324 protein-coding genes, 1 tRNA gene and 2 pseudogenes (1 of these 327 only partly in view) are annotated in these 373,061 nt (G+C 64.9%); 183 read left to right on the top strand and 144 right to left on the bottom strand.

Annotated elements, in window-relative coordinates; genetic code table 11:
* The first annotated feature begins 314 nt into the window (after positions 1-314).
* The 7 genes from rpmH to HF684_RS18600 all read left to right on the top strand — a co-directional run bounded on the left by rpmH (position 315) and on the right by HF684_RS18600 (position 4,468).
* The gene (gene rpmH / locus HF684_RS18630) at positions 315-452 is read left to right on the top strand and encodes a 50S ribosomal protein L34 (protein WP_039211706.1); all 138 of its coding nucleotides are present in this window, start codon (positions 315-317) and stop codon (positions 450-452) included.
* Positions 453-454: 2 nt separating this feature from the next.
* Positions 455-820, top strand: a complete 366-nt coding sequence (gene rnpA, locus HF684_RS18625; RefSeq protein WP_169253693.1) for a ribonuclease P protein component — start codon at positions 455-457, stop codon at positions 818-820.
* Positions 804-1,160: a membrane protein insertion efficiency factor YidD gene (gene yidD, locus HF684_RS18620; RefSeq protein WP_248279044.1), complete on the top strand. Its 357-nt coding sequence runs from the start codon at positions 804-806 to the stop codon at positions 1,158-1,160. The genes rnpA and yidD overlap by 17 nt, the downstream gene beginning before the upstream one ends.
* A 133-nt stretch (positions 1,161-1,293) precedes the next feature.
* On the top strand, positions 1,294-2,247 hold the full coding sequence (gene yidC / locus HF684_RS18615; protein WP_169253692.1) for a membrane protein insertase YidC: 954 nt from the start codon (positions 1,294-1,296) through the stop codon (positions 2,245-2,247).
* Between the two features lie 8 nt (positions 2,248-2,255).
* Positions 2,256-2,813: a R3H domain-containing nucleic acid-binding protein gene (locus HF684_RS18610; RefSeq protein ID WP_169253691.1), complete on the top strand. Its 558-nt coding sequence runs from the start codon at positions 2,256-2,258 to the stop codon at positions 2,811-2,813.
* A complete protein-coding gene (gene rsmG / locus HF684_RS18605) occupies positions 2,806-3,504 on the top strand; it encodes a 16S rRNA (guanine(527)-N(7))-methyltransferase RsmG (protein ID WP_169253690.1) in 699 nt (232 codons plus the stop codon). The genes HF684_RS18610 and rsmG overlap by 8 nt, the downstream gene beginning before the upstream one ends.
* A 67-nt stretch (positions 3,505-3,571) precedes the next feature.
* The gene (locus HF684_RS18600) at positions 3,572-4,468 is read left to right on the top strand and encodes a ParA family protein (protein WP_025779575.1); all 897 of its coding nucleotides are present in this window, start codon (positions 3,572-3,574) and stop codon (positions 4,466-4,468) included.
* Here HF684_RS18600 and HF684_RS18905 read toward each other — a convergent pair.
* Positions 4,385-5,251 carry a hypothetical protein gene (locus tag HF684_RS18905; protein WP_248279043.1) on the bottom strand — a complete coding sequence of 289 codons (867 nt, stop codon included), beginning with the start codon at positions 5,249-5,251 and terminating at the stop codon, positions 4,385-4,387. The two genes, HF684_RS18600 and HF684_RS18905, sit on opposite strands and share 84 nt — an antisense overlap.
* An 82-nt stretch (positions 5,252-5,333) precedes the next feature.
* Between HF684_RS18905 and HF684_RS18900 the strand changes: the two genes are divergently transcribed.
* Positions 5,334-6,458: a ParB/RepB/Spo0J family partition protein gene (locus tag HF684_RS18900; protein ID WP_248279042.1), complete on the top strand. Its 1,125-nt coding sequence runs from the start codon at positions 5,334-5,336 to the stop codon at positions 6,456-6,458.
* A 2,948-nt stretch (positions 6,459-9,406) separates the two neighbouring features.
* Here the strand turns inward: HF684_RS18900 and HF684_RS18590 are convergent.
* The 7 genes from HF684_RS18590 to HF684_RS18560 form a co-directional block, all read right to left on the bottom strand.
* Complete coding sequence (locus HF684_RS18590) at positions 9,407-10,495, bottom strand: peptidoglycan-binding protein (protein WP_348981409.1); 1,089 nt, start codon at positions 10,493-10,495, stop codon at positions 9,407-9,409.
* Positions 10,496-10,647: 152 nt separating this feature from the next.
* Positions 10,648-10,965: a thioredoxin gene (gene trxA, locus HF684_RS18585; protein WP_025779581.1), complete on the bottom strand. Its 318-nt coding sequence runs from the start codon at positions 10,963-10,965 to the stop codon at positions 10,648-10,650.
* Between the two features lie 123 nt (positions 10,966-11,088).
* Entirely contained in the window at positions 11,089-12,075 is a 987-nt protein-coding gene (gene trxB, locus HF684_RS18580) for a thioredoxin-disulfide reductase (protein ID WP_169253689.1), read from the bottom strand.
* Between the two features lie 113 nt (positions 12,076-12,188).
* Positions 12,189-14,714: a virulence factor MviN gene (locus tag HF684_RS18575; protein ID WP_169253688.1), complete on the bottom strand. Its 2,526-nt coding sequence runs from the start codon at positions 14,712-14,714 to the stop codon at positions 12,189-12,191.
* A gap of 22 nt (positions 14,715-14,736) precedes the next feature.
* Positions 14,737-16,356 carry a murein biosynthesis integral membrane protein MurJ gene (murJ, locus tag HF684_RS18570; RefSeq protein WP_169253687.1) on the bottom strand — a complete coding sequence of 540 codons (1,620 nt, stop codon included), beginning with the start codon at positions 16,354-16,356 and terminating at the stop codon, positions 14,737-14,739.
* Positions 16,357-16,359: 3 nt separating this feature from the next.
* The gene (locus tag HF684_RS18565) at positions 16,360-18,717 is read right to left on the bottom strand and encodes a DUF6049 family protein (RefSeq protein WP_248279041.1); all 2,358 of its coding nucleotides are present in this window, start codon (positions 18,715-18,717) and stop codon (positions 16,360-16,362) included.
* On the bottom strand, positions 18,662-19,150 hold the full coding sequence (locus tag HF684_RS18560) for an NUDIX hydrolase (RefSeq protein WP_135808011.1): 489 nt from the start codon (positions 19,148-19,150) through the stop codon (positions 18,662-18,664). The genes HF684_RS18565 and HF684_RS18560 overlap by 56 nt, the downstream gene beginning before the upstream one ends.
* A gap of 140 nt (positions 19,151-19,290) precedes the next feature.
* Here HF684_RS18560 and HF684_RS18555 point away from each other — a divergent pair, with 140 nt between their 5' ends.
* The 8 genes from HF684_RS18555 (at position 19,291) to rplI (ending at position 28,485) form a co-directional block, all read left to right on the top strand.
* Complete coding sequence (locus tag HF684_RS18555) at positions 19,291-20,766, top strand: CCA tRNA nucleotidyltransferase (RefSeq protein ID WP_169253686.1); 1,476 nt, start codon at positions 19,291-19,293, stop codon at positions 20,764-20,766.
* A gap of 108 nt (positions 20,767-20,874) precedes the next feature.
* Positions 20,875-22,581: an AMP-binding protein gene (locus tag HF684_RS18550; RefSeq protein ID WP_169253685.1), complete on the top strand. Its 1,707-nt coding sequence runs from the start codon at positions 20,875-20,877 to the stop codon at positions 22,579-22,581.
* A 259-nt stretch (positions 22,582-22,840) separates the two neighbouring features.
* Positions 22,841-25,207 (top strand): transglycosylase domain-containing protein, encoded by a 2,367-nt coding sequence (locus tag HF684_RS18545; RefSeq protein ID WP_248279040.1) that lies wholly within the window; start codon positions 22,841-22,843, stop codon positions 25,205-25,207.
* Positions 25,208-25,219: 12 nt separating this feature from the next.
* Entirely contained in the window at positions 25,220-26,662 is a 1,443-nt protein-coding gene (locus HF684_RS18540; protein WP_211168031.1) for a hypothetical protein, read from the top strand.
* A gap of 109 nt (positions 26,663-26,771) precedes the next feature.
* On the top strand, positions 26,772-27,062 hold the full coding sequence (gene rpsF / locus HF684_RS18535) for a 30S ribosomal protein S6 (RefSeq protein WP_025779601.1): 291 nt from the start codon (positions 26,772-26,774) through the stop codon (positions 27,060-27,062).
* Positions 27,063-27,096: 34 nt separating this feature from the next.
* Entirely contained in the window at positions 27,097-27,723 is a 627-nt protein-coding gene (locus HF684_RS18530) for a single-stranded DNA-binding protein (RefSeq protein WP_025779603.1), read from the top strand.
* A gap of 47 nt (positions 27,724-27,770) precedes the next feature.
* Entirely contained in the window at positions 27,771-28,010 is a 240-nt protein-coding gene (gene rpsR, locus HF684_RS18525) for a 30S ribosomal protein S18 (protein ID WP_025779604.1), read from the top strand.
* Between the two features lie 16 nt (positions 28,011-28,026).
* Positions 28,027-28,485, top strand: coding sequence for a 50S ribosomal protein L9 (rplI, locus tag HF684_RS18520; RefSeq protein ID WP_025779605.1), 459 nt, complete (start codon positions 28,027-28,029; stop codon positions 28,483-28,485).
* Positions 28,486-29,035: 550 nt separating this feature from the next.
* Here rplI and HF684_RS18515 read toward each other — a convergent pair.
* The 3 genes from HF684_RS18515 to efeU all read right to left on the bottom strand — a co-directional run bounded on the left by HF684_RS18515 (position 29,036) and on the right by efeU (position 32,707).
* Positions 29,036-30,370 (bottom strand): Dyp-type peroxidase, encoded by a 1,335-nt coding sequence (locus tag HF684_RS18515; protein ID WP_169253684.1) that lies wholly within the window; start codon positions 30,368-30,370, stop codon positions 29,036-29,038.
* Between the two features lie 14 nt (positions 30,371-30,384).
* On the bottom strand, positions 30,385-31,692 hold the full coding sequence (gene efeO / locus HF684_RS18510; RefSeq protein ID WP_169253683.1) for an iron uptake system protein EfeO: 1,308 nt from the start codon (positions 31,690-31,692) through the stop codon (positions 30,385-30,387).
* Positions 31,693-31,759: 67 nt separating this feature from the next.
* Positions 31,760-32,707, bottom strand: coding sequence for an iron uptake transporter permease EfeU (efeU, locus tag HF684_RS18505; protein ID WP_169253682.1), 948 nt, complete (start codon positions 32,705-32,707; stop codon positions 31,760-31,762).
* 223 nt (positions 32,708-32,930) lie between these two features.
* Between efeU and HF684_RS18500 the strand changes: the two genes are divergently transcribed.
* A complete protein-coding gene (locus tag HF684_RS18500) occupies positions 32,931-33,566 on the top strand; it encodes a DUF1345 domain-containing protein (protein WP_169253681.1) in 636 nt (211 codons plus the stop codon).
* Between the two features lie 58 nt (positions 33,567-33,624).
* On the opposite strand, the gene argE is transcribed toward HF684_RS18500, so the two are convergent.
* The 3 genes from argE to HF684_RS18485 all read right to left on the bottom strand — a co-directional run bounded on the left by argE (position 33,625) and on the right by HF684_RS18485 (position 36,422).
* Positions 33,625-34,800 (bottom strand): acetylornithine deacetylase, encoded by a 1,176-nt coding sequence (gene argE / locus HF684_RS18495; RefSeq protein WP_248279039.1) that lies wholly within the window; start codon positions 34,798-34,800, stop codon positions 33,625-33,627.
* A 262-nt stretch (positions 34,801-35,062) separates the two neighbouring features.
* Positions 35,063-35,905, bottom strand: coding sequence for a methyltransferase domain-containing protein (locus HF684_RS18490; protein ID WP_169253680.1), 843 nt, complete (start codon positions 35,903-35,905; stop codon positions 35,063-35,065).
* 76 nt (positions 35,906-35,981) lie between these two features.
* Positions 35,982-36,422, bottom strand: coding sequence for a hypothetical protein (locus HF684_RS18485; protein WP_169253679.1), 441 nt, complete (start codon positions 36,420-36,422; stop codon positions 35,982-35,984).
* A 279-nt stretch (positions 36,423-36,701) separates the two neighbouring features.
* Here HF684_RS18485 and HF684_RS18480 point away from each other — a divergent pair, with 279 nt between their 5' ends.
* Positions 36,702-38,018: a DUF445 domain-containing protein gene (locus tag HF684_RS18480; protein WP_169253678.1), complete on the top strand. Its 1,317-nt coding sequence runs from the start codon at positions 36,702-36,704 to the stop codon at positions 38,016-38,018.
* Positions 38,019-38,032: 14 nt separating this feature from the next.
* On the opposite strand, the gene HF684_RS18475 is transcribed toward HF684_RS18480, so the two are convergent.
* Together HF684_RS18475 and HF684_RS18970 are read right to left on the bottom strand one after the other, a co-directional pair.
* Complete coding sequence (locus HF684_RS18475) at positions 38,033-39,130, bottom strand: FUSC family protein (protein WP_169253677.1); 1,098 nt, start codon at positions 39,128-39,130, stop codon at positions 38,033-38,035.
* 28 nt (positions 39,131-39,158) lie between these two features.
* Entirely contained in the window at positions 39,159-39,281 is a 123-nt protein-coding gene (locus HF684_RS18970) for a hypothetical protein (RefSeq protein WP_282433912.1), read from the bottom strand.
* A 199-nt stretch (positions 39,282-39,480) separates the two neighbouring features.
* Between HF684_RS18970 and HF684_RS18470 the strand changes: the two genes are divergently transcribed.
* The 7 genes from HF684_RS18470 (at position 39,481) to HF684_RS18440 (ending at position 47,052) form a co-directional block, all read left to right on the top strand.
* The gene (locus tag HF684_RS18470; RefSeq protein WP_169254036.1) at positions 39,481-40,212 is read left to right on the top strand and encodes an ABC transporter ATP-binding protein; all 732 of its coding nucleotides are present in this window, start codon (positions 39,481-39,483) and stop codon (positions 40,210-40,212) included.
* Positions 40,212-41,630: an FtsX-like permease family protein gene (locus tag HF684_RS18465; protein ID WP_248279038.1), complete on the top strand. Its 1,419-nt coding sequence runs from the start codon at positions 40,212-40,214 to the stop codon at positions 41,628-41,630. The genes HF684_RS18470 and HF684_RS18465 overlap by 1 nt, the downstream gene beginning before the upstream one ends.
* Before the next feature lie 11 nt (positions 41,631-41,641).
* The gene (locus HF684_RS18460) at positions 41,642-43,021 is read left to right on the top strand and encodes an FtsX-like permease family protein (RefSeq protein ID WP_169253676.1); all 1,380 of its coding nucleotides are present in this window, start codon (positions 41,642-41,644) and stop codon (positions 43,019-43,021) included.
* Positions 43,022-43,175: 154 nt separating this feature from the next.
* Positions 43,176-44,513: a replicative DNA helicase gene (gene dnaB, locus HF684_RS18455; RefSeq protein WP_169253675.1), complete on the top strand. Its 1,338-nt coding sequence runs from the start codon at positions 43,176-43,178 to the stop codon at positions 44,511-44,513.
* A gap of 14 nt (positions 44,514-44,527) precedes the next feature.
* A complete protein-coding gene (locus HF684_RS18450; protein ID WP_169253674.1) occupies positions 44,528-45,229 on the top strand; it encodes a hypothetical protein in 702 nt (233 codons plus the stop codon).
* A gap of 63 nt (positions 45,230-45,292) precedes the next feature.
* Complete coding sequence (locus HF684_RS18445) at positions 45,293-46,198, top strand: LysR family transcriptional regulator (RefSeq protein ID WP_169253673.1); 906 nt, start codon at positions 45,293-45,295, stop codon at positions 46,196-46,198.
* Positions 46,199-46,221: 23 nt separating this feature from the next.
* Positions 46,222-47,052 (top strand): uroporphyrinogen-III synthase, encoded by an 831-nt coding sequence (locus tag HF684_RS18440; protein ID WP_169253672.1) that lies wholly within the window; start codon positions 46,222-46,224, stop codon positions 47,050-47,052.
* A gap of 2 nt (positions 47,053-47,054) precedes the next feature.
* Here the strand turns inward: HF684_RS18440 and HF684_RS18435 are convergent, their stop codons facing one another.
* Positions 47,055-48,266: a winged helix DNA-binding domain-containing protein gene (locus HF684_RS18435; protein WP_169253671.1), complete on the bottom strand. Its 1,212-nt coding sequence runs from the start codon at positions 48,264-48,266 to the stop codon at positions 47,055-47,057.
* Between the two features lie 92 nt (positions 48,267-48,358).
* Here HF684_RS18435 and HF684_RS18430 point away from each other — a divergent pair, with 92 nt between their 5' ends.
* The 5 genes from HF684_RS18430 (at position 48,359) to HF684_RS18410 (ending at position 51,927) form a co-directional block, all read left to right on the top strand.
* Positions 48,359-48,859: an SRPBCC family protein gene (locus HF684_RS18430; RefSeq protein ID WP_169253670.1), complete on the top strand. Its 501-nt coding sequence runs from the start codon at positions 48,359-48,361 to the stop codon at positions 48,857-48,859.
* Between the two features lie 117 nt (positions 48,860-48,976).
* Positions 48,977-49,384: a hotdog domain-containing protein gene (locus HF684_RS18425; RefSeq protein WP_169254035.1), complete on the top strand. Its 408-nt coding sequence runs from the start codon at positions 48,977-48,979 to the stop codon at positions 49,382-49,384.
* Positions 49,385-49,460: 76 nt separating this feature from the next.
* On the top strand, positions 49,461-50,396 hold the full coding sequence (locus HF684_RS18420) for a helix-turn-helix transcriptional regulator (RefSeq protein WP_169253669.1): 936 nt from the start codon (positions 49,461-49,463) through the stop codon (positions 50,394-50,396).
* Positions 50,397-50,442: 46 nt separating this feature from the next.
* Positions 50,443-51,465: a zinc-dependent alcohol dehydrogenase family protein gene (locus HF684_RS18415; protein ID WP_169253668.1), complete on the top strand. Its 1,023-nt coding sequence runs from the start codon at positions 50,443-50,445 to the stop codon at positions 51,463-51,465.
* Between the two features lie 36 nt (positions 51,466-51,501).
* Positions 51,502-51,927 carry an acetyltransferase (isoleucine patch superfamily) gene (locus HF684_RS18410; protein ID WP_169253667.1) on the top strand — a complete coding sequence of 142 codons (426 nt, stop codon included), beginning with the start codon at positions 51,502-51,504 and terminating at the stop codon, positions 51,925-51,927.
* 67 nt (positions 51,928-51,994) lie between these two features.
* Here HF684_RS18410 and HF684_RS18405 read toward each other — a convergent pair whose 3' ends face one another.
* Positions 51,995-53,218, bottom strand: a complete 1,224-nt coding sequence (locus HF684_RS18405) for an amidohydrolase (protein WP_169253666.1) — start codon at positions 53,216-53,218, stop codon at positions 51,995-51,997.
* Positions 53,219-53,329: 111 nt separating this feature from the next.
* Positions 53,330-53,956 carry an HAD family phosphatase gene (locus HF684_RS18400; protein ID WP_169253665.1) on the bottom strand — a complete coding sequence of 209 codons (627 nt, stop codon included), beginning with the start codon at positions 53,954-53,956 and terminating at the stop codon, positions 53,330-53,332.
* A gap of 173 nt (positions 53,957-54,129) precedes the next feature.
* Between HF684_RS18400 and HF684_RS18395 the strand changes: the two genes are divergently transcribed.
* On the top strand, positions 54,130-54,699 hold the full coding sequence (locus tag HF684_RS18395; protein ID WP_211168030.1) for a GNAT family protein: 570 nt from the start codon (positions 54,130-54,132) through the stop codon (positions 54,697-54,699).
* A gap of 71 nt (positions 54,700-54,770) precedes the next feature.
* Here the strand turns inward: HF684_RS18395 and HF684_RS18390 are convergent, their stop codons facing one another.
* The 3 genes from HF684_RS18390 to HF684_RS18380 all read right to left on the bottom strand — a co-directional run bounded on the left by HF684_RS18390 (position 54,771) and on the right by HF684_RS18380 (position 55,937).
* On the bottom strand, positions 54,771-55,268 hold the full coding sequence (locus HF684_RS18390; RefSeq protein WP_169253663.1) for a GNAT family N-acetyltransferase: 498 nt from the start codon (positions 55,266-55,268) through the stop codon (positions 54,771-54,773).
* Positions 55,269-55,317: 49 nt separating this feature from the next.
* A complete protein-coding gene (locus tag HF684_RS18385) occupies positions 55,318-55,506 on the bottom strand; it encodes a hypothetical protein (RefSeq protein WP_169253662.1) in 189 nt (62 codons plus the stop codon).
* A 227-nt stretch (positions 55,507-55,733) separates the two neighbouring features.
* Positions 55,734-55,937, bottom strand: a complete 204-nt coding sequence (locus HF684_RS18380; protein WP_025776564.1) for a cold-shock protein — start codon at positions 55,935-55,937, stop codon at positions 55,734-55,736.
* A 548-nt stretch (positions 55,938-56,485) separates the two neighbouring features.
* Here HF684_RS18380 and HF684_RS18375 point away from each other — a divergent pair.
* The 7 genes and pseudogenes from HF684_RS18375 (at position 56,486) to HF684_RS18340 (ending at position 65,540) form a co-directional block, all read left to right on the top strand.
* Positions 56,486-57,574, top strand: coding sequence for an LCP family protein (locus HF684_RS18375; RefSeq protein ID WP_169253661.1), 1,089 nt, complete (start codon positions 56,486-56,488; stop codon positions 57,572-57,574).
* A gap of 118 nt (positions 57,575-57,692) precedes the next feature.
* Positions 57,693-58,130 carry a thioredoxin family protein gene (locus HF684_RS18370; protein WP_169253660.1) on the top strand — a complete coding sequence of 146 codons (438 nt, stop codon included), beginning with the start codon at positions 57,693-57,695 and terminating at the stop codon, positions 58,128-58,130.
* Positions 58,127-58,849 (top strand): class I SAM-dependent methyltransferase, encoded by a 723-nt coding sequence (locus HF684_RS18365; protein WP_169253659.1) that lies wholly within the window; start codon positions 58,127-58,129, stop codon positions 58,847-58,849. The genes HF684_RS18370 and HF684_RS18365 overlap by 4 nt, the downstream gene beginning before the upstream one ends.
* Before the next feature lie 171 nt (positions 58,850-59,020).
* Positions 59,021-62,191: pseudogene (fdnG, locus tag HF684_RS18355) on the top strand (formate dehydrogenase-N subunit alpha); the annotation flags it as partial.
* 452 nt (positions 62,192-62,643) lie between these two features.
* Complete coding sequence (locus HF684_RS18350; protein ID WP_169253657.1) at positions 62,644-63,780, top strand: 4Fe-4S dicluster domain-containing protein; 1,137 nt, start codon at positions 62,644-62,646, stop codon at positions 63,778-63,780.
* Positions 63,777-64,982 carry an NrfD/PsrC family molybdoenzyme membrane anchor subunit gene (nrfD, locus tag HF684_RS18345; RefSeq protein ID WP_169253656.1) on the top strand — a complete coding sequence of 402 codons (1,206 nt, stop codon included), beginning with the start codon at positions 63,777-63,779 and terminating at the stop codon, positions 64,980-64,982. Before HF684_RS18350 ends, nrfD begins: the two co-directional genes overlap by 4 nt.
* A gap of 303 nt (positions 64,983-65,285) precedes the next feature.
* Positions 65,286-65,540: a hypothetical protein gene (locus HF684_RS18340; protein WP_169253655.1), complete on the top strand. Its 255-nt coding sequence runs from the start codon at positions 65,286-65,288 to the stop codon at positions 65,538-65,540.
* Between the two features lie 128 nt (positions 65,541-65,668).
* On the opposite strand, the gene HF684_RS18335 is transcribed toward HF684_RS18340, so the two are convergent.
* From HF684_RS18335 to HF684_RS18325, 3 genes are all read right to left on the bottom strand, one after another.
* The gene (locus tag HF684_RS18335; protein ID WP_169253654.1) at positions 65,669-66,385 is read right to left on the bottom strand and encodes a helix-turn-helix domain-containing protein; all 717 of its coding nucleotides are present in this window, start codon (positions 66,383-66,385) and stop codon (positions 65,669-65,671) included.
* 169 nt (positions 66,386-66,554) lie between these two features.
* A complete protein-coding gene (locus HF684_RS18330; protein WP_169253653.1) occupies positions 66,555-67,334 on the bottom strand; it encodes an MBL fold metallo-hydrolase in 780 nt (259 codons plus the stop codon).
* 74 nt (positions 67,335-67,408) lie between these two features.
* On the bottom strand, positions 67,409-67,834 hold the full coding sequence (locus HF684_RS18325) for a PAS domain S-box protein (RefSeq protein WP_169253652.1): 426 nt from the start codon (positions 67,832-67,834) through the stop codon (positions 67,409-67,411).
* Between the two features lie 283 nt (positions 67,835-68,117).
* On the opposite strand from HF684_RS18325, the gene HF684_RS18320 reads away from it, so the two are divergent.
* A complete protein-coding gene (locus HF684_RS18320) occupies positions 68,118-69,848 on the top strand; it encodes a helix-turn-helix domain-containing protein (protein WP_169253651.1) in 1,731 nt (576 codons plus the stop codon).
* A gap of 70 nt (positions 69,849-69,918) precedes the next feature.
* Here the strand turns inward: HF684_RS18320 and HF684_RS18315 are convergent, their stop codons facing one another.
* From HF684_RS18315 to HF684_RS18265, 11 genes are all read right to left on the bottom strand, one after another.
* On the bottom strand, positions 69,919-71,559 hold the full coding sequence (locus HF684_RS18315; protein ID WP_169253650.1) for a sulfite reductase flavoprotein subunit alpha: 1,641 nt from the start codon (positions 71,557-71,559) through the stop codon (positions 69,919-69,921).
* Between the two features lie 47 nt (positions 71,560-71,606).
* Positions 71,607-72,977 carry an aldehyde dehydrogenase family protein gene (locus HF684_RS18310; protein ID WP_169253649.1) on the bottom strand — a complete coding sequence of 457 codons (1,371 nt, stop codon included), beginning with the start codon at positions 72,975-72,977 and terminating at the stop codon, positions 71,607-71,609.
* Between the two features lie 40 nt (positions 72,978-73,017).
* A complete protein-coding gene (locus HF684_RS18305; protein ID WP_169253648.1) occupies positions 73,018-74,199 on the bottom strand; it encodes an NAD(P)/FAD-dependent oxidoreductase in 1,182 nt (393 codons plus the stop codon).
* Positions 74,196-74,420 carry a ferredoxin gene (locus HF684_RS18300; RefSeq protein ID WP_169253647.1) on the bottom strand — a complete coding sequence of 75 codons (225 nt, stop codon included), beginning with the start codon at positions 74,418-74,420 and terminating at the stop codon, positions 74,196-74,198. The genes HF684_RS18305 and HF684_RS18300 overlap by 4 nt, the downstream gene beginning before the upstream one ends.
* Position 74,421: 1 nt before the next feature.
* Positions 74,422-75,693, bottom strand: a complete 1,272-nt coding sequence (locus tag HF684_RS18295; RefSeq protein ID WP_248279037.1) for a cytochrome P450 — start codon at positions 75,691-75,693, stop codon at positions 74,422-74,424.
* Entirely contained in the window at positions 75,596-76,336 is a 741-nt protein-coding gene (locus tag HF684_RS18290; RefSeq protein WP_248279036.1) for a gamma-glutamyl-gamma-aminobutyrate hydrolase family protein, read from the bottom strand. The genes HF684_RS18295 and HF684_RS18290 overlap by 98 nt, the downstream gene beginning before the upstream one ends.
* Positions 76,321-77,085, bottom strand: coding sequence for an SDR family oxidoreductase (locus HF684_RS18285; RefSeq protein WP_169253646.1), 765 nt, complete (start codon positions 77,083-77,085; stop codon positions 76,321-76,323). The genes HF684_RS18290 and HF684_RS18285 overlap by 16 nt, the downstream gene beginning before the upstream one ends.
* Before the next feature lie 65 nt (positions 77,086-77,150).
* Entirely contained in the window at positions 77,151-78,596 is a 1,446-nt protein-coding gene (locus HF684_RS18280) for a glutamine synthetase family protein (RefSeq protein ID WP_169253645.1), read from the bottom strand.
* A gap of 132 nt (positions 78,597-78,728) precedes the next feature.
* Positions 78,729-80,159, bottom strand: coding sequence for an APC family permease (locus HF684_RS18275; RefSeq protein WP_248279035.1), 1,431 nt, complete (start codon positions 80,157-80,159; stop codon positions 78,729-78,731).
* A gap of 331 nt (positions 80,160-80,490) precedes the next feature.
* Positions 80,491-81,174: a type 1 glutamine amidotransferase gene (locus HF684_RS18270; RefSeq protein ID WP_169253643.1), complete on the bottom strand. Its 684-nt coding sequence runs from the start codon at positions 81,172-81,174 to the stop codon at positions 80,491-80,493.
* Between the two features lie 44 nt (positions 81,175-81,218).
* Positions 81,219-81,989 (bottom strand): type 1 glutamine amidotransferase, encoded by a 771-nt coding sequence (locus HF684_RS18265; protein ID WP_169253642.1) that lies wholly within the window; start codon positions 81,987-81,989, stop codon positions 81,219-81,221.
* A 315-nt stretch (positions 81,990-82,304) separates the two neighbouring features.
* On the opposite strand from HF684_RS18265, the gene HF684_RS18260 reads away from it, so the two are divergent.
* The 3 genes from HF684_RS18260 (at position 82,305) to HF684_RS18250 (ending at position 85,831) form a co-directional block, all read left to right on the top strand.
* Complete coding sequence (locus HF684_RS18260; RefSeq protein ID WP_169253641.1) at positions 82,305-82,823, top strand: HtaA domain-containing protein; 519 nt, start codon at positions 82,305-82,307, stop codon at positions 82,821-82,823.
* A gap of 79 nt (positions 82,824-82,902) precedes the next feature.
* Complete coding sequence (locus HF684_RS18255; RefSeq protein ID WP_169253640.1) at positions 82,903-84,402, top strand: aldehyde dehydrogenase; 1,500 nt, start codon at positions 82,903-82,905, stop codon at positions 84,400-84,402.
* A gap of 49 nt (positions 84,403-84,451) precedes the next feature.
* Positions 84,452-85,831 carry an aminotransferase class III-fold pyridoxal phosphate-dependent enzyme gene (locus HF684_RS18250; RefSeq protein WP_169253639.1) on the top strand — a complete coding sequence of 460 codons (1,380 nt, stop codon included), beginning with the start codon at positions 84,452-84,454 and terminating at the stop codon, positions 85,829-85,831.
* A gap of 103 nt (positions 85,832-85,934) precedes the next feature.
* Here the strand turns inward: HF684_RS18250 and HF684_RS18890 are convergent, their stop codons facing one another.
* A complete protein-coding gene (locus HF684_RS18890; RefSeq protein WP_248279234.1) occupies positions 85,935-86,525 on the bottom strand; it encodes a zinc-binding dehydrogenase in 591 nt (196 codons plus the stop codon).
* A gap of 57 nt (positions 86,526-86,582) precedes the next feature.
* Positions 86,583-87,020, bottom strand: a pseudogene (locus HF684_RS18885) (alcohol dehydrogenase catalytic domain-containing protein); the annotation flags it as partial.
* Between the two features lie 201 nt (positions 87,021-87,221).
* On the opposite strand from HF684_RS18885, the gene ald reads away from it, so the two are divergent.
* The gene (ald, locus tag HF684_RS18240; protein ID WP_169253638.1) at positions 87,222-88,340 is read left to right on the top strand and encodes an alanine dehydrogenase; all 1,119 of its coding nucleotides are present in this window, start codon (positions 87,222-87,224) and stop codon (positions 88,338-88,340) included.
* Between the two features lie 200 nt (positions 88,341-88,540).
* Entirely contained in the window at positions 88,541-89,956 is a 1,416-nt protein-coding gene (locus HF684_RS18235; RefSeq protein WP_169253637.1) for an MFS transporter, read from the top strand.
* A gap of 376 nt (positions 89,957-90,332) precedes the next feature.
* Here the strand turns inward: HF684_RS18235 and selD are convergent, their stop codons facing one another.
* Positions 90,333-91,319 carry a selenide, water dikinase SelD gene (selD, locus tag HF684_RS18230; RefSeq protein ID WP_211168029.1) on the bottom strand — a complete coding sequence of 329 codons (987 nt, stop codon included), beginning with the start codon at positions 91,317-91,319 and terminating at the stop codon, positions 90,333-90,335.
* Positions 91,320-91,444: 125 nt separating this feature from the next.
* Here selD and HF684_RS18225 point away from each other — a divergent pair.
* The 4 genes from HF684_RS18225 to HF684_RS18210 all read left to right on the top strand — a co-directional run bounded on the left by HF684_RS18225 (position 91,445) and on the right by HF684_RS18210 (position 96,481).
* Positions 91,445-91,539: transfer RNA gene (locus HF684_RS18225), tRNA-Sec, on the top strand.
* Between the two features lie 63 nt (positions 91,540-91,602).
* Complete coding sequence (gene selA / locus HF684_RS18220; RefSeq protein WP_169253636.1) at positions 91,603-92,943, top strand: L-seryl-tRNA(Sec) selenium transferase; 1,341 nt, start codon at positions 91,603-91,605, stop codon at positions 92,941-92,943.
* Positions 92,936-94,867, top strand: coding sequence for a selenocysteine-specific translation elongation factor (gene selB, locus HF684_RS18215; RefSeq protein ID WP_169253635.1), 1,932 nt, complete (start codon positions 92,936-92,938; stop codon positions 94,865-94,867). Before selA ends, selB begins: the two co-directional genes overlap by 8 nt.
* Before the next feature lie 237 nt (positions 94,868-95,104).
* Positions 95,105-96,481 (top strand): NAD-dependent succinate-semialdehyde dehydrogenase, encoded by a 1,377-nt coding sequence (locus HF684_RS18210; protein ID WP_169253634.1) that lies wholly within the window; start codon positions 95,105-95,107, stop codon positions 96,479-96,481.
* Between the two features lie 40 nt (positions 96,482-96,521).
* On the opposite strand, the gene HF684_RS18205 is transcribed toward HF684_RS18210, so the two are convergent.
* Entirely contained in the window at positions 96,522-97,382 is an 861-nt protein-coding gene (locus HF684_RS18205) for an aminoglycoside adenylyltransferase domain-containing protein (RefSeq protein ID WP_169253633.1), read from the bottom strand.
* 427 nt (positions 97,383-97,809) lie between these two features.
* Between HF684_RS18205 and HF684_RS18200 the strand changes: the two genes are divergently transcribed.
* The 3 genes from HF684_RS18200 to HF684_RS18190 all read left to right on the top strand — a co-directional run bounded on the left by HF684_RS18200 (position 97,810) and on the right by HF684_RS18190 (position 99,161).
* Positions 97,810-98,403 carry a hypothetical protein gene (locus HF684_RS18200; RefSeq protein ID WP_169253632.1) on the top strand — a complete coding sequence of 198 codons (594 nt, stop codon included), beginning with the start codon at positions 97,810-97,812 and terminating at the stop codon, positions 98,401-98,403.
* A 105-nt stretch (positions 98,404-98,508) separates the two neighbouring features.
* On the top strand, positions 98,509-98,754 hold the full coding sequence (locus HF684_RS18195) for a type II toxin-antitoxin system prevent-host-death family antitoxin (protein WP_248279034.1): 246 nt from the start codon (positions 98,509-98,511) through the stop codon (positions 98,752-98,754).
* On the top strand, positions 98,751-99,161 hold the full coding sequence (locus HF684_RS18190; protein WP_169253630.1) for a type II toxin-antitoxin system VapC family toxin: 411 nt from the start codon (positions 98,751-98,753) through the stop codon (positions 99,159-99,161). The genes HF684_RS18195 and HF684_RS18190 overlap by 4 nt, the downstream gene beginning before the upstream one ends.
* Before the next feature lie 12 nt (positions 99,162-99,173).
* Here the strand turns inward: HF684_RS18190 and HF684_RS18185 are convergent, their stop codons facing one another.
* The 3 genes from HF684_RS18185 to HF684_RS18175 all read right to left on the bottom strand — a co-directional run bounded on the left by HF684_RS18185 (position 99,174) and on the right by HF684_RS18175 (position 103,742).
* The gene (locus tag HF684_RS18185) at positions 99,174-100,442 is read right to left on the bottom strand and encodes a M20 family metallo-hydrolase (RefSeq protein WP_169253629.1); all 1,269 of its coding nucleotides are present in this window, start codon (positions 100,440-100,442) and stop codon (positions 99,174-99,176) included.
* A gap of 123 nt (positions 100,443-100,565) precedes the next feature.
* Positions 100,566-102,326, bottom strand: a complete 1,761-nt coding sequence (locus HF684_RS18180; protein WP_169253628.1) for a thiamine pyrophosphate-dependent enzyme — start codon at positions 102,324-102,326, stop codon at positions 100,566-100,568.
* 84 nt (positions 102,327-102,410) lie between these two features.
* Complete coding sequence (locus tag HF684_RS18175; protein ID WP_169253627.1) at positions 102,411-103,742, bottom strand: MFS transporter; 1,332 nt, start codon at positions 103,740-103,742, stop codon at positions 102,411-102,413.
* Between the two features lie 189 nt (positions 103,743-103,931).
* On the opposite strand from HF684_RS18175, the gene HF684_RS18170 reads away from it, so the two are divergent.
* The gene (locus HF684_RS18170) at positions 103,932-105,146 is read left to right on the top strand and encodes a helix-turn-helix domain-containing protein (RefSeq protein WP_169253626.1); all 1,215 of its coding nucleotides are present in this window, start codon (positions 103,932-103,934) and stop codon (positions 105,144-105,146) included.
* A gap of 143 nt (positions 105,147-105,289) precedes the next feature.
* Here the strand turns inward: HF684_RS18170 and HF684_RS18165 are convergent, their stop codons facing one another.
* Positions 105,290-106,384 (bottom strand): DUF2332 domain-containing protein, encoded by a 1,095-nt coding sequence (locus HF684_RS18165; protein WP_169253625.1) that lies wholly within the window; start codon positions 106,382-106,384, stop codon positions 105,290-105,292.
* Positions 106,385-106,636: 252 nt separating this feature from the next.
* On the opposite strand from HF684_RS18165, the gene HF684_RS18160 reads away from it, so the two are divergent.
* Positions 106,637-107,308: a hypothetical protein gene (locus HF684_RS18160; RefSeq protein WP_248279033.1), complete on the top strand. Its 672-nt coding sequence runs from the start codon at positions 106,637-106,639 to the stop codon at positions 107,306-107,308.
* 43 nt (positions 107,309-107,351) lie between these two features.
* Positions 107,352-108,788, top strand: coding sequence for an FAD-linked oxidase C-terminal domain-containing protein (locus tag HF684_RS18155; RefSeq protein WP_248279032.1), 1,437 nt, complete (start codon positions 107,352-107,354; stop codon positions 108,786-108,788).
* Between the two features lie 77 nt (positions 108,789-108,865).
* Here HF684_RS18155 and HF684_RS18150 read toward each other — a convergent pair whose 3' ends face one another.
* Positions 108,866-109,750 (bottom strand): LysR family transcriptional regulator, encoded by an 885-nt coding sequence (locus HF684_RS18150; protein WP_169253624.1) that lies wholly within the window; start codon positions 109,748-109,750, stop codon positions 108,866-108,868.
* Between the two features lie 82 nt (positions 109,751-109,832).
* On the opposite strand from HF684_RS18150, the gene HF684_RS18145 reads away from it, so the two are divergent.
* Positions 109,833-110,795 carry a DMT family transporter gene (locus tag HF684_RS18145; protein ID WP_248279031.1) on the top strand — a complete coding sequence of 321 codons (963 nt, stop codon included), beginning with the start codon at positions 109,833-109,835 and terminating at the stop codon, positions 110,793-110,795.
* A 27-nt stretch (positions 110,796-110,822) separates the two neighbouring features.
* Here the strand turns inward: HF684_RS18145 and HF684_RS18140 are convergent, their stop codons facing one another.
* Positions 110,823-111,836 carry a siderophore-interacting protein gene (locus HF684_RS18140; protein ID WP_169253623.1) on the bottom strand — a complete coding sequence of 338 codons (1,014 nt, stop codon included), beginning with the start codon at positions 111,834-111,836 and terminating at the stop codon, positions 110,823-110,825.
* A 220-nt stretch (positions 111,837-112,056) separates the two neighbouring features.
* On the opposite strand from HF684_RS18140, the gene HF684_RS18135 reads away from it, so the two are divergent.
* Both HF684_RS18135 and HF684_RS18130 read left to right on the top strand, forming a co-directional pair.
* Complete coding sequence (locus tag HF684_RS18135) at positions 112,057-113,037, top strand: ABC transporter substrate-binding protein (protein ID WP_169253622.1); 981 nt, start codon at positions 112,057-112,059, stop codon at positions 113,035-113,037.
* 31 nt (positions 113,038-113,068) lie between these two features.
* Positions 113,069-114,424: a D-serine ammonia-lyase gene (locus HF684_RS18130; RefSeq protein WP_169253621.1), complete on the top strand. Its 1,356-nt coding sequence runs from the start codon at positions 113,069-113,071 to the stop codon at positions 114,422-114,424.
* Between the two features lie 34 nt (positions 114,425-114,458).
* Here HF684_RS18130 and HF684_RS18125 read toward each other — a convergent pair whose 3' ends face one another.
* A complete protein-coding gene (locus HF684_RS18125; protein ID WP_248279030.1) occupies positions 114,459-117,563 on the bottom strand; it encodes a hypothetical protein in 3,105 nt (1,034 codons plus the stop codon).
* 173 nt (positions 117,564-117,736) lie between these two features.
* On the opposite strand from HF684_RS18125, the gene HF684_RS18880 reads away from it, so the two are divergent.
* Entirely contained in the window at positions 117,737-118,741 is a 1,005-nt protein-coding gene (locus tag HF684_RS18880; RefSeq protein WP_248279029.1) for a hypothetical protein, read from the top strand.
* 20 nt (positions 118,742-118,761) lie between these two features.
* On the opposite strand, the gene HF684_RS18115 is transcribed toward HF684_RS18880, so the two are convergent.
* A complete protein-coding gene (locus HF684_RS18115; protein ID WP_169253620.1) occupies positions 118,762-120,171 on the bottom strand; it encodes an APC family permease in 1,410 nt (469 codons plus the stop codon).
* A 134-nt stretch (positions 120,172-120,305) separates the two neighbouring features.
* On the opposite strand from HF684_RS18115, the gene HF684_RS18110 reads away from it, so the two are divergent.
* Positions 120,306-120,698, top strand: a complete 393-nt coding sequence (locus HF684_RS18110) for a hypothetical protein (RefSeq protein WP_169253619.1) — start codon at positions 120,306-120,308, stop codon at positions 120,696-120,698.
* Here the strand turns inward: HF684_RS18110 and HF684_RS18105 are convergent.
* Positions 120,634-121,560 carry a LysR family transcriptional regulator gene (locus HF684_RS18105; RefSeq protein ID WP_169253618.1) on the bottom strand — a complete coding sequence of 309 codons (927 nt, stop codon included), beginning with the start codon at positions 121,558-121,560 and terminating at the stop codon, positions 120,634-120,636. The genes HF684_RS18110 and HF684_RS18105 overlap by 65 nt on opposite strands.
* A 140-nt stretch (positions 121,561-121,700) precedes the next feature.
* On the opposite strand from HF684_RS18105, the gene HF684_RS18100 reads away from it, so the two are divergent.
* Both HF684_RS18100 and HF684_RS18095 read left to right on the top strand, forming a co-directional pair.
* The gene (locus HF684_RS18100; protein WP_348981405.1) at positions 121,701-123,116 is read left to right on the top strand and encodes an aromatic ring-hydroxylating dioxygenase subunit alpha; all 1,416 of its coding nucleotides are present in this window, start codon (positions 121,701-121,703) and stop codon (positions 123,114-123,116) included.
* Positions 123,113-124,387, top strand: a complete 1,275-nt coding sequence (locus HF684_RS18095) for a hybrid-cluster NAD(P)-dependent oxidoreductase (RefSeq protein ID WP_169253617.1) — start codon at positions 123,113-123,115, stop codon at positions 124,385-124,387. The genes HF684_RS18100 and HF684_RS18095 overlap by 4 nt, the downstream gene beginning before the upstream one ends.
* Before the next feature lie 9 nt (positions 124,388-124,396).
* Here the strand turns inward: HF684_RS18095 and HF684_RS18090 are convergent, their stop codons facing one another.
* A complete protein-coding gene (locus tag HF684_RS18090) occupies positions 124,397-124,609 on the bottom strand; it encodes a hypothetical protein (protein WP_169253616.1) in 213 nt (70 codons plus the stop codon).
* Between the two features lie 463 nt (positions 124,610-125,072).
* Between HF684_RS18090 and HF684_RS18085 the strand changes: the two genes are divergently transcribed.
* Positions 125,073-125,840, top strand: coding sequence for a hypothetical protein (locus HF684_RS18085; protein WP_169253615.1), 768 nt, complete (start codon positions 125,073-125,075; stop codon positions 125,838-125,840).
* A 487-nt stretch (positions 125,841-126,327) separates the two neighbouring features.
* Here the strand turns inward: HF684_RS18085 and HF684_RS18080 are convergent, their stop codons facing one another.
* Both HF684_RS18080 and HF684_RS18075 read right to left on the bottom strand, forming a co-directional pair.
* Entirely contained in the window at positions 126,328-127,401 is a 1,074-nt protein-coding gene (locus HF684_RS18080) for a proline racemase family protein (RefSeq protein WP_248279028.1), read from the bottom strand.
* Positions 127,398-129,545 carry an FAD-dependent oxidoreductase gene (locus HF684_RS18075; protein WP_348981404.1) on the bottom strand — a complete coding sequence of 716 codons (2,148 nt, stop codon included), beginning with the start codon at positions 129,543-129,545 and terminating at the stop codon, positions 127,398-127,400. The genes HF684_RS18080 and HF684_RS18075 overlap by 4 nt, the downstream gene beginning before the upstream one ends.
* Positions 129,546-129,762: 217 nt before the next feature.
* Here HF684_RS18075 and HF684_RS18070 point away from each other — a divergent pair, with 217 nt between their 5' ends.
* Positions 129,763-130,467 carry a GntR family transcriptional regulator gene (locus HF684_RS18070; RefSeq protein ID WP_248279027.1) on the top strand — a complete coding sequence of 235 codons (705 nt, stop codon included), beginning with the start codon at positions 129,763-129,765 and terminating at the stop codon, positions 130,465-130,467.
* A gap of 153 nt (positions 130,468-130,620) precedes the next feature.
* Here the strand turns inward: HF684_RS18070 and HF684_RS18065 are convergent, their stop codons facing one another.
* Together HF684_RS18065 and HF684_RS18060 are read right to left on the bottom strand one after the other, a co-directional pair.
* A complete protein-coding gene (locus HF684_RS18065) occupies positions 130,621-132,159 on the bottom strand; it encodes an MFS transporter (protein WP_169253613.1) in 1,539 nt (512 codons plus the stop codon).
* 312 nt (positions 132,160-132,471) lie between these two features.
* Positions 132,472-134,016 carry an aminotransferase class V-fold PLP-dependent enzyme gene (locus HF684_RS18060; RefSeq protein ID WP_169253612.1) on the bottom strand — a complete coding sequence of 515 codons (1,545 nt, stop codon included), beginning with the start codon at positions 134,014-134,016 and terminating at the stop codon, positions 132,472-132,474.
* Positions 134,017-134,107: 91 nt separating this feature from the next.
* Between HF684_RS18060 and HF684_RS18055 the strand changes: the two genes are divergently transcribed.
* Both HF684_RS18055 and HF684_RS18050 read left to right on the top strand, forming a co-directional pair.
* On the top strand, positions 134,108-135,121 hold the full coding sequence (locus tag HF684_RS18055; RefSeq protein ID WP_169253611.1) for a LysR substrate-binding domain-containing protein: 1,014 nt from the start codon (positions 134,108-134,110) through the stop codon (positions 135,119-135,121).
* A 67-nt stretch (positions 135,122-135,188) separates the two neighbouring features.
* Entirely contained in the window at positions 135,189-136,136 is a 948-nt protein-coding gene (locus HF684_RS18050) for an iron-siderophore ABC transporter substrate-binding protein (protein WP_211168028.1), read from the top strand.
* Positions 136,137-136,164: 28 nt separating this feature from the next.
* Here the strand turns inward: HF684_RS18050 and HF684_RS18045 are convergent, their stop codons facing one another.
* The 3 genes from HF684_RS18045 to HF684_RS18035 form a co-directional block, all read right to left on the bottom strand.
* Entirely contained in the window at positions 136,165-137,547 is a 1,383-nt protein-coding gene (locus HF684_RS18045; RefSeq protein ID WP_169253610.1) for a tripartite tricarboxylate transporter permease, read from the bottom strand.
* Positions 137,544-137,984 carry a hypothetical protein gene (locus HF684_RS18040; protein ID WP_169253609.1) on the bottom strand — a complete coding sequence of 147 codons (441 nt, stop codon included), beginning with the start codon at positions 137,982-137,984 and terminating at the stop codon, positions 137,544-137,546. Before HF684_RS18040 ends, HF684_RS18045 begins: the two co-directional genes overlap by 4 nt.
* Before the next feature lie 171 nt (positions 137,985-138,155).
* Positions 138,156-139,436, bottom strand: a complete 1,281-nt coding sequence (locus tag HF684_RS18035) for a pyridoxal phosphate-dependent aminotransferase (RefSeq protein WP_025776610.1) — start codon at positions 139,434-139,436, stop codon at positions 138,156-138,158.
* A gap of 246 nt (positions 139,437-139,682) precedes the next feature.
* Between HF684_RS18035 and HF684_RS18030 the strand changes: the two genes are divergently transcribed.
* Together HF684_RS18030 and HF684_RS18025 are read left to right on the top strand one after the other, a co-directional pair.
* The gene (locus HF684_RS18030) at positions 139,683-140,522 is read left to right on the top strand and encodes an ABC transporter ATP-binding protein (RefSeq protein ID WP_169253607.1); all 840 of its coding nucleotides are present in this window, start codon (positions 139,683-139,685) and stop codon (positions 140,520-140,522) included.
* Positions 140,519-141,253 carry an ABC transporter permease gene (locus HF684_RS18025; protein ID WP_169253606.1) on the top strand — a complete coding sequence of 245 codons (735 nt, stop codon included), beginning with the start codon at positions 140,519-140,521 and terminating at the stop codon, positions 141,251-141,253. The genes HF684_RS18030 and HF684_RS18025 overlap by 4 nt, the downstream gene beginning before the upstream one ends.
* A 39-nt stretch (positions 141,254-141,292) precedes the next feature.
* On the opposite strand, the gene HF684_RS18020 is transcribed toward HF684_RS18025, so the two are convergent.
* Positions 141,293-142,762 (bottom strand): amino acid permease, encoded by a 1,470-nt coding sequence (locus tag HF684_RS18020; protein WP_169253605.1) that lies wholly within the window; start codon positions 142,760-142,762, stop codon positions 141,293-141,295.
* Positions 142,763-142,941: 179 nt separating this feature from the next.
* Entirely contained in the window at positions 142,942-143,517 is a 576-nt protein-coding gene (locus HF684_RS18015) for a GNAT family protein (protein ID WP_169253604.1), read from the bottom strand.
* Between the two features lie 120 nt (positions 143,518-143,637).
* On the opposite strand from HF684_RS18015, the gene HF684_RS18010 reads away from it, so the two are divergent.
* The 4 genes from HF684_RS18010 to HF684_RS17995 all read left to right on the top strand — a co-directional run bounded on the left by HF684_RS18010 (position 143,638) and on the right by HF684_RS17995 (position 147,465).
* Positions 143,638-144,606: an ABC transporter ATP-binding protein gene (locus HF684_RS18010; RefSeq protein WP_169253603.1), complete on the top strand. Its 969-nt coding sequence runs from the start codon at positions 143,638-143,640 to the stop codon at positions 144,604-144,606.
* Between the two features lies 1 nt (position 144,607).
* The gene (locus HF684_RS18005) at positions 144,608-145,483 is read left to right on the top strand and encodes an ABC transporter permease (RefSeq protein WP_248279026.1); all 876 of its coding nucleotides are present in this window, start codon (positions 144,608-144,610) and stop codon (positions 145,481-145,483) included.
* Between the two features lie 88 nt (positions 145,484-145,571).
* Entirely contained in the window at positions 145,572-146,882 is a 1,311-nt protein-coding gene (locus tag HF684_RS18000) for a histidine kinase (RefSeq protein ID WP_169253602.1), read from the top strand.
* Positions 146,860-147,465 carry a response regulator transcription factor gene (locus HF684_RS17995; protein ID WP_169253601.1) on the top strand — a complete coding sequence of 202 codons (606 nt, stop codon included), beginning with the start codon at positions 146,860-146,862 and terminating at the stop codon, positions 147,463-147,465. The genes HF684_RS18000 and HF684_RS17995 overlap by 23 nt, the downstream gene beginning before the upstream one ends.
* Before the next feature lie 12 nt (positions 147,466-147,477).
* On the opposite strand, the gene HF684_RS17990 is transcribed toward HF684_RS17995, so the two are convergent.
* A complete protein-coding gene (locus HF684_RS17990) occupies positions 147,478-148,620 on the bottom strand; it encodes an ABC transporter permease (RefSeq protein WP_169253600.1) in 1,143 nt (380 codons plus the stop codon).
* The gene (locus HF684_RS17985) at positions 148,617-149,504 is read right to left on the bottom strand and encodes an ATP-binding cassette domain-containing protein (protein WP_169253599.1); all 888 of its coding nucleotides are present in this window, start codon (positions 149,502-149,504) and stop codon (positions 148,617-148,619) included. The genes HF684_RS17990 and HF684_RS17985 overlap by 4 nt, the downstream gene beginning before the upstream one ends.
* Before the next feature lie 178 nt (positions 149,505-149,682).
* Between HF684_RS17985 and HF684_RS17980 the strand changes: the two genes are divergently transcribed.
* Entirely contained in the window at positions 149,683-150,189 is a 507-nt protein-coding gene (locus HF684_RS17980) for a DinB family protein (protein ID WP_169253598.1), read from the top strand.
* Between the two features lie 114 nt (positions 150,190-150,303).
* Here HF684_RS17980 and HF684_RS17975 read toward each other — a convergent pair whose 3' ends face one another.
* The 6 genes from HF684_RS17975 to HF684_RS17950 form a co-directional block, all read right to left on the bottom strand.
* Positions 150,304-150,960, bottom strand: a complete 657-nt coding sequence (locus HF684_RS17975) for a response regulator transcription factor (RefSeq protein WP_169253597.1) — start codon at positions 150,958-150,960, stop codon at positions 150,304-150,306.
* On the bottom strand, positions 150,957-152,282 hold the full coding sequence (locus HF684_RS17970; protein ID WP_169253596.1) for a sensor histidine kinase: 1,326 nt from the start codon (positions 152,280-152,282) through the stop codon (positions 150,957-150,959). Before HF684_RS17970 ends, HF684_RS17975 begins: the two co-directional genes overlap by 4 nt.
* 132 nt (positions 152,283-152,414) lie before the next feature.
* The gene (locus tag HF684_RS17965; RefSeq protein ID WP_169253595.1) at positions 152,415-153,266 is read right to left on the bottom strand and encodes an anti-sigma factor; all 852 of its coding nucleotides are present in this window, start codon (positions 153,264-153,266) and stop codon (positions 152,415-152,417) included.
* Entirely contained in the window at positions 153,263-153,838 is a 576-nt protein-coding gene (locus HF684_RS17960; RefSeq protein ID WP_169253594.1) for a sigma-70 family RNA polymerase sigma factor, read from the bottom strand. Before HF684_RS17960 ends, HF684_RS17965 begins: the two co-directional genes overlap by 4 nt.
* 228 nt (positions 153,839-154,066) lie before the next feature.
* Positions 154,067-154,759: a fasciclin domain-containing protein gene (locus HF684_RS17955; RefSeq protein WP_248279025.1), complete on the bottom strand. Its 693-nt coding sequence runs from the start codon at positions 154,757-154,759 to the stop codon at positions 154,067-154,069.
* Positions 154,760-154,913: 154 nt separating this feature from the next.
* Complete coding sequence (locus HF684_RS17950) at positions 154,914-156,491, bottom strand: molybdopterin-dependent oxidoreductase (RefSeq protein ID WP_169253593.1); 1,578 nt, start codon at positions 156,489-156,491, stop codon at positions 154,914-154,916.
* Positions 156,492-156,600: 109 nt separating this feature from the next.
* On the opposite strand from HF684_RS17950, the gene HF684_RS17945 reads away from it, so the two are divergent.
* Positions 156,601-157,104, top strand: coding sequence for an OsmC family protein (locus HF684_RS17945; protein ID WP_169253592.1), 504 nt, complete (start codon positions 156,601-156,603; stop codon positions 157,102-157,104).
* Here the strand turns inward: HF684_RS17945 and HF684_RS17940 are convergent.
* A complete protein-coding gene (locus tag HF684_RS17940) occupies positions 157,097-157,966 on the bottom strand; it encodes an alpha/beta fold hydrolase (RefSeq protein ID WP_169253591.1) in 870 nt (289 codons plus the stop codon). The genes HF684_RS17945 and HF684_RS17940 overlap by 8 nt on opposite strands.
* Before the next feature lie 141 nt (positions 157,967-158,107).
* Here HF684_RS17940 and HF684_RS17935 point away from each other — a divergent pair, with 141 nt between their 5' ends.
* The 3 genes from HF684_RS17935 (at position 158,108) to HF684_RS17925 (ending at position 160,750) form a co-directional block, all read left to right on the top strand.
* Positions 158,108-158,794 (top strand): TRIC cation channel family protein, encoded by a 687-nt coding sequence (locus HF684_RS17935; RefSeq protein ID WP_169254019.1) that lies wholly within the window; start codon positions 158,108-158,110, stop codon positions 158,792-158,794.
* 104 nt (positions 158,795-158,898) lie between these two features.
* Positions 158,899-159,822, top strand: a complete 924-nt coding sequence (locus HF684_RS17930; protein ID WP_169253590.1) for a hypothetical protein — start codon at positions 158,899-158,901, stop codon at positions 159,820-159,822.
* 67 nt (positions 159,823-159,889) lie between these two features.
* Positions 159,890-160,750 carry a PPK2 family polyphosphate kinase gene (locus HF684_RS17925; protein WP_169253589.1) on the top strand — a complete coding sequence of 287 codons (861 nt, stop codon included), beginning with the start codon at positions 159,890-159,892 and terminating at the stop codon, positions 160,748-160,750.
* A 64-nt stretch (positions 160,751-160,814) separates the two neighbouring features.
* Here the strand turns inward: HF684_RS17925 and HF684_RS17920 are convergent, their stop codons facing one another.
* Together HF684_RS17920 and HF684_RS17915 are read right to left on the bottom strand one after the other, a co-directional pair.
* Complete coding sequence (locus HF684_RS17920; protein ID WP_169253588.1) at positions 160,815-161,237, bottom strand: OsmC family protein; 423 nt, start codon at positions 161,235-161,237, stop codon at positions 160,815-160,817.
* 58 nt (positions 161,238-161,295) lie between these two features.
* Positions 161,296-161,865, bottom strand: coding sequence for an isochorismatase family protein (locus tag HF684_RS17915; protein ID WP_169253587.1), 570 nt, complete (start codon positions 161,863-161,865; stop codon positions 161,296-161,298).
* A gap of 94 nt (positions 161,866-161,959) precedes the next feature.
* Here HF684_RS17915 and HF684_RS17910 point away from each other — a divergent pair, with 94 nt between their 5' ends.
* Entirely contained in the window at positions 161,960-163,309 is a 1,350-nt protein-coding gene (locus tag HF684_RS17910; RefSeq protein WP_248279024.1) for an MFS transporter, read from the top strand.
* Positions 163,310-163,349: 40 nt separating this feature from the next.
* Here the strand turns inward: HF684_RS17910 and HF684_RS18875 are convergent, their stop codons facing one another.
* Positions 163,350-163,523 carry a hypothetical protein gene (locus HF684_RS18875; RefSeq protein ID WP_248279244.1) on the bottom strand — a complete coding sequence of 58 codons (174 nt, stop codon included), beginning with the start codon at positions 163,521-163,523 and terminating at the stop codon, positions 163,350-163,352.
* Here HF684_RS18875 and HF684_RS17905 point away from each other — a divergent pair.
* Positions 163,458-164,129: an MOSC domain-containing protein gene (locus HF684_RS17905; protein WP_248279231.1), complete on the top strand. Its 672-nt coding sequence runs from the start codon at positions 163,458-163,460 to the stop codon at positions 164,127-164,129. The genes HF684_RS18875 and HF684_RS17905 overlap by 66 nt on opposite strands.
* Positions 164,130-164,204: 75 nt before the next feature.
* Here the strand turns inward: HF684_RS17905 and kynU are convergent, their stop codons facing one another.
* A complete protein-coding gene (gene kynU / locus HF684_RS17900) occupies positions 164,205-165,506 on the bottom strand; it encodes a kynureninase (RefSeq protein ID WP_169253585.1) in 1,302 nt (433 codons plus the stop codon).
* Positions 165,507-165,709: 203 nt separating this feature from the next.
* On the opposite strand from kynU, the gene HF684_RS17895 reads away from it, so the two are divergent.
* Entirely contained in the window at positions 165,710-166,138 is a 429-nt protein-coding gene (locus HF684_RS17895; protein WP_169253584.1) for a VOC family protein, read from the top strand.
* Between the two features lie 132 nt (positions 166,139-166,270).
* Here HF684_RS17895 and recQ read toward each other — a convergent pair whose 3' ends face one another.
* On the bottom strand, positions 166,271-168,106 hold the full coding sequence (gene recQ, locus HF684_RS17890; RefSeq protein ID WP_169253583.1) for a DNA helicase RecQ: 1,836 nt from the start codon (positions 168,104-168,106) through the stop codon (positions 166,271-166,273).
* Positions 168,107-168,193: 87 nt separating this feature from the next.
* On the bottom strand, positions 168,194-169,402 hold the full coding sequence (locus HF684_RS17885) for an MFS transporter (RefSeq protein WP_169253582.1): 1,209 nt from the start codon (positions 169,400-169,402) through the stop codon (positions 168,194-168,196).
* 277 nt (positions 169,403-169,679) lie between these two features.
* Here HF684_RS17885 and HF684_RS17880 point away from each other — a divergent pair, with 277 nt between their 5' ends.
* Positions 169,680-170,201, top strand: a complete 522-nt coding sequence (locus HF684_RS17880) for a Rieske (2Fe-2S) protein (RefSeq protein WP_169253581.1) — start codon at positions 169,680-169,682, stop codon at positions 170,199-170,201.
* 2 nt (positions 170,202-170,203) lie between these two features.
* Here the strand turns inward: HF684_RS17880 and HF684_RS17875 are convergent, their stop codons facing one another.
* The 3 genes from HF684_RS17875 to HF684_RS17865 all read right to left on the bottom strand — a co-directional run bounded on the left by HF684_RS17875 (position 170,204) and on the right by HF684_RS17865 (position 172,388).
* On the bottom strand, positions 170,204-170,578 hold the full coding sequence (locus tag HF684_RS17875; protein WP_169253580.1) for a hypothetical protein: 375 nt from the start codon (positions 170,576-170,578) through the stop codon (positions 170,204-170,206).
* Positions 170,575-171,759, bottom strand: coding sequence for a serine hydrolase domain-containing protein (locus tag HF684_RS17870; protein ID WP_169253579.1), 1,185 nt, complete (start codon positions 171,757-171,759; stop codon positions 170,575-170,577). Before HF684_RS17870 ends, HF684_RS17875 begins: the two co-directional genes overlap by 4 nt.
* An 86-nt stretch (positions 171,760-171,845) precedes the next feature.
* Positions 171,846-172,388 carry a winged helix-turn-helix domain-containing protein gene (locus HF684_RS17865; protein ID WP_169253578.1) on the bottom strand — a complete coding sequence of 181 codons (543 nt, stop codon included), beginning with the start codon at positions 172,386-172,388 and terminating at the stop codon, positions 171,846-171,848.
* A 124-nt stretch (positions 172,389-172,512) separates the two neighbouring features.
* Between HF684_RS17865 and HF684_RS17860 the strand changes: the two genes are divergently transcribed.
* From HF684_RS17860 to HF684_RS17850, 3 genes are all read left to right on the top strand, one after another.
* Positions 172,513-173,373, top strand: coding sequence for a hypothetical protein (locus HF684_RS17860; RefSeq protein ID WP_211168027.1), 861 nt, complete (start codon positions 172,513-172,515; stop codon positions 173,371-173,373).
* A 35-nt stretch (positions 173,374-173,408) separates the two neighbouring features.
* Positions 173,409-176,054, top strand: a complete 2,646-nt coding sequence (gene otsB / locus HF684_RS17855; protein WP_169253577.1) for a trehalose-phosphatase — start codon at positions 173,409-173,411, stop codon at positions 176,052-176,054.
* A gap of 201 nt (positions 176,055-176,255) precedes the next feature.
* Positions 176,256-177,260, top strand: coding sequence for a hypothetical protein (locus tag HF684_RS17850; RefSeq protein WP_169253576.1), 1,005 nt, complete (start codon positions 176,256-176,258; stop codon positions 177,258-177,260).
* Positions 177,261-177,412: 152 nt separating this feature from the next.
* Here HF684_RS17850 and HF684_RS17845 read toward each other — a convergent pair whose 3' ends face one another.
* Positions 177,413-177,865, bottom strand: a complete 453-nt coding sequence (locus HF684_RS17845; protein WP_169253575.1) for a MaoC family dehydratase — start codon at positions 177,863-177,865, stop codon at positions 177,413-177,415.
* Positions 177,866-178,055: 190 nt separating this feature from the next.
* Between HF684_RS17845 and HF684_RS17840 the strand changes: the two genes are divergently transcribed.
* Positions 178,056-178,673, top strand: coding sequence for a DUF1990 domain-containing protein (locus HF684_RS17840; protein WP_169253574.1), 618 nt, complete (start codon positions 178,056-178,058; stop codon positions 178,671-178,673).
* Positions 178,674-178,677: 4 nt separating this feature from the next.
* On the opposite strand, the gene HF684_RS17835 is transcribed toward HF684_RS17840, so the two are convergent.
* The 4 genes from HF684_RS17835 to HF684_RS17820 all read right to left on the bottom strand — a co-directional run bounded on the left by HF684_RS17835 (position 178,678) and on the right by HF684_RS17820 (position 182,758).
* Positions 178,678-179,736 (bottom strand): M15 family metallopeptidase, encoded by a 1,059-nt coding sequence (locus tag HF684_RS17835; protein ID WP_169253573.1) that lies wholly within the window; start codon positions 179,734-179,736, stop codon positions 178,678-178,680.
* 226 nt (positions 179,737-179,962) lie between these two features.
* Positions 179,963-181,249 carry a HAMP domain-containing sensor histidine kinase gene (locus HF684_RS17830; protein WP_169253572.1) on the bottom strand — a complete coding sequence of 429 codons (1,287 nt, stop codon included), beginning with the start codon at positions 181,247-181,249 and terminating at the stop codon, positions 179,963-179,965.
* A gap of 4 nt (positions 181,250-181,253) precedes the next feature.
* Complete coding sequence (locus HF684_RS17825) at positions 181,254-182,213, bottom strand: response regulator transcription factor (protein ID WP_127365116.1); 960 nt, start codon at positions 182,211-182,213, stop codon at positions 181,254-181,256.
* Positions 182,213-182,758, bottom strand: coding sequence for a hypothetical protein (locus HF684_RS17820; RefSeq protein WP_169253571.1), 546 nt, complete (start codon positions 182,756-182,758; stop codon positions 182,213-182,215). Before HF684_RS17820 ends, HF684_RS17825 begins: the two co-directional genes overlap by 1 nt.
* Before the next feature lie 408 nt (positions 182,759-183,166).
* Between HF684_RS17820 and HF684_RS17815 the strand changes: the two genes are divergently transcribed.
* A complete protein-coding gene (locus HF684_RS17815; RefSeq protein WP_127365115.1) occupies positions 183,167-183,448 on the top strand; it encodes a hypothetical protein in 282 nt (93 codons plus the stop codon).
* Between the two features lie 312 nt (positions 183,449-183,760).
* Here the strand turns inward: HF684_RS17815 and HF684_RS17810 are convergent, their stop codons facing one another.
* The 3 genes from HF684_RS17810 to HF684_RS17800 all read right to left on the bottom strand — a co-directional run bounded on the left by HF684_RS17810 (position 183,761) and on the right by HF684_RS17800 (position 186,618).
* Complete coding sequence (locus tag HF684_RS17810; RefSeq protein WP_169253570.1) at positions 183,761-186,025, bottom strand: heavy metal translocating P-type ATPase; 2,265 nt, start codon at positions 186,023-186,025, stop codon at positions 183,761-183,763.
* Positions 186,025-186,237, bottom strand: a complete 213-nt coding sequence (locus HF684_RS17805; protein ID WP_169253569.1) for a cation transporter — start codon at positions 186,235-186,237, stop codon at positions 186,025-186,027. The genes HF684_RS17810 and HF684_RS17805 overlap by 1 nt, the downstream gene beginning before the upstream one ends.
* Before the next feature lie 87 nt (positions 186,238-186,324).
* Entirely contained in the window at positions 186,325-186,618 is a 294-nt protein-coding gene (locus tag HF684_RS17800) for a metal-sensitive transcriptional regulator (RefSeq protein WP_062862662.1), read from the bottom strand.
* Between the two features lie 113 nt (positions 186,619-186,731).
* On the opposite strand from HF684_RS17800, the gene HF684_RS17795 reads away from it, so the two are divergent.
* The 4 genes from HF684_RS17795 to HF684_RS17780 all read left to right on the top strand — a co-directional run bounded on the left by HF684_RS17795 (position 186,732) and on the right by HF684_RS17780 (position 193,438).
* The gene (locus tag HF684_RS17795) at positions 186,732-188,636 is read left to right on the top strand and encodes a 2Fe-2S iron-sulfur cluster-binding protein (protein ID WP_169253568.1); all 1,905 of its coding nucleotides are present in this window, start codon (positions 186,732-186,734) and stop codon (positions 188,634-188,636) included.
* A 120-nt stretch (positions 188,637-188,756) separates the two neighbouring features.
* Positions 188,757-190,634, top strand: a complete 1,878-nt coding sequence (locus tag HF684_RS17790; RefSeq protein WP_169253567.1) for an ATP-binding protein — start codon at positions 188,757-188,759, stop codon at positions 190,632-190,634.
* A gap of 55 nt (positions 190,635-190,689) precedes the next feature.
* On the top strand, positions 190,690-191,424 hold the full coding sequence (locus HF684_RS17785) for a response regulator (protein WP_169253566.1): 735 nt from the start codon (positions 190,690-190,692) through the stop codon (positions 191,422-191,424).
* A 58-nt stretch (positions 191,425-191,482) separates the two neighbouring features.
* A complete protein-coding gene (locus HF684_RS17780) occupies positions 191,483-193,438 on the top strand; it encodes a penicillin-binding transpeptidase domain-containing protein (protein ID WP_169253565.1) in 1,956 nt (651 codons plus the stop codon).
* A gap of 33 nt (positions 193,439-193,471) precedes the next feature.
* Here the strand turns inward: HF684_RS17780 and HF684_RS17775 are convergent, their stop codons facing one another.
* Positions 193,472-195,073 (bottom strand): succinic semialdehyde dehydrogenase, encoded by a 1,602-nt coding sequence (locus tag HF684_RS17775; RefSeq protein ID WP_169253564.1) that lies wholly within the window; start codon positions 195,071-195,073, stop codon positions 193,472-193,474.
* A gap of 49 nt (positions 195,074-195,122) precedes the next feature.
* On the opposite strand from HF684_RS17775, the gene HF684_RS17770 reads away from it, so the two are divergent.
* Both HF684_RS17770 and HF684_RS17765 read left to right on the top strand, forming a co-directional pair.
* Complete coding sequence (locus tag HF684_RS17770) at positions 195,123-196,415, top strand: amino acid deaminase/aldolase (RefSeq protein WP_169253563.1); 1,293 nt, start codon at positions 195,123-195,125, stop codon at positions 196,413-196,415.
* Positions 196,412-197,782: a D-arabinono-1,4-lactone oxidase gene (locus HF684_RS17765; RefSeq protein ID WP_248279023.1), complete on the top strand. Its 1,371-nt coding sequence runs from the start codon at positions 196,412-196,414 to the stop codon at positions 197,780-197,782. Before HF684_RS17770 ends, HF684_RS17765 begins: the two co-directional genes overlap by 4 nt.
* A gap of 111 nt (positions 197,783-197,893) precedes the next feature.
* On the opposite strand, the gene HF684_RS17760 is transcribed toward HF684_RS17765, so the two are convergent.
* Positions 197,894-198,778, bottom strand: a complete 885-nt coding sequence (locus tag HF684_RS17760; protein ID WP_169253562.1) for an alpha/beta fold hydrolase — start codon at positions 198,776-198,778, stop codon at positions 197,894-197,896.
* Between the two features lie 146 nt (positions 198,779-198,924).
* Here HF684_RS17760 and HF684_RS17755 point away from each other — a divergent pair, with 146 nt between their 5' ends.
* Positions 198,925-200,304, top strand: a complete 1,380-nt coding sequence (locus HF684_RS17755; protein WP_211168026.1) for an MFS transporter — start codon at positions 198,925-198,927, stop codon at positions 200,302-200,304.
* 166 nt (positions 200,305-200,470) lie between these two features.
* Entirely contained in the window at positions 200,471-201,283 is an 813-nt protein-coding gene (locus HF684_RS17750) for a transcriptional regulator (RefSeq protein WP_169253561.1), read from the top strand.
* 68 nt (positions 201,284-201,351) lie between these two features.
* Here HF684_RS17750 and purB read toward each other — a convergent pair whose 3' ends face one another.
* On the bottom strand, positions 201,352-202,785 hold the full coding sequence (purB, locus tag HF684_RS17745) for an adenylosuccinate lyase (protein WP_169253560.1): 1,434 nt from the start codon (positions 202,783-202,785) through the stop codon (positions 201,352-201,354).
* A gap of 251 nt (positions 202,786-203,036) precedes the next feature.
* Here purB and HF684_RS17740 point away from each other — a divergent pair, with 251 nt between their 5' ends.
* The 6 genes from HF684_RS17740 to HF684_RS17715 all read left to right on the top strand — a co-directional run bounded on the left by HF684_RS17740 (position 203,037) and on the right by HF684_RS17715 (position 209,626).
* Positions 203,037-203,282, top strand: a complete 246-nt coding sequence (locus tag HF684_RS17740; RefSeq protein WP_101554417.1) for a hypothetical protein — start codon at positions 203,037-203,039, stop codon at positions 203,280-203,282.
* A complete protein-coding gene (locus tag HF684_RS17735; RefSeq protein ID WP_169253559.1) occupies positions 203,279-204,019 on the top strand; it encodes a hypothetical protein in 741 nt (246 codons plus the stop codon). The genes HF684_RS17740 and HF684_RS17735 overlap by 4 nt, the downstream gene beginning before the upstream one ends.
* Complete coding sequence (locus HF684_RS17730) at positions 204,016-205,533, top strand: hypothetical protein (RefSeq protein WP_169253558.1); 1,518 nt, start codon at positions 204,016-204,018, stop codon at positions 205,531-205,533. Before HF684_RS17735 ends, HF684_RS17730 begins: the two co-directional genes overlap by 4 nt.
* Positions 205,534-206,000: 467 nt before the next feature.
* Positions 206,001-207,155 carry a pyruvate dehydrogenase (acetyl-transferring) E1 component subunit alpha gene (gene pdhA, locus HF684_RS17725; RefSeq protein ID WP_169253557.1) on the top strand — a complete coding sequence of 385 codons (1,155 nt, stop codon included), beginning with the start codon at positions 206,001-206,003 and terminating at the stop codon, positions 207,153-207,155.
* Complete coding sequence (locus HF684_RS17720; protein WP_169253556.1) at positions 207,155-208,132, top strand: alpha-ketoacid dehydrogenase subunit beta; 978 nt, start codon at positions 207,155-207,157, stop codon at positions 208,130-208,132. Before pdhA ends, HF684_RS17720 begins: the two co-directional genes overlap by 1 nt.
* Before the next feature lie 18 nt (positions 208,133-208,150).
* Entirely contained in the window at positions 208,151-209,626 is a 1,476-nt protein-coding gene (locus HF684_RS17715; protein WP_169253555.1) for a dihydrolipoamide acetyltransferase family protein, read from the top strand.
* Positions 209,627-209,874: 248 nt separating this feature from the next.
* Here HF684_RS17715 and HF684_RS17710 read toward each other — a convergent pair whose 3' ends face one another.
* Positions 209,875-210,843 carry a protein kinase gene (locus tag HF684_RS17710; RefSeq protein ID WP_169253554.1) on the bottom strand — a complete coding sequence of 323 codons (969 nt, stop codon included), beginning with the start codon at positions 210,841-210,843 and terminating at the stop codon, positions 209,875-209,877.
* A gap of 565 nt (positions 210,844-211,408) precedes the next feature.
* On the opposite strand from HF684_RS17710, the gene rpmB reads away from it, so the two are divergent.
* The 7 genes from rpmB to HF684_RS17675 all read left to right on the top strand — a co-directional run bounded on the left by rpmB (position 211,409) and on the right by HF684_RS17675 (position 217,467).
* Complete coding sequence (rpmB, locus tag HF684_RS17705; protein WP_025779147.1) at positions 211,409-211,645, top strand: 50S ribosomal protein L28; 237 nt, start codon at positions 211,409-211,411, stop codon at positions 211,643-211,645.
* Positions 211,642-211,812: a 50S ribosomal protein L33 gene (gene rpmG / locus HF684_RS17700; RefSeq protein ID WP_197678224.1), complete on the top strand. Its 171-nt coding sequence runs from the start codon at positions 211,642-211,644 to the stop codon at positions 211,810-211,812. The genes rpmB and rpmG overlap by 4 nt, the downstream gene beginning before the upstream one ends.
* Positions 211,813-211,818: 6 nt before the next feature.
* On the top strand, positions 211,819-212,124 hold the full coding sequence (gene rpsN, locus HF684_RS17695) for a 30S ribosomal protein S14 (protein WP_169253553.1): 306 nt from the start codon (positions 211,819-211,821) through the stop codon (positions 212,122-212,124).
* 69 nt (positions 212,125-212,193) lie between these two features.
* Positions 212,194-212,481 (top strand): HU family DNA-binding protein, encoded by a 288-nt coding sequence (locus HF684_RS17690; RefSeq protein ID WP_025779153.1) that lies wholly within the window; start codon positions 212,194-212,196, stop codon positions 212,479-212,481.
* Positions 212,482-212,698: 217 nt separating this feature from the next.
* Positions 212,699-214,756 carry a cytochrome c oxidase assembly protein gene (locus HF684_RS17685; RefSeq protein WP_169253552.1) on the top strand — a complete coding sequence of 686 codons (2,058 nt, stop codon included), beginning with the start codon at positions 212,699-212,701 and terminating at the stop codon, positions 214,754-214,756.
* 455 nt (positions 214,757-215,211) lie between these two features.
* A complete protein-coding gene (locus tag HF684_RS17680; protein WP_282433911.1) occupies positions 215,212-216,570 on the top strand; it encodes an MFS transporter in 1,359 nt (452 codons plus the stop codon).
* 150 nt (positions 216,571-216,720) lie between these two features.
* Positions 216,721-217,467, top strand: coding sequence for a 3-hydroxybutyrate dehydrogenase (locus tag HF684_RS17675; RefSeq protein WP_169253551.1), 747 nt, complete (start codon positions 216,721-216,723; stop codon positions 217,465-217,467).
* A gap of 89 nt (positions 217,468-217,556) precedes the next feature.
* Here HF684_RS17675 and HF684_RS17670 read toward each other — a convergent pair whose 3' ends face one another.
* Positions 217,557-218,432: a LysR family transcriptional regulator gene (locus tag HF684_RS17670; RefSeq protein WP_169253550.1), complete on the bottom strand. Its 876-nt coding sequence runs from the start codon at positions 218,430-218,432 to the stop codon at positions 217,557-217,559.
* 140 nt (positions 218,433-218,572) lie between these two features.
* Here HF684_RS17670 and mmsB point away from each other — a divergent pair, with 140 nt between their 5' ends.
* From mmsB to HF684_RS17655, 3 genes are all read left to right on the top strand, one after another.
* Complete coding sequence (mmsB, locus tag HF684_RS17665; RefSeq protein WP_169253549.1) at positions 218,573-219,478, top strand: 3-hydroxyisobutyrate dehydrogenase; 906 nt, start codon at positions 218,573-218,575, stop codon at positions 219,476-219,478.
* Between the two features lie 227 nt (positions 219,479-219,705).
* Positions 219,706-220,446: a YggS family pyridoxal phosphate-dependent enzyme gene (locus HF684_RS17660; RefSeq protein WP_169253548.1), complete on the top strand. Its 741-nt coding sequence runs from the start codon at positions 219,706-219,708 to the stop codon at positions 220,444-220,446.
* A 151-nt stretch (positions 220,447-220,597) separates the two neighbouring features.
* Positions 220,598-222,532 carry an NHL domain-containing thioredoxin family protein gene (locus HF684_RS17655; RefSeq protein ID WP_169253547.1) on the top strand — a complete coding sequence of 645 codons (1,935 nt, stop codon included), beginning with the start codon at positions 220,598-220,600 and terminating at the stop codon, positions 222,530-222,532.
* Between the two features lie 33 nt (positions 222,533-222,565).
* Here HF684_RS17655 and HF684_RS17650 read toward each other — a convergent pair whose 3' ends face one another.
* The 3 genes from HF684_RS17650 to HF684_RS17640 form a co-directional block, all read right to left on the bottom strand.
* On the bottom strand, positions 222,566-223,525 hold the full coding sequence (locus HF684_RS17650) for a hypothetical protein (RefSeq protein ID WP_169253546.1): 960 nt from the start codon (positions 223,523-223,525) through the stop codon (positions 222,566-222,568).
* 64 nt (positions 223,526-223,589) lie between these two features.
* The gene (locus tag HF684_RS17645; protein WP_169253545.1) at positions 223,590-224,663 is read right to left on the bottom strand and encodes an ABC transporter; all 1,074 of its coding nucleotides are present in this window, start codon (positions 224,661-224,663) and stop codon (positions 223,590-223,592) included.
* 6 nt (positions 224,664-224,669) lie between these two features.
* Entirely contained in the window at positions 224,670-226,247 is a 1,578-nt protein-coding gene (locus HF684_RS17640; protein WP_169253544.1) for an LPXTG cell wall anchor domain-containing protein, read from the bottom strand.
* 289 nt (positions 226,248-226,536) lie between these two features.
* Here HF684_RS17640 and dcd point away from each other — a divergent pair, with 289 nt between their 5' ends.
* From dcd to HF684_RS17575, 13 genes are all read left to right on the top strand, one after another.
* On the top strand, positions 226,537-227,115 hold the full coding sequence (dcd, locus tag HF684_RS17635) for a dCTP deaminase (protein WP_127365097.1): 579 nt from the start codon (positions 226,537-226,539) through the stop codon (positions 227,113-227,115).
* On the top strand, positions 227,112-228,383 hold the full coding sequence (locus tag HF684_RS17630; protein WP_248279022.1) for a hypothetical protein: 1,272 nt from the start codon (positions 227,112-227,114) through the stop codon (positions 228,381-228,383). Before dcd ends, HF684_RS17630 begins: the two co-directional genes overlap by 4 nt.
* 130 nt (positions 228,384-228,513) lie before the next feature.
* Positions 228,514-231,567, top strand: coding sequence for a Na+/H+ antiporter subunit A (locus HF684_RS17625; RefSeq protein WP_248279021.1), 3,054 nt, complete (start codon positions 228,514-228,516; stop codon positions 231,565-231,567).
* On the top strand, positions 231,564-232,199 hold the full coding sequence (locus HF684_RS17620) for a Na(+)/H(+) antiporter subunit C (protein WP_169253543.1): 636 nt from the start codon (positions 231,564-231,566) through the stop codon (positions 232,197-232,199). Before HF684_RS17625 ends, HF684_RS17620 begins: the two co-directional genes overlap by 4 nt.
* Positions 232,196-233,776: a Na+/H+ antiporter subunit D gene (locus HF684_RS17615; protein ID WP_211168025.1), complete on the top strand. Its 1,581-nt coding sequence runs from the start codon at positions 232,196-232,198 to the stop codon at positions 233,774-233,776. Before HF684_RS17620 ends, HF684_RS17615 begins: the two co-directional genes overlap by 4 nt.
* Positions 233,776-234,489, top strand: coding sequence for a Na+/H+ antiporter subunit E (locus HF684_RS17610; RefSeq protein WP_248279020.1), 714 nt, complete (start codon positions 233,776-233,778; stop codon positions 234,487-234,489). Before HF684_RS17615 ends, HF684_RS17610 begins: the two co-directional genes overlap by 1 nt.
* Complete coding sequence (locus HF684_RS17605) at positions 234,489-235,031, top strand: monovalent cation/H+ antiporter complex subunit F (RefSeq protein ID WP_169253542.1); 543 nt, start codon at positions 234,489-234,491, stop codon at positions 235,029-235,031. The genes HF684_RS17610 and HF684_RS17605 overlap by 1 nt, the downstream gene beginning before the upstream one ends.
* Positions 235,021-235,416, top strand: a complete 396-nt coding sequence (gene mnhG / locus HF684_RS17600) for a monovalent cation/H(+) antiporter subunit G (protein ID WP_025780490.1) — start codon at positions 235,021-235,023, stop codon at positions 235,414-235,416. Before HF684_RS17605 ends, mnhG begins: the two co-directional genes overlap by 11 nt.
* Positions 235,406-236,158 carry a response regulator transcription factor gene (locus HF684_RS17595; protein ID WP_039211949.1) on the top strand — a complete coding sequence of 251 codons (753 nt, stop codon included), beginning with the start codon at positions 235,406-235,408 and terminating at the stop codon, positions 236,156-236,158. The genes mnhG and HF684_RS17595 overlap by 11 nt, the downstream gene beginning before the upstream one ends.
* Positions 236,155-237,669: a HAMP domain-containing sensor histidine kinase gene (locus tag HF684_RS17590; protein ID WP_169253541.1), complete on the top strand. Its 1,515-nt coding sequence runs from the start codon at positions 236,155-236,157 to the stop codon at positions 237,667-237,669. The genes HF684_RS17595 and HF684_RS17590 overlap by 4 nt, the downstream gene beginning before the upstream one ends.
* 86 nt (positions 237,670-237,755) lie before the next feature.
* Entirely contained in the window at positions 237,756-238,469 is a 714-nt protein-coding gene (locus HF684_RS17585; RefSeq protein WP_169253540.1) for a hypothetical protein, read from the top strand.
* Positions 238,470-238,604: 135 nt separating this feature from the next.
* Complete coding sequence (locus tag HF684_RS17580) at positions 238,605-240,620, top strand: alpha/beta fold hydrolase (protein WP_169253539.1); 2,016 nt, start codon at positions 238,605-238,607, stop codon at positions 240,618-240,620.
* A 97-nt stretch (positions 240,621-240,717) separates the two neighbouring features.
* A complete protein-coding gene (locus HF684_RS17575; protein WP_169253538.1) occupies positions 240,718-241,950 on the top strand; it encodes an amidohydrolase family protein in 1,233 nt (410 codons plus the stop codon).
* A gap of 102 nt (positions 241,951-242,052) precedes the next feature.
* Here HF684_RS17575 and HF684_RS17570 read toward each other — a convergent pair whose 3' ends face one another.
* A complete protein-coding gene (locus tag HF684_RS17570) occupies positions 242,053-243,738 on the bottom strand; it encodes an HNH endonuclease signature motif containing protein (protein WP_169253537.1) in 1,686 nt (561 codons plus the stop codon).
* A 262-nt stretch (positions 243,739-244,000) separates the two neighbouring features.
* On the opposite strand from HF684_RS17570, the gene HF684_RS17565 reads away from it, so the two are divergent.
* The 4 genes from HF684_RS17565 to HF684_RS17550 all read left to right on the top strand — a co-directional run bounded on the left by HF684_RS17565 (position 244,001) and on the right by HF684_RS17550 (position 247,488).
* Positions 244,001-244,594 (top strand): hypothetical protein, encoded by a 594-nt coding sequence (locus tag HF684_RS17565; RefSeq protein WP_169253536.1) that lies wholly within the window; start codon positions 244,001-244,003, stop codon positions 244,592-244,594.
* A gap of 67 nt (positions 244,595-244,661) precedes the next feature.
* A complete protein-coding gene (locus HF684_RS17560) occupies positions 244,662-245,357 on the top strand; it encodes a hypothetical protein (protein WP_169253535.1) in 696 nt (231 codons plus the stop codon).
* Positions 245,358-245,537: 180 nt separating this feature from the next.
* Entirely contained in the window at positions 245,538-246,188 is a 651-nt protein-coding gene (locus HF684_RS17555) for a copper chaperone PCu(A)C (protein ID WP_169253534.1), read from the top strand.
* Positions 246,178-247,488, top strand: a complete 1,311-nt coding sequence (locus HF684_RS17550) for a Dyp-type peroxidase (RefSeq protein WP_248279019.1) — start codon at positions 246,178-246,180, stop codon at positions 247,486-247,488. Before HF684_RS17555 ends, HF684_RS17550 begins: the two co-directional genes overlap by 11 nt.
* Before the next feature lie 115 nt (positions 247,489-247,603).
* Here HF684_RS17550 and HF684_RS17545 read toward each other — a convergent pair whose 3' ends face one another.
* The 6 genes from HF684_RS17545 to HF684_RS17520 form a co-directional block, all read right to left on the bottom strand.
* Complete coding sequence (locus HF684_RS17545; RefSeq protein ID WP_169253532.1) at positions 247,604-248,506, bottom strand: glycine betaine ABC transporter substrate-binding protein; 903 nt, start codon at positions 248,504-248,506, stop codon at positions 247,604-247,606.
* Between the two features lie 298 nt (positions 248,507-248,804).
* A complete protein-coding gene (locus HF684_RS17540) occupies positions 248,805-249,329 on the bottom strand; it encodes a methylated-DNA--[protein]-cysteine S-methyltransferase (RefSeq protein ID WP_169253531.1) in 525 nt (174 codons plus the stop codon).
* Between the two features lie 203 nt (positions 249,330-249,532).
* Positions 249,533-250,438, bottom strand: coding sequence for a glycine betaine ABC transporter substrate-binding protein (locus HF684_RS17535; protein ID WP_169253530.1), 906 nt, complete (start codon positions 250,436-250,438; stop codon positions 249,533-249,535).
* Positions 250,439-250,491: 53 nt separating this feature from the next.
* A complete protein-coding gene (locus tag HF684_RS17530) occupies positions 250,492-251,391 on the bottom strand; it encodes an ABC transporter permease subunit (RefSeq protein WP_169253529.1) in 900 nt (299 codons plus the stop codon).
* Entirely contained in the window at positions 251,391-252,701 is a 1,311-nt protein-coding gene (locus HF684_RS17525; RefSeq protein WP_169253528.1) for a glycine betaine/L-proline ABC transporter ATP-binding protein, read from the bottom strand. The genes HF684_RS17530 and HF684_RS17525 overlap by 1 nt, the downstream gene beginning before the upstream one ends.
* 336 nt (positions 252,702-253,037) lie before the next feature.
* Entirely contained in the window at positions 253,038-253,838 is an 801-nt protein-coding gene (locus tag HF684_RS17520) for an alpha/beta fold hydrolase (protein WP_169254013.1), read from the bottom strand.
* Between the two features lie 57 nt (positions 253,839-253,895).
* On the opposite strand from HF684_RS17520, the gene HF684_RS17515 reads away from it, so the two are divergent.
* On the top strand, positions 253,896-254,855 hold the full coding sequence (locus HF684_RS17515; protein WP_169253527.1) for a type I 3-dehydroquinate dehydratase: 960 nt from the start codon (positions 253,896-253,898) through the stop codon (positions 254,853-254,855).
* Positions 254,856-255,053: 198 nt separating this feature from the next.
* On the opposite strand, the gene HF684_RS17510 is transcribed toward HF684_RS17515, so the two are convergent.
* On the bottom strand, positions 255,054-255,353 hold the full coding sequence (locus tag HF684_RS17510) for a DUF4235 domain-containing protein (RefSeq protein ID WP_169253526.1): 300 nt from the start codon (positions 255,351-255,353) through the stop codon (positions 255,054-255,056).
* Between the two features lie 248 nt (positions 255,354-255,601).
* On the opposite strand from HF684_RS17510, the gene HF684_RS17505 reads away from it, so the two are divergent.
* Complete coding sequence (locus HF684_RS17505; RefSeq protein WP_025777086.1) at positions 255,602-255,802, top strand: hypothetical protein; 201 nt, start codon at positions 255,602-255,604, stop codon at positions 255,800-255,802.
* Between the two features lie 82 nt (positions 255,803-255,884).
* On the opposite strand, the gene HF684_RS17500 is transcribed toward HF684_RS17505, so the two are convergent.
* Both HF684_RS17500 and HF684_RS17495 read right to left on the bottom strand, forming a co-directional pair.
* On the bottom strand, positions 255,885-256,772 hold the full coding sequence (locus tag HF684_RS17500) for an aminotransferase class IV (protein WP_169253525.1): 888 nt from the start codon (positions 256,770-256,772) through the stop codon (positions 255,885-255,887).
* Positions 256,769-257,872, bottom strand: a complete 1,104-nt coding sequence (locus HF684_RS17495) for a VIT1/CCC1 transporter family protein (RefSeq protein ID WP_169253524.1) — start codon at positions 257,870-257,872, stop codon at positions 256,769-256,771. Before HF684_RS17495 ends, HF684_RS17500 begins: the two co-directional genes overlap by 4 nt.
* A gap of 542 nt (positions 257,873-258,414) precedes the next feature.
* On the opposite strand from HF684_RS17495, the gene HF684_RS17490 reads away from it, so the two are divergent.
* The 8 genes from HF684_RS17490 (at position 258,415) to HF684_RS17455 (ending at position 268,824) form a co-directional block, all read left to right on the top strand.
* The gene (locus HF684_RS17490) at positions 258,415-260,535 is read left to right on the top strand and encodes a M28 family peptidase (protein WP_169253523.1); all 2,121 of its coding nucleotides are present in this window, start codon (positions 258,415-258,417) and stop codon (positions 260,533-260,535) included.
* 250 nt (positions 260,536-260,785) lie between these two features.
* Positions 260,786-261,403, top strand: a complete 618-nt coding sequence (locus HF684_RS17485; RefSeq protein ID WP_169253522.1) for a TetR/AcrR family transcriptional regulator — start codon at positions 260,786-260,788, stop codon at positions 261,401-261,403.
* Positions 261,400-262,503: a mandelate racemase/muconate lactonizing enzyme family protein gene (locus HF684_RS17480; protein ID WP_169253521.1), complete on the top strand. Its 1,104-nt coding sequence runs from the start codon at positions 261,400-261,402 to the stop codon at positions 262,501-262,503. Before HF684_RS17485 ends, HF684_RS17480 begins: the two co-directional genes overlap by 4 nt.
* 120 nt (positions 262,504-262,623) lie before the next feature.
* Complete coding sequence (locus tag HF684_RS17475) at positions 262,624-263,358, top strand: SDR family oxidoreductase (protein ID WP_169253520.1); 735 nt, start codon at positions 262,624-262,626, stop codon at positions 263,356-263,358.
* A 193-nt stretch (positions 263,359-263,551) separates the two neighbouring features.
* Positions 263,552-264,946, top strand: coding sequence for an IS1380 family transposase (locus tag HF684_RS17470; RefSeq protein WP_169253519.1), 1,395 nt, complete (start codon positions 263,552-263,554; stop codon positions 264,944-264,946).
* Positions 264,947-265,155: 209 nt separating this feature from the next.
* Positions 265,156-265,617: a DUF3817 domain-containing protein gene (locus tag HF684_RS17465; protein WP_169253518.1), complete on the top strand. Its 462-nt coding sequence runs from the start codon at positions 265,156-265,158 to the stop codon at positions 265,615-265,617.
* A gap of 221 nt (positions 265,618-265,838) precedes the next feature.
* The gene (locus tag HF684_RS17460; protein WP_169253517.1) at positions 265,839-267,644 is read left to right on the top strand and encodes an SPFH domain-containing protein; all 1,806 of its coding nucleotides are present in this window, start codon (positions 265,839-265,841) and stop codon (positions 267,642-267,644) included.
* A gap of 271 nt (positions 267,645-267,915) precedes the next feature.
* The gene (locus HF684_RS17455) at positions 267,916-268,824 is read left to right on the top strand and encodes a cation diffusion facilitator family transporter (protein WP_169253516.1); all 909 of its coding nucleotides are present in this window, start codon (positions 267,916-267,918) and stop codon (positions 268,822-268,824) included.
* Positions 268,825-268,886: 62 nt separating this feature from the next.
* Here HF684_RS17455 and menC read toward each other — a convergent pair whose 3' ends face one another.
* A complete protein-coding gene (gene menC / locus HF684_RS17450; RefSeq protein WP_169253515.1) occupies positions 268,887-270,011 on the bottom strand; it encodes an o-succinylbenzoate synthase in 1,125 nt (374 codons plus the stop codon).
* A gap of 209 nt (positions 270,012-270,220) precedes the next feature.
* Here menC and HF684_RS17445 point away from each other — a divergent pair, with 209 nt between their 5' ends.
* Positions 270,221-271,243 carry an FkbM family methyltransferase gene (locus HF684_RS17445; RefSeq protein ID WP_169253514.1) on the top strand — a complete coding sequence of 341 codons (1,023 nt, stop codon included), beginning with the start codon at positions 270,221-270,223 and terminating at the stop codon, positions 271,241-271,243.
* 219 nt (positions 271,244-271,462) lie between these two features.
* Here the strand turns inward: HF684_RS17445 and HF684_RS17440 are convergent, their stop codons facing one another.
* A complete protein-coding gene (locus HF684_RS17440; RefSeq protein ID WP_169253513.1) occupies positions 271,463-272,635 on the bottom strand; it encodes a M20 family metallopeptidase in 1,173 nt (390 codons plus the stop codon).
* A 149-nt stretch (positions 272,636-272,784) separates the two neighbouring features.
* On the opposite strand from HF684_RS17440, the gene HF684_RS17435 reads away from it, so the two are divergent.
* Entirely contained in the window at positions 272,785-274,266 is a 1,482-nt protein-coding gene (locus tag HF684_RS17435) for a glutamate-cysteine ligase family protein (protein ID WP_169253512.1), read from the top strand.
* A 36-nt stretch (positions 274,267-274,302) separates the two neighbouring features.
* Here HF684_RS17435 and HF684_RS17430 read toward each other — a convergent pair whose 3' ends face one another.
* Positions 274,303-274,608: a cupin gene (locus tag HF684_RS17430; RefSeq protein WP_025777100.1), complete on the bottom strand. Its 306-nt coding sequence runs from the start codon at positions 274,606-274,608 to the stop codon at positions 274,303-274,305.
* Between the two features lie 173 nt (positions 274,609-274,781).
* Here HF684_RS17430 and HF684_RS17425 point away from each other — a divergent pair, with 173 nt between their 5' ends.
* The 3 genes from HF684_RS17425 to HF684_RS17415 are packed head-to-tail and all read left to right on the top strand — an operon-like array spanning position 274,782 to position 277,597.
* Entirely contained in the window at positions 274,782-275,354 is a 573-nt protein-coding gene (locus HF684_RS17425) for a peroxidase-related enzyme (protein ID WP_211168023.1), read from the top strand.
* A gap of 4 nt (positions 275,355-275,358) precedes the next feature.
* Positions 275,359-276,621: an aminotransferase class I/II-fold pyridoxal phosphate-dependent enzyme gene (locus HF684_RS17420; RefSeq protein ID WP_169253510.1), complete on the top strand. Its 1,263-nt coding sequence runs from the start codon at positions 275,359-275,361 to the stop codon at positions 276,619-276,621.
* Positions 276,622-276,661: 40 nt separating this feature from the next.
* Positions 276,662-277,597, top strand: coding sequence for a DMT family transporter (locus HF684_RS17415; protein WP_169253509.1), 936 nt, complete (start codon positions 276,662-276,664; stop codon positions 277,595-277,597).
* 109 nt (positions 277,598-277,706) lie between these two features.
* Here HF684_RS17415 and HF684_RS17410 read toward each other — a convergent pair whose 3' ends face one another.
* Both HF684_RS17410 and HF684_RS17405 read right to left on the bottom strand, forming a co-directional pair.
* Positions 277,707-278,066, bottom strand: a complete 360-nt coding sequence (locus HF684_RS17410) for a metalloregulator ArsR/SmtB family transcription factor (protein ID WP_025777104.1) — start codon at positions 278,064-278,066, stop codon at positions 277,707-277,709.
* Positions 278,067-278,163: 97 nt separating this feature from the next.
* Positions 278,164-278,751 (bottom strand): peptidoglycan-binding protein, encoded by a 588-nt coding sequence (locus HF684_RS17405; RefSeq protein ID WP_348981399.1) that lies wholly within the window; start codon positions 278,749-278,751, stop codon positions 278,164-278,166.
* A 151-nt stretch (positions 278,752-278,902) separates the two neighbouring features.
* On the opposite strand from HF684_RS17405, the gene HF684_RS17400 reads away from it, so the two are divergent.
* The 5 genes from HF684_RS17400 to HF684_RS17380 all read left to right on the top strand — a co-directional run bounded on the left by HF684_RS17400 (position 278,903) and on the right by HF684_RS17380 (position 283,577).
* Positions 278,903-279,169, top strand: a complete 267-nt coding sequence (locus HF684_RS17400; protein WP_169253508.1) for a hypothetical protein — start codon at positions 278,903-278,905, stop codon at positions 279,167-279,169.
* Positions 279,170-279,263: 94 nt separating this feature from the next.
* Positions 279,264-280,031 (top strand): HEAT repeat domain-containing protein, encoded by a 768-nt coding sequence (locus tag HF684_RS17395; RefSeq protein ID WP_248279018.1) that lies wholly within the window; start codon positions 279,264-279,266, stop codon positions 280,029-280,031.
* Positions 280,032-280,239: 208 nt separating this feature from the next.
* Positions 280,240-281,334, top strand: coding sequence for a MerR family transcriptional regulator (locus tag HF684_RS17390; RefSeq protein ID WP_248279017.1), 1,095 nt, complete (start codon positions 280,240-280,242; stop codon positions 281,332-281,334).
* A 141-nt stretch (positions 281,335-281,475) separates the two neighbouring features.
* Positions 281,476-282,945 carry an LssY C-terminal domain-containing protein gene (locus HF684_RS17385; protein WP_169253507.1) on the top strand — a complete coding sequence of 490 codons (1,470 nt, stop codon included), beginning with the start codon at positions 281,476-281,478 and terminating at the stop codon, positions 282,943-282,945.
* Between the two features lie 146 nt (positions 282,946-283,091).
* Positions 283,092-283,577 carry an SRPBCC family protein gene (locus HF684_RS17380; RefSeq protein WP_169253506.1) on the top strand — a complete coding sequence of 162 codons (486 nt, stop codon included), beginning with the start codon at positions 283,092-283,094 and terminating at the stop codon, positions 283,575-283,577.
* 107 nt (positions 283,578-283,684) lie between these two features.
* Here HF684_RS17380 and HF684_RS18870 read toward each other — a convergent pair whose 3' ends face one another.
* Positions 283,685-284,272 carry a MarR family winged helix-turn-helix transcriptional regulator gene (locus HF684_RS18870; RefSeq protein WP_248279016.1) on the bottom strand — a complete coding sequence of 196 codons (588 nt, stop codon included), beginning with the start codon at positions 284,270-284,272 and terminating at the stop codon, positions 283,685-283,687.
* Positions 284,273-284,357: 85 nt separating this feature from the next.
* Between HF684_RS18870 and HF684_RS17370 the strand changes: the two genes are divergently transcribed.
* The gene (locus tag HF684_RS17370; RefSeq protein ID WP_169250776.1) at positions 284,358-285,320 is read left to right on the top strand and encodes a hypothetical protein; all 963 of its coding nucleotides are present in this window, start codon (positions 284,358-284,360) and stop codon (positions 285,318-285,320) included.
* A gap of 35 nt (positions 285,321-285,355) precedes the next feature.
* Here HF684_RS17370 and HF684_RS17365 read toward each other — a convergent pair whose 3' ends face one another.
* Positions 285,356-287,287, bottom strand: coding sequence for an acetate--CoA ligase (locus tag HF684_RS17365; protein WP_169253505.1), 1,932 nt, complete (start codon positions 287,285-287,287; stop codon positions 285,356-285,358).
* Between the two features lie 123 nt (positions 287,288-287,410).
* Between HF684_RS17365 and HF684_RS17360 the strand changes: the two genes are divergently transcribed.
* Positions 287,411-288,850, top strand: a complete 1,440-nt coding sequence (locus HF684_RS17360) for a hypothetical protein (protein WP_169253504.1) — start codon at positions 287,411-287,413, stop codon at positions 288,848-288,850.
* Positions 288,851-288,904: 54 nt separating this feature from the next.
* On the opposite strand, the gene HF684_RS17355 is transcribed toward HF684_RS17360, so the two are convergent.
* The 4 genes from HF684_RS17355 to HF684_RS17340 form a co-directional block, all read right to left on the bottom strand.
* Positions 288,905-289,870 (bottom strand): NAD-dependent epimerase/dehydratase family protein, encoded by a 966-nt coding sequence (locus tag HF684_RS17355; protein WP_169253503.1) that lies wholly within the window; start codon positions 289,868-289,870, stop codon positions 288,905-288,907.
* Positions 289,871-289,877: 7 nt separating this feature from the next.
* On the bottom strand, positions 289,878-292,664 hold the full coding sequence (locus tag HF684_RS17350; RefSeq protein WP_169253502.1) for an alpha/beta fold hydrolase: 2,787 nt from the start codon (positions 292,662-292,664) through the stop codon (positions 289,878-289,880).
* A gap of 8 nt (positions 292,665-292,672) precedes the next feature.
* Positions 292,673-293,701: a 3-oxoacyl-ACP synthase III gene (locus HF684_RS17345; RefSeq protein ID WP_169253501.1), complete on the bottom strand. Its 1,029-nt coding sequence runs from the start codon at positions 293,699-293,701 to the stop codon at positions 292,673-292,675.
* Between the two features lie 123 nt (positions 293,702-293,824).
* Positions 293,825-294,853 carry a hypothetical protein gene (locus HF684_RS17340; RefSeq protein WP_169253500.1) on the bottom strand — a complete coding sequence of 343 codons (1,029 nt, stop codon included), beginning with the start codon at positions 294,851-294,853 and terminating at the stop codon, positions 293,825-293,827.
* A 254-nt stretch (positions 294,854-295,107) separates the two neighbouring features.
* On the opposite strand from HF684_RS17340, the gene HF684_RS17335 reads away from it, so the two are divergent.
* A complete protein-coding gene (locus tag HF684_RS17335; protein WP_169253499.1) occupies positions 295,108-295,911 on the top strand; it encodes a 3-oxoacyl-ACP reductase in 804 nt (267 codons plus the stop codon).
* A gap of 211 nt (positions 295,912-296,122) precedes the next feature.
* On the opposite strand, the gene HF684_RS17330 is transcribed toward HF684_RS17335, so the two are convergent.
* From HF684_RS17330 to HF684_RS17315, 4 genes are all read right to left on the bottom strand, one after another.
* Positions 296,123-297,106: a hypothetical protein gene (locus tag HF684_RS17330; RefSeq protein WP_248279015.1), complete on the bottom strand. Its 984-nt coding sequence runs from the start codon at positions 297,104-297,106 to the stop codon at positions 296,123-296,125.
* A gap of 304 nt (positions 297,107-297,410) precedes the next feature.
* Complete coding sequence (locus HF684_RS17325; protein WP_169253498.1) at positions 297,411-297,980, bottom strand: dienelactone hydrolase family protein; 570 nt, start codon at positions 297,978-297,980, stop codon at positions 297,411-297,413.
* Between the two features lie 169 nt (positions 297,981-298,149).
* Entirely contained in the window at positions 298,150-299,733 is a 1,584-nt protein-coding gene (locus HF684_RS17320; RefSeq protein WP_169253497.1) for an FMN-binding glutamate synthase family protein, read from the bottom strand.
* A gap of 137 nt (positions 299,734-299,870) precedes the next feature.
* On the bottom strand, positions 299,871-300,320 hold the full coding sequence (locus tag HF684_RS17315) for a TM2 domain-containing protein (protein ID WP_169253496.1): 450 nt from the start codon (positions 300,318-300,320) through the stop codon (positions 299,871-299,873).
* Positions 300,321-300,557: 237 nt separating this feature from the next.
* Between HF684_RS17315 and HF684_RS17310 the strand changes: the two genes are divergently transcribed.
* The gene (locus HF684_RS17310) at positions 300,558-301,907 is read left to right on the top strand and encodes an MFS transporter (protein WP_169253495.1); all 1,350 of its coding nucleotides are present in this window, start codon (positions 300,558-300,560) and stop codon (positions 301,905-301,907) included.
* A 107-nt stretch (positions 301,908-302,014) separates the two neighbouring features.
* Entirely contained in the window at positions 302,015-302,926 is a 912-nt protein-coding gene (locus HF684_RS17305; protein ID WP_169253494.1) for an enoyl-CoA hydratase-related protein, read from the top strand.
* Between the two features lie 83 nt (positions 302,927-303,009).
* Here HF684_RS17305 and HF684_RS17300 read toward each other — a convergent pair whose 3' ends face one another.
* A complete protein-coding gene (locus HF684_RS17300) occupies positions 303,010-303,711 on the bottom strand; it encodes an NUDIX domain-containing protein (protein WP_169253493.1) in 702 nt (233 codons plus the stop codon).
* 189 nt (positions 303,712-303,900) lie between these two features.
* Here HF684_RS17300 and cls point away from each other — a divergent pair, with 189 nt between their 5' ends.
* Complete coding sequence (gene cls / locus HF684_RS17295; RefSeq protein ID WP_169253492.1) at positions 303,901-305,397, top strand: cardiolipin synthase; 1,497 nt, start codon at positions 303,901-303,903, stop codon at positions 305,395-305,397.
* Between the two features lie 169 nt (positions 305,398-305,566).
* On the opposite strand, the gene HF684_RS17290 is transcribed toward cls, so the two are convergent.
* Positions 305,567-305,962 (bottom strand): YtxH domain-containing protein, encoded by a 396-nt coding sequence (locus HF684_RS17290; protein ID WP_169253491.1) that lies wholly within the window; start codon positions 305,960-305,962, stop codon positions 305,567-305,569.
* Positions 305,963-306,202: 240 nt separating this feature from the next.
* The gene (locus HF684_RS17285) at positions 306,203-307,237 is read right to left on the bottom strand and encodes an agmatine deiminase family protein (protein WP_169253490.1); all 1,035 of its coding nucleotides are present in this window, start codon (positions 307,235-307,237) and stop codon (positions 306,203-306,205) included.
* Between the two features lie 200 nt (positions 307,238-307,437).
* Here HF684_RS17285 and HF684_RS17280 point away from each other — a divergent pair, with 200 nt between their 5' ends.
* The 3 genes from HF684_RS17280 (at position 307,438) to HF684_RS17270 (ending at position 310,935) form a co-directional block, all read left to right on the top strand.
* Positions 307,438-308,613: a CoA transferase gene (locus HF684_RS17280; protein ID WP_169253489.1), complete on the top strand. Its 1,176-nt coding sequence runs from the start codon at positions 307,438-307,440 to the stop codon at positions 308,611-308,613.
* Positions 308,614-308,915: 302 nt separating this feature from the next.
* Positions 308,916-309,704 carry a DUF5819 family protein gene (locus tag HF684_RS17275; protein ID WP_169253488.1) on the top strand — a complete coding sequence of 263 codons (789 nt, stop codon included), beginning with the start codon at positions 308,916-308,918 and terminating at the stop codon, positions 309,702-309,704.
* Positions 309,694-310,935 carry an HTTM domain-containing protein gene (locus HF684_RS17270; protein WP_248279014.1) on the top strand — a complete coding sequence of 414 codons (1,242 nt, stop codon included), beginning with the start codon at positions 309,694-309,696 and terminating at the stop codon, positions 310,933-310,935. Before HF684_RS17275 ends, HF684_RS17270 begins: the two co-directional genes overlap by 11 nt.
* Before the next feature lie 372 nt (positions 310,936-311,307).
* Here HF684_RS17270 and clpB read toward each other — a convergent pair whose 3' ends face one another.
* Together clpB and HF684_RS17260 are read right to left on the bottom strand one after the other, a co-directional pair.
* Positions 311,308-313,914: an ATP-dependent chaperone ClpB gene (gene clpB, locus HF684_RS17265; RefSeq protein ID WP_169253487.1), complete on the bottom strand. Its 2,607-nt coding sequence runs from the start codon at positions 313,912-313,914 to the stop codon at positions 311,308-311,310.
* A gap of 223 nt (positions 313,915-314,137) precedes the next feature.
* Positions 314,138-315,715 (bottom strand): Na+/H+ antiporter, encoded by a 1,578-nt coding sequence (locus HF684_RS17260; protein ID WP_169253486.1) that lies wholly within the window; start codon positions 315,713-315,715, stop codon positions 314,138-314,140.
* Between the two features lie 108 nt (positions 315,716-315,823).
* Here HF684_RS17260 and HF684_RS17255 point away from each other — a divergent pair, with 108 nt between their 5' ends.
* On the top strand, positions 315,824-316,603 hold the full coding sequence (locus HF684_RS17255) for an enoyl-CoA hydratase (protein WP_169253485.1): 780 nt from the start codon (positions 315,824-315,826) through the stop codon (positions 316,601-316,603).
* 33 nt (positions 316,604-316,636) lie between these two features.
* Positions 316,637-317,569: an NAD(P)-dependent oxidoreductase gene (locus tag HF684_RS17250; protein WP_169253484.1), complete on the top strand. Its 933-nt coding sequence runs from the start codon at positions 316,637-316,639 to the stop codon at positions 317,567-317,569.
* 41 nt (positions 317,570-317,610) lie between these two features.
* Here HF684_RS17250 and HF684_RS17245 read toward each other — a convergent pair whose 3' ends face one another.
* The 7 genes from HF684_RS17245 to HF684_RS17215 all read right to left on the bottom strand — a co-directional run bounded on the left by HF684_RS17245 (position 317,611) and on the right by HF684_RS17215 (position 325,125).
* Positions 317,611-318,450, bottom strand: a complete 840-nt coding sequence (locus tag HF684_RS17245) for an SDR family NAD(P)-dependent oxidoreductase (RefSeq protein ID WP_169253483.1) — start codon at positions 318,448-318,450, stop codon at positions 317,611-317,613.
* On the bottom strand, positions 318,447-320,210 hold the full coding sequence (locus HF684_RS17240) for an FAD-binding dehydrogenase (RefSeq protein WP_169253482.1): 1,764 nt from the start codon (positions 320,208-320,210) through the stop codon (positions 318,447-318,449). Before HF684_RS17240 ends, HF684_RS17245 begins: the two co-directional genes overlap by 4 nt.
* A gap of 250 nt (positions 320,211-320,460) precedes the next feature.
* Positions 320,461-321,399, bottom strand: a complete 939-nt coding sequence (gene pheA / locus HF684_RS17235) for a prephenate dehydratase (protein WP_169253481.1) — start codon at positions 321,397-321,399, stop codon at positions 320,461-320,463.
* Positions 321,396-322,220 carry a glycosyltransferase family 2 protein gene (locus tag HF684_RS17230; RefSeq protein ID WP_169253480.1) on the bottom strand — a complete coding sequence of 275 codons (825 nt, stop codon included), beginning with the start codon at positions 322,218-322,220 and terminating at the stop codon, positions 321,396-321,398. The genes pheA and HF684_RS17230 overlap by 4 nt, the downstream gene beginning before the upstream one ends.
* 82 nt (positions 322,221-322,302) lie before the next feature.
* Entirely contained in the window at positions 322,303-323,181 is an 879-nt protein-coding gene (locus HF684_RS17225) for a DUF5926 family protein (protein WP_169253479.1), read from the bottom strand.
* Between the two features lie 124 nt (positions 323,182-323,305).
* Positions 323,306-324,220: a RelA/SpoT domain-containing protein gene (locus HF684_RS17220; RefSeq protein WP_169253478.1), complete on the bottom strand. Its 915-nt coding sequence runs from the start codon at positions 324,218-324,220 to the stop codon at positions 323,306-323,308.
* Positions 324,221-324,330: 110 nt separating this feature from the next.
* Complete coding sequence (locus HF684_RS17215; RefSeq protein WP_169253477.1) at positions 324,331-325,125, bottom strand: exodeoxyribonuclease III; 795 nt, start codon at positions 325,123-325,125, stop codon at positions 324,331-324,333.
* Positions 325,126-325,208: 83 nt separating this feature from the next.
* Between HF684_RS17215 and HF684_RS17210 the strand changes: the two genes are divergently transcribed.
* Positions 325,209-326,033 (top strand): thioesterase family protein, encoded by an 825-nt coding sequence (locus HF684_RS17210; protein ID WP_169253476.1) that lies wholly within the window; start codon positions 325,209-325,211, stop codon positions 326,031-326,033.
* Positions 326,030-326,806 (top strand): SDR family NAD(P)-dependent oxidoreductase, encoded by a 777-nt coding sequence (locus HF684_RS17205; protein ID WP_169253475.1) that lies wholly within the window; start codon positions 326,030-326,032, stop codon positions 326,804-326,806. Before HF684_RS17210 ends, HF684_RS17205 begins: the two co-directional genes overlap by 4 nt.
* A 443-nt stretch (positions 326,807-327,249) precedes the next feature.
* On the opposite strand, the gene HF684_RS17200 is transcribed toward HF684_RS17205, so the two are convergent.
* Genes HF684_RS17200 through HF684_RS17180 form a run of 5 tightly spaced genes read right to left on the bottom strand, consistent with a single transcriptional unit; the run spans position 327,250 to position 329,499 of the window.
* Positions 327,250-327,846: an alkaline shock response membrane anchor protein AmaP gene (locus HF684_RS17200; RefSeq protein ID WP_169253474.1), complete on the bottom strand. Its 597-nt coding sequence runs from the start codon at positions 327,844-327,846 to the stop codon at positions 327,250-327,252.
* Entirely contained in the window at positions 327,843-328,418 is a 576-nt protein-coding gene (locus HF684_RS17195) for a DUF6286 domain-containing protein (RefSeq protein ID WP_169253473.1), read from the bottom strand. The genes HF684_RS17200 and HF684_RS17195 overlap by 4 nt, the downstream gene beginning before the upstream one ends.
* Positions 328,415-328,804 (bottom strand): Asp23/Gls24 family envelope stress response protein, encoded by a 390-nt coding sequence (locus tag HF684_RS17190; protein ID WP_248279013.1) that lies wholly within the window; start codon positions 328,802-328,804, stop codon positions 328,415-328,417. Before HF684_RS17190 ends, HF684_RS17195 begins: the two co-directional genes overlap by 4 nt.
* A gap of 4 nt (positions 328,805-328,808) precedes the next feature.
* On the bottom strand, positions 328,809-328,991 hold the full coding sequence (locus HF684_RS17185; protein WP_169253472.1) for a hypothetical protein: 183 nt from the start codon (positions 328,989-328,991) through the stop codon (positions 328,809-328,811).
* 37 nt (positions 328,992-329,028) lie between these two features.
* Positions 329,029-329,499 (bottom strand): Asp23/Gls24 family envelope stress response protein, encoded by a 471-nt coding sequence (locus HF684_RS17180; RefSeq protein WP_169253471.1) that lies wholly within the window; start codon positions 329,497-329,499, stop codon positions 329,029-329,031.
* Between the two features lie 224 nt (positions 329,500-329,723).
* On the opposite strand from HF684_RS17180, the gene HF684_RS17175 reads away from it, so the two are divergent.
* Genes HF684_RS17175 through HF684_RS17165 form a run of 3 tightly spaced genes read left to right on the top strand, consistent with a single transcriptional unit; the run spans position 329,724 to position 331,121 of the window.
* On the top strand, positions 329,724-330,287 hold the full coding sequence (locus HF684_RS17175) for an RNA polymerase sigma factor (RefSeq protein WP_169253470.1): 564 nt from the start codon (positions 329,724-329,726) through the stop codon (positions 330,285-330,287).
* A complete protein-coding gene (locus HF684_RS17170; protein ID WP_248279012.1) occupies positions 330,284-330,757 on the top strand; it encodes an alkaline shock response membrane anchor protein AmaP in 474 nt (157 codons plus the stop codon). The genes HF684_RS17175 and HF684_RS17170 overlap by 4 nt, the downstream gene beginning before the upstream one ends.
* Positions 330,750-331,121: a hypothetical protein gene (locus tag HF684_RS17165; protein WP_169253468.1), complete on the top strand. Its 372-nt coding sequence runs from the start codon at positions 330,750-330,752 to the stop codon at positions 331,119-331,121. Before HF684_RS17170 ends, HF684_RS17165 begins: the two co-directional genes overlap by 8 nt.
* 167 nt (positions 331,122-331,288) lie before the next feature.
* On the opposite strand, the gene HF684_RS17160 is transcribed toward HF684_RS17165, so the two are convergent.
* On the bottom strand, positions 331,289-331,561 hold the full coding sequence (locus HF684_RS17160) for a GlsB/YeaQ/YmgE family stress response membrane protein (protein ID WP_169253467.1): 273 nt from the start codon (positions 331,559-331,561) through the stop codon (positions 331,289-331,291).
* 344 nt (positions 331,562-331,905) lie between these two features.
* Between HF684_RS17160 and pyrE the strand changes: the two genes are divergently transcribed.
* The 4 genes from pyrE (at position 331,906) to HF684_RS17140 (ending at position 335,769) form a co-directional block, all read left to right on the top strand.
* Positions 331,906-332,472 (top strand): orotate phosphoribosyltransferase, encoded by a 567-nt coding sequence (gene pyrE / locus HF684_RS17155; RefSeq protein WP_169253466.1) that lies wholly within the window; start codon positions 331,906-331,908, stop codon positions 332,470-332,472.
* Positions 332,473-332,654: 182 nt separating this feature from the next.
* On the top strand, positions 332,655-333,530 hold the full coding sequence (locus HF684_RS17150) for an ATP-binding cassette domain-containing protein (RefSeq protein WP_169253465.1): 876 nt from the start codon (positions 332,655-332,657) through the stop codon (positions 333,528-333,530).
* Positions 333,530-335,143, top strand: coding sequence for an ABC transporter permease (locus HF684_RS17145; RefSeq protein ID WP_169253464.1), 1,614 nt, complete (start codon positions 333,530-333,532; stop codon positions 335,141-335,143). Before HF684_RS17150 ends, HF684_RS17145 begins: the two co-directional genes overlap by 1 nt.
* Positions 335,140-335,769 (top strand): TrmH family RNA methyltransferase, encoded by a 630-nt coding sequence (locus HF684_RS17140; RefSeq protein ID WP_169253463.1) that lies wholly within the window; start codon positions 335,140-335,142, stop codon positions 335,767-335,769. Before HF684_RS17145 ends, HF684_RS17140 begins: the two co-directional genes overlap by 4 nt.
* A 212-nt stretch (positions 335,770-335,981) precedes the next feature.
* On the opposite strand, the gene HF684_RS17135 is transcribed toward HF684_RS17140, so the two are convergent.
* Together HF684_RS17135 and HF684_RS17130 are read right to left on the bottom strand one after the other, a co-directional pair.
* Positions 335,982-337,127: an acyl-CoA dehydrogenase family protein gene (locus tag HF684_RS17135; RefSeq protein WP_169253462.1), complete on the bottom strand. Its 1,146-nt coding sequence runs from the start codon at positions 337,125-337,127 to the stop codon at positions 335,982-335,984.
* A gap of 38 nt (positions 337,128-337,165) precedes the next feature.
* Complete coding sequence (locus HF684_RS17130; RefSeq protein WP_169253461.1) at positions 337,166-338,359, bottom strand: acyl-CoA dehydrogenase family protein; 1,194 nt, start codon at positions 338,357-338,359, stop codon at positions 337,166-337,168.
* A 215-nt stretch (positions 338,360-338,574) separates the two neighbouring features.
* Here HF684_RS17130 and HF684_RS17125 point away from each other — a divergent pair, with 215 nt between their 5' ends.
* The 12 genes from HF684_RS17125 (at position 338,575) to HF684_RS17070 (ending at position 359,091) form a co-directional block, all read left to right on the top strand.
* Complete coding sequence (locus tag HF684_RS17125) at positions 338,575-341,208, top strand: LuxR family transcriptional regulator (protein ID WP_169253460.1); 2,634 nt, start codon at positions 338,575-338,577, stop codon at positions 341,206-341,208.
* On the top strand, positions 341,193-343,766 hold the full coding sequence (locus HF684_RS17120; RefSeq protein ID WP_169253459.1) for a LuxR family transcriptional regulator: 2,574 nt from the start codon (positions 341,193-341,195) through the stop codon (positions 343,764-343,766). Before HF684_RS17125 ends, HF684_RS17120 begins: the two co-directional genes overlap by 16 nt.
* 283 nt (positions 343,767-344,049) lie before the next feature.
* Positions 344,050-346,737: a LuxR C-terminal-related transcriptional regulator gene (locus tag HF684_RS17115; protein ID WP_169253458.1), complete on the top strand. Its 2,688-nt coding sequence runs from the start codon at positions 344,050-344,052 to the stop codon at positions 346,735-346,737.
* Between the two features lie 248 nt (positions 346,738-346,985).
* Positions 346,986-348,962: a nucleoside-diphosphate sugar epimerase/dehydratase gene (locus HF684_RS17110; RefSeq protein ID WP_169253457.1), complete on the top strand. Its 1,977-nt coding sequence runs from the start codon at positions 346,986-346,988 to the stop codon at positions 348,960-348,962.
* Positions 348,959-350,203 carry an aminotransferase class I/II-fold pyridoxal phosphate-dependent enzyme gene (locus HF684_RS17105; RefSeq protein WP_169253456.1) on the top strand — a complete coding sequence of 415 codons (1,245 nt, stop codon included), beginning with the start codon at positions 348,959-348,961 and terminating at the stop codon, positions 350,201-350,203. The genes HF684_RS17110 and HF684_RS17105 overlap by 4 nt, the downstream gene beginning before the upstream one ends.
* Positions 350,204-350,578: 375 nt before the next feature.
* Positions 350,579-351,193, top strand: coding sequence for a low molecular weight phosphatase family protein (locus HF684_RS17100; RefSeq protein ID WP_169253455.1), 615 nt, complete (start codon positions 350,579-350,581; stop codon positions 351,191-351,193).
* An 80-nt stretch (positions 351,194-351,273) separates the two neighbouring features.
* Positions 351,274-351,876, top strand: coding sequence for a sugar transferase (locus HF684_RS17095; RefSeq protein WP_282433910.1), 603 nt, complete (start codon positions 351,274-351,276; stop codon positions 351,874-351,876).
* Entirely contained in the window at positions 351,863-353,224 is a 1,362-nt protein-coding gene (locus HF684_RS17090) for a polysaccharide biosynthesis C-terminal domain-containing protein (protein ID WP_169253453.1), read from the top strand. Before HF684_RS17095 ends, HF684_RS17090 begins: the two co-directional genes overlap by 14 nt.
* A 4-nt stretch (positions 353,225-353,228) precedes the next feature.
* The gene (locus HF684_RS17085; RefSeq protein WP_169253452.1) at positions 353,229-354,407 is read left to right on the top strand and encodes a glycosyltransferase family 4 protein; all 1,179 of its coding nucleotides are present in this window, start codon (positions 353,229-353,231) and stop codon (positions 354,405-354,407) included.
* 108 nt (positions 354,408-354,515) lie between these two features.
* On the top strand, positions 354,516-356,066 hold the full coding sequence (locus HF684_RS17080) for a polysaccharide biosynthesis tyrosine autokinase (protein ID WP_169253451.1): 1,551 nt from the start codon (positions 354,516-354,518) through the stop codon (positions 356,064-356,066).
* 111 nt (positions 356,067-356,177) lie between these two features.
* Positions 356,178-357,848, top strand: a complete 1,671-nt coding sequence (locus tag HF684_RS17075; protein WP_169253450.1) for an O-antigen polymerase — start codon at positions 356,178-356,180, stop codon at positions 357,846-357,848.
* Positions 357,849-358,002: 154 nt separating this feature from the next.
* Positions 358,003-359,091: an ATP-grasp domain-containing protein gene (locus HF684_RS17070; protein ID WP_169253449.1), complete on the top strand. Its 1,089-nt coding sequence runs from the start codon at positions 358,003-358,005 to the stop codon at positions 359,089-359,091.
* 7 nt (positions 359,092-359,098) lie between these two features.
* Here HF684_RS17070 and HF684_RS17065 read toward each other — a convergent pair whose 3' ends face one another.
* Positions 359,099-360,355: a hypothetical protein gene (locus HF684_RS17065; RefSeq protein ID WP_248279011.1), complete on the bottom strand. Its 1,257-nt coding sequence runs from the start codon at positions 360,353-360,355 to the stop codon at positions 359,099-359,101.
* 394 nt (positions 360,356-360,749) lie between these two features.
* Here HF684_RS17065 and HF684_RS17060 point away from each other — a divergent pair, with 394 nt between their 5' ends.
* A complete protein-coding gene (locus tag HF684_RS17060; protein WP_169253448.1) occupies positions 360,750-361,784 on the top strand; it encodes an ATP-grasp domain-containing protein in 1,035 nt (344 codons plus the stop codon).
* 48 nt (positions 361,785-361,832) lie between these two features.
* On the opposite strand, the gene HF684_RS17055 is transcribed toward HF684_RS17060, so the two are convergent.
* The gene (locus HF684_RS17055) at positions 361,833-363,038 is read right to left on the bottom strand and encodes a peptidoglycan bridge formation glycyltransferase FemA/FemB family protein (protein ID WP_169253447.1); all 1,206 of its coding nucleotides are present in this window, start codon (positions 363,036-363,038) and stop codon (positions 361,833-361,835) included.
* Between the two features lie 266 nt (positions 363,039-363,304).
* Between HF684_RS17055 and HF684_RS17050 the strand changes: the two genes are divergently transcribed.
* Complete coding sequence (locus HF684_RS17050; protein ID WP_169253446.1) at positions 363,305-365,590, top strand: helix-turn-helix transcriptional regulator; 2,286 nt, start codon at positions 363,305-363,307, stop codon at positions 365,588-365,590.
* A gap of 117 nt (positions 365,591-365,707) precedes the next feature.
* On the opposite strand, the gene HF684_RS17045 is transcribed toward HF684_RS17050, so the two are convergent.
* The 3 genes from HF684_RS17045 to HF684_RS18965 are packed head-to-tail and all read right to left on the bottom strand — an operon-like array spanning position 365,708 to position 369,062.
* On the bottom strand, positions 365,708-367,426 hold the full coding sequence (locus HF684_RS17045) for an ABC transporter permease (RefSeq protein WP_211168022.1): 1,719 nt from the start codon (positions 367,424-367,426) through the stop codon (positions 365,708-365,710).
* Positions 367,423-368,364 (bottom strand): ABC transporter ATP-binding protein, encoded by a 942-nt coding sequence (locus HF684_RS17040; RefSeq protein WP_169253445.1) that lies wholly within the window; start codon positions 368,362-368,364, stop codon positions 367,423-367,425. The genes HF684_RS17045 and HF684_RS17040 overlap by 4 nt, the downstream gene beginning before the upstream one ends.
* Entirely contained in the window at positions 368,361-369,062 is a 702-nt protein-coding gene (locus tag HF684_RS18965; RefSeq protein ID WP_169253444.1) for a TetR/AcrR family transcriptional regulator, read from the bottom strand. The genes HF684_RS17040 and HF684_RS18965 overlap by 4 nt, the downstream gene beginning before the upstream one ends.
* Positions 369,063-369,166: 104 nt before the next feature.
* Here HF684_RS18965 and HF684_RS17030 point away from each other — a divergent pair, with 104 nt between their 5' ends.
* A complete protein-coding gene (locus tag HF684_RS17030; RefSeq protein WP_169253443.1) occupies positions 369,167-369,508 on the top strand; it encodes a metalloregulator ArsR/SmtB family transcription factor in 342 nt (113 codons plus the stop codon).
* Positions 369,509-369,539: 31 nt separating this feature from the next.
* On the top strand, positions 369,540-370,070 hold the full coding sequence (locus HF684_RS17025; RefSeq protein WP_169253442.1) for an SRPBCC domain-containing protein: 531 nt from the start codon (positions 369,540-369,542) through the stop codon (positions 370,068-370,070).
* A gap of 93 nt (positions 370,071-370,163) precedes the next feature.
* Here HF684_RS17025 and HF684_RS17020 read toward each other — a convergent pair whose 3' ends face one another.
* Entirely contained in the window at positions 370,164-371,483 is a 1,320-nt protein-coding gene (locus HF684_RS17020) for an MFS transporter (protein ID WP_169253441.1), read from the bottom strand.
* A 138-nt stretch (positions 371,484-371,621) separates the two neighbouring features.
* Between HF684_RS17020 and HF684_RS17015 the strand changes: the two genes are divergently transcribed.
* Positions 371,622-373,061, top strand: partial view of a BCCT family transporter gene (locus HF684_RS17015; protein ID WP_169253440.1) — the 5' portion only. The gene runs 525 nt beyond the window's last position; 1,440 of the gene's 1,965 nt are visible here — the first part of the coding sequence; the start codon lies at positions 371,622-371,624; its stop codon lies off the right edge, out of view.

Genomic DNA, 373,061 nt, shown 5'->3' with positions numbered 1-373,061 from the left:
AACCCAGTGAATCTCCACACTCGTGGATAAGCTTGTGGAAAACTACATGGGTGTGACTTGTGGACGAGCGTTGGTGACGGCAACGCGAACGGTGATGAATTTCGGGCGAGCGTGACGTGAAACATGGCGATCCCGTTTGACCGCTCGGAATGCGCCTCGCTAAGATGGAGTGTCCTGTGTACCGGGCTTCATCCGATTATCCTGATTATCTTTTGGCTCTTATGCACAGGAGTGCTCGGCGGTCGAGACTCGCACCGCCGTTTTTTGTGAGAACGCACCGGCGTTCGCCCGCAACCTAGAAATCGGAGACCGAAGTGAGCAAGCGTACATTCCAGCCCAATAACCGTAAGCGCGCCAAGAAGCACGGCTTCCGTCTGCGTATGCGCACCCGCGCCGGCCGCTCGATCCTGGCTGCACGTCGTCGCAAGGGACGTTCCGACATTTCGGCCTGAGCATGCTTGACGCGGCACATCGGATCCGCAGCGGCGAAGACTTCAGACGAATCTTCAGAGCCGGGGTCCGGGTGCGCACAGAGCATCTCATGGCGCACAGCCTGAGAGACACCGATGATACCCACGCTGCGCGCGTGGGTTTCATCGTATCCAAGGCCGTCGGAAACGCCGTGGTGCGCAACCGCACCAAGCGTCGACTGCGCGAGATCATGCGTGCGCGTCTCGGTGAGCTGAGAACAGGAGATCTGTTCGTCATCCGGGCGCTGCCGCATGCGGGACGGGCCGACTTCGCGGTTCTGTCCGCCGAAGTCGACGAGCTGCTGATCAAGGCAGAGAAGAAGCTGGAACGTCGTGGACGCCGAACATGATCTGAAACATGTCTCCGAAGTGCCCCGTCGGCCGGCCGGTTTCTGGCCCACACTCGGCTGGATCGTCCTGGTCGGTCCGAGGATGCCGTTCGTCTGGTTCATCCGCGCCTATCGGATCGTGATCTCTCCTCTCTACGGCCAAGTGTGCCGCTACTATCCCAGCTGCTCCATGTACGGTCTCGAGGCGTTCGAGATACACGGAGTTCTCAAGGGAGTGGTGTTAACTGGGTGGCGCATACTGCGCTGCAATCCGTGGTCGCACGGCGGCGTCGACCATGTGCCGGGATCGGCGCGGGAGGCCAGGTCGAAGACCATCCACCGCGGTCAGGCACACAGTTAGAACATATTGAACTCGCAGTCCGCGAGCGAGCGCGAACAAGCGGACTGCCCCGGGGCACACGTCGTGTCGCGCAGACCTGTGAACAATGGCAAAATGAACGACGCGCCAGCATCGTTGTAACGAGGAGAACTGAATGGACTGGATGGACAAGCTGCTCTACCCGCTGCAGTGGGTAGTTGCTTGGATCCTCGCGATCTTCCACGAGATCTTCACCGCGATCGGCCTGCCTGCCGACAGCGGTTGGACCTGGGTGCTCTCGATCGCCGGACTGACCGTGGTCATCCGTGCTCTCCTCATCCCTCTCTTCGTCTACCAGATCAAGTCGCAGCGCAAGATGCAGCTGCTGCAGCCGGAGATCCAGCGTCTGCAGGCGAAGTACAAAGGCAAGAAAGACCAGTACTCTCGCCAGGCCATGGCCGAAGAGCAGATGGCACTGTTCCGCGACAACAAGACCAGCCCCTGGGCATCGTGCCTGCCGCTGCTCGTGCAGATGCCGATCTTCTTCTCGCTCTTCCGCGTCATCCACAACATGCCGAAGGTCGCCGAGGGCTCTGTCGGCGCGATCGGCGGCTTCACTCAGCAGCTGGCGATTCAGGCCGAGAACTCTTCGATCTTCGGCATCAGCCTTTCGGCGGTCTTCACCGACCCAGGCTTTGCAGTCAAGCTGCTGACCGGTGTGCTCATCGTCATCATGGCCGCCACCATGTTCATCACCCAGAAGCAGATGATGGCGAAGAACATGTCGGAGTCGGCGATGGCCAACCCGATGATGCAGTCGCAGAAGATGCTGCTCTATGTGATGCCTCTCGTCTTCGGCATCGGCGGCATCTACTTCCCGCTCGGTGTCCTCATCTACTGGCTGGTCTCGAACACCTGGACGATGGCTCAGCAGCACATGGTCATCCGCAATATGCCCGCTCCCGGCTCGAAGGCCGAGAAGGAGATGCTTGAGCGCAAGGCTCGCAAGGGCAAGACCGTGAAGCAGGATGAGCTCAAGGGGTCGACCGTCACCGAGGAGGCCCCGAAGAAGAGCGGCCAGCGGCAGCAGCCTGTGAGCAAGAACCGTAAGAAGAACAAGAAGCGCTGAGGACAGACATGACCGAAGAGAAGATCGACGAGACCTCCGAACAGACACCGGAAGAGACTTCGGAGGAGACCTCGACGAAGCCGAGCCGTGCCGAACTCCTCGAAGAAGAGGGTGAGATCGCCGCGGACTACCTCGAAGAGCTGATGGATCTGGCCGACATCGACGGCGATATCGACATCGATGTCGCTGACGGTCGTGCGCAGCTGTCCATCGTCTGCGAGGACGACGAGGACTCGAACCTGAGTACCCTCGTCGGCCGTGAGGGCCGGACCCTCGGTGCGCTGCAGGAACTCAGCCGTCTGGCCGTGCAGACGCAGACCGGTCAGCGGTCGTGGCTGATGCTCGATATCGACGGCTTCCGCAACAGCCGTCGCGAAGAGCTGGTCAAGAAGGCCAAGCGTGCCATCGACGACGTCAAGGACGGCGGCGAAGAATTCGCGTTCAAACCGATGAACAGCTTCGAACGCAAGATCATCCATGACCAGGCGGCCCGCGCCGGTCTGGTCTCGGAGTCCGAGGGTGAGGGCGACGGTCGTCATGTCGTCATCCGGCTCGCCGATGACTGATCAGCCCGATAACGACCCCGAGCTCCCGAACGAGACCGAGCTCTCGAACGAAACGACGACAGCGGAGATCGAGTCGCCTCCGCCCGGCACCGAAGAGTACTTCGGTGCGGCTTATCCTGCCGCGCAGCGGTATGCCGAGCACTTGGCCACGACCGGAATCGACTGGGGGCTCATCGGTCCGCGCGAGGTCGATCGCCTGTGGACTCGGCATATTCTCAATTGCGCTGTGGTCGCCGAGCATATCGGTGAGAACGATGTCGTCGGCGACGTCGGCAGCGGAGCCGGCCTGCCCGGAATTCCGATCGCGCTGCTGCGCCCGGAGGCGAAGATCGTCCTTATCGAACCGATGGAGCGTCGTGTCGAATGGCTGAACATGGTCGTCGATGATCTGGGACTTGAGAATGTGCGCATCGTTCGCGAACGGGTCGAGGACCTCGTCGACGAGGAGATGTTCACGGTCGTGACCGCACGTGCGGTCAAGGCGATGACGACCCTCATCGAATGGACCCGCGAGGTCATCAGCCCCGGAGGACGGATCCTCGCCCTCAAGGGAGCTTCGGTCGAAGGCGAGCTTGCCAAGGCGAAGAAGCTGATCAAACGGTATCGACTCTCGCAGCCCGAGATCCATATCGTTGATGGCGGCGGCATCCTCGAGGTTCCGAGTCGTGTCGTCGAGATCGTCAAGAAATAGTACGAAGTAGAGTTGGTCTAGGCTGGATGAGAGCCTTGTGAAACCGATGGATGATGGAGTGCGCCCTATGCCGATCATGGATGAGTCGTCTCCCATTGGTGCCGCGATTGCACGGGACAACCGGCGAGCGGATCGACTGTCGCAGACAACCTTTCCACGGCCGGACTCGACCCGCATCTTCACGATCGCGAACCAGAAGGGCGGCGTCGGAAAGACCACGACGGCGGTGAACATCGCGGCTGCCCTGGCCAATCAGGGGCTCAACGTCCTGCTCATCGACATCGACCCCCAGGGCAATGCGAGCACCGCCCTGGGCATCGACCATTATTCCGAGGTCACGAGCATCTATGACGTCCTCATCGACGATGTTCCGATGCGCGAGGCCGTGGCACAGTGTCCGGACTTCGACACTCTCAAGTGCGTGCCGGCCACCATCGACCTCGCCGGCGCGGAGATCGAACTCGTGTCCCTCGTCGCGCGCGAACAGAGACTGCAGCGTGCCCTGGGTATCTATCTCAAAGAAGAGGAAGCAGCCGGAGACCGCGTCGACTACATCATCATCGACTGCCCGCCCAGCCTCGGTCTGCTGACAGTGAACGCCTTCGTGGCAGCTCGCGAGGTCCTCATTCCGATCCAGTGCGAATACTATGCACTCGAGGGACTGAGCCAGCTGCTGAAGAACATCCAGCTCATCCAGAAGCATCTCAATCCTGAGCTCGCGATCTCCACGATTCTGCTGACGATGTATGACGGTCGCACGAACCTCAGCGCTCAGGTCGCCGAGGATGTTCGCACCCATTTCCCGGAGCAGGTGCTCGGCACTGCTATCCCGAGATCGGTGAGGATCTCCGAGGCACCGAGCTATGGCCAGACCGTGATCTCATATGACCCACATTCCAGCGGTGCCCTGTCGTATCGGGAAGCCGCTGAAGAAATAGCGAATCGAGGAGTAAGTCGTGGCTGAACGCAAGAAGAGGGGCCTGGGGCGCGGGCTCGGAGCATTGATCCCCGACGCGAACTCCAACGATCGTCCGGTCGATGTCTTCTTCTCCGGCGGGAACACGGAGGATGGCAAGGCTGAGACGAAGACGCCTCGCTCTGCGCGGACCGACCCTGCTGCATCGATGCAGTCATCTCGGCGACGCAAGCCGAAGGCCGGGCCGTCCAAGGATTCGACCTCCAACGCCGCATCGTCCAAGGTTTCCCAGTCCAAAGCAGCCGAAGCGGAGTCCGCTGAAACGACGTCGACCGGTTCGACATCAGCGTCGAAATCGTCGTCTGCCAGGACGTCTGCGTCCACTCCCGCAGGGTCGAAGTCCACCGCTTCGAAGTCCACCAGTACGACGTCGACCGGTACGAAGTCGACGACTTCCAAGACGAGCACGACGAAGACTTCCAAGGCGAAGACGTCGACGGCTAAGGCAGGTGCCGCGAAAGCCTCGACGGCTAAGGCAGGTGCCGCGAAGACGAACGCGGGCAAAGTCTCCAAACCAACTTCTGCTGCCAAAACGACCACACCGAAGACGAAGGCAGGGTCATCCGCTCCTACGGCACCGGCTGAGGACGCAGAGAAGGCTCCTGCAGCCGCGAAATCGAGTACGCGGAAGACTTCCTCCCCTGCTTCGGTTTCCGGCTCGGCAGTCAGCGACAGCGATGCTGCACCTATAGAGTCGAGTGCGGTTGCGCAGTCCGATTCGGCTCCCGCACATGACAGCGCTTCGGCCGACGTCATTGCAGACGAGCGCACCGATGCGCAGGAGACCGAGTCCGCGAATGCAGCCGCGGCCGCTCCGTCGCCCGAGGATGATGTCCGGGAAACTCATCCCGGCGTGTACACGTCTTCCGGTCGCAGCAGCGATGACGCTGAGGATGATGAGAAAGCGCCGTCAGCAGACACGTCTGGTGACAATGCTGTCAAGACTACTAATGTAGTGGCCGCTGACCCAGCAGCTGGCCCGGCCGATGCTCAAGACGAGGGCGAGCCGGTGACTTCGGCGGCAACGGATTCCTCGTTCTCAGCGCCTTCGGAATCGAATGAGCACTCGACTTCCTCCGGCACGTCTGAAGAGTTCGGTGAGTCCGACACGTCTGAAGGCGCTGATGGCGGCAATGCCGACGAGTATGACGGCGTTGAGTCCATTCCGGATACCGAGTTCGGTGAGATCGACGTTGATCTCATCGATGCGAACCCACGACAGCCACGTACTGTCTTCGACGAAGATCTGTTGGCCGAACTCGTCCACAGCATTCGTGAGATCGGGGTCCTTCAGCCTGTCGTCGTCAGGCAGAAGCCCAGCGACCGTTCGCGGTTCGAACTCATTATGGGCGAGCGTCGTCTTCGAGCGACGAAGGATGCTGGTCTATCGACGATTCCGGCAATCATCCGGTACGTCGAGGATACAGATCTCCTACGCGATGCGCTTCTGGAGAATCTGCACCGAGCGGAACTCAACCCGCTCGAAGAGGCTGCGGCATACGGACAGCTGCTCGAGGATTTCGGGTGCACTCAGGAGGAACTTTCAGAGCGCATTGGGCGTTCGCGTCCTCAGATCTCCAACACCCTGCGACTTCTTCGCTTGCCTCCTCTGGTGCAGCGCCGCGTAGCCGCAGGCGTCATTTCTGCCGGTCATGCCCGAGCCATCCTGGGCCTGCGGGATCCGGAACACATGGAAGTGCTTGCTCAGCGCATCGTTGCCGAGGGTCTGTCCGTCAGAGCTTCTGAGGAGGCAGTCGTTTTGCTCAATCGTGGCGATTCGATCAATGTTTCACGTGCAACGACGAAGGTGGCGCCGGAGTTCCTTGCGGTGGCAGAACGACTTGGTGATCGTCTCGACACCAAGGTGAACATCTCCGTAGGTAAGCGCAAGGGCAAACTGAGCGTGGAGTTCGCGAACCATGAGGATCTCGATCGTATCCTCGGTCTCTTGGGTATCTCAAACGAGCAAGCACTCTGAACATAGAACTGTGAGAAGACATGGCCCCCGCGGGAGTGAACGTGGGGGCCATTTTTGTATCTGCTGAACACTAACGCTCGAGTCTCAGTACCGATAGCGGCATTTAGATGGCAGCACACTTTGGGTGATGCGATTGTCTTTGCTTCAAGCTATACCGGATTACCGAGTTGAGTCGATTACTAATCCGTGGCGCGGATTGCTTCACGTGGAACAACGATTTCGGTTTTGTATTGTATTTCCTCGCTGAGGTGAGAGCCTTCTGACTTGGCGGTGTTGGCCTTCGGCGCTGGATGATCTGTTAGGTTCAGCGCCCAAAAGAATGGGGCCGCCAATATCCTTGGTCTGTGTCTTGTTGTGCTGGCCTTCGGCGAGTATATTCAGGACCGGTATTTCAGGCACGGAAAGCCCGTTGTGCCATGACGCCATGTGCCGTGCAGGACTGAGTTGCGCCGGCTGCAGACGAATTTATGAAGCGTACGACTAAACGAGCTCGCGTAAACAAACGGACCTCTAATGTCGATCGATGCACGTCGATTGTTCGAAAGTTGGTGCTGCACCGTTTCACGTGAAACAAGACGAGGTTCTGAGTGGGTGTGTATTGTGCTGCTCTATCAACATCTGTCAGTCACAACGCTGCGCGAGTCTTCAGTTTTCAATCTGATTTGAGCATCGGTTTCACGTGAAACCCGGGTGTATCGGCTCGGCTAGCCGTCGCTGCTACCGCCACCGGCAGCGGCACGATTGCTCAGATGCCAACGACCTGCTTTGCGGTACTATCACCGACCGCCGAACTTGGTGAAGGCCGACTGGGGTGGCGGAACCGCACCAAGCAAACCGCTATATCCTGCTGCCCATTCTCGAGGTCAACGTGGAGTTTGGATGCCTTGTCTGATCTTCGTTGGGTACCCTAGGGCGACTTGCGCGACTTTCAATTGGGCATGAAGGGACGTCGGCGGTGGACAAGTTCTCATCAGCCCAAGGCACGGGTGACCATATTCGTTAGCTAGGGTGATTCTGTTAACAGACACGTTTCACGTGAAACACTTTGCAGCGCTGTGTGTCGACGTGTTTGTACCGACTTCTGCGGAACTTCGTTGTCCATGGAAATCTGGACCTGGGGCGGTCTGACAGTGCGGGAGTGCGGGGTTCAGTTGTTCTTCACAGATCTGCAAGTTGATTGCGGTCGCATGACAGTCCGGATTGCGCTCTCGTAGGTCACGATGAGCATCTGGATGTTTCGTCCGCCTGATCTGGTTCTTCAGTCCAACGCGCTATCAGCGGCGCCGAATGGTATCGATGGTTTCACGTGAAACGTCATGGTTCGACCGGAAAGTGCAAATTGTCCCGACGAGCGAGCGGCATAAGACCGCTGCACTGATGAATAGTTGGAAAGCGGTATTCGGTCTTCAAAGCAAGAGTTGACTAGCATCTGTAGGGATATCAACAGCTTCCCTATGTCTGAGCGGTTTTGGATGTTCTGCGGCCCAGATCCCCGGCAGCTAGGACAGCGTCGTTCATTAACTCCCGGTGGCGGTATGTAGCGCCGTGAGTGTATCGACCCCTATACGTCGTGTGTTCCGGGGGTCGCTTTCAAACAGAGCTGCCTGAGTACACCCGGACGATTAGTGTGCCGAACCATTGACCTATTATGACAGCCGGATGCAATGTGAATGACGATGCGCGGATGGCATTCGGGTGTTTGGTGCCCAATTTCTAGGCTAGTTAGCGCAGTAGAGTTTCACGTGAAACATGAGCGTTTGCTAGGTATGCGCTCGTTGTTGTCAGTGACCACTCTTGTACCCGATTGTCCGATCGGTTCCTGAAGGCATCATTTGTCGGTGTAGTCGAGTTGAGCGGGAGAGGAGCATGTCTTGTTGTGTCTCGCTGCTATTGCCCTGATATTGCCCGGTCACAATTCCATTGCTGTGTTTCACGTGAAACATCCGGCCAACCTATGTCAAACAACACTGACTTCCTTCCCGGTTTGAGTGGCGGCTGCAGGTTTGGATCAATCGCGATCGGTTCACTCTCTGAACGTTCCCAACATCGAATTTGGTTGCTGCCGGCGTGCGAATACGGATGCGCCTCGGGAGGACCACTGTGTTGCGCGATCAGTTTTGCCGTTGTCGTCTGGCGATCGCAGAGGCCCGGAACACGTCAAGGCTCGCTGCGGTCTCTACCGTGCTGTGAGAGGACTCGCTAGCGATAGAACTTCGCATTCACCGCTCGGACGGTTCACATGAAACCATCCCTCGCGGCCTTCATCGATCGATTCCAACAGCGATGGTCTCGCTGCAAGGTCTTGGACTTCGCGAGGGTGTCAACGAGCGTGGACTCGCCTCTGGTGTTGCTGCCTGTGATCTGGAAGTGGAGTGATTCATTCAAACCAAAAGCATGGGTGCCCAATGTGGACGACCGAAGCCGTACGTCCTCTTCGAGATTCGAAGAATCTCGTCCGCGTGGGTACTCTTTTCGCAGTGGTCCAGTGGTAATGATGTCTGCCGGTGGAACTCCTCAACCTCGTTCCTGAGTGCGGACATCACCGTTTCACGTGAAACCGGCGTTCAGAGGCACTGAGCGGCATCGTCCTTGTCGGTGGGTATGCCATGTCGACGGGTATGCCATCAGCTCCATTGCGATTGGGTAGGCCATCCACTCACCTTTCCAGGCGTCCCGTGCGTACTTCGTCCACGGGCCGAGTTGAACCGAGTAATGCTCTCCTGCATCGAGGAATGTCTTCGCTATATCGGTACTCTTCTCGATGCGTCGCCCCCCTCTCAATGTGTCCGACTCCTCGTGGTGGATACGTACTGATCTTCGGGAAATAGGCTGAGAGCGATGACTGAACGGTGCTGCTTCACTGGTCATCGAGCCATCTGGAGAATGCAATGCGCCGCGCTCCATTGATGGAGCACGGCGCGATATAACCGATCGTGGTTATGTGGAGTCTAGTTCAGAGCCTTGATGGCATCGAGACTGAGTGTCCCGGTCTGTGGGTCTTTGTCCTCGAGGATGTACAGGCGCTGGAGAGCGGCAGCGATCCCATCCGCAATGGCATCGCGAACGTGCGGATTTTGAAGGCTCTCGAGATCATCGGAATTGGTGAGATAACCGCTGACGACATGAACCTTGGGAGTCTTCAGCCGCTTGAGTGACGACCAGGTGCGTGCATGGGTCCGACAGTCCAGCATCCCCGTCCGTGCGACGACTTCGCCTTGGATGAGCTCCGCGAGTTTCTGCCCCGTCGGAGAGTTCAGATCAGACTGACGCTCGTGCCCGAAGAAGAATGTTGCTATTCCATTGGCGTCCTTGGACTTGCTGACATCCGCGGTCACGGTGACCACTGCCGAAGCGCCGAGCGTATCTGCTCGATTGACCTCGACCGCATCGCCTTCCAGGAGGATCGCTCCCGCACCGATCGCTTCGAGCCGGCCAACAAGGCGACTTGCTATATCGAGAGTGATGTGACGCTCGAGAGCCGACTGCTCTTCGGTCATGGGCAGATTCTGAAAATCTACAACTGTAGTTGCGGCTTCGATGACGAAGGTACGACCGACGAGCGATGTTCCCGAAGCTGCTACGCGTGCTCGCTCCTGGAGCGCGAACAGATTGCCGGTGTCCTGATTGCGGTCGATCGCGTTGAGTCCCCGCAGGGTCTGCGGACCGGTCACACCATCGACTTTGGTGCCCAGGCTCATCTGGAGCTCTTTGACGGCCGTCTCGGTAAGAGCTGCGTACTGTGCGTCGATGCGGCCCGGATAGAAGCCCAGTCCCGCGAGCTTGGTCTGGAGGTCGACGACGTCATCGCCCGTCAGCACTCTGACAGGGTCGAAACGGAGCACGCGGTCGCCGAGCTGATATCGAGCCTGCTCGAGCTCTGAAAACGTCTCAGGGCCCAGAACTCCGTCACACAAGATCCCCCGGTCCTGTTGGAACTGTCTGACACCGAGCTCAAAGGCTCGATCGAAATCCGCGGTCTCGGCATCTCCGACGTGGAGACCCAAACGGGCCATCTGAGTCTTGATATTCGGCAGCATCTCGGAAATGTCGCCGCGCGAATAGCGCGGTAAGTTCGTGTTCGTCAATGCGGTGCCAATCTTCGGTGATGCGGTTCGAGGGTCAGTATCGGGCGGCGCCTGAAAATGCCTAAGGCGCCTGTTGATAGTACAACAGGCGCCTTAGAACTCGATCAGATGAAGTCGGAGAGCTCATCCTCGAGGGCCGGCTTCGGACGTGCGCCGATGATGGTCTTGGCGACCTCGCCGTCCTTGAAGACGTAGAGCGCCGGAATCGACGTGATTCCGTAGGTGCTCGCGGTCTCGAGGTTCTCGTCGGTGTTGACCTTGACCACGTTGAGCTTGTCTGCGTGCTCTTCAGCGATCTGGTCGACGATGGGGCTGACCATACGGCAGGGGCCGCACCAAGGAGCCCAGAAATCGACGAGCACGGGCTTGTCGGACTTCAGTACGTTCTCTTCGAACGTTGCGTCAGTGACTTCTGTCGACATGAGTAACCTTCCTTCACAACGAATGTCTCTAGCGGAACAGTGGAACTGGGTCTTTCATTCCCCGGTGAACCTGCACGGTCCGATCCTGCCCGGGAGAGCAGCGATACGAGGAGTCGTTCGAGATCAGGAAGCGACGACTCTCTCCGCTGCGGCGGCTTCGGCCACAGCAGGCTTGGAAGCCGCTTCGAGATCACCGAGGTAGTGTTCGGCGTCGAGTGCCGCCGAACACCCCGAGCCGGCCGCAGTGATCGCCTGCCGGTAGACGGAATCGATGACATCGCCGGCCGCGAAGACACCTTCGACCGACGTCTTCGACGTGCGTCCATCGACGCTGAGGTATCCGTCGGCGCGCATCTCGAGCTGATCGGCGAACAGACTGGTGCGGGGGTCGGAGCCGATGGCCACGAACATGCCGGTCACGGGCAGCTCGGAGGTCTCCCCTGTGACGGTGTTCCGGATGGTCAGACCGGTGAGCGAGTCCTCACCATGGACTTCGGCGACTTCGGAGTCGAGCAGGAACTCGAGCTTCTCATCGGCGTTCGCACGATCCTGCATGGCCTGCGAAGCACGCAGCTCCTGCCGGCGGTGAACCAGAGTGACCTTGGACGCGAAGCGGGTGAGGAAGGTCGCCTCCTCGAGAGCGGAGTCGCCACCGCCGATGACAGCGATGTGCTGATCGCGGAAGAAGAATCCATCACACGTGGCGCACCAGCTGACTCCGTGACCGGAGAGCTTCTTCTCATTGGGCAGGCCGAGCTCGCGGTATGCCGAACCGGTGGCAAGGATGACGGCCTTTGCCGTGTAACGCGAACCCAGCGCGGTCTGGATCTCATGAGCACCCGGGTTGAGCGTGAGGGACTCGACGTCGTCGTAGATGACCTCGGCGCCGAACTTCTCGGCCTGCTCACGCATGCTTTCCATGAGTTCCGGTCCCTGCACACCGGCAGGGAATCCGGGGTAGTTCTCGACATCGGTGGTGTTCATCAGCTCGCCGCCCGCGGTCACCGAGCCGGCGATGACGACCGGTGAGAGGTTCGCGCGGGCCGCGTAGACGGCTGCGGTATAACCGGCCGGCCCCGATCCGATGATCACCAGTTGAGTATCAGTCATGTGAAAAGATCCCTGCTTCTATCTGCTGTGCGCGGCGCGCCGCGGAATGGCGCACTCAATGACATTCGTATCTATAACGGTACGGTGCCGAGGACTATTCCGCACCGGTCGGCTCAGAAGAACCTCACGGAGCTGATGGTGGCCTTGAAGCCGCCGTCGGTCTGCGGCAGTTCGGTGATCCAGAGGATGAGCTTGTCGGTCTCGACCTCCTCATCGAAGTTCACGGTGACAGCGCCGTCGGCATCGAAGACGCCTTCGCCGATGACTTCTGCGTTCTCCGGGTCGTCTCCGTTGCGGATCTCGAACTTGCCGCCCGAATTCCCCGATGCCACCTTGATCTTGCTGATGGTGGTCTTGTCTTCGAACTCGAAGAGCAGACCGAGACCCGATTTGAGATTGCCGAAGCTCGCCGAGTTGTACCGGTCGGTGTTCCAGGACCCTTCGGTCTTGGGAATGACATTCGCGGTCTCACTGTCGTGTTCCGATCCATCGCCCTCGGGATCGAGAGATTCGACGTTTTCGATCTTCGGCGGATCGGCCTTCGGAGTCTTCTTCTCTTCCGTCTTCGTCGGCTGCTCGCTCGGTGCCGAAGTTTCGGACACCGGGGTGGACTCCTCGTCTCCGGAATTGAATCCGATGATGACGATGCCGAGCACGATTGCGGCCACGACCGCGAGAGCGAGAACCAGCCACAGGAACGGCTTCCGAGTGGCCGCGGGATCACGCTCGTCGGGACCTGTTCCTCCCGAACTGCTGCTTGCACCGCCGGAAGCAGCACTGCCGCCAGCACCACCGGCGCCAGCACCTCCTGCCGCCGCGGCAGCAGCGGGTGCGGAGCTCGCACCCGCTGAACTGGACGAGTTCGCTGCACCGCTGCCTGCGCCGGCAACGACTGCTGCGCCGGCAACACCTGCTGCTGCCCCGGCGGCCTTGTTCCGGTTCTTCGCAGACGCAGCCTGTGCTGCATCGGTGGAATCGCTGTGCTGCTGGCGGGGTTTCCCGGCCTTGCGCTCGGCCGGGCGGACCGACGAGGAGCTCCCGGCCGCCTCGGTGGTGGGCTCACCGACGGCGCGCTGATCATCCACTGCACTGCGATCATCCACGGCATCCGGGGACAGCCGACGCATCTCTTTCGGCGGAGCCGCAGCATTGGCTTCCTGCTGACGGGCGCTCGAACTCGCCTCGAGGGCGGCAAGACGCCTGCGCGCCTCGTCCTCCTTGGCCTTCGCAATCCGACGTTCCCGTTCATACTCACGTCGCTGATGCTCGCGCTGCTGTTCGTTGGTTTCGAACATGCCGCCGAGGAACCAGGAACCGTCGTCCTCGTCCTCGTCGTTGTCCATGATCACGCGGGTATCGTTCTCATCACCCTCGTCATCGTTGTCGGGGACGATCTCAAGCGCCTGAGTATCAGGATCCGAATCGTCTTCGCGACTCATGATCGGGGTCGTGAGGTTCTCGTCGTATTCGTGCTCTGCGTACTCCGAATACTCCGAATACGTCTGCTCCGGCTGCCATTCCTCCCAGTCCTTGGCGGCGCTGTCGAGCTGCTCCTTGGCGATCGGGAAACTCGAGGCTTCGCGCATCTGCATCCGGTCGGCATACCGGCCCGTGGTGCGTCCGACCACTCCGGCAGCCAACCCCCGAGTGCCCGGACGGGTGATGCCGATACGCACGAGGGCGGCCTGCACCTGATCTTCACTCGCGCTGGCCGAACCGTCAGGACCGGGCCCGATCGTCTTCGAACGAGGTGCGGGCAGGCTGGTGGCTTCATCGAAGCTGCGCGGCGACTGATCGAACAGGTGCTCGTTCTCCGCGACAGGAGCACGATTGACGTAGCGCAGCAGTTCGGGATCCCAGGAGTCGATGTAGCCGAGGACTTCGGCGACCGAACCCGGGCCGGGATCCGAACCCGTGATGATGCCGCTGACGAAATCATCGAGTTTGTCAGGGACGTCGGGGTTGAGCGCCTGCGCCCGGGCGATCCGGGCATTCTCCTTCTCCGCAGGAGGAATGCCGTCGAATGGCTCCTCACCGGGCCAGAAACCGGTCAGAGCCGCATAGAAGAGCTGAACGAGAGCCAGGGCGTCCCGCCGTGACGCCTTCGTCGGCGTGTAGTCCTTCTGCTCGACGAGCCCGGTGTCCAGCGCCAGTGCCGCATCGATGCCGATGCCCGCGATGACCACCGCACCCTTCGAGGTCAGACCGACCACGCTCGGCCGCAGGAACATATGGAACAGGCCCCGCCTGGCCGAGGTCACGAGGGCCGATCCGACCTCTCCGATGAGCGCGCATGCGGCATCGACGGGCAGCGGCGAACGCGGCAGGATCTGGTTGAACGGCGTCACCGCGATGCGCTTGATGACGATGTAGTCCAGCCCGTTGGAATGACCGACGTCGAGCGTCGGGGCGATGCGAGGGTCGCCGAGGATCGATACGCGACGGGCGGCTTCGAGAACGTCGTTGGAGCCATCGGCATCGGCGACGAGGATGAGCACGGGGTCATCGAGGATCGCATCGAGACCTGTGCAGACGGCACCGACCTCGGGTTTTTCGGGAAGCCACCGGCGGTCGACGGTCGATACGACATAACGGCCGGCCACCACCATGCCGGGTTCGATATCGATCAGGGCGACCACCTCCGGTGGGGATTGACGGGGCTCAGGCTGTTTTTCTTAGTTTTCCAGCAACCACGCCAATAATCGAATGCAACTCTCTGACTCTGAGCAAATAACAAGCTCCGATGAAGAACAGGAGCATCACGACGCCGACGACGGCCGTGGTGATGAACGCCTGCCAGCGTCCGGCCAAGGCGAAGTCCGGGAAGAAGTAGAGCAGACCGAAACCTGCCCCACCGGCAATGATCGCCGCGAGGAGGAACTTCACATGTGACGTGAGGATCTCACGCAGATCGATGGCGCCGAGGCGCTTCTTCAGGACCGCGAACGAGATGATCATGGCCATGAGGTATCCGAGGCTCATGACGAGACCGATGATCGCCACCGTCACCGACTTCGGGAAGATCGTGGCCGAGAGCACCGCCAGGGACTGGAAGACGATCTGCGGCAGCTGGATGAGGAACGGAGTCTTCGCGTCCTCATAGGCATAGAAGACGCGCTGCGCGAGATAGTTCGCGCTGAACGGAATGAGACCGAAGACCATCGTGATGATGACCAGCCCGATGGCTGTGGCCTGCTCTCGTCCCTCACCGGCGATGATCATCGCGACAGGGGTGGCGAGAACGATGAAAGCCACGGCGGCGAAGGAATTGACGAACCCGACCATCCGCACACCCATGGAGAAGTCGCTGACGACGGCTTCGGTGTCATTGTTCGCCGCGTCCTTGGCCAGGGAGGTGAACAGAGCCGTGGCGAGAGACACCGCGATGAGCGAATGGGGGAGCATGAACACGAGGTATGCGGTCGTATATGCGGCGTTCGAGGCGTTTCCATCGCCGGGGATCGATGCCCCCGAGGCGACACGGGAGATGACGAGGAAGCCGATCTGACCGATGAGCATGGCCGAGAACGTCCAGAAGGCGACCTTGCCGGCCGAGCCGAGTCCGACCCCGCGGAACCCGAACGTCGGCTTGTACTTGAAGCCGATGCGCTTGAGCGGCCAGATGAGGATGAGTGCCTGAGCCACGACACCGAGAGTGGCCGTGCCTGCGATGAGGGCGATCTTGTCCGGGGTCCACGTGTCGAGATCGTGTGGTGAGGCGTTGTTCGTGCCGAAGATGAGGATGAAGGCAGCGAGTCCGGCGATTGCCACGACGTTGTTGAGCACAGGCGCCCACATATAGGGGCCGAACGACGACTTCCCATTGAGCACCTGGCCCAGCAGCGTGTAGAGGCCGTAGAAGAACAGCTGGGGCAGACACCAGAAGGCGAAGGCGGTGGCCAGGGCCATCTGCTCATCGCTCCACCCCGACGAGTAGAGCCACACGAGCAGCGGCGCCGCAGCGGTGGCGATGATGCTCACGCCCGCGAGGAGCAGGAACGACAGGGTGAGCAGCCGGTTCGTGAAGTCGGCACCGCCGTCTTCCCGTTTGGAGGCACGGACGATCTGCGGGACGAGCACGGCATTGACCACACCCCCGGCCAGCAGCATGTACAGCGTATTCGGAACCTTGTTCGCGATGTCGAAGGCATCGGCCTGCACCGCGGTGACACCGATCGCAGTGGCCAGCATCGAGGCCTTGACGAAACCGAGTGCACGCGAGGTCATGGTGCCGGCTGTCATAATCGCTGAGGACCGGGCCAGGGATGAGAAGCTGGACACGCTCTACCTCTTTTCGTTCTCGTCGGTCGTGGCGCGGGCCATCGCGTCGGCCAGCTGCTGTTCGGGGATCTTCGGTCGCCCGCGCGAAATGGTCTTGATCAAGCCGATCACGAACACGACGGCCAGGCCCAACCCGATCACAGCGGTGCCGATGTTCTCCCAATCGGCGCGCACCCGAACCATGAGTGATTCCTGCTCGGGCAGGACCACCTCGTCGGCGGTGACCATTTCTATGGTCGTCGGCACATCGGCGTTGGCCAGGCCTTCGACGGGCACATCCACACGCATCGTCTCCGCGGCGGGCACCTTCACGGTCTCCGTCTCCTCCGCCCGCAGCTGCGGAGTCTTCGGCTTCATCCTGATCCGCAGGGTCGCCTCGGCGGGGGAATCATTGACGATCGTCACCGGAATCGTCGTCTTCTCACCGGTGACGAGAAGGACGGACGACCCTTTGCGCAGACGCAGGCTGTCCATGAGCTTCTCGCTCTGCTCACGGGCCTGACCGGCGCAGATGTTCGCGTTCCGGCCCAGGGTCCACGCCGCCGAGGTGCAGGAGAGAAGCTCGCGGTCGAGTCGGATATCGGCGCTGTCACGGTCGCTGAAGACGCTGTTGAAGTCCTCTTGATTCGCTCGGGTCTCGGCCAGTGATTTCACGGCCCTCTTCCGGATGTGCGGAGCGTCGGAATCGGTCCGCAGCAGTCCGCGCGCCTCGGAACCGGAGTCGAGGATCTCATCGACACCGGTGGGGGCGATCCACGGTGCCGAGCTCAGTTCCTCGACGGTCTGTTCCCAATTCGCCGAGGCGGCCGCGCGCGGGAGCGGAACGAATAGGCTCCGCGAGCGGTAGGGGGCCTCGGATTGGATCACAGCAGACTCAGCGACGAGTTCGGACAGTGCCCCGGCAGGGTTGTCCGCGGCGATGACCTCGGCGCTCATGTCCGTGAGCTTCGTATCGGAGATGAGGGTGTCGATCGTCGACTCCCCATCATCGGTGATCGTCGTCTGCGAATGCGCATCATCGTGGATGCCGGTGATCGAGGGCTGCTGAGCATCGCTGATGATCGCGGTGGAATTGCCCGACTTCTTCAGCGCTCGCAGCCCGTTCTTCGTCGCGCTCCCTGCCACGGGCCAAGCGATGTCCGTGCGGGCATCGGGGAAGACATCTTTGACGATCTCGCGCTGCTTCTGAGCAAAGGTGCTCAATCGGTCGATCTTCGTCCCGCGCAGCGCACTGAGGTCGGGATCGCCGTAGGGCAGAGCGACGACCGTGTGCTCCTGTGCCGCGTCCACGAAGTCCTGATACCAGGAGCCGAGACGCTTGCGCTGGTCTTCTGCGGCTTCGAGCTCGGCACCGCTGGAATCGGCATCGTCGTTCTCGGGTGCCCCGACAGGCGGCGACTGGGTCGCTTCACCGTCGCCTTTGTCGGGGTCTTCCGTCTCCTCCGGAGCGTCGGCGGACGGAGGTTCGGCGATCGCGGCTTCGAAGGAGGCGATGACTCGCGGGTCGATCGCCAGAGCGAGCTCTTTGTGCTCCAGCAGCTTCGCGATCGTGTCGAGCGAGCCGCCTTCAGCGATGGCGGAATCGAGCCGGTCGGCGGGGATGAGTCCGCCTTCGGAATGGCCGGGGAGGGTGACGGGAGCGAGCAGGCTGATCTTCGTCTGATCGAACTTCGGCTCCGGGTACCACGTGGTGAAGCCGAGGCCAGAGGCTCGCAGACCGGTGTCGTCGCCGAGTTGGACCGCCAGCCCCCGTGGCCCCCATGTGCTCACGGGTGAGGACGTGCTCAGGTCGAGGTCGTCGGCGGGCACACGGAAAGTGAACTCTGCGGTGGCGCCGGGATCGATGGTGTCGTCGAACGAGGTGTCGAGAGTGCTCCCCGAGGAGTCATCGGCGTCATTGTCCTTCTTCGCCTTCTTCCTCGCCTCGGGTCCATCGTGTTCGAGGTCGGCGACGGTCCGGTGCTGTGCCTGTCCCTGCTTCCAGGAGGTCAGGCGGGATTCGGAATCGAGCTTGCGGGTCGACATCTGCAGACTCAGGCTCGGCTTCTCGACCGCCTTCTTCGTCGTGTTCGAGATCTTTCCCCGCACGGTCAGCGTGCCATTGTCATCGACCCAGGGAGTCACCTCGTCGAGGGTGATCGAGACCTCGTCCTTGTTCGCACCGGTGCCCGCGTCGGTGCTCGCACCGGTGCTGGCAGCGGCCGGAGCGGCATTGATCAGCGAGTATGCGAAAACCGGCCCTGCGAGCAGCAGGAGCGTGCTCAGCAGGGCGGTGAGGAATCGCAGTCGGCGGATGGGAATGGTTTCACTGCTCCAGTCGGGACACCATCGGTCGGGCGGCGGCGACGATTCGGCGCTCATTGGCGAAGGAGAGTCGCGAACGCAGGTCATTGAAGGGCACCCACGCCGCATCGATCGCTTCTTGGTCAGGATCATTATCCACGGTCAGAGTTCCCGACTGTGCACGCAGCAGGAAATGGTGGACGAGTTTGTGGATCCGGATTCCGGTCACGGTGAACCAGTAGTCGACGGTTCCCAGCGGGCAGATGATCTGCCCGGCGATCCCGGTCTCCTCTTCGACCTCACGGCGGGCCGCCTCGGCGGGGGTCTCCGTTCCCTCGAGGTGTCCCTTGGGCAGGCACCATTCGATCCGTCCGGCGCGATTGATGCGGGCGATGACGGCCACGGCCAGCAACGGGTGAGAGAAGTCGACAACGATGCCACCGGCGGAGATCTCCTCCACTGTGGTGCGGCGGGACGTGCGGGGTCCCGGCTTGGGCATCGGTGTGGTCATTCTCCTACCTTAGTAGGCGAAGCTTGGAAGTTTCGTGTCATCGCCTCCCGGTAGGCTTATGGAGACCGGAACTCGCGCCTGGATGCGGGAGGTGAGTTCCCGTGGGCAAGAGCAGAAATCTGAAGAACCGAAGGAGCTCGGTGGATCCGCAGACCGCGCACAACCGACTGCACGACAAGCTCGATGAACTCGAGCACATCCTCGGCCCGCTGGGTCAGAGGTTCTCCGCAGCCGGTTTCGAACTCGCCCTCGTCGGCGGTTCCGTCCGTGACGCGCTGCTCGGCCGGCCCATGCCCGACCTCGACTTCACCACCGACGCCCATCCCGATGACATCCTCGGACTGATCTCCGACTGGGTCGACACGCACTGGGACATCGGGCGCGAATTCGGCACCATCGGGGCCGTGAAGTCAGGGGTGCAGATCGAGATCACGACCTACCGAGCCGAAGCCTACGAGGAGGATTCGCGCAAACCGGTGGTCGCCTTCGGCACGGACCTCGACGCCGACCTCGTCCGCCGCGACTTCACGATCGGGGCGATGGCGATCCGTCTGCCGTCGAAGACCTTCGTCGACCCGCATCAGGGATTCGACGACCTCATCGCCGGTCGCATCCGCACCCCCGGTACGGCAGCGGACTCGTTCTCCGATGATCCTCTGCGGATGATGCGCGCGGCTCGGTTCACCTCCCAGCTCGGGCTCGATCCCGTGGCTGAGGTGGAAGAGGCGATGACGGCGATGGCCGATCGGATCGAGATCATCTCCGCCGAACGCGTCCAGGTCGAACTCGTCAAACTCATCACCGGCATCGATCCGGTGGCCGGAATCGACCTGCTGGTGCGCACCGGCATCGCCGATCACGTCCTCCCCGAAGTGTCCGGACTGCAGCTCGAGACCGACGAGCATCATCGACACAAGGACGTCTACCAGCATTCGCTGACCGTGCTGCGTCAGGCCGTCGAACTCGAGAACCGGTATGCCGCGGCTCAAGAGGAGGCCGGCATGGCCGACGACGATCCGCAGCGCCTGCGCGTGCCGGACTTCGTCGTCCGCTTCGCGGCGCTCATGCACGATGTCGGCAAACCCGCGACTCGGCGCTTCCAGCCCGGCGGAGCCGTGACCTTCTACCATCACGATGCGGTGGGAGCGAAGCTCACGGCCAAGCGGATGAAGGCACTGCGCTTCGACAAGGACACGACGAAGGCGGTCGGCCGCCTCGTCGAACTGCATCTGCGCTTCTACGGCTACGGCGATGCCGGGTGGACGGATTCGGCGGTGCGCCGCTATGTCACGGATGCCGGGCGGCTGCTCTCGCGTCTGCACATCCTCACCCGCGCGGACGTGACCACCCGCAACAAACGCAAAGCCGACAGGCTGGCGTTCGCCTATGACGACCTGGAAGAGCGCATCGAAGCCCTGGCGAAACAGGAGGAGCTCGATGCGATCCGTCCGGATCTCGACGGCAAGCAGATCATGGCGATCCTCGACATCGAACCATCGCCGCTGGTGGGCAAGGCCTACAAGCATCTGCTCGAGCTGCGGATGGAGCACGGGCCACTCGGCCCCGAACGCGCCGAGGCGGAACTGCGGGAATGGTGGGAAGCCCACGGTCAGTGATCGACCCCCGCCTGCCCACCGGCTGATCAGTGCTGGTAGCTTCATTATCGTTTAGATTTGTGTGTGACGTCACAGGCTGTGACGGTGGCGATAGATGAGGAGACCACAATGACAGTGACCGAGGAGTTCCGTGCGTCCCGAGACAAGCTGATCGAGCTCCGCAGCGACTACGAGGCCGCCCGCGAACAGTTCGAATGGCCGCGTTTCACACACTTCAACTTCGCACTCGACTGGTTCGACAAGATCGCCGAGAACAACGACAAACCGGCCCTGTGGATCGTCGAGCAGGACGGAACTGAGGGCAAGTGGAGCTTCGCGGAGCTCTCTGCCCGGTCGAACCAGGTGGCGAATCATCTCCGCCGGGCCGGGGTCAAGCGCGGCGACCACGTCATGGTCATGCTGAACAACCAGGTCGAGCTGTGGGAGACGATGCTCGCCGGCATCAAGCTCGGTGCCGTGCTCATGCCCGCCACGACACAGCTGGGCCCCATCGACCTCACCGACCGGGCCGAGCGCGGTCGGGCCGAGTTCGTCGTCGCCGGCGCCGAGGATGCCGCGAAGTTCGATGACGTCGATGTCGAAGTCGTGCGCATCGTCGTCGGCGGGGAGCCCACCCGCCAGCAGGACTACAGCTACTCCGATGCCGATGACGAGAGCACCGAATTCGACCCTCAGGGCAGCTCGCGCGCCGATGACCTGATGCTCCTCTACTTCACCTCGGGCACCACCTCGAAGGCGAAGATGGTCGCCCACACCCATGTCTCCTACCCGGTGGGTCACCTCTCGACGATGTACTGGATGGGCCTGACACCCGGCGACGTCCACCTCAACGTCGCCTCGCCCGGGTGGGCCAAGCACGCCTGGTCGAACATCTTCACCCCGTGGATCGCCGAAGCCTGCGTCTTCCTCTATAACTACTCGCGCTTCGACGCCAACGCCCTCATGGAGACGATGGACCGCGTGGGAGTGACGAGCTTCTGCGCCCCGCCGACCGTGTGGCGCATGCTCATCCAGGCTGACCTGGGCCATCTGAAGAATCCCCCGTCGAAGGCCCTCGGCGCCGGCGAGCCCCTCAACCCCGAGATCATCGATCGCGTCCACAGCGAATGGGGCGTGCTCATCCGCGACGGGTTCGGCCAGACCGAGTCGACTCTGCAGATCGGCAACTCGCCCGATCAGGAGCTCAAATACGGTTCGATGGGCAAGGCCCTGCCCGGATTCGATGTCGTGCTCATCGACCCGGCGACCGGTGAGGAAAGCGACGAGGGCGAGATCTGCCTGCGCCTCGATCCCCGACCCATCGGCCTGACTACCGGATACTGGAGCAACCCGGAGAAGACCGCAGAGGCCTTCGACGGCGGCGTCTACCACACCGGTGACGTGGCCTCCCGGGATGAGGACGGCTACATCACCTATGTCGGTCGCGCCGACGATGTGTTCAAGGCCAGCGATTACCGACTCTCGCCCTTCGAGCTCGAAAGCGTGCTCATCGAGCACGAGGCCGTCGCCGAGGCGGCTGTCGTGCCGTCGCCGGATCCGGTGCGTCTGGCTGTGCCCAAGGCGTATGTCGTCGTCTCGAGCAAGTTCGAGGCCGATGCCGAGACCGCGCGGTCGATCCTCGCCTACTGCCGGGAGCACCTGGCACCGTACAAGCGCATCCGCCGCCTCGAGTTCGCCGAACTGCCGAAGACGATCTCCGGCAAGATCCGTCGCGTCGAGCTGCGGGCCCGCGAGGATCAGCTGCATCCGTTCAGCGGCGAACCCGCCGTCGAGGGCACCGAGTACGCCGACACGGACTTCGACCTCAAGAGCTGAGCGCGCGGGCGCTTGAATGTGAGCAAACACGCACCCGTCACAGTTGATTCTCCAGTCGTGGCTTAAAATGCCTGGTGAGATGCCGAATGCAGGGTTACTCTGAGAACTATTCGGTAACCTGGCAAGTCTGCAGGGCGTCAGGCTCAGCACTTTTTCATCCTCTACTAATGAATGCGTGCGAGACTGATTGGCGTCTTTGACCTTTTTCGGACCTCGTCGCCACGCATTGCGGCAGGCTGACTGACCTGGAGGACCTTGGGTGGCTAAGGGACAACACACAGCCAAGAACATCGGCAAGAATACGAAGAATCTGCTCAACTACCCCAGAGCGGGTGTGAGCGGATGGACTCGCTTCCTGCCGAGCATTCGCATACTCGTCGTCGGCGGGCTCAGCCTCGTCATCGCCCTGTGCGTGGCATTCGCCGTCGGGTATGCCGCAACGGATATCCCCGAGCCGAACCTCGAGGCCACCGGTCAGACCTCGACGATCTACTACAGCGACGGCAAGACGCCGATCGGCCAGTACAAGGTCGAGGATCGCAAGTCCGTGGAGATCGACGAGATCTCCGAACCCATGCAGAAGGCCGCGATCGCTGCCGAGGACACCTCGTTCTACGAGAACCGCGGCATCTCGATCAAGGGTCTCTCCCGCGCCGTCGTCGGTGTGGCGACGAACCAGTACGCGGGCGGCGGTTCGACGATCACCCAGCAGTACGTGAAGAACTTCTACCTCACGAACGAGCACTCGCTTGATCGCAAGGTCAAGGAGATGTTCATCTCGCTCAAGATCGACCAGCAGCAGTCGAAGGATGAGATCCTCGCGAACTACCTCAACACGATCTACCTCGGGCGTCGTTCCTACGGCGTCGAGGTGGCCGCACAGAACTACTTCGACAAGCCGGCCTCGGAGCTCAACGTCAGCGAGTCCGCTCTGCTTGCCGCGATGATCCAGCGCCCCGGTGCCGCCGATCCCTCGGACAACCCTGAGGCCTATGAGGACCGCTTCAACTATGTGGTCAAGAACATGGTCGACGAAGGCTTCATCACCGAGGAACAGGCCGCCAAGGTCGAGATGCCGAAGGTGCAGAAGCAGAACAAGGAGTCCTCGCTGTCGGGCCAGAAGGGCTACATGTGGGACTTCGTCCGCCGTGAGGCGCTGGCGAAGCTCGACATCGATGAGGCTCAGCTCGACCGCGGTGGCTACAACATCGTCACCACCTTCGACAAGGACCGGATGAAGGCGGCCGAGCAGGCCATCAAGACCCTCCCGCAGGACCAGCCCGAAGGCATGCAGGCCGGGCTCGTCTCGATCGACCCGGATGACGGCGGAATCGAAGCCTTCTATGGGGGCAAGAACTACCTGGACCAGGCGTTCAATGCCTCGACTCAGAGCCATGTGCAGGCCGGTTCGACCTTCAAGCCCTTCGCCCTCGTTGCAGGGCTGGAGAATGGTGTGCGGTTGACGGACACCTATCCGGGTGCCAGCCCGACGTCGATCGACAACAACGGCCAGCCGTGGCTGGTGAAGAACTTCGGAAACACGAGTTATGGACCGGTGAGCCTGCTCAAGGCCACCCAGTCGTCGATCAACACCGCCTATGCCGCACTCAACGTCCAGGTGGGCACGGACAAGACGATCGATGTCGCCGAACGTGCGGGCGTCAGCCCCGCTTGTACGGAAAAGCAGCTGGAGACCGGCGACACCGGGCAGTGCACTCAGGACATGAGCAAGGCGAACCCGTCCACCGTCCTCGGTGTGCCCAGCGTCAAGCCCCTCGACATGGCCAATGCCTACGCGACCTTCGCCTCCAATGGTGTTCACCACGAGACCCATGCGATCAAGACGGTCACGCAGGGCGCCGAGGACAAGGAAGTGTACAAGGCGGACACCAAGGGCAAGCGCGTCTTCGACAAGGCGGTCGCCGCCGAGACCTCGTATGCGTTGAGCCAGGTCGTCCAGGGCGGTTCCGGCAGCTACGCGCAGAACCTCGGGCGTCCTGCCGCCGGCAAGACCGGTACGACGAACGGCAACAAGGCCGCCTGGTTCTCCGGTTACACCCCGAACCTCGCGACCTCGGTCGTCCTCTACCGAGAGGTCGACGGCAAACAGCTGTCCATCGGCGCTTACGGCGGCCGCGGCGAAGTCACGGGCGGTTCGTTCCCTGTGCAGGTCTGGACCGACTACATGCAGAAGGCCCTCCAAGGTGAGAAGGTCGAGCAGTTCCCGGCCCGCGGCGAGCTGCCGGACAAGCCCAAGCCGACCAATACGAACGAGCCGGTCGCACCCAAGCCCGAACCGAAGGCACCGTCGGGCAGCAACGACGGCAGCGACGGTGAGGACGAGTCTCCCGAGACGAAGGCACCGATCGAGGAGCCGACCAAGGAACCGGACGACGAAGCCGACAAGGGCAAGGAAGAGGACGCCGAGGCCGACGGCGACGAAGGTTCGAACGACACCGATGGAAAGGACTCGAAGGACGGGACTGATTCCGCGGACGACAAGCCGGAGCCGTCACTTCCAGTAGAGCCTCCGGACAATCCGGATGACCCCGGCGACAACGGCGGAGGAAATGACAAGGGCCTCGTCGATGGCGTCGCCGATGGGAATCGCGACAACAGAGACTAGTAACCTCGAGTCATGCCCTCGAAGTCCAGCACCCGGATCGCCGAGCCTCTGCTCGGCGGTCCGGTCGGCATTCACCTCGGTGTCGCCGGCCGCCGGTTCGCCAGTGCGCAGGCCACCGCGCTGGCCGCGGTCCTCGGCATCACCACCTTCCTCGCTCTGACTCTGCAGGGCCCGTGTCTGAGCTCGGGATACGAACAGCCGTCCGCCTCGGCGAGGATGTGCGCGGGCCCCCTGTCCACGGCGTTCCTCGGTGACACCAACCCCGAGGTGCTCGGCCGGTCACACGGCGGAGCGGCGGCCTTGGCCCCATTGGAAGCTCGCCTGGTCGACCTGTTCCACCTCTTCACCGACGACGTCTCCCTGTTCATGGTCGGCGTGCTCCTGCTCAACACTGCAGGCATCGCGGCACTCGGCGCCGGGCTCCTCACCCTCGCCCGCTTCCGCGGGTGGCTGGTCGCGGTCTTCGCCTCCCCGCTCATCCTCTTCACGCTCGGCTCCACTCTCGACCTGGTCGGCCTCGCGTTGGCGGTGTGGGCTGTGGTCCTCTTCTTCGGAACGCTTCCGCTGCGCCCGCGCGGGTGGTTGGCCGGTGTGCTGCTGGGCATCGCGACGTTCATCAACCCGCTCGCCCTCCTCGTCCTCCTGGCGCTGACCCTGGCCGGACCGAATCCGGCCCGGGGACTGAAGTCGCGCAATCCGCGTATGATGCTCGCCGCGGCCACGATCACCTCGGCGCTGCTGCTCGTCGTCGAACTGACCGCGATCGACCGGATCATCCATTGGTACTCCGATGCCGTCGACGGCGGATCCTTCGCCTCGATCCTGGTCATGGCCGAACTCGGCGACGCCTCCGTCTGGGCACCGCTGTGGATCATCGTCAGCGCCGGAGTGGTCCTCGCCGTCGCCGTCTCCCTCTACATGGTCCGCCGCACCGGCCTCGATCCGGCAGTGGCCGCCTGCCTGCTCATCGGCGGCTGCCTGCTGCTGGCACCGGGCCTCATGCCCTGGGACAGTCTGTGGCTGCTGCCCTTCATCGCCCTGTCCATCCGCCGCTGGTGGGTGCTCATCGTCTGGACTCTCGCCGAGGCGGTCTTCGCCGTCGCCATCCAACTCGGCGATGTGACCGGCTTCGAAGCCGACAAGGGACTCGACTCCACTTTCGTCGCCCTGTTCACCCTGCTGCGGCTGCTGGCCCTCGTCCTCGTCGTGATCATGGCCGGCGAGAACCTCTACCGCCGCGGTATCCGCGGTGCTACGGTCACTGCAGCGCCGCCTCGGCGAGGGGACGACGACGGCGCTGTCGACGATCGGGGACAGCCGCCTCGGCGAGGGGGCGAACCCGGGAACACGTCCACGGACGGGTCCAATCCGGGGCACGCGGATGATCAGGCCGTGGCACGTAAGGAAGAGCACGGATTCGGACATGACAGTCAGCGCACCGGTCGACTAGACTAGTGAGGTCTGTTCCCATTTCGTGACCATCACGGGACCGGGAGCGGGCGTGCATATACCCTCCTGCCATGGACCGACCATGGCCGCAAAGACCAGAGGAGGTGGGTGACATATGCGTAAGTACGAGCTCATGCTCATTCTTGATAACGACCTCGAAGAGCGGACGCTGGCTGACACCGTGAACAACCTGATCAAGGTTGTCCCGGCTGAGAACGGCACCGTCGACAACGTGGACATCTGGGGACGTCGTCGCTTCGCGTACGAGATCCAGAAGAAGTCCGAAGGCTACTACGTCGTGGTTGACTTCCACGCCGAGCCTGCAACGACCAAGGAACTCGATCGTCAGCTCGGACTCAACGAGTCCGTTCTGCGCACGAAGATCCTCCGCCCGGACGCCAAGTAAGGCATCTTAAGCTACCTCGCTTCAAGGAGATTCAATGGCAGGCGAAACAGTCATCACGGTCGTCGGGAACCTCACCAGCGATCCCGAACTGCGCTTCACACCGAACGGTGCGGCAGTCGCAAACTTCACCGTGGCCTCGACGCCGCGCATCTTCGACCGTCAGGCCAACGAGTTCAAGGACGGGGAGACCCTGTTCCTGCGCTGCTCGGTGTGGCGTGAAATGGGAGAGAACGTCGCCGAATCTCTGCAGCGCGGTACACGGGTCGTCGTTCAGGGCCGACTGAAGTCCCGGTCCTTCGAAACCAAGGAAGGCGAGAAGCGCACAGTCATGGAGCTGGACGTCGACGAAGTCGGCCCCAGCCTGCGACGCGCCACCGCCCAGGTGACGAAGAACAACCCCAGCGGCGGAGGAAACTTCGGCGGTGGCGGCGGCTTCGGTGGAGGCCAGGGCGGAGGCGGCCAGCAGGGCGGCTTCGGCAACCAGCAGTCCTCCGGTTGGGGCAACAACCCTCAGCAGGGCGGCCAGCAGGGTGGACAGCGCCAGGGCGGTTACAGCCAGGGCGGCAACAACGCACCCGCCAATGACCCGTGGGCATCATCGAACCCGCAGAGCGGCAACGGCGGCTGGGGCAACCCCGGCGCCGATGAACCCCCGTTCTGATCCACGTCTTCACGACATTTCGAGACATTCGTTAACAGGAGATACTCATGGCAAAGCCAGAGATCCGGAAGCCTATCAAGAAGAAGGCTAATCCGCTCAAGAAGGGCGAAGCGGCGAACATCCACTACAAGGACACCGCTACGCTCCGTAAGTTCATTTCCGACCGCGGCAAGATCCGTGCACGTCGCGTCACCGGTGTGACCGTGCAGGAACAGCGCGTCATCGCAAAGGCCGTCAAGAACGCCCGCGAGATGGCACTTCTGCCCTACTCGAGCTCAGCTCGCTGATCGGAGGGAGACAGACATGCCTAACCGCAAAGTGATTCTGAACCAGGAAGTCGACGGCCTCGGTGCCGCCGGCGACGTCGTCGAGGTTCGTGCCGGATACGCACGCAACCTGCTTCTGCCTCGTGGCTGGGCTTCGGCCTGGTCCGCCGGCGCTGAGAAGCACATCGAGTCTCTGCGCAAGGCCCGCCAGGCCAAGCAGATCGCCGATCACGACGAAGCCATCAAGGTCAAGGGCGAACTCGAGTCGACCACGGCTCGCATCGACATGAAGGCCGGCAAGAACGGTCGCCTCTTCGGCGCCGTCACCCCTGCCCTCGTGGCCGAGGCCCTGCAGACCGCGACCGGACGCGACTTCGATCGCCGTCAGGTCGCCCTGACCGGTCACGTCAAGACCCCCGGCAGCTACAACGCTGTTGTGCGCGTCGGCGACGAGATCACCGCGAAGATCAAGTTCGAGGTCATCGGCAAGGCCTGATCGACGGCCTTGTCCGGACGTCTCAGTCCGGATGCCCTTGTCCGATTGAGTCGGACGTGGTGAGCGTCTGAACGACCCCACCACACCACCGCCGAGGCGGCACCTGAGTCCAGGTGCCGCCTCGGCGCTATTCATGGGTGGGGTTCGGCTGTCGGAGCTGTGAGGGTGCGGCCGGCGATGTCTCGCTGCTGGTGCCTGCTCACCGTGGGCACTGACTCACGGTGGGCACTGAGCTGCAGACGACGTTGGGGGCTGCGGTCTGCACTGGAGGGCGGTCGAGCATCCATGTGTGTTCGCGGCAAAACGACGTGTCGCACCTAGAACCTCGCGACAGCTGCATAACATCCCGTTGCACCTGTGCGTTGTGCGGCTGCCGGTGACAGATGCATTTGCAGTCGTAGGTTGTGCCTCTTGCGGTGACGGATGCTCGTGGGTCGCAGATGGAGGACATGACGCTTGCGGTGCGCAACGTCACCGGCGGTGTGGGGTGCTGTGATTCCGCCCGGACGTTGCGGGGCGGGGCAACGGTGCGCGGCAGCTGCAGGGTGGGTCAGGTGAAGAGCTTCTGGCCGATCATCGTGTCCCCGGTGCCGATGCCGGGCGGAATGGCGAACAGCGCCGAGGCTCGATGCTGCAAGTACTCGGTGAGCAGATCCTTCTGTGCCATCGTCTTGAGAATCGGATAGAAGTTCGTCCGCGGGTCCCGCACGAAGGCGATGAAGAACAGCCCCGCGTCGAGGCGGCCGAGCGAGTCATTGCCATCGGTGAAGTTGTATCCCCGGCGCAGCATCTTCGCCCCCTTGTGGTGTTCAGGAGCGACGATGGCGACATGGGACCGAGCGTCGATCGCCGGAGCGCCCTCGGCGTTCTTCGCTGCGAAGTCGATGGGGGTGAACTCTTCGTCCGCGGCAGGTTCTGCCACGGACTGCGGGGCGCCATAGCGCTTGTCGCGGCCGATGATGTCCTCCTGTTCGGCCAAGGAGACTCGGTCCCAGATCTCCAAGTACATGTGGATCTTGCGGGCCATGAAATACGTTCCTCCGGCCAGCCAGCCATCAGAAGCCGGATCATCGCCGGACTGCACCCACAGGTGCTTGTCGAGTTCGCCGTCGGCATCCTCGCTCTTGATGTTGTTCGTCCCGTCCTTGAACCCGAACAGGTTGCGCGGCGTCTCCTGCTTCGTCGACGTCGAGGAGGTGCGGCCGTAGCCGATCTGCCCCCACTTGAGCTTCGCAGTGCCGAAAGCGATGCGGGTGAGGTTGCGGATCGCGTGGACGGCGACCTGCGGATCATTGGCGCAGGCTTGGACAAGCAGATCCCCGTTGCTTTCGGAGGCATGGATGGCTTCGTTCGCGAACTTCGGGACTCCGTCCTTGAGCACCTGCGGCATCTTGCTCTGCAGACCGAAACGGTCCTTGCCTGCCTCGTCGACGAACAGGGTGGCACCGAAGCCGAAGGTGATCGTCAGTCCGCTGGCCGGATATCCCCACACCTCACCGGAGTCCTTCGGCGGCAGTTCGGCATTCGCGTCCGGAGCACCCCCGACGAGGTCGCCGGCGCTCATCTGCTCGGCCGCGACCGTCCAATCCTCGAGGAGGCCGATGAGCGCCTGACGGTCCGCAGTCGTGACATCGAAAGCCACCGTATACATATTGTCCTGAGCGGGAGTGAGGATGCCCTGCTGCTTCTCGGCTCGAAACGGATAGCTGAGATGGACGGCGGACTGCTTCTTCTCCTCCGCCCCGCGCACCGCATAGCCGACCGCACCACCGCCGACACCGGCGATGCCGAGCGCCCCGGCGGCACCACCGAGAGCGAAGAGCCGTCGCCGCGGAATCCCGCGGACAGTGCCGGCGGCGGAAGAGCTGTGCTCGTCAGTGCTCATCGAAGACCCCCCATTCAGCGCAGAATGGTACCGCTGACCTGGGACAGCGGCTCACTCAATGCGTTGACGGCGTCCGAGAGCTCCTGCTGAGCCTGCGTGTAGTCGGTGTCCTTCGGAGCTTCGCCGGCGTCCTTCTGCACGGCGGCGACCTTCGAGTAGTCCTCGTAGAGGATGTTGCCCTCGTCGTCCTTGCCGTTCTGGTACTTCTTGAGCACCGTCTTCACACCGTCGAGGTTCGTTGTGATCTTCTTCGCGAGTTCGGGATCGTGGGCTTCGACGAGCTTCTCGACATTGCCATAGGCGACCTCGGCGCCTTCGACGTTCGCGTGGAAGTCATAGAGGTCGGTGTGCGAGAAGGTCTCCTCCTCGCCGCCGATCTTCGACAGCGCGACCTCTTCGAGCAGCGCGGACGCACCCGTGGCGACATCGGAGAGCTTGAGCTCGAACGTTCCACCGGCACCGTCGACCTTGCCGTAGACGAGATCGTAGAGGGTCTTCGTATCCTCGTTGAGCTTGTCTGCGACCTTCTTCCGGTCCGCCTCGGAGGCGAACTTGTAGCCTTCGGCCTCATCCGTGAACAGGTCGGCTTCGATCCGGTGCCAGCCGGTCCAGTCGGCGAGCACCTCGGGGTCATTGGGCTTCTTCCCGGCATCGGTCGACAGGTCCTGGACCCGTGCGTCGAGCGATCCGTCGAGGTCACCGGCTTCTTTGATGCCGAAGGACTCGGCGGTCGGCTCGATGCGTTCGTAATGCTGACGCGCCAATGGGTAGAGGGCCCTCGCCTTCTCCATGTCGCCCGAGGTGTAAGCGTCGGTGAAGTCCTTCGTCGCATCGACGAGCTGCCCGACCTGGTCCTTGACGTAGCCGGTGTAGTTCGTGATCGCCTTGTCCTCGGCGGCCTGGGTGTCGCTGTCGACGGAGACGTCGTCGCCCTTCGTGACCACGAACTCCGCCAAGCCGACGAAGTCGCCGACCATGTTCGGCTTGCATGCCGTGTAGTACGTGCCTTCGTCGAGTGACGTGGTCACCGTGGTCGTCGTGCCCGGTCCGATGTTCTCCTTCTCGGACTCGATCTGAAGCTTGTTCTCCGCGAGGATCTCGAACTCGTTCGGTTTCGTGCCGTTGTTCGTCACGGAGAAGCTCACCTTGCCCGAGGGCAGAGTGGCGGGACTGACCTCGCAGGTGTCATCGGTGATCGTCACCGTGACGGCGTCGCCGGCTGCCGCCGCATCGTCCTTCGCCGGATTGTCGGTGCAGGCAGCAAGCGAGACAGCGAGCAGAGTGGCAGTGGGCAGAGTGATGAGCGCGGAATGGCGTTTCATGATGTCCTCGTGGGATGGATCGGTCGTTGACGGTGGTGGTGCGATGGGCGCGGCGGATGCGCGCGATTCAGGGGTGGAGTGTGGGGGCCGATGATGTCGGGTCGGCCGACGCCGAGGTGGGGGCCGCCTCGGCGGAGGTGTGTCCTTGTGCTCGTGCGGAGCTCCCCTCCGGCTTCGCTGCGGGCTTCTTCCCGTGGATCTGGCGGAAGAAGACGATCGCCACGGGGACGATGTAGACGATCCAGCCGATGGTCTGGAGCACCGTGGGCTGGACGTTGACCTGGAAGATCGCCTGTCCGAGGACGTAGAGCCAGTAGACCGGGGAGGTGGGATCGGGCAGCAGGTGGCTGAGGTCCCAGGCATGGTTCATGATGCCGGGCAGGACTCCGGCTTCCTGCAGATCGCTGATGCCGTAGGAGAAGATTCCGGCGGCGACGAGGATGAGGAAGTACCCGGTGACGGAGAAGAATGCCTTCATGTTGATCTTCCGCGATCCTCGGTAGATGAGCCAGCCGAGGACGAGCGAGAGCAGCAGCCCGGTGACGACTCCGGCAGTGGTGGCGACGACGTTGTTCTCGACCGAGGAGCGGACGGTGGCCCAGATGAACAGCGCGGATTCAGCGCCTTCGCGCCCGACGGCGAGCACGGCGAGACCGACGATTCCCCACCCCGATGAACGTCTGTCCAAGGAGGCGGCCATCGAGGTTTCGAGTTCGCCCTTGAGCGCGCGGGAATGCTTGCCCATCCAGAAGATCATTCCGGTCACCAGGGCGACGGTGATGATGGAGAGCACCCCGCCGATGATCTCCTGCGCCTGGTACGTCAGGGTTGTGGGCCCCCAGGTGAGCAGGGCTCCGATGCCGAAGGGAATGAGCGCGGCCAGGCCGACGCCCAGCCAGAGTTTGGGCAGCACGTCCCGGCGGTCGGTTTTGACCAGATACCCCACGAGGATGCCGATGACCAAGGTGGCCTCGAGTCCCTCGCGCAAGGCGATGAGGAGGTTGGCGACGAACATCTGACTCACTCTCGTCAGTTCGTCGAGGCGGGTGTTCGGGCCGTCTCGAAAATGGATGAACGAATTTAGCCTAACCTAATGTCGGCTAATTCAGTGTACATCCGGATTCGGGGTGCTTCGGACCACGTGTGAGCGGTGAACCATCGGCGGCTCGGCTGCGGAGGTCAAGGTGTGGAACAGTGTGGGATGTGGAGTCGGTCGAAGACCCGAACGGAGGACGGCCATGAGCAGAGTGTTCATCAGCGCAACGAGGCGGTTGGTCACTGCGATCGCCGTCGGCCTGATCGCCGGATTCGCCGTCGGCATCCTGACAGACGTCGCGCTGGGAGCGCTCGTCGGGATCACCGTGGTGACCTCGGTCTTCGTCGTCCTCGGCGCCATCGTGCTGTGGCCGATGGACGCCGAGGCGACTCGTGCGAATGTGAGGCGGGAGGACTTCCGCCCCTTCGTCGACGAGGTCATCGTCACTGTCGCCCAGCTGTTGGGGATCGGCGGAATCGTGTCGCTGCTCGTGATGGGCGGTTCCGACGCCGGACCCTGGCCGGCTGCGATCGCGCTGGTCGGGGTGTTCATGTCCTGGGCCGGTCTCCAGCTGCTCTATTCGGTGCGGTACGCGTTCATGTACTTCGACCGCGAGAAGCCCGGTGGGATCGACTTCAACTCCGCGGCGGCGCCGAACTACCAGGACTTCCTCTATTTCGGATTCGGGGTGGGCATGACCTTCGGCGTCACCGACACGAGTGTCTCGACCACGAGGATCCGGGCCGTCGTTCTGCGGCACAGCATTCTGTCCTACCTATTCAACGCCGTCATCCTCGCCACGGCGATCAACCTCGTCGTCGGTGTCATCGCGGGCTGAGGCACAGTGCGCGCGACATCGTCGCGACACACGCCGCTGTGTCGCCGCAGACGGCTCCCTACTTCTCGGACAGGTCGGCGATGAGGGCGTCGATGAAGGACTCGCAGGCGGCGATCTGGTCGAGTTCGATGAACTCGTCGGGGGCGTGAGCCTGGGCGATGTCACCGGGACCGCAGACGACGGTCGGGATGCCGGCTTCGGAGAACAGTCCCGCCTCGGTGCCGTAGGTGACCTTGTCATCGGTGGCGATTCCGCCCCAGCTCGCCGCGAGCGAGACGATGTCGGCATCGGCCGGGGTCTCGCAGCCGGGAGCTTCCGCTTCGATCGTGAACTCGACTCCGGCGGTCTCGTTCTCGGCGGCCATGGCGCGACCGAGGCGTTCGGCTTCGGCGCGGAATCGGGCGATGAGGGCTTCTCGGTCGACCGAACCGAGCGATCGGAACTCGAACTTCACGGTCGCCTCGGCGGGGATCGTGTTCACGGCGATGCCGCCGTTGAACGTGTTCGCCGTGACCGAGGTGAAGGGCACGACATAGGCCTCGTCGAAAGGCCCCTCGGTGCGGAATTCGGCGGCGACGGCGTGGACGAAGGCGACGAACTCTGCGGCGTAGGCGATGGCGTTGACGCCTTCGGGGGTGAGCGAGGAGTGGGCGGCGACGCCGTGGAAGTCGACGCGGAAGACGTTCATCGATTTGTGGCCGCGGATGACGCGCATGCTCGAGGGCTCGCCGACGACGCAGCCGCGGGGTGCCAGACCTTCCTCGGTGATGGCCTCGACGAGGGAGATGGCGCCCACGCAGCCGATCTCCTCGTCATAGGAGAAGGCGAGGTGGATGGGTTCGCGGAGCTTCGCGGACTTGAGCGCTTCGAGGCGGGAGAGGATGACGCCGATGAAGGACTTCATGTCGGCGCTGCCGCGGGCGAAGAACTTTCCGTCGCGGATCTCGGGAGTGAACGGGTCCGACGACCAGTCCTGACCGTCGACGGGGACGACATCGGTATGCCCGGACAGGACGACGCCGCCGGTCGTCGAGCCGTCGGCCGCGGGGATGGTCGCGAGCAAATTCGCCTTCGTTCCCTCCGGGTTCGGGATCCGGCGTGACTCGATGCCGGCGGCGGCGAGGCGGGCCTCGACGTGGTCGATGAGCGGGAGGTTCGTGTCCCGGCTCGTCGTGTCGAAGGTGATGAGATTCGTGATCTCGGTGATGGTGGCCTCGGCGGGTGTCGCTGGCACGACTGCTCCTGACTTTCGGATACGGGTGGTCTCGGTTCGGTCGGATCGCTGCGCCTGCGGCCGGGGTCGCGGTGGTCCCAGCAGGGGGGTCGGACGTCTCCGCGGGGTGGCGGTTCCAGCGGGGACGTGGTCCCCGTGCAGGACAGCGGTGACCAGACTCTTCTCACTCTACGTGTCGGGCTCATGCCGGGTGCCACCGGCCCAGCAGGTGGGCACTGCTCGGCCTCGGGCGCGCAGCCTTTGCACCATGAGCGTCCCATATTCAGGCCCCAGCGAGGATGAGAAGGGCCTCATTTCGCGCATCGAGCCCGTCCTCGGGGATTTCGGCGGACATCTCTTCGCGCATGACCGCTCTCTTCACCGGGTCCATCGTCAGCTGGGCCGAGTAGGTGAAGACCATCGACAGCCACTCATGCCGCGAATAGTGGAGGTCTTCGACGACAGTGGTCTCATTCGGGGTGAAACCGGCGTCCCTCAGTTGCGTGAGAGCCGGGTGTTCGACGGGTTCGACTGCCGGCACGGACTCAGTCGTACCGCGGCCCGCCGTCGTGTCTTGGTTCGCTTCGGTTCCCCGGCTCGCTCGCGAACCGAGACTCGCGGTCCTGCCGTCGGCATGAAAGCGTGCGACAACGGCATTGAGCCGGTCCTTCAGCTCACCCTGCGGTTCGATGTCATTCCAGGCCAGAGCCAGACTTCCTCCCGGGCGGAGCATGGTGCGGATCTTCGGCAGAGCAACGAGAGGATCGACCCAGTGGAAGGACTGTCCGAAGCTGACGAGATCGAAAATCCGGCCCCGGGGGTCCCAGTTCTCGAACGTCGAGACTTCTACATCGAGGCCTTTGGCTTGAGAGATTGCGGCCATCTCGTCATCCGGTTCGATGGCGAGGATCTCGGCGCCGGCTGACCGGAGCTGGGACGCGAGTATGCCGGTGCCGGAACCGACGTCGAGGATGCGCGGGGCGCGCGTGCCTGGCTCGGTGATGGTCTCGGCCGCTTGCATGATCGCTGAGATGAGCGCGGCAGGGTACTTCGGCCGAAAGGCATCGTACTCCTGGGCGACCTCGCCGAAGGATTCCGCACGTTCACGATTTTCGAAGTACTCCATCCACGAAGCCTAACGTTCCACGTTCGGGCAGGGCCGCCTCGGCGAGAGGATGGAAATCCATCCGCACCGGAGCAGATCAGAACAAGATCGTCTCCGGTTCGGGGAAATCCGTGAAACTCTGACCCTCGTCGATCGGTGCCAGCTCGAGAAAGCTGGGTGAATCGTCGTCAATGAAAAGCAGCAGCATCGCACCAGGTACACCCGCTGTGAGGACGACGCGCTCCGAGTGGTCCCCGTCTCCGCCCTGATCATCGCGATGCTCATCGTCGAGGCGATTCTGCGGGCGCATTCCGATGCTCGGACAGGTTCCACAGTCGCAACGGCTGGTAACCATAACTTCGCCGAGGCGGCACTCCCAGATATCGCGTCGTTCGTTCGAAATGGGCTCGGGTGGATCCCAACCCTGCCGCTGCTCAGGAGTGAAGTCGGCATAGTCTGCTTCGTCGGGAGACGTCGTAGCCGAGCGGATCATGCGCAGTGCGACGCTGTGTTCCCGCGCGTTGAGCGGGCGGATCATGGTCAAATCCTAGCTCGAGTACCTGGTCGAAAGGTTCATTCCTCATGGGTAGTGGCATCTCCACCCGGTGCACCGGTGCGTGATGAGAGGGACGGGGTGGATTGCGGGCAGCCCGGAGAAGTGAGAGCAACGGTGAGGGATGCTCCCGGGTGCAGGAGCGTAGGGGCGATGGGGCGGCGCGAATGAAGGGGCTCTCCGCGGAATTCCCAGGCGCGAACCCGTCCGCGGATGCGTGTGGAAGTGCCGGGTTTCGCTAAAGTCGTGGAGCAGGGGGTAACGATGTCGATCGAGAAGACACCATCCGTGCCGCGCTTCGGCGCCGGCGGCGGAACCGGCGGGCCGGCCGAGCTCACGCCGGAGGATCAAGAACGCGCTCGCGGGCTGAAGAAGATGCGCACGCTCGCGCTCTCACTGCTCATCCTCGCCACACTCATCTTCCTCTCCACCCACCTCTTCACCGACAACACCGGCGTCTGGGGGTTCGTCTCCCGCGCCTCGGAGGCGGCGATGATCGGCGCGATCGCCGACTGGTTCGCTGTCACCGCCCTCTTCCGCCACCCTCTCGGGCTGCCGATCCCGCACACCGCGATCATCCCGCGCAAGAAGGACACGCTCGGTGCGAGTCTGTCGGCCTTCGTGGCCGCGAATTTCCTCCACGCCGAGGCGGTGTCGACGAAGATCCGATCTGCTGAGATCTCCCATCGAGCCGGAAGATGGCTGGCCAAACCCGCCAACCGAGACACCGTCGTCGACCGTGCTGCAGGAGGCCTCGAATATGTGCTCGCGCGGATCGATGACGATTCCATCAAGGCGCTGACCAGGAACGTCATCATTCCTCGGCTCGTGGCCACCCGAAAGACACCGGTGCTCGCGCAGCTGCTGCGCCAGATCGTGCTCGACGGTGCTCACCACAGACTCGTCGACCTCATCGTCGCCGAGGCTTATTCCTGGCTGGGTGACAACCCGCAGGTGATCGACGAGATCGTCCACAACCGGGCACCGTCCTGGGTGCCCGATTTCGTCAACGAACAGCTGGCCAACCGACTGCAGCGCGAAGTGCTCGGCTGGGTCGCCGACGTCCGCGACAACGAATACCACAAGGCGCGACAGGCGCTGGATGCGTGGCTCGTCGACCTCTCCGACGACCTCGAGTCCGACTCATCTCTGTCCCAGCGGGCCGAGGAGATCATCAACGACCTGCTCAGTCAGGACGGGGTTGTCGATTCGGTGCTCGAGATCTGGGGATCACTCAAACAGCTGCTGCGCGAAGCCATCATCGACGAAGGCGGCGAAGTCCGTGCCCGCATCTGGCAGCTCATCGGCGAATTCGCCGAACGGCTGCAGGCGGATTCGGACTTCTCTCGTCGCATCGATGACCGGATCGCCACCACCGCCGGTGACCTGGCCGAGAGCTTCGGCCCCGAGATCGCCAGCGTCATCTCCGACACCATCGAACGCTGGGACGCGAAGGAAGCCGCCGAGCGCATCGAGCTCTACGTCGGGCGCGACCTCCAGTACATCCGCATCAACGGCACCGTCATCGGGGCGCTCGTCGGCCTCGCGATCCACACCGTCATCGTGCTTCTGCCGGGGTGAGGCGCGACAGGAGCTCAGTCCGACTCGACCTCTCCCACCCGACGCCCCATCCGGGCGACACGCCGCTTAGCGAGATACCCGACGAGCATGACCACCGTGATGCCGATGACGGCGCCGAGCAGCGTCTCAATGCCCCGGTCGATGAGGAGCGTCGAACGGGGAATGGGATTCGCGAGCTGCGTCATGAGCAGAATCATCGGAGTGAAGAACGTCAGCGCGAAACCGTAGTTGCGGATCATCAGGAACTCAGTGGGGAATTGCAGCAGGATGACCGGGATCGCCAGCCACAGCGCCGACGGGTCCGCCCACAGGATGAGTGCAGTGAGAATGAGCCCGGAGAACGTCCCGAGCACGCGGTGGACGCCGCGGGAGATGCGCCCTGGCAGTTCGGCCGCGGCCAGCGGCACCGCCGCCGACGCCATCGCCCAGTACGCATGATCGAGTCCGATGAGCATCCCGAAGACTCCCGCCGAGGCGACTGCCACCATATACGTCGCCGCATGCCTCATCATCGGCAGACCATGGTGCCCCCGCAGCGGCCGGATCGTGCGTCGGCTCCCGGCTCGCCAAGTGCGGTGACGCACCCAACCGGCGAAGCCGAGAGTGATCGCGAAGACCGCGGCCAGCATGCTGACCCCGATGGGCACCCAGGGCGGCGCCAGCGGCTCGACAGATGCACACGCCCCCAGAGCGAAGATGCCGAAGAATGGACCCCCCGGACAAAGCCTGGCGCGGTCGGCGAGTACCGAGCCGGCCGCGGCAAACAGCGATTCGACCGTGATCAGCGCCCATTCGGGAGTGTTCAGGTCTGAGAGCGCAACACCGACGGACACTCCTGCAATGAGCAGCACCGCGGCCTGCGATTGGTGGATGAGCCGAAGCTGATGCGTCTCTCCGCGGCCGTACATTCCGGCGAAAGCACCGAAGACCGCGTAGATGATGAACTCTTCGTGACCGAACACAAGGAGGGCGAGAGACGGAATGGCGACGCCGAGACCCACACGGATCGGTGCCCAGCGGTCGCCGTCGCCGGGCGCAAGTCTCAGCGTGCCGCGAATATAGCCGACAACCGCCTGCACAGCCCCATCGATCGACCGTCGTCCTCCGGTCATGATCGGTATGTGGTGCGCTGGAACAAACTCATTCCTCCTGGCGGGCGCGTCCGACGAGATTGCCGACCGTGCCGTCGATCACCGCCTCGGCGGTCCGTCCCGTCGATTCGGGGCAACAGCCGAAGTCTACGCCGAGGCTGCTCCGCCTCACGTCACTGGCCCGACAGTCATCAACGGCGAACCGATTCAGCGCAGCGCCCGGCTTCGGCTTTCCCGCAACAGAAGTTGGGTTTTCCTCTCCCCACCTGTGGGCTGACTTCATGGCCGGAGCACAGACTGCGAGAAACCATGGAGACATGACTTCTTCACAGCATCCTGCCGCAGCGCAGCAGTCACCATCCCAGCACCCGATGACCCAGAACTCTTCGCTCCAGCACTCTGCCATCATCACCGCCGGCACCGTCACGAAGCACTTCAACCAGACCTACGCTCTCGCCGGAGTCGACCTGACGATCGGCCTCGGCGAATCCCTGGCCATCATGGGACCCTCCGGCTCCGGCAAGACGACCCTTCTGCACTGCCTGGCCGGCATCATCAGTCCCGACGACGGTCACATCCGACTCTCGCCGACCGACCGCAGCGCGGCCGCCGAGATCACCTCCCTCAAGGAATCCGGCCGCACCGCCCTGCGCCGCGAGGTCTTCGGCTTCGTCTTCCAGCAGGGGCTGCTCCTGCCCGAACTCACCGCCGTGGACAATGTCGCGCTCGCCGCCATGCTCGCCGGTATGAGCCGCTCGGACGCCACCCAGCACGCCCGGGCCTGGCTCGACCGTCTCGGTCTGAGCGAGCACGTGAACAAGCGGATCGGACAGCTCTCCGGCGGACAGGCACAGAGAGTGGCGATCGCCCGTGCCCAGGTCACCCAACCCGTCGTCACCTTCGCCGACGAACCGACCGGCGCCCTCGACTCCCGAACCTCGACTGAAGTCCTCACCGAGCTGCTGGGCTCCACCGTCGGACGCGGCTCCACCCTCGTCGTCGTCACCCACGATGAGAACGTCGCCGCCCGCTGCTCCCGGGTCGTCAGACTCGCCGATGGCCGCATCGTCGCCGACTCCGCACTACGGGAAGCCGCACAGTGATGAATATCCTTCCCCTCCTCCTGTCCAAGCCGTCCCTGACCTCGACGACGTCACGACTCGTCGGGATCGCCTTCTTCTCCTGCTCGACGATCTTCCTCACCGTGGCCGCCGGCGCCTGGGCGTTCATCGACCGCCCCGAGGTCACCGGATACGCCGAGGTGGCCGAGCTCTACCAGCTCCTCGCTGTCCTCGCCACGGTCTTCCTCGTCGTCCCCGCGACCAGCCTCGGGGTCGCCTCGGCGAAATTGAGCGCCCGCCGCCAGGACGAACGACTCTCCACCCTGTCCCTGCTCGGGGCGCAACGCAGCACCATCCGCCTCATCGCCGTCGCCGAACCCTTCATCCCCGCCTCGGCGGGCATCCTCGCCGGAATCGGCGGCTACCTGCTGGTGGCTTGGCCGCTGAGCTTCATCACGTTCGTCGGCGAACCCCTGGGCTATCAGGCTCTGCTCATGCCGGTCTGGCTGCTCGCCGCAGTCGTCGCGGGCCTCCTGGCCGTCTGCCTGCTCGCCTCGCTCATCGGCCTGCGCAAGATCACGATATCCCCGCTGGGCGTGCGCACCCGGTCGCTGGCGCGCAAGTTCCCCCTGGCCCGCGTCATCACGGCCATCGTGCTCGTCCTCGTCGTGGCCGTCGCGACCTATGTCTCCACACAGATGGAGCTGCCGACGGCGGTGACGATCATGTACAGCATCGCAACGATCGGCATCACCCTCCTGCTCATCAGCGTCCTCGGCGTCCTGTGCATCCGCATCCACGCCGGCATCGCAGGCCGAATCGCCCGCGGTCCCGCCTCGGTGATGGCGGCAGGAATGATCGCCGACGCCCCCGGACAGTACTGGCGCCGGGTCGCCGGGCTGGCGATGATCACCTTCATCGCCGTCGTCGGCGGGGCGGGAACGGCGATGATGCGCAGCGGTCAGGAGGGTCTCACCGCCGAGGACCGCGCGGTCATGGGTCCGTACGCCCACCTCGGCGACGATATCTTCACCGGGCTCATCCTCACCCTGGTCATCGCGTTCGTCCTCGTCATCGTCTCGGCCACGATCAACCAAGCCGCTGACATCCTCGACCGGGCTCAGACCTACCGTGAGCTCCACGCCGCCGGTATGACCCAGCAGATGATGCACCGGGTGACCGTCAACGCCGTGATGTCGCCGATCCTGCTGGTCACCGTCGTCTCCCTGTTCCTCGGCGGGATCCTCGCCTGGCTGATGGCTTCGGTGAGCGACCTCGGCGATCCGCTGACCATCGGAACCGTCGCCGCCGTCCTCGTGGCCGGGGTTGCGATGGTGTGGCTGGGGCTGCAGGTCACCCGCCCGCTCGTCCGCCGGGTCACCGAGATCGATCCCGACAACCGCATCCTCGCCGAGGCGGCACCCGAGAACCGGGCCACCGCCGAGGCGACCATGGCCTGAGAGGAGACACAATGTCCACGTCGTTGACAGCCGTTCCCCTCGTCCTCGGACGCAGATCGCTGACCTCGGCGAGTTCCCTGCTCGTGGCCGCCGCGTTCTTCGCGTGTGCCACGCTGTTCCTCACCGTGGCCGCCGGGGCCTGGATGTTCTTCCAGATCCCACCGAGCCCCGATCCCGCGGACGCGGGTCTCGACATCATGTACAAGACCCTCGCGGGCCTGGCCACGGCTCTGCTGATCATCCCCGCGGCCACCCTGGCATCGGCCTCGGCGACCCTGTCGGCACGTCGGCAGGACGAACGGCTGTCGACGATGTCGCTGCTCGGGGCCAGACGGTCCCAGATCACCGCGCTCGCCGTGGCCGAACCGCTGATCCCGGCCCTGGCCGGCATCATCCTCGGGATGCTCGGGTATCTCGGACTGGCGCTGCCGGTCAGCTTCATCCACTTCATGGGCGAACCCATCGGGTACCAGAACATGCTCATGCCCGCGTGGCTCATCCTCGTCGTGGTCGTCTTCCTCGCCCTGGTCTGCGCGGGTTCGGCCCTGCTGGGTCTGCGCAAGGTCGCGGTCTCCCCGTTGGGCGTGCGCACGAAGAGCCTGGAGCGGAAGTTCCCGCTCGGCCGTGTCATCGTCGCCGTCGCCGCCGTCATCGCGCTGCCGATCGTCTTCGCGTTGACGAAGGCCGACCTCGGTCTCGGAGTCGTCCTCGGCGTGACCGTCGGCTTCCTGGTCCTCGGACTCGTCGTCGTCGACCTCGTCGGCGGACTCCTCATCCGCTGGTTCGCTCACCTGTCCGGTCGGCGGGCCGCCACCCCGGAGCGCCTCATCGCGGCTCGTTTGGTCTCCGACGAACCCAAACGGTTCTGGCGACGCGTGTCCGGCCTGGCGATGGCGGCCTTCACCGCAGCCGTCTGCGGGTCCGGCGTCGCCCTGTCCCAGCTCGGAATCGATGCCGCCGAGGACTCAGATGTGGGAGTGAGTGAGGCCGAGACCCACCTCTTCCACGACATGTTCACCGGGGTGCTGCTCGTCATGGGCATCGCCATCGTGCTCATCAGTGTCTCGGCAGTGATCAACCAGGTCGCCGACATCTACGACCGAGCCGACACCTTCTCCGACCTCTATGCCGCCGGTGCCGATCCCAGGCTTCTGCACCGTGCGCTGGTCCGGGCCGTCATGGCCCCGGCGATCTGGGTGTCCCTGTTGGCCGGAGGGCTCGGGCTGCTGCTCGTCCTGCCCCTGGCCGGAGCCGCGCTCGTGTTCAAGCCGGTCACCTTCCTCACGATCCTGCTCACCGTGGTCGTCGGCATCGGAATCATCCGTGGTGGACTGCAGCTGACGAAGCCGATTCTGCACTCCGTGGCCACGGCCGGGAGGTCCCGGGACTGAGATTCGGGAGGACTCGGGACTGAGATTCGGTGTCAGTGCCGCATCCTACGATGGCAGGTGTCGAGCCGATGGGACCCTCCCCGGGTCTCCGGGTACAGTTGGAGCGCACCACATGAGGGTGGGCGATCCGATGCTGTGAGGAAGAGGAAATCGAGTGAGCAACGAGCAGGGCTATGACGGTCTGAGGACCCCTCCGCAGGACGTCGAGGCCGAGCAGAGCGTGCTCGGTGCGATGCTTCTGTCGAAGGACGCCATCGCCGACTGCGTCGAGACGATGAATGGTGATGACTTCTACAAGCCCGCTCACGAAACCATCTACGAGGCGGTCCTCGACCTCTATTCCCGAGGTGAGCCCGCAGACTCGGTGACGGTGGCGAACTACCTGACGAAGACCGGTGACCTCGCCCGCGTCGGCGGCGCCGCCTACCTGCACACCCTCATCTCGTCGGTCCCGACCGCCGCCAACGCCGGCTACTATGCCGCGATCGTCAGCGAACAGGCCGTGCTGCGCCGCCTCGTCGAGGCCGGCACCCGCATCGTCCAGATGGGCTACGACGCCGAAGGCGACACCGATGACGTCGTGAACTCCGCGCAGGCGGAGATCTACAAGGTCACCGAACGCCATACGACGGAGGACTACGTCATCCTCTCCGACATCCTCGGCGAGGTGGCCCAGGAGATCGAACGCAACGGCAACACCGATGGGCAGACCGCGGGTGTGCCCACCGGTTTCACCGAGTTCGACAACCTCACCAACGGTCTGCACCCGGGCACGATGATCGTCATCGCCGCCCGACCCGGTGTCGGCAAGTCGACTCTGGCGCTCGACTTCATCCGTTCGGCTGCGATCCACAACGATGCGGCCGCCGTGTTCTTCTCGCTCGAGATGGGCAAGAACGAACTCGTCATGCGTCTGCTCTCGGCCGAGTCGGAGATTCCGCTGCAGAACCTGCGCCGCGGCGAACTCAGCCCGCACGACTGGACGACCCTGGCCGCGACCGAGGCCCGGATCAACAATGCGCCGCTGTTCGTCGACGATTCGCCGAACATGGCGCTGACCGAGATCCGCGCGAAGTGCCGACGGCTCAAACAGCAGCACAATCTGCAGATGGTCTGCGTCGACTACCTGCAGCTGATGTCCTCGGGCAAACGCGTCGAATCCCGCCAGCAGGAGGTCTCGGAGTTCTCGCGTTCGCTCAAGCTGCTGGCCAAAGAGCTCGAAGTGCCGGTCATCGCTTTGTCCCAGCTCAACCGCGGCAGTGAGCAGCGCACGGACAAACGGCCGATGATCTCCGATCTGCGTGAGTCAGGTTCGATCGAGCAGGACGCGGATATGGTTCTCCTCATCCACCGTGAGGACATGTACGACAAGGAACACGAACGTGCCGGTGAGGCCGACATCATCGTCGCCAAGCACCGTGCCGGTCCGACGATGGACATTCCCGTGGCGTTCCAGGGTGCGAAGTCCCGGTTCGTCAACATGCCGCAGTGACGAGCGGGGCTTGAATGGACGCCTACTGGATGCGCGGCAAGTGGGATGACGGCGGAAAGAGTGAGCGCCGCTGGAACCAAGGCACTCGGAATCCGCTGACCATTATCATCACCGGTGCTGTCTTCTTCGTCGGCACGGGTGCGGTCTTCACGATCGGATACCTGTATCCGGACCAGCTGGTGCTTACCATCATCCTCGGATGCTTCGTGTTCCTCGGCGTCACTCTGGCGATGCGCAGGTTCATGGGACACACGCCGGCATATTGGTACACCGGACCATTCGTGGCCATTGCGCTCATCGGCACTGTGATGCTCGGCGAGGATCTCGCTTTGTCTCAAGCGGGCGAACTCACCGAGGTGGTCGTCGCCGATCATCAAGTCGAGCAGAAGACCGTGCACAGTTCCAATCCGCCCAGATCGCGGCAGGTCTATGTTCATACCTACAGCCTCGAACGCACCGACGGCACCCCCGTCGCCGAACCGCTGATCTACCGCGGCAAGGACGGATACGACGACTTCGATGAAGGCGACACGATCTCCGTCCTCATCGACCCCGAGGGGAAGGCACTGACCAAACCGGCCGACGACGTGGATCTGCCCACCGATATCGGCATCCTCGTCACTGGGCTGGTCACCTCGGGGATCGTGTTCCTCATCTGTCTGATCGTCGTGCTGCTGCGCTGGACGCGCTCGCTGTCGCAGCAGCACGTGCGCTGACGACCCGAAGACAGGGCACCGAGGACCCGGTGTCGGTCGTGAGGGTGTGCCACCATGGCTGACATGGACACCACTCCCAACGATCTGCTCGTGCTGCTGGCCGTCTCCCGCACCGCCAAGTTCACGACGGCGGCACACAACCTCGGTCTCACCCACTCGACGGTCTCCCGCCGCATCGCCGCCTTGGAGAAGTCCTTGGGCGGACGCGTGCTGGCCCGCTCGGACGACGGATGGGAGCTGACCGACCTCGGGGAACGAGCCGTCGCGGTGGCCGAACAGATGGAGACCGCGGTCGCCGAACTCGAGAGTCCCGGTCAGGGTCCGGACACGGTGTCCGGAGTGGTGAGGATGACCGCAACGGACGGGTTCAGCGCCTATATCGCCTCCCCGGCGGTCGCGAAGCTGCGACGTCGACATTCCGGGCTGAGCGTCGAGATCGTCACCGTCACCAGACAGGCCCTGCAGCAGCGGTCCGGTCTCGACATCGAGGTCGTCGTCGGGGAACCGCGCGTGCACCGGGCGGAGGCGATCAGGCTCGGTGACTACGAACTCGGCCTCTACGCCTCACGCGACTATCTGGCGTCCGAGGGCACCCCCGCCTCGGTGGAGGACGTGAGCGACCATCGACTCGTCTATTTCGTCGATTCGATGCTCCAGGTCGACGACCTCGACGCGCCGAGGCGGCTGTTTCCCGAGATGAAGGATGCGCTGACCTCGACGAACGTCTTCGTCCACGTCGAAGCGACCCGGGCGGGAGCCGGCATCGGATTCCTCCCGTGTTTCATGGCCGACCGGCACCCCGACCTCGTGCGACTCTTTTCCGATTCGGTGGCCGAGCGCCTGCCCTACTGGATGGTGCTCAGGCCCGATTCGATGCGCCGGCCGGCCATCGCCGCCGTCGTGCAGGGGCTCAAGGATGAGATGCTCGCCCACCAGGCTGCTCTCGAAGGACGAAAGTTGCCCCGGTGAGGCGGCGCGACCAGGATGTGAGCATGAACCAGCCCCGTACTGACTTAGGCGACGAGCTGGCCGGGCGTCGCATCGTGCTCACCGCTCAGCGGCGCGCGGAGCAGCTCGCCGCCGCCCTCGAGCGTCATGGTGCCAAGATCGTGCACGCCCCGACCCTGTCCGTCATCCCGCACAGCGATGACCCCGAGCTTGTGACACGCACCCGTGAACTCATCGCGGACCGGCCGGACATCGTCGTGGTCACGACCGGAGTCGGATTCACCGGCTGGGGCGACGTGGCTGAAGCCGCGGGTCTGCGCGAGGAATGGCACGCGATGCTCGCCGGAGCTCGGATCTACGCCCGCGGTCCCAAGGCACGTGGAGCGATTCAGGCGGCCGGACTGAGCCCTCACTGGATCGCGGACTCCGAGACGAGCGCAGAGATCCAGCAGGTCCTCCTCGGCGAGGGCGTGGATGGTCAGCGGATCGCCGTACAGCATCACGGTGCCGGAGCCGACGGACTCGATGAGGCCTTCGTCGCGGCAGGCGCCGACGTCCGCTCCCTCGTCATCTACCGGTGGGGCCCGGCGCCCGATCCGGCTGCCGTGATCGACGCGGTCGGCCTCGTCGCGCAGCGCAGGTGCGACGCCGTGGCCTTCACCTCAGCACCCGGGGCGGCAGCATTCCTCACCGCAGCCGACGAGCAGGCACTGCTGCCGGCCGTGATCGAGGCGTTCAACGAATCGGTGGTGGCGGCAGCAGTCGGCGACGTCACAGCAGCACCGCTGCATGAACAGGGAATCAGAACCGTGATCCCCGAGCGATTCCGGCTCGGAGCCCTCGCCCGTCTGCTGATCAGTGAACTCGCCGAATGATCTCAGTCTGACGTGAACTCGATGTCGACGGCGTCTGCCTCGCGCAGTGCGCCGATCGCCTCTGCCTCAGCGGTCAGCGCGCTCTTCACCGACTTCGGGACGGTGCCGAACGGTGCGATCGTCATGCTCAGTCGTCGATTCCGCTTCCGCGCCCTCCAGGTCCCCGCGATCCGGCCGTCGACCAGCAGCGCTCCTGGATCGCCCACGGTCTTCCAGATCTCCCGATGGAAGTCCTTGGACGCGATCGTCTCCCGATCCCGCATCTGCGTATAGGGATCGTGTGGGGGAAGCAGACGGACGCCGTGCGGAAGCTGCGCGCGATGCAGCTGATCGACATCCTCGGCGAGCATCCAGGTCCGTCGCCCGCGATCGATTTCGGTGATCTCTCCGGCGATCAGGTCCCACCATGGTTTCGCCTCCGTGGACCGGATTCCGATCCATGCGGCGAAGTCGGCCCGCGTCGACGGTCCATAGCAGTGAAGATAGCGTCGCAGCAGTTCGGACCGGGCCCGGTCGCGTTCGCTCTCGTCGGATGCGGTCGAGGAGGCGATCGAAGGATCGTCGATCCATTCGTCGAGCAGAACGAATGGAGCCGTGTTTCCCTCGCGCGGGGCGAAGCAGAGGATCTGCCGCAGAGTGAGCAGTCGAATGCAGAAGTGGATCACTCCGGCACCGAGGCTCTGGCCCCTCGCATACGGGCCCTGAGATTCCCATGTGCGTCGCTGTTTCGTCGTCAGGGAGTTTGCGAGCACGTCGGCGAGTTCCTCGCCGAGCTCGGTGATCGTCATCCTCCGCCCTCTGAGCACCCCGGCGATCTCCTGCTCGACCCGATCGAGGATCTGGCTCAGCGGGATCCCGAGCGAATCGACCGACTGTTCGACTCCGAGGACGAAATGGCGCATCGCCTTCTCACTCGTCGGTTCGACCCCGGTGGTGAAGACCGGGAGATCGGCAGCGGGAAAGAAATGGGGTGCCCCTCGCATGCACCAGCTCTGGAGCAGAGACTTCTCCTCTTCGACGGCCGAATCTAACGCCGTCGCACTCATGCCCTCGACTCGTGCATGGAGCGAAGTCAGCGCGGATCCCGGTGGGCTGTTCTGGATGCCGCAGGCTCCCGCGGCGTCAAGGAGTGAGTTGTGGCTGAGTCGCTCATCGAGGTGATGGGCGCGGAGGCGGAAGGCGATGATCTCGTCGTTCGTCGCGGAGTCGGCCATGTGCCCAGGCTAGCTCAGGACCCATGTTTGAATGGGGCCACGTGCTCGGCCGTCTTCTGGTGCGTGCACGACCACAATGAGAAGGGACGACGATGACGCGAACGATGCAGGTCAGCGACAGTATGGTGATCGGAGTCGACGCCACCGCGCTCTGGGAGCAGATCGCCGACCCGACCCAGATGGCCCGATGGAGTCCGGAGAACACCGGAGCCAGCACTCAGTCATCCGCAGGTCCCCTGACAGCGGGCGACGTCTTCGAAGGGACGAACCGACGCGGGCCGGCGACCTGGGTGACCGAATGCGTCGTCACCGACTCCGTACCGGGCAAGCGGTTCGCCTTCACGGTGCGCCGGATCGGCCCCCGCACTCCGAGCCTCGAAGGAGCGAACGCCAGTTGGGCATACGACTTCGAGGACCTCGGTGAGGCGACTCGAGTGACCGAGACGTGGACCGATGACCGCCGAGGCTGGCCCGACCCTCTGGCCTGGGTCTTCGACCACATCGTCACACGCGGGAGGAGCTTCGCGGACTTCCAGCGACTGAATATCCGGCGGACTCTCACGGCGTTGAAGGACGACGTCGAAAAGCGGTGACGCGATCGAAACGAGGGCGAAACATCGCCTCGCTAGCCTGATCTCATGACAGACACGGCACAGTTCACCGAAAGTCCCGTCGGCCAGCCCGCGAGTCCCGCCCACCATGCGGAAAGCATGAACTTCTACACCCGCAAATGGGTCCGGCCCGAAGACCTCAACGCCAACGGTTCCCTCTTCGGCGGCAGCCTGCTGCGATGGATCGACGAGGAGGCTGCGATCTATGCGATCATCCAGCTCGGCAATCACCGGGTCGTGACGAAACTGATCTCGGAGATCGACTTCCAGGCTTCGGCGAGGGAGGGCGATCTCATCGAGATGGGACTCATCGCCACGCATTTCGGGCGAACCTCACTGACGATGAGGGCCCGGGTGCGCAATATGATCACGCGCAGATCCATCCTCAGCATCGACAAGATCGTGTTCGTCGGGGTCGATGCGGACGGCACCCCGATTCCCCATGGGTATTCGACGATCACCTATGACCGGGATCGGATGCCCGAACCGCAGGGAACGATGTCGTAGGAGAGACCCTCGATGCGGCTCAGAGGTTCCCTGACAGGGTATCCCTCACAGGCGAGAACACGTCTAACCTGGAAACATGGACAACCGAGCCGAAGTACGCGAATTCCTCATGTCGCGGCGGGCGAAGATCACCCCCGATCGCGTGGGCCTTCCCTCACACGGCACGAGACGGGTTCCGGGACTGCGTCGCAGCGAGGTCGCGGCGCTGGCAGGACTGAGCGTCGAGTACTATTCGAAGCTCGAACGCGGCGCCATCGCAGGGGCATCCGCGGCAGTCCTCGAAGCACTGTCCGAGGCCCTCATGCTCGACGACACCGAGCGGAGCCACCTCGTCGATCTTGCCCGCGCCGCCGACGGCATCCCGACCTCGGGTCGCAGGCGCCGACCAGTGACCGTCCAGCGTCCCCCGCACGAGACGCTGTTCTGGATGCTCGATTCGATCACGGACTCGATCGCCTTCGTCCGCAACGATATGCAGGACATGGTCGCCGTCAACGACCTCGGCCGCGCATTCTATTCACCGATCATCGGAGATGGCGGCCGGACACCGAACCTGGCGCGATTCCAATTCCTCGACCCCGCCTCGAGGGACTTCTATCCGGATTGGGACCTCTTCGCCCAGATGTGCGTGGCGATCATCCGGAGTGCGGCAGGGAAGGATCCGCACAATCGCGGGATCCAGGACCTCGTCGGTGAGCTGTCGACCCAGAGCGAGACGTTCAGAACGCTGTGGGCCCAGCACGACGTCCGCACACACGGGACGGGAATGAAGCGCTTCAACCATCCCGTCGTCGGTGAACTCGACCTCGCCTTCGAAGAGCTGCGAATCACCGCCGAAGACGGACTCGCGCTGATCATCTACACCCCGGAACCGGGGTCGGATTCGGAGCAGCGGGTGCGTCTGCTCGCTTCCTGGGCGGCATCGGACACCAACCACCACCCCGATTTCGGTCTCGCGGGAGACCGAACCCAGACCGACGCCGAAGCGGACGTGAATCGTCCGCGGGGCTGAGCCTGACAAACAGAACCGAAGAACCGAACGTTTCAAGGAGAGAACAATGCGCGGAGTGATCATGCACGGGCCCGGCGACGTCCGGGTCGAAGAACGACCCGATCCGACCATCGAGGCACCCACCGATGCGGTCATTCGTGTTGTGGCCGCTTGTGTCTGCGGATCGGACCTGTGGCCCTACCGTGGTGCGGACGCACCGGACCAGCAGCTGATGGGCCACGAATACGTCGGCATCGTCGATCAGGTCGGCGACGAGGTGCGCACCGTCAAACCCGGTGACTTCGTCGTCGGATCATTCGTCATCTCGGACAACACCTGCCAGATCTGCGCCGCCGGCTACCAGTCACGCTGCGTCAACGGCATGTTCGTCGACGGTGGGATCGGCACCCAGGCCGAATTCGCCCGCATCCCCCATGCCGACGGCACCCTGGTCGCCACGCCGGGACATCCCGATGACGACCTCATCCCGTCCCTGCTGGCCGCATCCGATGTGCTCGGCACCGGGTGGTTCGCCGCGGACGCCGCCGAGGTGGGACCCGGGAAATCGGTCGCCGTCATCGGTGATGGCGCGGTCGGACTGATGGGAGTCCTCGCGGCCAAGCAGATGGGGGCGGAGACGATCATCGCCATGAGCCGTCACGCCGACAGGCAGAACCTCGCCCGCGAATTCGGTGCCACCCATATCGTCGAAGAACGCGGCGACGCCGGAGTGGCGAAGATCAGGGAACTCACCGACGGGCTCGGCGTCCACAGCGCCATCGAGGCGGTCGGCTCACAGGAATCGATGATGCAGGCGATCCAGTCGACCCGACCGGGCGGTCACGTCGGCTATGTCGGCGTCTCACACGACGTCGAACTGCCCGGAGGGGAGCTGTTCTTCGGCCTCGTTCACCTGCACGGCGGGCCGGCACCGGTTCGCCGTTTCCTGCCGGACCTCATCGACCTCATCTGGAACAGAACGATCGACCCGGGCAAGGTCTTCGACCAGACGATGAGCCTCGACGACGCCGCGACCGCCTATGCGGCGATGGACAGTCGCGAAGCCGTCAAGGTCCTGCTCAAACCATAAGTACGTCATCAGGTGTCGGCGGGAGAAGGTGACACGGTGGAACTGAACGATCTGCTCACAGCGCTCAACGCCGGAGAGACGATCACAGTCGGTTCACCATTGCACGAGGTCATGCACCGCACCAGCCAGGAAGCGCTGCGCATCACGGCCGAGATCAACGGCAGCTATCACGAACCCGATGAGGTTCGAGCGCTGCTGGCCGAACTGACGGGCCGCCCGATCGATCCGTCCGTGACGATGTTTCCCCCGTTCCGCTCGGACTTCGGGAAGAACATCACCCTGGGGCAGCGGATCTTCATCAATTCCGGGTGCAGCTTCCAGGACCAGGGCGGCGTCACGATCGGCGATGACACGCTCATCGGGCACAACACGATGCTGGCCACCCTCAACCATGAGATGGAGCCGGCCCGGGCCGTCGTCGTCGGATCACCGGCACACGTCGTGCGCACGATCGACGAGTGAGACAACCGATCAGTGAGCCTGCTGTCTCCGCGCGACCGCTCCCGGGCCGCGGGCAGGCCAGGCGAGCTCAGCCGCCGAGGTAGGCCAAGGCGCCGACGACCTGTGCCTTCGTCGCAATCTCGAGTGTCGGGTCGAGTTCGGGGGCGAAGAACGGCGAATGATTGGCCGGAATATCCGTGAGCACGGTTCCGGCCTCCTCGGCGGCCTGGTACTTCTCGGCATCGAAGGACCCGACGAACCAATAGGCATAGGGGATGCCGAAGGCATTCGGCAGCTCGCTGAAGTCCTCGGACGCGGTCGCAGGTGTCGCCTCGAGCACCGCCTCGGCGCCGAAGTACTCGGTGAGCGCCTCGGTGACGGTGTCATTGACGGCCTCACTGTTGTCCGTCAGCGGGAACTGGTCGAAGTACTCGAACGTCGGTTCCTTCGGGGTCCCGGCGGCCTCGCATTCGCCGCGGACGATGCGCTCGATCGACGCGATGACCCTCGCCCGCACCGCGGTGTCGTAGGTGCGGACATTGAGCAGCAGCTCGGCGCGATCTGGGATGATGTTCGACTTCGATCCGGCGTTCGACGCACCGACGGTGACGACGGCGAACTCACCCGGTTCGGTCTCCCGGGACACGATGGTCTGCAGGCGCAGCACGATCGAGGCCGCGAGCACCACGGGGTCGACGGACAGGTGCGGCATCGACCCGTGGGCGCCGCGGCCGAAGACCGTGATCTTCACCGAATCACCGGCCGACATTACCGGACCGGAGGCGGTGAAGATCGTGCCGGCCGGCAGCGGCATGACATGCTGGGCCAGGGCCACATCGGGGGTCGGAACCCTGTCCGTCAGCCCGTCGCCGATCATCGCCTTCGCCCCGGCCGCGTTCTCCTCTGCCGGCTGGAAGAGCGCGATATACGTGCCTGACCAGGCATCTTGGTTCTCTTTGAGCAGTCGGACCGCGCCGAGGAGAGCGGCGGCATGCATATCGTGACCGCAGGCGTGCATGACTCCGTCGACCTCGGACGCGAAGTCGAGGCCGGTGTCTTCGGTGACGGGGAGGGCATCGATATCGGCTCGTGCGAGAACGGTGGGCCCGGTGCCGTTGTCGATGACGGCCACCAGCCCGGTATCCGAGATCCGGGTGACTTCGAGGCCGAGTTCGTTGAGCTCTGCGGCGAGGCGCTCGGCGGTCCTGTGCTCGTCGAGGCTGACTTCAGGGTGGCGGTGAAGGTCTTTGTAGACCTCACGCTGCCAGTCCAGCTGGGAATCGATGGAGTCGAGGAATGCGGGTGTCGTCATCGTGTCTCCTGTTCAGGCGGCGGGTGGAGTCTCCAGGCGCGGATGAGTTCACGGTATCAGCGGGGAGGGGCCCGTTCAGGGGCGCTGATCCGACGGTGCGAAGTGACCGTCCTAGGGAGTGAGCAGCCCTCGTTCGGCAAGATCCGTCCGCAGCTCGGCGGCTCCTGAGAACACATGGCCGATGAAGCCGAGGCTTTCGGCTGCCTCCACGTTGGCGGGCAGATCATCGACGAAGACCGTTCGGGCCGGGTCGAGGCCGAAACGGTCTCGGGTCAGTTCGAAGATCGCCGGATCGGGTTTGACGAGGCCGACTCGGCCCGAGACGACGATGTCTTCGAGTTCACTGATCGCCGGGGCGACGGCGGGAGCGTGATGAATGGTCTCGGCCGACCAGTTCGAGAGTCCGAGCAGGCGGATGCCGGAGTCGCGCAGCTGCGCGACGATCTCGGCCATGCCGTCGATCGGACCAGTCAGCGACTTTTCGAAGTGCTCGTAGTAGCCGGCGACGATCTCACCGTGGTGGGGATCCGCCTCGGCGGCGCGTTCGATGATCTCGGTGATCGGAACCCCGGAATCAGCTGCGGTGTTGAGCGCGGGGAAGTCGGCCGCCTCGGCGAAGGACAGCCAGTCCTCGGCACTCATGCGATCGGCCAGAGGTCCTGTCTGGTCCCAGCCGATGAGCACATTGCCGAGGTCGAAGAGGACGGTCGTCGGGGTCGGGCGATCGAGTTCGGTCATGGGCCACCACCTGTCATCGGCATCTGGGAGTCGATCCCTACGCTACCCGCAGTCGCCTGACCATTGTGGATTCGGGCCGGCTGGCTTAGGTTGGTTGCATGATCGGCTACCCGCCACTGCAGATTAGGGTGAGGACGCCCCGACTCGAGCTCGTCGGTGCCAGTGATGAGAGGTTGGCGGAACTTGCTCCGCTGGTCCGCGATGGCAAGGTCTTCGCGGAACCCGCTCCCTACGATGATCCGATGTCGTTCTACGAATCCGACCCGGACGTGCGGGTGAGCAGATGGCTCCAGAGTGTGTGGCGCGGACGCGGGCGTTTCTCTCCCGCCGAGTTCCGGTTGGCGTTCGCCGTGATCGTCGACGGTGAGCCCGTGGGGATGCAGGACCTCATTGCCGAGAAGTTCGATACCTGCGGCACCTTCGCCACCTTCTCCTGGCTGTCGACGGATGTGCGTGGTCGCGGCCTCGGCACGGAGATGCGCAGTGCTCTGCTGCATCTCGCCTTCGCCGGACTCGGGGCGAGAGAGGCCGGTTCCGATGCCTTCGTCGACAACGTCGGGTCGAACCGTGTATCCGAGAACCTGGGTTATGAGCACAACGGCGTCGAATGGGACATCCGCCGAGGCGAGCCGGGCCTCATCCAACGCTGGCGCCTGACCCGCGAAGCGTGGGAAACCAGACGGCGAAACGACATCGACCTCAGCGGAGTCGACGACTTCCTCGCCCTCCTAAACAACCATTAATTGCTACCCGACGGCGGCTCAGCAACCTCGCGCGAGGTATCTGGGGCCCCGTCGGGTAGTAATTAGGGAGATCACAGGTCCAGTGAGAACACGTCATGGACCGGGGACTTGTGTCTGAGTTCGGGATTGCGGTGCATTCCGAGCTTCTCGGCCACTCGTTGCGAGGGTCGATTGTCTCGGTGGATGATGGCGACGAGGACGGGACTGACGGCGAGTTCTCGAGCGTGATCGACGCAGGCCAGAGCCGCCTCGGTGGCGAACCCATTACCTTGGGCGGACGGTTTCACCTGAAAACCGACCTCGAGGTGAGGGATGCCATTGACGGTCTGCCAGGTGAGGCCGCAGTCGCCGATGAATTCTCCGGTCCGGGTTTCGACGAGCCACAATCCGAACCCGTGCTCGGCGTAATTGCGCCGGCTCCAGCGGATCCACTCAGCCGCCTCGGTGCGGTCTTTGGAGTGAGGGTAATACTCCATCACTCGCGGATCGCCGAGGAGGGCGGCCATCTCGTCGAGATCGTCGTCGGTCATCTCCCGCAGGTGCAGACGAGGAGTATTGCGGGGCGGCATGAGTTCAGGATAACCGGGCGGGGCGATGTGCCTGGAGCTGCCGGAGTGTTCAGCCAGATCGGCGTCGCCGACGGTCACGGATGACCGCGAGTGTCGTGGCTGTGATCATGAGTACGAGGGCGAAGAACCACAGAAACGCGGCAAAGTCATGGAACGGGGCCATCTGGGAACTCAGTATGCAGGCGGCGGCGAGCAGGGTGAATGCGACGATCCAACCGGTGAGTACCGAGTGCTTCATCGCTCCTCCATAGTCAGGGTTCACGGTCGTTGGCACCGACTCTAAATAGAGCAAGGGTGCCTGTCAACGCCGGTGACGGCGGCTCAGCAACCTCGCGCGAGGTATCTGGGCCCCCGTCGGGTAGTAATTGGGGAGGAGATGACAGCGACCCTGCGTTCACACCAAGTGGGTGAACGCAGGGTCGCTGGTGAATCTCAGAAGTCTCTAGGTGAGACTCTCAAAGAGTCTCAGAGGCCGCGGACGCGGGTCGCCTGCAGGCCCTTGGAGCCCATCTCCGAGTCGAACTCGACGTTCTGACCCTCGGTGAGCTCGCGGTAGCCGGTGGCTTCGATCGCGGAGAAGTGGGTGAACACGTCAGCCGAACCGTCGTCAGGCTGGATGAATCCGAAACCCTTTTCCGCGTTGAACCATTTCACGGTACCTGTTGCCATAATCTTTGTATCCTTATTTTTTAACTGATGACCGCTGCTGCGATCGTGATGGTCGAACCCAATGCTGGATCCGGCTTTCCCGCTGGCTGGACTGGATCTTCAGACGCAGATCCAACGAAAATCTGTGGGTGAACCGAGGACTCGGAATCGCTGGTGAGGATGAGGGCTCTGATGTGAGGTCTCTGTCTCGGACGAAATCGCGGGGATACTCGGTTTCGATCATGCACTCGAAAGTGCGGACGGAAGTCGTCAAACGACTGAATTGGGAAAAATCATGAGGGGCGCGGAAGGCAGACACGCGCCGACGGGCAAACACATGGTGACGAGCGAATCTACCTGCTCTTGAGACACCATCTGCTCCGCACATTTCTGTGCGAGAACAGTTCCAGCATAACAGAGTGATCGCTCTGCGGGTGATTTCGGTCGAATGATTTCAGTCGAGAGATGGCACACAGCGATGTGCACTCGACCGGACAGGTGTTTAGGATTGTATACATTCCGTTTTGTATGCAATCCGCCGTGACCCCGGACGCAGGAGCACCCGAACCGTGGACAACCGAGAAACACCGCCGCCAGGACCCCGCCGACAGCGACGTCTTGCCGCGAAGTACCGGCGCCGGCGCACCTTCGTCGCCGTGGTTGCGGTCCTCATCATCGGCGCCCCGGTGACGATCGCGGTGGCGGTGCACAACCTCGGCGCGAATCTCACCTCGTCCCCGCTGCGCGCCCACGGCGGCGACGTACCGGAGAAGCTCACCGATGAGACGAACGTCCTCATCATCGGATCCGACACCCGCGATCTCGACTCGGCGAAGGAGGCCTCCGATGGCTCTGACTCGGGTTCCGCCGCGACCTCCGGGGCCGCCTCGGCGCAAGGATTCGGCGGCGCTGAAGGTGCCCGCAGCGATGCGATGATCCTCGCTCACGTCGCCGCGGACGGCGGTCGCATCGACGCCGTGCAGATCCCACGTGACACGATCATGGACATACCCGCCTGCGACGACACCGGCCACGGCGCGTCAGCGTCCACGCACGGGATGATCAACTCGGCTCTCAATGCGGGGCCGGCCTGCTCCGTGTCAGCGGCGGAGGAACTCACCGGGGTGCGCGTCGACCACTTCATCAACGTCGACTTCGACGGATTCTCAGCGATCGTCGACGCGCTCGACGGGATCACCGTCGACCTCGACGAACCTCTCACCGACCCGAAGGCGAACCTCGACCTGCCCGCCGGCCACCAGACGATCGGCGGTGACGACGCCCTCGCCCTGGCCCGGACGCGGCACGCCGTGGGCGATGGCAGCGACATCTCCCGGATGGGCAACCAGCAGATGGTCATGGAGGCCATCATCGACCGCGCCAAGAGCGGCCAAGTCCTCACCCGGCCCGACCGCCTCTACGGATTCCTCGACGCCGTGACCTCGACGATCGGCGTCGACGACGAACTCGACTCGATGCGTTCGCTGGCCTCCCTGGCCACGACGGTGGCTTCCGTGCCCGAGGACGACATCACCTTCGAGATCATGCCCTGGACCGCGGCGCCGGAGGACCCCAACCGAGTGGTCAAATCCGCCGAGGCGGATGCCGTGTTCACCGCCATCATCGACGACGAACCGATCGCGGACCTCGTCGGCTGAATCGGCTCGGGCCGTCCCCGGCTGCGGCAGCGCTGGTTGCCCCGGCCGAAGCCGGCAGGGAGCCGTCAATGACCTCCCGTCCAGGCGATATTCATCCGCGGCTCCTAGACTGGGCCGCATGTCTACGATCGAAATCACGCAAGACAACTTCGAGTCGACCATCAACGACAACGAGATCATCCTCCTCGACTTCTGGGCCGATTGGTGCGGCCCCTGCAAACAGTTCGCCCCGGTCTACGAACAGGCCGCCGAGGCCAACCCCGACATCGTCTTCGGCAAGATCGACACCGAAGCCCAGCAGCAGCTGGCCGGACTCTTCGCGATCTCCTCGATCCCGACCCTCGTCGCCTTCCGCCAGGGCATCGTCGTCTTCGCCCAGCCCGGCGCGCTCGCCGCCCCGCAGCTCGAACAGGTCATCACCGCGGTCAAGGGACTCGACATGGACGAAGTCCGTGCCGAACTGGCCAAGCAGGAAGCCGCCGCTGCCGCAGAGACCGACAGCGCGGACGGTGCCGCACCCGATTCGATCCCTGCCGACCCGGGCGTCGACAAGTGACCGCGACCAGCAGCCACAACGACCACACCCACTCAGACAGAACCGACGCAGGCAATACCGGCGCGCCCGATTCCGTGGCCGCGTGGGAAGAGCGCTACGCCGAGGCCGACGACGCCATCTGGTCCGGAAACCCGAACGAATCCCTCGTCGCCGTCGTCTCCGAGATGACCCCCGGCCGCGTCCTCGACGTCGGCTGCGGTGAAGGCGCCGACATCGTCTGGATGGCCGAGAACGGCTGGGACGCCACCGGCATCGACCTGTCGACCACGGCCATCGACCGTGCCCGCCGGGCCGCCGAATCCCGCGGAATCTCCGCCGAATTCGTCGTCGCCGACGTCTCCAGCTGGGAACCGGAGGACCCCGATCGCCGAGGCGGCTTCGACCTCGTCACCGGATCCTTCCTCCACACCCGGTTGCCGGACACCCGAGAGGAACTGCTGACCCGCGTCGCCGCGCACGTGGCACCGGGTGGGGCACTCCTCCTCGTCTCCCACGCGACGATGCCGCCGTGGGCCGCCGAACACAGCGAGAAGTTCGAGCACGGCATGGACCACCACCATGAACTGGTCAGCCCGAACGGAGACTTCGCCCTCCTCATCGGCGCCAGCCCGCACCGGTGGGAGATCGAACTCGCCGACACCCGCACCAGGCAGGCGACCTCCCCGTCGGGCGAGCCCGCCGAACTCGAGGACGCAATCCTCCTGGCCCGCCGGGTCTGAACTCAGCGAACCCAGCGACCCGAACCCGGCACCCAGCACCGAGGCGGCTGCGCGGTCATGATCGACCGCGCAGCCGCCTCGGCGAACCGGGCATTCCCAGCTCCTGAGACCCAATCGAAAACCCGGTCTCACCTGGTGCATTTCCGCCCCGTGAGGGGCTAAGGTGGTGCCATGGCTCGGTTCAGCTTCCTCGAGTGGCCGGTACTCCGGCAGCTGCGCACGTCGGATAAGACGGGACGCGGCGAATCCGTCGTGTCCCAGCAGACCCGGGACACCACCCCACGCACGGTCACGGCCGACAAGGTCGTCCAATCCGTGTGCCCCTACTGCGCCGTCGGCTGCGGGCAGAAGATCTTCGTCAAGGACGACAAGGTCGTGCAGATCGAAGGCGACCCGGACTCACCGATCTCACGCGGTCGCCTGTGTCCGAAGGGCGCAGCCAGCGAACAGCTCGTCAACGCTCCCGGCCGTGTCACCGACGTCCTCTACCGGGCCCCGAAGGCCAAGGACTGGACGAAGATCGACCTGTCGACCGCGATCGACATGATCGCCGACCGATTCATCGAAGCCCGCCGCAACCACTGGGAAGACGTCGACGACAAAGGCCACCCGCTGCGGCGGACGATGGGCATCGCCAGCCTCGGCGGGGCGACGATCGACAACGAGGAGAACTACCTCGCGAAGAAGCTCTACACCGCGGCCGGGGCGATACAGATCGAGAACCAGGCGCGCATTTGACACTCCGCCACCGTTCCCAGTCTGGGAACTTCGTTCGGGCGCGGCGGCGCCACTCAACCCGTCCAGGATATGGCGAATGCGGACTGCATCATCATCCAGGGTTCCAATATGGCCGAGTGCCACCCGGTGGGCTTCCAATGGGTGAGTGAGGCCAAGGCCCGGGGTGCCCGCATCATCCACGTCGATCCTCGTTTCACGCGCACCACCGCGATCGCCGATAAGCACGTGCCCATCCGGGCCGGCTCCGACATCGTGCTGCTCGGTGCGCTCATCAACCGACTGCTGAGCGAAGGCAGGCACTTCGACGAGTATGTGCGTGCCTACACGAACGCCGCGAACCTCATTAGCGACGACTACGTCGACACCGAGGATCTCGACGGGCTGTTCTCCGGGTTCGACCCGGACACGAACTCGTACGAGAACTCGACCTGGTCGTACCAGACGGATGAGCACGGCGCTCCGCTGACGGACCCGAGCCTGGAAGACCCGAAGACGGTCTTCCAGATCCTCCGCCGCCACTATTCGCGCTACACGCCTGAGATGGTCGAGGAGAACTGCGGAATCAGACCCGCAGACTTCGACTACCTCTACGAATCGGTGACCGAGAACTCGGGCCGGGAGCGGACCACGTGCTTCGCGTACGCGGTCGGCTGGACCCAGCACAGCCTCGGCGCGCAATTCATCCGCACCGCCTCGATCCTCCAGCTCCTGCTGGGCAACATGGGTCGCCCGGGCGGCGGAATCATGGCGCTGCGCGGGCACGCGACGATCCAGGGATCGACCGATATCCCGACCCTGTTCAACCTGCTGCCCGGCTACCTGCCGATGCCCAGCGCCGGAGTCCACGACACCTTCGACGACTATGTCGCCGCCGTCGGCACCCCGGAGACCCACAAGGGCTACTGGGCCAACGGTCGTGCCTACACCACCAGCCTGCTCAAGGCCTGGTGGGGCGATGCGGCGACTGCGGACAACGACTTCGCCTTCGACTATCTGCCGCGCATCAACGGCGCCCACGGCACCTACCAGACGCAGGTGCGCATGCTCAATGACGGCGTCGACGGGTACTTCCTGCTCGGTCAGAACCCGGCCGTGGGATCGGCCAACGGCCGGATGCAGCGGATGGCGATGAGTCACCTGAAGTGGATGGTCGTGCGCGACTTCAGCCTCATCGAATCCGCCACCTGGTGGAAGGACGGTCCCGAGATCGAGACCGGGGAGCTGAAGACCGAGGACATCGACACCGAGATGTTCTTCCTGCCGGCGGCCAATCACACGGAGAAGGCCGGCACCTTCACGCAGACCCAGCGTCTCGTGCAGTGGCGCCACAAGGCCGTCAACCCGCCCGGGGACGCGCAGAGCGAACTCGACTTCTTCTACGAACTCGGCCAAGCCGTGCGCGAGAAGCTGAAGAACTCCGATGACCCCCGCGATCGACCGCTGCTCGACCTGACCTGGGACTACCCGGTCGACGACGAAGGCGAAGTCGACGCCGAGGCGGTCGTCAAGGAGATCAACGGCTACTTCATCGGCGGCGACCGCGACGGCGAGCCCCTGGACAACTTCAACCAGATGACCGACGACGGGACCACCGCCGGAGGCTGCTGGATCTACGCCGGCGTCTATGCCGGTGGCCAGAACATGGCCGCCCGCCGCAAACCGCGGGATGAGCAGGACGAGACCGCCGCCGAATGGGCGTGGGCCTGGCCGGCGAACCGGCGCATCCTGTACAACCGTGCCTCGGCCGCACCCGACGGAACTCCCTGGTCGGGGCGGAAGAAGTTCGTGTGGTGGGACGACGAGGCCGGGAAGTGGACGGGCAAGGACGTGCCCGACTTCCCGATCGACCGGGCCCCGGCGGCGCGGTCGGACCAGGCCTACGGCGGGCCCGCCCACCTCGACGGCGACGATCCGTTCATCATGCAGGCCGACGGCAAGGGGTGGCTGTTCGCGCCCAGCGGCATGGTCGACGGTCCGATGCCCACTCACTACGAGCCGCAGGAATCGACGGTGTCGAACCCGCTGTATGCGCAGCAGAACAGCCCGACCCGGATGGTCATGCGCCGTGAGGACAACCTGTCCGCACCCGGTGCCGGAGTGCCCGGATCCGAGGTCTTCCCCTACGTGTTCACGACCTACCGGCTCACCGAGCACCACACCGCCGGAGGCATGTCCCGGTGGCTGCCGTACCTGTCGGAGCTGCAGCCGGAGATGTTCTGCGAGATCTCACCGGAACTCGCCGCCGAGGTGGGACTCGAGCCCTACGGCTGGGCCACCCTGGTCTCCCCGCGGGCGGCCATCGAGGCCCGTGTGCTCGTGACGAAGCGGATGACCCCGCTGACCATCGGGGGGAAGACCGTCCACCAGATCGGTCTGCCTTACCACTGGGGCGTGGGCGGTCAGGGCGCCGTCGTCGAAGGCGATTCCGCCAACGACCTGCTCGGAGTGACGATGGACCCCAACGTCTACATCCAGAACAGCAAGTACGTGGCCGGAACGATCATGCCCGGCCGCCGACCCCGCGGACCCGAACTCGTCGATTTCGTCGAGAAGTACCAACGCGAGGCCGGGCTCAGTCCCGAATCCGGAAACCAGCAGGTCACGGTGTCCGCCGAGGATGTCGCGGCCGCCCATGGCACCGGGCAGGGCCGCAGCGCCGGTGGGCACGCTCACCGAGGCGGCGACTCGGCCGTCGGCGTCACCCCGGGCAGGACCTTGGACGGGGGACGGGATGGAGCCTCCGATCGGGACGGCACGACCGCCTCGGCGAGTGGATCCGGCGAGGGCGACGCCGATGCCTCGGCGACGGTCGACAGTGCCGATGATCGCAGCGGTAGGATCACCATCGAACCCACCGAGGCGGCCGAACCCGCCGAGCCCACCGAACCTACCGAGACGGCTGTGGCGAACCGCGCCGACGACGGGGACCCCAGCGACGGCGACCCCGACCACGGACGGCACGCCGACGGCAGTGCGATCGCCGACACCGAGGTGGCCGAGGCCGAAGCTCGCGCCCGCGCGGCCCGGGACCGGCAGGAGAACGAGGAGGAGGACTGATGTCGACACCGACGATCGATGGAGGCACGCTCGCGGACGGGCACTGGCACGATTCCGCGCACAGCCGCAAGGGATTCTTCACCGACACCTCGATCTGCATCGGCTGCAAGGCCTGCGAAGTCGCGTGCAAAGAGTGGAACCGCAACCCGCAGGACGGCACCTTCGAACTGCTCGGTTCCTCGTATGACAACACGGGCAGCCTCGGGGCGAACACGTGGCGGCACGTCGCGTTCATCGAACAGGATTCCGACCGCATCGAGAAGGCTCGCGAATCCGGGCGCAAGCTCGTCAATCTCGGCATGCCCACGATCCGCCCGCGCACCGATGAGTCTGCTGCCGCGCAGCCGCTCGATGGGGCCTTGGGTGCGGCGGCCGAAGGTCGAACCTCCGCCGGACTGCCGACGACTCCTGAGCTCGGAGTCGACCTGCTGGCCCCCGGTGCCTTGGAGCCGAGCGACCCCGATGACTTCACCGGCGTCGATACGACACCGCCGGACACCGCGGACTTCCGGTGGCTGATGTCCTCGGACGTGTGCAAACACTGCACCCACGCCGGCTGCCTCGACGTGTGTCCGACCGGCGCGCTCTTCCGTACCGAGTTCGACACCGTCGTCGTCCAGAACGACGTCTGCAACGGCTGCGGCACCTGTGTGGCAGGCTGTCCGTTCGGCGTCATCGAACGCCGCGACGACGGCACGATCAACACCCCCACCGACCGGGACGATCGCAAAGCCGCGGACATGGACGTGCCGGATGCGGGCACGGCGAACAAATGCACCCTCTGCTATGACCGCCTCGTCGAGGGCCAGGAACCGGCATGCGCCCAGACCTGCCCGACCCAGTCGATCAAGTTCGGCGACCGTGACGACATGGTCGCCCAGGCACATGACCGTGTGGCCACATTGCACGAGAAGGGCCTGACCGAGGCCCGCCTCTACGGAGCGAACCCGAACGACGGGGTCGGCGGCACAGGGTCCGTGTTCCTCCTCCTCGACGAACCCGAGGTCTACGGCCTGCCGCCGGACCCGCGAGTCGCGACGAAGGACCTGCCGAAGATGTACGCCAACGCCGGGATCGCGGCGTTGGGCATGGTCGCCGCGGCCGGGCTCGCGTTCCTCGGGAGCCGCCGTTCATGAGCACATCAGAATACGATTCCTACCGCCCACCCGAGCCGGAAGGCGGACGGAAGAAACGTCGCCGAGGCGGCCGTGGCGGTCCCAGCGGACCTGACGGTCCCCGTGGTCGAAGGGGCGGTCGCGGCGGCGGGTGGAAGAACCGCGGTGCCGACGGCAACCGTGAGATGCCGATGGTCGAGGATGTTGAGTTCACGTCCTACTACGGTCGACCGATTGTCAAGGCTCCGCCGTGGGGCGATGAGATCAGTGCGTACCTGTTCCTCGGCGGTCTGGCCGGGGGATCGTCTCTGTTGGGCTACGGTGCGCAGCTGACCGATCGGCCGGGCCTGCGCATTGCCTCCCGGATGACCGCCATTGCGGCGACCGGCATCGGCGGTGTCGCTCTCGTGGCCGACCTCGGCAGGCCCGAACGATTCCTCAACATGATGCGTGTCGTCAAGGTCTCCTCGCCGATGAGCTTGGGGGTGTGGATCCTCTCGGGCTTCGGCGTCGGATCGGGCGTGACCTTCGCGATCGAACTCGACCGGATCACCGGCGAGAAGCTGCTGCCTCTGGGACCTCTGCGGAAGGTGCTCCATGGTCTGGAGACGCCGGCTGCGGTTGAGTCCGCGTTCTTCGCCACACCGTTGGCCGCATATACCGCTGTGCTTCTGGGCGCGACGGCGGTTCCGACCTGGAACGCCGCCGGTCGCAACGGTCTGCCGTATGTGTTCGTGTCCTCGGCGTCGATGGCCGCCGGTGGTGCCGCAATGGCGTTGGCTCCGGTGGGTCAGACCGGCCCGGCCCGGCTGCTCGCGCTCGCCGGGACCGCCGGAGAGGCTTATGCGATGTCGGCGATGAAGAAGCGCATGCACCCGGCCGAGGTCGATCCGATGGACGACGGCGAACCGGGTCACAAGCTCCACCGCGCCGAGAAGCTGCTCATCGCCGGAACCATCGGCACCGCCGTCGCCGAGGTGGGCGCGCGGGTGTTCGCGAAGAAGCTCGGTGGCGGCTGGAAGACTCGGGCTGTGCTGCGGGGGCTGTCCGTCGTTTCCGGTGCAGCCTTGGCGGCCGCCTCGGCGTACACGCGTTTCGGCGTGTTGGAAGCCGGCATCGAATCGACGAAGGACCCCAGGCACGTCGTTGAGCCGCAGCGAGCTCGCCTCGAGGAACGTCGGGCTCGCGGCATCACCGACGACTCGATCACCACAGGCCGGTAGGCGAGCGGAGGTTGTCCTTCACCGCTCGAGTCGCTGGGCGTCGCTCACCGTGAGCAGCTCTCACCGTTCGTGCCACCGCCTCCCGTTGGTGGCACGTCCTACAGTCCGCTGGGCATCAGTCACCGTTCGTGTCGAAACACCCCTCCGCAACGCGATGGTGTGCGAGGACCGGTGAGGGACGCTCGAACTCGCTGCGCGAACTTCTCCTGCGAACGCCGATTGGTGCCGAAACGTGCCTCACGAGACAGCATATTCAGCAAACATACTTGCGAAACTAAGTGCGTCGGGTAGCGTGAGAAACCTATGAAGAAGCTACTCAGGGATCGCCAGAGCATCCAGCTCGGTGTGTTTGTGGCAGTAGCCTTCCCGCTGATCTACTTCGGGATGAGTTTCCTCGGTTGGAGCAATGGGATGTTCAGCTGGTGGCAGACACTGCTGTTCGGACTCGTCCAAGGTGCCGTCTTCTGGTTCTTCATGTCCAGCTTCCGACAGTTCCGCGACGAGGACGTCACCCAACGGAAGGGAAAGTGGGCCGACAAACGGTCACCCGAACGATAAGAATCACCATGTCGCATGACGAATCAGAAACTCGAGCCGAAGTGCGGCGTGTCTGCGACGCCGCTGACGGCTCGACCACAAATTGATCTGCACACTCGGTGAGCCCTTTCGGCGGAACAGCCCGACTGTCAGAATTCAGGTGCAGGTGCAGGTGCGTTAAACCACGAAGAGAACTCATCAGAGTAGGTGTCGATCCCTGTGAATCCGATGTCGCCCCGCTGTCGCGCAGTTTCACAGTTCTTGATGCCCCACCAGAGATCGTGAAGCATCGACGGTTCGACGTGGACGAGAAGATCGGCGGAGTCATTCGGCTGTCCGAGGTGTGAAACCGTGCGGCCGCGGCTCGTCATGATGTGCGCGTGGTGGACCCGGCTCTTTTCCTTGAACTCGAATTCGATGCGGAAAGTCGCCTTCGGAAGTTTCTCGGGCACAAGTGAACGTCCCATCTGACCGACGAGTGTTTTCAGACCGGACCGCACATCGTTCTCATACGGCGCGTACCAATTTTTTGACCACCCGCCCAGTGCTTCGAGGGTCGCCTGCAGACCCTTTCCGACCTGCGTCAAACGGTAAAGGCGGCTGCCATGAGGGCCCGTCCCGACATCTTGTTCGATGATTCCGTGATACTGGAGATGTTTCAGCCGGTTCGAGAGCAGGGTTCGTGAGCACTCGGCGAGCGATCGTGACAGCGCGTTGAATCCTGCTTCACCGGTGAGGAGTTCGCGCACGATGAGCATGGACCATCGGTCCCCGAGCATTCTCAACCCGAATGAGACTGACCAATAGTCCGGCGCTGAGGCGCGGTACTCACGGCTGTATTCTCTGTCCGCGGTGATTGCAGTCATGTGTGGGTGCCTCCGGCTCGCGTCGTTGCTTCGTTACAGCCCAATACAGCATAGTCTCCCCGGCAGAGTATGTACGTCTTGCACAAGGTTCGCCGATGACTGTGCCAACGACGATCGGCACCGTGTGCCCGTCACGGTTGTAGGGGCACACGGCGCGTAGGTCGGCGCGTCAGACCTGTACCTCTGCCGACTCGCCGGGCGAGAGTCCGACAAGCACATCTGACTTGCCTGCAGCCGAGAAGACGGCCCTGATTTCGTTGACATTCTGACTGAAGTGCTGCCAGGAGTCTTCGTGGACCGGGATGACCTTCGAGGCGCTGAGCTTTTCTGCGGCTTCGAGAGCTCGCTCGTTGCTCAAGGTGATGTAAGCCCCGTCTGCGATCGCGTCGAATTTCGCTCCGCCGACGAAGAGAACAGCGATATCGATTGCGGGGAACTTGTTCGCGATGTCCTCGACGATGTCGAGTTCCGAATTGTCGCCGCTGATGTAGATCGTCGGCATCCCCTCCGCTTCGAGGACGAAGCCGATCACCGGCCCCAATGCGTCCCACACTCCTTCCGGACCGTGGTGTGCGGGGACAGCGGTGATGGTGAGGGCGCGTCCGTCACGAAGTTCGCAAGTTCTTTGGTCGTAGTCGCCCATTCCCTCGACATTGGTTCCGAAGGCTCTGGCAGCTTCCGACGTCGTCAACGCGAGTGGCACCATGGTGAGGAAGCCCCGGCCGGAGACATCGAGATTGTCGATGTGTTCATGCGAGGCCAGGACCAGATCGACTTCTCCCAGTTCCTCCGGCGTGAACGCTGGGCCTGCCTTCTTTGTCACCGGACCAGCGATGGGATGATGATAGACCTGTGGCGCGTCGAAAGTGGGATCTGTGACGATTCGGCTTCCGCCGACATCGACAATGAGGGTCGGGCCCCCGACGAGGGTGAATTTCACTGTATCCATTCTGCGTCTCTCCTCTTGAGTCATTGGTGATCTGCCCATTTGTCAGATCTGTCTGGGTTTGGTGGGCTGATGGATCAGTCTGCCTTCTCCATCTGTTCGGTGATGTCCACAGCCCCGTGGAGGACATAGGCGATCTCACCGGAGTCATCGAAAGCCGGGGCATTGAGAGGCTGGAACCAGCGGACTTCGAACTCACCCTCACGATTCGCGAGATCGTAGCGAACTGGGGGCAGCACATCTGTCTTCTTTGAGCTGAGCACACGTTCGATTGAACCGCGGAGGATCTGAGTTCCCTTGGCCTCCGGGTCGTCTGGATTGTCGGGATAGGCTTCGAGAATATCCATATCAAGGACTGTCTCACGGTCCTTTCCTGTGGATTCCAAGAACGAATCGGTTGCGGCGACGATGGTGCGGTCCGGTCGGACCACGATGTACATGTCGGGCAGACTCTCGAAAAGCAGCTTGAAGTCGACGGCTTCGACTTTCGACGAACGCGACATTGCGTTCTCCTTTCGCAGGTTGGTTCTTTCCTTGGGCGGATGGGCCGCTGCACACCAGTTTTCGGGAAGAAAGTACCGGGGACTAGTGCACAATTTGTACCCATATGCGGAGCGCAATTCCTTTACGTTTTCGGCAGACTGTCTCTTAACGTCGCCGCGCAGTGTGCACGCCGCACAGATCTCCCTCTGCGGGTCACCGCTTCGCACAGGTTGCTGTCTAAGGGAGCGACTACTCTGAATCGAGGTGTGCCGTCGAGGTCACACTGGTAATGAAAGGGGCTCAATGGCTGAGACTGATGCCGACATGATGGCATTCGAGGCGCATCGAGCGGGCGTCCTGTCCAAATTGATCCGTCTGTTCTCGCAGGGGATGGAACCCACCGCCCTCGCTGAAGAAGCAGTCCATCTTGTGGCTGAAGCTACCGATGCAAGAGGTGTCTTCGTCTACCTGTGGGACGAAGACGAGGAACGATTGATCCTCAAAGTAGCTTCCAAGGGGCGACAGAGCACTGCAGTAGATGAGGTGCGTCTGCGGCTTGGCGAAGGTATCGCGGGATGGGCTGCGCTTCATCGTCAGAAGGTGAACATCCGCTCGGCGCCGAGAGACGATCCCCGATTCAAATATGTTGCTCCGGTCCCGGAAGACGAATTTCACTCCATGTTGGCGGTGCCGATCGCTGACGAAGGTGATTCACTCCGAGGAGTCTTTGCGTTGTACTCCGAGGCAGAAGACGCGTTCGGAGTTGGAGAAAGCGATATCGCAGTTGAGGTGGGATGTCTATTGGCGGTGGGCCTGGTCCATGCCGAGACTGTTTCCGAACTCAGTCTGCAATCGCAGAACGCGCGTTTCCTTCTCGATTTTCCCGTCGGCTCAACCACATCGCTCGTTCCTGCGCTCAACTATGCTGCGTCGAGAATCGTCGACCTGTGTGCGGTGGATTTCTTTGCGATTGACTATATGAGCAAGGATGACCGGACCAACCTGCCGGTGACGTTCGCAGCTCGAGGCGAAAACGGCGGGGACCACAGAGTATGGTCCACTCACTCACGGACGTCGGTCCAGCGGGTATTGGAACAGCACGGAGCCGGGCTGGAAAGCACCACAGTATCCTTGGGGATGACCTCATTGAGAGGTGTGATGACGCTTTACCGGCGAGCACCGTTTCGTGCTCGGGACCTCAACCAGGTCAATGCAGTTGCTGCGCAGCTCAGCGTCATTCTGGAAGCAGTCGATCTCACGGCTGTGAATTCTTCCCAAACGATGGAACTCTTCTATGGGCGCAGTCAGATGCGTGCCACAGCGTTGCTTGAAGACCTGAGAACACAGGAACCCCTGTGGCCGATAGTCCTTCGATTCCTCGAAGTTCCTGACAACTGGGACGTGGGGAGGCGTCGGCTGAAGGAGCTGCTGACGCAGGCGGTGGGGCCTCGTGCGGTGGTTCTCTTCGATTCGATCTCCGGAGTGATGCTTGTCGAATCCGATCTGGTAGCCCAGTCGCGTGATCTGAAAGCAAAGATCAATGAGGTTCTCCGCCAGCTGAGTGGCGAATTCGAGTCCCGTGTGGCGGTCGGCATCGGCCCCCTGGTCGAGTCGCGGGTGAAGTTCCGTTCCGAGATGGAGAAGGCAAAGAAGACGCTCAACTGGGCCGTTGTAGCGAATCGGAGATCACAGAACCCCGTTGCGTGCTTCGATGACATCGAACGTGTCATCGCTTTGCCGACAATATGGTCGGAATTGACTGACGACGTCACTTCTCTATGCGATTCCTTGGAGCCTCTGGCTGACTATGACGGCAGTCACGGAACCCAACTGCTCAAGACCTTGAGCACGTTCTCACGATGTGGAGGGCAGGTGCATCACACGGCCTCGCAGCTCGTCGTTCATCGAAATACTCTTCGTCAGCGTCTCCAGCGTATCGAGCAGCTGTTGGGCCGCGATATGACGACGACAACCGACTGGGTATCCCTGGCCATCGCTGCCCGTGTCGTCGAGTCTCGACTCGAGAACGGATGACAACGGTGGGCCCCGCTCTATACAGTCATTTCACAGAGCGGGGCCCCACCGAAAACCGGACGGTTCCTTTTCAGTACACGTCTTTGACGTACCGCCCAGCAGCCTTGAGTTTGGCTATCTCGGTGCCGGCATAGATCGCATTCGCACCGTTGGCGATGATGTCCATGAGCGCCCGGTCGACGTCGCGGGCCATACGGTTCTTGTCACCGCAGACGAAGATGTACGCGCCTTCGTCGAGCCATTCCCGTATTTCGTCCGCCCGTTCGACCATCTCGTGGTGGACGTAATGCTTGTTCTCCTGATCTCGTGAGAACGCGAGACTGATCTGGCTGAGAAGACCTGCACCGTGCCACTCTTCGAATTCATCTTGATAGAGAAAATCATGCTCTCTCTCACGATCGCCGAAGAACAGCCAGTTCTGTCCCTTCGCCGGTGCGGCCTCACGGTGCCGTAGGAAGCCTCGAAACGGAGCGACGCCGACGCCGGGCCCGATCATGATCACAGGAGCATCGTCGTGCGGCAGTCGAAAATCGTGTGCTTCGAGCAGCTTGGTCCGGAATGGCTCCCCGGTTCGAGCCATGCGTTCGAGGAAGGCGCTGGCGACGCCGGAGTGGGTACGACCGTGAGCAGCGTACTCCACGCCGGAGACCGTGATATGCACTGAATTCGCATCTTGGGACGGACTCGATGAGATCGAATAGGCCCGATGCTGAATCGTGCGGAGTTCAGCAAGCACAGTCTTCAGCGGGACATCCAGGCAACCGAGTTCTCGGATGATGTCGAGGACGTCTCGATCCCACATCCAGTTCTCCAGAATGTCTCTGTCACCACGTTGAATGACATCGACTGCGTCCTTCGCTGTTTCATTCTCAGGACGCAGCTGGGCCAGGGCGAGAACCAGCCCGGGAAGCGGCAGGGACAGTTCGAAATCCTCGCGCAGGGCCGCCCTCAACGCCTTGTCCTCTCCACCGATTTCAATGGTCTCTGACTCTGCGGCGTCGAAAGCTTCCATCCACTCGGCGACAAGTTCCTCTGAGTTTTCGGGGAACACGGCGATCGAGTCTCCGGGCTGATACTCGAAGTCTTCGTCAAAGCTGAGCTCGTAGTGAGTCACACTCTTACTGGAGCCGGGGCCGGAGAGTCGGCGCGAAGCACTGACGCGAGTTGTGAAGACCCGGTCGCCTTCGGAGTCATCGGTCGGCTCGGGTCGAATGTCGGTCGTGAGTTCGCCCTGTTCCCAGGCGTCTGCTTCGCCGAGTGCTTCAAGTGCTTCGGGGTACCATTCCGCTGCTGTGAACTCGAAGTCGACGTCGCAGTCAATCGTTTCGATGACCTGCATGGCTCCGAGCTCCATGAGCTGGTCGTCGATGTCATGTGCTGCTTTGCAGAAGTCCTCGTACATGGAGTCTCCGATTGCCAGTACGGCATAGGGGAGTCCCTCGAGCGAATCCGGTTCGAGTCGTTGGAGCCACGCCCAGAAGCTTCCAGCGTTCGACGGCATATGACCATTGTCGTACGTGGAAGTCACGACCAGGAGTCGCTCGACCTTGTGGGTCTCCATCTGTGCCCAGTCGTCGAGACTCAAAAGGTCCGCGCTGGTTCCGGCCTTTTCCGCCGCATCGAGGATCTGGCTGGCCAGAAACTCTGCGTTTCCTGTCTCGCTGCCGAAGAGGATCGTGAGGTCGGAAGTAGTCGCTGACGTCTCGTCCACGGTGGCCTCCTTCATACTCGGCGTTGCTTCTGTTGTCTTCATTGTCATCACTCCGAACTGAGGAAGACTGACTTGAGTTCGGTGTATCCACGCAGCCCGTTCATGCCCAGTTCGCGGCCGAGACCTGACTGTTTGAACCCGCCGAACGGGGTTTGAACCCTCACGGAGGAGTTGGAGTTGACCGCGAGAGTGCCGGAATCGACCGCGCGTGCGACTCGCATGGCTCGTCCCAGATCTCCCGTCCAGATCGATCCGCTGAGGCCGTAGATGGTGTCGTTGGCCAAGCGTACGGCGTCATCTTCGGTGTCGAACGGAATGACGACTGCAATAGGCCCGAAGATCTCCTCACGGCTGCAGCGGCTGTCCGCCGTGTGGTCGATGCCGATGTGCGGAGCAAGCCAGTTTCCCGGCCCCTTAGGTGCATCCCCTTGGTAGATGAACTCAACGCCGTCGTCGTCGAGGAATTTCGCTACAGCGTCCCTGTGGGAAGACGAGACGAGAGGGCCGAGATCAGTATTTTCGTCGGCCGGATCGCCGACCTGCAGCGCCTTGGTCGCGGCTATGAATTCCTCGAGGAACTCGTCGAGCACGTCCCTTTGGACGAGAATCCGGCTGCGGGCACAGCAGTCCTGCCCGGTGTTGTCGAAGACCGCGCCGGGAGCCGATCGAGCGGCCTGGGAGATATCTGCGTCGGCGAAGACGATATTGGCTGACTTTCCGCCGAGTTCGAGAGTGACACGTTTGATGTCGTGAGCACTTGCATTGAGCACTGATCGGCCGACTTCTGTGGAGCCGGTGAAGCTGATCTTGTCCACCTGTGGATGATTGAGAAGGGCTTCACCGACGGTGCCTCCGCCACCGGTCACTACTTGAAGCAGTCCGGGAACGGGTGAGACCTCTTCGATGATTCGGCCCAAACGCAGGCTCGACAGCGGGGTGAGACTTGCCGGTTTCAGCACGACGGAGTTGCCGGCGGCCAGCGCTGGGGCGACGTTCCACGACGCGATCGGCAGCGGGAAGTTCCAAGGAGTGACTACCGCCACGACGCCGACAGGCTCGTGGATGGTGATCGTCATCCCTCCGTCGAGGGGTATCGAGTCGCCCGAGAGCTTGTCGATGGCGCCTGCGTAGTAGCGGAACACCTCGGCAACGCTCTGTGCCTCCGCGCGTGCGGAGCTGATGGGCTTGCCGACGTCGCGAGATTCGAGCTGGGCAAGTTCTTCGACGTGCTCGCCCACAGCTTCGGCCATTGCGTACAGCGCCGACTGTCGGGCAGCCAGCGTCAGTTTCGCCCATGTCCTCTGTGCATCTTTTGCCCGAACGACAGCCTCGGTGACTTCATCAGGTGTGAAGATCCTGACGTCGTCGAGGTGTTCCTCAGTGGCTGGGTTGGTTACGGCAAATGTGTTGACTGGCATGAGTCCTCGATCTTCATAGGTCCGAGCTCGACGCTGAGCGTCATGAGAGGGTGTCCGATTGGGGAGCGGTCATCGACGCCATCAGCAGTCGAGCGATCTGCGGTTGGGCATTGACGCCGATCCAACTGTCATCTGTGCTGGCATCAGAAACGCGGTACAGGGCTCTGTTGCGGTCGGGATTAGTCGAATCCAGTGCGACAACGCCTGTTGGACTCACCTGACCGACGACCTGGACCTTTCTGCCGGCGACTTCGGTCCAGAAGTACGAGGCGCCGGTGGGTTCAGCCTCCGAGTCGAATAGGTGGTTGGCGAGCCCGATTCCCTGCTCGCGTGCTGCACTCCAGCTCTCGGTGCGGGATGGACGACCGGATTCGTCGAATCTCGTGGCAACATCGCCGATGGCGTATACGCCGCGTTGTGCCTGTCCGTCCGTTACTACGGCACCGAGCTCGTCGACGATCAGCATCCCGTCACTGAGCAGTCCGCTCTCGGTCAGCCAACCGACTGCCGGTCGCGCACCGACGGCGCTGATGACGATGTCAGAGCTGATCACTTCGCCGTCGTCGAGAGCGACCTCCCAACCATTGTCGGTTTCACGAACGGATTCGATGCCGACATCCCACCTCGGGACCACTCCGGCTTCGATGAGCCAAGTCGTGATCTCCTCTTTGAGGTGTCCTCCGAGAAGTCTCTCGAGCGGGCCCGAAGCCCGGTCGAGCACTGTGACTTTGACTCCGTTGCGGGACAGAGATGACGCAAGTTCGACTCCGATGGCTCCAGCACCGATGATGGTGACGGTATTTCCTTCGCCCACACAGCCGCGCAGTGCCCGTGCATCAGCAGCACTCCTGAGCACGACTGTGCCCTGCGGTTCGAACGGCAGCCGTGCTGGCTGCGCGCCACTTGCAATGACGAGGTTGTCGAACGGAACACGCAGCGTTGCTCCATCTCCGACCTCGCGGGCTTCGACCTCGCGTGCGATGAGATCGACTCCAGTGGCCTCGGCTCTGATGAACCGGACACTGAAGTCGTCCCAATCAACAGAGATCGACTCGACCTCTCCATCATCAAGATAGGCCTTTGACAATGGTGGACGGTCATAAGGCGCGTCGAGGTCGTGATCGATGACAGTCACGGTTCCGCTGTAGCTGCACTCCCGAGCCCGCTCAAGGAACGCAGTGGCCGCAACTGAAGCCCCGACAATGACGATCCCGTCACTCATGAGATGTCCTCATCCTTACCGTCCGCGCCTCGGACCTTGATGGCCCGCTCGGGGCAGTTGCGGATCGCCTTGCGCACCTTTTCTTCCGTATAGGACTGTTCTCGCCCTTCTACGACACGTGCGTAGCCCTCTTCTTCGTCGATTTCGAACGTCTCAGGTGCCAACATGTAGCAGCGGGCGTGGCCCTGGCACCGTGTCTGGTCGACATACAGTTCACCCATGTCACTGTCCTTTCTTGATACGCAGGGGCAGGGGACCGACCCCATGCCACGGAACGTCTTCTGCAAGTTCGAAGTCCGGCACTGTCGACAGGAAGTGCTCCAAAGCGATCACCAGTTCCTTACGTCCCAAGTTCGAGCCGAGGCACCGGTGCACACCTCCTCCGAAGGCAAGATGCCGGTTGTCCTCGCGTTCGATGTCGATCTCGTTTGGCTTGTCGAAGATCTGGGGGTCGCGGTTTCCAGCACCGAAGACGAGTACGGCCCGTTCGCCTGCCTTGATCGGCTGCCCCTGCACTTCGGTGTCTTTGAGGGCAGTACGAGCCATCGCCTGGACAGGCGAGAGTGTGCGCAGGAACTCTTCGGCTGCCGTAACGATGAGGTCCGGGTTGTCCCTGAGCTTCTGCTGACTTTCCGGATTCTGCGCGAGATACCACAGCGAGGAGCGAATCGCCCAAGCGGTGGTGTCGAGGCCCGCTACGAAGAGCAGGTAGCCATAGGAGAGGAGCTCATCGTCGGAGAGCTCCCGACCATCGACTTTCGAGTTCATCAACTGGTTCATGATGTCGTCGTACTCGCCGGGGTTCTTCCGGCGATCATCGATCAGGCGAGCCATGTATTCGTAGAGCTCGTCGCCGGCTGCGTGTGCGCGCTCGGGATCAGTAGTTCGATCGTAGATGATCTCGTCGATCCAGCGATCGAATTGCGGCCAGTCCTCTTCGGGGTAGCCTGCGATTCGGGAGAAGATGATCGTCGGCATCGGGCGGGCGAACAGCGCTGAGGCATTGACCACCGGGTCAGCCGAAGCGGCTTCCATGACGTCATCAGCAAGCTGCTGCGCAGTCTCATGCATGCCGGGTTCCAGCTTGCCGACAGCCATCGGTGTGAACTTCGGCAGGAGAAGCTTCCGATACGCCTTATGAGCCGGGGGATCGATATCGATCGGAATCAACGGTGTGTGGGTTCCGAAGGAAGGGAGCAGCATCGAAGGGCCCACCGACCAGGTGTCGGGGTCCTGCTCAGCGTCAAAGATGTCCTCGCTCTTGGCGATGTACCAGAATCCGCCATAGTTGGACGAGTAACCTACGGGCGCTGACTCCAGCATCGTTTCGTAGTCATCGAAGATGTTGTCCAGTGCTTCTCCGTGAAAGCCGAAGTCCGGTGCTGCGGTCTGCTGTTCAGACATAGCTGATTGCTCCTCTCGTGTTGTTTCTGCTGATGCCGCGCTCCACGATGTCCTCGAACAGAGCGCGATGGGTGGCTGAAGTGCGGGCAAGGTGCTCGGGGTGCCATTGCACGGCCAGGATGTCCTTCGCGGGGTCCTCGAATGCTTCGATCAGATCGTCGGCCCGAGCCGTTACGCGGAGTCCCTTGCCGAGAGTTGAGATCGCCTGATGGTGGTAGCTGTTGACTTCGATCTCTGTCGCACCCACAACCTGGGACAGTTTGCTGCCCGGCTCGACATCGACTGCGTGATGAAATGCATCGGATGCCACTGTCTGCCAATGCCCGTCGAGGTGGTTGTGCAGCTGCCCTCCTCTGAGGACATTGATGAGCTGCATTCCCCGGCAGATCGCCAATATCGGGATACCACGGGCTTCGGCCGCAGCGACGAGGGCAGTCTCGAAACGATCCCGGATCGGACTCATCCCATAGCTGGTCGAGTCGGGCTTCATCCCGTACATCTCTGGTGAAAGGTCGCCCCCTCCCGTGAGGACAAGGGCGTCGAATCCCCTGAGTGGATCATCAGGAATACGCTCGGTTGCGGGAAGAAGTGCGGGGCGACCGCCGGCGACTGCAATCGCTTCGGCGTATTCCATAACCTGCAAGGTTGAGTCACGAGGGCCGAAAGCGGATTTCTGTTCGCTTCGTTCGGCGGAGACAGCGATGAGCGGGGACGCCATCAGTACACCGTCCATCCGCCATCGATGAAGAGCGTTGTGCCAGTGATCCAACTTGCTTCCTCCGAGGACAGGAATGCAACACCGTTGGCAACGTCTTCGGGTTTTCCGATCCGGCCGAGAGGCGTGCGTTCGAGCAGCCAGTTCTTGACCGAGTCGTCTTTGAGTGCCTCGGCGGTGAATGGCGTTTCGATGTACCCGGGCGCGACGGCATTGACACGGATACCTGTTGCTGCACCTTCGACTGCGAGCGCTCGAGTGAGCTGCAGCAGTGCTCCCTTGGAAGCGTTGTAGTGGATCTGCGGATGCCCGCTGCTCGAGATGACGATGTGGGCCTCCACGGAGGTGATGTTGACGATTGACCTGGTGTGATCACCCTGGTCGACGTTGAGCAGTTCCCTCGCTTCTCGTGACACGAGGAAGGGCCCAGTGGAGTTGACAGCGAACACTTGGTCCCATTCGTCCTTCGACAAGTTCTCGAAGGTGCCGAACTTCACGATTCCGGCATTGTTCACCAGAGCATCGAGTCGACCGAATTCTCGCTTCACGATGCCGAACCCGTCGTGGAGCGAAGCTTCGTCGGTGACGTTGGCTTCTATGCGAAGCACATCATCATGGTCACCGAAGACCTTGTCGAGTGCGTCCTTGTTGAGGTCGATTGCTGCGACCTTCGCGCCTTCTTGCAGCAGCTTCTCAGCGATTGCACGTCCATTGCCGGATGCTGCGCCGGTGACAGCTGCGAAGCGGTTTTCGAGTCGATTGGTCATGAGTAACTCTGTCCTTCAGTGAGTGGGGTGATGATGAGTATGAGCAGGAGAATTCGTACAGGTGCTCAGATGTGCTCGATGTAGCGCTGGATTTCCCAGTCGGTGACGGTGGTTTCGTATCCTTTGATCTCCCACCGCCGTGTTTCGGTGAAGTGGTTGACGAACTCGTCTCCGAAGAGTTCTCTGGCAACAGTGCTGGTCTCGAAGAGATCAACGGCCTTGGTCAGAGTTTCGGGCAGACTCACGTTGTCTTCACCTTGGATAGCGTAGGCATTGCCTTCTACCGGTGAGGGGGCGGTCAATCCCTTCTCGACGCCGTTGAGTCCCGCTGCAAGGCCGCCGGCGATCGCCAGGTAGGGGTTAGCGTCGGCTCCGGGAACACGGTTCTCGACGCGCGCTGCCGATCCCGCGGCGGGAATTGACCGAACCGCAACAGTTCGGTTGTCGAAACCCCACGTGGCGCTCGAGCCAGCCCACTGGCCGCCTTCGATTCGCTTGTAGGAATTGACTGTCGGCAGGTAGAGGGCCGTGAAGTCCTTCGCGGCATCGACTATGCCCGCCAGATAGTTCATTCCGACTGCGGACAAGGACGAAGGGTCAGCTTCGTTGGCGAATGCTGGAGAGCCGTCCAAGCGGTTGAGGCTCTGGTGAACGTGGCCGGACGACCCAGCATGCTCGTTGTTGATTTTGGCCATGAAAGAAGCGGTGTAGCCATGCTCGGCCGCGACTTCCTTGACTGTGTGCTTGAGAATGAGCGCACTGTCTGCGGCATTGACGGCGTCGCTGTAATGGATGTTCACTTCGAACTGGCCAGGTCCGTTTTCGCTGTTGCTCGCTTCGATGAAGACACCCATCTCAGCGAGACGGCGACGGATTTTGCCGAGGAGGAATTCCGATCCGGTATCGCGGTACACGCTGTAGGTGTGGCAGCCGACAGAATAGGGCTCGAGGTCGCGCCAGCCCTTACGGGCGTTCTCACGCGGAGTGCCTTCGAACAGATAGAATTCGAACTCATAAGCGGCAATCGGCTCATAGCCGATCGAGCGGGCCCTCTCTACCAGCTTCTTCAGGATGGTTCTCGGTGCGATTGACAGCGGCTGACCGGTTTTGTCGTAGAAGTCGCCGATGACGACAGCAGCGCCGGGTTCGTCAGCTGCCAAACGCAGGGTGGACAGCTCGGGGCGAAGATTGATGTCCGGGTATCCGGTGTGCATTCCCGTGTAGGTCAGATCGGGAATCGGCTCGTCGAGGAGATCCCAGCCGAAGAGGATGTTGCAGATATTGGATCCTGCTTTATGTGCGGCCGAGAGGAAGTAGTCAGCAGAAACACGTTTGCCTCGCCAAACGCCGTCGAGGTCGACCGAGCCCATCTTGACCACATTGATGTCGTTGTCGCGGATGAAGTCTTCGACAAATTTCTGGGCTTCTTCAGGACGCTCTGCTGCGTTGATCTCTTCGGCACTGGGCTCGAGAGTCTGAACCTCGTTGTTCACGGTGTTTCCTTCTTTCATCGTCTTCATTGATTCTGATGTGTTCTGACCGTATCGGTCGGCTGAGTGAGTGTTATGTGCGGTGAGCACACGCTCTACTTCGACAGCGTGCATACTGCCTCTGTTCGGAATGAGAGGGGTGCGTTGCGCTGGTCAGAGCGTGGTCGCGGTGCTACCTGGAATCGGCTCTTCGGCCATAGATTCCTCTTCCTCATCGTCATAGACTCGGCCGATCTGAAGGTAGATCTGAGGCTTCTTCGCTCGGAGATAGAGGGCATAGATGATGCCTCCTACGAAAATGATTCCGACATAGAGGGGAATCAGGTTGAGTGCCAAGATGTCGTGTTCGGCGAGGAACGGGATATAGATCGTCAGGAGAACGAGTACAACTGCTTGTGCGATTGCGCCGAGAGCCGGTGCAATGAGCGTCTTCCAGTAGTCTCCGATGCCTCGTCTGCCGATCTTGAAGAAGTAGCCGATCACTGCGATCGAGACTGTCATCTGAACGAACACGACGGCAGCTGTGCAGAAGATCGGCAGCCATGTGCCAAGGTGCAGCAGGGGGTCAGCCCCAAGAGATGCAAAGATTGCCACTGTGATGATCGCGATGCCTGCCTGAACACCATTGGCGATATAGGGAGATTTGTGGCTTGGGTGAGTACGTCCGAGACGGCTCGGAAGGATACCGTCACGTCCCATTGAGAACAGGTAGCGCGAGGCGTTGTTGTGGAACGCGAAAGAGCAGGCGAAGAAGCCTGTGATGACGAGGAAGTCCATGAGCACTCCGACAATGGGCCAGGTGTACATATCGGCGAGGACGAAGAAGTACTCGCCGACGAGATTGCCGGCCTGAGTCTGCGTTTCATCACCGAATCCGACGACTCCCGAATAGGCCGCGAAAGCATAGAACAGGCCCAGGGTGATGACGGCGATATAGGTCGCCCGGGGTACCGACTCCTTGGGATCTGTGGTCTCTTCCCCATAAATTGCCGTGGTTTCAAAGCCGATCCATGACCAGAAGGCGAAGAAGAACCCGATGCCGACTGCGGGGGCGGTCAGCCATCCAGCAGGATTGAAGGCCTGGGGCACCTGGCCGTCTGTTCCACCGCTGATGATGATTGCCGTCGCCAGTATGAAGACGATGAGGACTTCGAGGCCGAGGGCGATTCCGAGAACACGGCCGGTGACTGTGACCTTGAAGTACGAGATCACGAACATCAGTGCCAGTCCGGCGATGCTGCAGATCCACCAGGGTATTTCGAGTGAAAGATACTTGGCCAGCATCGATGATGTGAAGTATCCGAACCCGCCGCTGATGGCGGGAGCGATCATGGCGTAAGCCAGCATGATGGTCCAGCCGGTCCCGAGTCCGACGGGGCGTCCCAAGCCTTGGGTGCTGAAATTGTAGAATGCACCCGCTGCTGTGATCCGTTTGGCCATCTGCGCGAAACCGATCGCGAACAGCAGGAGGATGAGCGTTGCCGCCAAATACGTGATCGGTGCGGTGATTCCAGCTCCGAACGCGAAAGAGATAGGGATGTAGGTCGATACGACGACAAGCGGCGCCGCCGCTGCTGTCACCATGAGGACGATTGTGACGAATCGGATCGACCCCTTCATCAGATTCGTTGATGCGGCTCTGCCGTCAGTCGGCGGCAGAGTCGTCGTTGACTTTTTCAGCTGTGACATAGCGAATTGCCTCTCCGTTGAGAATGTCGCATCTAGCCGGCGCAGGAAGTTCAGTGGCTCATTCCCTGGCGCTGTTTGAACAGGAGCATGATGCGTGTCGACAACCTATTCCTCGGAGAGCTGCATCACAGTGGTCATCGTGAACACATTTATGGGTCTGATAGTGCACACGTTCCAACGGCAATTGGATCGGAACCGAGTCTGAGAATTGTCCGTCGCCGGGATGTCAGTGTGATGTCGTGTCGTTCACAGTGGCGAGGAAGTGGTCTGCGAGCATCTTCGTCGATTGCGCAATTTCGCTGTCGCGTTCTTCGAACTCGCGGATCTTGTCCGCGAGCATCTGGTTCTCGTCGTCGTTTCGAGCTTCGAGTCGACACCACTGCCGGAATCGTGTAGGAGTGGTTTCCGGGTGGAACTGGACACCGACGGCCGAACCGATGCGGAACACTTGATGGGGATAGGTTCGGCCCTTGCCCAGGAGCACCGAGTCTGCGGGAAGTGCAGAAACGCCGTCGGAGTGAGATCCGCAAGCAGTGAACGGTGACGCGAGTCCAGAAATGACCGGGTCTGTATCCGCGTGTTCGGTCCAGTCGACTTCGACCAAGCCATGTTCAGGGCCGCGGTCACTCGAAATCTCGACTTCCCCGCCGAACGCCGTTGCCAGCAGCTGTGCGCCGAGACAGATCCCGAGGACCGGCAGTCCCGAGCCGACGCAAGTCCGATAGAGCCGGCGAATATCTTCGAGCCAAGGATGATCGTCGTCCGCTAGAGCATTCATCTGCCCGCCCATGACGACCAAGGCGTCGACATCGACCTGGTGAGGAATCGGTTCGCCGAGATGAGGCCGCAGCACTCTCACGTCGGCGCCGGCAGCCCGGAACCATTCGGCAAATCGTTCGGGCGGGCCCATAGGGTCGGGTTCGATGATGAGGATATGGACTGCGGAATCTGAGGTCACAGAGCCTCCTTCGCCTGCTCGATTGTCATTGCTGAGCTTCTCAGCAGGGAGATGAAGTTGGCTGCTATGCGGTTGCTGCTGAGTTCGACACGCGAATCCTCATCGTCAAACCTCTGCGCTATCGCTTCCAGATCTTCTTTGGTCGCTGCGCCGAGAGACTCGGCGATCCGATTCCATCTGCGCAGGCGACTCGGCGTGATTTCCGGGTGGAACTGAACTCCCCATGACGTGCCTGTCCGAAAGGCTTGGTGCAGATAGGTTTCGCCATCGGCCAACCACTGTGCTTCAGGGGGCAGGCGGGTGATGGCGTCCATGTGAAAGGACGGAGCGAGGAAAGACGTATCCACATCATTGAAGAGTGGATCCCGTTCGGCATCGTGACGAAGTTGGACGGAGATGAGACCGATCTCAAAACCGTCTTCCCCGGGTTCGACCGTGCCTCCCATCGCCTGTGCAAGCAGTTGTGCCCCGAGACAGATTCCTAAGCTCGGAATACTGTCGTGATGAGCGCTTCGCTGCAGCGAACGGATGTCTGCCAGCCACGGGTGGTGCTCATCGTCCAGGGCACTGAGCTCGCCGCCGAGAACGATGAGACCATCGTGATCCAACTTCGTCGGAAGCTTCTGACCTCGGTGAGGTCTGAAGACCTCAACCTGCACGGCCGCGTCGGCGAGCCAGCCGGAGAATCGGTCGAGATCACATTTCTCGTCACATTCGATGACGAGCAGAGAGGCCTCCCTGCTTCTCAACCGATCGTTTTCAGTCACTGATCATTCTCCTCTGCTTGTGGTCGATATCTGACTGCAGATGCCCGATCTGTGTCTTCGCCATCGGGCGGTGGTTGCAGACGCAACGCTGTGCATCACAAATAAGTGTTCTCATCATCAGAGTCACACGTTCGAAGCGCAAAGTGATGTGCAGCGCGCACAGCCCACCTCATCAGTATGTATTGGAACGCCATAGTTCAATATGCAGAATCCGAGAAGCTGGGTATCAACCACTTCAAAGCAGAAGAGAAGTTGCGGACCCTTCGCACATTCTGTGGCGGAGAAGCGCCGTGAACCGAGATTGCGGAGGTCTACGTGTCCACTCCTTCAGCACACCGACGTGCCGATGTTGGATTCGCCTGGGCGGTGAAGTCCAGCTTCGTCAACTACATCAGAAGCTCGCACGACGGGAGCATTGAGATCGACGATGGTGCAGCGATCACACCCTCCTCCGAATTCCATTTCGAACTGGAATCAGTAGGTGCGGACCGAAGCCTCGGTCAGTTCGCTTTCAATGGCGAAGTTCGTTTCCGCGCTCACCTGGGCTTCCTATCCATCGACCTCAGGAATCCGAGAATCGTCATGAGGCGGGAAACCGCCGAGCTGGCTGTCGAGGATGGCGACGGAGGCTGGCTTCATCTTGCTCATCTCAGCCTTCCCGAACCGATCAATGAGGGGGCAGTGACCATGTGGGCGGAGGCTCCAGCCACTCTGTCGGAAGAGGGCGCTGAGCTCTTCGGCGGTTCATACAGCGCGGGAGAGCAACTTGCGCCTCTGACCATGCGGTTGCCAACAGCCGCACTAGCTCCAGCTGACACAGGGATGAGCGGATGAGGTCGGGATCACTCGAACCAGATTCGCTATGACTCCTCAATCGCCATTTCACGAGACTCCCAGAGACAAGGATTGCCCGATGACCGCATCGCCCAACATCAGTGAATCCTCAAGACCCTCCGCTCCGGCCATCGAGCAGCGCGCTTACATCGCCGGAGAATGGGTGAGGCTGCCGGCGGGCGAACGTTCGCTGAACGATCCGAACACTGGAGAAGTTCGGCAGCCCGTTCGGTACGCCTCTCGGGCCCAGGTGGAACGTGCACTGGCAACAGCCGCCGCTGCTCATGATGCGGAAACGATCGACGCTTTCCCGTGGGAGAAGAGGATCGAGCTGCTTCGACAGACAGCCGATCGCATCGATCGACGGCAGGCCGAAATCGCGATTCAGGACTCAATGGACACTGGAGTCCCGATCTCGACAACCCGCACCATCTCGAGCGCACTCGGCGACAGAGTGCGATCCGCAGCCGATGAAGCGGAATCGCTGGGTCAGCACGAGGTCTTGGACCACGACGGCAGAAACGTCGTGATCATGCGCAAGCCGCTGGGGCCAGCACTCATCATCGCTCCATGGAATGCGCCGACATTCACCGCCGTCGGCAAAATCGCTGCTGCGGTAGCCGCCGGCTGTCCCGTGATTCTCAAGCCATCGGAAAACGCTCCGAATGGTTGCCAGATCCTCGTCGAGTGTTTCGTTGAGGCGATGGAGTCCATGGGGTATCCGCTGACTGCTATTCAATTGGTGCACGGGTCAGGTGAAGTCGGTTCGTGGTTGTCGGCTGATGAACGAATAGAAGCAGTTTCGTTCACGGGAGGGGACGTTGCCGGACGATCGGTGGCGCAAGCGGCCGCCGGCAATCTGGCCGTCATGCAGATGGAGCTCGGTTCGAACAATCCGGTGATCGTTCTCGACGATGCCGACCTGGATGTGACTGCCCGATCCATCGTGCGGGGTATGACGCGCCTCAACGGTCAGTGGTGCGAAGCTCCGGGGAAGGTCTTGGTGCCCAGCGCCAGACACGATGAGCTGGTGGAGGCGATGGCGGCGGAGATCGCTGCGCTCGTTGTCGGGCATGGGCTTGATACGACAACCGAAGTGGGGCCGATGGCCTTCGAGCGCCATTACCAAGGACTCCAGAACGCGGTGGAGCGGCTGAAGCACCTCGGCGGTACTGTGACTGCCGGGGCCGATCTCCCACCGTTGGACGGATGGTTCCTCTCGCCCGGAATCATCACTGGGTGCACGGCCGATCAAGCAGTGGACGAACTGTTCGGTCCTCTTGTGACGATTCACCCTGTCGCGTCGACAGACGAGGCGATACGCCTGGCGAATGGTCCGCGGACAGGGCTCGACGCGTTTGTCTTCGGCAGTGATTCCGAAAAGGCGCTCGACGTCGCGGCACGCATTCGAGCGGGGGAAGTGCGGGTCAACGGAACCTTTATGAGTGATTTGGCTCCGGGGTCGCAGCAGACGTTCTGGGCGGACAGCGGAATCGGAGGGCATACTGCCGAAAGCGGAGTGAAGTTCTTCCTCGGCCAGCGAGTCATCGGCGTGGACAGTGCCTCTGCACCGCTCTGATCGACAAGTCGGCGGTACCGATGACCAAGTTCAGAGAACAGGAGCAACCATGGACGGCAAGAGCGGAAGTGCCCTACTCAAACCGGTAGTCGACGGACGGTACCGGCGTGCGACCAGGGGACGTGGAGTCAGGCTCTTTGACGATGAGGGCAATTCGTATCTCGACGGCTCCAGCGGAGCGATGACAGCCAACATCGGCCACGGACGCCCCGAGATTGCTGCTGCACTCCAGGCGCAGGCCAAGCAGCTGGCATTCTCTTACCGTTCGCAGTTCACCAACGTGCCAGCAGAGGAGCTCGCTCATAGGATCACCGCACTGGCGCCGGGAGATCTCAATTACGCATTCTTCGTCAACAGCGGTTCCGAAGCTTCCGAGTATGCCATTCGGACAGCGGTGAGTTACTGGCAGAGACAGCAAAGGCACGACAAGACTACGATCGTCAGCCGGCACGTGAGCTACCACGGGATGTCGATGGGTGCTCTTTCCATGTCCGGACATAACGCGCGACGACCCGACTACGGAGATCTGCTTCATCGATTTCCGAATGCCCCGGCCGCACATGCTTACCGCTTTGCCAAGCCAGGCGAAACCGAGGCCGAATATGCGGACCGTGCCGCCTACGAGTTCGAGTCGGCAATCGAAGAATTCGGAGCCGCCTCGGTGGCAGGCATCATCGTCGAACCCATCGTCGGCGCAGCCGGTGGAGTGCTCGTTCCACCTCGCGGCTATCTTCGGCGGCTCAGAGAGATCTGTGATCGTCATGAGGTCCTCTTCATCGTGGACGAAGTGATCACCGGGATGGGGAGAACCGGCGAGTGGTTCGCCTGCCACGATGAGGGAATCGTTCCTGACATTCTCCTTCTGGGCAAGGGACTCAGCGCGGGCTACACTCCGGTTGCAGGGGCTCTGCTGAGGGAGCATATCGTCGACGTGTTCCGCAGCGGAACGGGGACGGCTCCATTCGGACATACGTTCTCGGGGAACCCACTCGGCGCGGCGGCATGCCTTGCCGTCTTAGACGTGATGGACAACTCTCATGTCCTTGGGAACGTCAGAGCTCGTGGGCGGCAACTCGAAGACGGTCTGCAGAGCCTGCAGAAGCGATACGACTTCATCGATGATGTGCGTGGACGGGGTCTGCTCTGGGGCTTCGAGTTCGTCCTCGACCGAACCAACAGGCAACCGCCGAAGGCTGAATGCAACGCCTCGACGAGCTTCACCGAGATCTGTTTTGCGAAGGGGCTCGTCGTCTACCCTGCCGGCATTGCGCCGTTGAACAATGCCGTTATCGTGGCACCTCCGCTGACAATCACTGCTGACGAGATTCGCGAGTTGCTGGAGCTGCTCGACGACGCCCTATCCAGCTTCGAACCGGTGATTGAAAAGTGGCGAGCGGCAGCGACTCCGACGACGCTCTCAACGTTCTGAGTCGACCTGTAACAAAATTCGGGTGGATCCGAGACGCCTGGTCTCGGATTCACCCACAACGCTTCAGCTGTTCCGACTCGCGTCGGTGCGACGCCGATAGTGCTCAGAAAGTCACTACGGCACGAACCGAATCCGGGTCGGTCATCGTCTTCAATCCGGCATTGATCTCATCGAAAGACCATGTCGATGTCACCATCGAGGCGAGGTCGAGCGTGCCCCGACGCCTGTGATCCGAAAACGACCGTACATCCTGCGCCAACCGATTCGCCCCCATGTAGGCCCCGGTGATCTGCCGATCCCCTTCGATGAGCATCTCGGCATCGATTGTGATCGTGTTTCCAGCCGGTTGCAGGCCGAGTATGGTGGCGGTGCCATCTGCAGCCAGTATGTTGAACGCGGCGGAAGCCGTCGCCGGAGAACCGACCGCTTCGAAGCTCTTGTCGACTCCTCCGGGCACTATCTCGTGCACCGCGGCGACCAGCCGATCATCGGCGCGGACCACGTCGGTTGCACCGAATGAGTGGGCACGATCGAGCTTCTCATCATGGAGATCGATGGCGATCACTCGACTGGCTCCAGCGATACGGGCGGCCTGGATGGCGGCAATGCCCACTCCTCCGCAGCCGATGACGGCAACAGTGTCCGATGGTGAGACCTCTGCTCCATGGACAACGGCGCCGTAGCCGGTCGCCACACAGCACCCCAACAGACATGCCTCGGATGAAGGAACACCCGGATCCACTGGCACAACCGCGCTATCTGAGACCAGGACTGCTTCTGCGAAGGCGCCGATCCCACCGAGCTGATTGATCGGAGTGCCGTCGGCATCGGTGAGTTTGGGGCGGTGTCGTCTCCGCTCGACGGAAGACCGCAGACAGAGCGCGGCCCGACCCCGAACACAGGCAGAGCATTTACCGCAGTTCGGTGTGATCGTGGCGACCACTCTGTCCCCGACGCGGATACCATTGCAGGAATCGCCGACAGCTTCGACCTCACCACAGACCTCATGGCCGAGGACAGCAGGCACATCGATCGGCAGATTTCCATTCACATAATGGAGGTCGCTGTGGCACAGGCCGACGGCGAGAGTTCGCAGACGAACTTCAGTCGGCAAGGGCGAATCTATGTGCACGGTTTCGATGGAGAGATCGGCTCCGGGCTGCCTGAGAATTGCAGCCGCTATCGGCATACTCGTCATATGTGGCTCCTTCGCCGAGGTGACAGATGAGTGAAACCCCATCATCTACCATCAATTCCCGACACGAATGTGTGGCCAGTCCATCCGTCCGACCTGTCCTGTGCCAACTGCACATCGCTCTCAGCACGCATGGCGGTACGTTCAGTCTCGGCATGCCCTCAAGGGCGCACTCAAAGGAGAGAAGGACACACAATGCGCATTTCAGTGCCCACCGAGGTCAAGAACAACGAGTTCCGAGTCGCCATCACCGCTGCCGGCGTCAACGAACTCGTCGCCCACGGCCATGAGGTCACCGTCCAAGCGGGAGCCGGCGAAGGCTCCTTCATCATCGATGCCGAATACGAGGCAGCCGGAGCGACGATCGCCCCCGACGCGGCCTCCACCTGGGCCGCCGGCGATCTCGTGCTCAAGGTCAAAGAGCCGATCGCCCAGGAATACGGGTTCCTGCGCAAGGATCTCATCCTCTTCACCTACCTCCACCTCGCCGCCGATGAGGCACTCACGAAGGCTCTGATGGAGGCCGGGACCACGGCCATCGCCTACGAGACCGTCCAGCCCGACGGCGGCGGTCTTCCGCTGCTGGCGCCGATGAGTGAGATCGCCGGACGCCTGTCGACTCAGGTCGGCGCGCACAGCCTGCTCAAAGCCAATGGTGGTCGCGGCATCCTGCTCTCCGGGGTCCCCGGCGTCGAACGGGCGAATGTCGTCGTCATCGGTGCCGGTGTGGCCGGGACGAACGCCGCCCGCATGGCCCTCGGTCTCGGAGCGACCGTCGAAGTCATCGATATCAACATTCCGCGTCTGCGGCAGATCGATGAGACCTTCGCCGGTGCCATCGGCACGAAGGTGTCGAACAAGTACGAGATCACGAAGTCTCTGGCCTCGGCCGATCTCGTGATCGGTTCGGTGCTGATCCCGGGCAAGAAGGCGCCGAAGCTCGTCACCGATGACATGGTTTCCGGGATGAAGCCGGGCTCCGTCCTCGTTGATATCGCCATCGATCAGGGCGGCTGCTTCGAGAACTCGCGACCGACGACGCACGATGATCCGACGTTCACCGTGCACAACTCTGTCTACTACTGCGTGGCGAACATGCCCGGTGCCGTGCCGAACACGGCCACGGCGGCGCTGACGAACGCGACTCTGCCGTTTGCCGTGAAGATCGCCGATCAGGGGTGGCATAAGGCGCTGTCGAACGATTCGGCCCTGGCCCGCGGCCTCAACATCCACAACGGGCATGTCACCAACGACAACGTCGCCGACGCCTTCGGCCTCGAGGTTGCTTCTGTGGCGCAGGCTCTCGTTGCCTGACAGAACTCCACCACTCCTCTCATCCTTCCACATGCCGTCGACTTCGTGCGGCCGATGCTGGACAGAAGCATTTGCGATAGATACCCCCATTGGGTATAGGGTAAGTACCCCCGTGGGGTATATACATCGTTATTTTCGCCATTCGGGTCCGATCGCAAAAGAATCGCATCACTGTCGCGCGAACGAAGGAAGAGATTTCGATGACGACGAAGAACCAGACAGGTAGCGGACTCATTCCGTTATTGGTGATCGCCTCGGCCCAGTTGATGGTCGTCCTGGATGACTCAATCGTGAATATCGCCTTGCCGAGCATTCAGCGAGAGCTGGAAATTGCACCTTCGCTGCTTCCGTGGGTGGTCAATGCCTACATTCTCGCGTTCGGTGCTCTCCTCCTGCTCGGTGGACGGTTCGGCGATCTGTGGGGCCGCAGGCGCACACTGCAAACAGGAATAGCAACGTTCGTCCTCGCCTCACTGGCGGGAGGGCTTGGCGTGAACGTCGCGATGCTCATTGCGGCACGCGCTCTGCAGGGCATTGGGGCCGCTATGATCGCTCCGAACGCTTTGGCGCTCATTGCAACGACTTTCTCCGACACGAAGATGCGAGACCAGGCGCTTTCGCTATACGGGGCGATGTCCGGCCTCGGCATCGTTCTCGGCCTACTCCTCGGTGGCGCTCTGACTCACCTGCTGGACTGGCGATGGGTGTTCTTCGTCAATGTGCCGATCGGACTGCTTGTGCTGACGGGTACGCGTACTCTGGCGTCGACGGGCCGCCAGACAGGTCGTATGGGTGCCCTCGGTGCTTCTCTGGGCACGGTCGGCATGGTTGCGCTGGTCTATGCGATCACCCGCTTCGGGGAAGACGGGTTCGGCGACATCATTGCATATGCTCTGGTGGCTGCGGCTGTCGGTTTGCTGGTTCTCTTCATCTTCAATCAGCGTTCAAGCCGAAGCCCCCTGGTGCCTCTGACATTGTTCGGTAGCCGCAACCGATCCGGTTCGTATCTGACAATGCTGGGCTTGGCGATCGGGCCGATGGGAACCTTCTACGTGATCACCCTCTACATGCAGGAAGTCGCCGGATTCAGTCCTTTGCATGCCGGACTGGCCTGGCTCCCTTTTGCATTCGGCATCGTCCTCGGAGCTGGCATCGCACCGAAGCTGTTGATCAGAACCGCACCTCGATACGTCGCCACGCTCGGCGCATTGCTCGGAGCCGGGGGCGTGTTCTGGTTCTCTTGGATCGAGGTGGAGGCCAGCTATTGGACGCTGATGGCTCCGGCGATGGTGCTCATTGCCGTCGGATTCGGGCTGGGCACCATTGCGCTCACACAAGCGGCGGTCTACGGCGTAGCCTCCGACCGCGCAGGGATCGCCTCGGCTCTGCTCAACTCGGCTCAGCAAGTGGGGGTGGCGCTCGGGCTGGCGAGTCTCGCCGGGGTCGCGGCGTACGTGAGCGCGGGTGTGACCGTTCCGCAGCGGCTTGTCGACGGCTATGGATCGGCATTGATGTTCGGTGCCGCTGTTCTCCTTGTCACAGCGGTCGTGGCGCTTCTGACCTTGAACGGTCAGAAGCGGCACAGCGAAGAGTCTGCGCCAGCGATCCGCGAATGAGCAGCAAGGGCGACCGGGCTGGTCGATTTTGCGAGCAGATGCGCGCATGCTGTCGGCGACGAGGTCACTGCCACGGATCTCCGTCTCAGCCCCCGCGAGATCAGCGTACTGAAATTGATCGGCGAGGGAGCAGTCAACGCTGATCTAAGGGGGGGCTCTGAGCATTTCGCGACGTACCGCAGCAACTCACGTAGAGCACATGCTGCTGTAGATGAAGTCGAAGTCTCGGGCGCATGCGTCTGCGAAAGGAGTACAACTGGGCCTGATCGAAGTGGCGTGCAGTCCATGACGAAACGACCATATCGGCAGAAGACAGCAGAACTGCCGTCGGTATCAGACCAGATGATCCGGTGGTGTCAGTTTGAGATCTCCGACCTCACCGCACGTGCACGCCCGAGCCGGCGACGATCTCACCGATGACCGGGTGTCCGGGCAGCTCGCCGACGACGAGCAGGCCGCCCGAAGTCTGCGCATCGGCCAGAAGCAGCAGGTCGTCCTCGCTCACGCCGTCATCCGCGGTCAGATGCGGCCGCACCCAGTCGAGGTTTCGCCTGGTCCCACCGGACACAAAACCGTCAACGATCGACTCATCGACGCCGTCGAGGCGGGGCACTGCGGCCGCGTCGATGACGGCTCCGACTCCTGAGGCTCGGGCCATCTTGAACAGATGCCCGAGCAGACCGAAGCCGGTGACATCCGTGGCCGCCCGCACACCAGCAGCCACGGCCGCTCGTGACGCTTCGGCATTGAGCGCGGTCATCGTGGCGATGGCCTCGTCGAATCGATCACCCGTGACCTTGTGCCGGTTGTTGAGGACCCCCACCCCGATCGGCTTGGTCAATGTCAGGGGGAGCCCCGCCTCGGCGGCGTCATTGCGCATGAGCTCATCCGGGTGGGCCACGCCGGTCACGGCCATGCCGTACTTCGGCTCGGGATCGTCGATCGAATGTCCGCCGGCGACGGGACAGTTCGCCTGCGCCGCCACGTCGAGTCCGCCGCGAAGAACCTCGGTGAGCAGCTCCATCGGCAACTTCTCCCGCGGCCACCCGACGAGGTTGATCGCCGTCACCGGGGCCCCGCCCATCGCGTAGATGTCGGAGAGCGCGTTGGCCGCAGCGATCCGACCCCAGTCGTAAGCATCGTCGACGACGGGAGTGAAGAAGTCCGCCGTCGAGAGCACCGCAAGGTCGTCTCGGACCCGCACCGCCGAGGCATCATCACCGTCATCGAGGCCGACGAGGACATCTGGACCGGACTGACCGACCAGCCCGCGCACCGCGTCCTCGAGTTCACCCGGCGGGATCTTGCACGCACATCCTCCACCGTGGGCGAACGAGGTCAGACGGTCCTGCATCTCAGTCATACCCGGAGACTAACACTCACGTGACGAGACCGTCACCAGGTCCGATGGGCGTGCACATCGAGAAGAGCGACGTGCTCCGCTGCCAGCTGTGAGCACTCGCCCACGCCCGCGATAGGATGACCGACGGAGGCGTCCGTGTCCTGGTGGGCGCCCTGGTCTTCAAAACCAGTGAGACCGAGTATCTCGGTCTGGCGGGTTCGATTCCCGTCCGCCTCCGCCAACCGTTTCGCGGTCCCGCCGACCAAGCGGCGCCGCCGTGACCCTGCACCGAGGAGGCCGCCCCATGGTCGATCCCGACCCGCGTCGATCCATTCCGCGCACGGATCACCTCCTCGCCCTTCCCGAGGTCATCGCCGCAGGTGAGCACCTCAAGCAGGCGACCATCAAAGCGATCATCTCCGAAGTGCAGACCGCCGCCCGAGCCGGTGAGATCCCCGTCGCCGAGGTGGCCCCCACCATCACCGCCGAGCTCGGTTCCCGTTCGGCCTCCTCCCTGACTCCGGTGCTCAACGCCACCGGCATCCTCGTCCACACGAACCTCGGCCGAGCACCGCTCTCACCTGCGGCAACACAGGCAATCACCGAGGCGGCCGGCTACGTCGACGTCGAAATGGACCTCGGCACCGGCAAACGCAGCAAGCGGGGAACCGGAGCGAAAGCCGCACTCTTGCGGGCCTGCCCGGCAGCCGAGGACGCCCTTGTCGTCAACAACGGTGCGGCCGCCCTGCTGCTGGCCGTCACTGCGCTGCGCGGCCGCAGCCCTCGTTCGAGTTCCGTCCCCGGCGATCCCGGCGAGATCATCATCAGCCGCGGCGAACTCATCGAAATCGGCGCCGGCTTCCGCCTCACCGACCTCATGACCACCACCGGCGCCAGGCTGCGTGAAGTCGGCACGACGAACCGCACGCACCTGGCCGACTACGCCGACGCCATCAGCGACGACACGTCCTGCCTGCTCAAGGTCCATACGAGCAACTTCCGCGTCGAAGGATTCACCTCCTCCGTCGAGGCCGCTGACCTGCACAGACTCGCCGAGGAGCACGACCTGCCGCTCATCGTCGACCTCGGCTCCGGACTCTTCACCCCCGACCCGGCCCTGCCCGACGAACCCGACATCGACAGCGCCCTACGCGCCGGTGCCGACCTCGTCATCGTCTCCGGCGACAAACTCCTCGGTGGCCCGCAAGCCGGCCTCATCCTCGGCCGCACCGAAGCAGTGCAGACACTGGCAAAACACCCCCTGGCCAGAGCACTGCGCACCGACAAACTCACCCTCGCCGCGCTGGACGCGACGGTCACCCACACCGCGAACCCGATCCACGACGCCCTCCACATCGACGCGGATCACCTGCGGAAACGCACCGAAGAACTCGCCGAGGCGGTCGGTGCCACGGTCGTCGACCACGATGGCCGGGTCGGCGGCGGGGGAGCCCCCGGCGTGTCCCTGCCCGGCTGGGCCATCGAGCTGCCCGAAGACTGTGCCGAACCGCTGCGCCTCGGCGATCCCGCGATCGTCGCCCGCGTCCACCAGGGACGATGCCTCGTCGACCTGCGCTGCGTGTCCGAAAGCGATGATCGACGCGTCGCCGAGGCCATCGCCCGAGTCCGTGGCAGCCATGTCTGAAACACCGCACGGCTCCGCGCACGCGACCCCGGGTACCTTCGTCATCGCCACCGCCGGGCACGTCGACCACGGGAAGTCGACGCTGGTGAGCTCCCTGACCGGAATGGAACCCGACCGCTGGGCCGAGGAGAAGAAACGCGGACTGACCATCGACCTCGGTTTCGCCTGGACCACCCTGCCCTCGGGACGCGAACTCGCCTTCGTCGACGTTCCCGGACACGAGAAATTCCTCGCGAACATGCTCGCCGGGCTCGGCCCCGCCCCCATCGCCTGCTTCGTCATCGCCGCCGACAAGGGCTGGCAAGCCCAATCGAGCGACCATCGCGACGCGATCAATGCGCTCGGCATCACCCACGGCCTCGTCGTCATCACCCGCGCCGACCTCGCCCCCGACTCCGTCGAGACCACACACGCCCAGGTCAGCGCTCAACTGCGGGGAACAACCCTCGAACTCGCTCCGATCGTCACAGTCTCGGCGACGACCGGGCAGGGTCTGCCCGAACTCATCAGCGTCCTCGACGAGGTCACGGCCTCAGCCGAGCCTCCGACCACCTCGGGGAGGGTGCGACTGTGGGTCGATCGGGCCTTCACCATCAAGGGAGCCGGCACCGTCATCACCGGCACCCTCACCTCAGGCACCCTGACCGCCGGTGATGCCGTCGAACTGCGCGGGGAGACCATCGACCGGACCGTGGGAATCCGCGGCCTGCAGTCCCGGAATTCCACCACCACCGAGGTGGTCCCGCAGGCCCGCGTGGCCGTCAACCTCCGCGACGTCCCCGCCGACGACCTCCACCGCGGCGACGCTCTGCTCACGAGCGGGGCCTGGCCGATCGTCGACACGATCGACGTGCGCCGCACCATGGGCGAGGCCCTCGACTCCGGCATCCACGAACTCATGGCCCATATCGGCACCGCCGCCGTGCCCGCCAGGCTGCGGGACTTCGATGCCGATCACGCTCGACTCACCCTCGACCGGCCGCTTCCCCTGCAGGTCAGCGACCGGATCGTGCTGCGCGCCCCGGGCAGCCGCAACGTCTTCGCAGGCCTCCTCGTCCTCGACGTCGACCCGCCCGAACTGTCCCGGAGAGGCGACGGTGCCAGGCGCGGCCGAGAGCTCGCCGAACGACCCATCGCAGGCGATATCCTCGCCGAGGTGGCCCGCCGCGGAGCCGTCGAACGCTCCGTCCTCACCCGGTTCGGTCTGCAGGTGCCCGGTGACGAGGGTCTGCCCGCCGACGTCGAGAGTGTGGGCGGCTGGCTCGTTCACTCACCGACGCTGACCGCCTGGGTCGAGGCGACGAAATGCTTGGTCAGTCGCGAACTCGCGGCCACACCGATGGCCGCGGGAGTCCCCGTCAAAGCCGTCGCCGAGGCACTGCGCAGGAGCCCTGACACGAGCCGCAGACATGGTGGCGAGACCAGGCGCGATGCCCTGTCGATAGCGAACGATCAGCCGACCCTGCCCGACGGTACGGGGACCGCAAATCGGGCACTGCTGGACGCGATCATCGTCCGCGCCGGACTCGAAGCCGTCGACGGAATGGTCCGCCCGCCCGGGCATACCGCGGGACTCGGTGCCGCCGAATCCGGTATCGCCGAGATCGAACGTCGACTCGCATCCGACCCGTTCGCCGCACCGGAAGCCGATGACCTGCGCGAACTCGGTCTCGGAGCGCGGGAGCTCGCGGTCGCCGAGAAGGCGGGACGGATCCTGCGCCTCGGCGACGGAATCATCGTGTCCCCGCGCACCCCCGCGCAGGCGATGCGGATCCTCGCCGGTCTCGACCAGCCCTTCACCACAAGCCAGGCGCGGCAGGCGCTGGGGACGACCCGACGCGTCGTCATCCCCCTGCTCGAACACCTCGACGGCCGAGGCTGGACGCGCCGACTCGACACCACACACCGCGAAGTCGTGCGCTGAGGACGGTCACGGCACCATCGGTCGGGTGGGCACGGCGACGAATCGATCTCCTCGTCACTGGGCGGTCGCCTCGGCGAAACTCCGTGACCTGTATTACGATCAAGTCGGAATGATCGTTCGCGCCGATTCGGGCGCTTCCGTCGATGGTATGGGTGATAACTGACTGCGGTGATGGGGCCGCAGCACACCATTTTTCCCTCATCCCTCTGCAATTTCGGAACCATCACAGGAGCAAACATGTCGAACTATCGTGTTGAGAATCCCGCCACCGGCGAAATCGTCGAGACCTTCGCCGAGGCGACCGACGCCGAGATCGAATCCACCGTCGCTGGCGCCCACACTACGTACCTGACGTGGAAGGACACCGACATTCAGGAACGGGCGTCGATTGTGCGCAGGGCGGCGGAGATCTTCCATGAACGCAAGGACGAACTCGCCAGGACGATCTCGGTGGAGATGGGCAAGTCGTATGCCGAGTCCGTCGATGAGGTCGAGTTCGCCGCCGACATCATCGACTACTACGGCGTCCACGGACCCAGTCTGGCCACGGATTATCAGATCCCGTCGACCATCCCCGGCACTGCCCGGATCGAAGCGCTGCCGATCGGCGCCCTGTTGGGTGTGATGCCGTGGAACTTCCCCTACTATCAGGTCGCTCGGTTCGCTGCCCCGAATCTTGTGCTGGGCAACACGATCATGCTCAAACACGCTGACATCTGTGGACGGTCGGCACTGTTGATCGAGGAGATCTTCCACGCCGCCGGCGTACCCGAGGGTGGGTACTCACACCTTTTCGCCAACCATGATCAGATCGCGTCGATGATTGCCGACCCCCGGGTTCAGGGAGTCTCCCTGACCGGGTCGGAGCGGGCCGGAGCGATCATCGGCGCTCAGGCGGGGCAGAACCTGAAGAAAGCCGTGTTGGAGCTCGGTGGCATCGACCCGATGGTCGTCCTCGACGCCTCTGATGTTGCTGCTGTGGCTCGTGAAGCGTGGGAGTTCAGGACGTATAACGCCGGACAGGTATGCAACTCGAATAAGCGGCTGATCGTCATGGACGACATCTATGACGAGTTCGTTGCTGAGCTCGTGAAGTTGGGCACCGGGTTGAAGCCCGGGGATCCGCTGAGCCTGGGTGAGGGCGAGTATGTGCCTCTGTCGAGCCGTGCTGCCGCCGAGACCGTTGACGCACAGGTGACCAAGGCCGTGGCTGAGGGTGCCCGTGTGCTCATCGGTGGTGAGCTGGGTGAGGGCCCGGCGGCGTATTATGCCCCGACCGTGCTCGTCGATGTGCCCAGGGACTCGCAGTCGTATGGCGAAGAGATCTTCGGGCCGGTGGCCACCGTGTATAGGGTCTCCAGCGATGAGGAGGCCCTCGAGCTTGCGAACGATTGTGCCCTTGGTTTGGGTGGGTCCGTGTTCTCCACTGATGAGGGGCGTGCCGATCGTGTGGCCGCGCGCCTCGACGTGGGGATGACGCATGTGAATACGATCGCTGCGGAGGCCGCGGAGATTCCCTTCGGCGGGGTGAAGCGGTCTGGTTTCGGTCGTGAGATGGGTCCGATCGGGATGGGCGAGTTCGTCAATAAGCGCCTCCACTTCATCGCGAAGTAGAGTTCGCCCAGCAGGACTCAGCCTCCTCGCGCAGTCGACCTCAGCCGAGGGCGGCAGCGATGATGTCCTCCATCGCCGAGGCGGTCAGCCCCCGCCACTGCCGTCGTGACGGTGCGGACGGAATCCGCGCGCCGCGCACTTTGGCCAGGGCCACCTCGGTGATGGGGGCGTGCTGAGGAAATGCGGTCAGCGCGCGGCGTCCCGCTTCCTCCTTGCTGATGATCTCACCGGTGATGAGCGTATGATGCATCCGCGCGGGACCGAGCACACACCACGCGACGGTGCCGGCTGAAAGTCCCCGCGGGGACGTCACGAGCCGACGAAGCAGCGTTCCCGGGGTGCTCGACGGACGGACGCGCAGCTGTGCGGCCAACGGAGTCCAGTACTCGCGCAGATTCGTACTGACCCACGGGCGAAGCGTCTCCGGCTGCGCGTTGACCTCCCACTCGGCGATCGGCCGACCCCGCACCGTGATCCCGCCGTCGACGAGCTCCTTCCAGATCACCGGATTGACGTCGAATGCGCCTTTCGGGTCGAAGATCTCCCCGGTGTGGGAGGCGATCGGCGGAATCTCGGTGACAGGGCGACGGACCTCGGATTCGGCGATGAAGACCGTATTGCAACAGGCGCTCACACCTCGCCCGCGCGCCGCCCCGACCACCAAGCGGGGCACCTGCGAGAGGTGGAGCAGCCGCAGGCGGCGGAGGAGATCTGGCCGTGTCCGGCACTCATCGGCGATGACCGCGACGAGGTCGATGTCGCTGCGGCCCGGACGATAGGCGCCGAGAGCGATCGACCCAGTGACAGCGCAGGCGATGATGCCGCCGGGCAGGACCCGATCGGCAACACGCAGATAGGACCTGATGGCGGATGCGACGTCCGGCGGCAGCTGTGAGCGCATGCGGCCAGGTTACCCAGGATCCCGCCCCACCGGTGCGTCCGCAGCGCTCGCCGGCAGCAGTGCGGTCGCCTCGTTGCGTCTGAACTTTCCCTGGTCCGCGCCTGCGAACCGCCCGACGAGCCGATCGAGACCCCGGTCACGGGCGGGTGAGAGCACCGCTGGTCACCGCGCGGCGTTCAGCGAACTCTGATCGCTTACACACGGATCCGTGACGATTCGTTGCGGCGAGAATGAGTCATCTCGAAGTCTCTCTGCATTGAACGGGGCCGATCGGTCCGTCAGTGTTGTGTGGGGCGATTCCACGGCACGTTCTGCATTGGTGTTCCTGTGCCGACCACAGGGCAGATGCCGCAGAACCCACCACGTGTGCCGCGCACCAGGAGTCGCCGACCGGGTCGAGGACCCGATCAAGAGAAAGTGAGAACAGATGAAACGTGCGCGCACACTTGCGGTGACTGCACTGTCCGCCGCCGTCCTCGCCGGGGGAGTCTCCCTGGCCACGGCGACCTCGGCCTCGGCCGACCCGATCTCCGGAGGCGTCAGCCAGGAGGGTGAAGCAGCCCAGTCCGACGCCGGCTCGACCGGAGGGATCGACGACCCGGATGAGCTGAGCGAGGAGCAGATCGACAATGCGCGCACCATCATCGGCGTCGGCAAGGGCGCGGACCTGTCGGAGCAGGCACAGACGATCGCCGTGATGACCGCACTGCAGGAATCGAGCCTCAACGACCTCGACGGCGGAGACCGCGATTCCGCCGGTGCCTTCCAACAGCGTCCCTCGATGAACTGGGGATCAGCCGACGAAGTCACCGACACCGTGTACGCGTCGAAAGCCTTCTACGGGGTCGACTCCGGAACCGCCAACCCGGGACTGACCCAGATCGCCGACTGGGAGAACATCGACCCCGGTGACGCCGCACAGGAAGTGCAGCGCTCGGCCTACCCCGACGCCTACGACAAGTGGGAGCCGCTGGCGAAGAAGCTCGTCGACGAGAACCAGGACGTCGACTCCATCGACTGATGTCCGCGGGTCCGAGAGTCCTGTCCACTCGGCATCTGGTGATGGATTCGTCCACAACCCAGACGTAGAATGTACCTACAGTAGTGACATTTCGGGAGGTGGATGATGACCACGATGTCGAGTCGGGAATTCAACCGGGACGTATCGGCGGCCAAGCGTGCGGCCACACACGGACCGGTCACCATCACCGAACATGGTCGTCGCGCGCACGTTCTGCTGACTGCCGATGAGTTCGATCAACTCAGCGGCAGATCGGACCTCGTCGGTGATGCCCTCGTTATCCACGACGATGATTCGGACCTCGATCTGCCGCACCGTTCTCAGCGATCGCTGCGGGTGCCCGAACTGTGAGATATCTGCTCGACACCAACATCATCAGTGACGCTCGCCGCGGCAACCGGACTCCCGTCGGATCCTGGATCGCCGCACAGCGGATCGACGATCTGGCCATCAGCGCCATTACGGTCCTCGAACTCGACGTCGGAGTCCGACGGAAAGAGCGGCGGGACGCACGCGCTGGATCGGTCCTTCGGCAGTGGTTCGACGAACAGGTCTCTGAGGTCTTCGACAGAAGAATTCTTGCCGTCGATGCCGAAGTGGCTGTGCAGGCATCGCAATTGCACGCCCCTGACCCGATGCCCGACATGGACAGCCTGATCGCAGGGACCGCACTCGCACACTCTCTGACCCTGGTGACGAGGAACGTCGCTGACTTCGCGAATATCGGAGTCAGACTGCTCAATCCCTGGGAGGACTGACCCCCTTCGCGGTCACTCTGCCAGCGCACCCGAGGCGAGCCGGCGAACCACCTCGGTGAGGTGATGGAGACCCGAGACGAGGTCCTCGTCCTTCGTGAACTCGGCAAGACTGTGCGAGACCCCGTCGACGCTGGGAATGAAGAGCATGACGGTGGGCACCTCGTCCTTCATGTTCGTCGAATCGTGCCCGGCCACGGTCATCACCGTCGCCGAGGTGAGTCCCAAGTCATCGGCCGCGGTGCGTGCCAGCTCGACTCCGTCCTCGGAGTACGGGTTCTGATCCCAGCTGTGTTCGGCGACGATCTCGATCTCCACACGATCATCGGTGCTGACCTGGGCGATCGTGGCCATGAGCGTCTCATGGGCGGCGGCGATCACCTCGGCGCTGGGGGACCGCAGATCGAGCAGCAGGCTGACTTCGCTGGCGACGACGACCGGTGAGTTCGGGTAGACGGTGAGCTGACCGCACGCGGTGTGCAGGGCACCCGGCTCGAAGTCGTCGACGAGCTCCCGCGCGGCCACGACCAGGCGCGCCGCACCGAGCAGAGCATCCTGTCGATCGGCCATGAGCGTCGACCCGCTGTGGGCCTGTGCGCCGGTGACCTTGAACTCGTACTTGTGCGCCGCCCAGGTGGCATTGACGAGCCCGATCGTCACACCGTCCTCTTCCATGCTGCGGCCCTGCTGGACGTGGATCTCCGCATAGGAGGCGATCTCCGGGACCGTGAAGTCTCCGCGTTCTCCCAACGCATCGAGCGCCTCGGCGACTGTGACTCCCGCAGCATCACGGGTGGTCAGGGCCGCCTCCAGCTCGGCCTTGCCGGTGAAGACATTGGATCCCATCATCGAGGGCTTGAACCGGGAGCCCTCTTCATTGAACCAGTTGACCACGGCGAGGTTGAACTTCGCCTTCGACGGGTCCGCCCGCAGCTCATCGGCGATCGCGAAACACGCATGCGCCGAAGCCATCACCCCGTAGGCACCGTCGAAACGGCCGGCCGTCGGCTGCGAGTCCATATGCGACCCCGTGAGCACATACGGGGCCCCGGGAATGAGCTCGAGGAGCCCGAACTGATTGCCGATCGCATCCCGGTGCACGCTGAAACCGTGCTTGACGAGCAGCTCTTCGAACCATTTCCGCTGCTGACCATCGGCGGCGCTCGCCGCCTGCCGGTCGACTCCGTTCGTGCCTTCGACCGCACCGAATCGTGAATGCACGGCCCAATCGGCAAGGAACTCGGCTTCGTGATCGGCGCTGATCAGGGAGGTTGAAACGGTCATGAGGGGTCCTTTCGAGACGGTGTCGCGGGCGGGGTGACCCGCGACGGCGGGATGGAGGGGTGCGGCGCCGGCGGTGCCGGTGTCAGAAGAGAGGTGCCCACCGCGGCGGGCACCACGGATGGGTCAGGCGGTTTCATCGGCGGCCGGAGGCATCGTCGCCGGGTCGATGAGCACATGGATGAGCGCGGGCCCGTCGTGGGCCAAGGCCCGGTCGAGCGCGGCTGCGAAGTCCTCGGTGGCCTCGACGCGCTCGCCGTGACCGACCATTCCCGCTCCCACTGCAGTGCCGTCTGCTCCCGGTAAAACTGAGCCGGAGATCCTCGCCGAGGCGGCCCCGGAGCTGCCGAGATCGAATGCCGACATCCACGCCGCGAAGTTCGGGTTGACCATCCGCGTGCCCGAGGGCCGCCCGGGATAGTGGTTCTCCTGGTGGGACACGATCGTGCCGTACACGCCGTTGTCGACGACGATGATGAGTGGTGAACCGCCGTGGGCGAAGGCCGTGGCGATCTCCTGCCCGTTCATGAGGAAGTCCCCATCGCCGCAGATCGCGACCGCACGACGCTCCGGGTACGCCAGAGAAGCCGCCACCGCGGCGGGAACGGCGAGGCCCATTGCCCCGTTGCGGGCTCCGACGAGGCTGGCCGGGCGCTCATGCCGGATGAACCGGTGCCCCCAGATCGTCGCATTGCCGGCTCCATAGGTGAGGATCGCATCCCCGCCGAGGCGGTCATCGAGAATCCCGAACGCCACCCCGAGATCGACCCCGGCACGGCCCGGATTCTCCGGTGCCGCCTCGGCGTCGGGGCGGTGCGCGGCGAACCGGGACTGCACGTCGGCACGTGACTGCATCCACTCATCCGTTCGATCACCGCGCAGCTGCCCGGAAGCACGAGCGGCACCGGCATCGGTCCTGGTCAGGGCCTGCGTGAAGGATTCCGGGGAGGCGATGATGTGCTCATCGATGCGCCCTGCATGCTGGGCGGCCTCCATATCGAGGGAGACGAGCTCGGTTTCGGCGTAGAAGCCGATCGTGTACCCGTCGCTCAAGACATCGGACCGGGCGCAGCCGACGAAGACGACGAGGTCCGCCTCGGCGAAACCGGCCGCCACCGCATCGGCGCGACCGTAGCCGAGCCACCCCGCCCACGCCGGCGAGGAATGCGGAATCGCATCGTAGGCGCGCCAATCGCAGAAGATCGGGATCCCCGCTGAGGCGGCCAGTCGGGCCAACTCAGCTCCGCAGCCGTTGTGCCACCCATCCCCGCCGAGCACGAACACGGGACGCTTCGCGGCCGCGATCCGTGAAGCCAGCCCGTCGATGACGGCGGGGGCGGGGATCGGTGCGGCCACCTCGGCGAGGGGCGGGGTGGGGGCCTCGGTGAGGCGGACGAGGACATCCTCGGGCAGGCCGACGACGACGGGCCCGGGGCGACCGGATGCGGCGATGCGCAGGGCGTCGGCGGTGATCTCACCGGCACGGTCCTCGTCATCGATGGTGAGCACGCGCTTTGCCGTCGAGGAGAACCATTCGGTCAGGCTGAACTCCTGGAAGGATTCTCGGGAGCGGTCATTGAGAGGAACGAGGCCGACGAAGAGGACGAGCGCGGTCGCGTCCTGCCAAGCGGTGTGGACGGAGATCATCGCATTCGCCGCTCCGGGACCACGGGTGACCATGGCGATTCCGGGACGGCCGGTCAGCCGGGATTCGGCCAGCGCCATGAACCCCGCACCGCCCTCCTGCCGGCACACGACGGTCTCGATGTTCGCGTCATACAGTCCGTCGAGGACGTCGAGGTAGGACTCGCCGGGGACCGCGTAGACGCGTTCGATGCCCGCGCTCTCCAGGGTGTCGACGATGAGGTGGCCGGCGGAACGCGACATTGGGTGTCCTTTCGAGGGTCGAACGGTGTGAGGTCCGGGGCTCCCGGCCCGGTGCTGCGCTGGGTTCTCAGCGCTGTGCGGTTCTCAGTGTTTGAAGCCGGGCAGGTCGACGCTCATGCGGGGTGCGACGAAGCCGGCGAAGGCCGTGAACAGGGAGAGGAAGACGAGCATCGCGGCGGCCGGCCACCAGTGGTCTCCGGCGGAGGCGACGAAGCTCGTGGCCAGCAGCGGGATGAACCCGGAGAGCATGCCTGCGGCGTTCTGCGCCATGCCCACACCCGTGTAGCGGGTGGTGGCGGGGAACAGGCCGGTGAGCACGGTGCCCGAGGCCGCGTAGGGCAGGGACAGGGTGGACACGGCCAGGGTCATGGCGATGACGACGAGGACCGGGTTGCCGGACTCGAACATGAAGAATGCGGGCACCGCGACGACTGCCGAGGCGATTCCGCCCCAGAGGATGACCTTCGAGGCACCGAATTTCGTTCCCAGGGCGCCGCCCCAGATGAGGGCTCCGATCTCGACGGCGGCGGCGACCATGCTGCCGAGCAGGAGGAGGGAGTTCGTGTACCCGAGGACGTTGACGCCGTACCAGACGCAGAAGGCGGTGACGAGGTAGAAGCCGCCGACGCCGAGCAGGGCCGCGGCCATGCCGATGATGATCTGCTTCCACGAGTCTCGGAAGGTCGTGCTGATCGGGCTCTTCTCGACCTCTCCGGACTCTTCGAGCTGGCGGAAGACCGGTGACTCCTCGAGGCGGGAACGCAGGTAGACGGCGACGACGAGCAGCGGCAGGGCGATGAGGAACGGGATCCTCCAGCCGAAGGAGTTGAAGTTCTCCTGTGAGAACAGCAGGGTCATGACGAAGAATCCGCCGGAGGACAGGATCGTGCCGATGGGCGAACCGATCTGCGGGATCGCCGCATAGCGGGCGCGCAGGTGGAGCGGGGCGTTCTCGACGACGAGGGTCATCGCGCCCGACCATTCGCCGCCGACGAAGAGGCCCTGGAGGATGCGCAGGAGGACGAGGAGGGCGGGAGCGGCGAATCCGATCGCCGCATAGGTCGGGAGCACACCGATGAGGCCGGTGACGACGCCGATGCCGATGATCGTGATGAGCAGGACCTTGCGGCGTCCGATCTTGTCGCCCATGCGGCCGAAGATCAGACCGCCGATGGGGCGAGCGGCCAGACCCACACCGAAGGTCGCGAAGGAGGCCAACGCAGCTGCGGTGGCGTTCTCGCTGGTGAAGTACTGGACGTTGAAGATCAGGGCGGCCGCGGCCGAGAAGAGGAAGAAGTCGTACCACTCGAGGGCGGTGCCGATCAGGGCGCCGGCGGCGACCTTGTTCGCGTCCTTGATGCTCAGCTCTGTGGTGGCGCTGAGCTCGGCGGACGCCGTGATGTTCTGCTCGCTCATGGTTCTCTCCGTCGAGTCCGGGGACCTGGGCCTGGTCGGCCGAGTCCGGGTGCGGGTGGTGCATCGGTCGATCACTGCGTTCGACCGGCAGGTATCGACCTTACAGAGTGCCACGTGTCCCGATCCAGACGCATTTGTCACCGAAAATCGGGCAGTGCTTGTGCAGATGCACATATTCTTGAGGGTGTGATGGATGAGAATAACGGATTTGTGGGCACACGACAGCTGCGGGACCGGCCGCAGCCCGGAGATGAACGGCGGTGGCTCGAGCTCCTCGACGCCCTCGATCTCGACGAGCTGACCGAGCGGTTCATGACCCGCGTGGTCACGGTCTCCGGCTACGATCCCGCACCGATTCCGGTTTCGGAGCTGCGCCGAACCGGACGGCTCTCCTTCTCCACCCTCATCGAGGGACTGCGGGCCGGTGGTTTCGACGGGCCTGTGGCCGTGTCGACGGAGGTTGGGGTCTCCCGGGCGCGGGCAGGGATCCCGCTCGAGGCCCTGATGACGGCGATCCGACACGACTTCAGCGTGCTCTGGGAGGTGCTCACCCGGGTGGCGAGCCAGGACGATGCGGAGCTGGTCATCCGACACACGGGCATCGTATTGTCGACGGTCGACGAATACGTCTCCCAGGTCCAACAGGCCTACACGGCCGAGCTCGCACGAATGCGGGCCGAGGAGTTCTCGGTGCATGCCGGCCTCATCGCCAGTCTCTTCGATGATCCGGACCCGACCGGCGAACGACTGTCGACGATCGCGACCGGGCTCGGTCTCGACGTCGACTGTCCGCTGCTCGTCATCGCCGCCACCGGCGACGACGTCCGGGCCCTGCGGGTCATCATCTCCGATCATGTCCGCGCGGGCGGGACCGTGTTCACGCACCACCTCGGCGAGGTGCTCATCGCCTTCACGCAGGTTCCAGAAGGCGCGGGCCATGTTTCCGATCCCGGCGGGGGCGGAGTCGGTCATTCGCTGGGGGCGCTCGCCGGCAAGATCGCCGAGGCGAGGGTGGGGTATGTGCGTGCCGAAGGGATCGGGGCACTGCGGCGGTCGGCGTTGACCGCGCGTGACCTCGCCGACGTCATCGCCGCTGATGAGACGTCTGCGATGACCTGGCGCAGCGGGTGGGCGCGGTTGGCCGCCCGGTCACTCAATGCCGCGGGCAACCCGATCCTCGCCGATGTCGAGTCCGCGCTTGCCGCCTGCGGTCCGGTCGAGCGAGAGCGCCTCATCGAGGCGGTGCAGGTCTATCTGGCGACGGGGAGCATCGGTGCGTCGGCTGAGCAGCTGTTCTGCCACCGCAACACTGTGGCCAATCGTCTGCGCCGTTTCGCCGACCTCACCGGCGTCGACCCGATGATCCCCGCCGAGGCGGCCCGCCTCGTCGTCGGTTGGGCGTGAGTGCCGCAGGGTTCCAGCGCAACAACTGCTTCAAAGTGTGTGCGCATAGCATTTGCGTTATGCGCCTGCACGTTGAGCCAGCTGGTGTGCACGTGGGCGCGAATTCGGCACCATGTTGTGACTTGTTCGAAGCGGGGGACCAATCAGCGGGCCTGTGGCAGTCCGGTGAAGCTCTGCCCGTGGGGACCGGTCAGAGCGACCGCCTGGCCGTCGACGCTGAGCACGAATCGCCCGTCGGGCTCAATCCCGAGTGTCTCGAGCTGCGCGCGAGTGTCAGGGAGGACTCCGGCTCCCTCATTGCTGATCCAGACGACGTCGTCGCGTGATTGCATGAGAGCGGCGAAGCGGGCACGCGCCTCGGCATCGACATAGGCGAGCACCGCACTGTGGAAGACGACCGGCCGAGTGCCGGAGGGTACTTCGGCGAGCAGGGATTCGACGGTCTCAAGCAGGTCTCCGCGGACGAGGTGCGGGGGATCGGCAGCTGCAATCGAGGCGGCGGCGAGGAGGCGCTCCCGCCTCGACTCATGCTCGGGCCAGATCAGCGACGTCAGCCATTCCCGCTGGTCAGCATCGGTGATATTGAGAGGATTGAGATCGATTCCGGCCCGCCACGCCACCTCGGGAAGGTGTTCCGGCGCCGTGGTGTTCGCCAGTTCGCATTCGAGCACGACCGGGCTGGGGCCATTGGCCGGGTCGAGCGTCACCGACTGCTCGAACTTCGCACCGGACGTCCCGGGAACAGAACGATCGGTGGTCACTGCGCCTCCGCGAGCGGTCCGATCGTCGGCTGCGGTGCGTCCGGCCGCCTCGGTGACGGTGAATCTGTAGCTGTAGCGGTCGGGATAGAGGCACAGACCCGCCGAGGCTCCGACCTCGATGAGCGCAATCGGACCGGGGATCTGCGCGAGCACCGGCAGCAGCGTCGCGCAGCGGCCCGCCTCGTTCGTCTGCGTGGACCGAGCGAGCATGAGCTCCCGAACGTCGTCCCAGTGATCGAGCAGCCACGATCGCAGCTGAACATAGGAACCCTCGCCCGCACCGAGGTGGCGCGCCGCTGCGAAGAGGAGATTGGCTTGGCGCTTCGGTCGGGGCAGTTCGAGCAGGAGCGAGATGACCTCGTCATCCGCGGCCACTCCCTCGGCCCACATGGCGTAGATCGGGGAGGTGCCGGCCGCTTCGAGGCGGGCGAACGTGCCGTAGTAGTCGCGCAGTGTCTCGGCCTCGAGCTCGGTCATCGGCTGCACTGCGGCTCCCCTTCGCAATCGGGTTGTCTGCACTCATCGTAACCGTGTCGCCGCAGCTGCACTCGCAACCGGACAGCGCAACAACTGCTTCAAAGTGTGTGCGCCCCGCATTTGCGTTAAGCGTTTGCACGTTGAACCAGCTGGTGTGCACGTGGGCGCGGATTCGGCGCGGCGTCCCGCTATTCGGCACTTCATGTCCGATTGCTAGGCGAAGCAGGAGCGCTGTCGTAATGTGTTGCCGTAATGCACTCGACGATGGACGCCGAGGAGAAGAGCAAGGAAGAGACCTTCCACTACCCGGTCCGCCGGTCCCTGCTGCAGCCACGCGTGTGGGCGCTGTCCTTCGTCTACTTCGGCATGGTCTACGGCCTCTACGCCATGAGCTTCTTCCTCTCGACGATCATCGCCGGATTCCAGGAGTCCTTCGGCGTCGAGTACTCGATCGTCGAGATCGGCCTGATCACGGCCATCCCCTATGTCTTCGGCGCCCTGGCCATGTACTTCTGGTCCCGGCACGGCGATCGCACGGGCGAGCGTGTGTGGCACGTGGCCGTCCCGCTGTTCGTCGGGGGAGTGGCGATTCCCATCGCCCTCTACCTGTCCTCACCGTTCACAACGATGATCGCCGTGACGATCACCTGCATGGCGATCTGCGCCGCCCTGCCGACGTTCTGGCCGCTGCCGCAGACCTTCCTCGCCGGTGCCGGTGCCGCCGCGGGACTCGCACTCATCAACTCGCTCGGCAACTCCGCGGGCTTCTTCGCCCCCTACATCACCGGCTGGCTGGCCGACCTCACCGGCACTCAGAACGCGGGCATGTGGGTCGTCGACGCGGCCATGGTCGCCGCCGGCATCGTCACCCTCATCCTCCGGGCCGCGCCCGCCCCCGATAACCTGGACGTGAAGCTGAAGTGACGGCCCTCCGTCCGCCTTCGACCAACCGATCCGAGGAGCAGAATTGACGACCCCGACGTCCATAGCACCCGACTTTCCCGCCCTCGACCCGGCGGCACTCGACGGACTCGCCGCACGACTGAGCGACGGAGCGCTGACGACGGATCCCGATGTCATCGACGCCCACTCCAGCGACGAAGCCCTGTTCTGTCCGAGGGAAGGGGCGATCGCCCTGGTCAGGGCCACCTCGGCGGAAGACGTCCAAGAGGTCATGGCCTTCGCCAGTGCACATCGGGTGCCGGTCGTCCCGCAGGGGGCGAGGTCCGGGATCTCGGGAGGCGCGAACGCCTCACCGGGAGCGATCCTGCTCAATGTGTCGAAGATGAACGACGTCGTGGCCGTCAACGAGGCCGAGCGCCTCGTCACCGTCCAACCGGGCATCATCAACCAGGACCTCAAGGACCACCTCTCCCCGTTCGGACTGTCCTACCCGCCGGATCCCGGATCGGTGGCACTGTCATCGATCGGCGGGAACATCGCAACGAATGCCGGCGGACTCTGCTGCGTCAAATACGGTGTGACCAGGGACTATGTCCGATCGCTCACAGTCGTACTCGCCGACGGGACCATCACCACGCTCGGCCCGCAGACGGCCAAGGGTGTGGCCGGACTCGATATGCGCCATCTCTTCATCGGCTCCGAAGGCACCCTGGGCATCGTCGTCGAAGCGACGCTGCGCCTCGTGCCCGCCCTGCCCGAGCCGTTCACCGCGATCGCGACCTTCCCGGATGAGCGCAGCGGACTGCAGACCGTCGCCGACTTCATGGCCGGCGGCGGGGTGCCGAGCTTATTCGAATTCCTCGACGGGGCCAGCCTGCGCATGCTCAACGACTACGGCGACTTCGGCCTCGACGGCGATGCCGGGTCGATGCTCATCATGCAGGTCGACGACAACCCGACCGATGCGGAAGCCGCGATGTCGACCTTCACCGAGGTGGCCGAACGCTGCGGCGCCCTCGACGTTGCGTACTCGGACGATCCGAGCGACTCGGCGGCTCTCATCACCGCGCGGCGGATGATCCAACCGGCCTACGAGAAGTTCGCGAGCGCCCACGGCGGCGGTCAGCTGCTCGACGATGTCTGCCTGCCGCGCACGGCTGTGCCCGAATTCTGTGACCGGCTCACCGAACTGCGGTCATCATCCGGACTCGAGATCGCCCTCGTCGCCCACGCCGGCGACGGCAATATGCACCCATCGGTGTTCTTCGACTCAAGCGATGCCGCCGCGACCGCGAAGGCCGAAGAGGTGTTCGCAGAGATCATGCGCGTCGGCCTCGAACTCGGCGGCACGATCACCGGCGAACACGGGGTCGGGTTCCTCAAGCGCGCTTGGCTGCCGAACGAATTCGACGAAGGATCACGACGAATCCAGCTGGCCGTGAAGAACGCGCTCGACCCGCTGGGCATCCTCAACCCCGGAAAGATGCTCGCCGAGATCTGAGGGAGGCCGAGCCCTCGGACAAAGGGTGCACACGTCGCTTCGGCATGCCCGGAAGGCAGGGCAGAGCCGTCCTCTCGTCAGCTGGTGGCGAGCTCGCGCAGGGCTGTGACCGCATCCTCGATGAGTTCCTGCTGCGGGTGGCCCGGATCGCAGATCGCGTGGATGAAGCGGATCGGTTCGGGCGCTGTCAGCCGGATGATGGTCACTCCGGGAGTCAGAGGTTCGACACCGAGCCTGGGCAGTATGGTCAGCCCGAGGCCACGGCTGACCATGTGCAGCGCCGTGACGAAGCTGTGCGCTTCATGTTTGAAGTGCACTCTCACTCCTGCACGGGAGCAGGCATCGAAGAGGATCTTTCGGCACGGGCCGTCCGCCGTGTCATTGTCGATCCAGGAGTGACTCTCCAATTCGCCGAGACTCACTTCCTCACGAGATGACAGCGGGTGGTCCTCAGGAACGGCGACGACATAGGGATCCTCGGTGAGGAAATGACTCTTCACCTGCTGCGGAAACTCAGGGTTCTTCTTCTCCGAGATCACCACGTGCAGATCGGAGGGGAACTCGGTCCAGGGGCCCTCAGCCAGATTGAGCTGCACCGTGACATCGGGATGACGGTTCTCGAGGTAGGCAACGAGTTCCGGCAGCCACCGAGTTCCCGCCGTCGCGAAGTACCCGATCGACAGGTACCCGATTCGATTCTCATGCAGGTCGGCGATGCATTGGCCCAAGCGTCCGGAGCTCTCGAGCACGGAGTCGACGTCGGGCATGATCGCCGATCCGGTGTCGGTCAGGCACAGACCGCGTCCCTGTCGCTGAAACAGAGTCAGCCCCGTCTCCTGTTCGAGAAGTTTGAGGTGATGGCTGACCGCGGACGGGGAGAGCCCGAGATGCTGCGCGGCGGATCGGACGGACCCGGTGAGGGCGACCGATTTGAACGACTTCAGGTGAGCAACGGTGTACACATTCGAACCGTACGCACTTCGTGGACAGTTGTGCAATAGTGTGCGCTTTTCTTTCACAGTCAGGAGACGAATAATCGTGCCTATGAACAGATCAGCCCTCAGCATGCGAGTCGCGAGTCCGAATCCCCGCCTGACGACAGCTCCTCGTCTTCTCCCGTGGATTGCCGCCCTGCTCACCATGACCTTCTGGGCGTCGTCCTTCGTCGTCATCCGCGACGCCGGCGAAATCTTCTCTCCTGGTCCGATGGCGCTGCTGCGGGGCGCGTCCGCAGCCGTGGTGCTCTCCGCCTGGATGCTCTTCCGTCGTCCGCGGTTCCCTTCCGGCAAGGTCGTATGGCTGATTCTCATCCTCTGGGGCATCGCCTGGTTCTCTGCCTATGTCGTCGTCCTCAACGCGGCGGAACGGTCGATCGATGCCGGAACCGCCTCGATGATCGTCAATATCGCACCGCTGATCATCGCCGTCTTCGCCGGTCTCGTCTTCGGAGAAGGGCTGCCGAAGCGCCTGCTCATCGGCATCATCGTCTCTCTGCTCGGAATCGGGCTGATCACGGCCGCCAGCTTCACCGGCTTCTTCACTGTCGGCGGCCTTGTCCTCAGCCTCGTCGCCGCAGTGCTCTACGCCTCCTGCGTGCTGCTGCAGAAGCACTTCCTGTCCGGAGAGGACTCGGTGACCGTGACCTGGATGGGAATCCTCATCGGCGCGCTCGTCAGTCTCGTCTTCGCTCCCGGCCTCATCGACGAGGTGGCCGCAGCACCCGTCGAGATGACGCTGCAGATCGTCTACCTGGGGGTCGTGCCGACCGCCATTGCCTTCAACCTCTGGGGATATGCGCTCAAGCACCTGCCGGCGGGACTGCTCAGCTCGTCGAGTCTCCTCGTTCCCGCGATCGTTGTTGTGATGGCGTGGATCGTTCTCGGAGAGGTCCCGCCTCCGCTGGCCGCAGTCGGCGGAGTGCTGTGCCTGGCCGGCGCGGCTGCCGCGATCGGGCCGCAGATCATCGGAGCTCTGCGACGCTCGCCGGGTCAGCCCAGCAGGGTCTGAGAGTTCAGTCGGGCAGGGTCTGAGGGCTCAGCCCTCGGCCTTGCCCTGACGCCAGTAGCCCATGAACGCGATCTGCTTGCGGTCGACTCCGACTTCCTGGACGAGGTAGCGGCGCAGACGCTTGACCGGTCCGGCCTCTCCGGCGATCCAGGCATAGAAGGGGCGGTCGTCCTTGTTCGTGGCACTCGAACTGCCCTGAGCCGCCTCGGTGAGGGCTGCGGGAACATCCCAGAGGATCTCTTCGTCGATGTTGACATCGTCGAGATCCCGGACCTGACCACTCAGACCGCCGGTCGACCCCGCCGCTCCGGCCCCGACGGGGGTCCGGGTCTCCGCACGCACCGCCTCGCGGACGGCAGGTTCGAGCAGCTGACCGAAGTCGGCCTGCCCGCGCGGTAGCCATTCGACCTCGAAGCCGGTGGGAATGGTCATGTCGATGATGTCCTCGGCGCTCGGGACCTCGAGAACGGCCTTGCCCTGCGCCTGGCTGTCCTTGAGCGAATCGAGGATCGAGGCGATGGCGGGCACAGCGGTCTCGTCGCCGGCGAGGAGGATCTGATGGGCATCTCCCGGGGCGAACTCGATCCCGGCGCACGGAGTCTCCGAGGCACGGGAGGGACCGATGATATGGAGGCGGTGCCCCACCTCGGCGGCTTCGGCCCACTCGGCTGCCGGGCCCGAATGACCATGCTCATCGGTGTGGAGGACCATGTCGATGACGAGTCTGCGCTCGGCATCGTTCCATTCGCGCACGGTGTAGGTGCGCATCGCTCCGCGCACGTCGGGGCTGACCTGCAGCCAGGCCTGGTACCAGGACACTCCAGCGGCTTCCTGCTCGGTGAGGAATCCCGGCAGATCGAACTGCGGCGCAGCGGCACGCTGAGGAGGGATGACGAGTTTGATCCGCAGGTCACGAGGGTGGGTGTTCGGGCCGAATTCCCCGAGTCCCGCACCCCCGAAAGTCACCCGACGGAAGGACGGGCTGAGGTTGTCGACGGCGAGGACCTCTGCTTCGAAGGCACCGATGGGGGCTCGTGACACTGATTCTCCTTCGCCTCCCACGACCGCGCGGTCGTGAGGGCGTCCCCGCGGGGACGCGTTGTGTTCGTGTGTGCAGCTGTCGTGGATACGTCAACATCCGCAACGCTACTCTACTCTAATTTAGTAAGGCTAGCCTTTCCAAATAGTGCTACGGTGGTCCCGGCGTCACTACAGGCGCACCAGTTCCGTCCCTGCGGGGACGCCCACCGAAAGGCTCTCGATGCGTCGTCGTCAGCTCCTTGCCCTGTCCGTTCTCGCCCCGTTCGCCCTCGTCGGCTGCCGCGGCGAAGCCGATGGCGATGCGGGTGACGGCGCGTCTGGCACTGCGGGCAGCAACTCGAACTTCACGTATTCGCCCGAAGGCTATGACGGGCTGACGATCGAACTCGACCGTCCGGCGAAGCGCATCGCCGCGGACTTCTATTCGGCAGCCGGTCTCGCGCAGTACGGAATCACGCCGGTCGCGGTCTTCGGGTTCGGACAGAACGAGTCCCCGGGGAAGTCCTTCGACTCGGAAGGAGTCGAGGTCGTCGGCACCGATATGGAACTCGATATCGAGGCCCTCGCGGTTGCCGAGCCGGACATCCTCGTCGCCTACGGCAATGAAGCCGGCGACGGGTGGACCTGGTGGGACGAGAAGGTGAAAAGCCAGGTCAGCGAGCTCGTGCCGTTCGTCCCGGTCAAGCTCGGCGGGCAGGGCCCCGACGCGATGTTCGCTCAGTACGCGGCCATCGCCGAGGCGCTGGGCAAGGACACAGACACCGGCGCCATCGCGGACAAGCGGAAGGCCTTCGACGACGCTCGGGCACGCATCCGCAGCGTGGCGAAGAAGCAGGACCAGCTGACAGTGTTGCTGGCGAACTTCACCGCGGAGATCAACTACACCTCGAACTCCCTGGGCGTCGCCGAGATGCTCAACGAGGACGGGCTCACCCTCGTCGGCCCCGACGCTAAGGGAGAGAGCAGTTGGGCAGAAGTCTCCTGGGAGAAGATGTCGGACTACCCGGCCGACGTCGTCCTCGTCCACGACGCCTCGACCGACTACGAGGACAATCCGGTGTACGAGAGCCTGCCCGCGGTCAAGGAGGACCAGCTCGGCACCTGGGACGACAAACGCGCCTACACTTATGACGGCTACGCGAAATGGCTGAACGAACTCGCCGACGTCCTCGAACCCGCGAAGAAGATCGTCAAGAGCTGAGGCCCGCACCCCGCCGGGCTACGATCGGTGCATGACCGACCTGCCTGACGAACTCAGCACCGACGAGATCATCCGATCCCTGGCCTCGGGTACTCCGACCACGTGGCTCCGCTCCACCGGCACCGAGGCGGCCCTGCCCGACCTCGGTGACGTGATGGATTGCGCGGCAGCCCGGTTCGACCGCTTCGCCCCCTGGTTCGCCGAGACCTTCCCGGAGACGGCGACCATTCCGGCCGAGCTCGCATCAGCGTTCCCGGAGGCAGGCGGCGGGTTGATCGAATCGGCTCTGGTTCCGGCGCCTGCGGCGCAGCGCCGCCTCGGCGGTCTGTTCGGATCCGACTTGGGCGGACGGCTGTGGCTCAAACGTGACGACTGTCTGCCGGTGAGCGGGTCGATCAAGGCCCGCGGCGGCTTCCACGAGGTGCTCGAATTCGCCGAGGCGGTCGCCGCCGACCATGGACTCGACGCTCATGATCCCGCCACCTATTCGAATCGTGAGTTTCGTGAGATCGCCGCGAACCACCGCATCGTCGTGGGCTCGACTGGGAACCTCGGGCTGTCGATCGGGATCCTGAGCGCTCGCCTCGGCTTCGCCGCCTCGGTGCATATGTCCGCCGACGCCCGGGAATGGAAGAAGACGATGCTGCGCGACCACGGGGTCGACGTCATCGAACATGCCGGTGACTTCGTCGAGGCCGTCGAGGCCGGCCGTGCCTCGGCCGAGGCAGCCGAGAACACGCACTTCGTCGACGACGAGGACTCGGTGAGCCTCTTCGCCGGATATTCGGTGGCTGCCCTGCGGCTGGAGCGCCAGTTCGCGGCCGCAGGCGTCACCATCGACGAGCAGAATCCGCTCACCGTCTATCTGCCGTGCGGCATAGGCGGCGGTCCCGGGGGAGTGACCTTCGGGCTCAAGCGGGTGTTCGGCACTGCGGTGCGCTGCGTCTTCGTCGAACCGAGCCAGGCACCGGCGATGTTCCTCGGCGTGCGCACCGGTCGGCACAGCGACATCTCCGTGCAGGACATCGGGTTGTCCGGAGCCACTGCCGCCGACGGACTGGCGGTCGCCCGCCCGTCACGCTTCATCGGACCGACGATCGGGCCGCTCATCTCCGGGTTCGCCGCGGTCCCCGACGAGGTCATCCGGGCAGGAGTCGGCGTGCTCCATGAGACCGAAGGCATCGATGTCGAACCCTCTGCGACCGTCGGGCTGACCATTCCGTGGCGGACGGGTGACGCGGCGGCTCAGTCCCCGACCGGCGTCCACCTCGTGTGGCTCACCGGTGGGGCGATGGTCCCCGCCGACGAACGCGCCGCCTACGTCGACGAAGGACTGGGGCTCGTGGACCGGATCAGCAGCACCGCCTCGACGATCTTCATCGACTGAACGGCGTGCCCTGGGCCGGGTCACGCTGCCTCGGTCACCAGTCCCAGGGGTCGTCGCTGACGGTGATGACGATCTTGCCGTCGACGATCTCTGCCGTGCCGTTGAGGTCGAAGGTCACGGTGTCATCGAAGGGCTCGGACTCGTCGAACATGTCGTAGCTGCCGGTCACGAGCGCCTCACCGGAGGTGTTCGAGGAGATCAGCCACGCCGGACCGCCGTTCGGACCGGTCGCGTCCTCGGGGTTCGAATACTGGTCGGCGCCCATGGAGTCATCGGCGACGGTGACCGTCGGATATGACGAGATCGACCAGGTGAGGCCGGTGGCGTCATAGCTGTCGGCCAGAGAGGATCCGAACGGACACCCGTCGGGCTGGGCGACCGTCTTCTTCGCGCAGCTGTCGATAAGGGTCTTGACCTGTTTGTCGACCTCGCTGCGGAACGCGTCCGAGGGATGGGCGGCGAGCAGCGGCGTGTCCTCACCCTCCATGTTCGCGTCATCGCCGAGGAAGGCCCGCACCTCGACCGCGTCCGCGGTGATGAGATCGGACTTCTCGGCCAGGTCGATCGTGTAGAGACCGGGGAAGGCCGGCAGGGACAGTGTCGACCCGTCGCTGTCGACGTCGATTCCGTTGACCTTGACCTTCTTGAGGCCGGGAGTATCGACGGTGAGAGTGAGCAGGTCGGGACTCTTGAGCGCCCAGTCGTCGAAGAACACCGCCTTCTTTCCGGCTTTGTTCAGGGTCAAAGTGCTGTTGCCCTTGGAGCCGCCGACGTCATAGGTGACCGCGACCGTCGCCGTGTCTCCGGAGATCTCGGCATCCTCGACGGTGACATCGTCGGGCAGTGCCTTGGAGCCGCCGAGGACATCGTTGGTCAGCAGGGTTCGTGCTTCCTGTGGAACGTCGACGTCAGCGACCTCGAGGGCACCCTCGGCGTCGCCGTCCGAGAGCTCTGAGAAGTACTTCTCCACCGTCGCTTCGGGACCGAACATGTGTCCGTTGAGTTGGGTGACGACGATGAGTGCGGCCACGAGGAGGAGGACAGCACCTCCGGCGACGACCGATACGAGCGTCGTCTTCCTCTTGTCGAAGGGTTTGGCCGGGCCCGCATACGGCTGCGCGGCGTACATTCCCTGCGGAGCCGAGTGTGACTGCTGCCCGGCCGAACCCTGCGGGGCCGAATAGGCCGGCTGACCGGGGGCGCCCTGCGGATAGGCATAGGGCTGCTGGTCGGACGGTGCCGGATGCTGCTGCGGACCGACCGGATCCGAGAACTGCTGCGGACCCTGCTGTGGATGGGGCGGTTGGCCCTGCGAGTCGAACGTATTCGGCGATGCGGGCGGACTCTGATAGCCGGCAGGTCCCTGTGGCCCGAACCCGCCCGCCCCGTATGGCCCGACCTCGCCGGGTCCGGGGGCGACCGGCGGTGGCGTCGGAGCGGCGGCTCGAGCCAGATCGGGATGGACGAACGCGAACTGCGGTTCGCTCATGCCCAGGTACGGTCCCCAGTGCGGGTGCACGGTCCGTCCGGCGGCGATCCGTGCCACGGCGGGGAAGGTGAGGGCGAGCCGCGGGCCGAGGGTGCGCGAAAGCACCTCGATGATCCCGCCCCAGAGGGCGAAGATGAGGAACGTCCAGGCCAGGGGGCCGATCCCGGCACGGGCCGCACCGGATCCGCCGAAGAACATGGCCGCCTCGGCGGATCCGGACATCGACAGGTTCGCGGGGATGGCCAGCAGTGACAACAGACCCCAGACGAGGCAGAACGCCACCGGCAGCTTCCACGCATTCGACCACTGCTGCTTGTCCTGCTCGATCACGGTCCAGGCCGGACGCCGGGTGACGGTGGCGACGATCGTCGCGATCAGCACCGCGGCCGCGACGACGAGCAGGCCCAGCCACAGCAGACCGGGTGCCTCGCGGCTGAACAGGGTGAGGCTCTCGGAGAAGGTGTCAGAATAGGCGCCCAGGTCGCCCTGGGCGGTGGCGCTGATTCCGCCGAGGTGGGTCAGGGACGTGAGGATGAGGCCCATGTTGATAAACGTCAGCGGCACCAGCTGGCCCGGCATCTCGACGGACAGCGGCAGGACGGAGAGCGCGACGTTCGAGAACACGGCCACGGTGAGGGCGAGGTGGATCCAGGTCACCAGCAGAGGTGGGACTGCCCAGCGCAGGAATGGTGCACCGATCGCCTCGGTGCCCTTGAAATGCCCGGCGACACGGCCGGCGATGCTCGTGATGAGGATGACGAGCAGGGGCAGGAAGAACGATCGGGCGGTGACCGCCGAAAAGGTGAAGGTGAACGATCCTTCCTCTTCGAAGGCGGAAGCGCGGGCGGCGAAGATGACCTGGAGGAGGAAGAGCACAAGCGTCATCGCCAGGGTCGCGACCCCGATGCGGATCCACGTGGACACCCGGTTGGGCGCGGGGGAGCGGCGTTCGCTCAATTTCGTCATCCACCACAGCAGACCCACGGTGACGATGGTGACCACCAAGGGTGCGCCGGTCGTGAAGATGCCCAATTGGGCGTTGAAGCTGTCAGGGGCATTGATGTCCAGGCGCAGCGCGGCCGAACCGAACAGCGACAGAGCCATGAGCATGAATGGCAGGGCGTAGTTGAGGCTGTCGAGGTTGAGGCCGGTCTCCTCGGTCAGAGAGCCGAACTCCGACATCGACGTGAGGATGACGGTGAGGATGATGGAGACGATGATGCCGCCGAGGAGGGCGATCCCCGGCGGGATCAGCGCCGTCTTCCAGGTCGCTCCCTTTGCCAGCGCCGAGGCGAACTTCGACTTCGGGGCATTCGCCGGGTAGTCCGGCGGCGCAGGGTAGGGCATAGGGCCGGATTGGAAGGGGCTCTGCTGGTGAGGGGCGTGCTGGTCGGGGGCGTGCTGATAGGGCACCTGCTGGTAGGGGTCTTGTCGGTATGGGTCGACGGTCTGCTCGGTGGTGGGCGTGCCGTCTTCCGGCGGCGCCCAGCGAGCAGTCTCGCCGGTGGCCTCATCATCCTGAGGTGCGGGATCATCGGAGGTCTCGGCAGCGTCCGGAACCTCGTCTTCGGGGCTCTCCTGGTCCTCGGCGGTCTGATCCTTCGGATCCTCGGCGGCGGTCGGTGTCGTCTCGTCGGATTCGTCGTGCATACCCAGTCCTCAAGTGCAGTTGCCCGACAGCTCCGCAATGTAATTCAAATTGAAACAATCCACTGAGCAGATCAAGCATGTGTAGTTCACAACTTATATTAGGCTGTTAATGCAAGAGAAGTTCTCTATTAGGACTTTTTCTGAAATACGGCGTGATCTATCTGGAGTTGCGGATGAGTACGAACCCTCCCGGGCGCGGGGATGAGAACGAATGGGACGTCAACGACCGGTCGGGAAGCCAATGGTCCTCGCAGCCCGGAACTCAGCCGGGATCCCTGCCGAATCCGCAGTCAGGACCTCAGGCGGGCAACGGTTGGGGCACCCCTCCACCGCCTCCACAGTCACCTCAGCCGCAGCGCCCCTATATCCAGACCCCGCACTCGCAGAGCGGCCCGCCTCATCGCAGCGGTCAGCCTCCTCACCAGCAGAGCGGACCCTCCCCGGCTCAGGGCGCCCAGCCTTTCCCCGGCGGCTGCGCGGCCGCCAATGGAATGCCTCCACAGTCCGGCCAAGCTGCATACCAGCAACAGCCCTACGGCTACGGTCCGGGACCGTATCAGCAGGCCGGACCGCCAGCGCAGAAGAAGCGCGGCGGAATGATTGCCCTCTTCGCCGTCATCGTGATCGTTCTCGGTGTGGGCATCGGATGGGGTGCGGCGAAATTCTTCTCGAAAGATCCCGAGGACTCCGCCACCGTCGCCTCCACCGACGAACCGACAAACGCTGCCAGCGATGACGGTTCGGCTGCGGCCAGCAATTCACCCGAACCCACGGAGACCGAATCGGCGCTGCCCGACGACCCGAAGGAGGCACTCAAACAGCTCGCCGACTCCGATGGACAGACAGCGAAGAGCGAACTCAACGGCAAATGGGTGCCGCAGCTGAGTTCGAAGAAGGTCGGCCTCGAAGCCGAGGGAAAGACCTGGGACGAAGAAGCGATCCTCGAAGAATTCGAAGGGCTGCGCGAAGAGTTTCCCCGCGTGAAGCTCATCTGGTCCGGCGATTTCAGCAGCTTCAAAGAAGACAACTTCTGGGTCACCGTCGTCGGCATCGGCTACGACGACCCTGATGATGCTCTGTCCTGGTGCTCATCGCATGGCCTCGGCCCCGACAGCTGCTACGCCAAACAGCTCAACACCTCCGGCGGCCACGACGGAACGACCCGCCTGCAGGACTGACGGACTCTCGCCGAGGCGGCTCAACCGTGGATTCGCCGCCGATTGTTCACCGAGAACACCGCAATGCCGATGACGAGCCAGATCGCGCCGATGACCAGGGCCAGAGGATTCGCGCTGACGAGCACGGCGATGAGCAGTCCGGCGCCGATGATCGGAATGACGCCGTGATTGACCCAGTTCGGAGTCTCGCTGCCCTGCTTCTTCACGAGGAAGTAGCCGACCACCGAGGCCTGAAGGAAGATGAACGCCGTCAGCGCGCCGACGTTGACGATCGAGGTCAGCTGGTCGAGGCCATCGGCACGGGTCGCCGCCCACCCGGCCACGATGACATTGCCGCCGGCGGCCACGAGGATCCCCTTCCACGGCACACCGGTCTTCGGGGCCACCTCGGCGAGGAATTTCGGCACCTGACGCGACCGTCCCATGTCCATGAGGATGCGGGAGCCGGCGGCCTGACCGATCATCGCGGAGAACGCTGCGCCCACGGCCTTCGCCAGGGCGAGCAGCCAGTGCAGCCACGATCCCAGCGTCGAATCGACGGCTTCGTAGTAAGCGGCTCCCTCGAGTGCGGGATCGGCCTGCAGCTCCGCCGGGGTCAACGGTGAGAGCAGACTGCCCGCCCAGGTCTGCGCGACGAAGAAGACGCCGGCCAATACGAGGCAGATCAGCGTGGCCCGGCCGACGATTCGCGGCCCGCCCTTGGCCTCCTCGGAGAACGTCGCAAGCGAATCGAAGCCGAGATACGACAGCACGGCTACGGACACGGCCGCGAGCACCGCAGTCACGGAGAACGCATCGACCCCGGTCAGCGGGGTCAGCCATCCCCGCGTCGGCCCATGCTGGATGAGGTATGCGATGCCGAGGACGAGGACCAGGGCGAGGACGGCCACCTCGGCGAGGACGACCCCGGTGATCACCCGGGAGGCGACCTTGACCCCGGCGAGATTGAGCCCGGTGGTCAGCACGACGGCGACGGCCACGAACACCCAGACAGGCAGGGCCGGGAAGATCGAGTTCAGCGCGATCCCGGTGAACAGATAGGCGACCGAGGGGATGAAGAGATAGTCGAGGAGGATCATCCACCCGGCGACGAAGCCGGCCGGTTTCCCGATTCCCGCCGAGGCGTAGGCGAAGACCGTGCCCGCGCGGGGGACCTCCCGTGACATGCGCATATAGCTGACCGCGGTGAAGGCCATGACGATCGTGGCGACGGTATAGACCAACGCCACCGCACCGCCCGACCGGGCATCGAGAGTGCCGAACACCCCGACGGCGGCCGCCGGGCCGATGAAGACGAGACCGAAGAAGACGAGTTCGCTCAGGCCGATCGTCCGTTTGAGCGTCCCACCTCGCGCCGAGGCGGCCGTGCCCCCGGGTGCGGAAGTGTGAGTTTCGTTGTCGACCTGGTTGGACCGATCGTCGGCGGTCATATCGTCCATCGTGGTGCCCGTCTTTCGAAGTCTGTGCTTCAACTCTACGCGCAGGTCATGGCGTGGTTTCGAGTCCCCGATAGGATCGGAGGTTTCGAGTCCCGATAGGATCGGAAGAGACGAAGGAGGCCCGGATGACGTATCACCCGCAGATGATCCAGCCCGGTGGGTTTCCGCCGCAGGGCGTGCCTGCGAAGAAACCGTCCGTCGTGCCGGGAATCCTCCTCATCATCGCCGGAGTCCTCGGACTCGGCGTGGGGCTGTGCATCCTCGTCATCCCGATGTTCCTGTTCCTCCTCGGAGGCGGCGGCAACGTCGACGCCTTCGATGATTTCGCCTCCGGTTTCTACACCACCGGATTCGCTGTGGTCGGCGTATCCGTTCTGGTGCTGATCGCCGGGATCGTCCTCACCACAGTCGTCGCGAGGAAGCGACGCCGAATGCGACCGCAGGTCTGGATGGTCAGGCCCCCTGGCGGGCCGCCGTTTCAGCAGACTCCCGGAGGACCTCCAATGCCGAGGCGATGATCGGCTGAGCGCCCGAACCGCGGCGGATGCCCGAGAGGATCTTCCGCGACGGCACCGGATCACCGCGCAACGGCACACGCACCACATCGAAGCCGTCCGGCAGGCGTGCCAGGCGAGGAATGAGCGCGACCCCGAGCCCCGCCGAGACCAACGATGCCCCCGTCTCCCACTCGCGTGACTGGTGTGCCTGTTCCGGCTGGAAGCCGGCCGCCGCGCACGCCGTGCGCACCAGGCGGTGATACGGCGAACCCGCCCGATCGAGGATCCAGGATTCTTCGGCCGCCTCGCTCAACGCCACCGCCGACTTCTCTGCCAGACGGTGTCCCACGGGAACCAGCAGATCGAGGCGATCGCTGAATAGCGCCGACTGCTCGAAACGAGGATCGCTGCGTGGTGGCAGCGGGTCGGTGGCCACGACTACGGCGACATCGGCGTGGTCGGAGACGAGGAGGTCGAAGCACTCCTCGGGATCGGCTTCGATGATCGTGACCTCGGCGCCCGGGAACCGCTCCATCACCGTCAGGGCAGTCGGGGGAAGCAGAGCGGCCGCGGCAGTGGAGAATCCGCACAGACGCAGCCGCCTGGTGCGTGTGTCGAGACCGGTGCCGAGGCCGTCGAGCTCACCGCGGATCTCCTCCCACCGGGTGAAGAGCTCCTGCGAGCGTTCGAGGAGGAGCTGACCGGCACGAGTGAGGACGAGTCCGCGGCCGCGCGGTTCGACGACACGCACACCGAGATCCTTTGATAAGCCTCTGAGCTGGTGCGATACGGCCGAAGGGGTGTATCCGAGGCGGTGTGCCGCCTCGGTGAGGGTGCCGACTTCGGCAAGGACCCGAAGGACGTGGAGACGCGGATCGATCATGCAATAGTATTGCACGTTTCGGATGAAGAAGATTCGCTTTTCTTCAGCAAACCTCTGGCGGACACTGGGGGCAGGAGCACGAACTCCACGGTCGCGGTCGGCGAAGGGGCCGACAGCAGGCGCGGCCGAGACACGACGAGGTGGTGGACGAATTGACTCTGGCGCCAGAGCAGAAGCGGACCGATTCCAGCACGAGCGGACCCGCCGGGTCGGGTGCGGCTGCCGGATCCGCCGGGTCGGGTGCGGCTGCCGGATCGGGCGGGCACGGCAGGACTGATATCGATCGGCTCATCGACGAACGCGTGCCGGGCTATTCGCTGGCGGCACCGTTCTATATCAGTCCGGAGTTCTTCGCGCGCGATATCGAGGCGATCTTCGCCTCCACGTGGATCTTCGTCGCCTCTGCTGCCGAAGTGCCCGAGGCCGGTGACTATCTCACGGTCGACATCGGCGCCTACTCCGTCATCGTCATCCGCGATGACGACGGCGAGATCCGTGCCCACCACAACGTCTGCCGTCATCGGGGCACTCGGCTGCTGAACGACCTGTCCGGTTCGGTGGGCAACATCGTCTGCGGCTACCACCAGTGGACGTACACCCCATCGGGCGAGCTCATCTCCGCGGGCGTCCAAGCACCCGACTTCGATCGGACCTGCTTCTCGCTGCGCCCGGTGAATGTCCGCGTCATCGGCGGGCTGATCTTCATCTGCCTCAGCCCCACTCCACCCGATGACATCGACGAGGTGGCCGACGTCATCGAACCCTACCTGGCAGGGCATGACATCGCCGGGACGAAGGTCGCCGCGCAGAGTGACCTCATCGAGGACTCGAATTGGAAGCTCGTCATGGAGAACAACCGCGAGTGCTACCACTGCGAAGCCGGGCACCCGGAGCTGACCTGCACGTTCTTCCCCACCTACGGCTACGAACCGGAAGAGATTCCCAAACGCCTGCAGCCGGCCTACCAGCGCTACCTCGACGCCGAGAACCAGCTGCACGCCAACTGCGACCGCAACGGCCTGCCTTACGCCCTCGTCGAGGAGCTGAGCGGGCGACCCACCGGATTCCGGATCGAACGAGCCGCGCTCGACGGACAGGGCGAGTCGTACACGATGGACGGATCGGCCGCCTCGGCGAAATTGCTGGGCGATCTTGACACCTTCGTCCTGGGCCGGGCATCGCTGCACGTGCAGCCGAATATGTGGTTCCACGCGATGGGCGACCATGTGGTGACGTTCAGCCTGCTGCCGTTGGCCGAAGACAAGACGCTGGTGCGCACGACCTGGCTCGTCCACGCCGATGCGGAGGAGGGCGTCGACTACGACCTCGACAACCTCACGACGGTGTGGCTGAAGACGAACGAACAGGACGCGACCTTCTGCGAACGCGGACACCTGGGAATCTCGTCGCCGGCATATGTGCCGGGCCCCTACGCACCGACGGAATCGCAGGTCGATGACTTCGTCACCTGGTACATCGAACGTCTCAAGGCCCATCGAGAGCAGCGGACCGTGCAGTTGGGCAATGGGCAGTTGGAAGGAGTTGAGAGGCGATGAGGTACCGTCATTCGACATTCGCCCCGGCCGCGTCCGTGCCCGTGGGCAAGGCGACGTTCCGAGTGCCCACTCGGGGCGGGCGACCCGCACTCGCGGCCGCCGCCCCACCGGTCTTCGATACGGCAGTCGAGCCCGCGCTCGCCGCGCCGGTCGACCGGGTGCCCGCTGAATCAGCTGGCCCCGTGCTCGCCGAACTTCAGCTCGATCCCGAACTGCTCACCGGTCCCGTCGAGGTCACCGGCATCACCCAGGTGACCCACGACGTGAAGACCTTCGAGCTGCGGGCGGGATGGATGAACGCGGTTGACTTCGCGCCGGGTCAGTACGTGACGATGCGCATCCCCGAGCTCGGCCTCGAGCGCTGCTACTCGATCTCCTCTGCGCCCTTCGGCACGAACATCTTCACCATCACGGTCAAGCGCGTTCCCGGGGGAGTGGTGTCGACCCATCTGCATGACAATGTGCGCGTCGGCGATCGGCTGCACGTGGACGGGCCGTACGGGCTGTTCAGCACGAGCTTCCATCAGGCCGAACGTCACCTCTTCCTCTCAGCCGGCTCCGGAATCACTCCGATCATGTCGATGGTGCGCAGTCTGTTGGCCAGACAGGGAGGGTTCGGCACGGACATCGTCTTCGTCCACAGCGCCTCGTCGCCGATCGACATCATCTTCCGTGCCGAGCTCGAACAGCTCGCCGAGGTCGCCGGAGTCAGCGTCACCATTCTGTGCTCCAGGGATTCCGGGGCCGAGCCCTGGGCCGGTCGGCGGGGTCGGATCGATGCGTCCACCCTCGCCGAGGTGGTCCCCGACGCGGCCGACCGTGAAGCCTTCGTGTGCGGGCCGGGTCCGTATATGGATGCGGTACGGCCCCTGCTCGCCGAGGCGGGGGTGGCATCGGCGCGGATGCATGAGGAGTCGTTCGTCTTCGCCACTTCACCTGCTGATCGTTTGGCCAAGGCCGGTGCGAGAGCCAAAGCTGCCGGAGTCGGCGTCGTCGGCGGCACTGGAATGAGCCATCTCGTCGAGTTCGCGGCCTCCGGGCGCGTGGTCGACTGCGATGAGTCCACGACCGTCCTCGATTCTGCTCTGGACGCCGGACTGTCCTTGCCCTCATCCTGCTCGGAAGGCGCGTGCGGAACCTGCAAGTCCGTGCTCGTCAGCGGCGAAGTCGAGATGAAGCATGCGGGCGGAATCAGGCCGAAGGAGATCGCCGCAGGAAAGTTCCTGCCCTGCTGCTCGACTCCGGTGACCGACATCGTCGTCGACAGGTGAGCTGCCTGCTCAGTGCTTGAGCTTCGTCTCCTTCAGCCCATAGGTGCCCAGCACGTAGGGTTCGAAGCCGACGACATCCCGGCTCATTCCGTACAGTGCTCGCTGGTAGGCGATCGGTACGATCGGGGCCTCGTCGGCGACCTGCTGCTGGATCTGGGCGTAGAGCTCGTTCTGCTTCTCCGGATCCTCTTCGGCCACGGCCTCCTCCGCCCATTTCTCCACCTTGGGATTCGCGTAGCCATATCGGACTCAGGAAGCAGCTCCATCACGTATTACTAGACGTATCAAAGTTGGTCGTGGTCGCCGATGTTTGCTCAAGTCGGCACTTTTGCGATGGCTCTTTGGTCTAAGAATGTTCTGGTGAATGCACCTTGGATAACGACACCCGAAAAGCTTGCGCCGCTACAAATCGATACTTTAAAAGTTTTGAAGTCTGTCGGGTAAGCTCAATTTTGAATTTTAAATCGCATCTAGGCGGCCCGCCAGGCGGGTGTTTCTATTAGCAGGCGCTCCGGATGTTGAAATTTAACCCAATCGCAGACGCGGAAGTGCTCGAATATGACAACAATGTTGATTTGTAGTTACCTGATCGTAATACTTTGAATACAGCAAGGGGTGTTACTTGATGTAGCGTGAACGTGTCCAAATGAATCGATCAACATTTGCCTCGAGGGGGGACGTGAGGATGCGTATTATTGGCAATAAGCTCGCCGTTGCCGTATTGGTTGCGGGATTGGCTGCAGGTGGTCTTGGGTCGGCGGTTGGCCCTGCCCAGGCGTCGAAGGCTGGCGCTAACTCTAAGCAAGAAAATTGTGCTCAAGCCGGCTCCAGCGAGACCAGTACTGATATGAAACAGATGACTGGCAAGAGTGCCGAGGGGCTTATCGAGACCGTCTCTGAGGGAGTCGGTAATGGAACCTTCAATAGTCACGCAAAGTCATCGCTGTTGAATTTCAATAAGGGTAAAGTTTACAAAGTAACTTCCGGCGATAAGCAATTCACATCTGTCACGATTCCGGTGGAGGGAAAATACGCCACCACCAGTAATTTGACTGTATTGTTTGATGGCGATGGTAAGAAAGTCAATTATAGTGAGGTTCTCTACACCCAAGGCGATAATGGCAAATTTCACCTAGCCAAGTATGAGAATGGCAAAATTACTGAGGATCGAAACACGGATATTTCTTACAAGACGGATTCTCAGATTAGCGCAGAGAGCAAGAAGGGTGTCTCGGGAGAGCTCTCTACCCAGAAGAGCACTGGAGACAAAGTAGCTTGCGTTGCGAGCGTCCTTGGCGTGTCTGGCACAGTTGGGTATCTGATTGTGGGTGCATGTGCTGGTGCTTGTGCGGCGGGTGAAACTGGTGTGACCATTCCTGTATGCGTGGCGTGCATCGGCGCGTACGCGACTGTCGGTGGTGCGTCAGTGACAGCGGTTGCCAACTGCTTTTGAACGAGAGCGAGAGTGGAATGTCGAAGCCATATGCGCTGGCAGGGCTGATATTTGGGCTGGCAGTGTCTGCAGGAGTCTTCATTGTATTGTTGCCCGGTCTGTTCGATAATGCCTCTTCGGGGCGAGTCTGGGTCACTTGGGTGATATTCGGTATTGCTGTGGTCTTCGGGTCAGGGTTGCTCTTGGCGCGACGGCGACTCGGATAGGCCCAGTTATAGATTCCGCTCTGGGGGTCAACATTTGTTATGTGGGGTGCGTGTGGGGATACTAGCGTGTCGCTCAGTGCCTGACCCGACTCGATCGTCCGCATCGATGTTCCCGTCGATGCGGACGATCGTTTTTATCGGTTATGTGTGCGGAGAAATCGGGGTGTTCGTCTTGGAAAAGCAGACGCTCTGCTGAAATGCAGTTTGCCCAACAGCGGAATCTCTCAATAATCAGCAGCGGTCGTTCTCGATTCCGAAATGACGTAGTTGTTCACGCCACCTCACCGCAGCACGAAGCCGGGCACGAGATCATCGAGCGGGTCGACCTCGAACGTCGAGGTGGCCACCCGGTGGGCGCTGCCGGTGACGACCGGGATGACGCCGTCGGCGGTCTCTTCGAGCACTCGCGCCCGGAATCGCGTGCCGACGATCGACTCATGGACGAGCGTCTGCCTCGCGCCGAGCTCACCGGTGGCATGGAGAGCGGCGACCCGAGCCGCCGTTCCCGATCCACACGGTGAGCGGTCGACCTGACCGTCGGCGAAGACTGTGACATTGCGCTGATGCAGTTCACCGCTGGGCAGCGAGCCGAACCGGTCGACGAAGATCGTGCCATAGACACCGGAGAGCCGGTCATCCTCGGGGTGTGCGGTGTCCGGATGACCGGCGAGACCCGCCTTGATCTCCCGGCCCACGGCGATGAGCGCGGTGAGGTTCTCGGGCACGACTTCGCAACTCACCTCACCGAGGCGGCCCACCTCGTCGGCCTGAGAGGAACCGGCGGCGGCACCCAACTGAGCGGTATCGACGAGCGCGTAGACCGCCCCGCCCCACGCGAGATCGACAGTGACCGGCCCCAGGCTGGTGTCCACTGTGATCCCCGAGGCGACGAGCCGGCTGGGCACGTTGACGAAGTCCACCGAGGCGGCCCGTCCCTCGGCGTCCGTGTGCACCTGCGCGCGAACTTGACCCGAGGGCACGTCGATCGTGACCTCCGTGGTCCCGGACGGATCGATGGCGACGATTCCCGACGACACCGCCCAGGCACCCAGCGCCATCGTCCCGTGGCCGCATGCCGTGGAGAAGCCGTCCTTGTGCCAGAACAGGACCCCGAAATCGGCACCGTCGTCATCGGGTTCGGTGATGAAACCGCCGTACATGTCCGCATGCCCGCGCGGTTCGAGGCACAGCAGCTTGCGCAGATCATCGGCCGGCGAACCGGGTACGGCCAGTTCCCGACGCTGCGCCACACTGCGACCGGGGATCTCGACCGGGGGTTCGGCGACGATCCGGAAGGGTTCGCCGCCGGTGTGGAAGTCGACACTCGTGCAGACCGTCGTCACCCCTGTGCTCACAGCCCCATTCCCACTCTCAGCCCTTCCAGTACCGCCGCATGCACATTGCGGGAGGCGACGGCATCACCGATCCGGTACAGCGCGAACGGGTGCCCCGTCGCGGCGGAGGTGGTGGCCTCGGGATCCGGACCGGGTTCCGGCTGCGGGCGTCCGTGGACCCACGCCTCGAGATCCGTGGCCCCGTGGTTCGACGACTGCGACTTGAGCTCGAAATAGACCTCATCGTTGGGCGTCGTCCCGAAGTCGACGACCACGGCATCGGTGACGACCTCCGTCTCCCGATCCGAATAGTCGTTGCGCAGCATCGCCACGATCTCTTTGCCCTCGTTCCGCGGCTTCGCCGTCAGACGCTCGCCGAGGCGGACCCCGACTCCGAATTCGGAGAACACCTGCAGATACGCGGGGGAGTTCATCGACCCCACGTCGATGCCGATCGTGCGTTCGGGGCTGACGTAGGTGACCTGCTGACCGGCCCGAGCCAGGCGTTCGACGGCGTCGAGGGCCGGGTAGAACCCGTGGTCGTCGAAGACGAGCACCCGCTGCTTCGACTTCAGCCGGTCGTCCATGACATCCCAGACGTCGAAGCTCGGACCCTGCTCACGGAAGGGATACCCGGCATCGGGAACCCCGCCGGTGGCGACGATGACGACGTCGGGGCCGAGGCCGAGGATGTCGGCCGCCTCGGCGAAGGTGTTCAGGCGCAGGTCGACACCGTGCTTCTTACACTGCTGGACGCGCCAGTCGATGATGCCGATGAGGTCGCGGCGCCGCTGCGAGCGGGCGGCGATGCGGACCTGCCCGCCGGGAGCGTCCTCGGCCTCGAGCACGGTCACCCGGTGCCCGCGCACGGCCGCGACACGGGCGGCTTCGAGTCCGGCGGGACCGGCGCCGATGATGACGACATGCTTGGGCCCGGTCGTGACGTCGTGGGGAACCTCCTGCGGCAGATCGGCCTCCCGCCCGGTGGCGGGATTGTGGATGCAGGTGGCCGAACCGGAGGTGTAGATCGAGTCGAGGCACATGTTCGCGCCCACACAGGGGCGGATATCGTCCTCACGTCCTTCGGCGACCTTGCGCGCCAAGTGCGGATCGGCCAGCTGCGCCCGGGTCATCCCGACCAGGTCGAGGCACCCGTCGGTGATCGCGAACCGAGCGGTCGCGGCATCGGAGATGCGCGCGGCGTGGAGGACAGGGATGTCGATGGCCTCGCGGATACGGCGGCACGTCTCGAGCCAGGGTGCCGAGGGCGTGCCCATGCCGGGGATCGCCTCGGCGAGCTGACGGTCCGAGTTGATCATCCCGACATTGAGGTTGAGGAAGTCGATGCCGTGATCGGTGTAGGTCCGCAGGATCTCGGTGGCTCTCGCCTCGTCCATTCCGTCCTCGCGGCGCTCGTCGACGGCCATGCGGATGCCGAGGACGAAATCATCCGGGACGACCGCGCGCACGGCATCGATGATGCGCATCGGGAACTTGATGAGATTGTCCAGTTCGCCGGAGAACTCGTCGTCGCGGTCATTGAGCCACGGGGCGAGGAAAGAATCGAGCAGGTGACCGGCGTGCATGACCTCGAGCCCGTCGAATCCAGCGGCCGCCACGCGTTCGGCAGCGGATGCGAAGTCTGCGACGATGCGATCCATGTCGAAGTCCTCGAGCGCCTTCGTGAAGGACCGATGCGCGGCCTCCCGGGTCCGAGAGGCCGAGACCAACGGCAGCCAGTCGCCGGCGAAGTTCGAGGACCTGTGGCCCAGATGGGTCGCCTGGATCATGATGGCCGTACCCTCGTCGTGGCAGTCGTCAGCGATCGCGGACAGCCACGGAACCACCTCGTCGGTGGACAGGTCGATATTGCCGAACGCGGCGGGGGAGTCCTTGGACACGATGGCCGAACCGCCGATCATCGTCAGACCGACACCGCCGCGGGCCTTCTCCCGGTGATAGAGGCGGTAGCGGTCCTTCGGCATGCCGAGCTCGGTGTACGCGGGCTCATGCGAGGTCGAGACGATGCGATTGCGCAGCGTGAGCCGGCCGAGCGAGAAGGGCTGGAGCAGCGGATCGGTGGACGTGTCCGTCGCGGACATCGTCGGTGCGGGTGTGCCGGACGCGTCTGATGCTGGTGTGCCGGATGCGGGGTCGGCGGCCATGGGTTCCTCCTTCATTGCAGGAACGTCACTGTGGGTATGACTCCGCGTGGGAGTCCGGGCGGGTAATCGATTACCGACTACCTGCTTCCATGGTGCGATCTCACGGTTATGCTGTCAATAGGCGACCGGCAGATCGTCGCCGCACACATCGCTCTGGAGGAGGTGTGCGGTTTCGGACTGCTGACCACGAATCGAAGGGGAGCGTGAGATGGATCGAGTGAGAACACAGTCCGAATCGCTGCGCGAGCAGGCACTGGGCATCATCCGCGACGCCATCACCGCCGGTGAGCTCGCCGAAGACAAGATCTATTCGGCTGCTGGCCTGGCCAAGCAGCTCGGCATCTCACTCAGTCCCGTACGCGAGGCGATGATGGCGCTCGTGACCGAAGGGACCGTGGAAGCCGTCCCCAATCGCGGATTCCGTCTGGTCACCGTCACCGAGGCGGACCTCGAGGAGATCATCGCCATCCGCGTCCTCCTCGCTGTCCCCGCCGCCCGCAGTCTGGCAGAGGCCGGCAGTGATGACATCGTCGGTCGCGGCCAGCGGGCCGATGCGGACGCGACGAGCGAATCGACGACCAAGGCGGACGCGGTCACCCGACTGCGCAGCCTCGCCGAGGCGACCGTCGCGGCGGCCGAGGACGGTGACGTGGCCAAGTTCTATACGCAGGACCGCAGGTTCCATGAGGCCCTGCTCGAGCACGGACTCGGCGGGCGTGCCGCCGCGATCAGCCTGCGCCTGCGCGATCAGTCGCGCCTCTACCGGCACCAGGACCAGATCGGGGCCATCGCGGTCGATTCCGCTCGCGAACTGCCGCGGATCGTCGACCTCATCGAGGAAGGGAACTCCGCCGAGGCGGCCGACCTCGTCACGTCGAACCTCTACTTCTTCAAGCGCGTCCCGGCTGACGCCGACGGCTGAGCCCCGGCGCGCTCGGCGGCGCGCTCGGCGGTGTGTCAGTACCCGCGGGTTCAAAATTCATACGCACTGATCAAGATCACCACGTATGAATCTTGAACCCGCTCATGCATGCACTCACCGCTCATGCACTCACCGCTCAGGTGCAGACCTCGTTCAGGCGGGTGCCTTGTCGGGGTCGGTGTCGACGATCGGCATGGACTCGATGTCCATGTCCGGGTTGTCCGCCTGGGTGCGAGCGAGCTCTTCGGCCTCTTCGTGGGTGTTCACCGTCGGGAACGAACCCGGCAGCGGCCGGTGCGCCGATTCCTTCATGAGCAGCACTGCGACGAGTGCGACGACCGAGAAGAACATGATGTAGAACGCGGGCATGTACGAGTTGCCGGTGACATCGATGAGAGCCTGGGCGAACAGCGGCGTGGTGCCGCCGAACAGCGAGACGCCGAGGTTGAACGTCAGGCCCATCGCACCGTAGCGCGACGCGGTCGGGAACAGCGCCGGCAGTGTCGAGGCCAGGCAGGCGATGTAGAACCCGGCGGGCAGGGCGACCATGAACAGAGCCACCATCACTGCCCACATCTCACCGATCTGCATGACGGCGAAGGCGGGGACGATGAGGATGATCGTCATGATCGCGGCCGTGAGGAAGACGAATTTCCGTCCCAGCTTGTCCGAGAGCTTGCCGATGAGCGGCAGGCACAGCGACATGATGACGAGGACCGGGATCGTGGCCGCAGCCGCCTGGACGTTCGAGACCTTGACGGTCTCTTCCAGGTAGGTGGGCATGAAGCTCGTCAGGGCGTAGCCGACCGTCTGGGAGCCGGCGACGACGGCGATGCCGATGAGGATCTCTTTCCAGAAGTGGCGGATGACGCCGAGGAGGCCGTGCCGGGCGTACTTGTCGTCCTTGACCTTGATGTCGCGGCCGGCTTCCTCGCTCGATTCGAAGCTCGGGGTCTCCGGGATCTTCAGACGGAACCAGATGGCGACGGCGCCGAGCGGGATGGCGATGAGGAACGGGATCCTCCAGCCGCCGTCGAGCATGGCGTTCTCGCCGTGGATGGAAGTGGTGATCACGGTCGTGATGGCGACGGTTCCCGCACCGGCGGCGAAGCCGAGGTAGGAGCCGACATCGAGCCACGAGGCCCAGTAGCCGCGGGACTTGTCCGGAGCGAACTCCGAGACGTAGGTGGTGGCACCGGCGTACTCGCCGCCGGTGGAGAAGCCCTGGATCATCTTCAGCAGGTAGAGGGGGACGATCACCCACAGGCCGACCTGGGCCGCGGTGGGCAGGACGCCGATGAGGGCGGTGGCGGTGGCCATCGTGGCCATCGTGAAGAACAGGACCTTCTGGCGGCCGATCTTGTCACCGAGCGGGCCGAGCACCATGCCGCCGAGCGGGCGGACGAGGAAGGACACGGCGAATCCGAGGAGGGTCACGAGCAGACCCATCTGTCGGTCCATGCCTTCGGTGAACACCGACGTCATCGTCACGGCCAAGTAGCCGTAGACGCCGAAGTCGAACCATTCCATGAAGTTGCCGACGGTGGTGCCGCCGATGGCGGTGCGGATCGATTTGGTTTCGACGACGATGCAGTCATCGGCCTCGAACCGCTTCTGCTTCTTTATTGCACGCCGTTCCTTGCGGGTCGGCTTCTTGTCTTTCTGCGCGGATCTGTCGTGGCCTTCTGACATCAGTGGTTCCTCGTTTCAGCTGCTGCTAAGCAAGTTGCAGGGCCGAGTCGCCGGAATGGTGCGGACTCTGCGCGGCAGTTGCTGTCGGATTTCGACAATGCAGAACATCCTTGCGTGGTGCTCTGGGAGTGTCAATAAAAATTGTGACACAGTTCACGACGAATGCGCCCGAGGGTAGTTACCTGCGTTGGAAATCGCCCAGTGGTCCAGAAAATACGCAATGAAGATGTTGTCTAATTGGCAGTCTCACTTGTCCAGTGGCGTTGCCGACCGAGGCCGCCGGGAGCGGCAGGGGCGGTGACTGCGCGCCGATCAGTTCCTGACGACCCGATAGGTCTCGAGCCCGGGATCGGCGGCGCCGCGGACGTGTCCCGACGGGCTCGCGGCCACGGCCTGGAGGAAGTCGACGGTGTCGGCGGTGATCTCCTCGCCGGGCAGGACGTTGGGGATTCCGGGTGGGTACGCGGCCAGTGAGCTCACGCTCACCCGTCCGACCGCCTCGGCGGCGGTGACGAGTTCGGAATCGGCGAAGTACGCCTCGCGCGGGGTCATCGCCAGTCGGCCGGCCGTGGGCAGCGGCGGGAGGCCGGCGGCAGGGGTCGTCGCGGTGGCGGAGTCTGCGGTTTCGAGGCGCAGAGTCTCCAGGGCGTCGACGAGGCGGCCGATGTCCGGGGACTTTCCGATGCCGATGAGGGCGACGAGGGTGGTCGCCGTCGACATTTCGGGGAAGATGTCGAAGTCCTCGGCCAGACGCTTGCGCACTGTGTGGCCATCGAGTCCGGTGGCGGTGATGTCGATGGGCAGGCGGAACGGGTCGATATCGACGACGTCGGCATGACCGAGGAACTCGCCGGACAGCAGGTGGTAGCGGTCGGTGGCCTCGATCTGCGCACGGATATGGCGGATGTTCTCCAGCGAATCCGTGATCGCCTCTTTCGAGGTCATGAGTGCGCGGCGGGCCAGGTCGATCGAGGCCATGAGGTGGGCGTTCTCGCTCGTCGAGGCGGTCATCATGAACGCGCGTGCCAGCGCCGGTTCGAGGCGATCGGCGAACTCGGTGTCACCGAGGTGGAGCAGTGCGGACTGAGTGAGCGAACCGGCGAGCTTGTGCGTGCTCATGATGACGATGTCGGCGCCCTGGGTGACAGGGGACGCCGGCAGGTCCGGGTGGAAGCCGAAATGGGCACCCCACGCGGCGTCGATGATCAGTGCCGCACCTGCTTCGTGGGCCACCTCGGCGAGGGATTCGACGTCGGCGACGGCACCGAAGTAGCTCGGGGTCACGAGGTAGACGGCGGTCACCGGCTCGGGGTGATTGCGGATGGCCCGGCGCAGTGCGTCGGGGGTGACGCCGTGGGCGATGCCGTTGACCTCGTCGACGTTGGGGTAGACGAAGCCGGGGTTGAGCCCGGCCAGCACGATGCCGTCGATGAAGCTCGAATGCGCGCTGCGCTGGGCGACGACGCCGGAACCGAGGGTGCCGACGGCCAGGGCGGCCATGCGGTTGCCCTGAGAGGAGCCGTTGGTGAGGAACCAGGTGCGGCGGGCGCCCCAGGCCTCGGCGGCCAGGCGCAGAGCTTCGTCCTTCGGGGTATCGACGCCGAGGTCGATTCCGTCGAAGAGCGGGGGGATGTCCAGGGAGAGGGTGTGCTCGCCGAAGAATTCGGCCTGACCTGCGGAGATGCCCTCGGTCGTGCCGCCGTGTCCGGGAGTGGACAGGAACAGCGAATTGCGGTCGGCCGCATACGCCAGAGCTTCGGCATAGGGTGCGCGGGACTGCGTGAGGGCAGGATGCGTCGCCGACCCCGAGGAGGAGTGCGGGGCCGGGGGCATGGGGGAGTCCTGGTGCACGGTCATGTGTCCAGAGTAGAGAGGTGAGCGGGTATGGGAGAATAGCAACTTTCCTCCCTTGCTCTATAGTCAGTATTGAACTCGATGGAGGAGAGCAATGGAACCTCTGGACACTCGCGGACTCGTCGCCCTGCGCGCCGTCGCCGAGGCCGGATCCGTGGCCGCCGCGGCGACGGCGCTGTCGTGGAGCCAGCCGACGGTCAATCATCATCTGCGCAACCTCGAGCGCAGGCTCGGGGCTACGCTCATCGACCGCTCACCACGCGGATCGCACCCGACTTCGGTGGGCAGCCTCGTCGTCGCACGGGCCACGGAGATTCTGGGGCTGTGCGACCGCCTCGGCGCCGAGGTGGCGCTGTGGCGGGAATCCCAGGCCGTTCCGGTGCGAATCGGGGCGGTGCCCACCGTCGGAGCCCGCGTGATCCCCCGGTTGCACGATCAGCTGCAGGTCCGGCCGCGGTGGCAGACCCGCGACGAGGCGGTCGCGGGCGAGCGGACCGAGGTGTTCACCGCGGCCTTGGACGTGACGATGGACGAGCACGCGAAGCTCGTGTCCCGGCTCGAATCCGGCGACCTCGACCTCGCGCTGCTGGTCTCGACTGACATCGACCGAACGTGGATCCCCGCGACCCTCAATGCCGCTCACCTCTATTCGGAACAGCTGCACCTGTGCGTGCCGCGCTCGATCGGCCCGATCGAGCGTGACTCCCACGGCATGCCCGACCTCGCCGTGCTCGTGTCCCAGACGTGGGCGTTCAGCATCGATCCCGGGGATGCCATCGACGAGGTGGTCAGATCCTTCTGCCTGTCCGCGGGCTTCGAACCGCGGGTGGGGATGCGGATGGACGATTACGCGGCCATCAACCGGATGATCTCGGCCGGTCTGGCGGTCGCGATGATCCCCGAGTCCTCCCTGTCGACCGACCCCGACATCGAGGTCATCCCGATGCCGTTGAGTGCCTGCCGGCGCGATGTGCTGCTCGTGTCCCGGTCTCGGTCGGCCGCCTCGGCGGGGTCGCGGGCCCGGCACGATCCGATCGTGGCCGCCCATGATTCCGCCGTCGCCGAGGTGGTCGCCGACATCCGCACGGTCACGGCGCAGTGGCGGTGATCGCAAACGGCGATTGCTGACGCGAAGCTGAGAAGTCGACGCGGATGGTTAGGGTAGGCTCACCAATGTGACAATCTCTCCGAATGCCGTCCGCACGCCCATGCCCACCCGTCGTTCCCTCCTCGGAGGGGTGGCCGGACTCGGATCCGCGCTCCTCCTCTCCGCCTGCTCGAGCGGCGGTTCGTCCTCGCCTGAGTCCTCCGCCTCGGCGAGGAAGGACGGGGCACCGAGCCGCATCGTCGCGACCTCGACCGGCCACCTCGACCACTGCCTGGCTCTGGGGATCATGCCGGTGGGCATGACGGTCGCCGTGGCCGCGGCGACGAACAGCAGCGGGATCCCCGACTTCCTCAAGGGCGAGTTCGGTGCGGACTTCGACCTCGATGCGATCGAAATCGTCGGGGAACGAGCGAACCCCGACCTCGAGAAGATCGCCGAGCTCGAACCCGACCTCATCCTGTCGAACAAGCGTGCTGAGACGCAGCTCGAACAGGAGCTGACGGGCATCGCCGAGGTGGTCAAGACGAACGGCGGGTCGGAGAACTTCAAAGACGATCTGGGGATCGTCGCCGAGGCACTCGGCGAAGAGGCGAAGGGCCGAACGCTGCTCGAGGACTATGAGAAGCGGGCGCGGGAGTGGGGGAGGAAGCGCGGAACGCAGGAGAGCGTCTCGCTTGTGCGGTCGAAGGGGGATCAGTACCTCTACTTCGGCAAGCACTCCCTGGCGAGCATCGTCGCCGAGGACTCCGGGCTGATCCGCCCCGAATCCCAGCGCTTCGACGACAGGCCCAGCCATGAGCTCTCGCTGGAGAAGGTCGAGCTGCTCGACGCCGACTGGCTCTTCCATGCCTTCCCCGAGGGCAAGGCCAGTCCCACCGAGTCAGACCTGTGGAAGGAGCTGGACGTCGTCGAGGCGGGGCACGCGTTCCCCGTCGACGTCGACCCGTGGTTCCTCAACGCTTCGGTCGTCGCGGCGAACCGGGTGCTCGACGACATGCAGAAGTTCATGGCCTGAGCACTGTGCACGCCGCAGGACGCGTGCCTTACAGGGCAAGGATCGCAGGCACGGTGAGCACGGCGACGTAATAGCCCATGAACTGGACGCCGGCGTGCATGCCGATCATCCGGTTGAACAGTCCCCCGACGAGGCCGACGGTGATCGTCACACCGAGTGCCAGCAGTCCTCCTTCGTAGAGGCAGATGACGCAGATGAGGGCCGCGAACCCAGCGATGATCGCCTCGTGTGAGACCGATCGCATCACCCAGGTCGCCGCCCGATGGGCGTTCGTCATCACGAACGGGTAGGCGATGACGATGGCGATGACCGCCGCGATCACGGCGAAGAGGGCGAACTGCCCGGTCGTGAGCAGATCGTGGAGGTTGTTCGTCGTTCCCGCCTCGGCATCGAGGGTGTAGACCGGCGGAGCGTTGAACAGCGGTGCCGCGGGACCGGCGGCCACGGGTGAGAGCGGCAGGCCGATGGCGATGAGGGGAATGAGCGTCTCGGCGATATAGGTCGATTCGGTGGTCGCGTTGCGCACCGTGGCCACCGTCGTCAGCCGGTGGAAGCCGTTCTTGATCCGGCTGCCGGCGATCTCGCCCATGAGCACGGCCATGGCCACGGGTGAGAAGACGAAGGTCGCCGAGGTGATCACCGCAGATCCGGTCGTGTACGTCAGCTGGGTGCGGTCGAGGACCGTGAAGGGGTTCGGGATCCGGCCACCGGAGCGCGGAACGTCGGGGGCGAGGGCGAATTCGCGCTTGCCCTCCTGCCGCATCGCCTTCCTGCCCGCGGGGGACAGTCCCGCGAACAGGTCGAAGATGAGCGGGCCGGTGGCGATGCCGAGGAAGAACGACGTCGTGAACGTCGCGTCCTTCTGGTCCAGGATGAACGCCTGCAGGCCGCTGATGAGCAGGACGAAGGCGGTGAGCGCAACGACGGCGGCGAGCTTTCCCTTCGAGGTGTACGCGACAAGAACGGCTGCCGCCACGAAGATCCACGGAGCCGCGGACTCGATGCTTTCGGCGAACGGGGTGAGGACGAGAGCGAAGAGGATGGACAGCGGGATCGCGATGATCACAGCGATGACACCGCCGGAGATCGCCTTCTGCAGTGCCAGGTGAGGCACTCCCAGGGCGCGCAGCAGTTGGGCCTCGCGCAGCATCGGCACCGCGGTGGTGTCACCGGGGATGCCGAGCAGGGTCGTCGGCACGGCGTGGGAAATGTGTTTGGCGATGACCGCGGCGAGGAAGAAGGCGATGACGCCGGCGGGCGGGACGCCGAGGAGGATGACGAGCAGAGCGATGGGGGCGACTGTTGCCGTCTCATCCGTGCCGGAGATCAGGCCGATGCCGGTGAACAGCACGGCGGCGAGCACGGCCATGCCGATCGCCCAGAGGATGGGCTCGAGGAGGTCTGCGCTCACTGCTGTTCGTCCGTCTCCCGAGCGCTGCCGCCGTCATCGGCAACGTGGTGCCGATGGTTCTCGAGGAGGGCGTCGAAGAGACCGAGCGCCCGCACTTCGGCCTGCACCGCCTCGGGGAGTTCGCGCGGGTCGCCGAGGTCGCCGTACTCCTCGACGATCTCGTCGATGATCTCCTGCCGGCTGCGCGTGTCGGTCGTCGGGCTCGTGATCACGCGTTTGGGCTTGAACAGGAAGCCAGTGATCACGGCGCCGAGGATGCACCCGAGAATGCCGAAGAGCAGAGCATAGGAGTGGCCGAGTTCCGTCTGCCCGGCCGCGGCGAAGAGATGGTCGGCGACGAGATAGGCGGTGACTGCGATGCCGACGGAGATGGCGATGCCGCCGGTGAGGTGGCGGGAGTCGACGGTGTCGTTCCACACTTCGATGAGGTGCGGCATCCCTACCCGCCTTCGGCTCGATGGTGATTGTTACTGAGTCAGGATACCCACCTCAGAGACGGTGCCGGACGGAAGCCGTGGTGCCGGACGGTTCGATGTCCGCCCGGCACCACATGATTCTCAATGAGGCGCTCGCCCTTTTTGATGACGCGGTCTCGTCGGTTCGGCCCGTCAGCCGGCTGCGGGCGATGCCGCGTGCTCGGTTTCGCGCACCACGGGCAGCTCGCACGTCGTCGGAGCGACCTGCCGGTAGCCGGAGAGGAACGTGTCGAGGCGTTCGATCGCCTCGGTGAGCACCTCGACCGACGGCAGGGTGACGAGTCGGAAATGGTCGGGCTTCGGCCAGTTGAAGGCCGTGCCGTGGGAGACGAGGATCTTCTGTTCGCGCAGCAGATCGAGGGCGAACTGCTCGTCGTCGGTGATGCCGAACTTCTCGACATCGAGCTTCGCGAACATGTACAGCGCACCGTCGGCGCGGTGGGCCGAGACGCCGTCGATCGAATTGAGCCCTTCATAGGCGACCTGCATCTGCGCGCCGAGGCGGCCCGTCGGCAGAACGAGATCATCGATCGACTGCTTCCCGCCCAGGGCCGCTTGGATCGCGTGCTGGGCCGGAACGTTCGAGCACATGCGCATATTCGCGAGCAGCTTGATGCCCTCGAGGTAGCTGTGCGCCTCGTCCAGCGGTCCGGTGATCGCCAACCAGCCGGAACGGTAGCCTGCGACCCGGTAGGCCTTCGACAACCCGGAGAAGGTCAGGCACAGAACATCGTCGCCGGTGAGCGTGGCCATGTTGACCAGTTCGACGCCGTTGTAGGTGATCTTCTCGTAGATCTCGTCGGAGAAGACGATGAGGCCGTGCCGGCGGGCGATGTCGGCGATCTTCTGCAGCGTCTCCTGCGAGTACACCGCACCGGTCGGGTTGTTCGGGTTGATGACGACGATTCCGCGGGTGCGTTCGGTGATCCGGGATTCGAGGTCGTCGAGGTCCGGCTGCCAGGCGTCCTCTTCCGCGCAGCGGTAGTGGACCGGGGTGCCGCCGGACAACGCCACCGAGGCGGTCCACAGCGGATAGTCCGGGCCGGGCACGAGGATCTCGTCGTCCGGGTTGCACAGGGCCTGCAGGCTCAAGGTGATGAGTTCGCTGACTCCGTTACCGAGGTAGACCTCGTCGGTGCCGAGATTGTGGATGCCGCGGGTCTCGTAGTACTGGACGACGGCACGGCGGGCCGACAGGATCCCCCGCGAGTCCGAATACCCCTGCGTCACGGGAAGGTTCGCGGCGATGTCCTGGACGATCGCCTCGGGGGCTTCGAATCCGAAGGGGGCAGGGTTGCCGATGTTGAGCTTGAGGATCGTGTGCCCGGCGGCTTCCATCGCCTGGGCCTCTTCGAGGACGGGTCCTCGAATGTCATAGAGGACATTGGCCAACTTCGACGACTGCCTGAACATGTGAACCGGAAAACCTTTCATACGACTGCTGCTACATCCACGCTAGGACCCCCGCCGAGGTGGTTCTGACCAAACAGAGGCCCGTTTCCCAGACCTTTGCTCGGTCGGGCGGACCGTTGTGCAGACCTTTGGGATGCCGGGTTCACCTTACTCCCGGTAATTCAGAGAAATCTGGGCGATTTCGGTGACGGCGTCGCATATGCGGAGCCATTGACGGCTGGCGTTCACGGATGTCTCATTCACCTTATGAAGAACAATTCAGTCGAGGTGCGGGGTCTCACGATTCGGCGGGGTCGTCGGACCGTCATCGACTCACTGGATCTTGATGTGCCCCGCGGGGCGATCGTCGGGCTGCTGGGTCCCAGTGGCAGCGGGAAGACGACGCTGATGCGGGCCGTCGTCGGAGTGCAGATCGTCGCGGGCGGACGTGTGCAGGTGATCGGCCGGCCTGCCGGATCGGCGGATCTGCGGCATCGGGTCGGGTATATGACCCAGTCGGCGAGCATCTACGACGACCTCAGCGTGCGAGCGAATCTGCGCTACTTCGCGCGGGTGCAGGGAGCTCCGAAGACCGATGTCGACCGGGTGCTCGAGCGCACGGATCTCATCGACCAGGCCGATCAGCTGGCTCGGACGCTTTCGGGCGGTCAGGCGAATCGGGTGTCGCTGGCTGCGGCGATGATCGGTTCCCCGGACCTGCTCGTCCTCGACGAGCCGACGGTGGGACTCGACCCTGTGCTGCGCAACGATCTGTGGAATCTCTTCCGTGGGCTCGCCGAGGAGGGGACCACGCTGCTGGTCTCGAGCCACGTCATGGATGAGGCCACCCGCTGTGACCGACTGCTGCTCATGCGGGAGGGCGCGATCATCGCGGACACGACACCGCACGATCTGCTCGCCGGCACGGGGGCCGCCTCGGCGGAGGAGGCGTTCCTCGACATCATCGCGAAGGACACGGCCGTTGGGGGATCTGCCGGGCACGGACGCCGGTCGGGGACCCATCTGCTCTCCCGGGACGTGAACGGTGCCGGTCGGCCAAGCCACGATCGGCGGGGCCGCGGGACGAGGGAGGGAGGCCGGCGATGAACCCGATGCGCACCCTGGCGACGACGGGACGAGTGCTCGTCCAGATCCGCAACGACCCGCGTACGATCGCCCTGCTTCTCATCGTGCCCAGCCTGCTGATCGGTCTGGTGGCATGGATCTTCGACGAGACCGAGGTGTTCGCTGACATCGGGCCGGCGATGCTCGCGCTCTTCCCCTTCATCGTCATGTTCCTCGTCACGAGCATCGCGACCCTGCGCGAACGCCGCAGCAGAACGCTGGAGCGGCTGCTGTCGATGCCGTTGGGCCGCGGCGACTTCATCCTCGGCTACACCCTGGCCTTCGGGCTGCTCGCCGTCATTCAGACGGCTGTGGCCGTCGGCTACGCGACTCTGGTGTGCGGTCTGGAGATCGAAGGATCGGTGGTCCTCCTCTTCGTCGTGGCGATCGCCGATGCCCTGCTCGGTACGGCTCTGGGCCTGCTGGCCAGCGCTTTTGCGCGCACCGAATTCCAAGTCGTGCAGTTCATGCCGGTATTCGTGTTCCCGCAGATCCTGCTCGGCGGGATCTTCCTTCCGCGCGACCAGTTGCCGGATGTGCTCGAAGTGATCGGCGACTGGCTGCCGCTCTCACACGCGATCGATGCATTGGGTGCGGTGTCGACGGGTGCTGAAGATGACAGCTACATCTGGCTGCGGGTGCTCTTCATCGCCTGCTGGATCATCGGCGCCATCATCGTCGGCTCGCTCACCCTGCGTCGTCGGACGCCGTGAGGACAGAGGTATCGCGGGTGACGGTGAACCAGTTGGCTGCTACTTGCCCGAATTGATGGGATCGGTGCGATCAGTGAGGTCAATAGGTCGGCGGCCCTGATCGCGAACGAAGGCGAGGTAGCACAGCCACAGCGCGACGACCCACAGCAGACCGACCCATAGGGCGGGTCGTGAGCCGGGGACGACGCCGACCATGACGACGATGAAGACGATGAACGCCAGCGTGATCCAGGAACCCACCGGCCACAGCGGAACGGGGAATTCGCTGGGAAGGCGGGCCTCCTCGGCGATCACCTTCTTCATCCGGATATGGGACGCGAGGATGATCAGCCACACGAGCACCGTGGCGAAGGTCGCCAGCGCGCCGAGGAGGAACAGCGCCTGATCGGGGTAGAGGTAGTTGAGGACGACGCCGGCCAGGAGGGCGATGATCATCGTGACCACGGTCATCACGGGCACGCCGTTGCTTGAGGTGCGGGCGAAAGACCGCGGAGCTTGTCCCTGTTCGGCAAGACCGTGGAGCATCCGACCGGCGCCGAAGATGTCAGCGTTCATGGCTGACAGAGCTGCTGTGATGAGGACGACTTGGAGGATCGCGGCGGCCGCAGTGAAGCCGACGGAGTCGAAGATCGCAACGAAGGGGCTGATCTCGGAGGTGATCTGATTCCACGGCAGGATGCACATGATCACGCCGAGGGTGAGGACGTAGAAGAGGAGGATGCGCACCGGCACCGAGTTGATGGCGGCGGGGATCACCTGCTTCGGGTTCTGCGCCTCACCGGCGGTGACGCCGATGATTTCGACGCCGCCGAAGGCGAACATGACGATGGTGAAGGAGGACAGCAGCCCCCAGAGTCCGTTGGGGAAGAAGCCTCCGTGGTCGAACAGTGCCTGCGGCCCCATCTGGTCGTGGTCGGCGATGCCGAAGCCGACGATGATGATGGCGACGCCCGCGACGATGAGGACGATGATCGCGGCGATCTTGATGAGCGCGAACCAGAATTCCAGCTCACCGAAGACCTTGACTCCGAGCATGTTGATCGCGGCGATGAAGAATACGACGGCGAGCACCCAGATCCAGCGGGGCACGTCCGGGAACCAGAAGCCCATGTAGACACCGATCGCGGTGGCATCGAAGACGGCGACGAGGACCATTTCGAAGGCGAACGTCCAGCCGACGAGGAAGCCGGCGAAGGGGTGGATGTAGCGGGAGGCATACTGGCCGAAGGACCCGGAGACGGGGTGGCGGACGACGAGTTCGCCGAGGGCGCGCATGACCATGAATACGGCGGCGCCGCCGATGATATAGGCGAGCAGCACTGCCGGTCCGGCGGCTTGGATCGACTCGGAGGAGCCCATGAAGAGGCCGGTGCCGATGGCCGATCCGAGGGCCATGAAGCGGATGTGTCGGGCGGTCAGGGCTCTTTTGAGGCCGGCGTTCTCTTCACGTCCGTTCGCGGTTTCGTCTCTGGGGAACGCCTCGTTGCGGTCGCTGCCGGCTGGAGCCATCGGTGTCTGTCGTCCTCTTCTCTCTGCTGCCCATGGCCACGCTGGCCCACGTGATCGACGGACCCGGCTCCACGGCCATCTCAGATTCTCACACCGGCAGGGCGAGCGAAGACGGAAGCTGGGGCAAAGAGTCCGAGATCTCACAAAATCGGGTCGGACCGGCGTCTGGAACGGAGCAGTCAGGCTGTCTGCCGATCGCTGGCGAGCATCCCGAAGATGAGGGTGTCGGTCCATTCGCCTTTCGACCACCAGTCCTTGCGCAGGTGCGCTTCCTCCCGCATCCCGATCCTGCGAGCCAATTTCGCCGAGGCGGTGTTCCGGGCATCCATCTGCGCAAACACTCGGTGGAGTCCGTAATGGTCGAAGGCGACGTTGAGCACGGCGATGGCCGCCTCGGTGGCGAAGCCGTGACCGCCGGCTGCGGGATCGAGGATCCAGCCGATCTCCGCCTTCTCATCACTTCCCGCTTCGAGCCAGATCGCGATATCGCCGATGACGAGTGACCCTGCGAGCGAATCGAGGCCGTCGGCGGTCTCGATGACCAGGGCGAGGGCGCGGGATTCGGTCTCGAGCCCCGTGCGGTACATCCGTTCGGCGACCTGCGCCCGGGCCTCCTCGGCGGTCCAGGGATCCTCGAGGAGGAATCGGGAGACGTCGTCGCGGGAATAGATCGGAAGGTGCGTCTCGGCGTCGGACTCGCGATATGTACGCAGCCGCAGTCGATCGGTGGTCAGGGGCAGATCCAGCGGGTCCATGGACACACTCTGACAGTCGAACCTGGACGAACGGCGAGTGCCAGGTGATGACAAATGGCACCCCCGCCTCGATGACAAATGGCATCTGCTCACACGTCCGCTGATTTCTAGTCTGTGGCTATGACCTCACACACAGCGACTCACACAGCCCCTCCGACCCGGACGACAGCCGACACCCCATCAGCGGTCACCCTCACCAGCCTGACCAAGAGCTTCGGCGACCTGACAGCAGTCGACGGCCTCGACCTCGACATTCGCCCCGGAGAAGTCGTCGCCTTCCTCGGACCCAACGGGGCCGGCAAGACGACGACGATCGACATGCTCCTCGGCCTCAGCCGACCCGATGACGGCTCGGTCGAGATCTTCGGAATGCCGCCTCGGCGAGCGGTCGCCCTTGGGCTCGTCAGCTCCGTGATGCAGACCGGCGGTCTGCTCGATGACCTCACCGTCCGCGAAACCGTCGACTACACCTCGACGATCTTCGCTTCCTCCCTCAGCACGGACCTCGTCCTCGAACGCGCCGGAATCACCGACATCGCCGACTCCGTGGTGAAGAAATGCTCGGGTGGACAGAAGCAGCGCCTGCGCTTCGCCATGGCTCTGCTGCCGGACCCCGCACTCATCGTCCTCGACGAACCGACCACCGGAATGGACGTCACCGGCCGCCGCGACTTCTGGCACCAGATGCGCGCCGACGCGCTGACGGGCAAGACGATCCTCTTCGCCACCCACTACCTCGAAGAGGCCGACGAATTCGCCGACCGTGTCGTCCTCGTCGCCGACGGGCGGATCGTCGCCGACGGACCCGCCCACGAGATCCGCGGCATGACCGCCGCGAAGACCGTGAGTGCAACCCTGCCGATGACCGACGACACCGCCGCCGAGGCGGGCGTCAGCGAACTCCTCGACCGCCTCGGCGGCCTGGCCGGAGTCGAATCCATCGACGTCGCTGCCAGACGTCTGAAGATGCGCACCACCGACTCGGATGCCGCAGCGAAGATGCTCTTCGACAATGCGTGCACCGATCTCGAGATCACCTCCCATTCCCTGGAAGACGCCTTCATCAGCCTCACCTCGAAAGGAGCCTGACATGTCCGCTCAGCCTTCCACCAACCCCACCCGAACCCCTGACTCCGCAACCCGGCCGGCCCGTCCCACGACGATGCCCACCGACCGCACGGCCGCCTCGGCGACGTTCCTCACGTCATTGGAGAACCGACGGGTGCCCCGCCTCGGCGGATTCTCTGCCACCCTCCTGCGGCTCGAACTGCTGCGGAAGCTGCGCAATCGGCGCACCATGATCTTCACGATGATCATGCCCGCGGTCTTCTACCTCATCTTCGGGCTGACGAACAAAGGCGAGATGCTCGGGAGCACGGACGCCGCGCTCTACATCTCGGTGTCCCTGGCCACGTACGGGGCGATGATCGCCACGACCACGGGCGGAGCCCAGGTCGCCATCGAACGGGCACTGGGCTGGAGCCGCCAGCTCGCGCTGACCCCCTTGCACCCGGCGGCCTACATCCTCATCAAGGTGATCGTGTCCATGGCGCTCGGCGCGGTGTCCGTCATCGTCGTCTTCGTCCTCGCCGCCGTCACCGGCGTCCACGCCCCGCTGGGCACCCTCATCGCCTCCGGCCTCCTCGTCGTCCTCACCTCCGGGGTCTTCGCGGCCTTCGGCGTCATGCTCGGCTATCTGCTGCCGGCCGAGAACGCGATCCAGGTCGCGAGCATGGTCCTCGGCATCCTCTCGCTCATCGGCGGACTCTTCGTTCCGCTCGAGATCTGGCCCGACACCCTGCAGACCATCGCACGCTTCACCCCGGCGTACGGAGTCGGCGAAATCGCCCGCGCACCACTGGGCGGGGGTTACGATCATTGGGCGATCGTCAGCGTCATCGTGTGGCTGGGGATCTTCGTGGCAGGTTCGGCCTGGGCCCTGCGTCGCGACACCAAACGGGTGTGAGTCCAGCGGCTGCAGACCGGTCGCGATGCCGCATACGTCAACGACGCGAACACGACGACCAGGGCACAGTGACCGAGGAAGGACCACAGTGACCACTCACGACACCACCGGCGAGGCGAGGGCAGAGACCTCGCCTGCCGGGCTGCGTTCGCTGAACTTCATGAGTTGGTTCTTTCCGTTCTTCTGGCTCGTCTTCCTCGTCTACCCCCTGAGCGCATCGTTCCAGCTCGGCGGAGCACAGCGGATCTGGGGCGTGAGCCTGACCATCGCATTCGCCCTCGTCTTCTACGGCGGAATGATCGCCGGCGGGGTGGGTCTCGGCACGTTCGCCCGCACGATGCGCGACCCCCACGCCCGCCGCACCCGCCAGGCGCTCGTCATCGTCAACGCCTCCATTGCCGGCATGATCGTCATCACCGCCGTGGCCGTGCCCATTGTCGGGGAGCAGGCGCTGGCCCTCCTCGCCTACATCTCCGTCCTCTCCGTCGTCGCGATTCGCCGGGTGATTCCCGGGCTCATCATTGCGGCATCAACGCTCATCGTCGCCGAGGCGGCCCAACGTCTCGTGCCCGGGTGGAGTCACGATTGGTCGTCGACCTTCGGGATCTCGATCTCCGGGTTCGCCATGGTCATGGCGCTCATGGCAGGCGACCGAGCTCGCGCGGCACGAGCGGCAGAAGAGGAGAACCGGCGGCTCGAGCGGGAGGCCGAGCGGCTGCGAGTGTCTCAGGTCGTCCACGACGTGCTCGGGCATTCGCTCACCGTCATCGCACTCAAGGCACAGTTGGCAGCGAAGCTCGAAGCGGCCGGGTCACCTGATGCGGCTCGGCATATCGCCGAAATCGAAGAACTCGCCCGTGGAGCGCTCGCCGACGTGCGGACCACGGTGCAGGGGACACGGACGATTTCGCTGGCCGAGGAGCTCGTCGAGGCGACCAGGGCTCTGCGCGCCGCTGACATCACGATCGAGGCCCCCACCTCGGTCGATGTCGTCGACCCGCGGCTGCGAGAGCTCTTCGCCTGGAGCCTGCGCGAAGGCAGCACGAACATCCTCCGGCATGCCCGAGCCCGACGGGCCACCATCGTTCTCGAGAGGAACCGAATGACCATCAGCAACGACAACGATCGCAGCGATGACCCCGCGCACCCGGTCACGGAGCTCAACCTCGGCGAGGTGGGTGCCGGATCGGGACTGCAGGGACTGCGGAGTCGGGCCCGCGCACTCGGCGGGAGCCTGCGTACGCAGCAGACCGACGCTGGTTTCGAACTCATCGTCGAAGGTCCGGATGCGGACCTCGCGCGTCCCCGCGGGGACGCAGACGTCGACGGACTCGACGCGGGCGATGCCGAACTCAACGCAGAGAGAGGTGGGGCCGGTGACGACGCTGCTCATCGCTGACGACCAGACCATGGTCCGTGAGGCGCTCGCCGCCCTGCTCGGCATGGAATCCGACTTCGAGGTCGTCGCCCAGTGTGCCCGCGGTTCCGAGGTCGTGCCGGCGATCACTGCGATCCGGCCGGATGTGGCGCTGCTTGACGTGGATATGCCCGAACCCGATGGGCTCACCGTCGCGGCCATGCTGAAGCACGATTTTCCCGAGGTCAAGGTCATCATCGTCACGACCTACGGGCGGCCCGGCTGGGTCAAGCGCGCCCTGGACGCCGGGGTCAGCGGGTTCATGGTCAAGGACGCTCCGGTCGATCACCTCGCCGAGGGGATCCGCCGGGTCATGGCCGGGATGTCGGTCATCGACCCCGAACTCGTCGTCGAATCGACGATGCACGGGGCGTCACCGCTGACTACCCGCGAGACCGATGTGCTGCGCGCAGCCGCGGACGGGTCGAGCGTCGATGAGGTGGCCGCTCAGCTGTTTCTATCCGCAGGAACCGTGCGAAATCGACTGTCCTCGGCGATCGGGAAGACGAACGCCCGCAACCGTGCCGATGCCGCGCGGATCGCCGCGGAGAACGGTTGGCTGTGAGGGTCAGCCCCATTACCGCTTGAGCGCCTGCCCCCACGTCAGCTTCGGTCCCGACTTGAGGATCGAGCGCTCGAAGATCCTTGTCGCCAGCAGCAGTGCCAACAGAGTGGTGACAGCGAGAATGAGCAGGGAGACCAGCGGCTCCCACCAGGCGATCGTGCCGAGGAAGACGCGCATCGGCACCGCCACCGCTGCCGAGAACGGAATGTAGGACAGCACTGCCATGACCGTTTCGTTCGACGAGAAGATGATGACGCCCATATAGGGCAGGAAGATGAGCATCATAATCGGCGTGCTCGTCGAGGGCAGGTCCTCGGTGCGCGAGACCATCGACGCGGCTGCCGCATAGAGGGCGGCGACCATGACGAAGCCGATGACGAAGAGTGGGACGAACCAGGCGATCGGTTCGGCGACCTTGCCCAGCACCAGATCGTTTCCGCTGATGGCGGCCCCGGCGAGGACCGCGATCGCGGTGAGTCCGATCTGTGCGAAGGCGAGGATCGTGCACGCGATGACCTTGCCGAACATGAGCACCCGCGCCGAGGTGGACGCGAGCAGGATCTCCACGATCCGCGACTGCTTCTCCTCCACCACGGACGAGGCGATCGTGTTCCCGAATGTCATCGCGGCCATGAAGAACACCAGACCGAGCCCGAGCCCGATGAAATAGGTGAGCGCCGGGTCCGGGGCGTCTGGGTCGAGGAGTTCGACCTCGGGGGTGAGGCTGAGTGCCCCGATGAGCGACTCCGGTGCCGAACGCAGCGAGTAGACGGCGACCCCGGTCGGCGAATCCTGCGATTCGACGACGGCCGCGTCGACCTCCTCGGAGATGACTAGAGCTTTTGCCTCATCCGCGTCATCGACGGCGACCGTGTCGATGTCATCGATCCCCTCGACTGCCTTTGCCCCCGCCGAGGTGACCGCCACCTTGTCCGTGGAGGAGAACAGTGAGGGCAGCGAACCGGACACCCCGACGAGGACGCCGAAGATGACGATGGACAGGATCGTCGAGACCATGAAGGCCTTCGACTTGAGACGGACCATGATCTCGCGTTCGATGACGAGCCCCATGGCGGTGGTGAAGCCGGCACGGCTCGTGGCGGTGCCGGCTGTGGTGGTGCTGTCGGCTGCGGTGGACGTATCGGTGCTGCTCATGACTGCGTGACCTCCTGGAAGAGACGGTTGAGGGCAACGTCGTGCGGGCCGAACGACCTCACCGAGGACACGGTCAGCGCTTGGCGCAGAACCGCCTCGGCGGCATCGGCAGTCGGGGCTGTGAACCGGGCCCAACTGCCGTCGAGTTCGACGACGGAGACATCGGGCAGGCCGCGCACCCACCCGAGGTCGGCATCGGTCTGCAGCGTCCACTCGGGCAGGCTGCGTTGGCGGCGCAGTTCCGTGGTGGTTCCGGCTGCGACGAGGCGGCCGTCATTGATGATGACGAGATCGTCGACGAGGCGTTCGACGAGGTCGAGCTGGTGACTGGAGAAGAGCACCGGGGCGCCGGAGGAGGCGAACGAGGTGAGGACGCCGAGGGTGCGCTCGACGGCGGCGGGGTCGAGACCGGAGAACGGTTCATCGAGGACGAGGGCCTGCGGGTCGTGGATGAGGGCCGCGGCGATCTGAACCTTCTGCTGATTGCCGAGGCTGACCGATTCGAGGGTGTCGGTGGGTTCGCCTTTGAGGTCGAGCTGCTCGAGTAGATCGAGACCGCGCTTCTTCGCCTCCTGTCGAGTGAGTCCGTGGAAGCGGGCTAGGTAGACGAGCTGGTCGATGATCGGCATCTTGGGGTAGAGGCCGCGTTCTTCGGGCATGTAGCCGATCGCGCTGCGGTGGCCGGCGGAGATGGGGACGCCGTCGACGAGGACGTGTCCGGAGTCTGCGGCCAGCACCCCAAGGAGGATCCGCATGGTGGTGGTCTTGCCGGAGCCGTTCGACCCGACGAAGCCGGTCATCCGGCCGTCGCCGATGTCGAAGCTGAGGTCGTGCAGCACCTGCTTGTCGCCGAAGCTGCGGTTGATGTTCTCCAAGATGATCATGTCTCAACGCTATGTGGAGACCGGTGCGAGCGGATCAGCCGAACGGGTGAATTCCGTACCCTGCGTGAGGGGGACCGCGGCTCCTCGCAATCGAAGGTGCAATCGGGGCCGGTTGGCGCCTCCGAAGAGTCCGAATTTCCCCTGTTGCGGGGGTCGGCACGCGTGTATCATTCAGCCCATGACCAGACCGAGTGAGATCCTCGGCAGCGTAGTCTCCGCCAGCGAGCGCGAGCAGCTTGAGACGTTCCTCGACTATCTGCGCGACGCCGTCGTGCGCAAAGTCAGCGGCGTGTCGGAGGAGGATGCTCGGTGCAGCCCAGTGCCGACCGGCACCAACCTCGGCGGCTTGATCAAACACCTGCGTTGGGTGGAATTGGGAGCGTTCGCTGAGCAGATCGGGCAGATCCCCGCCGCGGAGCTGCCCACGCCGCCGTGGACCGACTCAGAGCCGGAGGCCGACTTGCGGCTGGAGCCGGACGAGAAGCTGGACGATGTCATCGGTGCCTATCAGGCGGAGTGCGACCGCTCCCGAGAGATCGCCGCCCAGCACAGCCTCGACTACGTACCGCCGGGCGGGGTGCTGACATTGCGGTGGGTGTACCTGCACGTGATCCTGGAGACCAGCCGACACGCGGGACACGCGGACATCGTGCGCGAGATGATCGATCGCAGCGTCGGCGACTGACTGCTCGGCGCGCGTCTTCGGTCGGTATTCCGGTCGTCGCAGTGACACAGCCAAAGGGGGAAAGCTGTGATGCGTCAGGTCGACCGTGAACGCAGTGGTGGGGTCAGGTTGGGCTCACTGCCCGACCTTTGCGACCCCGTTTTCATACGCCCAGATCACCGCATGGATGCGATCGCGGATGCCGAGCTTCGACAGCAGATTCGACACGTGAGTCTTCACGGTCGCTTCGCCGACGAACAGGCCGCCGGCGATTTCGGAATTGCTCGCTCCGGTCGCGACCAGCCGCAGCACCTCGAGCTCGCGGTCGGTGAGCTGCTCGAGTTCGGGCGCGCTCGGTGCCGCAGGTTCCGGGGTGGACACGGAACGCTCGATGACCCGGCGGGTGACCTCGGGGGAGAGCAGTCCGTCTCCGGCAGCCAGAGCGGTGACCGCGTCGATGAGCTGTTCGGCCTCGGCGGTCTTGAGGAGGAATCCGCTGGCGCCTGCGGCGAGAGCCCGGAACAGGAAGTCGTCGCGGTCGAAGGTGGTGAGCATGAGCACGGCTCCGGCAGCGCCGCGGCGGACGATCTCCTCTGTCGCTTCGAGCCCGTCCAGGACCGGCATCTGCACATCCATACAGATGACATCCGGCGACAGCTCGAGCGCCTGATCGATGGCGATCTGCCCATTCTCGGCCTCGCCGACGACGGCGATGCCGTCCTCGCTTTCGAGGATCGTGCGGAAGCCGGTGCGGACCATGGACTGGTCGTCGACGAGGAGGACTCGGATCATGTGGATGCCTTCGCTGGAGTATCGGGGGACGAGTGATCAGCGGTGCTGCGCGGATAGGGGATGCGGGCGCGCACGATCCATCCACCGCGGGACTTCGGGCCGGCTTCGAGGCTTCCGCCGAGAGCGGTCATGCGTTCCCTCATGCCGACGATGCCGAGGCCGAGCCCTTCGCTCATGGGGCGCCCCTCGGTGACAGATCGGGAATCTGTGGACTGCGCCGGCGCGGTCGCACCTGCCGGGCGGGAATCGCTGATCTCGACCTCAAGATCAGTGCTGCCATAACGCAGCCGCACAGCCACCTCGGCGCCGGTGCCCGCGTAGCGGGAACAGTTGGTCAGGGATTCCTGGATGACACGATAGATCGACATCTCGGTGATCGGAGTGAGCGGGCGAGGGTCCCCGATCGTTGCGTACTCGACGGTTTGGCCGAATCGTCGGGCCGATTCGATGAGTTCCGGAAGGTCGCCGAGGCTGGGGTTGCCGTCCGTCGTCGACGTCGTCGATGGCTCGACCGGGGAATCCGTATCGCGCAGCGTGTAGACGAGGGCGCGGAGTTCGTCGACGGTCTCGCGGGTCGAGGATTCGATGACCTGGAGCGATTCCTTGGCTTTGTCGGGATTCCGATCGAGGCTGCGACGTGCCGCGGCAGCGTGGATGCCGACCCCGGCGATATGGTGGGCGACTCCATCGTGGAGTTCGCGGGCGATACGGACTCGTTCGAGGTCGAGGGCCTGCCGAGTCAGCCGCTGTTCCTGTTCGCGGACTTCGTCATTGGCAGCTCGAAGGTCGGCCATGAGTCTCTGCTGCTTCCAGGCGCGGTTGCCGAAGATCCACGCTCCGCCGAAGAAGGCGACGTTCGTCAAGAAGGAGACACCGCCGGAGGCGGCGAACTGGAGAATCGTGAAATCGCCGAGAGCCCTATACTGGACGGTCAGGGACACCGCGAAGAGCACCGCCATGCCGATGCACAGCAGCAGGCGCGACCAGAAGGCGACTCTGCGGCTGCGCTGCCACGGACCGATCGAATAGATGCCCATGAACAGGACGATCTGAGAGACACCGATCTCCATGGCACTGTTGACCAAAGCCACCGAGTAGACGAGGCAGATGACGAATGCGCTCTGGCTCGGATACCTGCGCCGATACAGCAAGGGGACGGTGAGGAGAACGGATGCAAGGCAACAGACCCACAGAGGAGCCTTGAGCACCTGAATGCTGGAGGCGCTGTAGAGCACCGCGAAGAGCATGGAAGACACGGCCAGGCCGATGACGATGTAGACATCGCCCTTGGTGGTTCTGATGGCTGCCTCGTCCTCCGTCATCCTTCCAGCTTAGACAGTGCCGAGCACTGCCGGTATCCACCGCAGTGGGGAAATCGCGATGTGCTTCTCCCGCCGGAGGTGGAGGGGCCGATCGAATCCGGATGGCAGCACGAACCCGCGCTGCCGCCGAGGTCAGAGGTCGATGGCGACGATCGGATCCGTGGTCGGCTGCTTCGAGCCGCCCTTGGGTTCGACGGTGATGCCGAAGACGCTGCCGGCGGAGAACTTCTCCCCGGCGATGGTCACCGGCTCGCCCGACATCAGACCGGCGCTCTCCGGGCCGTCGGCACCGATGACCCACATCTGCATCGACTTTCCGGCCGGAGGCTGACCGATGTCTTTGGGACTGAGACGGATGAGCTGCTCGCTCTCGGAGGAGAGCACAGTCACGCTTCCGCCGTCCGGCATGTCCGCGGTGTTCGTCTGCAGATCGCTGGCCTCCATGAGACGAGCGGAATCATCCAGCTGCTGCTGAGTCGCGGCCAGGTCTTCTTCCAGCTCGTTCTGCCGCTGATTCTGCTGCCAGACGGTCGCACCGAGACCTGCGGCGACGACGATCGCCGCCGCGGCCGCCACCCAGGGCAGCCAGGGACCGCGGCCGGACCGCAGCTCATCGCTGTCCTCAGCGCGCGCGTCGGATCGGCGGGCCTCCCGATGTTCGCTCAGCGATGTCGGTGCGGTCAGTGCATCCCTGTCGGCATCCGCAGCAACCGCGGAGGTCTCAGGCTCGGCAACGGGGGACGTTTCCTGCGCCGACTCCTGCTGGTGGCTCTCAGGGATCGACAGAATCGCCTCTCGAGTCGCCGAGCTGACGTCAACCGGCTCATCGGATTCGGCCGCGTCGGCCATGACGTCGGCATAGGCGGCGACTTCGGCACGGAATTCGGCGTCGGCATCGGCCAGCGCCTGAGCCTCGGCGAGTTCGGAGTCGCTGAGCCCGCCGAGGGCCAGCCCGGCAGCCAGATAGTCACGATCTGCGCTCATCGGCTTGCCTCCAACTCTTCTCGCAGCTTCTTCATTCCGTCTCTGATCCGTGACTTGATGGTACCCAGGGGCACCTGGAGATTCTCCGAGATCTGGGTGTGGGTCATGCCCTGGTAGAAGGCCATGACGATGGGCCGGCTCTGATCTTCGGGGAGGATCTTCAACGCGGAGACCGTGCGATCCGACTCCGCCCGGTCGATCACGGTCTGCTCGACTCCTTCCACCGCCTCGGTGGAGGTGCGCAGCCCGTCGGCGAGGTCACGGTCCTGCTGGGACTGAACGCTGCGCACGCAGTCGATGGCGCGTCTGCGGCACAGAGTGATCAGCCATGCCCTGCCCGTCCCTCGGGTCGGGTCGAATCCCGAACACCGCGTCCACACCTCGGTGAAGCAGTCCTGGAGGACCTCCTCGGCCAGTGTTCGGCTCTTGACGATCCGGACGATCACGGCCATGAGGATGCGGGAGTGCGTGGTGAACAGCTCTTCGAATGCGGACCGGTCACCCTCGGCGATGCGGATCAGCAGGGCTCCGCAGGGGTCGGCGGTATCCGCCGGCTGGTGATCAGAGCTCATTGCCCAATCATGCCATGCATGCAGAAACCGATCACACCTTTCCCAGGTGAGCGAGTCGAACGAGGTGCGCGCAGCGGTCGGGCCGTGCGCTGCCGAAACGGTCAGCCGGCGTTCGTACGAAGCCTTCGGGACCGTCGAGGAAGCGAAGGCGGCCGGGAGCCGATCCTGGTGCTGCTGATCGATTCCCGGCCGCTGCATCGTGATGCTCTCTCACTGTGGAGGTTCCGGTCACTTCTCCGGCATCATCACGGCATCGACCATGTAGACCGTGGCGTTGGCGGTCTTGACACCGCCGCAGACCAGTCCGGCATCGTCGAACTTCATGTCCTCGCCCTCACCGGTCACGGTCACCTTCGAACCTTCGACGGTCTCGTGCTCACCGGCGATCTCATCGGGGGAGAGCTGTCCGGGGATGACGTGGTAGGTCAGGACCTTCGTCAGCTGGTCCGAGTCCTTGGCCAGGGCGTCGAGGTCGTCCTTGGGCACATCGGCGAAGGCGTCGTCGACCGGGGCGATGACCGTGAACTCGTCACCGTTGAGGGTGTCGACGAGGTCGACATCGGGGTTGAGTTCGCCCGAGACCGCCTTGGTCAGGGTCGTCAGCATCGGATTGTTCGACGCGGCAGTGGCCACCGGGTCCTGGCCCATGCCCTCGACGGATCCGGCCCCGTCCGGGTTCGCCTCGGCGTAGGCCGAGCAGCCCTTGCCGACGAGGTCGGCATCGGCCATGGAGGAGTCGCCGGACTCGTCGGGCATCTCGGACTCGCTCGAGTCAGCCGGTTGGGATTCGGAGCTGCCGGAATCCGAGCCGGAGTCGTCGCTGCCGGATCCGGAATCCATTCCGCAGCCGCTGAGGGCCAACAGGCCGATGGCGCCGGCCGAGAGGATGGTGGCGGTGCGTGTGCGAAGCAGAGTCTTCATTGTTCTTCTCCTTAGAAACAGTGATGCGGATGATCCCACAGCAGTGAAGTGGTCTCCATTGCTCGCTGTGTACTGGGTATTCGGTGCGGTTTCGGGTTCGGATGGGTGGATGGGAAGAAATTGTGAGAATTTCTTCGCCGAGGCGGCTGCGGGCTCATTCGACGCGGAACTGGATGTGGTGGTGCCCGGTGGCCGAGTTCGGGATCGACTCCCGACGTTTCCCCGTCTGCACCGTGCCGTCCTTGTCCGTGGCACGCACGGTGAGGGTATGGGAGCCCGCAGCCACCTCGGCGAATTCGGCCCGCCACTGCCGCCAGGTGTCGATCGTGACCTCCTCGGCCAGATCCGCCTGCGTCCAGTCACCGTCGTCGAGCTTGACCTCGACACGGTCGATCCCTGATCGCTGCGCCCAGGCGGTGCCGCCGACCTGGATGTCTCCGGCCGGGACCGTGGCCAAGGGCCCCGGCACCTCGATGCGGGAGGCGACGAGGATGGGCGCCTTCGCATCCCACCCACGGTCGGTCCAATAGGCGGTCTTCTCATCGAAGCGGGTGACCTCGAGTTCGGTCACCCATTTCGTCGCGGAGACGAAACCGTAGAGCCCGGGAACGACGAGGCGAGCGGGGAAACCGTGGATCGGGGTGAGCGGTTCGCCGTTCATCCCCACCGCCAGCAGGGCCGCGCGGTCATCGGTCAGCGCACCGAGCGGAGTCGAGGCGGTGAATCCGTCGAAGGAATGGGAGAGGACCATATCGGCCTGCGAGCTCGGGCGGGCTCGTGCGAGGAGTTCGCGCACCGGATATCCGAGCCAGGTCGCGTTGCCGACGAGCTCCCCGCCGACGGGGTTGGACACGCAGGTGAGCGTGATGTGGTGCTCTTCGAGCGGCAGGTCGAGGACGTCGTCCATCGTCAGGGTCACCTCCTGATCGACCATGCCGTGGATGCGCAGGGACCACTGCTGCGGGTCGATGACCGGTGGTGAGAGCACTGTGTCGATGCGGTAGAAGTCCTTCGCCTCGGTGACGAAGGGGACCGTGCCATCGAGGTCGGTACTCGCGGCCGCGGGGATCGCGGACGCCTTCTTCGCGGGGGTGGGCAGGACCAGCTTGGCCACTGCGGCGCCGGCGTCCTGTGTGAGTGAGACGATGGTCTGACCAGCGGCGATGCTGACGGCCCCGATAGCACCGACGGCTCCGGCCAGGCCGAAGAAACGGCGGCGGCTCAATGGATCCGACGTCCGCGAACCGCGCGTGACATCGGCACGGTCGGCCGCCTCAGCGGGGGGTGCCGGTAGGCCGAGACGCAGCAGCAGGATGAACGCCGTGATGCCGACCGCGAAGCCGATGAGCGCGGGAACGAGGTCGAGGGCACCCGCCTCGGGGCGGATGATGATGACGATGACCGGGACGAGCCCGGCGACGATCAGCAGCGTCGTGGCCAGACGGCGGCGGGAGGCGGCCAGGGCTCCGATGAGACCGGCGAGGACGATCGCACCGAGCCCGGTGGAGAGGACGAGGACGAGCTTGTCGTTGTCGCCGAAGAGGGCGATGACGGGTTTGATCGCTGCCGGGGGAGCCAGGGGGATGATCGCCTGACCGAGGGTGAGCAGGGGTGCCGCACTCGGGGTGAAGGCACGCGCGATGAGGTCCGCGAGACCGAACATCATGACGGTGGCGACGATGCCTGCCACTGCGCCGCGGAAACGGTGGGTTGCACGGGTTGTCCGATTCATAGTGATCATTCGGAGCCGCGGGCGCGGTGGATGGGTCTGTGCGCTTTCGTTACTGACCATTCACCGAAACGCCAGTGACCTTGTTGCGCGCCTGTCGTAGCATGGTGCAATGACTGAGAACCCCGGATACGCCCAGCCGCAGGCTCCGACCGGAGATGCGGATGAGCCGAAGAGCCCGAGTGCGCCGATCTACACCGCGAAGGTCGAGAACCTCGGCGGCACCTCGGGCGAGGTGCGCGTCGAAGACGGCCAGACCCTGCCCACCGCCCCGACCTCACGGGTCGAAGAAGGCAACAACCCGGAACAGTTCCTCGCCATGGCCTGGTCGACCTGCCTCGGCGAAACGCTCAAGGTCGTCCTCGCGGTCAATGACATCGAAGCGCTCTCACGCGTGCGCGTCGAGGTCGAGCTGCACAACGAACCCTCCGGCAGCGGCTTCTACTTCGCACCGAAGGCGTTCATCTCCATCGAAGGGGTCTCGGACACCGACGCCGAGAAGTACGCTGCCCGCGCCCACGCTCGCTGCCCGATCTCCAAACTGCTCATGGGCAAGGGCACCCCGGTCGTCGAGATCGAACCCTACAAGAATCCGGACAACTTTCAGCTCAGCTGAACTCTCCACCCACCTCGGCGGCGATCTGCGCCAACTGCACGGCCGCCTCGGCGGGGCGGATCAGCCATCCCACGTGGGACGACGCCAGCGTGCGCACCCGGTAGGGATTGTCCGGGGTGAGCGCATCGCCTTCGCGGATGAGACGGTCCTGCATGGCGGGCGGCACGCTCCGATCCTCGCCGAGGCGGACGAACGTGCGCGGGATCGTGCCCCATGTGCCCGCCTGCGCACGATCATTCGGGCCGCCCGCGTCGAGGTTCTCGTCCGGCTGCAGTGAATTGAGGAAGATGCGGAATTCGTCATCGCTGACGTCGGTGCAGAAGAGTGCTTTCAGGCCGTCGAGGACCTCCGGGTCCGCCTGGCGGAAGTTGCAGCGCAGCAGGCCCAACTGTCCGGGATCGCCGGCCAGGGCCCGGGCGAGAGCCGCATTGTCGACGGTCTTCATTTCGGGTTCGGCATTGTATTCGGCGGCCGGGAGGTCCACCGGTGCCCATGCGGAGACATAGACCATGTGGTCGATGAGCTCCGGATGCGCATTCGCCAAGGCGGTCAATGTGGCCCCGCCGCGGCTGTGGGCGACGATGACCACCGGTCCGTGCTCCTTGGCACGGGCGGCCGCCTCGGCGAGAGCCTTGACATTGTCGTCGACGGTCACACCCCTGATCGATCCCGGCTCCGAGGTGAACCGGGCGAGGTCCTGAGGCGCCTGATATCCGAGCGGGAAGGTGGCGGCGAAACCGTGACCCGGCAGGTCGACCGCAGCCGAGCGCACTCCGTGGAAGGAGAGTTCGGCCTGCAGCGGGGCGAAGGAGAAGGAAGTGGCGAAAGCGCCGTGGACGAGGATGAGCGTCGGCTGCGTCATCTCCTCAGCCTAGCGGCCGCCTCGGCGAGGGGGAACGGAACACCAGACAATCGGTCATCGGAGTTCGAAGCGGATTACAGTGGCTGGTAGGACGTTCGGCACCGGGCCGGGCACGGATCGACGAGAGGAGCCGAGGTGGAGATGAACCTGCAGGAGTTCCTGTTCCTCGCCCTCGACCTCACCGGCACCTTCGTCTTTGCGGTCTCCGGAGTGCTGCTGGCCGCGCGCCGCGATTTCGACATCACGGGCGGGCTGGTGCTGGGCACGATGACGGGAATCGGCGGCGGAATGATCCGCGATGTGCTCCTCGACCGGGTGCCCAACGCCATCGGCCAACCCATCTACCTCGCCCCGCCGGTGATCGCGACACTGCTCATCTACATCATCGGATCCCACATCTCCCGGGCACGGATCTGGATCGTCGCCTTCGACGCGATGGGCCTCGGCCTCTTCAGCGTCACCGGGACGACGATCGCGCTGGCCGCCGGGACGAACTATCCGGCGGCGCTGCTCATGGGGGCGCTGACCGCGTGCGGCGGCGGGCTCATGCGCGACGCCGTGGCCAGTGAGGACCCGGCGATCTTCCGCGGCACCGACCTCTACCTCATCCCCGCCCTGTTCGGTTCGGGACTGACGATCATCGCCGAGGTGACGGGGCTGTTGGGTGCCATCGCCTCACTCATCATCGCGGCCGCCGCCTTCGGCTTCCGCATGCTCGCCTGGAAGCTGCAGTGGCGGGTGCCGCAGCCGATGCGGCAATGGTCGTACCGGGACACCAGCCGTCGAGTGAAGAAGAAGCTGCCGTCGGTGTTCCGGAAACCGGACTGAGGGTGTGGCTTGTGGGACGGTGTCTGACCGGTTGAGGTCCGCGATGGCGGATCTGAAACATCGATACCGGCTTCGGTCGCCCGTGCTTGTGCGACGATGACACCATGAGCGAGACACCGACCGGACCGCCCCCGCCAGGGCCGCTTCCATTGCACGAGATGGAGCCGGTCCCGACATGGACGCGTGACTTTCTGCGGGTCGTGGGCATCGCATTCTTCGGTGCGCTCTTCTTCACCTTCCTCATCTGGCTCGCCTCGACCGGGCTGATGCTGCAGCAGAACTTCGAGGTCATCGAGGCCGACGCGGTATGGATGGGGGTCTGTGCCGGCGGGATGGCCTTTCTCTTCCCGTTCCTGTTCATGGAGTACAAACGCTCAGACGACGGGTTCCGGCGTGACGGTCTCATCCCGCTGATCCTTCTCAGCATGGTCGCCTCCGCCGTGATCGTCACTCTGGTGGCGTTGGTCTGGCCGTTCTTTCTCGGCGAGCGGGCCGTTCCCGGAACGGTTGCGGCGGAACTCAACACCGATCCTGCGAGCTTCTTCCTCATCCTGCTCTTCTTCATCGGGGGAATGGCCTGGAGCGCCAGCATGATGATGCCGATGATGATCGGCGGCTATAAGGTCGCGCTGTGGCTCCTGCTGCCGTACCTCGGATTCGTCTTCCTCATCCTCTTCGCTGGTGTGAGGGTCTTCGACAATCAGCCGAGCCTGCTCACCACGATGATCTGGGTGGCCGTGGCGCTGTCTGGTCTGGCAGTGCTGACCGTTCTGGCGATGCTTCGGAATGTCATCGACAAGCCGAAGGTCCAGATGACCGCGGCCGAACGTGATGCGGCCTATCAGAGGTACCTGACGGACCGACGCCGGCGCGGATTGACAAACGAGAATCCTCTGCCGGGCATCGACGGGCCACAGCAGCCGCCGCAGGGCCCTCCTCCAGGTCACCGGCTCGGCCCGCCGATCCAGCAGCGCCCACCCCAACGGCCGCCTTTTCCGCCGAAGCCGCCGCAAGGTCCGCAGAGGTGAGCCGCCGGACGTCCAACGGTGACTCATCGGTATAGACGCGGCCATTCCCACCTGGAAAGATGAACGCATGAGTGAGCTGAGAAGCAACTGGACGACCGACCCCGCACCACTGCTGCGCGTGGGGGAGGGATTCCGCCTCGGCGAGGTCGACCAGCAGTCGACGCCCGGCTACGACGGGGACAAGAAGAGCGGGAAGAAGGATCTCGAGGCGCTGTCGACCGAGCTGAGCGATCTGCAGGAGCGCCTCTTCGCCGCGCACCATGACGAGGACTCCGGGCCTGCCGTTCTCCTTGTTCTCCAAGCCATGGACACCGCCGGCAAGGGCGGAATCGTTCGTCACGTCGTCGGCGCCGTCGACCCGCAGGGCGTCGAACTCGCCGCCTTCAAGAAGCCGACCGAGGAGGAGCTCGCCCACGACTTCCTCTGGCGCATCCGTCCGCGCGTGCCCGGGCCCGGAATGATCGGAGTCTTCGACCGCTCCCACTACGAGGATGTGCTCATCGGCCGCGTCCGCGAACTCGCCGACGAGGCCGAGATCGAGCGCCGCTACACAGCGATCAACGACTTCGAAGCCGAACTGGTCGCGGCAGGAGTGCGGATCGTCAAGGTCATGCTCCACATCTCCCCGGACGAGCAGAAAGAGCGCCTGGCCGAACGCCTCGACCGGCCGGACAAGTACTGGAAGTACAACCCCGGAGACGTCGATGAGAGAATCCTGTGGCCGGATTACATGGACGCCTACCAGGCAGCCTTCGACCGCACTTCCACCGAGGCGGCCCCATGGTTCGTCGTACCGGCGAACAGGAAATGGTTTGCCCGGCTGGCCGTGCAGCGTCTGCTGCTCGACGCCCTGGTCGACATCGACCCGCAGTGGCCCGCCGCCGATTTCGACGTCGAGGTCGAGAAGAAGCGGCTCGCCGACAGCTGACGATCACGTCTGCACGGAACGGCGGGCCGCCTCGGCGAAGGATCTGCCGCGAGGAATCGGGACGTCAGTCGCGACGGATGCTGAAGTCGACTTTCGTGGGGTGTTCGACGGTGCGCGAGACCGTGCAGTACTTGTCGTGGGAGAGCCCGACGAGGCGTTCGATGCGGGCATCGGCCTTCCGGCCCTCCTCGTCGTCGGGGAATGCGAGATCGAAGTCGAGGTGGACGTTGTCCACACGGGAGGCCCCGTCTTCGCCGATCTTGTCCGCGGTCGCGGTGACGTCGAACTTCGTCGGTTCGGTGTGACGGCTGGTCACGGTGTCGACGTCGATCGACGAGCAGCCGGCGACGGCGGCCAGGAGCAGTTCGACGGGGGTCATGAGGCCCTCGCCGCGACCGAATTCGATGCTTGTTCCGCTTGGGGCGGTGGCGCGGTAGTGGTTTTCGGCGATGCGGGTCAGTTCGATGCTGCGGATGTCTTCACTCATGCCTCAATGATGGCAGACTTGCGGGGCTGCAGGAGCGGGGTTGCAGGAGCGGGGTCGATCACGGTCTGGCGAAGTCGACCTCGCTCGACTCCTGGACCCGTGCCTGCCGTCCGGGACCGGATTCGAACTGCCAGTACAGGTTCGTGTGGGAGACGACCTGCTCCGGTGGGGGAGCGCCCCACTCGGTGAGATCCTCGGTGGTGTGGGCGTCGGTGACGAGGGTGACGTCATAACCGCGGGCGAAGCCGCCGTGGATCGTCGAGCGCACACAGGCGTCCGATTGGGCGCCGGTGACGACGAGATGGCCGACGGCCTTTCCGGCGAGCACCTCCTCGAAGTCCGTGTCCTCGAAGGTGTTGCCGTGGGTCTTCTCGATGATGGACTCGCCGTCGGCGGGGGAGAGCGTGTCGACGATCTGCCATTGCGGGGAATCGAGCGGAAGCTCACCTGAGCTGTGCCGGACCCAGACCACCTCGGTGCCGGTGTTTCGGGCGCGGTCGACGAGATCCGAGATCGTGGAGATGACTTGATCGGAGTTCCAACTGGCCTGCATCACCCCGTTCTGGACGTCGATGACGACGAGGGCGGAATTCGGACGAGTGGACGACGGCGGCTGAGCGGTGGGCATATGATCCTCCTTGATCAAGGATCATTGTCCTCGCTCCGATCCCAGCAGGCAAGAGGTCGACGCCAGTCGGTTCTGCGGGTGTGAGAATAGGCGAGTGAGCGATTCCTCCCAGATCTCCGGCGACGAGGCGGGTGCCGGCAAAGTCGGCGCGGGCGCGGGCAGTGCGGCCGCGGGCAAAGCGGGCGACAGCAGTGCCGTCGCCCCGCGCCGTTTCAGCGTCCTGCGCAGCTGGAAGACCGCGCCCTACCTGGTCGGATCGGGTACGGCGATGATGGGCGACAACATCGAGCACGTCATCACCTACTGGGTGCTGTGGCAGAAATTCGAATCTCCAGCTCTCGTCGGGTTCCAGCTCATCAGCCATTGGCTGCCGTTCCTGCTGCTGTCCGTCTATGCGGGATCCCTGGCCGAACGATTCGACTGCCGCCGCCTCATCCAGATCGGGCAGATCATGTTCATGGTCGTGTCCCTGTGCTGGGGGATCCTCTTCCTCACCGACTCCTTGCAGCTGTGGCAGGCCTGCGTGCTGCTCGTCATCCACGGACTTGCCGGTTGTCTGTGGGGCCCGGCCGAACAGATGATGCTCCATGACTTCGTCGATCGGAAAGAGCTGCCGAGCGCGGTCCGCCTCAATGCGACCTTCCGCAGCCTCGGCATCCTCTTCGGTCCCGTCGTCGGTTCCGCCCTGCTGCTCGGGGTCGGCGCCACATGGGGCATCTTCATCAACATCATCTTCTACCTGCCGCTGACGATCTTCCTCATCCGCACCCCTTTCACCGGACATCTGCGCAGCGGAGGTGTGCGCACCGCGCGGACGACCCTCATCCAGTCGCTGCGGGTGCTCATCGATGTCCGCCACAATCGTGCGATCGTCGGCATGCTGCTGCTGGCGGCGCTCGCCTCGACGACGATCGGGGCGGTGCTGCAGACGGCGATGCCGGTGTTCGGCGAAATCCTCAATCCGGTCGGTGGAGACAGCGACTTCACCTACGGTGTGCTGCTCTTCGCCATGGGCGCGGGCGGAGTGCTCGGCGGGTTCGGGCTCGAGGCGACCGGGTGGATCAAGGCCGTCCCGGCTGCGGCGGCACTGGCCGCCTCGGCGATGGGCCTGAGTGCGCTGCTCTTCGCCCTGACCTCGCACCTGTGGCTGGCGGTCATCCTGTTGGTGATCGCCGGGGTCTCGAAGATCACCGCCGAGTCGACAGAGATGGCCATCATCCAACTCGAGGCGCCGCCGGAGATCCGCGGTCGCGTCATCGGCTCCTATGCGACGTTCGGCCCCGGCATGCAGACCTTCTCCGGCGTCACCGTGGGAGTGCTCGGCACGATCGCCACGATCCCCGGAGCCGTTATCATCGGCGGTACGGTCCTGGCCATCGGTGCGGTGGCCATCGGCACCTACGCCATCACAGGAGGCCGCAACCCCCATGCAATTACTACCTGACGGCGGCGCAGCAACCTGGCGCCAGGTATCTGCGCCGCCGTCACCTGCTCCAGCGCGGGAATTCGGTGTGCCATCGATCGGGTTCGCCCACGTCAAAGGCACACGACATGAGGCCCGACCGGGAGCAGCCGTCGACGGTCACGGCCCGATCGGCGATCGTGAGTTCTGCTTCGTCGATGTCGAGCGACGGCAGGTCCTCAAAACCGTGCAGCATCCTCGGCTCATCCGCATGACCACTTCACTCGTCGACGACACACTGACGATCACCCTGCCCGACGGGCGTTCTGCCTCTGGGGTGCCAGTCGGGCAGGGTGAGCGCCTGACCTGCTATTACTGGAAGCGACCGGTCGACCTCGAGCTCACTGACGGTCCGCATTCGGAGCTCGCCTCCGAGTGGCTGGGAAAGCCGGTGCGGCTGGCCCGGGCACTTCGTGGAGACGTGATCTACGGAGCTGGCCTGTCGATCGTGACGACTGCTTCGATGAGGGAACTCGCCGATCGATCCGGTCACCACGAGTTGCTTGATGAGGCTGCCCGCTTTCGTGCCACCCTCGTCCTCGACACGGACGAACCCTTCATCGAAGAGACATGGCGAGGCCGGGAGGTGATGGTGAACGTGCCGGACGTCGGCGCTCTGCGTGTGCGGATCGGGGATCCGATTGCGCGGTGTGCCATCCTCGACCTCGACCCGATCACTGGGGAGCGGGGCAGCAATCTGCTCAAGACGCTTACCGCCAGCCGCCCGCGAAATGAAGCGGGTGAACCGTACTTCGGCGTCAACGCCGAGGTCATCGAAACCTCTGCGGCCCCGGACACCTGAGCGGCCATGTCCCAACGCCGGTGACGGCGGCCCAGATACCTGGCGCCAGGTTGCTGCGCCGCCGTCGGGTAGCAATCAGGTGACGGCGCCGCGGACCTTGTGAGCGGGAGTGTCCCAGAGCCGGTTGTCGAGGATGTCGCGCAGTGCCTCGACGGTGTCCCAGACCTCGGTGAAACCGATGTAGAGCGGGGTCAGACCGAAGCGCAGCACCTCCGGCTCCCGGTAGTCGCCGATGATTCCGCGTTCGATGAGCGCGCTCATCACCGCGAACCCCTCCGGATGCCGGATCGAGACCTGGGATCCGCGATGGGCGTGCTCACGTGGGGTGACGACCTCGACCGGATGATCGGCCAAACGCTCATCGACGAGGTCGATGAACAGGTCCGACAGTGCCAGGGATTTCTCCCGGACTTGTCCCATGTCCACCCGCGAGTGGATGTCGAGGCCGAGCTCCGCCACGGACATCGACAGGATTCCCTGCGTGCCCGTGAGGTACCGGCGGATGCCGTCGGCCGGCCGGTAGTCCGGAGCCATTTCGAAGGGCTGCGCATGCGACCACCACCCCGACAGAGGTTGGCTGAATCGGTTCTGCAGGGCTTCTGCGACCCAGATGAACGCCGGAGAGCCGGGCCCGCCGTTGAGGAATTTGTACGTGCAGCCGATCGCCATGTCCGCACCCGTCCCAGCAAGGTCGATGGGCAGAGCACCAGCCGAGTGGCACAGGTCCCAGATGACCAGGGCTCCGCCGGCATGGATCGCCGAGGTGGTCGCTCCCATATCGAAGAGCCGACCGGTCCGGTAGTTCACATGGGTGAGGACGACGAGGGCCACCTCGTCGGACATAGTGGTCGGGAATCCTTCGGTGACCTCCTCATCGTCGACGAGGCGGACTTCGTAGCCGTCGCCGAGCTGCTTAGCCAAACCTTGAAGCATGTAGATATCGGAGGGGAAGTTCTCCCGCTGGGTGAGGATGATCCGCCGGTTCGGGGAATCCTCGGCCTGCATCTTCAGCGCCGCAGAGGCGGCCTTGAACAGATTGATCGACGTGGTGTCCGTGACGACGGTCGACCCGGCCCCGCCGCCGACTAACCCGGCGACCTTCTCACCCAACTTTGCCGGCAGGTCCCACCAGCCGGCGGTGTTCCACGACCCGATGAGGCCGGTGCCCCATTCGTCGGTGATGACGTCCTGGGCGCGTTCTGCGGCTCCCTTTGTGCGGGGGCCGAGAGAGTTTCCGTCGAGGTAGATCGTGCCTTCCGGGAGCAGGAACTCTTCGCGGAAGCCGTGCAGGGGATCGTTCGCATCGCGTCGTTCACAGTCCGCACGGGTGATTGCAGTTGGATTCGCCGAGGTGGCTGTCCGGTCAGGGGTCGTCATCGTCGCCTTCCACGTGGTGAGGGAACCGGTGGGTTCGTCTGCATTCCAGGCTACCGCCTCAGAACTACCCGACGGCGGCCCAGCAACCTCGCGCCAGGTTGCTGGGCCGCCGTCGGGTAGCAAAAGGGTGTTGACTTGGGGACATGGTGGGTAAAGAATCAGACACCCATAGGCGCGATGCCGCATACTGCAAGGGAGCAGTCATGACCCAGATCTTCGTCAACCTACCGACCACCGACCTCGAGCGTGCCAAGACCTTCTACCAAGCCATCGGCGCCGAGGTGGTGCCCGAGTTCACCGATGACAATGCATCGTGCATCAAATGGACCGATGACATCTTCTTCATGATCCTCACCCGGGACTTTCTCGCCACCTTCACGGACAAACCCATCGTCGACCCGCACACCGCGGCCCAGGCGCTGACCGCTATGAGCCGCGAATCCCGTGACGACGTCGACGCGATGCGCGCCTCGATCCTCGATGCCGGCGGCGGGGAGAACAAGGAACCGCAGGATCTCGGGTTCATGTACGGCATCAGCATGACCGACCCCGACGGCAACATCCTCGAGTTCATGTGGATGGACCCGGTAGCCGCCGAACAGGGGCCCGAAGCCTTCGCCGAGCAGGGCTGAGCTGCAGCAGTCCGAGGCAGTGCCGGGGACCAGCCGGGGTCCCGAACTACCCGACGGCGGCCCAGCAACCTCGCGCGAGGTTGCTGGGCCGCCGTCGGGTAGCAAATGGGAGGTGAGGAGGTCGGACGACGTCTAGTCTGCGTGTGCGGTGAGCACCTCGAGCACGGAATCGCCGTAGCGGTCGAGCTTCTTCAGACCCACTCCGCTGACCTGACCGAGTTCGCTGATCGTCGTCGGCTTGACCTCGACGATGCCGTAGAGCGTGGCATCGGGGAACACGACATAGGCGGGCACGCCCTGCTCCTTCGCCTGCTCGCCGCGCCAGGAGCGCAGGGCCTCGAACAGGGAGGCATCGGCGGGGTCGAGTTCGACCTCGGGGCCGCCCCGGCGACTTGATCCGGCCTTCTTCGCTCCGGCTTTCCTCACCGGGTCGACGCGCAGTGAGATCTCCTCTTCTCCCCGCAGGACGGGACCGGCCGCCTCACCGACCACGAGCACTCCGTAGTCGCCATGGGATTCGAGGAGTCCACGGGCGAGCACCTGGCGGATGACGGTCTTCCATTGGCTCTCGGACAGGTCGTCGCCGACGCCCCAGACGCTCAGGCTCGCATGGTCCGAGGCCCGGGAACGGTCGTTGTCGTTGCCACGCAGCACATCGATGACCTGGCCCGATCCGAAACGCTGCCCGCGTTCCCGGTCGAGCCGGATGACGGCCGACAGCAGCTTCTGCACGGCGACGGTCGCGTCCCAGGTCACCGGGGGTGTCATGCAGGTGTCGCAGTTGCCGCACGGTGCGGATTCCTCATCGAAGTAGCGCAGCAGCTGGACACGGCGGCAGTCGACGGTCTCGCAGAGGGCGAGCATCGAATCGAGGTGACTCATCTGACGGCGCTTGAACACCTGGTCGCCCTCACCGGATTCGATGAGTCGGCGTTGGGAGACGACGTCGCCGAGCCCGTAGACCATCCACGCATCCGCGGGCAGTCCGTCACGGCCGGCGCGTCCGGTCTCCTGGTAGTAGCCTTCGACCGACCGGGGCAGGTCGAGGTGGGCGACGAAGCGGACATCGGGTTTGTCGATGCCCATGCCGAAAGCGATGGTGGCGACCATGACGATGCCGTCCTCGCGGAGGAACCTCGCCTGGTTCTCCGCGCGCACCTCGGCGGGAAGCCCTGCGTGGTACGGCAGGGCCGTGAGACCGCGGGCGACGAGTGCTTCGGCCAGCTGATCGACCCCGCGCCGGGACAGACAGTAGACGATGCCCGAATCCCCGGGATGTTCGGTGGTGATGAAGTTCAGCAGCTGCGACCGTGCCGAGGCCTTCGGCTCGATCCGGTAGGTGATGTTGGGTCGGTCGAAGCTCGCCACGAAATGCTCGGCATCCTGCAGGTGCAGGCGCTCGGTGAGTTCGGCATGGGTGGCAGGAGTGGCCGTGGCCGTCAGAGCGATGCGCGGAACATTGGGGAACCGTTCGGCCAACACGCCGAGCCCCAGGTAGTCGCTGCGGAAGTCATGTCCCCATTGGGACACGCAGTGGGCTTCGTCGATGGCGAACAGCGAGATCTGTGCCTGCCCGAGCAGTCGCATCGTCCGCGGCAGGACGAGACGCTCGGGCGCGAGGTAGAGCAGGTCGATCTCTCCGGCGAGCAGCTGCTGTTCGACCTGCTGGGCGGTGTCGAAATCGAGGGACGAGTTGAGATAGGCCGCCCGCACACCGAGGTTCTCCAGAGCCGCGACCTGATCGGCCATGAGTGCGATGAGCGGGGAGATGACCACACCCGTACCGGGCCTGACCAGCGCAGGGATCTGATAGCACAGGGATTTGCCGCCGCCGGTGGGCATGAGCACGACCGCATCCCCGCCGCCGACGACCTGGTCGACGATGGCCGCCTGCTGACCCCGGAACTCCTCATAGCCGAAGACATCGTGAAGGACATCGAGGGCGGAGGTCGTGGCTGCGGAGGTCATGGCACCCACCCTAGTTCACGTCACTGACCCGAGTCTCAGCGCCGTCCGGCCTCGGCACCCCGCCGTACGACCCCGGCAGCCCCACACCTACAGGCCCGCGAACCTCCGGGCTCCCGCCAGCCCGGCCACGCACACGGAGGCCACCGCGACGGCGAAGACGACTGTCGCATTCGCCAGTCCCACCTCGGCTGCGAGGAATCCGGCACCGATCGCCGGCACCGACATGAATACGTAGGCGAGGATGAAGTACGAGGTGGTCGCCTCGGTGCGGCGTTCCGGTGCGGTCACTGCGGTGATCGCACGCATCCCGGTCATGAACACGAGCCCCTGCCCGGCCCCGGCCAGCACAGCGGAGACGATGAGCACCGGCAGGGACCCCGCCATGAGCGCGCACACGAGCGCACCCATGCTCACGATCATGGTCACGGTTCCGCCGATGATGAGCCGGCGGTCGCTGAGCCCGCGCAACAGCACCTGCGCAGTCGCCGAGGCGCCGAAGAGGAGGAACACGACCACGCCGGTGACCGCGGTCGACCTCACGTGCAGGGTCTGCCCGATGAAACTCGGCGCGATCGCCGAATACAGTCCGCACACCGCGAAACCGGTGATCGCCCCGGGTGAGGCGGCCAGAAACATCCGTTTCGCCGAGGCGGGAATCCCCGGCAGCTGCAACCTGACGTCGCTCGCCCCGCCCCGCGTCCGATCTCGCACGAGGATGAGCGCGACCCCGGCGATGACGAGCATGATCGCATTGACGAGGAACGGCGTGAGCAGGGGAGCGGGAGCGAAGCGGGCGAGCAGCCCGGACGACAGGATCCCGAGACCGAGCCCGCCCATATTCGCCGCCGTCGCCAAGGACCCGGCGAGCCGTTCGCGGCCGGCCGGCGCGTTCTCGAGCACGGTGACGGTGGCCGTGGAGGTGAAGATCCCCGCGGCCAGCCCGGACAGGACCCGGCCGGCCAGCAGCAGGCCGATGTGAGACCCGATGAGGAAGAGCACCGCCGAGGCGATCGAGAAGACCACCCCGAGGCTGAGCACCGGCCGACGCCCCAGTCCATCTGAGAGGCGCCCGAAGACGACGAGCGCGCCGATGACCCCGACCGCATAGATCGCGAAGAGCTGAGTGGTGAATGCGGTGCCGAACCCGAACCGCTCCTCGTAGAGCGGGTAGAGCGGTGTGGGCAGGGTGGTGCCCATCATGACGACGGTGAAGACGTACACCGCCGCGGCCAGACCCCACACGCTCGCGGCCCGCAGCCGTGACCCCTGTCCATCGGACACCGTCTCCTCGGGCATCGCCCCACCGCCTTCCGTCTGCTGGTCCCGTCCGCAATCGTCCTCCGCCGAGGCGGTCGATCCCGACCATCGGCACCGAGGTGAGTGTCCGAGCGGACGCTTCCCCTCGCCGAGCGGACGTCCATTACCGTCGACCGGCCCCTGCGGCCCCCTGACCGGAACCTCCGAGGATACGCCCAGGTGAACCACCGACATCGAACCGTGAGCGATTGTACGCTGGAACCCGGACGCCCATGCCGCAGTGTCGGTATGCATACGCAAGAGGGAGCAGGTTTCGATGAACACGAGCACGCACGGCCCCGTCACGACAGATCACGCCCCGCCCGCAGAAGCCGAGTCCGCTGCATCTGATTCCGCGGCGACCGGACCCGCGAACCCGAGCCGACGTCGTCTGATGCGCACGGCCGGGGTGGCCGGAACGGCGGCGGTCATCGGATCGTCGGCGGCGGTCACCTCGGCGTGTTCCTCGGATGAAGGCGGTGCGCAGGGGCAGGAGTCGACTCCGGCGCAGGAGGCGACCGTGGCCGTGGCCGACGTTCCCGTCGGATCGGGCACGGTCATCGACGAGAGCTACGTCGTCACTCAGCCGCAGGAGGGCGAGTTCTTCGCCTTCACCTCGGTGTGCACGCATCAGGGGTGCCAGGTCAGGGAGGTCACCTCCGAGGCCATCATCTGCCCATGCCACGCCTCGCAGTTCTCGGTCTCCACCGGTGAGGTGATCAGCGGGCCGGCCGAGGAGCCGCTGCAGAGCTACGAGGTCTCCGAGAGCGACGGGACACTCACCGTCAAGGGCGGCTGAGCTCAGAAGAAGAGCCCGGGTACGACGAGGGCGCCGGCGATGAGGAGCGCGAGCAGGGCGGAGAAGCCGAGCCCGCTCGCTTCGTTCCGGCGTGCCTTCGCCTCGTCGGATCGCCACGGCAGGTCCGCCCAGACGAGCGCAGCCCGGAAGACGGAGACGACGATGACGAGCGTTCCGGCCAGCCAGACGTAGATGAACCAGCTCTCCCAGCCTCCGAACGGTGTGATGAGGCGGATGAGCAGGACGAATACGACCGCCGTGACCATCCCAGAGAGCAGCCCGATCCGGGACGCCGCGCGGGGAGCTCGCCACGCGGTGAATGCGCCCCAGGCCACGATGAGGGCCCCGATGACCGTTGAGACGAGTTCGGGACTCATGAGCGTTCTCCCTCCGCCGAGCTTTCGTTCCCGGATGCTGTCCCGGTTTCGGACGCGGTTTCGGTTTCGGTCGTGGTGCCGGAATCCGCGCCGGTAGCGGCAACGATGAGCGCCGCGGCCGCATCGACACTGTTCGCCGAATCGTTCAGCACGATGACGCCCTTTCCGGTCTGCCTGTCGAAGCCGAGGAACGACCGAAAGCCGCCGGTGCCGCCGTTGTGCCAGGTGATGGTCGAGCCACCGTGGGCCGTCGTGAACCACGCCCAACCGATGCGATCATCCTCGAAATCGGCGCGCGGTTTCGCCGCCTCGGCGCCGGGCGCGGTTCCGTCTCGGACGGCCCGCAGCCAGAGCGACAGATCATGGGTCGTCGACCGGATCGCCCCCGCCGGAGCCGAGCCGCCGAGAGTCCACGGAGCGGCCGGCAGCCCCGATGCCGTGAACCCGTGGGACAGTCCGTCGGCGGAGTCGGGGACGAACGTCTCCTTCATCCCCAAGGGTTCGGTGAGGCGGTCCCGGACGAGTTCCGAATAGTCCTGCCCAGCCACCGCGGCGAGGGCTTGGCCGAGGACGGCGAACCCATAGTTCGAGTATTCGGGCTCCGGCTCGCCGACCTCCACGTCGCTGAGGCTCGCCACGATGTCCCCGGCGTCCCCGCGGTACGGGTCCGTGTGGATGTAGTTCGCAAGAATCCCGGAGATGCCCTCGCCCCATCCTGACCACGGCTTCTGCGGTGGCAGCCCCGACCGCTGCATCGCAATCGACTCGAGCGTCACCTCGGCGACCTTCCCGTCCAGGTCCGGCCAGACCTCGCCGAGGCGGGTCTCCGCCTCCACCTCGCCCCGGTCGATCGCCTCGGCGAAGAGAGCAGCCGTGAACGTCTTCGTGATCGATCCGATCTCGAACTCGGTGTGCTCATCGGCTCCGGTGCCCGTGAAAGTCACCTCGTCGCCGTCGATGTGGGCGGCCGCCACGTGCTGCCAATGCCGGCTGCCGAGTGCGTCCTCGAGCTCAGCCATGAGCTCGGGATCCCCGGTCGGCGCGCCCTGGAAACCGCGCGGCCACGGGGTGATCGCCGCGAGCACAGCAGCCGTGACGGTTGCCGCGATCACGGCAATCAACACTCGCCGAGGCGGCCGTCCCACAGCCGCAGATGTGCGGTGGTCGTCGGTGACGGTCATCGTTCCTCCTGGTCAGCAGGGTGGAATGGGTGGTGGTCGGGTCCGGGTCGCGCGGTGGGCGAGCGGCCCGCAGGCGAGAGGGGTTGTCAGTGCGTTCCGATGAGGACGAGGGTGAGCAGCGGAACGACCCGCTGAGCGGGCACACGCCAATGTCCGCGGCGGGCGCTCTCTAACCAGCCGGCCCCGGCGAGGGCATGCACATGGTGATAGATCTGCCCGGATGTGCCGAAGCGTTCGTCCTTGCCCAGCTCGGCCACGGTGCTCGTGCCCTCATAGATCGCCTGGAGCAGCTGCAGGCGGACCGGGTGGCCGAGGGCTGCCAGGGATCCGGCCGCCTCGGCGAAGTCGATCTGCGCCAGGCCCGCGCTGCTCAGGCCCATCTGCCACGCCACGGGACCGCTGCCGCCCGGGGGAGTCGTGTACCCGGTGTAGGTCACCCCGCCCGCCTCGCCGAGGTGGTCGACGAGCCCATGCAGCGCCCAGAAGGTCTCCGCGTCGCCCGGCAGGGCGGTCGCCGCTTCGCCTGCGGCGGGCCGCGGTGGCGCGATGGAGGCGGCCGCAGCCTCAAGTTCGGCGACTCGTCGTTCGAGGGCGGAGAGGCGATCGTCTGCCGACGGTGTCGATTCCATGCTTCGATAATACAACTAATACGTAATTACGTAAAAACATGAGACGCAAAGAAGCGCCGCCCACCCGCGCCTGAGTCGACACTGACCGGACAGACTCAGGCAGGCGACCTAGACTGGTGCCGTGATGAGTACCGAAGAACCGCGCACCGAATCCACGCCCCCGCGTAACGAAGCCGCCCCGCAGGCCATTGCCGCAGCGAGTCGGCTCGGCTGGCCCATGGTCGTGCGTGGAATCCTCGGCGTCGCCTTCGGCATCGTCACCGTCTTCTGGCCCCGCGACGCCGTCAACCCCGCGCAGCTGAGCCTGCCGACCGACGTCGTCGACCACCTGGCCATCGGCTACCTCATCCTCTTCGCCCTGGCCTTGGTCTTCCAGGCCGTGCGCTCGCCGTTGAACGTGCGCACCGCGATCTTCGGCCAGGCCGTCATCGCGATCCCGGCCATCGTCTTCCTCTTCCTCGCCGACCAACCGGCCGAACTGCGCGCCGCCCTGAGCATCTGGGCCCTGCTGCACGGTGCCCTCGAATTCTGGGCCCACCGGCAGCTGCGCTCCCAGCCCATGGCCTCGGACTTCCTCATCGCCTCGGGAGTCCACGTCCTGCTCGGCATCATCCTCGTCTTCGGCGACGGCATGGAAGCCCTGTCGATCCTCGGCTTCACCGGAGCGGCGACCCTCATCGCCGGCGTGATCTTCATCATCGGCGGCTACTCCCGCCTGAGCAAGGGCCGCCAGCTGGCGAAGCGCGGTGCCCTCCCCGAGGAGATCGACACCCCCGCCGAGGCGGCCGAGCCCGCCGACGCTGCCCCCTCGGGTGCCGCTGACGCCGCCGACGATACGAACTCGTCCGATGCCGCGGGCCCCACCGGCACCGCCACGGTCGAATCGACCGAGTCCACCGGATCTGCCGGCGAAGCCGATCGCACGGCCGATCCCGAATCTCCTGACGATCCGGACAGCGACACCCCAGTGAAGAAAGAGCCCTGACCGGCACCCGAGCCAACCGAGACACCAGAGGTGAGATGAGCACTGTCGAGCACGAGAGCGCAACCGAATCCCGATTGGCCACCATCGCCGCCTCGGTGAGGTCCTCCGAATTATTGGGCGACCTTGCCGAAGCCAGCCGAGCACTCGACCCCGTCCTCTTCCGGCGCCTCTTCGCACTCTCCCGCTCTCCATCGCTGCTGGTGGCCACCGACTACGACGGGACGATCGCCCCCATCGTCGACGTCCCCAGCCAAGCCTTTCCCCTGGAGAGCTCGGTCGACTCGCTGCGCGCGCTCGCCCTCCTGCCGTCCACCTCGGCGGGGGTGATCTCCGGTCGCAGCCTGCGCGACCTCGCGGCGATGTCGCGCCTGCCCAGGGAGGTCCACCTCTTCGGGTCTCACGGCGGCGAGACCGACACATTCACCATCGATACGCTCACCGATTCGCAGCGGGCGGTCCTCGCCGACTTCCGCGCCGACCTCACCCGCGCCCTGCCGCGCGACGTCATCGAGCACAAGACCACAGGTGTGGCCGTGCACCTGCGCGGACTCGACGAGACCGACCGGCGGGAGATCGAAGCCGCCGTCGACAAGCTCGCGGCCGCCCACCCGATCCACCCCACCCGCGGCAAACAGGTCATCGACCTCTCCGTCGTCCCGTCGTCGAAGGCCGATGCGCTGACTCGACTGCGCAGCCAGACCGGAGCGGAAGCCGTCGTGTTCATCGGCGATGACACCGCCGACGAATTCGCTCTCGAAACCCTCGGCGCCGATGACCTCGGGCTCAAGGTCGGAACTGGGAACACGCCCACACACGCCGACTTCCGCCTCGACTCACCGGACGAGGTCTCCACCGTCCTCGGCGCCCTGTTCGAACTGCGCAAGTCCTGGCTCTTCGGCCGTCGCGCCACCCCGATCCAGCGGCACAGCCTCATCGGCAACGGACAATCGACCGCGCTCATCGACCCGACCGGCAGCATCTGCTGGATGCCGCACCCGCTGCCGCACTCGGCGTCGATGTTCTCCGAGATCCTCGGCTCCGAGGCGGCCGGATTCTTCGCCGTAGCACCGGCCAACGGAGCCGCTCCGCTGACGCAGCGCTACCTCGGGAACTCGACCCTGCTCGAGACCCGGTGGGCCGGACTGAGCTGTGTCGACTACCTCGCACCCGTCGACGGGCACAGCGACGACACGATCGTCGTCCGCGTGCTCACCGGCGACACCCCGACCCGCATCCGGTTCGCACCCAGGCTCGACTACGCCACGGTGCACACCCGCATGACCAGGACCGATGACGGTGTGGCGGTGCTCGGCACTGCGGAGCCGATCGAACTCCACGCCCCCGGAATCGACTTCGACATCGTCGAGAACGGCGACTCCCACACCGCCGAGGCGACCGTCATCCCCTCGCAGCAGCCCGGCGGATCCATCGTCCTCGTCCTCGCCTGCGGGACGGGCACGGGCGACGCCGGATACATGGCCACCGGCGGAGAGCACCATGTGCGCGAACGCGCCCTGAACTTCTGGACGAATTGGGTCGACTCGCTCGCCCTGCCGAGCCACCACCGCGACGAGGTCATCCGCTCCGCGATCACCCTGCGCGCTCTGTGCCACGAGCCCACCGGCGGAGTCCTCGCCGCCCCCACGACCTCTCTGCCCGAAGGCATCGGCGGCGTCCGCAACTGGGACTACCGGTACACGTGGCTGCGCGACGGGTCGATGACCGTCCGCGCCCTGCTCGCCCTCGGTTCCACGGGCGAGGCCGAAGGTTTCCTCTCCTGGCTGTCGGGCATCCTCGAGCGCACGGTCTCACCCGAGCAGCTCCACCCGCTCTACGCCGTCGACGGTTCGGCCCTGACGACCGAGGCGGTGCTCAACCACCTGCCCGGATATGCCGGATCACGGCCGGTGCGGGTCGGCAACGCCGCCGAACATCAGGTCCAACTGGACGTGTTCGGCCCGGTCACGGAGCTCCTCGACGAACTCAGCGACCACCTCGGCGAGCTGCCCGAGGATTATTGGATGCTCACCTGTCAGATGGTCGAAGCCGTGGGCAAACGGTGGTTCGAGGCCGATCACGGGATCTGGGAGGCCCGGCGCGCACCGAAGCACAATGTGTACACACGCGTGATGTGCTGGGTGACGGTCGATCGGGCGCTGCGGATCGCGGACCGGTTCGATCGGGAGCCGCCCGGTGCGTGGCGACAGCTGCGCGAGGAGATCGCCCACGACGTGCTCACCCACGGCTACAACGAGGAAGTCGGAGCGTTCACCGTCGCCTACGGTGAGACGGACCTGGATTCGGCGGCCCTGTTCGTCGGACTCTCGGGACTGCTCGACGCCGACGACCCGAGGTTCGTGTCCACCGTCGACGCGATCGAACGCGAGCTGCGGGTCGGTCCGACGGTGTTCCGCTACCGCTACGATGACGGCCTGCCCGGACTCGAGGGCGGGTTCCACATCTGCACGACGTGGCTGATCGAAGCCTTCATCAAGGTCGGCCGCATCGACGATGCCTGGGATCTGTTCCGGCAGGTCGACGATCTGCTCGGGCCCACCGGGCTGCTGTCCGAGGAATACGACCCTGTTGCCGAGATGCACCTGGGCAACCACCCGCAGGCGTACTCGCACCTCGGCTACATCCGCGTCGCCCAGCAGCTCGACGCCCACCGCCCGAGCTGAGGGCAGAACCTCTCCATCGAGTTAAGTGGGGTCAGATTGCCATTTTCGACGCGGAAATGTGCAATCTGACCCCACTTAACTCCGGTTTCCGGCGGCGAGACCGGTGACTCAACCGCGGTCGACTTGTGGATAGCGCAGCTCTGTCCACAGGCGTGTCACCACCCCTGGCATTCTTCGCCGCGGGTGAGGCAACCTCTGCCTATGGACTATCAGGCGCCGATGCCGCAGCCGCCGCGCGACGGGCCGAAACCGCGGAAGCTGCGGGTTCGCACCTGGACTGAGAAGCCCCGCCAGCTCATGACCGCCGCGATTCCGTTCACTCGGGCACAGGGCGTATCGCGGGGAATCACCCGTCGCGCGCTGGACGATGAGCGAAAGTACAAGCAGATCGGCTACGGCGTGTGGATCGAATCTGATCCCACGACTCGGGTCGTCGCTCCGCGCTGGGCGGATTCCGAGTGGATCGACGAACGAGTGAAGCTGTCGGGCATGGTCTGCGTCGACCCTGATGTCGTCGCCTGCAACGTCACTGCGGCACGGTTGTATGGACTGCCGGTGCCGTGGAATGCCGACACGCGGATGCATGTGGCCCGCGAGGACAAAGGTCTGTCCAGGCGACGGAAGAATGTTGTCTTCCACCGGTACGAATGGCTGCAGTCGCAGAACTTCTACGGTCTGCCGCTCATCACCCCACCACAGCTGTTCATCGAACTTGCGCGGGTGCTGACGGTCGGGCAGCTCGTGGAGTTCGGTGATGCCGCCGTCGGCCGGTGGCACGGTGGGCCGCTGACGACCCTCGACGAGATCCGCGCTGAACTTGCTTCCCGCCGCCGAGTGAAAGGACGTCGCACAGCTGAGCATGCGCTCGGTCTGGTGCGCGACGATGTCGATTCTCCCGCGGAGACGCGGCTGCGGCTCTGTCTCATCAACGCAGGTCTGCCTGAACCCGTGGTCCATCCGGCCGTCGTGTGTTCACTCATCGATGCGCAGCTCCATCCGGACATGGGATATCCGTCGATCAGACTCGCCATCGAGTACGAGGGCGATCACCACCGCAGCTCGCCTGCTCAGTTCGCTGAGGACAATCGCCGTATCTCAGCACTTCAGGCTGAGGGATGGACAGTCATCCGAGTGTCGAAAGACTCGGACATGGCGGAGGTCTGCCGCCTGATCGCCCACAAGCTGCGTGCCGGCGGTCTGATCTGAGAACGCGACGAGGCAACGTGGTCGACCAGCCGCCGCACGGACTCGTTCATCGCACCGCTCGGGGTGGGTTATGTGGGGCCAGAATGCTCATTTCCGGCTCGAAAATGGCAATCTGACCCCACTTAACCCGCCGACAGAAGGCGGCGCTCAGCTCACTCGACGAGGAGGGTGACCACCTCGGCGAAGCAGGCGGGGCGGTCCTGGCCTTCGATCTCGATCGTGTGCTCGAGGATGACCTGAGTGCCCTTGTCGCCGCGGATGACGTCCTTGACCCTGATGGTCCCGCGCAGTCGGGAGCCGACGACGACGGGCTGGAGGAAGCGGACCTTGTTGAGGCCGTAGTTGACGCGGATCGACACGCCCTCGATGGTGAAGACCTCGGTGGAGAACTTCGGGATGAGCGAGAGGGTGAAGAATCCGTGGACGATCGTCGCGCCGTAGGGCCCCTCGGCAGCGCGTGCTTCGTCGACGTGGATCCACTGGTGGTCGCCGGTGACGTCGGCGAAGGTGTTGATCGCGTCCTGATCCATCGTCATCCACTCGGAGGAGCCGAGCCCCTGGCCGATGAGCGATTCGATCTCGTCGATGCCGTTGATTGTGCGCACGTGGTTCTCCTTTGATCCTGGCTCAGATGCTGAGCGGACATTCGATTGAGGTCCGCTGTTCTTGGCATCATACGTGGCCGTCCGGTCGACGCCACCCCGTCGTCCGGACTGTGAGTCCCACGGTTCGAGTCCGTAGAGTTGACGGGCCGCGTCCGTTAGGCTGACGGCCCGAGTCCGTTAGGTTGGAGACATGGCCGACCATTCCGACGACCGTCCCGTGACGCTGACACATCCCCTCTCGCCGAGGTGGCTGGAGCGTCCCGACGGCTACCGTCACTTCGAATCCGCGTACTTCGTCGGCCACGGGAAAGAGACGTTCGACCGCTGCGCCGAGGAGCTCCTGCACTGGAAGGTCAAGATCCGCAGCGGATTCGACATCGAGGTGAACGTCGACGCCGTCCTCGCCGGGAGCGCGGGCGGAGCCGATCGAGCGGGTCGAGGGGAGACGACGGCTGATGCCGACGCTCGCTCGGGCGGTGAGAGTGCCAGTCGGCCGCCTCGGGTGGAGCCGGGGCAGGAGCCGACGATCCGCGTGCGCCTCGGCCCCTTCCGGCTGCCTGAGCCCTCACGCGTCATCGACGTCGTCGACGGGGAGGACCGGTGCGGCTTCACCTACGGCACGAAGCCGGGACATCCGATCACCGGAGAGGAGTCATTCATTCTCATCCGCACCGCCGACGACCGAGTCTTCCTCGTCCTGAGGTCGGTCTCGCGGGCGGGGCAGGGCATCTGGAGACTCGGCGAACCGTTCGTTCGGCTCGCTCAGATCGTCTACCGCCGCCGCTACGGACGGGCACTGCGCAGCTGATCGATCACTTGCCGGGAATCGAGTCGCGGGCGGGAGTGTATTCCCAGTGCCAGGGCTCGTACATGCTCGACTTGGCCCAGTCGGGGTTCTCCCAGCCGTATTCGTCCCCGTGCTCGACGAGCCAGCTCCAGGCTCCGGACTTCGAGGCGACTCCACCGCCGAGGTCGAGGGCGATGCCCCAACCATGCAGTGAGGTGCCCGGCTTGGCGGCCAAACCCGGCTTCCGGCCGGCCACAGAGACCTGTCCGGCCATGTCGCGGTAGGAATCCGTGATCTCGAGTTCCTTGCCGGTGTCCTTCTTGTAGGCGGCATTCATCTTCGCGAAGGAGACGGCGGCATCGGCACGGAGTCGGTGGTCTTCCTTGCCGAGGTCGCACAGCCACTCATCGGGCAGCTCGCCGTTGCCGGCGGACTGATCGAAGTTCTGCTTCTCATCGCAGCCGGGCAGGGCACTCTTCTCGACCGCGCGGGACGCGGCTTCGACCTTCTTCTGCTTGGCGCTCGGCACGCCGATCTCCATCGACGACTTCCCCTTGACCTCGGGGACGTCCGCGTTGACCTTCTCAGCATTGATGGCGGCGGGCTCACCCGCGGCGGTCGGGTCGGTCTTGACCTCCGCGCCTCCGCCGAGGTTGTTGACCAGCATCGTCACTGCAGTGGCGGCACCCGCCACTGAGACGGCAGCCAGAGTCGAAACGGTCCGCACCTTCTTCTTGCGCACGGACTTGAGCAGCGCACCATCGGACCCGCGGCTCTCGGCGGCTCCTGCGCTGACCCGACGGGCGGACGAGGCAGACGCTGAGCCGAAGGTCGTGGGAACCGCGGCGGCTTCTCGAGCCATTGCGGTCCGACGCGGGGACGACTGAGTCGCTCGCGCCTCGGCGGCCATCGCTGCGCGCCTGGGCGACAGGTTCTCGGTTTCGGAGTCAGCGGACGCAGGCGCGGTCGGTGCCCCGGTGCTGCGAGTCGAGGTGCGGGTGCGAGAGAACGGGGACGATGAGCGTCGCCTGTGCAGATCCCGTCGACGCACCGGTGACTCTGTGGTCGATGATGACTCTGGCATAACTCTCCGTATGGCTGTGACTCCTCGAAGACCGTCGACGTTCCGACGACTCCAAAACTACATCACAAAAGTGTAACGGGAATATATCGAACCTGTCATATTTTAGTGACGAGTCGCACTCGCGGGCGGTCGGCCGGCACCCAGGTCGATTTCAGCGGAACCTCGAATTCCTGCCGTCATTCCAGGTCAGCGCCCTGAACCAAGGTGAGGGCCGCCTCGGCGAGGATTATTCGGATCGGCTCTCGATGTACTGTCGGAGGGCGCGCTCCTGGGCGTCTTCCTCGGGGAAGATCACTTCGGTCCGCGCACCGCCTGTTACGGGATCGTTACTGAAGATCAGTGTGATTCCGAGCAGGCGGGCCTGCCCCTGCGCGATGACGAGACCGAGCCCCATTCCGCCGCCGCCGGCGGAGACGAAGCGGGTCGGGCCGGTGTTGACGATGTCCGGCGGATAGCCCGAGCCGGAGTCGGTGACGACGATGCTGCGCGTGCTCGTCTCCAGCCGGATGGGATCGCCACCGTGCTTGATCGCGTTGACGAGCAGGTTCGACACGATGCGTTCGAAGCGCCGGACATCGGTGACCAGGTTCGAATTCAGTGCCGCCAGATGGGTGTCGATCTGGTGGCCGGCGAGGGCGCCCGAAGCTTCCATCGTGCCCAGCAGAGAACGGATCGCCTGATCGATGTCGACGCGGGTGAACTCGGGATTGGCGCGTCCGGCATCGAGTCGGGAGACCTCGAGGAGGTCTTCGACGAGAACCTGCATGCGCACGACCCGGTCCTTGACGAGCTCGGCGGGGCGGGAATCCTCTTCGAGCAGGTTTGCGGCGTTGACCAGCCCGGTCAGCGGGGTGCGCATCTCATGCGCGAGATCGGCGGTGAAGCGCTGCTCGGAGTCGATGCGTTCGGTCAGGCGGGCCACGGCGGTGTCGACGGCCGTGGCGAAGGCCCACACCTCCTGATCGGATTCGTCGATGACATCGGCGATGCGCGTCGTCGTGTCGCCGGCGGCGATCTTCCTGGCGGCCTGCGCGCCGAGCGTGAGCCGTCGGGAGATGCGGCCGGCGACGATCGATCCGACGCCGCCGACGACGAGGGCGGAGCCGATCATACCCACCAGCAGCGCCTGGTCGATGCGGCCGATGAGCTCCTGGCTGTCCTTCGTCGAGGCGCGCACGGAGATCACCTGGGTGTGCGAGCCGACCTCGATGGGGGCCGCGGCCCACACGATCTCCTCACCGTCGACCTCGGACCGGATCGTCACGCTCTGGCCCTTGAGCGCGGACCTGCGAGCCTCCTTGGGCAGCTCCGGATCATCGATGCGGGCATTGAGGGTGAGCACCCCGGTCTCGGAGAAGATGGCCGTCGCATTCGTCAGCTGCTCGGTCACGGTCGAGCGCATCCGGTCATCTTCGGCCCGGGCCGCGGATTGCCGCAGCACGATCGAACACGACAGGACGGCGATGATCACCGAGGCGACGATGAGCAGAGAGATCTTCCAGCGCAGCGACATGCGATCAGCCTGCGAAGCGGTAACCGAATCCGCGAACGGTTTCGATCATGCTCGCCCCGATCTTCTTCCGCAGGCGCTGGATGTGGACGTCGACGACGCGGGAGTCGCCGGCCCATTCGTAGCCCCACACCGTGAACGCGATCTTCTCCCGCGAATACACGTGCTCGGGCTGCTCGGTCAGCAGCAGGAGGACCCGCAGCTCGGTCGGGGTGAGGTGGACTTCCTCCCCGTCGACCTCGACCGTCAGCCGGCCGGTGTCGAGGACCAGGGACCCCAGCCGCGTGCGGAACTGGCCGAGCCCGCCGTCGGAATCGGACGTCTCCGCGGCCACCGTGGGGGAGCCGCTCGGGCGCGGGGGAACTCCGCCGATCGCCTCTTCGTCGTCGTCCGCCTCGGGGGCGGTGGTGAATTTCCCACCGGCACCGAGGTAGGTGTCATCGGATTCGAGCTGCGCTCGCAGTCGATCCCGGGTGTCCATGCCGGGGCTGGCGCCGAGGACCTCGGGGATGCCGTCGCCGGTGACCATGCCGCCGGGGCCGATCACGGTGTCGTGATGCTCATCCGCTTCGGGGGCGGGGGAGTAGCCGAACCGGTCGGTGCCGGTGGTGATGAACCGACGGACGACCGCGCGGATGCGGGCGTTGAGCACCTGCATGTCGAAGGGCTTGGTCAGGTAGTCGTCGGCTCCGGCCTCGAGCGCCTGGACGATGTCGATGGCATCGGAGCGGGCGGAGATGATGATGATCGGGATCGTCGAGCGCTCGCGCACGGCGCGGCAGATGGAGGCGCCGTTCATCGTCGGCAGCATGAGATCGAGAAGCAGGACGTCGGCGCCGTTGGCGGAGACGAACTCGTACCCTTCGCGGCCGTCGGCAAATGCCGAGACCGTGTAATCGAAGCGTTCGAGTCCGATCTGCGTCGTTTCGCGGATGACTTCGTCATCCTCGACCAGAACTATGTGCATTACGTTTCTCCATTTAGCCGCGTGAAGCGTTGACCTGGTTCAAACCTACCGTCGTGCAGGCGGAACACCTGCACCGACCAGCCGGAGGGGCAGCATGCTTTGTCCCCGTCGGCGAACATGGCCTCCTGAACCACCAGTGTCCCATTTCTGCCGGGGCTGACCTTGAGCTGATTGCCGGTGGCGATGAGTTCGAGGCGGGGCTCGCCCCTGTGCTCGCTGATGACCGCACCGGCGATGATCTCGTTCCGCTGTTTGGGGTTGGCCACCGTGACCAGCTGGAACTTCTGTTCACCGCTGAGGAACGGCGACGCGAACTTCAGGCAGTCCTTGCAGTCGGCGACGACCTTGGCCGTCTCCGTGGCGCTGCCGGTGACCGCGATTCCCGACGACGATTCGATGGCCTTGCGGACCTCGTCGAGGGAGAACGGTTCGTTCGCTTCGCCTGCGGCCTCGGTGTTGGGGGCGAAGAGGGAAGGGGAGGGATTGCCCTCGGGTGAGACCTTGAGGCCGCGATCGGGGCCGCACGCGGTGACGGTGAGAGTCATGACTGCCGCTAGGAGGAGTGCGGTGAAGGTACGGAGGGTGCGACGGGGGGATGCCGAGTGGGGAATATCGAGGGGGCCGGGGCCGACGGCTGCGACACCTGCGGCGGTGGTCGTCGGTGCAGTGGTGTCCGCGCATGATTCACGGCCAGGCGGGGCCTGGCTGGAGAGAGTTGAGCACAGCGCCTCCCCGGAGGCGCGTCTGACAGTGACGGGCACATCCTCATTTTTGCCTGTTCCGAGCCTGTAGTCCACCTGATCATCGGCGCAGGAGGCTCAGCGCCTTCGTCGGATCCGCCCACACCGGTCAAGGTTCCGGCGTCAGAGTTCGGCCGCAAGGGGACTTGGCGCCGCCTCGGTGAGCGTGTGGGGGCAAGTCGGCTCTCAGGTCGGGCCGGTAGAATGGAGGACATGGCGCCCTCGAACACCCCGAAGAAGAAGTCCACAGGCGGCAAGCCCACCAGCACGGTGTCCTACAAGGATGCGATCAGGGTCGGCGCCGTCTGCGGAATCGTCACACTGGTCCTCGCGATCATCGTCACCCGAGCGTGGCAGGACGGTCGCGCCTTCGGCTATGCATTCGTCTACGCCGGAGCGGCATTTGTGCTGGTGTCGGGCTTCACGAGCTACCTCAACTGGGTGATGCGCAAGGACACGCAGAATCAGAACCAGTCCTACCCGGTCATGCGATAAGACGCCCCGGGCCCCGTGCTGAGACGGGGGCACCGGCCTCACTTTCCGCGGCATTGTCACGCGCTCCGTCGGCATGACGTCTCGTTGCCGGCACACCCTCGCATAGCTGTCATGTCCTACAGCTGCAGAGGCATCAGACACCGTAAGTGCCATAACCCCCTGCTCCTGCAGGGGGTTATGGCACTTACGGTGAGGGGTGCTCGCGGCCGAGGGGCGACGGCTCGTGCTGCTCCGCCGCGCTTACGTGAACTCGTCGCTTACGTGAACTTGCCCGGTCTCGCCGCACCTCCGTCGCCGGAGTCCCCGCCGCGCTTACGTGAAGCGCAGCAGGCGGAGGCTGTTGAGGATGACGAACACCGACGAGAACGCCATTGCGGCACCGGCGATCATCGGGTCGAGCAGTCCGAACGCCGCGATCGGGATCGCCGCGGTGTTGTAGGCGAAGGCCCAGAACAGGTTGCCCTTGATGAGTCCCAAGGTCCGGCGCGAGAGCCGGATCGCCTGCGGGATCTGCTGCGGATCGGACTTGACCATGGTGATGTCCGATGCCGCCATCGCCGCGTCCGTGCCCGACCCCATCGCGATGCCGAGGTCCGCACCGGCCAGAGCGGCGGCGTCGTTGACCCCGTCGCCGACCATGGCAACGGCCCGGCCCTGCTCCTGCAGTTCGCTGACCACGGAGACCTTGCCCTCCGGGCGGACATCCGCGCGGACCTCGGTGATCCCGAGAGCCTCGGCGACCACTTCGGCGGCTTGGGCATTGTCCCCGGTCAGCAGGACGGTGCTCAGTCCCAGCGAATGCAGTTCGCCGATCGCGGCCCGAGCGGTCGGCTTAGCCTCATCGGAGACGAAGCTCAGCCCGCGGAAGACCCCGTCGATCGCCAGCGCGACGATCGTGGCTCCGCGCGGCACCGAGTCGGTCGCATAGTCGACCGCGATCCCGCGTTCCCGGAGCAGGTCCGGGCGACCGGCGAGCACCTCGGCGCCGTCGATCGTGGCCCGCAGCCCGCCGCCGGCGATGTTCTCGAAATCCGCGACCGCTGTCCCGGCGGAGCCTGCCCCTGCGGAACCCGCCCCGACGATCTCTGGTGCGGCGTCGACGATGGCGCGGGCGATCGGGTGTTCGCTGCGCGCCTCCAGATGAGCGAGCACAGCGAAGTCCGCCGGTGAGAGCTCGGTTCCGGTCAGGCTCATCACGCCGGTGGTCAGGGTGCCGGTTTTGTCGAGCACGACCGTATCGATCGACCGCGTCGACTCCAGCGCCTCAGGCCCGGAGACGAGGATGCCCAGCTGGGATCCGCGCCCCGAAGATACCGCCAGTGCCGTCGGCGTAGCCAAGCCCAAGGCACAGGGGCAGGCGATGATGAGCACGGTGAGCGCCGCATGCAGCCCCGTCGCCCAGTCTCCGGTGACGAACCCCCAGATGAGCAGGGTGAGGATCGCGATGCCGAAGACGATCGGCACGAACACCGCCGAGATCCGGTCGGCCAGCCGCTGCACGGCAGGTTTCCCGCTCTGCGCGCGAGAGACGAGATCGGCCATGGCCGCCAAGGTAGTATCGGCACCCACTCGGGTGGTGCGGACCTCGAGCACACCCGAGGTGTTGATCGTGGCTCCGGTGACGGAATCGCCGGGGCCGACCTCGATCGGAACGGATTCGCCTGTGAGCATCGCCTCGTCGACGGCCGAATGACCGGTCAGCACCTCACCGTCGGTGGCGATCTTCTCACCGGGACGGACGAGGAAGACATCACCGACGGTCAGCTCGTCGATCGGCACCTGCACTTCGACGCGGCCGCCAGTCGCGACGGCAGCGTCGGAAGCAGCATCGGCCGCAGTCGCATCCGCGGCGCCCTCAGCGGCACCACCCTCACGCAGCACGGTTGCGGACTTCGCGCCGAGGTCGAGGAGCGCCTTGAGCGCGGCCGTCGCCCGGTTCTTCGCCCGGTCCTCGGTGAGCTTGCCGATGAGCAGGAACACCGTGATCGCCGCGGCAGCTTCGAACCACACATGGTATTCGGCGGGAATCGACCAGCCGTGACCGTCGGCGACGGCCCGGCCCAGCGTGAAGTAGGAATACAGGCTCGCGACGGTGATGCCGACGCTGACCAGGGTGTCCATGGTCGTCGACCCACCGCGGGCGGCCTTGTACGCCGCCGAGTGGAACGGCCACGCACCCCAGGTCACGACCGGCAGGGCGAGGATCGCCACGACCCACTGCCACCCGGCGAAATGCCAGCCCATCACCATCGAGATCGCGACGATCGGGACGGCCAGGCTGAGCGAGCCGATGAAGCGCGGCCGCAGATGGCGGGGATCGTAGTCGACGATCTCCGGACCGGCGCCTCCAGCACCGCCCGCGCCGGGGCGGCGCACCGTGGCACCGTAGCCGGCCTTCGCGACGGCGCCGGTGATGTCGTCGTCGCTGAGTTCGGAATCGATGACCACATGCGCGGTCTCCAGCGGCAGGTTGACCTCCGCCGTGACCCCGTCGAGGCGGGTGAGCTTCTTCTCGATCCGCGCCGAACACGACGCGCAGGTCATGCCCGTGATGTCGAGCTCGAGCTCGCGAGGCATCACTTCACCTCATAGCCGGCTTCATCGACGGCGGCGCGGATCGCCGCATCGTCGAGTTCGGTCGATGAGGTGATCGTGACCGGGGAATCGCCCCCGGCGTTGAGGTCGACCGCGACCTCCGAGACGCCCGCGAGTGCCCCGAGCTCTTCCTTGACAGCGGCTTCGCAGTGTCCGCAGGTCATTCCAGAAACGGTGATGGTGGTGGTCGTCATCGTGCTCTCCTATCAGCTGTGAAATTGTCCCGACGTCCGGGCCGCAGGCGTCGTCGCACCCCGGTGGGGTGGACGCGGCCTGCGGCTTCAGCTCTTGATGAGTCGGGAGATGGCGGCTGATGCCTCCTCGACCTTCTTCCGTGCTTCCTCGTCGTCGCCGGATGAGGCGGCGTCGACCACGCAGTGAGCGATGTGCTCCTCGAGGAGGTTGATGGAGACCGCGTGCAGCGCGGCTGTCGCGGCGGAGACCTGGGTGAGGATGTCGATGCAGTACTTGTCCTCATCGATCATCTTCCCGATGCCGCGGACCTGACCTTCGATCCGCTTCATCCTCCGCGCGAGAGCGTCCTTCTGCGGGGTGTATCCATGTTGCTCAGTCATGAACACACCGTATACCCCTATAGGGTATAAATCAAGACCGACCCTCGCCGAGGCGGCTGTGCGTTTGCTCTCATCCCGACCGTTCCGAGTTCTCCGGCTCCTACAATCGAATTATGCATGTTGCCAGACTGTTCCGGTTCCCGGTCAAGGGATTCCCCGCCGAGGAACTCACCGAGGCCAGGGCGGTCAAGGACCGCGGGATCCGCGGCGACCGGATCGCGGCGTTCACGAACGGCAGCCTCGACGTTCCCGCCGACGCCTGGCACTCGTATTCCGCCTTCACGGTGCTGAAAAACGACACCGACCTGCAGAAATGGCAGGTCGCCGTGGCCCTCCCCGGGGTGGCCGGAGCCGAATCCACGCCCGCGCCTGAGCCGGATGACCGGAGTGCCACCGCCGAGGCGGTCGACGATATCTCCGCAACCGTGACCCTCACGGCCCCGACGGGGGAGTCGACGACCTTCTCCACGGATGACGCCGACGGCAGGGCCGCCTCGGCGAGCTTCCTCTCCGAACGGATACCCCCTCAGGGTACATTCCCGCGCAGCCTGGCCGTCGCGGATCAGGGGATGTTCGACTCGCAGCGCTCGGGAATCTCTCTCATCAACCCTGCCACGGTCGCCGCGATCGCCGAAACGGACGAGGGCCGCGCGGCCCTCGGCCTGAGCGCGGAAGCTGCCGGTCGTACGGCGGTCGATCCGGCGGACACGGACGACCCGGCCACTCCCGCAGTCGAGCTCGACCCGCTGCGGTTCCGCGGCAACATCCTCGTCGAGGGACTCGCTTCGTTCGAGGAGTTCGCGCTCGTCGGTTCGGTCATCCGCCTCGGCGGTGTGCGGCTGGCGATCCGCTCGACGATCGAACGCTGCCCGGCGACGACCGTCAACCCGACGACGACCGAGGTCGACGTCAACGTCCCAAGGCTGCTCAACTCCGCCTGCGGGCACCTGCACTGCGGAATCTACGGACAGATCCTCGAGACCGGCGACGTCACGGTCGGCGACGAGATCACCGTCGAGGGTCCGGCCCCGCGCGAACTGATCAAGGTCGCGCGGACTCCGCGCTTCATGACCGTCGTCGGCCGCCGGCAGATCTGCAACGACATCGTCGAGGTGGCGCTGCGCGACGACCTCGGCTGGATCCGCGAATTCGACGAACCGGGCACCAATCTGCGCGTCCACCTCGACCTCGGCGCACCGTTCTGGCGGACCTATACGATCACCGACGTCGACGACGACATCGTCCGCATCGCCGTGCGCACCCAGGGCAAGGGCTCGCGCGCCGTGGCATCGCTGGACGAAGGGCAGCGGATACTGACCTCCGGTCCGCACGGAACCATGACCGCCTCGCGCGTCTTCGGCGGCACAACGGCCCTGATCACCGCCGGAATCGGCATCACCCCGAGCCTCGGGCTGCTGCGCAGCGACGGTCTGGCCGAGCTGCCTGATACCGATCGGATCCGACTCGTCCACGTCGACCGCGACCACCGCACCGCATGCCTGTGGAACCGGCTGCAGGACCGCGCCCGCTCCGGCTCAGTGCCCGTCGAGACTCACCACCGCGATACCGCGACGGCCGGTCGACCGGGTCACCGGGACCTCGTCGACTGGGTGGCCGGCTGCGACAACGTCATGGTCTGCGGACCCCGCGACTTCACGGCGGCCGTGCTCGCCGCCGCGGACGAAGCCGGCGTTCCCGCGGTCCACCAGGAGACCTTCGCCTCTCCGAACACGGGCATGAGCGAGGCCATCGCCGCGTGTTCGCCCGCCGAGGTGACCCTGGAGAACTCGGGGACGAGCTTCGTCTGGCAGCCGCAGGAAGGCACTCTGCTCGAATCCTTGGAAGCGCGCGGATTCCGGTCGCCGAGCTCCTGCCGCGGCGGATCCTGCGGAACCTGTTCGGTCTCCCTGGCCGCCGGGTCCGTGCTCTACCCGATCGAACCCGCCGCCCGAGTCGAGAGCGACGAGGTGCTCGTGTGCTCTGCGGTCCCCGCCGGGCCCATCAGTCTGGCGCTCTGACCCCGGCGGGCCGAGGCGGCAGGCTGACCCCGCCGCCGGAACCCGGCAGGATGACTTGGCAGCCTGACGCGGCAGACCGACCCGGCAGGCGGCCCCTGAGCGGGTGGCACAATGGTTTCCATGCCGAAGAAGAAGCGCACCGTGCTGCCGCAGGGGCCCGCCGGACCGGTGGGCCGCCTGAGTCGGTGGGTGCGCCTGTCCGCGGCCGGGCGGATCATGTTCGCGAACTCGATCATGCTCGTGGGCGTCATGGTGCTCACGACGAGTCTGCTCTACCTCCAGCTCTCCCAGCTCAACACGAAACGCGAACAGGACCTGCTGCGGTCGGCCGCGGACAACATCTCGATGTCACTGGGTCTCGTCGCCACCGGTGAAGTCGGTCAAGACGACTACCTCGACTCCGAATCCCGCGACGATGTCCAGACGCTGCTGGACAATGTCATCAGCCAGTACGGCTTCGACGTCGCCGCGGTCGTGCCCATCGACTTCCTGCTCACCCCGCCGACGCTGGGCTCGCCCGGACGCCAGCAGGCGCTGGAGGCGAAGACCGCCTCGGCGGATTCCGGGAAGATCCCCGAGGATTCGATCGACCAGCTGGCCCAGGCGGTCGACGGGCAGGCTCTGCAGGAGGGCCGGTCGACCGTGCGCTTCATCGACGACGGAGGCCCGTCCGACGGCACCATGTACGTCGTCACCCCGGTCTATGCCGAACACGTCGGCGTCGACGGCATGAGGTCCGACACCGTCGTCGGCGCCGTCATCGTCGGCAGCTCCGCCGATTCGGTCCGCGAAGGCTTCCTGGCGCAGGGCAAATGGCTCATCGGCATCGCCGTCCTCACTCTCGTCCTCGGCATCGGCTCCTCCTGGGTGACATCGCGGGGCCTGCGCAGGGTCACCGGCGACTACGGCGCCGAGGAGCTGCGCAGCATGCTCGACTTCTACTCCTCCGTGCTCACGGCCGTCTCCGAAGGTCTGCTGCTCGTCGACCGCGCCCGCGGAATCGTGCTCATCAACACCGAAGCCCGGGAACTGCTGGGCATGTCGGCCGCCGGAGACGACGAGGACTCGGGCCCCACCTCGGCGGAGGAGATGCCGCTGCGTGAACTCGACCTGCCGGAGGCGCTGCACGATCTGCTCGCCTCCGGCCGGTGGGCCCGCGACGAGATCCACTACACCGACGACCGCGTCCTCGTCGTCAATCAGCAGCCCACCGAGGCGGCCAGCGATACGTGGGTCGTGACCATGCGCGATCACACGGAGCTGGCCGAGCTCTCCGGCGAGCTCGTGTCCGTGCGATCGTTCTCCGATTCCCTGCGCGCACAGACCCACGAATACGCGAACCGGCTGCACATGGTCGTGTCCCTGCTCGAGACCGGTCATGTCGATGAGGCCATCGACTTCGCGGCCAGGGACATCGACGACCTCAACCGGGTCAACGGGGACGGGTCGATGACCTTCGACCACCCCGTGCTGTCGGCCCTGCTGCTGTCGAAGATCGCCCAAGCCGCCGAGGTGGGCATCGAGATGACGGTGGACACCGCGGATCTCACGGGCAGCCTCGGCGGGGATGATCGGGATCTCGCGACGATCCTCGGCAACCTCGTCGACAATGCTTTCGACGCTCTGAGCAGGCAGGATGTCCTGCCTGAAGACAAGAGAGTCCACGTCGAGCTCTCCGGTTCCGGCGGTCCCGGCGGATTCACGATCGAGGTCAGCGACGACGGTCCGGGCATCGACGAGGAGCACCTCGACGCGATCTTCGAACGCGGCTGGTCGACGAAGCACGACGGTGTCGAGACCGACCAGGGGCAGGGGCGCCAGCAGACGGGCACCCGCGGGGTCGGGCTGTCCCTGGTCGTGCAGGCGATCCGCCGCCTCGGGGGAGCCGTCGACGTGCAGGGCCACGGGGAGGACTGCGACCGGTTCAAGGGTGCGGTGCTCACGGTGTGGCTGCCGGACCCGGCCGGTGCAGGTCAATCGGGCCACAGCTCGATGTGACGGGACTGCAACACGATCAGGCACGCTGTCAAACGGGTGCAGATAGACTGGCGGCATGTCGGACTCAACTGTGCCTGAATCGAGCATCGGTGTGCTCGTCGTCGAGGATGAGGTGGTCGCCGCCCGTGCTCACGCGAAGTACATCGACCGCATCGACGGCTATCACGTCGCAGGGGTGGCGAAGAATGCGACTCAGGCGATGGCTGCCCTCACCGGTCAGATCTACGGCCTCGATTCCTCCGGCATCCACCTCGTCCTCCTCGACATGAATCTGCCCGACGGGCACGGACTCCAGGTCTGTCGCGCCATCCGCGGCCAGCGCGTCGACGTCGACATCATCGCCGTCACCGCCGCCCGGGACATGCAGATCGTGCAGGAGGCATTGTCCTACGGCGTCGCCCAGTACATCATCAAGCCCTTCACCTTCCCCGTCTTCAAATCCAAACTCGAGGCGTATTCGTCCTTCCGCAACCGCCTCGGCGGAGATTCGAACGACGGGGAGGTCACCCAGACCGAGGTCGACAAGGCGATCTCGGCCCTGCGCACCCACACCGTGGCCGCGACCGCGAAAGGTGTGCCCGATGCGGTCCAGTCCGAGGTGAAGAACCTGCTCGATGAGAATCCGGGCCAGTCCGCCGCTGAGCTGGCCGAGGGCCTCGGCGTCTCCCGAGTCACCGCGCGCCGCTACCTCGAATCCATGGCCGACGCCGGCATGCTCGAACGCCGTCCCCGGTACGGTTCGGCCGGCCGACCCGTCCTCGAATACACCGTCGTCCCCGACGCAGGCTGACCGGCGGTCTCGGCACAGAGCAATGGACATCGGACACCCCTCGGTAGAGGATGGTCCCATGTCGAAGAAGTCCCGGGTCTGGCTGGCCGTCGCACTCGTCCTCGTTCTGCTGCTCGGCGCCGGAGTCTTCGCACTCTTCCGGCTTCCGATGACGAAGTCGTCGGCCGCCGAGGCAGCCGCCCACGACCTCGCCGAAGAGCAGCTGAGCTCGGACATCTGGCACCAGAAGGACCTCGCTCAGGGCCTGTTCGACCGCGTCACGAAGGCATTGGGCAAGCGAGTCGACCTGCGGTCGGTCACCGTCGACGACATCACCGAGGCCGAGGGGCGGACCGTGGCCACCCTCGACTGGAGCTGGGCGAACAATGACGGAGAGTCCTGGGAATACAGTTCCCAGCTGCCCCTGGAGAAGAACGGACTCTTCTGGTGGGCGGATCTTACGGAGAAGGCCATCCATCCGAAGCTCGGCACGGGCGGCAGCTTCGCACTGCGCGCGAATCCGGGCGGACGCGGGAAGATCCTCGGTGCCGATGGCGAAGTGCTCATGGCAGAGGGGAAGGTCATCGACATCGGCGTCCACCCGAATCGCCTGGAGCCCGACACCATCGGCCGACTCGTCAATGGGCTCAACGACGGCGTCGACTCGCTCGACCTCGACGCCGCTGACCTCGAGAAGTCCGTCGACGACGCCGCAGGCAACCAGCTCGTCCCCGTCGTGACCCTGCGCGAAGACGACTACAGATCGGTCAAGAGCGCCATCCACGATCTGCCGGGAGTCCTCTTTTCCGAGGACACCCAGACGCTGACCCGGTCTCGCGGGTTCGCGCAGGCCACGCTCGGTTCGGCCGGACCCGCCAGCGCCGAAGACATCGAGAAGTCCGAGGGCGAGATCATCGCCGGTGACATCGTCGGCCGCACCGGCCTGCAGAAGACCTTCGATTCCCGCCTCAGCGGACCCGGCAGCGTCGAAGTCTTCGCCAAAGGGGATCCAACCGACGACAAGGGCGGAAAGACGAAGCTGACGAGCCTCCACGCCTTCGAGTCGCAGGACGGTGAGGATCTCGAGACCACCCTCGACGTCGATATCCAGACCGCCGCGGACGACGCGGCGGCGACCGCGAAGAAACCGGCCGCCGTCGTCGCGATCCGTCCCAGCGACGGCCACGTGCTGGCCGTGGCCAACCACGACCCGGCAGGAGCAGCCTGGGACCGAGCGCTGAGCGGTCAGTACCCTCCCGGCTCGGTGTTCAAGATCGCCTCGGGGCTGGCACTCCTCGACGCCGGGGTGAAACCGGACGACGACATCGACTGCCCGAAGACCGTGAACATCGGCGGCAAGAGCTTCAAGAACGCCGAAGACGAAGTGCTCGGCACAGTCAGCTTCGCCGACGACTTCGCACACTCCTGCAACACCGCCTTCGTCTCCTCCGCCGACAAGGTCACCGGCGACGATGTGGCCGACGCCGCCGCCCAGCTCGGCATGCTCGGTGACACCTCGGCCATCGGCGCGAAGATGGCCTCGGTGCCGGCCGACGATGACGAGGTCACCCACGCCGCGCAGATGATCGGGCAGGGCAAGGTGCAGTCGAGCCCGCTGGCCGTGGCGACGATGGCCGCCTCGGTGGAGGCGGGGGAGACGATCACCCCGCAGCTCGTCGTCGGTGCGGCGCTCGACGAGGCGAAGAGCGGCGACAGTGGCCAGGGTGCGGGTAAGGGCACCGGCAACGACGACGATGCCCCGTCGCTCGACGCGGACGCGGCGAAGGAGATCTCGACGATGATGGCCAAGGTCGTCACCGAAGGCACTGCGACTGCACTCAAGGACGTTCCCGGCGACCCCGTCCACGGCAAGACCGGAACGGCCGAATACGGCGAGGAGACCCCGCCGCGCACACATTCATGGTTCGCCGGATTCCAGGGAGATCTGGCCGTGGCCGTCCTCGTCGAAGACGGCGGATTCGGCGCCGAGGCGGCCGTGCCGGTGGCGCACGAATTCTTCGATTCCGTCAACTGAGCTTCCACCGAGGCGGCTGCGGCGACGTGCCCCTCACTTCATGCGCAGGGACCGCATCACCTGAAGCGCCCCGGTCATGGCCTTGGCGAACGTCTTCTGATCGAGAGGACCGGCCGGTGCGATCGGGTGGAGGCGCTGCTGCGCGATCGTGTGCGTGGCCGTGAACTGGTGGAGGCCCTCGGGTCCGTGCCGGTGTCCCATGCCTGAGGCCTTGACTCCGCCGGCCGGTGCGTCGATGGACCCCCAGCTGGCCGGGTAGACCTCATTGACATTGACCATGCCGGCCTCGACCAGCCGCGCGATCTCACGCCCATGGGAACGCGAGTACACAGACGCCGAGAGCCCGTAGTCGCTGTCATTGGCCGCAGCGATCGCCGCGGCATCGGACGGCACCGAATAGACGGAGACGACGGGGCCGAAGGTCTCCTCCCGATGCAGCTCCGCCGTCGCGGGAACATCCGTGAGCACGGTCGGGGCGTAGAAGTAGGGGCCGAGATCGGGCACCGGGTGTCCGCCGGCGAGCACCGTGGCACCGGCACTGCGGGCCTGTTCGACATGCTTGGTGATCGTCTCGAGCTGCTTCGGCCCCGCCAGGGTGCCCATGTCCGGGCCGTACTCGAACTCCGCGCTGAGACGGTAGGCACGGGCCGCCTCGGCGAAATGGGCGCAGAAGGTCTCATAGAGGTCTTCATGGACGTAGATGCGCTCGATCGAGATGCACAGCTGCCCGGCCGAGGAGAACGATCCGCGCACGGCACCCTCGACGGCCTTCTCCAGATCCGCATCGGCGGCCACGATCAGGGGATTCTTGCCTCCCAGCTCGAGCGCGGCGGGCAGCAGGCGCTGCCCCGCCTCGGCGGCGATCGACCGCCCAGCAGCCGTCGACCCGGTGAACGAGATTCCGTCGGCACCGGCCATGAGCGCGGGCCCGACCTCGGACGACGGCCCGGGCACGAGCTGCCAGACCTCGGCGGGCAGACCCGCGGCGATCGCCAGCCTGCGCATGAACACCGAGGTCAGCGTCGTCGTCGAATCGGGTTTGTGGACGACGGCATTGCCGGCCGTCAGGGCCGCGAACAGGTCGGTCGCACCCAAGGTCAGCGGGTAGTTCCACGGTGTGATGAAGCCGATCACGCCCAACGGGGTGCGCGTGACCTCGGTGCGGGTGAGCACGGGGATCGCCCCGCGCCGACGTTCGGGACGCAGATACCGGGCGGCCATCACCCCGTAGTGGCGGAGCACATTGAAGGTATCGAGGATCTCGTCATAGGCGTGGATGCGGGCCTTGCCGGTCTCGTACTGGATGATGTCGAGGAGCAGATCCTCGTTCCGGACCAGTGCGGAATGCAGTCGAGTGAGCACCTTCGCCCGGTGCTGAACCGACTGAGCGGCCCATGCTTCGCCTGCGATGCGGGCCGTGGCGTAGGCGGCCTCGATGTCGTCAGGAGTGTTCCGGGCGAACCGGTCGACCTCCTCGCCGGTGAACGGTTCGACGCCGCGCATCACCTCGCCCGAACCGGAGGCATCAGCGTACGGATCGGTGTCGAGGAAGTCCCGCAGTGCCGCGGTGACATGCGTGGACGCGGTCTGTGCAGTGCCTGCTTCGGAGGTGCGGGCGGTGGTCTCTGTTCTCATCGGCTTCCTAACCATGTGACGTAGGTCATCGCAGGCTAGACTACCGAATATGGTTTCGAGTGGACTCCGGCGTGCGCTGAAAGGGACCTGTGCACCCACCGCCGTCCTCGACCTCGACGCGTTCGATGAGAACCTCGATGCCCTGGCCCAGCGCGCTCGCGGACTGCCGATCCGGCTGGCCACGAAATCCCTGCGCGTGCCCGAGGCCATCGACCGAGCGCTCGCCCACCCCGCCTATTCCGGCGTGCTCGCATTCTCCGTTCCCGAGGCGCTGTTCCTCCACGTTCGCGGCGTCCGCGACATCGTCATCGGCTATCCCAGCCTCGACCGGCCGGCCCTGACCCGGATGGTCGCCGAGGCGGGAGCGCGGTCGAACATGACCGTGATGATCGACTCCGTGGACCACCTCGACATCATCGACGACGTCCGCAGATCCCTCGCCGAGGCGGGGCGGGGTTCCGGCCCGGAAAGGACCGGTCCGGACGTCGCTGCGCCGAATGGGACTGGTCCGGAGGGGGAGGCGAGGAACCTCGCCGAGGCGGGAGCCGCCTCGGTGCGGGTGTGCATCGACGTCGACTCCTCCTATCGCCCGGCCGAATCCTGGTTGGGAGACCGGGTCCATATCGGGGCCAGGCGATCACCGATCCGTGACGGGCGAGCAGCCGTCGCGCTCGCCCGACAGGTCGCGGCCCGGCCCGGGTTCGACCTCGTCGGGATGATGTTCTACGAGGGGCAGATCGCCGGCACCGCCGACGCCGGACGAACGGTCAAGCAGGCGATCGTGCGCGCCATGCAGAGAGCCTCGATCGCCGAACTCGCCGAACGACGAGCCGCCGTCATCGCCGCCGTCAGAGAGGTCGCCGACCTCGAATTCGTCAACGGCGGGGGAACCGGCTCGTTCGAATCCAGCTCCGGCGAAGGCACTCTGACCGAACTCGCCGCCGGATCCGGCCTCTACTCCCCGGGACTCTTCGACGGCTATACGCACTTCCGGCATCGGCCGGCCGCATACTTCGTCACTCCCGTCGTGCGCAGGCCCGGGCCCGGCTGGGTGACGGTCTTCAAGGGCGGGTTCATCGCCTCGGGAGTCCCCGGCCCCGACCGTCTGCCGACGATCGCCTGGCCGCCGGGGCTCGAGTACTCCGGTCTCGAGGGGCCCGGAGAGGTGCAGACGCCGCTGACCGGGCCCGGTACGGACTCGCTGCGCATCGGCGACCTCGTGTGGTTCCGGCATGCGAAGGCCGGTGAGCTGGCCGAACACTTCAACGACGTCCAGATCGTGTCCCAGGGCCGCATCAGCGATGCCTGGACCACCTATCGAGGAGAGGGGCTCGTGCTGTGAGAGACGTGCAGCCGCGACGAGGCGACCGATCCGGTCGGCAGAGATTCCGGAACTGGGCCGGTCACGTCCATGCACATCCGCACACATTCGCACGCCCCGCCTCGGCGGAGGAACTATCGGGAATCGTCACGGCCGCTGCGGCAGCGGGGGACCGTCTGCGCGTGGTCGGGGCCGGGCATTCCTTCACCCCGATGGCCGCCGGCGACGATGTCATGGTCAATCTCGACGGACTCTCCGGCATCATCGGCGTCGACGAGGAGCGCGAGCGGGTGCGCTTTGCCGCCGGCACCCGGCTGCGGGACATTCCCGCGCTGCTCGCACCCTACGGTCTGGCCCTGGAGAATCAGGGCGATGTCAATCCGCAGGCCCTGGCCGGTGCGATCTCGACGAGCACGCACGGCACCGGAATCGGGTTCACCGGGTTCGCCGGGACCGTCACCGGGCTGAGCCTGATGGGCCCCGACGGGCGGGTGCGGGAGCTGTCGGCCGAAGCGGAACCGGAGGTCTTCGACCTTGCACGGGTCAGCCTCGGCGTTCTCGGCGTCATCACCGAAGTCGAACTCCAGTGCGTGCCGGCCTTCGACCTCATCGCCGAGGAGAAGGTCGCCGGATTCGACGAACTCCTCGACGGGCTGACCGACCGGATGCGTGGGACCGACCATTTCGAGTTCTACTGGTTCCCGCACACCGATTCGGTGCTGACGAAGACGAACACCCGAGTGGAACCGGGGCAGGCCGGGCCGGGCCACCTCGCCGAGGCGGGGGTGCGCAACCGGTGGCTCAACCTCCTCGACAAAGAGGTGGTGGAGAACGGGGCACTGCGATTGGCCGTCGAGCTCGGGGCGAAGGTCCCGGGCGTGGTGCCCTCGATCAATCGCATCGCCCAGTCCGTCGTGGCAGACCGGACGTACCGGGCACCGGGCCATGATGTGTTCGTCACCCCTCGGCGGGTGCGGTTCAACGAGATGGAGTACGCGCTGCCCTTCGACTCCGGACCCGAGGCGATCCGGGAGATCCGAGACGTCATCGAGGCCAAGGGGTGGGCGATCTCATTCCCCCTCGAGGTCAGGTGCGCCGCCGCCGATGATGTGCCGCTGTCGACGGCGACGGGGCGGGAGACGATGTACATCGCCGTCCACCGCTTCATCAAGGAGGACTTCGCTGAGTACTTCCGCGTCGTCGAGGCGATCCTGAGCCGGCACGGCGGCCGACCGCACTGGGGCAAGATCCACACCCGCACGGCCGCGGACCTGAACGAGCTCTATCCGCGATTCGCGGACTTCTGCGAGCTGCGGGCCCGTCTGGATCCGGAGGCCGTGTTCGGCAACCGCTTCACCGACTCACTGTTCGGTCTCAGCCGCAGCTGAGGGCGGAGTGCCAGCCGAGAAGTGGTCGCAAACGGACACTTTTGGCCGCGCGTCGGTCGAGAAGTGGTCGCGAACGGATACTTCTGGGCGCGAAAAGTCTCCGATGGCGACCTATTCTTCGGCTGCTCTCGTCTCGAGCCAGTCGAGGATCTCCGGCCAGGCGTCGTCGGCGATGGATCGGCGCATGAGACCGTGATGGCCGATGTGGTCGGTGCCGAGCTCCTCCGGGACGAAGGTGCGACGAGTCACCGGAGCCAGCCGCAGGCGGTCGGTGAGCGCATCGATGAACGCACCGGTCGCCCACGGATCGTCGGAGGTGCCGACGGCGAGAACAGGTGTGCGCAGTCGGGCGGCGCGTGCCTCGGCGTCGAAACTCGGGTCGTCGAAGAAGAAGTGGGTGCGGCGCAGCCAGTTCGTCCACTCGTAGAGGGCGGCGGCGGGGATGTCCTCGCCGAGTCCCACTCGGCTGCCGGGCATATACCCGAACACTCGTGTGGCCACCCTGCCGAAGACTCCGAGGCCGACTTCCACTCGCCAGCGCTCGCTGCGGGGCGCGATGCTGCGGGCCGCCACCATCGCTGTGGCGATTGTGACGATTCCGCATAGCCGCTGTCCGCCGCTGCCCAGGAGCAGAGCGTGCCCGCCGAGGCTGTGGCCCAACGCCGTATGCGGCAGATCAGGGAACCTCTCCTCGGCCCAGGCGCCCGCGGCCGCCACATCTTCGCAGATCCAGTCGCGCATGCGCAGATGCCGATGGGCGCGAGCCGCCCTCCGGTCACCGACACCGCGGAAGCCGTAGGTGACCACAGCGAACCCACGGGCAGCCGCCGCCTCGGCGAAGGAGAAGTAGAAGCGTTCGGGAGTCGCGGTGGCCGGGTGGATCGTCAGCATCGCGTGCGGGTCGGCAGAGGGGAGGAAGAGATGTCCCTCGAGATCGCCGGCACCGGACCGGCTCGACACCGGGATGCGCACGTCCTGCTTGAGAAGTGAGTCCATATCTTTCAGGGTAATCACCACTGCCCCAATATGCTACCAGTCAGTAATATAATTCCGGTTGGCGTCGACTGCCGACATGCGCGGCGCAATCACTGCCGACATCCTCGGCGGTATTCCATGTCCGAGCGTGCTGGTACGCTCGGGGAATGACAGCGTCGGATCGGAACCATCCCGCATCACCCGCCCAGGCAGGCAGTCGAGAGCGGGAGAGAGGCCGGCGCAGGTCGATGTTCGTCGCCGCCTTCGGCACCGTCGTCGAATGGTACGACTTCTCGATCTTCTTCTATGTCGCCACGACCCTGACCAAGGAATTCTTCGGCGACCAGACGGATTCCCTGCTGCTGACCCTCGGAGTCGGTGCGGCGGGATTCCTCTTCCGGCCCTTGGGTGCGATGGTCTTCGGCCACCTCGGCGATCGGATCGGACGTCGTTCGACGCTCATCATCTCCGCGGTCCTCATGGCGATCTCCATGCTCGGGATCGCGGTGATCCCGAACTACGACACGATCGGCATCTGGGCCGGCGTCCTCATGGTCGCCCTTCGCTGCCTGTCCGGATTCTCCGTCGGTGCCGAGTACACCGGCATCATGGTCTTCCTCATGGAATCGGCGGGACCGGGAAAGCGCGGATTGGCTGCCAGCTGGGCCGCGGCCAACAGCGAGGTCGGCGCGCTTCTGGCCGTGGGATCCGGTGCGCTGCTGGCGAATACGCTCAGTCCCGAGGCGATGGATTCCTGGGGCTGGCGGCTGCTGTTCGTCCTCGGCGCCGTGCTTGCCATCATCATGGTTCCGCTTCGGTCGATGATGGAGGAGACCGAGACCTTCAAACGGCTGCAGCAGGCGGAGAAGGACAACAAGGGCAAGAAGGACGTCGGTCTCGAACGCTCCCCGCTCATCACCGCGATCCTCGAGCAGCCGCGGGCGATCCTCGTCGCCTTCCTCATCTCGTCGATCGGCTCGGTCAGCTACTTCCTCAACATCACCTATGTGCCCACCTACATCGAGGAGGTGGCGAAGGTCCCGAACTCCGGTTCCCTGGCACTGGGCACGGTTGCGGCCGTCGTCGCCATCGTCGTCACCCCGTTCTTCGGCCTCGCCTCGGACAAGTTCGGGCGCAAACCTGCCTTGGCGGCACTCATGGTCGTCTTCGTCTTCACGACGATTCCCGCGTATGTGCTGCTGTCAAACCAGTCCGCGGGCATCGCGATCGCAGGATCGGCGTTCCTCGCGATCCCGGCGGCCGGGTGGAGCGCTGTGGCGGCCGCCATGGTCCCCGAGCAGTTCACCGGCACGAGCCGCTTCTCCGGCATGGCGATCGGCTACAACGTCGCCACCGTTCTGTTCGGCGGGCTCTCACCGCTCATCGCCACGGCACTCATGTCGTCGACGGGCATCACGCTGGCACCGGCGATCTACGCCACCGTCGTCATCATCGTCGCCGGAGTCCCGACCCTCATCCTCGCCCGCAGCATGGGCAAGAAGACCCTCGCCGAGGTGGACGCGGACAGGCATCTCGTGCCCGCTTGAGGACGTGGCCGGGCGGCTGTTCGGGGGCTGCGGCGGATCGGTGACAGACGTTGCCGTTCTGCCACACGCTGCACACATCTCGGCCGCGACGAGCTCATAGATTGGTTTCAGAACACGCATTCGGGCGACCTGCTTCCGAATGCGAGAGACCGATCAAGGAGTCACCATGAAACGCATGAAGCGTGCCACCTTCACCGCTGCGGCCCTGCTCAGCTGTACCCTCGCCTTCTCGGGCTGCTCGCTCATCAGCCAGGTCGTCCAGCCCGACCAGGGCCAGACCGGCGAGCAGTCGAACGCCGACGGTCAGGGCCAGGACGGTCAGGACCAGAACGGCGGTCAGGACCAGAATGGTCAGGATCAGGGCGATGAGAACGGGCAGGAGCCGAGTGCCGACAAGAACAGCGAGGACCAGGCCGGCGGGCAGGACTCGAGTTCCGATCAGTCGGCCTCGAACTCCTCGTCGTCGTCGACCTCGTCCGCCGACGGGTCCACCGGGTCGGATTCGGGGTCGTCGTCCGGCAGTCAGGGCCAGGTCAGTATCGGTGAAAGCTTCGAGGACCCGGAGATGCAGGACAAGATCGAGGTGCTCTCGGCGGTGCGGAACTTCGAGTCGTCCAAGAGGGCCTCGGCGATCGAACTCGGCGGCGAAGTCGTCCTTCTCGAAGTCAAGATCACCCCGGGCAAGAAATACAGCGGACTCATCCAGTCCGGAGCGTTCAAGATCTCCGAAGACGGGGGTGCGGATTTCCGCTACGACCAGACCGACGGCCTCGAAGCCGAGATGCGGGCCGCCGGATTCGAACCCTTCGAAGATGTGTCTCGCCGCGACGGCGGAACCCACCAAGGCTGGCTCGCCTATGTTCCGAATGAGAAGCAGGACACCTACACGATCCGCTACGAACGCGGCGCCGGGAAGGTGATGGGAACCGACGAGAAGGTCCCCGAGTTCACGACGACCTTCGACATCCCGTCCGTCTGACCCTCGAGAAGCGAGGCCGGTCTTCCGAATTCGGACGACCGGCTTCGATGCGTCGTCAGCGTCGTGGTTCAGCCCTCGCTGACGGCCTTCCAGTCCGCGACCTCGGACTCAGCGAGCTGAGCCGCGACACCGGTGTAGGTGGCAGGTGTCAGAGCCTTGAGCAGTTCGGCGCGCTCCTCGGGCAGCCCGAGACCGTCGACGAACGTCTGCAGATCGGCCTGGTTGATGCGCTTGCCGCGAGTGAGTTCCTTGAGCGTTTCGTACGGATTGTCCATTCCCGGCACACCCTGCAGTCCGGCGGCGCGCATGACCGACTGAACGGCTTCACCGAGGACCTCCCAGTTGCCGTCGAGGTCGGCGGCCAGTGCCTCCTCGTTGATGGCGAGGGCTCCGAGGCCTTTGACCAGATTGTTGAGCGCGAGAACCGAGTGGCCGAATGCGACACCGATGTTGCGCTGTGAGGTCGAGTCGGTGAGGTCGCGCTGCATCCGAGAAGTGACCAGCGTCGAGCCCAGGGAATCGAGAAGAGCACAGGAGAGTTCGAGGTTGGCTTCGGCGTTCTCGAACCGGATCGGATTGACCTTGTGCGGCATCGTCGACGAACCGGTCGCACCGGCGACGGGGATCTGCTTGAAGTAGTTCATCGAGATGTAGGTCCACATATCGGTGGCCAGATTGTGGGCGATCCGATTGAACCGAGCGAGATCGGCGAACAGTTCGGCGTTCCAGTCGTGGGACTCGATCTGAGTCGTCAGAGGGTTGAAGGTCAGCCCGAGACGGTCTTCGACGAAGGTGCGGGCGATCTGCGGCCAGTCGGCTCCCGGCACAGCCGCCAGATGCGCCGAATAGGTGCCCGTGGCGCCGTTGATCTTGCCGAGGAACTCGGTGGCGGCGATGCGTTCGTACTGGCGGCGGAGTCGGTGGACGAAGACCGCGAGTTCCTTGCCCATCGTCGTCGGTGTGGCCGGCTGACCATGAGTGTGGGCGAGCATCGGAACCTCGGCCAGTTCCGTGGCGGACTCGGCGAGAGCGTCGATGAGAGCCTTGGCCCGCGGCAACCACACCTGTTCGGTGGCACCCTTGATGCCGAGCGCCCAGGACAGGTTGTTGATGTCTTCGGACGTGCAGCAGAAGTGGACGAGCTCGCCGAGATCCTCGGCACCGATCGTCACTAGTGCTTCTTTGATTGTGTATTCGACGGCCTTGACGTCATGGACGGTGACGGCTTCATGAGCGGCCAGCGTGGCGATGGTGTCGGCGTCGAAGTCGGCGGCGAAAGCGCGCAGTCCGTCGACCTCATCGGGGGTGAGGGTGCGTACACCCTCGATCACCGAGTTCTGTGCGAGGTGGATGAACCATTCGATCTCCACCGTGATGCGATTGCGGTTGAGAGCCGCCTCGGAGAGGTGATCGACGAGGTCAGCGGTGTCTTTGCGATAGCGACCATCAAGCGGTCCGAGAGCGATGGCGGGCGAGATTTCGGCAAGGGAAACAGTCGGCATGCCCTCATTTTCTCATGAGCGGCGAATCGGGTCGGCACCCGTCCGGGACTACCGGCCGGTAGGCGCGGGAGGCGGACGGGACTCGAGCATCGTCCCCTGTGGATTCCGTGGTGACTTCGACATCACGGCCCTGTGGACGCTCGAGGCTCTTCCCCAGGCCCGAAATCGAGGCTTCCTCTCCCGTGCTGGGGCCTCCTACGGTCGAGGGATTCGGGCACGGATGCCGGACGGACAGGCGGGAGGGCTGAGGCATGATCACGGATGAGTTGGAGCGCAATCGCGAGCAGTGGAGACGGCGAGCGGAGGTGCTGCACTCCCTGGCGCAGAGCTGCCGCCGGATCGACGGATGGGATTCCCCAGCAGGAAAGCTGTTCGATGACCGGGTGGCCTCATGCGCGGAATCGATCGACCGGCTGGGTGAGCGGGCGGAGAAGCTCGCCGAGGCGTACGACCTCCACCTGCAGGTCGTGTCGGCAGGCGGGCGGATCCAACTGTGAACGCCCGCCCCGCCGCACGTGAGACAGCAGGGATCGACAGTTGGATCGTCGTCGACCTCGACCGGATCACCCGGCTGCCCGAACGGCTGCGTCGGCTCTGGCCGCCCGACCTGCTCCCGCGCCGGATCGAACGGGACTGTCCTTCCGCCTCGGCGGAGGTGGGGCGGGGCAGCGGCGCCCCGGAATCGGTCGGCGCAGGTACGGGAACTCTCGCCGCGGCCCCGGGAAAGGCCGAGGGCGGTGGAGGCGCGAAACGGGATCTCGATGTGCTCACCGCCTGGCTGCGAGGATTCGCCTCCGAACTCAATCGGGTGAGCACGCGCATCAGCGTTGTCGTGTCATCGGGAACCGAAACCGTTCACCTGGCGCTGTGCCTCGGGCCGGGTGTCGGTCACGCGATCTTGGCACTGCAGGGGGAGGGACTTGAGGATTTCGCGCAGCACCAGCTGCTGCGCCGGATCGAACCGGGACGGATCGGGCACGTCGTCGAGGATCTCGCCGAGCTCGTCGAACAGGACTGCGTGCTCACGCTCAGCTGGGCGTGCGGACAGGGAGCCACGGGGCTGGAATTCCTCCGCCGAAAGGGCGGGACGTGGTTCCGGCCGGTCATCGAGCGCGACGGCGATTCCGTCACCGTCGATGACGACGTCGCTGCAGGAGATGCGGCGGTGCGGACGCTGCTGAGCGCCGTGCTCACACGGACACTGACGGCAGGGGTTGCGAAAGGCCCGCAATGATCGATTCGATGACGCGCGGCGGCGGGCGGATCACCGTCGACGAACGCGCCGATGGCAACGCGGACGCACTGCAGACCGTCATCACGGACATCGGCGATCTGTCCGTCGAAGCAGCTGTCGGAGACTTCGATCTCGCGACCCTGCTCACCCAGGTCCCGGCTCCCGTGACAGCGCTCAACCTCGATGCCTGCCGGATCCGATTCCACAGCCAGCTGACCGCCTCGGTGCTCGAGCTCGAGGCGACACTGCTCGCCGTTCGGACCGCCGCCTTCGCCTACCGTCAGGCGGAGAAGGGCCTCAGCGAAGTCTTCGGCGGACTGCTCGACGCTCTCGGCTACGCGACCGGCCGCGTCATCGCTCTCAGCCTGCCTGTCATCATTCCCGTCGCACTCGTGGTCGGGGCTCAGGTCGTCGTCGTCACCAAGATCCTCGACGTGACCGGACTCGATGATGTCATCACCAAACAGTTCGGCATCGACCTGGGCAAGACGAAGGCGAAAGCGAAGGAAGCGCTGATCACGTTCGTGTTCGAACAGTCCGATGTCACGGGAGCCGTCATCGAGCACGTGCTGCCGGGCTTCGTCGTCGGATTCCTCGGGCTGCCTCCGTTCGTCCTCGACTCCGAAGGCGACCACGCGTTCTGGCCGCACGATTCGACGTCGATGACGATCTGGGTCCTGGCCGGTGCGAATGCGTTCGGACTGCTGCTGCCCTCCGATGTCGAGGTGTGGAGGGCGAAAGGGCTGACGCCGCCGCACGAAGAGCCGCCCCGTGATGTCGACGACCTCTTCATCCGCGAAGCGAACTGCCACCGCGGAGCCGACTCCGGACAGGTCCGCATCGAGGAGATCGTCGGACCCGGTGGGACGACCTGCTATATCGTCTACGTGCCGGCCACCACGGATTGGTCGCCGAAGTCGGGAGACAATACGACCGACCTGACGACGAACGTGCAGGGGATGGCCGGCAACGACACCGTGATGCGCGAAATGGTGCGCCAGGCGATCGCCGACGCCGGTATCGGGCCCGACGCCGAGGTCATGCTCGTCGGCTACTCGCAGGGAGGGATCACCGCAGGTTCTCTGGCCGCGGACCCGGCCTTCCTCGACGATGTCAACGTCACGGCACTGATGACGGTGGGGGCTCCGGTCTCCGACTTCGCCATCGATGAGGGAATCGACGTGCTCTCGATCGAACACGAACAGGACCTCGTGCCCGATCTCGACGGCAACGAGAACCCGGCGACGAAGAACTGGTCGACGGTCACCGTCGACTATGACCCCGATGAATTGCGCAGAGTCCCCGAGCTCGCGGACAAGACCGATGCCGAACTCGATGAGATGTTCGCCTCGGCCGGGGCGGCGCATTCCTCCGTTGCCTACTCTGCTTCGATCGGGCTTCTGCTCAGAGCCGGGAATCCCGCCTTCGACCGCTTCACGTCGAAGAATTCGGGCTTCTTCACCGGGGACCTCGCCAATACTCGCGACTACCAGGGCAAGCGAAAGCGACACTGAACTCGGTCGGACGGGTGCGGCGCTCGGCATCGACACGATGGGCCGCCTCGGTGCGCGAACGGACCCGACCGAACCCGAAACCGACTGCGTGCCGGAGGGCCGCCTCGGTGCGGGAACGAACCCGACGAAACCAGCACTCGACCTCCCGGCGAAGTGCTGCCTCGGTGCTCGGATGTGCATTGGTCGGACGATGGAGCATCTCTGCCGAGATCGACAATTGTCCACTCAGCGCTTTGGAACTCGGCCACATGTGTCGAGCTCGGGCCATAGTCTGTTCCTGACCTGCACTTTTGATACTCGAACCGCATGGGGAGAGTGGCAAGCAGTGAGTGGATTCGGTATTGTGATACCACCTGTGAATCAGATCACTCGAGGGCGAGTTCTCACATCCGAGGGCCTGCCCGACGGACACGGTCCACCACTGGTCACCTCCGGTGAAGATGGACCTCGAACAAAGGAGAACTGAAATGACCTCCAACATTTCAGTGGGAACCGGTGCTGCCCACAGTCAGTCCTCGGAGCCCAGAATGATCCAGATGCTCACCGAAGACGGAAATCGCGTCGAGTCCGGTGAGTACGACGCCTTCGCCGCAGAACTCACCGATGAGGATCTGCGCGGCTTCTACCGGGATATGGTCCTGGTTCGCCGCATCGATGCCGAAGGAGCTGCCCTGCAGCGTCAGGGACAGTTGGGCCTGTGGGCACCTCTGTTCGGGCAGGAAGCGGCCCAGATCGGCATGGGACGAGCCGCTCGCCCCCAAGACTTCGTCTTCCCCACCTACCGCGAACACGGCCTCGCCTACACCCGCGGCGTCGAACCCGAAACCCTGCTGTCGATCTTCCGCGGTCAGAACCACGGCGGCTGGGATCCGCAGGAGCACCGGTTCCACACCTACACCATCGTCATCGGCTCGCAGGCCCTGCACGCCACCGGCTACGCCATGGGCATCTCCATGGACGGTGACGTCGGCACCGGCGACATCGAACGCGACACCGTCTCCATCGCCTGCTTCGGCGACGGTGCGACCTCGCAGGGCGATGTCTCCGAGGCGCTGACCTTCGCCGGGGCCTTCCACGCCCCGGTCCTGTTCTTCTGCCAGAACAACCAGTGGGCCATCTCCGAACCGACTCACGTCCAGTCCGCAGCCCCGCTGTCGACCCGCGGCGAAGGATTCGGAGTCCCTGGCATCCGCGTCGACGGCAACGACATCATCGCGATGTACTCCGTCGCCCGTGCCAGCCTCGATTCCGTGCGCGCGGGCCACGGTCCGATGCTCATCGAAGCCTTCACCTACCGTCGCGGCGCCCACACCACGGCCGATGATCCGACGAAGTACCGGGACAAGGCCGAAGAGGAGATCTGGGAGGACCGCGACCCGATCACCCGCCTCAAGGCGTACCTGGACAAGCACACCGAGACCAGCGACGAGTTCTTCGCCGAGGTGGACGCCGAGGCCGACACCCTGGCCGCCCGCATCCGCCACAACTGCATGACCATGGAGAACCCCGACGGCGTCGAGATGTTCGCGCACGTCACCGCGGAACCCCACTCCCTCGTCGACGAGGAACGTGCCGAATTCCTGGCATACCAGGCCTCGTTCGCCGATGCGGGTGAGGCCTGATGGAGAAACTTCCCCTCTCGAAGGCGATCACCGCCGGAATGCGCAAGGCCATGGAGGACGACCCGAAGGTCGTCCTCATCGGTGAGGACATCGGCAAACTCGGCGGTGTCTTCCGCGTCACCGAAGGTCTGCAGAAGGACTTCGGCCCGCAGCGCGTCATCGATGCCCCGCTGGCCGAGTCCGGCATCGTCGGCACCTCGATCGGCATGGCCATCCGCGGCTACCGTCCCGTCATCGAGATCCAGTTCGACGCGTTCATCTTCCCGGCATACGACCAGATCGTCACTCAGGTGGCGAAGCTGTACAACCGCACCCTGGGCAAGGAGAACATCCCCCTGGTCATCCGCGTGCCCTACGGCGGCGGCATCGGTTCACCCGAGCACCACTCGGAGAGCCCCGAGACGGTGTTCGCCCACCACGCGGGACTGCGGCTCGTCTCCCCGGCGAACGCTCATGACGCGTACTGGATGATCCAGGACGCGATCAAGAGCGAAGATCCGGTGATGTTCTTCGAACCCAAGCGTCGCTACTGGATGCGCGGGGACGTCGACACCTCCGTTCGCGGCGAGCTGGGCATGCACGACGCCCGCGTCGTGTCCGAAGGCACCGATGTCACCCTCGTCGCCTACGGGCCGTTGGTCCCGACGGCGCAGGACGTGGTCACTGCGGCCGCCGAGGAGGGCAAGAGCGTCGAACTCATCGACCTGCGCAGTCTCAACCCGATCGACTTCACCGCGATCGAGAAGTCCGTGACGAAGACCGGCCGACTGGTCGTCGCCCACGAGGCACCGACCTTCTTGGGGCTGGGTTCGGAGATCGCCGCGCGCATCACCGAACGCTGCTTCTTCAACCTCGAAGCCCCGGTCATCCGGGTCGGCGGCTACCACACCCCGTACCCCGGTTCGCGGATGGAAGAGCACTACCTGCCCGACCTCGATCGCATCTTCGATGGTGTCGATCGGGCCCTGTCCTACTGATTTCGAGGAGAGTCAAGAATGTCATTCGAATTTCCTCTTCCCGACGTCGGTGAGGGCCTGACCGAGGCCGACATCGTCGCGTGGAAGGTCGCCCCCGGCGACACCGTCACCGTCAACCAGATCCTCGTCGAGATCGAGACCGCGAAGTCGCTCGTCGAGCTGCCCAGCCCGCAGGCCGGCACCGTCGGTGCCCTCCTGGTCGATGAGGGCCAGACCATCGAGGTCGGCACCCCGATCATCCGCTTCGGCGGAGATGATTCCGGCGCCGAGGCGGCTCCCGCCTCCGCCAGTGCGCCGACTTCCGGTTCGGCCGAGGAATCGGCCGATGCCTCCGGTGATGCCGACGGCGGAGCCACCCTCGTCGGTTACGGAGCGAAGGAGGCGTCGTCGAAGCGTCGTCCGCGCAAGGGCGCTCCCGTCCCAGCCCCTGCCGCAGGCGCTGCTCCCGCAGCGTCGGCTGCGCAGGCCCCGGTCGCGGACGCACCGGCACCAGCGGCTTCGGCACCTGCACCGGCCGCGCCGCCTGCACCTGCTGCGCCGCCTGCACCGGCAGCGGCTCCTGCTGCGGCTTCGGCGGCTCAAGCACAGCCCGCATCGGCTCCTGCCTCACCGGGCAAGCCGCTGGCGAAGCCGCCCGTGCGGAAGCTTGCGAAAGATCTCGGTGTCGACCTGTCCCAGGTGACCCCGACCGGTCCCCGCGGAGACGTCACGCGCGACGATGTGCACGCCGCCGCCAACCGGACGGCCGCGCCGACCACGGGTGCCACGGCACCAGCGGCCGCCTCGGCGAGTGATCAGGCAGCGCTCGAAGAGCGGATCCCGTTCAAGGGCGTGACGAAGATGATGGCCAAGGCCATGGTCGATTCGGCATTCACCATGCCGCACGTCACCGAGTTCCTCGACGTCGACGTCACCGAGACGATGGCGATGGTCCGCCGGCTGAAGTCGACGAAATTCCTCGGCGAGGATGTGAAGGTCTCGCCGCTGCTCATCGTCGCCAAGGCCGTGGCGTGGGCCGTGGGACGCAATCCGCGGATCAACTCGTGCCTCGAAGGCGACGAGATCGTCGTGAAGAAGTACGTCAATCTCGGCATCGCGGCCGCCACCCCGCGCGGACTCATCGTGCCGAACATCAAGAACGCGCAGGCTATGGGTCTGAGCGAACTGGCACAGGGCATTCAGGATCTCACCGCTCTGGCGCGGTCGGGCAAGACACCGCCGGCTGATCAGGCCGGGGGCACGATCACGATCACGAACGTCGGCGTCTTCGGAGTCGATGCGGGTACGCCGATCATCAATCCGGGTGAGGCCGCGATCCTCGCGTTCGGGCAGGTGCGGAAGAAGCCGTGGGTGGTGGGCGACGAGATCGTTCCGCGTGAGATCACCACGCTGTCGGTCAGCGCCGATCACCGTGTCGTCGATGGCGAGATCATCTCGAAGTTCCTCGCCGACGTCGGACGGGGTCTGGAGGACCCGACCCTGATGTTGGCCTGAGGTTACACCCTGGTGTCGGCTGTCCGTCGGCGCTGCTGGCCTGAGCGTCCCGGTCTCGCATGGTGCGGGGCCGGGGCGTTCTTTCTGTCCCTAGTTCTGGCCGCAGCCCAGTCTGAGTCAGACAGCCCAACTTCAAATCTGGGCTATCTGCCTCAGACTGGGCCGTGAGCGAATGGCAGAACGGTGAGGATCTCCATGCGCATTGGCGGAGCCGATCTGCATGCGCGGGGCGAACCCGACTGGCGGGTCTATCCGTCGAGGTAGGCGCTGTTGTCCTTGGGGCTGCCGTCCTTGACGAGGCGCTTGGCGATGCAGTGGTTGCGGTCGAGGCCCCACGAACGGCACTGGTCGAGCGCCTGTTCCGGGTCGCTGTAGCCGGTGTCGACGACCGTGACCCAGTAGCTGCCGTCCTTGTACGAGGCCCAATCGCCGCTGTGGATGAGGATCGCGCCCGGATACTTGATCTTATTTGCTTCGTACTCGTTGAGGATGTCCTGCGCCGACCATGTCTTCCCGTCGGCCTTGAGGCCGACGTTCTTCGCGCTCACCTGGGTCACCCACTGACCTTCGAGGTCAGCGGCCTTCTTCGTGCCTTGCTCCGTATAGGCGTCGAGCTGCTGTTCGGGGCTCTTCGTCGGTTGGACCAGATCGTCGGACGGGCTGGGTGACGGGCTCTCCGGCTCACTGGATCCGACATCGACGGGGACGGTTCCCGACGAGGGAGCGAGCCACCGGATGCCGAAGAATCCCACCAGAGCCAGAATCATGAGGATGGCGATGATGACGACGGTGATCTTCAGCCCATTGCCCGACGACGATTCGCTGTGGGCGGTGGGCGGAAACTGCGGTGGAGGAGGAGTCTGCGGTCCGTTCTGTGCCGAGCCGCCGACGTCGTCGCCGGCGCCGCTGCCGCCACTGCCGGCAGACCACTGAGCCTGCCGAGAATTTCCATACTGATGTGGGCCGGCAGGGTGAGAATCATCGAATGGTGAGTGTCCGGCAGGCGCGAAGACATTGCCGCTGCGGGCTTTCGAGATCGACTGTTCCCCCGTGTGCCGTTCGAGGTACTCGTAGTAGGTCGAGTTGTCGAAATCGGCAGACGATCGGTCCGCTCCATTCCCGTACGTCGGGTTCTGACCAGCGGATTCACCAGAATCCTTGTGCCAGTCGTCGCTCGTCGCCGGACGAATGCGCGGCCTCTGTGGAACGTCGCTCATCAGTCCTCCCGAATGCCAGATGTGGTGGCAATCATCTACTAACCTTGGCACGAGTCGAGCAGGCGTTCAACAGGATCGCCGACAGGACGCGTTGCCGACGAAAGCCTACTGCGGAAATCACCGAGTTGGCTTGGCCTCAGCTGTGAAAGTCCCTCCCGGCGTCGGTGGAGGCCGCAGAAACCACCTCGGAGCGGCTGAAGTCCGTGATGAAGGCCCCGCTGCAGAAGCCGCGATGAATTTGCCCTCCGGCCCGCTGTCTCAGTAAGATTGATTTCTGTTGTGTCGTAGCAGGCAGGTCACCGATCGATCTGTTAGGACACGCATGGTGCTCACCCACCGCTGCACTCCAGCTTCGGCCATCTCTCACAGGCTACGGCTTCAGCGCTGGTGAGACATCTCGCCCGAACGGGCAGACCTGTTTCGGCGTACACAATTTTCACGGTGACAGTCGAGAAAATTTGTTGATGTCTTCCGACATCGGCGCAAGCGAGCGGGGAGAACACTCACGTGTGATTCCGCAGGAGCTTGTTTCGAGAGTCGGTAACTTGTGAACTGGAGGAGAGACATGGCAGCAACCTGCCAGGTAACCGGGGCCGTCCCCGGTTTCGGACACAACGTGTCCCACTCGAAGCGCCGCACGAAGCGCCGCTTCAACCCGAACATTCAGAAAAAGCGCTACTACGTTCCGTCGCTGCGCCGCAACGTCACGCTGACCTTGTCCGCTAAGGGCATCAAGGTCATCGACGCTCGCGGAATCGACGCTGTGGTCAACGAACTCATCGCCAAGGGAGTGAAGCTCTGATGGCTAAGGCACAGGATGTTCGTCCCATCATCAAGCTCAAGTCGACGGCCGGCACCGGGTACACCTACGTGACCCGCAAGAACCGCCGCAACACTCCGGACCGCATCGTGCTCAAGAAGTACGATCCCGTAGTCCGCAAGCACGTCGATTTCCGAGAGGAGCGCTGAGCGCACATGGCTAAGAAGTCAAAGATCGCAAAAGACAAGCAGCGTCGCGTCATCGTTGAACGTTATGCAGAGCGCCGCGCGACTCTCAAGCGTCAGCTGACCCACCCCGATTCCACCGACGAGCAGCGCGAAGAGGCACGCCTCGCCCTGCAGAAGCTTCCCCGCGATGCTTCGCCGGTTCGCCTTCGCAACCGTGACCAGGTCGACGGTCGTCCGCGTGGCTACCTCCGGAAGTTCGGACTCTCCCGAGTTCGTTTCCGCGAAATGGCTCACAACGGCGAGTTGCCCGGCGTTACTAAGTCAAGCTGGTAATCTCGAGGAAGTTCGTCATCGGAAAAACGGACCGGTGACCTACCGACTTGTCCTAAGGAGGACACTTTTATGGCTAAGAACCGCAGTGAGCTCGTTGCAGAAGTCGCCGAGAAGTCCGGCCTGACCCAGAAGCAGGTCTCGGACGTGCTCGATGGTGTCTTCGATGTCTTCTCCGACGTCGTGGCCAAGGGCGAAAAGCTCACCATCCCCGGCTGGCTCTCCGTTGAGCGCACCGAGCGTGCCGCTCGCAAGGGTCGCAATCCGCAGACCGGTGAAGAGATCCAGATCAAGGCCGGCTACTCCGTGAAGCTGTCCGCTGGTTCGAAGCTTAAGGGCGCCGCAGGCAGCCCGAACTGATCGACGCAGCAGCATCAAATGGCCCGGATCGTCTGATCCGGGCCATTTGCTGTCTCAGAACGCCGGCGAACTGGAGGAATCGTCGTCCCCGACGACGAAGTCCACCCTCGCCGAGGCGGCTCCCCGAGATCTCGACCACGAAGGGATCTCCCGGTTGGCAGTGCGGCGACGCCGAACGATATCCTGGGGTCATGTCAGAAGGGGCGGTCCGCGCGCAGTGAGTTCTTCAGTTTTCGAGCCGATCACACGGTTCGTACAACGTGCCGCGGTCCCCATCGTCGTCTTCCTGGGACTCATCGCCGGTCTGGCCGCACTCTTCTTCACCGGAGCAGCCAACCCCACTCTGCTCAATGACCCCGGCTCCGTCGTCCGCTTCGGTCTTCCCGCAGCCAAGTTCGTCTTCAACACTGCGATGTCGCTGACCATCGGTGCCCTCATGTTCGCCGTCCTCATCCTCCCGCGCACAGCCGGCGGTCGCGGTCGCCGACACAAGGGCCCGGTGGCCGACCTGCCTCTCGACCCGCTGTGGACGAGGGCGGTTCGGATCGCCGAATACTCGTCGGTCGTGTGGACGCTGTCCGCGGTCGCCGTGCTCGTCTTCTCATTCGTCGACACCGTCGGTGCCCAGGCCTACCTCGATTTCTCGAATCAGCTCGGCGTCTTCGTCACTCAGATCGCCTACGGGCAGCTGTGGGTGCTCATCGTCGTCCTCATCGCCGTCGCCTCGACCCTGTGCTTCGGCACTCGCTCCCATGTCGGCATCGCCGTTGCCGGAGTGCTCAGCGTCGCCGTGATCCTGCCCTTGGCCCTGATGGGCCACTCCTCGGAGGCCTCCGGGCACACTCAGGCCGTCAACAGCCTCGGCCTGCACATCCTCGGCGCGGTCCTCTGGCTCGGTGGGCTCTTCGTCATTGCGCTGCTGGGAACACGCCTGGCCGCCTCGAAGAACCTCAAGCCGATCATCGAACGGTATTCGACGATCGCACTCATCTCCTTCGGTCTCATCGTCTTCTCCGGAGTCGTCAATTCGCTCCTGCGCGTGAAAGGCGTCGACGACCTGATGACCCCCTACGGGCAGGTCATCCTCGCGAAGGCGTTCGCGACCGTACTGCTCGGTCTGATCGGATTCTGGCACCGTCAGTTCGTCATCTCGCGTTTGGGCTCTGCCGCCTCGGCGACGGTGGAATTCTGGCGCCTCATCACCGTCGAATTCATCCTGTTCGGAATCACGATGGGCATGGCCGTAGCTTTGGCCCGGTCGCAGCCGCCGGTGCCGCAGGAACCGGTGGGCGACCCCACCCCGGCCGAGATCCTCACCGGTGATCCGCTGCCGCCGAAGCCAGACCTGTCCCGCTATTTCAGCGAATGGTCGATGGATCCGCTGTGGATCGCGGTCGCTGTGGGCTTCTCGATCGCCTACGTCGTGGCGTTCATCAACCTTCGCCGCCGCGGCGACAGGTGGCCGGTGCTGCGCCTCGTCAGCTGGCTGGTGGGCATGGTCTTCCTCGTCTACGTCACCTCGGGCGGACCCCGCGTCTACGGTGAGGTGCAGTTCTCCGCGCACATGATCGAGCACATGCTTCTGGTCATGGTCGTACCCCTGCCGCTCGTGCTCGGCGCGCCGATCACCATGCTCATGCGCGGGACGAAGGCGCGCACGGACGGGTCCGTCGGCCTGCGCGAATGGGTGCTCTGGCTCGTCCACACCCCGTATCTGCGCTTCTTCGCCCACCCGATCGTGGCGAGCGTGAACTTCGCGGGTTCGCTGATCGTCTTCTACTACTCGGGAATCATGTACTACGCGCTCGATACGCATCTCGGGCACGAGCTGATGATCGCGCACTTCCTCGGCGCCGGGTACCTGTTCGCCCAGGCCCTCATCGGCATCGACCCTGGCGTCAAGCGCCCCGTCTTCCCGATGCGGCTCGTGATGCTGCTGGTGACGATGGCCTTCCACGCCTTCTTCGGCATCTCGATCATGAGCTCGAACGTGCTGATCGCCGGAGACTGGTTCGGCAACGTCGGCGCAGGTTGGGGCTATACGGCGATCGATGACCAGCAGCTCGGCGGTTCCATCGCGTGGGGCATCGGCGAGTTCCCGACCCTGTTCATCGCGATCATGGTCTGCGTCCAGTGGGCGAAGTCCTCGGACCGGGAAGCCAAGCGCATCGACCGCAGCGAAGATCGCACCGACGACGCCGAACTGCGTGCCTACAATGCGATGCTCGCCTCGATGGCCGAGCGAGACGCAAAGGCGCCTCCGCGCCGGCGGTGAGTTCGGGGCCTCTCTGGTTGGTCGGTGCGGGGGCACGGATGCGGTAGGGGCCGCCACGGTGCGGGGACCACGGCCCTGCGGGGCCGCCTCGGTGCGGGGACTCGTCGCGGGTGTGAGGCGGCTTGTCACGCAGAGCCGATCGTGCCGCAATGGGCCTTGCGGTCGGACCGCAGCAGCATCTGCCGGCTGCACATCAGTTGCACATCCGCTGTGCACGAATATGCACCGGAAATTCTCGGATTATGGCCAGGTCGTGACCAAAAACTCTGTAACGTGGCGCACACTGATCCTTGGATGAGAAATATCCAAGCGCCCGAAACACTGGGCTGAAGCAGGGGGGGGGCGCCGGCCGCGCCGATGCGGTCTGAGTGCCCCGAGCTGTCAGCCGATCGGCGCCAGAGCAAGTCGATTCGCGCATTCAACGGTGACGCGGATTGTGGAAACGAAGGAGTCCCATGAGTTCTCAGAACAATGCTGAGAGGAAGTCGATTCGCGCCCAGCTGCGCAAGGTCGTCGCTGCCTCGATGGCCGGAACGGTCGTCGAATGGTACGAGTTCTTCCTCTACGGTTCGGCCGCCACACTGGTGTTCAACCACATCCTGTTCCCGCCGTCCGACAATCCGCTGACTCCGATCCTGGCCGGCTTCGCCACCTATGCGGTCGGCTTCATCGCTCGTCCCATCGGCGGCATCGTCTTCGGTCACTTCGGCGACAAATACGGACGCAAGAAGCTGCTGCAGCTGTCGATCGTCCTCGTCGGTGTGGCCACCTTCCTCATGGGCTGCCTGCCGACCTTCGACCAGATCGGCTATCTCGCCCCGATCCTGCTCGTGCTGCTGCGCGTGGTCCAAGGCTTCGCCGTCGGAGGCGAATGGGGTGGCGCGGTCCTTCTCGTGGCCGAGCACGCTCCGAACAAGGAACGCGGCTTCTGGGCGTCATTCCCGCAGTCCGGCGTTCCCTTGGGCAACCTGCTCGCCACCGGTGTTCTGTTCGTCCTCACCGCAACGCTGACCGAAGAGCACTTCCTGTCGTGGGGTTGGCGTGTATCGTTCTGGCTCTCGGCCGTCATCGTTCTCATCGGCTACTACATCCGCACCCGCGTCTCCGATGCGCCGATCTTCGACGAGGTTCAGGCCGAGGAGATCGAGGAAGGCGTCGACTACGGCGTCAAGGCCGTGTTCAAGCGCTACCCGCGTGAGGTCTTCGCCGCAATGGGCCTGCGTTTCGTCGAGAACATCCACTACTACCTCGTGGTGACCTTCTCGATCACCTACCTCGCCACGCAGGTGAAGATCGAAGCGGCCGAGATCCTCGGGCTCCTGCTCGGAGCTCACGCGATCCACGCAGTCCTCGTCCCGCTCGTCGGCGCCGCCACCGACCGGATCGGACGCAAGATGCCCTACGCCTTGGGCATCATCCTGACAGCGACGTGGGGCTTCTTCGCCTTCCCGATGTATGACACCGGCAACGCCGTCATGATCTTCCTCGCCCTCCTCATCGGCCTGGTCTTCCATGCGCTGATGTATGCGGGTCAGCCGGCGATCATGTCCGAGATGTTCCCGACTCGCATGCGCAACTCGGGGGTGTCGACCGGCTACCAGGTGACAGCCATCGTGGCGGGATCCTTTGCGCCGATCATCGCCACTGCGCTCCTCGACGCCTTCGGATCCTCGGTTCCGATCGCGCTCTACCTGCTGGCCGCTGCGATCATCTCGTTCATCGCTCTGATGTTCACCCGCGAGACCAAGGGCATCGACCTGCGCTCGCTCGACCATGCAGACAAGGTGCGACGCGGAGTCGCCACTGCCAGCTGAAGTCGGGGCTCAATGTCTGACGGGGGCGGTGTCGGTGAAGACCGGCACCGCCTCTTCGCCTGCCGCGCGGCGCACCTCGATGAATCTTCACCCTCCGCACGGTGGAAGATGGACACGGACCACAGACCCGAACCACGAAAGGGACATCTCATGGGAGACCTCACCAGCAAACGCGCACTCGTCACCGGCGGCGGATCCGGTCTCGGCAAGGCGATCGTTCAGTCATTCGCGCAGGCCGGAGCGTCCGTCGTCGTCGCCGACGTCGACGCTGACGCGGCACAGGCCGTTGCCGACGACATCGGCGGCGAAGCGTGGGCAGTCAACCTGGCGGACACCTCGGCGCTGGACGGCACCGAGCTCGACGTCGACATCCTCGTCAACAACGCCGGCATCCAGCGGATCCACCCGATCACGGAATTCCCGCTCGAGGACTGGCGGCTGATCAACACGCTCATGCTCGAAGCACCGTTCGTGCTCACGAAAGCGGTGCTGCCGAAGATGTGCGAGCGCGGCTGGGGACGCATCATCAACCTCTCGTCCGTCCACGGGCTGCGCGCCTCGGCGAACAAGTCCGCCTACGTCGCGGCCAAACACGGACTGATGGGGCTGACGAAGACGACCGCACTCGAAGCCGGACCGCACGGAGTGACGTGCAATGCGATCAACCCCGGCTATGTGCTCACACCCCTGGTCAAGGGACAGATCGCCGACCAGGCGAAGACGCACGGCATCAGCGAGGACGAGGTCCTCGAGCAGGTGTTCCTCGGCCATTCCGCGGTGCCCAAGCTCGCCGAGCCCGAGGATGTCGCGGCCATTGCGCTCTTCCTGGCCGGGGAGCATGCCGCGGTCATCAACGGCAGCGCTCACAGCATTGACGGCGGTTGGGTCGCCGCCTGACTCGCTCGAGCACACCCTCCCCTCCCAGGACTACCCGACGGCGGCCCAGCAACCTCGCGCCAGGTTGCTGGGCCGCCGTCAGGTAGCAATTAGAGGGATTCTAGGACTTTGCGGACTCCGGCGTTGCGCAGGGACTCGTGACGGACCGAGGCCCAATAGGACACTTTCTTGGAGAACAGCTCCGGCAGCACCTGCACGAGGCGCGAATTGCCGTGGGCGAGGAAGTCCGGCAGGATGCCGATCCCGGCCCCGTGCGAGGTCGCGAGCACATGCGCATGCACCGAGGTGGACCGGAAGAAGCCTGCCCCACGGGGAAGGGCATCGGCCGCCTCGTCGAGATCATCGACCCGCAGCGAATTCTCGATGTAGTAGACCATCCGGTGGTCGGCCAGATCATCCAGCGTCTGCGGCATCGGATGCGAGGAGATGTAGTCCTGCGAGGCATAGAGCTGGAGCCGGTAGTCGCGGATGTGCTTGGCAATCGACCGCGGGGCATCGGGACGCCCGACGACGATCTCGATATCGACACCCGACCGGTACTGCCTGGCCCGCTGCGTGGCAGTGATCAGTTCGATCTGCAGTCCCGGATGCTGCGCCTGCAGTGTAGTGAGCGCCGGAACGGCATACTCAAGGGCGAAGGCCTGCGGACAGGCCAGCCGGATCGTCCCGGACAGAGCCGAGTTCGAATGCGCATCGATGCGGCCCAGCGCGGCCTCGATATCCTCGGCGATCGGCAGCAGCTGGCGCCCGGCGGCGCTGAGCTCCCACCCGTCGGGGGAAGCCACGAGCACGCGATCGCCGTACGCTTTCTCGAGCGCGGCGATGCGCCTGGACACGGTCGTGTGGTTGAGGCCGAGGCTGTGCGCGGCGGCCGTGAACTTCCCCAGTCGGGCGACGGCGAGCAGAGTCAGCAGATCCTCGGGAGCGATCTGCAGACCTGAACTGCCAGGTGCATAGGAAGCCATAGTGGCTCCATTCTATCTGCGTCCGCGCACATAACCGGTGCGGAATAGGTGAGGCGGCCCGCCGGGCTTCCGTCCATCGACTGGCGTACTGTGAGAGGGAACACCTAAGAGTTGCTGAACATGATGCGAGGAGGCATATTATGTCGACGATTGGATGGGTTGGCCTGGGGAATATGGGCCGCCCGATGACTGCGAACCTGGTCAGGGCCGGTCACACCGTCAATGGTTTCGATCTCGTCCCCGAAGCCGTGGACGCAGCCGCGAAGAACGGGGTGAACCCCGTGAACTCCATCGCCGAGGCGGTCGCCGGTGCCGATATCGTCTTCACGATGCTGCCCAAAGGTGAGCACGCCCGCACCGCCTACCTCGAGCCCGACGGTGTCCTGGCCAACGCGGACCAGAGGACCCTCCTCGTCGATTCCTCGACGATCGACTTCGATTCGGCTCGTCTCCTCCATGCCGAGGCGAAGAAGGCAGGCTTCCGCCTCATCGACGGACCCGTCTCCGGCGGAGTCACCGGTGCCGAAGCCGGCACCCTGACGTTCATGCTCGGCGGTGCCGACGCCGACATCGAAGAGGCTCGCCCCTTCATCGAGGCGATGGCCGGCAACATCTTCCACGCCGGTGGTGACGCCGCAGGTCAGGCCGCGAAGATCGTGAACAACATGATGCTGTCGATCAGCCTCCAGGGTGTCGTCGAAGGCGCCGTGCTCGCCGATCGCTTCGGCCTCGACCCGAAGGTCTTCCACGATATTGCGAAGGTGTCCTCCGGTGACTCCTGGCCGCTGCGTACGTGGTACCCGGTGCCGGGCGTGACGACGACGGCCGCAGCGAACAACGAGTTCCAGCCCGGCTTCGCCACCGCACTCATGCACAAGGACGTCGGCCTGGCCCTCGCCGGTGCTGAGACCCAGGGTGTCGAGCTCCCGGCCGCCGCCCTCGTCCACGCGCAGCTGCAGAAGCTCATCGACGAAGACCTCGGCGGACTCGACACGTCCGCCCTGATCAAGAACATCGACCCGAACGCCGAGGGTCTGCCGAAATAGGCACTGTAACGGGGCCGAGTCGGCACCGAGTTGCGGACGATCCGTGTCGAAGAACCACAATGATTTCGACACGGATCGTCCGCAACTCGTTTCCCGGCCCGGTGGACCGGCTAGGTGGACCGGCCCGGATGCGGGCCCGTTCCCGTCGCGACACCTGGTGCGGGACTCGGCCGCCGGAGCATCCTCGGCGACCTGAAACTTCGTGCGGCTCATGCAAGACTGGAGTCATGAGTACGCCTGATTCCACCTCCCCGCTGTCCGCCGACGACATCGCCGCCATCACCGGCAGCCTCGACGAGGTTGCTGATCGGGCCCGGGCCGCCGCCGAGGCGAGCGGTCGCAGCGGGGACGATGTGCGCGTGCTGCTGGCGACGAAGACGCAGCCGGCGGAGAAGATCCGCGTCGCCCTCGAACACGGGTTCACGCTCATCGGCGAGAACAAGGTGCAGGAGATCACCGGCAAGGCCGAGGCGCTCGCCGACCTCGATCCCGAGACCCACCTCATCGGACCGCTGCAGCGCAACAAAGTCAATCACACCCTGCGGCATGCTCAGTGCATCCAGTCCGTCGACAACCTCCCGCTGGCCGAGAAGATCAACAACCGCCTCGACGTCCTCGACGAGACCGTCGACTACTTCATCCAGGTCAACACCTCCCGCGAGGACTCGAAGTTCGGTGTCGCACCCGAAGACGCCGAGGAGCTCATCACCGCGACCCGGGCACTCGGCCGGATGCGGCTGCGCGGACTCATGACGATCGGACTGCCCGGCAGCAGCCCCGAAGAGATCCGCCCCAGCTACTCCGACCTGCGCGAGCTCAGCGAGACGCTGCGCGGATCAGGGGTCATGCCCGCCGAGGCGACCGAGCTGTCGATGGGCATGAGCGGCGACTTCGAACTCGCCATCGCCGAAGGAGCGACGATCGTCCGCGTCGGATCGAGCATCTTCGGCGCCCGCGACTACTCCTGACCGCTCGTCCGCGCCCGCGACTACTCCTGACCGGTCCTCCGTACCCGCACGGGCCGACTCGGCATCCGCCGCATTCCCGGGCGGGGGAGAGAACCGTCACTTGATGACGTTGGGAAGGCCGCCTCGGTGGAGGATCTGCGATCATAGAACCATGAACAGCAGTCCAGATATCTCCGCGTCAGCCACCTCCTCGGCACGGGACGTCAAGGTCCGTGCGCCCGAACTCGTCGGTCGCCGGTGGATGAACTCCGGCGGCAAGGATCTGACCCTGGCCGATCTGCGCGGAAAGGTCGTCCTCCTCGACTTCTGGACGTTCTGCTGCATCAACTGCCTCCACGTCCTCGACGAACTGCGCCCGTTGGAGGAGAAGTACGCCAAGGAGCTCGTCATCATCGGCGTGCACTCGCCGAAGTTCGAGTTCGAACGCACCGTCGAAGCCGTCGACCAGGCCGTGGAGCGCTACCAGGTCGAACACCTCGTCCTGGACGATCCCGACCTCGTCACCTGGCAGGCGTACACCGCTCGCGCCTGGCCGACCTTGGCCGTCATCGACCCCGAAGGCTACCTCGTGGCGACCATGTCCGGTGAGGGCCATGCAGCCGGTCTCACCGAGATCATCGAGAGCCTCATCGAGGAGCACTCGGCCAAGGGCACCCTCCATTCCGGCGACGGCCCCTACGTTCCGCCGCCGGCCCCCGAGACGGATCTGTTCTACCCGGGCAAGGCCACTCGCCTGCCCTCGGGCCACCTCTTCGTCGCTGATTCCGGACACCACAGCCTCGTCGAATACGACGACGACGCGGCCACGATCATCCGCCGCATCGGCACCGGTGAACGCGGCCGCGTCGACGGCGACTTCGCCTCGGCGAGCTTCAGCGAACCCGGCGGCATCACCGTGCTGCCTGCCGACCTGGCGGCCGAAGTCGGCTACCAGCTCGTCGTCGCCGACACCGTCAACCACACCCTGCGCGGAATCGACCTGACGAACGAGACGGTCACGACGATCGCCGGCACCGGTGAGCAGCACATGGTCGGCGCCATCGACAATGTCCGCGGCAAGCCCGGTGAGCTGGGACGATATGACGGGCCCGCCCTTGATGTGAAGCTGTCATCGCCGTGGGATGTCCTCTTCGTCCCCTCCACCGCCGAGGTGGTCGTGGCGATGGCAGGCAACCACACCCTCTGGTCTTTCGACCCGAAGGCCGGCACGATCCGCATCCTCTCGGGCACGATGAACGAAGGTCTGGTCGACGGCGATGGGGAGTCTGCGTGGTTCGCTCAGTCCTCCGGCCTCGACCTCGGGCCCGAGGGCGAGGTGTTCGTCGCCGACTCCGAGACCTCGGCGATCCGCCGCCTCGACCCGGCAACCGGTGAGGTGGCCTCACTGGTAGGCGTCGGTCTCTTCGACTTCGGCTTCCGTGACGGGCCCGCCGCCGAGGCGCGCCTGCAGCACCCGCTGGGCGTGCGCAGTCTGCCCGACGGGTCGGTCGCGATCGCCGACACCTACAACGGTGCGATCCGCCGCTTCGACCCGAAGACCGAGGAAGTCACGACTCTGGCGCGCGGACTGCGCGAACCCTCGGACATCGTCCTCATCGACAATGCGGGCACCCCCGACGACGCCGAACTCATCGTCGTCGAATCCGCGGCGCATGCGCTCACTCGGGTGAAGCTGCCCAAGGACGCTCAGAAGGTCGACGAGGGCGCGCTGACGACGAAGCGCCCGTCGACCGAGATCGCCTCCGGTCCGGTGTCGCTGACCGTGAGCTTCACGGTCCCGGCCGGTCAGAAGCTCGACGACCGCTGGGGCGACCCCACGTTCCTGCAGGTGTCTGCGACGCCGCCGGAACTCATCGTCTCCGGAGCCGGCGGAGCCGAAGGGCTCAGCCGCGATATCGTCATCGATCCCGAGTTCGCCGAGGGAGTGCTGCATGTGACTGCGCGGGCCGCCGCCTGCGATGGCGAGCCCGGGGGAGAGATCCCGCTGCACGCGGCCTGCCACCTCTACCAGCAGGACTGGGGAATCCCCGTCGAGCTCGCGGACTCGGCGCCGAACGAACTCACCCTCGACCTCCGGGGCGCCTGAGCGCTCGGCCACCGGAGCGAGGGCCGCAGTCGATCAGGCGATGGAGACATCGCCGAGGCGGCGCGGCTCGAAGCTCACCTGTGAGGACTTGACGACCACTGAGCCGCCCAGGACGAAGGAGAGCTTCTCGTCGAAGTCGTGTTCGGCAGCGGTGACGATGTCCCGGTAACGTCCCTTCACCCTCACCTCGACCGTCGAGGGGGTGAGTTCGAGATCATTGCCGGACGAGGTCAGTCCGATCTGCGGACTGCGCTCGAGCGACCACGAGACATCACCGATGATCTCGTTGTCCGTGTCGTAGCCGAAGACGCAGCCGGACGGCATGAGGGTCGTCGACTTCATGCAGTCCTGCAGATGGTCGGTGACCTGCTCTTCCACGGTCTGCTCGAGCTTGGCCGTCGGCTCTGGCGAGAGCTTCACGGTGTGGGAGTCGCCGGGGGCGGTCACCTCGGCGCGTTGGGATCTGGACTTCAGATACGTCGCATCGAATCCGACGAGGTAGCTCGCCGGGAACAGCACCGGCACACTTCCCGTGCTGACTCCGTAGCCGTTGACCGTCGCCGTCGACGATCCGGAGACGTCCAGGGTCAGCGTCGGCCATTCATTCTGTTCGATGGCCCATCGGTTGAAGAGTCCCGCGCTGGAAGGCAGGCGGACCATATCGAGATCGACGGTCTGCTCCTGCGAGGAGAGGTTGAAGCTGAGGCGGACCTTCGCATGGTCGCCGTCGACGGAGACGGTCTCGGCTTCGGGGTCGCGCGGCAGATCGGGAGCCGCTGAGAGGACGTCGTCGCTGAGCGCCAAGGTCGACGACGGGGTCGGCGTGGACAGGTATGAGAAGGCACTCTGCGCATTACCGTGTTCGATCGCCGAGATGTAGGCCTCGGCAGATCGGGCGGGCGTGTAGACGGTGAGGTTGAGGAGGGGGACCGCTGCGACCGTGAGGACGATGACCGTCAGCGCTGAGATCAGAAGTCTGCGCGACGTTCGCATGGCGCTCCTGATTCGGTTGGGGACTGAAGGGGGACTGGGCAGTTCTCAGTCTATCTTCCGCCCGTCACTCAACCGGGTAGGCGTGCAGGGCGGAGGTGTCGACCTCGACGAAGACATGCGTGCCGACCTTGACGTTGGTGCGCAGTTCGGTGATCGTCGTGCCGAGTCCCGGATGCAGGACCCCGAATCCGATGGCCGGCGTCTGGGTTCTCGGCGCGCCCGCGAGGTCGGCCAGGTCGACGTCGAGGGCGAGGCCCATCTCCGTGTCGACCGGTGAGAGCTTCGCCTGCAGGCAGGAACCGCGATCACGGAGTCCGGTGACGATGGCTTCGAACACCGTCGCCGAGGTGAACGCCGGGTCGTGTTCGTCCAGTGACAGGAGGGCGGCGCGCCACCCAAGAGTCACGAACACCTTCCCGTCGAGTTCGGTGCGGGCGCGCACGGCCGAATGGCCGATGGACAGCCAACCCTTCCGGGCCAGCCCGGAATAGACGTTGACCCCGCTGAGCTCGGCCGGCAGCGAACCGCGCGGTTCGGTGACGATCTGCTCCAGGGAACCGAGCGCGACGAGCTGGTCCTTTTCGATGTTCGCCACCCCCGCCTCGGCGATGGTGTGGTCGGTCAGCGAATTCGAGCTGAACACGACTCCGCGGCCCTCCCCGGCGACGAGTTCGGCGAAGCGACTCCGCAGCCCGGTGCGCAGATGGCCCGGGACCGTGCCGAAAGGGTCGATGAGGGTCAGCCACTGTGCGCCGCTCGCCCAGGCCGCAGCCAGGGCGAGGCGGGCACGATCGGTCGGATCAAGATCGTCGAGGCGACGGCGCAGAACATCGGGTCGCAGCCCGAATGCTGTCAGCGCAGCTGATGGATCCGCTGCCGATGCCGCCTCCCCAGATCCGGCATCGGCTTCGCGAAGATAGCTCTTCATCCAGTTGCGCACACGCAAGCGACCCGACCGGCGTCCGGTCGGGAAGCGTGGTGGTGGTGCGACGTGGGGCAGGGCCGCCGCGGACAGCACCACAGAGGTGGTGCTGTCCGGGCTGCCCATGAGTCCGAGCATTGTCCCTGCTCGCAGACGTCCGAGGTCGATCTCGCGTCCGTCGAGCTGCAGCCCCGCGAGGGACAATTCATCGTTCAATGCGGTTTAGAACTCCGCGGGATCGTCGGAGGCGTTCATCCGCCGACGGGTGATGATGACGGCTGCTGCACCGACGGCGAGGAGACCGACACCGAGTGCCAGTCCGGTCATCTCGGCACCGGTCCGAGGCAGGTCGCTGCCCGAATCGTTCGAGCCGCTGCCGTTGCCGTTTCCGCCTTCGTCGACGGCGGTGCCGTTGGTGAGCACGGTGAAGCTTCCGCCCTGGGGCTCATCGAAGCTCTCGGCCTGGGCTCGCACGTTGTAGGTGCCGAGCACGGCCTTGACCTTGGCCTGGACGCCGAAGGTGACCTTGCCTTCGGAATCGGCTTCCTTGGTCATCGTGTAGCGGTCGACCTTGCCCTGGGCATGCTCGACCGTGATCGAGACCTTCTCGCCGGGCTGAGCCCCGCTGACGCCGATCTTGATGCCGTCGTTCAGGAAGTCCTCGGAGCTGACCTCGGTCGGGTTGATGAACATGGACGCCTGCGCGGCTGCGGCAGGCTTCTTGTCCTCGGTGCCGGGGCTGGCCGGACCGGTGGACTCGGGAGCCTCGTCCTCGGCGTCCTTGGCGTCATCAGATGCATCCGCGTCGGCGTCCTTGGCGTCATCGGCCTGATCGGCTTCCGAATCCTTGGCGTCGTCCGATCCCTCTGAGTCTTCGTCTCCAGTCGGGGCCTCGGCCGGTCCTGGCTGCACTCCGTCGGCCGCAGCCTCTTCCGAGCCATCGTCGGCGGCCGAAGCCTCTTCCGAGCCTTCGTCGGCCTTGTCCGTCTCCGATGGTGTCGGCTTCGGCGCCTTGGTCGTCGGCTCCTCGGTCTCAGACGGGCTCGGCTTGGGCGCCTCGGTGGTGGGCTCCTCGGTCTTGGTCTCCGTCGGTTCCGGGGCCTTTGTGGTGGGGTCCTCGGTCTTCGTCTCCGAAGGCTTGGGCGCCTCGGTCGTCGGTGCCTTGGTCGTCGGCTCCTCGGTCTTCGTCTCCGAAGGCTCCGGGGTCTCCGTTTCGCTGGGAGTCTCGTCCGGAGTCTTGATCGGACCGGTGGCCGACTCGCACTTGTCGTCGTCGCCTGTGCCCGGTTCGTCGACCTCGGAGGCCTTGGAGACGACCTCGAAGGTCACCTTCGAGGACTTCTTCTCGGACTTGAGATCGGTGAGGTAGAGGGAGTATTCGCCGGCAGGAACCTTGGCACCATCGGTGACGGTGAAGAAGTAGGTGCCGGACACCTTGCCCTTCTCATCGACCGTGAGCTTCTTGTCCGGAGAGTATTCGGTGCCATCGGTGCCGATGACGGTCACCGTGGCCTTCTGGTCCGGGCTGAATCCGGTGCCGGAGAAGCCGATTCCCTTTTTGTCGTCAGCGATGTCGGCGCGGGTCACCTGCGCCTGCGCAAGGGTCGCCTGCGGGTCCGACTCGTCGGGAACCGAGGAATCCGATTCGGAGCTGCTCGATGACTGCTGATCACCCTGGGCGCACAGCGGTTGCTGAGGGACCGAAGCGGTGGACTCTGTCGCTGCGAACGCCGGGGCGCCAGCAAGACCTGTCAATGCAACGGCTACTGCGGGGGCAAGCACAAGACGCGAGGTCTTCACAGTAATGCCTTTCGATTGTTGTCTACCCACGAAAGACGATGGACTCCCGGCATTCCTTGGCTTAAGAAGGGGAAGGCACCATCGTGCGCGGGTCCGTACAACTCATTACCCTAAAGCATTCATCCGCCGCTATGGGGAGACACACTGGTAAAAATCAGGAGAATTCCCGCAAATCGTTATCAGTTTGTGACATAGTTTCGGCGTGTCGGTCGGAATCTTCCGTGGAGCCGGTGTGCCTGGATCATGCATTCGCGAGCGTGCGAAGCCCGGAACGACTACCATCGGAAACGTGACTCTGCTTTCAGACCGCGACATCCGCGCCGAGCTCGACTCCGGCCGCATCGCCCTCGACCCCTACGACCCGTCGCTGATCCAGCCGGCCAGCGTCGACGTGTGTCTCGACCGCTACTTCCGGCTCTTCGACAACCACAAGTACGCGGTCATCGATCCGAGCCTCGAGCAGCCCGAACTCACCCGCTTCGTCGAAGCCGCTCCGGGGGAGCCGTTCGTCCTCCACCCTGGCGAATTCGTCCTCGCCTCCACCCATGAGCTCGTGACTCTGCCCGTTGATGTCGCCGCTCGGCTCGAGGGCAAGTCATCGCTCGGGCGTCTGGGTCTGCTGACCCATTCGACGGCCGGATTCATCGACCCCGGCTTCAGCGGCCACGTCACGCTGGAGCTGTCGAACGTCGCGACCCTGCCGATCACCTTGTGGCCGGGAATGAAGATCGGCCAGCTCTGCTTCTTCCGACTCAGCTCGGAGGCGGAGAATCCCTACGGTTCCCAGGCCACGGGCAACCGCTATCAGGGTCAGCGCGGCCCGACCGCCTCCCGTTCGCATCTCAACTTCTACCGGAGGGACATGTGATCACGCGCCGCGAACTGCGGCTGCAACGCGAAGCCGCTGAACGCGCCGCCCGGGAACAGGCCGACGCCGCGCGCTACCAGAATCCTGACGCCCAGGCTTCGGGTGTCCCGGCGACGGACGCCCAGGCTTCGGGCGTCCCGAGTGCAACCGGAGATCCGGTCGGCCCCGCGGCCCCGGCCGCCCTTGCCCCCGAGGTCCTTGCCCCCGAGCCCCCTGCCTCCGAGCCCCGGGGGCCCGAAGATCAGGCCGCGAGCCGGCGACGGAGCGGAATGCCGTCGACGGGGCGGCCCGGCTACGGCAGTGACCCGTCCGCACCCGAGGACACGGCCACCTCGGCGGATCTGCGGGGTTTCCACCTCATCCTCCTCGATGACGCGGTCGAGGTCTCCGACGTCCTCGCGCTCATCCACAACAAGCTGCCCGACCTTCGCCCGGTGCTCGACGAGCACGGGCAGATGCGACTGAGCCGGCACTCCCGGCTGAGCTCGGGGGTCGCCCTCGATCCCTCCGATGCCGCCGCGCTCGAGGTCCCCGACTGGGCTCAGCACGCCATCGTCATCGACTGCCCCCGGGACCGGCAGCCGACCCCGCCGCCGGACTGGTTCGCTGACGCCGACGGACTCCACGAGGCCTTTCCCGCTGGGATGCCGGACCGGGAGGAGGAGCGGATGCTCAGCCTCATGCTCTCCGTCGCCTCCCGCCTCCACACGGGCGTGCGCCTGGCCGACGAGTCCGGACTGCCGACGCGGGTGATCATCCCCGATCCCGAGGCGAAGATCGACCTCTACATCTACTCCTCGTACTGGATGGAACCGCCCGTCGTCCTCGACTTCGTGCGCCGCCATGCCCCACAGGCCTTCCAGCAGGCCCTGCCCACTCCCGACGAGGATGTGCTGGCCCAAGCGAGCATCGACGATCCGCTCTTCGACCCGTCCGCCCCGGTCATCCTCGACGGCTATGCCCTGCTCGTCCCGCTCGGCGAGATCGACGAATCCGCCGGCAGCCTCGAGATCCGGGTGATGGAGGCCGAGTGGGTTCCGCCGATCATCGCCGCCCACACCGACGCCCCGCAGATCGAATACCACGTGCACTGGATGGACACCGAGTCGAAGCGCTATCAGCCGAACCAGGGGCGCCGATTCCGGCGGATGCGCAGCCGGGTTGCTGAGCTCACCGACGCGATCGGGGCCGAGCTGCTCGTCGGCTCGGCAGGCATCGGACTCGACGAGAACGGCTTCCTCGTGACCAGCCGACAGCTGCGTACATGATCGGTGCCATGCCGGGGCAGGACCGGTCTCAACTGACGTCCTGCGATTCGGGAAACGACACCTGTCCGTGCGAAAATGACCTGACGAACCTTTCTCACAAACAGGCATATGACGGAGGTGGCCGCCGGTGATGATCATGACAGGAGCCTTCTTCGGGGCATCTGTCATCGCCTACCCTCTGGTTCGCCTGCTCGGCCGCAACGCCTTCTTCCTTCTCGCCCTCGTTCCCTTCGCGGGACTCCTGTGGAGCCTGTCGGCGATCTCCGATCTGTTCGGCCCTGCGGCCCAGCCGATCGTCGAGAATCTCGACTGGCTGCCCGAGCTCGGCCTCTCCGGAGTCTTCCGCCTCGACGTGCTCTCCTGGATCATGACGCTGCTGGTCACCGGGGTCGGTGCTCTCGTCTTCGTCTACTGCGCGCGCTATTTCCCGCCCGACGAGCCGGGCCTGGCTCGGTTCGCGGGAATCTTCATGGCCTTCGCCGGAATGATGTACGGGCTCGTCGTCGCCGACGAACTGCTCATGCTCTACCTGTTCTGGGAAGGCACCACAGTCTTCTCGTACCTGCTCATCGGGCACAGCCAGTCCCGCCGTCGCTCGCGGCAGGCGGCCCTGCAGGCGCTCATCGTCACCACGGCCGGCGGCCTGGCCATGCTCGTGGGCATGATCCTGCTCATCACCGCCACCGGCACCGGGCAGATCTCGACCCTGATCGACCGTGCCCAGTCCGGAATGGACACGGGCGGAGTCATCGTCTCCGCCGTCATCCTCATCCTCGTCGGCGCGATCTCGAAGTCCGCGCTCATGCCCTTCCACTTCTGGCTGCCCGGCGCCATGGCCGCACCCACCCCGGTGAGTGCCTATCTGCACGCCGCGGCGATGGTCAAGGCGGGAATCTACCTCGTCCTGCGCCTGGCACCGGGCTACCACAACATCCCCGGCTGGTCCGAGGTGCTGCTCACCCTGGGACTGCTGACGATGTTCATCGGCGGGTGGCAGGCGCTGAAGCAGACCGACCTCAAACTGCTTCTGGCCTTCGGCACGGTCTCGCAGCTCGGCTTCCTCACCACCATGGCCTCGTTCGGGACTCCGGACATCACGAAGGCGGCCCTGGGTCTGCTCATCGCCCACGCCCTGTTCAAGTCGTGTCTGTTCCTGTGCGTCGGCATCATCGACCACCGTGCCGGCACCCGTGACCTGACGAAGCTCTCCGGCGGTTGGAGGGCGTTCCCCTTCGTCGCCGTGTGCGCGACGATCGCAGCCGCCTCAATGGCGGGGCTGCCGCCGCTGCTCGGCTTCGCCGCGAAGGAAGCCGCGTACTCGACCCTGCTGTCCTCGCCGGACAAGACCTCGGTCATCGCCTTCATCGGGATCATGATCGGCTCGATCCTCACCGTCGCCTACTCGGCCCGCTTCGTCTGGGGCGCGTTCTCCTCGAAGCCGGGAGTCGATGACATCGCCCGCCGCGACGAGAAGCTCACCCTCGTCGTCTCCCCGCTCATCCTCACCGCCCTGACGCTGGCGCTCGGCCCGGGAGTCGGACTGCTCGACGGCTACTTCTCCGCCTGGACCACCGGACTGCCGGCTGTGGCCGAGGGCGACGGGCACTACCACCTCGCGCTGTGGCACGGATTCGAACCGGCGCTCGCCTTCACCGCTGTGACCGTCGTTGCGGGCCTCGCCCTGTTCATCGTCCGTCGTCCCTTCGCGAAGGTTCAGGCGACACTGCCGTCGGGACTGGACTTCCACGAGCTCTACCGGATGCTCATCGGCTGGACGGAGGCCCTGGCTCTGTGGGTCACCGCCCGCACCCAGCGGGGTTCGCTGCCGTTCTACCAGGGCGTGGTCTACTTCGTCCTCGTCGCCGGATTGGGTCTGGCGATCATCGCCAACGACACGTGGAACATCACCTTCCGGCTCTGGGACACTCCGCTGGATCTCATCGTCGCGGCCGTGCTCGTCGTCGTCGCGATCGGGGCCACCCGCGCGAAGAAGCGCTTCACCGCCGTCGTCGTCACCGGCATCTCCGGCTACGCCATGGTCGCCTACTTCGCCTTCGTCGGCGCTCCCGACCTGGCCCTGACCCAGGTGCTCGTCGAGACCATCACGATCGTCGTCTTCGTCCTCGTCCTCCGCCGGCTGCCGGCGCGCATCGGTGAGTCCACCGGTCGCCTCACCCCCGCATGGCGGGCGATCATCGGCTGCGCCGTCGGCATCACCGTCATGCTCGTGGTCCTCATCGCCACCGGTGTGCGCGTGGCCGATCCGATCTCCACCGACTTCGGACAGCTCGCCTACGAGCTCGGCCACGGCAAGAACATCGTCAACGTCACCCTCGTCGACATCCGCGCGTGGGACACGATGGGCGAGATCTCGGTGCTCGTGGCCGCCGGGACCGGTATCGCCGGACTCATCTTCGTGCGCGGTCGCGAAGGTCACCTGCACCGGTTCGAGAGGAAGAAGGACGGCACCGAGGCGGCCGGCCGCATCCGCTTCCAACCCGTGGCCGAGGACGTCGTCGATCTCCACCACGCCGGCCGTGGCGAGGGTCTGTCGCAGAAGCGAGCGTCCTGGCTCATCGCCGGACGCACCCTGGCCCCACGCAACCGGTCGATCATCCTCGAGGTCACCGCACGCCTCATCTTCCACGCCGTCATCATCTTCTCCGTCTACCTGCTCTTCGCCGGCCACAACGACCCGGGCGGCGGATTCGCCGGCGGCCTCGTCGCCGGCCTCGCCCTCGTCGTGCGCTACCTCGCCGGAGGCAAGTACGAACTCGCCGAGGCGGCCCCCTTCACCCCCTCGGGAATGCTGGGCACCGGCCTGGTCACCGCGATCCTCACCGTCATCGGAGGGTGGATCTGGGGCGAGACGGTCTTCGACTCCGTCTACCTCGAGGGGGATCTGCCGCTGCTGGGCCACGTGTCCTTCGGCACGTCGACGTTCTTCGACATCGGCGTCTACCTCATCGTCGTCGGCCTCATGCTCGACATCCTCCGTTCGCTGGGGGCCGAGGTCGACCTGCACCAGGAGCGCGACGAGGCGATGCTGACCACTCGCATCCACGACAATGTGAACTTCTCCGACGGCATGGGCGCCACCGCCGAACACCGAGCCGTGTCCGAGATCATCGACCGGGTCAACGAACTCGACGTCGACAACGGCGCGGAAGGAGGCCGACTGTGAGCGTCTCCTTCGTCATGGTCCTGGCCATGGGCGTCCTCTTCGCCGCCGGCATCTACCTCATGCTCGAACGCTCTCTGACGCGCGTTCTGCTCGGCTTCATCCTGCTCGGCAACGGAGTGAACCTGCTCATCATCCTCACCGCCGGGCGCGGTTCCCCGCCCCTGACCGACGGAGAGAACCTGTCGACCGAGGGCATGTCCGATCCGCTGCCGCATGCCCTCGTCCTCACGGCCATCGTCATCACCTTCTCCGTGACGGCATTCCTGCTGGCGATGATCTACCGTTCCTGGAGGCTCATGCGCGCCGATTCGCTGCAGGACGACGACACCGACCTCCAGGTGGCGATCACGAAGCTCATCGACTCCGAGGCGGAGGCGAGCACCGACTACGACGACACCGAGTTCGGCGACGAGGCGGAGTCCCCGATCACCGGCGCCATCGACCTCGACGACGACGGCACTCCTGCGGAGCGGGAGGAACTCGTCGACGATATCGAGGATGCGTCGACTCCGGCCGAGGCCGATGCCATCGCCGAGGCGGCCGCGGACTCGCAGACGGAGGCCCACAGCGCCGAGGAGGCCGAAGTCGCCGAAGAGGCCAAGGACGCGAAACCGCAGGGAGACGACGCATGATCGATCTTCTGCCCGTACTCGTTCCCCTGCCGGTTCTGCTGCCGCTCATCGGTGCCGGCATCGCGCTGATCCTGTCCAAGCACACGCGGGCGCAGAACCTCGTGTCGATCGCGATCCTGGTCGCGGTCATGGTCATCGCCACGCTGATCCTCTTCGGGGTCGATGCGCACGGACCGCAGGTTGTGGCGATCGGCGGCTGGCAGCCACCGGCCGGCATCGTGCTCGTCGCCGACAGGCTGTCCTCGCTCATGCTCATCGTGTCCGCGCTGGTCACCCTGTGCGTGCTCGTCTACGCACTGAGTCAGGACGCCAACGACGACTCGAACGAGACACCGATCTCCGTGTTCAACCCCAGCTACCTGGTGCTGTGCGCGGGCATTGCGAATTCGTTCCTCGCCGGAGACCTGTTCAACCTCTACGTCGGCTTCGAGATGTTCCTCGTCGCCTCGTATGTGCTGCTCACGCTCGGTGCCACAGCGGAGCGGATTCGGGCGGGAGTCACCTATGTGATCATCTCGCTGGTGTCCTCGGTGATCTTCCTCGCCGCCATCGGCATCATCTACGCCGCGTGCGGCACCGTGAACATGGCGCAGCTGGCGGGGAGGATCTCGGATCTTCCGGCCGATGTGCAGATGATCCTCCACGTCCTCCTGCTGCTGGGCTTCGGCATCAAAGCCGCGATCTTCCCGCTGTCCTTCTGGCTTCCCGACTCCTACCCGACGGCACCGGCCCCGGTGACTGCGGTCTTCGCGGGACTGCTGACGAAGGTCGGCATCTATGCGATCATCCGCACCGAAACTCTGCTGTTCTCCGAATCGTCCCTGCGAGTGCCGCTGCTCATCGCGGCGGGACTGACGATGCTCGTGGGCATCTTCGGTGCCATCGCGCAGTCGGAGATCAAGCGGATCGTGTCCTTCACCCTGGTCTCCCACATCGGCTACATGCTCTTCGGCGTCGCCTTGGGGACGAGTGTGGGCCTGTCCGCGGCGATCTACTACACGGTTCACCACATCATCGTCCAGACCGCGCTGTTCCTGGCCATCGGACTCGTCGAAATGCGCGGCGGGTCCACCTCGACGAGGTCGCTGGGCGGTCTCATGGTGCTGTCTCCGGTGATCACGATCATCTTCTTCATCCCGGCGCTCAATCTCTCCGGCATTCCGCCGTTCTCCGGGTTCATCGGCAAGGTCGCGCTCTTCCTCGCCGGCTTCGACGATCAGGCGTGGCTGCCCACGGTCCTCATCGTCGCCGGCACCGTGACGAGCCTGCTCACTCTCTACGTCATCGGCCGTACCTTCAACCTCGCGTTCTGGCGTGATCCGGCCGACGTGGAAGAGCCGAACGAGGACCTCGTCGAGGAGTTCACGGAGCGGAAGAAGACGCTGCTGGCGGGGAAGACGTGGAAATCTCAGATCGGAGTGCCCCCTGCCATGGTGGCGGCCACCTCGGTGGTGGTGATCGCCTCCATCGTGCTCACGATCGCCGCCGAACCCCTGTGGGACATGTCGAACCGGGCGGCCGAGAACCTCTCGACTCCGATCGACTACGTCACGAACGTGCTTGGAGGTGATGACTGATGAGCCCCGATCGCGAGCACGGACGGCCGCGAGCTCAGGGCCGGGACGATGCGCAGGGCCGGGCCCGAGCTCAGCGACAGGTCCGCGACCAGGGCCGGGCCAGCGACCAAGGACAGAACCGTGCACCGGTTCCCAACCGGGCGCGGATGAGCCGGGGCCGCGGAATCATCCAGCAGCTCGTGCTGCTGATCTCGCTGGTTCTGCTGTGGCTGATGCTGTGGGACGCCATCACGGTGGTCACCGTGGTCACCGGAATCGTGCTGGCGTTCATCGTCACCCGCGTGTTCTACCTGCCGCCCGTCGTGCTGTCCGGACGGTTCAACGTCTGGCATGCCACGGTGTTCGGCCTGTGGTTCCTCTACTCGGTCCTCCACGCCTCCGTCGAAGTCGCCTGGTATGCGTTCCGCCGCAAGGCGGTCGGAGCCGGGTCCGTCATCGCCTGCGATCTGCGCACGAGCTCGGACCTCGTGCTCACCCTCATCGCCGATACCGCCAGCCTCATCCCCGGGTCGATCATCATCGACAGCGACCGGGCCATGGGCATCCTCTATCTGCACTTCCTCGACTGCGATTCCGAGGAGAAGCTGCGTAAGGCCAAGGCGCAGGTCTACTTCATCGAAGAGCTGCTCATCCGCACTCTCGGTTCGCACCGTGACCTCGCCTCCCTGCGGGCCAGGCCGGATCCGCTGGGCGAGACCGAGGGAGGTCGCTGATGAGTGAGATCGTCCTCCACACCCTCGTCATCGCCGGTTCGGTGCTGCTGGCCGCCTCGGTGGTCATCGCGCTCTTCCGGATCGTCCGGGGTCCGTCGATCCTCGATCGCATGATCGGCACCGACGTCGTGCTCGCTTCGATCATGTGCGGCCTCGGCGGGTATATGGCTCTGTCCGACCGCACGGATCTGCTGCCCGTGCTCATCGTGCTCGCGATGCTCGGCTTCGTCGGTTCGGTGAGCGTGTCGAGGTACGTGTCGAAGTCCGATTCGATGACCCTGGGCGCCGAGGCGGGGGCACTGTCGGACTTCACCAGCACGGATTGGCATATGCCGCGTGGTGCGGGGGAGCAGAGCGCCGAAGCGACGGAGGTCGGGGAGCCGGAGGTCACCGAGATCACGGATCCCACCTACGACGCCCACGCCGACAGCGACGGAGAGGGCGAGGGCACCGGGCCCGACCCGGGACCTGAAGACGCCGAGCACATGTCGGGTGGCGACGGATCGGGTGGCGACGGAGAGGAGAACAGTCGTGGTTCTTGACATCATCTCGGCCGTGCTCATCTTCCTCGGCGCGGTCCTGTCCCTGGCCGCAGCGGTCGGTCTCGTCCGCTTCGCCGACCTTCTCTCGCGTATGCATGCGAGTGCGAAACCCCAGGTGTTGGGCCTGGTGCTCGTCGCTGTGGCGATCGCGATCCAGTTCCCGACCTGGGCGACGGTGACGACGTTGGCGATCATCATCTCCTTCCAACTGGTGACGATCCCCGTCGCCACGCATATGGTCGGCCGCGCCGGATATCGCACCAAGCACCTGCGTCGATCTATGCTGTACCGAGATGAACTCGCCGAGGCGGTCGATCGTGCCGAGGCGAGAGAGATCGCCTGGGAACGCCAGAGAGGAACCGGAACTGACCACCATGACGGCTGACAATCACACCGAGCCCCAACCACTCGTCTTGGTCGCCGATGATGAGCCGGACGTCCTCGGAGCGGTCGTGCCGTTCCTCGAACGCTCCGGATTCCGGGTGCTGCCCGCCAGCGACGGACTGCTCGCCCTCGATGAGATCCACCGCCACCGACCCGATGTGTGCGTCCTCGACGTGCTCATGCCCGGAGCCGACGGACGGCAGGTGCTGCGTCGACTGCGCCAGGAGGAGAACTGGGTTCCGGTGCTGCTGCTGACTCAGGTCGGCGAAGGCGTCGAGCGGGCGATGGCACTCGAAGAGGGCGCCGACGACTACCTCAACAAGCCCTTCGACCCGCACGAGCTCGTCGCTCGCATCCGTGCCGTGCTGCGTCGCACCCGCAATGACGGGCCGCCCCTGGCCACAGCACCGGTGCTCGTGTCCAGCTTCGGTCTGCGCGTCGACCGAGTCGGACGCCGGGCCTGGTTGGGGCAGCGTGAACTCGTCATCACGCCGAAGGGCTTCACCCTGCTCGAGTACCTCATGGTGCACAAGGACGAACTCATCGAACGTTCCCGCCTGCTCGAAGTGCTGTGGGGATTCGAAGAGGCCGTGGGCACCCGTGCCGTGGACTCCCGTGTCGCCGAACTGCGTCGCGTGCTCGGCGAAGATGCCGCAGAGCCCAGGTGGATCGCCACCGTGCAGGGGCGCGGCTACCGGTTCGTCGGTGAGGTTCGCGGCGAGGACGGACAGAGCCGTCTATGACGAACTTCCTTGTCTTCGAGATCCAAGTCTGGCTGTTCCTGCTGCTGCTCGTCATCGTGCTCGGCGGTCTGGCCGTCGGCGCCTGGTTCGGCTGGCGGCATCTGAAGAAGCGTGAGGCCGCGCTGCGGGAATCCATCGAGACGGCCGCGGCCGAGGATTCGATGACGAAGCGCAATCGGATGCTCATCCGACTCGACCATGAGCTGAAGAATCCGCTGACGGCGCTGCGCACCTCGGCGGCGAGCATCCGCGAGGTCGTCCGTGACGGCGGTACTCTGAGCGAGGTGGAGCCGGCAGCGAAGCAGGTCGACGTGTCCTCACGCCGGGTCGCCCGACTGCTGGCCGATCTGCGCAAGCTCGCCGATGTCGAGACGCGCATCATCGAATACGCCCGCGTCGATCTCGACGCGCTCATCCATCAGGCCGTCGAAGATGCCTCGACTGCGCCGGGCGCCGAAGATCGGATGATCGTGGCGACTGTCGCCCGTGCTCCGTGGCGGCTGCCCGATGTCGCCGGTGAGGAGGATCTGCTGCTCACCGCGATCCTCAACCTGCTGGGCAATGCCCTCAAATACTCGTCTCAGGCCGAGGTCGTCGAGCTGCGCGCCAATGAGCAGATCATCGACGGCCACCGCTGGGTCGTCGTGGAGGTCGCCGACACGGGCAGCGGCATCCCGCTGGCCGAACAGGAGAACGTGTGGGACGAGCTCTCTCGCGGTTCTCGTGTGCGGGCGGTGGCCGGTTCGGGAATGGGGCTCTCGCTCGTGCGTGCCATCGTCACCAGGCACGGCGGTTCCGTGCAGCTCTTCAGCCAGGAGGGCGTGGGCACCTCGGTGCGTATGGTCCTCCCGGTCCTCGCCGATGCCGCACCCGTGACCGTTCCGCAGATGTCCGATCATATGGATCGGGTCGCCGCCGGTTCGCATGCGGTGCAGCCGGTACAGCAGGCGGATTCGCGGCGGGCACCCGGATTCCTGCCTCCCCGGCAGCCGAATGAGGCCGAACTGCAGGGACGGATCCTCGGCACTCCCAGGCGGACGTCGAAGCGTCGCCTCGAGAGAGTCGACGGAAACCTGGTCAACCGTCGGACGGGCGAATCCGTCTCCGGTGGATTCCCACCCGATTCCGGCCAGCATTCGCAGTTCAAGCCACCGCGGCAGGCACCGAACGTCGGCGGACAGAACCCGGGTTACGGGCAGCCGCCAGTCGGCAGCCAACCGCACTCCGGCCCGCAGAACTTCGGCCGGCCCTACGCGGGAGGTCAGCCGAATTCGGGCCCGCAGAACTTCGGACAGCAGCCCGTCGGCAGCCAGCCCGTCGGCAGCCAGCCCGGTGGCCCGTACAACGGTCAGCCGCCTGCAGGCAGTCAGCCCGCCGGACAACCACCTGTCGGCAGTCAGCCCAATTCAGGTCCGCAGCCGTCTCAGCAGCAGTACGGACAGGCCCAGCCGAACCAGAGCGGCCCGGAAGCGGGGTACCCGGAACGTCGTCGGCACGGTGACCAGCAGTGAGATCAGTGACTGGACGAACGCCATCGCCCACCTCCTCCTCCGCGGGGAGCTTCGCGTCGAAGGGCCTCCCATCGTCGAGATCCGCAATGGGCAGGGTCGCCTCGGGCAGACCCGCCTCGGTGCGGCGAGCCGCGGCGGCCGGCACACTCGCGCTGACCGTCCTGCTCAGCGGTTGTTCGGTCTTCCAGGTCCGCACCGAAGACAAATCGTCTGGTCCCATGCGGGTCGGTGTGCAGGAGACCGCCGGCCCCGAGCCCACAGGCACACCCACCGAGGCCGGAATCCCCGAGGGGATGACGAAGACGTCGGTGACATTCGGCAGCAGCTGCCCGGTCGAACTCAGCTTCGCGCTCGGCGATGACTGGAGGGACAGCAGCGGCAACACCGATCAGTTCCATGTCTTCACTCACGGCGATGACAGTTCTCGCGCCGATATCATCCTCGTCAACTGCAATGACGAATATGGTGACAGTGCGCAGGAAGTCGTCGACAGTAAGCGACGCTATAACTTCTCCGAACAGGACTCACAGGTGTTGGCCGAGCAGACGGGATCTCTGGCCGCGGGAGAGTTCTGGAGCTATCAGGGTGAACTCGGTCCCACAGAGATCCTCGCTCTCAACAGCAAACCCACCTATGCGTTCGGCGTGCAGACGGGTTACAAGATCAACGGACGCCTGGTGAATCTGTCCATCGAGATGCGCACACCGAAGACGAACACCGAAGTGGCGGAGGACTTCAAGAAGATGCTGCCGACGGTGACGATCGATGGTGAGAGGGTCCCGGCACCGAGCTTCCGCTGACTTTCCGCGGAGTGTCGAACGACGCGGCGATCACGTGACCGCGACCCCCGACCGTGACCCCGACCGACCACCTCCGTGAACTGGAGTTTCCTTGGATCTCACCCGGGAGTCGACATTGGGACCTAGGATGGGAAGATGACGACCCACGACGCAGTGACCCGACTCCTCGACGCCCGCCGCCTGCAAGGCCTCTTGACGAATCAGAGCGGCCGCGTCATCGCCCAGTACTCGTTCCTCAACTCCGAGGGCAATTCCTCTCTCAGCCACCTCGCCGATATCAGCGGGGAGAGGCCGCGGCGGATCACCCGCGGCGACCAGTCCGTGGGTCCGGCCGCGCTGAGTGAGAACGGCACGATCGTCTTCGCCTCCAAGCGCAAGGGCGAGGACGGCAAGGATGCGGAGTCACCGAGCCTGTGGGCACTTCCAGACAATGGTGAGGCCCGCAAACTCGCTGATCACGCGGGCGGTTTCTCCCGCATCGAGGTCAAGGGTGAGACCATCGTCGTCGAGTTTCCCGTCCATACCTGGGCCGCCGACGAGAACGACCATCAGGAATTCAGCTCCGAACGCAGCGATGCGAAGGTCAGCGGGATCCTCCACACCGGGTTCCCGATCCGCCGCTGGGATCATGATCTGGGGCCGGGCCGACAGACCCTGGCCGTGGCCACGCTCAACGAAGCGGCCGCCGACTTCCCCGAAGCCAGCGACGAGCTGAGTGCCCCGGCGGGCCTGGACTTCCGATACCTGTCTCTGCCGTCCGGTCGACTGGTCGACTGGGCCGTCGACGATGAGGCTCGCTTCGTCCTCGTCCAGCTCGAGAAGCCGATCCCCGGCCAACTCGAGGCCAGTGAGATCTGGCGCGTGGATCTCGACGGGGAACCCGAACTGCACCGTCTGACGAAACCGGCAGCCGATCACAGCTTCGACATCGAAGCCATCAGCCCGGACGGAACGAAAGCACTGGTCACCCGCGTACAAGCCTGGACTCCGCAGACCAACCTCGCGGCCGAACTCAAGGTCCTCGACCTGGAGACCGCAGAACTGAAGTCCGTGTGGCCGGATGCCGATTTCTGGTTCTCCCCGATCTGGGCGGACGATTCGACCATTGTGGCCACCGCCGATGACCACGGCCGCGGCAGCATCTTCATCGGTGGTGTCAATGATGCGCAGCCCAGGCGGCTCGTCGGGGGAACCGATCAGAAGTATTCGTTCTCGGGGCTGGCACTGCGCGAGGACACGGTCGTGGCGACCGCCTCGGCGATCGATGTCGCGCCCCTGCCGATCTCCGTCGACCTCGCCACCGGAGTGATCAGCGAACTCGCGAACCCGGCGACGGTCCTCGACGAGGAAGGCACCCTCACCGAGGTGGAGGTCCGTGCCGAGGACGGCACGCCGATCCGTGCGTGGCTGGTCCTGCCGGAGGGGGAGGGGCCGCATCCGCTCGTCGTCTTCGCCCACGGCGGACCGTGGGGGTCATGGAATGCGTGGACCTACCGGTGGAATCCGGGTCCTTTTGCGGCCGCCGGCTATGCTGTGCTGCTGCCGGATCCGGCGATCTCCACCGGATACGGGCAGGCGATGATCGATCGCGGGCAGCAGCAGCTCGGCGGCACCCCGTTCACCGACATCATGGCGCTGACCGAGGCCGCAGGGGAGAGGACGGACATCGATGCCGAACGCATCGGCCTGGCCGGCGGATCCTACGGCGGGTACATGGCCAACTGGGTGGCCGGGCACACCGGCAGCGCGTTCAAGTGCATCGTCACCCACGCCTCCCTGTGGAACACCACGTCGATGGGGCGGACGACGGACAACTCGTCCTGGGATCAGGCGATGCGGGAACAGTCGGCGCAGTATTCGCCGCACCTGTTCGCCGATGACATCGAGGTGCCGATGCTCGTCATCCACGGTGACAAGGACTACCGGGTCCCGATCGGGCAGGGCCAGGAACTGTGGCTGGACCTGCTCACCCGGGCGAAGACTCCGCTCGACGCCGATGGCGACACTCAGCACCGGTTCCTCTATTTCCCCGACGAGGGGCATTGGATCCTCGGCCGTGGGAACGCCGAGGTCTGGTACCGCACCGTGCTCGCGTTCCTCGACTCGCACGTGCTCGGCATCGACGCGAACCGAGTCCGCACACTGGGGTGAGTCGGCAGTCGATCCGTCCGCTTCCTGCGGAGGGGGAATTTCACCGCCCGATTCCGTACCCTGAATGTGGTGTTCGCAGAGCGATGGAAGGACCCTGATGACACAGACCGAACAGATCCCCGCCGAGGCGGTCATCCACAATGCGTGCATCCTCGACGGTGATCGGGCGACGTTCTCCGAGGAGACCGCAGACACGTGGATTGCGATCGCCGACGGAACGGTCACGGCACGGGGCCGCGGGGACGGCTGGAGGGACGGAGCCGCCTCGGGGCGGATCGAGGTCATCGACGCTGCCGGCGGATACGTGGCTCCCGCGTTCGTCGATATCCACTGTCACGGTGCGGGCGGTGCGAGCGCCGAAGACGGGATCGAGTCGATCGATGCGATCCTCGACGTGCATCGGTCTCACGGCACCAGCCGGCTCGCGCTGTCCTACGTCTCGGACACGATCGAGGGTCTGTGCCGGTCACTGCGTGCCGGTGCCGGGCTCGTCCGCGATCGGGCCATGGTCATGGGTCTCCATGCCGAAGGGCCGTTCCTGTCCCCGGATTTCAAGGGTGCGCATGCCCCTGAGGTGCTCACGTCGCCGACCCCGGAGGCCGTCGAGGCGATCCTCGAAGCCGCAGATGGATCTCTCGCGCAGATCACCATCGCACCCGAGCTGCCCGGTGCGCTCGATGCGATCGCGCGGTTCTCTGCGGCGGGCGTGCGTGTGGCCGTCGGTCATACGGCCGCCGACTTCGAGCTGACCGCGCAGGCGTTCGAGGAGGGAGCAAGCATCCTCACCCACGCATTCAATGCGATGCCGGGCATCCATCACCGTGCTCCGGGGCCGGTCCTCGCTGCGGCTGAGGCTGAGCATGTCACCGTCGAACTCATCAATGACGGTGTCCACGTCGTCGCCCCGGTCGTGCGCATGCTCCATGAACTCGTGCCCGGACGCCTCGCGCTCATCACCGATGCCATGGCGGCGACGGGCCTGCACGACGGGAGATATCACCTCGGTTCGCTCCCGGTCGAAGTCAAGGATGCGGTGGCGCGCCTGGTCACCGCCGACGGCACTCAGGGTGCCATCGCGGGGTCCACTTTGACGATGGACGACGCCGTGAAGCGAGCCGTCGCCGAGGTGGGGCTCAGCCCGTTCGATGCTGTGCAGTCCGCGGGACTTGTTCCGCTGCGTGCGGTGGGTGGTGTGCCGGGGTCGGGTGATTCTGTGCGTGCGGTGGGTGGTGCCGTTGATTCCGGCAGCCTGTTGGCTCGCGGAATGCCGGCTGACCTCCTGCTCCTCGATGAGGACATGAGCATCCGAGACTCGCGGTTCGGCGGCTGAAGCCGGCCGAGGCGGGCCGAACCCGGTTGAATCCGGCCGGATCGGGCTGAATCCGGCTGAACTTGGAAAGTGGGCACAGCTGTCCCCTGAAAGTTGAGGCGGCTATTTGTCGAACAGGGAGTCGATGATGTCATCCGCGATGAAGCGGGCGTGGAGGATCGGAGTTCGAGCAGGATCCTTTGCGGCGGGCGGAATGTAGGCGGGTCGCCCGTCGAAGAGCATCACCGTGTCCCAGTCGGTGCGGTCAAGCAGGTGGTGATGATAGCTGCAGAGCAGCGCGAGATTGTTGATCTCCGTCTTGCCGCCGAGCGACCATGGAAACACATGGTTGGCATCGCACCAACCGGGAGGGGCGTCACAGCCGGGGAAGGTGCAGCCTCGGTCGCGGGCGGTGATCACTGCCAGCTGCTTGCGATTGGCGAAGCGCTGTTCTGTGGCCACCTGCATCGTCTTGGCCTTGTCGCTCATGAGGTGGAAGAACAGCGAGCCGTTGAGGCCGTTTCTCATCAGTTCCTTGATGGGAACGGGATTGTCGGCACCCGTGGTGCCGTGTCCCGTGCCCTTGGCCAGATCTTCGGCGGTGGCGTTGATGACGAGAGCATAAGGCGCTCCTGCAGCCGTCCGCTGCTTGTCGATCGTGGTGACGAGGCCGGCGAATCGTTCGTAGATCCATTCGCGCGCCGAGGGCTGTTCGGCGCTGACGTCGACGAAACCGCCGTCCTCACGAACGCCGACGCCGGGGACGGCAGCCGAATTCCCGCTCGTGCGAGCTGCGTCGAGATCGGGTTCCGGAACTCGCTTCGCGTCATATCGGTCACCGGAGAGCACCGCATCGACGATCTCAAGCAGCTCTTTGTCAGGAAGCGGCGAGCTCGATGCCTCGGAAGCAGCGGTTACGGTGACGGGATTGCCCACGGCCGCGATCCCAGAGGCGCCGGTCGCCGAGTCGGCACCGGTCTTGTCGGCATCGGCACTGTCGTCTTCTCCCGCAGCTTGGATTCGTGAGGTCAGCAGTCCGTTGAGAGTGCCCCCGGTGACGGGGTCGAGCAGTCCACGCAGCTCCCAGTCGCCGTTGGCCCTGGCACGCATGGACATGTTGTAAGCCGAGCGGTCGCCTGAGTCTTTCGGTTCTTCTCCGTCCGGGTCGATGTAACCCATGAGCTTGCCGAAGATCTCCCGCAGGTCCTTGAGGCGGACCTTGGGTGCGTTGTCGACCAAGCGCGTCTCGACGTCGGTGCGGACCGCCTGACTGACCCACGTGGGCAGCTTGCGCATGCAGTCTTCGATGACAGATGCCTGGGCGGCGGAGATCGTGCCGGCATGGAGCGCATCCGCGACGACCGGGTAGAGAGGCGGCAGAGCCTGTCCGGCCATATCGACGCGTCCGCCGAGGTTCTTGGCCATATCGGTCCGGCGGTTCGCCTCCGCGCCGGTGAGGTTGAACCGGTTCTCGATGAGCGATTTCGTCGACTTGGCGCCGAAATCGCTGGGTGTTCCGACGCGTTCGCAGACGGAGAGTGCGAGCGTCGACAATGCGTCGTTGATGCGTGTGATCGCCTCGACCCCATCGGCGAGCATAATGGCCTGATCCGGTCCCATGGGGCGATCGAACGTGCGCAGCTCATCTTTGAGGCTCATCAGCTGAGTGATCGAAGAGGTGACCTCGGGCGCAAAACGGCTGAGATCCGCCCACTCCTCGTCGGCCAGCAGCGGATGACCGCTGGTCTGCGGGGAGTTGCCGGCGGTCCGAGCGGAATGATCGGAACTGCGTTCGGGAGTGAGGGTCATGGGGATGATTTCCGTTCACCAACATCGTTGTTGTTGGCATCCAGTTTACTCTCGAAGGAAATAGAATGCCATAGAGAATCGAAAAAAAGTTCGAACAAATATGGCGTGTTCGCAGATGTTCGATCATAGAAGCATGGACGCTTGCCAGATTATTGCGGAAGCGCATGCCGATGACTCGTGCTGCATCCGGCCCGTTCCGCCGAGGCCTCCGTGGCAGCGTTCCGGCTTAGAAAGTGTCAGGCGGTCGTGGCACGATTGGAGTATGGATGCCCTGCTCCTCATTGATACCGACGACGCCAGCTACCCCAGCGATGACGCCATGGAGACCCTCGGCGATATCGTCACCCGGACCCGCGCGGTTGGCGGTGTGCTCATCTTCGCGTCGACGAAGGCCGACCTCGTCGACACTCCCGATGAGGAGCTGAGCATCTTCGTCCCCGATGAGGAGGATCTCGTGCTTCGCTCCGAGAGCCCGGATGTGTTCGAGGGCGTCGACGATCTGGCCGCAGGTCTGCATGACCTCTCCGTCGACCGGATCATCATCGCCGGCGCCGACGCCACCGCGGCCACGCCCGGGGCCGACGCCACCGTGGCGGAGCCCGACGCCGGAACTGGCGGCGATGCCACTGACCCCGCCGCCCAGGCAGAGGGCGATGTCGACGCCGGCACCTCCTCGGCGAGCACCCCCGGAGCCGTCTACGCCTCGGCGATGGCGGGGCTCGTGTGCAACTTCGACGTCGTCGTCCTCTCCGACTCCACCACAGATCCCGACGGAAAGCTTGTCACCTGGGGCGATGCTGCCGTTGGGGCCGGCGCTATGGTCAAGAAGACCGCTGATACCTGGCTGCGGATGTAGGCTCAGCCGCCTTCCCGAAAGTGTTCTACATTGAGTAGAATGTGGGAGCGAGCTGAGAGGAGGGCCCATGACCGGATGGACGAAATCCGTACGCGCGCTCTTCGCCGCTCTCTTCACGACCCTTCTCGCCCTGCTCATGCACCTCGCCGCCGGTGGCGGAATCTCGGTTCCCGGCACTGTGGTCGTCTTCGTCCTCGTCCTCTGGGCGGCGATGATCGTCGCCGGCAGGCGCCTGGGCTACCTCACTCTGGCCGGTCTGCTCGGCCTCGGGCAGGTGCTCATGCACCTGACGATGAGCTGGTCCGCCCACACCCTCGCCCATGCGGGGGCTCACACGGGAACCGCCCATTCTGGAACCGGCCAGACCGAGTCCGCGAGTACCGGTTCGACCTCCGCCGAGGCGGCCCTCCACGCCCACGCCGGACACATCGTCCCGGCCCCGGGCTCCCTTGATCTCGGTCCGGCCGCATCCGCGCTCGGACATGCCAACCACGGTGCCACCTCGGTGGGGATGATCATCGCCCACCTCGTCGCCGTCCTCGTCACCGCCGTGATCCTCAAGCGCGGTGAGGACATCGTCCTCAGCATTCTGCAGCTGGCCCTGGGCCCGGTGATCGGTGCACTGCGTGCCCTCGCCGAGGCGGCCGGAGTCCTGGCCGACGAACCGTTCCGCAAGTTCTGCGCTTCGTTCCGGCTGCCGCAGCCGGTCACTTCGGCGGTCGTCGGTCCGAACTATCGGCGCGGACCACCCGCACTCGTCTGACATCCCATTCGGCGGATCCACCGCCGACCCACACCCGATTTCCCGGGTGACCATCCATCTTCGGGCGACCGCCGAAACAGCAGCGGCTCGCCCCTCGGTGACAGTCGAACACGTCCGCGCAGACCGCAGCGCAGGTCGACCCGTGCTCGACTGCACCTGAATGACGAAAGTGCAGACACCATGCGAAAGAACATCAGCCTAGCCGTTGCCCTGCCCCTCGCCGTCGCCATCGGCCTGGCAGGCTGCGGCCACGACGACAGCACGGCAGCCGGGCCGACACAGACCGACGGCCGCAGCAGCTCCGCCTCAGCGGACACTGCGGACAGCAAAGTCGACGCCGAGGCGCTCAGCCTCGACGGCGCCTGGGTCAAGGCCGCCGACGACGGAATGACCGCAGTCTTCGGCGAGCTGAAGAACAACACCGACCAGGACATCAACCTCGTCGAAGCGAAGTACGCGGACGCGAAGATGGTCCAACTCCACGAAACCGAAGGCGACGGTCCCGGCGGAATGTCCATGCGGGAGAAGAAGGGCGGCTTCACCATCCCGGCCGGGGAGAGTCTCGACCTCGAGCCCGGGGGCGATCACATCATGATCATGGGCCTGAAGAAGGCCATCAAGCCGGGCGAGCAGATCAGCCTCGACCTCGTCACCGCCGACGGCGAGACCGTCGAGGTCACAGCCGTGGCGAAGGAGTACTCCGGAGCCCAGGAAGACTACGCGCCCGGTGAGGCCGAAGGCTCCAGCGACGGCGAGAATGCCGACCACGCCGACCACGCCGACCACGGCGGTCGCGAGGATTCCGACCACGGAGACCACGGTGACCACTGAGCCCGGTCGCCCCGGCTTCAGCCGCCGCGGTCTCCTGACCTCGGCGGCCGCGGCCGGCGGCGTCGGAATCGTCGGCGCCACGGGCGGATTCGCACTCGGCCGCGGCTCCGGGTCGCAGGGCACGAGCGCCGGTGACGGAGGGCCGCCTCGGCGAGATCTGGGCGGGGCGAACGGGCCGCAGACCGAGCCGTTCTACGGCACTCATCAATCCGGTGTCGAAACCCCGGCGCAGGCGTATGCGCACTTCATCGCGTTCACGCTGGGGCCCGGGATCACGGCCGCCGAGGCGGTGCGCTGGCTGCGGCTGCTCACCGCGGATGCGGCGGCGCTGACGCAGGGGCGGGCGCCGCTGGCCGACTCCGAATCGGAACTCGCCGTCGACCCCGCCCGGCTGACGGTGACCTTCGGGTTCGGCGCCGCACTGGTGGCATTGGCCGGACAGGACCACGTCCCGGACTGGCTGAGGCCACTGGAGGCGTTCTCGATCGATCGCCTCGATCAGGACCGGTGCAGGGGTGACCTGCTCCTGCAGATCTGCGGCGACGACCCGCTGACCTTGGCACATGCCAGGCGCATGCTGTTCAAGGACTCGCGATCGTTCGCCGAGGTGGCCTGGCAGCGGGACGGATTCCGACGTGCCTACGGCAGCTCGGGGGAGGGGACGACCCAGCGGAACCTCTTCGGTCAGCTCGACGGCACGGCGAATCCGGGGCCCGGATCCGAGGACTTCGCGCGGATCATCTGGGGCCAGGGCACCGAGACTGCGGACCCGGTGTTCTCCGCTCGCGGGGAGCCGCCGGCCGATCTCGGCGCGCATCTGCCTGTGTGGATGCGTGGGGGAACGACGCTGGTGCTGCGTGATATTGCGATGAACCTCGACACCTGGGACCAGGCCGATCGTCCGGCACGGGAGTTCGCGGTCGGGCGGACCATGGACACCGGGGCACCGCTGTCGGGCAAGTACGAGTTCGACGTCCCGGACTTCACCGCCGTCGATGGGCGCGGGCTGACGAAGATCTCGCAGGTCGCGCATATCGCTCGTGCCCGCGACGGGCTGGGTCCGGCGGCGCAGATCCACCGGCGCACGTTCAACTACGAGACCGGTGCGGGTGGGGATTCGGGGCTGCTGTTCGCGTCGTTCCAGGCCGATATCGAGCGGCAGTTCCTGCCGATCCAACGCCGCCTCGCCGAGGTGGACCTGCTCAACGAATGGACGACCCCGATCGGGTCGACTGTGTGGGCGATACCGCCCGGAGCGGCCGAGGGCGGCTACGTCGGGCAGGAGCTGTTCGACGGGTGAGGAAGCGGCGCGGCCGCCGGGCCAGCCGCCACGGCCGCATCCTCACTGCACTGGCAGCGGCCGCCGTCCCCGCAGTCGCGGGTGCGGCGGCCGCATCGTGTGAGCGCCCGGATGCTCAGTCGGTGATCTCGGAGTCGAAGGCCTTCGGGTTGTCCTTGACCCACTGGTCGACGGCGTCACCTTCCTGACCCTCTTCGTATTCGTTGACGATGAGGTCTTCGAGCTCTCCGTACGTCTTGTCGTCGAGCTTGATTCCCTTGATGAGCTCGGACGCTTCGGGGAACTTGTCGCTGAAGCCGTCGGTGCCGAGGAAGTGCATCTTCTCCGGATCGCCCATGGCGTTCTTCGGGTCCTCGAGTTCCTTGACGTCGAAGGCGTTGTTCGCCCAGAACGGCCGCCACAGGGTGACGACGATGTCGTCCTTCGCGTCGATGGCATTGCCCAGCTCGGTGAGCATGGCCGGGGTCGAGGAGGTGACGAGTTCGAAGTCCTTCTCCAAGCCGTACGCAGGCATCATCGAATCCTTCGTCACCTTGGTCAGACCGGCTCCGGGTTCGATGCCGACGATCTTGCCGTCGAACTCGTCAGCGTTGTCCTTGAGCTCATCCAGCGAATCGATGTCGACGTAGTCGGGCACGACGATCGTGTTCTGCGCCTTGTCGTAGTAGGTGCTGATGTCCTCGATCTTGTCGCCGTACTCATCCATGTACTGCTTGTGGGTCTTCTCCGGCCAGGCGGAGGGGTAGATGTCGATGTCGCCGTTCGCTACTCCCGCATAGAGGATCGCAGCTTCGGAGATCGTCTCCAGCTCGGGCTCGTATCCGAGTTTCTCCAGCTGGTCCTCGAGCAGGAACGCGGTGCTGCGGCTGTCGGACCACGACGAGATGTAGCCGATGGTGATCGTGCCCTTGTCGCCGTCGGAACCGGCGTCCTTGCCGGCTTCCTGGGAGCATCCGGTCAGGGCGAGGCCCAGCGTCGCACAGGCGGCGACAACGGAGGTGAGTGTGCGTGACTTCATCAGTTTCCTCTTCGTGGTGGCTGCTCGAGCGCGGTGAAACCGCCGACTCTGGCAATTCCGGTCGTCCGAGCAGGAACATGTGAATGCAGGATCATTTGTGATCACAAAAGTTGGTACGGCAATGTAATCACATTATTCGCGCAACTTCCAGTGGCGTCCTCCTGATCTGCCGTGGTCCCGACCCGTGTTCGGAGAGCTCCGCCCGGTGGACAGCTGCGTGCAGCACAGCGGCGGCACGGAACGGGACCGAAGCAGGCCGGAAGCAAGCCCGGCGCGGGCCCGGACCGCTTCGGGAGCGTCAGAACAGCGGCTGCGGCAGGGCGCCTTCGAACTCGAGGAGGCGCCGCTTGGTTTCGAGCTCGTGCCCGGGCAGTCCGCCCGAGTACCCGCCGAGCCCGTCACCGGCGACGACACGATGGCAGGGGACGATGATCGGGATCGGATTGAGCCCCATGATCCCGCCGACGGCCCGCGCCGGAATCCCGGTGCCGCTGGCTTCGGCGAGTTGCCCGTAGGTGACCGTGGTCCCCGCCGGAACCTCGTCGGCCAAGGTCGTCAGCACGATCCTCGCGATGTCCGATACCTGACCGAAGTCCACGGGGAGATCGACGTCACCGAGGAGGCCGTCGAAATACGCCCGCAACTGGGCGGCCGCCTCGGCGAGGATCGGGTCCGACTGTCCGGCTGCCTCGGCGGGGATCGTTTCGGCGGACACAGCCGCCTCGGCGGATGTGCACCATTCGAGCCGGACGACCGACCGGCCGTCGCTGAAGACTGTCAGGGGGCCGACGAAGGTGTCGACGGCTGCCGAATGAGTCGCCATGGGGTGCCCTCCGTTCGGGTTCCGCGCACCGAACGCGGTGTCAACGGCGCTGCCCCATCGAGTCTACTCACACAGCTGTGCCCTCCCGACTCTTCCGAGTCGGGAGGGCACAGCATATTCATGACTGCACGCCGCGCTGTGGGGAAGTCAGCAGCTGAGCAGAGGACGTCGACCTCAGGGCAGCTGCTGCCGCGGCGACGAGATCACTCCTCGTCAGGCAGCTCACCTTCGTAGGCGTCAGGGTTGGCCTTCAGCCACTCGGTGATGGCCTTCTTGCCATCATCCTTGTATTCGTTGACGACCAGGTCCTCGAGGTCTCCGTACTGCTTGTCATCGAGCTTGATGTTGCCGATGTAGTCGGCCGCATCGGCGAACTCATCGCTGAAGCCCTTGGTCGCGGTGAAGTGGAGCTTCTCGGGATCGCCCATCGCGCCCTTCGGATCCTCCAGGTCCTTGACCGGGTACTCGTTGTTCGCCCAGAACGGACGCCACAGGGTAACGACGATGTCCTTCTCGGCGTCGGTCGCGTTGCCGAGCTCGGTGAGCATGGCAGCCGTCGACGAGGTGACGAGCTCGTACTCGTCGTCGAGACCGTATTCGGGAATCATCTCCTTGGTGGCCTTCGTCAGACCGGCACCGGGCTCGATTCCGATGATCTCGCCGCCGAAGTCCTCGCCCTTGCCTTTGAGGTCCTCGATCGAGTTGACGTCGTCCATGTACTTCGGGACGGCGATCGTGAGGACGGCGTTGTCGTAGTAGGCGCCGAGATCTTCGAGATCGTCACCGTATTCATCGATGTACTGCTTGTGCGTGACCTCGGGCCATGAGGACGGATACATGTCGATATCGCCGTTGGCGACACCGGCGTACAGGACGGCGGCGTCGTTGAAGGTTTCGGTCTCGACGTTGTAGCCCATCTTGCTCAGCTGGTTCTCGAGCAGGAGCGAGATGCTCTGGCCGTCGGTCCAGCCGGTGACGTAGCCGAGCTTGATGTCGCCCTTGTCGCCGCCTCCGCCGTCGTCCTGTGCCGCTTCCTGCGAGCAGCCTGTAAGAGCAAGACCGAGGGCTGCGGCTGCAGCGACGAACGGGGTGAGGAATCTTCTCTTCATTGTGTGTTCCTTTTCTCTAGTGTTCGACAATTCAGACTGTGTGGTCCATCGATTCAGGCTGCTGCGGCAGCCGCCTTGTTCTTCGCGCCGCGACGGCGCATCCCTGCCACGAGCGAGCGCGGATAGTCCTTGGCATTGCCCAGGGCTGCGGTGACGCGATCGAGGTAGACCGCGATGATCACCACGCCGATTCCGGCTTCGACACCGAGCGGCAGGTTCTGGGTGGCGATCGCTTCGACGACGTTCTTTCCGAGTCCGTCGGCGCCGACCATGCCGGCGATGACGGCCATGGCCAGTGCGAGCATGATGACCTGGTTGATGCCGGCCATGATCGTGGGCGTGGCCAAGGGCAGCTGGACTCCGCGGAGGATCTGGCCGGGAGTCGCACCGAAGGACTGTCCGGCTTCGACCGTCTCCGAATCGACTCCACGGATGCCGAGCTCAGTGAACCGCACACCTGGGGGCAGCGCGAAGATCACCGTTGCCACCAGGCCTGGAACGACGCCGATGCCGAAGAAGGTGACAGCAGGGATGAGGTAGACGAATGCCGGCATCGTCTGCATGAAGTCGAGGATCGGTTTGATGACCGCTGAGGCTTTGTCGCTGCGTGCGGCCAGAATGCCGACCGGAATGGCGATGATGATGGCGATGACAGCAGCGATGATGATCAGCGCCAGGGTCTGCATCGCGGCCACCCACTGGTCCATCGTCATGATGAAGAACAGAGTGATGAGGGTGCCCACGGCCATCTGCCACGAGCGGAAGATCCAACCGATGAGCGCCAGCAGGATGATGATGACGAGCGGGTGGAGGTCGACGAGCACGTCGGTGAGGATGTCGATGAGGAAGTTGAACAGCCAGGTGACGGCGTCGAAGAACCACGCGACGTTGTCTTTGAGCCAGTCGAAGGCAGTGTCGACCCAGGCTCCGATCGGAATTCTGATGTTCTCCATCAGCGCTCACCCCTTTCGCCGGCAGCCTGCGGTGCGACGGCATCATCGCCTTCGGCCAGCACCTGGTCGATGATCCCGGTGTCGACCGGCTCCGGCCAGTCTTCGACAGCGGCGTCCGGGGCCTGCTCGTCATTGCCGGTCTGGTTGCCGAGCGCGGCCAGCAGGGTGGCCCGGGGCACGACGCCGACGAGTTCGCCGTCCGCATCGGTGACGGGCACCGGCAGGGGCATCTCCGCGGTCGGAAGGAAGAGATCGATGAGCAGGTCGTCCGGAGACGCCGGGTGGGCGACCGGTCTGATGATCTCGTCGAGAGTCGTGGCGCCTGTCCGGATGTGCTCGATGCAGGCGCGGTCGCTGACGAGTCCGAGGAACTTCCGGTCCTTGTCCGTGACGTACACGCCCGAGGCGTTGTTCTCACGCATGGTGCGCAGAGCGACGCGGGGGCCGTTCTGATTGGTCACGGTCTGACGTGCCTTCTCCATGACGTTGTTCGCGGTGAGGACGCGTGCCCGGTCGACGTCGTGGACGAACTGCGCGACGTAGTCGTTGGCCGGGTCGGTGAGGATGTCCTCCGGGGTGCCGACCTGGACGATGCGTCCATTGCGCATCACCGCGATCCGGTCACCGAGGAACATCGCCTCATTGAGGTCGTGGGTGATGAAGATGATCGTCTTCTTCAGCTCCCTCTGCAGCTCGACGAGCTGTTCCTGCATTTCGCGCCGGATGAGCGGGTCGAGAGCGGAGAAGGCTTCGTCCATGAGGAGGATGTCGGTCTCGGCCGCAAGCGCGCGGGCCAGGCCGACGCGCTGCTGCATGCCGCCGGAGAGCTGCTCTGGGAATTTGTCGCCCCAGCCATCGAGGCCGACGGTCTTGAGCCAGCGGTCGGCGGTCGCGTCCCGCTCCGCCTTCGCAACTCCGCGGATCTCGAGCGCATAGGCGGCGTTGTCCCGGACAGTGCGGTGGGGGAGCAGTGCGAAGTGCTGGAACACCATCGAGATGTGTTCGCTGCGGACCTTGCGCAGTGTGGCCGCGTCGACTTTTGCGATATCAGTGCCCAGCACCTCGACGGACCCGGCAGTGGGTGCCCAGAGCCCGTTGAGGGTGCGGATCAGGGTCGACTTGCCCGAGCCCGACAGGCCCATGACGACGAAGATCTCGCCGGCCTCGACTTCGAAGCTCGCGTCGATGACGGCGGCCGTTCCGAGTTTCGTCAGATCATCACGGTCGGCGCCGGATTCGAGTCGTTTGACGACTTCGTCTTCGCGCTTTCCGAAGACTTTGTAGACGTGTGACGCTTTGACAACGCTCACGTGCTTCCTCCTTGCATTCTTGGCAGTCCGCAAGAACGAGAGGCTTCACCCCCGTTTGCACGGTTCGGTGCTCGCAGAACAGATCCGAATAGCTCAATTGCGCACGCGCCTCACCGCACACGGATATCTGATCCACCATTGTAGTTTTGTTCAGGGTTTTCGGTAGAGAATTTATCGCACGTATCCGGCGCGTCAGCCTTGACTGCCGCTCTGACCTGGGCAAACACAGGTTGGCGCGTTACTTGATTGTTATAATCATCGATTGGAGCATGTAGATATGCCGTTAATGGATTTGGTGCCGGATATGGGATTTTGATGCAGTAGGCGGCCTTGTCTTCAGGATTTCTGCAGCGAATCCGAGAGGAAGCGGATCACGGCCGGAGTGACTACCTCGGCGAATTCTTCGAAGAATCCGTGGCGCCCCTCCGGCAGGATGCGCAGCTGAGAACCGGGGATGCGTTCGTGGAGGATGCGGGCATTTCCGACCGGGTTCATCCTGTCGGCGTCGCCGTGCATGATCAGCGTCGGTGCGGTGATCTCCGGCAGCCGCTCCCACGCGTCATGATTGGCGCTGATCCGCAGATGGGCGGACGACTCGGCGGCCGTCATCGTGTCGTCGCCGAGCATCTTGCTGTACTTCGCCGACACCGTCCATTCGGGGGTGTAGAAGAGGTCGAAGAGGTACTGAGTGTGCTCATCACCGCGCAGCCGCGCCAATGCCTGGCCGACCTCGCGCGGACGCTTGACCGCGTGCGGACCGCCCGGGGAGGTGCACCCGAGGACGAGCGCGCTCACCCGCTCCGGGTGGTTGAGCGCCAGCATCTGCGTGATGCGCCCGCCCATGGAGGTGCCGTACACCGCAGCCCGATGCACGCCGAGGTGGTCGAGCACGTCCGCGGCGTCGTCGGCGAAGCTTGCCGTCGACAGTTCGCCGAGCTCACCCCGGCTGCCGCCCGTGCCGCGATAGTCGAACGTGATCGTGCGGAAATCCGCTTCGAAGTCCCCGCGCAGATCGTCCCACCACTCGTGCGAATTCGACTGACCTTGCAGCAGGAGCAGTGCTGGGGCGTCCGCCGGCCCGCTGACCTGGACTTCGAGGGGGAAGCCATCGCGTGCGCTGATCCTGTCCACCTGCATCGTTCCCACCCGTGTCCTCCTGCCCGCGCGCGCCTGATCACCGCCTACGCTTGAGACATGAAATCATTGCCGTTCCTCAATCCTGCCGCAGGATCGCCCGCCGTGCGCAATCCCGGCCGACCGGCCATCATCGTGCCCACGCAGGCGCTCGACGCCGAGGACCTCGCAGCCGAATGCGCTGCAGCCGCCGCGGCCGGGATCGTCGACGCCGTCGAATGGCGCATCGATCCGCTGCTCGCCGCCGCGTCCGGTTCCGCACAAGGTGGGGCGCAGGGTGGGGCGCACAGTGGTATGCACGGCCTCGCCGAGGCGGCCCTTCGTCTGCTTCCGCATGCGCTCACAGCCGAGCTGCCGATCCTCCTGACCGTGCGCACCGGTTTCGAAGGCGGGCAGGTGGAGATCACGGAGGACGCCTACGCCGAGGTGGTGCGGGAACTCATCGCCGGGGTCGCTGATGTCGAGGCGGACGCTGGAACCGCTGCCGGCACCGGTCCCAGCGGCACCGGTCTCAGCGGCACCGGTCCCAGCGGCACCGGTCCCAGCGGCACCGCCTCCTCGGGAGTTCCCGGCAGCGCATCATCGGGCGTTCCCGCGGCCATCGACGTCGAGATCGATCGGGCCGAGGCGGGCTCCCTTATCGCCTCGGCGCGGGAAGCGGGCGTACCCGTCGTCGCTTCGCACCACAATTTCGAGTCCACGGACTCTTCCGAGCGCCTGCTGAAGACGTTCGCTGTAATGAGCGAGGCCGGTGCAGACGTGGCCAAGGTGGCGATGATGCCGCAGACGCCGGCCGATGTTCTGCGTCTCCTGGAGGCGACGGCCGCGGCGGATGCCTCGCTGCCGGTTCCCGTGCTCGGAATCGCGATGGGACTCTTGGGCCGGACGAGCCGGATCATGGGCGCCGACTTCGGCAGCTGCGCCACATTTGCGCAGATCGGTCGGGCCTCGGCCCCGGGGCAGATCGAGGCATCGGTCCTCGCCGAGATCCTCGACCGCGTCGGGTGTTGGTGTGCATGAGCGGCCTCAAAGTTCGTACGCGGTGATCTTGATCAGGGCGTACGAATTTCTGACTCGCGTTTGCTGACGCGTTTGCTGACGCGTTTGCTGGCGGGCCGGGCTCAACCGGCAGATTTCGCCAGGGAAGCAGACGGCCCGCGAAGCATGAGCTTCGCGGGCCGTTTCTCTGCTGCAGAGCCGGCAGAATCCGACAGGGGATCAGTCGGTCATCTCTTCGATCTGCTTGCGGAACTTCTTCGGCAGGGCTTCCTCGCCGAAGTTGTTGCGCACGGTGTTCGCGGCGATGCGCTGAACGACGAGCTGAGCCACGGCCACGCCGACGCCGGAGACGATCGTCCAGGCCAGAGCCTCGGACATCGAGATCTCGTCATCGACAGGGTTCGACGGCGCCGGCCGCTTCGTCGACTTCTCCCATGCGAAGGTCAGGGTCTTGCGAGCGACGAACGCGGCTGCGATGGGCGCTCCCACGCCGATGATCTGCCAAGCGAGCTTTCCCATGCTCGTGTCCTTTCCTTTGAACCTTGGATCCCGTGCCTCTGGGGAGTCGCGGGAACGTATTCCGTCGAAGACAACACTAACGCAGGACGATGCGCCCGAGGCCACCCCCGATCGAACGAGGCCGAGAAAGTTCCCTCATTTCATACTTTTGGGGGATGTGCCGGAGAGACCGGGGCAGATAGCGTGAGAGCACGCTTCGGTCGGGCAAAGGGAAGGTCTGAACCGAAACGTGAAGAGAAAGGCACACGATGCTGAGGAAGTGGAAGACGCGTGTCGTCACCGGACTGTTCGTCTGTGGCGCCCTCGGATTCCTGCTTGCGCTGCTGCCGGGACTCTCCGGCGTCTTCTGGCCGGTGTGGCTGATCAGCTGCGCCGCCTGCATCCTCGGGCTCGTTCTCGCCTTCACTCTCCCCTCGGCGAAACCCGCCGACGCTCTGCCCCGAGCCTGAAGAGCTCGGGGCAGCGCATCCCCGACAGCACCCGGAGACTGGACGGTCGAGGGCAGGTCATCCCCACAAACTCCTCGGTGCGTCACCGGCCGCGGACGATCGCCTGGAATCGGTCGGTGAGATTCTGATCAACAGCGATGGCGTTCCCGTCGAGTTCGCGCAGAGCGGCTGCCGTGCGCATCGACGAGACGAACCAGGCCCCGTCCGCGTCCTTGACGTCGTCGAGTCCGAGGTCGGCGTATTCGGCGCGCAGCCCCAGATCCTCCGCATGATCGAAGATCAGACGCTGCGTCGTTCCGGACAGCAGACCAGCCTCCGGGTTCGGAGTGAGGAGGCGGTCGCCTCGGCGGATGATGAGGTTTGCGGTCGGGCCCTCCAGCACGATTCCGTCGTGGGAGACGAACAGCGCCTCATCGGCGTCGTTCGCCGCGGCATAGCGGCCGGCCGCCTGATTGACCGCATAGGACAGCGTCTTCGCACCGATGAGCAGCCACGGGGCCTTGCTGCCGATATAGGCGTCGAATCCGCGGTCGAGGCTGACGGCGGTGACTCCCTGGCTCCGGGCTGTAAGGATATGGTCGTCCACGGGCACGGGGAAGGCCCATCCGCGGCCCCGGAACCGACCGTTCGCGTCCTGCTCCCCGCGCGAGAGGGCGTAGCGGATCCCGAACTCGACGTTCTGGGGATCGGCGGCGGCCACCTCGGCGATGAGGGAATCGATGACCCGATCCCACAGCCCTTGGTCCGGATCGGGAAGATCCAGCGCCGAGGCGGACGCGCGGAAGCGGGTGAAGTGCCGTTCCCGCGACACCACGGTGGCTCCGTGCGCCCCCACGCTGACCAGCACGGTTTCGAAGATGCCGTCCCCGCGATGAGCGGAGAGATCCGTGACGGGCAGCTGAGCGGCACCGAGATCGGTGAGCTCGAACTCAGCCGCGGTGGGGTCGACGAGGATGAGCGGATCGGTCATGCGGTACCTCCGAAGAGCAGGCCGAGGACGTAGGTCACGGCGGCGGCACCGAAGCCGATGCCGAGTTGGCGCAGGGCGCGGGGGCCGGGTGATTTGCCCGAGAGCAGGCCGACGATGCCGCCGGTGAACAGCAGCGCGATGCCGACGAGTCCGGCGGAGAGGAACACGGCGGGCAGTCCGGACATGCCGAAGATATACGGCAGGATCGGGATGAGCGCGCCGGAGGAGAAGAAGCAGAAGCTTGAGAGGGCAGCGCCGATGCCGGTGCCCAGTTCGTCACGGTCGACCTCGGAGTCGAGGTTCGGCAGGCGCGGCGCCTGTCTGTTCTTCGCCGCCGCGATCGTGCGGTTGGCGCGGGCCTCGGCTTCGCGGGCCTCCATGCCGCGGGCGCGGAAGACGAGGGCGAGCTCGTTGGCGTCGATGTTGAGGTCGGCCAGGGCGTGCCGGGACTCGGGGTCCGGGGTGGAGGCGTCGAGGAGTTCGCGCTGGGAGCGCACCGAGATGTACTCGCCGGCTCCCATCGACAAGGCGCCGGCCAGCAGCCCGGAGACGCCGGTGAGCAGGATGACGGTGTTCGAGACTCCCGCCGCGCCGACGCCGAGGACGAGGGCGAGGTTCGAGACCAGTCCGTCGTTGGCGCCGAAGACGGCGGCACGGAAGTTTCCCGACAGGCGGGCGCGGGAACGGGCAGCCAGAGCGCGGACCACCTCGGCGTGGATGCGTTCGTCGGCGGCCATCTCGGCCGAGGCGGCTTCGTCTTCGTCGTACGGCGAGCTCGTCTCCGACTGCTGAGCAAGAGCGAGGACGAACACGGAGCCGAACAGACCGCCGAGGAAGGCCAGGCAGCGGGTGAGGAGATCGGCGGAACGGCGCTTCTCGGCATGCTCGCCGAGCAGCGAGATCCAATGCTCCTGGTGCCGGGATTCCGCGGCGGCCAGGCTGAGCAGGATCTCACGGTCCTCTCCGCTGCGGCGTTCGGCGAGGTTGCGGTACACCCGTTCCTCGAGCCGTTCGTTGGCGAGGTAGCGCTGCCAGCGGCGAATGGTTCGTCTGTCGGGGGAGGCAGGCGGAGTCGCTCCTGCGGAGTCATCGGTCGTCACTGGTCCGAGTCTAGTCGTGCGGTCTGATTCCGGCACTGGGTGGGCGGCGAGCGGTCGGGCGGGTTCGGCCGAGTGGCGGTGACGCTGGGACGGCGCTGCTCGGTCGGGCTCCGCTCGGTGTGGCGTTGGGACGGTGCTGCTCGGTCTGGCGCGTGTGGGCGCGTTTCCGGTGCGGCTGGGGTGCCGCGGGAGCGACCGTCGGCGCGGAGGCAATGACCGCAGAGAATCCGCATCGCGACCGCAGACCGTCCGCGTGTGCGAAATCGATCAGTGACCGGTTGTTATCAATTCGTAATATAAAAGCCGGCTGGTGTGCGTTAGATTAATGACCAATGTGAGTTGTGTCACCGTTTCGTTATAGAAGCATGTGATTCGTTACCAATGACGAATCATGGCGAAGCGTCAGAATCGAGCTTCCCCGCAAGTGCAGCCGTCGATGGGCCGACACAGGTATGGACGAGCAGTCATGCCGTGGCGGTCATTTCCGGTGCGCCGTCATGTGCGATTCCTCTGGACACAGACAAAGGAGCGAAAGGAACTCCATGAAGTTGCGCACGAAGAGCTGGCTGGCAGTCACCGCCACAGCCGGACTGGTCCTCGGCGGGGTGAGCCCGGCGCTGGCAGCGGGCACCGCGGGACCGACCGAACACACCGATATGGGCGTCAGCGGCGACGCCGTGATGGAGCATCTGCAGAAGATCTCCGACATCTCCACCTCGCACGCGGATGAAGGACACCGTGCGCTGGGCACCCCCGGCTACGAAGAAGCCGTGGAATACGTCGAATCCACCCTCGAGGCGACCGGAGCCTTCGATGTGAAACGTCAGGCCTTCGACGTCGAGAGCCAGGACTTCGGCACCGTCGACGTCAAGGTCGACGGGGAGGCGGTCAAGGTCGCGACCGCCTCATACACAGAGGGAACCACGGAGCCGCTGACCGATCTGCCGGTGGTGCTGCCGGTCGATGACGACAACAGCGACCTGGCCGGCGGACAGCTCGGCTGTCAGGCCAGTGACTTCGACGCCAGCGCCGAAGGTGCGCTTGTGCTCGTATCCCGCGGAGAATGCGCCTTCGGTGAGAAGACCAAGGCCGCCACCGAAGCCGGTGCCGCAGCGGTCATCATCTACAACAACGACAAGGACAATCCGGACGAGGAGCTCAACGCCACCCTGGGTGAGCGGATGGAAGGCAGTGCCCCGACGGTGACGGTCACCTACAACGTCGGCACCGACCTCCTCGAGAAGGTCGAAGCCGCAGGTGCCGAGGCCGGCACAGAAGCCGGCAGCCAGACTGACGCCGAGGCGGGCCTCGGGCAGGGCGCCGACGAGACCGAGGAAGCCGCCGATGACGACGCGGCGGCCGAAGCCGCGGCCCTGACCGCCGACTTCACGCTCGAGACCGAGTTCGTCACCGAGACGACCTGGAACGTCATCGCCGAGACCAAGGCCGGCGACCATGACAACGTCCAGATGTTCGGCGCACACCTCGACGGCGTCGAAGAAGGCCCCGGCGTCAACGACAACGGTTCGGGAACCGCGGCGCTCCTCGCTTCGGCCGAAGCGCTTGCCGAGCAGCCGACCGAAGTCGACAACGCCATCCGCTTCGGCTGGTGGGGCGCGGAAGAGGTCGGACTCGTCGGTTCGACGGAGTACGTCGCGAGCCTCGACGATGCCGAGCTGGGCAAGATCAAGTCCTACATGAACTTCGACATGATCGGCTCCGACAACTACATCGTCGGCACGCTCGACTCCGACGGCTCCGATGTGCCGATCCCCGACGGCGTCAACGTCCCCGAAGGTTCGGCCGAGCTCGAGAAGATCTTCACCGACTACTTCGCCGACATCGACCAGCCCAACGTCGGCACCGACTTCTCCGGACGTTCGGACTACCAGGCGTTCATCGACAACGGCATCCCGGCCAGCGGCCTGTTCTCCGGAGCAGACGGCACGAAGACGGCTGAAGAGGCTGAGATGTTCGGCGGCACCGTCGGCGAGAAGCACGACACGAACTACCACCAGCCCACGGACACGATCGAGAACGTGAGCAAGGAGTCCATCGACATCTTCGCTCCCGCCATCGGCTTCGCCGTCCACACGCTGGCCTATGAGCTGGCCGACGCGCCGACGGATCCGCCGACCGATCCGACGACTCCGCCCACGGACCCCACCGATCCGCCCACGGAGACACCGACCGAGGCCCCTGATGAACGAGCACTGAGCATCGATCCGAAGACGATCGAAGCGCCGGACTTCGTCAGTGAGAAGGGCGTCCAGGTCGCGGCCACCGGCTGCGCCGCCGACACCACGGCGACGATGACGGTGACCCCGAACAACGGGAAGATCGAGACGTTCGAGCAGACCGCCGAGGTCGGAGCCGACGGCACTGCCCGATTCGGAGTCCGCGGACTCGACGCGTCGATGGTCGACAGCTACATCGGCACCTACGATGTCACCGTCGACTGCGAAGGCGGAGACCCGCTGACCGGATCCTTCGAGGTCGTCGCCGAAGGTGACGGGCCGGGAGCCGGTGACGGTGGCAACGGCGGCGGTGGGGGAGACCTGCCGCGCACCGGTAACGAAGCCCTGCCGCTGATTCTCTCGGCCGGAGCGCTCATCGCGCTCGGTCTGGCGATGACGCTGGGTTCACGCCGCCGCCGCAGCTGAGCGGCAGCACCTTCGCCGAGGCGGGGCTTCGTCGAGATCTGATCGACGATGGAGTCCCGTCTGGGTGAGGCTCACGAACCGGGCGGGCCGGTGACGAAACTCGTCACCGGCCCGCCCGGCCATTCACGGTCCTGTCGGCTGCGGCAGGCCGGCACCATCCAAGGATATTTCTGGGTGGAACGTGAGCGAGTGAGAATTCATGCAGAGCGATCACTTCACTTCGGTAGAGTGGTCGCTCTACTATCGCCGTATGACAACAGTGACGAGTCAGCGAATAGCGCGCAGTATGGAGCGTGCTTTTGCGGAACTGGGATTCGCCGAACAGGGCGTTGAGGCGCTGCGTTCCGAGGCCGATGTCTCGCTGCGGACTCTGTACAAGTACTTCCCCAGCCGCGAGGCGATGATCGTCGGCGCGCTCGAGCACCGTGATCGGACCTACTTCGCGTGGCTGGAAGGCGGGCCCGACAGGGGTGCCGAACACCTCCTTCACCCGCTCCGACGCCTGGGCGATTGGCTGAGAGAAGTGGCGAATACGGGATGTCTCTTCTCCCATGCGCTCTCCGAGTACCCGGAGAGCGATCCCATCAGCACGATCGTCCATTCGCACAAGGAACGCCTGGCCGCAGAGTTCCTCACCCGCCTCGATCGTGTGCGGCCGGATGAGGACAACCGGGCACTGGCAGACGAGCTGTTCATGCTCCACGAGGGGATGACGCAGAATGCTCAGCTGTGGGGTCGGGAGAGAGCCATGCGGACGGCGCTGCGCACCGCCCGGGTGATACTCGCTGTCGAGGGCCTCGCAGTGGACGCAGACGGCGACGCCTCCGCTGCGCGCGACTCCGTTGCTGCTTCCGGCGGTGAAGCATGAAGATCCGCGAACTGCACATCTACAGCCACGAACTGCCGGTGAAGGACCCGCCCTTCGTGATATCGAGTGGCGCGGTCTGGTCGCTGGAGTCAGTCCTCGTCAGACTCGTGACCGACGGTGGGATCGAGGGGTGGGGTGAGACCTGTCCCCTCGTCGCCACCTACGCACCCGCTCATGCGGCCGGTGCTCGGGCCGCACTCATCGAGATGGCTCCGGGGCTCATCGGCGCAGAGCTGTGGCCGGCCGGACTGCACAGGAGCATGGACCAGCTGCTCAACGGTCACGGCTATGCGAAAGCTGCGATCGACATAGCCGCCCACGACGCCCTCGGCAAGCGCTTCGGGGTTCGAGTCTGCGACCTCCTCGGAGGAGGCGCCATGGAGCGGGTGCCCACATACTGCTCGACAGGGGTGGGCGAACCTGACGAGACGGCGCGTATCGCCGGGGAGCGAATGGCCGAAGGGTACCCGCGGATCCAGGTCAAGCTCGGCGGACGCGAGGTGGAGACCGATATCGAGACTCTGCACAAGGTATGGGAGGTCATCGGCGGTTCGGGAATGCGTCTGGCTGCGGACGGCAACAGGGGATGGACGACCCGCGATGTGCTGCGTCTGAGTGCGGCCTGTTGCGACATTCCGCTCGTCCTCGAGCAGCCCTGCGACACGGTTGAGGAGCTCACTCGGATCCGTCCCCAGCTTCGTCATCCTCTCTACATGGACGAGAGTGGGACCAGCCTCAATGCGGCAATCTCCGCAGCGGGCACCGGTCTCGTCGACGGATTCGCAATGAAGGTCACCCGCCTCGGCGGCCTCCATCCCATGCGTGCGTTCCGTGACATGTGCGAAGCCAGGCGTCTGCCGCACTCGAGTGACGACTCCTGGGGAGGCGACATCGTCGCCGCGGCGTGTGTCCACCTCGGGGCGACGATCCGACCCGAGCTCAACGAGGGAGCCTGGATCGCGGCCCCTCATGTCGAGGGGCATTTCGACCCGGAGAACGGCATCGACATCCGCGACGGGCACATCACTCTGCCGACCGGCGACGGGCTGGGCGTCGTCCCCGAGACGGGCATCTTCGGCGATCCGATCGCCTCATTCTGACGATTCCGCGAACACCTGCCGACAGACATCCGCCAACCGAGGAGGAGCCATGCGCCCGACCGCCAACGAGACCACCACCGACAATGTCGGCGACAGAGCAGACGAAGGAAAGGCGAAGGCATGAGCAGGTTCAGTCGGAAAGTCGCCCTGGTCACCGGGGGACGGTCGGGCATCGGTCGGGCCATCGCCCACAGACTGCGTGGCGAAGGGGCTGAGGTCTACACGGCGCAGCGCGGCTGCGACGAGGAGTTCCCGTCGGTTGTCGCAGACCTCACCGATCCGGCCTCCGCGGAGTCCGCCGTCGCTGAGGTGGTCGAGCGTTCGGGCGCCCTTGACGTTCTCGTCAACTGCGCCGGGATGATGCAGGAGTCGAGAATCGAAGACATGTCGGTCGAGGACTGGAAGACAAACCTCGACGTGAATCTCACCGGGCCATTTCTCACCATCAAATCGGCGCTCCCATTTCTGCGGAAGGCGCGCGGCTCCATCGTCAACGTGGGATCGATCGAGGGCCTCGGAGCAAATCCCGGCCACGCGGCCTACTCCGCCTCGAAGGCCGGACTGCACGGACTCACCCGGGCCGTCGCCGTCGACCACGGACACGAGGGAATCAGATGCAATGCCGTCGCACCCGGGTGGATCGACACCGAACTCAATGACCGGTTCATCGCGGCTTCGCCTGATCCGACCCGCTTCCGCGATGACATCGGAGGAATCCACCCGATCGGCAGGACAGGCCGGGCCGAAGAGGTCGCGGCCGTAGTGGCATTCCTCGCTGCCGAGGAAGCCGGCTTCGTCACAGGTCAGGTCTACACGGTCGACGGCGGACGGATGACGCAGCTGAGCCTGCCCTGATGCGGAGCTGAGACCGATGGGCTCATCTGTCGGCACCCTTCAGCCTTGATCCACCGATGCGAGTAGTCGGATCAAGCCGCGCATGAAATGGAAATGCCCCTCCTGAACTGGGAAAATGGTGATGTTCTAAGTCAACCAATCCCGCCCAGAAAGGGGCACCTCTCAGGTGCTATTCAATCACACACCCGCGTCTGTGTCCCATTCCTTCGACGACGCGAATCTCACCGCGACCACCGGGCTGGTCCCAATCATGGGCCTTGCCCAGAAGGCCGGGCTGCCAGACCTCGCCGAAGACCGTCTGACCGTGACGACGACCGGGGCTGATAAGGGCGCGAACCCGGCACCGAAGCTGGCCACACTGGTCGCGGGAATGGCTGCTGGGGCTGACTCGATCGATGATATGAACATTCTCCGCCACGGCGGCATGAAACACCTCTTTGACCGTGTCTACGCTCCCTCGACTCTGGGGTCGTTTCTGCGTTCGTTCGCCTTCGGCCACGTGAGGCAACTCGACGCGATCTCCTCCCGCTTCCTGACCAACCTCAACGCGCACACACCACTGCTACCCACCGACCGGGGCAACGCGCAGGCGTCGATGATCGTCGTCGATGTCGATGACACAGTCATCGACGTTCACTCCGCGTCGAAGCAGGGAGCCGGGTTCGGCTACCAAGGCAGCCGCGGACTCAACGCACTGTTGGCGACAGCCTCAACCGACAACTCCAGCCAGATCATCGTCGGTCAACGCCTGCGCAAGGGTTCGACCTCGTCAGCCCGGGGTGCTGACAAATTCGTCTCCGATGCCGTGGCGACCACAATCCGAATCAACTCTGGTGCTTCGGTGCTGGTGCGTGCTGATTCGGCGTACTATTCCTCGTCCGTGACCAAGGCCGCTCGGGATGCCGGGGCTGATGTGTCGATCACCGTGCGCATGGACAAAAGGGTCAAGGCAGCGATCGGGGCGATCGGCGACGACGCATGGACTGGCATCGAATACCCCGAAGCGATCTACGACGAGGACTCCGGGGCCTGGATCAGCAAGGCTGAAGTCGCCGAGGTCCCGTTCACCGCGTTCACCTCGAAGAAAAAGGCACTGCAAACGACGGGGCGTTTGGTGGTCCGCCGTATCCCTGAACTCAACGAAACCAAACGCATGAGTGGGCAAGACCCATTGTTCGACTTGTTCCGGTATCACGCATTCTTCACCACCGTCGACCAAGATCGATTCGACACTGTTGCTGCTGATCACATGCACCGCAAGCACGCGATCATCGAGCAGATCAATGCAGAGCTGAAGAACGGGGCCTTGGCGCATATGCCTTCCGGAGTGTTCAACGCCAACGCGGCGTGGGTGACGATCGCAGCGATCACTCACAACCTGCTGCGAGCCGCTGCCGGACTCATCGGTGGACGGATGAGCAAAGTCCGCGCCCCGACGCTGCGGGCACGCATCATCAGCATTCCGGCTCGAATAGCTCACCGGGCCAGGAAACTGATCCTGCATCTGCCGACGAAGTGGCCGTGGGCAGAAGAATTCTCACGACTCTGGCAAGCAGCGTTGAGCCCACCAAGGACAGAATTGTCCTGACCGATTCGCTCCTGCTTCGAGCGCGATGCCGCGAGGTCTGGAGGAGACTTTCGGAAACTTTTGTGGAAGAGACTGGTGAGAGACCGGGGCAATGTCTCCTGCCCGCTCACCGATTCCGCGCTCGAATCCGAGCGAGCCCCCGGACATCAAGCAGATCGGTGGATCAAGGTTCAGGGGTCGTTCACCTTGTCCGGGCACAATGGTCTTCCGTGACTCCCAAACGCTTCTTCACCTTCTTCGCCATCGCCGAGACCGTGACCTGGACTCTGCTGCTGATCGGCATGTTCCTCAAATACGTCACCCACACCACCGAGGTGGGGGTGCGGATCGGCGGAGGCATCCACGGCTTCATCTTCATCTGCTTCGTCATCGCCGTCATCGGCGTCGGCACCTCGCAGCAGTGGAGCAAGCGTCGTATCGCCACTGGCTTCGGGTCGGCGATCATTCCCTATGCCACGATTCCCTTCGAACGCTCGGTGGAGAAGACCGGGTCCCTCGAAGGCGACTGGGGACTGGGCCGCAACGGCCGCACCCCGCAGACCTGGTTCGAGAAGCTCACCTCCTGGTGCATTCGTTTCCCGTGGGCGGCCATCGGAATCGGCATCATCTTCGTCATCGCAGTCTTCTCGGGTCTGCTCATCGCCGGACCACCCTGGGAATGGGGCAAGTGAACTTGAACACCGCCTCGGTGGGGTGAGGGCGGGCTTTCACCGCGCGATCAACGGTCGGGGTGGGCCGCCTCGGCGAGGGGCGGCAGCTGCGGATCTGGACGGACGGCGGGCGTGAAGAGCCGCCTCGGCGGACATCCTCCCTGTCCTGTGTCCGTGGCCTCGCATAGGATGAATGGGACGGGCCGGAAAACGGCCGCCCAACCGCGATGAAAGGCCCACCGATGGACCTGCTCTTCGGCGTCGGAGGAATCGGCATCCTCGTCGTCATCATTCTCATTGCCCTGCTCGTGATCCTCAGGTCCTACAAGATCGCCTCACCGTCCGAGGCGCTCATCATCACCGGCCGGAACGCTTCGGGATCGTCCGGCACCGGTCGCATCGTCATCGGCGGTCGCTCGGTCGTCTATCCGATCGTGCAGAAGGCGTTCATCCTGTCGCTGTCCTCGCGGCAGATCTCCGTCGAGATCGACGGCATCTCCATCAACGGCATCGCCCTGCGTCTGCGCGGAGTCGCCCAGGTCAAGGTCGGCGGCACCGAGGATGATGTGCGCAAGGCCGCGCAGCGCTTCCTCGACCAGCAGGACCAGATCGACCACTACTCGAAGGAGATCCTCTCGGGCACCCTGCGCGCCGTGGTCGGCACGCTCACCGTCGAGCAGATCATCCAGGATCGCGCTTCCTTCGCCGCGCAGGTGCAGGAGGAGTCCGCGCACTCGATGAACAATCAGGGCCTCATCATCGACACGTTCCAGATCTCGGCGGTCGAGGACGAGGGCAGCTACCTGCGCGACTGGGGCCGACCGCAGGCCGCCGAGGTGGCGAAGAACGCCGCCATCGCCGAGGCGAACGCCGGCCGCGCATCGGCCGTCGAGCAGGCGCAGCAGAACGAGGAGACCCAGAAGCAGCAGGCGCTGACCGACCAGGCCATCGCCGAACAGCAGCAGCAGCTGGCTCTGCGGCGGGCCGCGCTGAAGGAAGAGGCCGATCAGCGTCAGGCGACGGCCGACAATGCCGGTCCCCTGGCGGCGGCAGCCGAGAAGCAGAAGCTGCTGGAGAAAGACCGGATCGTGGCGAAGGAGGCCGCGGAGCTGCGTGCCGAACAGCTCGACGCCGAGGTCAGGCGCCCGGCCGACGCCGAACGCTACCGGCAGCAGGCCGCGGCCGATGCCCGTGCGTATGAGATCGAAGCGCAGGGCCGAGCCGAGGCCGCCGCCGAACTGCATCGCCGCTCGAAGGACGCCGAGGCGATCCGGCTCGAAGGCGAAGCCGAAGCCGATGCGATCAGGGCGCGCGGTGAGGCGGAAGCCGAGGCGCTGCGGGCCCAGGCCGAGGCCTACAAGCAGTTCAACGATGCGGCCGTGCTGTCGAAGGTGCTCGAAGTGCTGCCGAGCGTGGCAGGCGAGCTCGTCGCACCGTACGCGAACATCAAGGATCTCTCGATCGTGTCCACCGATGGCGAGTCGAAGCTCGCGAACTCCGTATCGAACAACCTCTCGCAGGTCCTCGAAGTTGTGCGCGGAACGACCGGAGTCGACCTCACCGACCTCGTGGCCAAGGCGAAGGGCTCCGGCGAGGCTGGTTCGAGTGGTGCTGGGTCGGACGGGTCCGGAAAGCCGGGAGGGCCTGGTGGGTCCGGCGGATCCGACAGCGGGGCACCGGACGGAGCCTCTGCCGCGGATGCGAGTACAGGCAAGGTCGTCGACGGGGTCGTGGCAGACGGCGCGGCCTCCGGCCCCCGATCGAACCGCTCCGGCTTCGACCCGAAGGCCTTCCTCGACGACAGCGGGGTCGATCTCGACCGGATCGGCGACGAGGTGAAGAAGGCCACCGGCTTCGATGTCCAGGCCTATATCGACGAGGCGAAGCGCCGCCTCGACGAGGGCGGTTCAAGCGCGGCGGGGACCGGTCAGGCCGGGGCCGGCTCGGGCGAAGCCTCGCCCGGCGGCGACGGACCCGGTGACGATCAGGGCACCGACGATCAGGGTACCCGCGGTCAGGACGACGACAGTCAGGACACTCAGAGCTGACAGCAGCGGGTGCCGGGGCGCCCGCATCACGCAGACAGCGGCCGCCGAGGACTTCCTCGGCGGCCGTTTCGTGCATGGAGCGCGACGGTGCCGACTGGCCGGGCGGTGATGTGTCCCGCGGGTGGATCCACCTCGATTTCCCGAACGATTTCGAGGTGGATCCACCCGCAGGAGACACAGGCGGGGTCGGGTGGCTCCGATTCTTCGTCGGGGCCGATCAGATGCATAAATAAATGTGCATATGTTAATGTGTTGAGTCGAGGAGGTATCTATGGCTCATGATCACGCGCATGGTTCGGGTTCACGGCGGCAGCTGAGGATCGTCTTCGGCATCGTCGCGACGATCTTCGTCTTCCAACTCATCGGGTCCGTCGTCACGGGCAGCCTGGCGCTGCTCATCGACACCGGTCACAACGCTGTCGATCTCATCGGCATCGGCATCGCGCTCTTCGCGGCGAGCTTGGTCAGCAAACCGACGGGCGGACAGAAGACCTGGGGGTTCCGTCGGGCGGAAGTGCTCGCGGCCGGCGCCCAAGCGACCTTGCTGCTGGGGCTCGGCGTCTACAGTCTCATCGAAGGCATCCGGCGATTCTTCGTCCCGCCGGAGGTGCCCGGGCCGGGCCTGCTGCTCTTCGGCGCCATCGGTCTCGCGGGCAATCTCGTCTCCATCGTCATCCTCAGCTCATCGAAGGAAGACTCCCTCAATCTCAAGGCGGCGTTCCTCGAGGTCATCGCCGACGCGCTCGGCTCCGTGGCTGTGATTCTCGCAGCTCTGGCGATCTGGCTCTTCGGGTGGGAGCGCGCCGACGCGGTGGCTGCCCTGGTCATTGCGGCGCTCATCGTCCCGCGGGCGTTCGCCATCCTGCGCGAGACCGGGTCGATCCTGCTCGAAGAGGCACCGAAGGAGCTCGATCTGGACAAGGTCCGCGAGCATCTCGAGGCGGTCGAGCATGTGCAGGAAGTCCACGACCTCCACATCACCCGCATCGACTCGAACTTGCCGGTGCTCACCGCTCATGTCGTTCTCGCCGATGAATGCTTCTATGACGGGCATGCTCCGCGCATCCTCAAGGCTCTGCAGGAGTGCCTGACGGAACACCACAAGATCGCGATCGAACACTCGACGTTCCAGTTCGACCGGGCGAAGGACGCCGCCGAGGAGACCCACACCCACGACTGAGGCGGCCCGCCCTTCCTCGGTCGGTGGCCGGTGAGGGGCGGGTCGCCTCGGCGGGACTCCGATCACTGCCCGGGCAGAATCTCCACTGATTCGGTGCGGAAGCGTTCGAGCTTGGCCGGGTCGATGGAGACGCCGAAGCCGACGCCGGTGGGCACATCGACCTTGCCGTCGTACATGAGGATCTCCTCGGTGATGTCCTCATGGAAGAAGCGGTTCGAGCCGGAGATGTCGCCGGGCAGGGTGAAGCCCGGCAGCGATGCCAGCGCCGCATTCGCCGCCCTCCCCAGGCCGGTTTCGACCATTCCGCCGTGCCACACGGCGACGCCGTGGGCGGCGGCGAGATCGTGGATCTTCTTTGCCTCGATGAACCCTCCGACTCGTCCGGGTTTGATGTTGATCACCGAGGTGGCTCCCAACATGATCGCGTCCGCGGCCGCCTCGGCGGAGACGATCGACTCATCAAGGCACATCGGGGTGTCCATGAGCTTCGCGAGCTCCGCATGCTGGCGGATATCGGCTTCGCCGAGGGGCTGTTCGATGAGGAGCAGCCCATATTCGTCGAGGCGCCGCAGATGAGCAGCGTCGACGAGGGTGTAGGCGGCGTTGGCATCGACCTGGAATCCGAAGTCGTCGCCGAAGGCCTTGCGCACGGCGGCCACGGGGGCGATGTCCTTGCCGGGTTTGATCTTCAGCTTGATCCGGGCGTACCCCTCGTCGAGGTAGTCGCCGATGACCTTGACGGTCTCCTCGACGGAATCCTGGATGCCCACCGATACGCCCGAGGGAACCGTATCGACGACTCCGCCCAAGTAGTCCTTGAACGACTGGTCGTTGAGCTTCAGCTGAGCTTCGATGACGGCCATCTCGAGTGCGGACTTCGCCATCGGGTGGCCGATGACGTGGCGGAGATGCCACCCGACGGTCTCCGCGGTGAGGTCCTCGACGTCGAAGAGCAGCGGTGCCAGCCAGCGGCGGGTGACGTCGATGCCGGCGGCCACGTATTCGGAGGAGTAGAGCGGGGAGATCATCGCGACGGACTCACCCCACCCGGTGATCTCGCCCTTCGGAGTGTCGAACACCGCCTCGACGAGGTAGCAGTCCTTCTCCGTCTCCCGCATGAACGAGGTCTCGAACGGGGTGACGAGAGGAATTGAGACTTGGTGGAGAGTGAATGACTTGAGCTTCATGTGCCGGGCTCCTGCTTCGCAACGGGGCGGATGGGTCTTCGCTTCCACCTTATGCCAGCGGTCCGCAATGAGGAGGCGAGTATCGCGATTCAGGTCGGGAAGGACTCTGGAGCCTCATTGCAATACCTCCGGGAAAGAAACCCTGGAGCGGCGGTCCGGGGATTGATAATGTGAACAAAAGTCTTCCTGTCAGCAAGGGGGCCACCGTCGTGAACGACCACCTGCGCACTCTCACCGCACGCAGACAGTCCTGGTTCGGCCTCAAGCTGCCGGTCAAAACCGCCCTCGCTCAACCGGCGTTCCACCCGCTGCTGCGAACGATCGCGCCCCGGATCAGAGGGCTGAAGATCGGTCGCCTCCCAGCACCCATCGAACTCACCGAGGTGCGCGGACGAGCCGGCGGACGAGCGGGCGGAGCGGACTTCGTCCTCGTCGAACCCTTCCGCTGCGAAATCGCCAAGGAGTTCTACTGGGGCAAGGGCCGACGCACCGAACCCGAAGACGCGTTCGCCCTCGATCTCATGGTCACGCTCAGTGCGGATGCGGACGTCTTCCTCGACATCGGCGCTTACACCGGGGTCTTCACCATGGCCGTCCTCGCGGCGAACGAGAATGTGCGCGCCCACCTCTTCGAGATCATCCCGGCTGTCGTCGCCGGCGCGGAGAAGAACATCGACCGCAACGGCTTCAACACCCGCGTGACCGTCCACCCGACCGGTGTCGGCAGTCCCGAAACCTGGATGAAGGTGCCCATCGGGGACGGGGGATCGGCGCTGCCGTCGTTCTACTCCTCGGACATGCACTTCGACTCCGACGCCGAGGTGCGCTTCACCTCCCTCGACGCCCTCCTGCCCGAGGTGCTGGCCGAAGTGCCGGACCGAGACACGCAGTCGCAGCCAGGGGAGGGCCTCCCCGACGGTTCGGGACGGGGCGAGACGCCGCGCGTGACGGTGAAGATCGACGTCGAAGGCGGGGAGAACGACGTCCTCGCCCACGGGCGGGAATTCCTCTCGACCTTCCGTCCGGACATTCTGTGCGAAGTCCTCTTCGACCGCGCGAAGCCACGAGAACTCATGAGTCACCTCGGCGAGCACGGCTACCACTACTATCTCGTCGGCGAAGACCGACTGTACGCACGGACGGTGATCCGGCCCGATGCGCACCTGCGCGACTGGCTGTTCACGCTGAAGTCGCCGGATCAGATGCGTGCCAGCGGCTACCCGGTCGACTAGCCGCCGAGCGCGACCGCGGTTACCACTGGCCGAACCGCGGTGTGCGCGACCACGGTTACCGCCGGCCGAACCGCGGCTACCACCGGTTAAGTCGGCGCAGATTGCACATTTTCGGCTCGAATCCGGCAATCTGGCCCCACTTAACTGCGGAGAGGGCCGCCCCCGGCGCACTGTCGGCAGCGGGACTGGTCGGCGGCAGCGAAAGGCAACCGATCCGCCTCAGCCCTGCAGCTGATCGGCGATGAGGGCGGCCAGCAGAGCGGTGCGCGGGGCGATCTCGTCGATGACGGCGTGTTCGTGTTCGGCGTGCGCCCCATCGCCGACGGCGCCCAGCCCGTCGAGGGTGGCGATGCCGTCACCGGCGGTGAAGTTCCCATCCGAGGCTCCGCCCACCGACACTCCCTGCGGCGCGGGCAGCCCGAGTTCGCCCGCAAGGGCCGTCGCCCGGTCGAAGAGCGCAGCCGACTGCTCCCGTTCGAACGGAGGCCGGTTGATCCCGCCGAGCACCTCCGTCGTCGAGCCCTCCACCTGCGGCTTCGCAGCCAACTCACGGATCTGCACATCCACGCGTTCGAGCTCGGCCGCCGTCCGGGCGCGCACATCGATGTCCACCCGGGCTTCGGCCGGCACAGTGTTCGACGTCGTCCCCGCGCTGATCACGGTCGGCACCACCGTCGTCCCCGCCTCGGCGTCGGCGAGACCCGCCATCAACGGAAGCGTCAGGGCCAGGGCCATGCCTGCGTTGATGCCCTTCTCCGGTTCGAGGCCGGCGTGCGAGGCTCTGCCGGTGAACTTCAGCACGTAGTTGCTCGTGCCCTTGCGCTCGAGTTTGAGCGCGCCGCCGGCGCTCGCCTCCATGACGAACACGGCCTTCGCCTCGGCCGCCTCGGCGCGAATGAGATCCGAGGAGGTCAGCGACGCGATCTCCTCGTCACCGGTGACGAGGATCGACAGACCGTCCAGTCCGCCCGCGCCGAGGTGGTCGGCCACGATCGCGGTCGCGTGAACGCTCATGATCGCCCCGGTGAGCATGTCGAAGCTGCCGGGACCGCGCAGGATGCCGTCCTCGGTGGAGAAGGGGAGACGTTCGAGCGTGCCGTGCGGCCACACCGTGTCCTGATGGTTGAGCAGGACGACGCGGGCGGGGCCGGTGCCGAAGCGCAGGCGCACGTGGGTGGTGCCGTCGACATCGAGCAGCTCCGCCTCGGCGCCGAGGCGGTCCCCCAGGAGCGCGGCGAAGTCCCGAGCGCCTGCGGCCACGGCCGCCTTGTCGTGGGAGGGGGTCTCGAGGGAGATGACCCGTTCGATGTCGGCGAGCATGTCGGGCAGGCGTCGCTTCGCCTGTTCGACGAAGTCAGCGGGCTGGGGCGACGGCGATGTGGTGGAAGTCATGGTGCGAGTCTACGGAAGGCCGGTTGCCGTCTCCCGCGGTGTCCGGATGGTGCGATCGATGCATGACCGGTGACGGCACCAGATGTGTGCCTGGATGCGGGACGGAGATCACCGCGCACAAACCCAGCCGTCTGTGGTTTGCTTGTCCTATGGGTGAGGCAGTCAGCTCGAAGCGGTACACGCCGGAAGAACGCACACTGTATCGAGAGAAGCTCGCAGAGAATCTCGAGCTCTTCGATACCTACCTTCGCCATGCGGATTTCAAATCGGCGGGCACGATCGGGCTCGAACTCGAGCTCAATCTCGTCGGCGACGGCAATCAGCCGAGCCTGCGGAACAAGGAAGTGCTCGCCCGACTCGATGACGAGTACCAATCCGAGATCGGCGCGTTCAACCTCGAACTCAACCACCCGGTGCTTCAGGTCGCGGGCCGTGGCCTCAAAACACTTGAAGCCGGTGTCGCCCACCGCCTGGAGAAAGCGCAGAAGGCCGCCGAGGAGGACGGACTCAAGGCGGTGTCGATCGGTACCCTGCCGACCCTGACCACCGAGTTCCTCACCGACGAGAAGTGGATGACCGAGGAGAACCGGTACGAGGCGCTGAGCAACTCGGTCATCGACGCCCGCGGCGAGTACGTCCGCATCGAACTCGGTCGCGAAGAGCGGTACAAGGCGGAGTTCGCCGATATCGCTCCGGAGTCCTCCTGCACGTCGATGCAGCTGCACCTGCAGGTGGCGCCGAACCGGTTCGCCGATGCGTGGAACGCCTCGCAGGCGATCGCCGGGGCGCAGGTCGCGATGGCAGCGAACTCGCCGCTGTTCGTCGGCCGCAAGCTGTGGCACGAATCCCGGATCCCGATCTTCGCGCAGTCCATCGACACCCGCACACCCGAACTGGTCAACCAGGGTGTGCGACCCCGCGTATGGTTCGGCGAACGGTGGATCACCAGCGTCTTCGACCTCTTCGAGGAGAACGTCCGCTACTTCCCGCCGCTGCTGCCGGAGATCAAGGACTTCGTCGAATTCCGTGCCGCCGACGCTCCGAAGCTCTTCGAACTCAATCTGCACAACGGCACCGTGTGGCGGTGGAACCGGCCCATCTACAACTCCGGTGACGGCGGCGCCCATATCCGTGTCGAGAACCGGCTGCTGCCGGCCGGCCCGACCCCGGTCGACATGGTTGCCGATGCGGCATTCTACTACGGACTGGCCGAGTTCCTCGTCGGTGAGAACCGTCCCGTGTGGTCGCGGATGTCGTTCGCCGAGGCGGAGGAGAACTTCAACGCCTGTGCCAAGGACGGGATCGAGGCGCGCGTGACGTGGCCGAAGATCGGGCGCATCGGCGTGGCCGACCTCGTCACCGATGTGCTTGCGCCTCAGGCCAGGCGCGGACTGGCGCGACTGAACATCGACAAGGACGTCATCGACGAATACATGTCCATCATCGAGGGCCGCGCCGAGCGCCGCATCAACGGTGCGACCTGGCAGCTGAAAGCCCTCGAGAGCCTCGCTCCCGGAAGCCGACAGGACTCACCCGAACGCGTTGAGGGCATCACGGCGATGATGGACGCCTATGTGGCGAACCAGGCGACCGGCAAGCCCGTCCATACGTGGGAGATCCCCACTCGCTGAGGCTGATTCCTCCTCACGGAGTGCCCGCCCGCCGCCTCAGAGGCGTTCGACCTCGACGAAGACGACGTCGGCGCTGCCTCCGGGATTCGAGACCTCGTGCTCGGACCCTGCCGGGCGTGTGTAGGAGACTCCGGCCTCGAGTTCGGCACGGATCTCGGTGCCATCCGAATTGCGCACGAGCATCGTGTCCGTGACCATCGGCACCACGACGTACTCATACTCATGTTTGTGCATCGGGATGACGCCGTCGGGCCGGATCGTCCACTTGGTCACCCGGAATACGCCGTTGTCGAGCTGGACCTCGCCGGTCGAACCGGTGTCTGCTGCATTGTCTGCGGTCATGGTGATCTCCTTCGATGCGCGAACGGCCTGCGGCGGAAGCCGGGACGGACCTGACGCCTTCACTGTATCGCTCGCACCGCTCCGTCTGGGCATCTCACGGGCGCACACCGCCACCTGCCCTCACGGCGAGAGGGCTCGACGCAGCCCGAGCCACCCGGGCTAGCATGAGTGATATGCGATACCCACTTGCTGACATCGACGACGTCGACGATGACATCCGCACCCAGATCCTCGAGGTCGCCGAGAAGTCGGGCTTCGTGCCCAACGTCTTCCTCGCCCTGGCCCGCCGACCGGACGAATTCCGCGCCTTCTTCGCCTACTATGACGCGCTCATGGAGAAGGAGACGGGGAACCTGACCAAAGCCGATCGGGAGATGATCGTCGTGGCCACCTCGGCGATCAATCACTGCCTCTACTGCGTCGTCGCGCACGGGGCGATGCTGCGGATCTTCCAGAAGGACGCGCTCATCGCCGATGTCGTCGCCACGAACTACCGCCAGGCTGATATCAGCCCACGTCAGATGGCTATGCTCGACTTCGCCGTGAAGGTCTGCGAAGAGCCGTGGGCCGTAGGAGACGCCGACCACCAGAGGCTTGCCGACCACGGATTCGACGCCGAAGACGCCTGGGACATCGCCGCGATCACCGGCTTCTTCGGGCTGTCCAACCGCATGGCCCACATCTCCGGAATGCTCCCGAACCCGGAGTTCTACACCCTCGGCCGCCTCCCGCGTGAGAAGAAGTGAACCGATGACCTCATCCACCCCCACCGAGGCGGACCTCACCACCCGTGCCTCCGCCGTTTCCGGTCCGGCCGCCTCCGCCAAAACCATCCCGGCCGCCTCCGCCCGTTCCGGGCTCGTCAAGCCCTTCGCAGCGATGGGCATCGTCGCCACCGTCGGTCAGATGCAGCGGTCCGGCCGCGACACCATCGCCATGTGCCTGGGCGAACCGACCCAGGGCGCGCCCAGCCCAGTGCTCACCCGCGCCGCCGAAGTCATGAACGACGGTACGGGACTCGGATACTCGCCGATCTTCGGCATCCCCGAACTGCGCGAGGCCATCGCCTCCCACTACCGCGACTGGTACGGACTCGACATCGCGCCCGACCGCATCGCCGTGACGACCGGGTCGTCGGGAGCGTTCCAGACGACGTTCCTCACCTGCTTCGACGTCGGAGATCGGGTGGCTCTGGCCCGGCCCGGGTACGGCGCGTACAAGAACATCCTCGCTGCATTGGGCTGCGAGGTCGTCGAACTCGACTGCGGTGCCGACGAAGGGTTCCAGCCCACCGTCGACCTCTTGGCCGCCGCCCATGCGAAGGCCCCGCTCAAGGGGCTCATGCTCGCCTCACCCGCGAACCCGACGGGCACGATGATCGGCCCCGAGGCACTCGGGCAGATCGTCGACTGGTGCCGAGACAACGGGGTGCAGGTGATCTCCGATGAGATCTACCACGGCATCAGCTACATCGGCACCCGCGGCGAATGCGCACTCGCCCACGACGACACTGCCATCGTCATCTCCTCGTTCTCCAAATACTGGGGCATGACCGGGTGGCGCCTCGGCTGGGCGATCCTGCCCGAAGCGCTCGTCGCCCCGGCCCAGAACGTCACGGGAAATCTCTCCCTGTGCGCCCCGGTTCCGGCACAGTACGCGGCGGTTGCGGCCTTCGCCGATGAGTCCTATGCCGAATGCGAAGCGGCCGTGGCCTCATTCGCCGGGGCCCGCGAGCATGTGCTGAACGCCGCTGCCGACCTCGGCTTCGGCGAGATGGCCCCACCCGACGGCGCCTTCTACATGTACGCCCGCGTCGACAACATCCTCGACCGCGCGGGTCTGGCCACCTCCGGCCGGTGGTGTGAGCAGGTGCTCGAGGCCACCGGCGTTGCGCTCGCCCCCGGTGACGATTTCGACTCCGTCGAGGGATCCAGGTCGGTGCGCCTGTCGCTGGCCGTCGGAGCGGACCGGACGGCCGAAGCCATCGACCGCATCCTCGACTTCATGGGATGAGCCCTGAATGTCGTGAGATGAGTCCCGCTATGGTGGACCGATGAGCGCCGAGGATGTGCGAGCGGGCGGGCCGCCTCCGCCCCCGAAGGCCCTGCCGGTGCTCGGCGTCATCCTCGCGGCCGTTCTGCTCGGGTCGGCCGGGCTCTTCGTCATCCTCGCCGAGGCGACCGCCCCCACTGCCGCTTTCCTGCGGTGTTGGATCGCGGTCGTTGTGCTCGCTCCGTTGGCGGTGCTCGAGCTGCGTCGACACGGACGGTTTCCGCCGAAGGCGATCCTCATCGCGGCGGTATCCGGTGCGGCGCTCGGCATCGACTATGTGCTGTGGGCCCAGAGCGTGCTCGACGCCGGTCTGGGTGTGTCCACGGTCCTCATCAGTGTCCAAGTCATCGTGTTCCCTGCACTGGTGTGGGCCTTCGGGGGAGATCGGCCGGGCTGGCTGTTCATCGGCTGCGTGCCGGTCATGATCATCGGCATGCTGCTGACCGGAGGAGTGTTCGGTGCCGATGAGACGGCGGCGAATCCGACGCGGGGAGCGATTTTCGGGGTGCTGTCCGGTGTGCTCTACGGCGTGTACATCTTCGGCATCCACCACAGTCGGAAGGTCGCCGGAGACTTCGTCGTCGCCCCGGTCCAGGTGGGCACGATCGCCGCCGGTGTGATGACCGCCGTGGCCGGGCTGACTCTCGGCGGACTCGACTTCGACCTCGGCTGGGCCGGTTGGGGTTGGATGATCGCCCTGGCCGTCTGCGGTCAGGCGCTGTCGTGGGTGCTGCTGAGCATTTCCAGCCCGCTGGTGCCCGTGCCGATGACCGCGGCGCTCATGCTGCTGCAGCCGCTGTCGGCGGTGGTGCTCGGATCCCTCATCGCCGGGGAACGGCTGCAGTCGGGACAGTGGATCGGCGCCGTGCTCGTGGCCCTCATCGTATGGATCGTCGGCGGGGGACCGGAGGCCCTGACACGTCGTCGACGTCGGTAGCGCAGAGCCGTCGGACTCGAACCGGTGTCGCGGGCCGCGTCGGCGAGCCGGGGAACGGCGGGCCGCCTCGGCGAGGGAATCGCTGCGGAAGCAGCGCCCCGGGTGGAACTCAGTGTTCGTGGGCCTCGATCGTGTGGGCGATGGCGTCGACGATGATGTGGGCGACGTGGTCGTCCTTGAGCGAATAGTAGGCTTCGCGGCCGATTCGATTGACGCCGACGAGGTGGAGCCCGCGGAGGAACTTCAAGTGCTGGGACACCAGCGGCTGGGACAGTCCGGTCGCCTCGACGATGTGCGTGACCGTGGCCTCGCCGTGGGTGAGGACGAGCAGCATCTTCAGTCGGGAGGGTGTGGCGAGTGCCTTGAAGAGGTCGGCGGTCTCGGTGATGGCTTCGAGATGGTCCTCGGGATTGAGCAGGAGCTGCTCGACCTCGTCATTGACGGGAACGGAATCGGGAATGGAAGCCATGAGTGCAGATTACCGGACAACCGGGCGTGGTCATGCGATATCGGGCACCGTGAGGCAGCCGCGGCCGCCTCGGCTTCGGCCCCGGACTGCCGGCGCGTCAGTCGAGGGCTTCGACGTCGGCCTGAGTGCCGAGGAGGTCATCGGCCAAGGATTCCCACTGCCCATAGGCGTCGGGGAGAGCTGAGCGCTGCACGGACTGTGCCGCCTCGGTCGGTGACATCGCATCCCAACCGTCGATCTGGTTGAGACCGGGGTTCTCGACCTCGGGGTTGATCCCGTAGAAGGCTTTCGTCGCGTAGATGGGATCGGTGAGCTGATGGGGCTCGCCCCATCCCTGGGAGGGGCGCTGCTGGAACAGGCCCACCGAATCACGGTCGCCGGAATCCAGATTGCGCAGCGAGGACTCCTGCAAGGCCGTCATGAGGGCGATGCGGATCGCGTGGTCATCGAAGTTGCCGCCGCGGCCGACGCCGATGATGAGTCGAGCGTTGTCGATCTGCTGCTGACTGAGCTGACTGACCGAGGCCATCTGCATCTGCCTGATCTTCGTGGAACCGAACGAGATGGGGGAATTGAGGATGATGACGGCGCCCACGATCAATGCCATCACTGCTGCCCCGAGCCCGATCAGGGCACCAGTGAGCACGGACCGGCGGCCCTTGCGAGATGAGGTCAGACGAGGCATGAATATAACGATAATGCAACAAACTTAAGGACGCATGAGACCATGCCGAGGTTTTTGTCACAGAAAGGTCACGGACGGGCGGCGGTGAGGGTGCGAGCGGAGCCGAGCGTGGACTCGTCTCGGATGGCTCCGCACAGCTTAGGCTTGAACCATGGTGAGAATCGTTCGGCGCAGCAACCGCCCACCTCTGATGACCTGCCTCATCGTGGTCTTCTCCTTCGTCGCCGTCGGCATCCTGACCATTGCCGGCATCCTCGTCGCCGTCATCTTCCTCTCTGCGGAATCATCGTCGACGGGCTCATCGCCGACCTCGGACTCCTCGTCGATCGGATCCTCATCCTCCGCTTCCGACTCGGACGGCGGCCCCGGTCCGAGCACCACTGCTCCAGTCAGCGGAGGCTGGTCGAGCGGAGGCTGAGACTCCGCGCTGAGGATGAGAAGGAAGCGAGTCCAGCCTCCTTGACCTTGACACGATGTCAGGGTCTTCACTGGGTGACAAGGAGGTGGAGACCATGACACATCCACTTGGGCACCACCAGGCTCGCGGACCGGAACTCCCGACCGAGGCTGACCAACAGACCGGCGGCGGCGTTCGGAGCGACACCGGAAATCTTCGGGGCGGCACCGGCGACCCCATGATCGACGCGCTGAGTGCGTCGACCCCGCAGCAGCGCCTGCAAGCGGCGATGGCCATCGGCACACGGGCCGAACCCCGTGACCTCGACGTGCTCATCGCCCGGTGCCGCATCGAACCGGACTTCTTCGTCCGCGACATGCTCACCTGGGCGCTCACTCGGCTGCCCGCCGACGACACAGTTCCCCGCCTCATCGCTGAACTCGACTCGCCGCTGCCGCAGGCGATCAGCCAATCCCTGCACACCCTGTCGAAGATCGGTGACGTCCGCGCCTGGCCGGCCATGGACCCGGCCCGGATCGGCACCGCCCTCATCGCCCATGCCGATACCGAGGTGGCCCGCAGTGCGTGGAGAGCCGCCGTTGCCCTTGTGCCCGGTGACAATCGCGGAGAACTGGCATCCGCCCTGATGTCGCAGTTGGGGCGAGGAGATCTCGAGATGCAGAAGAGCCTCAGCCGAGCGATTGTGTCCCTCGGCGAGGATCTCGTGTCAGTGGTCGATGAGAGGCTTCATGCAGAGGACGACACAGTGCGGGCTCACGCCATGGCGACTCGGGACATGTTCGATGACCCGGATGCCGGCTTCGCCCACGCCTTGGACGCAGCCAAGCGGGTGGTCGCACTGGGGTCCGAGGCCACGGTCTAGATCGGCACAGGGAAGGTCCGATCGTGCGTGTGCCGACGGGTGGGGCAAGCCCGCCGGCACACGGCCGAGGTCTCGGATCCCTTCCTTCAGGGCGCTGTTCCAGCACCTGCGCGAAGTCCGCCTGCGGCCGTTGAGCGACGTCCGAAAGGTCCCAGGCATCGAAGAACTTCGGAACACTGCACCCGGAGGGCCACTATTGCGGCATAGAGTGGCTGACAGCGGAGAAGAGGTGGCAATGCTCATCGGCGAAGTGGCCCGGCGCTCCGGTGTGAGCGCACGCATGCTGCGCCACTACGAATCATTGGGCCTCGTCTCGCCCAGCCAGCGGACGCCTGGCGGCTACCGGGAGTACTCCGATGCCGACATCGGGCGCATCTTCCACATCGAAGGTCTGCGCAAACTCGGGATGTCTCTGACCGAAGTCGGTCGGGTGCTGTCCGAACCCGACTTCGACCCCGGCAGTGTGCTCGGGGACCTCATCGACCAGGCACGTGAGCGGATCGCGGCCGAGCAGCGTCTGCTCGACCACCTCCAGTCCGTCGCTCGGCTCGGTCGAGCCGACGGCGAGTCTCTCCTGTACACCATCGATCTCATGCGCTCTCTCGAATCCGGCGATGTCATCCAACGGCACAAGGCCGCACTCGGCAGCGGAGTCGACGGAGGAATGCCGATCGAGGCCCTTTCGCAGGCGGTCCTGCAGGAGACCGTGCTCAACGCGGCTGGGGCCATGCGGTGGGCACTTGCCCAAGCCGGCGCCGAGGCCGTGCCCCATGTGGTAGTCGGAATGGACGACGCATCGGCCCAAGTGCGTCGCAATGCACTGCTCGCCCTCGACGAGATCCGCAGAACCACACCGGATGAGAAACTCGACTCACGCTCGACATCGATGATCCGTCAGGCACTGGACAAGGGACTCGACGATGTCGACTCTGATATCCGCAGCATCGCCGCGCTCACCCTCGGCCGTTCAGGTGACGAGAAGGCCGTGCCCGTGCTGCTCGACATGGCGATGAACGGACCGAGGGACATCGAGGCGGCCGAGGCCCTCGGCTTCATCGCCGACGCGGCCGGGCCGAGGGCCGCTATGAGCGAACGGATAATGACCGAACTGCACCGGCACGCGGACTCCAGCGACACGACGGCACGATTCAGGGTGCTCCAAGTCCTTCTCGAGATCCCCGGCGAGCACAGTGATGACTTCATCACCGAACTCAGCAATGACGACAGTCCGGAACTCGCGGCCACCGCACGTGCTGCACTCAGACGCCGCCGGGAACAGCCGCCCCGCACCGGGCGAACCTGACCGATTCCGGCCGGGCCGCCTCGGTGAAGTCCGACTCGCAGGGAGGGGGCGAGCTTGATCGTTTTCGGTCGGGCCGCCTCGGCCGAGGACGACGGGAATCCGCATTCCGGGCGCTGGAAGCGGTTGGCTAAACTGACGCCCATGACTTCGGGCGGGACTACGGACGGAACGGATGCGGCCGGTGCGGCGGTCGGGCAGAAGCGGCGGCTGAGGCAGCCGTTCGTCTATCGACGACACCACTTCACGCCCACCGGGGTGCTCGACTACCTGTTCTTCCTGTTCGCCGGCGCGGCCTCGACCTGGTTGGCGCTGCTCATCCTGCTCAAGGGATTCAGCCTCGGCTGGTGGCAGGTGCTCACGCTGCTCGTGTTTTGGGGAGTCGTGTCCTATCTGGCTCTGCCCAGGCTGCACCGCATCCTGTCCCAGATCTATGTGCCGAACTACTTCATCGGCCGCACCCGCACCTCCGACGGTCTGCTCGGCGATCCGGTCAACCTCGCCTGGCGTGGTGAGGAGGCGCAGATCCACCATGCGATGCGCGAAGCAGGGTGGATCCTTGCCGACAGCATCACTCCCGCGTCGACGTGGGAGATCATCCGCTCGACGGTGACGAAGCGCAGCTACCCGCAAGCGCCGGTCTCTCCGCTGCTGCTGTTCGGCCGCCGTCAGGACTTCGCCTACCAGCAGGAAGTCGACGGCGATCCGGGCCAACGTCACCATGTCCGGTTCTGGAAATGCCCGCACGGATGGCTGCTGCCCGGCGGGCACCAGGCCGATTGGCTGGCCGCAGGAACCTACGACAAAGCCGTCGGCATCTCCCTGTTCACTCTCCAGTTCACCCACAAGATCGAAGAGAACACCGACGTCGAACGCGACCACATCGTCGATACGGTCACCGGTGCCGACGAGGTGATCTCGGTCGATCGGATCAAGGACTTCTCCACTGGATACCACTCCCGCAACGGCGGCGGCGATGCGATCATCACCGACGGGCACCTGCCGATCGTCGACGTCACCGAGGTGGTCGCCGACGAAGCCGACCACCCCGAACGCTTGGAGCTGGCCCTCGACGCCACCCGCATCTACTCCGATTCACACAGCGTGTCCGAAGTGACGAAGACGCTGTGGCGGCAGCGCCCCCTGCAGACGGTCGTCGGGGCCGCCCTTGTGCTCGTTCTGCTGCTCTTCCAGGCGTGGGATGTGATCAGCATGCTCCTCGACTGGAACGGGCTGCGGTCTGAAGTCGTCGACTACAGCTCGGACATCGCGGCAGTCAGCGACGACACGGCAACGCGTATCGTCGCGGGATTCCTCGTCGGTCTCAGCCTCCTCATCGGGTGTCTGCAGGTCATCGCCTCGACGTCGGTGTTCCGCGGCAGCAACCGAGCGAGGCTGTGGATCCTCACTCTCTCGACGATCTCCGTGATCGTGTCGATGACGAACTACTTCACCGGCGATCGCGACCTGGCGACGAACATGTATGCTCTGACGACCATCGCCATGCAGGTGGCGGTGCTGCTGGCGCTGTCGAGCGACTCCTCCCGGATGTTCACCCGCTTCAGCACGGCCGCGCTGCGCGCCGAACGGCAGGACCGCGCCCTCGAGGACTGAGGTGGCGGATTCCCACCCTCGAGGGCCGACGCGAGGATTCCCGCCCGCGAGGGCCGAGGCGGCGGGCCGTGTATTCTGACCGTGTCCGATTCACCCCGCACGTCCACTCGACGCCGAGGCTGGACCACACACGAAGGCAGGACTCTATGACCGACCAGACCCCTGACGCTTCCGTCTTCGATTCGATCGATCCGGCTCTCAAGGTCGTCACTGCCGAGATCGAGATCTCAGCTGCCGCCGAGGCGGTCTTCGAACTCATCGCGGATCCGCAGAGACAGCCGGAATGGGACGGCAACGACAACCTCGGCTCGGCCGTCGACGGTCAGCGAGTGCAGGGGGCCGGCGGTTCCTTCATCACGACCCTGACCAAAGGCGTGGAACGCGAGAACCACATCGTCGACTTCGCCGAGGGCAGGCTCATCGCCTGGAAGCCCTCTGAGGTCGGCGGAGAGCCCTTCGGGCAGAAGTGGGTGTGGGAGATCGAACCGGTCGGGGACGACTCGGTTCTGGTCCGTCACACCTATGACTGGACCGAGCTGCGCGATCCGAAGCGCCTGTCGCGCGCACAGTCGACGACGACGGCGAATCTGCTCGCCTCCCTCAAACGACTCAAGCAGCTCGCTGAGGGCTGAGATCCGGCGCCTGGCAGACAGCCGCGTCCGAGGTCTGACTGCTCACCGCATCCGAGTGCCCGTCCTGCCGGGACAGCAGTCCGGTCAGAACAGACGGATAGAGGCGCTCACTTCGGCCAGGCATCGGCGAGGCGGGTGAGCAGCGATGCCAACTGTGCTCTCTCGTCCTCGGTGAATGCGCTCAGTGCCTGATCGACGTTCTCGCGTTGAGCGCCGCGGAACCTGTTGGTGATCGCGCGACCCTTGTCCGTCAGTGCGATGAGGGTGCGCCGGGCATCGTCCGGGTCTGCCTCGCGACGCAGGAAGCCGAGCTCGACGCCTTGGGACACGAGCCTGGACGCGCGCGGCTGATCGACGCCGATCGCATCGCCGAGTGCGCTGACTCCCAGCGCCGTGCCCGCCTGGACGAGGGAGACGAGCAGACGGATGAGCGCACGCCCGCGACCGTGTGCGGCGAACGGTCCGCCGGGATGACGCTTGCCGCCGAAGGGGAAGTCATCTGAGCTCCGACCGCCACCGAATCCTCCGCGTTCACCGAATCCGCCGCGTTCACCGGGGACCCCGTGCTCGCCGGGACTGCCGTGCTCACCGAACCCGCCGAAAGGTCCGAAACCGCGCGGACCACCGGGTCCGCGCCGCCACTGCAGGCGGGTGAGCGCCTCGGCGATCGCCTGAATGTCATCGTTCGTGCTCATGATTCGATTTTACATGCCACTTGACATGCAATCTAATTGCATGTCAGTCTGCATGTACATGTCAGATGACAACTAAGGAGATGACATGACTGCACACAATGACTTCAATGATGACAACGACGACTTCACCACCCCGACCGGAGGAGCCGGCGCAGCAGGTGCCGATGACTGGGAGGACTCGCCGAACACCGACGAGAACACTGTCGCGGGCGACGCCTCGAGCCTCGGCTCCGATCGCGTACGGCCGGGCGAAGCGGACAAGGCCGATGCGGCGGAGAGTGATTCCTCCGCGCGCGCCGAGCCCGTGAGCGACGAGCCTGCAGACGGCGCCGATTCCGGCGACGGCAAGGGCGATGACACCGACACCGATCTGCCGCAGCTGCTGCGCGAGTTCAGCCACGTGCTGCGCCGCGAATTCCGCTCGGCCGCGGCCGACTCCGGCTTCGATCCTCGCGACTTCGGGCGTATGCGGCGAGGACGTCGCCGCTGGGATTCCGATGAGGTCGTCGCCGACGGTGCCGCCTACCCGGAGGAACCGGTGACCTACGGCCCTCCGCGTGGCCGAGGCGGATGGGGACCGTCGAAGAACATCGATCCCGACGAGCTGCGCCAGCGCTTCCGCGATATGCGCGACGGAGTCGGCGATCGCATCGAAGAGGTGCTCACCTCCGAAGAATTCGAGAACCTCAAGGCCTCGCTGTCGAAGATCGTCGAGAACTTCGGACCCGAGCGCTGCGGAGACGACTCGGATCGCCGCGACGGACCGCACGACCGCGAACACCCTCACGAGCATGATGATCACCGAGGCGGCCCTGACCGTCACGGGGATCACGGCCCTCATGGCGGGCACGGCGACCGCGATCGCCGTCGCGGGGGAAGCCGCGGACGACGCGGGTTCGGCCCGAACTTCGGACCCGGCTTCGGACCTGGCCGACGAGGATTCGACCCCTTCGGTTGGGCCGATGAGCGCCGCAGCCGCGAGCAGGAGGTCCAAGAGGCCTTCGAGCGCGGATTCGCCGCGGGCTTCGAACAGGGGCGCGGCGCGTAACCGAATCGCGTCTGCGTGCTGAAGCCTGAGACCGCTCAGCCGCGGGAGAGCACCGCCCCGAGGTCATCGAGCACGCTGCGGTCTTCGATCGTCGATGGCACCGCCGGATCGGCGACGCCATCGGCGATCTGCCGCATCGTCTTGCGCAGGATCTTGCCCGACCGGGTCTTCGGCAAGCCCGCGACGATGTCGACGCGCTTGAATGCGGCGACCGGCCCGATCTCCTTGCGCACGAGCGCCACGAGTTCGTCGATGACGGTGTCCGGGTCGGCCGCCTCGACGGAATCCCCGAGCACGACGAGGGCACGCGGGATCTGTCCCTTCATGTCATCGTGGACGCCGATGACAGCGGCCTCGGCCACGGCCGGGTGGGAGGCGACGACCGCCTCGATGATGCCGGTGGACAGGCGGTGGCCGGCGACGTTGATGACATCGTCGGTGCGACCCATGACGAAGACGTACCCATCCTCATCGAGATAGCCGGAGTCACCGGTGAGGTAATAGCCGTCGAAGGCGGCGAGGTAGGAGGAGATGAACCGCTCGTCGTCGCCCCACACCGTGGACATGGTGCCCGGCGGCAGCGGCAGCCGGATGACGATGAGCCCCTCCTCACCGGCCGGAACGGGCTGACCGCCGGGGTCGACGACCTCGACCTGGAAGCCGGGAGTCGGCTTCGTCGACGACCCCGCCTTGAGCGGGAACCGGGTCAGTCCCAGCGGGTTCGCCGTGATCGGCCAACCGGTCTCCGTCTGCCACCAATTGTCGACGACGGGGACGTCGCGGCCGGTCGCCTCGGCGAGGATCGTCGTCGTCCACTCGTACGTATCGGGATCGAGTCGTTCGCCGGCGAGGAATTCCGCGCGCAGGTGTGAGAGGTCGTACTTCTTGATCAGCTCGCCGTTCGGATCCTCCTTGCGCACCACGCGCATGGCGGTCGGGGCGGTGAAGTGGACGTTGACCTTGTGCTGCTCGATGGCGCGGAAGAAAGCCCCGGCATCGGGTGTGCCCACGGGCTTTCCCTCGTAGAGCACCGAGGTGACGCCGGCGAGCAGGGGTGCGTAGACGATGTAGGTGTGCCCGACGACCCAGCCGACGTCGGAGGCGGTGAACATCGTGTCGCCCGGGTTCAGCCCGAAGACGGTCGGCATCGAGAACGCGCCGGCCACCGCGTAGCCGCCGGAGTCGCGGACGATTCCCTTCGGTTTGCCGGTGGTGCCCGAGGTGTAGAGGACGTAGAGTTCGTCGGTGGCTTTGACGGTCACCGGGTCGATGCCCTCAGGTGTCTGGTCGAGCAGTTCGGCGTAGTCGAGGTCGTTCTCGCCGAGTTCGCAGCGATGTTCGTCGCGTTGGACGATGACGGTGAAGTCCGGTTTGTTCTCAGCGATCTCGATCGCCTCATCGAGCATCGGCTTGTATTCGAGGACTCGGCTCTTCTCGACTCCGCAGGAGGTGGAGATGACGGCCTTCGGTGCCGTGTCGTCGATGCGCACGGCGAGCTCGTTCGGGGCGAAGCCGCCGAAGACGACCGAGTGGATCGCGCCGAGGCGGGCGCACGCGAGCATGGCCACGGCCGCCTCGGGGATCATCGGCATGTAGATGACGACGCGATCGCCCTTGGCCACGCCCTTGTCGGCCAGGGCACGGGCGAAGCGGGAGACCTCATCGAGCAGTTCGGCGTAGGTGATCGAACGGACGGTGTCGGTGACCGGCGAATCGTAGATGATGGCGGCCTGGTCGCCGCGGCCACCCTCGACATGTCGGTCGATCGCGTTGTAGCAGACGTTGAGCTCGCCATCGGGGAACCAGCGGTAGATCGGCGCATTCGAATCGTCGACGGCCTTCGTCGGTTCGGTGACCCAGTCGATGAGGCTCGTGGCCTGCTCGAGCCAGAATCCGTCGGCATCGTCGGCGATGCGGGCGACGATGTCGTCGTAGCTGGGGGCGGCGGTGTCGGGTTGCGTATCCATATGCCCATTGTGACGCATGGCACAGTATTGTGCCGAGGTGGGGCGCATCCTCGGGGGAGCGTCGGCGGCACGAAAGTGCACCCATTTCCCTGCACTCGGATCGGGAGAGGGCACAATGGGGATATGAGATTCCTGGTTGCACTGATCCTCGGCCTGGCCGTCATGTTCGGCCTGAACGCCATCTTCGACTTCTTCGCGATGGCGCGACCGTGGGGTTCGATCCTCATGGGCGTCATCGTCGGCCTGACCATGCTCGTCGTCCTGCTCATCTGGGAGGCCGTGCGCCCGACCCAGCCGAAGGGCGAATCTGCGAAGGCCAAGGCGAAGGCGCAGAAGAGCGAAGACGAGAGGGCGAAGGCTCGTGCCGAACGACGTGCCCGACTCGCCGCCGAGGCGGGAGTGAGCCTCGAAGGCATCGACGGCGCCCTGCCGGGATCGACCGCCCAGTCCGCCGAGGCGACCTCGTCCGATGAGACGGAGACCGCTGAGGCGGCCCCCACCGAGGGCGCCGATGCTGAGGCGGCTTCCACGGAGGGCGCCGACGCGGAGATGTCTCGCTTCGAGGGGGCCGATGCAGAGGAGGCAACCGCCGAGGAAGAAGCGGCAGGCGGTGAGTCCGCCGCAGCGTCTCCTGCCGAGGGGGAGGTCGCAGAGGGCGAAGCCGCTGAGGATGATTCCGCCGAGGGCGAGGCGTCCGGAGCAGAGGATTCGGCAGTGTCTGCTGCGACGACGGAAGATGAGGCATCCGCGCAGGCCGACGACACAGCCGGTCGTAACGCGAATGACGATGCAGCCGAGCAGAACAATGAGTCAGATTCCTCCCTGGAATCCGACGGAGCCGAAGGTGACGAGGACCCGAGGGATGAGGCACGATCCGTCGAGTCGGCGAAGCCTGCAGTGGTCGTGAAGACCGCGGAGCCGGCCGCGCCCGCGGCTTCCCCGCAGCCGGCCGCACCCGCAGAGCCGACAGACTCCGCCGAATCCGCACAGCCGGGCGACACCGACGCCGCCAAGGCCCACGCCGGCGGTGACACCGAATCCGGAGACACCGGCGCTGACGCTGATGAACCCTCTCGGCCCGTTGAGAAGCCGACCGTCCAGACAGGGGATTCGTCCGAACTGCCGCCGCCTCCGCCGATGCCGCCGTCGTTCCCCGCCCGACCCACCGCCGCCCCGCAGGCCGATGCCACCGAGGCACCGCAGGCCGATGTCGCCGACGCGACGAACGATGACGAGTCCGCGGCTCCGTCGCTCAATCAGGACGATGCCGGAGACAGCGGCTCCGCCTCGGCGTCCGACCCGGGGCTCGAAGGACCGGCCGATGATCCGGCGACGCTCGACCCGGAGGAGTTCGACGAATCCGCCAGCGGATCCTCGCTCGAGGCACCGCCGACGGGCGAACCCGGAATGTCGGCCGACGCGCTCTCCGGCAAGATGCCGGACGAGGCCGATGAGTCTGCCGGCACAGCCGACGACGAGCCCGCCGATGACGACGGCGAGGAAGCCCAGACTCCCGAACGCAAGGGGCCCTCAGCCGAGGAGAACAACCAGTACCGGCTCTGAGCCCGGCAGTACCGGCTCTGATCCGGTGATATCGCCCCTGTTCCGGAGGAACCCTCAGGCGTAGTGTGCGGCGAGGATCTCCAGACCCTCTTCGACGCTGACGCGGGGAGTCCAACCGAGGACGTCCTGCGTCCGCCGCTGATCGAACCAATGCGCGGTCGACAGCTGTTCGGCGAGGAACCTCGTCAACGGCGGTTCGTCGTCATGGTCTCCGAGCTCCCACACCTTTTCGACCACAGACCCTGCTGCCAGAGCCGGGGCCACCGGGATGCGCAGCTTGGGTTCTGCCGCTCCGCCGGCGATCGCGATGCGTGACATCAGCTCACCGATGGGTCGCGGCTGACCGTTCGTCACCACCAGCGCCTCACCATGGGTGGAATCGACCGCGGTCACCGCAGCGACGATCGCCTCAACCGCATTGTCGACGAACAGGGTGTCGACCAGCGCCGCGCCCGATCCGAGCACCGGCATCCGACCCGATCGGGCACGATCGATGACCCGCTCCGTGAGCTGAGTGTCACCCGGACCCCACATGAGGTGGGGGCGCAGGACGAGTACCCGGAAATCGGGCGAATCCGCGCCCAGGGCAATCCGCTCACCGGCCCCCTTCGTCCGCGCATACTCGCCGCGTGCGAACTCCGGAGACGCCGGTTCGGCACCGTCGCCGATGATCGACTCACCGGTGTGCGCGACCGACGGCGATGAGATATGGACCAGGCGCTGCACGCCGGCGGCCCGAGCCGCATCGACGAGAGTGCGGGTGCCGCCGATATTCACGGCCTCGAAATCCTTGGGATTGCCCATCATGGACACCTTCGCGGCCAAGTGCACGACCGCCTCGGCGCCGGTGACGGCCTCATCGACGGCAGCCGCATCGGTCACCGAACCCACCACATCGGTGGCCCCGTCGACCCCCGAGGGGCGACGCTGCAGGGTCGTGACCTCGTGACCGGCGGTGACGAGCGCACGCGCGACGGACGAACCGAGCAGCCCGGAGGCTCCGGTGACGGTGATTCTCATTTCATCCTCAGACGTTTCCCCGCACCGGCCCACCAGCCAGGACGCTGTCGGCCCAGGCGGCGAGACGGGAGCGGTCGATCTTCGAATTGTGGCGGATATCGGTGGGGAATTCGGGTGCCACGAGGACCGCGGTCAGGTCATGACCGACCGCCTCGGCGATCTTCTCCCGCAGCCGTGCAGTCAGATCCAAAGGCGCCAGGCCGGGCGACAGCGTTGTGCCCTCGGCATCGAGCACAGCCACCAGCGCCTGGGTGCCGACGGGTCCGATTCCGACGACGGAACTGCGGCTGACCTGGGTGTCAGCGTCGATGAGCGCCTCGAGCCCACCGGGCCCCACCGGCCCGCGCGGCGTCGTGACGACGTGCTGCAGCCGCCCCTCGAGCCACACCCGACCGGCATCGTCGATATGCCCGATGTCGTTCGTTCGGTGCCAGGTCAGACCATGCAGATCATCACGGGCCGAATCCGCGGTGGTGCGCCACAGATTGTCGTAGCCGGACTTGATGTGGGCGGCACTGACGACGAATTCGCCGAGGCGGCCCCGCGCGTCTTCGCCCTGTATCAGCTCATCGGTCGATCGTCCGGACTCATCGATGGGCGCCAGTGCGAGTTCGACCCCGTCGATCGGCTGCCCCACGCACACCCCGTGACCGCCGGTGGCAGCGGCGGCAGCCACCCCGTCGCGGTCGATATCGGTGAGCAGGAGCCCCTCGGTCATGCCGTAAGGAGAGTGGATGGACGCGTTCGGGAACACTCCGGCGATGGCATCCATGAGTTCGAGAGGCACAGGCGCACCCGCCGAGAGCACGAGCTCGACGCCCGCACACGCTGCCCTCTGCTGGTCGTCGAGCTCGCCGACGGTCGCGGCCACGTTCGTGTACGCCGCGGGGGAGGCGAAGACCATGGTCGCCCGTCCGGCGATGATCGCATCGGCGATCGCTGAGGCCGTGAGCGTCTTCGGTTTCGTCACCGACATGTCCGGTGTCACCGAGGTGGCGCCGATGGCCGGGCCCAACAGGGCGAACGGTGGGAACCCGGCGACCAGACCGGTGCCCTCCGTGACGTCGAAGACCCTGGTCAGCACGGCCGCCAGAGCGGAGATGTCCGCATGCGTATAGCGCACGCCTTTCGCCGGTCCGGTCGAACCGGAGGTGAAGAGGATCGCCGCATCGGCATCCGGGGCCGGGGTCGGCAGCTCGGCCCGGTGCGGGGTGCGGGAGAGTTCGGTCAGGCTCGTCTCTGCCTTGAACAGGCGCGAGCGCACGGGTCCGAGCGGACTCACCGAGATCCGTCGCCCCGGCCAGCCGAAGGCCCGTGCCAGAGTGAGTCCGGGCAGTTCCCCGATGATCCACTGCGGGTCCGCCGAGGTGACCGCCCGGGTCATCCCTTTCGGGCCGAGACCGGCATCGGCGACGACGGCGACCGCGCCGATCTTCAGGCATGCGTAGAGCGCGGCGGTGAGATTGTTGCCGGGCGGGACGAGCATGGAGACCCGATCCCCGGGCTGTACGCCGAGGTCGAGCAGCCCGCTCGCGATCGACGTCGTCACGTGCCACAGGTGGCGCCAGCTGATCTGCTGCGCCGGATTCTGCGCGAAGTCGACCGAGGCGATCGCCTCGTCGTCACGGCGCGCATCGAGGATCGCCGTCACCGAGCGGACATCTGCGGATCCGTCGCCGGCGGCGGAGTCATCCGCGACATCGGAAGTCGATCCCTTCGCCGAGGCGGCTGTGCCCGACCGCGCGGACGTTCCCTTCGCGGGGGCCGCCTCGGTGGGGGTGGTTGTGGTTTCCTGCGCATCGAACTGCGCGTCCAGCCAGTCGAGGACGAGACCGGGCACATCGTGATCTTCGCTGACGAGGTGGGACGCCGTCTCGAATCGATGCACATCGGCCTGCGGCAGACGCCGGCGCAGGTCCCGCAGATAGCGTTCGAGGAACACCGGATCCTTCGGACCCCAGACGAGCAGCGCCGGTTTGTCGAAGGCGGCGATGTCCCGGCCGATGCGCTGGAGCTCGGGATCGGAGGCATGCGTGTCATCGACGGGGATATCGGCGACGAAATTGCCGATCGCCCACCGGTCCGCAGGTGTGCGGTATGGGGCGCGGAATGCGTCCTTGGTCTCGGCATCGAGATCGCCGAGTCCCAAAGTCACGCGCAGGAACCCGTCGGTGAGCACGGTGGCCGTCGGCAGCATCGGCCCGGCCAGGGTCGCACGCAGCGGTGCAGGCACCGGGGTGTCCTCGGGCTGGTGGACCGCAGTGTTGAGGCTGATGGCCGCAGACACACGATCGGTGTTCCGGGCTGCCCAACCGAGCGAGAGGACTCCGCCCCAGTCGTGACCGATCGTCACGATCGGGTGGGTGGCGGATCCGGTGGCGGCCACCTCGGCGAACAGATCGGAGACGACGGCGTCGAAATCATTGAGGCGATCGGCGATCCGCCGGACCTCGGCGGATTTCGGGGCCGGCATCGAGGAGTGGGCGAGCCGTTCGGAGAAGCCCATTTCGAGCTGGTCGGGGGCGATGAGCCGCCAAGCGCGGCCGCCCGACCGAGCGGCATCAACGGTGGCCTGTGCCAGCCGACGCCACAGGTACGACCAGGTCGGGTTGCCGTGGAGGGCGACGATCGTGCCCGCCGGCTCGACACCGGCCGCGGTCAGGGCAGGCAGGGTGTCGAGGACGTGGAACTCGTGTGTCCCATCAGGGGTCGCGGCCTCGACGATCCGGGACCAGGCGGGGTCCCACTCGGGCAGCTGCGGGGGAAGCGTGGCCGGCCGTGCAGGAAATCTCATGAAGGTCTCTACCACTCGATCTCGGTCATGGCGGTGTTGAGGCCGGAGCCGACGCCCATGCACAGGATGCGGTCGCCGGGTCTGAGGTTCTCGGCCTCACGGGACAGGGTGATGGGCAGTGAGGCGGGGCCGACGTTGCCCAGCTCCGGGTAGGTCACCGGGATCCGGTCGGGGTCGAGGTTCGCGGCCCTTGTGATCGAATTCGTGTGCACATCTGAGACCTGGTGCATGACGTAGCGGTCCATCTCCCGCCAGTTCCAGCCGGTCTCGTGGGCTTCCTCCCACGCGGCGACGACGAGCTCCATGCCGCCGGAGAGCAGCCCTTTCGTGTCGGTGAACATGCCGTTGTGGTCGCCGACGCACAGTTCATGATGCTGGGTGGCCGCACGGGTGATCCCGCCGAGGATGCGGTGGCCCTCCGGATGCTTGTCGGCCGGCCCGAGGACGGCCGCGGCAGCGCCGGAACCCAGGGTCAGGGACGCGAATTCGTTGAGGTACTCCTCGCGAGTGATCTCCGGACGGTTGAGGCGGCGCAGCGTCGCGTCTTGGACGCGGGAGGCGTCTTCGCCGGCGACGATGAGGGCGTATTCGATCTGCCCGGCGTCGATCATGTTCGCGGCCAGGGTCATCCCGTTGACGAATCCCAGGCAGGCGTTGGCGATGTCGAAGTTCATCGCCTGCGGGCCGAGCCCGATGCCGGCGTGGACGCCGACGGCCACGGACGGTTCCAAGTGCTCACGGGTCACGGAGGTGTTGACCATCAGTCCGATGGCATCGGGAGGGACACCCGCCTCGGCGAGGGCCTGCTTTCCGGCCGCGATCGCACCCGCGGCGAACTGGTGGGGCTCATCCCAGTTGCGGCGGGCGTACACGCCGGCGACTCGTTGTAGCAGACCCTGCGGCAGTTTGAGCGATGACAGCGTATCTGCGAGGCGTTCGTCGAATTCCTGGGAGGTCACTTCGTTCGGGGCCAGGGTCTCGGTCAGGCCGAGCAGGGCCACGTTCGAGTGCCGGAATGTTGCGTTGCCATTCGCCAATTGAGTAACTCATCCCTTTTCGGGTCGTTCGTCGGTGTCGATATCGGCCGCAGAGGCGCGCGCGTGACGCGTCACGACGGGGAATTCCGGACCTATCTTACCGCCCGGTGTCTGAGATGTTCCTCAGCGTGTGAACCAGGTGAAGCCGTCATAGAGCAATCCTGTGGCCGCGAGCACGGCGATGACGGCGAGAACGAGCGAGGTCACGGTGTGCGAGACCTTCGAGGTCTGAAAGCGCACGGCACGCGAATGCGACATCGGACGATCGGTGACGTTGTGGCCGAACTGGGCGAAGATCCGCCAGTCCATGACGTCGACGAGCGACTTCGCGGCCAGGGTGAACACGATGATGCAGCCGATGCCCATGAACAGCAGGAACACGAAGCCGAGGAAGCCGAAGTCCTTGAAGAACGTCACCACCCGGTCGCCGATGGCCACGGCGAAGGCCGAGAATCCGTCGCTGAAGGGCAGTGCGTCGAACGAATCGGTGATCGTGGACAGGCTGATATTGTCGCGCACCGTCTGCACGGACCCGATGTACATGAAGATCGACGCGGCCAGGGCGACGAGCAGGTTGATGATCGAGATCGTGGCATTGTCCGGCCAGAAGTCCAGATGCTTGATCGTGTAGGTCGCCGACAGGGCGACGCAGATGATCGCGCCCGTCAGCGCACCGATCGTGGCCGGCAGCAGCAGATTGTTGAAGAACACGAAGGCGACGACGGCGATGAGTGCGGCGCCGAGGATGTAGGTGAACACTGCGACGGTGTCGCCGTTGGCCGCGGTGGCGGCCCGCCGGTTGGCCTCGATCATCTGACCGGAGTGCTGGATGTTGGCGGCGAGTTCTCTCTTCGTGGCCCGCGGCTGATCGGCGTCGACGTCGTCGTAGCCTTGGGCGTCGTAGCCCTGTGCGTTGTTGGGAAGCACACGGGTCTCATCCTCGCTGCTCCACGGGCGACCGGACTGGGAGTAGCCGGACTGGTCGTAGGGGTTCTGACCATACTGTGCCTGCGGGTAGCCGCCCTGAGCACCGGCTCCGCCGTTGGGATTCCGGGGCTGCCATCGTCCGAGCTTCGCTCCGATGAAGTAGATGACGAAGACGACGAGAGCCGCGAGGACTCCGATGGAGATGCCGGCGCCGAGCTCGTTCATAAGGGTGACTTCCTGGGGATGGACAACGGTGGTCTTCTTGTCAGTCTATGGACTCATGCCGCTCAGAGCACGTTTCGCGGGGCATATGCGCGCGGCTCGGAGCGATCTGCTCCGTGCTGAAGGGGGTGCGAACATTGCCTTCGCGCACGACTCCGTCCTGGCGCAGCTCCGTCCCGGCGCGTGCGGTTCCCTCGTGCGGTTCCTGGGTATGGTGGGGTCAGGATCCGCCCACCGACGTCCGAAGGAGACACGCGATGAGCAACCCCCAGGCATTCACCTCCGAGGCCCTGCCTCTCGACGAGCAGGTCGTGCTCGTCACCGGATCCGGACGCGGCCTGGGCGCTGCGATCGCGAAGGCCTTCGCACCGGAGGGTGCGGCGCTGGTCATCAACTACCGATACTCGGCCGAGGCCGCGGAAGAGCTCGCCGAGGCGGTCCGCGCTCGAGGTGGGCGCGCCGTGGCCATCGAGGCCGACGTCACCGACTCCCGCGCCGTCGACGCCATGTTCGACACTGCGGCCGCCGAGTTCGGAGCTCCGGTATCCACTGTGGTCAACAACGCGCTCGCCGACTTCTCGTTCAACGGCGACGAGCGCCAGCCGGCCGACGAGATCGACTACTCGGACTTCGCCGACCAGTTCCGCGGTTCGGTCGAAGGTGCGGTCAACACGATCCAGGCCGCGATGCACGGCTTCCGCGAGCTCGGTTCCGGCCGCGTCATCAACATCGGCACCAACCTGTTCCAGGATCCGGTCGTGCCGTACCACGACTACACGGCCGGGAAGGCGGCGCTGCTGTCGCTGACGAGGACGTTCGCGAAGGATCTCGGACCGGCCGGGGTGCGGGTGAACATGGTCTCCGGCGGACTGCTGCGCACCACGGATGCCTCCTCGGCGACACCCGAAGCGGTCTTCGACCAGATCGCCGCCTCCAGCGCACTGCGACGGGTGACGACTCCGGAGGACTTCGCCTCGGCGGTGGTGTTCTTCGCCTCTCCCGCTTCGCGTGCGGTGACCGGCCAGAACCTCATCGTCGACAACGGCCTCGTCATGGGGTGACCGGTCCCCCGCAACGTAGAGCGAACCAACTCAGCTCACAGTCACTTCGCCGACCGCTCGACTCAGTGCCCACCGCGCGTCCTAGCCTCGACCGCGCGTGTTGTCGCCGAGAGAGCAGCTCAGCTCGCCGACCGCTCGACTCCGCGTCGAACGCGCGGCGTATAACTTGATACAGCGACGCTGAGATGAGCGGTCGGCAGGGGAGTCGAGGTCATTCGCTGCGCTGGGTGAGTTCGCTCTTCGCCAGCGTGTCCAGTTCAGCTTTGATCTTGATGAACTCATGGGGTCGGAACAGGTCCGCCCAGACGAGATTGAAGATGCGGAACCCCGCGTTGAGCAGCTTGATGTGCCGTTCATGGTTCTTCTTGCTGGCTTCGTCGGGGCTGTTGCGCCCCATGAAATACTTTCCGACACCGTGGCATTCGACGATCAGGCCGTACTTCTCATGGCGGAAGTCATTGCGGCCGAGGAGATTTCCAGCCGCGTCGCAGGTCTCGACTTGGGGGATCATTCCGGTGATGCCGAAGCGATAGAACTTGACGGCAGTGATCGATTCTGCTGCTGACTCGTGGTTCGCGTCCGCGAGGCTGATGGCAAGAGCGGCGGTGCGACAGCCTCGGTGGACCGGTGGAAGGGCGGTTCGCAGTGCTGCTTTGGTGACCAACCGCCGGCGAAGTGCGTCCGAGAGCAATGGGACCGAGAACTCTGGGTCGTATTCGCGAGCAATGTCCACGAGGGTCCTGAGCAATGTCGTGACGGGGAGTCCTCCGATCGAACCGACGTCATTTGGAGGCAGGTGCCGATCACGAATGTGGAGAGTGTCGCTGCTCCGGCGAGTTCCGGTCCGGATCATCTCGCACTTGTCGACTGCGGGGAACGGTGGATCGAGACCATATAACAAGGCCGCTGACACATGGGAGAAGACAGCGTCGGGCAACCGGTCATCAGCGTACGACCGGATCAGGGACTTGAGGTCTTCGGCTGTGTCTCTGATGTCCCCGTAGGTCCGAGGGTACGAGGTCGAGGATGCCGAGTGTACGTCCTGCAGCACGGCGTAAGCCTGCTGATCACAAGGCCGGGTGAGGACGAATTGGCCACGTCGGACCCTCTGCAGACAGCACTGCAGGGCCTTGACGATGTCCTTGTGCGCGAAGCCGAGGCTGCGAAGTCTCTTGGTGCTGAAGATGGTCACCATGACAACAGTGTGCCTTCATATAAGTCAAAGGGCAATAGAATTCAGCAAATGGAATCAAACGAATGCATATGGGGGTGGTCAGCTCTGATCTGCAAGGGACTGATTTCGCCGACCGCTCGACTCAACGCCGCTGTACCAAGGTATGCGTTAAGCGCTCGGCGCTGACTCGAGCGGTCGGCAAGGAGGTGGAGTGCTGAGGTGATCGGTCGACGGCAGCATGAGCGCTCGGCGCTGACGTGAGCGGTCGGCGCTTCCACCGCGAGGCAACCTGCCTGCGGGGTGGCCCGATGGTGATTGGAGGACCTCAGAAGCGGTCGAGGAAGGCCAGGGCCCTCTCAAAGAGCAGTTCGGCGCTGTCCTCTCGGTAATCCGGTGTCGTCGGGTCGCTGAACAGGTGAGTGTTGCCCGGGTAGAGGAAGTACTCTGCCTGCGCGCCGGCCCTCGCAGCGGATTCCATCAGGGTCTCGATCGTGCCCGGGCTGCGCCACGAATCGTCGACGGCGAAATGCGCCTGGACCGGCACACCGGCCTGCCAGCGCGTCGGCTTCGGGAATCCGCCGCCGTGGAAGAGCAGGACGCCGCGGGCGCGCGGATCGTTCTTGCCCATCTGCTGTGCGAGTGCGGCTCCCAGCGACAACCCGCCGAAGACGAGGTCATCGCCGAGATCCTCGCACTCCTCCTTCACCCGATCCACGAGGCCCGAGAACCCGACCTCCTGGGAGTGGGCGACTCCCTCTTCGGCGGTGTCGAAGGTTCTGCCCGCGTAGACGTCGGGAGTGTGGACGGCATATCCGGCCAGTGCGAAGCGTTCGGCGACGGCGTCCATTCCGGACGTCCGTCCCAGAGCCGAGTGGAGAAGGACAAGGGTGGTCATCGAGTTCCTTTCGGAGGATCGGTGAAGTCGACAAGGCGCTTGGAACCGAATGGTCGACGGCAATCGGCTGGAGCCGAGCGACCGACCGTGCGGCCGGAGCCGAATGGTCAGGTCAGCGTCAAGCGTCCGGTAGCCGGGGAGGCTGGATCCGAGTGACCGTCTCGGCGGATCAGCGGCTGTGTCCGCGGGGGATCGAGAACGTGTCGGCGCGAGCCGTGGACCAGTCGTCGGCCCACTCCGAGGGGGTGTCGTCGAGGAGTTCGCCGGGCTTCAGCCAGTCGTAGAGGCGGGCATAGGACCAGGACTCGGAGGCCGAGACATTGCGACGCAGCATCGTCGGTTCGAGCTCATCCGGTGCGGCCGCACCCATCGACGCCATGAGCCGGACCGCCTCGGCGACGACTCCGTCGTGATAGTTGCGCACGCGTTCGGCCTTGGTGGGCACGTCGATGGCGCGGGCTCGCCGCGGATCCTGAGTGGCGACGCCGACGGGACACTTGCCTGTGTGGCAGGCCTGGGCCTGGATGCAGCCGACGGCCATCATCATCGCGCGGGCCGAATTCGTGAAGTCCGCACCCTGGATGAGGCGTTTGACGATATCGGTGCCGGTGGCGATCTTGCCCGAGGCGCCGACCCTGATCTTCTTCCGCAACCCCGCGCCGACGAGCGCGTTGTGCACGATCATCAGCCCCTGGGTCAGCGGCAGACCGACATTGTCCTCGAACTCCAGCGGTGCCGCACCGGTGCCGCCTTCGGAACCGTCGACGATGATGAAGTCCGGCAGGATGTTCGTCTCCACCATGGCCTTGACGATCGAGAGGAACTCCGTGCGCGAACCGATGCACAGTTTGAAACCGGCGGGCTTGCCGCCGGAGAGCTCACGCATCTGTCGGATGAACTCGAGCAGCTCGATCGGGGTCGAGAACACCGTGTGTCCGGGCGGGCTGATGCACGTCTGGCCGACGGGGATGCCGCGGATCTGCGCGATCTCCTCGGTCACCTTGGCCCCGGGCAGCACCCCGCCGATGCCCGGCTTCGCTCCCTGAGAGAGTTTGAGCGAGACCATCTTCACCTGCGGGTCCCGAGCCTTCTCGGCGAAGATCTCGGGGGAGAATTCTCCTTCCGGGGTGCGGGCGCCGAAGTATCCGGTGCCGAGTTCCCAGATGAGGTCGCCGCCGTTTTCGCGGTGATACGGCGAGATCGATCCCTCACCGGTGTCGTGGGCGAATCCGCCCAGTGCCGCGCCTTTGTTCAGGGCTCGAATGGCGTTGTTGCTCAGCGAGCCGAAGCTCATTGCCGAGACATTGAGCAGCGAGATGTCGTAGGGCCGAGTGCAGTCGTCACCGCCGATGCGCACTCGCGGCGGCCGCGGCGGATTGGGGATCGGCATATTCGAGTGCATGAGCGACTCGTAGCCGGCACGGTCGACATCGCGCTGGGTGCCGAACGCGTGCTCGGAGTGGGTGCCCTTGGCCCGTTCGTAGATGGTGGTGCGAGTGTCGCGGCTGAATGGGCGACCGTCCCAGTTGCGTTCGATGAAGTACTGCTGGATCTCCGGCCGGATCGACTCGAGCAGGAATCGGGCGTGCCCGGCGATCGGATAGTTGCGCAGGATCGAGTGCTTCTTCTGCGTGAGATCCCATGCGGCGAGTGCGCCGAGCCCGAGCGCCGAGGCGGCCGCCGCCGCTCCCGCGATCTGTTTGCCTGCCGAGTCGCCGGTGACCATCCTGACAATGGGGAATTGCCGTTTCATTGTGCCTCCTTGAACTGTTCTGACTTCGAGCCTAGACCCGGGAGACGCAGATTTCAGGAAAGGCAGACCTGAGACGGTTGTGAACAGTCGGCGAAGCGCATCGGAACAGGCGTGGGAAATGCGTCAGAACAGGGAGCTCAGCCGCCTGCGACCAGACCGCTCAGCAGCGCCGTGACCAGCTCGTCGACCTGCATCGAATAGGCGACGATGAGGGTGAAGCCGGTGGCGATCCACGCGATCTCCTTGTCCTGAGCGTAGCCGCGCAGCGGAGCTCTCCCACAGCGCAGACCGCCGGCCAGAACGATGCCGAGATCGATGATCCACCAGATCCCCAACCCGCCGAGGCTGAGCAGCTTGAGCGCGCCCGTGAGGTACCTGCCGGTGTAGAACCGGTCAAGACCGAGGACGCCGAAGAGCATCGACAACAACCAGGTGATGACGAAGGAGCGGTTGCCGGGAACGTCCGTGTGCCGACCGTCGGTCGGCGCGAGCGATTCCAGGGACGAGGTGGGGACACCGGGGGAGGGCGCGGCAGGGCGGTTTGCGGGGTCTGCGCTGAGTGCGGGAATCTCGCTGGTCGCCGTCATCGCTGGCACGTCCATTCACTGCTCGTCGAACTTCTGGTTTCAGCCTATGAAACGTCGGGCCGCCTCGGCGATGGGGTTATCCTCCACATCCGCCGCGCCGTCGAATCCGCGGTGCCGTGCGATCGTGCGGGAGCACCGGCAGCGAGCGCCCACAGACACCCGCGCTGTCCGGACTCACACGGTCCGGGACTCGGAATCGTTTGAGCGGGTGCTTCTCGGAGGCATAGCGTTGGACTCATGAGCACAGGTGAGCCGAGTCCGACGAGCACTCGGCGAACCGTCGCTGCAGTATTCCTCGCGGGAATCGCCGTCTTCCTCGTCCTCTACGAGACTCAAGGGCTGCTGCCGGCGATCCGAGACGCCTACGGAATCGACGGTCCGACGGCGAGCCTGACCGTGTCCGCGACGAATGTGGCCATGGCCTGCTTCCTCATCCCGTTCTCGATGCTCGCCCCGCGCATCGGCCACGCTCGCCAGATCGGTGCGGGAGTGATCGTTGCGGCGATCCTCGCGCTCGTCCTTCCCTTCACCCCGACCCCGGAGCTGCTCATCGCCGTCCGGTTCCTCCAGGGACTGGCGATCGCCTCGGTGCCGGCCACGGCCATGGCCTACCTGTCCCTGCGCCTGCCGCCGGCCGCGCTGCCCGGGGCGATCGGGGTCTACATCGCCGGCAACACGATCGGCGGACTGTGCTCGAGGCTGCTCACCGGGCTGGCCTCCGAGCTCCTCGGCTGGCACGGCGGACTCGCGTTCACCGCGGTCGTGTCGCTGGTCTTCGGCCTCATCGTCGTCTGGCTGCTGCGCCACGACCTCTTCTCCACCGCCCGCAGCCGCGCCGTCCTCGACACGGACGATGCCGATCCGTCCGATGCGGATCCCACCTTCACCGAGGCGGTCGACCCCGGCGCTGTCACCGCAGGTGACACCGCCGATGCTTCCACCGTCGACGACGGTTCCCGCTCTGCCGGCAACGCCGCCGACGACGGTGGGGCCGGGAGTGCACGGCCGCCTCGGCGAGCGATTCCGCTGCGCGGGGGACTGTGGCGGATCTATCTCACCGGGTTCCTGTGCATGATCGTCTTCGGCGGATCGTTCACGATGCTCGGCACCCGCCTGCAGCAGGATCCGTGGCATCTGAGCGAGGGTGCGGTCGCCCTGTTCTTCCTCATCTACCTCGTCGGCACCGTCGTCACCACGTACTACGGCCGCCTGGCCACGCAGTACCCGCGCGCCCGGATCACCTTGGCCGGAATGGTCATCGCGCTCGTCGGCGCGGGACTCACGCTCGTCGATTCGCTTGTGGTGATCGTCATCGGCATGTCGCTGCTCACCGCCGGATTCTTCCTCGGCCATACGGGTGCCTCCGCGGCAGCCAGCGCGGCTCGGCCGGGGGTCGACTCGACCCGATCCGCGGCCATCTACCTCACCGTCTACTACCTGGGCACGAGCCTCGGAGCTTGGCTGTCTGCGGTCCTCTTCTCCGACTTCGCCTGGCCCGGGGTCGTGGGCATGTGCGCGGCGTCGCTGATCGCCGTGTTGGTCTTGACGTTGACGGGAGCTCCGATAGGGTTCAGGAAACGCAGCTGATCGCTCGTTCAGCGTCGCCGGGGCCGGTACCGCGGAGCCTGCGGTCGCAGCGTGTTCCGCCTCCGCCGGCTGCTGTCGCGCCGGTCACGTCTTCGAAAGGTTCCTCCATGTCCGAGACCACCAACTCGACCGTCGTCTATGCGATCACCGACGGCGTCGCCCACGTCGAGATCGACCGTGCCGACACACTCAATTCGCTCACCCGCGCGGTCTTCGAAGACCTCGTCGAGGCGGGGCTGGCGCTTACGGGTTCGAGCGAGGTCAAGGCCGTGGTCCTGTCCGGTCGCGGTCGTGCCTTCAGCGCCGGCCTCGACTTCACCGAGCTCGCCCGGATCGCCGAGGCGGGAGCCGCGACCCGCTCATCCGCTGAGGAAGCGGCCGCCGGGGAAGCGGCCGCCGGGGAAGCGGCCGCCGGGGAAGCGGCCGCCGGCGGCGGGGAGTCGGACTCGGTGGCCACCGCCGTCGATCTCGGGCAGCGACTCGGGTCGGCCCGGGCGCTGGCACAGAAGGCCGTGCACGTGTGGTCGCTCGTCGAGGTTCCGGTCATCGCGGCGGTGCGCGGACCGGCGCTCGGCGGTGGACTGCAGATCGCCCTGGGCGCGGACATGCGCGTGGCCGGGCCCGATGCGAAGCTCTCGCTCATGGAACTCAACTGGGGCATCATCCCCGATATGTGCGGCACCCAGTTGCTGCCGCGCCTCGTCGGACCGGCTCAGGCGAAGAAGCTCATCATCACCGCCGACACGATCGGTGCCGAGGAGGCTCTGCGCATCGGCCTCGTCGACGAGGTCGTCGAGGACCCTCTGGCTCGTGCTCTCGAGCTGGCCGGGCAGATCGCCGGCCAGTCTCGGTCGGCGCTGGTGTGGGCGAAGCGTCTCGTCGACCTGTCCTATGACTCCGACCTCAGCACCGGACTCGATGCCGAACAGGAAGCGCTGGCCGAACTGCTGGGCACCGACGAGCAGAAGCAGGTCGTTGCCGCTCGCCTGGCCGCGATGAAGGCTCGCGCGAAGGCATGATGTCGGGAACTCCCGCGTCCTGCTGAGAGCTGCGGGATGCGGGACTCAGACGCGGGCAGCAGGACTCGGGCGAAGAGCCGAACTCAGGAACCGCGGTTGGAGGGGAACTCCGGGCGGACGGGGTCGATGATCCTCTCGGCGGCAACCACCTCGGCGACGGTGGAGAACCCCGCGAGTTCACGCAGGAGCACGAACGTCGGACGCATGAGCTTCAGCCGTCCGGCCCCCTCATCGGTGAGGATCCCGGTCACGGAGCGCCACTCGCTCGTGTGTGCCTCCGTCGTCTGATGCTGGGCGGCGGCGAGCTCGGGAGCCGCGATCGTATAGAAGTACGTGTCGAAGCGCCTGGGCCGACCAACCGGAGTCACCCAGTTCGCCCACGGTCTGAGTCCGGCCGGGTCGAGGACCGCGCCCGTCTCCTCTTCGACCTCGCGCACAGCGGTGGCCAGCAGTACGCGCCACCCCTCGGCATCCTCGGCGATGGTCGATGCCGACCATGCGGAGGTGTGCACCTGGGGATCGGGGACGGTGATGGTCGGTGCGATCGTGTGATCGATGGGGTCGACGCGACCGCCGGGGAAGACGACGACGCCGGCGGCGAAATCCATCGTCGACACCCGGTGCTGGACGAACACCTCGAGTCCTTCGTCCCCGTCGCGGAGCATGAGCACGCTGACGGCGGGTTTGATGGGGACCGCCTCGGCGTCGGCGATATCGGGACCGCGGCTCGCGCTGTCGGCGGTATCCGAACGGTCGGAACCCTCGGGGTTGATGTCTCGAATCACGTTCAGCACCTTCGCTCTCAGCAATTGATGTCACCGTCCAGTATGCCCGGGATCGGTCAGACGGCCGACGGCGGGGTGGGCCGGGTGGGCCCGGGGCGGGCAGGATACGATGGGGGACAATCTGACATCCTCCAGCGGAGGCCGAAAACCCAAGCTGTGACGAACAGGGCGGAGCTGAACGGGCACTATATGAGCAGTTTCGGGATCTATCCGTTCTTCACGATCGACCAGGCGTGGCCGAACTGGCTGATCATCATCCTGCTGTTGATCGACCTGATCATCCGCATCATCGCGCTCGGCTGGATTCCGCACAACCGCAGGCCGTCGGTCGCGCTCGGCTGGCTGCTCGCGATCTTCCTCATCCCCTATGTGGGCATCGCGGCGTTCCTGCTGCTGGGTTCGGCGAAGCTGCCGAAGCGACGGCGGGACAAACAGTCGAAGATGAACGATCTCTTCCGCGATCAGATCCGCTACCAGGCGATCGTCGGGCGCAGCGACCATATGCCCGAGCCGCTGCGCACCGCGGCGCAGCTCAACTTCGACCTCGGTGCTCTGCCGATGACGCACGGCAACTCCTTCGACCTCCACGTCGACAACCATGCCTGCATGGAGGCGATGGCCGACGCCGTCGACCGAGCACAGCGATTCGTCCACTTCGAGTTCTACATCGTCGCCATCGATGACACGACGAGGCGGCTGCTCGAATCGCTGTTGAACGCGCACCGGCGCGGAGTGAGTGTGCGGATCCTGATCGATCATGTGGGTTCGCTGGGCTACCCGGGGTATTCGGAACTGGTGAAGAAGCTCGACGGCTCGGGCGTCAGCTGGCGCCGGGCCCTGCCGATCCGACCGTGGAAGGGCGAATACCAGAGGCCCGACCTGCGCAATCACCGCAAGATCCTCGTCGTCGACGGGCAGGTCGCGTTCACCGGTTCGCAGAACATCATCGACCGCACGTACAACAAGGCCCGCAACCGTCGGAAGGGCTTCCAGTGGAAGGACCTGTCGGTGGAATGCCGGGGGCCGGTCGTCGAAGAGCTCGATGCCGTGTTCATCGCAGACTGGTATTCGGAGACCGATGAGATCCTCGACGAACCCGACAGCTTCGAACTCGAGGCCCCCGAGTTCGGCGGCATCCAGGCTCAGATCGTGCCGTCGGGTCCGGGGTTCGAAGACGAGAACAATCTGCGCCTGTTCAACCACCTCATCTACAACGCGAATCACCGGGTCGTCGTCTGCTCACCGTATTTCGTGCCCGACGAATCGCTGCTGCACGCGCTGACGACGGAGGCCAGATCCGGGGTCGATGTGCGCCTGTACGTCGGTGAGACGAGCGACCATTGGCTGACCCACAAGGCGCAGCAGTCCTACTATGACGAGCTGGTGCGGGCCGGGGTGCGGATCTTCATGTACCACGCTCCGACGGTGCTGCACTCGAAGTTCCTCATCATCGACGACGACGTCTCGATCATCGGTTCGTCGAATATGGATGAACGGTCATTCGCGATGAACCTCGAGGTCACCCTCTTCATCGTCAACAAGGAATTCACGCAGCGCATGTATGACCTCGAAGCCGAACGCTACGCGCCGAATTCGGTCGAACTCAATGCCGAGGAATGGGAGGCGCGACCGCTGCTGAAGAAGTATGTGGAGAACGTGGCCCGCCTGACGAGCTCACTGCTGTAGACGCCGAAGGGCGGCCTGCCGCGGCAGCTAATGGACGCGGGTGGACGCGCTGGTGGACGCGGGTGGAATCCGCGAACGGCACAGAAAAAGGTGAACAGCCCAGTTTCCAACATGGGCTGTTCACCTTTTTCTGGGCTGTTGCCGACTGACTCAGCCAGTCGGGCGCCTCTCAGTCGTCGTCGGCGACTCCGGCCGGGCCTTCGTCGTCGAGGTGACGCTCGGGATCGGCAATCGTGTCCTTGGCCTTCGGTGACGGCGAGTGCTTGGCGGCACCGCCCGATGCCTTCGTGCCGGCCGAATCCTCGTCACCGTCGAATTCGGAGACCGGAGTATTCGTGGCTGCGGCGGCATTGACCTTGTCGGCCGCGGTCTGCACGGCATCGGCGACGGCCGGCGACTTCTCGCGGATCGACTGGTTGGCTTTTTCCACGGTGTCCTGGACGCGCGGGTCGGTCCACAGTTCCTGAGCCTGGGCCTTCAGCCGTTCGTAGCTCTGGCGCCCGGTGCGTGATCCCAGGATGAATCCGACTCCGAGACCGGCCAGGAGAATCAATCTCTTCTTCATGGTCTTGCTCCTCTTCGCAACTCGACGTCACCGTATTCGGCTCTGCTGTGCGACACAGGTCCGGGCAACGATGTGGCCGCGCACGGGCACTGTGCCCTCTGGAACCACCTTATACCGAGTGGGGCCCGTACGGGTATGGATTGCGCCGCCAAAGCGGATTCCCCACGGCCACCGGGCCTGCACGCTGCGTCAGCGGGAGTCGGGCCGGCACGCGGTGATTGCGATTGTGCCCTGTCCGGCTCAGCCGAGACTCGGCTGCTGCTGAGTGATGCAGTGGATTCCGCCGCCGCGGGCGAAGAGTTCGCGAGCATCGACCCCGACGACCTTCCTGACCGGGTAGACGCGTTCGAGCACGGCAGCCGCCTCGGTGTCCATCGGATCATCGAAAGTGCACGCGATGACCCCGCCGTTGGTGACGAGATGATTGACGTACGAGTAGTCGACCCATCCCTCCTCGTCGCGCAGCACCTCGGGAGCCGGGATCGGCACGACCTCGAACGGTGTGCCGTCGGCCGTGGTCTCGGCCGCGAACTGCTCCTTGAGTCCGCGACTGAATTCGTAGTCCGGATGCTCGGGATTGCGCTGATCGTGGACGAGCACGACGCCTGGGCTGGGCATCGCGGCGACGATGTCGACGTGTCCTCGGGTGCCGAAGGTCTGGTTGTCCCGGTGGAGTCCGCGGTCGAGCCAGATGACCTTCTTCGCCCCGATCGTCCGCGCGAATTCGGCCTCCACATCGGCCTCCGTCAGCCCCGGGTTGCGCCCGGGATCGAGTTGGACGCTGCGCGTGGCGAGCACGGTGCCCGCACCGTCGACGTGGATTCCGCCGCCTTCGTTGCGCAGATCCGAGGACACCACGGGAGTCCCGGCGAGGTCCGCGACGAATTTCCCGATGTGCTCGTCGTGATCCCAGCTAGCCCATTCCTGCGCACCCCACCCGTTGAACACCCAGTCCACCGCGCGCAGCGTGCCCGCATCGTCGATGACGAAGCTCGGCCCGATATCGCGCATCCACGCATCGTCGAGGTCGGCGTTGACGATCGTGATCCCATGGGTGATCCCCTCGCCGAGGTGGCGCTTGGCATGATCGGTCTGTGCCCTGGTCACCACGACCGTGACAGGGGTGAATTCGCTGGTGGCGCGGGCGACGGCCGCCCAGGTGGCGCGTGCGGCCTCGGCCTCTGCTTCCGTATCGCCGAGGGCGTAGCCCGACGACGGGAACGCCATCCAGACTCGATCCTGGGCGGCGGTCTCCGCCGGCATGTGCAACGTCATCGTTCGTCCCTTCGCTTGGCCGGTCACTGAGCCCGAGTGTAGCCAGAATCTCGCCGAGGCGGTCGACGGATTTCGTTGTCGACCCGCCCGGCTCTCGGCTCGTTTCCGCTCTCGCGCAACCCACAGTCCGGGGCAGCCATGTCGATTCCGTATAGTCAGGCGGAGAACAGACAAGTCGAACGTGCCAAGGGAGGCATCAGTTGTCAGCAGCGGACGCAGACGCAGCATTCGGTCGGCAGGGGACGGGGCCGCTGGCCGGAACCGTCGTGGCCGACTTCTCGCGAGTCCTCGCCGGCCCCTACGCGACGATGATGCTTGCGGACCTGGGCGCCACGGTCATCAAGGTGGAGGGGAAGACCGGGGACGATACCCGTCACTGGGCGCCGCCTCGGCGAGGGGACGATGCGACGTATTTCCTCACGGCGAACCGGAACAAGCACTCCGTCGTCCTCGATTTCAAGGACGAGGACGATCTCGCCTTCGCGCAGCAGCTGGCCGCGCGCGCGGACGTGCTCGTGGAGAACTTCAAGGCCGGGGGTCTGGCGAAGTACGGCCTCGACTATGACACGGTCAGCGCGGTCAATCCCGGAATCGTCTACGCCTCGGTGACGGGTTTCGGCCGCGACAACCCGCAGCCCGGCTACGATCTGCTCATCCAGGGCTTGTCCGGATTCATGTCGGTCACAGGCTCGGAGGAATCGGGCCCGGTCAAGGCCGGTGTCGCCGTCGTCGACGTGATCACGGGGCTGCACACGGCCGTGGGCATCCTCGGTGCGCTCAATCACCGCAAGGACACCGGGGTCGGTCAGCTGGTGGAGACGAATCTGCTGTCCTCGGCGCTGTCAGGTCTGGCGAACCAGACCTCGGCGTATGTGGCCGGCGGTGTGGTTCCGCAGGCGATGGGCAACAAGCATCCGAGCCTCTACCCGTACCAGCCGATGCCCACGGCCGAGGGGCAGATCATCATCGCGTGCGGCAACGACAAACAGTTCGCCCGGCTCGCCGAGGTGCTCGGGCACCCCGAATGGGCTCATGATGAGCGGTTCGCGAACTTCGCCGACCGCAACGTCAACCGCGATGACCTCGAACCCGAGCTCATCGCCGCGCTGAGTGAGAAGACGAATCAGGAATGGTTCGACATCCTCACCGAGGCGGGGCTGCCCTGTGCACCGATCAACTCGATCGCTCAGGGCGTGGACCTGGCATCGTCGCTGGGACTCGAACCCGTCGCCGAGGCGGGTCAGGGAGATCGCGTCATCCCCACGGTCCGCAACCCGATTCGGCTGTCCGAGACCCCGCCCAGCTACGAACTGGCCCCGCCGATGCTCGGCGATTCCACCGAAGCGGTCAAGGCGTGGCTGCGGGCCGGCGAATAGGCTGCGGCGCTCTGACGTGGGCCGTCCGCCGTGGTCCGGCTGACGTGGGCCGGCTGCCGTCCTGCGAGGCGGCCGTGCCTGCGACCGCGACTGGTGGGTCATCGTGCGTGCGGTGGTCGCGGATGATGGGTCATCGTGCGTCTGATGACCGCGAATGATTCTGCCGGCACCCGGGCGGGCAGCGCCACAGCTGAAGTACGCTATTGACTGTGCGTTGTCACCGAGGGAACTGCGAAACGACCAACGAGGCGCGGCACCTGCAGTGACGACAGTCGTAACCCCAAGAGAATTCCGGAACCGAGATGGACAATGAGCCGACCGAGGTCACACCTCGGCGACGTTCGGCGGTGAAACGGACCCTGATGGTCATCGCGATGGCGATCACGGGGTTCCATATCTTCGCCAGCTTCCTGTGGATCGCCCCTGCGTCGACGATGCGGGAGGTGATTCCCGGTGATCTGCTCTCCAAATACATGATCCCGCTGTGGGGACAGTCGTGGAGCGTGTTCGCCCCCGAACCGATCAACGGAGACTACTACTTCGATGTGCGCGCGGTGATCACAACCGACAGCGGCGAAGAGATCACTCAGTGGGTGCGGGCCACCGACGTCGAACTCGACCACTCCACCTACAAGCTCTTCCCGCCGCGGTCGGCGGGACTGGGCATCGGAGTGGCCTCGGACATCAAGGGCTCGTGGGAGGATCTGCCCGACGACCAGAAGGCGATCGTCAAACTCGACTACTTCAAGGGCGATGACTCCGTCGACCGTCTGGAGACGAAGCTGAAGGAGTACGACGACCCGGAGAACGCGATCCCGGCCTACCTGGAGAGCGAACACCTGGCCACGGCCTATGCGACACAGGTGGCGAAGGCCATCTGGGGCGACGATGTCCAGCGCGTCCAATACCAGGCCGCCCGTCAGAACGTCGTGCCTTTCGCCGACCGCAACGACAAAGGCGCGAAACGTCCGAACATCCAGCCCGTGCCCGTGGGCTGGCGCGCCCTCGTCGTCGAAGACCATCAGTCCCAGGAGGAATTCACGAAGTACTTCTGCGCCTCGGACGAAGTGAGGTGCGTCGGTGAACAGTGACAACACGACCCGCAGGGACGATCGTGACGCCCAGGTCACGGACCAGCGGACCGGCACGACCGCCTCGGCGCAGGACCCCGCACCCGAATTCGGGCTCGTCCCGGTGACGACCCTCGTGCGGACGAAGCTCGCGCAGGGGTGGAACTGGCTCGAGGAGATGCTCACCGGCCGCTACCACGCGACCTACGGGCTGGCGGTGACGCGGATCCTCATCGGCCTCACCGGGCTCGGCCTCATCCTCACGAACTTCAGCGCCCGGCACTACGCCTTCGGTGTGGGATCAGCCTGGAACGGCGAGATCGCCGAACCGAAGAGCGACTTCCCGAACATCTGGCTGTTCTCCCTCTTCCATCGGGCGGTGACTGTGCCGCCGCTGTTCACCGCGATGATGATCGGACTCGCGCTGCTGGCGATCGTCATCATCCTCGGCTGGCGCACGCGCATCGTCCTGCCGATCTACCTCGTGCTGTGGGTGAGCTTCATCGAGCTCAACGACGGGGCGGGGGATCAGGGCGACAATGCCTATCGGATGTTCATGATCGCTCTGCTCTTCGCCGATACGACCCGCCGGTGGTCCCTCGATGCCAGGCGGCGGGCGCGGAACCCGGAGTTCCCGGACAACGACGGCGGTCAGTGGCGCTGGGCGCTCATCATGGCCAACAATCTGGCGATCGTCGTGCTCGCCTTCCAAGTGTGTGCGATCTACATGTCGGGTGGTCTGTACAAGGCCGGAGGTGAAGCCTGGCAGCACGGTTTCGCCGTGTACAACCCGCTGCACACTCAGCAGTTCGGCACGTGGCCGGTGCTGTCGGACCTGATGACGGCGTGGGGGCCGATGGTCGTGGCGATCTCGTGGGGATCGATCCTCTTCCAGTGCGCCTTCCCGTTCATGCTCTTCAACCGCTACACCCGCATCATCGCGCTGCTGGGCATCCTGTCCTTCCATTTGGGCATCGCGCTGCTCATGGGCCTGCCGTGGTTCTCGCTGACGATGATCGCCGTCGATGCGATCTTCATCCGCGACCGTTCGTTCGCGAAGGTCAGCGCCTACCTGCGGCACTGGTGGACGTCGTCGGCGCCGCGGGATGCTGGTGGGGCTTCGGGCGGTTCGGCTGGTGGCCGCGGCGGTTCGGCCGGTCGAGTGGCCGGTGGCCGCGGTTCCAAAGACACTGTTGCGAAGGCCGGCGGGAGTGCCAAGCCGAAAGCTTCTGCCGGGCCACGCAAGAAGTAGTCCGCGTGCGCTTCGACGCCGCAGGCTCCCGCGGCAAGTAGACCGCGCGCACAGCCTCCAGCCCACGGGGCTCGGCGTTCAGCAGACGCAGAATGGGACACGTTTCTCTGAAATGCTCACCGAGGAAAGTGAGCGATTGGTAAGAACATGTCCCATTCGACTCTGTGCTCCGGTTCAGTGCCCTCGTTCTGTGCCGCCTGAGGGAACTGCGCCGCAACGACTGTCGGCCACTCCTCCTGTCGGCGCAGACATTTGCAGTTCCCGCGTTCGGCCGACATCGGTAGGCAGAACAGCCCAGTTTGAGTTGGATAGCCCATGTTCAAACATGTGCTTTCCAACTCAGACTGGGCTGAACCCGCGTGACCGGGAGCCTCAGCGCTTGGGGCGCAGCTCCAGGCCGGTGGCCTCGGGATCCTCGGGCAGGTCGACGACCACGGTGTCCCCGTCGACGATGTCGCCGGCCAGCAGCGCGCGGGCCAGTTTGTCGCCGATCTCGCGCTGGACCAGCCTGCGCAGCGGCCGAGCACCGAACGCCGGATCGTAGCCTTCGAGGGCCAACCAGTCCTCGGCGCCCTGAGTGACCTCGAGCGAGACCCGACGGTCGGAGAGCCGGCGGGACATGTGCGCGATCTGCAGATCGACGATCGACGCGAGCTCGGTCTGGCTGAGCGCATCGAAGAGCACGATGTCGTCGAGGCGGTTGAGGAACTCGGGCTTGAACGTCAAATGCACGACATCGAGCACCTTGGACCTCTGCTCCTCGGTCGACAGGCTCTTGTCGACGAGGAACTGCGAGCCGAGGTTCGAGGTCAGGATCAGGATGGTGTTCCTGAAGTCGACCGTGCGTCCCTGACCATCGGTGAGCCGACCGTCATCGAGGACCTGCAGCAGGATGTCGAAGACACTGGGGTGCGCCTTCTCCACCTCGTCGAGCAGGACGACGGAGTACGGGCGACGGCGGACCGCCTCGGTGAGTTGGCCGCCCTCGTCGTATCCGACGTAGCCCGGAGGGGCGCCGACGAGGCGGGACACGGTGTGCTTCTCACCGTACTCGCTCATATCGATCCTGATCAGGGCCTTCTCGTCGTCGAAGAGGAAGTCCGCGAGAGACTTCGCGAGCTCCGTCTTGCCGACACCGGTGGGGCCGAGGAACAGGAACGAACCGGTCGGACGATCCGGATCGGCGACACCGGCACGTGAACGGCGGATGGCATCGGAGACCGCGGCGACGGCGTTCTTCTGCCCGATGAGACGCTCACCGAGGATGCCCTCGGCTCCCAGCAGCTTCTCGACCTCACCCTGGACGAGGCGTCCGGCGGGGATGCCCGTCCACGAGGAGACCACCTCGGCGATGTCATTGCTCGAGACCTTGTCCGAGACCATCTGATCCGATTCCGTTCCCGCCTCGGCCTGGGCTTCGGCGGCTTCGGCATCGGCGATCTCCTTCTGCACGGCGGGGATCTCGCCGTAGAGCAGACGGGACGCGGTCTCGAGGTCCGTGTCGCGCTGAGCCTTCTCGGCGGCCGAACGCAGCTCGTCGAGCTTCGTCTTCAGCTCACCGACCCGGTTGAGACCGGCACGCTGGGACTCCCAGGTGGCCTCGAGTCCGCGCAGCGCCTCCTCCTTGTCGGCGAGATCGGCACGCAGGGCACTCAACCTCTCGATCGAGGCGGAATCGGTCTCCTTCGCCAGGGCCATGTCCTCCATCTTCAGGCGGTCCACGGCACGGCGGAGCTCATCGATCTCGACCGGAGCCGAATCGATCTCCATCCGCAGGCGGGACGCCGCCTCGTCGACGAGGTCGATGGCCTTGTCCGGCAGCTGCCTGCCGGTGATGTACCGATTCGACATCGTCGCGGCCGCGACCAGGGCGCCGTCGTTGATCGAGACCTTGTGATGGGCTTCGTAGCGTTCCTTGAGCCCGCGCAGGATGGCGATCGTGTCCTCGACGCTGGGCTCACCGACGAACACCTGCTGGAACCGCCGCTCGAGGGCGGGATCCTTCTCGATGTTCTCGCGGTATTCGTCGAGCGTGGTGGCGCCGATCATCCGCAGCTCACCGCGGGCGAGCATCGGCTTGAGCATATTGCCTGCGTCCATCGAGGAGTCCCCGCCGGCACCGGCACCGACGATCGTATGGAGCTCGTCGATGAAGGTGATGATCCGGCCGTCGGCGTTCTTGATCTCCTCGAGCACGGCCTTGAAACGCTCCTCGAACTCGCCGCGGTACTTTGCGCCGGCGACCATGGCAGACAGATCGAGGCTGATGAGCGTCTTGTCGCGCAGCGATTCGGGCACGTCACCGGCCACGATCCGCTGGGCCAGGCCTTCGACGACGGAAGTCTTGCCGACGCCGGGCTCACCGATGAGGACGGGGTTGTTCTTCGTCCGGCGGGAGAGCACCTGCACGACTCGGCGGACTTCCTTATCGCGGCCGATCACCGGGTCGAGCTTGCCTTCCCGGGCGACGGCGGTGAGGTCGATGCCGAACTTCTCCAGCGACTGCATCGTCTCCTCGGGGTTCTCCGAGGTGACCTTCTTTCCGGCGCGCAGCTCGGGCAGGGCCGCGAGCAGTGCTTCCCTGTTCGCTCCATTCGCGCGCAGTGCCTCACCGGCACCGTCCTTGCCGGCCGCGGCGGCCAGCAGCAGGTGCTCGGTCGAGACGAACTGATCGCCGAGTGCGGTCATCTCCTCCTGTGCGAGGTTCATCATCTCCAGGCCGGCGCGGGAGAGTCCCGGCTGGCTGACGGTGGAACCGCTGACGGTGGGGAGTCCGCTGATCACGGATTCGACGGACCGCAGCACGGTCTGCGGGTCGGCGCCGACCTTCGTCAGCAGGGTCGCGGCGAGCGAATCGGGCTGGCCGAGCAGGGCCGCGACGAGGTGGGCCGGTTCGATCTGGTTGTTCTTCCGGGCGACGACGTCGTTGACCGCGGCCTGCAGCGCCTCCCGGGACTTGGTTGTCATCTGTGCGTCCATGTACGCATCTCCTTCTTGCAATTCTGTGCTGATTTCAGCTCTCGAAAAGAACAACACCGACAAAGTTGAGTCTATTCCGCTCAACTTTGAAAATCGAGAGGAAATTCGCCGAGGCGGCCCGCCCGGATGCGGGTCACCGTCCGGCCGTGGCCACACCGGTCAGGGACCGGCCCGGAGACCCAACCGGGACCGGCCCGGAAACCCGCCCGGGAGCGGCCCGTTCCTACCGGGTGATGACGGACTGCAGGTCGAAGCGGTGGAGCACCTTGTCCGCAACCTCCGGATCGGTGCCGCGCTCACGACGGGCCTTGAGCACCTCGGCGCGGGCGGACTGCATGGCCTTCTTCTGCACGGCCAGCATCTGCTCCCGGTGTTCCTTGAACGCCATCGCCTGCTCCGAACTCGCCTGGTCATCGGTGGTTCCGCTGAGCTGATCGTGCAGGACTTTGAACCTCGCGCGCAGTGGTTCGATGATGTCGTCGGGCAGGCTGTCATCGTTCTTGATCTCGCGCATCGCGGCCTTGTAGGCGCGCAGTGCGATGTCCCTGGTCGCCTGATGTTCCTTCTCCGCTTCGTCGTCGATGCCGAGGACAGCGACGACTGTCGGAAAGCTCAGGCCCGCCAGCACCAGAGTGACCAGCAGGACCACCGCCGCCGCGACGACGACATAGGACCGGCCCGGGAAAGGGGCTCCGGAGGCCGTCGTAGCCGGGATCGACAGGGCGAGTGCCACGGTGGCCAGGCCGCGCATCCCGCCCCAGGTCATCAGTGTGGCATCGCGGACGCTCAAGGGTGCGGCGTCGGGATCCTCCTCGCGTCTCTTGCGTTCGATGAGTGTGCCCAGCAGCAGCCACACGAAGCGGACGGCGACGACCACGACGGCGATGAAGCCGCCGACGAGCAGCGCTCGCCCGAGGTCGGCATGCTCGGATTCGACGATGAGGCGCAGGTCGAGGCCGATGAGTCCGAAGGCGATTCCCGTGACGAGCATCTCGAGGACCTGCCACGTCGAATTCTGTGTCACCCGCTCCGCCGAGTTGCCCGCGACATCGCGGCGCCGCACCTCGAGGGCCGCAACGACGACGGCGATGACCCCGCTGGCGTGGAAGTGCTCGGCGACGAGGTAGACGCCGAAGGGCAGGACGAGCATGAGGGAGGACCGAGCGATCGTGTGATCGATCTTCTCCATCACCCACCAGGCGGCGAAGGACAGGACCAGACCGACGAGGATCGCCACGACGGCGGAGACGACGAACGACACGGCCAGGTCTGCAAAGTCCACCTCGGTGCCGGCCAACACCGCGGCCATTGCGGTCTGGAAGATGACCAGGGAGGCGGCATCGTTGAACAGGCCCTCGCTCTGCAGGGTCGACATGATGCGGCGGGGGATGGACACGGTGCTGGCCACGGCTTCGACGGCGACGGGATCGGGCGGGGCGAGCATTGCGCCGAGCGCGATGGCTGCGGCGATCGTGATTCCGGGGATGAGGAAGACCGCGGACCCGGCGACGGCGGCTACGGTCACCCCGACCAGGGCCACGGACATGCCGAGGATCGTGCGCCACCGGATCGCGAACAGCGCCCACGATGTCTTCTGAGCGGCGGCGAAGAGCAGGGGCGGCAGGAACAGGGGGAGGACGAGCTCCGGATCGATGGCCACCTCGGCGAAAGTGGGGATGAACGCGCCGGCGATGCCGATGAGGACCATGAGCGCCGGCCACGGAAGCTTGAGCTTCTGCCCCAGACCGACCACCACCGAGGTGGCGGCACCGAATCCGATGATCATCAGCAGTGTGGTCATGCCAGTCCTTCCGTGCCGCTCCCCTCGGGGCGGATGGGTCCGGAGGCGGGCGGAAATCGTCGGCGCAGATTCCGCGCCGGACCCGGCGGCCTTTGGCAGAATGAGGCTATGTCGGAATCAATTGTATTCGGCCACCTCGACGACGGGGTCGCGGCCGTGACGATCAATCGGCCATCCACGCGCAACGCGCTGTCGCTTAAGGTGATGGAATCCCTCATCGACACCCTCACCGAGGTGGCCGACCGCACCGATGTGCGCGCAGTCATCTTGTCGACCGCCGGTCATGTTTTCAGTTCCGGTCATGACCTCACCGAGATCCGCGGGGCGGATCTGGAGACGCAGCAGGTCACGTTCGATGCCTGTGCGCGGCTGATGCAGCTGATCCGATCCATCCCGCAGCCGGTGATCGCGCAGGTCCAGGGCGTGGCCACGGCGGCCGGGTGCCAGTTGGCGGCGACCTGCGATCTGGCCGTCGCCGCCGAATCCGCCAGGTTCGCGACCCCCGGGGTGAAGATCGGGCTGTTCTGTTCGACTCCGATGGTGGCGCTGTCGCGTGCGGTGCCGGCGAAGCAGGCGATGCGGATGCTGCTGACCGGTGATTTCGTGACCGCTGACGATGCGCTGACGTTCGGTCTCGTCTCGGATGTCGTCGCCGATGCCGATCTGGAGTCGGCCACCGTGGAATTGGCTCGCAAGGTCGCGTCCGCCTCGTCGGCTACAGTTGCCCTAGGAAAGGCTGCGTTCTACGAACAGCGGGAACTGCCTGTGGCCGATGCCTATGCGCGGATGTCGCAGGTGATGGCGGACAACGCCGTCGCAGCCGATGCGCAGGAGGGGATCGATGCCTTCCTGAACAAGAGGGAACCGCAGTGGCAGCACCGCCGCTGAGGCGGAGGGTGTGACGATGAGAAGAGGACCGTCGTGTCGGTGATAGTGACCGGAGCCAGCGGCTTCATCGGTGGTGCCATTGCACGGGCGCTCGCCGATCGGGACGAAACGGTCTATGCCCTGTGCCGGAGAGACCCCGAGATCCCCGGGGTGAACTTCCAGCACTGGGACATCACGGAACCCGCTCCCGCGTCGGTGACCTCGTTGGCCAAGAGCGTGACTTCGGTCTTCCACTGTGCCGGAATCTCTTCGGTCAGCGCCGATGACGACGATCTCTACGCCGTGAAGGTGACGGGCACGCGTCATGTCCTCGATGCCTTCCCGGTCGCCCGGATCGTCCACCTGTCCTCGACGACGGTGTACTCCGAGACCGAACCCCACACCGAGCTGTGGGAGGAAGCCGGGCCGAAGGATCCCAGCGAATTCGCCGACGCCTACTCCCGCACTCACGCTCTCGCCGAGCAGCTTGTCATGAGGATCCGCCCCGATGCCGCGATTCTGCGGCCCGCGTCGGTCTACGGTCCGGGGGAGACGATGCTCATGCCGTTCCTGTCGAGGCTGGCGAAGAAGGGTGTGCTGCGGCTGCCCGGCGGCGGTCGGCAGAAGCTCACCCTGACGCATGTCGACAATGTGGTGCGGGCCGCTCTCGCCTGCCTCGACGTGCCGTCGGCGGCGGGACCCTTCAATATCGGCGACCCGATTCCGTACCGCCTCAAAGAGGCGATCGTCACGCACTTCGCGCGGATGGGCTACGACCAGGTCGTCATCGAAGGCGTGGCGAAGGACAAGGCGCTGGTCGCGGCGAAGCTCGGACTCAAGATCAAGGGCGTGTTCAAGCGCGGGGACCGAGCGAAGCTCTTCCTCGTCAAGTACCTGCAGTCGGACCGGACCTACAACCTGTCGCGGCAGCAGCGGGTGCTCGGCATCTCCACCACGCAGCACCTCATTCCGTCCCGCCTGCAGTAGTCAGATGGCCACTCCGCCGCCGGACCCGGCGACTGAGACGCTCACCGTTTGAGGCCATGCTGGGCGGCGACGATCTTCGATACGAGCTCGCGTGGAAGCACACGCCTCAGTAAGAACGGCAGCGGCGCTCTGCTGCCGACGGCGTAGAACTCCCGCGGCCTCGGAGCGATGATCGCATCGACGATCGTGGCCGCAACCTTGGCGGCCGGAATGCCGCCGCGTTCGTTGGCGTCGAGATGCTCGAGCATCGTCGTCACGTCCTGCGTATAGGGCGAACCCTCGTCGAGGTACTTCGTCCGCCGCAGCCCGATGCCCGTGGCGATCGATCCCGGTTCGACGGTGCTCACCCACACGCCGAAAGGTGAGAGCTCCTGCCGTGCCGCCGAGGCGAAAGCGCGCAGAGCCGCTTTCGCCGCAGAATACGAACTGCGGTGAGCTAAGGGGAAGCTGGCGAGCATCGACCCGACCATGATGATGCGTCCCGCCCGCCTCGAACGCATCCCGGGCAGGACGAGTTGGCTCAGTCGAACGGGTCCGAACACGTTCGTGCGGAAGAGCCGTTCGATCGCCTCGGCCGGCAGCTCTTCGAACGGACCCGACTGGCTCTCCCCGGCGTTGTTGATGAGCACATCGATGCTCTCGAGCAGACCGAGCCCGTCGAGTTCTCCGGCCAAGCGGTCCGGACCGTCCGGGTCGGCGAGATCGAGCCGAAGATAACGGACGCCGGGGATCCGATCGGCAGGGGAGATGCGGTCCGGGTTCCGGCTTGTCGTCAGCACTGTGCAGCCTTTCGCCGTGAGCGCCTCGGCGACGGCTCTGCCGATTCCCGAAGTGCCGCCGGTGACTAAGACTGTGAGGGCTGAACGCGCGCTGCCGGTCACGAGTGCGCTGCTTCGCCTCGTGCAGACCCGCTTTCCGGCCGCCCAGATGTCACCGCATGACTCGCCTCTGCGGCAGCGCGCCCGGCACGCAGGCCGGAGAAGATGCACCCGCCGAGGAACGTTCCCTCGAGCGCGTTGTACCCGTGCATTCCGCCGCCCCCGAACCCGGTGACCTCCCCGGCCGCGTACAGGCCAGGGATCGGTGTGTTCGAGTCTGTGCCACCTGCGCTGTCACCAGTAACGGATCCTGCCAAGACCTGCCCGTCGAGGTTCGTCTCCAGCCCGCCGAGGGTCTTGCGTGAGAGCAGGCTCAGGCGCACAGCGATGAGCGGGCCGTGTGCCGGGTCGAGGATCTTGTGCGGCTTGACCGCGCGCACGATCTTGTCGCCCAGGTAGGACCGGGCATTGTGGATGGCCTGGACCTGCGCGTCTTTCGAAAACGCATGCTCGGTCTGCCGGTCTCGCTGCCGGATCTGCTCAACGAGGTGGTCGTGATCGATGACCGGTCCGCGGGAGCGTTCGTTCATTCCCGCGACCAGTTCCTCGGTGGTGTCTGCCACGACGAAGTCGGAGCCGTACTTCTTGAAGGCTTCGATCGGTCCCGGAGCGTCGGAGGAGCGCACCCGATCGAGCGTGATCCGGATGTCCTTCTCCGTGAGGTCCGGGTTCTGCTCCGAACCGGACAGCGCGAACTCCTTGCGGATGATCGACTCGTTGAGCACGAACCACGAATAGTCGTGCCCGGTCTCCAGGATCGTGCGCATCGTCCGATTCGTATCGAAGCCGGGATAGTTCGGCGCCGGGAACCGGTTGCCCTCGGCGTCGAACCACATCGACGACGGACCGGGAATGATCCGGATCCCGTGCCCCGGCCAGATCGGATTCCAGTTCTCGATTCCCTCCGTGTACGCCCAGATCCGGTCCCGGTTGATGAGGCTGGCTCCGGCATCCTCGGCGATCTGCAGCATCCGCCCATCCACATGAGCGGGCACTCCGGCGAGCATCGTGTCCGGGAACTCGCCGAGGCGGTCGACCGGCCAGTACTTCCTCATCAGTTCGAAATTGTGTCCGATGCCGCCGGTGGTGACGATGACGGCGGGAGCCCGGAATTCGAAGTCGGTGAGTTCCTCGCGGTTCGATTCGACTCCGCGGGCCGTGTGGCTGGGCGCGAGTGAGTGCCCGCGGACGCCGACGACGGCCCCATCCTCGGTGATGAGCTCGTCGACGCGATGACGGAAGGCGAACTCGACGAGCCCGTCCGCCTCCGCGGTCTCGACGGGTTCGCGGAAGACCCGGACCACCTCGGGGCCGGTGCCCCAGGTGAGGTGGAAGCGCGGCACGGAATTGCCGTGCTCACCCGCACCGGAACCTCCCCGTTCGGCCCACCCGACGATCGGCGTCAGCCGCAGGCCCAGGTCACGCAGGTACTGGCGCTTCTCCCCGGCGGCGAACTCGAGGTAGGCCTCCGCCCACTTCCGGGGCCAATGATCCTCGTCCCGGTCGAAGCCCGCCGAGGTGGCCCAGTCGTCCTTCGCGAGCTCGAGCGAATCGTGGATGCGCAGCCGCCGCTGCTCGGGGGAGTCGATGAGGAAGAGCCCGCCGAGGGACCAGAACGCCTGCCCGCCGAGGTTCGCCCGGTTCTCCTGGTCGAGGATGAGCACGCGCTTGCCGGCCTGCGTGAGTTCATGGGCGGCGACGAGTCCGGCGAGTCCGGCCCCGACGACGATCGCATCGGGGGATGTGCGGCTGTCTGTGTCCATCATCGACTCCTCTGTCGTCTCCGCCGGTGTGTGAACCGACGTTAAGTGGGTTCAGATTGTCCGAAATGGGCCGGAATCTGACAATCTGGACCCACTTACCTACCAGTAGGTTTCAGTATTGCAGATTTTCCCGGCGAGCAGAGGCGCAGGCGGTCCGAAGTCGAGCGCAATCGTCGCGTGCCGCGACGGACAGCATGTCGCCTGTCGCACTCAACGGCGAATTGGGACGGGGGCCACCGGTCGGAGTCCATCAGCCTTCGAGGGTGCGCCCCAGCCAGTCGGCGGCTGCGGCGAAGGACTCGTCCGTCGTCGTTGGGTCGACCGGCACCACGGCCCCGTCGGAGCTCGGGTAGCTGCCGAGGAAGTGCAGTGTCAGTGCCGCCCGGTGAACGCCCTGCAGAGCCTCGGCCATCCGTGCTTCATGAATGTGCCCGAGCAGATCGATCGAGAACTGGTAGAGGCCCAACCCGTCACCGGTGGGACGGGACTCGATGCGGGACATATTCACCCCGCGGCTGGAGAACTGTTCGAGCAGTTCGAGCAGCGAACCCGCCCGGTCCGAGCGCAGGGCCGCGACGATGGTCGTCTTATCGGCGCCGGTCGGAGCGGGCAGAGGGCCCGGGCGGGTGACCACGACGAATCGGGTGACGGCATCTTTGCGGTCGCCGATGTCCTCGGCGACGACCTCGAGTCCATAGCGATGGGCGGCCAGCGCCGGGCAGACCGCGGCCATATGGTCACCGGCATCATTGGCCAGATCCCGGGCGGCCGCGGCAGTCGAGGACGTCGGCAGGTAGACGGCTTCGGGGAAGTTCTCGTTCATGAACGCCCGGACCTGCGCTTCGCCGTGCGGATGCGAACCGAAGGAGGAGATCTCTTCCCTGGTGGTGCCGGGTTTGACGGCGAGGACGAAGCGGACGGGCACGACCACCTCGGCGATGATCTGCAGACGCCCGTTCTCGGTGAGCGCATCGATCGTGGCGGGCACCCCGCCTTCCAGCGAGTTCTCGATCGGCACGACAGCGGCATCGCAGTCACCCTCGAGCACCGCACCGAGTGCCGAGGGGGCGTTGCGCATCGGATGCGTCGTGGCCTCGGCGCGCAGGTTCCGGGAGTCGAGGAAGCTGAGCAGGGCCGCCTCGGTGAAGGTGGCCTCCGGGCCGAGATAGGCGAAACGGTTGAGGCTCACTTGTCGGACTCCTTCTGGTTCTCGCCGTAAGATGCGCCGCCGGCTGACCCTGCGCCGCCGGCGGGTGCCCCGCCATTCCGCTTCGCGCGGAGGCGGCGGACGAGGAGCGCACGGGCGACGTCGCGGTACTGCGCGGCACGGTGCAGCTGCGCCTTGAGATCGCGCCCGGTGACGCGGTGGTGGAGGTCGCATTCGACCTCTTCGACGCGCAGACCGGCGCCCACGACGTCGATGGTCATGGCGGCCTCGACGCCCCATCCGGCGGCGAAGGGAAGGGCCGCGTCGAAGGCCTCCCTCGACAGGCAGCGCATTCCCGACAGCGGCTGGGTGGCGTCGAATCCGGAGAGTTCGGCGATGCCCTTCTTCGCCAGTCCGACGACGAAGCCGAAGCCTCCGCCCTTGTGTTTCTGGGCGGGCAGGATCGCGATCGTCATGTCCGCCCGACCGGCGAGCACGGGCTCGGCCAGGGGGGCGGTGTTGATGGCGGAGTCCTCGAGGTCGCCGTCGATGAACAGCAGCGCCCGGTGGTGCGGGTCGACGCCCGGGTCCGCATCGGAGATCTCCCGATTGCGCACAGCGAAGGCCCCGGTCATCATGGCCGCGGCCTTGCCTTTGTTCTTCGGGTGGGTGATGACCTCGGCGCCGGCCCGGCGGGCCCGAGTTCCCGTGTCATCGGCCGATCCGTCGTCGACGACGAGGACCAGGTCGACCCCGGGGATCTGCTTGGCCGCGGTGACGGTGGCACCGATCCGCTGGGATTCGTTCATCGCGGGGATGATGGCGGCGACCGCCTCGGGGGCGGGGTGCGGCTGTGCGCTCATGTCGGTTCTCCTGTCCGTCACCGGCACCGAGGCGGGGCACCGTTTCCGGGTCCCGCCTCGGTGATGGGGGTGGTGACGGATATCAGTGGATGGTCAGCTGGCGGGACACGATGCCCGAGCGGACGCGGCGGGCCTCGGTGCTCATCGGCTCGGTCGTGTTCAGTGCGTCGTCGAGGCGTTTGCCGAACGCGGTGATGGGCTCTTCGACGTCGTCGACCTGAGTGCCGAACTCGAGTTCCCAGACGGGGACGATGATGCCGTGGGCGCGGAAGTAGCCGAGGAAGGTGCCGATTCCGCCGAGGTCGTTGGCGTTCTCGGCCTGCAGGCGGGCCATCGCATCGACGACGCGGTCTTCGCCTTCGGGGCGGGCCCAGCGGACGTAGGTGCGTCCGGACATCTCGGTCCAGTAGGCGGAGTCGACGGAGGCGAGCTTCTCGGTCGGGGCCACGGAGTCGTTGGCCTGCTGGAGGGCGGCGGCGACGTCGGCATCGGATTCGGCTTCGGGCAGGGCCCAGTAGTCGAAGTTCTCGAGCACGCGGACGTCGAACGGGTGAGAGGTGTCAAGGATGTCCTGCAGGCGTGGGCCCTCGCCGGATTCGGTCGTCGCTTCGATGGAGGTGCCGGGTTCGGCGGCGACGGCGGCCAGGAGGCCGCGGGCGACATCGCGCGAGGCGTCGGTCGAGGACACGGGCACCTGCATTCCGGCCAGGATCGCACCGTCGTCGCGACGCCAGGCCTGCCATGCGGCGGGCAGCAGGGACGTGATGGTCACCTCGTGGCCGCCGTATTCCTCGGTGAGCTTCGCGGTCGCGGTGGCCGCGGGCACGAGTTCACGCAGGCAGATGAGGTCGGCTTCGAACGGCAGGTCCGCGAACGGACGGGCGACGAATGCCGTGGCCTGCGCCCTGGCGAGGCGTTTGGCGATGAGTTCTTCCTTGGAGCGCTTCGACTTCTTTCCCATGGGACGCAAGTCTAGTCGGTGGAGCGGATGCTGGGCTGTTGGGTTCGCAGGCGGGTCTGCGGCGGCGGGGTCAGATGCGTCGAACGCGACTGAGCGCAGTCTGTCCGAGCTGATGCGCGGCCGTTCAGCCCTCGTGGCCGACGGGGATGAAGTAGCGCGTGGTGTTCGATTCGTCCATCCGCACCTGCAGCTTGTCGCCGGGGTGGGGGAAGGCCGAGCGCTCCGGATTGTCGGGAGTCAGCCCGAGCGTCTCGAGCCGGATGATGCCGTGGCGGCCCACCTCGTCGGCGGCGAGGACATAGGAGTGGTTGAGCTCCCGGATCGTGACCTCGATGGCCGGATCGGTCGGTTCGTCCGCCTCGGCGAAGGCTCGCGGCGGCGCGGAATTGCCCATGCCCAGATACGCGCCGACGTCATCGGCGATCAAGCCGGCCACGGAATCGGCCTGCGCCATCAGACCGGCGAGGATGACCGACAGCCGCTCCTGCTGGGCATCGGATTTCAGGGCCTGGCCGGGTTTGAACAGGTGCTCCTCTGCCAGCACGCACCACGCGTCCTGCATGATCGTGCGCAGCTGGAGTTCGACGAGGACGGAGGGTTCGGAGTCGAAGGGGACTTCGACGATGAGGTGGCGGCCGCGGTATCCCGAGGGTTTCGGGGTCGCGGAGTAGTCGCGCACCTCGGCGATGGAGAGGTTGGTGTCGTCACTCACCTCGGTGAGCAGGTCCCACAGGGCGGACTGTTCGCGTTCGGTGCGGCAGATGACACGGGCGCCGACGACATCGATGACCTGGTTCTCGACCTCGACGGATTCGTGGATCTCGTCATTGGCATCGGCGAGCTTGCGGCGCAGCTTCTCGCCCGTGCGCAGCCGATCCTTGATCCGACCGTCGACGACGCGGATTCGGTCCCCGGAGAGCAGAGCGGACGGAGCACGGACGGACTCGACCCAGTCGTTGACCGTCTCGAGCGCGGCTCTCCAGGTGGACTCACGCCGGTCGTAGGCTTCGTCGACCAATTCACGGACAGTTGCTGACATCCTCGTCACCTTCCTAGCTCCTGATTCAACTTCACCAGAAGAGAGGGGAGATGTCTATGGCTTCGACGCTGAAGTTGCGCCGGGGTGCCGAAAGGTGAGACGAAGGTGCCTCAGACGTCGAAGTCGACGATGACGGGAGCGTGGTCGGACGCGCCCTTGCCTTTGCGCTCCTCACGGTCGATCTCGCCTGCGGTCGCTGTATTCGCCAGCGCCTGCGAGGCGAGCTGGAAGTCGATGCGCATGCCCTGCTTCTTCGGGAAGCGCAGCTTCTGATAGTCCCAGAAGGTGTAGACACCGGGTCCGGGGGTGAACTGGCGGGTGACCTCGGTCAGGCCCGCGTCGAGCAGATCGTCGAAAGCGGCGCGTTCAGCCTCGGAGACGTGGGTGGCGCCGTCGAATTCGGCCATATCCCAGACGTCCTCGTCGAGCGGAGCGACGTTGAAGTCACCGCAGAGGACGAGCTTCTTCTCCGGTTCGGCGCTCAGCTGGGCGGCGATATCGGCCGTCAGAGCCTTGTACCAGTCCAGCTTGTAGCCGTAGTGGGGGTGGTCGAGTTCGCGGCCGTTGGGCACATAGAGCGAATAGACGCGCACATCGTTGCAGGTCACCGACAGTGCCCGAGCTTCGACGACGGGTTCTTCCGAGCCGAAGGCGGGGATGTCCTGGAACCCGATCTCGGGGTCGGACAGTCCCACACGGGAGGCGATGGCCACGCCGTTCCACTGGTTGAGGCCGTGGAAACTGACCTCGTAGCCGCGTTCGGTGAACAGCTCCTCGGGGAACTGCGAGTCCTTGCACTTGAGTTCCTGGATGGCCAGGACATCGACATCCGAACGATCCAGCCAGGCCCCGATGCGGTCGTGGCGGGCACGGATCGAGTTCACATTCCACGTAGCGATTCTCACCCTCCCACCCTAAGCCGTCCGCGCCGGAGGTGAAAGCGCGGTGCCGTCGGCTCGGGCGCCGACGGCTCGATAGGATGGGGACCATGCCTGACGCTCCCAACGAACACCTCGGCCACGACGGTGCCGCCTACCCGGATTCCTACTATGTGCGGCTGTCCGAGGACCGCCTCGTCTCGACTCTGCACAGCCAGGGCGCTTGGCAGCCCGGCGAGCAGCACCTCGCCCCCGCCTCGGGGATGGTGCTCGCCGAGATCGAACGTCGTCTGCCCAGCGACAAGCTCATCTCCCGGGTGACGTTCGACGTCCTCGGCGTCATCCACTCCGGTGAGTTCACCATCGACGTCGACGTCATCCGTCCGGGCCGGACCATCGAACTGATCGAGGCACGGATGCGCCACGGTGAGCGCACCAGCGTGACCGCTCGGGTGTGGCGACTGCAGGCCTCCGACACCGAGGCGGTCGCCGGCGACGAATGGTCGGCAATGCCGCCCGTGTCCGAAGTGCCCGAGATCCCTTTCACCAACCGTTGGGGCGGTGGCTACATCGCGTCTCTCGAGGGACATCAGGGAGCGGACGCCCATCCTGGTCGCGCCCAGTCCTGGGTGCGCAGCCCCTATCCTCTCGTCGACGGTGAGGCCGATCCGCCGACCGCGGCTTTCGTGAAGTTCGTCGACACCGCCAACGGTCTGGCCGTGCGCGAGGATCCGAAGACGACGTTCTTCCCGAACGTCGACCTCTCCATCCACCTCACCCGCGTGCCCGAGGCCGGCTGGGTCGGCTTCGACACCAAGGTGGCCTTCGGGCCGACCGGCTTGGGGCAGACGACGAGCGTGCTCAGCGACGCAGGCGGTCCCATCGGCACAGCCGTGCAGTCCCTGACCGTCCGCCGAGGTCAAGGCGCGGTATGAGTCGGCGGCCGCGGGCCCTCATCACCGGGGCGAGCTCTGGGCTGGGACGCGGCTATGCCCGCACCCTGGCCGCCGAGGGCTACGACCTCGTCCTCGTCGCCCGGAACGAGGCCCGGCTGGAGAGCTTGGCTGCGCAGCTGCGAACCACGCAGAATATCCACGCCGAGGCGGCCGTGGCCGATCTGTCGACCCGTGACGGTATCGACGCGGTCAACGAGATCATCGCGGCGCAGCCGATCGACGTGCTCATCAACAATGCCGGTTTCGGTCTGCGCGGGACGCTGTTGGATGCCGACGCTGCTGAGCTCGATGCGCTCGATCGGGTGCTGACCGGGGCAGTGAGGCAGCTGTCGCTGGCAGCGGCTCGGCGCATGCAGGCCCGCGGTCGCGGAGGAATCATCAATGTCTCCTCGCTGGCGGCGGTGACGACGATGGGACAGTACGCGGCCTCGAAGGTCTCGACCCTCGTCTTCACCGAAGCGCTCGCCGGAGAGCTCAGGGACTCCTCGGTGACGGTGACCGCCGTCCTGCCCGGTTTCATCCGGACGGAGTTCCACAGCCGCCTCGGCGTGGAGCGTCCCGGACCCGGTCTGATCTGGCTCAGCGTCGATCAGGTGGTGCGGGAGTCGCTGCGTGATGCGCGGGTGGGAAAGGTCGTCTCGATTCCCGGGTGGGGGTATCGTCTGGCTGCGCTCGTCGCCCCTGCAGTGCCGCGTCCCCTCATGCGGTGGGGATCGTCCGGATTCTCCTTCGCCCGCACCCGCAGAATGTGACCTATATGCAATTTTCGGCAAGCGCGGCACAACTGAGTTGAGGATTGAACTACCTTGATCCGAGCCTGTGACCAGGTGTTTTATTCTGATCACTTCTATGCTATAGGGCCCGACAGGATTCAAGACAGAGCGTGAGATTCTTTACAAGCGATACGAAAGTGTGGTCAAATTAATGTGTTCGCCCGGTGGGGATCGGGTGGACATAACGGACGTATGGGGATGCGTCCGGGTACTCGAGGGGAGTGCTGCGAGGACCCCGGGATGTCGCGATTACGCGCCCCGGGGTTCTTGTCATTCACAGCAACTTTCAGTGATCACCGACGTGCGGACTGCACCAGCGGGTCAAAAGTGTGGATGCAGTGATCTAGATCAGCACATATGCACTTCCGACCAGCTGATGCGGCGCGGCCGGCCGGTTCATGCGGCGCTATTGGACAGCGAGACTACTGCACGCTGACGCTGCGCTGGCGGCGCGAGCGCGTGCGGGCGATGCCGACTTCGAGGGCCACCGCGCTCAGCGGGGCACCGAGTGCCACCGAGGCATTGCCGGCGGCGCGCTCGGCGACTTCGGCGATGACGGCATCGATGTCGGCGCGCTCATCGGCGTCGACATGGATGAGCAGCTCCGGACGTCGCGCGGTGCCCCGCAGAATCACCTGGGCATCCGAGACTCCGTCGGTGGTTTCGAGGTCGGCGGCGACCGCCTCGGCGATGACTTCGGCATGCACCGTGGTCAGTCCCGTCCGCGCGTCGGCCTGCATCCGGAAGGGCTTCGCGAAGTCCTTGCGCGGGATCTGCACGCTCAGCCAGCGGAACCCGATGATCGCGAAGATGAGGGCCGCGACCACGGCGATCAGCGCCGCATAGGGCAGCGCCAGCACCGAGGCGACCGGACCGAGATCCGCTCCCGCCTCCAGGGCAGGGTCGATCGAGCCGGTGAAGCCGAAGCCGGCGGCAAGCACCGCCAGCCCGAGGCACAAGGCGATGAGGCCGATGATGATCAGTCCGGTTCGGTTGGCAGCGGCGGCCGTGCGTCTCATGACTGACTCCTTCTGGCCTGGACCTTCACCGTGGGGGTGCGGTCGAACGAGATCGAGGCGAAGCGGTCCGTCACGGCGGCTTCGACCTCGGCGCGGATCGGCTCACAGTCACGGATCGGCGTCGAGAAGGTCACGATCGTCGATTTCGCGTTCGACGAGGCCTTGACCCCGCTGACGCCGTCGACCCCATCGGCGGCCGCGGCCGCGATCTGCGACAGCGCCGAGGTGGGCATGGCGACGTCGAAGGCGCCGATGTGCTCAGCGCCTTGAGCACGAACACCGAGGATCCGACGTGCCCCGGGGGAGACGCCGAGGATGAGGGCGATGAGTCCGAGCAGTGCCAGGACGATGCCGACCGCGATGACGACCGCGGAATTCCAGTGCAGGTTCCCGGCCGCCTCGGCGACGGGTAACCCGGTCGTCCCGGTCAGCGCGGCGGCCACGGAGCCGGTTGCGATGAATGCGGCGATGCCGGCCCAGCCGAGCCCCACGGCCAGCAGCAGCAGAATGAGTGCGACGATGACGGCCGGGCCGATGCGGGAGGGCCGCTTGCGCAGCAGGCGTGTGCTCATTGCAGGCGATTCCTTCCTCGATTCGCACCGGAGGATTCCGGGGCGAGCCACCGCACGTCGATGTCGACCTGACGGACGGTGACGCCGGTGAGACGTTCGACTTGGGTGCTCAGCGTGGAGCGGACGTGTTCGGTCGCCTCGGCGATGGGGGTGGGGTAGGCCAGGCCCAGCCGGACGGCGAGCGTGCAGCTGCGCCCGGACAGGGTGACATCCACGGACGGGCGGGTGTCCAAGCTGGAACTCGCACCGATGCCGAAGAGGCCCGAGCTCGTGCCGCCGACGCCGGGCAGGTCTTTCAGCACCTGCCCGGCGGTTCGCTCCACGACCTTGTCCGCGATCGTCAGGCCGCCTCGGCGAGCGGGAGCGTCGTCGAGTATCGGGGCCACGGCACTACCTCCGCGTGGTCGAGCGTGAGCTCAGTGCGCTCAGGTCGAGCCGCCCGTCGAGGACGAGGCCGACGACCAGGCCGAGTCCGCCGCAGATGGCGACGACGAGGAACGCGAGGAAGCCGCCGAAGTAGGCGACGATTCCCAGCGTCAGGCCGACGATGAGTCCGATGAGAGTTTTCGACATGGCATTCCTTCTGCCGAGGTGGTGCTGCGGATGAGGGTCAGTTGAGTTCCGGAGTGTCCTTGGCCGGCGCCTCGTCGTCGTCCTCGGGCAGGTGGACGTCGGTGACGTCGATGTTGACCTCGACGACCTGGAGTCCGGTGCCCTGTTCGACAGCGCGGATGACGTTGCGGCGGATCGCCTCGGCGACCTCGACGATGGAGGTGCCGTACTCGACGACGATGGTGAGGTCGATGGCGGTCTGCTTCTCGCCCTTCTCCACGGACACTCCGCCGGAGACGTTGGTCTGCGAACCGGGGATGCGGTCGGTCAGCGTATCGAAGGCACGGCGTGCGGCATTGCCCATTCCATAGACGCCCGGGACCTCGCGGGCGGCGATTCCGGTGAGCTTGGCGACGACGTTCTCGGCGATGGTGGTGGTGCCCATCTCGGTGACGAGCGGACTGCGCACGTCATCGTTCTGGGTGGTCGGGGCCTTCTGGGTCGAATCGGTCTGCTTGGGTTCCGGCATCGTTCTTCCTTTTCGTGGGAGGGGTGTGCGGTTCGCAAGTCCTTCGTGTGAAGGATGCTTACACAGGTACAGACGCAGGCCCGGACGAATCCTCACGCGGTGTTTCGAAGAAAATTTGTCGCCGAGGCAAATTCCTCGCCGAGGCGGATTCCTCGCCGAGGCGGCCGGCTGGTTCCGCGGCTCACGTGGCCGGTTCCGCGGCCCACGTGGCCTACGATGGTGATATGACAAGGGGAGATGATCGTTTCGACATCGTCACCCTGGTCGTGCGCGCTCGCGAGGGCGACATCGCCTCCTTCGAGGCCCTCGTCGACGAATACGAGCGGAAGCTGCTGCGATTCGCCTGGCGCACGCTGGGGGACCGGCAGGATGCCGAGGACGTCGTTCAGGACACCCTCGTCAAGGCGTGGAGATCATTGGACGCCTTGGCCGATCCTGCGGCCTTCGGCACGTGGATCTACCGGATGGCGTCGAACCGGTGCACCGATGTGCTGCGCCGCCGTTCCGCCCGGCCCGCCGACGCCTCCGACCCCGAGGACCTCGGCCATCACGTCGATGGCAGCGCCTCGGTCGAACGGTCCGTCGAGGCGCGCACGGCACTCGAGCATTTCTCCGAGATCCTGCAGACTCTGTCATCGGAGCAGCGTGTAACGTGGGTGCTCCACCAGATGGAAGGTCTCAGCTACGCCGAGGTCGCCGAGACCTTGGGTATCAGCGAAGGCAGTGTGCGCGGACGCATCCACCGCGCCCGGACTGCCATCGCCGAGGGCATGGAAGGATGGGTATGAGCGACGAGTCAGTCGACGCCACGGACGCCCACCTGCGCGGCATCATCGACGAATACATGGAGGCCTTCGAACCCGATCCCGAGGAAACCGTGGGTCTGCGCGAACGCATCCTCCAGATCGTGCGCGAGGACGCGGCTCTGGCGCCGGCCACGAAGCTGACGACCGAACGCGGCAACCCCTTCCGGATCTCGACGGCCGAGGTGCGCGGCATCATCCGCGAGGCCGTCGATGCCGTGCCCGGTATCCGCGCCCGCAGCGTCACCGCGACCCCGACCGGCGATCCGGAGGGCAGCGCCGTCGACGTCACCCTGACCGTGATGATGAGTGCGGGGACGGCCTTCGTGCCCGCCGCCGAGGAGGTCCGCCGCAGCGTCGCCCGTGCCCTGACCGCCGAGCTGGGCATCCCCTCACTGCGGATCGACGTCACCGTCGAGGACGTATTCGTCGACGAGGAGGCCGCCGATGACTGAGAAGCCGATGGCTGAGAACGAGACCGTCCCCGGGTTCGACGAGGCGGCCGTCTCGGCCCGCCTGACCGAATCCGTCACCGGAGTCGACGGCGTCACGGGGCTGGCGCCGGGGCTGCGCGACATGATCGCCAATGCGGCCGCACGAGTGATGCGCCGGACCGGGTCGGAGCCGCTGCAGGTCGAGGCCTGGCGAACGGGCAAGGATTTCCATGTCCGAATCGATGCGCACCTCGATGACAGCCGACCTGTGACCGAGATCGTCGATGAGCTCTTCGCCGTCATCGCCGTCGACCTGCGGGCCGCGGTGGACGGGCCCGTCGGGGACATCGACATCGACGTTCGCATCGTCAGCCGCGGCCGCTGAGGTCGGTCCGTGCCGCGGCACGCGAACGGCACAGAAAAAGGTGGATAGCCCATGTTTGAAACTGGGCTATCCACCTTTTTCTGTGCTGTTGCCGACGGGCCGGCTGCGGGTGTGTCAGAGCGCAGCCGGGGCACCGCCCGAAGCGGTTCTCTGAAGTGAGCCGCGGCTCAGGCGGCCTTGGACTTCGAGCGTCCGGTGATGAGGCCCCAGACGATGAGTACGATCAGCGAACCGCCGATGGCACACAGCCAGGACGACAGCGAGAAGAACGAATTCATCTCTGCGCCGAAGATCATGCCGCCGAGCCAGCCGCCGATCATGGCACCGATGACGCCGAGGATGAGCGTGGCGAAGAAGCCGCCGCCCTGTTTGCCGGGCAGGATCGCCTTGGCGATGGCTCCGGCGATGAGTCCGAGGATGAGATATGCGATGAAACCCATGTTGTTCACGTCCCTTCTGAGACAGTTGACCGGCAGGGTTGCACGGTGCTGTTGCCACTGTACAACCGAGACCCACCGTGAGCATCAAGTCCCGTTGATTCTTTATGACATCTCTACAGACGCAGCGCCGACCGGATCCTCACGCGGAGCACTGAACGCAGCCTCATGCAGCGATCTGCACGGGTTCCTCACGCCGAGCCCTGCACGGGTTCCTCACGCAGTGCTTCGCCTCGGTTCCTTCCACGCAGCGCGCCCTCGGTCGCGGAGTTGCCGATTTGCGTCGGAGGCAGCCGCTGAGACGGTGCTGAACGGTCGCGCGCCGACCGCCCATTAGACTGGAGTCCATGACCGACAGCGCTGACACTCGCCGACAACTGCTCGACCTCATCGACGAACTCGCCGTGGTGCGCGGCAGAGTGACCCTCTCCTCCGGCAAGGAGGCTGACTACTACCTCGATCTGCGTCGGGTCACCCTCGACCACCGCTCGGCACCGCTCGTCGGCGATGTCGTCCTCGATCTGCTCGAGACTCATGATCTGCTCGACAAGGTCGACGCCGTCGGCGGTCTGACCATGGGTGCCGATCCTGTCGGCACCGCTGTCATGCACCGCTCGGTCGTGCGCGGCACCCCGCTCGACTCCTTCGTCGTCCGCAAGGAGGCGAAGAAGCACGGCATGTCCCGGCGGGTCGAAGGCCCCGATGTCGCCGGCAAGCGCGTCATCGCCGTCGAGGACACCTCGACGACGGGCGGTTCCGTGCTCACCGCCGTCGACGCGCTCAAGGAAGCCGGCGCCGAGGTGGTCGCCGTGGCCGTGGTCATGGACCGCGACACCGGCGCCAAGGAACGGGTCGAAGCCACGGGAATTCCGTATCTGACCGCGCTGACGACCGCGGATCTCGGACTCGACTGAGACCCGCCTCGGCGAGGTGGACCTGTGAGGTGCTGCCTCGGTGAGGAATCGGCTCACCGATCACGACCTGGGACTCGACTGGCAATTCTGTCGAAATCGAGGACGTGGTTTGAAACAAGTCTCTGATTTCAACACGATAGATGAGACACTCCCCAAGAACTGTTCGATGCAAAGGATGACGCGTGCTCACACTGAAAGAGGTTTCCCTGCGCAAAGGGAAGCGGACATATCTGGACGAGGTGAGTTTCACCGCCGAGGCGGGCCGGATCACCGCAATCGTGGGAACCCGATCGGCGGGCCGCACCGAACTGGTGCGCATCATCATGGGCCTCATCGCCGCCGATGAGGGCGCCATCGAACTCGAGGACTTCGAACTCGACTTCGGGGACCGACAGAACTTCGGTTATCTGCCCGCCGAACGCGGCGGATACCCGAACATGCGCGTGCTCGACCAGATCGTCTACCTCGCCCGCCTGCACGGGATCACCCTGGGCGCGGCCGAACGGAACGCGCTGACCCTGCTCGGCCACCTCGAGCTCGCCGACCGCGGCTACGCTCCGCTGAAGAACCTCTCCGGTGCCGAGATCGCCCGCGTCGACATCGCCGCAACCCTGGCCGCCGACCCCGACGTCGTCGTCATCGATGATGCCTTCGCCGGCCTCGACGCCGCCTCGCTGCGCCTGGTCACGTCCCTGCTGCGGGCCCACGCATCCTCGGGAGTGCCCGTCATCCTGGCCACCGATGACTGGGAGGCCGCGCAGACCTTCGCCGATGACGTCATCATTCTGAACCAGGGCAAGGTGACCGCCTCGGGCAGCGTCGACAAGCTGCTCGGCGACCCGCACTACCGAGTCGAGACGACCGACACCGAGGCGGCCGCCTCGGCGCTGACATCCCGGACGGGAATCAGCGACGTGACGACCGCCGGACGTGAGGCCGTGAGCTTCCGCGCGAATGACGCGAGGACAGCCGCCGCTGCCGTGGCCGAGCTGAAGAATGTGAAGAACTTCGAAAGTGTCCGCCCGACACTGGCCGAGCAGTACAAGGAGGCTCTGTAATGGCGCGCAAGGACAAGGATGCGAATGACGAGTCCCCGGAACCGCTCGTGTCCAAGGGCACGGCCGGCGAAGGCATCGACGACCTCGGTCTGCCCGTCGACGACGATGTGATCGACGACGAGACCACCGCCGAGGAGGTCGACTCGGACGACGAGGCGACCGTCACTGGTGCAACCCAGGGATCGGCCGCCTCGACGAAGAAAGCCACCGACGCGCAGGACGCCGACGAATCCGGCGCGACTGCCGGCCTCGATGACGTTCCCTTCGAGCTCGCCGAGGACACCCCCGACTCGGACGAACTGCCGGAGACCGGACTGGTCTCGGAATTCGTCGACGTCGGCAACCGCCAGGCCGCGTGGCTCGTGTCGAACCGTGAGTCCACCACCGCCATGCGCAGCCCGTACTTCCTGGTCACCGCCGCTGTGATCATCCTCGGCGTGCTGGCCGCGATCATCTCCGGAATCGTCGCCGATGTGCAGAAGGACTCGGGCACCCCGACCATGGCGATGGTCGGAGTCGGCGAGCAGGCTCAGATGTACGAACAGCAGCTGGGTGTGAAGATCACCGACGCCGAGGACGCCCCCGCCGCCGAGAAGCTCGTGCGTGAGGGCAAGGTCGACGCCGCATTCATCCAGGACCCGAGCGGTCAGGGACAGCCGACGATCATCGCGCTGGACAAACAGCCCGACGCACTGCTCGAGAAGCTCGCGCCGAAGACCGAAGCGACGCTGCTCGAGACGCCGGCCGTCGAGAGCGATGTGGCCACGCCGCTGCTGTGGGGAATGGTCGCACTGTCGCTTCTCGTCGTCGCCACTCTGGGCACTGCGCTGTACCAGAACCTGCGTCTGGAGAAGCGCAACCGGATCACCGAGATCATCGCGGCCACGATTCCGCCGCGCGCCTCCGCCTCGGGCCGGATCACGGGCATGCTGACCCTGATCATTGTCCACCTCGTGGCCGCCGCCGTCGTCACCGAGCTCGGGCTCTCGCTGTCGGGCAAGACGTCCCTGGCATTCGCCATGCTGCCGGGCCTCGGCTGGTTCGCACTGACCCTGCTGCTCACCGCCTGGTCGGTGTTCGCGCTGCTCGTCTGGGCATCGACCGTCGTCGGAAACAAGGCGCGCGCCACCTTCGTCACGATCATCGGCGTCATCACCGTGGCCGGTTTCTTCGCCCCGGTCATCATCGGACCCACCGGGACTGTTGCGAAGGTGCTGTCGTGGACGCCGTTCACCTCGCCGCTGGGCATCGCCGGTCGTTCCTTCGCCGGTCAGGCCGAGTGGTGGGAGGGCCTCGTCGCCGCCGGCATCGCTCTGGTCCTCGCCGTCATCCTCCATGCCCTGGCCTCGGGTGCGTACGTGCGCTCGGTGCTGTCCGGAGGCGGACGCGGCGGCAAGACCGTGAAGATGAGCAAGCGCGCGCAGAAAGTCGGTGCCGCCGCCTCGGCGAAGAGTGCGAAGACGTCGGATTCGACCGCAGACGAATCGGATGACTCCGCCGCCGCGGAGGATTCGGACCATTCGGACGACGATGTGAAGAATTCGGGCTCGACCGCAGAGTCAGCGGACGACGAGGACGCGAAGTCGGCGGATGATTCCCGCGACGGCAAGTGACCGACCGCGCTGAACCGCAGGTGGGGGTCGGTCCGTGGACCGGCCCCTGGCCTGTGGAAGAGCATTTCGATCCGGAGCTGCTGGCTGAAGGCGATCGGCGCAATGTCGTCGATCAGTATCGGTATTGGAAGCACGACGCGATCGTCGCCGACCTCGACGCCTCGCGGCACGACTTCCACGTCGGCGTCGAGAACTGGCAGCACGATCTCAACATCGGTTCGGTCGTGCGCACCGCCAACGCCTTCAACGCCGCAGCCGTGCACATCGTCGGCAGACGCCGTTGGAACCGGCGCGGGGCGATGGTCACCGACAAATACCAGCACGTCATCCACCATCCGAGCGTGGACGACCTGCTCAGCTGGTGCGCCGAGAACAACGTGCCGCTGCTGGGCATCGACAACTTCCCGGACTCCGTGCCGCTGGAGACCTATGATCTGCCCAGGCGCTGCCTGCTGCTGTTCGGTCAGGAAGGGCCGGGACTGAGCGAGGAAGCGCATCAGGCCAGTCGCGACGTGCTCTCGATCGCGCAGTACGGTTCGACGCGGTCGATGAATGCCGCAGCCGCCGCCGCGATCACCATGCACTCCTGGATCCGCCGCCACGTCTACGACCAGCCCGTGAACTGAGACCGCTGCCGGCAGCGGAGTCCTCCGCATGGTCTGTCGGAAACCGGCTGGGACGCAGAGACGAAGAAGCGCCGAGGCGGCACGACGTTGGTCGTGCCGCCTCGGCGCTTCTGTGCTGCCGGGACCCGGCCGCCTCGGTGGGTGCCGGCGGGCCTCGACGACGCAGCGCCGCACGCTCGGGGTCGAACGTGCGGCGCTGAAGTGCCGCTGCCTCAGTTGAGGTCGGCGGCCTTGGGTTCGATGAGTCCGCCGAGTTCGGCGAGCTCTGCAGTCAGCGAATCCGAGTCGTCGAAGGTGCGGGTCATGACCGTCAGGCGCTTGGCGTAGTGGCCGATGGGGTATTCCATGGTCATGCCGATGCCGCCGTGCATCTGGATCGACTCCTGGCTGATGTTCCGAGCGGCCCGGTCGACGATGATCTTCGCGGCAATGACGTCGCGGTGACGGTCCTTCTCGGCACCGGGGACCTCCGAAGTGACGGCCAGGCGCGAATACAGGGCCATGCTGCGTGCGTACTCGAGCTCGGCGTAGAGGTCTGCGGCGCGGTGCTGCAGAGCCTGGTTCGCACCGATCGGAGCACCGAACTGCTCACGGGTCTTCAGATACTCGGCGGTCATCGTCAGCGAGGCTTCGAGTGCGCCGACTGCCTCGGCCATGATCGCGGCGTTGCCCAGGTCGAGGACCTCGGAGAGCACGGCGTTGGCGTCGGCGGCGTCGAGGCGCTGGGCGGCGGCACCGTCGAGCTTGAGGTTCGCACTGCCCAGGCCATCGGCCTGACGCTGAGCCACACGGGTCAGGCCCTCGGCATCAGCGGCGACGAGGTAGAGGCCGAGTTCGCCGTTCTGCGTGGCGGTGACGACGAAGTGGTCGGCGACGTCTCCGCCGAGCACGTTGGTCTTCTCACCGGTGAGGGTGAAGCTGCCGTCTGCACCGGAGACCTGGGTCTGCGGGGCGTCGACTGCGTAGCGCAGTCCGGGCTCGAGTGCGGCGAGAGCGAGGAAGGTCTGCCCCTCGGCAACACCGGGCAGGATGGCCTGCTTCTGCTCCTCGCTGCCGCCGAGCAGAACGGCGTTGGCGCCGAGGACTGCGGTTGCCAGGAACGGTTCGAGGACGAGGGAGCGGCCGAACGCCTCAGCGACCACGGCCACCTCGTTGAAGGTCATGTCCGCGCCGCCGTAGGACTCGGGGATCGCAAGCCCGAGCAGTCCCATCTCGGCGAAGGCCTGCCACTTCTCGCGGGAGATGCCCTCGTCGCTGCGAAGGATCTCTTCGCGCTTGGCGATGTCGTACTCGCTGCGCAGGTACTTGTTCAGTGTGCTGGCGAGTTCTTGCTGAATGTCGTTGAGTTCAAGATCCATTGTTGTCCTTCTTGGGAGATCGGGTGAGCGTCGGTATCTCAGAGACCGAGCAGTGCCTTCGAGATGATTCCGCGCTGCACCTCGGACGAACCGCCGTAGATGGTGACCTTGCGGGTGTTGAAGTAGCCGGGCAATGCGTCGACGGCGCCGTTGGGCAGGTCGGACAGACCCTGGCCCTGCACGCGGTCGGAGACGAAGTCGAGACCCTGCGGACCGAGCACGTCGACGAGGAGTTCGGAGATGTCCTCCTGCAGCTGGGAGCCCTTGAGTTTGAGCACCGAGGAGCGCGGATCCGGCTTGTCGGACCCGGCGGCCTGAGTGGAGAGGATCCGCAGCTGGGTCATCTCGAGCGCGGTGAGTTCGGCTTCGATCTTCGTCAGGCGAGCAGAGAACAGGGGGTCGTCGAGCAGAGTGCCGCGAGCGGTCTTCGTCACCGCGGCATAGGCCTTGGCACGGGCGAGGTTGACCTTCGAACCGCCGATGCGGGCGATTCCGGTGCGCTCGTTGCCGAGGAGGAACTTCGCGTAGGTCCAACCCTTGTTCTCTTCGCCGACGAGGTTCTCGACGGGCACCTCGACATTGTCGAAGAAGACCTCGTTGACCTCGTGGCCGCCGTCGATGAGCTGGATCGGACGGACGGTGACGCCGGGGGTCTTCATGTCGATGAGCAGGAAGGAGATGCCGGCCTGCTTCTTCACATCCGGATCGGTGCGCACGAGGTTGAAGATCCAGTCGCCGTACTGACCCAGGGTCGTCCAGGTCTTCTGACCGTTGACGATGTACTTGTCGCCCTGGCGCACCGCCGTGGTCTTGAGCGAGGCGAGGTCCGAACCGGCGTTGGGCTCGGAGAATCCCTGCGACCACCAGATATCGATGTTCGCGGTGGCAGGCAGGAAGCGCTCCTTGATCTCCTGCGAGCCGAAGGTGGCGATGACGGGGCCGACCATGGAGACGTTGAACGGCAACGGCTGCGGAACGCAGGCCAGCTGCATCTCTTCGAGCCAGATGTGACGCTGCACGGGGGTCCAGTCCTGGCCGCCCCATTCGACCGGCCAGTTCGGCACGGCGTAGCCGTGCTCGTTGAGGATCCGCTGCGAGGTGACCATGTCTTCCTTGCTCAGCTCCTGGCCGGTGGCGACCTTGAAGCGGAGCTCCTCGGGGATCTCCGTGCGGTAGAACTGACGCATCTGCTGCGCGAAATCGCGCTCTTCTGCATTCAGTAGTGTGTCCATGCGAGCTCCTTATAGATCGTTCAGTAACTTTCCTTCAATGGTACGGTCCGGTGTTCGGGCTCACAAGTGGGCGATGAGGGATATCCTCGCCGAGGCGGCCCCCAGTGGGGGCGGACGTTGATGTCACAATCGCCTAACTTTATTTCAAAAATGTATTACTACAGCTATCGCAAGTGGTAATACTGTTTGTGGAATTTCTTCGTTGATTCCGAGACGTGAGCCTCTCCGGACCGAACCCCGTGCCGCTGGGCTCCGCATTCCCCGCCGCAGAAGATCCCCAGGGGTACGGAAAGCTGAGTGACGTGTCAGGCAGGACCACACACATCCCCCCGGTCGCACCCTCGCGCCGGCTCTTCGGATACGAGTCCGAACTCTCGACGGTCGTCGACGCGCTCTCCGGGCAGAAGCATCTGGGCGCACTCATCATCGGCGCGGCGGGCGTCGGGAAGACCGCGTTGGTCAACACCGCACTCTCTCGTCTCGACCCCGATCTGTCGGTCACCCGTCTGCGCGGCTCGGAGAATGCGCGGGCCAGAAACCTCGGAATCTTCGAAATCCTGCTGTCACGGGAGGGCATCGACACGGACCTCCCACCCGGTCGAGCGCTGTCGGTGATCGGTGACCTGTTCGAACGCAGAGCCGCGGGCGGGCGCTCTCTGGTCGTCGTCGACAATGCCGATCTCGTCGACGATCATTCCCTCGCAGTGCTGGCTCAGCTGACGGATGCACGCAGGATCACGCTCGTCATCGCCGCCGAATCCGCACGCCCGCCGGTCGATCTCATCGCCGGCCTGTGGCTGGCCGGAAACGTCGTCAGGATCGATCTGGACGGTATCGACGAGGCGGATGCGGTGGCGATGATCACCAGCATCGGACTCATGGAGACCGAGACGAGATCGGTCTCGGAGCTGACCGCCCTGGCCCATGGCAATCCGCGGCTGCTCGAGAGGCTGCTGTTCGGACGGAGCCGGACCAGCGGGGTCGAAACCGCGATCGCCCGGGTCGATCAGTCCAGTCGAGAGGTCATCGAAACCGTCTCTCTCATCGAAGCGGTGCCCTATGACGTGCTCGTCGGACTCACCAGTCCGCAGACGATCGACGCTCTGGCGGAGGACGGTCTGCTCTCGATCTCGAAAGGGCGAGGGGGAGAGGTGAGCATGCACGAACCCGTCACGGCTGAGAATGTCCGCGCCGCGGTTCCGCCTTCTCGCAGTCTCGAACTGCTCACTCGGTTCGATTCCGTGGTCGACCGTTCGGCTCTCCATGGTCGGGCGCTCTTCGGCTGCGCCGCGTGGTCGATCTCCTTGGGGCGAGTGCCGCCTCCCGAACAGGTGCGGGAGGCCGCGGGCTGGGGGAACGCACAGGGCAGGTACCTCGAAGCCGCGGAGATCGTCCGGACCAGCGGCTACCGCGGCTCCGAAATCGACCTCGAGCTCGCCCGCTGCGAGTGGGGAGCAGGCCGTCTCAGGCAGGCCAGGGAGATCATGGACCCGCTCGTCTCCGAAGCATGTCTGAATCCGGATGCCTCAAAGCACGAGTACCTGTCCCGACTCGCCTCCATGGAACTGAGGCTGGTGGACCCACGGAGGCCCGAGGATCTGCGGCTGGACTGGGTCCGGGACACGCTTTCGCTGCCGATCGACATCGGCCGCCTGGACGCGACGCGTGCTCGATTCGAACTCAAAGGGGGTCGGATCGCCGCTGCCTGCGCTCTGGCCGAAAGCGTCTATCTCAACCACGCGTGTTCGGTGCGCCACCGTCTCAGGGCGTGTGCGTTCCTCGGCGTGGCAGAAGTGATGGCCGGGCACATCGAACTGGGGCTGAGCTATATCGCCCAAGCCCGGCTCATGTTCGGACTTCCCGGGCCCGAATCGTTCGAACGGGAAGATGCCGTCCCGCAGTTCTTCGTGGCGAACTTCATCGCCGGCAACTGGGCCGAGGCGCGAACGGCAATGGATGAACTGACGTCCAGCCGACGGCTGACCAGACTGACGAACGCGCTCATCGACCTGCGTACCGGCAACGCGGCGAAGGCTCACCGCATCTTCAGCGAACTCAACCTCGGTGCCGACCCCTGCGACATCGTCGATATAGCGGGAATGGCCAGGTCGGCGCTGTCTTTCTCCGCGGTGCTGACACATCAGCGGAGCGAAGTCGTCCCGATCGCCGTCGACGAGGGCTCCGACGCCAGTCGGCACTCGTGGTGGGCGTCCTTCGAAGCCAGACTCTTCGACCTTCAGGCATTGGCGCAGACGTCGCCCGGGCCCGCAGGCCCGCAACTGTACGAGCTCGGGGCCTGGGCGGACGAGCACGGCGCGCACACTCTTGCCTGCCTCGCCTGGCTCGAAGCCGGCCGGCTCGGACATGAGCAGGCCATCGGCTGCCTGGCGGCGTCGGCCGGCAGGGTCGATGGTGCCCTCGGTCGTCTGCTGCGTGCTGTGTCTCATGCCTTCAGCACAGGCGATCTGCAGGCGCTCATCACCGCGGCCCGTGAGGCGCTGCTCTTCGGCGCCGTCGTGCTCTGCGCCCAACTGTCCGGCGAGGCCCGACAGCGCGCCGTCGCCGAAGGCGATGCCGCAGCCACCAAAGAAGCCCGGATCCTGCTGGGGCGGAGTCGGCGCGAGCTCGACTTCGGCAGTGATGGAAAGCTGTTCCATGAGAACTTGACCGAGCTCGAAGAAGCAATCATCACCGGTGTCGTCGACGGCCGGACGAGCGCCGGGATCGGAGTGGAGCTGCACCTGTCGGCCCGAACCGTCGAATGGCACCTCGGCCGTCTCTACCGCCGAGTGCACGTGGCCAATCGGCAGGAGCTGCGAGAGGTGGTGACGGAATGGCTGAGGAACTGACCACAGCAGCCGTCTCGAGTGCTCCTGACGGAACAGAGATCTTCGGACGCAGAGGCGAACTCGACCTGATCCGTCAGTCATTGCGCTGTTCGGAATGCTCCGGCATCCTCATCGAAGGTGAGATCGGCGTCGGCAAGACCCTCCTGGCGAGAACGGCCTTCGCGGATGGGAGCGACGGAATCTGGATCCGCGGGGACCGGGTGCACCAGAACACCGAGTTCGGCGTCTTCGGTCTGCTCGTCGACCTCGATGGCGACCCTTCCGCGCTGCTGGGGCGAATCGTGTCCCGGCTCACCTCGACTCGAACTCCCCAGGCGGTCTTCGTCGACGATGCCCACCTGCTGGACTCCCGCTCGCAGGAGATCCTGGCCGACTTGGCCAGCGTCGGTTCGATCAGGCTCGTTGCGATGTCGCGGTCCAATCCCGAGAGCGGGGTCATGCCGTTCTCGACTCTGGTCGAAGACCGTGTGCTCCAGCATCTCGTCCTCGGCCCTCTGCCGCTTGAGGACTATCGGTCGATGATCGAACACCGCCTCGGTCACATCGTGTCCCAGGCCGTGGTCGACATCGTCGACTTCCATTCGCAGCGCAATCCGGGCAAGCTCATCGAACTCCTCGAATACACCTCACGACGTTCGCGCTTCCTCATGCGCCGAGGAGTGTGGATCCTCGACGGACTCGACACCGACTACGATGCGCGTGCCCGCGACTATGCACGGATCGGTCTTGCCGACCATTCGCCGCAGGAGACGGAAGCCCTCGAGCTTGTCGTCCTTGCGGGAGAGGTGGAACTTGCGACACTGCTCGAGGCGGGACTCGGGGAAGCCGCGGATGCGCTCGTGGCCGCCGGCGAGCTGAAGATCGACGCGCAGCGGTCCCATATCTATAGGGCGGTCGAGAACCACGCCTCGGACACGATCAGGTTCACAACTCCGACCGGTCGGAGCAGAGAGTGGTTCGAATTCATCGACGCTTGCGGAGATGCGCCTTCGGAGTGGTCGCAGGTGGTCAGGACCGAATGGGGACTGATCTGCGGAGCAGAGGTCAGCGAGTCGAAGACCATCGAGGCCGCACTGGCCGCCGCCCGCCTCGGAGACTGGCATCGGGCCATGCGGCTGATCGGGCAGATCCCGACAGAGCGGATGAGCCCGCACGAGCTGCTCTCGGTCGCTCTGCTCTACTGCGGATGCAATAAAGCTCCGCTCGGCCTCGACTTCTTGGCCCACGCGGTCCGCACCGCATGCTGCGCCCAGCTGGTCGTGGACTCACTCGTGGTGTGGATGAATCGCGCTCTCAGCTCCATGTCGCCCGCTCTGCGGCTTGCGGATTTCCGCACCGCACTGGAACGGCTGCAGGACGACGGTGACGGACACCCCGGAGGGGGAGTGGACGCAGAGTTCGGGCTCAAGCTGTTCGACCGAGTCGCTGCGGTCATGGCCGAAGAACGACCGGTCACGGTGGATTTCTTCGAAGGACTCTCCCACGAGAGCGTCGCGCCAGGCAGCTTCCACCTCCTCGACACGATGCTGCATGCAACATTTATGCTCGACTCGGGCCTCACCTTGGAAGCGCTCGCCCTCCTCGAATCCCTGCAGGCCGAATTCCACTTCGAAAGCACGGCAGTGCTCCACGTGGCCATGCTGCGGGGGCGCACTCTGCTGCAGCTGGGTCGGGTAGCCGAAGCGAAGGAGCTGATGACAGCGCTGCCGACCCATGACATCGCGTATCTGTCAGCCCGTTCGGGACCGACTGACCTGCTGTGGGCGCAGACCCACCTGCTTGAGGGCAACCTCCCGGGGGCGATGAAAGCGCTGCGAGCCGCGATCGAATCGCTGACCTATTGGAACTTGGGCACGCAGCTTCCCATCGCATTGGCAGAGGCCGAATATGCGGTGTCTCGGGTGGGAACTGCGGCTGAGGCCGATGATCTGCATGCCCGCTTCGATGAGCTGCCCGTGGCTGCTCCCTACCATGAATATCGGCGGGCGCTCGTGCTGCGGACGACTGCACGTGCGATTCGGACAGGGGAGCCCAAGTACGAACACGAGCTGCGCCGCATGTTGGACGAAGCCGAAGCCGATGGGGCAGCGGCGATCGTCGTCCTCATCCGCCTGCATCTCTTCCTGCACTTCGACGAGATCGCACCCGAGGCGATGTGTGAAGCGGCCGCGCACGGAAGCGGGCGTGAGTTCGACATCGTCGGCCGCCTCGGCGCTGCTCTGCGCGATCATGATCGTGCTGCTTTGACGTCGCTTGCGGAGGAATACGGCCCGTCGATGCCGGACCTGGCGGGCAGATGTGTCGCATTGTCTGCGCAGTTCGGAGCCGGCCAGAGCCGCGGACCGGGCGGGCAGGTCACGGGTCTGACTGCTCGGGAGAAGCAGATCAGTGTGCTCATCGTCGCCGGCCGATCGAATGCGGAGATCGCTGCGGAGCTGGGGGTGCGGGTGCGAACGGTCGAAGGACACACGTACCGGCTGTTCCGAAAACTCGGCATCGAGCGCCGCGAACAGGTTGCCGAGGCGGTGCGGGATACCGAAGGTCGACTGCGCGCCTGAGCTCGAACCGAGTATGCGCGACTGCGGGATTTCGGACACGAGTGAGTACTCGCAGTGATGCTCCAGTGGTGACCTGCCGGTGACTGAGTAGTGACCTGAAGGGTATTCCCGTATCGACCACCTGGTCCGAGGCGGCTGCCGGCGAGCAGTATCTGAGTATGGACATCACACCTCAGCCTCCTCTGCGAACCGATCCCCGCGCCGTGCGAATGGCAGCGGCCGTCCCCGGGCCGGGACTCCCTCTCGGAACGATCTTCCCGAACCCGACAACGGGAGGCGGATCATGCGTCAGGTGATTCGTCGCAAGGAAGTCGGCGACCTCCGCTCCCTCCTCTCCCGACACCGTGCCGCTGCCCTCACCGGCGGCTTCGGGTCCGGAAGGCGTTCGATCCTGCGAGCACTCGAGTCGGAGTGGGACGGGACGGTCATCAGGGTCGCATCGAGTCCGCTTGACGAGGACACGCCCTTGTCCGGGTTAGGCGGTCTGCTCGCCGCAGTCAGCGCATCCGCGAACGGACCCTCCGATCCGGCGGAGCTCGCCGCCGATGAGATCGTGCCGAGGATGATGGCGGCTCTCCGATCGATCCCCGGAGAGGAGGACACGCTCATCCTCGTGCCCAATGCCGATGACATGGACATGGACTCGCAGCGGGTGCTCGGCCAGGCGCTGCGCCGGTTGAAGTCAGGACGTCTGCACATCGTCATCACGGTTCGGTCGATCGACGATGACGGTCCGTTCGCCTCGGTGCCGGAGATCGAACTCGCGGATCTCAGCATCGCCGAGCTCATCGAGCTCGCCCGTGAACTCGCTTTGTCCCGTTTCGGACACACGAGGATCGCCGAGGAGGCGGCCCAGGTCGCCGCCCACGCCGCAGCCGGTCGTCCCCTGGCCGTCTGTCACATCCTCGAGGAGATGGCGCCCAGTGAGATGCGCGGGGAGATCGCGCTGTCGATCCCGGTGCGAGTGGGACCGGCCAGCCGCCCGATGATCGCCGACTACGTCGAGGGGCTGAGCGATGGCGCCGATGCGCTGCTCAGATGCCTGTCGCTGTCCCCGCTGACTCCGCTGCGGCCCCTGGCCAGGAGGCTGCCCGGGTTCTGGGAAGCCGTCGACGAGTTGGAATCGCGCGGCACGATCGAACGTCGGGGAGCGTTTCTGCGGATACCGCACGGATTCGTCCGTGCCATGGTGCAGCAGTCGATGGGGGCGAGCGAGCGACGCCGAACCCACCTCGTCCTGGCCGAGGACTGTGCCGACACATGGCCGCAGATCGAGGCATGGCATGTCTCGTTCATCGACCCGGGTGAGGAGACCGCGCAGCAGCTGGCGGCGCACGCTCTCGGCCTGGTGCGCCGCGGACTCACTGCCGGAGGTGCCGAATTCGCCGAACGGGCCATCCGAGTCTGCGACGACATCGAGGAGCTGCGCGGTCAGTTGGTCGAGATCGCCGAGACACTGTCCGATCACGGGCAGTTCGCCTTCTCGCGCCGCTATGTGAGGATCGCCTCCCGGTCGAATCGGGCCGCGGTCGTCGTCCGGGCTCGGACGCTCGAGGTCCGCAATGTCTTCCTCGAGACGCAGACGCTGCCGTCCCCGCTGTTCACATCGTGGAGCAGTCGCGAATCGGAGCAGGCGCCCGCCGAAGTGGCGCGCCTGCAGCTGACTCTGGCGCTCTGCCATTGTGAACGGGGCGAATTCGCCCGAGCGCAGGAGCTTCTGACACTTGCCGAAGCTGTCGTTGAGCACGTCCGCGACCGCGAGCAGCAGCTTGTCCGCGCCGTGCGCATCCTGCTCGACAGCAACAGTGGGGAGGACAGGTCGGCGCTCGCGGGATTCGCGAACCTGCAGGAACATCAGGATTCGATCAGACCGAGCTTCGGACTCGCCGTGGCCCAGGGGCTGGTTCTCACCGAGCACTATGAAGCCGCGACCGCCGTACTCGATCACATCGGTGAGACCTGTGCAGCGACCAGGGTCTGGAAGCGGCAGGTGGATTGTGTCCGTGCTGATCTGAACATGCGCCTCGGCCGGATCAGTCAGGCCGTCGAGGTCATCGACAAGGTCATCGCGGAATCGGAGGCCGACAAGCGCAGAGGACTCGTCGTCGTTCGGCAGGATCGGATCCTGCTGCTGCACTCCTGGAAGCTGCTGCTGACCGGACGCACCGGCGAAGCAGGGCTCGTCGAGGAACAGACGGCGGTCTGGGCTTCGGCGACGAACAACCACCGCCTGCTGGCCGAGCTCAATGCGCTTCAGGGCAGATACCTGCTGCGCACCGACTGTCTGGCCGAAGCGCTCGGGCACCTTCGACGCTGCGAACAGCTGTCCGTGGACGAGGCCAACCCGAACGTGCGTCGAATCGACGGCGACCTCATCGAAGCGTTGGTGGGTGTGGGCAGACGCGAGCATGCGACTCTTCTGCTGCAGAAGCTGCGTGACCGCGCGAAGGCGTGCCCATCTCGGTGGACCGATCTGGTCGTCGGTCGGAGCGAAGCTCTCCTGGCCGCCGGGGAGACAGCCACCGAACTGTTCGGGAGAGTGCTGCGGCAGTCCGGCAGCACTGAATTCGTCTTCGAGAAGGCGGTCGCTCATGCGGCATTCGCCTCGAGACTGACCGACAACGGGTCGAAGCTGAGAGCACGCGAACAGAGGCTCGCCGCTGCCGCGCTGTTTCGCGAAGTCGGGGCCGATCGTTTTGCCGACCATCTCCGCACCGGTCAGATCGTCGACGAGCCGGAGGCGCCGACGATGTCTGAGATTCCGCGCCTCGGCGAACTCAGCGATGAGGAGCTCAAAGTCGTCGAGCTGGTCCGTGCCGGGCTGAAGAATCGGGAGATCTCCGAGCGGATCTTCGTCTCCCTGCGCACCGTCGAACTCCGCCTCACGGCTGTCTACCGCAAGCTCGATGTCGGGTCGCGAACAGAACTCGTGTCTCGTTTGGCGGGCAACCCGCGTCTCGCCGCGGTCTGAGCTGGCGTCCGTGCGGAGCGTGAGCCGCAGACGGTTCGCGCCGTCTGCGCCAGAACGCCCCGCGGAGACCCGCACCGCAATCGCGGATGACCGCAGTCTCCTCTCCGCAACCACCAGAACAGAGTCATCGCACTCCTAGCGTGAAGTCGACGCATTCCGCAGTTGGAAACGCAGCATCGCCGGCTCTCACCGACGATGCCCGGCCGCCACAGTGACGGGGCCGGAAGAGTCGAACATGGGAGATCACGATGACTGTGTCAGAACATCCGAATCCACTCACCCGGACAGGCGCGGTGGGCGCGGCTCCGCCGGCTCCGGTGTCCGCCGGTGCACCCCGGTCGGCGCGGCTGGCGATGCGGATCTGGCGGAACAAGACCAGATTTCAGCTGGTCTTCGACGTCGGAGCATGGGCTGTTGCCGGACTGCTCGCATCGGCGGTCATGGGTGCGGGTGTCGTCGGCGCAGCTGAACTTGCCTCCGCAGCAACGACCGCAGTGGTCCTGCAGCTGCTCCTCGGTCTGCTCATCGGGCTCTATCGCAGTCGCTACCACTACGGCAGCTTCGCCGAATACGGCGGCATCGCGATCATCGCCCTGATCATCGCGTGCGGTCTGATGGCTGTCACCTTGGGGGATTCCCCATTCGTTCTGCTCACCGTGTTCTCCGCCGTCATCTTCATGACCGGCAGCCGGTACCTCGTCCGCTGGTCCCACCAAATCGCAACTCGTCCTTTGCAGGGGGAGCGAGTGCTCGTCGTCGGCGCCGGTGCCGCGGCTGAGTCCCTCATCCGGCAGATGCTCTCCGACCCCGACGGTGCGTATCTTCCCGTCGGTCTCATCGACGACGATCCGCACAAACGGCAACTCAGCATCCATGGGGTCCGTGTTCGGGGCACGAGTGAGGACATCGCCGAGGTGGCCGGATGGCTCAATGTCTCCGGAGTCATCGTTGCGATCGCCGATTCCGAAGCGGATTTCCTGCAGACCTGCCGTGCTCGTCTGCAGCCGACGGGGAAATGGCTGAGGACGATCCCGCCCCTGGCAGAGATGGTCAATCGGAAGGTCGAGATCGGCGATATCCGCGATATCAAGGTCGAAGACCTCATCGGTCGTGCTCCGGTGCACACCGATCTGGCGGAGATCGCGAAGAAGGTGGCCGGCAAGAGGGTGCTCGTCACCGGAGCCGGAGGATCGATCGGCAGCGAGCTCTGCCGACAGCTGTTCGCTCTCCACCCAGAGAGTCTCGTCATGCTCGACCGGGATGAGACCGCGCTGCATGGAGTCGAACTCACGCTCTACGGTTCTGCACTGCTGATGTCGCCGAACACGGTGCTCGCCGATATCCGTGACAGGAGCGCCCTCGACCACATCTTCGCCGAGGCGCAGCCGCAGATCGTCTTCCACGCGGCGGCACTCAAGCATCTGCCGATGCTGCAGCGGTTCCCCGAGGAAGCCTGGAAGACGAATGTCCACGGCACCCTCAATGTCCTCGAAGCCGCGCATGCTGTCGGAGTCGAAACATTCGTCAACATCTCGACGGATAAGGCCGCTGCCCCGACGAGCGAACTCGGTCGGAGCAAGCGGATCGCCGAACGACTGGTCAGCGGATTCGCAGCGAAATCGCCCGGAACCTACCTCTCTGTCCGCTTCGGCAATGTTCTGGGCTCCCGCGGATCGGTTCTCCTGTCGTTCCAGGAGCAGATCAGACAGGGCGGCCCGATCACGGTCACCGACCCTGAGGTCCGGCGCTTCTTCATGACGATCCCGGAGGCCTGCCAGCTGGTGCTGCAGGCGGCGACGATCGGCGAAGACGGCTACGTCATGGTCCTGGACATGGGAGAGCCCGTGCGCATCGTCGACATCGCCCGAAGTCTCGTGGCGATGTCGAATCAGAACACCGAAATCGTCTACACCGGACTGCGCGAAGGCGAGAAGCTCGACGAAGAGCTCTTCGGCGACTACGAGGGTACGGTCATCCGCATCCACGACAAGATCAGCCGCGTGGAGGCGCCAGAACTCTCTTCTGTCGATCTGCCCGTCGTCATGGCCGAGCGAAGTGTCATCGACGAATTCTGCAGTCGCAGTTGCCGGACTCAACCGGACATCGGCCACCCAGGGGCTCCCCGAGAGGAAGTCGGTCATCAAGCGCACCGCCGAGAACCCGTCGGTGGACCTGCCTACCTGCCAGCGCCGGTCAGGCTGGTCAAGGATGAGGTCAGGCCATGACGATTTCGGATGCGGTGCCGACGAAGCCTCAGGTGGCTGCTCCGTCTCAGATCATCCCGGCTGCCAAGCGGATTCTGCTGTCAGGACCAGATGTCGGAGATCTCGAAGAAGAATATCTGCTCCGTGCTTTCCGCAGCGGATGGATCGCTCCTGTCGGCCCCGACCTCGAAGCCTTTGAGAGGGAACTGGCAGACAAGGTGGGAGTCGCATACGCAGTCGGACTCTCGTCTGGTACAGCAGCTCTGCATCTCGGACTGCTGGGCCTCGGAGTGAAACCGGGAGACCGAGTGATCACGTCGACGATGACGTTCGCAGCGACGGCGAATGCGATCACCTACTGCGGGGCCGAACCCGTGTTCGTCGACTGCGTCGACGACGGGAACATGGATCCGATCCAACTCCATCGGGCACTGAAGGACTCGATCGTGAGCGGAACGAAGCCTGCAGCAATCGTCCCGGTCGACCTGCTCGGACGGCCTGCCGACTACGGTCGGATCCTTCCGATCGCAGCCGAATTCGACGTTCCTGTGCTCGTCGATGCCGCGGAATCGCTGGGATCGCACTATGGGGACCAAGCCTGCGGCAGCCTCGGCGAGGCTGCGGTGGTGTCATTCAACGGCAACAAGATCATGACCACCTCGGGTGGAGGAGCTCTGCTCACGGACGATGTGAATCTTGCGGAATACGCCAGGTATCTGTCGACTCAGGCCAGGGAGCCTGTGGCGCATTACGAACACAGAGAGGTCGGCTTCAACTACCGTCTGAGTAATCTGCTTGCCGCACTCGGGCGGGCACAGCTGGCCCGACTCGAGGGGCTGGTCGAACGGCGTCGGGAGATCCGCGGCCGTTATCGCGACTCGATCGTCGCGGCGACTGACGGGGTCTCACTTTTCGGTGACGTCAACGAACACGGTGACAACGCTTGGTTGTCGGCGATCCTCGTCGATGAGAGTCGCACGGGTTTCAACGCCGGCGAACTCGCTGCATGGTTGGCCGAACACAACATTGAGACGCGGCCGCTGTGGAAGCCGATGCATCTGCAGCCGGTCTTCGCGGGGGCGCGGATGTACGGGGGAGATGTCTCCGAAAGGCTCTTCAGCACAGGACTGACGCTGCCGAGCGGATCATCGATGAACGAAGCAGATGTCGAGCGGGTCATCGCGACCATAGCGGCTTTCCTCCAAGCGCGAGTCGCATCAACCACCGGAGACGCCCCGCTGAGAAGTCTCGTGACTGAATGAGCCCCGCGATGACGGCAATGGGTGTCGAACTGCTGAGCCAGCAGTTCAAGGTCTACGCCCTGGGGGGGGGGGGGGGGGGAGACGGCATGGCGGGAGTGGATATCCGCACTCCCTCTGCGGACCTCCGCACGGCAAGGGTCGGAGTGAGTCGGGCGAATGTCTTCGAAGCTAGCGTGAAATCGAACTCGCTTCCAGACTTCGGTCACCGGCCGGGCACGGCGGTGTCGTTCTATGGGCTGCTACGAGGGAATCGCGTTCTTCGGCTCGGAACAGTCGCACGGAGACCATAGTCAAGGAGGGCACACACATGGAGAACACCGAGCGGGTCGAATCCGCGGTTGTGTATGCAAGTTGCAGGCGGACGGTCAAGAGCTGATGTCAGAAGAATTCAACGTTCTCACGGTGTGCACGGGTAATCTCTGCCGGTCGACTCTGGCAGAGCTCGTGCTTGCGCAGCGATTCGCCGAAGTCCGCGAAATCCGCGTTCATTCGGCCGGTACACGAGCGGCCCTGGGCCATCGGACACCGAAAGAAGTATGGGAGATCGCCGGGTTCATGGGGGTCATCGAAGGTCGGGCCGAACATGCTCGGCAAGTGGATGAAGATATGCTCGGGGCTGCTGATCTCGTGCTCACGATGACACGCGATCAAAGGCGTGAGGTCGTCGAACTCAACCCTCGAATCGTTCGCAGAACCTTCACAATACGAGAGCTTTCGAGTCTAGCGGCAGTCACCCGAGACGTGGACATTATGGCTGAAGGTGCAGTTTCTGCAACCGACAGAGCAACTCGCTTGCGTGCCGCAGTCGAAGCAGCTGGTCGGCGTCGGAGTCGGAGGCGGAATCTCAAACTTCCGGCGTACGACGATGTCGTGGACCCCTACGGCTGCTCTCGAGACATCTACGCACTTTCAGCCCTCCAGCTCGCCCCTGCCGTCGAAGGGGTATCGGTTCTCTTCCAAAGAGCGCTGAACCTCGGTCAGGGGGAGTGATGTCGGAAGGCAGACGACAGCGAGCAGTGACGAGCACTCGACGTGTGCACACATCGTACGGACAGTCCCCTTATGACAACGTGAAACGGACGGCCGATATCTGCTGCAGCATGGTCGGGCTCATCTTAGTATCGCCGCTGATCGCCGGAGTGGCCCTTGTCGTTCTGGCAGTGCACGGTCGACCGGTGCTCTTCCGGCAGCCTCGGCCAGGGCTGGGTGGAAAGGTCTTCGACATTCTGAAGTTCCGGACCATGGTGGAGCCCGACGAAGTGCGTGTGACTGACGGACAGCGCCTGACGCGACTCGGTCGTTTCCTACGCGCTTCGAGTCTCGACGAGCTCCCCTCGCTGTGGAACGTCGTGCGCGGTGATATGAGCTTTGTCGGTCCGCGACCTTTGATTATTGAATATCTCGATCTCTATACGCCTGAGCAAGCTCGACGGCATGAGGTTCGTCCTGGCATCACCGGATTGGCTCAAGTCAAGGGTCGTAATGATCTTGAGTGGGCAGACCGTTTCCGCCTTGACGTGGACTACGTCGACGGCAGATGTCTGCGACTCGATTTCTCCATCCTTCTGCAGACGGTGCGAACAGTCGTCGGTCGGCGGGGAATCAGCAAACACGGTCACGACACGATGCCGGTTTTCACTGGACGGGAGAACTCCAGTGATGTCAATCAGTGAGGGGCAGAGGGGCACGAAGCTTGCCGCCGCAGTTTTGGTGGCGGCCCAGATCTTGGCTGCCGGTGGTGCAGTCGCAGTCAATCTGCTGGCCGCTGTCGTATTGAGCCCGGCGGGGCGCGGGGACCTGGCTTTTGCACTGCAATTGGCATACTTCATTTCCGTGTTCGCAGTCATGGGACTCGAACGACCCTTCATCGCTTCGCGTTCTGGAGGATTCGGCACCGAATATCGTGTCTTTGCACGAATGGTGGCGCCCGGCACTCTCTGCGTGCTGCCCATCGCCTTCGTCGCAGCCGCGCTGTCACCGTTCAGCACCAGATGGATGTGGATGGGTGTAATCGCGGTTGCCGCCTATGTTGCGCTCAATTCATTGGTGCATGCTCTGCGCGTTGCCTATGTCTGCAGCCGTGAGTGGAAATGGTTTGCCTTCAATGCGATCGCCACCCAACTGATCATCGTCGTCGGAGCGGTATTGCTGGTGCTGATCGGTGTAAATGACCCGGTAGTGTGGATGTGGGCCTATGCGGCCTCCGCGATACCGACAGCGGTCCTCCTGTTTGTCGCACCCCGCCCTTCGAAGCACTTGGAACCCACCCGAACTGAGAAGCGGGGACTCCGCCGGCGGGGCTGGGTGCTGCTCCCATCCGAATTCAGCAACTCTGCCATGCTCCGATCCGATCGTCTGCTTCTGCCGATCTTGAGTAGTTCGGCCGCACTCGGCCTCTATGTCACTGTTGCCACTGTTCTCGAGATGGCCACCTGGCCAGTGCAACAGTGGGTTGATGCTTCATTGCGGAATTGGTCGCAGGGCTTCTCTTCCCATTCTTTCCCGGTGGTGCGAATAGTCGCCCGAAGCGTTCTGTTGCTGGTAGCTTCTGCCACAGTACTAGCAGCCGCAGCATACGCCATGATCGCTATTGTTCTGCCGGACTCATATGCGCCAGCGGCGGCCGCTATCATCCCATTGGCTGTATCCGCCGTCATCTTCGGAGTAACACGCGTTCAACAGGGCCTCCTCATCGCTGCGGACTCCCCGGGAACGGTGTCGGTCGTCGAAATCATCGGCACCGTGGCTTCGCTCATTGCATACATCACCCTGATTCCGCATTACGGAATGTTCGGCGCGGCCTACGGGTCCATCATCGGTTATGCCGTCTGTGCCGCTGCTGGTGCCTACACACTCGCACGGGTGGTCAGGCACAAAGCAAGGCGGCCGCATGCAGATGAGCTGGGTGATGCCGAAGCCGACGGTGGCACGGACCTGTCAGACATCGCACCGACGGCAGCAATGCCTGCGGGAACTGACGTCGACCTCATAAACCGATATCCGGACCAGACAAGGAAGTGAAGTCATGGACGTATTGATGATCGCCCATTACACAGCAGCTGGACGGCTGCCGAACGATCGCTTCGATAGTTTGGCGAGCATTCTTGCTCGCCGAGGTGCAGAAGTCGAGCTGGTCACGTCCTCGTTCCAGCACGCGTTCAAGACACAACGCGACACTTCGGTGGAACGGAACCCGTTGTACTCGACCACCTATGTGCATGAACCGCCGTATCGGAGCAACGTCTCTGCCAGTCGTCTGCGCAGCCACCGAGCCCTCGGCAGGAACCTTGCTGAATACCTGCGACAGAGGAAGGTCCCGGACATCATCTATTGCTCCATGCCCTCTCTCGAAGTGGCGCATGCCGCAGCCGAATTCGCGGAGAAGAACGATGTGAGATTTATCCTCGATGTGCAGGACCTATGGCCAGAGGCCTTTGAAATGGTTTTGCGACCACGCTGGATGGTGCGCCAGGCTCTGATCCCCATCCGTAGGCGTGCCGAGGCGATCTACCGAGCTGCGGATGCAGTAGTGACCGTCTCTGAAACCTATTCAGAACGAGTGAGTTCGGCACGCAGGGACGGGTCGACTGTATTCACCGTCTACCTCGGGTCGGATCTGACGAAATTCGACACCTATCCGGTTCTGCGTCCTTCCCGGGCAGGAATCGCCGAACTCGCATATATCGGAACTCTCGGACACAGCTACGACTTGCCTTCGGTATTCGGGGCTCTTCGCGAACTGAGAGCGGAAGGCGTTCACATGCGCCTGCACGTGATGGGCACAGGGCCGTTTGAAGATCGTTGGCGTAGAGAAGCAAGGGATCTGGATGAGGAAGTGGTGTTCTACGGCAAGCTCGAATACCCGGAGATGGTCTCTCGTCTGCGGGGCTGCGATATCGCCATCAATCCCATAGTTGCGAACTCAGCGGCCAGCATCATCAACAAGGTCTGCGATTATGCAGCCGCAGGACTGCCCGTAGTCAACTCTCAGCAGTGTGCTGAGTACCAAGATCTTCTCACCGAGTATGAAGCGGGAATCAATTGCGAATCGACTCCGGCCGCATTCGCAGAGGCCCTCAAGAAGATGGCCAATGACCGTCGAATAGCAGAACGCGGCCTCGGATCCAGACGAATGGCCGAAGATCATTTCGACCGTTCAGTGACATACGAACGACTCAGCGGGGTGGTCCTCGATGCACACTGATCGTGGATGGTCACCGGGTGGACATACCCAACGGCATGGGCGATGCCGACCGCTCCCTTCTTGCACCCCTCAGCCAACCACACATTGCCGCGCAGGAAGTGAACGATCATGATTGTTCAGCACTATTTGACGATCCTCCGCGAACGGTGGGTCTACGCATTGTCGACCTTCTTCGTCGTGATAGCTGCGGTTGCAGGGGTCACGGCGTTGCAGACCCCTGTGTATGAGTCGTCTGCAAACGTCTTCGTACGTACCGATCCCGGCAATTCTGTCACCGACCGTTCGGCCGCGGCTGACTATGCCCGGCAGCAGATCGACACCTATGCGGACCTAGTCACTACTCCTATTGTGCTTGATCCCGCCATCAGGTCCCTCGACTTGGATACCGACGCCGAACAGCTCGCTGGCAGGGTCTCAGCAGATGTCCCCGAAGACACTCTTCTCATCTCGATCACCGCGCGAGCGGGTGGTTCCGAAACGTCGGCGAAACTTGCGAATGCGGTGGCCGAAAGCCTGCAAGAACAGGTCGCAGATCTCGAAACCACCAGCGGAAAGGCGACAGTTCAACTGACGGTGGTCACTCCGGCCACGGCGCCTAGAGTGCCGTCCGCGCCAAACCTCACACAGAACTTCGTGCTCGGCCTGATCGCCGCGATACTCGCAGGGATGTTGGCGGCTGTGCTCAGAGATCGGCTGGACAACAAGGTGCGCAAAGCAGATGACATTGAGCAGCTGACCGACGCTGCGGTGATCGGCACCGTCCCGCTGATAACTGCAGGAGAGAACCGTGTCTTCGTTTCAGAGCACGGATCGCAGAACGTTCAGGCTGAACCATATCGGGAGCTACGGTCGAATCTCCGCTTCCTCGAGCCGCGGGGCAGGAGCCGATCGCTGCTCGTGACGTCTTCCGTGAAAGGCGAAGGAAAATCGGTGACCGCGATCAACCTCGCTTCCGCCCTCGCCCGCGGCGGGGACCGCGTGCTTCTAGTCGACGCTGACCTACGCGATCCCTCGGTGCATCGGTATCTCGGAATAGAAGGGGGTGCGGGCTTGTCGACAGTGCTGATCGGGGATACTGAGTTGAAAGACGTCGTCCAACCTATGGAGCTCTCCAATCTCGCCGTTCTTGCGAGCGGGCCAATACCCCCGAACCCAGCTGAACTGCTGGACAGTGAGCAGATGACGGTATTCGTCGAAGAAGCCACCAAGCAGTACGACGCCGTTGTCTTGGACTCTGCGCCAGTGCTTGCTGCGACGGACGCAATAGCGATGGCCACTCGAGTGTCTGGAACCGTCTTCGTCGCACGCAACGGGGTTGTACGTCGAACGCAGGTCACTCAGGCGCTGCGAAAGATCCAACTCGTGCAGGCCCGCCTTCTCGGAATAGTGCTCAATGGGATACCCCGGACCACAGGCACAACATATTCGCAGAGCTATGGCAGCAGCTATGCCGCGCGTTCGACTCGGAAAGATCCCGGTACTTTGGCGCACAGCGCAGAGCAGGAAACCAACTGTTCGAACCAGCTGGCGCTCCGGCAGACGGCGACTCCTCCTGAATCCGACAGTGAGATCCTCCTCTCAGCTTCTGATAGCGCTCTCCGTCCGGATCTTCGTCGTAGATCTGTGTTCCCTGGGGAGTGGGCGATCAGCAATGATTGAGCTCCTGCAAAGAGGCCTAACCGCACAAAGTGGTGAATTGCCCAGGAAGTTTGAGAATCCTGTTCTGCGCGCGATCATGATTTCGGTCAGCCCTGCAGAAGGTGAATGATTGTGCCACTGTCTGCCCGTCCTCAGCAGAACCCGCCCGGGTCCCGGACAGGTGCCCTCAAGGACCCCGCTCATTCTCCGATCTTCGCGGCATCGCTGACTGCAATCTGTGCACTGGTCGTCGTCACTGCTCGCATATGGTTCTCTACGGAAGTCGACGCAGTCGCGTCTTCAAGCGGGGTCATCGCCGCAATTTCGTTTGCCCACGGCATGACACTTTTCGTCATACTCGGTCGTGATCGGATCACCATGCCGGGACTGTTTATGGCATCGAGTGCAGCAATAGTCGGAGTAAGCGGATTGCTCGTCATCCCAGATCCGTCTTTCATCGTCGGCTCCCACCCTGAGGCCTCCCTCAATACGGCCCTATTCTGCAGTACGCTTACGCAGGTCGGGATCGGACTTTTCTGCCTGAGAACCGATACGACTGGACGTCCGGATGAGGTGGTGCTGCCGATCCACTGCGTCCGGTGGGCCCTCGGCGCGGGATTCGTGACTCTCACGGCCACAGTTTTTCTCGGAGATCGGCTGGGCGTGCTGTCGGACGGATTCGGGTCCTCGGCAATCTTGCTCATCTGCATTGCGATGCTGCTCAGCCCGCGCGGTCTGAAGAACCCCTGGAATAACGTGACCATTGCAGGTGCACTTCTGGTGTATCCGACTACAATCATCTCCGGGACCGGACGGCTGCGGGCCATTGCGCTCATTTTGGCCGCTGTCTACATCTTGTTTCTCCGGTACGGCCGTCAATGGCTGAAGGTCGTCGGGGTCTTCCTCGCCCCGCTGATTCTTGCGGTGTTGGGCGTATGGCGTAGGGAATACGAAACCTCATTGAGCGGCGAGCACGGGAGCGACACTGGCCTCTCGTCCATGTTCGTCGGCATCGGCAACTTCGGGTCTCTGATACATGACTTCGACCTCGGAGGCCTCCCGACTCTCGGAGCATCGCTTCTGTCACCGTTGCGGGCAGCTCTGCCCGATGGTCTTGCACCGGACTGGATACCCGACGCTATCGGCTATCAGCTAGCTGCTCTGACCGACCCGCAACTGTACGGTACTGGCTTCTCCACGGTAGCAACCGTCTATGGCGATCTCTGGTGGAATTTCGGAGTGCTGGGTTTGGTGATCGGGGTCCCGCTTCTCGCCGTGATGCTCGATCGCATCGACTCATGGACTATCCGCAGCTACCGACGTTCGGTCAAGGGGCCACGCGACCTTCTGTTCCTGGTATTCTTCGCAGCCCTATTGGGTGGAGTCGGGGACATAGTCTGGTCCGGATTCCACACATGGATCGTGCGAATGTACGCACGAATTGCAGCACTCATCGTCCTGTGGCTGCTCACCTTCTACGTTCCGCGGCGAATAATTCCTCAATTCGTCTCCTTCCAGCAGGGGGAGGAGAATCCACTTGCTGACAGAGAAGAGTCATCCGTGAAGAAGATTCGACCTCGCAGGGGTGGAACGCCATCGGGGCCAGAGACGTGGGGCATTCGCCGGAAATTCTGGAACCACAGCTCACTTACGGCACCCGAGGACTATGCCGAGTCTGCAGAGCCGCATCGGGCAGAACGATACCCGCGACTTTATACATCCGCTTCTGCCGATTCCCTCGGCGGCCGACGCCGTCGAAAGGTCCAATATGTGAAATTCTCAACCGTCGCGGGACCGCGATGACTGTCGATCGCGGCCCGACTTCGGCTGAAAAGAGCAATGTGTATGTGAGTCGACACTTGGTGCTGTATTCGTACCAAGCCAGTACTGCCTGTTTCGCTACAGTGATCCGAGTGGTCAGTGTGAATGTCGAAACGCACGCGAAGGAGGATCTCGGATGAAGAAGTCGAACGGGCTGAAGGTTGTCATCGCCTCTGCCGCACATCGGGCACATTATGTGGAGTGGTTCAAGGCGGCCTTGCGATCCGAGGGAATCTACGGCGAAGTCATCGCGTTCGAATATCGAGATACGGCCCCGACCCTGTCAATGGCAGACCGTGGCGTGGTGGTGCCAGCATACAACTCTCCTGAGTATCGCAATGAGGTAGTGAGTTGGGTCCGGAGGGAATCACCCGACCTGTTTATCTCAGTCAATGACTACGAGCTTCAGGTGTTGGCCGGTGGCCTGGCAGAAGAGCTGCGCGAGGGCGGTTGCACAGTCGCAGCACTCGACGCCGATGCGCAGAATATTGTCCTCGACAAACATCAGATGGCTGCGAGGCTGCGTGATCGAGGACTTCCCACACCTGCAACCTGGCTCGGCAGTGAGACTGACATGGCGAAGGCAGCGAACTCGGATGGCAGATTCATCGTCAAACATCGTTTCGGAAGCGGATCAGACGGTGTTCGCACTGCCACCGATGAAACTCTGCAGGCAATGGTCATGGAATCGGCGAAAGCGGCAAGAGACGCCGGCGGAAAGCCGACAACTCTCGGCGAGGACGCAGTCATCATCCAGACCCTCTTGCCTGGAGCGGAGTTCGGCGTCGATGGAGTGTTCTCCCTCGATGGAACTGGTGGTCTGAATGGGGCACTCGCGCGGCGTAAAGACCGGATGAGAGGAGGGGATACTGATGTCGCCACAACAGTCGCGGCGAATGGCTTCACCCAGGTACTGGTCGAACTCGGAGATCTCCTCAAACCAGTGGGTCCGATTGACGTCGACTTCAAAGAAGACACCGAAGGCTCACCGCAGGTCATCGATATCAATCCGAGATTCGGTGGGGGGTACCCGTTCTGCCACCTTGCGGGAGCGGATGTTCCCGCCTATATAGTCCGTGAATTGGCAGGACTGGCCGATGTTCGATCTCTGTTGGACTATGAAGTCGGGGTGACAACGGCGAGAAGAGATGAATTCTCCGTTCTACGGGCCAGCGCCAGCGAACGGCCAGCACGAGCCTCCGAGGAGATTCAGGGCCATGCCTGAGGTTCTGTCATGAACCGGCTGCGACCGAAGCGGATACCGACGTCGTGGCATCGAACCACGAATGTCCGTTCAGATAGTCGTCGACTGTGCCCCTCCGTCTCACCAATTTCAGAGAATCGTTGTTCCGGACGAAGACAGCTGGAGGGAATTCGATGAAGGAAGACTGGTAGGACATCGTGTAGGCGCCAACTCGGTAGAATACGATCCGGTCACCTTCCGACAACTGCGGTGCGTCTTTCACGACTGTCAGACGATCGTCCTCCATGCAGGTGAAGCCACAGATCACCTGTTCGGGAATCGATTCCTCAGCAGCGGAGTGTATTCGCACATCGAACTCCCTCTGCCTCCGAAATAGAGGATCGATATTGGTGCGGCTGGCATCAGTGACAACGTACCGGAGATCTCCGACGTCTTTGACGTCGACTACTTGTGAATGGAATTCCACAGGTACTGCAATCAGCGAACCGCCCGGTTCGACGATCAATTGAGTTCTATCGATGTCGACCGTTTCCTCGAGTCCTCTGCGAATGGTCGACACATATTGGTCAAATGTCGGAGTTCCGGCAGGACTGCCGAAGAATCCGCCACCGATGTCGATCCAATCGAGATCGAGGTCGAATTCAGAGATGAGCTCGGCAGCGAGTTCTGCCGACGCCTTATAGACACCCAAACTCTGTGTGAGCGAGTTCCGATGCATATGGAGACCGGCCACCTCCACCCCTGCCGACTTCAGTGTGGACATCGCTGCGCCGAGTTCACCGTTCTCCGCATTGAACCCGAAACGACTGTGCTGTCCTGACGTGGTGCTTTCCCCGGGACATCTCTCTTCGAGATTCCAATTGACTCGCAATCCCACTGAAAGCGCCAGCTCGGGCTGCTCCTCTGCAAACTCGGCGGCCCAACTGACCTCTCGTTTTGAATCCAGGTTGACGACTGACCCGTGGGCGAGTGCTTGGCGCAATCGCTGCCGGCTCTTGACCGGGCCGTTGAATACTATGCGATCCGGGCGGTATCCCACGGACAGTGCAAGTTGGTACTCGGCATCCGATACCACTTCTGCCCAGACGCCTTGCGTATTCATGAAAGACAAAAGCCATGGCAGTGCATTCGTCTTGAATGAATATGACAGAACTGAATTCGGCCAGTGATTCAAAAGTGCTTGACGAAATCTATCGATGAATTCTTCGAGGGTCGATGAGTCCAGGACAAAAGCCGGCGTTTGGGGCTCGTGCTGCCGGGTCCCATGCTGCGCCACTTCAATCACTCTCTTCTGTATCTCAATTCGTGTATTCAAGTAGTCTACGTAGAGCAACTGGGGTGCGGGTGCGTTCCACTGAATGTTGCGGAGAACCGCAAACTGTAATCGGGCTGTCCGATGGTAGAAATAGAATCAAGCTAACTCAGGCAGATCTGATTCTCAGTTTCGCAGTAATCTCCTGGGTCCTGATGTGTAAATCATGTAGTTCATGAATTCGGCCTGAGCGAATTCTATCCGTACAGAGATCGTTTGATGTGATCGATGAGCGTGCTGATAAGTGTGGTCTCATTCGCAGTTGGAACGGAAGCTGACTTCTGTCCGTATCCGACTGAAGGAGCAGCCGACTGCACCTCCGCCACCTTCAAACCGGCGAGACTCGGTCCAGCTCGAGGAGGACAGTGTGACAGTGAAGCCAGAGACGATCGTCATCAGCTCAGCTGGGAGACGTTTGTATCTCATTGACTGGTTTCGAGAGGCTTTCGAAGCTCTTGGTATTGAAGGGCGAGTGATCATTGCCGAAAACGATCCGACTAGCTCCTCCGCTTCCTACGGCGACGTCGGCCGGTGTCTGCCGAAATACGATGATCCGGACTATGGTCCAGAGCTTATGCGCCTGGTTGCCGAATTCGACGCCAAAATCTTCGTTTCGGCGAATGATTACGAACTCATGCATGTTCATGTGAATAGCGGACTTGCGAACTCACTTCGGGAGAGTGGCGTGCTGGTGCCGGGAGTATCGGCGGCATGGCAGGCCGGCTGCGCAGACAAGCTGCAGATGGCAAAAATGCTCGGTGCCATTGAGGTTCCGACACCGGCGACAGTCAGCGGCGCGGATGAACAAGGCATTGATGGGCTGAGTGCTCAGACCGACGAGCTCGTCGTCAAGCACAGATTCGGCAGCGGGTCCTCGGGCTTGCGGGTGGTCTCAACGGATCAAGTCCGACAGGCAGTGACAGAAGCTGCGCTTTCAGCCCCGGCAGCCAGTGGGCATCCGGGAACCCGGGATGATGTTGTAGTGCAGCCGAAGCTCCCGGGAACTGAATATGGTGTGGACATCATTGGGAGCCTCACAGACAGCGGAATGCTCAGCGGTGTGCTAGCGCGCCGCAAAGTTCGCATGAGGGCTGGAGAGACGGATAAGGCTGTGACTGTCGACGCCGCACCCTTCACTCGAATCTCTGAGCAGATTGCCGGAGCTTCAGATCTGACAGGGCTCATCGACGTTGACGTGTTCGTTGATGATTTCGGCGAGAGATTCGTGATCGACATCAACCCTCGTTTCGGTGGTGGATATCCGTTCGTCCACCTTGCTGGTGCAGATGTGCCTCTCTACTATCTTGCGCAGGCCCTTGGGGTTGACATCGGTGACAGCTGGAGTCGGTACGAACTGGACGTCGTCTCTGCAAAATATGAGAGCATCCGCGTCACGGGCTGACGAAGAGGTCCCAAGCGTGAGCTCGGTGAGGTTGAGATGACGTCGCTCTCAGCTGCCGGCTTTCATGCCCCGATGCGAGTATTCGCCGAGGCGGGTGACGAGGCCGCGCATCTTCTGCGTGGCATCCGATTGGGCTAGGTCCCGCAGCATCAGCAGGGAAGAGAATGCGGTGTAGATTCGCGGCCGCAGCGGCAGATCCCAGACGCCGATGTATTCGTGCGCGTCGGCTCCCATACCTGCCTTGAAGTGAATCAGGCCCGCAGTCGGAACATCGGGGTCCAAGGTATCTTGGACCCCGCCGATATCGATGACTTCGACTCCGTCTGCGACGGCACGTCGGATGATCTCCCAATAGAGGGCATTCGACGGCCTCACCTCGGGCCGAAGCGTGCTCGTTGCAGCAAAGATGCCCTGCACCCTTCGGCCGATCTGCGCTGTGGCCTCAGCAGCGAGCACGTCGCCATTGTGTGTGGCGACATCGAACGTGATTCGACCAGGGAAGTCTACGGCCAAGGTCGTCAGGACTGACTCGATGTAGCTTCGAGGCTTTGCATTGAAGTGGTTGCGGTCGGCTGTCTCCGCCAATATTCTGAGGACTTCATCGAGATCTGCCAGTTCGCCGGTCTGCGCTTGCACTCCCGCGCGTTCGGCCTTGCGGATATTTTTTCGCCACGTCTTCGACATTCGTGACGAGACGGCCTGCTCTGAGCCGCCTTCCAGCGAAAGATGGAAATTAAACCTGGGCTGGCTGGCTTCGGCTTCCTTGTTGTCGCGGACTTCCTTCCAACCGAGTCGTGACAACTGTCGCGCGATGTTACTTCCGACAGGATTGGTTTCGTCGGGGGCGAGATCGTCGAATCGTACGACGCCGGGATCCGTGAGACCCTTCTTCACAGTGTCGGCATGCCAGCTTCGCAGCTTCAATGGCGGAGCAATCCTGACGGCGAAGATTTGCTTCGCGCGAAGATGAGAAGTCAGGGCCTGCAGTTGCCCAAGCGCATCCGGGGCGGCCCAGTCGATAAGTGGGCCCTGCGGAATATATGCAAATCGGAGCCGAGTCCCAGGCAGACTCTTGTACTTGACGAGCGTTGCAGCGACCAGTGCTCCGGTGCTGTCTCGGATACCCAATACCTCATAATCCCAGATCTGGCTGCGTGCGTTCCCCCATTGCGGAGTCTGCTGGTAGCTTGCGGTCCCAAAGTTTTCGAGGAACCGCTGATACTCGGCGCTTTCAATGCTTTCAACAGTATGCATGGAATCAGAGTAGGGATGTGGGGAAGGGGGCAACCGTAGATCGCGATGCAGCTTTCGTGCATCCGCACTCCAATGGCGGATGACCGCATATCGTTCCGGTTGGTCGACAATTGCCGACGAATGGCAGGCACATTGGGAGTCCTGACAGGCCAGCAAGTTGCGTGCTGGTTGTCCACATGATGACAGCCGGACGTAAGAGGGGAGCTCACGTGTACGTCGACGAGCGTGACGCGGGTGTGATCCGCCGAGATGAAGGATGGGCGACCATGAGCTCGAACGCTGAAGGGGCGGCGCAAGATCCTCGCCTCAGCCTGGGCGACTTCATCGTCGAGCTCGAAGTCTCGGGAGCCGGCCCGGCAGATACCGAGCTCTGCCACCGGCTCTGGACGGAATGCGCCGGCCGTGCTCGATTCGCCGAGGCGGTCCTCCGTGCCGCTGCTGCCGCGGGGGTTTCCGTAGATCCCGAATCAACTGCTTTCGCTGATTGGGTCGTCGAACTCTGTCCGCGACTGTCCCTTGCATTGGGCTCCGGTGACACAGCGGCAGCTTCTGTGCTTGCTCAGCTCAGTGCTGTGTCAGAGACGACCGCTGTTCGGGCGCTGACCGCCGTGGCCGATGACCTCCTCGGCGGAATTGGGATCCACGATCCCGAAGGGGTGCTGATCCGACTCCGCTCCAGCGGGATACTCACTCGCCTTGAAGATTCGACGCGGGGGACGCTGCTGAAGGTTCCGACTCTCATCGCGGCCAAGCTGCGACACGACCTCAGGGCCGAAGTCAGTGCTGAACCGGTGGTCGCTTCACTGCTCGATGTGCTCGTCGACCATATGGAATCCGCGGGTCTGGTCGAGCCCGAGCTCCTCAGCGACGTGCTGCTTCTGGCCAGGCACGGCGGCCATTGGTCCCAGCTCCAGCGGGTGTGCGAGGCAGTGGGCATGCCGATGTTCCTGCTCACTCCGCGGACCTCCTGCACTGTTCTCCGAGTTCTGCCGCTCAAGGCGCGCACCGGCCGACCCGGCCTTGCGTTCTTCGGATCTCTCGCCGAAGACATCACGGCCGATGCCGTTGATGACACCCCGGCTCGGATTCGGGCCGCCGCGATCAGATATACCGGCCCGGGAATGCTGAGGTCACGACTACTGGGGAAATTCGGCGATTCGGAATTTAACGTGGAAGAGGAAGGAGCGCTTCCGGGTGCGATGCTGGTCGATGTCATCGGCACTGTCCGGCAGCTGATCGAGCTCGCCGATGCCGGGCGTCACGGCGAAGCTGCGGAACTGGGCATTCGCGCCTCAGCAGAGATGCGCAGTGCGCGTGCACGATCCGTCGTGCGTCTCCTCACCGCGATCGCACTTCACCACGCAGCTGAACCTCGGCGGGCTCTGTCCGTGCTCAACGAAATCGAGGGCCCCGCCCGAGCCGGTCACGTGGACGGTGACTTTCTTCTGCCGTCGATCATCGCTTGGACCGCCCTCATCGCAGCGGTCAGTGGTGACCATGAGCGGGCCGATGCGCACCTGGCGGAGTCCGATGCCCCATCGGGGATCAGCCGCGCGGGTTCCGAAGCGGATCCGGCAGCCGCATCTTCGGATGCGCCCCCAACCGTCATCATCGATGAACTGGTGACTCCGCCCCTGCGCATCGCCTCGGCTCTCAGGGCTCTGGACCGACTCGATCTTGAGCGGGCCGAGGCAGAGTTCGGCGCCCTCTCCGCCTACCCTGAGATGCGGACGCTGTGGGTCTATCTGCCCCTCATCGCCCGGACCTTGGCGGTGCTGTCCGCGGAAGCGGAATCCGGTCTGCTGTTCGTCAACGATGATGCGGAGCGATTCCAGGACAGCGGTGTCCTGTCAGACGCGGAGAAGGACCTGATCGCACTTGGGCGCAGCACGGTCTTCATTGCTCTGGGGCAGCTGCGGTGGGCCGAGATCGACCGCGATCGGCTCTCTCCCGCCTGCGACGGCCGTATTGTTCTCGACGTTCGTTCGAAGCTCGTCGCCGGTCGAAACGATGAGGCGATCTCATGCGCAGATACCTGGTTCTATCACCACTCGCTGAGCCCGCGCAGCCGGGCTGAGCTCGTCGCCATCAGAGCAGCAGCCAAGCTGCGCACTGGGGACGAGGCTGGAGCGCAGAGTGATTTCAGGATGGCTGTAAGTCTCTCGACCTGGGTGAGCTCGCTGCTGCCGCTTGCACTTCTGCCGCTGCCCGATCGCAGTCGGCTCATCGACCTCACAACTGACTCGCCTGTATGGGCGGAAGCTGCGAACGAGTTCTCCGCGACCTTCGATTCGCCTGCGAAGCTTGTGGAGCGGCTGCGCAGTATCGGCCCGGTTTCTGTGGACATAGCAGAAACGCCACAGCTCAATGCCGGCGAAGCCCAACTCATCGATTTTCTGGCACGGGGCCTGTCCGTCGCTGAGATCGCTGAGGAACTCAATCAGGTGACGGGCACAGTGAAGAACCGTCTCTCTGCCCTCTACCGCAAATTCGGAGTCTCGAACCGGGCGGACGTGCTCATCCGGGCCCGATCCTTCGGTTACCTCGCCTAGCGGCACAACCGCATAACCCGGCGCGCAATCACGACCGAGCGGATATCCAAAGCCGCTCACGAAGCAGGGAAGAGGCCATCGCCGAGGGTCCCCAACGCCATCGCCGAGGCGAATCCCTCACGCCGTCACGAGATCCCGTCTACGGAACCCGACCATGCCAGCTCCGACGAGGACGACCGTGATCGCCAGGAACGTCAGCACCGCCTCGGCGGAGATGTCCTCGGCCGGGTACTGACCGATGTGGTTGAACACGGAGAGGTCGAGGACGGCATCGTCGAGCTGGAGGAGCCCGCCGAACAGAGCGAGCACCGCGGAACCGGCGAAGACGATCCAGGTCAGACCCAGCAGTCGCGGCGCGAATCCGTACAGCAGGCAGGCGAGGCCGATCAGCACCCACACGGCGGCCGACTGCACGAGATGGCCGAGCACCGTCGGGCCCAGCAGGTCCCAATCGTCCAGCGAGGCGGCCGCGCCGATGCCCTCACCGATACCGGCCAGCAGCATCAGCCAGCCGGATCCGAGCAGCGTCACCGTCACCCAGGAAGCCATCCACCCGCCCCGTGAGACCGCGGTCGCGAGGACGGGCTCGGTGTGGAAGTCCTGTTCCTCGGAGCGCAGTCCTCCGACGGTGATGAGCGCGAAGGCGGCGACGATCATGGCCATGTAGAGCGCCATATAGCCGAGATAGCCGTCGACGATTCCCCGCGGTCCGCCCATGAGCTGCGTGATCTGTTCGGGCATGCCGTCGGCGCCCTCGGCCATCGCTCCGGCGAAGGATCCGAAGATCGCAGCCATGACGAGGATCCCCAGCGACCACCAGATCAGCGTCGAACGCTGCAGGCGGAAGGCGAGTCCGAACGCGGTCGACAGGCCACGACCTGCGTGAGCCCGTCCGGGCCGCTCCGCAGTGATGCCCGCGCCGAGGTCGCGGCGCGACTGCACGGCCAGACCGATGACCAGGAGGACGACGAGGGCGGCGACTGAATACAGCAGCGGCCACCAGCGGTCGAGAGTGAACGGAGCCGTCTGCTGAGACCATCCCAGAGGAGACAGCCAGGACAGCCAGTCGAGGTCGCCGCCGGCGACGGCGGACATGTCACCGAGCCCGCGGACGACGAAGCTCAGCGCCAGCACGGCTCCGGCCATTCCCGAGGCCGCCCGCGAGAACCCCGTCAGCTGCACCGTCACGGACGTGACCCCGACGAATACACAGCCGACCGCCGTCATCCCGGCGCCGAAGAGCAGACTCGAGGTCGCCGGGTCGGGGTCGGCCTCCGAGAACTGAAGCGCCGCGGCCATGAGCGCCCCTGCCACGACGTTCATGATCACCGTGAGGATGACCGCAGCGAACAGCTGGGCATGTCGTCCCGTGACATTCGCTCGGATGAGCTCAGCCCTGCCCGTCTGCTCCTCGGCGCGGGTGTGACGGGTGACGGTGGTGATCGACATCAGGCCGATGCCGATCATGAGGAACACGGCGTACATGCCGACGATGAATCGCGGCACCGTGATGTCATCGAGCCCGTAGCCGGGTCCGGTGATGAGTCCCATCACCGGATTCTTCGCGAACACGGTCATCGTCTGCAAGGTGTCCGCATCCATGACCAGGGCGATCGCATTCGCGAAGTAGGCCGTGAGCGCGGTCAGAGACAGCACCCAGATCGGCATTCGCAGCCGGTCGCGCCTGAGCATGAACAGCAGCAGGTGTCCCAACCCGGTGAGGCCACCCCCGCCGAGGCGGCCGTCGGCTCCGCGGGCACGGGCCCTTCGGTGCGCCTGACGTCGGTCGGCGGTCGCGTCCCCCGGGCCCGCCTCGGTCGATGCCAGCAGATTCATGATCCGACCTCCTTGCCGTAGTGGCGCAGCAGCAGCTGCTCGAGCGTCGGCGGCGTGGCCGTCAGCGACTCGACGTCGTGCTCGCCGAGGGTGCGCATGAGGTCCGGCAGGTGAGCGGCGTCGGCGCTGAAGTGCAGCTGCGCACCCTCGCGGACGAGATCGTGGACTCCGGCCATCCGAGTCAGAGCGGGGATGTCCCGCTCGACCTGAACGGTGATCGTCGTCCGCGACAGGTGGCGCAGATCCGACAGAGTACCGGTCTCGACGATGCGGCCGGCCCGGATGATCGAGATCCGGTCGGCCAGCGCCTCGACCTGGGCGAGGATGTGGCTCGAGAGCAGCACCGTGCGACCGTCCTCCTTCGCCTCGCGGATGCACTCCTGGAACACGGCCTCCATGAGCGGGTCGAGGCCCGCGGTCGGTTCGTCGAGCAGCAGGAGCTCGACATCCGAGGCCAGTGCGGAGATGAGCGCGACCTTCTGCCGATTGCCCTTCGAGTACGTCCGGCCCTTCTTTCTGGGGTCGAGGTCGAAGCGTTCGATGAGTTCGTCGCGCTTGCGGACATCGACTCCGCCGCGGAGCCGGGAGAACAGGTCGATCGCCTCACCGCCGGTCAGCCCCGGCCACAGCTCCACGTCCCCCGGGACGTAGGCGAGTCGCCGATGGAGTGGGACCGCATGCGACCACGGGTCCTCGCCGAGGAGGCGGATCCGTCCCGCATCGGCGCGGAGGATCCCCAGCAGGATGCGGATCGTCGTCGATTTGCCGGCACCGTTGGGGCCGAGGAAGCCGTGGACCTCCCCGCGGGCGACCTCGAGGTCGAGGCCGTCGAGGGCACGTGCGCGACCGAAGGATTTGACCACCTCGGCGAGGGTGATCGCGGGTGCCTCTTCCCCGGTCCGACGGCTGTGGGTCGTCGGAGCTGTCGTCGTTCTCATCGCTTCTCGTCTCCTTCGTCGGTGCGGTGTGCTGTCGGTGTCTCGGTGCGGTCGGGAGCCGCGGAGTCCGCGGATGCTGTGTCGGGGGCGGCGGTGATGACGCCGTGGAAGTAGAGGTCGTAGAGGTGGGGGGCGAGCCGGGACATCGTCTCGGGGAAGTCCGCGGTCCCCAGCGCCTTCTGCAGGCGGGATCCGAGGATCGACGGGGCCAGCGCGAGGGCGGCGATCGTCGCCGCCTGACCACGGACGTCGGTGTCGCTGGTGCGGAATTCGTAACCGGCGAAGCCGTGTCGGATATAGCCCTCGACGAGGTCGACGTAGTGATCGAAATAGCGCTGACCATGATCCGAGGGATCGAGCAGCGACTTGGTGAGGTAGTCGATGTTCAGCGACATGTCGCTGCTGGCGAAGATCTCTCGCACCGCCTCCGTCGCGTAGTCGGCATTGGCCGCCTTGGCGTCCGCGATCGCCGAGAAGACGAAGTCATCGCAGGCGCGGCGCAGTCCGTCCTTCGACCCGAAATGGTGGATGACGAGCCCGGGGGAGACGTCGGCGGCGGCGGCGATCGCACGGATCGTCGACTTCGCGAAACCACGTTCGGCGAAGGTCTCGATCGCAGCGGAGCGGATCCGGACCGCGGTCTCCGGGGACGAATTGGGTGATCGGTTCGCACGCGAATCCGAAGAGGTTGAACGCATGTTTAATATTAAACGCGTGTTCAATCATCGATGTCAATGATTCGGGCTCGGAAAGTTCATCCTCCACTATTTACATACAACCAGTCGGTTGTATGATTGGGTGTATGAAAGCCGTTCTCGACGACGAAGTCGATGCGCTGTTCCAGGCATTGGCCGACCGCACCCGGCGCGATATCGTGCGCCGAGTCACAGGAGAGGGACTTTCGGTGTCCGATCTGGCAGCCGGCTACGACATGAGCTTCGCCGCAGTGCAGAAGCACGTTGCTGTCCTCGAACGTGCAGGACTGGTGACGAAGCGCCGAGTCGGCAAACGGCAGATCGCCCACGCAGAGGTGGGTCCGCTTCGCACCATCAGGAGCATGCTCGCCGAACTCGAAGACCAGTGGGTCGAACGAGTGCAGAGAATCGACGACCTTCTGGCCGGGGACGAACAGGCCGGGTCGTGAGGAAAACCACCGCAATGCTTAAGGAGCAGCCATGCCGGTCATCGACACATTTCATGACGAAGAGACACTGACGCTGACGATCGTCGCCGAATTCGCGGCGCCGCTCGAACGAGTGTGGGAGGTCTACGCCGACCCCCGACAGCTCGAGCAGATCTGGGGACCTCCGACGTACCCGGCCACGGTCGTCGACCATTCGCTCGCACCCGGCGGCAGAGTCACGTACTACATGACGAGCCCGGAGGGCGAGAAGTTCTGCGGGCTGTGGGAGCTGACCGCCGTCGATCGTCCCACACGTTTGGAGTTCCGCGATTACTTCGCCGATGAGGACTTCACGGTTGTCGAGTCGATGCCCGGAAGCAGCTGCGTCTACCGCTTCGAGGCAACCGAGACCGGGACACGTGCCACCTATGAATCGGTCTTCGACTCGGTGGAGGGACTGCGCACCGTCCTGGAGATGGGTGTCATCGAAGGCTCGACCGGGGCGATCAACCAGATCGACGGGCTGCTGGCTCGCAGCGGAACCGTCAACCGTGCGAACTCGCAACCGAGCGAGCTCGCATAGGGCGATTCCGCGGGAGAGGAATGTTGATTCTCGCCGCTGAAATCAACATTCTTCTCCCTGAGAACGGCGCGCAAGTTCCGCATCAGGGTCGGGCTAAGCCTCCGCGCGGGCCTGCATGGAGTGGGCCGGGGTGTCCGGGCGGACGGGGATGATGAGCGCCAGACCGACCGCCAGAACGATGAGGATGCCCAGCGTTCCCGCCCGCTGGAAGCCGAAGATCGTGATCGCCAAGGCGAACATCGCCGGGCCGAGGAAGCTCACGGCCCGTCCGGTCGTGGCGTAGAGGCCGAAGTTCTCCCCGGCCGACTCCGGCGGAGTGATGCGGGCCAGGAACGACCGGCTCGACGCCTGCACCGGACCGACGCAGAAGCTCAAGATCAGGGCGCAGACCCAGAACACGGCCGCCTCGGCGCTGAAGAGGATCGGCAGCCCACCGGCGATGATGACGATGAGACCGGCGATGATGACGGGTTTCGGCCCGAGCCGATCGTCGAACCACCCGGCAATCATCGCACCGGCACCGGCGGCGACGTTCGCTGCCACACCGAGGATGATGATCTCCGAGGCGGAGAACCCATAACTGCCGGCGGCAAGGACGCCGGCGAAGGAGAAGATCGCGGCCAGACCGTCCCGGAAGACCGCCGAGGCGATGAAGAACCGCAGCGTCTGATGCTCGGTCGACCACATCCGGACCAGACGACGCACAAGGCCCGCATAATCGGAGACGAACGCGCGGATCGGGTGTCCGCCCGAGGTGCCCTTGACCTTCGCACCGGGAGCCGAGAACAGTGTGGGAAGCGCGAAGATCGCAAACCACACCGCCGCGAGGACAGCGACGATGCGGAACCTCAGTCCGTCGGCGTCGCTGGCGCCGAGGATGCCGACCTCGGGCTGGATGACCAGGACGAGGAGGACGACGAGAAGGACCAGCCCTCCGACGTAGCCCATGCCCCACCCGAATCCGGAGACCTTGCCGACATTGTCGGGGGTGGTGATGCGGACCATGATGCCGTTGTAGGACACCTCGGCGAATTCGAAGAACACGCTGCCCACGGCCAAGAGCAGCAGACCCAGCCAGAGATAGTCGGGGGAGTCGCGGACGAAGAACAGGCCGAACATCGTGAGCACGACGATTCCGGTGTGCACACCCAGCCACAGGCGATGCCGACCCCCGGCGTCGGCCCGAGTGCCGGCTGCCGGAGCGATGACGGCGATGACGAATCCGGCCGCGGCCATCGACCAGCCCAATGCCGAGGAGCCGGCTTCCTCGGTGGCGGCGACGGACTTCGTCAGGTACGGAGCGAACACGAAGGTGATGATCACGGCATTGAAGGACGCCGAACCCCAGTCCCACAGCGCCCAATTGAATATGCGCAGACGGGTTGCTGCTGGTGACGGCGGGGATGCGGGCATGGTGTCACTGTACTGAATCGCTGCCCGATCGGGACGAAAACTACGAAAATAGCAGGGTAAAGCTGAATGCGACGTTGAAGCAGTCCGTGAATTGCGGCAGAGTAGATAGACGGATCTGAACTCGAAGCGAAGGGCATTATGAGCGACCCCAACGCGGACGACGGCTCCGCGACCGGCCAGCAGGCCGGCGCGACCGCCGAGGCGGACTCGGCACCAACCACCGGTGCCGACGATACGACCGCCTCCACACCGTCCGAAACCGAACATTATCTCATCGGCGAACCCGACCCCGTAGCGCTTCATCTTCCGGAGAAGCTGCATATCGGCGAAGGCGACTCCGATGCGGAGATCACCGAGAAGCTGCGCCGCCAAGGCGTGCGCATCGGCAAGGGCATGATCGCCCCGGCCGTCTTCTGGCCGGCGCTGATCATCATCGTCGGAGTCGCCGCATTGGCGATTGCGCTCCCAACGTCGACCGGCGACGTGATCTCTGCGATGCAGGGCTGGGTCGTCGCCGACCTCGGCTGGTACTACATGCTGGTCGTCGGGCTGTTCGTCGTCTTCGCCATCGTCGTCGGATTCTCCAAGTACGGCAGAATTCGGCTGGGCAAGGATGGCGACCGACCGGAATTCAACATCTTCTCGTGGTTCGCGATGCTCTTCGCCGCGGGCATGGGCATCGGCCTCGTCTTCTACGGTGTCGCCGAACCGCTGACCTACGCGACGACCGGGGCGAAGCCGGGATGGCCCGACAGCGAGATCGACGACGCGAAGCTGGGCATGGCCCAGACCTTCGTCCACTGGGGTCTGCACCCGTGGGCGCTCTACGCAGTGCTCGGCATGGCACTGGCCTATGCGATCCACCGCCGTGGTCGCCCCCTGTCCATCCGCTGGGCCCTCGAACCGCTCCTGGGACGTTTCGTCAAGGGGTGGGCCGGTGACGTCATCGACGTCATCGCGATCTGCGGCACGGTCTTCGGCATCGCTACCTCTCTCGGGCTCGGCGTGCAGCAGATCTCGGCCGGACTCAAACACATCGGGGTCGTCGGCGAGTACGACAACATGTTCCTCGTCATCCTCATCGTCATCATCACCTTCCTCGCCACCGCCTCGGTGGTCTCGGGCGTGGGCGCCGGCATCAAGTGGCTGTCGAACATCAACCTCACGATGGCCGGCATCCTCCTCATCACGGTTCTCGTGCTCGGGCCGACCCTGTTCCTGTTCCAGAACTTCGTCGAGTCGATCGGCGTGTATCTGGCCAATGTCTTCGACATGACGTTCGACATCGGTGCCTACACCGGTGACGAAGGCGCGGAGTGGAACTCCTCCTGGACTCTGTTCTACTGGGGCTGGTGGATCTCCTGGGCACCCTTCGTCGGCGTCTTCATCGCCCGCATCTCGCGTGGCCGCACCGTGCGCGAATTCATCGCCGGTGTGCTCCTCGTGCCGTCGATCGTCGGCTTCTTCTGGTTCTCCGTGATGGGCGGCACCGGCATCCACCGTCAGATCTTCGGCGCCGGCGACCTCGTCGACCCGGAGGAAGGCGTCGTGGCCGAACGTGTCCTCTTTGACGTGCTC

The organism is Brevibacterium sp. 'Marine' (assembly GCF_012844365.1).
Classification (GTDB): domain Bacteria; phylum Actinomycetota; class Actinomycetes; order Actinomycetales; family Brevibacteriaceae; genus Brevibacterium.
This window is presented reverse-complemented; position numbering and strand designations above follow the sequence as displayed.

Excerpts from the sequence above, each read along its gene's own strand:
- rnpA (WP_169253693.1), top strand. The coding sequence starts at position 455 with ATGCTTGACGCGGCACATCGGATCCGCAGCGGCGAAGACTTCAGACGA.
- yidC (WP_169253692.1), top strand. The coding sequence starts at position 1,294 with ATGGACTGGATGGACAAGCTGCTCTACCCGCTGCAGTGGGTAGTTGCT.
- HF684_RS18610 (WP_169253691.1), top strand. The coding sequence starts at position 2,256 with ATGACCGAAGAGAAGATCGACGAGACCTCCGAACAGACACCGGAAGAG.
- rsmG (WP_169253690.1), top strand. The coding sequence starts at position 2,806 with ATGACTGATCAGCCCGATAACGACCCCGAGCTCCCGAACGAGACCGAG.
- HF684_RS18600 (WP_025779575.1), top strand. The coding sequence starts at position 3,572 with ATGCCGATCATGGATGAGTCGTCTCCCATTGGTGCCGCGATTGCACGG.
- HF684_RS18590 (WP_348981409.1), bottom strand. The coding sequence starts at position 10,495 with ATGCTGCCGAATATCAAGACTCAGATGGCCCGTTTGGGTCTCCACGTC.
- trxA (WP_025779581.1), bottom strand. The coding sequence starts at position 10,965 with ATGTCGACAGAAGTCACTGACGCAACGTTCGAAGAGAACGTACTGAAG.
- trxB (WP_169253689.1), bottom strand. The coding sequence starts at position 12,075 with ATGACTGATACTCAACTGGTGATCATCGGATCGGGGCCGGCCGGTTAT.
- HF684_RS18565 (WP_248279041.1), bottom strand. The coding sequence starts at position 18,717 with ATGAGCGCCGAATCGTCGCCGCCGCCCGACCGATGGTGTCCCGACTGG.
- HF684_RS18560 (WP_135808011.1), bottom strand. The coding sequence starts at position 19,150 with ATGACCACACCGATGCCCAAGCCGGGACCCCGCACGTCCCGCCGCACC.
- HF684_RS18550 (WP_169253685.1), top strand. The coding sequence starts at position 20,875 with ATGACAGTGACCGAGGAGTTCCGTGCGTCCCGAGACAAGCTGATCGAG.
- HF684_RS18540 (WP_211168031.1), top strand. The coding sequence starts at position 25,220 with ATGCCCTCGAAGTCCAGCACCCGGATCGCCGAGCCTCTGCTCGGCGGT.
- rpsF (WP_025779601.1), top strand. The coding sequence starts at position 26,772 with ATGCGTAAGTACGAGCTCATGCTCATTCTTGATAACGACCTCGAAGAG.
- HF684_RS18530 (WP_025779603.1), top strand. The coding sequence starts at position 27,097 with ATGGCAGGCGAAACAGTCATCACGGTCGTCGGGAACCTCACCAGCGAT.
- rpsR (WP_025779604.1), top strand. The coding sequence starts at position 27,771 with ATGGCAAAGCCAGAGATCCGGAAGCCTATCAAGAAGAAGGCTAATCCG.
- rplI (WP_025779605.1), top strand. The coding sequence starts at position 28,027 with ATGCCTAACCGCAAAGTGATTCTGAACCAGGAAGTCGACGGCCTCGGT.
- HF684_RS18515 (WP_169253684.1), bottom strand. The coding sequence starts at position 30,370 with ATGAGCACTGACGAGCACAGCTCTTCCGCCGCCGGCACTGTCCGCGGG.
- efeO (WP_169253683.1), bottom strand. The coding sequence starts at position 31,692 with ATGAAACGCCATTCCGCGCTCATCACTCTGCCCACTGCCACTCTGCTC.
- efeU (WP_169253682.1), bottom strand. The coding sequence starts at position 32,707 with ATGTTCGTCGCCAACCTCCTCATCGCCTTGCGCGAGGGACTCGAGGCC.
- HF684_RS18500 (WP_169253681.1), top strand. The coding sequence starts at position 32,931 with ATGAGCAGAGTGTTCATCAGCGCAACGAGGCGGTTGGTCACTGCGATC.
- HF684_RS18490 (WP_169253680.1), bottom strand. The coding sequence starts at position 35,905 with ATGGAGTACTTCGAAAATCGTGAACGTGCGGAATCCTTCGGCGAGGTC.
- HF684_RS18485 (WP_169253679.1), bottom strand. The coding sequence starts at position 36,422 with ATGATCCGCCCGCTCAACGCGCGGGAACACAGCGTCGCACTGCGCATG.
- HF684_RS18480 (WP_169253678.1), top strand. The coding sequence starts at position 36,702 with ATGTCGATCGAGAAGACACCATCCGTGCCGCGCTTCGGCGCCGGCGGC.
- HF684_RS18475 (WP_169253677.1), bottom strand. The coding sequence starts at position 39,130 with ATGACCGGAGGACGACGGTCGATCGATGGGGCTGTGCAGGCGGTTGTC.
- HF684_RS18470 (WP_169254036.1), top strand. The coding sequence starts at position 39,481 with ATGACCCAGAACTCTTCGCTCCAGCACTCTGCCATCATCACCGCCGGC.
- HF684_RS18465 (WP_248279038.1), top strand. The coding sequence starts at position 40,212 with ATGAATATCCTTCCCCTCCTCCTGTCCAAGCCGTCCCTGACCTCGACG.
- HF684_RS18460 (WP_169253676.1), top strand. The coding sequence starts at position 41,642 with ATGTCCACGTCGTTGACAGCCGTTCCCCTCGTCCTCGGACGCAGATCG.
- HF684_RS18450 (WP_169253674.1), top strand. The coding sequence starts at position 44,528 with ATGGACGCCTACTGGATGCGCGGCAAGTGGGATGACGGCGGAAAGAGT.
- HF684_RS18445 (WP_169253673.1), top strand. The coding sequence starts at position 45,293 with ATGGACACCACTCCCAACGATCTGCTCGTGCTGCTGGCCGTCTCCCGC.
- HF684_RS18440 (WP_169253672.1), top strand. The coding sequence starts at position 46,222 with ATGAACCAGCCCCGTACTGACTTAGGCGACGAGCTGGCCGGGCGTCGC.
- HF684_RS18435 (WP_169253671.1), bottom strand. The coding sequence starts at position 48,266 with ATGGCCGACTCCGCGACGAACGACGAGATCATCGCCTTCCGCCTCCGC.
- HF684_RS18430 (WP_169253670.1), top strand. The coding sequence starts at position 48,359 with ATGACGCGAACGATGCAGGTCAGCGACAGTATGGTGATCGGAGTCGAC.
- HF684_RS18425 (WP_169254035.1), top strand. The coding sequence starts at position 48,977 with ATGAACTTCTACACCCGCAAATGGGTCCGGCCCGAAGACCTCAACGCC.
- HF684_RS18420 (WP_169253669.1), top strand. The coding sequence starts at position 49,461 with ATGGACAACCGAGCCGAAGTACGCGAATTCCTCATGTCGCGGCGGGCG.
- HF684_RS18415 (WP_169253668.1), top strand. The coding sequence starts at position 50,443 with ATGCGCGGAGTGATCATGCACGGGCCCGGCGACGTCCGGGTCGAAGAA.
- HF684_RS18405 (WP_169253666.1), bottom strand. The coding sequence starts at position 53,218 with ATGACGACACCCGCATTCCTCGACTCCATCGATTCCCAGCTGGACTGG.
- HF684_RS18400 (WP_169253665.1), bottom strand. The coding sequence starts at position 53,956 with ATGACCGAACTCGATCGCCCGACCCCGACGACCGTCCTCTTCGACCTC.
- HF684_RS18390 (WP_169253663.1), bottom strand. The coding sequence starts at position 55,268 with ATGCCGCCCCGCAATACTCCTCGTCTGCACCTGCGGGAGATGACCGAC.
- HF684_RS18385 (WP_169253662.1), bottom strand. The coding sequence starts at position 55,506 with ATGAAGCACTCGGTACTCACCGGTTGGATCGTCGCATTCACCCTGCTC.
- HF684_RS18380 (WP_025776564.1), bottom strand. The coding sequence starts at position 55,937 with ATGGCAACAGGTACCGTGAAATGGTTCAACGCGGAAAAGGGTTTCGGA.
- HF684_RS18370 (WP_169253660.1), top strand. The coding sequence starts at position 57,693 with ATGTCTACGATCGAAATCACGCAAGACAACTTCGAGTCGACCATCAAC.
- HF684_RS18350 (WP_169253657.1), top strand. The coding sequence starts at position 62,644 with ATGTCGACACCGACGATCGATGGAGGCACGCTCGCGGACGGGCACTGG.
- nrfD (WP_169253656.1), top strand. The coding sequence starts at position 63,777 with ATGAGCACATCAGAATACGATTCCTACCGCCCACCCGAGCCGGAAGGC.
- HF684_RS18340 (WP_169253655.1), top strand. The coding sequence starts at position 65,286 with ATGAAGAAGCTACTCAGGGATCGCCAGAGCATCCAGCTCGGTGTGTTT.
- HF684_RS18335 (WP_169253654.1), bottom strand. The coding sequence starts at position 66,385 with ATGACTGCAATCACCGCGGACAGAGAATACAGCCGTGAGTACCGCGCC.
- HF684_RS18330 (WP_169253653.1), bottom strand. The coding sequence starts at position 67,334 with ATGGATACAGTGAAATTCACCCTCGTCGGGGGCCCGACCCTCATTGTC.
- HF684_RS18325 (WP_169253652.1), bottom strand. The coding sequence starts at position 67,834 with ATGTCGCGTTCGTCGAAAGTCGAAGCCGTCGACTTCAAGCTGCTTTTC.
- HF684_RS18320 (WP_169253651.1), top strand. The coding sequence starts at position 68,118 with ATGGCTGAGACTGATGCCGACATGATGGCATTCGAGGCGCATCGAGCG.
- HF684_RS18310 (WP_169253649.1), bottom strand. The coding sequence starts at position 72,977 with ATGCCAGTCAACACATTTGCCGTAACCAACCCAGCCACTGAGGAACAC.
- HF684_RS18305 (WP_169253648.1), bottom strand. The coding sequence starts at position 74,199 with ATGAGTGACGGGATCGTCATTGTCGGGGCTTCAGTTGCGGCCACTGCG.
- HF684_RS18300 (WP_169253647.1), bottom strand. The coding sequence starts at position 74,420 with ATGGGTGAACTGTATGTCGACCAGACACGGTGCCAGGGCCACGCCCGC.
- HF684_RS18290 (WP_248279036.1), bottom strand. The coding sequence starts at position 76,336 with ATGGACGGTGTACTGATGGCGTCCCCGCTCATCGCTGTCTCCGCCGAA.
- HF684_RS18285 (WP_169253646.1), bottom strand. The coding sequence starts at position 77,085 with ATGACCAATCGACTCGAAAACCGCTTCGCAGCTGTCACCGGCGCAGCA.
- HF684_RS18280 (WP_169253645.1), bottom strand. The coding sequence starts at position 78,596 with ATGAAAGAAGGAAACACCGTGAACAACGAGGTTCAGACTCTCGAGCCC.
- HF684_RS18275 (WP_248279035.1), bottom strand. The coding sequence starts at position 80,159 with ATGGTGACAGCAGCGGCGGCGCCGCTTGTCGTCGTATCGACCTACATC.
- HF684_RS18270 (WP_169253643.1), bottom strand. The coding sequence starts at position 81,174 with ATGGGCCCGCCCGAACGATTTGCCGAATGGTTCCGGGCTGCCGGCGCC.
- HF684_RS18255 (WP_169253640.1), top strand. The coding sequence starts at position 82,903 with ATGACCGCATCGCCCAACATCAGTGAATCCTCAAGACCCTCCGCTCCG.
- HF684_RS18250 (WP_169253639.1), top strand. The coding sequence starts at position 84,452 with ATGGACGGCAAGAGCGGAAGTGCCCTACTCAAACCGGTAGTCGACGGA.
- ald (WP_169253638.1), top strand. The coding sequence starts at position 87,222 with ATGCGCATTTCAGTGCCCACCGAGGTCAAGAACAACGAGTTCCGAGTC.
- HF684_RS18235 (WP_169253637.1), top strand. The coding sequence starts at position 88,541 with ATGACGACGAAGAACCAGACAGGTAGCGGACTCATTCCGTTATTGGTG.
- selD (WP_211168029.1), bottom strand. The coding sequence starts at position 91,319 with ATGACTGAGATGCAGGACCGTCTGACCTCGTTCGCCCACGGTGGAGGA.
- selA (WP_169253636.1), top strand. The coding sequence starts at position 91,603 with ATGGTCGATCCCGACCCGCGTCGATCCATTCCGCGCACGGATCACCTC.
- selB (WP_169253635.1), top strand. The coding sequence starts at position 92,936 with ATGTCTGAAACACCGCACGGCTCCGCGCACGCGACCCCGGGTACCTTC.
- HF684_RS18210 (WP_169253634.1), top strand. The coding sequence starts at position 95,105 with ATGTCGAACTATCGTGTTGAGAATCCCGCCACCGGCGAAATCGTCGAG.
- HF684_RS18205 (WP_169253633.1), bottom strand. The coding sequence starts at position 97,382 with ATGCGCTCACAGCTGCCGCCGGACGTCGCATCCGCCATCAGGTCCTAT.
- HF684_RS18200 (WP_169253632.1), top strand. The coding sequence starts at position 97,810 with ATGAAACGTGCGCGCACACTTGCGGTGACTGCACTGTCCGCCGCCGTC.
- HF684_RS18195 (WP_248279034.1), top strand. The coding sequence starts at position 98,509 with ATGACCACGATGTCGAGTCGGGAATTCAACCGGGACGTATCGGCGGCC.
- HF684_RS18185 (WP_169253629.1), bottom strand. The coding sequence starts at position 100,442 with ATGACCGTTTCAACCTCCCTGATCAGCGCCGATCACGAAGCCGAGTTC.
- HF684_RS18180 (WP_169253628.1), bottom strand. The coding sequence starts at position 102,326 with ATGTCGCGTTCCGCCGGCCACCTCATCGTCGACACCCTGGAGAGCGCG.
- HF684_RS18175 (WP_169253627.1), bottom strand. The coding sequence starts at position 103,742 with ATGAGCGAGCAGAACATCACGGCGTCCGCCGAGCTCAGCGCCACCACA.
- HF684_RS18170 (WP_169253626.1), top strand. The coding sequence starts at position 103,932 with ATGGATGAGAATAACGGATTTGTGGGCACACGACAGCTGCGGGACCGG.
- HF684_RS18165 (WP_169253625.1), bottom strand. The coding sequence starts at position 106,384 with ATGACCGAGCTCGAGGCCGAGACACTGCGCGACTACTACGGCACGTTC.
- HF684_RS18160 (WP_248279033.1), top strand. The coding sequence starts at position 106,637 with ATGCACTCGACGATGGACGCCGAGGAGAAGAGCAAGGAAGAGACCTTC.
- HF684_RS18145 (WP_248279031.1), top strand. The coding sequence starts at position 109,833 with ATGAACAGATCAGCCCTCAGCATGCGAGTCGCGAGTCCGAATCCCCGC.
- HF684_RS18135 (WP_169253622.1), top strand. The coding sequence starts at position 112,057 with ATGCGTCGTCGTCAGCTCCTTGCCCTGTCCGTTCTCGCCCCGTTCGCC.
- HF684_RS18130 (WP_169253621.1), top strand. The coding sequence starts at position 113,069 with ATGACCGACCTGCCTGACGAACTCAGCACCGACGAGATCATCCGATCC.
- HF684_RS18125 (WP_248279030.1), bottom strand. The coding sequence starts at position 117,563 with ATGCACGACGAATCCGACGAGACGACACCGACCGCCGCCGAGGATCCG.
- HF684_RS18880 (WP_248279029.1), top strand. The coding sequence starts at position 117,737 with ATGAGTACGAACCCTCCCGGGCGCGGGGATGAGAACGAATGGGACGTC.
- HF684_RS18115 (WP_169253620.1), bottom strand. The coding sequence starts at position 120,171 with ATGACCGCCGACGATCGGTCCAACCAGGTCGACAACGAAACTCACACT.
- HF684_RS18110 (WP_169253619.1), top strand. The coding sequence starts at position 120,306 with ATGACGTATCACCCGCAGATGATCCAGCCCGGTGGGTTTCCGCCGCAG.
- HF684_RS18105 (WP_169253618.1), bottom strand. The coding sequence starts at position 121,560 with ATGATCGATCCGCGTCTCCACGTCCTTCGGGTCCTTGCCGAAGTCGGC.
- HF684_RS18095 (WP_169253617.1), top strand. The coding sequence starts at position 123,113 with ATGAGGTACCGTCATTCGACATTCGCCCCGGCCGCGTCCGTGCCCGTG.
- HF684_RS18085 (WP_169253615.1), top strand. The coding sequence starts at position 125,073 with ATGCGTATTATTGGCAATAAGCTCGCCGTTGCCGTATTGGTTGCGGGA.
- HF684_RS18075 (WP_348981404.1), bottom strand. The coding sequence starts at position 129,545 with ATGGCCGCCGACCCCGCATCCGGCACACCAGCATCAGACGCGTCCGGC.
- HF684_RS18065 (WP_169253613.1), bottom strand. The coding sequence starts at position 132,159 with ATGTCAGAAGGCCACGACAGATCCGCGCAGAAAGACAAGAAGCCGACC.
- HF684_RS18060 (WP_169253612.1), bottom strand. The coding sequence starts at position 134,016 with ATGACCGTGCACCAGGACTCCCCCATGCCCCCGGCCCCGCACTCCTCC.
- HF684_RS18055 (WP_169253611.1), top strand. The coding sequence starts at position 134,108 with ATGGAACCTCTGGACACTCGCGGACTCGTCGCCCTGCGCGCCGTCGCC.
- HF684_RS18040 (WP_169253609.1), bottom strand. The coding sequence starts at position 137,984 with ATGCCGCACCTCATCGAAGTGTGGAACGACACCGTCGACTCCCGCCAC.
- HF684_RS18035 (WP_025776610.1), bottom strand. The coding sequence starts at position 139,436 with ATGTTCAGGCAGTCGTCGAAGTTGGCCAATGTCCTCTATGACATTCGA.
- HF684_RS18030 (WP_169253607.1), top strand. The coding sequence starts at position 139,683 with ATGAAGAACAATTCAGTCGAGGTGCGGGGTCTCACGATTCGGCGGGGT.
- HF684_RS18025 (WP_169253606.1), top strand. The coding sequence starts at position 140,519 with ATGAACCCGATGCGCACCCTGGCGACGACGGGACGAGTGCTCGTCCAG.
- HF684_RS18020 (WP_169253605.1), bottom strand. The coding sequence starts at position 142,762 with ATGGCTCCAGCCGGCAGCGACCGCAACGAGGCGTTCCCCAGAGACGAA.
- HF684_RS18015 (WP_169253604.1), bottom strand. The coding sequence starts at position 143,517 with ATGGACCCGCTGGATCTGCCCCTGACCACCGATCGACTGCGGCTGCGT.
- HF684_RS18010 (WP_169253603.1), top strand. The coding sequence starts at position 143,638 with ATGACCTCACACACAGCGACTCACACAGCCCCTCCGACCCGGACGACA.
- HF684_RS18005 (WP_248279026.1), top strand. The coding sequence starts at position 144,608 with ATGTCCGCTCAGCCTTCCACCAACCCCACCCGAACCCCTGACTCCGCA.
- HF684_RS17990 (WP_169253600.1), bottom strand. The coding sequence starts at position 148,620 with ATGAGCAGCACCGATACGTCCACCGCAGCCGACAGCACCACCACAGCC.
- HF684_RS17985 (WP_169253599.1), bottom strand. The coding sequence starts at position 149,504 with ATGATCATCTTGGAGAACATCAACCGCAGCTTCGGCGACAAGCAGGTG.
- HF684_RS17980 (WP_169253598.1), top strand. The coding sequence starts at position 149,683 with ATGACCAGACCGAGTGAGATCCTCGGCAGCGTAGTCTCCGCCAGCGAG.
- HF684_RS17975 (WP_169253597.1), bottom strand. The coding sequence starts at position 150,960 with ATGATCCGAGTCCTCCTCGTCGACGACCAGTCCATGGTCCGCACCGGC.
- HF684_RS17970 (WP_169253596.1), bottom strand. The coding sequence starts at position 152,282 with ATGACGGAGGACGAGGCAGCCATCAGAACCACCAAGGGCGATGTCTAC.
- HF684_RS17965 (WP_169253595.1), bottom strand. The coding sequence starts at position 153,266 with ATGAGCGCAGATCGTGACTATCTGGCTGCCGGGCTGGCCCTCGGCGGG.
- HF684_RS17960 (WP_169253594.1), bottom strand. The coding sequence starts at position 153,838 with ATGAGCTCTGATCACCAGCCGGCGGATACCGCCGACCCCTGCGGAGCC.
- HF684_RS17955 (WP_248279025.1), bottom strand. The coding sequence starts at position 154,759 with ATGAAGACTCTGCTTCGCACACGCACCGCCACCATCCTCTCGGCCGGC.
- HF684_RS17950 (WP_169253593.1), bottom strand. The coding sequence starts at position 156,491 with ATGAATCGGACAACCCGTGCAACCCACCGTTTCCGCGGCGCAGTGGCA.
- HF684_RS17945 (WP_169253592.1), top strand. The coding sequence starts at position 156,601 with ATGACTGAGAACCCCGGATACGCCCAGCCGCAGGCTCCGACCGGAGAT.
- HF684_RS17940 (WP_169253591.1), bottom strand. The coding sequence starts at position 157,966 with ATGACGCAGCCGACGCTCATCCTCGTCCACGGCGCTTTCGCCACTTCC.
- HF684_RS17935 (WP_169254019.1), top strand. The coding sequence starts at position 158,108 with ATGAACCTGCAGGAGTTCCTGTTCCTCGCCCTCGACCTCACCGGCACC.
- HF684_RS17930 (WP_169253590.1), top strand. The coding sequence starts at position 158,899 with ATGAGCGAGACACCGACCGGACCGCCCCCGCCAGGGCCGCTTCCATTG.
- HF684_RS17925 (WP_169253589.1), top strand. The coding sequence starts at position 159,890 with ATGAGTGAGCTGAGAAGCAACTGGACGACCGACCCCGCACCACTGCTG.
- HF684_RS17920 (WP_169253588.1), bottom strand. The coding sequence starts at position 161,237 with ATGAGTGAAGACATCCGCAGCATCGAACTGACCCGCATCGCCGAAAAC.
- HF684_RS17915 (WP_169253587.1), bottom strand. The coding sequence starts at position 161,865 with ATGCCCACCGCTCAGCCGCCGTCGTCCACTCGTCCGAATTCCGCCCTC.
- HF684_RS18875 (WP_248279244.1), bottom strand. The coding sequence starts at position 163,523 with ATGCTGCACGGTTTTGAGGACCTGCCGTCGCTCGACATCGACGAAGCA.
- kynU (WP_169253585.1), bottom strand. The coding sequence starts at position 165,506 with ATGACGACCCCTGACCGGACAGCCACCTCGGCGAATCCAACTGCAATC.
- HF684_RS17895 (WP_169253584.1), top strand. The coding sequence starts at position 165,710 with ATGACCCAGATCTTCGTCAACCTACCGACCACCGACCTCGAGCGTGCC.
- recQ (WP_169253583.1), bottom strand. The coding sequence starts at position 168,106 with ATGACCTCCGCAGCCACGACCTCCGCCCTCGATGTCCTTCACGATGTC.
- HF684_RS17885 (WP_169253582.1), bottom strand. The coding sequence starts at position 169,402 with ATGCCCGAGGAGACGGTGTCCGATGGACAGGGGTCACGGCTGCGGGCC.
- HF684_RS17880 (WP_169253581.1), top strand. The coding sequence starts at position 169,680 with ATGAACACGAGCACGCACGGCCCCGTCACGACAGATCACGCCCCGCCC.
- HF684_RS17875 (WP_169253580.1), bottom strand. The coding sequence starts at position 170,578 with ATGAGTCCCGAACTCGTCTCAACGGTCATCGGGGCCCTCATCGTGGCC.
- HF684_RS17870 (WP_169253579.1), bottom strand. The coding sequence starts at position 171,759 with ATGACCGTCACCGACGACCACCGCACATCTGCGGCTGTGGGACGGCCG.
- HF684_RS17865 (WP_169253578.1), bottom strand. The coding sequence starts at position 172,388 with ATGGAATCGACACCGTCGGCAGACGATCGCCTCTCCGCCCTCGAACGA.
- HF684_RS17860 (WP_211168027.1), top strand. The coding sequence starts at position 172,513 with ATGAGTACCGAAGAACCGCGCACCGAATCCACGCCCCCGCGTAACGAA.
- otsB (WP_169253577.1), top strand. The coding sequence starts at position 173,409 with ATGAGCACTGTCGAGCACGAGAGCGCAACCGAATCCCGATTGGCCACC.
- HF684_RS17850 (WP_169253576.1), top strand. The coding sequence starts at position 176,256 with ATGGACTATCAGGCGCCGATGCCGCAGCCGCCGCGCGACGGGCCGAAA.
- HF684_RS17840 (WP_169253574.1), top strand. The coding sequence starts at position 178,056 with ATGGCCGACCATTCCGACGACCGTCCCGTGACGCTGACACATCCCCTC.
- HF684_RS17835 (WP_169253573.1), bottom strand. The coding sequence starts at position 179,736 with ATGCCAGAGTCATCATCGACCACAGAGTCACCGGTGCGTCGACGGGAT.
- HF684_RS17830 (WP_169253572.1), bottom strand. The coding sequence starts at position 181,249 with ATGTCGCTGCGCTGGAAGATCTCTCTGCTCATCGTCGCCTCGGTGATC.
- HF684_RS17825 (WP_127365116.1), bottom strand. The coding sequence starts at position 182,213 with ATGCACATAGTTCTGGTCGAGGATGACGAAGTCATCCGCGAAACGACG.
- HF684_RS17820 (WP_169253571.1), bottom strand. The coding sequence starts at position 182,758 with ATGACTCTCACCGTCACCGCGTGCGGCCCCGATCGCGGCCTCAAGGTC.
- HF684_RS17815 (WP_127365115.1), top strand. The coding sequence starts at position 183,167 with ATGGCGCCCTCGAACACCCCGAAGAAGAAGTCCACAGGCGGCAAGCCC.
- HF684_RS17810 (WP_169253570.1), bottom strand. The coding sequence starts at position 186,025 with ATGCCTCGCGAGCTCGAGCTCGACATCACGGGCATGACCTGCGCGTCG.
- HF684_RS17805 (WP_169253569.1), bottom strand. The coding sequence starts at position 186,237 with ATGACGACCACCACCATCACCGTTTCTGGAATGACCTGCGGACACTGC.
- HF684_RS17800 (WP_062862662.1), bottom strand. The coding sequence starts at position 186,618 with ATGACTGAGCAACATGGATACACCCCGCAGAAGGACGCTCTCGCGCGG.
- HF684_RS17795 (WP_169253568.1), top strand. The coding sequence starts at position 186,732 with ATGCATGTTGCCAGACTGTTCCGGTTCCCGGTCAAGGGATTCCCCGCC.
- HF684_RS17790 (WP_169253567.1), top strand. The coding sequence starts at position 188,757 with ATGCCGAAGAAGAAGCGCACCGTGCTGCCGCAGGGGCCCGCCGGACCG.
- HF684_RS17785 (WP_169253566.1), top strand. The coding sequence starts at position 190,690 with ATGTCGGACTCAACTGTGCCTGAATCGAGCATCGGTGTGCTCGTCGTC.
- HF684_RS17780 (WP_169253565.1), top strand. The coding sequence starts at position 191,483 with ATGTCGAAGAAGTCCCGGGTCTGGCTGGCCGTCGCACTCGTCCTCGTT.
- HF684_RS17775 (WP_169253564.1), bottom strand. The coding sequence starts at position 195,073 with ATGAGAACAGAGACCACCGCCCGCACCTCCGAAGCAGGCACTGCACAG.
- HF684_RS17770 (WP_169253563.1), top strand. The coding sequence starts at position 195,123 with ATGGTTTCGAGTGGACTCCGGCGTGCGCTGAAAGGGACCTGTGCACCC.
- HF684_RS17760 (WP_169253562.1), bottom strand. The coding sequence starts at position 198,778 with ATGGACTCACTTCTCAAGCAGGACGTGCGCATCCCGGTGTCGAGCCGG.
- HF684_RS17755 (WP_211168026.1), top strand. The coding sequence starts at position 198,925 with ATGACAGCGTCGGATCGGAACCATCCCGCATCACCCGCCCAGGCAGGC.
- HF684_RS17750 (WP_169253561.1), top strand. The coding sequence starts at position 200,471 with ATGAAACGCATGAAGCGTGCCACCTTCACCGCTGCGGCCCTGCTCAGC.
- purB (WP_169253560.1), bottom strand. The coding sequence starts at position 202,785 with ATGCCGACTGTTTCCCTTGCCGAAATCTCGCCCGCCATCGCTCTCGGA.
- HF684_RS17740 (WP_101554417.1), top strand. The coding sequence starts at position 203,037 with ATGATCACGGATGAGTTGGAGCGCAATCGCGAGCAGTGGAGACGGCGA.
- HF684_RS17730 (WP_169253558.1), top strand. The coding sequence starts at position 204,016 with ATGATCGATTCGATGACGCGCGGCGGCGGGCGGATCACCGTCGACGAA.
- pdhA (WP_169253557.1), top strand. The coding sequence starts at position 206,001 with ATGACCTCCAACATTTCAGTGGGAACCGGTGCTGCCCACAGTCAGTCC.
- HF684_RS17720 (WP_169253556.1), top strand. The coding sequence starts at position 207,155 with ATGGAGAAACTTCCCCTCTCGAAGGCGATCACCGCCGGAATGCGCAAG.
- HF684_RS17715 (WP_169253555.1), top strand. The coding sequence starts at position 208,151 with ATGTCATTCGAATTTCCTCTTCCCGACGTCGGTGAGGGCCTGACCGAG.
- HF684_RS17710 (WP_169253554.1), bottom strand. The coding sequence starts at position 210,843 with ATGAGCGACGTTCCACAGAGGCCGCGCATTCGTCCGGCGACGAGCGAC.
- rpmB (WP_025779147.1), top strand. The coding sequence starts at position 211,409 with ATGGCAGCAACCTGCCAGGTAACCGGGGCCGTCCCCGGTTTCGGACAC.
- rpsN (WP_169253553.1), top strand. The coding sequence starts at position 211,819 with ATGGCTAAGAAGTCAAAGATCGCAAAAGACAAGCAGCGTCGCGTCATC.
- HF684_RS17690 (WP_025779153.1), top strand. The coding sequence starts at position 212,194 with ATGGCTAAGAACCGCAGTGAGCTCGTTGCAGAAGTCGCCGAGAAGTCC.
- HF684_RS17680 (WP_282433911.1), top strand. The coding sequence starts at position 215,212 with ATGAGTTCTCAGAACAATGCTGAGAGGAAGTCGATTCGCGCCCAGCTG.
- HF684_RS17675 (WP_169253551.1), top strand. The coding sequence starts at position 216,721 with ATGGGAGACCTCACCAGCAAACGCGCACTCGTCACCGGCGGCGGATCC.
- HF684_RS17670 (WP_169253550.1), bottom strand. The coding sequence starts at position 218,432 with ATGGCTTCCTATGCACCTGGCAGTTCAGGTCTGCAGATCGCTCCCGAG.
- mmsB (WP_169253549.1), top strand. The coding sequence starts at position 218,573 with ATGTCGACGATTGGATGGGTTGGCCTGGGGAATATGGGCCGCCCGATG.
- HF684_RS17660 (WP_169253548.1), top strand. The coding sequence starts at position 219,706 with ATGAGTACGCCTGATTCCACCTCCCCGCTGTCCGCCGACGACATCGCC.
- HF684_RS17655 (WP_169253547.1), top strand. The coding sequence starts at position 220,598 with ATGAACAGCAGTCCAGATATCTCCGCGTCAGCCACCTCCTCGGCACGG.
- HF684_RS17650 (WP_169253546.1), bottom strand. The coding sequence starts at position 223,525 with ATGCGAACGTCGCGCAGACTTCTGATCTCAGCGCTGACGGTCATCGTC.
- HF684_RS17625 (WP_248279021.1), top strand. The coding sequence starts at position 228,514 with ATGATCATGACAGGAGCCTTCTTCGGGGCATCTGTCATCGCCTACCCT.
- HF684_RS17615 (WP_211168025.1), top strand. The coding sequence starts at position 232,196 with ATGATCGATCTTCTGCCCGTACTCGTTCCCCTGCCGGTTCTGCTGCCG.
- HF684_RS17610 (WP_248279020.1), top strand. The coding sequence starts at position 233,776 with ATGAGCCCCGATCGCGAGCACGGACGGCCGCGAGCTCAGGGCCGGGAC.
- HF684_RS17605 (WP_169253542.1), top strand. The coding sequence starts at position 234,489 with ATGAGTGAGATCGTCCTCCACACCCTCGTCATCGCCGGTTCGGTGCTG.
- HF684_RS17595 (WP_039211949.1), top strand. The coding sequence starts at position 235,406 with ATGACGGCTGACAATCACACCGAGCCCCAACCACTCGTCTTGGTCGCC.
- HF684_RS17590 (WP_169253541.1), top strand. The coding sequence starts at position 236,155 with ATGACGAACTTCCTTGTCTTCGAGATCCAAGTCTGGCTGTTCCTGCTG.
- HF684_RS17585 (WP_169253540.1), top strand. The coding sequence starts at position 237,756 with ATGGGCAGGGTCGCCTCGGGCAGACCCGCCTCGGTGCGGCGAGCCGCG.
- HF684_RS17580 (WP_169253539.1), top strand. The coding sequence starts at position 238,605 with ATGACGACCCACGACGCAGTGACCCGACTCCTCGACGCCCGCCGCCTG.
- HF684_RS17575 (WP_169253538.1), top strand. The coding sequence starts at position 240,718 with ATGACACAGACCGAACAGATCCCCGCCGAGGCGGTCATCCACAATGCG.
- HF684_RS17570 (WP_169253537.1), bottom strand. The coding sequence starts at position 243,738 with ATGACCCTCACTCCCGAACGCAGTTCCGATCATTCCGCTCGGACCGCC.
- HF684_RS17565 (WP_169253536.1), top strand. The coding sequence starts at position 244,001 with ATGGATGCCCTGCTCCTCATTGATACCGACGACGCCAGCTACCCCAGC.
- HF684_RS17560 (WP_169253535.1), top strand. The coding sequence starts at position 244,662 with ATGACCGGATGGACGAAATCCGTACGCGCGCTCTTCGCCGCTCTCTTC.
- HF684_RS17555 (WP_169253534.1), top strand. The coding sequence starts at position 245,538 with ATGCGAAAGAACATCAGCCTAGCCGTTGCCCTGCCCCTCGCCGTCGCC.
- HF684_RS17545 (WP_169253532.1), bottom strand. The coding sequence starts at position 248,506 with ATGAAGTCACGCACACTCACCTCCGTTGTCGCCGCCTGTGCGACGCTG.
- HF684_RS17540 (WP_169253531.1), bottom strand. The coding sequence starts at position 249,329 with ATGGCGACTCATTCGGCAGCCGTCGACACCTTCGTCGGCCCCCTGACA.
- HF684_RS17535 (WP_169253530.1), bottom strand. The coding sequence starts at position 250,438 with ATGAAGAGAAGATTCCTCACCCCGTTCGTCGCTGCAGCCGCAGCCCTC.
- HF684_RS17530 (WP_169253529.1), bottom strand. The coding sequence starts at position 251,391 with ATGGAGAACATCAGAATTCCGATCGGAGCCTGGGTCGACACTGCCTTC.
- HF684_RS17520 (WP_169254013.1), bottom strand. The coding sequence starts at position 253,838 with ATGCAGGTGGACAGGATCAGCGCACGCGATGGCTTCCCCCTCGAAGTC.
- HF684_RS17515 (WP_169253527.1), top strand. The coding sequence starts at position 253,896 with ATGAAATCATTGCCGTTCCTCAATCCTGCCGCAGGATCGCCCGCCGTG.
- HF684_RS17510 (WP_169253526.1), bottom strand. The coding sequence starts at position 255,353 with ATGGGAAAGCTCGCTTGGCAGATCATCGGCGTGGGAGCGCCCATCGCA.
- HF684_RS17505 (WP_025777086.1), top strand. The coding sequence starts at position 255,602 with ATGCTGAGGAAGTGGAAGACGCGTGTCGTCACCGGACTGTTCGTCTGT.
- HF684_RS17500 (WP_169253525.1), bottom strand. The coding sequence starts at position 256,772 with ATGACCGATCCGCTCATCCTCGTCGACCCCACCGCGGCTGAGTTCGAG.
- HF684_RS17490 (WP_169253523.1), top strand. The coding sequence starts at position 258,415 with ATGAAGTTGCGCACGAAGAGCTGGCTGGCAGTCACCGCCACAGCCGGA.
- HF684_RS17485 (WP_169253522.1), top strand. The coding sequence starts at position 260,786 with ATGACAACAGTGACGAGTCAGCGAATAGCGCGCAGTATGGAGCGTGCT.
- HF684_RS17480 (WP_169253521.1), top strand. The coding sequence starts at position 261,400 with ATGAAGATCCGCGAACTGCACATCTACAGCCACGAACTGCCGGTGAAG.
- HF684_RS17475 (WP_169253520.1), top strand. The coding sequence starts at position 262,624 with ATGAGCAGGTTCAGTCGGAAAGTCGCCCTGGTCACCGGGGGACGGTCG.
- HF684_RS17460 (WP_169253517.1), top strand. The coding sequence starts at position 265,839 with ATGGACCTGCTCTTCGGCGTCGGAGGAATCGGCATCCTCGTCGTCATC.
- HF684_RS17455 (WP_169253516.1), top strand. The coding sequence starts at position 267,916 with ATGGCTCATGATCACGCGCATGGTTCGGGTTCACGGCGGCAGCTGAGG.
- menC (WP_169253515.1), bottom strand. The coding sequence starts at position 270,011 with ATGAAGCTCAAGTCATTCACTCTCCACCAAGTCTCAATTCCTCTCGTC.
- HF684_RS17440 (WP_169253513.1), bottom strand. The coding sequence starts at position 272,635 with ATGACTTCCACCACATCGCCGTCGCCCCAGCCCGCTGACTTCGTCGAA.
- HF684_RS17435 (WP_169253512.1), top strand. The coding sequence starts at position 272,785 with ATGGGTGAGGCAGTCAGCTCGAAGCGGTACACGCCGGAAGAACGCACA.
- HF684_RS17430 (WP_025777100.1), bottom strand. The coding sequence starts at position 274,608 with ATGACCGCAGACAATGCAGCAGACACCGGTTCGACCGGCGAGGTCCAG.
- HF684_RS17425 (WP_211168023.1), top strand. The coding sequence starts at position 274,782 with ATGCGATACCCACTTGCTGACATCGACGACGTCGACGATGACATCCGC.
- HF684_RS17420 (WP_169253510.1), top strand. The coding sequence starts at position 275,359 with ATGACCTCATCCACCCCCACCGAGGCGGACCTCACCACCCGTGCCTCC.
- HF684_RS17415 (WP_169253509.1), top strand. The coding sequence starts at position 276,662 with ATGAGCGCCGAGGATGTGCGAGCGGGCGGGCCGCCTCCGCCCCCGAAG.
- HF684_RS17410 (WP_025777104.1), bottom strand. The coding sequence starts at position 278,066 with ATGGCTTCCATTCCCGATTCCGTTCCCGTCAATGACGAGGTCGAGCAG.
- HF684_RS17405 (WP_348981399.1), bottom strand. The coding sequence starts at position 278,751 with ATGCCTCGTCTGACCTCATCTCGCAAGGGCCGCCGGTCCGTGCTCACT.
- HF684_RS17400 (WP_169253508.1), top strand. The coding sequence starts at position 278,903 with ATGGTGAGAATCGTTCGGCGCAGCAACCGCCCACCTCTGATGACCTGC.
- HF684_RS17395 (WP_248279018.1), top strand. The coding sequence starts at position 279,264 with ATGACACATCCACTTGGGCACCACCAGGCTCGCGGACCGGAACTCCCG.
- HF684_RS17385 (WP_169253507.1), top strand. The coding sequence starts at position 281,476 with ATGACTTCGGGCGGGACTACGGACGGAACGGATGCGGCCGGTGCGGCG.
- HF684_RS17380 (WP_169253506.1), top strand. The coding sequence starts at position 283,092 with ATGACCGACCAGACCCCTGACGCTTCCGTCTTCGATTCGATCGATCCG.
- HF684_RS18870 (WP_248279016.1), bottom strand. The coding sequence starts at position 284,272 with ATGAGCACGAACGATGACATTCAGGCGATCGCCGAGGCGCTCACCCGC.
- HF684_RS17370 (WP_169250776.1), top strand. The coding sequence starts at position 284,358 with ATGACTGCACACAATGACTTCAATGATGACAACGACGACTTCACCACC.
- HF684_RS17365 (WP_169253505.1), bottom strand. The coding sequence starts at position 287,287 with ATGGATACGCAACCCGACACCGCCGCCCCCAGCTACGACGACATCGTC.
- HF684_RS17360 (WP_169253504.1), top strand. The coding sequence starts at position 287,411 with ATGAGATTCCTGGTTGCACTGATCCTCGGCCTGGCCGTCATGTTCGGC.
- HF684_RS17355 (WP_169253503.1), bottom strand. The coding sequence starts at position 289,870 with ATGAGAATCACCGTCACCGGAGCCTCCGGGCTGCTCGGTTCGTCCGTC.
- HF684_RS17350 (WP_169253502.1), bottom strand. The coding sequence starts at position 292,664 with ATGAGATTTCCTGCACGGCCGGCCACGCTTCCCCCGCAGCTGCCCGAG.
- HF684_RS17340 (WP_169253500.1), bottom strand. The coding sequence starts at position 294,853 with ATGAACGAGCTCGGCGCCGGCATCTCCATCGGAGTCCTCGCGGCTCTC.
- HF684_RS17335 (WP_169253499.1), top strand. The coding sequence starts at position 295,108 with ATGAGCAACCCCCAGGCATTCACCTCCGAGGCCCTGCCTCTCGACGAG.
- HF684_RS17330 (WP_248279015.1), bottom strand. The coding sequence starts at position 297,106 with ATGGTGACCATCTTCAGCACCAAGAGACTTCGCAGCCTCGGCTTCGCG.
- HF684_RS17325 (WP_169253498.1), bottom strand. The coding sequence starts at position 297,980 with ATGACCACCCTTGTCCTTCTCCACTCGGCTCTGGGACGGACGTCCGGA.
- HF684_RS17320 (WP_169253497.1), bottom strand. The coding sequence starts at position 299,733 with ATGAAACGGCAATTCCCCATTGTCAGGATGGTCACCGGCGACTCGGCA.
- HF684_RS17315 (WP_169253496.1), bottom strand. The coding sequence starts at position 300,320 with ATGACGGCGACCAGCGAGATTCCCGCACTCAGCGCAGACCCCGCAAAC.
- HF684_RS17310 (WP_169253495.1), top strand. The coding sequence starts at position 300,558 with ATGAGCACAGGTGAGCCGAGTCCGACGAGCACTCGGCGAACCGTCGCT.
- HF684_RS17305 (WP_169253494.1), top strand. The coding sequence starts at position 302,015 with ATGTCCGAGACCACCAACTCGACCGTCGTCTATGCGATCACCGACGGC.
- cls (WP_169253492.1), top strand. The coding sequence starts at position 303,901 with ATGAGCAGTTTCGGGATCTATCCGTTCTTCACGATCGACCAGGCGTGG.
- HF684_RS17290 (WP_169253491.1), bottom strand. The coding sequence starts at position 305,962 with ATGAAGAAGAGATTGATTCTCCTGGCCGGTCTCGGAGTCGGATTCATC.
- HF684_RS17285 (WP_169253490.1), bottom strand. The coding sequence starts at position 307,237 with ATGACGTTGCACATGCCGGCGGAGACCGCCGCCCAGGATCGAGTCTGG.
- HF684_RS17275 (WP_169253488.1), top strand. The coding sequence starts at position 308,916 with ATGGACAATGAGCCGACCGAGGTCACACCTCGGCGACGTTCGGCGGTG.
- clpB (WP_169253487.1), bottom strand. The coding sequence starts at position 313,914 with ATGGACGCACAGATGACAACCAAGTCCCGGGAGGCGCTGCAGGCCGCG.
- HF684_RS17260 (WP_169253486.1), bottom strand. The coding sequence starts at position 315,715 with ATGACCACACTGCTGATGATCATCGGATTCGGTGCCGCCACCTCGGTG.
- HF684_RS17255 (WP_169253485.1), top strand. The coding sequence starts at position 315,824 with ATGTCGGAATCAATTGTATTCGGCCACCTCGACGACGGGGTCGCGGCC.
- HF684_RS17240 (WP_169253482.1), bottom strand. The coding sequence starts at position 320,210 with ATGGACACAGACAGCCGCACATCCCCCGATGCGATCGTCGTCGGGGCC.
- HF684_RS17230 (WP_169253480.1), bottom strand. The coding sequence starts at position 322,220 with ATGAGCGCACAGCCGCACCCCGCCCCCGAGGCGGTCGCCGCCATCATC.
- HF684_RS17225 (WP_169253479.1), bottom strand. The coding sequence starts at position 323,181 with ATGGGAAAGAAGTCGAAGCGCTCCAAGGAAGAACTCATCGCCAAACGC.
- HF684_RS17220 (WP_169253478.1), bottom strand. The coding sequence starts at position 324,220 with ATGTCAGCAACTGTCCGTGAATTGGTCGACGAAGCCTACGACCGGCGT.
- HF684_RS17210 (WP_169253476.1), top strand. The coding sequence starts at position 325,209 with ATGCCTGACGCTCCCAACGAACACCTCGGCCACGACGGTGCCGCCTAC.
- HF684_RS17205 (WP_169253475.1), top strand. The coding sequence starts at position 326,030 with ATGAGTCGGCGGCCGCGGGCCCTCATCACCGGGGCGAGCTCTGGGCTG.
- HF684_RS17200 (WP_169253474.1), bottom strand. The coding sequence starts at position 327,846 with ATGAGACGCACGGCCGCCGCTGCCAACCGAACCGGACTGATCATCATC.
- HF684_RS17195 (WP_169253473.1), bottom strand. The coding sequence starts at position 328,418 with ATGAGCACACGCCTGCTGCGCAAGCGGCCCTCCCGCATCGGCCCGGCC.
- HF684_RS17185 (WP_169253472.1), bottom strand. The coding sequence starts at position 328,991 with ATGTCGAAAACTCTCATCGGACTCATCGTCGGCCTGACGCTGGGAATC.
- HF684_RS17180 (WP_169253471.1), bottom strand. The coding sequence starts at position 329,499 with ATGCCGGAACCCAAGCAGACCGATTCGACCCAGAAGGCCCCGACCACC.
- HF684_RS17175 (WP_169253470.1), top strand. The coding sequence starts at position 329,724 with ATGACAAGGGGAGATGATCGTTTCGACATCGTCACCCTGGTCGTGCGC.
- HF684_RS17170 (WP_248279012.1), top strand. The coding sequence starts at position 330,284 with ATGAGCGACGAGTCAGTCGACGCCACGGACGCCCACCTGCGCGGCATC.
- HF684_RS17165 (WP_169253468.1), top strand. The coding sequence starts at position 330,750 with ATGACTGAGAAGCCGATGGCTGAGAACGAGACCGTCCCCGGGTTCGAC.
- HF684_RS17160 (WP_169253467.1), bottom strand. The coding sequence starts at position 331,561 with ATGGGTTTCATCGCATATCTCATCCTCGGACTCATCGCCGGAGCCATC.
- pyrE (WP_169253466.1), top strand. The coding sequence starts at position 331,906 with ATGACCGACAGCGCTGACACTCGCCGACAACTGCTCGACCTCATCGAC.
- HF684_RS17145 (WP_169253464.1), top strand. The coding sequence starts at position 333,530 with ATGGCGCGCAAGGACAAGGATGCGAATGACGAGTCCCCGGAACCGCTC.
- HF684_RS17135 (WP_169253462.1), bottom strand. The coding sequence starts at position 337,127 with ATGGATCTTGAACTCAACGACATTCAGCAAGAACTCGCCAGCACACTG.
- HF684_RS17130 (WP_169253461.1), bottom strand. The coding sequence starts at position 338,359 with ATGGACACACTACTGAATGCAGAAGAGCGCGATTTCGCGCAGCAGATG.
- HF684_RS17120 (WP_169253459.1), top strand. The coding sequence starts at position 341,193 with ATGGCTGAGGAACTGACCACAGCAGCCGTCTCGAGTGCTCCTGACGGA.
- HF684_RS17115 (WP_169253458.1), top strand. The coding sequence starts at position 344,050 with ATGCGTCAGGTGATTCGTCGCAAGGAAGTCGGCGACCTCCGCTCCCTC.
- HF684_RS17110 (WP_169253457.1), top strand. The coding sequence starts at position 346,986 with ATGACTGTGTCAGAACATCCGAATCCACTCACCCGGACAGGCGCGGTG.
- HF684_RS17105 (WP_169253456.1), top strand. The coding sequence starts at position 348,959 with ATGACGATTTCGGATGCGGTGCCGACGAAGCCTCAGGTGGCTGCTCCG.
- HF684_RS17100 (WP_169253455.1), top strand. The coding sequence starts at position 350,579 with ATGTCAGAAGAATTCAACGTTCTCACGGTGTGCACGGGTAATCTCTGC.
- HF684_RS17090 (WP_169253453.1), top strand. The coding sequence starts at position 351,863 with ATGTCAATCAGTGAGGGGCAGAGGGGCACGAAGCTTGCCGCCGCAGTT.
- HF684_RS17085 (WP_169253452.1), top strand. The coding sequence starts at position 353,229 with ATGGACGTATTGATGATCGCCCATTACACAGCAGCTGGACGGCTGCCG.
- HF684_RS17080 (WP_169253451.1), top strand. The coding sequence starts at position 354,516 with ATGATTGTTCAGCACTATTTGACGATCCTCCGCGAACGGTGGGTCTAC.
- HF684_RS17070 (WP_169253449.1), top strand. The coding sequence starts at position 358,003 with ATGAAGAAGTCGAACGGGCTGAAGGTTGTCATCGCCTCTGCCGCACAT.
- HF684_RS17055 (WP_169253447.1), bottom strand. The coding sequence starts at position 363,038 with ATGCATACTGTTGAAAGCATTGAAAGCGCCGAGTATCAGCGGTTCCTC.
- HF684_RS17050 (WP_169253446.1), top strand. The coding sequence starts at position 363,305 with ATGAGCTCGAACGCTGAAGGGGCGGCGCAAGATCCTCGCCTCAGCCTG.
- HF684_RS17045 (WP_211168022.1), bottom strand. The coding sequence starts at position 367,426 with ATGAATCTGCTGGCATCGACCGAGGCGGGCCCGGGGGACGCGACCGCC.
- HF684_RS17040 (WP_169253445.1), bottom strand. The coding sequence starts at position 368,364 with ATGAGAACGACGACAGCTCCGACGACCCACAGCCGTCGGACCGGGGAA.
- HF684_RS18965 (WP_169253444.1), bottom strand. The coding sequence starts at position 369,062 with ATGCGTTCAACCTCTTCGGATTCGCGTGCGAACCGATCACCCAATTCG.
- HF684_RS17030 (WP_169253443.1), top strand. The coding sequence starts at position 369,167 with ATGAAAGCCGTTCTCGACGACGAAGTCGATGCGCTGTTCCAGGCATTG.
- HF684_RS17025 (WP_169253442.1), top strand. The coding sequence starts at position 369,540 with ATGCCGGTCATCGACACATTTCATGACGAAGAGACACTGACGCTGACG.
- HF684_RS17020 (WP_169253441.1), bottom strand. The coding sequence starts at position 371,483 with ATGCCCGCATCCCCGCCGTCACCAGCAGCAACCCGTCTGCGCATATTC.